This window comes from Pseudomonas sp. WS 5051 (genome assembly GCF_012985715.1).
Taxonomy (GTDB): Bacteria; Pseudomonadota; Gammaproteobacteria; order Pseudomonadales; family Pseudomonadaceae; genus Aquipseudomonas; species Aquipseudomonas bubulae.
This window is the reverse complement of sequence record NZ_JAAQWV010000002.1, coordinates 1-461,373: the sequence shown is the minus strand read 5'-3', so window position 1 is coordinate 461,373 and position 461,373 is coordinate 1. Positions and strand designations below refer to the sequence as shown.

General features: G+C 58.9%; 384 protein-coding genes, 1 tRNA gene, 6 pseudogenes and 3 riboswitches. Of the genes and pseudogenes, 214 read left to right on the top strand and 177 right to left on the bottom strand.

Annotation, left to right across the window (positions count from 1 at the left end; genetic code table 11):
* The first annotated feature begins 23 nt into the window (after window positions 1-23).
* The 4 genes from HBN79_RS04470 to HBN79_RS04455 all read left to right on the top strand — a co-directional run bounded on the left by HBN79_RS04470 (window position 24) and on the right by HBN79_RS04455 (window position 2,463).
* A complete protein-coding gene (locus HBN79_RS04470; RefSeq protein WP_095018473.1) occupies window positions 24-374 on the top strand; it encodes a DUF3077 domain-containing protein in 351 nt (116 codons plus the stop codon).
* Window positions 375-507: 133 nt separating this feature from the next.
* Window positions 508-1,404, top strand: coding sequence for a serine hydrolase domain-containing protein (locus HBN79_RS04465; protein WP_169916365.1), 897 nt, complete (start codon window positions 508-510; stop codon window positions 1,402-1,404).
* Window positions 1,405-1,417: 13 nt separating this feature from the next.
* Complete coding sequence (locus HBN79_RS04460) at window positions 1,418-1,729, top strand: dihydrofolate reductase family protein (RefSeq protein ID WP_262372257.1); 312 nt, start codon at window positions 1,418-1,420, stop codon at window positions 1,727-1,729.
* A gap of 185 nt (window positions 1,730-1,914) precedes the next feature.
* Complete coding sequence (locus HBN79_RS04455; RefSeq protein ID WP_169916364.1) at window positions 1,915-2,463, top strand: AAA family ATPase; 549 nt, start codon at window positions 1,915-1,917, stop codon at window positions 2,461-2,463.
* Window positions 2,464-2,589: 126 nt separating this feature from the next.
* Here the strand turns inward: HBN79_RS04455 and HBN79_RS04450 are convergent, their stop codons facing one another.
* Complete coding sequence (locus HBN79_RS04450) at window positions 2,590-3,426, bottom strand: endonuclease (protein WP_095018476.1); 837 nt, start codon at window positions 3,424-3,426, stop codon at window positions 2,590-2,592.
* A 396-nt stretch (window positions 3,427-3,822) separates the two neighbouring features.
* Here HBN79_RS04450 and HBN79_RS04445 point away from each other — a divergent pair, with 396 nt between their 5' ends.
* The 3 genes from HBN79_RS04445 (at window position 3,823) to HBN79_RS04435 (ending at window position 5,242) form a co-directional block, all read left to right on the top strand.
* Entirely contained in the window at window positions 3,823-4,335 is a 513-nt protein-coding gene (locus HBN79_RS04445; protein ID WP_153380085.1) for a GNAT family N-acetyltransferase, read from the top strand.
* 87 nt (window positions 4,336-4,422) lie between these two features.
* Window positions 4,423-4,893, top strand: coding sequence for an anti-virulence regulator CigR family protein (locus HBN79_RS04440; protein WP_095032534.1), 471 nt, complete (start codon window positions 4,423-4,425; stop codon window positions 4,891-4,893).
* Window positions 4,894-5,167: 274 nt separating this feature from the next.
* A tRNA-Gln gene (locus HBN79_RS04435) sits at window positions 5,168-5,242 on the top strand.
* 164 nt (window positions 5,243-5,406) lie between these two features.
* Here HBN79_RS04435 and HBN79_RS04430 read toward each other — a convergent pair.
* Both HBN79_RS04430 and HBN79_RS04425 read right to left on the bottom strand, forming a co-directional pair.
* A complete protein-coding gene (locus HBN79_RS04430) occupies window positions 5,407-6,264 on the bottom strand; it encodes a GNAT family N-acetyltransferase (protein ID WP_169916363.1) in 858 nt (285 codons plus the stop codon).
* A 53-nt stretch (window positions 6,265-6,317) separates the two neighbouring features.
* Window positions 6,318-7,037 (bottom strand): murein L,D-transpeptidase catalytic domain family protein, encoded by a 720-nt coding sequence (locus tag HBN79_RS04425; RefSeq protein WP_095000062.1) that lies wholly within the window; start codon window positions 7,035-7,037, stop codon window positions 6,318-6,320.
* Window positions 7,038-7,181: 144 nt separating this feature from the next.
* On the opposite strand from HBN79_RS04425, the gene HBN79_RS04420 reads away from it, so the two are divergent.
* Entirely contained in the window at window positions 7,182-8,741 is a 1,560-nt protein-coding gene (locus HBN79_RS04420; RefSeq protein ID WP_169916362.1) for a L,D-transpeptidase family protein, read from the top strand.
* A 142-nt stretch (window positions 8,742-8,883) separates the two neighbouring features.
* Entirely contained in the window at window positions 8,884-9,966 is a 1,083-nt protein-coding gene (locus tag HBN79_RS04415; protein WP_095024610.1) for a nitronate monooxygenase, read from the top strand.
* Here the strand turns inward: HBN79_RS04415 and HBN79_RS04410 are convergent.
* The 6 genes from HBN79_RS04410 to HBN79_RS04385 form a co-directional block, all read right to left on the bottom strand.
* Window positions 9,939-11,252 carry an MFS transporter gene (locus HBN79_RS04410; RefSeq protein ID WP_095000065.1) on the bottom strand — a complete coding sequence of 438 codons (1,314 nt, stop codon included), beginning with the start codon at window positions 11,250-11,252 and terminating at the stop codon, window positions 9,939-9,941. The two genes, HBN79_RS04415 and HBN79_RS04410, sit on opposite strands and share 28 nt — an antisense overlap.
* Before the next feature lie 71 nt (window positions 11,253-11,323).
* Entirely contained in the window at window positions 11,324-12,346 is a 1,023-nt protein-coding gene (gene dmpG / locus HBN79_RS04405; protein ID WP_095018480.1) for a 4-hydroxy-2-oxovalerate aldolase, read from the bottom strand.
* Window positions 12,347-12,356: 10 nt separating this feature from the next.
* Window positions 12,357-13,286 (bottom strand): acetaldehyde dehydrogenase (acetylating), encoded by a 930-nt coding sequence (locus tag HBN79_RS04400; protein ID WP_095000067.1) that lies wholly within the window; start codon window positions 13,284-13,286, stop codon window positions 12,357-12,359.
* Between the two features lie 21 nt (window positions 13,287-13,307).
* Window positions 13,308-14,099, bottom strand: coding sequence for a fumarylacetoacetate hydrolase family protein (locus HBN79_RS04395; RefSeq protein WP_169916361.1), 792 nt, complete (start codon window positions 14,097-14,099; stop codon window positions 13,308-13,310).
* A gap of 102 nt (window positions 14,100-14,201) precedes the next feature.
* Complete coding sequence (locus tag HBN79_RS04390; protein ID WP_095000069.1) at window positions 14,202-14,975, bottom strand: glucose 1-dehydrogenase; 774 nt, start codon at window positions 14,973-14,975, stop codon at window positions 14,202-14,204.
* Between the two features lie 29 nt (window positions 14,976-15,004).
* Window positions 15,005-15,985: a flavin reductase family protein gene (locus tag HBN79_RS04385; RefSeq protein WP_095000070.1), complete on the bottom strand. Its 981-nt coding sequence runs from the start codon at window positions 15,983-15,985 to the stop codon at window positions 15,005-15,007.
* Between the two features lie 173 nt (window positions 15,986-16,158).
* On the opposite strand from HBN79_RS04385, the gene HBN79_RS04380 reads away from it, so the two are divergent.
* The 10 genes from HBN79_RS04380 (at window position 16,159) to HBN79_RS04335 (ending at window position 30,136) form a co-directional block, all read left to right on the top strand.
* Window positions 16,159-17,595, top strand: a complete 1,437-nt coding sequence (locus HBN79_RS04380; protein WP_095038880.1) for a coniferyl aldehyde dehydrogenase — start codon at window positions 16,159-16,161, stop codon at window positions 17,593-17,595.
* Between the two features lie 92 nt (window positions 17,596-17,687).
* Window positions 17,688-19,253, top strand: a complete 1,566-nt coding sequence (locus HBN79_RS04375) for an amidase family protein (RefSeq protein WP_095000072.1) — start codon at window positions 17,688-17,690, stop codon at window positions 19,251-19,253.
* Window positions 19,254-19,472: 219 nt separating this feature from the next.
* The gene (locus HBN79_RS04370) at window positions 19,473-20,660 is read left to right on the top strand and encodes an acyl-CoA dehydrogenase family protein (RefSeq protein ID WP_095000073.1); all 1,188 of its coding nucleotides are present in this window, start codon (window positions 19,473-19,475) and stop codon (window positions 20,658-20,660) included.
* A gap of 56 nt (window positions 20,661-20,716) precedes the next feature.
* Entirely contained in the window at window positions 20,717-22,462 is a 1,746-nt protein-coding gene (locus HBN79_RS04365) for an FAD-binding protein (RefSeq protein WP_095023322.1), read from the top strand.
* The gene (locus HBN79_RS04360) at window positions 22,459-24,180 is read left to right on the top strand and encodes an FAD-binding protein (RefSeq protein ID WP_095024614.1); all 1,722 of its coding nucleotides are present in this window, start codon (window positions 22,459-22,461) and stop codon (window positions 24,178-24,180) included. Before HBN79_RS04365 ends, HBN79_RS04360 begins: the two co-directional genes overlap by 4 nt.
* Window positions 24,177-24,938: an SDR family oxidoreductase gene (locus tag HBN79_RS04355; RefSeq protein WP_095000076.1), complete on the top strand. Its 762-nt coding sequence runs from the start codon at window positions 24,177-24,179 to the stop codon at window positions 24,936-24,938. Before HBN79_RS04360 ends, HBN79_RS04355 begins: the two co-directional genes overlap by 4 nt.
* Before the next feature lies 1 nt (window position 24,939).
* Window positions 24,940-25,971 (top strand): ferredoxin--NADP reductase, encoded by a 1,032-nt coding sequence (locus tag HBN79_RS04350; RefSeq protein WP_169916360.1) that lies wholly within the window; start codon window positions 24,940-24,942, stop codon window positions 25,969-25,971.
* A gap of 19 nt (window positions 25,972-25,990) precedes the next feature.
* Window positions 25,991-27,577 carry a FadD3 family acyl-CoA ligase gene (locus HBN79_RS04345; protein ID WP_169916359.1) on the top strand — a complete coding sequence of 529 codons (1,587 nt, stop codon included), beginning with the start codon at window positions 25,991-25,993 and terminating at the stop codon, window positions 27,575-27,577.
* 269 nt (window positions 27,578-27,846) lie between these two features.
* Window positions 27,847-28,947 carry a polyamine ABC transporter substrate-binding protein gene (locus HBN79_RS04340; protein ID WP_095000079.1) on the top strand — a complete coding sequence of 367 codons (1,101 nt, stop codon included), beginning with the start codon at window positions 27,847-27,849 and terminating at the stop codon, window positions 28,945-28,947.
* 88 nt (window positions 28,948-29,035) lie between these two features.
* The gene (locus HBN79_RS04335) at window positions 29,036-30,136 is read left to right on the top strand and encodes a P1 family peptidase (protein WP_095024615.1); all 1,101 of its coding nucleotides are present in this window, start codon (window positions 29,036-29,038) and stop codon (window positions 30,134-30,136) included.
* Between the two features lie 77 nt (window positions 30,137-30,213).
* On the opposite strand, the gene HBN79_RS04330 is transcribed toward HBN79_RS04335, so the two are convergent.
* Window positions 30,214-31,953, bottom strand: a complete 1,740-nt coding sequence (locus HBN79_RS04330) for a dipeptidase (RefSeq protein WP_095024616.1) — start codon at window positions 31,951-31,953, stop codon at window positions 30,214-30,216.
* A gap of 103 nt (window positions 31,954-32,056) precedes the next feature.
* Window positions 32,057-32,839 (bottom strand): helix-turn-helix transcriptional regulator, encoded by a 783-nt coding sequence (locus HBN79_RS04325; RefSeq protein ID WP_095000082.1) that lies wholly within the window; start codon window positions 32,837-32,839, stop codon window positions 32,057-32,059.
* 93 nt (window positions 32,840-32,932) lie between these two features.
* Between HBN79_RS04325 and HBN79_RS04320 the strand changes: the two genes are divergently transcribed.
* Both HBN79_RS04320 and HBN79_RS04315 read left to right on the top strand, forming a co-directional pair.
* The gene (locus HBN79_RS04320) at window positions 32,933-33,757 is read left to right on the top strand and encodes a carbon-nitrogen hydrolase family protein (protein WP_169916358.1); all 825 of its coding nucleotides are present in this window, start codon (window positions 32,933-32,935) and stop codon (window positions 33,755-33,757) included.
* On the top strand, window positions 33,754-34,848 hold the full coding sequence (locus HBN79_RS04315) for a polyamine ABC transporter substrate-binding protein (protein WP_095000084.1): 1,095 nt from the start codon (window positions 33,754-33,756) through the stop codon (window positions 34,846-34,848). The genes HBN79_RS04320 and HBN79_RS04315 overlap by 4 nt, the downstream gene beginning before the upstream one ends.
* Window positions 34,849-34,985: 137 nt before the next feature.
* Here the strand turns inward: HBN79_RS04315 and HBN79_RS04310 are convergent, their stop codons facing one another.
* Genes HBN79_RS04310 through nikA form a run of 5 tightly spaced genes read right to left on the bottom strand, consistent with a single transcriptional unit; the run spans window position 34,986 to window position 39,899 of the window.
* Window positions 34,986-35,771, bottom strand: coding sequence for an ATP-binding cassette domain-containing protein (locus HBN79_RS04310; RefSeq protein ID WP_169916357.1), 786 nt, complete (start codon window positions 35,769-35,771; stop codon window positions 34,986-34,988).
* Window positions 35,768-36,541 carry an ATP-binding cassette domain-containing protein gene (locus tag HBN79_RS04305; RefSeq protein ID WP_095000086.1) on the bottom strand — a complete coding sequence of 258 codons (774 nt, stop codon included), beginning with the start codon at window positions 36,539-36,541 and terminating at the stop codon, window positions 35,768-35,770. Before HBN79_RS04305 ends, HBN79_RS04310 begins: the two co-directional genes overlap by 4 nt.
* The gene (gene nikC, locus HBN79_RS04300) at window positions 36,538-37,383 is read right to left on the bottom strand and encodes a nickel ABC transporter permease subunit NikC (RefSeq protein WP_133145155.1); all 846 of its coding nucleotides are present in this window, start codon (window positions 37,381-37,383) and stop codon (window positions 36,538-36,540) included. Before nikC ends, HBN79_RS04305 begins: the two co-directional genes overlap by 4 nt.
* Window positions 37,380-38,321, bottom strand: coding sequence for a nickel ABC transporter permease subunit NikB (gene nikB, locus HBN79_RS04295; RefSeq protein ID WP_095000088.1), 942 nt, complete (start codon window positions 38,319-38,321; stop codon window positions 37,380-37,382). The genes nikC and nikB overlap by 4 nt, the downstream gene beginning before the upstream one ends.
* Before the next feature lie 3 nt (window positions 38,322-38,324).
* Complete coding sequence (gene nikA / locus HBN79_RS04290; RefSeq protein ID WP_169916356.1) at window positions 38,325-39,899, bottom strand: nickel ABC transporter substrate-binding protein; 1,575 nt, start codon at window positions 39,897-39,899, stop codon at window positions 38,325-38,327.
* Window positions 39,900-39,989: 90 nt separating this feature from the next.
* Here nikA and nikR point away from each other — a divergent pair, with 90 nt between their 5' ends.
* The gene (gene nikR, locus HBN79_RS04285; RefSeq protein ID WP_169916355.1) at window positions 39,990-40,397 is read left to right on the top strand and encodes a nickel-responsive transcriptional regulator NikR; all 408 of its coding nucleotides are present in this window, start codon (window positions 39,990-39,992) and stop codon (window positions 40,395-40,397) included.
* A 45-nt stretch (window positions 40,398-40,442) separates the two neighbouring features.
* Here the strand turns inward: nikR and HBN79_RS04280 are convergent, their stop codons facing one another.
* From HBN79_RS04280 to HBN79_RS04260, 5 genes are all read right to left on the bottom strand, one after another.
* Window positions 40,443-42,854, bottom strand: coding sequence for a TonB-dependent siderophore receptor (locus tag HBN79_RS04280; RefSeq protein ID WP_130871373.1), 2,412 nt, complete (start codon window positions 42,852-42,854; stop codon window positions 40,443-40,445).
* A gap of 111 nt (window positions 42,855-42,965) precedes the next feature.
* Window positions 42,966-43,937: a DUF4880 domain-containing protein gene (locus HBN79_RS04275; protein WP_095000092.1), complete on the bottom strand. Its 972-nt coding sequence runs from the start codon at window positions 43,935-43,937 to the stop codon at window positions 42,966-42,968.
* Window positions 43,934-44,446, bottom strand: coding sequence for a sigma-70 family RNA polymerase sigma factor (locus tag HBN79_RS04270; protein ID WP_095000093.1), 513 nt, complete (start codon window positions 44,444-44,446; stop codon window positions 43,934-43,936). The genes HBN79_RS04275 and HBN79_RS04270 overlap by 4 nt, the downstream gene beginning before the upstream one ends.
* Window positions 44,447-44,635: 189 nt before the next feature.
* The gene (alr, locus tag HBN79_RS04265; protein ID WP_169916354.1) at window positions 44,636-45,865 is read right to left on the bottom strand and encodes an alanine racemase; all 1,230 of its coding nucleotides are present in this window, start codon (window positions 45,863-45,865) and stop codon (window positions 44,636-44,638) included.
* A 128-nt stretch (window positions 45,866-45,993) separates the two neighbouring features.
* Complete coding sequence (locus HBN79_RS04260) at window positions 45,994-46,434, bottom strand: EamA family transporter (RefSeq protein WP_095020066.1); 441 nt, start codon at window positions 46,432-46,434, stop codon at window positions 45,994-45,996.
* 226 nt (window positions 46,435-46,660) lie between these two features.
* On the opposite strand from HBN79_RS04260, the gene HBN79_RS04255 reads away from it, so the two are divergent.
* Entirely contained in the window at window positions 46,661-47,191 is a 531-nt protein-coding gene (locus HBN79_RS04255) for a glyoxalase superfamily protein (protein WP_095018495.1), read from the top strand.
* Between the two features lie 7 nt (window positions 47,192-47,198).
* Here HBN79_RS04255 and HBN79_RS04250 read toward each other — a convergent pair whose 3' ends face one another.
* Window positions 47,199-48,005 carry a helix-turn-helix domain-containing protein gene (locus HBN79_RS04250; protein WP_232527577.1) on the bottom strand — a complete coding sequence of 269 codons (807 nt, stop codon included), beginning with the start codon at window positions 48,003-48,005 and terminating at the stop codon, window positions 47,199-47,201.
* A 114-nt stretch (window positions 48,006-48,119) separates the two neighbouring features.
* Here HBN79_RS04250 and HBN79_RS04245 point away from each other — a divergent pair, with 114 nt between their 5' ends.
* From HBN79_RS04245 to HBN79_RS04235, 3 genes are all read left to right on the top strand, one after another.
* Window positions 48,120-48,470 carry a DUF2834 domain-containing protein gene (locus HBN79_RS04245; RefSeq protein WP_095018497.1) on the top strand — a complete coding sequence of 117 codons (351 nt, stop codon included), beginning with the start codon at window positions 48,120-48,122 and terminating at the stop codon, window positions 48,468-48,470.
* Window positions 48,471-48,572: 102 nt separating this feature from the next.
* Window positions 48,573-49,283, top strand: a complete 711-nt coding sequence (locus HBN79_RS04240) for an AzlC family ABC transporter permease (RefSeq protein WP_095000613.1) — start codon at window positions 48,573-48,575, stop codon at window positions 49,281-49,283.
* Window positions 49,280-49,588, top strand: coding sequence for an AzlD domain-containing protein (locus HBN79_RS04235; protein WP_095000098.1), 309 nt, complete (start codon window positions 49,280-49,282; stop codon window positions 49,586-49,588). Before HBN79_RS04240 ends, HBN79_RS04235 begins: the two co-directional genes overlap by 4 nt.
* Before the next feature lie 56 nt (window positions 49,589-49,644).
* Here the strand turns inward: HBN79_RS04235 and arsH are convergent, their stop codons facing one another.
* Genes arsH through HBN79_RS04215 form a run of 4 tightly spaced genes read right to left on the bottom strand, consistent with a single transcriptional unit; the run spans window position 49,645 to window position 52,485 of the window.
* Window positions 49,645-50,340 (bottom strand): arsenical resistance protein ArsH, encoded by a 696-nt coding sequence (gene arsH, locus HBN79_RS04230; RefSeq protein ID WP_095000099.1) that lies wholly within the window; start codon window positions 50,338-50,340, stop codon window positions 49,645-49,647.
* Window positions 50,341-50,351: 11 nt separating this feature from the next.
* Window positions 50,352-50,822: an arsenate reductase ArsC gene (locus HBN79_RS04225; RefSeq protein ID WP_169916353.1), complete on the bottom strand. Its 471-nt coding sequence runs from the start codon at window positions 50,820-50,822 to the stop codon at window positions 50,352-50,354.
* Between the two features lie 23 nt (window positions 50,823-50,845).
* Window positions 50,846-52,129, bottom strand: a complete 1,284-nt coding sequence (locus tag HBN79_RS04220) for an arsenic transporter (RefSeq protein ID WP_095023340.1) — start codon at window positions 52,127-52,129, stop codon at window positions 50,846-50,848.
* Window positions 52,130-52,137: 8 nt separating this feature from the next.
* Window positions 52,138-52,485 carry a metalloregulator ArsR/SmtB family transcription factor gene (locus HBN79_RS04215; protein ID WP_095018501.1) on the bottom strand — a complete coding sequence of 116 codons (348 nt, stop codon included), beginning with the start codon at window positions 52,483-52,485 and terminating at the stop codon, window positions 52,138-52,140.
* A gap of 238 nt (window positions 52,486-52,723) precedes the next feature.
* Here HBN79_RS04215 and HBN79_RS04210 point away from each other — a divergent pair, with 238 nt between their 5' ends.
* The gene (locus tag HBN79_RS04210; RefSeq protein WP_169916409.1) at window positions 52,724-53,419 is read left to right on the top strand and encodes a class I SAM-dependent methyltransferase; all 696 of its coding nucleotides are present in this window, start codon (window positions 52,724-52,726) and stop codon (window positions 53,417-53,419) included.
* Between the two features lie 62 nt (window positions 53,420-53,481).
* Here the strand turns inward: HBN79_RS04210 and HBN79_RS04205 are convergent, their stop codons facing one another.
* Complete coding sequence (locus HBN79_RS04205; protein WP_095000103.1) at window positions 53,482-54,387, bottom strand: LysR family transcriptional regulator; 906 nt, start codon at window positions 54,385-54,387, stop codon at window positions 53,482-53,484.
* Window positions 54,388-54,542: 155 nt separating this feature from the next.
* Here HBN79_RS04205 and HBN79_RS04200 point away from each other — a divergent pair, with 155 nt between their 5' ends.
* From HBN79_RS04200 to HBN79_RS04190, 3 genes are all read left to right on the top strand, one after another.
* Window positions 54,543-55,388, top strand: coding sequence for an SDR family oxidoreductase (locus HBN79_RS04200; RefSeq protein WP_095000104.1), 846 nt, complete (start codon window positions 54,543-54,545; stop codon window positions 55,386-55,388).
* A 280-nt stretch (window positions 55,389-55,668) separates the two neighbouring features.
* The gene (locus HBN79_RS04195; protein ID WP_169916352.1) at window positions 55,669-56,850 is read left to right on the top strand and encodes a collagen-like triple helix repeat-containing protein; all 1,182 of its coding nucleotides are present in this window, start codon (window positions 55,669-55,671) and stop codon (window positions 56,848-56,850) included.
* Between the two features lie 159 nt (window positions 56,851-57,009).
* Window positions 57,010-57,504: an ATP-binding protein gene (locus tag HBN79_RS04190; protein WP_095000106.1), complete on the top strand. Its 495-nt coding sequence runs from the start codon at window positions 57,010-57,012 to the stop codon at window positions 57,502-57,504.
* Here HBN79_RS04190 and HBN79_RS04185 read toward each other — a convergent pair.
* Window positions 57,479-58,366 (bottom strand): LysR substrate-binding domain-containing protein, encoded by an 888-nt coding sequence (locus HBN79_RS04185; RefSeq protein WP_169916351.1) that lies wholly within the window; start codon window positions 58,364-58,366, stop codon window positions 57,479-57,481. The two genes, HBN79_RS04190 and HBN79_RS04185, sit on opposite strands and share 26 nt — an antisense overlap.
* Before the next feature lie 139 nt (window positions 58,367-58,505).
* Here HBN79_RS04185 and HBN79_RS04180 point away from each other — a divergent pair, with 139 nt between their 5' ends.
* Together HBN79_RS04180 and HBN79_RS04175 are read left to right on the top strand one after the other, a co-directional pair.
* Window positions 58,506-59,129 (top strand): glutathione S-transferase family protein, encoded by a 624-nt coding sequence (locus HBN79_RS04180; protein ID WP_169916408.1) that lies wholly within the window; start codon window positions 58,506-58,508, stop codon window positions 59,127-59,129.
* Between the two features lie 14 nt (window positions 59,130-59,143).
* On the top strand, window positions 59,144-60,172 hold the full coding sequence (locus tag HBN79_RS04175) for an LLM class oxidoreductase (protein WP_095032103.1): 1,029 nt from the start codon (window positions 59,144-59,146) through the stop codon (window positions 60,170-60,172).
* Between the two features lie 9 nt (window positions 60,173-60,181).
* Here HBN79_RS04175 and HBN79_RS04170 read toward each other — a convergent pair whose 3' ends face one another.
* Genes HBN79_RS04170 through HBN79_RS04160 form a run of 3 tightly spaced genes read right to left on the bottom strand, consistent with a single transcriptional unit; the run spans window position 60,182 to window position 63,967 of the window.
* On the bottom strand, window positions 60,182-61,510 hold the full coding sequence (locus HBN79_RS04170; RefSeq protein WP_095000110.1) for an MFS transporter: 1,329 nt from the start codon (window positions 61,508-61,510) through the stop codon (window positions 60,182-60,184).
* Between the two features lie 47 nt (window positions 61,511-61,557).
* Entirely contained in the window at window positions 61,558-62,496 is a 939-nt protein-coding gene (locus tag HBN79_RS04165) for a LysR family transcriptional regulator (protein WP_095000111.1), read from the bottom strand.
* Between the two features lie 52 nt (window positions 62,497-62,548).
* A complete protein-coding gene (locus HBN79_RS04160; RefSeq protein WP_095018507.1) occupies window positions 62,549-63,967 on the bottom strand; it encodes an FAD-linked oxidase C-terminal domain-containing protein in 1,419 nt (472 codons plus the stop codon).
* A 146-nt stretch (window positions 63,968-64,113) separates the two neighbouring features.
* Between HBN79_RS04160 and HBN79_RS04155 the strand changes: the two genes are divergently transcribed.
* From HBN79_RS04155 to HBN79_RS04110, 10 genes are all read left to right on the top strand, one after another.
* A complete protein-coding gene (locus HBN79_RS04155) occupies window positions 64,114-64,761 on the top strand; it encodes a class I SAM-dependent methyltransferase (protein WP_095023346.1) in 648 nt (215 codons plus the stop codon).
* Window positions 64,761-65,156: a GFA family protein gene (locus tag HBN79_RS04150; protein ID WP_169916350.1), complete on the top strand. Its 396-nt coding sequence runs from the start codon at window positions 64,761-64,763 to the stop codon at window positions 65,154-65,156. Before HBN79_RS04155 ends, HBN79_RS04150 begins: the two co-directional genes overlap by 1 nt.
* Window positions 65,157-65,201: 45 nt before the next feature.
* Window positions 65,202-65,687 (top strand): DUF2867 domain-containing protein, encoded by a 486-nt coding sequence (locus HBN79_RS04145; protein WP_095000115.1) that lies wholly within the window; start codon window positions 65,202-65,204, stop codon window positions 65,685-65,687.
* Window positions 65,688-65,691: 4 nt separating this feature from the next.
* On the top strand, window positions 65,692-66,129 hold the full coding sequence (locus HBN79_RS04140; RefSeq protein WP_095018509.1) for a GNAT family N-acetyltransferase: 438 nt from the start codon (window positions 65,692-65,694) through the stop codon (window positions 66,127-66,129).
* Between the two features lie 11 nt (window positions 66,130-66,140).
* Window positions 66,141-66,635 (top strand): GNAT family N-acetyltransferase, encoded by a 495-nt coding sequence (locus HBN79_RS04135; protein ID WP_169916349.1) that lies wholly within the window; start codon window positions 66,141-66,143, stop codon window positions 66,633-66,635.
* Window positions 66,636-66,740: 105 nt separating this feature from the next.
* Window positions 66,741-67,169 (top strand): translesion error-prone DNA polymerase V autoproteolytic subunit, encoded by a 429-nt coding sequence (umuD, locus tag HBN79_RS04130; RefSeq protein ID WP_095000117.1) that lies wholly within the window; start codon window positions 66,741-66,743, stop codon window positions 67,167-67,169.
* On the top strand, window positions 67,159-68,439 hold the full coding sequence (umuC, locus tag HBN79_RS04125; protein WP_095018511.1) for a translesion error-prone DNA polymerase V subunit UmuC: 1,281 nt from the start codon (window positions 67,159-67,161) through the stop codon (window positions 68,437-68,439). The genes umuD and umuC overlap by 11 nt, the downstream gene beginning before the upstream one ends.
* A 405-nt stretch (window positions 68,440-68,844) precedes the next feature.
* A complete protein-coding gene (locus HBN79_RS04120) occupies window positions 68,845-69,972 on the top strand; it encodes an efflux RND transporter periplasmic adaptor subunit (RefSeq protein ID WP_169916348.1) in 1,128 nt (375 codons plus the stop codon).
* 58 nt (window positions 69,973-70,030) lie between these two features.
* Complete coding sequence (locus HBN79_RS04115; protein WP_262372247.1) at window positions 70,031-72,073, top strand: MacB family efflux pump subunit; 2,043 nt, start codon at window positions 70,031-70,033, stop codon at window positions 72,071-72,073.
* 31 nt (window positions 72,074-72,104) lie between these two features.
* Complete coding sequence (locus HBN79_RS04110; RefSeq protein WP_169916347.1) at window positions 72,105-73,574, top strand: TolC family protein; 1,470 nt, start codon at window positions 72,105-72,107, stop codon at window positions 73,572-73,574.
* Between the two features lie 144 nt (window positions 73,575-73,718).
* Here HBN79_RS04110 and HBN79_RS04105 read toward each other — a convergent pair whose 3' ends face one another.
* The 4 genes from HBN79_RS04105 to HBN79_RS04090 are packed head-to-tail and all read right to left on the bottom strand — an operon-like array spanning window position 73,719 to window position 76,910.
* The gene (locus HBN79_RS04105) at window positions 73,719-74,933 is read right to left on the bottom strand and encodes a pyridoxal phosphate-dependent aminotransferase (protein ID WP_146540910.1); all 1,215 of its coding nucleotides are present in this window, start codon (window positions 74,931-74,933) and stop codon (window positions 73,719-73,721) included.
* A complete protein-coding gene (locus HBN79_RS04100; protein ID WP_095000122.1) occupies window positions 74,930-75,568 on the bottom strand; it encodes an RraA family protein in 639 nt (212 codons plus the stop codon). The genes HBN79_RS04105 and HBN79_RS04100 overlap by 4 nt, the downstream gene beginning before the upstream one ends.
* Window positions 75,568-76,230: an RraA family protein gene (locus HBN79_RS04095; RefSeq protein ID WP_169916346.1), complete on the bottom strand. Its 663-nt coding sequence runs from the start codon at window positions 76,228-76,230 to the stop codon at window positions 75,568-75,570. The genes HBN79_RS04100 and HBN79_RS04095 overlap by 1 nt, the downstream gene beginning before the upstream one ends.
* On the bottom strand, window positions 76,230-76,910 hold the full coding sequence (locus tag HBN79_RS04090) for an RraA family protein (protein ID WP_169916345.1): 681 nt from the start codon (window positions 76,908-76,910) through the stop codon (window positions 76,230-76,232). The genes HBN79_RS04095 and HBN79_RS04090 overlap by 1 nt, the downstream gene beginning before the upstream one ends.
* Window positions 76,911-77,015: 105 nt before the next feature.
* Here HBN79_RS04090 and HBN79_RS04085 point away from each other — a divergent pair, with 105 nt between their 5' ends.
* Both HBN79_RS04085 and HBN79_RS04080 read left to right on the top strand, forming a co-directional pair.
* Entirely contained in the window at window positions 77,016-77,909 is an 894-nt protein-coding gene (locus HBN79_RS04085) for a LysR family transcriptional regulator (protein WP_169916344.1), read from the top strand.
* Between the two features lie 108 nt (window positions 77,910-78,017).
* Complete coding sequence (locus HBN79_RS04080; RefSeq protein WP_346010136.1) at window positions 78,018-78,833, top strand: alpha/beta hydrolase; 816 nt, start codon at window positions 78,018-78,020, stop codon at window positions 78,831-78,833.
* On the opposite strand, the gene glcF is transcribed toward HBN79_RS04080, so the two are convergent.
* From glcF to HBN79_RS04045, 7 genes are all read right to left on the bottom strand, one after another.
* Window positions 78,830-80,047: a glycolate oxidase subunit GlcF gene (glcF, locus tag HBN79_RS04075; RefSeq protein WP_169916342.1), complete on the bottom strand. Its 1,218-nt coding sequence runs from the start codon at window positions 80,045-80,047 to the stop codon at window positions 78,830-78,832. The genes HBN79_RS04080 and glcF overlap by 4 nt on opposite strands.
* 3 nt (window positions 80,048-80,050) lie before the next feature.
* On the bottom strand, window positions 80,051-81,112 hold the full coding sequence (glcE, locus tag HBN79_RS04070; protein WP_169916341.1) for a glycolate oxidase subunit GlcE: 1,062 nt from the start codon (window positions 81,110-81,112) through the stop codon (window positions 80,051-80,053).
* Window positions 81,112-82,611, bottom strand: a complete 1,500-nt coding sequence (gene glcD / locus HBN79_RS04065) for a glycolate oxidase subunit GlcD (protein ID WP_169916340.1) — start codon at window positions 82,609-82,611, stop codon at window positions 81,112-81,114. The genes glcE and glcD overlap by 1 nt, the downstream gene beginning before the upstream one ends.
* Window positions 82,612-82,792: 181 nt before the next feature.
* On the bottom strand, window positions 82,793-83,338 hold the full coding sequence (locus HBN79_RS04060; protein WP_169916339.1) for a DUF4410 domain-containing protein: 546 nt from the start codon (window positions 83,336-83,338) through the stop codon (window positions 82,793-82,795).
* A 90-nt stretch (window positions 83,339-83,428) separates the two neighbouring features.
* Window positions 83,429-83,638, bottom strand: a complete 210-nt coding sequence (locus HBN79_RS04055; protein ID WP_095000131.1) for a hypothetical protein — start codon at window positions 83,636-83,638, stop codon at window positions 83,429-83,431.
* Between the two features lie 33 nt (window positions 83,639-83,671).
* Window positions 83,672-83,839 carry a hypothetical protein gene (locus tag HBN79_RS04050; protein WP_165446467.1) on the bottom strand — a complete coding sequence of 56 codons (168 nt, stop codon included), beginning with the start codon at window positions 83,837-83,839 and terminating at the stop codon, window positions 83,672-83,674.
* A gap of 151 nt (window positions 83,840-83,990) precedes the next feature.
* Window positions 83,991-84,614 carry a TetR/AcrR family transcriptional regulator gene (locus tag HBN79_RS04045; RefSeq protein WP_095023357.1) on the bottom strand — a complete coding sequence of 208 codons (624 nt, stop codon included), beginning with the start codon at window positions 84,612-84,614 and terminating at the stop codon, window positions 83,991-83,993.
* Between the two features lie 193 nt (window positions 84,615-84,807).
* On the opposite strand from HBN79_RS04045, the gene HBN79_RS04040 reads away from it, so the two are divergent.
* The 7 genes from HBN79_RS04040 (at window position 84,808) to HBN79_RS04010 (ending at window position 94,333) form a co-directional block, all read left to right on the top strand.
* On the top strand, window positions 84,808-86,595 hold the full coding sequence (locus HBN79_RS04040) for an ABC transporter ATP-binding protein (protein WP_169916338.1): 1,788 nt from the start codon (window positions 84,808-84,810) through the stop codon (window positions 86,593-86,595).
* The gene (locus HBN79_RS04035) at window positions 86,589-88,349 is read left to right on the top strand and encodes an ABC transporter ATP-binding protein (protein ID WP_169916337.1); all 1,761 of its coding nucleotides are present in this window, start codon (window positions 86,589-86,591) and stop codon (window positions 88,347-88,349) included. Before HBN79_RS04040 ends, HBN79_RS04035 begins: the two co-directional genes overlap by 7 nt.
* A complete protein-coding gene (locus HBN79_RS04030; RefSeq protein ID WP_095020070.1) occupies window positions 88,349-89,290 on the top strand; it encodes an iron chelate uptake ABC transporter family permease subunit in 942 nt (313 codons plus the stop codon). Before HBN79_RS04035 ends, HBN79_RS04030 begins: the two co-directional genes overlap by 1 nt.
* Window positions 89,287-90,237: an iron chelate uptake ABC transporter family permease subunit gene (locus HBN79_RS04025; RefSeq protein ID WP_169916336.1), complete on the top strand. Its 951-nt coding sequence runs from the start codon at window positions 89,287-89,289 to the stop codon at window positions 90,235-90,237. The genes HBN79_RS04030 and HBN79_RS04025 overlap by 4 nt, the downstream gene beginning before the upstream one ends.
* Window positions 90,234-91,013 carry an ATP-binding cassette domain-containing protein gene (locus HBN79_RS04020; protein ID WP_095026216.1) on the top strand — a complete coding sequence of 260 codons (780 nt, stop codon included), beginning with the start codon at window positions 90,234-90,236 and terminating at the stop codon, window positions 91,011-91,013. The genes HBN79_RS04025 and HBN79_RS04020 overlap by 4 nt, the downstream gene beginning before the upstream one ends.
* Window positions 91,010-92,005 carry a siderophore ABC transporter substrate-binding protein gene (locus tag HBN79_RS04015; protein ID WP_095019886.1) on the top strand — a complete coding sequence of 332 codons (996 nt, stop codon included), beginning with the start codon at window positions 91,010-91,012 and terminating at the stop codon, window positions 92,003-92,005. The genes HBN79_RS04020 and HBN79_RS04015 overlap by 4 nt, the downstream gene beginning before the upstream one ends.
* Window positions 92,006-92,119: 114 nt before the next feature.
* Window positions 92,120-94,333, top strand: a complete 2,214-nt coding sequence (locus tag HBN79_RS04010; RefSeq protein WP_169916335.1) for a TonB-dependent siderophore receptor — start codon at window positions 92,120-92,122, stop codon at window positions 94,331-94,333.
* A gap of 72 nt (window positions 94,334-94,405) precedes the next feature.
* Here HBN79_RS04010 and HBN79_RS04005 read toward each other — a convergent pair whose 3' ends face one another.
* The 4 genes from HBN79_RS04005 to HBN79_RS03990 form a co-directional block, all read right to left on the bottom strand.
* A complete protein-coding gene (locus tag HBN79_RS04005) occupies window positions 94,406-94,822 on the bottom strand; it encodes a hypothetical protein (RefSeq protein WP_095000139.1) in 417 nt (138 codons plus the stop codon).
* Between the two features lie 244 nt (window positions 94,823-95,066).
* The gene (locus tag HBN79_RS04000; RefSeq protein ID WP_095000140.1) at window positions 95,067-95,813 is read right to left on the bottom strand and encodes an outer membrane beta-barrel protein; all 747 of its coding nucleotides are present in this window, start codon (window positions 95,811-95,813) and stop codon (window positions 95,067-95,069) included.
* Window positions 95,814-96,086: 273 nt separating this feature from the next.
* Entirely contained in the window at window positions 96,087-96,434 is a 348-nt protein-coding gene (locus HBN79_RS03995) for a DUF3077 domain-containing protein (protein WP_095038908.1), read from the bottom strand.
* A 464-nt stretch (window positions 96,435-96,898) separates the two neighbouring features.
* Window positions 96,899-97,594: a pirin family protein gene (locus HBN79_RS03990; RefSeq protein ID WP_095023365.1), complete on the bottom strand. Its 696-nt coding sequence runs from the start codon at window positions 97,592-97,594 to the stop codon at window positions 96,899-96,901.
* A 257-nt stretch (window positions 97,595-97,851) separates the two neighbouring features.
* Between HBN79_RS03990 and HBN79_RS03985 the strand changes: the two genes are divergently transcribed.
* Together HBN79_RS03985 and ggt are read left to right on the top strand one after the other, a co-directional pair.
* Window positions 97,852-100,323 (top strand): UvrD-helicase domain-containing protein, encoded by a 2,472-nt coding sequence (locus HBN79_RS03985; protein WP_169916334.1) that lies wholly within the window; start codon window positions 97,852-97,854, stop codon window positions 100,321-100,323.
* Window positions 100,324-100,397: 74 nt separating this feature from the next.
* Window positions 100,398-102,167 carry a gamma-glutamyltransferase gene (ggt, locus tag HBN79_RS03980; protein WP_262372269.1) on the top strand — a complete coding sequence of 590 codons (1,770 nt, stop codon included), beginning with the start codon at window positions 100,398-100,400 and terminating at the stop codon, window positions 102,165-102,167.
* Between the two features lie 86 nt (window positions 102,168-102,253).
* Here ggt and HBN79_RS03975 read toward each other — a convergent pair whose 3' ends face one another.
* Entirely contained in the window at window positions 102,254-102,532 is a 279-nt protein-coding gene (locus tag HBN79_RS03975; RefSeq protein ID WP_169916333.1) for a DUF1652 domain-containing protein, read from the bottom strand.
* 241 nt (window positions 102,533-102,773) lie between these two features.
* Here HBN79_RS03975 and HBN79_RS03970 point away from each other — a divergent pair, with 241 nt between their 5' ends.
* The 4 genes from HBN79_RS03970 to HBN79_RS03955 are packed head-to-tail and all read left to right on the top strand — an operon-like array spanning window position 102,774 to window position 106,554.
* On the top strand, window positions 102,774-103,592 hold the full coding sequence (locus HBN79_RS03970; protein WP_169916332.1) for a helix-turn-helix domain-containing protein: 819 nt from the start codon (window positions 102,774-102,776) through the stop codon (window positions 103,590-103,592).
* Between the two features lie 48 nt (window positions 103,593-103,640).
* Window positions 103,641-105,047: an FAD-dependent oxidoreductase gene (locus HBN79_RS03965; protein WP_169916331.1), complete on the top strand. Its 1,407-nt coding sequence runs from the start codon at window positions 103,641-103,643 to the stop codon at window positions 105,045-105,047.
* A 31-nt stretch (window positions 105,048-105,078) separates the two neighbouring features.
* Window positions 105,079-105,420, top strand: a complete 342-nt coding sequence (locus tag HBN79_RS03960) for a cupin domain-containing protein (protein WP_095024644.1) — start codon at window positions 105,079-105,081, stop codon at window positions 105,418-105,420.
* A gap of 54 nt (window positions 105,421-105,474) precedes the next feature.
* A complete protein-coding gene (locus HBN79_RS03955; RefSeq protein ID WP_169916330.1) occupies window positions 105,475-106,554 on the top strand; it encodes a polyamine ABC transporter substrate-binding protein in 1,080 nt (359 codons plus the stop codon).
* Here HBN79_RS03955 and HBN79_RS03950 read toward each other — a convergent pair whose 3' ends face one another.
* The 5 genes from HBN79_RS03950 to HBN79_RS03930 form a co-directional block, all read right to left on the bottom strand.
* Window positions 106,555-107,529 (bottom strand): D-glycerate dehydrogenase, encoded by a 975-nt coding sequence (locus tag HBN79_RS03950; protein ID WP_095038919.1) that lies wholly within the window; start codon window positions 107,527-107,529, stop codon window positions 106,555-106,557.
* Between the two features lie 20 nt (window positions 107,530-107,549).
* A complete protein-coding gene (locus HBN79_RS03945) occupies window positions 107,550-108,845 on the bottom strand; it encodes an MFS transporter (protein ID WP_150628320.1) in 1,296 nt (431 codons plus the stop codon).
* A 48-nt stretch (window positions 108,846-108,893) separates the two neighbouring features.
* Window positions 108,894-109,865, bottom strand: a complete 972-nt coding sequence (locus HBN79_RS03940) for a sugar kinase (protein ID WP_095026224.1) — start codon at window positions 109,863-109,865, stop codon at window positions 108,894-108,896.
* Window positions 109,858-110,640 carry a TIM barrel protein gene (locus HBN79_RS03935; protein WP_095000149.1) on the bottom strand — a complete coding sequence of 261 codons (783 nt, stop codon included), beginning with the start codon at window positions 110,638-110,640 and terminating at the stop codon, window positions 109,858-109,860. The genes HBN79_RS03940 and HBN79_RS03935 overlap by 8 nt, the downstream gene beginning before the upstream one ends.
* Before the next feature lie 83 nt (window positions 110,641-110,723).
* Window positions 110,724-111,752: a LacI family DNA-binding transcriptional regulator gene (locus tag HBN79_RS03930; RefSeq protein ID WP_169916329.1), complete on the bottom strand. Its 1,029-nt coding sequence runs from the start codon at window positions 111,750-111,752 to the stop codon at window positions 110,724-110,726.
* 659 nt (window positions 111,753-112,411) lie between these two features.
* Between HBN79_RS03930 and HBN79_RS03925 the strand changes: the two genes are divergently transcribed.
* The 6 genes and pseudogenes from HBN79_RS03925 to HBN79_RS03900 all read left to right on the top strand — a co-directional run bounded on the left by HBN79_RS03925 (window position 112,412) and on the right by HBN79_RS03900 (window position 120,736).
* Window positions 112,412-113,854: a serralysin family metalloprotease gene (locus tag HBN79_RS03925; protein ID WP_169916328.1), complete on the top strand. Its 1,443-nt coding sequence runs from the start codon at window positions 112,412-112,414 to the stop codon at window positions 113,852-113,854.
* Window positions 113,855-113,911: 57 nt separating this feature from the next.
* Entirely contained in the window at window positions 113,912-114,301 is a 390-nt protein-coding gene (locus HBN79_RS03920; RefSeq protein ID WP_095018535.1) for an AprI/Inh family metalloprotease inhibitor, read from the top strand.
* Between the two features lie 121 nt (window positions 114,302-114,422).
* Window positions 114,423-116,165, top strand: a complete 1,743-nt coding sequence (locus tag HBN79_RS03915) for a type I secretion system permease/ATPase (RefSeq protein ID WP_095038913.1) — start codon at window positions 114,423-114,425, stop codon at window positions 116,163-116,165.
* On the top strand, window positions 116,162-117,493 hold the full coding sequence (locus HBN79_RS03910; RefSeq protein ID WP_095000153.1) for an HlyD family type I secretion periplasmic adaptor subunit: 1,332 nt from the start codon (window positions 116,162-116,164) through the stop codon (window positions 117,491-117,493). The genes HBN79_RS03915 and HBN79_RS03910 overlap by 4 nt, the downstream gene beginning before the upstream one ends.
* A gap of 13 nt (window positions 117,494-117,506) precedes the next feature.
* Window positions 117,507-118,861, top strand: a pseudogene (locus tag HBN79_RS03905) (TolC family outer membrane protein).
* 25 nt (window positions 118,862-118,886) lie between these two features.
* A pseudogene (locus HBN79_RS03900) lies at window positions 118,887-120,736 on the top strand (polyurethanase).
* 62 nt (window positions 120,737-120,798) lie between these two features.
* On the opposite strand, the gene HBN79_RS03895 reads toward HBN79_RS03900, so the two are convergent.
* The gene (locus tag HBN79_RS03895) at window positions 120,799-122,433 is read right to left on the bottom strand and encodes a methyl-accepting chemotaxis protein (protein WP_095018538.1); all 1,635 of its coding nucleotides are present in this window, start codon (window positions 122,431-122,433) and stop codon (window positions 120,799-120,801) included.
* Between the two features lie 283 nt (window positions 122,434-122,716).
* On the opposite strand from HBN79_RS03895, the gene HBN79_RS03890 reads away from it, so the two are divergent.
* Window positions 122,717-123,547 carry an undecaprenyl-diphosphate phosphatase gene (locus tag HBN79_RS03890; RefSeq protein ID WP_095019896.1) on the top strand — a complete coding sequence of 277 codons (831 nt, stop codon included), beginning with the start codon at window positions 122,717-122,719 and terminating at the stop codon, window positions 123,545-123,547.
* A 77-nt stretch (window positions 123,548-123,624) separates the two neighbouring features.
* Entirely contained in the window at window positions 123,625-123,960 is a 336-nt protein-coding gene (locus HBN79_RS03885) for a DUF1294 domain-containing protein (RefSeq protein WP_262372268.1), read from the top strand.
* On the opposite strand, the gene HBN79_RS03880 is transcribed toward HBN79_RS03885, so the two are convergent.
* Both HBN79_RS03880 and HBN79_RS03875 read right to left on the bottom strand, forming a co-directional pair.
* Window positions 123,949-124,293, bottom strand: a complete 345-nt coding sequence (locus HBN79_RS03880; RefSeq protein ID WP_095018561.1) for an MmcQ/YjbR family DNA-binding protein — start codon at window positions 124,291-124,293, stop codon at window positions 123,949-123,951. The genes HBN79_RS03885 and HBN79_RS03880 overlap by 12 nt on opposite strands.
* A 5-nt stretch (window positions 124,294-124,298) precedes the next feature.
* Window positions 124,299-125,207, bottom strand: a complete 909-nt coding sequence (locus HBN79_RS03875; protein ID WP_095000157.1) for a LysR substrate-binding domain-containing protein — start codon at window positions 125,205-125,207, stop codon at window positions 124,299-124,301.
* 126 nt (window positions 125,208-125,333) lie between these two features.
* Between HBN79_RS03875 and HBN79_RS03870 the strand changes: the two genes are divergently transcribed.
* Window positions 125,334-125,945, top strand: a complete 612-nt coding sequence (locus HBN79_RS03870) for an FMN-dependent NADH-azoreductase (RefSeq protein WP_095000158.1) — start codon at window positions 125,334-125,336, stop codon at window positions 125,943-125,945.
* A 138-nt stretch (window positions 125,946-126,083) separates the two neighbouring features.
* Window positions 126,084-127,154, top strand: coding sequence for a dienelactone hydrolase (locus HBN79_RS03865; RefSeq protein WP_169916326.1), 1,071 nt, complete (start codon window positions 126,084-126,086; stop codon window positions 127,152-127,154).
* A 2-nt stretch (window positions 127,155-127,156) separates the two neighbouring features.
* On the opposite strand, the gene HBN79_RS03860 is transcribed toward HBN79_RS03865, so the two are convergent.
* From HBN79_RS03860 to HBN79_RS03840, 6 genes and pseudogenes are all read right to left on the bottom strand, one after another.
* Window positions 127,157-127,546 (bottom strand): tail fiber domain-containing protein, encoded by a 390-nt coding sequence (locus HBN79_RS03860; protein ID WP_095000160.1) that lies wholly within the window; start codon window positions 127,544-127,546, stop codon window positions 127,157-127,159.
* A gap of 147 nt (window positions 127,547-127,693) precedes the next feature.
* A complete protein-coding gene (locus tag HBN79_RS03855) occupies window positions 127,694-128,881 on the bottom strand; it encodes an MFS transporter (RefSeq protein WP_095000161.1) in 1,188 nt (395 codons plus the stop codon).
* A gap of 231 nt (window positions 128,882-129,112) precedes the next feature.
* Entirely contained in the window at window positions 129,113-130,699 is a 1,587-nt protein-coding gene (locus tag HBN79_RS03850; protein ID WP_029611422.1) for an ABC-F family ATPase, read from the bottom strand.
* A gap of 20 nt (window positions 130,700-130,719) precedes the next feature.
* A pseudogene (locus tag HBN79_RS23910) lies at window positions 130,720-130,923 on the bottom strand (hypothetical protein); the annotation flags it as partial.
* 485 nt (window positions 130,924-131,408) lie between these two features.
* A complete protein-coding gene (locus HBN79_RS03845) occupies window positions 131,409-131,576 on the bottom strand; it encodes a hypothetical protein (protein WP_169916325.1) in 168 nt (55 codons plus the stop codon).
* A gap of 178 nt (window positions 131,577-131,754) precedes the next feature.
* Window positions 131,755-132,726, bottom strand: coding sequence for a LysR family transcriptional regulator (locus HBN79_RS03840; protein WP_095000162.1), 972 nt, complete (start codon window positions 132,724-132,726; stop codon window positions 131,755-131,757).
* Window positions 132,727-132,852: 126 nt separating this feature from the next.
* Between HBN79_RS03840 and HBN79_RS03835 the strand changes: the two genes are divergently transcribed.
* The 6 genes from HBN79_RS03835 (at window position 132,853) to HBN79_RS03810 (ending at window position 137,011) form a co-directional block, all read left to right on the top strand.
* The gene (locus tag HBN79_RS03835) at window positions 132,853-133,128 is read left to right on the top strand and encodes a DUF2798 domain-containing protein (RefSeq protein WP_095000163.1); all 276 of its coding nucleotides are present in this window, start codon (window positions 132,853-132,855) and stop codon (window positions 133,126-133,128) included.
* A 142-nt stretch (window positions 133,129-133,270) separates the two neighbouring features.
* Entirely contained in the window at window positions 133,271-134,311 is a 1,041-nt protein-coding gene (locus HBN79_RS03830) for a zinc-dependent alcohol dehydrogenase family protein (RefSeq protein WP_095000164.1), read from the top strand.
* Between the two features lie 78 nt (window positions 134,312-134,389).
* The gene (gene hdeA, locus HBN79_RS03825) at window positions 134,390-134,704 is read left to right on the top strand and encodes an acid-activated periplasmic chaperone HdeA (protein WP_095000165.1); all 315 of its coding nucleotides are present in this window, start codon (window positions 134,390-134,392) and stop codon (window positions 134,702-134,704) included.
* Between the two features lie 246 nt (window positions 134,705-134,950).
* On the top strand, window positions 134,951-135,409 hold the full coding sequence (locus HBN79_RS03820) for a hypothetical protein (protein ID WP_232527584.1): 459 nt from the start codon (window positions 134,951-134,953) through the stop codon (window positions 135,407-135,409).
* Between the two features lie 81 nt (window positions 135,410-135,490).
* Complete coding sequence (locus HBN79_RS03815) at window positions 135,491-135,844, top strand: hypothetical protein (protein WP_169916324.1); 354 nt, start codon at window positions 135,491-135,493, stop codon at window positions 135,842-135,844.
* Window positions 135,845-135,862: 18 nt separating this feature from the next.
* Window positions 135,863-137,011, top strand: a complete 1,149-nt coding sequence (locus HBN79_RS03810; RefSeq protein ID WP_169916323.1) for a PQQ-dependent sugar dehydrogenase — start codon at window positions 135,863-135,865, stop codon at window positions 137,009-137,011.
* 114 nt (window positions 137,012-137,125) lie between these two features.
* Here the strand turns inward: HBN79_RS03810 and eco are convergent, their stop codons facing one another.
* On the bottom strand, window positions 137,126-137,608 hold the full coding sequence (gene eco / locus HBN79_RS03805; protein ID WP_095000169.1) for a serine protease inhibitor ecotin: 483 nt from the start codon (window positions 137,606-137,608) through the stop codon (window positions 137,126-137,128).
* Window positions 137,609-137,805: 197 nt separating this feature from the next.
* Here eco and pgm point away from each other — a divergent pair, with 197 nt between their 5' ends.
* Complete coding sequence (gene pgm, locus HBN79_RS03800) at window positions 137,806-139,446, top strand: phosphoglucomutase (alpha-D-glucose-1,6-bisphosphate-dependent) (protein WP_169916322.1); 1,641 nt, start codon at window positions 137,806-137,808, stop codon at window positions 139,444-139,446.
* A gap of 61 nt (window positions 139,447-139,507) precedes the next feature.
* On the opposite strand, the gene HBN79_RS03795 is transcribed toward pgm, so the two are convergent.
* The 4 genes from HBN79_RS03795 to HBN79_RS03780 all read right to left on the bottom strand — a co-directional run bounded on the left by HBN79_RS03795 (window position 139,508) and on the right by HBN79_RS03780 (window position 143,468).
* The gene (locus HBN79_RS03795) at window positions 139,508-141,379 is read right to left on the bottom strand and encodes a DUF3857 domain-containing transglutaminase family protein (protein ID WP_153380291.1); all 1,872 of its coding nucleotides are present in this window, start codon (window positions 141,377-141,379) and stop codon (window positions 139,508-139,510) included.
* Between the two features lie 173 nt (window positions 141,380-141,552).
* Window positions 141,553-142,026, bottom strand: coding sequence for a YbaK/EbsC family protein (locus HBN79_RS03790; RefSeq protein ID WP_095000172.1), 474 nt, complete (start codon window positions 142,024-142,026; stop codon window positions 141,553-141,555).
* Between the two features lie 80 nt (window positions 142,027-142,106).
* Window positions 142,107-143,117, bottom strand: a complete 1,011-nt coding sequence (locus HBN79_RS03785) for an NAD(P)-dependent alcohol dehydrogenase (protein ID WP_095032132.1) — start codon at window positions 143,115-143,117, stop codon at window positions 142,107-142,109.
* Between the two features lie 54 nt (window positions 143,118-143,171).
* Entirely contained in the window at window positions 143,172-143,468 is a 297-nt protein-coding gene (locus HBN79_RS03780; protein WP_019822791.1) for a winged helix-turn-helix domain-containing protein, read from the bottom strand.
* Between the two features lie 250 nt (window positions 143,469-143,718).
* Between HBN79_RS03780 and hemB the strand changes: the two genes are divergently transcribed.
* Entirely contained in the window at window positions 143,719-144,693 is a 975-nt protein-coding gene (gene hemB / locus HBN79_RS03775) for a porphobilinogen synthase (protein WP_095000174.1), read from the top strand.
* 81 nt (window positions 144,694-144,774) lie between these two features.
* Window positions 144,775-145,551: a 5'/3'-nucleotidase SurE gene (gene surE / locus HBN79_RS03770; protein WP_095000175.1), complete on the top strand. Its 777-nt coding sequence runs from the start codon at window positions 144,775-144,777 to the stop codon at window positions 145,549-145,551.
* On the opposite strand, the gene HBN79_RS03765 is transcribed toward surE, so the two are convergent.
* Window positions 145,548-146,483 (bottom strand): LysR family transcriptional regulator, encoded by a 936-nt coding sequence (locus tag HBN79_RS03765; RefSeq protein ID WP_095024650.1) that lies wholly within the window; start codon window positions 146,481-146,483, stop codon window positions 145,548-145,550. The genes surE and HBN79_RS03765 overlap by 4 nt on opposite strands.
* 349 nt (window positions 146,484-146,832) lie before the next feature.
* On the opposite strand from HBN79_RS03765, the gene HBN79_RS03760 reads away from it, so the two are divergent.
* Window positions 146,833-148,131, top strand: coding sequence for a Wzz/FepE/Etk N-terminal domain-containing protein (locus HBN79_RS03760; RefSeq protein ID WP_169916321.1), 1,299 nt, complete (start codon window positions 146,833-146,835; stop codon window positions 148,129-148,131).
* On the opposite strand, the gene modC is transcribed toward HBN79_RS03760, so the two are convergent.
* The 6 genes from modC to HBN79_RS03730 form a co-directional block, all read right to left on the bottom strand.
* Complete coding sequence (gene modC, locus HBN79_RS03755; RefSeq protein WP_095000178.1) at window positions 148,106-149,194, bottom strand: molybdenum ABC transporter ATP-binding protein; 1,089 nt, start codon at window positions 149,192-149,194, stop codon at window positions 148,106-148,108. The genes HBN79_RS03760 and modC overlap by 26 nt on opposite strands.
* A gap of 2 nt (window positions 149,195-149,196) precedes the next feature.
* Window positions 149,197-149,877 (bottom strand): molybdate ABC transporter permease subunit, encoded by a 681-nt coding sequence (gene modB / locus HBN79_RS03750; RefSeq protein ID WP_095000179.1) that lies wholly within the window; start codon window positions 149,875-149,877, stop codon window positions 149,197-149,199.
* Window positions 149,878-150,645, bottom strand: a complete 768-nt coding sequence (gene modA / locus HBN79_RS03745; protein ID WP_095019906.1) for a molybdate ABC transporter substrate-binding protein — start codon at window positions 150,643-150,645, stop codon at window positions 149,878-149,880.
* A gap of 124 nt (window positions 150,646-150,769) precedes the next feature.
* Complete coding sequence (gene alkB, locus HBN79_RS03740) at window positions 150,770-151,420, bottom strand: DNA oxidative demethylase AlkB (protein ID WP_095018547.1); 651 nt, start codon at window positions 151,418-151,420, stop codon at window positions 150,770-150,772.
* A gap of 3 nt (window positions 151,421-151,423) precedes the next feature.
* Window positions 151,424-151,591 carry a hypothetical protein gene (locus HBN79_RS03735; RefSeq protein WP_095000182.1) on the bottom strand — a complete coding sequence of 56 codons (168 nt, stop codon included), beginning with the start codon at window positions 151,589-151,591 and terminating at the stop codon, window positions 151,424-151,426.
* A 19-nt stretch (window positions 151,592-151,610) separates the two neighbouring features.
* Window positions 151,611-151,913: a DUF1883 domain-containing protein gene (locus HBN79_RS03730; RefSeq protein WP_048379727.1), complete on the bottom strand. Its 303-nt coding sequence runs from the start codon at window positions 151,911-151,913 to the stop codon at window positions 151,611-151,613.
* Window positions 151,914-152,122: 209 nt separating this feature from the next.
* On the opposite strand from HBN79_RS03730, the gene HBN79_RS03725 reads away from it, so the two are divergent.
* The 3 genes from HBN79_RS03725 to HBN79_RS03715 all read left to right on the top strand — a co-directional run bounded on the left by HBN79_RS03725 (window position 152,123) and on the right by HBN79_RS03715 (window position 154,229).
* A complete protein-coding gene (locus HBN79_RS03725) occupies window positions 152,123-152,476 on the top strand; it encodes a hypothetical protein (protein ID WP_095000183.1) in 354 nt (117 codons plus the stop codon).
* A gap of 182 nt (window positions 152,477-152,658) precedes the next feature.
* Window positions 152,659-153,309 (top strand): c-type cytochrome, encoded by a 651-nt coding sequence (locus tag HBN79_RS03720; RefSeq protein WP_095019908.1) that lies wholly within the window; start codon window positions 152,659-152,661, stop codon window positions 153,307-153,309.
* Window positions 153,306-154,229 carry a c-type cytochrome gene (locus tag HBN79_RS03715; protein ID WP_169916320.1) on the top strand — a complete coding sequence of 308 codons (924 nt, stop codon included), beginning with the start codon at window positions 153,306-153,308 and terminating at the stop codon, window positions 154,227-154,229. The genes HBN79_RS03720 and HBN79_RS03715 overlap by 4 nt, the downstream gene beginning before the upstream one ends.
* Before the next feature lie 40 nt (window positions 154,230-154,269).
* On the opposite strand, the gene HBN79_RS03710 is transcribed toward HBN79_RS03715, so the two are convergent.
* Both HBN79_RS03710 and HBN79_RS03705 read right to left on the bottom strand, forming a co-directional pair.
* Window positions 154,270-154,551, bottom strand: coding sequence for a hypothetical protein (locus HBN79_RS03710; protein WP_095000186.1), 282 nt, complete (start codon window positions 154,549-154,551; stop codon window positions 154,270-154,272).
* 31 nt (window positions 154,552-154,582) lie between these two features.
* Window positions 154,583-154,765: a hypothetical protein gene (locus HBN79_RS03705; RefSeq protein WP_095000187.1), complete on the bottom strand. Its 183-nt coding sequence runs from the start codon at window positions 154,763-154,765 to the stop codon at window positions 154,583-154,585.
* Window positions 154,766-154,990: 225 nt separating this feature from the next.
* On the opposite strand from HBN79_RS03705, the gene galU reads away from it, so the two are divergent.
* Both galU and gorA read left to right on the top strand, forming a co-directional pair.
* Window positions 154,991-155,830 carry a UTP--glucose-1-phosphate uridylyltransferase GalU gene (gene galU, locus HBN79_RS03700; protein WP_016780941.1) on the top strand — a complete coding sequence of 280 codons (840 nt, stop codon included), beginning with the start codon at window positions 154,991-154,993 and terminating at the stop codon, window positions 155,828-155,830.
* Window positions 155,831-155,964: 134 nt separating this feature from the next.
* Window positions 155,965-157,323 carry a glutathione-disulfide reductase gene (gene gorA / locus HBN79_RS03695; RefSeq protein ID WP_095000188.1) on the top strand — a complete coding sequence of 453 codons (1,359 nt, stop codon included), beginning with the start codon at window positions 155,965-155,967 and terminating at the stop codon, window positions 157,321-157,323.
* Between the two features lie 106 nt (window positions 157,324-157,429).
* On the opposite strand, the gene bcsC is transcribed toward gorA, so the two are convergent.
* The 9 genes and pseudogenes from bcsC to bcsE form a co-directional block, all read right to left on the bottom strand.
* The gene (bcsC, locus tag HBN79_RS03690) at window positions 157,430-160,960 is read right to left on the bottom strand and encodes a cellulose synthase complex outer membrane protein BcsC (RefSeq protein ID WP_169916319.1); all 3,531 of its coding nucleotides are present in this window, start codon (window positions 160,958-160,960) and stop codon (window positions 157,430-157,432) included.
* Window positions 160,948-162,060 (bottom strand): cellulose synthase complex periplasmic endoglucanase BcsZ, encoded by a 1,113-nt coding sequence (bcsZ, locus tag HBN79_RS03685; RefSeq protein ID WP_095000190.1) that lies wholly within the window; start codon window positions 162,058-162,060, stop codon window positions 160,948-160,950. Before bcsZ ends, bcsC begins: the two co-directional genes overlap by 13 nt.
* Window positions 162,061-162,064: 4 nt before the next feature.
* Complete coding sequence (gene bcsB, locus HBN79_RS03680) at window positions 162,065-164,392, bottom strand: cellulose biosynthesis cyclic di-GMP-binding regulatory protein BcsB (protein WP_169916318.1); 2,328 nt, start codon at window positions 164,390-164,392, stop codon at window positions 162,065-162,067.
* The gene (gene bcsA / locus HBN79_RS03675) at window positions 164,389-166,989 is read right to left on the bottom strand and encodes a UDP-forming cellulose synthase catalytic subunit (protein ID WP_095000192.1); all 2,601 of its coding nucleotides are present in this window, start codon (window positions 166,987-166,989) and stop codon (window positions 164,389-164,391) included. The genes bcsB and bcsA overlap by 4 nt, the downstream gene beginning before the upstream one ends.
* On the bottom strand, window positions 166,986-167,708 hold the full coding sequence (gene bcsQ, locus HBN79_RS03670) for a cellulose biosynthesis protein BcsQ (protein ID WP_095000193.1): 723 nt from the start codon (window positions 167,706-167,708) through the stop codon (window positions 166,986-166,988). Before bcsQ ends, bcsA begins: the two co-directional genes overlap by 4 nt.
* Entirely contained in the window at window positions 167,705-167,941 is a 237-nt protein-coding gene (gene bcsR / locus HBN79_RS03665; protein WP_095000194.1) for a cellulose biosynthesis protein BcsR, read from the bottom strand. Before bcsR ends, bcsQ begins: the two co-directional genes overlap by 4 nt.
* Window positions 167,911-169,557, bottom strand: a complete 1,647-nt coding sequence (bcsG, locus tag HBN79_RS03660) for a cellulose biosynthesis protein BcsG (protein WP_169916317.1) — start codon at window positions 169,555-169,557, stop codon at window positions 167,911-167,913. Before bcsG ends, bcsR begins: the two co-directional genes overlap by 31 nt.
* Window positions 169,544-169,744 carry a cellulose biosynthesis protein BcsF gene (gene bcsF / locus HBN79_RS03655; RefSeq protein WP_095000196.1) on the bottom strand — a complete coding sequence of 67 codons (201 nt, stop codon included), beginning with the start codon at window positions 169,742-169,744 and terminating at the stop codon, window positions 169,544-169,546. Before bcsF ends, bcsG begins: the two co-directional genes overlap by 14 nt.
* Window positions 169,741-171,239 (bottom strand): annotated as a pseudogene (gene bcsE, locus HBN79_RS03650) (cellulose biosynthesis protein BcsE). Before bcsE ends, bcsF begins: the two are co-directional and overlap by 4 nt.
* Before the next feature lie 565 nt (window positions 171,240-171,804).
* Between bcsE and HBN79_RS03645 the strand changes: the two are divergent.
* Complete coding sequence (locus tag HBN79_RS03645) at window positions 171,805-172,041, top strand: DUF465 domain-containing protein (protein ID WP_095000197.1); 237 nt, start codon at window positions 171,805-171,807, stop codon at window positions 172,039-172,041.
* A gap of 26 nt (window positions 172,042-172,067) precedes the next feature.
* Window positions 172,068-172,364, top strand: a complete 297-nt coding sequence (locus HBN79_RS03640; protein ID WP_095000198.1) for a putative quinol monooxygenase — start codon at window positions 172,068-172,070, stop codon at window positions 172,362-172,364.
* A 66-nt stretch (window positions 172,365-172,430) separates the two neighbouring features.
* Here the strand turns inward: HBN79_RS03640 and HBN79_RS03635 are convergent, their stop codons facing one another.
* Window positions 172,431-174,203 carry an acyl-CoA dehydrogenase C-terminal domain-containing protein gene (locus tag HBN79_RS03635; RefSeq protein ID WP_095019139.1) on the bottom strand — a complete coding sequence of 591 codons (1,773 nt, stop codon included), beginning with the start codon at window positions 174,201-174,203 and terminating at the stop codon, window positions 172,431-172,433.
* Between the two features lie 139 nt (window positions 174,204-174,342).
* Entirely contained in the window at window positions 174,343-175,965 is a 1,623-nt protein-coding gene (locus HBN79_RS03630; RefSeq protein ID WP_169916316.1) for an acyl-CoA synthetase, read from the bottom strand.
* A 180-nt stretch (window positions 175,966-176,145) separates the two neighbouring features.
* On the opposite strand from HBN79_RS03630, the gene HBN79_RS03625 reads away from it, so the two are divergent.
* Both HBN79_RS03625 and HBN79_RS03620 read left to right on the top strand, forming a co-directional pair.
* Window positions 176,146-177,951, top strand: coding sequence for a PAS domain S-box protein (locus tag HBN79_RS03625; protein WP_095026232.1), 1,806 nt, complete (start codon window positions 176,146-176,148; stop codon window positions 177,949-177,951).
* Window positions 177,952-177,953: 2 nt separating this feature from the next.
* Window positions 177,954-178,589 carry a response regulator transcription factor gene (locus tag HBN79_RS03620; RefSeq protein WP_095000202.1) on the top strand — a complete coding sequence of 212 codons (636 nt, stop codon included), beginning with the start codon at window positions 177,954-177,956 and terminating at the stop codon, window positions 178,587-178,589.
* Here the strand turns inward: HBN79_RS03620 and HBN79_RS03615 are convergent.
* Entirely contained in the window at window positions 178,576-179,979 is a 1,404-nt protein-coding gene (locus HBN79_RS03615) for a PLP-dependent aminotransferase family protein (RefSeq protein WP_169916315.1), read from the bottom strand. The genes HBN79_RS03620 and HBN79_RS03615 overlap by 14 nt on opposite strands.
* Before the next feature lie 129 nt (window positions 179,980-180,108).
* On the opposite strand from HBN79_RS03615, the gene HBN79_RS03610 reads away from it, so the two are divergent.
* Window positions 180,109-180,747 carry a LysE family translocator gene (locus tag HBN79_RS03610; protein ID WP_095000204.1) on the top strand — a complete coding sequence of 213 codons (639 nt, stop codon included), beginning with the start codon at window positions 180,109-180,111 and terminating at the stop codon, window positions 180,745-180,747.
* 21 nt (window positions 180,748-180,768) lie between these two features.
* Here HBN79_RS03610 and HBN79_RS03605 read toward each other — a convergent pair whose 3' ends face one another.
* Entirely contained in the window at window positions 180,769-181,245 is a 477-nt protein-coding gene (locus HBN79_RS03605; protein ID WP_086797162.1) for a hemerythrin domain-containing protein, read from the bottom strand.
* Window positions 181,246-181,568: 323 nt separating this feature from the next.
* Here HBN79_RS03605 and HBN79_RS03600 point away from each other — a divergent pair, with 323 nt between their 5' ends.
* Window positions 181,569-182,483, top strand: coding sequence for a tyrosine-type recombinase/integrase (locus HBN79_RS03600; protein ID WP_165446491.1), 915 nt, complete (start codon window positions 181,569-181,571; stop codon window positions 182,481-182,483).
* An 83-nt stretch (window positions 182,484-182,566) separates the two neighbouring features.
* Window positions 182,567-182,764 carry a PLD nuclease N-terminal domain-containing protein gene (locus tag HBN79_RS03595; protein WP_095000205.1) on the top strand — a complete coding sequence of 66 codons (198 nt, stop codon included), beginning with the start codon at window positions 182,567-182,569 and terminating at the stop codon, window positions 182,762-182,764.
* Between the two features lie 3 nt (window positions 182,765-182,767).
* Here HBN79_RS03595 and HBN79_RS03590 read toward each other — a convergent pair whose 3' ends face one another.
* The gene (locus HBN79_RS03590; protein WP_095019912.1) at window positions 182,768-183,856 is read right to left on the bottom strand and encodes a polyamine ABC transporter substrate-binding protein; all 1,089 of its coding nucleotides are present in this window, start codon (window positions 183,854-183,856) and stop codon (window positions 182,768-182,770) included.
* A 50-nt stretch (window positions 183,857-183,906) separates the two neighbouring features.
* Window positions 183,907-185,208 carry an FAD-binding oxidoreductase gene (locus HBN79_RS03585; protein WP_095038791.1) on the bottom strand — a complete coding sequence of 434 codons (1,302 nt, stop codon included), beginning with the start codon at window positions 185,206-185,208 and terminating at the stop codon, window positions 183,907-183,909.
* A 156-nt stretch (window positions 185,209-185,364) separates the two neighbouring features.
* On the opposite strand from HBN79_RS03585, the gene HBN79_RS03580 reads away from it, so the two are divergent.
* Together HBN79_RS03580 and HBN79_RS03575 are read left to right on the top strand one after the other, a co-directional pair.
* Entirely contained in the window at window positions 185,365-186,261 is an 897-nt protein-coding gene (locus HBN79_RS03580) for a LysR substrate-binding domain-containing protein (RefSeq protein WP_095026235.1), read from the top strand.
* Between the two features lie 261 nt (window positions 186,262-186,522).
* Window positions 186,523-188,088, top strand: coding sequence for a TerC family protein (locus HBN79_RS03575; protein WP_169916313.1), 1,566 nt, complete (start codon window positions 186,523-186,525; stop codon window positions 188,086-188,088).
* 111 nt (window positions 188,089-188,199) lie between these two features.
* Here the strand turns inward: HBN79_RS03575 and HBN79_RS03570 are convergent, their stop codons facing one another.
* The gene (locus tag HBN79_RS03570; protein ID WP_169916311.1) at window positions 188,200-190,620 is read right to left on the bottom strand and encodes a glucose/quinate/shikimate family membrane-bound PQQ-dependent dehydrogenase; all 2,421 of its coding nucleotides are present in this window, start codon (window positions 190,618-190,620) and stop codon (window positions 188,200-188,202) included.
* Window positions 190,621-190,896: 276 nt separating this feature from the next.
* Entirely contained in the window at window positions 190,897-191,379 is a 483-nt protein-coding gene (locus tag HBN79_RS03565; RefSeq protein ID WP_095019149.1) for a cupin domain-containing protein, read from the bottom strand.
* A gap of 182 nt (window positions 191,380-191,561) precedes the next feature.
* Between HBN79_RS03565 and HBN79_RS03560 the strand changes: the two genes are divergently transcribed.
* The 3 genes from HBN79_RS03560 to yidD all read left to right on the top strand — a co-directional run bounded on the left by HBN79_RS03560 (window position 191,562) and on the right by yidD (window position 194,033).
* Window positions 191,562-193,127 carry an alkaline phosphatase D family protein gene (locus HBN79_RS03560; RefSeq protein ID WP_169916310.1) on the top strand — a complete coding sequence of 522 codons (1,566 nt, stop codon included), beginning with the start codon at window positions 191,562-191,564 and terminating at the stop codon, window positions 193,125-193,127.
* Between the two features lie 460 nt (window positions 193,128-193,587).
* Entirely contained in the window at window positions 193,588-193,830 is a 243-nt protein-coding gene (locus tag HBN79_RS03555) for a DUF4177 domain-containing protein (protein ID WP_095023389.1), read from the top strand.
* Entirely contained in the window at window positions 193,827-194,033 is a 207-nt protein-coding gene (gene yidD / locus HBN79_RS03550; protein ID WP_198417386.1) for a membrane protein insertion efficiency factor YidD, read from the top strand. Before HBN79_RS03555 ends, yidD begins: the two co-directional genes overlap by 4 nt.
* 823 nt (window positions 194,034-194,856) lie before the next feature.
* Here the strand turns inward: yidD and HBN79_RS03545 are convergent.
* Entirely contained in the window at window positions 194,857-195,345 is a 489-nt protein-coding gene (locus tag HBN79_RS03545) for a GNAT family N-acetyltransferase (RefSeq protein ID WP_169916308.1), read from the bottom strand.
* Between the two features lie 271 nt (window positions 195,346-195,616).
* Between HBN79_RS03545 and HBN79_RS03540 the strand changes: the two genes are divergently transcribed.
* A complete protein-coding gene (locus HBN79_RS03540) occupies window positions 195,617-196,624 on the top strand; it encodes a hypothetical protein (protein ID WP_095032298.1) in 1,008 nt (335 codons plus the stop codon).
* Here HBN79_RS03540 and HBN79_RS03535 read toward each other — a convergent pair.
* From HBN79_RS03535 to HBN79_RS03515, 5 genes are all read right to left on the bottom strand, one after another.
* Complete coding sequence (locus HBN79_RS03535; protein ID WP_095024668.1) at window positions 196,610-196,816, bottom strand: EAL domain-containing protein; 207 nt, start codon at window positions 196,814-196,816, stop codon at window positions 196,610-196,612. The two genes, HBN79_RS03540 and HBN79_RS03535, sit on opposite strands and share 15 nt — an antisense overlap.
* Window positions 196,817-196,820: 4 nt before the next feature.
* Window positions 196,821-198,284 carry an MFS transporter gene (locus tag HBN79_RS03530; RefSeq protein WP_095019155.1) on the bottom strand — a complete coding sequence of 488 codons (1,464 nt, stop codon included), beginning with the start codon at window positions 198,282-198,284 and terminating at the stop codon, window positions 196,821-196,823.
* Between the two features lie 484 nt (window positions 198,285-198,768).
* Complete coding sequence (locus HBN79_RS03525) at window positions 198,769-199,398, bottom strand: glutathione S-transferase family protein (RefSeq protein WP_095026252.1); 630 nt, start codon at window positions 199,396-199,398, stop codon at window positions 198,769-198,771.
* A 28-nt stretch (window positions 199,399-199,426) separates the two neighbouring features.
* Window positions 199,427-200,797: an amidohydrolase family protein gene (locus HBN79_RS03520; RefSeq protein ID WP_169916307.1), complete on the bottom strand. Its 1,371-nt coding sequence runs from the start codon at window positions 200,795-200,797 to the stop codon at window positions 199,427-199,429.
* Between the two features lie 262 nt (window positions 200,798-201,059).
* A complete protein-coding gene (locus HBN79_RS03515; RefSeq protein ID WP_169916305.1) occupies window positions 201,060-202,955 on the bottom strand; it encodes a sigma-54-dependent Fis family transcriptional regulator in 1,896 nt (631 codons plus the stop codon).
* A 244-nt stretch (window positions 202,956-203,199) separates the two neighbouring features.
* Between HBN79_RS03515 and HBN79_RS03510 the strand changes: the two genes are divergently transcribed.
* Both HBN79_RS03510 and HBN79_RS03505 read left to right on the top strand, forming a co-directional pair.
* Window positions 203,200-205,023: an NAD(P)/FAD-dependent oxidoreductase gene (locus HBN79_RS03510; protein ID WP_169916303.1), complete on the top strand. Its 1,824-nt coding sequence runs from the start codon at window positions 203,200-203,202 to the stop codon at window positions 205,021-205,023.
* A gap of 118 nt (window positions 205,024-205,141) precedes the next feature.
* Window positions 205,142-206,107 carry an endonuclease gene (locus tag HBN79_RS03505; protein ID WP_130871479.1) on the top strand — a complete coding sequence of 322 codons (966 nt, stop codon included), beginning with the start codon at window positions 205,142-205,144 and terminating at the stop codon, window positions 206,105-206,107.
* Window positions 206,108-206,128: 21 nt separating this feature from the next.
* Here HBN79_RS03505 and HBN79_RS03500 read toward each other — a convergent pair whose 3' ends face one another.
* From HBN79_RS03500 to HBN79_RS03470, 7 genes are all read right to left on the bottom strand, one after another.
* A complete protein-coding gene (locus HBN79_RS03500) occupies window positions 206,129-206,740 on the bottom strand; it encodes a dTMP kinase (protein WP_169916301.1) in 612 nt (203 codons plus the stop codon).
* 119 nt (window positions 206,741-206,859) lie between these two features.
* Window positions 206,860-208,050: an MFS transporter gene (locus HBN79_RS03495; protein WP_095000228.1), complete on the bottom strand. Its 1,191-nt coding sequence runs from the start codon at window positions 208,048-208,050 to the stop codon at window positions 206,860-206,862.
* Window positions 208,051-208,073: 23 nt separating this feature from the next.
* Window positions 208,074-209,111, bottom strand: a complete 1,038-nt coding sequence (locus tag HBN79_RS03490) for a Rieske 2Fe-2S domain-containing protein (protein WP_095000229.1) — start codon at window positions 209,109-209,111, stop codon at window positions 208,074-208,076.
* A 101-nt stretch (window positions 209,112-209,212) separates the two neighbouring features.
* Window positions 209,213-210,454 carry a LuxR C-terminal-related transcriptional regulator gene (locus HBN79_RS03485; protein WP_095023913.1) on the bottom strand — a complete coding sequence of 414 codons (1,242 nt, stop codon included), beginning with the start codon at window positions 210,452-210,454 and terminating at the stop codon, window positions 209,213-209,215.
* Window positions 210,455-210,590: 136 nt separating this feature from the next.
* Window positions 210,591-212,453: a long-chain-acyl-CoA synthetase gene (locus tag HBN79_RS03480; protein ID WP_095024676.1), complete on the bottom strand. Its 1,863-nt coding sequence runs from the start codon at window positions 212,451-212,453 to the stop codon at window positions 210,591-210,593.
* A 32-nt stretch (window positions 212,454-212,485) separates the two neighbouring features.
* On the bottom strand, window positions 212,486-213,655 hold the full coding sequence (locus HBN79_RS03475) for an acyl-CoA dehydrogenase family protein (RefSeq protein WP_095019168.1): 1,170 nt from the start codon (window positions 213,653-213,655) through the stop codon (window positions 212,486-212,488).
* Window positions 213,656-213,767: 112 nt separating this feature from the next.
* Window positions 213,768-215,204 carry a coniferyl aldehyde dehydrogenase gene (locus HBN79_RS03470; protein WP_169916299.1) on the bottom strand — a complete coding sequence of 479 codons (1,437 nt, stop codon included), beginning with the start codon at window positions 215,202-215,204 and terminating at the stop codon, window positions 213,768-213,770.
* 241 nt (window positions 215,205-215,445) lie between these two features.
* Between HBN79_RS03470 and HBN79_RS03465 the strand changes: the two genes are divergently transcribed.
* The 7 genes from HBN79_RS03465 to HBN79_RS03435 all read left to right on the top strand — a co-directional run bounded on the left by HBN79_RS03465 (window position 215,446) and on the right by HBN79_RS03435 (window position 225,446).
* Complete coding sequence (locus HBN79_RS03465; protein ID WP_169916297.1) at window positions 215,446-216,993, top strand: efflux transporter outer membrane subunit; 1,548 nt, start codon at window positions 215,446-215,448, stop codon at window positions 216,991-216,993.
* Window positions 216,994-217,082: 89 nt separating this feature from the next.
* Window positions 217,083-218,195, top strand: coding sequence for an efflux RND transporter periplasmic adaptor subunit (locus tag HBN79_RS03460; RefSeq protein ID WP_169916405.1), 1,113 nt, complete (start codon window positions 217,083-217,085; stop codon window positions 218,193-218,195).
* 9 nt (window positions 218,196-218,204) lie between these two features.
* A complete protein-coding gene (locus HBN79_RS03455; protein WP_169916295.1) occupies window positions 218,205-221,264 on the top strand; it encodes an efflux RND transporter permease subunit in 3,060 nt (1,019 codons plus the stop codon).
* 105 nt (window positions 221,265-221,369) lie between these two features.
* Complete coding sequence (locus tag HBN79_RS03450; protein ID WP_095000237.1) at window positions 221,370-222,755, top strand: GntP family permease; 1,386 nt, start codon at window positions 221,370-221,372, stop codon at window positions 222,753-222,755.
* 29 nt (window positions 222,756-222,784) lie between these two features.
* Window positions 222,785-224,422: an AMP-binding protein gene (locus HBN79_RS03445; protein ID WP_095019213.1), complete on the top strand. Its 1,638-nt coding sequence runs from the start codon at window positions 222,785-222,787 to the stop codon at window positions 224,420-224,422.
* Entirely contained in the window at window positions 224,419-224,865 is a 447-nt protein-coding gene (locus tag HBN79_RS03440; RefSeq protein WP_169916292.1) for a MaoC/PaaZ C-terminal domain-containing protein, read from the top strand. Before HBN79_RS03445 ends, HBN79_RS03440 begins: the two co-directional genes overlap by 4 nt.
* Before the next feature lie 77 nt (window positions 224,866-224,942).
* Window positions 224,943-225,446: a PaaI family thioesterase gene (locus HBN79_RS03435; protein WP_169916289.1), complete on the top strand. Its 504-nt coding sequence runs from the start codon at window positions 224,943-224,945 to the stop codon at window positions 225,444-225,446.
* Between the two features lie 95 nt (window positions 225,447-225,541).
* On the opposite strand, the gene HBN79_RS03430 is transcribed toward HBN79_RS03435, so the two are convergent.
* Complete coding sequence (locus HBN79_RS03430) at window positions 225,542-225,877, bottom strand: RcnB family protein (protein WP_095000240.1); 336 nt, start codon at window positions 225,875-225,877, stop codon at window positions 225,542-225,544.
* Window positions 225,878-226,059: 182 nt separating this feature from the next.
* On the opposite strand from HBN79_RS03430, the gene HBN79_RS03425 reads away from it, so the two are divergent.
* From HBN79_RS03425 to HBN79_RS03390, 8 genes are all read left to right on the top strand, one after another.
* Window positions 226,060-226,833 (top strand): SDR family NAD(P)-dependent oxidoreductase, encoded by a 774-nt coding sequence (locus HBN79_RS03425; RefSeq protein WP_095000241.1) that lies wholly within the window; start codon window positions 226,060-226,062, stop codon window positions 226,831-226,833.
* Between the two features lie 34 nt (window positions 226,834-226,867).
* Window positions 226,868-228,166, top strand: a complete 1,299-nt coding sequence (locus tag HBN79_RS03420) for an MFS transporter (protein ID WP_095019175.1) — start codon at window positions 226,868-226,870, stop codon at window positions 228,164-228,166.
* A gap of 102 nt (window positions 228,167-228,268) precedes the next feature.
* Window positions 228,269-229,426 carry a DUF1624 domain-containing protein gene (locus HBN79_RS03415; protein ID WP_095019936.1) on the top strand — a complete coding sequence of 386 codons (1,158 nt, stop codon included), beginning with the start codon at window positions 228,269-228,271 and terminating at the stop codon, window positions 229,424-229,426.
* A gap of 33 nt (window positions 229,427-229,459) precedes the next feature.
* Window positions 229,460-229,658, top strand: a riboswitch (cobalamin riboswitch).
* A 115-nt stretch (window positions 229,659-229,773) separates the two neighbouring features.
* The gene (locus tag HBN79_RS03410) at window positions 229,774-230,787 is read left to right on the top strand and encodes an ABC transporter substrate-binding protein (RefSeq protein ID WP_095024681.1); all 1,014 of its coding nucleotides are present in this window, start codon (window positions 229,774-229,776) and stop codon (window positions 230,785-230,787) included.
* The gene (locus tag HBN79_RS03405; RefSeq protein WP_095019937.1) at window positions 230,784-231,800 is read left to right on the top strand and encodes an iron ABC transporter permease; all 1,017 of its coding nucleotides are present in this window, start codon (window positions 230,784-230,786) and stop codon (window positions 231,798-231,800) included. Before HBN79_RS03410 ends, HBN79_RS03405 begins: the two co-directional genes overlap by 4 nt.
* Window positions 231,797-232,558 carry an ABC transporter ATP-binding protein gene (locus HBN79_RS03400; protein WP_095019938.1) on the top strand — a complete coding sequence of 254 codons (762 nt, stop codon included), beginning with the start codon at window positions 231,797-231,799 and terminating at the stop codon, window positions 232,556-232,558. The genes HBN79_RS03405 and HBN79_RS03400 overlap by 4 nt, the downstream gene beginning before the upstream one ends.
* Window positions 232,559-232,580: 22 nt before the next feature.
* Window positions 232,581-233,021 carry a pseudoazurin gene (locus HBN79_RS03395; protein ID WP_095000247.1) on the top strand — a complete coding sequence of 147 codons (441 nt, stop codon included), beginning with the start codon at window positions 232,581-232,583 and terminating at the stop codon, window positions 233,019-233,021.
* On the top strand, window positions 233,018-234,361 hold the full coding sequence (locus HBN79_RS03390; protein ID WP_169916287.1) for an OprD family porin: 1,344 nt from the start codon (window positions 233,018-233,020) through the stop codon (window positions 234,359-234,361). Before HBN79_RS03395 ends, HBN79_RS03390 begins: the two co-directional genes overlap by 4 nt.
* Window positions 234,362-234,422: 61 nt before the next feature.
* On the opposite strand, the gene HBN79_RS03385 is transcribed toward HBN79_RS03390, so the two are convergent.
* The 3 genes from HBN79_RS03385 to HBN79_RS03375 form a co-directional block, all read right to left on the bottom strand.
* The gene (locus HBN79_RS03385) at window positions 234,423-234,887 is read right to left on the bottom strand and encodes a copper chaperone PCu(A)C (RefSeq protein WP_095000249.1); all 465 of its coding nucleotides are present in this window, start codon (window positions 234,885-234,887) and stop codon (window positions 234,423-234,425) included.
* 29 nt (window positions 234,888-234,916) lie between these two features.
* Window positions 234,917-235,522, bottom strand: coding sequence for an SCO family protein (locus HBN79_RS03380; protein ID WP_169916285.1), 606 nt, complete (start codon window positions 235,520-235,522; stop codon window positions 234,917-234,919).
* A 278-nt stretch (window positions 235,523-235,800) separates the two neighbouring features.
* A complete protein-coding gene (locus HBN79_RS03375; RefSeq protein ID WP_169916284.1) occupies window positions 235,801-237,204 on the bottom strand; it encodes an MFS transporter in 1,404 nt (467 codons plus the stop codon).
* Window positions 237,205-237,328: 124 nt separating this feature from the next.
* Between HBN79_RS03375 and HBN79_RS03370 the strand changes: the two genes are divergently transcribed.
* From HBN79_RS03370 to HBN79_RS03360, 3 genes are all read left to right on the top strand, one after another.
* Window positions 237,329-237,988, top strand: a complete 660-nt coding sequence (locus HBN79_RS03370) for a hypothetical protein (RefSeq protein WP_095000252.1) — start codon at window positions 237,329-237,331, stop codon at window positions 237,986-237,988.
* 90 nt (window positions 237,989-238,078) lie between these two features.
* Entirely contained in the window at window positions 238,079-239,779 is a 1,701-nt protein-coding gene (gene arnT, locus HBN79_RS03365; protein ID WP_169916282.1) for a lipid IV(A) 4-amino-4-deoxy-L-arabinosyltransferase, read from the top strand.
* A gap of 5 nt (window positions 239,780-239,784) precedes the next feature.
* Window positions 239,785-241,302, top strand: a complete 1,518-nt coding sequence (locus HBN79_RS03360) for a glycosyltransferase family 39 protein (protein WP_095032330.1) — start codon at window positions 239,785-239,787, stop codon at window positions 241,300-241,302.
* A gap of 100 nt (window positions 241,303-241,402) precedes the next feature.
* Here the strand turns inward: HBN79_RS03360 and pssA are convergent, their stop codons facing one another.
* The 3 genes from pssA to HBN79_RS03345 form a co-directional block, all read right to left on the bottom strand.
* Entirely contained in the window at window positions 241,403-242,746 is a 1,344-nt protein-coding gene (pssA, locus tag HBN79_RS03355; RefSeq protein ID WP_169916280.1) for a CDP-diacylglycerol--serine O-phosphatidyltransferase, read from the bottom strand.
* 163 nt (window positions 242,747-242,909) lie between these two features.
* A complete protein-coding gene (locus HBN79_RS03350) occupies window positions 242,910-244,046 on the bottom strand; it encodes a glycerate kinase (RefSeq protein ID WP_095019185.1) in 1,137 nt (378 codons plus the stop codon).
* Between the two features lie 108 nt (window positions 244,047-244,154).
* Window positions 244,155-245,252, bottom strand: a complete 1,098-nt coding sequence (locus tag HBN79_RS03345) for a sugar diacid recognition domain-containing protein (protein WP_095000255.1) — start codon at window positions 245,250-245,252, stop codon at window positions 244,155-244,157.
* A gap of 158 nt (window positions 245,253-245,410) precedes the next feature.
* Here HBN79_RS03345 and HBN79_RS03340 point away from each other — a divergent pair, with 158 nt between their 5' ends.
* From HBN79_RS03340 to rarD (HBN79_RS03330), 3 genes are all read left to right on the top strand, one after another.
* Window positions 245,411-246,724 carry an MFS transporter gene (locus tag HBN79_RS03340; protein ID WP_095000256.1) on the top strand — a complete coding sequence of 438 codons (1,314 nt, stop codon included), beginning with the start codon at window positions 245,411-245,413 and terminating at the stop codon, window positions 246,722-246,724.
* Window positions 246,725-246,927: 203 nt separating this feature from the next.
* Window positions 246,928-247,812, top strand: coding sequence for an EamA family transporter RarD (gene rarD, locus HBN79_RS03335; protein WP_095000257.1), 885 nt, complete (start codon window positions 246,928-246,930; stop codon window positions 247,810-247,812).
* 320 nt (window positions 247,813-248,132) lie between these two features.
* The gene (gene rarD / locus HBN79_RS03330) at window positions 248,133-249,014 is read left to right on the top strand and encodes an EamA family transporter RarD (RefSeq protein WP_095023898.1); all 882 of its coding nucleotides are present in this window, start codon (window positions 248,133-248,135) and stop codon (window positions 249,012-249,014) included.
* Between the two features lie 16 nt (window positions 249,015-249,030).
* On the opposite strand, the gene HBN79_RS03325 is transcribed toward rarD (HBN79_RS03330), so the two are convergent.
* A complete protein-coding gene (locus tag HBN79_RS03325) occupies window positions 249,031-250,326 on the bottom strand; it encodes an ATP-binding protein (RefSeq protein WP_169916278.1) in 1,296 nt (431 codons plus the stop codon).
* Window positions 250,327-250,330: 4 nt separating this feature from the next.
* Window positions 250,331-251,032, bottom strand: coding sequence for a response regulator transcription factor (locus tag HBN79_RS03320; protein WP_095000260.1), 702 nt, complete (start codon window positions 251,030-251,032; stop codon window positions 250,331-250,333).
* 170 nt (window positions 251,033-251,202) lie between these two features.
* Between HBN79_RS03320 and HBN79_RS03315 the strand changes: the two genes are divergently transcribed.
* The 3 genes from HBN79_RS03315 to HBN79_RS03305 are packed head-to-tail and all read left to right on the top strand — an operon-like array spanning window position 251,203 to window position 256,149.
* A complete protein-coding gene (locus HBN79_RS03315) occupies window positions 251,203-252,357 on the top strand; it encodes an efflux RND transporter periplasmic adaptor subunit (protein WP_095000261.1) in 1,155 nt (384 codons plus the stop codon).
* 2 nt (window positions 252,358-252,359) lie between these two features.
* Entirely contained in the window at window positions 252,360-255,461 is a 3,102-nt protein-coding gene (locus HBN79_RS03310) for an efflux RND transporter permease subunit (RefSeq protein WP_095019188.1), read from the top strand.
* Window positions 255,462-255,513: 52 nt separating this feature from the next.
* Complete coding sequence (locus HBN79_RS03305) at window positions 255,514-256,149, top strand: DUF1345 domain-containing protein (protein WP_095000263.1); 636 nt, start codon at window positions 255,514-255,516, stop codon at window positions 256,147-256,149.
* Between the two features lie 57 nt (window positions 256,150-256,206).
* Here HBN79_RS03305 and hppD read toward each other — a convergent pair whose 3' ends face one another.
* A complete protein-coding gene (gene hppD, locus HBN79_RS03300) occupies window positions 256,207-257,283 on the bottom strand; it encodes a 4-hydroxyphenylpyruvate dioxygenase (RefSeq protein ID WP_095000264.1) in 1,077 nt (358 codons plus the stop codon).
* A gap of 337 nt (window positions 257,284-257,620) precedes the next feature.
* On the opposite strand from hppD, the gene HBN79_RS03295 reads away from it, so the two are divergent.
* The 3 genes from HBN79_RS03295 (at window position 257,621) to gloA (ending at window position 260,834) form a co-directional block, all read left to right on the top strand.
* Window positions 257,621-259,168, top strand: a complete 1,548-nt coding sequence (locus HBN79_RS03295) for an EAL domain-containing protein (protein ID WP_095019189.1) — start codon at window positions 257,621-257,623, stop codon at window positions 259,166-259,168.
* A 243-nt stretch (window positions 259,169-259,411) separates the two neighbouring features.
* On the top strand, window positions 259,412-259,771 hold the full coding sequence (locus tag HBN79_RS03290) for a histone-like nucleoid-structuring protein, MvaT/MvaU family (protein WP_095019215.1): 360 nt from the start codon (window positions 259,412-259,414) through the stop codon (window positions 259,769-259,771).
* Window positions 259,772-260,312: 541 nt separating this feature from the next.
* Window positions 260,313-260,834 carry a lactoylglutathione lyase gene (gene gloA, locus HBN79_RS03285; protein ID WP_095019190.1) on the top strand — a complete coding sequence of 174 codons (522 nt, stop codon included), beginning with the start codon at window positions 260,313-260,315 and terminating at the stop codon, window positions 260,832-260,834.
* A 56-nt stretch (window positions 260,835-260,890) separates the two neighbouring features.
* Here gloA and ahpF read toward each other — a convergent pair whose 3' ends face one another.
* The 3 genes from ahpF to HBN79_RS03270 all read right to left on the bottom strand — a co-directional run bounded on the left by ahpF (window position 260,891) and on the right by HBN79_RS03270 (window position 264,255).
* Window positions 260,891-262,453 carry an alkyl hydroperoxide reductase subunit F gene (gene ahpF, locus HBN79_RS03280; RefSeq protein ID WP_095032323.1) on the bottom strand — a complete coding sequence of 521 codons (1,563 nt, stop codon included), beginning with the start codon at window positions 262,451-262,453 and terminating at the stop codon, window positions 260,891-260,893.
* A 127-nt stretch (window positions 262,454-262,580) separates the two neighbouring features.
* Window positions 262,581-263,144 (bottom strand): alkyl hydroperoxide reductase subunit C, encoded by a 564-nt coding sequence (ahpC, locus tag HBN79_RS03275; RefSeq protein ID WP_016780891.1) that lies wholly within the window; start codon window positions 263,142-263,144, stop codon window positions 262,581-262,583.
* Between the two features lie 172 nt (window positions 263,145-263,316).
* Window positions 263,317-264,255 (bottom strand): site-specific integrase, encoded by a 939-nt coding sequence (locus tag HBN79_RS03270; RefSeq protein ID WP_095000268.1) that lies wholly within the window; start codon window positions 264,253-264,255, stop codon window positions 263,317-263,319.
* A gap of 178 nt (window positions 264,256-264,433) precedes the next feature.
* Between HBN79_RS03270 and HBN79_RS03265 the strand changes: the two genes are divergently transcribed.
* The 21 genes from HBN79_RS03265 to HBN79_RS03165 all read left to right on the top strand — a co-directional run bounded on the left by HBN79_RS03265 (window position 264,434) and on the right by HBN79_RS03165 (window position 285,945).
* The gene (locus HBN79_RS03265; protein ID WP_169916276.1) at window positions 264,434-265,441 is read left to right on the top strand and encodes a DNA-binding protein; all 1,008 of its coding nucleotides are present in this window, start codon (window positions 264,434-264,436) and stop codon (window positions 265,439-265,441) included.
* Between the two features lie 161 nt (window positions 265,442-265,602).
* Window positions 265,603-266,445: an iron uptake transporter permease EfeU gene (gene efeU, locus HBN79_RS03260; protein WP_095019194.1), complete on the top strand. Its 843-nt coding sequence runs from the start codon at window positions 265,603-265,605 to the stop codon at window positions 266,443-266,445.
* 8 nt (window positions 266,446-266,453) lie between these two features.
* Window positions 266,454-267,647 (top strand): iron uptake system protein EfeO, encoded by a 1,194-nt coding sequence (gene efeO, locus HBN79_RS03255; protein WP_095019948.1) that lies wholly within the window; start codon window positions 266,454-266,456, stop codon window positions 267,645-267,647.
* A gap of 17 nt (window positions 267,648-267,664) precedes the next feature.
* Window positions 267,665-268,975 (top strand): iron uptake transporter deferrochelatase/peroxidase subunit, encoded by a 1,311-nt coding sequence (gene efeB, locus HBN79_RS03250; RefSeq protein ID WP_095024690.1) that lies wholly within the window; start codon window positions 267,665-267,667, stop codon window positions 268,973-268,975.
* Window positions 268,976-269,000: 25 nt separating this feature from the next.
* Window positions 269,001-269,825 (top strand): iron uptake system protein EfeO, encoded by an 825-nt coding sequence (efeO, locus tag HBN79_RS03245; protein ID WP_169916274.1) that lies wholly within the window; start codon window positions 269,001-269,003, stop codon window positions 269,823-269,825.
* A 478-nt stretch (window positions 269,826-270,303) separates the two neighbouring features.
* Window positions 270,304-271,317 carry an undecaprenyl-phosphate 4-deoxy-4-formamido-L-arabinose transferase gene (gene arnC, locus HBN79_RS03240; protein WP_095000274.1) on the top strand — a complete coding sequence of 338 codons (1,014 nt, stop codon included), beginning with the start codon at window positions 270,304-270,306 and terminating at the stop codon, window positions 271,315-271,317.
* Complete coding sequence (gene arnA, locus HBN79_RS03235) at window positions 271,314-273,305, top strand: bifunctional UDP-4-amino-4-deoxy-L-arabinose formyltransferase/UDP-glucuronic acid oxidase ArnA (protein ID WP_169916273.1); 1,992 nt, start codon at window positions 271,314-271,316, stop codon at window positions 273,303-273,305. The genes arnC and arnA overlap by 4 nt, the downstream gene beginning before the upstream one ends.
* Window positions 273,305-274,189 (top strand): 4-deoxy-4-formamido-L-arabinose-phosphoundecaprenol deformylase, encoded by an 885-nt coding sequence (gene arnD / locus HBN79_RS03230; protein ID WP_095000276.1) that lies wholly within the window; start codon window positions 273,305-273,307, stop codon window positions 274,187-274,189. Before arnA ends, arnD begins: the two co-directional genes overlap by 1 nt.
* Window positions 274,186-275,835: a lipid IV(A) 4-amino-4-deoxy-L-arabinosyltransferase gene (arnT, locus tag HBN79_RS03225; protein WP_095019953.1), complete on the top strand. Its 1,650-nt coding sequence runs from the start codon at window positions 274,186-274,188 to the stop codon at window positions 275,833-275,835. The genes arnD and arnT (HBN79_RS03225) overlap by 4 nt, the downstream gene beginning before the upstream one ends.
* Entirely contained in the window at window positions 275,832-276,176 is a 345-nt protein-coding gene (gene arnE / locus HBN79_RS03220) for a 4-amino-4-deoxy-L-arabinose-phosphoundecaprenol flippase subunit ArnE (RefSeq protein WP_095000278.1), read from the top strand. Before arnT (HBN79_RS03225) ends, arnE begins: the two co-directional genes overlap by 4 nt.
* A complete protein-coding gene (arnF, locus tag HBN79_RS03215) occupies window positions 276,173-276,574 on the top strand; it encodes a 4-amino-4-deoxy-L-arabinose-phosphoundecaprenol flippase subunit ArnF (protein ID WP_095000279.1) in 402 nt (133 codons plus the stop codon). The genes arnE and arnF overlap by 4 nt, the downstream gene beginning before the upstream one ends.
* Window positions 276,571-277,929 (top strand): UDP-glucose/GDP-mannose dehydrogenase family protein, encoded by a 1,359-nt coding sequence (locus HBN79_RS03210; protein ID WP_095019954.1) that lies wholly within the window; start codon window positions 276,571-276,573, stop codon window positions 277,927-277,929. The genes arnF and HBN79_RS03210 overlap by 4 nt, the downstream gene beginning before the upstream one ends.
* A gap of 76 nt (window positions 277,930-278,005) precedes the next feature.
* On the top strand, window positions 278,006-279,613 hold the full coding sequence (locus HBN79_RS03205; protein ID WP_169916271.1) for a phospholipid carrier-dependent glycosyltransferase: 1,608 nt from the start codon (window positions 278,006-278,008) through the stop codon (window positions 279,611-279,613).
* 109 nt (window positions 279,614-279,722) lie between these two features.
* On the top strand, window positions 279,723-280,286 hold the full coding sequence (gene pnuC / locus HBN79_RS03200) for a nicotinamide riboside transporter PnuC (RefSeq protein ID WP_095000282.1): 564 nt from the start codon (window positions 279,723-279,725) through the stop codon (window positions 280,284-280,286).
* Window positions 280,283-280,837 (top strand): AAA family ATPase, encoded by a 555-nt coding sequence (locus tag HBN79_RS03195; RefSeq protein WP_169916270.1) that lies wholly within the window; start codon window positions 280,283-280,285, stop codon window positions 280,835-280,837. Before pnuC ends, HBN79_RS03195 begins: the two co-directional genes overlap by 4 nt.
* A 362-nt stretch (window positions 280,838-281,199) precedes the next feature.
* Entirely contained in the window at window positions 281,200-281,640 is a 441-nt protein-coding gene (locus HBN79_RS03190; RefSeq protein ID WP_169916268.1) for a hypothetical protein, read from the top strand.
* Window position 281,641: 1 nt separating this feature from the next.
* Complete coding sequence (locus HBN79_RS03185; RefSeq protein ID WP_095019958.1) at window positions 281,642-282,217, top strand: adhesin; 576 nt, start codon at window positions 281,642-281,644, stop codon at window positions 282,215-282,217.
* Window positions 282,218-282,287: 70 nt separating this feature from the next.
* Window positions 282,288-283,082, top strand: coding sequence for a hypothetical protein (locus HBN79_RS03180; RefSeq protein WP_095019959.1), 795 nt, complete (start codon window positions 282,288-282,290; stop codon window positions 283,080-283,082).
* A 62-nt stretch (window positions 283,083-283,144) separates the two neighbouring features.
* Window positions 283,145-283,825, top strand: a complete 681-nt coding sequence (locus HBN79_RS03175) for a C39 family peptidase (RefSeq protein WP_095024692.1) — start codon at window positions 283,145-283,147, stop codon at window positions 283,823-283,825.
* A 46-nt stretch (window positions 283,826-283,871) separates the two neighbouring features.
* On the top strand, window positions 283,872-284,609 hold the full coding sequence (locus HBN79_RS03170; RefSeq protein ID WP_169916266.1) for a hypothetical protein: 738 nt from the start codon (window positions 283,872-283,874) through the stop codon (window positions 284,607-284,609).
* 46 nt (window positions 284,610-284,655) lie between these two features.
* The gene (locus HBN79_RS03165) at window positions 284,656-285,945 is read left to right on the top strand and encodes a transporter (protein ID WP_095032583.1); all 1,290 of its coding nucleotides are present in this window, start codon (window positions 284,656-284,658) and stop codon (window positions 285,943-285,945) included.
* A gap of 48 nt (window positions 285,946-285,993) precedes the next feature.
* Here HBN79_RS03165 and HBN79_RS03160 read toward each other — a convergent pair whose 3' ends face one another.
* Window positions 285,994-287,319, bottom strand: a complete 1,326-nt coding sequence (locus HBN79_RS03160) for a sigma-54 dependent transcriptional regulator (RefSeq protein ID WP_095000289.1) — start codon at window positions 287,317-287,319, stop codon at window positions 285,994-285,996.
* Between the two features lie 333 nt (window positions 287,320-287,652).
* Here HBN79_RS03160 and HBN79_RS03155 point away from each other — a divergent pair, with 333 nt between their 5' ends.
* Window positions 287,653-287,919 (top strand): hypothetical protein, encoded by a 267-nt coding sequence (locus HBN79_RS03155; RefSeq protein WP_095000290.1) that lies wholly within the window; start codon window positions 287,653-287,655, stop codon window positions 287,917-287,919.
* Between the two features lie 48 nt (window positions 287,920-287,967).
* On the opposite strand, the gene HBN79_RS03150 is transcribed toward HBN79_RS03155, so the two are convergent.
* The 4 genes from HBN79_RS03150 to cobW form a co-directional block, all read right to left on the bottom strand.
* Complete coding sequence (locus HBN79_RS03150; protein ID WP_262372220.1) at window positions 287,968-288,522, bottom strand: VWA domain-containing protein; 555 nt, start codon at window positions 288,520-288,522, stop codon at window positions 287,968-287,970.
* A 98-nt stretch (window positions 288,523-288,620) separates the two neighbouring features.
* Window positions 288,621-289,625, bottom strand: coding sequence for an ATP-binding protein (locus HBN79_RS03145; RefSeq protein WP_095000292.1), 1,005 nt, complete (start codon window positions 289,623-289,625; stop codon window positions 288,621-288,623).
* Between the two features lie 165 nt (window positions 289,626-289,790).
* Window positions 289,791-293,561, bottom strand: coding sequence for a cobaltochelatase subunit CobN (gene cobN, locus HBN79_RS03140; RefSeq protein ID WP_169916262.1), 3,771 nt, complete (start codon window positions 293,559-293,561; stop codon window positions 289,791-289,793).
* Window positions 293,562-293,564: 3 nt separating this feature from the next.
* Window positions 293,565-294,635, bottom strand: a complete 1,071-nt coding sequence (gene cobW, locus HBN79_RS03135) for a cobalamin biosynthesis protein CobW (RefSeq protein WP_095019216.1) — start codon at window positions 294,633-294,635, stop codon at window positions 293,565-293,567.
* Between the two features lie 93 nt (window positions 294,636-294,728).
* Window positions 294,729-294,910, bottom strand: a riboswitch (cobalamin riboswitch).
* 219 nt (window positions 294,911-295,129) lie between these two features.
* Here cobW and HBN79_RS03130 point away from each other — a divergent pair.
* Entirely contained in the window at window positions 295,130-296,422 is a 1,293-nt protein-coding gene (locus tag HBN79_RS03130; RefSeq protein ID WP_095024696.1) for a glycosyltransferase, read from the top strand.
* Here the strand turns inward: HBN79_RS03130 and HBN79_RS03125 are convergent, their stop codons facing one another.
* Window positions 296,423-298,684, bottom strand: a complete 2,262-nt coding sequence (locus HBN79_RS03125) for a glycoside hydrolase (RefSeq protein WP_169916259.1) — start codon at window positions 298,682-298,684, stop codon at window positions 296,423-296,425. It lies immediately after the preceding gene.
* A gap of 192 nt (window positions 298,685-298,876) precedes the next feature.
* Window positions 298,877-299,638 carry a precorrin-6A synthase (deacetylating) gene (cobF, locus tag HBN79_RS03120; RefSeq protein ID WP_169916257.1) on the bottom strand — a complete coding sequence of 254 codons (762 nt, stop codon included), beginning with the start codon at window positions 299,636-299,638 and terminating at the stop codon, window positions 298,877-298,879.
* Between the two features lie 85 nt (window positions 299,639-299,723).
* On the opposite strand from cobF, the gene HBN79_RS03115 reads away from it, so the two are divergent.
* From HBN79_RS03115 to HBN79_RS03080, 8 genes and pseudogenes are all read left to right on the top strand, one after another.
* Window positions 299,724-300,659 carry an AraC family transcriptional regulator gene (locus HBN79_RS03115; RefSeq protein ID WP_169916403.1) on the top strand — a complete coding sequence of 312 codons (936 nt, stop codon included), beginning with the start codon at window positions 299,724-299,726 and terminating at the stop codon, window positions 300,657-300,659.
* A gap of 140 nt (window positions 300,660-300,799) precedes the next feature.
* Window positions 300,800-302,110 (top strand): annotated as a pseudogene (locus tag HBN79_RS03110) (sugar ABC transporter substrate-binding protein).
* Between the two features lie 111 nt (window positions 302,111-302,221).
* Complete coding sequence (locus HBN79_RS03105) at window positions 302,222-303,148, top strand: sugar ABC transporter permease (RefSeq protein ID WP_095000297.1); 927 nt, start codon at window positions 302,222-302,224, stop codon at window positions 303,146-303,148.
* Window positions 303,149-303,155: 7 nt separating this feature from the next.
* Window positions 303,156-303,989, top strand: coding sequence for a carbohydrate ABC transporter permease (locus HBN79_RS03100; protein WP_169916255.1), 834 nt, complete (start codon window positions 303,156-303,158; stop codon window positions 303,987-303,989).
* 22 nt (window positions 303,990-304,011) lie between these two features.
* Window positions 304,012-305,115: a sn-glycerol-3-phosphate ABC transporter ATP-binding protein UgpC gene (ugpC, locus tag HBN79_RS03095; protein ID WP_095023880.1), complete on the top strand. Its 1,104-nt coding sequence runs from the start codon at window positions 304,012-304,014 to the stop codon at window positions 305,113-305,115.
* A 17-nt stretch (window positions 305,116-305,132) separates the two neighbouring features.
* Window positions 305,133-306,608 carry a mannitol dehydrogenase family protein gene (locus tag HBN79_RS03090; protein WP_095000300.1) on the top strand — a complete coding sequence of 492 codons (1,476 nt, stop codon included), beginning with the start codon at window positions 305,133-305,135 and terminating at the stop codon, window positions 306,606-306,608.
* Window positions 306,609-306,741: 133 nt separating this feature from the next.
* Window positions 306,742-308,235: a xylulokinase gene (gene xylB, locus HBN79_RS03085; RefSeq protein WP_169916254.1), complete on the top strand. Its 1,494-nt coding sequence runs from the start codon at window positions 306,742-306,744 to the stop codon at window positions 308,233-308,235.
* 5 nt (window positions 308,236-308,240) lie between these two features.
* Entirely contained in the window at window positions 308,241-309,179 is a 939-nt protein-coding gene (locus tag HBN79_RS03080; protein WP_095000302.1) for a carbohydrate kinase, read from the top strand.
* A 118-nt stretch (window positions 309,180-309,297) separates the two neighbouring features.
* On the opposite strand, the gene HBN79_RS03075 is transcribed toward HBN79_RS03080, so the two are convergent.
* Window positions 309,298-310,599, bottom strand: a complete 1,302-nt coding sequence (locus HBN79_RS03075) for an OprD family porin (RefSeq protein WP_169916253.1) — start codon at window positions 310,597-310,599, stop codon at window positions 309,298-309,300.
* A 282-nt stretch (window positions 310,600-310,881) separates the two neighbouring features.
* Between HBN79_RS03075 and HBN79_RS03070 the strand changes: the two are divergent.
* Together HBN79_RS03070 and HBN79_RS03065 are read left to right on the top strand one after the other, a co-directional pair.
* A pseudogene (locus tag HBN79_RS03070) lies at window positions 310,882-311,733 on the top strand (ATP-binding protein); the annotation flags it as partial.
* A gap of 72 nt (window positions 311,734-311,805) precedes the next feature.
* The gene (locus tag HBN79_RS03065; protein WP_169916250.1) at window positions 311,806-312,081 is read left to right on the top strand and encodes a peptidylprolyl isomerase; all 276 of its coding nucleotides are present in this window, start codon (window positions 311,806-311,808) and stop codon (window positions 312,079-312,081) included.
* A 61-nt stretch (window positions 312,082-312,142) separates the two neighbouring features.
* On the opposite strand, the gene HBN79_RS03060 is transcribed toward HBN79_RS03065, so the two are convergent.
* The 4 genes from HBN79_RS03060 to HBN79_RS03045 form a co-directional block, all read right to left on the bottom strand.
* The gene (locus HBN79_RS03060) at window positions 312,143-314,395 is read right to left on the bottom strand and encodes an ATP-dependent DNA helicase (protein WP_130871514.1); all 2,253 of its coding nucleotides are present in this window, start codon (window positions 314,393-314,395) and stop codon (window positions 312,143-312,145) included.
* Window positions 314,392-316,041, bottom strand: coding sequence for a VRR-NUC domain-containing protein (locus tag HBN79_RS03055; protein WP_095017974.1), 1,650 nt, complete (start codon window positions 316,039-316,041; stop codon window positions 314,392-314,394). Before HBN79_RS03055 ends, HBN79_RS03060 begins: the two co-directional genes overlap by 4 nt.
* Before the next feature lie 152 nt (window positions 316,042-316,193).
* Window positions 316,194-317,657, bottom strand: a complete 1,464-nt coding sequence (locus HBN79_RS03050; RefSeq protein ID WP_169916248.1) for a hypothetical protein — start codon at window positions 317,655-317,657, stop codon at window positions 316,194-316,196.
* A gap of 308 nt (window positions 317,658-317,965) precedes the next feature.
* Window positions 317,966-318,988: a zinc-dependent alcohol dehydrogenase family protein gene (locus tag HBN79_RS03045; RefSeq protein WP_095017976.1), complete on the bottom strand. Its 1,023-nt coding sequence runs from the start codon at window positions 318,986-318,988 to the stop codon at window positions 317,966-317,968.
* Window positions 318,989-319,266: 278 nt separating this feature from the next.
* Here HBN79_RS03045 and HBN79_RS03040 point away from each other — a divergent pair, with 278 nt between their 5' ends.
* Window positions 319,267-320,181 carry a LysR family transcriptional regulator gene (locus tag HBN79_RS03040; protein WP_095000309.1) on the top strand — a complete coding sequence of 305 codons (915 nt, stop codon included), beginning with the start codon at window positions 319,267-319,269 and terminating at the stop codon, window positions 320,179-320,181.
* A gap of 29 nt (window positions 320,182-320,210) precedes the next feature.
* Here HBN79_RS03040 and HBN79_RS03035 read toward each other — a convergent pair whose 3' ends face one another.
* Entirely contained in the window at window positions 320,211-321,422 is a 1,212-nt protein-coding gene (locus tag HBN79_RS03035; protein ID WP_169916246.1) for an MFS transporter, read from the bottom strand.
* Between the two features lie 116 nt (window positions 321,423-321,538).
* Here HBN79_RS03035 and HBN79_RS03030 point away from each other — a divergent pair, with 116 nt between their 5' ends.
* The 3 genes from HBN79_RS03030 (at window position 321,539) to HBN79_RS03020 (ending at window position 323,045) form a co-directional block, all read left to right on the top strand.
* Window positions 321,539-322,123 (top strand): flavin reductase family protein, encoded by a 585-nt coding sequence (locus HBN79_RS03030; protein WP_095000311.1) that lies wholly within the window; start codon window positions 321,539-321,541, stop codon window positions 322,121-322,123.
* Window positions 322,124-322,382: 259 nt separating this feature from the next.
* Window positions 322,383-322,544 (top strand): DUF2986 domain-containing protein, encoded by a 162-nt coding sequence (locus HBN79_RS03025; protein WP_095031598.1) that lies wholly within the window; start codon window positions 322,383-322,385, stop codon window positions 322,542-322,544.
* Window positions 322,545-322,553: 9 nt separating this feature from the next.
* The gene (locus tag HBN79_RS03020) at window positions 322,554-323,045 is read left to right on the top strand and encodes a GNAT family N-acetyltransferase (RefSeq protein WP_130871518.1); all 492 of its coding nucleotides are present in this window, start codon (window positions 322,554-322,556) and stop codon (window positions 323,043-323,045) included.
* A 65-nt stretch (window positions 323,046-323,110) separates the two neighbouring features.
* Here the strand turns inward: HBN79_RS03020 and HBN79_RS03015 are convergent, their stop codons facing one another.
* The gene (locus HBN79_RS03015) at window positions 323,111-324,475 is read right to left on the bottom strand and encodes an MFS transporter (RefSeq protein ID WP_169916242.1); all 1,365 of its coding nucleotides are present in this window, start codon (window positions 324,473-324,475) and stop codon (window positions 323,111-323,113) included.
* Window positions 324,476-324,563: 88 nt separating this feature from the next.
* Here HBN79_RS03015 and HBN79_RS03010 point away from each other — a divergent pair, with 88 nt between their 5' ends.
* Window positions 324,564-324,869: a hypothetical protein gene (locus HBN79_RS03010; protein WP_169916206.1), complete on the top strand. Its 306-nt coding sequence runs from the start codon at window positions 324,564-324,566 to the stop codon at window positions 324,867-324,869.
* Window positions 324,870-324,949: 80 nt separating this feature from the next.
* Here HBN79_RS03010 and HBN79_RS03005 read toward each other — a convergent pair whose 3' ends face one another.
* The 6 genes from HBN79_RS03005 to HBN79_RS02980 form a co-directional block, all read right to left on the bottom strand.
* Window positions 324,950-325,660: a FadR/GntR family transcriptional regulator gene (locus HBN79_RS03005; protein WP_095024709.1), complete on the bottom strand. Its 711-nt coding sequence runs from the start codon at window positions 325,658-325,660 to the stop codon at window positions 324,950-324,952.
* Between the two features lie 92 nt (window positions 325,661-325,752).
* Window positions 325,753-327,282, bottom strand: coding sequence for an altronate dehydratase family protein (locus HBN79_RS03000; protein ID WP_095024710.1), 1,530 nt, complete (start codon window positions 327,280-327,282; stop codon window positions 325,753-325,755).
* A 29-nt stretch (window positions 327,283-327,311) separates the two neighbouring features.
* Entirely contained in the window at window positions 327,312-328,322 is a 1,011-nt protein-coding gene (locus HBN79_RS02995) for a zinc-binding alcohol dehydrogenase family protein (RefSeq protein WP_095000323.1), read from the bottom strand.
* Between the two features lie 164 nt (window positions 328,323-328,486).
* Entirely contained in the window at window positions 328,487-329,485 is a 999-nt protein-coding gene (locus HBN79_RS02990; RefSeq protein ID WP_095024711.1) for a LacI family DNA-binding transcriptional regulator, read from the bottom strand.
* A gap of 100 nt (window positions 329,486-329,585) precedes the next feature.
* Window positions 329,586-331,061, bottom strand: a complete 1,476-nt coding sequence (locus HBN79_RS02985) for a sucrose-6-phosphate hydrolase (RefSeq protein WP_169916241.1) — start codon at window positions 331,059-331,061, stop codon at window positions 329,586-329,588.
* Window positions 331,062-331,074: 13 nt separating this feature from the next.
* Window positions 331,075-332,367, bottom strand: coding sequence for an MFS transporter (locus HBN79_RS02980; protein ID WP_169916239.1), 1,293 nt, complete (start codon window positions 332,365-332,367; stop codon window positions 331,075-331,077).
* 370 nt (window positions 332,368-332,737) lie between these two features.
* Here HBN79_RS02980 and HBN79_RS02975 point away from each other — a divergent pair, with 370 nt between their 5' ends.
* Window positions 332,738-333,418: a GntR family transcriptional regulator gene (locus HBN79_RS02975; RefSeq protein ID WP_169916238.1), complete on the top strand. Its 681-nt coding sequence runs from the start codon at window positions 332,738-332,740 to the stop codon at window positions 333,416-333,418.
* 200 nt (window positions 333,419-333,618) lie between these two features.
* On the opposite strand, the gene HBN79_RS02970 is transcribed toward HBN79_RS02975, so the two are convergent.
* Window positions 333,619-334,044, bottom strand: coding sequence for a hypothetical protein (locus HBN79_RS02970; RefSeq protein WP_169916236.1), 426 nt, complete (start codon window positions 334,042-334,044; stop codon window positions 333,619-333,621).
* Window positions 334,045-334,354: 310 nt separating this feature from the next.
* Here HBN79_RS02970 and HBN79_RS02965 point away from each other — a divergent pair, with 310 nt between their 5' ends.
* From HBN79_RS02965 to HBN79_RS02935, 7 genes are all read left to right on the top strand, one after another.
* Window positions 334,355-335,173 (top strand): transporter substrate-binding domain-containing protein, encoded by an 819-nt coding sequence (locus HBN79_RS02965; protein ID WP_095026449.1) that lies wholly within the window; start codon window positions 334,355-334,357, stop codon window positions 335,171-335,173.
* 10 nt (window positions 335,174-335,183) lie between these two features.
* The gene (locus tag HBN79_RS02960; RefSeq protein ID WP_169916235.1) at window positions 335,184-336,953 is read left to right on the top strand and encodes an aconitase family protein; all 1,770 of its coding nucleotides are present in this window, start codon (window positions 335,184-335,186) and stop codon (window positions 336,951-336,953) included.
* Entirely contained in the window at window positions 336,946-337,611 is a 666-nt protein-coding gene (locus tag HBN79_RS02955) for an amino acid ABC transporter permease (RefSeq protein ID WP_095000329.1), read from the top strand. The genes HBN79_RS02960 and HBN79_RS02955 overlap by 8 nt, the downstream gene beginning before the upstream one ends.
* A 9-nt stretch (window positions 337,612-337,620) precedes the next feature.
* On the top strand, window positions 337,621-338,271 hold the full coding sequence (locus HBN79_RS02950) for an amino acid ABC transporter permease (RefSeq protein WP_095026451.1): 651 nt from the start codon (window positions 337,621-337,623) through the stop codon (window positions 338,269-338,271).
* Window positions 338,264-338,986 (top strand): amino acid ABC transporter ATP-binding protein, encoded by a 723-nt coding sequence (locus HBN79_RS02945; RefSeq protein ID WP_095017989.1) that lies wholly within the window; start codon window positions 338,264-338,266, stop codon window positions 338,984-338,986. The genes HBN79_RS02950 and HBN79_RS02945 overlap by 8 nt, the downstream gene beginning before the upstream one ends.
* A 9-nt stretch (window positions 338,987-338,995) precedes the next feature.
* A complete protein-coding gene (locus tag HBN79_RS02940) occupies window positions 338,996-340,027 on the top strand; it encodes a proline racemase family protein (RefSeq protein WP_095017990.1) in 1,032 nt (343 codons plus the stop codon).
* A 218-nt stretch (window positions 340,028-340,245) separates the two neighbouring features.
* On the top strand, window positions 340,246-341,163 hold the full coding sequence (locus HBN79_RS02935) for a dihydrodipicolinate synthase family protein (protein WP_095019987.1): 918 nt from the start codon (window positions 340,246-340,248) through the stop codon (window positions 341,161-341,163).
* Window positions 341,164-341,253: 90 nt separating this feature from the next.
* On the opposite strand, the gene HBN79_RS02930 is transcribed toward HBN79_RS02935, so the two are convergent.
* Both HBN79_RS02930 and HBN79_RS02925 read right to left on the bottom strand, forming a co-directional pair.
* The gene (locus tag HBN79_RS02930) at window positions 341,254-342,264 is read right to left on the bottom strand and encodes an Ldh family oxidoreductase (RefSeq protein ID WP_095000334.1); all 1,011 of its coding nucleotides are present in this window, start codon (window positions 342,262-342,264) and stop codon (window positions 341,254-341,256) included.
* A 61-nt stretch (window positions 342,265-342,325) separates the two neighbouring features.
* Entirely contained in the window at window positions 342,326-344,452 is a 2,127-nt protein-coding gene (locus HBN79_RS02925) for an HAD family hydrolase (RefSeq protein ID WP_095000335.1), read from the bottom strand.
* 614 nt (window positions 344,453-345,066) lie between these two features.
* Between HBN79_RS02925 and HBN79_RS02920 the strand changes: the two genes are divergently transcribed.
* The 7 genes from HBN79_RS02920 (at window position 345,067) to HBN79_RS02890 (ending at window position 365,689) form a co-directional block, all read left to right on the top strand.
* Window positions 345,067-347,250, top strand: a complete 2,184-nt coding sequence (locus tag HBN79_RS02920; RefSeq protein ID WP_169916233.1) for a TonB-dependent siderophore receptor — start codon at window positions 345,067-345,069, stop codon at window positions 347,248-347,250.
* 203 nt (window positions 347,251-347,453) lie between these two features.
* A complete protein-coding gene (locus tag HBN79_RS02915) occupies window positions 347,454-350,075 on the top strand; it encodes a Tc toxin subunit A (protein ID WP_169916232.1) in 2,622 nt (873 codons plus the stop codon).
* Window positions 350,076-350,109: 34 nt separating this feature from the next.
* Window positions 350,110-354,843, top strand: a complete 4,734-nt coding sequence (locus tag HBN79_RS02910; RefSeq protein WP_169916230.1) for a neuraminidase-like domain-containing protein — start codon at window positions 350,110-350,112, stop codon at window positions 354,841-354,843.
* Window positions 354,840-359,303 (top strand): SpvB/TcaC N-terminal domain-containing protein, encoded by a 4,464-nt coding sequence (locus tag HBN79_RS02905; RefSeq protein WP_169916229.1) that lies wholly within the window; start codon window positions 354,840-354,842, stop codon window positions 359,301-359,303. The genes HBN79_RS02910 and HBN79_RS02905 overlap by 4 nt, the downstream gene beginning before the upstream one ends.
* A 540-nt stretch (window positions 359,304-359,843) precedes the next feature.
* On the top strand, window positions 359,844-361,088 hold the full coding sequence (gene mexE / locus HBN79_RS02900) for a multidrug efflux RND transporter periplasmic adaptor subunit MexE (protein WP_095000340.1): 1,245 nt from the start codon (window positions 359,844-359,846) through the stop codon (window positions 361,086-361,088).
* Window positions 361,089-361,103: 15 nt separating this feature from the next.
* Window positions 361,104-364,283: an efflux RND transporter permease subunit gene (locus tag HBN79_RS02895; protein ID WP_095000341.1), complete on the top strand. Its 3,180-nt coding sequence runs from the start codon at window positions 361,104-361,106 to the stop codon at window positions 364,281-364,283.
* Window positions 364,280-365,689, top strand: coding sequence for a TolC family protein (locus tag HBN79_RS02890; RefSeq protein WP_169916227.1), 1,410 nt, complete (start codon window positions 364,280-364,282; stop codon window positions 365,687-365,689). The genes HBN79_RS02895 and HBN79_RS02890 overlap by 4 nt, the downstream gene beginning before the upstream one ends.
* Before the next feature lie 140 nt (window positions 365,690-365,829).
* Here HBN79_RS02890 and HBN79_RS02885 read toward each other — a convergent pair whose 3' ends face one another.
* Entirely contained in the window at window positions 365,830-367,872 is a 2,043-nt protein-coding gene (locus HBN79_RS02885) for a c-type cytochrome (RefSeq protein WP_169916225.1), read from the bottom strand.
* 268 nt (window positions 367,873-368,140) lie between these two features.
* On the opposite strand from HBN79_RS02885, the gene tauA reads away from it, so the two are divergent.
* Both tauA and HBN79_RS02875 read left to right on the top strand, forming a co-directional pair.
* Window positions 368,141-369,115 carry a taurine ABC transporter substrate-binding protein gene (gene tauA / locus HBN79_RS02880; protein ID WP_095023849.1) on the top strand — a complete coding sequence of 325 codons (975 nt, stop codon included), beginning with the start codon at window positions 368,141-368,143 and terminating at the stop codon, window positions 369,113-369,115.
* Window positions 369,116-369,259: 144 nt separating this feature from the next.
* A complete protein-coding gene (locus HBN79_RS02875) occupies window positions 369,260-370,255 on the top strand; it encodes a GlxA family transcriptional regulator (protein ID WP_095000345.1) in 996 nt (331 codons plus the stop codon).
* Between the two features lie 71 nt (window positions 370,256-370,326).
* On the opposite strand, the gene HBN79_RS02870 is transcribed toward HBN79_RS02875, so the two are convergent.
* Both HBN79_RS02870 and HBN79_RS02865 read right to left on the bottom strand, forming a co-directional pair.
* Window positions 370,327-371,673, bottom strand: coding sequence for an MFS transporter (locus HBN79_RS02870; RefSeq protein WP_095026463.1), 1,347 nt, complete (start codon window positions 371,671-371,673; stop codon window positions 370,327-370,329).
* A gap of 258 nt (window positions 371,674-371,931) precedes the next feature.
* Complete coding sequence (locus tag HBN79_RS02865) at window positions 371,932-373,143, bottom strand: M24 family metallopeptidase (RefSeq protein ID WP_169916224.1); 1,212 nt, start codon at window positions 373,141-373,143, stop codon at window positions 371,932-371,934.
* Between the two features lie 217 nt (window positions 373,144-373,360).
* Here HBN79_RS02865 and HBN79_RS02860 point away from each other — a divergent pair, with 217 nt between their 5' ends.
* From HBN79_RS02860 to HBN79_RS02840, 5 genes are all read left to right on the top strand, one after another.
* The gene (locus HBN79_RS02860) at window positions 373,361-374,059 is read left to right on the top strand and encodes a response regulator transcription factor (protein ID WP_169916222.1); all 699 of its coding nucleotides are present in this window, start codon (window positions 373,361-373,363) and stop codon (window positions 374,057-374,059) included.
* Window positions 374,059-375,405, top strand: a complete 1,347-nt coding sequence (locus tag HBN79_RS02855; protein WP_169916221.1) for a sensor histidine kinase — start codon at window positions 374,059-374,061, stop codon at window positions 375,403-375,405. The genes HBN79_RS02860 and HBN79_RS02855 overlap by 1 nt, the downstream gene beginning before the upstream one ends.
* Window positions 375,406-375,592: 187 nt before the next feature.
* Window positions 375,593-377,815, top strand: coding sequence for a TonB-dependent siderophore receptor (locus HBN79_RS02850; RefSeq protein WP_169916220.1), 2,223 nt, complete (start codon window positions 375,593-375,595; stop codon window positions 377,813-377,815).
* A 19-nt stretch (window positions 377,816-377,834) separates the two neighbouring features.
* Window positions 377,835-378,716 (top strand): alpha/beta hydrolase-fold protein, encoded by an 882-nt coding sequence (locus HBN79_RS02845; protein ID WP_095026468.1) that lies wholly within the window; start codon window positions 377,835-377,837, stop codon window positions 378,714-378,716.
* A gap of 147 nt (window positions 378,717-378,863) precedes the next feature.
* Entirely contained in the window at window positions 378,864-379,301 is a 438-nt protein-coding gene (locus HBN79_RS02840) for a YqaA family protein (RefSeq protein ID WP_095031618.1), read from the top strand.
* Between the two features lie 19 nt (window positions 379,302-379,320).
* Here HBN79_RS02840 and HBN79_RS02835 read toward each other — a convergent pair whose 3' ends face one another.
* Both HBN79_RS02835 and HBN79_RS23905 read right to left on the bottom strand, forming a co-directional pair.
* Window positions 379,321-380,145, bottom strand: a complete 825-nt coding sequence (locus HBN79_RS02835) for a hypothetical protein (RefSeq protein WP_262372211.1) — start codon at window positions 380,143-380,145, stop codon at window positions 379,321-379,323.
* A complete protein-coding gene (locus HBN79_RS23905) occupies window positions 380,127-380,306 on the bottom strand; it encodes a hypothetical protein (protein WP_262372210.1) in 180 nt (59 codons plus the stop codon). Before HBN79_RS23905 ends, HBN79_RS02835 begins: the two co-directional genes overlap by 19 nt.
* A 480-nt stretch (window positions 380,307-380,786) precedes the next feature.
* On the opposite strand from HBN79_RS23905, the gene HBN79_RS02830 reads away from it, so the two are divergent.
* The 9 genes from HBN79_RS02830 (at window position 380,787) to HBN79_RS02790 (ending at window position 390,259) form a co-directional block, all read left to right on the top strand.
* Window positions 380,787-381,194, top strand: coding sequence for a biopolymer transporter ExbD (locus tag HBN79_RS02830; protein WP_095000354.1), 408 nt, complete (start codon window positions 380,787-380,789; stop codon window positions 381,192-381,194).
* 3 nt (window positions 381,195-381,197) lie between these two features.
* Complete coding sequence (locus HBN79_RS02825) at window positions 381,198-381,956, top strand: energy transducer TonB (protein ID WP_169916219.1); 759 nt, start codon at window positions 381,198-381,200, stop codon at window positions 381,954-381,956.
* Window positions 381,957-382,000: 44 nt separating this feature from the next.
* Window positions 382,001-384,241: a TonB-dependent receptor gene (locus HBN79_RS02820; RefSeq protein WP_133144548.1), complete on the top strand. Its 2,241-nt coding sequence runs from the start codon at window positions 382,001-382,003 to the stop codon at window positions 384,239-384,241.
* Between the two features lie 65 nt (window positions 384,242-384,306).
* Window positions 384,307-384,954: a MotA/TolQ/ExbB proton channel family protein gene (locus HBN79_RS02815; RefSeq protein WP_095000357.1), complete on the top strand. Its 648-nt coding sequence runs from the start codon at window positions 384,307-384,309 to the stop codon at window positions 384,952-384,954.
* A 19-nt stretch (window positions 384,955-384,973) separates the two neighbouring features.
* The gene (locus HBN79_RS02810; RefSeq protein WP_169916218.1) at window positions 384,974-386,707 is read left to right on the top strand and encodes a bifunctional metallophosphatase/5'-nucleotidase; all 1,734 of its coding nucleotides are present in this window, start codon (window positions 384,974-384,976) and stop codon (window positions 386,705-386,707) included.
* Window positions 386,704-387,120: a cytidine deaminase gene (locus HBN79_RS02805; protein WP_095000359.1), complete on the top strand. Its 417-nt coding sequence runs from the start codon at window positions 386,704-386,706 to the stop codon at window positions 387,118-387,120. The genes HBN79_RS02810 and HBN79_RS02805 overlap by 4 nt, the downstream gene beginning before the upstream one ends.
* A 41-nt stretch (window positions 387,121-387,161) precedes the next feature.
* Window positions 387,162-388,421 carry a NupC/NupG family nucleoside CNT transporter gene (locus HBN79_RS02800; protein WP_095023838.1) on the top strand — a complete coding sequence of 420 codons (1,260 nt, stop codon included), beginning with the start codon at window positions 387,162-387,164 and terminating at the stop codon, window positions 388,419-388,421.
* Window positions 388,422-388,485: 64 nt separating this feature from the next.
* A complete protein-coding gene (locus HBN79_RS02795) occupies window positions 388,486-389,583 on the top strand; it encodes an endonuclease/exonuclease/phosphatase family protein (RefSeq protein ID WP_095020005.1) in 1,098 nt (365 codons plus the stop codon).
* A gap of 55 nt (window positions 389,584-389,638) precedes the next feature.
* On the top strand, window positions 389,639-390,259 hold the full coding sequence (locus HBN79_RS02790; RefSeq protein WP_169916217.1) for a TetR/AcrR family transcriptional regulator: 621 nt from the start codon (window positions 389,639-389,641) through the stop codon (window positions 390,257-390,259).
* 91 nt (window positions 390,260-390,350) lie between these two features.
* Here the strand turns inward: HBN79_RS02790 and HBN79_RS02785 are convergent, their stop codons facing one another.
* From HBN79_RS02785 to HBN79_RS02770, 4 genes are read right to left on the bottom strand one after another with little or no spacing between them, the layout of a single operon-like run.
* Window positions 390,351-391,217 (bottom strand): ABC transporter permease, encoded by an 867-nt coding sequence (locus tag HBN79_RS02785; RefSeq protein WP_169916216.1) that lies wholly within the window; start codon window positions 391,215-391,217, stop codon window positions 390,351-390,353.
* An 18-nt stretch (window positions 391,218-391,235) separates the two neighbouring features.
* On the bottom strand, window positions 391,236-392,096 hold the full coding sequence (locus tag HBN79_RS02780) for an ABC transporter ATP-binding protein (protein ID WP_095020007.1): 861 nt from the start codon (window positions 392,094-392,096) through the stop codon (window positions 391,236-391,238).
* A 5-nt stretch (window positions 392,097-392,101) separates the two neighbouring features.
* A complete protein-coding gene (locus tag HBN79_RS02775; RefSeq protein WP_095000365.1) occupies window positions 392,102-393,121 on the bottom strand; it encodes an ABC transporter substrate-binding protein in 1,020 nt (339 codons plus the stop codon).
* A gap of 25 nt (window positions 393,122-393,146) precedes the next feature.
* A complete protein-coding gene (locus HBN79_RS02770) occupies window positions 393,147-394,043 on the bottom strand; it encodes a TauD/TfdA family dioxygenase (protein WP_095024729.1) in 897 nt (298 codons plus the stop codon).
* Between the two features lie 265 nt (window positions 394,044-394,308).
* On the opposite strand from HBN79_RS02770, the gene HBN79_RS02765 reads away from it, so the two are divergent.
* From HBN79_RS02765 to HBN79_RS02755, 3 genes are all read left to right on the top strand, one after another.
* Window positions 394,309-394,746, top strand: coding sequence for a hypothetical protein (locus HBN79_RS02765; RefSeq protein ID WP_095000367.1), 438 nt, complete (start codon window positions 394,309-394,311; stop codon window positions 394,744-394,746).
* 378 nt (window positions 394,747-395,124) lie between these two features.
* Window positions 395,125-396,183, top strand: coding sequence for an aromatic ring-hydroxylating dioxygenase subunit alpha (locus HBN79_RS02760; RefSeq protein WP_095000368.1), 1,059 nt, complete (start codon window positions 395,125-395,127; stop codon window positions 396,181-396,183).
* 64 nt (window positions 396,184-396,247) lie between these two features.
* The gene (locus HBN79_RS02755) at window positions 396,248-397,198 is read left to right on the top strand and encodes a PDR/VanB family oxidoreductase (RefSeq protein ID WP_095026475.1); all 951 of its coding nucleotides are present in this window, start codon (window positions 396,248-396,250) and stop codon (window positions 397,196-397,198) included.
* Window positions 397,199-397,201: 3 nt separating this feature from the next.
* Here HBN79_RS02755 and HBN79_RS02750 read toward each other — a convergent pair whose 3' ends face one another.
* The 8 genes from HBN79_RS02750 to HBN79_RS02715 form a co-directional block, all read right to left on the bottom strand.
* The gene (locus HBN79_RS02750) at window positions 397,202-397,915 is read right to left on the bottom strand and encodes a GntR family transcriptional regulator (RefSeq protein WP_095000370.1); all 714 of its coding nucleotides are present in this window, start codon (window positions 397,913-397,915) and stop codon (window positions 397,202-397,204) included.
* Window positions 397,916-398,150: 235 nt separating this feature from the next.
* Window positions 398,151-399,377 (bottom strand): OprD family porin, encoded by a 1,227-nt coding sequence (locus HBN79_RS02745; protein WP_095000371.1) that lies wholly within the window; start codon window positions 399,375-399,377, stop codon window positions 398,151-398,153.
* Between the two features lie 119 nt (window positions 399,378-399,496).
* A complete protein-coding gene (locus HBN79_RS02740) occupies window positions 399,497-400,828 on the bottom strand; it encodes an MFS transporter (protein ID WP_169916215.1) in 1,332 nt (443 codons plus the stop codon).
* A gap of 443 nt (window positions 400,829-401,271) precedes the next feature.
* Window positions 401,272-403,029: an acyl-CoA dehydrogenase gene (locus HBN79_RS02735; RefSeq protein ID WP_095020012.1), complete on the bottom strand. Its 1,758-nt coding sequence runs from the start codon at window positions 403,027-403,029 to the stop codon at window positions 401,272-401,274.
* A gap of 9 nt (window positions 403,030-403,038) precedes the next feature.
* On the bottom strand, window positions 403,039-404,280 hold the full coding sequence (locus tag HBN79_RS02730; RefSeq protein ID WP_130871543.1) for a thiolase family protein: 1,242 nt from the start codon (window positions 404,278-404,280) through the stop codon (window positions 403,039-403,041).
* The gene (locus HBN79_RS02725) at window positions 404,277-406,160 is read right to left on the bottom strand and encodes a feruloyl-CoA synthase (protein WP_346010135.1); all 1,884 of its coding nucleotides are present in this window, start codon (window positions 406,158-406,160) and stop codon (window positions 404,277-404,279) included. Before HBN79_RS02725 ends, HBN79_RS02730 begins: the two co-directional genes overlap by 4 nt.
* Before the next feature lie 97 nt (window positions 406,161-406,257).
* Window positions 406,258-407,706, bottom strand: coding sequence for an aldehyde dehydrogenase (locus HBN79_RS02720; RefSeq protein ID WP_130871544.1), 1,449 nt, complete (start codon window positions 407,704-407,706; stop codon window positions 406,258-406,260).
* A 72-nt stretch (window positions 407,707-407,778) separates the two neighbouring features.
* Window positions 407,779-408,609, bottom strand: coding sequence for a p-hydroxycinnamoyl CoA hydratase/lyase (locus tag HBN79_RS02715; protein ID WP_019822412.1), 831 nt, complete (start codon window positions 408,607-408,609; stop codon window positions 407,779-407,781).
* A gap of 201 nt (window positions 408,610-408,810) precedes the next feature.
* On the opposite strand from HBN79_RS02715, the gene HBN79_RS02710 reads away from it, so the two are divergent.
* Window positions 408,811-409,299, top strand: coding sequence for a MarR family transcriptional regulator (locus HBN79_RS02710; protein ID WP_095000376.1), 489 nt, complete (start codon window positions 408,811-408,813; stop codon window positions 409,297-409,299).
* Between the two features lie 245 nt (window positions 409,300-409,544).
* Here HBN79_RS02710 and HBN79_RS02705 read toward each other — a convergent pair whose 3' ends face one another.
* Window positions 409,545-410,828, bottom strand: a complete 1,284-nt coding sequence (locus tag HBN79_RS02705; RefSeq protein ID WP_095024733.1) for an OprD family porin — start codon at window positions 410,826-410,828, stop codon at window positions 409,545-409,547.
* Window positions 410,829-411,125: 297 nt separating this feature from the next.
* Here HBN79_RS02705 and mhpT point away from each other — a divergent pair, with 297 nt between their 5' ends.
* On the top strand, window positions 411,126-412,340 hold the full coding sequence (mhpT, locus tag HBN79_RS02700) for a 3-(3-hydroxy-phenyl)propionate transporter MhpT (protein ID WP_095000378.1): 1,215 nt from the start codon (window positions 411,126-411,128) through the stop codon (window positions 412,338-412,340).
* A 235-nt stretch (window positions 412,341-412,575) separates the two neighbouring features.
* Here mhpT and HBN79_RS02695 read toward each other — a convergent pair whose 3' ends face one another.
* Window positions 412,576-413,760, bottom strand: coding sequence for a sugar transporter (locus HBN79_RS02695; RefSeq protein WP_095000379.1), 1,185 nt, complete (start codon window positions 413,758-413,760; stop codon window positions 412,576-412,578).
* Between the two features lie 290 nt (window positions 413,761-414,050).
* Between HBN79_RS02695 and HBN79_RS02690 the strand changes: the two genes are divergently transcribed.
* Together HBN79_RS02690 and HBN79_RS02685 are read left to right on the top strand one after the other, a co-directional pair.
* Window positions 414,051-416,165 (top strand): TonB-dependent siderophore receptor, encoded by a 2,115-nt coding sequence (locus HBN79_RS02690; protein ID WP_169916214.1) that lies wholly within the window; start codon window positions 414,051-414,053, stop codon window positions 416,163-416,165.
* A 157-nt stretch (window positions 416,166-416,322) separates the two neighbouring features.
* Window positions 416,323-417,558, top strand: a complete 1,236-nt coding sequence (locus HBN79_RS02685; protein WP_169916213.1) for an alkaline phosphatase family protein — start codon at window positions 416,323-416,325, stop codon at window positions 417,556-417,558.
* Between the two features lie 50 nt (window positions 417,559-417,608).
* On the opposite strand, the gene pepN is transcribed toward HBN79_RS02685, so the two are convergent.
* The 6 genes from pepN to HBN79_RS02655 all read right to left on the bottom strand — a co-directional run bounded on the left by pepN (window position 417,609) and on the right by HBN79_RS02655 (window position 424,241).
* Window positions 417,609-420,266: an aminopeptidase N gene (gene pepN / locus HBN79_RS02680; RefSeq protein ID WP_095018021.1), complete on the bottom strand. Its 2,658-nt coding sequence runs from the start codon at window positions 420,264-420,266 to the stop codon at window positions 417,609-417,611.
* Window positions 420,267-420,278: 12 nt separating this feature from the next.
* A complete protein-coding gene (locus HBN79_RS02675) occupies window positions 420,279-421,109 on the bottom strand; it encodes a DUF2797 domain-containing protein (protein WP_095000383.1) in 831 nt (276 codons plus the stop codon).
* On the bottom strand, window positions 421,106-421,366 hold the full coding sequence (locus HBN79_RS02670; RefSeq protein ID WP_016780738.1) for a DUF1315 family protein: 261 nt from the start codon (window positions 421,364-421,366) through the stop codon (window positions 421,106-421,108). The genes HBN79_RS02675 and HBN79_RS02670 overlap by 4 nt, the downstream gene beginning before the upstream one ends.
* A gap of 144 nt (window positions 421,367-421,510) precedes the next feature.
* Window positions 421,511-422,383, bottom strand: a complete 873-nt coding sequence (locus HBN79_RS02665; protein WP_095000384.1) for a rhomboid family intramembrane serine protease — start codon at window positions 422,381-422,383, stop codon at window positions 421,511-421,513.
* Window positions 422,380-423,351 (bottom strand): metallophosphoesterase, encoded by a 972-nt coding sequence (locus HBN79_RS02660; protein WP_150629006.1) that lies wholly within the window; start codon window positions 423,349-423,351, stop codon window positions 422,380-422,382. The genes HBN79_RS02665 and HBN79_RS02660 overlap by 4 nt, the downstream gene beginning before the upstream one ends.
* Window positions 423,351-424,241, bottom strand: coding sequence for an NAD(+) kinase (locus HBN79_RS02655; protein WP_095000386.1), 891 nt, complete (start codon window positions 424,239-424,241; stop codon window positions 423,351-423,353). The genes HBN79_RS02660 and HBN79_RS02655 overlap by 1 nt, the downstream gene beginning before the upstream one ends.
* A gap of 101 nt (window positions 424,242-424,342) precedes the next feature.
* On the opposite strand from HBN79_RS02655, the gene HBN79_RS02650 reads away from it, so the two are divergent.
* A complete protein-coding gene (locus HBN79_RS02650) occupies window positions 424,343-425,299 on the top strand; it encodes a DUF1853 family protein (RefSeq protein ID WP_095020022.1) in 957 nt (318 codons plus the stop codon).
* A 94-nt stretch (window positions 425,300-425,393) separates the two neighbouring features.
* Entirely contained in the window at window positions 425,394-425,942 is a 549-nt protein-coding gene (locus tag HBN79_RS02645) for a cytochrome b (protein ID WP_095000388.1), read from the top strand.
* On the opposite strand, the gene HBN79_RS02640 is transcribed toward HBN79_RS02645, so the two are convergent.
* Entirely contained in the window at window positions 425,939-426,862 is a 924-nt protein-coding gene (locus HBN79_RS02640; protein WP_095000389.1) for a pyridoxal-phosphate dependent enzyme, read from the bottom strand. The two genes, HBN79_RS02645 and HBN79_RS02640, sit on opposite strands and share 4 nt — an antisense overlap.
* Before the next feature lie 250 nt (window positions 426,863-427,112).
* Here HBN79_RS02640 and HBN79_RS02635 point away from each other — a divergent pair, with 250 nt between their 5' ends.
* The 3 genes from HBN79_RS02635 (at window position 427,113) to HBN79_RS02625 (ending at window position 432,376) form a co-directional block, all read left to right on the top strand.
* Window positions 427,113-429,044: a M60 family metallopeptidase gene (locus tag HBN79_RS02635; RefSeq protein ID WP_169916212.1), complete on the top strand. Its 1,932-nt coding sequence runs from the start codon at window positions 427,113-427,115 to the stop codon at window positions 429,042-429,044.
* A gap of 274 nt (window positions 429,045-429,318) precedes the next feature.
* On the top strand, window positions 429,319-431,214 hold the full coding sequence (mrdA, locus tag HBN79_RS02630) for a penicillin-binding protein 2 (RefSeq protein WP_095000391.1): 1,896 nt from the start codon (window positions 429,319-429,321) through the stop codon (window positions 431,212-431,214).
* 106 nt (window positions 431,215-431,320) lie between these two features.
* Complete coding sequence (locus HBN79_RS02625; protein WP_095023583.1) at window positions 431,321-432,376, top strand: tetratricopeptide repeat protein; 1,056 nt, start codon at window positions 431,321-431,323, stop codon at window positions 432,374-432,376.
* A 116-nt stretch (window positions 432,377-432,492) separates the two neighbouring features.
* On the opposite strand, the gene HBN79_RS02620 is transcribed toward HBN79_RS02625, so the two are convergent.
* The 5 genes from HBN79_RS02620 to HBN79_RS02600 all read right to left on the bottom strand — a co-directional run bounded on the left by HBN79_RS02620 (window position 432,493) and on the right by HBN79_RS02600 (window position 439,021).
* Window positions 432,493-432,870 (bottom strand): response regulator, encoded by a 378-nt coding sequence (locus HBN79_RS02620; protein WP_095000393.1) that lies wholly within the window; start codon window positions 432,868-432,870, stop codon window positions 432,493-432,495.
* 66 nt (window positions 432,871-432,936) lie between these two features.
* Window positions 432,937-434,130, bottom strand: coding sequence for a hybrid sensor histidine kinase/response regulator (locus tag HBN79_RS02615; protein WP_169916401.1), 1,194 nt, complete (start codon window positions 434,128-434,130; stop codon window positions 432,937-432,939).
* The gene (locus HBN79_RS02610; RefSeq protein ID WP_095000639.1) at window positions 434,124-434,711 is read right to left on the bottom strand and encodes a chemotaxis protein CheB; all 588 of its coding nucleotides are present in this window, start codon (window positions 434,709-434,711) and stop codon (window positions 434,124-434,126) included. The genes HBN79_RS02615 and HBN79_RS02610 overlap by 7 nt, the downstream gene beginning before the upstream one ends.
* Before the next feature lie 17 nt (window positions 434,712-434,728).
* Window positions 434,729-435,544 carry a protein-glutamate O-methyltransferase CheR gene (locus HBN79_RS02605; protein ID WP_095000394.1) on the bottom strand — a complete coding sequence of 272 codons (816 nt, stop codon included), beginning with the start codon at window positions 435,542-435,544 and terminating at the stop codon, window positions 434,729-434,731.
* Window positions 435,545-439,021 (bottom strand): response regulator, encoded by a 3,477-nt coding sequence (locus tag HBN79_RS02600; RefSeq protein WP_169916211.1) that lies wholly within the window; start codon window positions 439,019-439,021, stop codon window positions 435,545-435,547.
* Window positions 439,022-439,185: 164 nt separating this feature from the next.
* Between HBN79_RS02600 and HBN79_RS02595 the strand changes: the two genes are divergently transcribed.
* The 5 genes from HBN79_RS02595 to cobM all read left to right on the top strand — a co-directional run bounded on the left by HBN79_RS02595 (window position 439,186) and on the right by cobM (window position 442,140).
* On the top strand, window positions 439,186-439,551 hold the full coding sequence (locus HBN79_RS02595; RefSeq protein ID WP_095024740.1) for a response regulator: 366 nt from the start codon (window positions 439,186-439,188) through the stop codon (window positions 439,549-439,551).
* Window positions 439,552-439,698: 147 nt separating this feature from the next.
* Window positions 439,699-439,910, top strand: a riboswitch (cobalamin riboswitch).
* A 95-nt stretch (window positions 439,911-440,005) separates the two neighbouring features.
* Entirely contained in the window at window positions 440,006-440,194 is a 189-nt protein-coding gene (locus HBN79_RS02590) for a CbtB domain-containing protein (RefSeq protein ID WP_095023582.1), read from the top strand.
* Window positions 440,195-440,205: 11 nt separating this feature from the next.
* Entirely contained in the window at window positions 440,206-440,907 is a 702-nt protein-coding gene (locus HBN79_RS02585) for a CbtA family protein (RefSeq protein WP_169916210.1), read from the top strand.
* On the top strand, window positions 440,904-441,317 hold the full coding sequence (locus HBN79_RS02580) for a cobalamin biosynthesis protein (protein WP_095039093.1): 414 nt from the start codon (window positions 440,904-440,906) through the stop codon (window positions 441,315-441,317). The genes HBN79_RS02585 and HBN79_RS02580 overlap by 4 nt, the downstream gene beginning before the upstream one ends.
* A gap of 76 nt (window positions 441,318-441,393) precedes the next feature.
* A complete protein-coding gene (gene cobM / locus HBN79_RS02575; RefSeq protein ID WP_095000399.1) occupies window positions 441,394-442,140 on the top strand; it encodes a precorrin-4 C(11)-methyltransferase in 747 nt (248 codons plus the stop codon).
* A gap of 86 nt (window positions 442,141-442,226) precedes the next feature.
* Here the strand turns inward: cobM and nfuA are convergent, their stop codons facing one another.
* Window positions 442,227-442,811 carry a Fe-S biogenesis protein NfuA gene (gene nfuA, locus HBN79_RS02570; protein ID WP_016781101.1) on the bottom strand — a complete coding sequence of 195 codons (585 nt, stop codon included), beginning with the start codon at window positions 442,809-442,811 and terminating at the stop codon, window positions 442,227-442,229.
* 112 nt (window positions 442,812-442,923) lie between these two features.
* Window positions 442,924-445,221, bottom strand: coding sequence for a fatty acid cis/trans isomerase (locus HBN79_RS02565; protein WP_169916209.1), 2,298 nt, complete (start codon window positions 445,219-445,221; stop codon window positions 442,924-442,926).
* 154 nt (window positions 445,222-445,375) lie between these two features.
* Here HBN79_RS02565 and metH point away from each other — a divergent pair, with 154 nt between their 5' ends.
* Complete coding sequence (metH, locus tag HBN79_RS02560; protein ID WP_095020030.1) at window positions 445,376-449,086, top strand: methionine synthase; 3,711 nt, start codon at window positions 445,376-445,378, stop codon at window positions 449,084-449,086.
* 95 nt (window positions 449,087-449,181) lie between these two features.
* Here the strand turns inward: metH and HBN79_RS02555 are convergent, their stop codons facing one another.
* On the bottom strand, window positions 449,182-455,703 hold the full coding sequence (locus HBN79_RS02555) for an NEL-type E3 ubiquitin ligase domain-containing protein (protein ID WP_169916208.1): 6,522 nt from the start codon (window positions 455,701-455,703) through the stop codon (window positions 449,182-449,184).
* Window positions 455,704-455,848: 145 nt separating this feature from the next.
* Here HBN79_RS02555 and HBN79_RS02550 point away from each other — a divergent pair, with 145 nt between their 5' ends.
* The 3 genes from HBN79_RS02550 to HBN79_RS02540 all read left to right on the top strand — a co-directional run bounded on the left by HBN79_RS02550 (window position 455,849) and on the right by HBN79_RS02540 (window position 458,731).
* Window positions 455,849-456,067, top strand: coding sequence for a DUF2970 domain-containing protein (locus HBN79_RS02550; RefSeq protein ID WP_095000403.1), 219 nt, complete (start codon window positions 455,849-455,851; stop codon window positions 456,065-456,067).
* Window positions 456,068-456,594: 527 nt separating this feature from the next.
* A complete protein-coding gene (locus HBN79_RS02545) occupies window positions 456,595-458,253 on the top strand; it encodes a nitrite/sulfite reductase (protein WP_016781107.1) in 1,659 nt (552 codons plus the stop codon).
* On the top strand, window positions 458,237-458,731 hold the full coding sequence (locus HBN79_RS02540) for a DUF934 domain-containing protein (protein WP_095000404.1): 495 nt from the start codon (window positions 458,237-458,239) through the stop codon (window positions 458,729-458,731). Before HBN79_RS02545 ends, HBN79_RS02540 begins: the two co-directional genes overlap by 17 nt.
* 55 nt (window positions 458,732-458,786) lie before the next feature.
* On the opposite strand, the gene HBN79_RS02535 is transcribed toward HBN79_RS02540, so the two are convergent.
* The gene (locus tag HBN79_RS02535; protein WP_262372202.1) at window positions 458,787-461,093 is read right to left on the bottom strand and encodes an NEL-type E3 ubiquitin ligase domain-containing protein; all 2,307 of its coding nucleotides are present in this window, start codon (window positions 461,091-461,093) and stop codon (window positions 458,787-458,789) included.
* Between the two features lie 177 nt (window positions 461,094-461,270).
* Window positions 461,271-461,373 (bottom strand): transposase domain-containing protein (locus tag HBN79_RS02530; protein ID WP_169916207.1); only part of this gene is annotated, 103 nt, incomplete at its 5' end.

The window sequence follows — 461,373 nt, the reverse complement described above, 5'->3', positions numbered from 1 at the left end:
TTTATGTACCAGGAGTCATCACAATGAAAAAAGTTGTCCCCGATCCCCCCTCATTGACCCTGCAAGATGCTGAACAGTGCGATTCACAGTCGCTGGACCGTGCGGCCGTCAGGCGTGCGCTCGATTATTACCTGCACGATCATAAGCCTGCTCGCCCCATAAGCACGGCTATATTTGCCATCCCGGACAGTGTCAATTCAGAAGCGGCTTTGGCCCAAGCGTCAGACTTGTTGCGCTGTGCGGTTGCTTCGGCGAGTGAGGCGGGGGATGGTTTGTGCGGGCTCGCGCGCGACCGGGTGTTGTCGGTCATGCATCTGGTGGAGCTGGCCAGGGCGTATGTCGATAAATCGCTGGACGGTGTGGCGATGCACTGATGCAGCACGCGCCTGGTTGGCGGCAGGCGCGTTATTGATCTCTGGGTATATTGGGTACTTTTCGAAAATCGCGGCAAGTTGATCGGAGCCTCCCTAGGTAGCTGACAAGCTGCCCAACAATACAAGGAAGTCAATGCTGAGTTCACTGGTATCAAATGGTCAGCAACCAACGTCGGATCAATCAGAACTGGTGGTGCCTTGGTGGAGCTTTACGAAGACCATCCTGGCTGTAACCGCCCTGTCATTAGTACTTGATGGGCGGATCGGACTGGACACCCCGATACCTGATCAGCCATTCACGTTGCGCCAACTGCTTAGGCATGAGGCAGGGCTCGCCGATTATGGTGAACTTGCAGATTATCACGCCGCCGTTGCCAACCATGAGGCTGCATGGTCAGCAGACGAAATGATGCAGCGCCTTGATGGCGCTCGGCTTCGATATACCCCCGGAACTGGATGGCGCTATTCCAATGTGGGTTACCTTCTCATAGGCAAGCTAATTGAACAGCTGACTGACTTGTCGCTTGAAGAGGCAGTGGGTCGATACGCACTGACGCCTTTGGGGCTCTCGAGGGTTCGCTTCGCTAAAACGCCAGCAGACTTACAAGATACCCACCTTGGAAATACATCAAATTATGACCCCGGCTGGGTGTATCACGGCTTGTTAATCGGCCCCATTTCGCAAGCCGCACTCTTCCTCGACCGACTTTTCGCAGGGCATCTGCTCCCCACAGGCTTGCTCCAGGACATGCAGATAGCAAAGGCATTGGGTGGTTCGATTCCAGGACGCCCATGGATTACACCGGGATACGGCCTGGGTTTAATGCGGGGTTCGATCGACGGTGGTTTTACCCTTTGCGGACACACAGGGTGCGGGCCTGGCAGCGTCATTGCCGTTTACCGTATCTGCGACGGCGACACATCGGCCTGTTGCGCTGTTTTCGGCGCAGGCACCCGTGAAGGCACCGTCGAAACCCTCGCCGCCGAGCAACTGATACAAGTTTTGCGGTCGGGGGGTAAAGTCGTCTGAGTCCTTCGATGTATTGGCCGGCGATCCGCTACTTATCGTGGCGCAGCTCGCGGCTCAAGGTCTGAAGCATCTCTATATTGACGGAGGTCAGACCATCCAGGCTTTCCTCGCTGCGGGATTGATCAACGAGATCACTATTACACGCATTCCAGTGTTGTTGGGCAAAGGAATTCCTTTGTTCAGCCAGTTGGGTGGCGAGCTAAATTTAAGTCTGATTGACTCCTCAGCGTCTGATAACGGATTTGTACAGAGTCGTTACCAAGTGCTCGCCCAGGCTTGCTCAGTTGACAAAACAGGATCTGATTGCAGGGCTCTAGAGATTTGATGACTGCCCGCACGTCATTTGGTGCATAGCGACGTTCAAAGTCAGGTCGTAGCTAACCGACCCACATTTGCAAGCGCTGGCCACCACTGGCTCGATATCTCGAGGACGTTCTTGCTCGGCTGCCACATCAGTGGGGCACTGTTAAGTTATCGGAGATGGCAAAGTTTTAGAGTGGCTGAAACGAAATGACAAAAGAGACGGCACGTTACATCTTGATCACAGGCGCGGCAGGTACCGGCACCACGACTTTGGCGGATGTTTTAGCTAAGGAACTGAGCGCAACTCACCTGGAAGCAGATGATTTTTTGTGGCTGCCCAGTAACCCGCCCTATCTGCATCTGGCAGACAAAACGCTACGAGGAGAGCGCTTGCTACATGAAATGCGCGCTCATGACCGTGCAGTGGTTGCCGGATCAGTAATGGGCTGGGGTCAACCGCTTGAGAGCGAATTTGATCTTGTGGTGTTCCTTTATCTTCCGGTTGATCTCAGATTGGAGAGGCTAGAACGTCGAGAGGTAAAACGCTTCGGTCAAGCAAAGCCGGAGTTTCTGGCTTGGGCAGCTCAGTACGATGAGGAGGGCGTCCCTGGACGTAGCCTGGCCAGGCATCAGGAATGGCTGTCTGCGCTTACCTGTACGGTCTTAAAGCTTGAAGGGGACATGTCTGTTACAGATCGGGTGCGGCAAATACTGGATGCAGTCGACGGACTGAAGCACACACCGTCAGTCATGTGAACGTGTGTTGGCTGTAGGCTTACGTCCAGCTTGCCAAGCGAGTGGAAGAGATGGGCCAGTCATTCAGCGGCACATAAAGGTCGTCAAAAAGCTCGAGGCAGTTATCCTGGATCGGCACGTTCGCAATCAAAGCATGATGATTGCCGTGCTCTCGAGCAAGACGGGCCGCACCAGAATTTTGTAGCAGTCGGCATCGAATGCCTGCCCTGTGAGTCTGGGGGCCAGTCTGGCTTCAGACTCGCAGGTATAGGTGCCGATATAGCGCCAGCTGTCCACGACGTGGTACTCCTCGATCTCGCCATGCTGCTCGTGCAATGCGATTGCGCCTGGATAGGGCCAGTGATGCACGGCCCAGCGTTCCAAGGCACTCAACAAGCGTTGGGTATGCGCCTTAGGGCTTTCTGCCCCTTTGCAGGCACCGGCGCACTTGCCTATCTGAGCCCGAAAGCAGCCCCGTCCCGTTGATTTATCCAGGCCCAGCAGGGTGTGGCAGAGCCGGTGCTCGTCCGCAATCTGCATCAGGGCTTCGGTGGCCATCCGCCGGTTACGGAAAAGCCCGTACAACTGTGGCCCGTCGCAGATGGTGGTGGTGTCGATGATTTCCAGTACCCCGTCGACAATCCGCAATGAGCACAGACGCTGTTGACGACGAAGTCGCTTGTTCTTCAAGGGTTGCAGTTCTTTGATCAGGCGGGACTCCAACAGCAGGGCACCGATTTCTCCTGCGGTTTGCTGGTACTCGATCCGTTGTGTCTGGCGCAGCATTCGGGCTTCTTCCGGCGCGCGCAGGTGGGAAAGCAGTCGGCTGCGTATATCGATGCTTTTACCGATATAGAGCGGCATGGACTCGCCAGCAGCGTAAAAGAAATACACCCCGGGTGCTCGCGGGGCGGCCTCGACCTGAGCGCGCAGGTGGGTCGGGTATGTATAAACAAGGTCGGGGCGAGCAGTAGGGGCGGGCATGGGGTGCACCTTCAAGGTGGATCAGTAGGCCTATGTACCAAGCATGGCCAATTTCAGTTCGGGGCAATGCAATTGAACACCTCACCGCGCAGCTTTTACCAATAGTCCAGGCGTGATGTGCCAGAAGCTCGCTCAATGCCTGACGCGTCAGGGTATTCAATGTCACGTATTACTGCTGTTTGTACCACGGGAGTGCTACAAAACACATCGGAAGAACGCCTTGCTCTACGAGGATTGATCAACGGGAACAGTTATTGCTTGAAGGGCTGAGGGCGGAGGGAAATGCAGACCGCGCAGATTTGTGTGCGCTGTAAGGGTGCGTAAGTTAATCAGGAATTGCGTGTTTTCGAGCGCAAGCAGTTGACCTACTCAGAACAGTTTATAGGGAGCTATCGCTTGGAAAACCTGGTCATTCGTCATGCGCAACTAACGGATGCGACGCAGCTCTGCAATGCCGAGCGTGAAACGGCCAAAACCCCCGGTTTGCTTGTCTCGCGGCCAAGTGAGTTTAACACTGCAGCCTTTGAGCGAAAAATTCTTGCCCTGAAGGATGATGGCCTTTACCTGGTGGTTGAATGGAATGACCAGATTGTCGGGCATGCTTTGCTTGAGCCAATGGGGCTTGAGGCCTTTAAGCACGTTATGAGCCTGACTATCGTTGTGCATCCCGACTATGTGGGGCAGGGTATCGGCCATGTGTTGATGACGCGCTTGTTGCAGTGGGCCGGGGATCGCCCGGGGCTGGTAAAAGTCGAACTGCGGGTGCGTGAGGTCAATCGCCGTGCGAGGCACCTTTATCTGAAGTTCGGCTTTGTGGAAGAAGGTCGTCTTGAAAAGCGTATACGCCTACCCGATGGCAGTCTGATCGCGGATATCACCATGGCCTGGTTCGCACCGGAGCACAGCTGAAGCAGCACTGGGTGGCAGCTTGATGCCCTGACGAACTCAAGCTGTCGTCTATAGTCAGAGGACCACCCTTATTCTGAGTCCTCGACCATGCTAACGCCTCGCTCACTGATTACAGCCATTACGTGTGTTGCGCTTGTTTGTGGCCCGGTCACTGCCTCGGCCGATCCAGGTAACGGGAACGGTAAAGGCAATGACAAAGGCGGTCAGCACTATGACCAGGATCATGGCAAGCAAGGTGGCCAGGGCAATAAAGGTAAGAAGTCAGGCGCTGACGACAGGGCGCATGGCCCGAGTATCAATCGTGCAGCCACGCTTGAAATCATTCACGGGCATAGAGATTACTGGAGCCGAAGCCAGGCGCTGCCGCCCGGCATCCAGAAGAATCTGGCGCGGGGCAAGCCGCTGCCGCCGGGTATTGCCAAAAAGCTGGATGGCCGACTGGCCAGCAGGCTGCCTCATTACGAGGGGTACGAATGGCAGCAGGTGGGCACGGAGTTGATTCTGGTCTCCATTGCCACCGGGTTGGTTTATGAGATTCTCAATGGTGCCTTTGATTGATGTGACGCCGTTGTGTCGATCAGTGCCTGAAACTCCGGGCTTATCCCTCGCCTAGACCCGGGAAAAGCCCGGCCAGCCGGGGCAATGTGCCAGTGTTTATCACTAAGTGGCTGTTTTTGAATAAATTTATTTAAAAAGTGCTTCCCATATCCTCAGAGTGCGGGTATATTTGCGCTCGTTCTCACAGCGAACCCTTACAGGTTCACGGCGATTGGCAACATTCGCAAGCTGCAAGGACGTTAAATGAATGCCAGGCATTCATCGCAACAACTACAGGGGCGTCGCCAAGCGGTAAGGCAGCAGGTTTTGATCCTGCCATGCGTTGGTTCAAATCCAGCCGCCCCTGCCATTTTCCAGATCTTGTCCAGCATCGGGCAAGACTCTCCAAGCACAGCGTCAACGCCGTTCGGCCTGACGCAACCTCGCTAGTCACCCATCCCATACCAATTAATACCACTGTCTTTTTCTTGCCCATTCGGTTTGTGGCGGATCAGTCCTGCGCGTTTCTGCAGCTCAACCCATTGCCTGTGAAAGCAGTGCGTACTGATGAACACCTTCAGTGGATTGCGGGGGTGTGCCGAGGGCCATTTGGGTCACCCGGTCTACTGGGCCCAGGCCGGCCCGCGTCAGCCATTCACACAGACCGCTGTTATGTGGCACATCGATACGCACAAACTGGCCAGGGATCCGTGAGAGCAGGGTGGCGATCAGGTGCCTGGCCTGCCGGGGATTTTGGGCAATCACCGGGCCAATGCAATGGCCCTTTCCGGCGCGGCGCAACAGGGCAAACGCCTGTAACTGGCCTCCGCACTCGATACCGGCCGTGTGTTCGATAGTGTCGTGCAGATGGGCGAAAATGGCACTGCGATCCAGCCCGCTGCCAGCGTTGGCCAGTGCCAGTTGCCGTGCCTGATCCTCTGCGTTGAGGCTGCGGCAGTGTTCGTCTGCGGCCAGCGGTTCAAGGGCCATACATTGTGCCGGGCCCTGGCGCTGCTCGAGGGTGCCGAACTCGATAAAGCCCTGGCTCAGATACAGCGGTGCGCCTGCCGCCGAGGCATTGAGGATCGCCGTGGCCGGCTTGCAGGCCTCGAGCGCCAGCTCCATCAATCGGCGGCCAACACCCTGGCCCTGATAATCGGGGCTGACCACCACCAGGCCAATGGTTGCAAACGCACCTTGTGGGCAGGCGAACGCCGTGCCGATCAAGCGCTCACCTTCGCAGGCCACAAAGCCTTTGCACAACCGGTGCAACAACGCCCAGTCTTCCAGGCGATGGGGCCAGTTCAGTTGCGCGGACAACCTGTGGGCGGCGGGCAAGTCGGCCCGGGTCATGGCGCGGTAGGTGAAGGCAGCCTGTTGCGGCGCGGGCATGATGAAACTCCTGGAACATGTGCGCACTATCTACAGGTATTGCCGCCGCGCTTTCAACCCCCGTGTGCGACCTCATGCCTGGCCGACATGATGCTCGCCACCTGACGTGGCTGGCAGTTGAGGTAGGCCGAGGATTGCAGCCATTGCTGGTCGGGGTACCAGGCAAACATGAACTGGCCATTTTTGAGTTTATCTACGACCTGACGCGCCACTTGCGGGCGGACCGCCGGGCAGCCGAGGCTGCGGCCGATGCGGCCCTGGGTTTTGCTCCACAGCGGGTTCACGTAATTGGCGGGGTGGATCACGATCGCCCGTTCACGGGCCTGGTCATTGATGCCGGGCTCAAGGCCGTCCATGCGCAATGAGTAACCATGGCTGCCCACATAGCTTTCCTGGGTGCTGAACAGGCCGAGACTGGACTGGTTGCTGCCTTCGGTATTGGAGAAACTGGTGGCGAAGTTCTCGCCGGATTGTTTTCCGTGGGCCACCAGATCACGCAGAACCAATGTCTTGCGGGTCAGGTCAAAGATCCAGAGACGGCGAGCGGTTGAAGGTTGCGAGAAGTCGATTACCGCCAGATGCCGAGCCTGTTTGGCTCCGTTATTGACCGCACACTGCATGGCGCTGAGGGCGCTTTTCAGGGCCTGGGGGTTGAGTTCCGGGGCGGCATGGCTGAGCTTGTTGAGCAAGAGCGGATTAGCAGCGTAGGCAGTAGTGCAGGTTGCGCTTAAGGCGATGGCTGCAAAGCAAAAACGGCGTAAAAAGTTGAGCATGATTTGCGTATTCTCGATGGAGTCAGACCAGTAATGCTGCGCCGATAACTTGGCGCTTGGGTTTTAACTGCTAGCCTGTGGGTTTGCCGTGACCGCTGATTGAGCTGAAGTTAAAGATGACGGCCCATAATTGGAGTAAAGCAGTTGTTCAAAAAACGCGCATTTTACTTGAGCATTGCCTTGCTGACTGTGCCACTGGTCGCTGTAGCCGATCCCCTACAGGCAGACACCACAAGCCCGGTACAACAAGCGCTCAGCCAACTGCCGCAAGCCTGTCCGGTCCTGGCGCCACGGGTCAATGCACCGATGCTGCGAATGCTGCAGGGGTTTTATCAGGGGCAGAATGACCAGCCGGTATGGGCGGTCAATGGCCGTTTGAGCGCCCTGCAAGGGGAGCTTGCGCAGTTGGCGGATGACGGTCTGGACCCCGACACCTACAAACTGCCTGTCGCTGGTGATCTGTGTGCCGATATCGGGATCAGCCAGCAGTATCTGCAAGCCTTGCAGGACCTGCACTATGGTCGCCTGCAGCAGTCGCGGTTCGAGCCGGTATGGCATGCCAGTGAGGTTGCACAAGACCGCCAGGCCCGCATCCTGGCCTTTGCCGGCCCGGGCCTGGCGGACTTGCCCCGGGCTTTTGAACAGGCGCGCCCGCAAAACGAGCTGTATCAAAACCTGCGCCGGGTTTATGCCCGCCAGCGCCAGCAACCCCTGCCACAATGGCAACCGCTGGCCAGCGGTCCGTTGCTGCGCCCTGGCACTGAGGATGCGCGGGTGCCCGAACTGGCCCGGCGGCTGGTCAGTGAAGGCTATCTCAACGCGATGCCGTTGACGGTCGATCATCATTACAGCAATGAGCTGGTGGCAGCGGTGAAGAGCTTTCAGCTCGATCACTCCTTGCAGGCTGATGGAGTCGTCGGTGCGGGCACCTTGAAAGAACTGAATATCAGCCCCCGTGAGCGGCGCGAACAGCTGCGCATCAATCTGGAGCGCTTTCGCTGGATAGCCCAGGATCTGGAGCCCGATATCCTGCTGGTCAATGTGCCCGCAGCGCAACTGACCGTGTACCGCAACGGTGTGCCGGTGTGGCAGACACGCACCCAGGTCGGTCGTGCCGAGCGCCAGACCCCGCTGCTCAAGTCCCGGGTCAATCGCCTTACGCTCAACCCGACCTGGACCATTCCGCCGACCATCTTTCGTGAAGACAAACTGCCGCAGATCCGTCGCGACCCGTCTTTCCTCAGCCGTCAGGACCTGCAGATTGTGGACAGCAACGGCCAGCCGCTGGCGGCTCAGGATATCGACTGGGATCGACCGGGCAACATCCTGCTGCGCCAGGGCGCGGGGCCGAGGAACCCGTTGGGCCGTATTGCCATCCGCTTCCCCAATCCGTTCTCGGTGTACCTCCACGACACCCCTAGCCAGGCCTTGTTCAGCAAGGGGCCACGGGCCTTCAGTTCGGGTTGCGTGCGGGTTGAAGCGGTGTTCCAGCTGCGTGACTTGCTGGTGACACCTGCCGAAAAAGTCCGTAGCGAGGAGCTGTTGGGTACCGGGCTGACCCATGAGTTCAGGCTGTCGAACCCGACACCGATCCTGATGACCTACTGGACCGCCCAGGCAAACAAGGACGGCAAGGTGACCTACGCACCGGATATCTACAATCATGACCCGGCATTGATTGCGGCTCTGGCCAGCAAAAAATAATTCGGCTATTGCGGACTTTCGTAGCAGCTGACGAACGCAGCCTCGCTCCGCTCGTCAGCTGCTACATAGTCTTGGGCAACTTGCCTCATCTGCAGGCGAGCCACTAGTATCCAGCTCCCGATTGTCGACCCTGAGAGCCCCCATGAGCTGCTGGCCCGATTCGCGTTTCACCGATCTGCTGGGTATCGCCCACCCCCTGATTCAGGCACCGATGCTGGGCGCTGGCGCCGATATCATGATCGGCGTGGCACAGGCCGGGGGGCTGGCCTCACTGGCCTGCGCCACGTTGAGCCTGGAGGCGATTCGCAGCGAGGTGGCAACCTTTCGGGCTGCCTGCGACCAGCCGCTCAACCTGAACTTTTTCTGCCATCAGCCTCCGGAGTACGACGAGGCTGCCATCGAGCAGTGGAAGTCGCTGTTCAAGGCCTATTACAGCGAGCTCGGCGCCGATTATGACGCGCCCACTCCGATATCCAGCCGCGCGCCTTTCGATGAAGCCACCTGCGCCCTGGTCGAGGAATTGCGCCCCGAAGTGGTGAGTTTTCACTTCGCCCTGCCGGCACCGGAGTTTGTGGCCAGGGTCAAGGCCTGTGGGGCCAGGGTGCTCAGTTCGGCCACGACGGTTGACGAGGCGCAATGGCTGGAACACCACGGCTGTGACGCAATTATCGCCATGGGCTATGAAGCGGGCGGTCATCGGGCGATGTTCCTGCATCGTGAGCTGACCACGCAAATCGGCACCTTCGCTCTGGTGCCGCAAATCGTCGATGCCGTGTCGGTGCCGGTGATTGCTGCAGGCGGCATCGCCGATGCGCGAGGGATCGCGGCGGCGTTTGCACTTGGCGCCAGTGCCGTGCAAATCGGCACTGCTTACCTGTTTTGCCCTGAAGCAAAGCTGGCCAGGGCTCATCACCGTGCGTTGCGCGAGGCTCAGGCCAGTGATACCGCGCTGACCAATCTGTTTACCGGGCGGCCAGCACGGGGCATCGTCAATCGGGTCATGCGCGAACTGGGCCCGCTCAATCCCCAGGCCCCGGCTTTTCCGTTGGCCGGTGGTGTGCTGCTGCCGCTCAAGGCCAAATCCGGGGCTGACAGCGGCGACTTTATCAACCTGTGGGCGGGCCAGGCTTTCCCCCTGAGCCCCGGGCGCATGGCCGAGCTGACGTCGTATGAGCTGACACGCAAATTTATCGACGATTATGCCGCCCGCTCTACATGCCTATAGCAATTTTGCCCGGCATGGCTGGCGGTGCGAATCAGCAACATGATTGCACCTGCCACCGGCAGGCTTACCAGCAGTAATGCATAGCGCAGCGATTCAATACCGAAAGCCGGCTGCAGGGCATCGCTGAGCAAACCGGCCAGCAACGGCCCCAGGCCAATCCCCAGCAGGGTCGAAATAATGGTCTGCAAGGCCATCGCCGTACCCCGGCGGTTGGCCGGGACCAGTTGGGTGATCAGATTGAACGACGGCGCCACCCACCACACCGAAAAAAAGCTGTAGAGCGCGCACAGCAGCATCGCACTGGGCACCGGTACGCTGCCCACCTGCAGCCACACTGTGTTTGGCCACAGCAGGTAGGCGAACAGCGCACTGAGCGCTGTCACATGCCCTATGACCGGAATGCCCACTTGCCAGTGCGGGTTGCGCCGGGTCAGGTGGTCACTCAGCCAGCCGCTGAACAAGGCGCCGATCCCGGCAAAGCCGCCACAGATAAAACCCGCCAGCAGCCCGGCATGTTGCAGTGACAAACCGTGGGAGCGCACCAGAAAGCTGGTGTTCCACATGCCGATTGCATACGAGCCCAGGGTGGTCAAACCACCCGCCATCACCAGGCAACGGTAAGCGGGCAGGGCCCAGAGTTTGCGTGCCTCGCTGCCCATGCTCTGCAGGGGGTGGGCCGCGTGGGCGCTGGCCAGGTCCCAGCGGCCACGCGCCGGGTCCTTCACCACAAAGGCCAGCAGCGTGGAGAACATCAGCGCCGGCATGCCGATCACGATAAACGCGGTGCGCCAGCCATAGTGCTCAACCACCCAGGCGCCAAGGCTGAGGCCGATCACTGCGGAGAAGGTCGGTGCCGCCGTGAAGCAACTGATGGCAAACGATCGGCGATGGGGCGGGTAGAGGTCGGCAATGATCGACATCGATGTCGAGGTGGTCGGCGACTCGCTCACTGCCACAGCCATGCGTGCCAGGGCGAGCATCCAGAAGCTCACTGCCAGCCCGCACAACATGGTTGCCACGGCCCACAGCAAACAGGCGATGGCCAATAAGCGGGTGCGTACCATACGGTCGGCCAGGCGACCGGCAGGCAGGGCAAGCAGGGCGAATACCGCGGCAAAGGCCAGGCCGGAAATCAGCCCCATCGCTGTGTCACTGACGCCGAACTCGGCTTTGATCGGCTCAATCATCACTGCCAGAATCTGGCGCCCGACAAAGTTGTCGGCAAACACCGCTGCCAGCAATAACAGCAAAGCATGGCTGCGCCAGCCGACATGAGTGTTGGACATGGTGGGTTTCCTGTGAGGTAACAACGCCGAAGGCGCTGACCCGGTCAGCGCCTCCGTCAAGGTGCGACGCCTCAGGCCCGTTGGCGCGCCAGGGTCATGGCGGTGTCTTCGATCATGTCTTCCTGGCCGCCAACCATGCCGCGGCGACCCATCTCCACCAGAATCTCCCGTGCTGGCACGCCGTACTTTTTCTCGGCGCGCTTGGCAAACAGCAGGAACGAGCCATACACCCCGGCGTAGCCCATGGTCAGGGCATCGCGGTCGCTGCGGATCGGGAAGTCCATGATCGGCACCACCAGATCCTCGGCCACGTCCTGAATGCCAAACACACTGACCCCGGTTTCTATGCCCATGCGGTCGCACACGGCCACCAGGATTTCCATCGGCGTATTCCCCGCGCCCGCGCCGAGCCCGGCCGCTGCAGCGTCGATGCGGGTGGCTCCGGCCTCGATGGCCGCGATGGAGTTGGATACGCCCATCGACAGGTTGTGATGGCCGTGAAAGCCGATCTCGGTGTCCGGGTGCAGGGCCGCACGCAGGGCTGCAACCCGCGCCTTGATATCGTGTGGCAGCATGTAGCCGGCCGAATCGGTGAGGTAGACGCAGTTGGCGCCGAAGCTCTCCATCAACTTGCCCTGTTTGACCAGCCCCTCGGGACTGTTCATATGGGCCATCATCAAGAAACCCACGGTGTCCATGCCCAGCTTGCGGGCATAGGAGATGTGTTGCTCGGACACGTCCGCCTCGGTGCAATGGGTCGCCACGCGGATGGTATTGACCCCCAGTTCATGGGCCATTTGCAGATGGTCCACGGTGCCGATACCCGGCAGCAGCAGGGCTGACACCCTGGCCTTTTTCATCATCGGGATCACGGCCGACAGGTACTGCTCATCGGTGTGCGCCGGGAAGCCGTAGTTCACCGAGCTGCCACCCAGGCCGTCGCCATGGGTGACCTCAATCAGCGGCACGCCGGCTGCGTCCAGGCCGCAGGCGATGTCTTTCATCTGCTGCAGGCTGATCTGGTGACGCTTGGGGTGCATGCCGTCGCGCAGGCACATGTCATGCACGGTAATTTTTTTGCCGCGAAGATCCATGATCGGCTCCTTAAGCGAGGGCAGGTTGGGGGGCTGATGCCTTGAGTTGCAGCTCGCCCTTGAGGATTTCCTCGGCGAACATCTCGGCGGTGCGGGCGGCCGCGGCGGTCATGATGTCCAGGTTGCCGGCGTACTTGGGCAAGTAGTCGCCCAGGCCTTCGACCTCCATGAAAATCGAGACCCGGTTGCCGTCAAACACCGGGCCGTTGACCAGCTTGTAGCCGGGCACATACTGCTGCACCTGCTCGATCATGCTGGCGATGGCCAGGCTGATAGCGGCTTGATCCGGTTCGGTTTCAGTCAGGCAATGCACGGTATCGCGCATGATCAGCGGCGGCTCGGCGGGGTTGACGATAATGATCGCCTTGCCCTTTTTCGCCCCACCCACCTGCTCGATGGCACTGGCCGTGGTGCGGGTGAATTCGTCGATATTCTTGCGCGTGCCCGGGCCCACCGATTTGGACGCGGCAGTGGCGACGATTTCGGCGTAAGCCACCGGCTGGACGCTGGACACGGCCGCCACCAGCGGAATGGTCGCCTGGCCGCCGCAGGTGACCATATTGACGTTCATGGCGCCGCGCTTGAGGTTGGCCTTGAGGTTGACCGGCGGCACGCAATACGGGCCAATGGCAGCCGGTGTCAGGTCGATCATCAGCACGCCCAGCTCGTTGAGCTTGCGGCTGTTTTCAGCATGGACATAAGCCGAGGTGGCATCGAAGGCGATCTGGATATTGTCTGCCAGCACGTGCGGCAACAGACCGTCGACCCCGTCACTGGTGGTCTTCAGGCCCATCTCGCGGGCGCGGCTCAGGCCTTCGGAGGTGGCATCGATGCCCACCATCCACACGGGCTCCAGCACTTCGCTGCGCAGCAGCTTGTAAAGCAGATCGGTGCCGATATTGCCCGGCCCGATCAGGGCACATTTGATCTTTTTGCTCATGGCTAAGGTCTCGAAGGGGGGTTAGGGCACAAAGCGCAGGTTGGCAGAGCCCAGGCCGCTGAGAGTCAGGCTGACCTCATCGCCGGGTTGTACCGGAACCAGCGGCGCCAGTGCGCCGGAAAGGATGATTTCGCCCTTGCGAAACGGGATGTCGAACTTGCCCAGGGTATTGGCCAGCCAGGCCACGGCCTCGCAGGGGTGGCCCTGTACCGCCGAGCCAAAACCATGACCGGCGGGCTGGCCGTTTTTCAGCAAGTGCAACTCGACCTTGGCCAGATCCAGCTCGCGCGGGTTGATGCGCTGTTCGCCCAGGGCGAACACACCGCAGGAAGCGTTGTCGGCCACGGTGTCCTGAATGCGGATTTTCCAGTCGGCAATGCGCGAGTCGACAATTTCGAAACACGGCACCACCCATTGGCTGGCTGCCATTACGTCTTCGGCGGTGATGCCGGGGCCGTGCAGGTCTTCGCCGAGGATAAAGGCGATTTCGCCTTCAGCCCGTGGCTGCACCAGGTGGTGGGCGGCAAAGCTCACATCGCTGTTGTCGGCGACTTGCATGCGGTCGGTCAAGAAGCCGAAATCGGGCTGGTGCACATCAAGCATGTCCTGCACGGCACGGCTGGTAACGCCAATTTTTTTGCCGACCACCTGCTCGCCCAGCGCCTGGCGGCGTTGCAAGAAACGCAGGGAAATGCGGTAGGCCGTGTCCAGGGTCAAATCCGGGTAACGGGCGGTCAATGGCTCAAGGCCGCGCCGCTCCAGCAGGGCGTGAAACAACTCGTCGCCCAGGGCTTCAATCAACTGTGTGTCCATAAATTGGCTCTCGGGAGGCTATGCAGGAAATCCTCTTGTGGGAGCGAGCCTGCTCGCGAAACTTCTTCGCGAGCAGGCTCGCTCCCACGGTTTGATGGTGGCTCAACCCGGCCAGACGCTCGATTCGGCGCCGCCGTCTACTTCCAGGATCTTGCCGGTGACCCAGCGTGAAGCCGGGCTGGCCAGGTACAGCGCTGCAGCCGCGATATCTTCAACTTCGCCCAGGCTTTGCAGCGGCGTGGCCTTGATCATGCCGTCGCGCATGGCCACCGGCAGCACGCCATTGAGGGCGGCAGTCAGTACCGGGCCGGGAGCAATGCCGTTGACCCGTACCTGCGGCGCAAAGTCCTGGGCCAGCAGGCGGGTCATATGGCTCAGCGCCGCCTTGGCGGTGCCGTAGGCGCTGAATTGGGTTTGCGCATAACGCGCCGCGCCCGAGGTGATATTGATGATGTTGCCGCTGCCGGCTTCGCGCATATGCGGCACGCACAGCTGGCTAAGGTGATAGGCCGAAGACACGTTGAAGCGCATGATTTCTTCAAAACGCTCCACGCTCAGGGTCAGCGGGTCGTTGGGCCCGGCGCCGCCAGCATTGTTTACCAGGTGGGTGATGCGGCCCATCTGCTCGCGGGCCTGGGTGACCAGAGCGCTGCGCTGTTCGCTGTCATTGACGTCGCAGCTCAGGGCCAGGGCCCGACGGCCGAGGCTGCGTACTTCTTCGGCTACGGCTTCAACGTCGGCCAGGGTGCGGGCAGCCAGAACCACGTCGGCGCCTGCTTCAGCATAGGCCAGGGCGATGCCGCGCCCGATGCCGCGGCCGCCGCCGGTGATCACCGCCACGCTGCCGGTCAGGTTGAAGCGCTGAATAATATTCATAAAAGTCCTTTTCCTTTTTAGGTACAAAGCTAGCGGGGCGCCCACAGGTCGGGCAAGCCGGGATCACTGGCGGCAATCAGGCGCTTGAGCAGCACCTTGAGCGCCTGGGCATCACCGGGAGCGAGACGGGCCGACACGTTCTCTTCCACCGCCTTGGCCAGCGCCACCTGTTGCAGCGAGGCCTCGCGGCCGGTGGCGGTCAGCACATAGCGTGGCGCCTGCTGGCTGCCTTCGAGGGCGACCAGGTTCTGCTTTTCAAGAAAGCGCATGCTTGCCACGCTTACCACATGCCCGGTATAGCTGACGAAGTGATTGATTTCATCCAGGGTCAGGTTGTCGCGAATACACAGCACTGACAGGATAAAAAAGGCATGTTCGTCCAGCTGCTGGTTGCTCAGCAGGCGATGCAGGGCGTCGAGCAGCTGATAATGGGCGCGGCCCAGCAAGTAACCGAGCAGGTCTTCGGTGTAACTGCATTCCGGCGGTGGCGGGGTGGTTGCCAGGCGCAGCTCGCTGCGCGGCTTGCGGGTTGCCAGGGCATATTGGCCACTTTGAAAGGCCAGCGGTGCACGGTCACTGTGATCGAAGGCGAGTACTTCCCCGACGAATATCACATGGTCGCCGCCTTCATACTGAAAAGCCGTGCGGCACTGAAACCTCGCGGTGCAGTCCTGCAACAGCGGCGCGGGGCTGATGCCGTTATCGAGTTCGATTTCGGCAAACTTGTTCTCGCCCTGCATGGCAAAGCGTCCGGACAGCGGCTCCTGCTCTGTCGACAGCACATGCACGTTCCAGTGCGAACCGGCACTGAATACCGGCAGGCTGCGGGCGGACTTGGCCAGGCTCCACAGCACCAGCGGCGGGTTGAGCGATACCGAGTTGAAACTGTTGGCCGTAATGCCAATGGGCGAGCCATCTTCGGCCTGGGTGGTGATGATCGTCACCCCGGTGGTGAAGGTGCCCAGCGCGGTACGGAATGCCTGCGGGTCAAAACTGCTTTGCACTGCCATGACGAACCTCATGGATTGAATTTTCGTGCTGGCAGTATTCCCCTGGCTTGCGGGGGCTACATCGTCTTAATGGACTAACGGATATGGCCGATTATCGTCCGATCGGACGAGGCATTGCGGGGCGCAGTTCGCTAGCGTCGGTTGATCGAACCGGTGTATCAGAGGACTTATCCATGACGTTCAGCAGCACTGCTCCAGAACAGCTGACCAGCCTGTTGGCGGCGCAGAAAAAAGCCTTTGTCGGCGCAGGCCACGTCAGTGCCGAGCTGCGTCGGGAGCGCATCCAGCGGGTGATCGAGTTGCTGGTGCGCTTCCAGCAGCCGCTGGTCGAGGCCATGGATGCCGACTTTGGCGGCAGGCCCCAGGGCTTTTCGTTGATGAATGACGTGCTGGGTTCCCTGGCCTCGCTCAAATACGCCCGCGACCATCTCGAGCACTGGGTTGCAGACGAGCCGCGCCAGGTGTTTGCGCCCTATGACCAGTTGGGCGCCAAGGCCTGGGTGATGCACCAGCCCAAGGGCAGTATCGGCATTCTCGGCACCTGGAATGCGCCGCTGTTCACCTTGCTCAGCCCCTTGGCCTGCGTGCTGGCGGCGGGTAACCGGGCGATTCTCAAGCCCTCTGAAGTGGTGCCGCGTACCGCCGATGTGCTTGCCGGGGCTTTTGCCGAGCTGTTCGATCCGCTGGAAATCGCCGTGGTCACCGGCGACGCCGAACTGGCGCAAGTGTTTACTGCGCAAGCCTTCGACCATCTGGTGTTTACCGGCAGCACTGCGGTGGCGCGCTCGGTGATGCGCAATGCGGCGCAAAACCTGGTGCCGTTGACCCTGGAGCTGGGCGGCAAGTCGCCAGTGATTATTTCCCGCAGCGCCGATCTGGCCAAGGCGGCCTTCAGCATTGCCGTGGCCAAGGCCAATAACGGCGGGCAAATCTGCATCAACCCGGACGTGGTGTATGTGCCCCGCGAACAGATGGAAGATTTCCTTGGCCTGCTGGGCGCGGCCTACAGTGAGCTGCTGCCCGCCACCGACGCCAATCCTGACGTGGTTGCGGTGGTCAACGACCGGCATCTGCAGCGTATCGAAGGCTATGTGCAGGACGCCCGCCAGCTTGGCGCGCGTGTCGAGCGCTTCCCTCGGGCTCTTGAGGTCGACGCGCTCACACGCAGGCGCCCGTTGCAGGTGGTGATCAATCCGCCCCGCGACAGCCTGATCCTGCAAGAAGAAATTTTCGGTCCGGCACTGGTGCTGTTGCCCTATGAGCAGCTTGACCGTGCGCTGGCCGATATCCATTCACGCGAGCGCCCGCTGGCGCTGTACTACTTCGGGCAAAGTGAAGAAGAGCAGCGTCATGTGCTGCAAAACACGATTTCCGGTGGGGTCAGCATCAACGACGTGATGATGCATGCGGCTTTGCACGATGCGCCTTTTGGCGGTATTGGCGCCTCGGGCATGGGCCATTACCACGGCCGCGAAGGCTTCCTGGAGTTCAGCCATATGCGCACCGTGTACAAGGCTGCGGCCCACGACCCGCGCCGCGAGTGGGGCCTGTTGCCGCCTTATGGCGAGCACTTTTTACCCGCCATGCAGGCGATGGTCACCGCCGACTGAAACCCGAAATGCCCTTGTGGGAGCGAGCAGGCTCGCTCCCACAAGGGGCGTTGCTCTTTAAATAAAAACAAGATTTGCTCTGGAGATTGACCTTGCAAAACCCTGCCGAAACACCTGAACAATCCACTGGCTGGCCCCGTCGTCACGTCCTCAAAGCGGGCGCCTTGGCCGTGGGTGCCGGGCTGCTGGGGCGTTTTGCCAATGCCGCTGAAGGCACCGCCATTTCGCCCGCCGAGTACCTGGCAATGGATGCCACCGACATGGCCCGCGCCGTACAAAAGGGCGAACTCAGCCCGCACGCTCTGCTGGCAGCGGCCATGGCCCGCTGTGATGCCGTCAACCCCAAGGTCAATGCCGTCAATATGCGCCATGACGACTACGCCCAGGCACTGCTCAAGGCCCGCAGTGCCAGCGGGACTGCGAATACCGGCGCACTGGCCGGGGTGCCGATCCTGATCAAGGACCTCAACACCTACCTGCAAGGTACCCGCACCACCAATGGCAGCAGGTTGTACAAGGACGCGCCACCAGCGCCCCACACCAGTACCCTGATTGACCGCTATCAGGCAGCCGGGGCCGTGCCGTTTGGCAAGACCACCTGCCCGGAATTCGGCCTGACCACCACCACCGAATCCCTGCTGTGGGGCCAGACCCGCAACCCCTGGAACCTGGCCAAAAGCGCCGGCGGCTCGTCCGGCGGAGCTGCTTCGGCGGTTGCCGCAGGTATTGTGCCGGTGGCCCATGCCACCGACGGTGGCGGCTCGATCCGCATTCCGGCGTCTTATTGCGGGCTGGTCGGGCTCAAGCCGACGCGTTACCGCACACCAAGCGGCCCGGGCAAGTACGAGGGTTGGTTCGGTGCCAGCGTGGGCAACGTGGTGTCGCGCAATATGCGCGATATGGCGCTGTTTATGGACGTGGGGCAGGGACATGAGGCGGGCAGCCCGTATTGGGCAAAACCGCTGGTACGTCCTTACGTTGAAGAGCTGCGCACTGCACCGGGCCGTCTGCGTATCGGTGTGGTGCGTGACTCGTTGACCGGCTCGCCGCTGGACCCGGCGGTGGTCAGGGTGCTGGACGACACTGCCAAACGCCTGGCCACCCAGGGCCATGAAGTTGAAGAATTGCGCCTGAGCATCGACCCGCGGCAGTTGTTCGGAGCCCACGGCTCGGTGGTTGGCGATGCCTTGCTGACCATGGTGCACGATCGCGAGCAAGTGCTGGGGCGCAGCGCCACGGCCGATGACTATGAACGCATCACTCAGGTGGTACTGGGCAATGCCCAAAAAGTCACTGGAGAGGGTCTGTACCGGGCGCGGCAGTCGTTCGAAAGTATTGGCGGTTATATGGAAGAGCAGTTCCAGAAGTACGACGTGATCCTGTCGCCGGTAACAGCCAACATTACCCCGGACCTGGGCCTGCTGAGCCTGAACCAGCCGTGGGACAGCTATGCCCACAACGCCATGGGCAGCGCGGCCTTTACCGTGCTGGCCAACGTCAGCGGGCAGCCGGCGCTGTCGTTGCCGGTGGGCATGAGCGACAACGGCCTGCCCATCGGCATGATGTTCACCGCGCCATTGGGCGGTGAAGACGTGTTGCTGCGTTTGGGCGCGCAGATCGAGCAGGATCGGCCTTTTGCGAAGTTACCGGTGGTTTAAAAAGCGCCCTGACCCTCTCCCTCAGGGAGAGGGGATTGATTGGCGTTTGCCCTGCGGCTAGCTCCCTCTGCCTTTGGCAGAGGGTTGGGGTGAGGGCCAGCCTTCACCCGATATCCCGACTAGTCCGCTTTGACGATGATCCACAACCCCGCTGGCGGGATTATTCGTCACACACCGCCCGCGCATTCGCGCAGCGAGAGACTGACGGAGAACACACGGATGGATCAGATACGAGAGAAAAGTCCGATTGAGCTTGAGCTGCTGCAACGCGCGCGCAATTTGATACCTGCGCTTAAAAGCCGTTCAGCCCAGGCGGACAAGGACTGCAAGCTACCTGACGAAACCGTTCGCGAAATGCAGGAAGCCGGGCTGTTTCGTGCCCTGCAACCGAAAAAGTGGGGCGGCCATGAAATCGACTTGCGCACCTTTTTTGAAATCCAGATGACCCTGGCCGAAGGCTGCATGTCCACCGCCTGGGTTTATGGCGTAGTGGGTGTGCATCCGTGGCAACTGGCGCGTTACCCGGTAGAGGCGCAGCGTGATGTGTGGGGCGAGGACAGCTCGGTGCTGGTGGCCTCGACCTATATGCCCGTGGCCAAGGTCACGCCGGTCAAGGGCGGCTATCAGGTCAGCGGGCGCTGGGGCTTCTCCAGTGGCAGCCAGCATGCGCAGTGGTGTCTGCTTGGCGGCATCGTGCCGCAAGATGAAACCGGCCCTACCGAACACGGCACCTTTCTGATCCCGGCCAGCGACTACCGTATCGAGCAGAACTGGGACGTGTTGGGGCTGCGCGGCAGCGGCAGCCACGATATCGTCGTTGAAGACGCTTTTGTGCCGGCCCATCGAGTACAGCGCACCAACAATTACGGCATCGAAGCCACACCGGGGCGGCTGGTCAACACCAACCCGATGTACGCCATCCCGTTTGCCCAGGTGTTTGCCCGTGCCGTCTCTACCTCGGCCCTCGGCGCCCTGCAAGGCGCGATCAACGAGTTCCGTGACAACGCGGCCAAGCACATCGGCAAGCATGGCGCCAAAACCGCCGAAGACCCGGCCGCCCAGGCTGCCGTGGCCGAAGCCATCATCACCGTCGACTCGCTCAAACTGGTGCTGATGCGCAACTACGCCAACCTGATGGCGCTGGCCGCCGCCGGGGAATACCCGGATGTGGAAACCCGCTTGCTGTATCGCTACCAGTCTTCCCATGTGACCAATGTGTGCGCCGACCGGGTCAGTGACCTGCTGCGCTGCATGGCCGCATCGGGCTTGTACAACACCAACCCGGTGGCGCGCTTCTTCCGTGACCTGCATCAGGCTCGCGGGCATATCGCCAATAACGAGGCGGCTTACCGGCGCAGTTACGGCCTGGTGCAATTGGGCCTGCCCAACGCGGATCCGTTTGTGTGATCGGCTGATCTACATCCGGCAAAACACCTCTGACCTCAGCGCAAGGCATAACAATAATGACGGCTCACGATCAGTCTCAGTCCAGCTATGACGTAATTGTTGTCGGCTCCGGCGCCGGCGCCATGACCTCAGCCCTGTTTGCGGCTGATCAGGGCCTGTCGGTCCTGATTGTCGAAAAAAGCGATAAATACGGTGGCACTTCGGCGATTTCCGGTGGCGGTATCTGGATCCCCAACAACCACTACTTTGCCGCGCTCGGCGGGCAGGACAGCCCCGAGCTGTCGATGCAGTACCTCAAGGCGGCCACCGGCGAGCATGGCGACCCGGTGCGCCTGAAGGCGTATCTGGATCACGCCGCGCCGATGATCAAAAAGCTCACTGCCAACAGCCACGTGCGTTATGCGGTGGCCGACAAATACCCCGATTACTACCCGCAACTGCCCGGCGCCTTGCCGGGTGGTCGCACCCTGGACCCGGAGCTGTTCGACACCAGCCTGCTGGCCGAAGAACTGCCCAACCTGCGCAAGCCTTCACCCTCCACCCTGTTGATGGGGCGCATTGCCTGGACGGCCCGCGACGCGCACAAGGCCATGGCGCGCAGCTTTGGCTGGCAATGGCTGATCTTCAAGTTGATGGCGCGCTACAAGCTCGACTTCAAATGGCGGCGCAAAAGCAAGTACGACCGCCGCGCTGCGTTGGGCAGTTCGCTGGTGGCGTCGTTGCGTCGTTCACTGATGGACCGCAACGTGCCGCTGTGGCTCAACACCGACTTTCAGGATGTGGTGCTCGACGGTGACCGGGTGTGCGGCATCAAGGTCGCCACCGGCGGCAAGGTGCTTGAACTCAAGGCCCGTCGCGCCGTGATTTTCGGCTCTGGCGGTTTCGAACAGAACCAGACGCTGCGTGAGAAGTTCCTGCCGCAGCCGACCCGTGCCAGCTGGAGCGCCACGCCACCGGGCAACAATACCGGGGCAGCGCTTGAGGCCGGCATGCACATTGGCGCGGCCACCGCGCTGATGGACTGGGCCTGGTGGGCACCGACCATTGCCGTACCCGGCGAAGAAAAACCCCGCGGGGTGTTTGCCGAACGGGCGTTCCCGGGGGCTATTGTGGTCAACAGCCTGGGTCAGCGCTTCGTCAACGAAGCGGCGCCGTACCTGGAATTCGTCGACGCCATGTATCAGGACAATCGCAAGACTGATGGCCGATCAGTGCCTTCGTGGGTGATCTTCGACGGGCACTTTCGCTTCCACTACGCCATGGGCCCGTTGATGCCGGCCCAGGTGATGCCCGACAGCCGGCTGCGCAAGGAGTGGCTCAACACCGTGTACTGGAAGGCCGACAGCCTTGAAGCCCTGGCCATGCAGATCGGCGTGGATGCGCAGGGGCTGGACAGCACCGTGCAGAAGGTCAATGGCTACGCCCAAACGGGTGTCGACCTGGACTTCGATCGCGGCGGCAACGTCTTCGATCGCTACTACGGCGACAGTAATATCAAACCCAACCCGTGCCTGGCGCCGTTGCGCAAGGGGCCGTACTACGCCATGCGCCTGGATGCCGGTGATATCGGTACCAAGGGCGGGTTACTGACCAACCAGCATGCCCAGGTGGTGCGTGAGGACGGCCAGCCGATCCCCGGCCTGTATGCGATCGGCAATTGCTCGGCATCGGTGATGGGCACCAGCTACCCGGGCGCCGGTGGCACCCTGGGCCCGGCTATGACCTTTGGTTATATCGCCGCCAATCATATCGCCAGCAGCGTGCCGGCTACGGCCAGCAGCAAGGTGCGGGCACTGTCATGAGCCGAGCACAGCATACGTCCAGCAACAGCAAAATTCTCGCGCCCTTGCAGGCCGAGCGCCTGAGTGCAGGGGACTGGCACGACACCTGCGACGTGCTGGTAATAGGTTGGGGGGCGGCGGGTGCCTGCGCTGCGCTGGAGGCCAGCAGCAATGGCGCCAGGGTGATTGTGGCGGACCGCTTTACCGGCGGTGGCGCCAGTGCCAAAAGCGGTGGTGTGGTTTACGCCGGTGGCGGCACCCGGCATCAACAGGCCGCAGGTTTCACCGACAGCATCCAAGCGATGTTTGACTACCTCAAGCACGAAACCCAGGGCGTGGTCAGCGACGCAACCCTGCAAAAATTCTGCGATGACAGTGTCAGCAATCTTGACTGGCTTGAAAGCCACGGCGCGCGTTATGCCCATAGCGTGCCGCCGGGAGGGAAGACCTCATACCCGTCCGATGGCCATTTTTTGTATTACTCGGGCAATGAGCTGGTGCCTTCCCATGCCGGCACCCGGCCACCGGCCCCCCGCGGCCATCGTACGGTGGGCAAGGGCCAGTGTGGCGCGGTGCTGTATGGACATCTCAAAGCCGCGTGTCTGCGGGCCGGGGTGCAACCGCTGTTGCAATCGGCGGCACGTCGGCTGGTGGTGGATGCCAGCGGGCGGGTGGTGGGTGCCGAGTTCTGGCGCCTGCCCCAGGGCAGCCGCGAAGCGCGCTTGCATGCACGCCTGGCGGCACGGGCCGAGCGCCTGCAAAACTTCGCCCCCGGTTACTGCGACCGCCTGCGCCTCAAAGTCAGCCAGTTGGAGCGTGACCATGGCCAGCCGTTGCTGATCCGGGCCCGGCGCGCGGTTATCCTCAGCACCGGGGGCTTTATCTTCAATCGCGGGCTGATTCGCGATCATGCGCCCAACTTCAGGCGCAATTTCAAGGTGGGCGCTACCGGTTGCGATGGCAGCGGTCTGCTGCTGGGGCAGTCGGTGGGGGCCCGAAGCGAGCGGTTGAGCCGGGTGTCGGCCTGGCGCTTTATCAACCCGCCGCACTGCTGGCCCAAGGGCATTGTGGTCAACAGCAATGGCCAGCGTTTTTGCAACGAAGAGGTCTACGGCGCCACCCTTGGCCAGCCGCTGTGCGATGAGCAGGGCGGGCAGGCGTGGCTGGTGCTGGATGCGCGTTTGCGCAAACAGGCAATCCGTCAGGCGCTGTTCGGTGGCTATTGGTGGTTCCAGAGCCTGCCGGCACTGGCCTTGATGCTGCTCAAGGTGCGCAAGGGTGACAACCCGGACCGGTTGGCCAGCGTTTGCGGCATGCAGGCGGGGGAGCTGAGTGGTGCCCTGCGCGCTTACAACGCCGGTGCCCGGGGCGATGGGCCGGATGCTTTCGGCAAGTCTGAAGGCAGCCGCCAGGTGTTGGATAAGGGGCCGTTTTACGCTTGCGATATCAGCGTCGGTAACCCGATCTTTCCGCTGGGGGCGCTGACCCTGGGCGGGCTTAAAGTTGATGAAAGCAACGGCGCTGTACTCGATACCGATGGCCAGCCGATTGCCGGCCTGTTCAGCGCCGGGCGCACCGCCATCGGTGTGGCGTCGCACCTGTATATCAGTGGCTTGTCCCTGGCCGACTGCGTGTTTTCGGGGCGCCGTGCCGGCCTTGCCGCCTCAGGCAGGAACGAGCCTGGCACAACAATCGCGAGCAGGCTCGCTCCCACAGACAGTGCAAGGGTGACCTTATGAGCGCACGTGTTGCAGGCAAGGTGGCGTTGATTACCGGTGGGGCCAGTGGCGTGGGCAGGGCAACGGCGCTGCTGCTCGCCCGTGAAGGTGCCCGTGTGGTGATCAGCGATATCGATGTGGCGGGTGGCCTGGCCCTGGCTGAAGAGATCGGTGCGCAAGCATTGTTTATTGAGCATGACGCGGGCAGCGAAGCAGATTGGACGCGGGTGATCGACACCGTTCGCGAGCACCACGGGCGGCTGGATATCCTGTTCAACAACGCCGGGATCCTGCTCAAGGGCGATATTGAAAATACCGCCTATAGTGATTGGCAACGGGTGCAGCGCATCAACTCCGACAGTGTCTTCCTGGGTTGTCGCGCCGCCATAAGCCTGATGAAAGAAAGCGAGGGCGGCTCCATTATCAACATGTCTTCGATTGCGGCGGTGGCCGGACGCGATGATTACGTTGCCTACAGCGCCTCCAAAGGCGCCGTCGCCGCCCTGTCGCGTACCGTGGCGGTGTTGTGCCGCCGGCGCAAATACCGCATTCGCTGCAATTCCCTGCACCCTGACGGCATCCTCACACCGATGACCACCGCGGGCTTGCCCGCCGGGCTCGACCCGTGGAGCCTGACCATCGATGCCGACCCCATGGGGCGCATGTGCCTGCCCGAAGATGTCGCCGCCAGCGTGCTGTTTTTGGCCAGTGACGAGTCCCGCGCCATCAGTGGTATCGAGCTGCGGATCGACAGCGGCCAGTTTGTGATGAGTATCTGATATGAGCCAACCGGCGTATTTCTCCCTGCGCGTAGCGCAAATTGTGACTGAAACGGCGGACTCCCGTTCCCTGGTGTTCGATGTCCCTGCGGCCTTGCGTGAGCAGTTCACCTATAAGTCAGGGCAGTTTCTGACCCTGCGCGTGCCCTTTGAAGGCGGCTGGTTGCCGCGCTGTTATTCGCTCTCCAGCACCCCGCTGGAGGACGAGCCCCTGCGCGTCACCATCAAGCAAGTACGTGACGGTCGTGCCTCCAACTGGCTGTGTGAGCAGTTGCGTGAGGGCGACCAGCTGGAAGTGCTGGCGCCGGCCGGGGTATTTGTACCGCGGCATTTTGACAATGACTTTGTGCTGTTTGGCGGTGGTAGCGGGGTCACACCGGTGCTGTCGATCCTGCGATCGGCGCTGATTGCCGGCACAGGCCGGATCCTGCTGATTTACGCCAATCGCGATGAAGCGTCGGTGATCTTTGCCGCCGAGCTTAAAGCCCTGGCCAGCGCCCACCCGCAACGATTGCAAGTGATCCACTGGCTGGACTCGGTCCAGGGCATACCGGCGGTGGCACAACTGGCGCAGATGGCACAGCCTTTTGTGCATGCCCAGGCTTATATCTGTGGCCCCGGCCCGTTTATGGATGCGGCCGTCAGCGCCTTGCACGACATCGGCATGGAGCACGGGCACATCCACGTCGAGCGTTTTGTCTCGCTGCCGGAAGAGGGCAGTGAGGCCGCTCCGGCACCGGTCAACACCGATGTGATCGGCAGCCAGCTGTCGGTGCGCCTGGACGGGGAGGAGTACGAAGTGCCCTGTGCAGAAGGCGAAACCCTGCTCAATGCCATGCATCGCGCCGGCCTGAAACCGCCCAGCTCCTGCCTGGTGGGTTCCTGCGCAACCTGCATGTGTACGGTTGAGCGCGGCAGTGTCGAAATGCTGCGCAATGATGCCCTGGACCCACAAGAACTCAATGACGGCTGGGTGCTGGCGTGCCAATCGGTGCCCAGCAGCGAACAGCTGCGCGTGTGCTTTCCCGAATAACCTGCCAGACGAGTGACCGATGACTTCCAGCCTGCAACAGAGCCTGCCGCGCTCGATCCCGCAACTGCTGTTCAACGCCTCGGTGCAGCATGCCGGGCGCACGGCCATTGAAGAACATGGCCAATGCATCGACTACAGCGAACTGCCGCGCCTGGCCCTGGGCGTAACCCGCAGCCTGATGGCTCAGGGCATTGGCAAGGGCGACCGGGTAGCGATCTGGGCACCCAACGGCCGGGACTGGATCATTGCCGCGCTGGGCATTCATTGCGCGGGGGCGGTCATGGTGCCGATCAACACCCGGATGAAAGGCCCTGAAGCGGCCGATATCTTGCTGCGCAGCGGCAGCCGTCTGCTGTTTGTGCAGCCGAGTTTTCTGGGCATCGATTACCTGGCTTTGCTCGCGCCCTATCGACCGGCCAGCCTCAAGTGCCTGGTGTTGCTGGGCGAAACCACGGCGGCCAGTTCCGCCGGCCTGGACTGGGACGGTTTTGTGGCCATTGGCGCGGCCACCAGCGAGTCTGCCGCGCTGTTGCGTGCAGCCAGCGTGAATAGCGATGACCTCAGCGACCTGCTGTTTACCTCCGGTACCACTGGCAAGCCCAAGGGCGTGATGAGCGCCCATGGTCAAACGATTCGGGCCTTTAGCGAATACGTGTCGGTGATCGGTTTACAGGCCGGTGACCGTTATCTGGTGATCAACCCGTTTTTTCATGCCTTTGGCTACAAGGCGGGGTGGCTGACCTGCTTGCTGGCGGGGGCGACCATCCTGCCGCACCCGGTGTTCGACGCCGAAGCGGTGTTCCAGCGCATTGCCGCAGAGCGCATCACCGTGTTGCCGGGGCCGCCGACCCTGTACCTGTCGATGCTGGCCCATCCCAAGCTGGCGGAAACCGACCTGTCGAGCCTGCGCATTGCCGTGACCGGCGCGGCGACGGTGCCGCCGATCCTGATCGAGCGCATGCGCAGCGAACTGGGCTTTGCGGTGGTGACCACGGCCTATGGCCTGACCGAATGCGGCGGCTTGGCCACTATTTGCGACCCTGCTGACTCGGCGACGATCATCGCCAGCACCAGTGGCCGGGCGATTCCGGGCACCGAGGTGAGCATCCGTGACCCGCAAAACCGGGCTTTACCGGCGGGCAGCACGGGGGAGATCTGCCTGCGCGGTTTTCATGTGATGCAGGGCTACTTTGAAGACCCGCAGGCCACCGCTGAAACCATCGACAGTGAAGGCTGGTTGCACACCGGGGATATAGGCCAGCAGGATGCCGCGGGCAATCTGCGCATCACCGACCGGCTTAAAGACATGTTTATCGTCGGTGGTTTCAACTGTTACCCGGCTGAGATAGAAGCCGGCCTGATGGAGCATCCGGGCATTGCCCAGGTGGCGGTAATCGGTATACCCGACGCGCGTATGGGCGAGGTTGGGTGTGCGTGCGTGGTGTTGCGTCATGGTGTGCAACTGGATGAGGCAGGATTGATCCAGTGGGCGCGTGAACATATGGCCAATTACAAGGTACCGCGTGTGGTGCGCTTCCATGACGCGCTGCCGGTGAATGCGTCGAACAAGGTGGCGAAGAATGAGTTGCGGGCGGGATTCATGTAACGGGCCACCTGTGCGCTCGCCCTCACTCTGGCCTCCAGGGCCGGGGTGAGGGGGGCTTTTTCGGACATAGAACCGGACATCGACAATGGCCATAACTGTCCCCTTTTGGCCTGCCTCCCTCTGTGATCGTGCCGGGCTCTCGGCAAGAATCAACCCCGTCACTCAATAACAACAAACCACTTCGTCCTTGCCCTTGGCCTTTTGCAGGCCGCTGCCGTGTACAGAACATAACAACGATCGATTTCACGCCGAATCCGGGGAACTGAGCCATGGACACTCTGAAACGCTTGATGAGCGCCACTGTTTGTGGGCTGACGCTGCTGGCCAGTGCCGTACAGGCCGAACAGCGCGAGCTGCGGGTGTATAACTGGGCGGACTATATCCTGCCGTCCGTGCCCAAGGACTTCGCCAGACAGACCGGCATCAAGGTCACCTGGGACTCCTTCGACACCAACGAAGCCCTGGAAGCCAAACTCCTCACCGGCAATTCGGGCTATGACCTGGTGGTGCCGTCCAACCAGTTCCTCGATACCCAGATCAAGGCCGGGGTGTTCCAGAAGCTGGACAAGAGCAAGCTGCCCAACTGGCAGCACCAGGACCCGGCGCTGCTCAAGCTGCTGGACACCAATGACCCTGGCAATCAGTACGCTGTGCCCTACATGTACGGTACGGTGCTGATCGGTTTCAACCCGGCCAAGGTCAAGGCTGCGCTGGGTGAGGATGCGCCGGTGGACAGCTGGGACCTGGTGTTCAAACCCGAAAACATGGCCAAACTCAAATCCTGCGGCGTGGCGATGCTCGATTCACCTTCGGAAATCCTGCCCTTGGCCCTGCACTATCTAGGGCTGGACCCCAACAGCCAGAACCCGGCCGATTATGAAAAAGCCAAGGCGCTGATGCTCAAGGTCCGCCCCTACGTGACCTACTTCAACTCGGCCAAGTACATGACGGATATCGCCAATGGTGACATCTGCGTGGCCATTGGTTATTCCGGCAGCTTCTATCAGTTCGGCAACCGCGCCAAAGAATCGGGCAACGGCGTGGTGGTGGACTGGCGCTTGCCCAAGGAGGGCGCACCGATCTGGTTTGACACCTTCGCCATCCCTAAAAGTGCAAAAAATGTCGAAGAGGCCCACGAATTTCTCAACCACCTGCTGGAGCCCAAGGTCATTGCCGGGATCAGTGATTTTCTGGGTTACCCCAATGCCAACAAGGACTCGCTGGCACTGATCAACAAGGACATCACCGGTAACCCCAATCTGACCCCGACCAGCGAGGCGCTCAAGTCGCTGTATGTGGTGCAACCGTTGCCGCAAAAAATGGAGCGCGTGCGCACCCGGGTGTGGACCAGCATCAAGTCGGACAAGTAACCCCTCGGAGGTAGTGCATGGGGGTTATCGTCAAGTGCCGGCCAGGTTCTTACACTGGCTGCACTTAATCGAACGACGAGAAAGCACCATGCGTATCCGTGAGCTTGGCATCACCATCGGTTCGGGCACCCCGGGGGCGTACAACGCCATCACCGACGTACCGGGTGTGCGAGTGGGTCATCACACCCTCAACGTTGAAAACGGCGATGTTTCCATCCATTCCGGTGTCACCGTGATTGAGCCGCGTGCGGGAGCCACCCACCTGCAACCCTGCTTCGCCGGCGTGCATGTGCTCAATGGCAACGGCGACGCCACGGGGCTGGAGTGGATTCGCGAAGCCGGTTTGCTGACTTCGCCGATTGCCTATACCAATACCCACAGTGTTGGCGTGGTGCGCGATGCGCTGGTGGCAGCCGAGCGTGAGCTGGGCAAGCAGCACACCTACTGGTGCATGCCCGTGGTGCTGGAAACCTACGACGGCACGCTGAACGATATCTGGGGCCAGCATGTCACGGCCGAGCATGTGCAACTTGCCCTGCAGGATGCCAGGACAGGCCCTGTGCAGGAGGGCAATGTGGGCGGTGGCACAGGGATGATCTGTCACGAGTTCAAGGGTGGCATTGGCACTTCCTCGCGAGTATTGAGCCCGGAGCAGGGGGGCTGGACCGTCGGTGCGCTGGTGCAAGCCAACTATGGTGTACGCGAAGCCTTGCGGGTGGGGGGTTACCCGGTGGGTACCGTGCTGGATGACGTACCGTCCCCGTTTAAGAGCGAGAAAAATGTGGGCGTGCCGGGCATGGGTTCGATCGTGATAACCATCGCCACCGATGCGCCGTTGTTGCCGCACCAGTGTACCCGTCTGGCGCAGCGTGCCAGTGTCGGGCTGGCGCGAGTGGGCGGCGGCACTGAAGACTCCAGCGGTGATATTTTTATTGCCTTTGCGGTGGGCAACAGCAATTTGCCGGCGGCCAACTTCGGCCATCCGGGGGAGCCGACCACGGCATTGCAGATGGTCAACAACGATTACATCTCGGCGCTGTTTGTGGCGGCTGCGGATGCGGTAGAGGAGGCGATACTCAATGCCATGCTCGGTGCGGATGACCTGAGCGGATGTGGCAATACCGTTCTGGCGCTCAAGCCCGAACGGTTGCTGGCAGCGTTGCAGCAGGTGGGCTGGAAAGCCTCCTGAGGGCTGCCTCAACCTTGCGTAGCAGCTGCCGTAGGAACGAGGCTGCGTTCCTCGGCAGCTGCTACGGGGATTTGCCCTTACAGTTTCGGCAACTGCCCCACCCGGGCCATCATCTCGGTGACGATCTGCAGGTCCAGCATGAACTGCTCTACGGTCTTGAACTCGTTATCGGTATGCCCGGTGTATTTCACATCCGGCATGGCCAGGCCGAATTGCACGCCATTAGGCAGTTCATGCACCGAGGTTGCACCCGCCGAAGTACCGTACGTGTGCTCCATGCCCAGGTTTTCGCTGGCTACCGCCAACAGCGCCTTGACCCACTCACCCTCGGGGTTGCGGTACATCGGCTCGGCAATCGAGTACTCGAAACTCACCGGTACCTGCTGACTCTTGCTCCAGGCTGTCAGCTTCTCGGCAATCTGCGCTTTCAGCGCCTCCGGCGACTTGCCCTTGGGCACGCGCAGGTTGACCGCCAGCTTGAGCGCTTTGTCGTCCAGCCCCACAAAGGTCAGTGAGGTGGTCAGCGGCCCCATAAAGTCATCGGCAAAACCGACCCCCAGCTTGCCGCCCTTGTAGTCCAGGCCCCAGTTGTCGGCAGCATAGTGCGCTGCGTCGGTAATGTGGTTGTGCTTGAGGGCGATAGGGCCGTCGACGCTACTGATAAAGTCGAGCATCCGTGCCACCGGGTTGACCCCCGACTCGGGCTCTGAGGAGTGGGCAGAAACCCCGGTTACGGTCAGCACGACATCCTTGCCAACCACCTTGGCATTGACCTCGAAATCACCGCCATTGCGTTTGGCATATTCTGCACCGGCCTTGTTCAGGCTGGCCGCCAGTTCGGCGGGTTTGTCGGTCACCAGGGTTGCTACCGACGTCGACGGGATCTGGTTGGTCGCCATGCCGCCGGTCAGCGAGACGATTTCGGCGCCCTGGCCTTCGCCCTTGCGCCGGGCAAAGGTGGCCATAACGGTGCCGTAGCCTTTTTCGGCAATCACCACCGGGTAGCCGCCATCCAGCGCCAGGTTGTAGTTGGGCACCGGGTTGTGTTCGAAGTAATAAGGAATGGCATCACCGCTGGTTTCTTCGGTGGTGTCGATCAGCAACTTGAAGTTCCTGGCCAGTGGCAGTTGTTCTTCCTTGATGACTTTCATGGCGTACATCGCCACCACGATGCCGTTTTTGTCATCCTCCGTACCGCGCCCGTACATACGGTCACCGATCAGTGTGACCTTGAACGGGTCGAGTTGGGTGCCGTCCTTGAGTACCCAGTTTTCCGGGGTTACCGGCACTACGTCGGCGTGGGCATGAATACCGACCACTTCATCGCCACTGCCTTCGAGGGAGACTTCATAGACACGGTTGTCGATATTGCGAAAGTTCAGGTTAAAGGCCTTGGCCAGATCCTTGATCTTGTCGGCGATCTTGAGAAATTGCGGGTTCTCGTACTGGGGCACGTCGTCCAGGTTGACGGTGGGGATGGCCACCAGTTCACGCAGGGTGTCGGTAGCCGCCTTGCCGTATTTGAGCCGGGTATACAGGCCCAGCAGGCGATAGATCTCGTTCTGTTGCTCGGGGGCCAGTGCCTTGTTGTCGAGAAAGGCGCTGATGGTCGGGCCGAGATTATCTTTTTGCGCCAGCTCACTCTTGGCCAACGCCCCCAGAAACTGACGGAAGTCAGTGACATGGGTGTCGCTGAACGTCTTGAGGATGACAGCACTCTGTTGCGGGGTGATGGTGGCGTGGGCTGCAGTGCTGAACGCAGCGAGGCTGGCCATCATCAGGGTTGCAGCGGCCAGTTGTTTAAGTGAAAAGTCCATTTTGCAGGGCGTTCCTGTACAGGTCGTTGGATGGAAACATGAAGTAAGTGAAACAAAACATTTCCAAACTTACACTGCGAGGCGCTGCCACGTTAAGCGCTTTTTATTCTTGAGCCTGCAAAAACAGCGAGAACAGTTCGGACTGTGACTTGATTCCCAACTTGCCGTACATGTGCTTGCGATGGACCTTGACGGTCTCCGCAGAGATTGCCAGTTTTCGGGCGATTTCCTTGTTCGAACAACCACTTAGCAGCAACAGGGCGACTTCCATTTCGCGTGCGGTCAACGGCGAGGTCAACTGCTCGGCAGCCGCTTCAAGGCGGCTTTGCCAGTTGGGCGTGAGCTCCGGTGCCTCCTTGGGGTCGCGCTCAAAAACCAGGCGCTGGCGCATCAAGGCGGCCACCCACGGCTGCACCAACCCCAGCAATGCACTCTGTTCCAGGCTGAAACGGCACTGGCTGCCCAGTGACAGGCTCAGGGTGCGTTGATTGTCGAGTTGCACATTGATATGCACCTCGTCGGTAACGATATTCAGGCGGAAATAACGCTGGTAGTAGTCGGTCTGTTCAAAGCATTCGGGGGCCACGTCCTGCAGGCGGAACAAGCCGCTTTGCGGTGCTTCACGGTTGGCGATATAAAACGGGTCCAGCAGGTAAAGCCCCTTGAGGTAGTCCTGGAACAGCGAATCCATGCCACCGTCTGCACCGGGAGACTCGGCCAGAACCTGTGGCTTGCCGGCGCTGTAGATCAGCACCACCCAGTTGTCCACGGGTACATAGCGGCCCAGCAAACGTACCAGCGCAGTCCAGAAATTGGGCCGGTCCAGGGTTTCGATCACGCGGCCCATCGCGTCATGCCAGGCCACATCCTGCAAGGTCAGATTCATCTCACTACCCACCGGGTGTTACCCCATCGAAGTCATTTATTGGCGCGGTGCCGCGCACCATACTCGGCTCATCCCACCCTGCAAGGATCCGAGATGAACATTGAACTGGTGCAACTGGCAGGCCGTGACGGCGACACCGCTTATAACCTGTCGCGTACATTGAGCGCCATCGCCAGCTGCGCTGACGATACTGCGCTGCTGGTATTCCCGGAGACCCACCTGACCGGCTTTGTCGGCGGCCAGCAACTGGCGCAGGTGGCGGAGCCATTGACCGGCCCGACCCTGGGTGCGGTATTGCAGGCCGTACGCGAACGTGGAGTCAGTGTGGTGGTGGGGCTGGCGGAAAACCATCACGGCACCTTCTATAACACCTCGGTACTGGTCACGCCCGAGGGGATCGCCTTGCAGTACCGCAAGACCCATTTGTGGCCAAGTGAACGCGGCGACTTTACCCCCGGCGACCGTTTTACCACCGTGCTTTGGCAGGGTGTGCGGGTTGGCCTGCTGATCTGTTATGACATTGAACTGCCGGAAACCGGCCGAGCACTGGCGCAACTGGGGGCTGAACTGATCATTGTCACCAACGGCAATATGGACCCCTACGGCCCGGTGCATCGTACCTCGATCATGGCCCGTGCCCAGGAGAACCAGGCGTTTGCGCTGATGGTCAATCGCGTCGGTAGCGGGGATGACGGGCTGGTGTTCGCGGGTGGCAGCATGGCGGTCGATCCGTTCGGGCGGGTGCTGCTCGAGGCCGGGCGCGATGAGGTTCGCCATGTTGTAGCGCTGGATCTGGATCAGCTCAAGGCTGCCCGGCGTGACTACGACTACCTCAAGGATCGTCGCTTGCTGCTGTCGGGTGAACAGCTCGAACACCCGGACGGGCGTCGCGAACTGTTGATTGGAGCCAGCCAATGAAGACTAAAAACACGACGGGACTTGCCCTGGCTGCGCTATTGGGTTGCAGCCTGGTTCACGCCGCCGAACCTCAGGTGAATATCTACAACTGGTACGACTTTATCGCTCCGGACACGATGAAAAACTTCCAGGCCGAAACCGGCACAGCCTCGATGTACGACGTGTTCGACAACAGCGATGTGATGCAAAGCAAGCTGATGGCCGGTCGCAGCGGGTATGACGTGGTTGTGGCCACCGGTGACCTGCTACCCAACCTGATCAAGGCCGGGGTGCTCAAGGAACTCGATCGGGGGCAGTTGCCCAACCTCGCACACCTGGACCCGGCCATCCTTGCCAAGATGCAGAGCAATGACCCCGGCAATCGTTATGCCGTGCCGTATTTGTGGGGCACTACCGGGGTGGGTTATGACGTCGACAAGGTCAGGGCGATACTTGGGCCGGATGCGCCGGTGGATTCCTGGGACCTGATCTTCAAGCCCGAGAACCTGAGCAAATTGAGCCAGTGCGGTGTAGCCATGCTCGATGCCCCCGGTGAAATCATTCCAATTGCGTTGCACTACCTCGGCTTGCCATACAACAGCAGCGACCCCCGGGACTATGCCAAGGCCGAAGCGTTGCTGCTGACGTTACGTCCTTATATCCGCTATTTTGACTCGTCGAAATTCATTACCGACCTGGCCAATGGCAACGTCTGCGTGGTGCTGGGTTGGGCAGGTGGGGTGCAAGACGCCAAAACCGCCTCGCAGGTGGCCGGCAATGGGCGCAACATCCGCTACAGCATCCCCCGTGAAGGGGCGCCGATCTGGGTTGAGAGCCTGGTGTTGCTCAACGACGCGCCCAACCCGCAGCAGGGGCTGGCCTTTATCGACTACATGCTGCGCCCGCAGGTGATAGCCCGGACTTCGACCTACCTCAAATATCCCAATGCGAACCAGGACGCCAGGCCACTGATGGACCCGTCGTTGCGCGATAACCCGGATATCTACCCTGACGAGAAAGTCATGGCCACTTTGTTCCCGCTGGAGCCATTGCCGCTCAAGCTTGAACGGGTGCGCACGCGGGTGTGGAGCAAGGTTAAAAGCGGAACGTGAAGCCAAACTTTGTCGATACTCTGTTACAGGTCAAGCCCTATTGTGGGAGCGAGCCTGCTCGCTCCCACAGTTGCAGTTTCCTGTAGCCGCTGTCGAAGGAACGAGGCAACTGCTACGGTTTGTGGGTGTTAGCCGTTTCAGGTCTGCAACTGCGGCTCACGAACGCTCCTGGCCCTGGGCATCGCCGGCAACACCGCCTCCTGCAAGGTTCGCGCAGCCGGGTGAGTAAAGCGCATCTGCGCCGTGACCGGCAGGTCTTCCACCAGCTTGCCGTCTGCCAGTACTACCACCCGTTGGCAAAAACGCTGCACCAGGCTCAGGTCATGGGTAATCAGCAAAAAACCGGTGCCCGACTCGCGCCGTACCTGTGCGAGCAAATCCAGAATCTGCACTTGCAGCACCCGGTCAAGGTTGGACAGGGCTTCGTCGAGGATAATCAGCTGCGGGCCGATCGCCATGGCCCGGGCAATACCGGCGCGCTGCAGTTGCCCGCCGCTCAGTTGTGCCGGGAGCTTGTCGATGTCACGGGCCTCAAGCTGGACTTGCTGGAGCAATTGCTCAACCCGGGCCCTGCACGCTGAGGCGTCCATGTCTGAAAGATGGCGCAAAGGCTCGGCAATGCTCCAGCCAATGCTGCGCTGGGGGTTGAAAGCGCTGAGGGCATCCTGAAAGACCATCTGCACACGCTGTAAAAACGGAGGCTGACCCTTGAACACAATGCTGCCCTGGTCGGCGCTTTCCAGCCCCATCAGCAGGCGCGCCAGGGTGCTTTTACCGCTGCCGCTACCTCCCAGCAGGCCAAGGCTTTGACCTTCGTGCAGGTCCAGATTCAAGCCGCTCAGCACCTGTACCCGATGCCGTTTGCTGAACAGCCCGCCAGCGCTGTAACCGTGCTCAAGGTCGCGTACCTGAATAAAACTCATGGCGCGCAGCTCTCCATTGTCAATGAGTGGTGTGCTGCCAGCAGCGTGCGTGCTTCCTGGCTTTGCGGTGAATTGAACAGCCGGTGAACATCGGCCTGTTCGACAATACGGCCGTGGGCCATGACGCTGACCTGATCGGCGCAGCGCGCCACCACGCCCATGTCATGGGTGATCAGCAACACGCCAAGGTTGCGCTGCGCTACCAGCCGTTCCAGCAGGTCGAGAAAACGTGCCTGCGCCACAACATCCAGATCGCTGGTAGGTTCGTCAGCCAGCAAAAAACGGCTGTCGGCGAGCAGGGCCAGGGCGATCATCATCCGTTGCAGCATGCCGCCGCTCAATTGAAAGGCAAATGAGTCGAGCACCCGTTGAGCATCGTGCAGGCCCACTTCCTGCAAGGTGCTCTGAATCAGCTGCTCGGCCTCGGCACCGTGCAGGTCGCGGGTCTGGAGGGTTTCAAGGGCATGCTGGCGCAGTGAGCGTACCGGGTTGAAGGCGCTGCGCGGGTTCTGCAGCACCAATGCCACTTCGCGCCCACGTAATTGCGCAGCATCCACCACCTGGCCATCCAGCAACAGGGTGGCGCCGCTGCTGTGTACGCCAGGAGGCAACAAGTCGAGGATGCCCAGGCTGGTTAGCGATTTTCCTGAACCGCTGGCACCGACCAGCGCATGCACCTGGCCGGCCCTGAGGGTCAGTTCGGCCCGGTCGACCAGGGTACGTTGCCGGTGTTTGAGGGTCAGGTCGCGAATCACCAATGTGTGTTTCATTCCTTGATCTCCGCCAGTACGCTGGGGTCAAGGCGGTCGCGCAAGGCGTCGCCCAGCAGGTTGAAGGCCATCACCGAGATAAAGATCATCAGGCCCGGCCACAGCAGCAACTGCGGCTGGGTCCAGATAAACTCCTTGGCATCGTTGATCATCACGCCCCACTCGGGGGTTGGCGGGCTGACGCCCAGACCCAGAAAGGACAAGCCCGAGACGTGCAGCATCATGTGGCCAATGTCCATCGACGCCAGCACCAGCAGTTGCCCCACGACGTTGGGCATCACATGCTGGCGCAGCCTGGTCAGGCGCGAGGCACCGGCCAGTCGTGAAGCCAGCACATAATCCCGGTTACGCTGGGCCAGCACCATGCCGCGAACCATCCGCGCATACCAGGCCCAGTGGGACAGCGCGATGGCGATGATCACATTGGTCAGGCCGGTACCCAGCAAGGCGATCAGGAAAAACGCCAGTACCAGGGTCGGGAAGGTCAGGAACATGTCGCACAGGCGCATCAGGAACATGTCGAGCTTGCCGCCGACTATCCCGGCGATACCGCCAATCACCACGCCCAGCACCAGTACCAGACCCAGCACCAGCACCACGCTGCCCAGGGACAGTTGCGTACCGACGATCAGGCGCGAGAGCACGTCGCGCCCCAGGTGGTCGGTGCCCAGCCAATGGCTGGTACTGGCGGGCAGCAAACGCTCGTCCAGATTCACCAGAGTGGCGTCGTAGGGTGCCAGCCAGGGGCCGAACAGCGCCATCAGCAACAGCAGGGCAACCAGCCCGTAGCCGATGCGCGCGCCGTATTTTTTACCGGTGTAGACCGCCGCTATTGCGCTCATGCCATCACCCCCGAGAAACGTGTGCGCGGGTCTAGCCAGGCGTAGCAGATGTCCACCACCAGATTGCACAGCACCAGCAGTGTAGTCAGCAGCAGGGTGAAGCATTGCATCACCGGGAAGTCACGGTTGAGCACGGCGCTGACCGCGAAGCGGCCAACGCCGGGCCAGGCGAAGATGGTTTCGATCACCAGGGCACCCCCGAGCAATTCGCCAATGTGCATGCCGGTGGCGGTTACCAGCGGCATCCAGGCATTGCGCAGGATATGGTCGCGCCATACACGCTTTTCGTTCAGGCCACGGGCCCGGGCATAGAACACGTGTCGATGCTCACGCACATCCAGCAGGCTGGCGCGCAGCAGGCGGGCGTTGATCGACATCGACATCAGGGCAATCGCCAGCACCGGCATCAGCAGATGCTGCGGACCACCACGGCCCATCGGCGGCAGCCAGCCCAGCCACAGCGAGAACAATGCAATCAGCAAAAAAGCCAACCAGAAATTGGGCATGGAAACACCGATAAAGGTGATGAAACGCACCACCTGGTCGGGCCAGCGACCTTTCCAGCGGGCCGCCGCCAGACCCAGCGGAATGCTCATTACCAGCGTGGCAAGCAGCGCCAGACCACCCAGCTGAAGGGTGGCGGGCAGGTAATAGAGGATGTCATCGAGCACCGGGCGCCCGGTGATATAGGAGGTGCCGAAGTCCAGGTGCACGGCGTTCCACAGCCAGGTGAGGTACTGCTCGGGCAGTGGCCGGTCCAGGCCCAGTGCGTGGCGTGCCTCGGCCAGCGCGGCGTCGGTTGGAGGGATCTGCGACAGGCGCAGGTAGTCCAGGGCCGGGTCGCCATTGCCCAGGTGCAGCAGGACAAAGACGATCAGTGACACCCCCAGCAGCACCGGGATCAGCAGCACAAGCCGCAGGATAATATAGCGCAGCATGGTTTATGGCTTCCCTGTGGTGGGGTGCATCACTTCGAACGGCACATCAAACAGCGTGCTGCCGAATTGAACATTGTCGACGTTTTTTCCGCTGACACTGATGGCCGTCAGGTGTGAGATCGGCAGGTACACGGCCTGATTGTGCAGGGTGGTGAGGATCTCGCGGTAATCGTCAGCGCGCTTGCCCGCGTCGGTTTCGCCCAGTACTTCGGCGATTTTCCGGTCGATGGCCGCCTTCATCGGCAGGCCGAGCTGGGCCATGTAGTCGGCGTGTCCGGCGTAGCGCATGGAGCTGACAAACGAGTGCGGGTCATAGGGAGCGCCCCAGGTATCGGCGAAGATCATGCCGAACTTGCCCTCGCGCTGGCGCTGCACCAGGGCACCGTCTTCTTCGGCGCGCAACTTGACGTCGATGCCGACCTTGGCCAGTTCGCCCTGAATGATTTCGGCGAGGTTTTTTTGCAGGGCACTGGGGCCCAGAAACACCAGTTCGATGCTTAGCGGCTGGCCGTTTTTTTCACGAATGCGTTTGCCTTCAGGGACTTTCCAGCCTGCCGCTTCCAGGTTTTTTTTGGCCTGTTCGGGGTCGTAGGGCAGCGCCTTGAGGCCCAGGTCGGCATACGGCATGTTGCTGGCGAACAGCGCATCGGCCCGCGGCTCCTGGCCATGCAGCACCTTGGCAATGATAGTGTCCTTGTCCACGGCCTGATTGATCGCCTGGCGCACGGCCAGTTCATTGGTCGGAGCCAGGCCGGTATTCATTGCCACGGTACGGGTGGCCAGCGGTGCGGAAATGGCCGTCTTGAAGCCCGAATCGCGCAGGCGCACAAAGGTGCCGGGGGAGATTTCGCCGTCGGCACCCTGAATCAGATCGATTTCACCGGTTTGCAGGGCAATGGCGCGGCTGTCCGGGTCGGAGATGACTTTCACCAGTACCGAACCATATCCCGGTTTGGGCCCCCAGTAGTGCGGGTTGCGCGCGAAGCGGTCGAACTCGCCCCGGCGGGTTTGCGTCAGTACCCAGGGCCCGGTGCCCACCGGCACGCCGGGCTTTGCCTCGGGGGCGGCAAAGCGCAACGGGCGAACCTGCGCCAGTTCCATCAGGGTCGGGTAGTAGGGGTGTTTAAGCACCAGCACCAGGGTGTGCTCGTCCGGTGCTTCGACACGCTCCAGGGTGGAGACCAGCTCCATCCACTGATGGCGCTTGCTGTTGGCGAGCACCGCGTCGAGGTTGGCCTTGGCTGCGGCTGCGTTGAACGAACTGCCGTCACTGAAGGTCACACCGTCGCGCAGGGTGAAGGTGTAGGTCTTGCCATCTGCTGACACCGTCCATGACGTGGCCAGCCAGGGTTCCAGAGTGCCTTGGGCGGTGTAGCGCACCAGCGGTTCATAGACCATGGCCTGGGCATACATCTGGTTCGGCGAATAGCCGCGAGGGTCCATCGGCCCGGCATTGGTTGGCCACGAGTAGGTCAGTGTGGGGGCCGCATCGCCCGCCCATGCAGTCGACAAGCCTGCGCTCAGGCAGGCTCCAATCATCCATAAGGTCAGCTGTTTTTTAGTCCATGACTGCTTCACACTGCGTCTCCCTCAGTTGATGGCCAGTGGCCTGATCAGATGCTGGGTATGAAGTCTATGTCAAAAGTTCATAACTGCGAGGCTGATTAGATGCAGAGGGTCACTATTTCGCTGGACGATGCTTTATTGGCCGCCATTGATGAACGCGTTGGCACCCACGGCTACCAGGGGCGCTCCGAAGCCATCCGCGATCTGTTGCGCGCCGGCCTGCTGGATCCGGAGCAGGGCGACCCGCAAAGTGCCTGCGTGGCAACCTTGAGCTACGTCTATGACCACGCCACCCGGGAGCTGTCCAAGCGTCTGAACACGGCCTTTCACGAGCACCATGACCTGACCCTGTCGACGCTGCATGTGCATCTGGATCAGGGCAAGTGCATGGAAGTCTCGGTGCTCAAGGGCACGGTCGGCGAGGTGGCGCAACTGACGCGCCAGGTGATGGCCGAGCGCGGAGTGCGCCATGGCAGCGCGCAGATTATTCCATTGGGAGATCTCGAGTAGCGCGGGGTCAGTGCTTGAGTGTCCAGCGGGCGCAAAGAGTGCGCCTTAGAAATCCCAGCGGGTATTGACCATTACATTGCGCGGGTCACCGTAATACGCCGTGTTGTAGAAGCCGATATTGGTGTAGTACTGCTTGTCGAACAGGTTGTTGACGTTGAGTGTGGTGGACAGGTGCTCGCTGACCTGGTACTTGGCCATTGCATCGACCAGCCAGTAAGCGTCCTGGCTGAAGTCCTGGTACTGGTCCTTGGCGCGGTTGTAGATGTTCTGCCAGCTGCGGTTCTGCCAGCGCGCGCCGCCACCGATGGTCAAGCGGTCCAGCGGCCCCTTGAATTTATAGGTGGTGTAGAGGCTCAACTGGTCTTCGGGCTCCCAGGTCGAGATTTTTTCGTCGTCGCTGCCGCGAATGACCTTGTGAGTAAAGCCGGCCTGGGCCTGCCAGCCCGGTGCCAGTTCGCCGGACATCTCGGCTTCGAAGCCCTTGGCCTTGGCCTTGGTGCCGACTGATGCATAGAGGATCGACGGGTTGGTCGGATCGGCGTTGTACTCGGCGTCCGGTTCGGCGCGGTTGCTTTCATGTACCTCGAAATAGGCCAGGCTGGTGTTCAACCTGCCGCCATAAAACTCGCCCTTGATTCCCACTTCGTAGTTTTTGCCTTCATCGGGCTCAAGCACTTTGTTGTTGCGATCGCGGTTGTAGGTTTGCGGCATGAAAATGTCGGTATAGCTGGCATACGCGGTGAAGTTGTCGTTCAGGTCGTAGGTAACACCCACGTAAGGCACGAGGCGGCCGGTCTCGGTGGTGTGGTAATCCCCGGTCAGCCAGTAGTTGGCCAGCCGTGTGCCCAACAGCAGGTTAAGGTCGTCGGTCAGGTTGAAGCGTGCGCTGATGTAGCCTGCGGTCTGGCGTGTGGTGGTGTCGTTGTATTGGGTCGGTGCGCCCCAGTCCGGCTCGGTGGTCTTGCCGTCGAAGTTCCAGAAATCAATGACGTTGGCGCTGAGGAAGGTCGGGTTGCCGTAGTCCTTGCCTTGCCAGTGGGCGCTGGAGGCCGATGCGCCGATCACCAGTTCATGCTCGCGGCCAGCCAGGCTGAAGGGGCCGCTGAAGTAGGCATCGGCGGCGTCGGTGCGGGTGTTCCCGGTGAATTTGTTGGCATAGATCGACGACAGGCCGGTGGCCGGGAAGGGGCCGCTCATGACCGAACCCAGCGGCGCATCGTAGCTGTTGACCTGATGGGTCAATTGGCCCTTGCCGACCCAGCCGTTGGCGAAGCTGTGCTCCAGGGTCGCGAACACGCTCTGGGTGGTCTGCTCCCAACGGCTCCAGTTGGCGCCGTTGTTGTACGAGCGCTTGACGTCGATACGCTCGCCGTTGCGGTCGAACAGCGGGCGGCTGCCCGACCAGCCCGAGGCGTGGGGGTCGTTGTTCTGGTAATCAAAGCCCAGGGTCAGGAGGGTGTCATCGCTGAGGTCGGCTTCGAGGGTGCCGAAATAGACCCCGGTCTTGCGCTCATAGCGGTCCATGAACGAGTGCTTGTCCTGGTAGGCCGCCACGGCACGGCCGCGAATGTTGCCGCTGTCGGTCAGCGGGCCGCTGACGTCAACCTGGGTGCGGTAGTTATCCCAACTGCCGGCACCGACATCGATGCTGGCCTTGAATTCGCGGGTCGGCTTTTTGCGGATCAGGTTGATCGTCGCCCCCGGGGCTCCGGCACCGGTCAAGAGGCCCGTGGCGCCCTTGAGGATTTCCACGCGGTCGTAGATGGCCATGTCACTCAGGGTCTGGCCCGAGGAGTACGCCGAGTTGCGCAGGGTGGGAATGCCGTCGTACTGGAAGTTCTCCACCGAGAAACCGCGGGCATAGTAGTTGGTGCGCTCGCTGTCGAAGGTCGAGACGGTGATGCCAGGGGTATGGCGCATCACCTCGTCGATGGAGTTGAGGCCGAAATCATCCATATGCTGGCGGGTAATCACGGTGATCGACTGCGGCGTTTGCCGTGGCGTCAGTACCATGCGTGTGGCCGTGGCGATGGTGCCGGGGGTATACGAGCCGCTGCCTTCGGTGATGGTCCCAAGCTGGTTGGAGGTAACCTGGGTAGCCTGCAATTGCAGTTCACCGTTGCCTTGCGCAGGTCTGGCAACAACCCGGTAACCGTCGCCGTCAGTGACCGCCTGCAGGCCCAGCGGGGCGAGCAGCCGTTGCAGGCCTTCGTCGACAGCAAAGTTGCCGCTCAAGCCACTGCTGCGCATACCGGTTGTCAGGCTCGAATCCACCGCGATCATCACCCCGGACTGTTGGCCAAAACTGCCCAGTACCGCGTCCAGGCTGCCCGGCGCAATGCTGTAGGCATGCTCGCTGCCTGAGGCTGCGAATGCGCCTTGGCTGGCCGTGGCAATGGATAAACCGAATACAAAGGTGCGCAAGGCACCGGCGAGGGGGGTAAGTCGGCTGTGCATAAAGACTGTCCATGTGTGAAAAGGGTCGGCGTTGCGCTGTTAATCAGCGTCTTCCCTGAACTTGATGCACCAGATAAGAAAAACTGCCGGCGGTATTGAAAATAATTATTTTCAGGCCGCGACCACGTTGGCCCAGTAGCCAAACACTCGCTGCACGCGGATTGGCAGCACCCGCGTGAGCAGGTCGAGGCTGGCATCGGGGCGGTCGATGGAGAACGATCCTGACACCCGCAATGCCGCGACTTGCGGGTCGCAGCGCACCACGCCACGGCGGTAGAGGTTGAGCTGGGCAATCACCTGGCCCAGTGGCATGCGTTCGGCGATCAGCAGGCCGTTGACCCAGGCATCGGCACCGACCGTGACCGGGCGCGGTGTGCTGTCTGTCTGGCTGTCGAACGTTACCTGCTGGCCGGCATCCAGACTCAAGCTGTCGCCCCGTGCCAGCTTGATCGATGCACTGCCGCTCAGCACCTGGACCTGGGTGCCTGCCTGCCACGGCAGGTTGTGGCTGATCACCAGGCGTGAGCGGGGCGCGGGCAGCACCTGGCCATTGGCGGTGCTGAGCCTGATATCGCCAGCGCTGACCAGCACGCGGCCCAGGCTCAGGAACAGTTCCGTGCCAGCGGCGGTGGTGCGGGTATCGAGGGCGGTGTGGGTGTCGAGGGTCAGGTCGACACCCTCTGCCAGAGTTAACTGGCGCCGCTCGCCGGTGGCGGTGCGATAGTCACTGAACAGCTCTGGCAGCAGCACCCGTTCCCGCACCCCATAGCCGGTGGCCAGCATCACGCCCAGGCCGGCAAAGCCCTTGAGCAGCGTGCGTCTGCCCGGGGCATTGCGCGAGCGCAGCAACGTCCGGGCACCGGCGGCAGGCAGCATGCGGGTGCTGTCGCGAATGTCGGTATTAAGCCCGGTGAGGCGCTGCCAGGCCAGTTCATGTTGCGCGGATTGCGCGCGCCAATGCTGGCAGGCCAGAAGCTCGGCCTCGGTGCTGACGCCCGATTGCACGGTGACCATCCACTGCAAGGCTTGCTCGACCACATCCTGGTCGAGGCGCTGGGTGTTGGCGGGCTCGAACAGACTCACCCGGTGTAGACCGCGCTGTAGCAGTGTCGGTAAGCCTTGAGCATGGCTTTTTGCACCACGTTGACGGTCAGGCCCATGCGTTCGGCGATCTGCGGGTAGGTCAGGCCGTCCAGTTGCGACAGTAAAAAAATCTCCCGCACTTTTGCGCCCAGGCCATCGAGCACCTGGCCGACGGCGTCCAGAGCCTCCAACACCAGCAGGCGAGATTCCGGGGAGGGCACAAGCTGCGGCTCCAGGAGCGCCAGGGACTCCATATAGGCCCGCTCCAGCGCCTGACGACGGAAGTATTGACCGCACAGACGACTGGCAATGGTGGTGAGATAGGCCCGGGGTTCGCGCAGCGGCGCGGGTGTGTCGGTACGCAGCATGCGCACAAACGTGTCCTGGGCCAGATCCAGAGCCTGCTCCTGATTGCCCAGCTTGCGGCGCAGCAACTGCACCACCCAGCCGTGATGCTGAACATAGAGTTCACCCACGGCACGGCGTGAGGAAGGGGAGGACGTGAGCATCGATTGCAATCCCGGAGCAGACACTGACAAGGATCGCAATGATAGCGCTTCTCATTAACGTATGCTCGGGAATGTTTCGCGCTGTGTCAGATGTGGGAGCGAGCCTGCTCGCGAAGTCGTTCGCGAGCAGGCTCGCTCCCACACTAGGGCTTGACCTGCAACAGAGTCTCTACAAGCTCTATACAGGCCCTACTTCTCGACCAGGATCTTCGGGTTGGAGTTGCCCCACACCGTATACAGGTCGGCCAGCAATGCACCGTTGATGTCTTCAACTTCCGCCTGGCTGATTTCGGCCTTGCCCTGTTGCCCGAACAACACCACTTCGTCGCCGCTTTTGACATCCGGCGCGTCAGTAACATCGACCATCAGCGTATTCATCGACACCTTGCCCACCACCGGCACGCGATGGCCGTTGATCAGCACGATACCCTTGTTGGTAAAGGCACGGCGGTAACCGTCGGAGTAACCCACGGTGATATTGGCCAGTTTCGAGTCGCGCCCCAGCGTCCAGGTGCGGTCATAGCCCACGGTGTTGCCCTTGGGGTAGCTGTTGACCGAGGCGACATGGGACTTGAATTGCATCACGCGCTTGTAGTCGGTGTGCGACGGCACCGTGTCGCCGAACAACGCACCGCCCGGGCGAACCATGTCCAGATGCGATTCCGGCACTTCCAGGGTGGCGAACGAGTTGGCCGCATGCAGGGTGATTTTGCTGCGATCGAGTTCTGCAACATTGATCAGCCATTGTGCCTGCTCGTTGAACGCCTTGAGCCCTGCACGCACGTCGTCGGCGTCTTCTACCGCGAAGTGGGTCATGATCGCGCGCACTTCCAGGTTCGGCACCTTGGTGATGGCGACCGCGTCGCGGCGGCCCTCGGCGGTGGTCATTTCCACGCCGTTGCGGCTCATGCCGCTGGAGTTCAGGCCCAGGTGCACCACCAGCGAACGGCCGTGTTTTTCGGCAATCAGGCTGGCCTTGACGGCGAAATCAAGGTTGCCCACCAACTCTTCCATATTGTACGGCAGCGCCGCTTCCAGCTCGCTGAGGGCTGCCGTACGCACACGGATCAGTTGGCCCTTGAAGCCGCTTTCACGTACCACGCGAGCCTCTTCATTGCTCGCCACGCCAACGCAAGGCACACCGGTAGCGATGATTGAAGGCATCAGCAGGCCGATGCCGTGACCGTAGGCATCGGCCTTGAGCACGGCGCAGATTTTCGATTTGTCGCCCACAGTCGCTTGCAACACGCCAATGTTATGGACGAACGCGGCTCTGTTGATCTCGACCCAGGCATTGCTGTCCTGTGTATTGACCTGGGCAACGCCATCGACCATCGACAGCGGCGGGGCGGCGAAGGCCGGGTTGTGCATTAAAGCCATGCCCAAAGACAGGGCAAGAAGGGTACGGGTGAAGGGCATTTGCTGAGTTTCCATACGTTATTTTTTTTGCGGCAGGGTGACGCGCGGCAATACTAGGATTGGCTTGCAGGAAAAGTCACTCCCCGGGCCGCGTATCTGTCTGAAAGTGTCGTGGTGCCAAAGGGCACCTATCGCCGCCACGCCAGCAACACCACACCCACGGTAATCAGGCTGATCCCCGTCCATTGGCGAATATCGAGCTTTTCACCCAGCAGCGTCACGCCCAGCACGGCCACGATCACCACGCTGAGTTTGTCCACCGGCGCCACCAGTGACGCCTGGCCCAGTTGCAGGGCTCGGTAATAGCAGATCCACGAGGCCCCGGTGGCCAGCCCCGAGAGCACCAGAAACACATAACTGCGCGCCGAAATCGAGCCCAGCGACTGATACTGGCCGGTTGCGTACAGGATCAGTGCCAGGCTGACCAGCACGACGACGGTACGCAGCAAGGTGGCGAAATCGGAGTTGATGCCGGTAATGCCAATTTTGCCGAAAATCGCCGTCATGGCAGCGAACACCGCCGAGAGCAATGCCCAGAATGTCCAGCTTGAATAGAAAGTCGAGCCCATGGGTTTGCCTGAGTGATCGCTGAAGGTGCTTTCAAGCATATGTCATGCAGGGGCGTTGAGGCTGTAACCCGGTGCAGGGCTTGTGTACTATCGGCACTGGCCGATGCTGCCCGCCGCTCGCTCCCCATGGGAAGGTGAAAGCATGATTATCTGCCTTTTCCCCTCTCTCTTGACGGTCGAGGTTTGGCAACGCGAGCACCAAAAGCCTTCGCCCCCGGGAGCACTGATGCAGTCAATCGAGCAAGCCAAACAGATGGCCAAGAGCCTGCGAACCTCGCTGCAGGCGCGCAATCTGGAAGTCACCCATGCCATCGCCCTTGAACTGGTTGCCAGGCAACTGGGTTACAAGGACTGGAATACGGCCAGTGCACGGCTGCCTGTGCAGAGTGCTGCGCCGGCAATTAGCTTCGACAGGCCGATTCCGATATTGCGGATGTTTGATGAGGCCAAGGCCCGAGAGTTCTATCTGGATTTCCTGGGTTTCAGCGTTGAGTTCGAGCACCGCTTCGAAGCAGGTTTGCCGCTCTATCTGGGCATCAGCCGCAGCGGCTTGCAACTGCATCTTTCCGAGCATCATGGCGATGCCAGCCCCGGCTCCACGGTATTCGTACCCATGGACAATATCGAGTTGCTGCACGACGAGCTAATGGCCAAGCGCTACGGTTATGGCCGCCCGCAGATTGTCCAGCAGGGCTGGGGACGGGTGCTGGAGGTTCATGACCCGTTTGGCAATCGCATCCGTTTTTGCCAGGACTGACGGATCTTCAGCCCCGTGAGCGCTCATAAGCCGCTGTCATGATCTGCCAGGTTTGTGCATCCGCCGGGATCAGATGCTCGATACGCATTGAGGTTACGGTGATATCGAGCGGCATGCCGAATGTGGTGAAGGTGGACATGAAGTTCAGCTCGCCATGGACGCAGGCAATGCGGGTCAAGACCAGTGGCGGCAGTTCCCGGGGCAGGGCCGCGAGGGTGTCCGGGGCGCTGAGGGTTTGCATAAGACTGGCCAGTACGGGGTTGGACAGGGCCTCGCGTGTCGCCCGTTGCCAGGCCAGGGTTCTTATTTCTTCGGGGTTGATCAGGTAATCACCCAGGCCGCCGGGTTGCAGCAGTGTGGTCAGCAGGTTCAAGTCCCTGGCCGCGTCTGCGGGTAGCCCGACCAGGCTGAACAGGGCTGCGGTGCTGGCGTTGGCATCCAGCACCTGCCAGTGGCTGCCCAACACAATCGCCGGGGCGGGGTTGTTGGCGTGCAACACATGGCTGATGGCCTCACGTACGGCCTCCATGGCCGGCGAAGAGAGCGGCGTTGTCTCGTAGCGCGGCGCATAACCCGAGGCCAGAAACAGGCTGTTGCACTGCTCCAGCGGTACCTCGAGGGCCATCAGCAGGTTATGCAAGGTGCCGGGGCCGGGTTTGGCGCGCCCGGTTTCGATGCAGCTCAAATGGCGTTGGGAAATACCCGTGATCAAGGCCAGCTCCAGCTGGCTCATACCGGCCTGACGGCGCAGCAGACGCAGCTGCGGGCCAGCGGTTGTCGGGGTGTTGATGCGGGGAAAGGTCAGGTTGTTCATCCATAAACTCTGGCAGGGGCAAAAGGCTGAGTCCATGACCTGTGAGGTCATTGCCGGTGGGGGAAAAGTATCACTAACTGGAGCCTTGTCCACTTCGTCGATTCGGAAATGCTAATGAAAAAATCCTGTCTCGCCCTTGCCGCGTTGCTCGGGTTCTCTGCTTACACAATCTTCACGATGTTGACCGCCCACCAGTCCCTTGCAGCTTTCGGACTGGAACTGATGGCCAGCCCGGACACGGCTCAAGTGGTGATCGACCTGTACCTGATGGCGGCGCTGGCTTGCGTGTGGATGTACCGCGATGCACGCGGTAAAGGCCGCTCGCTGGCCAGTGTGCTGCCGTACCTGCTGCTGACCGCGGTCTTCGTCGCCATCGGCCCGCTGCTGTATATCGTGGTCGAGGGGTTCGTACGCAACCCGGGCACAAACAGCCGGGCCTGTCTGAAAACGCCGCGCCAACCCTGACATTGCGACACCTTTCACACCTGCGCACTGTTGTGCATTAGATTCAGCCCCGCATAATGCGGGCATAAAAACAGTGTGGCGTAGCGCAGAAGGGGTGGTGTGTTGTCGAGCAGTGATAAAAGCGTGGTCGAGCTGAACTGGGCCGAGGTAGGGGATGGTTTCAAGCAGCTGTTGCCCATTTCCATGTTTGTGGTGGTGTTCGGTGTGGCCTTCGGTCTGGCTGCCGCGCAGACCGGTCTGGACAACAGCGCCAGTTTGTTGATGAGCGCTTTGGTATTTGCCGGGGCCTCGCAGTTTGGTGCCCTTGATCTCTGGGGGGCGCAGGTCCCGGTTGTGCCCCTGATCGTCACGGTGTTTGCCATCAATGCCCGCCATCTGCTGATGGGTGCGACCTTGTATCCCTGGCTGCGCGAGCTGCCTGCGGCCAAGCGCTACGGGGTGATGATGGTGATCTCGGATGCCAACTGGGCAATGTCGATGCAGGCATTCAACAGCGGCAAATCGGGCATCGGCCTGATCCTGGGCGGTGGCATAGCCCTGTGGGCGGCCTGGGTGCTGGGCAGTTGGCTGGGCGTGTACTTCGGCAGCGCAATTGAGGACCCGGTCAGCCTGGGCCTGGACATGGTGATGGGCTGTTTTCTGCTGGCGATGGTAATCGGCGGGCAAAAAAACCTGCGCATGCTGATTATCTGGTGCGTGGCGGGCGCCTCGTCGCTGTTGGCGTACCGCTACTTGCCTGAAAACAGCCATGTGGTGGTCGGCGCATTGGCGGGCGGGGTGTTGGGTGCGGTGTGGATGGAGAAGAAAAAATGAGCATCGATACCGCCGGTTACGGCACCTTCATCATTGTTCTGATTATGGCTGTGGTCACGTTGATTACGCGTTTGGGGGGCGTTTTCGTGATGTCCTTCGTGCCCATCAACTACCGGGTGCAGCAATTTATCAGCGCCATGTCGGGCTCGGTGCTGGTCGCCTTGCTCGCGCCCCTGGCCCTCAACGGCGATAACGGCGCACGGCTGGCCTTGCTGACCACCGCAGCAGTGATGCTGCTGCTCAAGAAGCCGCTGCCGGCAATTGCCGCAGGGGTGATCGCGGCTGCGGTGTTCAGGCATCTGTAAATGACCAGGTTGAAGAAGTCGAGGCGCGCGTCGACTTCTTCAACAACAGCCACTGTTCAAATTGAGCGCTGATTGACCCGCTGGCTCAGTTCTTGCGCCGACTCCTTGCGTTCGGAATACCGGTCAACCAGGTCCGGGCGATCGCGCAGCAATACGGTGAACTTCACCAGTTCCTCCATGACATCAACCACGCGGTCATACAGCGCAGACGGTTTCATGCGGTTGTGCTGGTCAAACTCCAGATAGGCCTTGGGCACCGAAGACTGGTTGGGGATGGTGAACATGCGCATCCAGCGACCCAGCACGCGTAACTGGTTGACCACATTGAATGACTGGGAGCCGCCGCACACCTGCATCACCGCAAGGGTTTTGCCCTGAGTCGGGCGTACCGCGCCCAATGCCAGAGGCACCCAGTCGATTTGCGCCTTGAACACAGCTGACATCGCGCCATGCCGTTCCGGCGAGCACCACACTTGCCCTTCAGACCACTGCATCAGTTCCAGCAGTTCCTGGACTTTGGGGTGATCATTCGGGGCGTCATCGGGCAGCGGCAGGCCCGAGGGGTTGAAGATCCGAGTCTGGGCGCCAAAGTGTTCGAGCAATCTGGCCGCTTCCTCTACCAGCAGGCGGCTGAACGAGCGTTCCCGCGTCGAACCGTATAACAACAGGATGCGTGGCTTGTGCGGGCTAGCGGGTTGCACGGTTTTGGCAGAGATCAGTGTGGTGTCGAGATTGGGCAGTGTGTCGCTCATGGTGGCTCCGGTTACAGGGTGCTGATACGGTCGAGTTCGCGTTTAAGTGCCGCGGGCTCAAGCCGGGTAAAGGGCAGGGCGAAAAAGGCCCGGCAGCGCGTTTCGATGTGCGTCAGGGTGGCGTGGAACGCGGCGGTTACGGTCGCCTCGTCACCCTTGACCCCTGAAGGGTCTGCCAACCCCCAGTGGGCTTTGATGGCCGGGCCGAAATACACCGGGCACGCCTCAGCGGCGGCCTTGTCGCAGACGGTGATGACAATATCCGGCGGGTTGTCTTCGTAGGCGTCATTGCCCTTGCTGCTCAGGCCGTCTATGCCGATACCGGCTTCTTGCAGGGTGACCAGGCTGCGGGGCAACACCTGCCCCCGGGGAAAGCTGCCCGCACTGATGGCCTGGAACCCTGGTGGCGCCAGATGGTTGAACATGGCTTCGGACAGAATGCTGCGACAGCTATTGGCGGTACACATAAACAGAACACGCATGGTAGTTGCTCTTTGCGGTGGTATTAAAGGCTCAGGCGCAAAGCCAGGGCAGACAGGGTGACAAGCAGAATCGGCAGGGTCAGGATCAGCCCCACCTTGAAGTAGTAACCCCAGGTGATGCGAATGCCCTTGCGTGCCAGCACATGCAACCACAGAAGGGTGGCCAGACTGCCGATGGGGGTGATTTTCGGGCCCAGGTCGGAGCCGATGACATTGGCGTAGATCATCGCTTCGCGGATCACCCCGCTGGCATCACTGGCCTGGATTGACAGCGCGCCGAGCAAGACCCCGGGCATATTGTTCATCACCGAAGACAGCAGTGCGGCGAGCACGCCGGTGCCCAGGGTGGCGGCCCAAAGGCCGGACTCGGCCAACTGATTGAGAACCAGCGTCAGGTGGTGGGTCAGCCCGGCATTTTTCAGCCCGTACACCACCAGGTACATGCCCAGTGAGAACGTCACCACCTGCCAGGGAGCTTCGCGCAACACCCGTCGCGTTGAAATGACGTGGCTGCGCGCAGCCACAGCGAATAGCAGGGCGGCGCACACTGCAGCAATCGCGCTGACTGGAATGCCCAGTGGTTCCAGTGCAAACAGGCCTGTGAGCAGCAAGACCAGAACCCCCCAGCCGACAGCAAACGTCAACGGGTCGCGTATGGCCTTTCGTGGTTCGGGCAGCTCATCAAGACAATAGTGGCGTGGAATATCGCGGCGGAAAAACCCGTACAACACCAGCAGCGTGGCGGCGACTGCAACGCAGTTGACCGGTACCATGACCGCGGCATAGGCGCTGAAACCCAGGCCGAAGTAGTCGGCCGAGACAATATTGACCAGGTTCGACACCACCAGCGGCAGGCTGGCAGTATCGGCAATAAAGCCTGCGGCCATGACAAACGCCAGGGTTGAGGCGGCAGAAAAGCGCAAGGCGAGCAGTATCGAGATCACGATGGGGGTCAGGATCAGTGCCGCGCCGTCATTGGCAAACAGTGCCGATACACCGGCCCCCAACAGCACGGTAAACACAAACAGGCGCCGGCCATCACCCTTGGCCCAGCGGGCCACATGCAGGGCCGCCCACTGAAAGAAACCTGCTTCGTCGAGCAACAGGCTGATGATGATCACGGCGATAAAAGTGGCCGTGGCATTCCATACAATGGCCCACACTTGGGCAATATCGTGCAGTGATACCGCCCCCGCAAGCAGTGCCACAACCGCACCCAGTGAGGCACTCCAGCCCACCCCCAGGCCCTTGGGCTGCCAGATGACCAGAACCAGAGTGACCAAAAAAATTGCGAAGGCGATAAGCATCGGACGTCTCAGCAGCAGGCAATGGTGTTGAGCGGGCGCTCGCCCATGGCAGAGAGCCGGGCACTGTCGTGCGCAAGCCACTCGGTGTTGGCCAGCAGGGTGGTTTCAAGAACGCTGCGCACCCAGTCCGGCAGTTGCGGGTTGAGACGGTAATACACCCACTGCCCCTGGCGGCGGTCGAGCAGCAACCCGCAGCCTCGAAGCTGGGCCAGATGGCGGGAAACTTTCGGTTGGCTTTCATCCAGGGCACAGACCAGTTCGCATACACAGAGCTCGCCCTCACGGGCGATCAGCAAGGTGGCCCTGGCGCGGGTTTCATCGGACAGGCATTTGAACAGTGCGGCGGGACTGAGCATGGTGACTCTCTGTCTATACATATGGAAATACGAATATACGGATATCCATATGCAATAGCAACCTTGATCCCCCGCAAGACGTGCTCGGTAAAGGTGGGAGCCGGGCTTGCCGGCGGTATCGCGAGCAAGCCCGCTCCCACAGGGGCGGCGTGTGCCGGTGCTTTACCCGGGCCTGCTCACCGCGCATCATGTGCCGCCCCCCACACTGGCGGGCATCCGTGGTGAAAAGGAACAGCAGTTGAACGAACACACATTGTCCATGCGTCTGGAGCGCGTGGCAGCCCATATGCCGGCAGGTGCGCGGCTGGCCGATATCGGCTCGGACCACGGCTACCTGCCGGTGGCGTTGCTGCGTCGGGGGGCCATTGCCGCCGCCGTGGCGGGCGAGGTGGCCCTGACGCCCTTTCAGGCGGCCCGGCGTACCGTGCGCGAAAACGGCTTCGAGCAACGCATTAGCGTGCGCCATGCCAGTGGCCTGGCAGCGATCAGGCCGCAGGACGAGATTACGGCGATCAGCATCTGCGGCATGGGCGGCGAGACCATCCGCGATATTCTTGCAAGTGGCAAGGCACACCTGAGCGGACGGGAGCGCCTGATCCTGCAACCCAACGGCGGCGAGCAGCCTTTACGGCAATGGCTGATGGAAAACCACTACCACATCCTTTGCGAAGAACTGCTGCGGGAAAACCGTTTTTACTACGAAATCATCGTCGCCGAACGCATCGGACCGGTGAGCTATACCGCCGAGCAATTGTACTTTGGCCCCTTCCAGATGCAGGCGCGCAGCCCGCTGTTTCTGGGTAAGTGGCAACGTATGCTGGGTGAAAAACGCAAGGTTCTGAGCAATCTTGCCCTGGCGCGCCAGGCCGTGCCCGAAGCCCAGGTGGAGGAAATTGCCCGACAGGTCAGATGGATCAGCGAACTGCTGGCTTGAGTCTCGACTCATGCGGCGCAGCCATGCCAGCAAGTGTACTTGAAGGGGTTCGCTGAGCCTGTTCAGGGTTGAGTGTTGCCATCGAGCATGGCAATAAAGTGCTGTATCAGCGGTGACGGGTTATGGGCATGCCAGTTCATGTACAGGCCGATGGTCGGGTTGGCAGCGCCTGTCAGCGGCCGGATCGGACGGAACGCTACCTTGTCGCGCAGCGTCGAGCCGGCGAGGGATTGCGGCACCAGGGCCACGCCAAAACCGCAACTTACCAGGCCGATCAGGGTATGCAGCTGTGCGGCCTCCTGTACCACCCTGGGGTAGAACCCGGCGTTTTCGCACAGGCCGATCAACTGGCCGTGATAGCCGCTGCCCAGGGCTTGTGGAGTAAAGACAAAGTCTTCGTCAGCAAAATCGCGCAGCTCGATGGGCCCTGACTGCGCCTTGGGATGATCCAGGGGCAGGGCCATGACAATGGCCTCGTCGAGCAACAGGCGCGATTCGATGTCGGCTGCGATGAAGGGCAGTTTGCGCATAAAGGCGATATCGGTCTCGGCAGCCAGCAGCGCTTCGGCCTGGCTGGAGGAAGGCATTTCCTTGATCACCAGCTGGACCTGGGGAAAGGTTTGGCGAAACTGCCTGAGGCTGTTGAGCAACGGCTCGTAGTACGCGATAGACACCGCGCTGACAGTGAGCACACCGGCTACCCCTTGCGCCACCTGGCGGGCGTACTCCACCCCCTGTTCCAGTTCCTTGAGTGTGCGACAGGCCGCCTGCAAAAAGGCCTGGCCTGCGGGCGTCAGCTTGACCTCGCGCCTGCTGCGGGTGAACAGGGCTAACCCCAGCTTGTCTTCCAGTCGGCTGATCGCCTGGCTCAGGGGTGGCTGGGCCATGTGCAGGCGCACGGCGGCCTTGTGGAAATGCAGTTCCTCAGCCACCGCGATGAACTGACGGAGCAGTCGGGTTTCGATCATGTGCAGTGTTCCTTCCTTTGAACGGGGTTATCTGCGAACACCGCCGCTCTCACAGAGGGGCTGATAGGCAGCGGGTATCAACGGGCCTGTTGAACGGTATTAAACAACGCGCCTTTTGATTGTTACGGTGAAGTATCAATCAAGAGGGCATCCTTATGGACTTTAACGGCAAAACCGCAATTGTAACGGGTGCTGGCCGGGGCCTGGGCTTGAGTTATGCCAGGGAGCTGGCACGGCTGGGCGCCCATGTGCTGATCAGTGATATTGGCGCAGACAGGCAAGGCGCAGCAGCAGATGCATCCGTTGCCCATGACGCCGCGCAAGCGCTGGCAGCCCAGGGCTACAGCGTGATCGGTCATCACGGTGAGTTGGTCAGCGAGACGGGTTGCCGGCAGTTGGTCGAAACGGCCGTCGAAGCGTTCGGGCGGCTGGATATTGTGATCCACAACGCGGGCTGGGTCGGTTACCAGGCTATTGAAGAAGCGCAGCCTGAGTTTGTCGAGCGCGCGCTGGGGATCAATGTGTATAGCCCGATCTGGCTGTGCAAACATGCCTGGCCGTACCTGCGCCAATCATCGGCGGCGCGGGTGGTGCTGACCTCTTCGGACCGGGCCATGTACCAGCCCTATGCCCAGCCGGGCCTGACCGCCTACGCCGCCGGCAAGATGGCACAATTGGGCATCATGAATGCCCTGAGCAGGGAGGGTGCCGCCGATGGCATCCTGGTGAACGCAGTAGCGCCGGTGGCCAAGACCCGGATGTGGGGCGTTAACGGCGAACCGGACAACCTCAAGCCCCAGTGGGTGACCCCCGGTGTGATCTTTCTGGCCTCGGCTCAGTGCCAGGACAGCGGCTATATTCTGCGGGCCAGCAATGGTCAGTTCACGGCAACGCGGTTTGTCGAGAATCCCGGGGTGGACTACCCCCTGGATCTGGCCCGAATCAGGGCCGACAGCGCCGAGCAGGTCGCCCGCTTGTGGGAGCAGATCAAGGAATGCTGATGCTGGGGTCGGTCTTGTTAATTGTGCTTACCACTTAAGTAGGGGGCGCTGCGGCCATTGCGTGAAAAAGCCCTGTGCAAGTTGATATGCAGCGCTTTTTATAACCTGAGCATTAGTCCTTAAGTCGAGTCGCGGCAGCCTTATAGAGAGTATTAATACCAAGGAGTGAGTTGTGGGTTCGAGCCCGTGGCGTTGTCATGTTCCCCAGGATGGAAACTCCCTCTGATGCGAGTGCTGGGAGCTTTCGAACTCAGGCATGACAGATTCAAGGGAGCTGATTATGAACACCCAACTCTGGTTGAAAACAAGCACGGCCCTGTTGTTGGTCATGAGCGCCAGCCTGGCGGGCTGCCACAGTGGTGGTGGCGGGCATCACAGCAGTGACAGCGCAAGCACGCCGACGCCGCCGACCAATCCGACCACGCCAACTGATCCCACTACACCGACAGATCCAACTGATCCAACCAATCCAACCAATCCGCCTAACCCGGCAGTTACCCCGCCTCTGGTCACGGGGCAGGTCGCCGGTGAAGTCAGCACCGGACTGGGCGGTGTCGGCACCCTGGTCAGCGGCGTGGGCACCACCCTGACCACCGTTCCTGTGGTCGGCGCAGCAGGCGGGTTGGTGGTCAATACCGGTAATGCCGTGACTTCCATTACCGATGGCGTGACCAATGGCCTGGGCTCGCTGGGCACTGACAAAAACTCGCTGGGCATTACCGTGGCTGGTGTTACCAATGGCGTCAGCGATGTGGGTAAAGGCGTTTCGTCTCTCGGCACAGGTGTCAGCGCTCTGGTCGACAACACACCGATCAGTCAGGTCCCGCTGGTAGGCGGCGTAGTGGGCAAGGTCACCGGCACCGCGGGCGGGCTGGTGGACAAGGTCGGCACCACCGTCACCATGCTTGGCAACACACTGACCACCAATGTGACCAGCGGGCAATTGGGCAAGGCTACCGGTGGTTTGAATGACAAGGTCGTGGTCCCCGTGATCTCAATGGTGGAAAACGTCACAGGCAAGGTAGGCACCACCACCGGGTTGGGGCAGCCGGTGGACGGGTTGTTGACGAAGGTTGGCGGCGTGGTCGGCGGGCTGGGTGACAAGGTAGTCGATACCGGCAAGAACCCGCTCACCAATGTGGTGGGCGGTGTGCTAGGCGGTGTGGGTGGGGCACTGGATAAATCCGGCGGTTACCTGAACCCGACGACAACCACCGGCACCGGCACAAGCACAACTACCGGCGGGCTGGGCGGTTTGCTGGGCGGGCTGGGCACGGCCACAGGTTCAACCGGTACTCAGACAAACACCGGCGGCACAGGTGGTTTACTGGGTGGCAGCACTGGCTTGCTTGGCAGCCTGGGCGGCACGACCGGTACCCAGACAAACACCGGCACCTCGGGTGGCGCAAGTGCTTCCGGCGGGCTGGGTGGTCTGCTTGGCGGCCTGCTAAACAAAAACTGACTGGCCGCGCGCGGACGCTGTTGTACGGTTCGGTCTGTACCCCTGAAGTTCAGGTGCAGACCGGGCTGTTTTTCGTTCACCCTTGGCTGGTTTTATTGGCAATTGCGTTCACTGCCAGCGCTGGGCATCATCCAATGTCCGCACTCAAGGAAGCGTCCCATGGTCACTGCGACACTGCATCTGATGTGCGGCAAGATCGCATCAGGCAAATCAACCCTAGCCAGAACGCTTGCGGTGGAGCACAGCGCGATATTGCTGAGCGAAGATAAATGGCTCTCATCGCTTTATCCCGGTGCGATCAATTCGGTAACCGATTACGCAGCCTACAGCCTGAGGATTCGCGGTGTGCTGGGGCCTCTGGTGATCGACCTGCTGGAGTCCGGTGTGGATGTGGTGCTGGATTTTCCTGCCAATACCATTGCCGGCCGTGAATGGTTGCTCGGCCTGGCAGAAACCGCGCGTGTGCCGCACTGCCTGCATTATCTCGCTGTGGACGACGACACCTGCCGTGCGCGCCTGCATGTACGCAACCAGCTTGCCGAGCATGACTTTGCCGCATCGGATGCCGAGTTTGATCTGATCACCACCTACTTTCGTTCCCCGGATGCAGACGAGGGGCTGGTGATTGTTACTTACCCCCGGCCTCTTGCATGATCCAGTGCATAAATGCCCTGACCTCATCCCGTTGCATTGCCTCCACCCGCGTTACGGCGTAGTAGGCAAAGCGCGCCGGCCAGGGCTTGTCCATGACTTGTACCAGGCGGCCTGCAGCGATTTCTTCGGTTGCGTACTCCTGGGGCACCAAGGCCAGCCCCTGGCCTGCTTCGGCTGCGCGGATCAATAAAAAATCGTCCTCAAAAGCTGTCCCGCGTTCGGCGCGCGGGTCTTTGCCCACGCCATGGGCGCTGAGCCACAACAGCCAGTCGGCACGGTCAGCGTCATGCAGCAGGGGGAAGTCGAGGCAGTCCTGCGGCTGTGCCGGCCCCGGGTTGCCAGCCAGCAGGGCGGGGCTGGCGACGGGGATCAGCACAGGCGCCATCAAACGGGTCACGTGCAGGCCGGGATAGACCCCAAGCCCATGGCGCAAGGCAATATCGACACGCCCGCGGTGCATGTCCACCAGCGCGGAAGTGGCCTCCACCCGCACCTCGATATCCGGATGCAGGCGGTTGAATCGTCCCAGGCGCGGCACCAGCCATGAGGCGGCAAAGGTTGCCACCGTACTGATCGTCAGGGTCTGGCGAGTCGTACTTTCGTGCAGTGACTGCATGGCTTTTTCGATTGCCCCGAAGGCTTGCTGCAGGGTGGGGTGCACAGATGCGCCAGCCTCTGTAAGCCGCAAGCCGCTGCGTTCGCGGGTAAACAGCGGCATGCCGACCCGGTCTTCCAGTAGGCGGATCTGCTGGCTGACGGCACCTGAGGTGACATTCAGCGTTTGCGCGGCCGCCTTGATGCTGCCTTGCTGGCCAACTTCGACGAAAGCACGCAAGGCGAGAAGGGGCAGTGAAGCTGCCATAGGCTTTAGTTTTCCTGAATCTGGTGTGCAGAAATGATCGTTTCCGCTGACACACAGCGAAAGCGATGATGTTCCGAGTTTAGAGATGCTGTGCAAGTTTAGTAAAACTATATCTAACCGGACGCCCTGCATGAACCCCATGATCACGTTGTATACCGACAGCTCGCCCAATGGTTTCAAGATCACCATTGCCCTGGAGGAGCTCGGTTTAACCTACCACCTGCGGCACGTAAACATTGACCAGGGCGAGAACCGCAGCCCGGCGTTTTTGCGCCTCAACCCGCACGGGCGTATCCCGGTGCTGGTCGACGAAAGCAACGGCATCACGCTGTTTGAATCGGCAGCCATCCTCCTGTATCTGGCTGATATCAGTGGTCAGCTCTTGCCTGTAGAACCCGCCAAACGCTGGGAAGCCATCCAGTGGCTGATGTTTCATGCTGCCAGCGTGGGGCCTGTGATGGGCCAGCGCGTTCACTTCGAGCTGTTTGCCGCAGACAAAATTCCCCAGGCCATTTCGCGCTATCGGCGCTTGATGGATGAAGCCTTTACCACCCTGGACAACCGCCTGGCCGAGCACCCCTATCTGGCCGGTGACGAGTACTCGATTGCCGATATTGCCCAGTTTGGCTGGACCCATATTGCGCAAGTCATCGACTTCGATTTCAGCACCTATAAGCACCTGAGCGCCTGGTACCAGCGCATTGGCGCCAGACCTGCAGTGCAGCGCGGCATCGCTCTGCCAGCTCCCGCCACCGGCGCTTGAATCAGGGGATCAATATGAACACTACAGATCAGATCACAGGCCAGTCGTCGCCCGCATTTGCCAGCCACCGCGGTTATCGGCGCATGTTCGCGGCCAATCAGCTGACCCTCGGGATTTTTCTGCCATTGCGCTTTTACAAGGGCGACATGGCGGTACTGGCCGGGCAGGCCGAGCGGGTTCGCGACATCGACCGATATGGTTTTGCCGCAGTCTGGGTGCGCGACGTACCGCTGTTCGATCCTGCCTTCGGTGATGCGGGGCAAGTATTCGATCCCTTTACCTACCTGGCGTTTCTGGCGGCTCACACCCGCTCAATTGCGCTGGCAACCGGCAGTGCAATCTTTTCGTTGCGCCATCCCATTGATCTGGCCAAGGCCAGCGCCACCATCGATCAGTTGTCGAACGGGCGCCTGGTCATGGGGATCGCCTCGGGAGACCGGGCCATTGAGTTTCCCGCCTATGGTCTGGAGCACGCCCGGCGGGGTGAGCGGTTTGCCCAGAGCGTGACGTATTTCCGCCAACTGATGCAGGCCCGTGCGCCGGTTATTGATTCGGCACTGGGGCACATGGCCGGAGCCGAATTTCTGCCCCGGCCCGTGGCGGGAGCCATCCCCCTGATGGTCACCGGTTCATCCCGTCAGTCACTGGCCTGGATTGGTGAGCATGCCGATGGCTGGCTGACCTTTCCCGAATCGACCCACGACCGCGCAGGGCCGCAACGCCTGGGCGAAAAGATCCGGGCCTGGCGCCAGTTGATCCCGGACGGCGGGTTCAGGCCGCACATGACCAATGAATGGCTCGACCTGGTTGATGACCCCGATTATCCCCGCACCTCTTTACAGGGCGGTTATGTGTTGCGCACCGGGCGCAATGGCCTGATTGACCTGCTGGGTGAATGGCAAGCAGCAGGGGTCAACCATGCGGCCCTGGGTATCCAGTTTTCGGCGCGGCCTGCGGCAGAGGTCATACAGGAGCTGGCAGAGCACGTGTTGCCGCATTTTCCTTCCCATCAGGGGCCGGGCCGTGTCGGGCCAGCATGGTGAAGGCACCTGTCAGGCCACTGCCTTGATCTCAACAACCGGGTCACTGCGCGTGCGTGACACACTCAGGCCCAGCAGCCCGCCGAGCACCAGCGCGCCGGCCATAAAGTACATTGCCGCCTGGGTGTTGCCGGTCAACTGCGTCAACCAGCCGACCACAATGGTGCTGAAAAATCCGGCGACATTGCCCAGGGAGTTGATCAGCGCGATCCCCGCAGCGGCGGCTGCACCGCCCACCACCGCGGTAGGCATGCCCCAGAACACCGGCAAGCTGCTGATCATAGCTGCTGTGCCGACGGTCAGGCCGATCATTGACAGCCACAGGCTGGCGCCGAACAGGGTGCCAAATACAACCCCGCCAGCGCCGATAAAGGCGCAGATTGCCAGGTGCCAGCGATACTCGCGAACACGGTCGCTGCTGCGTCCCACCAGCACCATGCTCACCGCGGCCACGGAATAGGGAATAGCACTCAACACGCCAATGGCCCAGGGTTCGGCGACACCGCTGTTGCGGATAATGGTCGGCATCCAGAAACTGATCACGTACTGGCCCAGCACCAGGCAAAAGTACACCGCCCCCAGCAGCCAGATTTTCGGGTTGAGCAGACCATCGCGTACGGAGTGGTGGGATTTGGCACGGGTTTCGCGATCCAGCGCCGCCTGCATGCCGCGTTTTTCTTCGGCGCTGAGCCAGCGGGCGTCGGCAATCCGGTCGCGCAGCAGAAAGAACACGGCGGCGCCCAGGGCCACCGCCGGCAAGCCTTCGATCACGAACAGCCATTGCCAGCCGGCGTACCCTGCCACGCCATCGAGGGTTTGCATGATCAAGCCGGAAATCAGCGAGCCCAGCATGCTGGAGATCGGCAGGGCGGCGATAAACAGTGAAATCATCACGCCCCGGCGATGGCTCGGAAACCAGGTGGTGAGATAGAAAATAATCCCCGGGAAAAAGCCTGCTTCGGCAATGCCGATCAAAAAGCGCAGCAGGTAGAAGCTCATGGGGGTTTCGACAAACATCATGGCCGCTGACAGCAGGCCCCAGGTCATCATGATCCGCGCGATCCAGCGCCGGGCGCCAAACCTGTGCAGGGCGATATTGCTGGGGATTTCGAACATCAGGTAACCGACAAAAAACACCCCGGCACCGAGCCCGTACACCGCCTCGCTGAACTTGAGGTCATCAAGCATCTGCAGTTTGGCAAAGCCCACATTGACCCGGTCCAGGTAGGCGACCAGATAACAGACCATCAGCAACGGAATGACTCGCCAGGCGGTTTTGCGGTAGGCCGAATGCAGTGCATGGTCCGGCATGTCAGCAGGGGGTGGCGGTAGGGTGTTCATCTGGAGCCTCTTTTTTGTTGTTGTAGGGGCAGGTGTGCAATCACCGATCAGCGCGCACGGCCTCCCGGCCATTCGCCGCACGCGCACATGGCGTGCACGACTTCGCGGATCAACTCACTGATCAGGGTTTTAAGATGGCTGGCGGGCATCGAAGCGCAACTGCAGATACCCAGGGTTCGGGTCAAGCCGTCAGCGGCAATGCGGTGGGCCACCAGCCGACCGTCATCGATTTCACGCACGGCCAGGTTCAACGGCATGATGGTGTGACCGATACCGGCCTCGACCGCGCTTTTGAGGATATGCACGGAGTTGACCTCCATGACGATTTCGCCCACGGCCAGCCCGTGCTGTTTTACCGCGTGCTCGACCAGCGTGCGGGTGCAGTGACCGTGGGCCTGACTGGGAAATACCAGCGGCCGGGCCAGCGCCTGCGCCAGGCAAACCTCACCGGCAGCGGGGGCGTCGGCGGCATCGGCACGGTGGATCAGGTAAAAATCTTCTTCGATCAATGCGCTGAACAACACTTGCGGGGGCAGGTCGATGGCGCTGAACAGGGCCAGGTCAATGCGCCCGTGCAGTAACTGGTCCATGACGTTGCCGGTCAGCTCTTCGTTGAGATGGAATGCCACCTGCGGGTAACGGGCGGCCACGGCGCGCATCAGCGGCATGGCAAGGAGGGTGGCGACGCTTTGCGGCAGCGCCACGATAATCGAGCCACTGACCGAGTCCGGGCTGCTGCTGACGGCAGCCCGGGCATCGCTCAGATGCTTGAGCATGCCCTGGGCGTATTCGTAGAAGACCTTGCCGGCCTCGCTGGCGACTACGCCGTTGTGGCTGCGATGGAACAGCTGAACCCCCAGATCGTCCTCCAGCGCCGACATTTGCTTGCTCAAGGCCGATTGCGCCACATGCACCTGGCGGGCGGCTTTGGACAGGCTGCCGCAATCGATCACGGCGACAAAATATTTGATCTGGCGGATTTCCATTGCGGTGCTTCCTGCAGGACTCGGATATGCGGGCCGGTGATGGTACCGCGGGTCAGCCTGCAGAGCGCCCTCGAGGGAATATCTTGCCGGGGTTCATCAACTGTTTCGGGTCGAGCGCCGCCTTGATCGACTGCATGACGTCCACGGCGTTTTGCCCGTGTTCAACGGCCATAAAGTGCTGTTTGGTCAAGCCGATGCCGTGCTCGCCGGTGCAACTGCCCTGCAGGGCAATGGCCCGCTCGGCCAGGCGATGGGCCACGCCTTCGGCGCGTTCGATTTCGTCAGGGTTGTGCGGGTCGACCAGGATCACGGCATGGAAGTTACCATCGCCCACATGACCGAAAATCGGTGCGAGAAAGCCGTTTTGCGCAAGGTCCGCTGCCGTCGCTTCAATGCACTCGGCCAGTCGTGAAATCGGTACTACGGCATCGGTGGTCAGGGCGCGGCAACCGGGGCGCAGGGCGAGGGCGGCGAAGTAGCCGTCATGCCGGGCCTGCCACAGACGGCTGCGATCCTCCGGATGCACGGCCCACTCGAAGTCCATGCCCTGATGTTCATCGGCAACCATGCGCACGGTCTCGATCTGTTCTTTCACGCCGGCTTCAGAGCCATGCAGTTCAAAGAGCAGCGACGGCGCCTCGCGCAACTGCGTGCTGCTGTAGGCGTTGAGGGCGCGCATGGTCAAGGCATCGAGCAGTTCAATGCGGGCGACCGGCACACCGAGCTGGATGATCTGGATCACGGCGCGTACGGCTAGATCCACGCTGGGAAAGCGGCACACGGCAGCTGAAATGGCTTCAGGAATCGGGTGCAACTTGACGGTCAGTTCGGCGATGGTCGCCAGCGTCCCGCCCGAGCCGACCAGTAAATGGGTCAAGTCATAGCCGGCGGAAGACTTGCGCGCCCGCCCGCCGGTGTTGATCACCCGGCCGTCGGCCAACACTGCCGTCATGGCCAGTACGTTTTCGCGCATGGTGCCGTAGCGCACGGCGTTGGTCCCGGAAGCACGGGTCGCCGCCATGCCGCCCAGTGACGCATCGGCCCCGGGGTCGATAGGGAAAAACAGCCCTGTACCGTGCAACGCCGCATTCAACTGTTTGCGGGTCACCCCCGGTTGTACAGTGGCGTCCATATCGTCAACGCGAATGGCAAGCACCTGGTTCATGCCCGAGACATCAATGCTGACGCCACCGTGGGAGGCTTGCAGCCAGCCTTCCAGCGAGGTGCCGCTGCCATAGGCGATCATCGGCGTATCGTGGCGATAACAGGCGCTGCTGATACTGACGATATCCTCAAGGCTGTTGGCATAGGCCACGGCATCCGGCGGCATGGGGTCTAGTGCGGAAATATCGCTGCCGTGGTGCTCGCGCACGCTGGCCGAGGTGGAGAAGCGGGTGCCGAGCAATTGGCCCAGCTCCTCGCGCAAGGATTCGGCCAGGGGCGGGTGTTCGCAGGCAGCAGGATGGGTCATCAGACAATCTCCGGTTGTTGTGCACCGCGTAAAACGGGCGGCATTATCAGGGAGTTATGACTTATCTTAGGCAGCCTTGGGTACACACTCGTAGTGCTTATTTCAGATGGATCCATCTGTTTTCGAGATGGCCTGTGACAGGCGTAATGATCAAGAAGGAACTTGAGTTGAGTGACTGGGAAGCCTATTACCAGGCAAGTGAACAGCGCGGGCAATCGCCCTTGCTGAGTAGGGCCTTGAACCTGATCAGCGCGAATGAGGGTTCACGTCAGGCCGTGGACTTGGGTTGTGGGGCCGGAATGGAAACCCGGCAATTGCTGGCCGCAGGCTGGGACGTACTGGCCATTGACCGCGAAGCCGGCGCCATTGCGCGAACATCTGCATTGTCACAAGGTGTCAGCGGTGGGCGGCTGGCGACCCTGGCCTGCGATTTTGAACAGCTGACGCAGTTACCTGCATCCAGATTGATCCATGCCGGTCTCGCCTTGCCGTTCTGTCGGCCAGAATATTTTGAGACCCTTTGGCGGCTTGTTACTGCGGCGCTTGAACCGGGTGGTGTATTTGTCGGCCATCTGTTTGGCGAGCGGCACGGCTGGGCGGCACTTGCCCATATGACCTTTCAGACCGAAGCGCAGGCGCGCTTGCTGTGCGGTAATCTTGAGCTGCATCTGTTGCGCGAATTCGAGCAACCGGGTGCCAGTTTGCAGGGGGACATCGCCTGGCACCGCTTCGATATCATTGCCAGCAAGCCGCAAGGCGACGATAAATACCGTACTGAACAAAGGAGCCTGTGATGAAGGGAAGTTGCGCCTGCGGTGCCGTTGGCTATGAAATTGATCGTATCGACCTGCCTGTAAGCCATTGTCATTGCCAGTCGTGCCGCAAAACCCATGCTGCTGCGTTTGTCACCACGGCCGGTGTTTTGCGTGAGCACTTCCATTGGACGAGGGGGCAGGAAAAGCTCAGCAACTACGAGTCTTCCCCCGGCAAGCTGCGGCGCTTTTGCTCGCTGTGCGGTTGTCACCTTGTGGCTGAACGTGACACAGCCGCGGCTGTGATTGTTCGTGTTGCGACCCTGGACGAGGACCCGGGCGATCGCCCGCAATACCATATCTGGGCTGAGCATGATGTCCCATGGCTTGAAGATGAAGACCTTGCGGTCTACCCGCAATGGCAGCCGGGGCGCTAGGGCTTCAGTGGCATTATTTAACTTTTATCAGGGAGATAACCGTTAGTGACCCGTGCATCTGTTCATACCCTGCGTCCGCTGCCCGAGCTTGATTACCATGACAGCAGATCGGTGCTGCTGCCTGTGCAGATCACGGCGCTGCAAGCCTGGAACCTGATGACGGCCGGGCAGGGGCCGCTGATGCGCCTGGCGTTTCGAACCCGAGACGGGATTTCTTCGTTATTTGGCGTAAAGCGCATTGGCGGTTTCTCCGGTACCCGGCGCGAGGCCGTGCAGGCAGGTGACTATCTGGATTTCTTTCTGGTAGAGCACAGCGCCCCCGAGGTATTGGTGCTGACCGAGCGTGACCGGCATCTGGATGTGATGACCTGTGTGTCGATGGCTGATCGGGTACTGACAATCACCTCCTCTGTGGTCACCCATAACACCTTTGGCCGTCTGTATATGCTGCCGGTGGGACCGGCGCACAAACTTATTGTCAACAGCTACCTCAAGCGCCTGAAGCGCAAGCTGCAAGGGATGGAGCCCTGAATTTATGAACATAGCCATAAGACTTGCCAATCAGGCAGATATCCCGACAATTTTTGTCATCCGTACCCGCGTCAGGGAGAACCCTCTTTCTCACCAACAGTTAACTGAAATGGGCATTACCCCCGACGCCATAGGCCAGGCGATGGAAGCCGCTCCCTGTATCTGGGTGGCCGAGGTCGAGGGTGTTACGGTGGGGTTTGCCATGGCCGATGCCGAGGATGGCTGTGTCTTTGCCGCATTTGTCCTGGCCGAATTCGAGGGGCTCGGGCTGGGTCGCAGACTGATGGCGAAGGCCGAGGCGTTTCTGTTTCAGCATCACCCCACGATTTGGCTGGAGACCGCTGAAAACAGCCGTGCCAGCGGTTTTTATCGGCACCTTGGCTGGCAGGCGGTGGCGAATTTGCCTGAAGGTGATGTTCGCTTTGAAAAATCACGGACGTAGCAGGGAAGGGTATGCACATTCGATTGACGCAAGCCAGTGACTGGATGCTGTTGAAGCAGGTTCGCCTGGCAGCGCTTCTGGAGGCCCCGACGGCATTTGGCGTGAGCTATCAAACGGCGGCCAGTTACACCGACGAGCAGTGGCAAGAGCGCGCTGATTCAGGGGCGGGGACGCAATTCTGGCTGGCCATCGAGGACAGCAAGGCGGTGGGCATGATCGGTGCCGGGGTGAGCGAAAACCGGCGCTATAACTTGATCGGCATGTGGATCGAGCCCGGCGTGCGCGGCGCCGATGTGGCCGCCCGGCTGGTTGGCGCAGTCAAGGCCCGGGCGCTGCAGGGCGGGCATGAGTACGTTTATCTCGAGGTAGCCCCGGACAACGCAAGAGCTGCCAGCTTCTACCTGAAGCAAGGGTTCAGGTTCAGGGATGAATGGGAACCCTTGGCAAGTCATCCCTCTATCAGGTTGCAGACGATGTGCTGGGTTGTGACTCCAGACAGCCCCTGAAATCGGCTACACACTCCTCTCGTCGAAATATCTGTCAGAAAAATTGACCAGAATGATCCTACGCAGTTTACTGTATGTTCATACAGTTATCGTAAGGCGTGCGTCATGAGCTTCACTTCCCTGGGTCCCATTGCTGAAGATGGCGTTCGCCTGCCACTTTGCTCCTTCAAAGTCCCCGCCGGGTTTCCGTCACCGGCGGCGGATCATATCGAGAAGGAAATTTCCCTCGATGAACTGCTCGGTATCCGTGCGCCCCATGTGTATCTGGTGCGCATCGACGGCGACAGCATGCAGGGAGTGGGGATTTTTTCCGGGGATCTGGCGGTGGTGGACCGTGCTATCGAGCCCGGGCATGGCCATGTGGTGGTGGCGCTGCTCAATAACGAGCCGATATGCAAACGCCTGTGCCTGCGTGGCAAGAGCGTTGTGCTGCAATCCGAAAACCCGAAGTATCCGGACCGGTATGTACTCGAAGGTGATGAACTGACAGTCTGGGGCGTGATTACCTATACCGTGCGCAGCCATGGCCACTAAGCCTGCGCCGGTTTTTGCCCTGATCGATTGCAACAGTTTTTACGCCAGCTGTGAGCGTGTGTTCAGGCCCGACCTGGCCAAGGTGCCCATTGTGGTGCTGAGCAACAACGACGGCTGCGTGATCGCCCGCAGTTATGACGCCAAGCCTCACGTGAAAATGGGCGAGCCGTATTTCCAGATCAAGGATCGGCTCGAGCAACTGGGGATTGTGGCGTTCTCGTCCAACTATGCGTTGTATGGCGACATGAGCGAGCGTGTCATGAGCCTGATCGAGGCGATGTTGCCGGCTGTCGAGGTCTACAGCATCGACGAGTCCTTTGCCGACCTGAGCGGTATCGTTGACGCCACCGCCATGGGCCGTCAGTTGCGCAGTCGCATCCTGCAATGCACGGGCATTCCGGTGGGGGTCGGCATCGCGCATACCAAGACCCTGGCCAAGCTGGCGAATCACACCGCCAAGCGCTTGCAGGCCCACACGGGGGGCGTGGTGAACCTGTGTGGCGACCATGAACGTGACTGGGTACTGCGCAATACCGCGGTGTCGGAGGTCTGGGGCGTTGGCCGACGCATGACCGCGCATCTTGAAGGTATGGGGATTCGCACAGCGATGGACCTGGCCAAAGCGGACCCGTGGTCGCTGCGCAAAAAATTCAGCGTGGTGATCGAAAAAACGGCCCGTGAATTGAACGGTACATCCTGCCTGGCCCTGGACGAGCCCGACCCGCCCAAGCAGGAGATCTGCTGCAGCCGCATGTTTGGCAAGCGCCTGACCGAGCTGGCACCGATCAAGGAGGCCGTAGCCACCTATATGATGCGTGCCTCGGAAAAACTCAGGGCACAAAAGTCATACTGCCAAAAAGTCCGGGTCAGCATTCGTACCGGCATGTTCAACCCGGACGAGGCGAAGTACGCCAAGGGCGTGGTGGTGACCTTGCCCTATCCTACCGATGATGTGCGGTTACTCACCAGAGCAGCGGTAGATGCTCTGGAGCATGTGTTTCAGCCCGGTTTCAGATACAGCAAGGCCGAAGTGTTGTTGCTCGATCTGCGCCAGCCGGGGGAGTTTTCCGACGATCTGTTTGCCGTCAATCAACCGGCAGAAGCTTCACGGGTGATGGCGGTACTGGATGCCATCAATGGCCGCTGGGGCAGGGGCACGTTACGGGCCGCCAGCGTGCCGGGCAAACCCGACTGGGGGATGCGCCGGGAGATGATGAGCCAGAGTTATACGACGCGGGTGGATCAGCTTTGGCAGGTTTCGTGCCGATAAATACGGCCGTTGATTGTGCAGAACTGTGGGCAATGAACTGTACGCGCAAAGTGGAGATCCGGTGTGTGAAGTTCAAACATATGGCCTGCTCAGAACACTGGGCTGTCGTGTGCTGCTGGTTTGCTTGTTGAAGACTCAAAAAAATCAAGGTAGGAAAACCCTGAATTAATAGTGGGGTTATTCTTGCGCTTGCTCCTGGCAGTTGAATGTTAGTACTGATGCTGTACTAATGGTGTTGCCCTGTTATACCCATTGCCGAGCAGGCATTGGTTTTAATTGCAAGAATGGCGGGCTATCAAGACTATCAAGAAAAGTCAAAAAAGCAGATGCAGGTACGTGCCTGCTATCAGGCAAGGTCAGGATTAAAGATGATAAACACAGTTGCATTGTATTGGTTGCTCACTTATGCGATTTAAATGGATTGTTTTTGTTGTCGGGCTGGTCGCATTATCTTCTTTTGCATTTTATGGGTTGTTTGATCGGTCTGATGAAGTGAGCCATATCGTTGCGCCAGTAACGAAAATCGACATGGAAAGTCTGGTTTTGGCAACAGGCCCGATAGTCGCAACGGGCTTGGTCGATGTCGGCGCGCAGGTTAATGGTCAAGTTAAAACAATCCATGTGCGACTGGGTGACAAGGTCAAAAAAGGCCAGGTATTAGTGGAGATTGATCCGGAGCTTCAGGAAAATGCCTTGAGCAAGGCGAAAGCCAGCCGCGATCTTGTACTGGCACAGCAAAAGGCCAAGGAAAAAGCGCGCCAGCGCGCAGAGAGGGTATTTACCCGCCAGCAAGCGCTGTATCAGGCAGATGCCAGCGCAAAAAGAGACCTTGAGCAAGCCGAGGTGGAGCTGGAAAATGCCCGGGCTGAAGTCTTCGTTCTAAAAAGCCAGATTCATTTGGCTCAAATCGAGATGGATAGCGCAGTGGCTAATCTCGGGTATACGAAAATCAAGGCGCCTGCCGATGGCGAAATCATCGCTATTGTGACTAAAGAGGGCCAGACAATTGTGTCCGCCCAGACATCACCGACCATTCTGATTATGGGCAATATGGACAGGATGACAGTCAAGGCCAGAATATCCGAGTCGGATATTGTACGAGTGCAGGAGGGGCAAAAGGTTGTTTTTACCGTGACCGGTGCACCGGAGCTGTCTTTCGAATCGAAAATTCTTGCCGTTGAACTTCTGCCGGAGTCCGTCGTTACTGACAGCAAAGAACTCTCAAAGCCCAATGCAACGTCCAATGTTCCTGTTTACTACAATGCTACGTTTGAAGTTGATAACCCTGATCGTCTGCTCAAGCCTTTGATGACAGCCAACGTTAAAATCACTCAGGAAAGCGTTGGCCAGGTGATGGCAATTCCTTTAGCCGCTCTCGGAAAAAAGCAGTCTGCGGGCAATCTTTATGAAGTGCGTATATTGACGGAGCAGAAAGAAGTGGTTGCAAGATCCATTGCGATCGGTCTGCGAAACAATACGCATGTGCAAGTTAAGTCGGGGCTTGAGCTAGGCGACAATGTCATTGTCGAATAGGCGTTGATCGGCGTTGTGCTGTGGGGGTCATTGTTAATATTTATTTGTCGGGTAGTGTATGGAATGTCTCAGGAAAATAAAGTTTCGAACTCGGCCCACGAAGGATGCCGTAAAGCCTGGCAACCTGCCAGAGGAAAACCTGAGCTTATCCGCGCCATTAATCCAATTGATAAATGTCAGCAGGAGCTATTTCAATGGTCATTCATCTACAGAGGCTTTACGAGACGTCAACCTGAATATCCGTGCAGGTGAGATGGTTGCAATTGTCGGGACATCGGGCTCGGGAAAATCGACCCTTCTCAATATTCTGGGGTGCCTTGTCCCGCCTTCGCAAGGGCAATACATCCTGCACGGGCGGAGTGTGACCCGTCTGACGAATAATGAGTTGGCAGATTTGCGCAGGGGCACTTTCGGATTCGTATTCCAGCGCTACCATTTGCTGGGCCACCTGAATGCTGAAGAAAACGTTTTGTCTCCAGGCCTTTATGTCGAAGGGGAGAAGAAAACACTGCGTGCACGCGCGCAAATGCTGTTGAACAGTCTTGGGTTGAGCGACCGCTTGCACTTCTTTCCGGGACAGTTGTCAGGTGGGCAGCAACAGCGTGTCAGCATTGCGCGTGCACTGATGAATGGCGGCGACATCATATTGGCCGATGAGCCGACCGGTGCGCTGGATACCAAGAGCGGTGAGGAGGTGATGGCCGCTTTATGTGAACTGAATGCAAAAGGGCATACCGTCATTATTGTTACGCACAATAATGACATCGCTTCATATGCGCAGCGGCTGATTCATATTCAGGATGGCTGCATCTCTTCGGATACAGGCAATCACCCTGCCTCGTCAACGGCAGGGCCGCGAGGGGGGCCCGGGTTGAAACCTGCACAGGGCTCCTCGATAAACATGCTGTCAGGCTGGGTGGAGGCAATTAAAATTGCTTTTTCGTGGCTGGTCAGAAAGCCCTTGCATGCGGGATTGACGGTACTGGGAATCGTCATCGGCATTGCTGCGGTTTCATCGGTTATTGCCCTGGGTGAGGGGGCGCGCGACCGCATAGTTCAAGAGATCAGCGCCCTGGGTGCTGACACCATCGATATTTACTCCGGGAAGGACTGGGGTGATATCTACAAGGGTTCAAACAAAGCGCTGAGTGAATCTGATGTGGACTATCTGCGATCACTTCCCTACGTTGACAGCATCTCCCCGGTCACTTCTGCGACAGCCACCATTACATCAAAAAACGCCAACCTTTCAGCTCAGGTATTGGGTGTCGGTGAAGCGTTTGCCAGGGTGAGAGGCGAGGTATTTGCGCAAGGTACTTTTTTTTCCAGTGATGATGTTAAACGGCAGGCGCAAGTTGCAGTCATTGATGAAAATATGCGCAAAAGACTTTTCCCGAGCTGGGAGGACCCGATTGGAAAAGTCATATTGGTAGGCCCGATGCCGGCAATCGTCATAGCGGTTATCAAGAATACACCGTCTTCATTTGGTGAGGCGCCTGTTCTGCAGATGTATATGCCTTATACCACGTTGATGTCACGTATTTCGGGCCAGCCATTTCTTGAGAGCATTGTAGTGCGCGTGGCTGACGGGATTTCAAACGAACTGGCCGAAAGTAATATCAATCGTCTTTTGGAACTCAAACGCGGCAGCAAAGACTTTTTCACAAGTTCTGCAGACTCAATACTCCGGTCGGTGACCAGTGCTACCAGAGTCTTGAACGTGCTAAGCATATCGGTCGCATCGATTTCTCTCCTGGTTGGAGGAATTGGCTTGATGAATATGATGCTTTACTCAGTAGCAGAGCGAACCTATGAGGTAGGCGTTCGTATGGCGTTCGGTGCCCGTCGACGAGATATCATGCAGCAGTTTCTCAGCGAATCCTGTTTGCTGTGCATATTTGGCGGTGGTTTTGGGTTTTTGCTGGCCATGCTTGCCGGGGAAATTTTAGGCGGATTACAAACTGATTTTCCGCTTAAATTTTCTTATTGGTCGTTCATGGTAGCGTTTGCAAGTTCTACCGTTATTGGTCTTGTATTTGGTTATATACCTGCTCGAAATGCCGCCAGGCTGGATCCTGTCGAGGCTTTGTCCCGGGCGTAAGTCAATGGGTTTGCCATCGTAATCATTCAACATGAAGTCGATGCCTTGCTGGACGCAGTCAACACTGCGCTCCAATGTTCTTGAGAATATCATTGTGATTACTAGATATTACCCTGCTCTGTTTTGTAGCGTGATGCTGTTGGCAGGTTGTAGCACTCATCTGCCCGATGTGAACGCTGTCAAATCACAACTGGCGCTGCCTGCAAAATGGCGTAATGCATTACCTGAGGGTAAAGATATAAAGCAGACACAGCATTGGTGGCGCTCATTTCAGGACCCTGACCTGGACGCTCTGGTGGAACGTGTACTGCGCAATAATAATAACCTGGCAGCGGCTGCATACAGGGTCAAAAAGGCAGAGGCACAAGCGGGTATTGTCAGGACGAATTTAACACCAGGTGTATCAAGTGGATTCAAACTGAGCAGTAGCAAGGAACTGAACAGAGGAAGTTCGGAACAAAAGGCTTTTACCAGCACATTCTCCTTGAGCTACGAGCTGGATTTATGGGGGCGTCTTGCAAAGGCTCGCGATATCTCGGCCTGGGAAGCCATGGCGACCCGGGAGGATCGTGAGCACATCGCGATGCAACTGATCGGTACAACAATGGAGCTGTACTGGCGATTAGCGTTTTTGAATGAAAGCATTGAAATTAACGACACCAGCATTGCCAGCGCCCGTTCAATCCTTGAGCTGGCACGCCTGGGTGAATCCGTTGGGCAGGAGGGGCGTCTTCAGTCGATTCAGGCAGAGCAACAGTTAAGTGTACTGCTGGCCGATAAAACAGGGCGGCTTCAACAGCGTGAAGAAAGCCGCAATGCCTTGTTGGTTTTATTGGCGTCGCCTATGGGATGGGATGACACGATCAAGATTCGTCCAGTTCCGACTCAACCGTCTACAGCGCTACGGTCGGAGATACCTGCCCACATTCTGAGCCAGCGACCCGACATGAGGGCTGCTGAACTCAGGTTGCGCGCTCATTTCAGCAATATTGAGATCCAGCAAAGAAACCTCTATCCGGCAGTGAATCTTACGGCAGGTATCACTGGAGGAGGGACACGCGAACTGTCAAATATTCTGCGAAATCCGGTGGGTTTTTTTACGGCAGATTTACTGCTTCCGTTTTTTGAGTTCAATAAAGGCAAGTTGCAAGTTGAAATCGCCGAAGCAACGTACCAGGAGAGTATCGAGTTATACAAAAAACAGTTGCTTGATGCGCTGCAGGATGTTGAGAACGCACTGTCGGCCTATAAACAGCTCACCGATGAGGGGCTCTACCTGGCCCGTGCCCATGAATCTTCATCCCGGGCAGAGCGCATTGCTGAAATACGCTATCGCCTTGGGCAGTCGAATATAAAAGAATGGCTGGATCAACAGGATGCGAAGCGCAGTATCGAACTGCGACTGGGTAAGAGTCGCACTGATCGGTTGATTGCCATGGTCAAGTTTCATCAGTCTATCGGTGGCGGCTGCGGTGATGGATGCGCTGATGCCTTGCGATGAAAGGTACCTGGGCAGGTGCTTCAGGTTTATTTGCCGGCTGTGTGCGTTAAGTGCTCGCAGGCCTGGTTGATGTGTGAGTTTCAACTCAAGCCATGCGTTTAATTGAATTTAATGTTTTCCGGGGCCGGCCAATCCTGCTGCACGTCAGCGCACAGCCATGCAAAACCTCCTGATCGCCTCGCAGGCCCGGCGCAACACGGCGTCATCCAGGGCATAGGCAATACGGATATAGGGCCCCAGGCCAAAGGCGCTGCCATGCACCACGGCTACACCGGCTTCGTCGAGCAGGGCCAGGGCCACGTCTTCATCGGTGGACAGCACCCTGCCTGCGGGCGAGGTGCGGCCGATCAGTCCGGCGCAGCAGGCGAACGCGTAGAAGGCGCCTGCCGGGCTGGTGCATTCAAGGCCCGGTATGCTATTGAGCTGGTCGACCATCAGATCGCGGCGCTTCTGGAACGCGATACGGCTGCTGTGGATAAAGTCCTTGGGGCCTTCCAGAGCGGCGAGAGCGGCCTGCTGCGAGATTGAGCCGGCTCCCGAAGTCTGCTGGCCTTGCAATGTTTCCATGGCTTGCAACAGCCAGCGCGGGCCTGTGGCAAAACCGATACGCCAGCCGGTCATGGCGTAGGCCTTGGACACGCCGTTCATGGTCAGGGTGCGCGCTGCCAGGCGTGGTTCAACCTGGGCCAGGGTATGGAACAGCTGATCATCGAAGATCAGGTGTTCGTAGATATCATCCGCCAGGATCAATACATGAGGATGGGCCAGCAGCACATCGGCCAGTGCCGCCAGCTCGTCGCGGCTGTACACCGCCCCCGTCGGGTTGGAGGGCGAGTTGAGGATCAGCCAGCGCGTTTGCGGGGTGATTGCCGCTGCCAGTGCCGCTGCGGTCAGCTTGAAACCGGACGCTGCGTGGCAGGTCACGAAGCAGCTTTGTGCGCCGCATAACTGAACCATCTCGGGATAACTGACCCAGTAAGGCGCCGGGATGATGACCTGATCTCCCTCATTGAGGGTCGCGGCCAGGGCATTGTAAATCACCTGTTTGCCACCGTTGCAGACCAGGGTGTCCTGCCAGCCGACATCCAGGCCGTTTTCACCACGGAATTTGGCTGCCACCGCTTCTCGCAGTGAACGTGCGCCAGCGACCTGGGTGTAGCGGGTGTGGCCCTGGCCTATGGCGCGGATTGCAGCGTCGCGCACAGGCTCGGGCGTATCGAAGTCCGGTTCGCCAGCGCACAGTGAAATGATCGTGGCGCCTTGGGCGCGGCGCTCTGCAACACGGTCGATGATCCGATAGGTGGCCGAGGGCAGGGCGCTTGCCAGGTGCCGGTTGAGCCGCTGGATATCGCTGCTCATGGGCGGTGTCTCCAGTGAGTCAGGTTCATCAGTTCGAGCGTGGAGCGGCCTTCAGTCAGAGCCTGCATCATATGGGCTTCCTTGTCGGCACGGGATTCGCCTTCAGCGAAGGTACGTGCGGCGTGTGCCTTGGGAATGATGATCACACCATCGTCGTCAGCCACCAGCAGATCCCCCGGCGCCACCTCTGCGCCGTTGAAATTGAAAGCCTGACCGACCGAGGTGGCGCTGGCCTTGACGGTGCCTCTGACCGAGATGCCGCGGGCAAATACCGGAAACCGGCGCGCCTTCAAGGCCGCGATATCACGTACCCCGCCGTCGATGACCAGGCCGACCACACCGGCTGCCTGTGCCGCTACGGTAAGGACTTCGCCCCAGTAACCGGCAATAAAATTACCGGTACCCACTACCAGCACACTGCCGCGGGGCACTTGTTCCAGTGCCAGGTGCAGGGCCAGGTTATCGCCAGGAGCGCATTGCAGCGGGTACGCCGGCGCGGCGATAAAGGCGCCATCCCAGATCGGGCGGATGCCGCTGTCCACGGCACAGGCCAGGTGTGATGCCTCATACAGGGTCGAACTGCCGAGGATTCTGGCCCGTTCGTGGTAGTTCAGGGGCAGGGCGAGTGTGCTCATCAGGCTTTCCTCTGCAGGCTGTGGTAGCCCAGTGCAGCGCGGGCGCTTGCAAGGGTCTGGCCTTGACTGATCAAGGTACGGATTTGCGCTTCGACGGTTTCAATCTGCCGCGCACAGGAGGCCACTTGTGCGGCATGGGCGCGGGGTACGATCACTACGCCATTGGCGTCGGCCACCACGATGTCACGGGCACAGACGCGGGCGGTGCCAATGGAAACGGGCTGGTTGATCGACTGCACCTGGACACGGTCCTTGCCGGTGCGCATAAAGCGGCCCTTGCTGAAGATCGGATAACCGTCTCCCAGCGCCTTGTTCACGTCACGGCAAACACCGTCGATAACCGTGGCAGCGATGTTTCGGCTGCCGGCGTACTGGGTCATGATGTCGCCCCATACGGTGCAGTCGGTGCGCCCGGCATTGTCGATCACCACTACGTCACCGGGCAGAACTTGCTCGATAAAGTCGCCCACGGTCCCGGCAGGCACGCTGGCCGGGACGTACTGCACCGTGAATGCCGGCCCGACAATAACCGTGCTGTAGTTGCCCAGCGGCATCACGCCCAGGCATTGACCGGGCAGGCCGAGCTTGTCCAGGGCATCGGAAACCCCCGGCGTGTCCAGGCCCTCAAACAGGGCGACCAGTGCTTGATCTTCAGGGTTCATCAGACGTGCTCCGTGCGGATGGCTTCAAACTGGCTGTCATGCATGACTTCGGCTACGGAGCGACCACTGCGTACTGCGTCGAGCATGACTTGCTGACGCCGGGCGATACGTTCGCCAAGATCGACGACCTGAGCGATATGGGCCTGGGGCACAAACACCGTGCCGCAGTTGTCGGCGATCACATAGTCGTCTTCGCTGACATTGACCCCGGCGACTTCGATGGTCACGGCGGCCGCTATCTGCATCACGCGATTGCGCGCACTGATCATGGTGACGCCACGGCCGTAAACCGGATAACCGATTGCCGCACTGCCATCAATATCGCGGCTGCAACCGTCAATGATGGTGCCTCGCACCTGTTTGGCGAGCGCCGCATTGGCAAGGATATCGCCCCAGCAAGAGATGCCCTCGATACCGCCGGCGATCACCAGCACCCGATCATCCGTGTTGATGTGTTCGACCACCGGGGTGATCAGGTGGGCGCTGGGCACCGTGTCGGTCTTTGCGGCCAACAGTACGGTACTGGCACGGCCAACGATCGGCGGGCAGTTCCACAGCGGCCGCAGCCCCACAGTGGCCCCTGCCAGACCAAGAAAATCCAGCGCATCGGACACGGTATTACTGTCCAGTGCCGCCAGACGCTGGAGTACAGTCCTGTCGGTCGTGCTTTTGAGCGTCATCGCGCAGCCTCAGTGGTGGTGTAGGTGCTCAGTGTCGGCGAGGCTGTTTGATAGGTATATTCCTGTTCACGTAAGCTTTGGATACGTTAAACCTATGGAAAAACCATGATCAATTTCCGTCTGATCCGTCACCTCTGGCTCTTTCTGGCCGTCGCCGAAGAGCAGAACTTCGGCCGCGCCGCCAAGCGCCTAGGCATGTCCCAGCCGCCGCTGAGCGAGCAGATCCAGGTGCTGGAGCAAGCGCTCAAGGTCAAACTGTTCGAGCGCTCGCGGCGCGGTGCCAAGCTGACGCCGGTGGGGGCGGCAATTCTGCCGGCCGTACGCAAGTTCGCCGAGCAGTTGGAGCGTCTGGAGCTGGCCGTGGATGAAGCGCTGGCGGGGCAGTCGGGGATGTTGACCATTGGCGCAATTTCCACGGCCATGTTTGATGTACTGCCGGGCCTGATCGAGGGGTTGAAGGAGGATTACCCGCACTTGACTGTCTCGGTGCGGGAAATTGACAGCGTCGAAGCGGTGCCGGCGCTGGAGGCGGGGGATATTGATCTGGCGTTTGCCCGTCTGGACGGTGATCTGGGGGACTCAATCCAGTCACTGCCGCTGCTGGAGGACCGCCTGATGCTGGCCCTGCCCAGTGATCACCCGCTGGCAGCGCGCACGCGCATCAGCCTGGCCAGCCTGTCCAATGAGCCTCTGGTGATGTTTTCGCGCAAGGTCAGCCCGGTGTATTTCGACAATCTGATTGCCACCTGCCGGGCTAGCGGCTTTTCCCCGCGGGTGTTGCACGAAGTGCGTTCCGTGGCCTCGCAAATCGCCTTTGTCAGCTATGGCCAGGGCATTGCGCTGGTGCCTGCGTCCTTGAAAAAGCTGGCTCCCGCCAATGTGGTATTCCGTGCACTGAGCCAGAAGCTCAACGTGGTGACCACTGCCGTGGCGTGGAATGCCAATCGGTCGAACCCGCTGATAGAGGCGATCATTGCTCGTTTAAGCGCCAAGGCATGATGTTTTTGATAGGTTTGGCCTATGTAAACCTTCTGGTCTTAGGCATTTACACCAGGGCCGATGTGCCTGACATTGGTCCGCCGCCTTAACGCTTCAGGAGTCATGCCCGTGCCCGTACCCGCAACCTTTGCCCATACCCAAGTGCCGCTGGAGGTAGAGGGTGTGCACTTGACTATTGCCGCTCTTCACCGAGAAGGGGAACTGGCACCGATTGTCTTTCTGCATGGCTTCGGTTCGAGCAAGGAAGACTATGCCGATATCGCGCTGCGTGCGGAGTTCGCCGGGCATGCCTTTCTGGCCTACGATGCGCCGGGGTGTGGTGACAGCGGGTGCAGTGATCTTGCCCGGGTTTCCATCCCTTTTTTGCAGCAACCGGCGCTGCAAGTGCTCGAGCATTTCGGCATCGAACGCTTCCATCTGGTGGGCCATTCCATGGGCGGGTTGACCGCCCTGATGCTGGCCCATCAGTTCCCGCAGCGGGTACTCAGTTTTGTCGATATCGAAGGCAATATTGCCCCCGAGGACTGCTTTCTCAGCCGTCAGATCATCGACTGCCCGAGTGATGATCCTGAGCTGTTTTTTACGGCCTTTATCGAGCGTGCCCGCCATGCCCCGGCCTATGCCAGTGCCCTGTATGCCGCGAACCTGAGGCACAAGGTGCGTGTGCAAGCGGTGCGGGGGATTTTCGAGTCGATGGTCGAGCTGTCCGATAACGCCAACCTGATGGGCAAGTTTCTCGGCTTGCCGTGCCCGAAGATGTTTATGTTTGGCGACCAGAACGCGTCACTGTCCTACCTGCCGCATATCGCGGCTCACGGCGTACGCCTGGGGCAGATCCCGGCTTGCGGCCACTTCCCGATGTATTCCAACCCGATTGCGATGTGGCAGCACATGGCCGATTTTTATGGGGCAATTTCAGGCTAGGGCAACGCCGCCTCCACCAGCTCGATCCAGTGCCGCACCGGGGTTCTGCCTGCACTGTCGAGGTGTGCCTGGCAGCCGATATTGGCCGTGACAATAACCTCGGGGTGCGCGCTTTCCAGTGCGTTGAGTTTGTTGTCGCGCAGTTGCCGGGACAGTTCGGGCTGGGTCAGCGAATAAGTGCCTGCCGAGCCGCAGCACAAGTGGCTGTCGGGCACCGCGGTCAGGTTGAACCCCAACCGGGTGAGAATGCCTTCAACCGCGCCGCCGAGTTTTTGCCCGTGCTGCAAGGTGCAGGGGCAGTGGAACGCCAGCCGTTGATTGCTGTGCACACCGAGGGTGTGCAGTGGCTCGTCGCGCAGCACTTCAACCAGATCCCTGGCCAGCGCACTGACCGTGGCAGCTTTTTCGGCATAGGCCGGGTCGTTGCCGAGCAGGTGGCCGTACTCCTTGATAAAGGCACCGCAGCCGCTGGCGGTTTGCACGATTGCTTCGGCCCCTCGTTCAATCCCCGGCCACCAGGCATCGATATTGCGCCGGGCGCGATCAAGTCCTGCGGCCTGGGCGTCCAGATGGTAGTCCACTGCACCGCAGCAAGCGGCTTCTCGGGCAGGAATCACGCTGATGCCCAATCGGTCCAGCACTCGGGTAGCTGCTGCGTTGGTGTTGGGTGACAAGCTCGGTTGCACGCAGCCTTCGAGCAGCAGTACTTGCCGGGCATGGCGGGTGGTCGGTCGCAGCCCGGGCGCGGGGACCTGGCCTGGCAGTTTGTCTTGCAGGCGTGCGGGCAGCCAGGGGCGCAAGATCTGACCACTGCGCAGTAGCCACCTGAACCGGCCCGCATTGGGTATGACGCTGCGCAGACCTTGAAACAGCAAGCGTTGCCCGAGCGATCTGGGTACCTGGGCCTCAACCATTGCCCGGCCAATGTCCAGCAAGTTGTGGTAGTCGACGCCTGAGGGGCAGGTGGTTTCGCAATTGCGGCAAGACAGGCAACGGTCCAGATGCTGTCGGGTTTTCTGCGTCACCTGATTGCCTTCCAGTACCTGTTTGATCAGGTAAATACGCCCCCTCGGGCCGTCCAGTTCATCACCGAGCAACTGATAGGTCGGACAGGTGGCGTTACAGAAACCACAGTGCACGCAACTGCGCAGGATGCGTTCAGCCTCCCCGGCACGGGGCAATTGGCGGGCCTGTTCGCTCAACGTGGTCTGCATGGTTCAAAGCTCCGCGTACAGGCGCCCGGGGTTGAAAATACCCTGCGGGTCGAGTTGTTGTTTGAGGCTACGCTGGTAGCGCATCAGAGCCTCCGGCAACGGCTGGAACGGGCTGTCGACAAGACCGTGGCTGTAGCAGGTGGCATGGCCGCCGACCTCGGTTACGACCGTGCGGATAAAGCTCGCCTCAGCATCCGACTTGAGCCAGCGCTGGGCACCGCCCCAATCGATCAACTGCTCACCGGGCAGCTCAAGTTCCGGGGTGTTGTTGGGCAAGGACAGGCGCCAGAGGGGCTGGCCCTCATCGAAGAAGCTCAATTGGTGTTCGTTGAGCCGTGTCCAGAACGAAGCGTCCAGGCGCTCGCCGCCCAGGCGTTCGTGAGCCGCCATCACCGAGCCTTCGCCACCCTCCAGGCGCAGGTGCAGGCGCTGGCCATCGTGGCAGGCAGCGCTGATCGGCAGCGGTTGCCGGCCCCATTCGGCGAGGCGCAGCAGGGCTCGCGCCGTGTCCAGTTCCAGGCTGATACTCAGGGATTGCCGCGGCTTGGGCAGCACCTTGAGTGACACTTCGGTGATGACTCCCAGTGCGCCGTAGCTGCCGGCCATCAATCGGGACAGGTCATAGCCAGCGACGTTTTTCATGACTTCGCCGCCAAAACGCAAATGCTTGCCGTGCCCGGTGATCACCCGGGTGCCGAGGACAAAGTCCCTGAGCGAACCTGACCAGGGCCGGCGCGGCCCCGACAGGCCGCTGGCAACCATGCCGCCGACCGTGGCGGCACCGAAAGAGGGCGGTTCGCAGGCCAGCATTTGCCCGGCTTTATCCAGCGCCTGCGCCAGCTCCATCAGAGGCGTACCGCAGCGTGCGGTGATCACCAGCTCGGTGGGGTCATAGCTGACAATGCCCCGATGGCCGCGGGTGTCGAGCACTTCACCGGGCACACTGCGGCCAAGGAAGGCTTTGCTGTTGGCGCCCTGGATACGTAGCGGGGTGGCGTATTGCAGCGCCTGACTGACCTGCTCCAGCAACAGGGCGCTGGTATCGACATTGTCTGCACTGCGCATCAGAACCGCTCCAGTTCGGGGAAGGGCAGTTGCCCCATATGCACGTGCATGGCGCCCAACTCGGCGCAGCGATGCAGGGTGGGGATGTTCTTGCCGGGGTTGAGCAAGCCGCCGGGGTCGAAGGCGGCCTTGACGGCATGAAACAGGGTCAGTTCATCGCTGTTGAACTGCGCGCACATCTGATTGATCTTCTCGCGGCCTACGCCGTGTTCGCCGGTAATGCTGCCACCGACCTTGACGCAGAGCTCAAGGATCTGGCCGCCCAGGGCTTCGGCGCGCTCAAGTTCCCCGGGCTGATTGGCATCGAACAGAATAAGCGGGTGCATATTGCCGTCACCGGCATGAAACACATTGGCCACTCTCAGGTTGTAGTGGGTCGATAATCCGGCAATGGCCTGCAGTAGGCCGGGCAACTCACGGCGCGGAATGGTGCCGTCCATGCAGTAGTAATCCGGCGCAAGGCGACCTACAGCGGGAAAGGCGTTCTTGCGCCCGGCCCAGAAGCGCACCCGCTCAGCTTCGTCCCTGGCCTGGCGCACGGAGCTGGCGCCAGCCCGTTCAAGCACTTGGCGCACGCGCGCGCAATCGTCATGTACATCGGCTTCGACGCCGTCGAGTTCGCACAACAAGATGGCGTGGGCTTCGACCGGGTAACCGGCATGAATAAAATCTTCGGCGGCGCGGATGGCCAGGTTGTCCATCATCTCCAGCCCTGCGGGTATGATGCCGGCGGCGATGATGTCAGCCACGGCGCGACCGGCTTTTTCAACCGAGTCGAAGGCTGCCAGCAGCACTTTGGCGGTTTGCGGTTTGGGCAACAGTTTGACCGTGACCTCGGTAATGACCCCGAGCATGCCTTCGGAACCGGTAAACAGTGCCAACAGATCGAAACCGGGCGAGTCGAGGGCATCCGCCCCCAGGGTCAGGTGCTCGCCGTCAACGGTCAGTATTTCGATCTTTAGCAGGTTGTGCACGGTCAAACCGTACTTGAGGCAATGCACGCCACCGGCGTTTTCAGCGACGTTGCCACCGATCGAGCAGGCAATCTGCGAGGACGGATCCGGCGCGTAGTACAGGTCATACGGCGCCGCTGCCTGGGAAATGGCCAGGTTGCGCACACCGGGCTGAACCCGTGCAGTGCGGGCGTCGGGGTCGATATGAAGGATAGCGTTGAAGCGCGCCATTACCAGCAGCACGCCTTTTTCCAGGGGCAATGCCCCTGCGGACAAACCGGTACCGGCCCCGCGTGCGACCACCGGCACGCGCAACTCATGGCAGATGCGCAACACGCCCTGTACCTCGTCCAGTTGGCGTGGCAGCACTACCAGCAGGGGCGTGGTGCGATAGGCGCTAAGCCCGTCGCATTCGTAGGGCTTGAGTTCTTCACGCTGATGCAGGACTTCTAGGTTTGGCAAGCGTGTGCGCAGGGTGCGCAGTAATACGGCTTTATCGACGTCCGGCAGGACGCCGTCGACGCGTTCATCGTAGAGAATGTTCATGGCGGCTCACGACACTCGATTGTTCTTATTGGAGGTCTGTTCCGTATGCAGCCTAGTCGCAAAGTGCGCCCTGTATCACTTGCAGGGTGATATCGGTGGCGTCGGTGTTGAAACCGGGGGTGATAAAAAGCGCTGTGCTACTGGCCCTTGAGGTACAAGGGCCCGCTAGCGGGGCAAAAGGTCAATAGGCCTTGGCGCTTTTGATATCGGCAATGATTTGCCGGGCGATGGCTTCGACCTGCTCCTGGGTCATGGCCGACATGACGCCTTCCCAGGCCGATGATGACGTATCGTAGGTCCGGGTCCCCAGCAACTGGCCGGTCTTCAGGTCGGTGAAGTCTGCACTTGAGTTGACCCAGGCATTCCCCACCATGATGCCTGCGCCATACCGTGCACCCGGCGTGATGTAGCGGAAGTTGCTTACTTTGATCTTGATGCCCACACCGTCTTTTCCATCAAGGCTGAGCAGTTGGGACTCAGCAAGGCGGTAGCCCTCTGCAGAGGCTTCGGCATGCAAGGCCTCCTTCCATTCTTGCTTCAGCAGGGGCCAGTCCTCGTTCTGTTGAACCTTGCTGTTGCCTTCAAAGTTGACGCGCAGGTTTTGCTTGGTCGTTGCCTGGATCGGCAGCATGGGGCTGCCACCGCTTTTAACCGAGGCCGCGCAGCCGCTCAACAGTGAAATGGCCACGGCACAGTACAGCGCAGACGAGAGTTTGGAAGCGTTCATTGAATGTCCATATTCTGGGGATGAACGCTATCTATACCGCAACGCCTCAGATTTTTCACCGGCTTTAATGGCTCTTAGCCAGTATCGGCATCAGTGAAGCGTCGCCGCCCGGCCGATTTCGCCAATCCGGATCCGGTCCAGCGCCCGATTTAGAGCATCAAGCGCGTCGATCAGGGCCTTGGCCTCGGCTTCGCGGCCATCACCCCACAGGCGTTCGGCCATTTTGTTGAGGGCCTGGATCGATTGTTCTATGCCAGCTGCCGTAGCTGCCGGGTTTTCTGCGGTTTGCTTCTTGGACATGTCAAAAATTGCGCCATAAGTAATGGCTGCATACTAGCGCCGGATGCGGTTTTTTTGCCAACTGGCATCGCTGTGGAAGGTGCCTGTATCGCCACGCAGCACATAAAGGGTGGCCCTGTAGGCCGATGTCACCCGTGTGCATTGCAGGCCGCGAATCTTGTGGTACGCCCAGGCCCAGCCGTGGTTGGTTTTACTGCTCATCGGTGTGCCTGCGTTTTCATCATCTAGATCCTGAACGACATGAACCTGATTGGACTCGATTTCGCTCAGTAGTTCCCTGGCAATGACGGCGCAAACAAAATGATTTACATGAACAGTCATATGCAAGTTATTGATTTACATGATGTCAAACCTATGGCTTTGCCTGGAATTCCTCTTCATCCATGAGCACCAGTGCGCCAACGATCAGTGCACGCATGCCGCGGTCCAGCTCGGCCTCCATCTCGATTTCTTCGGCCAGGCGCTGGGCTTCTTCAACGGGCTGGCCGGTGACTGAATACACCGTGTCGGCTACGGCAATTCCGTGGAAGGCCACGGTTGCCAGCAGCCAGCGGGCCTGCGCCTTTGTAATGCCGTAGACCTGGGCGATATGGCTCTGATGCTCGTCGATCTTGGCGAGCATCGGTTGGGTCGCCGCCAAGCGGCGAATCACGTAGGGCGTCAAGCCGGGGTGGGCCTTTACAAACAGGCGCACCGAGGTGGCAAACACCGTCAGGTAGTCCTTGAGTTCACCACGCTGATCGGCGTCGACCCGCGGTATCTGCCAGCGGGTGAAGATCTCTTCGGCGATCAGATTCTTCAGCGCCTCCAGATTGGCAACATGCTTGTACAGCGCCATATGACTGACCCCCAAAGCGGCAGCAACGCCGACAAAAGTGATACCCGGCAGGCCGATCTCGATGCCTGCTTCGACGATGCGCTCGCGGGTGATGGTGCGAGGGCGCCCGCGGGTCGCGGGTGGTTGTGAGGCGTTCATGGCCGTTCCTTGATCGGTGAGGAGTGTCTTGTAGCTGTCTTGTCAGCATTTCGCAAATTAGTTTATAGTCATGCAACTAATTAAGGTTCTCATTTGCGAGCCACTATCAGTTGCGCATACACCCCCCTTGTTTGCGCTTAACCGGAATGCCAGTGGCCTTCCATTCTTATGACATTGCGGATGTTTGACTGGCATGGAAACTCCTCACACGGCTGCGGCCACACCCAAGATGCGTGGCCCTGTCAGCCAGGTGCTTCACCCGATTCGTGGGCGGCTGCTGATTGCCGCCCTGCTTGCGGGCGTTGGCGCCATGCTGACGCTGGTACCGCTGGCAGGTATTGCGCATGTCGCCGGGCTGGTTCTGGGTGACAACGCAATCACTGCTCATGAGGTGTGGCGGGCAGTAGGTGTCGGCGTGGCGAGTCTGTGCGCGGGCATGTTGTTGATATCCACCGGGGAGTTGCTGGCCCATCTGGCGGATAACCGTATTACCCACCACCTGCGCCTGGCCATTGTGCAGCGCCTGAGCCGCGTGCCCTTGGGCTGGTTCACCAGCCGGGGCTCGGGTGAGGTCAAGCAGGCGATGCAGGATGACATCAATACCCTGCACAGTCTGACGGCGCATTTCTACACCACCGTGGGGCGAGCGGTCGGTGCCATTGTGTTCTCGCTGGTCTACCTGTTTGTAATGGACTGGCGCATGGCAATTGTCTCGATCCTGCCGTTCCCGGGGTTCTTCCTGTTTTTTACCCGCGCCATGAAAGCCAGCGAGAGCAACATGCAGGCGTTTGTCGAGGGCATGGGGCGTATCGACAATGCCGTGGTCGAGTTCGTCAATGGCATCCCGGTAGTGAAGTCGTTCGGGGCTGTCGGCAAGGCACACGGCAGTTACCGTGAGGCCGTCGATGCCTTCGCCCGGGCTTTTGTCGGTTTCACTCGCCCGCTGGTGGGTTCGATGGCCAATGCCAACGCAATGATCGCGCCGGTCGCGGTGCTGGGCGGCGTGCTGGCGTTCGGCACCCTGTTCGTGGCACTGGGCTGGATCGCTGCGCTGGATGTGCTGCCGTTCGCCCTGGTGACTCCGGGCCTGTGTGGCCCCTTGCTGTTGCTGCACTACATCACCCATGACCTCAACAATGCAGTGGGTGCGGCCCGGCGTGTGCAGGCCCTGCTCGATACACCGGTGCTGGAGCAACCGGCACCGGGCATGCAGGAGATGCCCAGGGGCAGCGAAATTGGTTTTGAGCACGTTGGCTACTGCTATGAAAGCGCGGGCCGGGGGCTGGCGGACATCAACCTGGTTCTCAAACCCGGCACGACCACCGCTGTGGTGGGGTGCTCCGGCGCCGGCAAGTCAACCCTGGCGCGCCTGCTGCTGCGTTTTTTTGACCCGACGCAAGGGCGTATCACCCTGGGGGGTGTGGATCTGCGTCAGATTGAGACGGCAACCCTGTACCGGCATATCGGTTTTGTATTGCAGGAGGTGCGGCTGATCCACGCCAGTGTGCACGACAACATTGCCCTGGGCAGACCAACGGCCACCCGCCAGCAGATTGAGGATGCTGCGCGCACGGCCAATATCCATGCGCGCATTGTTGCCCTGCCGCGTGGCTATGACTCGGTGGTGGGTGAGGATGCGCAGTTTTCCGGCGGTGAGTTGCAGCGGGTGAGCATCGCCCGTGCCGTGTTGCTCGATCCGCCCGTGCTGGTGCTCGACGAAGCCACGGCGGCGGCGGATGCCGAAAGTGAAGTGGCCATCCAGGATGCACTCTCGCGTTTTGCCGGCGGCCGCACCTTGCTGGTCATCGCGCACCGGCTCGACACCGTGATGCACGCCGACCAGATCATCGTGCTCGACAACGGCACGATTCACGAGCAGGGCAGCCACGGTGAACTGCTTGCCCGCAAGGGCCTTTATGCCCGTCTGTGGGCGCAGGGCGACTACTCATTCTCTGCAGAACTGGCGGTGCCGTCATGCTGAAACCCTTGGTAGAACTGTTGGGCGACGACGCGCCCGTGCTGCATCGTTATGTCTGGATGGCAGTGTTTTATGGTTTGCTCAGCGGGCTGACACTCACCACCCTGGTACCGGTGCTGGGGCATTTGCTCGCTAACGATCTACGAGGTGCAGCATTGTGGCTGCTGTTGACGCTTGCCGGTATGGCTGTGTGCTGGGCCTGCCGGCGCCGGGTGGAGCGCGCCGGTGTCGCGGTGGGCGTGGCCCTTTTGCAGGGGGCGCGCCAGCGCATCGGCGACCATGTGGCGCGATTGCCCCTGGGCTGGTTTACGACGCAGAACACCGGCCATCTGGGGCATGTAATTACCCAGGGCATGATGGCGGTGGCGCAGTTGCCGGCGCACGTTTTCACCCCTGTGATCAGTGGCGCGGTGACGCCTTTGGTGATCGTCGCCGCACTGTTTGCCGTGCATTGGCCACTGGGGCTGATTGCGCTGCTGGGGCTTGCGGTACTGGCAGGGGCGCTGCTGTTGAGCGCGCGCCTGGGGCAGCGTACTGACCGGGCTTTCCAGCGGCACTTCGCGGATGCCAGCCAGCGCATGGTCGAGTTTGCCCAGGCGCAATCGGTACTGCGCGCGTTCAATGGCGAAGGGGGCGGGACGCAGTTGCTGGAACAGGCGCTCGAGCGCCAGCGCCAGTCCGGGCTGCGCCTGATCTATCAGTCATCGCTTTCGGTGGTACTCAATACCTGGGTCGTGCAGGTGATCTTTGCGGCCCTGTTGATCGCAGCCGCCTTGTCGCTTAACGGCCTGATGGGCGACACGCGGGATAACGCTTCGGTGATTGCGGTAGTCGTTGCGCTGTTGTTGAGCAGCCGCTATATCGAGCCGTTGCTGGACGTGGCCGGTTATGCCGAGATCCTGCGCAGTGCCAGCGGTCAACTTGACGCGGTGCAGGCCATCTTTGCCGCCCGGCCCTTGCCGGAGCCGGATCAGCCACAACCGCCACGGGATGGCTCTATAGAGTTGCGCGCAGTGAGCATGGCTTACGCGCCCGATCAACCCGATGTGCTGCATGATGTCAGCCTGCGTATTGAGCCGGGCAGCATGACAGCGTTGATCGGTGCTTCGGGCTCGGGCAAGACCACGCTGGTACGGCTGATCGCACGGTTTTTCGATGCGCGCGAAGGGTGCGTGCTCGTGGGTGGTGTGGATGTGCGGCACATGTCCGACAGCCAGTTGGCGGGTCAGATCAGTCAGATATTCCAGGACTGTTACCTGTTTCAGGGCAGCATTGCCGACAACATCCGCATCGGCAACCCCACCGCCAATGCTGACGAAATCCTCGAGGCGGCGCAGCAGGCCGGGCTTGGCGAACTTATCGGGCGCTTGCCGCAAGGCCTCGACACACCGGTGGGCGAGGGTGGTGCACGGCTGTCGGGCGGTGAGCGCCAGCGTATTGCGATCGCACGCGCACTGATCAAGGAGGCGGCCATCTTGCTGGTGGATGAAGCCACTGCGGCGCTGGATGCCGAGAATCAGCACGTGATCGCCCGGACACTGGCCAGGTTGCGCGGGCAGCGCACGCTGGTGGTCATTGCGCATCAACTGTCTACGGTGTCGATGGCCGACCGGATCGTAGTGCTCGATCACGGCCGGGTGGTCGAGCAGGGCACGCCCGCGGCATTGCTTGCCGCCAAGGGGCGTTACGCGAAGTTTCTTGAACAGCGTCGGGCTGCCAAGGGTTGGCGGGTGGCAAGCGGCAGTGAGCTGCAATGATGCGGGCACGATGGCTAGGGGTATTTGCCATGCTCTGCGTCACATCACTGCTGGTGGGGGCCCGGCAACTGGAGTGGTCGCAGCTGTGGTCCTTGTCGGGCGATGCCTGGCTGACGCTCACGGCCAGCCGCCTGCCGCGCCTGGCGGCGCTGGTGCTGACCGGGGCTGGCCTGGCAGTGTGCGGGGTGATCCTGCAACACATCGTGCACAACAAGTTCGTTGAGCCAGGCACTTCGGGCGGGCTGGATGCGGCCAGGCTCGGCATCCTGGTATCGCTGGCTGCGGTGCCCGGCGCCGGCACGACAGGGCGCATGCTGTTTGCGCTGGTGTTTTGCTTCGCCTCGGGGTTGATATTTGTCGTGATCATCCGCCGGATCCGATTCAAAAACACGGTGCTGGTGCCGGTCATCGGCCTGATGTATGGCGGCGTGCTGAGCGCCATTGCCGAGTTCTACGCCTACCACCACAACATCATGCAAAGCATGCAGGGCTGGCTGCTGGGCGACTTTTCCAGGGTGGTGCAGGGCAGCTACGAGATCATCTACCTGATCTTGCCGATTGTTGCCCTGGCCTATCTGTATGCCCACCGTTTCACCGTGCTGGGCATGGGTGAGGGCATGGCTACAAGCCTGGGCCTGAACTACTCGGCAAACGTTGCCCTGGGCTTGCTGCTGGTGGCGGTCACGGTATCAGCCACGGTCATCACGGTAGGGGCGATTCCTTTTGTCGGGCTGGTCATTCCCAACCTGGTGGCGCTGCGTTATGGCGACCATCTGGGCCGCACGCTGCCCATCGTTGCCCTGGGCGGCGCGTCAATGCTGCTGGTGTGCGACATCCTCGGACGGCTGCTGATTTACCCGTTTGAAGTGCCCATCGGCTTGATGGCAGGCAGCGTGGGCGGTGTGCTGTTCCTGGCGCTGATCATCTGGAGGCACCGATGAGGCGTCTGCAACCCCGGCATGGGGTATGGGTTCTGGTAGCGGCCCTGGCGCTGACCTTCGTGTTGTTGGGGGCGGGCATGGATTTTGATTATGTAATCCCCAAGCGGATCGCCCGGCTTATGGCCATGGTGATTGGCGGTGTGTGCATCGCCTGGTCGTCGATCACGTTCCAGACCCTCACCGGCAACCGGATATTGACCCCGGCAATCATGGGCTACGAGGCCATTTACCTGCTGTTGCAAGCCTTGCTGGTGCTGTTGCTGGGCACCGGCAGTGCGGTGTTACTGGGCAGTAACGGCAACTTTATGGTGTCTGTGCTGCTGTTGCTTGGCTACTCGTGGCTTATCCATCGTTACCTGCTGCGCAACGGCAAGAGCAACGTGTATTTCCTGCTGTTGGTCGGGCTGGTGCTGACGATGGTGATAGGCACGTTCACCCAGTTTGTCCAGCTCAAGGTCAGCCCCGGCGAGTTTTCGGTTTTGCAGGGTTTCAGCCTGGCTTCGTTCAACCGCGTCCAGCCGCAGCAGTTGCTGATTGCGGGGCTGCTGGTGGGCGCCGTGTGCCTGGTGGGCAGCAGAACCTTGGCAACCCTCGATGTGCTGGCGCTGGGGCGCGACCAGGCCATGTCCCTGGGGGTCGATTACCGGCGCAGCGTGCGCCTGCACCTGGCGCTGATTGCGGCACTGGTGGCGGTCTCAACCAGCCTGCTGGGGCCCACGGCGTTTATGGGCATCTTCGTGGCGAACATCACCTATGCGCTGGCCCGCACCTTCAGGCACCGGGTCACGCTGGCGCTGGGCAGCGTGATTGCCATCGGCATTTTCATCGTTGCGCAACTGCTGGTCGAGCATGTCTTCAACTACAAAACCACCGTCGGCATTCTCGTCAACCTGGTCTGCGGCGGGTATTTCCTGGTGTTGATGGTGCGTACCCGAGGAGCTCCATGATCACTGTTCACGGCATCCATAAAACCTATGGCAGCAAGACCGTACTACGCGGTGTCGACGCGAGTTTCCCGCCCCGGCAACTGACGGCGCTGATCGGCCCCAACGGCGCGGGCAAAACCACGCTGTTGATGATGATAGCGCGGCTGATGGAGCCCACGGCCGGTGAAGTACGCATCGAGGGGCGTGGGGTCGCGGGTATCGCGATTGGCGATTACGCCAGGCGCGTGGCCACTTTGCGCCAGTCACCGGACTTCAACCTGCGCCTTCGGGTGGAGGAACTGGTTGCCTTCGGGCGCTTCCCATACAGCCGTGGTGTGTTGACCGGCGAAGATCAACGGATCATCGACGAGGCCATCGCCTTTCTGTCGCTGCAAGCGCTGCGCCATGCCTACCTCGACGAACTCAGCGGCGGGCAGCGGCAGATGGCCTTTCTGGCCATGACCATCGCCCAGCAAACCGATTGCCTGCTGCTCGATGAGCCGCTGAACAACCTCGATATCAAGCACGCCGTACAGATTATGCGGGCGCTGCGCCGCTTGTGCGACGAACAGGGGCGCACGGTGATTCTGGTGGTGCATGACATCAACTTTGCCGCCAGCTACTGCGATCACTTCGTTGCGATGAAGGTGGGCGCGGTGCATTGCGCCGGCAGCGTTGACGAGGTGATCACTGAAGCGCGGCTGGGCGAACTCTACGGGCTGGACTTCGAGATCACCCACAGCCCGCGCGGTCGCCTGTGCAACTACTTCAACCCCCTGGAAAGAGACGCGAAATGATGATCCACAACAAAGATCGGTTATGGCCGTTGGCCCTGCTGCTCGGCGCGGCCGTGGCAGTGCAGGGCTGCAATGACAAACCGGCAGAGCCCCCACGGGCCGCCACCGCTGTGCAAGCCGTGCAGACGCCTTTTGCGCCGCTTACGGTGCAACACCAGTTGGGCACCACGGTCATTGAACGTGTACCGCAGCGGGTGGTTGCACTGGACATGAATGAAGTCGACTTCCTCGATCAACTGGGTGTCCCCGTGGCGGGCATGCCCAAGGATTTCATCCCGCACTTTCTCGCCCGCTATCGGGATGCACCGGGTGTCGAGGATCTGGGGTCGATTGTGCAGCCCAACCTGGAACGGGTACATGCCGCCAGGCCGGACCTGATCCTGATCACCTCACTGCAGGCCAACCACTATCAAGCCTTGAGCGAGATGGCCGCGACCGTTCATTTCGATGTCGATTATCGTGACAGCGAGTCCCGCCATATCGAGGTGATCAGGCAGCACCTGCTGACCCTGGGGCAGATGTTCGCCAAACAGGGGCTCGCGGAGGAAAAAGCCCGGGCACTGGACGCGAAAGTCGAGGAGGCGAGAGGCATCACCCGCGGGCGCCCTGAAAAAGCGCTGGTGGTGCTGCATAACAACGGCGCGTTCAGCTCCTTCGGCGTGCAGTCGCGCTACGGCTTTATTTTCACCGGCCTGGGTGTCAAACCCGCCAGCCCTACGGCAGAGGCGGGGCTGCATGGGCAACCGGTATCCAGCGAATTTATCCAGCAGGCCAACCCCGACATCATCTACATCGTGGACCGTACGGCGGTAATGGAACACCGCCCGGCAATGGCTATCGAGAGCCTGGGCAACCCGTTGCTGCGCCAGACCAACGCCTGGAAAAACGGCCGGGTGATCGTTGTCGATCCCCAGGCCTGGTACGTCACAGGTGCCAGTCCGACCGCCCTGAAACTGGTAATCGACGATGTGATCAAGGGCTATCAGGGCTAACGCCTGAAGGCGGCTGTCAGGCATTTTTCTGGTCATATAGCGATTCTCATTAAAACCATTCCTTAGATTCAGATTAACAAAAACCATTCCCTGCCAGTCCAACGGAGTCTTCACGTGAGTCACTGTCATTTTCCTACCCGCATTGCGCCCCCGCGCGCAGTTTTTGCCCTGAACCGTACCGCCACGGCGGTACATGCCGTGTTGCTGACGCTGGCCATGACAAGCCTGGCAGCCCATGCCGAGACCATCCCCGACGAGAAAGAACCCGGCGAATCAACGCTGCCTGCCACGATGGTTGAGGGCCATATGGCCACCCCGGCCGACTTGCCGCCCGGTTACGCAGGCGGGCAGGTGGCCTATGGCAGCCGGGTTGGGCTGCTGGGCAACAAGGACTTTATGGAAACCCCGTTCAGTACCATCAGCTATACGGAGCAGTACATTGCCGACCGTCAGGCGCAGAACATCACCCAGGTGATTGCCGCGACCGATCCCTCGGTGTTCAGCAACGGCCTGACCGGGACCTTCAGTGAGAACTACTCCATCCGTGGCTTCGCCAGCAATATCAGCGACGTGATGATGGGCGGGCTGTTTGGGGTGGCCCCGTATTACCGGATTTCACCGGAAATGTATGAGCGCATCGAAGTGCTCAAGGGCCCGTCGGCCTTGCTCAATGGCATGCCGCCGGGAGGCTCGGTCGGAGGGGCGGTCAACCTGGTACCCAGACGGGCCGGCGACGAACCGCTGACACGGCTGACGGGCACCTATATGTCCGATGCGCAGTTCGGTGGCCATCTCGATGTGGGCCGGCGCTTCGGTGAAGACCAGCAATTCGGCGTACGCTTCAACGGTGTGTACCGTGACGGTGACGGCGCAATCAACCACCAGCGGCAGAAAGCCGAGCTCACGTCCCTGGGCCTGGACTGGCGCGGTGAACGCGTGCGGCTGTCTGCCGACCTGTATCAAAGTGAAGACCGTGTGCGCGGGCAGAACCGCGGTATTAACCTGGCTTCCGGCGTGGCCGTGCCCAAACCGCCCAAGGCCGACACCCTGCTCAACCCTGACTGGGCCTATGTGCAAACCACGGACCGGGGGGCCATCGTGCGCGGTGAGTTCGACCTGAGCGACAATCTGATGGCTTATGCGGCGTATGGCATGAGCACAACCCATTACGAGTACAGCGGCACCATGATGGCGACGGTGTTCAACGACGCGGGTGACTTCAAGACCTCCATGGGCCAGCTGAAAATGGACCTGGAGAAAACCTCCGGCGAGGTCGGCCTCAAGGGCAACCTGCAGACTGGCGCGATCAAGCATCAATGGACCCTCAATGCCACACACTACGGCGACACTCAAAAGGACTACGGGCGCCGCTCGGTGCCGGGCGCGGACTGGGTCACCAACATCTACCACCCACAGTGGGGGCCAGCTGCGGCCAAGAGCTTCCCGTACATTGCCCATACCAAGAGCCGCCTGACCAGCTATGGCCTGGCCGATACACTGTCGGTTCTCGAAGACCGGGTGCAACTGACCCTGGGTGTACGTCGCCAGCAAGTGCTGACCGACAGCTTCAGCACATCCACCGGCGCACGCACCAACCGCTATGACGAAGGCGCCACCACCCCGGCAGCGGCACTGCTGGTCAAGATCACCGACCAGGTGTCGGTGTATGCCAACTACATCGAAGGCCTGAGCGAGGGCGCGGCGGCACCGATGACGGCGAAAAACTTCGGTGACGTGTTCGCCCCCTACAAGTCCAAGCAGAAGGAAGTAGGCCTCAAGGTAGACCTCGGTGACTTCACCCACACCCTGAGCCTGTATGAAATTACCCGCCCCAGCAGCTACCTGGACCCGGATACCAATATCTTTTCCTTTGGCGGCGAGCAGCGTAACCGAGGGGTCGAGTGGGGCTTTTTCGGCTCGCCGCTGCACGACGTACGCCTGATGGGCGGTGTGGCCCATGTCGACCCGAAAATCACCAAGGCCCAGGGCGGCACCAACGAGGGCAAGACCGCCATTGGCCAGCCCCGGCTGCAGGGCAAGCTGGGTGTGGAATGGGACACCCCGGTCATCGAAGGCCTGACACTGACGGCCAACGCCACCTCGGTGTCCAAGCAATACATCAGCGCCGATAATACCCAGTCGATACCGGGCTACACGGTCTACGACCTGGGCACACGCTACAGCACCCGGGTGGCCAGCCAACCGGTGACGTTGCGTGGGAGTGTGAACAACGTGACCAACAAGGCCTATTGGGGGACGCCGCTGTTGTCCAGCCTGGGCCTGGGTGCGCCGCGTACCTTTGAGTTGTCCGCGACCATTGACTTCTAAAGGCGGGCCGCCAGATATCGAATAAAAAAGCCCGACACGAAGTCGGGCTCTTGGCCATTGGACACTGGAAAGTCAACGGTGCTTATGTTTGTGCTTGTGCTTACCCTTGCCGCCGGAGCTGTGTCTGTCGCCGTCGTCGCCAAGGTTATTGCCCACTGCACCACCTACTGCGCCACCCAGCCCGGCACCAATGGTAGAGCCGGTGGAACCGCCCAGTTGACCGCCGATAAGCGAGCCGCCAGCGCCACCGACGCCGCCACCGATGGCGGCTTCGGTTTTACTGCCTCTGGGTGCACCCACTGCACTACCGGCAGCGGCGCCCACACCTGCACCGATGGCCGCTCCTGAAGAGCCGCCCAGCTGTTGACCGACAATATTGCCCAGTGCGCCGCCAACACCGCCTCCGACCGCGGCAGATCCATCCCCGGCAGCCATTGCTCCCTGCGAAATCACGATGCCCAGCACCAGGGCGGGTAATGTAATACGCATGTCATTCACCTGAATCGAAAGTGATCAAGAGATGTATGCAGGAGAGTAAGAATCCTGCCTGTGCAGAATTTGACGGCTTACCAGGCATAAAGTTCGATAACGGCATAGCGTCCTCTATTTGCAGGAAGCTAAATAGATTTTCCGCAGCAAAAGGCTCATTGAGTGAAGACTGAATCAGGCAGGGGCAGCCGCGGCGATGCTGTCGATGCAGGCCCCGACAGCTGAAGGGGCCTGCCAGAAGCGATCAGAATGCCAGGCCGACCTTCACGCCGAACTCGTCACGCTTGAGTTTGGTGTTGTCGGCAATTGGCGAATCTTCGTCGATTTTGTACTCAGTACGGGTGTAGTACACGCCTGCATTGATCGGCATATCACCGTTCTGGTTCATCAGCAGCGAAACTTCAGCGTAGGGGTTGGTGCGGTCTTTCATGTCGACGTTGCCGCTGCCGAAGCCATCGACTTTCAGCCGTGCGCGACCATCCATAGCGTGACGGGCGCCTACTTCTACACGCAGGGTCGAGGTGTCGAACTGGTGGTTGTAACCCAGTGCGGCCTTGGCAAACGGCGATTTGAAGGTCAACGTTGTATCCAGGTCGTTGATTTCAGGTTCGAAACGGGTCCAGCTGTAACCGCCACCGACGATAACGTCGACGAAGTTGCGGGCATCCAGCGCTGCGCGCCAGCCAAGGTCGAGGTCGGCCTGGGCTTCCTTGAGCTTGTTGTCGTTTTTCTTGCTGTATTTGGCTTCACCACCGATCTGGTAGATGAAACCGGATTCGGCGGTCATCTTGTTGCCAAAGTTGGCGAACACACCGGCCTGACCCATATCCTCCTTGTCGGATTTGCTACCCCCTTCGAATTTGAACTTGGTGTAGGAGCCCAGTAAACCGACGGTGAAGAGCGGGTCAGTGCTTGGGGCTGCCATCACTGCCAATGGTGCGCCGAACAGCGCCAGGGCACAGGTGTGACGCAGCAGTTTTGCGGTAAGCATTCGTGAATGTCTCCATGACGTAGATAAAAATGTTTACGGCTATTTAGATATAACGACTCTGATAAGTTCAGAGCGAATCGATAAGAAGCTAAAACCCGCTCCCAATCAAGTTTTGCTGCCCCATACCCACCGGGGTCTTTTTTGACCTTGAGCCGTTGTGGCTGCTCACCGCTATTGCAGGTTTGAGGGCTGCAAACCCGTGGCCATAGATCCCGGAGGAGCAAACACACTGAAAGAAATAACGCGCCTGTCGCCAATCAGGCGCGTGCTGCTTTAGTGCGTTACCAGCGTGTCCAGCGACTTGTCGACATACCCCTTGGCCAGCTCCACCAGGTGCATGGTCGACAACACCAGGTCGCGCGCAGGGCCGCTCAAACCATTCCCCGCCTCATTCGCGCAGGCACCCGCACAGCGCAACAAGTCTGACGCCTGGGCCAGGGCCGCTTCTGAATTGACACTGGACGGGATGGCAAACAGGGCCGTGCCTGAAGCGCGAACGGGCCTATGGCCTTGCAGGTAGAAATTGAGCGCACGGTCGGTGGCGGCACGGTCCAGCAACGGGTCGTTACCGTCAGCAGCATCGAGGGGTAAAACGGGTGGGTCGGGGGTGATCTTTTTCATGGCTTAACTCCAAACACGTTAAGGGAGCTGCCACTTTTCGCGACTAAACGAATGGGGTGGCAGCCGTGCGCAGGTTAGTCGTCCGGCGTGTTTGGGAACCGGTGTGCCCGAGGGCACCCTGCGCACGGCCACCATAAAACGCAGGCCGTAAAAAGCGCCTCACGGAGGTGGCGCCTTGCGCCAAACACAAAGACCGGGCGACTAAACCCGACCGCTGATTTTGCAGCGATGGGACGAGACTATTCCCCGATTTTAGGCGGCGCAAGCGAGCAAGATTTTCTAGGATGTTTCATTGGAATGAAAGCGAAACGTCGTACGAAACGGCTGATGTTAAAGGCCCAAAGCCTGCCACGATCCTGTCGCCGCTGCCGGCAACGAAGGCTGCGTTCCTCGGCAGCGGCGACAGGAGATTACGCAGCGCACACTTGCTTCTAACAGGCTGGTCGACCGCCGCAACAGGCGAATCAGGCCACATCCACCAGCACAATCTCGCTGTCTTCAATCGCGGTGACCCGTAGCAGGGTCTCATCGACAACGGCCACACCATCCCGTGCGCTGGCCCGAAGACCATTAACCTCGATCACCCCGGTGGCAGGCACCAGGTAGGCTCGCCGGCCGCTGTCCAGACGGTACTCGGCGGTTTCCCCGGCCTTAAGGTTCGCCGCTACCAGTCGCGCATCGGCACGAATGCGCAGGCTTTCAGGGTCGCCATCCTTGCCGCTGGCCAGGGTCACAAAACCCTCACGGCCGCCCTTGGGAAAAGGCTTGGCACCCCACGCCGGAGCATCACCCTGCTGGTTGGGTACGATCCAGATCTGGAAGATCCGGGTCGGTGTGGACTCCAGGTTGTATTCGCTATGCGCAATCCCGGTACCGGCGCTCATCACCTGTACATCACCGGCTTCGGTACGACCCTTGTTGCCCAGATTGTCTTCGTGGCTGATAGCACCTTCGCGGACATAAGTGATGATTTCCATGTCGCGGTGCGGGTGTTTCGGGAAGCCGGTGCCGGGGGCGATCACGTCGTCATTCCAGACCCGCAGGTTGCCCCAGTTCATCCGCTGCGGGTCGTAGTATTCGGCAAACGAAAAGTGATGATGGGCGTCCAGCCAGCCGTGGTTTGCTCCGCCCAGCGTATTGAAAGGTCTGAGTTCAAGCATGATGCTTCTCCTGAGAAGGGTGCCAAGGGTTGACCGGTTGGCGATGAGGTGATTCTCCATCAGCAACATATCGATAAAAAGCTGAAAAAATGCGTTAAACCAATCGGTTTAATAGATGCATTAGCAAGCCAGTCAATCGCTATTTACCTTTAATACAGGCTCTAAACGGCTGATGCCCAAGCAATTAGCTAGAAATCGGCGCGCAATGGGGTGACCATAGCCCCTCCACCCGGACAGCCTCACACCCTGGAGTCAGCGTGCCGCAACACAATCCCGAACTGCCTGAAGACCTTGCCCCCATTACCCAATTGCCCTTGCTCAAGCGCCTTGCCGCGCGTGTGTTTGGCAGTGGCTTGAGCCGTTTGCGCGCGCAACATGCGCCGTCCTGGCTGCAGGGCCAGGCAGACGGGTTCCGCAGCGGGCACAGTGCCGGGGTGGATTACGGTTTCAAAGAGGGGCATGCCGAAGGGCTCGAAGAGGGTCGCCAAGTGCTGTTTATCAGCGATATGCGCCCGCAGGAGCTGCGTGCTCCCGGGATCGACGAGCATCTGTTCGATGACTGGCGCCTGCCGCTGGGCCCGGAACTGAAAAAGCTGATCAAGGCCGACGTGGCTGCCAACCTGCCCGAGCATGCCCAGCCCAGTGCCGCACAGTGGAAGATGATCTTCAGTGATACCCCGTCGACCTCGGTGGTTGCAGGCGCCGGAGCCGGCAAGTCGACCTCGCTGGTGTTGCGCATTCTGCTACTGACCCATTACCTGGGCTTTGAACTCGATTCGATGACCGTGGTGACCTTTACCCGGGAGTCGCGCAAGGACTTTATCAAGAAGCTGCAGGAAATCTTCGCCTTGTGGGGGCGCAATCTGTCGCTCAAGGAAGCCCGGGATGTGGTGCGTACCTTTCACTCGCGGATTTTGCCCATGGTGCGCAGCTTGCCCGGCTATAGCCAGTTACAGGCCTTCGAGACCCTGAATAGCCGCAGCCTGCTCAACGACGACGAGACCGACAGCAACCCGTTTGACCTGCGGATCAACGATGCCCAGCGTCAGCAACTGAATGCCTGTTATCACGGGCTATATAACCGCGATGAGCGCTTCCGTCAGACCCTGGCACCACTGCGACTGCATGCCTTGCAGCTCAAGGAGCTGGAGCGCGACCATCCTGATGTGCAAAAACGCATGGCGGTGACCGAATTGGCCGCCAGGCGCGACGAAGAACTCTGCGACACCCTGGAAGACCTCTGGTTTGCCGCCGGCGCCTGGCCGATCAAAGGCATTGAGCCCAACCGCGAAACCATCGAGATCAATGGCGCGCAGTTCCATTGCCACGGCTATATTGCCGAGCTGGATGCCTGGGTGGTACTGGGCTTCGATCCCCGTGAAAACCCGCAGATCTGCCGCCCCGGTGCCAAGCTCAGCGTGCGCGCCGAGTGGGCAGTCAAGCGCACCCTGTTTCAAGCTTTTTGCAGCAAGCCATTGATATGGCTGGAAAACTACGAATCTGCGAAGCGTGTAGTCAGTGCCCTCGCCGGGGATGCCAGCGCAGGCCCCGGCTTTGATTACAAGCTCAAAGGTGAGTTGGGCTCGGCGCCTTTGCTCGACAGTTTTGTCGCCGCCGCCAGTTTTATTGAAAACCTGGGGCTGGACGTGGCCGCCGCAGTGGGCGATATGCGCTTTGCCAAGGATGATCCGGACCGTTTCTTTTTTGAGGCCTTGAGCCTGTTCTGGCGGGCGCTGGAAGACCACCTGCTGGCACAGACCCCGCCGGTGATGACCTATAACCGCATGTTCTCCCTGTTTGGCGAGAACACCCCGCAGAACTTCAAGCTGCTCAGCCATGAGCAACTGCGGCCGTTGTCGCATTTGATGATTGATGAGTTTCAGGATGTCTCACCACAGATCGTGTCCTGGCTACGCGCCAGCTTGCGCGAGATCCGCAGCCGTGGCCCGGCCATGCATGTAGGCCGTGGAGCCCAGCGTTCATCGTTGTTGTGTGTGGGCGATGACTGGCAATCGATCTACGGCTGGCGGGGCAGTTCGCCCAAATACTTCATGGAGTTCAACAAGGAATTTCCGTCACCTGCCACCACCCGGGTGATGCTCAGTGACAACTTTCGCAGCCATCAACACATCATCGATGCCGCCGAACATATCGTGCGTGCCGCGCCGTCGATTGCCGGCAAGCGGGCCAAGGCCAGCGGTGAGCCCAAGGTGGCAGTCCCGGTCAATGTGCTGCATCGCGATGACCAGGGGTTGGCCGCGCAGTTGATCGAGCATTACAACGCCGGGGACAGTATCTTGATGTTGTTTCGAAAAAGCAGCGATAAATTACTGATAGAAAAGGATATTCAATCAGTAGTTAATGTTGATTCGAGGTTGGCGCCGGAAGATCGCAGACTTAAGCAGCTGACCTATCACAGCTCCAAGGGCTTGCAGGCGGATGCTGTTTTCCTGCTGGGGGATTGTCAGCATCTGACAACCTCACCTTATAAGAACCAGGTTTACCGCATGGCCGGTCTGGGTAAGGAGGGTGACCCCGAGCCGTATGACAATGCCCAGAAAGATGAAATCCTGCGTCTGGCCTATGTCGGTATTACCCGGGCAGTGAAGCATTGTTACTGGTATGTGGAAAACCAGGATGCCCAGGGTCCGAATATCCCCAGGGCCTCGGACCGTGTGCCCCAGGGCAAGGCGTTCTTTCAGGACTTGCGACTCGCTCACAATAATTGAAGGGATACCTTTTGATTGATCTTCTGCTTGCCAAAAACAACAGTCTGCGCGTATTCGCCTTGTCAGCCCTGGCCCTGTGGACGGCCGGATGCAGTACCGGGGAGTCCGAGCAGCACAAGCCCTCCGAGTTGCCGCCTGCGCCCGAAATAGCCTCGGGTTTGCGTACCGATATGGCCCCGGTACACGCCACCCGGCATATGGCTGCTGCAGCCAACCCGCTGGCCACTGAGGCGGGGCAGCAAATACTGCGCAAGGGCGGCTCGGCAATCGATGCAGCAATCGCCATGCAAGCCGTACTTGCACTGGTTGAACCCCAGTCCAGTGGCCTGGGCGGCGGTGCGTTTATTCTGTACTGGGACGGCAAGCGGGTGCAGGCCTATGATGGCCGCGAAACTGCTCCGGCTGGTGCCACCCCGGGGATGTTCATGGGGGCAGAAGGTCAACCGATGCCTTTCTCCGAGGCCCAGATAGGCGGACGTTCAGTCGGCGTGCCCGGGGTGCTCAGGGCGCTGGAAATGGCCCATCAGCAGCATGGCAAACTGCCCTGGAGTGATCTGTTCCTACCGGCAATCAAACTGGCCAGCGAAGGTTTTCCTGTTTCCCAGCGCTTGCATACGCAAATCGCCGCCGACAGGTTTATCGCCGGCTCGGCGGAAATGGCCCGGTATTTCCTTACACCTCAAGGGCAAGCGTTGCCGGTTGGCACCTTGCTGAAAAACCCGGAACTTGCACGCACCTTGCAAACAATTGCCAGCCGTGGCGCCGATGGGTTTTACCAGGGGGCCGTCGCGCAGGCGATGGTCGACAACGTTCGATCCCACCCTCGTGCCGGGACCCTGTCCCTGGCGGATATCAGTGGTTACCAGGCCAGGGAGCGCACACCGGTGTGTGCGGACTACAAGCAGTGGCAAGTCTGCGGTATGCCACCACCGTCTTCGGGCGGTGTCGCGGTGTTGCAGACCCTGGGGATTCTTGAGGCCCTGCAAGATAAATCCCCGGCCCTCGATCTCGCCAGCATGCCCCCCGTACCGAGCAGCTCCGGTGCAGGTCTTGAGCCTTCGCCTTCAGCGGTACACCTGATCGCAGAAGCCGAGCGCCTGGCTTACGCTGACAGGGCACAGTACCTGGCGGACAGTGACTTCGTACCAGTCAATGTGAAAGGGCTGACGGATAAAGCCTATTTCAGGACGCGGGCCGCTCTGATCGGTGACAAGAGCATGGGCCGTGCCGAGGCCGGTGTTCCGGCAGGCATTAACCTTGCCCTGGCCCCTGATCGCTCGCCACTGCGCATTTCGACCTCCCACATATCCGCTGTCGATGACCAGGGCGGGGCGATCGCCATGACCACTTCGGTTGAGGCTGCGTTTGGTTCACACGTAATGACCCAGGGTTTTATCCTTAACAATCAGCTCACCGACTTCTCGTTTATTCCCGAAGAAAACGGCAAGCCGGTGGCCAACCGCATCGAGCCGGGCAAGCGCCCGCGCTCTTCAATGGCCCCGACCCTGGTGTTCGAACGCAAAAGTGGCGAATTGGTCGCAACTATTGGTTCACCGGGTGGCTCGCAAATCATCGAGTACGTCAACAAGTCGGTGGTTGGCCTGCTGGACTGGAAGCTGAACCCCCAGGACGCAATCAGCCTGCCCAACTTTGGCAGCCGCAATGTGGACACTGAGCTTGAGGCTGGCCGGTTCAGCCCGGCGCTGGTGCAACAGTTGCAGGACCGCGGGCACAAGGTGGCGCTGATCGAAATGACCAGTGGCACGCAGATTATTGTGCGTGACAACAACGGCTGGGTTGGTGGTGCCGATCCGCGACGTGAAGGTACAGCTTCAGGGGATTGATACGCAGTCAAAAGCCCCTTAGCCCAACCCTCTCCCGCACGGAGAGGGTACTGATCTGCCACAGAGCATCTACAGGCGCTGCAAAATCAGGCCTGTGCCTGCCATGCCAGCGGCGGCACAAAACTCTCGAGTTCGTCTTCTACGCATTGAATGAGGCGCCCCACCTGACCGGGGGTCATCACCGCCGAGCAGGGGATACCGGCGACGGTAATCACGGTTTCACCACTGGCACGGTCAAACAAGCGGGCGATCATGCTGCCTGGTGCGTCCATGGTTGCCTCGAAGCCCATCGGGTGAAAATGCCAGCGCATCAGTTGGCAGGCATTGGGGAAGGTGACTTTGTTGATGTTGTCCATGGGGTACATAGAGCAATTCCTTTAGCTCAAGATAAGGGGCGGTTGTTTCTGACCGCATAGGTTTTCAAGTATTTCGTGATCAAACCTAACACCCGGGAGAGTTGCTGCTAAGCCTTATTTTTCCCGCAACCCGGTTGTTTGCCCGTACTTTGATGTGAATCATGCACTTAGGTTATTTATCCGCAGCCAGTACCCATTGAAGCCCATGGGCAAACTCGGCACTCTGTGTTTTTTTACCTTCGAGCCCCCCATGCCAGCTCCAGACGACGGTCCCGAAAATACCCGCGCCACCGGCGAAACCGTGCTGCGTTACCACCTGTGCTGGAAGCACCGGGATCTGGACGGGGTAATGGCGTTGTATCACCCCGATGTGACCTACAACGACTTCTTCCAGAATCGGGTCATGGTGTTCAATGAACTGCGCGAGTATGTGCAGTCGTCCATGCCCAGAGAGCCGGATGAGGCCCTTGAGCACAGTGATCGCATCCGCCTGGATGGCAATACCGCGTTTATTCAATACCGCATGACTTTGCGCGGCAGCCAGGGCCTGGTTTCATTTCGCGCCAGTGAGGCGATTACCGTGCGCGACGGGCTCATCTGGCAAGTCAATGAGTACGCCTCGCTGGTGCATGAAGCGGCGGCCAGCCCGGCCCGGCAGGGCTCGTTGCGCCCGGCGGTGAGCCGTCTGGGGCTGTCGGCCCGTCAGCTGAGCTTTATGGCGCAAGACCTGCAAACCTACTTTGAACGCCAGCAACCCTTTCTTGACCCTGAACTCGACCTGCAGCAGGTAGCCAGGGCCTGCGGTTATACGCGCAATCAAATGTCGTATCTGCTTAATCAGGTGCTCGGACAAAGCTTTTACCGCTATGTGAATCAGGCGCGCCTGCGCCATGTTCTGGCGGCGATGGACGTAGCTGCTACTCCGGTCAAGGTTGATGAAATGGCCTTTGCAGCAGGCTTCAACTCGATTTCGGCGTTTTACAGCTGTTTTCGCCAGCACACCGGGCAATCGCCCAAAGCCTATGCCAAACAAATTTCTTTGCGGGCACGCACGCAAGACGTGCCCTGATGCCAGCGACTAGGATCGAGCCATTCCTGGATCGGTGTGGAGTCGGCAATGCCAGCATGGTGCTCAATCAGTTTGTGGATGGACCAGCTTGGGGAGGAACTCGCACCCCGACCGTCCCTTGAGCACGATCTGGATGTCGATGTGGCTATCATCGGCGCCGGATATACCGGGCTGTGGACCGCGTACTACCTCAAGCGCCATGCGCCTGAACTGAGCATTGCCATCGTCGAGGCACAAACAGCGGGCTTTGGTGCCTCCGGACGCAACGGCGGCTGGCTGATGGGCAACTTGCTGGGCGAAGACCGCTTGCTTGCAGGGTTGCCTGGGGAACAACGCCGGGAATCCTTCGACTTGTTGCACGGTATTCCTGATGAAGTGAAGAATGTTATCGATCGTGAGGGTATCGACTGCGATTACCGTAAAGGGGGCGCCTTGTATTGCGCGGCGCGCTACCCGGAGCAGGAGACCAGCTTGCGCAGTTATCTGGCCAGCCTGTATGCCGAAGGCCTGAACGAATCCGACTACCGCTGGCTCACCCCGGCCGAACTGGCGCAACAGATCCGCATCAACCGGCCTTATGGCGGGATTTTCACACCGCATATCGCCATCCTTCACCCGGCCAAACTGGTGCGTGGTTTGGCCCGCGCCGTTGAGCGCATGGGTGTACAGATCTACGAACAAAGCCCGGTATCCGAGTGGCAGGCAGGGTTCCTTCGCACGGCCAGGGCGCAGGTGCGCAGCCGCTGGGTGGTGCCTGCCGTGGAAGGTTATGCCAACACCCTGGCGCCTTTGGGCCGCTATCAACTGCCGGTACAGAGTCTGATCGTGGCAACAGAGCCATTGCCTCAAGCCACGTGGGACGAGATTGGCCTGTGCAAGGGCCAGGCCTTCAGTGAGAGCAGCCGTCAGGTCACTTACGGCCAGCGCACGGCCGACAACCGCCTGGTATTTGGTGCCCGGGGCGGATATCAGTTTGGCGGGCGCCTGCGTGAGAACTTTGACCTCAGCAGCGATGAAATCGAACTGCGTCGCTATTTATTCAGCGAACTGTTCCCGCAACTGAAAAACGTTGAAATCAGCCATGCATGGGGTGGCAACCTGGGGATGTCGCGACGTTTTCAGCCGCACATGCTGTGTGATCGGCAGCAGGGCATTGCCCTGGCCGGCGGCTACGGTGGCGAGGGCGTGGGGGCCAGCCATCTGGGCGGGCGCACCCTGGCCGACCTGATCCTGCAGCGCGACACCCTGGAAGTCCGCCAGCCCTGGGTCTTGACCGAAGGCGGGTTGGGTGCGCTGAAGAGCTGGGAGCCAGAGCCGTGCCGCTGGCTGGGTTACAACGCAATCATTCGCAGCTTTGTGTACGAAGACAAAACCCTGGCCAACGCCAACAGCCCGCCTTGGCGTCGGCAATTTGCCCGCCGCCTGGCCGGGGTGATGGAAGGCTTTATGAAGTAATCCGACATTTGCGTTCAACAGGAAGCACGCCATGAGCATTACCCAGTTCAAAAACACCGCCCAGGTGACGTTGCAGGAGTCTTTCCCCGTGGCCGAGCCCCTCGGTACACCGGTGGCGGTGACCTCGGTGACCTGCGTGGAGCGTAACGACGGCGTCGAAACCGGTATCTGGGAATGCACCCCGGGCCGATGGCGTCGCCAGATCATGGAGCAGGAGTTCTGCCACTTCATTCAAGGCCGCTGCACCTTTACTCCGGACAACGGTGAAACCCTGACCATAGAAGCGGGCGATGCACTGATGTTGCCTGCCAACAGCACCGGTATCTGGGATATCCAGGAAACCGTGCGCAAGACCTATGTATTGATCCTTTGATCGCCGAAACCTGCCTATAAAAACAGCTGCCCAAAACATGCAAGGAATCGAATCATGATCCGTATAAGCCTGTTGCCCCTGATGCTGACCACTACCTTGTGTCAGGCCGGTGAAACCGTAAAAGTCTATAACTGGTCGGATTACATTGCCCCTGACACGATGAAGAACTTTCAGCGCGATACCGGCATTGCTTTCAGCTATGACCTGTTTGACAGCAACGAAACGCTGGACGGCAAGTTGATGACGGGCTCATCCGGTTATGACGTGGTGTTTCCGTCCAACCACTTTATGGCGCGGCAGATCCAGGGCAAGGCGCTGAAGAAGCTCGACAAGAGCCAGTTGCCAAACTGGAAGAATCTCAACCCGGTGCTGCTCAAGGCACTGCAGGTCAATGATCCGGGCAACGAACATGGTTTTCCTTACCTGTGGGGCAGCACCGGCATTGGCTATAACATCGCCAAAGTAAAAGCCGTGCTGGGGGATGACGCGCCGGTGGATTCCTGGGATCTGATCTTCAAGCCCGAGAATATGGAGAAACTCAAATCCTGCGGCGTGGCGATTCTGGATAATGGCCCGGAGATCTTGCCAGCGGCACTCAACTACCTGGGGTTGCCTCATCACAGCAAAAACCCGGCTGACTACAAGAAAGCTGAAGAGATGCTGCTCAAGGTCCGACCTTATATCAGCTACTTTCACTCATCGAAGTACACCAGCGACCTAGCCAACGGCAATATTTGCGTGGCCGTAGGCTTCTCTGGCGATATCTTGCAGGCCGAAACCCGCGCTAAAGAGGCCGGAAATGGCGTCGAAATCGGTTATTCGATTCCCAGGGAAGGTGCCGCCATCTGGTTTGACATGGTTGCCATGCCCGCCGATGCACCTGACGAAAAAGCTGCTTACAGCTTTATGAACTACCTGCTGCGCCCGGATGTAATGGCCGGGATCACCAACTACGTGCACTACGCCAATGGCAACGAGCAGGCCGATGCCTTGGTCAGCCCTGAAATCAAGGCTGACACCAAGGTCTATCCAACCCCCGCCATGATGGACAAGCTGTTTGCCCTGGAGGCCATGCCGCTGAATATTGACCGGGTACGCACGCGTGTCTGGACCAATATCAAAAGCGGCAAGTAACTAGCGCAATGCTTGCGGGTTGACCAGATTGGCCGGGCGTTCACCGGCCAATGCCGCCAGCAGGTTTTCGACCGCGCAACGGGCCATGGCCTCGCGGGTTTCGAAGGTGGCCGAACCGATATGTGGCGTGGCCACCACGTTATCCAGCTTCAGCAAGGGCGAGGTCAGTTCCAGCGGTTCGCGCTCGAACACATCCAGCCCGGCAGCGCGGATCTGACCTTGTTGCAGGGCGTTGATCAGCGCCGCTTCGTCCACCACTTTGCCTCGGGAGATATTGATAAAAATGCTCTCGCGGCGCATCAGGGCAAATTGCTCGGCGCCGATCAAACCCTCGGTTTGTGCGGTCAGGGGCAAGGTCAGGCAGATAAAGTCGGCTTCTTGCAGCAGCTCGTCGAGGCTGCGGTACTGCGCATTGAAACGCGCCTCTACCGCGGGTTTGGGCGAGTTGCTGTGGTAAATCACCGGCATGCCGAAGCCAAAATGGCCGCGCTGGGCCAGGGCTTCGCCGATGCGGCCCATGCCGATAATACCCAGGGTCTTGCCGTGAACGTCGGTGCCGAAATGCTCTGGGCCGACGTTTTTCTGCCATTCGCCGTTGCGCACCATGTTGGCCAGTTCAACCACCCGCCGGGCGCTGGCCAGGACCAGGGCAAAGCCGGTGTCTGCAGTGGTTTCGGTGAGCACGTCAGGCGTGTTGGTGAGCTGGATCTTGCGCTCGGTCATATAGTCGATGTCGTAGTTGTCGACACCCACCGACACACTGGCCACTGCTTCAAGGTTCGGTGCCAGGTCCAGCAGTTGCGCATCCAGCTTCAGGCTTGCGCCCAGAATGCCTTGCGCCCGGGGCAGGGCGGCACGCAGTTGGTCCATGCCTGCGGCGTCAAGCTTCTTGATCAGCGTGACATCGGCCTGGGCTTGCAGGCGCTGCATCAGTTCCGGGGACAGTTCTTTGTAGAGCACTACATTCTTTTTCAAGGGATTCACCGACATTGAATTCAAGAGTGGGCCAGACGTTGCGAGGTGCTGTGTTGCGGCGCAGCAGGGTCTTTGGCAGCGGGTTTGAGCATGAGGGTCAGCAGTACCGAAATCATCAGCGCGCCACTCATCAACAGAAACGATGCGCCCGTCGAGCCGGTGGAGCTGTTCAGGTAACCCACCAGGTACGAACCGGCAAACGAACCCAGTGCGCCCATGCTGTTGATCAGCGCCATGGCTCCACCGGCCACGTTGGAGGGCAGGATTTCCGGAATGATGGCGAAAAACGGACCATAAGGGGCGTACATGCAACCGCCGGCGATCACCAGTAACACGTAGGACCACCAGAAGTGTTCAGCGCCCAGCATGTAGGAAGCGTAGAACGCCACAGACGCGATCAGCAGCGGTGGCCAGACGAAGCGTTTGCGCTTTTGCATTTTGTCCGAGCCCCAGGACACCACCAGCATCGCAATCACGGCTGCCAAATAGGGCAGGGCCGAGAGCCAGCCAGCTTCGATCATGTCCATCTGCGCGCCTTGCTTGAGAATCGAAGGCAGCCACAGGACAAAGCCGTAGACGCCGATGCTCCAGCAGAAAAACTGCAAGGCCAGCAGGATAACGGCGGGCGTACGGAACGCTGCAGCGTAGTTTTTCACCGGCTTGAGGCCCACTTGCTCGGCATCCAGTGCGCTTTGCAGGTCTTGTTTCTCCTGATTGCTCAGCCATTTGGCTTCGCTTGGACGGTCATCGGCCAGGCGCCACCAGATAAAGGCCCAAAGCACTGCAGGCAGACCTTCGACGATAAACATCCAGCGCCAGCTGTAATGCTGCACCAGATAACCCGATACCACTGACATCCACAACATGGTCACCGGGTTGCCCAGGATCAGGAAGGTGTTGGCCCGCGAGCGTTCGGCACGGGTGAACCAGTGGCACAGGTACACCAGCATGGCCGGCATTACGGCGGCTTCAACCACTCCGAGGGTAAAACGGATAACAATCAGCCAGTAGGCGTTGGACACCACGCCGGTCAATGTGGCCAGGCTGCCCCAGAGGATCAGGCTGACAAAAATCAGCTTTTTCACACTGTTTCTCTGGGCGTAGATCGCCCCGGGTACCTGGAAGAAGAAATAGCCAAGAAAGAACAGCGCGCCCAGCAACGACGACAGCCCGGGAGTGATGTTCAGGTCTTCGGCCATTCCTGAGGCAGCTGCGAAACCGTAGTTGGCACGGTCAAGGTACGCCAGGCTGTAGGTGATAAACACGATCGGCATGATGTACCACCAACGACGGGCGGCGAGTTTTAGGGATTGCATAGAGGGTGCTCCTGAGCTTGTTTTTGTTTTTTCGCAGCAGGTGACAGGTCAAGCAGATAGCGGTGTTTCAAGAGGCGCGTGCAGCGCGTTGTAGTGGTTCAGTTCGTCGCGGGTGGGCAGGCCTTCCATATCGCCGCGGCTCTGTACGGCGCGACTGCCAATCCAGTTGCCGCGCTGTACGGCCTCGGCAAAACCGAGATTTTCCAGCAAGGCACTGACTACCCCGACGGCAAAGCCATCACCGGCACCCACGGTGTCGATAACGTTGGCCACCGGCACAGCCGGGACAAACTGCTCAACCTGGGCGGTGCGATAAAACGCGCCTTTGGCCCCCAGCTTGATAATCACGGCTTCAGCACCCTGGTCGAGATAGAAGGCGGCGATATCGGACGGGTCTTCAAAACCTGTCAGTAGCCGGCCCTCACTCAAGCCCGGCAGAACCCAGTCGGCGTGGGCAGCAAGCGCATTGATGTCGCGAATCATCTGTTGTTCGCTGGCCCACAACGATGGGCGCAGATTCGGATCGAACGACACACTGTTACCTGCTGCGCGCATCGACTTCATCAGCTCAAAGGACAGTTCATTGCAGCTGGCCGACAGCGCAGGCGGTATGCCGGTGGCGTGCAGGTGGCGGGCGCCGAACAACTGCGGGTTGAGCACGGAGCGGTCCATATGGCTGGCGGCCGAACCGCGGCGGAAGTACTCCACCTGTGGGTCGCTGCCGTCGTCAACGCGGGATTTGAACTGAAAGCCCGTGGGATGTTGCGTATCAGTGGTCACGTACTGGCAGTTCAGCCCTTCGGCTTGCAGTGCATGGCGTACAAAGCGCCCCAGGGAGTCCGCGCCCACTCGGCTCAACCAGGCGACATTGAAGCCCAGTCGCGCAAGGCCAATGGCCACGTTGCTGTCCGCCCCGGCGATGCGTTTGTGGAACCGTTCGACCAGGGCCAGATCGCCAGTTTCTTCAGCCACCAGCATGGCCATGGTTTCGCCAAACGACAGCACATCGACCTTAGACATGGCTCAACTCCTGTTGTTTTTGGCTCAAGCGCGCCAGTACGGCGACGTGTTCCTGGGTCAAGCCGTCCAGATCCGAGCCCTGCAGCGGATATTCGATGGCCCGGGTCAGACCGTGGGGCATATGGGTCATCAGGTGCTGCCAGTGCTGCAGGTCGGTGTCGGTTGGCGGTGTGGCGACCAGTTTGCCGTCCGGGCGACGGCTCACGCCTTTGCAGTGCAGATAGGTGACGTAGCGGCCCAGCAGGCGGGCTGCGGTACTGGCCGACTGATCCTGCCAGTGCCAGTTGCCGATATCGAAGGTCATGCTGATTGGCGCTTGCTGTTGTTCAACCTGATCGAAAAAACGCTGCATGGGCTCAATGCGCCCACCGTAGGAGGTCTGGTCGTTTTCTACCAGCAGGCGTACAGGTTGCTGGTTGAGCAGGGCAGCGAGGTTTTGCAGGTCACAGTGTTCGGTGAAATAGCCCAGTGACACTTTCAGCCATTGGGCGCCGAAAGCGTGGGCGCGCTGCAAGGTGGCCAGCAGTTGGGTATTGGGCCGCGATTGCCCGGCTTCCCACAGTTCCAGTGGCGATGAGAACACGCATTCAAGCCCGTTATCCTGCACGGCCTGGCTGAATGTGGTCGGATCTTCTGTGGTCAGCAGTTCTTCGCGCAGTTCGATGCGTGACACACCGGCGTTGGCCAACACTTCAATAAAGCTGGCCTGGCCGCGCTGGCGAACCAGATCGGCACCGTAGCTCGACAAACTGATGGAAACGGGAAATGTAGTCATTGTCATTATTCTCTGAAACCGGTTTCATTTTGTTGTGCATCAAACGGCCGGTAACCGGGTCAAGGTTGTCAGCCGGTAATGTGTCAGGCAGTCATGGGTGATCGGGTTGAGCCGCGAACAATCAATTGAGGGGCAAAATCCAGTGCCAGGGGTGCAGATTTGTCACCGCCCAGGCGTTTAAGCAGGCAGTCAAAAGCGCTGGCACCGATCTGTTGCGTAGGCTGGGCCAGGGCAGTGATGCCGTTACCCACCAGCGGGAACCATTCCAGGTCATCCAGGGCAATCAGGCCCACGTCTTCAAACAAGCGGCAATTCAAGTCGCGCAGCACCTGGGTACAAGCCAGCGCAGCCAGGCCGTTGGCACAAAATATGGACTTGGGGCCGTGGCCGGGTGCTTGCATGAAGGACTGGATGGCAGCACGAAGGCCTGTACCGGTTTTTACTACGGCGCCGTGCAGGGCAGGGCGCGCGGCCAACTGGCGGGTAAAACTGTCGATGCGCTCGATTCGCGAACTGGTGCCATCGACCGGCTCACTGACCATCAGCACATCGCGATAGCTCTGCTGCTCAAGATGCTCCACAGCCATGCGCACCGCGTCAGCGTTATCGAGGCCGACCAGATCGGTATGCAGTTGCTCGACTTTGCGGTCGATCAGCACGATGGGCATTTCCTGATGCAGTTCTTGCAGTGCGTCAGGGTCATGGCCAAGGGTGTTAAGGATCAATCCTTCGATATTGTAGGAGCGTAGCGCTGCCAGATGCTGACGCTCTTGCTCGTCATTACGGTCGGTATTGCACACCACCAGGTTGTAGCCGTGCAGGCGGCAGGCGGTTTCGACGCCGTGCATGACGGCAATGGAGTAGGGGTTGCGGATATCGGCCACCAGCATGCCGATCAGCCGTGTGCGTCCGCGTTTCAGGCCACGGGCCATTTGATTTGGGCGATAGCCCAGGTCATTGATGGCGCGCTCGATCCGTTCGGCGATGGCTACGGAGAGCAAGGCGCGGTCTTCGCCGATAAAGCGTGACACGCTGGCCTTGGAGACGCCGGCGCGCTGGGCAACATCGAGCATGGTTACGCGGGAGCGTTGAGCTGCGGAAAAACTGTTCACGGCCTGAAACCTTTTATTGGTGTTATCGCAGGCGATTTCGCGGGTGGGCGCTGAAACCGGTTTCATGGAAACCCAAATACCCTGATGACGTCAAGTGACAATGGTTTTAAGGGATACCCGGACCTGTAGCCGCTGAGGAGCGAAGCGAGGCTGCGATCGGCTGCGCAGCAGTCGTAGAACCAGGCCGCTCGACCTCTCAGACATACCGAAATTGCCGGTTTTACGAGCGCTTCGCGCCTCAGCGACTACAACGATCAGGCAACTTGCTAGTTGCGACGCAAACTTGTCAGTTAGCGACGTTGCACATATAAAAATCGAGAAGTTGTCGTGGCGAGAAAGTTATATGACGAGTGTTATATCAATCTGCTTTCGGCCCAGGTTAGAGACGAACGGGAAGCCGTTTAATTTAACTTTTTATAATTAGACCAGGCAGTCAGTTAGTGGCCGATAGCGGATAAAAAAATACTGCCGGTCAAGTATTCAATGTTTCCGGGAACTTGCGCCGTTTGCGCAAATAAGCCGTAAAAAAGTACTGGACTAAATATTTCAGATTGTGTCAGTTTTGCTCCGCCATAAACGGCGAGTGATAGGACGATCTCGCCAAGGGGTCGTCGTGGTCTGTCAATAAACTTTCTACTGCTAAACAAGGAAATGTTTACATGTCGAAACTTAAAGAGAAAGCGGCACTGTCCGTTGGCCAGGTACAAGCGGCAAGCGCCAGCAGTTCTGCCTTCACTCAGATTGATAACTTTAGCCATTTCTATGATCGTGGTGATCATCTGGTCAATGGCAAACCTTCGCTCACTACCGACCAGGCCGCCGATCAGCTCACGCGCTCCGGCGCCAGTTGGCACGACCTCAACGGCGATGGTGTGATCAACCTTACCTACACGTTCCTCACGGCACCGCCGGTGGGTTACGCGACCCGTGGCCTGGGCACTTTCAGCCAGTTCTCCTCGCTGCAGAAAGAGCAGGCCAAGCTGTCGCTGGAATCCTGGGCCGATGTGGCCAAGGTGACCTTCACTGAAGGCGCTGCAGTCCGTGGCGGTGATGGCCACATGACCTTTGCCAATTTCAGTGCAAGTAACGGCGGTGCGGCGTTTGCCTATCTACCCAGCAGTTCGCGCAAGGGTGAGTCGTGGTACTTGATCAACAAGGATTATGCGGTCAACAAGACCCCGGGTGAAGGCAATTATGGTCGCCAGACCCTGACCCATGAAATCGGCCATACACTGGGCCTGTCGCACCCGGGTGACTACAACGCCGGCAATGGCAACCCGACCTACCGGGATGCGGTGTATGGCGAAGACACCCGTGCCTACAGTGTTATGAGCTACTGGAGTGAAAGCAACACCGGCCAGCATTTCACCAATAGTGGCGAAGGTGCTTACGCCTCTGCGCCATTGCTGGATGATATTGCGGCGGTGCAGAAACTCTATGGCGCCAACCTCGAAACCCGCGCTGGCGATACGGTCTATGGCTTCAACTCCACCGCCGATCGTGATTTCTACAGCGCGACGTCTGCCAGTTCCAAGCTGATTTTCTCGGTGTGGGACGGTGGCGGCAACGACACCCTGGACTTCTCCGGCTTTAGCCAGAACCAGAAGATCAACCTCACCGCCGGTTCGTTCTCCGATGTTGGCGGCATGACCGGCAACGTGTCGATTGCCCAGGGCGTCACCGTGGAAAACGCCATTGGCGGTTCGGGCAACGATCTGCTGATCGGCAACAGCGCTGACAATGTGCTCAAGGGCGGCGCCGGCAACGACATTATCTATGGCGGCGGCGGTGCTGATACCTTGTGGGGCGGTACGGGTTCAGATGTGTTTGTGTTTGGCGCGGTGTCTGACTCTGCGCCGGGTGCATCCGATATCATCATGGACTTCCAGTCCGGTATCGACAAAATTGATATATCGGCCATCACCAAGCTGGCCGGGCTTAACTTTGTCGAGGCCTTTACCGGCCGTGCCGGTGAAGCGATTGTCAGCTATGACACGGCCAGCAACCTGGGCCACTTTGCGGTCGATTTCAGCGGTCATGCCGTTGCCGACTTCCTGGTGAACACTGTGGGCCAAGTGGCAACTTACGACATCGTTGTCTAAGCCTGCCGGTACACGGGCAGCGCGCAAGCGCTGCCCTCTGCCAGGAAGCCTGAAATCATGAGTCATTTGGCATACCGTTTATTCAGGGCAGTGGGGTGTATCGCCGCACTGCTGACTTTTACCACAGAGAGCGCCATGGCCAATTCCTTGCTGTTGATGAGCCCCGCACAACTGGCGGGCAGTTGGACGTTTTACCTGCAGGGCGATGCAAAAGAGGCCTGCAAGGTGCAGTTGATTGCCGAACATAAAACCTTCAGTGCGCAAGTGAAGTGTTTGAAAACATGGTTGGGCGAAGTGCCAAAAAGTTGGTCACCAACACCGGACGGTCTGTTTCTGATGGGCGAGGATGGAACAGCACTGGTGCATATGAACCGGATTGAGCCCGGTCACTATGAAGCAAAGATCAAACCCGAAACAGTGTTGGTGATGGTGCGTGGCAATCATTAAGTTGTACTGAAATTGTAACTTCAATCGCGCGAGGCTGGGCGCCCCCTGTTAGGAGCGGCGCAAGTGCGCCTGTCAGTTTTATTTATGTGCGAAAGCCGTACTTATCGATCAAGGACGATTCATGAGGCGATTGAAAAACAGCACCGTTGCGCCGTTGATACATGCACTGGCTGACTATAAGAGCATTCTGGTCAGCGTGGGCTGCTTTACTGCCCTGATCAATATATTGATGCTGGTGCCATCGATTTACATGCTCCAGGTGTATGACCGGGTACTGTCGTCACAGAACACAACAACGCTGGCCATGCTGTCATTCATGGTGGTGGGTTTTTTCATCTTTATCGGGATGCTTGAAACGGTCCGCAGTTTTATTGTGATCCGCATCGGCAGCCAGCTGGAGCGCAGGTTCAACCAACAGGTGTACCGCGCCGCGTTCGAGCGCAACCTGTTCAGCGGCCAGGCCCACGCCGGGCAGGCATTGGGGGATTTGACCCTGATCCGCCAGTTTGTCACCGGTCCGGCGCTGTTCGCCTTCTTTGATGCTCCGTGGTTTCCCGTCTATTTGTGCGTGATCTTTCTGTTCAGTCCCTGGCTCGGTCTTATGGCGACGTCTGGGGCACTGCTGCTCATAGCCCTGGCGTGCATCAATGAGGTGATGACGCGCAAGCCCCTGAGCCAGGCCAGCCTGTACTCCCAACAATCCAGCCAATTGGCTACCAGCCACCTGCACAATGCCGAGACCATTCAGGCCATGGGCATGCTGGGTGTGTTGCGTCAACGCTGGTTTAACCTGCATTCGCGATTTCTGGCCGAGCAAAACAAGGCCAGTGACACCGGCGCAGTGATTGGTTCGGTGAGTAAAACCTTGCGCTTGTGCCTGCAGTCACTGGTGCTCGGCCTGGGTGCCTTGCTGGTGATCAACGGTGATATGAGCGCGGGCATGATGATTGCCGGTTCGATTTTGATGGGCCGTGTGCTGAGCCCCATCGATCAGTTGATCGCTGTCTGGAAGCAATGGAGCTCGGCAAAGTTGGCCTATCAACGCCTGGACAGTCTGTTGCGCGAGCATCCGCCCAGTGAAGACAACATGCAGCTGCCAGCCCCCATGGGTCAGGTGAGCTTTGAACAGGTCAGTGCGGCACCGCCGGGACAGCGCCTGCCCACCTTGCATCAGGTCAGCTTTAGCCTCAATGCAGGCGAGGTGCTCGGTGTGCTGGGCGCGTCGGGTTCGGGCAAGTCGACCCTGGCGCGGGTGCTGGTAGGCGTCTGGTCGACGCTGGCGGGCACGGTGCGCCTGGATGGCGCGGACATTCACCAGTGGAACCGCGATCAATTGGGCCCACATATCGGCTACCTGCCCCAGGATATCGAGCTGTTCAGCGGCAGCATTGCCGAGAATATCGCCCGCTTTCGTGAAGCAGATCCCCGGCAGGTGGTCGCTGCGGCGCAGCAGGCCGGGGTTCACGAGATGATTTTGCGTTTGGCGCAAGGTTACGACACGGTTCTGGGTGACGAGGGCAGCGGCCTGTCGGGCGGGCAAAAGCAGCGGGTCGCTCTGGCGCGTGCCTTGTATGGCAATCCGCGGCTGGTGGTGCTGGATGAACCCAACTCCAACCTCGATGCCGTCGGTGACGCAGCCCTGACCCGGGCCATTGCTCACCTCAAGGCGCAGGGCTGCACCGTGGTGCTGGTGACGCACCGTTCGGCGTCGCTGGCCCAGGCCGACAAACTGCTGGTACTCAATGAAGGTCGCTGCCAGGTGTTCGGGCCAAGTGCCGAGGTGCTCAAAGCCTTGTCCGCGGCCCAGCAGCAACACGCCGCGCCGCAGGCGGCCAGTATCAACCGTCAGAGTGCTGAAGCATGAGCAAGGACGCTGGATTGATGAATGACCACAATCAACCACCCGTGCGCGAGCGCGGGGCGGGATTTTACGTGCGGGCAGGCTGGGTGCTGACCCTGGTCGGGGCGGGCAGCTTTTTTCTCTGGGCCAGCCTTGCACCGCTGGACGAAGGCATACCGGTACAGGGTACGGTGGTGGTCTCGGGCAAGCGCAAGGCAGTGCAGTCGTTGGGTGCCGGAGTGATGAGCCAGATTCTGGTGCGCGAGGGCCAGACAGTACGTCAGGGCGAGGTATTGTTTCGACTGGACCAGACCCAGGTTGAAGCTGACGTGCAATCCTTGCGCGCGCAGTACCGCATGGCCTGGGCCAGCCAGGCGCGCTGGCAAAGCGAGCGTGACAACCTGGCACGGGTGAGTTTTGCGCCGGAATTGAGTCTGGACCCTGACCCTCGGCTGGCCCTGGTACTGGAGGGGCAGCAGCAGTTGTTCAGTAGCCGGCGCGAAGCCTTTGCCCGTGAACAGGCCGGGCTCAAGGCCAGTGTCGAAGGCGCAACCCGGCAACTGGACGGTATGCGTCGTGCGCGCAGCGATCAAATAGCGCAGGCCGACTCCCTGCGCCAGCAGTTGAGCAACCTGCGCCCCCTGGCTGAAAAAGGGTATATCCCGCGCAATCGCCTGATGGAATACGAGCGGCAGCTGTCACAGGTGCAGCAGGATCTGGCGCAGAACGCCGGTGAAAGCGGGCGTATCGAGCAGGGTATTGTGGAGTCGCGGCTCAAACTGGCGCAGCACATCGATGAATATCAGAAGGAAGTGCGTAGCCAACTGGCCGATGCCCAGCTCAAAACCCTGACCCTGGAGCAGCAACTGACTTCGGCCGGGTTTGACCTGCAGCACAGTGAAATCTCTGCGCCAGCTGATGGCATCGCAGTCAACCTCAGCGTGCATACCGAAGGCGCGGTGGTGCGGGCGGGCGAAACCCTGCTGGAGATCGTGCCGCAGGGCACCCGCCTTGAGGTCGAGGGACGCCTGCCGGTGCATCTGGTGGACAGGGTGGGCAGCCAGTTGCCAGTGGATATTCTGTTTACGGCATTCAATCAAAGCAGCACACCGCGTGTGTCGGGGCAGGTCAACCTGGTTTCCGCCGACCAGTTGCTCGATGAAAAAACCGGCATGCCGTACTACGTGCTGCGCAGTTCGGTGAGTGATCAGGCGCTGGAGAAACTCAACGGGTTGGTGATTAAACCTGGCATGCCGGCCGAGATGTTTGTACGCACGGGCGAGCGCTCGCTGCTCAATTACCTGTTTAAACCGCTGCTGGATCGCGCAGGGTCTGCGTTGACTGAGCGCTAGGATGCTGCAATTTATGAAAACAGTTTCGATGTTGGGCCTGGGCCTCGCGCTGTGGGCAGGCCTCGCAGCCAGCGCACAGGCGCTGGGGCCGTTTCAGGTATATGAACAGGCCTTGCGCAATGATCCCGAGTTCCTCGCCGCCATCAAGGCGCGGGACGCGGGCCTGGAGAGTCGTAATATTGGTCGTGCCGGGCTGCTGCCCAAACTCTCGTACAACTACAACAAAGGCCGCAATAACTCCCAGGCCACCTATTTGAATGAGCGTGGCAATACCCACGACGACCGCAACTACAACAGTTATGGCTCGACCTTGACCTTGCAGCAGCCATTGATCGATTACGAGGCGTACGCCAATTACCGTAAAGGCGTGGCCCAGTCGCTGTTTGCCGATGAGACATTTCGCAGCAAAAGTCAGGAACTGCTGGTGCGGGTGCTGACCCATTACACCCAGGCGTTGTTTGTGCAAGACCAGATCGACAATGCCCGGGCCAAGAAAAAAGCCTATGAGCAGCAGTTTCGGCAAAACGAGCACATGTTTCGCCAGGGCGTGGGCACCCGCACCGACATTCTTGAAGCCGAGTCGCGTTACGAGCTGGCCACTGCCGAGGAAATCCAGGCCCATGACGAACAGGATGCGGCCTTGCGCGAGCTGGGCGCGTTGATTGGCGTGGCCACCCTGGATATCGATGAGCTGACGCCATTGACCCGCAGTTTCAGCTCATTGCCGCTGGAACCGGGGAGTTTCTCGAGCTGGCATGAAATGGCACTGGAGAGTAATCCGATACTGGCGTCGCAGCGTGAGGCGCTGGAAGTGGCAAGGTACGAAGTTGAGCGCAACCGGGCAGGGCATCTGCCCAAACTCAATGCCTATGCCAGCGTGCGAAAGATGGAATCCGACAGTGGCAACACCTACAACAGCGCTACGACACCAACACCATCGGCATTGAAATCAGTGTGCCGCTGTATGCAGGGGGCGGGGTGTCGGCCTCGGTGCGTCAAGCCAGCAGCAATCTGGCCCAAGTGGAGTACGAGCTGGAAGGCAAAACCCGTGAAACCCTTATCGAACTGCGACGCCAGTTCAATGCCTGCCAGTCGGGCGTGAGCAAACTACGGGCTTATCAAAAAGCGCTGATTTCAGCCGAGGCGCTGGTCGTATCGACCCGTCAGAGCATTCTGGGCGGGGAGCGGGTCAATCTCGATGCGCTAAACGCCGAGCAGCAGCTGTACAGCACGCGGCGTGACCTTGCGCAAACCCGTTACGACTATCTGCTGGCCTGGACCAAGCTGCATTTTTACGCAGGCACCCTGGGCGCGCAGGACCTGGCACGGGTCGATGAAGCGTTTATCGCGCCGGGGCAAGCATATTGATTTGATCAACGAAGAGAGAAAAACCATGGCAGTGTTTGACTACAAGGATGTGGGTTCCAGCGTATCGGCAACACAGTTCAAGGATGCGATGGCAATCATGCTGTACAGCTATCACAACCTGGACAACGGCTTTGCCGTGGGTTACCAGCAACATGGCCTTGGCACCGGGCTGCCTGCCACACTGGTCAAGGCCTTGCTCGGCGGTACCGATGCCCAAGGGGTAGTGCCGGGGATTCCCTGGAACCCCGATTCGGAAAAGCTTGCCCGCGAGGCGGTCGAAAAAGCCGGGTGGACCCCTATCAGTGCAGAACAGTTGGGCTACACAGGCAAAGTCGATCAGCGCGGGACTTTTTTTGGTGAAAAAGCCGGCTACGGCACTGCCCAGGTGGAGATCCTCGGCAAGTACGCAGCCGATGGCCAACTGACTTCCATCGGTATCGGTTTTCGCGGCACCAGCGGACCGCGTGAGTCGCTGATTAGCGATTCCATCGGCGATGCCATCAGCGATTTGCTGCAGCGATCGGGCCTGCCGATTACGCTAAAAACTACAGCGCCAACGCGTTTGACATGCTCCTGGGCAAAGTGGCGACCTTTGCCAGCGCGCAAGGGTTGAGCGGCAGCGACGTACTGGTCAGTGGCCACAGCCTTGGCGGCCTGGCCGTCAACAGCCTGGCAGACCTGAGTGGCGATCATTGGGCGGGGTTTTATCGCGACTCAAAGTACATAGCCTTTGCTTCACCCACCCAGAGCGAAAGCACCGACAACGTGCTCAATATCGGCTACGAGAACGACCCGGTGTTCCGTGCCCTCAATGGTTCGGATTTCAATCTGTCGTCGCTGGGCGTGCATGACGCGCATCAGCCATCCGCCACCAACAATATTGTCAGTTTCAATGATCACTACGCTTCCACCGCGTGGAATCTGATGCCCTTTTCGATTGCCAATATTTCGACCTGGATCACCCACTTGCCCAGTGGCTATGAAAGCGGCATGACGCGGATTTTCGACTCGGCGTTTTATGACCTGATCGAAAAGGACTCGACCATTGTGGTCGCCAACTTGTCCAGTCCGGCACGGGAAAACACCTGGGTCCAGGACCTCAATCGCAACGCCGAACCGCACAAGGGCAGCACCTTTATCATAGGCAGCGACGGTAATGACTTGATTCAGGGGGGACGCGGCAATGACTTCCTGGAAGGTCGCGACGGCAATGACACCTTCCGTGACAGTGGCGGCTACAACATCATTCTGGGTGGCAAAGGCGTCAATACGCTGGACTTGCAACAATCGTTGAGCCGCGTGGATGTGGTCAATGACGGGCAGGGCGCCTTGTATGTGCGCGATAGCCACGGCGGGATCACTATTGCCCGTGATATCAGTTTCCTGATAACCGAAGAGCCCGCCTGGCTGGGCCTGACCCACCGCGAAGTCAGCCATCGAGTTGATGATCAGGGGCTGTGGGCCGGCAAAGACCGCAGTGATTACACTCACTCGGTCAAGGCAGGGGCTGCGGACAGTACCCTCACGGCCGGTGAGCAGGGTGACTGGCTGCTGGGGCAGGGCGGCAACGATCACTTGATCGGTTTGCACGGCAATACGGTGTTTGTTGGCGGCGCAGGCAATGACCTGCTGGAGTCGGCAGGCGGTAATAACACCTTTGTGTTCAGCGGCCATTTTGGCAACGACACGCTGCTGGGCTACCAGCCCAGTGACAAGTTGGTATTCCTGGGGGTGGATGGTGGCTACAACGCGGACTACCGGGCCCATGCCAGCGCGACGGGGCATGACACCGTGCTCAGCTTTGGCAGCGACTCGGTGACCCTGGTGGGTGTAGGGCTGGCCTCCCTAGCGAGCACGGACATTGTCATCGCCTGACGGCGAGTTGCAAGGGGCAAGCTTCAAGCGTGCTGCTTGTCACTTGCCGCTTGCGGTTGCCTCTAAACCTTAAACTGACGTAACAGCCCATTGAGCTGCACGCTGAGCTCCTTGAGGTGGGCACTGGCAGCGCTTGATTGCTCTGCCGCCAGGGCGGTGCCTTGGGACAGTTCGGCGGCCTGGGTCACATTCAGGTTGATGTCTTCCACGACATGGGCCTGTTGCAGGGTAGCGCTGGCTATCGAGGCATTGAGGTCGTTGAGGTTGCTCAGGGCCTGGCCGATGCTGGTCAGGCTCTGCCCGGCCTGGGTGGCCTGTTCGATGGTCAGCTGGGAGGCGCGACTGCTGCTGCCGATCACGTTGACGGCGGCTTCCGAGTGTTTTTGCAGGCCTTCGATCATGGTCTGGATTTCGGCCGTGGATTTTTGCGTGCGCTGGGCCAGTAGTCGAACTTCGTCCGCCACCACCGCAAAACCCCGACCCTGCTCACCGGCGCGGGCTGCTTCGATCGCAGCGTTGAGGGCCAGCAGGTTGGTTTGCTCGGCAATCGAGCGGATCACTTCAAGCACGCTGCCAATTTCGCTGCTTTGCGTGGCCAGGGTGCGGATCACCTCGACGGCCTGATGGATGGTGGCAGACAGCTGGCCGATCTGTTCCAGGCTGGTATCGATATTCTGCTGTCCAAGCTCGGCTTGTGACTGCGCACCGCGCATTTCGCTGGCCGCGTGCTCGGCGTTTTTCGCCACATCTTGCACGGCGTAGGTGACTTCGTTGATCGCCGTAGCCACCTGATCCATTTGCAGGGCTTGCTGCTGGCTGCGCTGTTGCGCGGCGCTGGCGTCACTGCCCAGTTCCGTGGAGGACTGATCGAGTGCCGTGGCAGTGGCCTGTAAATGGCTGATCACATTGCGCAGCTTGGCGGTAAAGGCATTGAAATGATGGGCCAGTAAAGTGACCTCATCACGGCCGTGGGTATCCAGGCTACGGGTCAGGTCGCTTTCACCGCTGGCAATATTGGCCATGGCCTGCACGGCCTCTTGCAGCGGTCGCACGATGCTGCGAGCAATCAGGGTCACCAGCAGCGCCATGATCAACGCGATGCCAAGACCAGCCCAACTGGCTTTCCAGGCTTGAGCGCGGAACTCGGCCTGCATGTCGTCGATATACACGCCCGAGCCTATTACCCAGCCCCACGGCTCGAACAGTTGTACATAAGAGGTTTTTTGCACAGGCGCTTCGGCGCCCGGTTTTGGCCAGCGGTAGTCCACCATGCCCGAACCTTTGCTTTTGGCCAGGCTGGCCATCTCGTTGAAAATCGCAAAGCCGTCCGGGTCCTTGATGGCCGACAGGTCTTTGCCATCGAGTTTGGGGTTGGTGGGGTGCATGACCATATAAGGGCGCAGGTCATTGATCCAGAAATAGTCATCGTGGTCATAGCGCAGCTTGCTGATCACGGTCAGCGCTTGCTGTTGCGCGGCTTCACGGCTCAAGCTGCCGGCAGCTTCCAGGCCCTGGTAATAGTTGAGCACCCCGCTGGCCGCTTGTACCACGTGCCGGGTTTTCTGGGCTTTGCCTTCATACAAATCGTCATGTATCTGTTTTAGCATCAGCAAGCCCAACGCCAGCAGCATGGCCATGGCCACAATCAAGATCAGCCATAAACGTCGGCTGATGGACAACCCGCGCAGGGTATTCATAAAGGCTCACTCCTGGTTTTTCTTCTTGTGGTGATTCACAGAACAACTTTTTTCAGACTTGCCTGTCAGACGAGACCGAGCTCATGTCATAGCAGCGAAAGTGGAACGTGTCTGATAGGATCTCGGCCGAAATTGGCAAAGCTTCATCTTTATTGATTTCTGACAGTTTTTTCACAGCGCGCCGAGGAGCATGTCGCACTTTTGGCCTGCTCCGGGGCTGTGGCTGCAACACCTTAATCAAGACTAATCAGCTCTGCATGAGGCAGGGCTTTATGGGGGAATAATGGATCTTTGGACTGCCGCTCAGGCGTTGATTTTGGGCGTCGTTGAAGGCTTGACGGAGTTTTTGCCGATCTCGAGTACGGGCCACCAGATTATTGTGGCCGACTTGCTCAACTTTGGCGGCGAGCGGGCGATGGCGTTCAACATCATCATCCAGCTGGGTGCGATTTTGGCTGTGGTCTGGGAGTTTCGCCGCAAGATCATCGATGTTGTCGTTGGTTTGCCCACCAAGCCCGAGGCACGTCGTTTCACCACCAACCTGATTATCGCGGTGATGCCGGCGGTGGTGCTGGGGGTGATTTTTGCCGATGTGATCCACGAGTACCTGTTCAACCCGATTACCGTGGCCACGGCCCTGGTGATTGGCGGTGTGATCATGCTGTGGGCCGAGCGCCGCCAGCATGTGATTCGCGCTGAAACCGTGGACGACATGACCTGGAAAGACGCAGTTAAAATCGGCTTTGCCCAGTGCCTGGCGATGATTCCCGGCACTTCGCGCTCGGGTTCGACCATTATCGGCGGCCTGCTGTTTGGTCTGTCGCGCAAAGCGGCCACCGAGTTCTCATTCTTCCTGGCCATGCCGACCATGGTCGGTGCTGCGGTTTACTCCGGCTACAAGTACCGTCATCTGTTCCAGCCTGACGACCTGCCGGTCTTCGCGATCGGTTTTGTCACCTCGTTTATCTTCGCCATGATCGCAGTACGCGCCTTGCTGAAGTTTATTTCCAATCACAGCTATGCCGTTTTTGCCTGGTATCGTATTGGTTTTGGCCTGTTGATCCTGGCCACCTGGCAGTTCGGCTGGATTGACTGGACGGCAGCTGCAGCGTGAGGAATGGGCATAACGGCGCACCGGTGCGTGGCTTGAAACTCAAGTTGCTGGTATTGCTAGTGCTGTGCGCCTTGCCGATGGGTGGCTCGGTGAGCGTGTTGCTCACCGGGGGCAGCCCGCTGCCGTTGCTGGCCTATGCAGTGGCCAGCCTGCTGGCGTTCGGCCTGTACCGCTACGACAAGCAACAGGCCGCGGCTGGTCAGTGGCGCACGCCGGAGAAAGTCTTGCACGGGGTTGAGCTGCTGGGCGGTTGGCCAGGGGCACTGGTGGCGCAACAAATGTTTCGCCACAAAACCCGCAAATTGTCTTATCAGCTGTTGTTCTGGTTGATTGTGGCTGTGCATCAGGTGGTATGGATCGACGTCCTGTTCCTGAACAGGTCGTTTCTCCCGCTGTTGCGGTTACAGCAGTAAACCGATCTGACGTTTTTTCGCCAGTTTTCCCACCACCAGTTGGTGGGAACGGCGCAACAGGTCCTGCAGCTCTTCAGCGCCCATCGGATAAGGTGCTTGCATATTGATCCAGTACGCTCGCGCCAGATAAGGCGACGGGCGTATACCCGGCCGATCGATGTAGCCCAGAAACAGTTCTTTCTCGACCTTGAACGAAAGCCCGTTGCTGTTGAGGTTGAACAGGGCAAACATCTTGCTGTCGTCGATAAAAAAAACCTCGACCCCACCCCATTTCACTGCTTCCTGAGCGCCCGGCAGGTTTCGGCAGAATTCGGCTACATCCTGTTTGGTCATTGCGGTCATAGCAGTTTGTCTCCACAGCTTTCGAATGACTCAACCAGGTGGTCGATCCAGGCCCGCACGGCCGGTATCACCCCGCGTCTGTGGGGGTACACTGCGTGCAGCCAGCCACCGGGCAGGGTCCATTTGGGCAATAGTTGAACAAGCTGGCCGTCTTGCAGTTCCTGCTCGCAATACATCATGGGCAACACGGTGAAACCCAGGCCGGCCAAGGTGCAAGCTTTGCGCACGATAAAATCGTCAACCCCCAGGCGTGCTTCAAGCACCAGGTTGCAACCCTTGCCGTGCTCGTCGAGCATGCGCAAGTGAACCATGCGATCGGCCTCGAGCGCGCCCAGCAGCGGGATTTTTTTCAGGTCTTCAGGGCTATCAACCGGCCAATTACGGGCAAACTCGGGGGTGGCTACCATCACGGTGCGGGCCTGACGCAGGCGCCGCGTGACCAGCGACGGGTCTTCATCGCCTTCTTCGCGCACCCGCAAGGCCACATCGATGCCGTCGGTGACCAGATCGACGCGACGGTTGAGCAGGTTGACCTCCAGCTGCACCAGGGGATAGGCCTGCAGAAAGGAACTGATCACCCCGGGCATAAATTCATGGGCCAGCCCCACGGGGCACGACACACGCAAGGGGCCGCGTGGCTCGCTGGACATGCTGGCAACGGCTTCGTCGGCCATTTCGGCTTCCAGCAACATGGCCTGGCAATGGCGCAGATAACGCTCGCCCACAGCGGTCAGCTTGAGCTGACGTGTGGTGCGCTGCAGCAAGCGGGCGCCCAGACGCTCTTCAAGTTCGGCCACGCGCCGCGACAGACGTGACTTGGGGATGCCCAGCAATCGTCCGGCAGCAGCGAAGCCACCGGATTCGACCACCTTGGCGAAATAGTAAAGGTCGTTAAGGTCTTGCATGGCGTGCTCACTGTCCTGCAGGTGGGACGAACTATCGCATAATGGCCAACTTATCGTCGATTGCTTTCATTGGTAGTATCCCCTCCATCGAGATCGCCCAGAGGCGGTCATCATCTGGAGATCACCATGAAACTGTTGCATATCGATTCGAGCATTCTGGGCGACAACTCGGCATCCCGTCAGTTGAGCAGCGAAGTGGTCAAGGCATGGCAGGCTGCTGATCCACAAGTAGAGGTCAGCTACCGCGACCTGGCCGCTGAAGCCATTGAGCATTTCTCGGCCGCTACCCTGGTGGCTGCCGGTACTCCGGCCGAGCTGCGTGATGCGGCACAAAAACACGAAGCCCAGTTGAGTGCTGACACCCTGGCCCAGTTTCTCGCGGCTGACGCGGTGGTGATTGCAGCGCCGATGTACAATTTCACCATTCCAACCCAGCTCAAGGCCTGGATTGACCGCATCGCAGTTGCTGGCCAGACCTTTCGTTATACCGAAGCCGGCCCTGTAGGGCTGTGCGGCAACAAGAAAGTAGTAGTGGTATCGACCTCCGGTGGCCTGCATGCGGGTCAGGAAACCGGCGTAGCTCACGAAGATTACTTGAAAGTGATGCTGGGCTTCATGGGCATTACCGACGTCGAATTTGTCCGCGCCCACGGCCTGGCCTATGGCGACGAGGTACGCAGCAAAGCCATGAGCGATGCACATGCGCATATCAAGCAGGATCTGTTCAGCGCAGCGTAAGCAATCTCAGGCGCAGCACTGTCTAAACTCTGTATTCTGGTCTTTGTAAAAGGATCGGGGTACGGAGTTTTTTGCGTCTGGCCCGGGTTGTGCAGAGTGTGATGCTGTCGAGCAATGCACCGTTGAAGGTGAGCCTCCATGATGCGTCTGTGTGCGGTACTGGTGTTGTTGATCGCAGGTTGCCCTGTCATGGTGCAAGCTGAGCCCGTATACCCCTGGAGCGTGGGTTTTCATCGCCTGAGCTTTCTCGATCCGCTGGACGATCAGCCCATGCGCGCCATTGCCTTTTATCCTTCCACGGATCCCGAAGGCGTCAGCAAGATGGGCAGCTACGAAGTGCAAGCCACCGAAGGCGCGAAAATCGCCATGGGCCGTTATCCGCTGCTGATGCTGTCCCATGGAAACACCGGCACGCCACTGGCGTTGCATGACCTGGCCACCTCATTGGCGCGCAAGGGGTTTGTAGTAGTCGCCGTGCTGCACCCTGGCGACAATTACAAGGATCACAGCCGTCTGGGCACACTGAGTAACCTTTATGGGCGGCCGATGCAAATATCTGCTGCACTCAGCGCGACTCTGGCCGATCACGGTTTGTCACCCTATGTGCAAGACGATCAAGCAGGGGTCATCGGTTACTCGGCAGGGGGCGAAACGGCGTTGATCCTGGCCGGCGCCCAGCCTGACCTGGATCGACTGCGCCGCTATTGCCAGGAACGCCCTGAAGACCGTGATGCCTGTACTACCAAGGGCGAGTTGATCGCCGATCGTGATGACTTGGTAGCTGTCTCGGACCCTCGCGTAAAAGCCCTGTTGCTGATGGCGCCTTTGAGCCTGATGTTCGGCCGGCAAACCCTGGCTGATGTGAATGTGCCTGTGCTGCTGTACAGCGGTGACAACGATCAGTTGGTGTTTCCCGATAAGAATGCCGATGCCCTGGCGCGCAAGCTGCCCGTGGAACCTGAGTTCAAGATGATCCCCGGTGCCGGGCACTTCGTCTTCATGGCGCCCTGCAGCGACGAGCAAATGGCGGTTATGCCCGGTTTATGCACGGATGCTCAAGGGGTTGATCGAGAAGACATCCATCGTGACCTGATTTATGAGGCGGGGAGGTTTTTCAGCAAGGTCCTGGAACCTGCAGCACAGGGCAGAACCGCTTCAACCGACCACCAGACTTGCCCTGTTGGCCGGTTGGGCGCTCGCCACTGTTAGTTCTATTTTTGCGCGGCTTCAAGTTGTTTGATACGCGCATCCATTTCGCGCACTGATTCGATCAGGGGGGCGACAAGTTTCTCGTAGTCGACGCGTAACTGATTGTTATCCTCGCGCACCAACTGCGGATAAACTTTTTGTACGTTTTGGGCAAGAACGCCGATATCTTTACGGCCACCGTCCTTCCAGTCGAAAGTTACGCCCTGAATTTGCAGTAACGTGTCAGTGGCATTTTTCATTGGCTGAATATTGGTTTTAAGGTTCGCATCACTGAACGGGCAGCACGGCCATCCCGGCGGGAAGTCATAAAAATCTTTGGACTCCGCGTGGGCTGTTGCTTGCAGGCCCATGAACAAAAAAGGTACTGCCATTATCGTTAGATACTTTTTCATATGATACTCTGCAGTGTTATCCAAAATAATTGGTATTACAGCGCAGAAAATAATATCCCTAAGTGCTCTTCGCACAATGATGGCTAAACGATTTAACTTTTTCCGATTATTACTGAGCGTAATCAGTTCGCCATGTCAGAAGAAGTTTTAACGCGTTTTTCGGTTTGACAACCAAACGCTCAACAGTAATCCCAGAATGCACATCACCGCTGCACTGAAGAATATCCACGGGTACCCCATGTTCAGCGCAATAACCCCCATGATCGGCCCCGCGATGGCCAGTGCCAGGTCAAAAAACACGGCATAGGCACTTAACCCGGCGCCGCGGCTGGAAACAGGCACTTGCTTGACCGCTTCGACACCCAGGGCCGGGTACACCAGGGACAAGCCAAAGCCGGTCAACCCTGCCCCTGCCAGGGCAAATGCGGTGCTGGGTGCCAGCCACAGCATGACCAGCCCCAGCGTTTCGATGCTCATGCAGGCAATCGCCACGTTGTAGCCACCAAAGCGGCTGATGCTGTTGGTAAAGATCAGGCGGCCCAGGATAAAACACACACCAAATACTGACAGGCAATACGCAGCCCCGTCCCAGCCCTGGTCAATATAAAACAGGGTGATAAAGGTGGTCAGCGTGCCATAGCCAATAGAGGCCAGGGTCAGGCTGATGCCATAGGGAGCAATCAGGCCAAACACTGACCAAAAGGGCAGGCGCACGCCAGCGACCGCCGGGATTGCCGGTTTTTTGCGAATCAGCCCCAAGGCTGCCAGCGCCAGCAGCAACAGGGTTACACCCAGCATGGCAAAGCCCAGCCGGTCGACCATCACCACGCCCAGAGGCGCGCCAATGGCGATCGCGCCATAGGACGCAATGCCATTCCAGCCGATAGCTCTGGCGGTATGTTGAGATCCCACCTGGGCAATGCCCCAGGTGATGGTGCCGACACCGATCAGGCCCTGGGCAATGCCGAGAAATACCCGGCCGACAATCAAAACGCCCAGGCTCAACAGTGGCCAGTCTTGCAGCGCTACGGCCAGGGACGTGAGCACGCCGCTGATGGCGATGCCGGTCAAGCCATACACGATGGCGGGCTTGGTGCCGATGCTGTCGACCAGTCGCCCGGCTGAGGGGCGGCTCAGCAGGGTGGCCAGATACTGCGACGCAATGGCCAGCCCTGCGACGATCGCACTGAAGCCCAGTTGGTCATGCACATAGCTCGGCAAAACGGCTATCGGCAAGCCAATACAGATAAAGGCAATAAAGGTGTAGAACACGATCGACAGGATCTGCAGGGTGATCGACAGGGAGCTTGCAGGGGAAGGGTGTTGCGCGGGCATTAGCGGGGAGTCCGGCTGGCGATCGGTAACCGACATGATGGCGCGGCCCCGGGATAAAAGAAAGCAGGCTAACGGTAATATTGGCCCACGCACACAGCCTGTGGGAGCGGGCTTGCTCGCGATAAAGGCGCTGCGCTGTATCAGGCCTCACGCGAGTGGCTAAAGGCCAGAAACGAAAAACCCCATCACCAGGACGGGGTTTTCGTTATAGCTGATCAGGCAGTGCCTGAATCAGAACGTAACGCCCTGGCTGCGCAGGTAGTCATCGTAGGTGCCGCTGAAGTCGATCACGCCGCTTGGGCTCAGCTCGATAATACGAGTGGCCAGGGAGGATACGAACTCACGGTCATGGCTGACGAATACCAGGGTGCCCGGGTAGTTCTCGAGTGCCAGGTTCAGCGCCTCGATGGATTCCATGTCCAAGTGGTTGGTCGGTTCGTCCATGACCAGCACGTTGGCCTTTTGCAGGATCAACTTGCCGAACAGCATGCGACCTTGCTCACCACCGGAAATAACCTTGACCGACTTGAGGATGTCATCGTTGGAAAACAGCATGCGGCCCAAAGTACCGCGCACCATTTGTTCGCCCTGGGTCCATTGGCCCATCCAGTCGAACAGGGTCATGTCGTCTTCGAAATCGTGAGCGTGATCCTGGGCGTAGTAGCCCAGTTCGGCGGCTTCAGTCCACTTCACCGTACCGGCATCCGGGGTCAGTTCGTTGACCAGGGTGCGCAGCAGGGTGGTTTTGCCAATACCGTTCGGGCCAATGATCGCAACGCGCTCGCCGGCTTCAACGGTGAAGCTGAAGTCCTTGAACAGAGTCTTGCCATCAAAGCCTTTGGCCATTTGCTCGACAATCACAGCCTGACGGTGCAGCTTCTTGTTCTGCTCGAAGCGAATGAACGGGCTGACACGGCTCGAAGGCTTGACCTCGGCCAGGGTGATCTTGTCGATTGCCTTGGCGCGGGAGCTGGCCTGCTTGGATTTCGAGGCGTTGGCCGAGAAGCGGCTGACGAACGCTTGCAGTTCGTTGATCTGCGCTTTCTTCTTGGCGTTTTCCGACAGCAGTTGCTCGCGCGACTGGGTCGCGACGGTCATGTACTCATCATAGTTGCCCGGGAACAGACGCAACTCGCCGTAGTCCAGGTCAGCCATGTGGGTGCACACGCTGTTCAGGAAGTGACGGTCGTGGGAGATGATGATCATCAGGCTGTTGCGCTGGGTCAGAATGTTTTCCAGCCAGCGGATGGTGTTGATATCCAGGTGGTTGGTGGGTTCGTCGAGCAGCAGTACTTCAGGATCGGAGAACAGCGCCTGAGCCAGCAATACGCGCAGTTTCCAGCCTGGCGACACTTCGCTCATCGGGCCGAAATGCTGCTCGATACCGATACCCAGGCCCAGCAACAGCTCGCCGGCACGGGATTCGGCGGTGTAACCGTCCATTTCAGCGAACTCGGTTTCGAGTTCGGCTACGGCCATGCCGTCTTCTTCAGTCATTTCCGGCAGCGAATAAATGCGATCGCGCTCGGCCTTGACCTTCCACAGCTCTTCGTGACCCATGATCACGGTATCGATCACGGTGAATTCTTCGTAGGCGAACTGGTCCTGGCGCAATTTACCCAGACGCACGTTCGGCTCCAGCATGACCTGGCCGCCGGACGGCTCAAGGTCATCACCGAGGATCTTCATGAAGGTGGACTTGCCGCAACCGTTGGCACCGATCAGGCCGTAGCGGTTACCGGCGCCAAATTTTACTGAAACGTTCTCGAATAGCGGCTTTGCGCCGAACTGCATCGTGATATTTGCTGTGGAGATCAATTACTTTACCTATCAATAGCTTAGAGTTCGCTGGTTTCAGCCGGTACCCATATGGGACCAATTTGGAGCTTTTCCAGCTCGCTCCAATCTGAGCTTGAGTCGAACCAATGCGCATACGTTGACAGCAACATTTGGACGCTATGGCCAAGCTGCTGGGAAATGAAGGCGGGATTCAAACCGGACATTGAGCGTATTGTCTCATAGGTATGGCTACAGTTGTATGGCACCGGGCATCTGATTCAGTGTGTTTGCTGGCTGACTGCACAAAACCCTGGTTTGGTATGACAGGTACCTCTCTTTGAAGCGCAAGCGGCCCAAGGATTTCGCCTGGCCCGTGAGAAGCCTGCTTTTAATGGAGGCTATGAGAAGCCGTCAGCGGCAAATACGAATTTGCATAGGGTTTTTTTGCAGGCAAATCTGCCGGTATTTCCGCGTATGGCCTACAGGGTTGCCCTGTAGAAAGCCGATGTGAATGAGCGGCGCATCTTGCGAAAGGCCCATATTCAATCATGGTGGGCAGCGTCACTCATAGGGTGCTTTATGCACACCTTGGAACTGCAAGCCCCGGTAGTCGGGCGAAGTTCGTGCAGAGGTCAATCATTCAAAGAGACAATCAATGCCTTTGATTTGTAGGGGTGAACAATTTAAAAGCCATGCCCTGAATTGCAGTGTTAGTAAGCAATGCTGCAAGTTTATAAAGTGGGCAGCATCAGCGGCTGATGCGGATTTTTTTACGGGTGAGTTCACACATAAAGGTCCCCGTATCGCCGCGCAGTACGTACAAGGTCGCTCGGTAGAAGGCCGAAGGCCGCGTGCAGTGCAGGTCGCGCATCTTGCGATAAGCCCATTTCCAGCCGCGCTTAGTTACAGTACTCATCTTATTCATCCTTGAAAGATTTTATATTTTGAGTGTATCAGCACTTTTGGATAAATGGACTACTCCGTATGAGGGTGTTTTTCTGGCAAGGAATGTCGCCATGCTCAAGTTTTAGCTGCACTAAATTGTTTCGAATGTATTAAATTTAGGTGGTCATCTAAACGAGTTTTGCACTTTTTTAGTGCGCAGCTGATAGTGAGTGCAAGTTGGCGGTTGTTATTGGGGTGGTGGCACTAAGCCATCGCTTGTCCAGGTTCTCCGTCAAATAATCCATGAACGCTTTGACCTTGGCCGTCAGGGCAGAGCGATCCTGTACGCAGGCATAAATATCCAGTGGCTCGACGCAGGACTGGCTTGAGTCGTGACTGTGTTTGAGCAGTGCAATCAGCCGGCCTGAATCGACATGGGGGGCAGCCACGAACTCTGCCAGGCGGGCAATCCCGGCACCGTAAATGGCCATTTGGGTCAGTGCGTCGATATCGTCACTGATAGCCGTGAAGTTCAGCGCTACATAGTAATGCTCCCCCTCGCGGAAAAACCCCCAGCGCAACAAGCGCCCGTCAAGCGGGTAGCGAAAGGCCAGGCAGGCATGCCTCTGAAGATCTTCAGGGCTGCGCGGGATACCGGCCCGCTCCAGATAGGCAGGGGAGGCGCACACCACAAAAGGTACTGAAGCGATCTTTCGCGCAACAATGCCTTCTTCCAGCTGCGGCTTGATCCGCAGGCTCAGGTCAATGCCGTCCTGGATATGGTTTATTTTGCCGTCAGTGGTGCACAGTTCAAGGCGCAGGCGCGGGTGGCGTGCCGCAAAACCGGCAATCAAGGGAGCCAGTACATGGCGGCCGAACGCGGAGGTCGATGCAATGCACAAACGCCCTTGCAGTTCTGTCTCGCCAGCGCTGATGGCCATTTGTGCAGACTCAAGGTCTGCAGCGACGCGTCTGACTCTTGCGTAGTACAACGCACCGCTTTCTGTCAGCGCCATACTGCGCGTGGTGCGGTGCAGCAACCGAGCGCCAAGGTGCTCCTCCAGGCGGTTGATGGTCTGGCTGACGGCGGCGGCACTGAGCCCCAGATTTTTTGCCGCGCCCACGATGGACCCCGTTTCGACCACTTTAATAAAGCTGGCAATCGCCGCGAGCAGATTCATGAGGGGCTCTACAGGTTATTCGTAAGATTTTCTTTATAAAGTAAGTGTCCTAGAACGTCTAGTTGACCGTTTTTGATCTTGCTAAGGTGCGTCATCTCTTTATTACATGCTCAAAAAAGGCCTTTTATGACCTCCAAAACATCCAGCGCCGTACTTTCGTCGAAGCGCATGAAGCTCTCCGCGCGGGCTACGCCTTATGTCTTTGCTTTCTACATGTCGACGATCATGGCCTTTCTGATGTCCTTGGTAATCACCGCAGCCAACTCCGGCATTGAGGAAGATTACCTGAGCAATGCGCTGCATGCTTATCAGCTGGCAATGCCGGTTGCGTTCCTGTGCATCCTGGTGGTGCGGCCCATTGTAGTGAAACTGGTGTCATTTACCGTGCACCCGCACCGTTAGTCCGAAAACCCTTTTTGTGACCTGTGGCAAGGGCACAGCAGAAAAAGGCTGCTTAACTGCATCAGTGATTTTGGCGGCTGCCAGACAGGGGGACCTGAGTGGCAGCCACGGATGATTTTTGATCAGGTAAAGGAAGGCCATCATGAAAGCGCTCACCTACCAAGGGCCCGGCGAAAAAGCCTGGGCCGAGATCCCCGATCCGGTCATCGACAAGCCGACCGATGCCATTGTGCGCATCCTGCACACCACCATTTGTGGCACCGATCTGCACATTCTCAAAGGCGATGTTCCCGAAGTGACCCGCGGCACGGTTTTGGGGCATGAAGGTGTGGGGGTGGTTGAAGCGGTCGGCTCGGCCGTGCGCAATTTCAAGCCCGGCGATCATGTATTGATATCCTGCATCACCTCGTGTGGCAGCTGCGCCAATTGTCGACGTCAGATGTATTCCCACTGTGCGGATGGCGGCTGGATTCTGGGGCACTTGATTAACGGAACCCAGGCCGAAAAAGTACGCATTCCCCACGCAGATAACAGTCTGTACCCGGTTCCCGCCGGGGCTGATGAAGAAGCCCTGGTGATGCTCAGTGACATCTTGCCCACCGGTTTTGAAATTGGCGTGCTCGCGGGCAAGGTCAAGCCCGGCGACAGTGTAGTGATCGTGGGGGCAGGGCCGGTTGGTATGGCAGCGCTGTTGACCGCGCAATTTTACTCGCCGGCCCAATTGATCATGGTGGATGGTGATACAAACCGGCTTGAGGTCGCCAAGCGTTTTGGGGCCACGGATATCATCGATATCAATACGCAAAACGCGGTTGAACGTATTTTTGAGCTGACCCATGGCGTCGGGGTGGATGTTGCGATTGAAGCGGTGGGTATTCCTGCCTCGTTTGACACCTGCCAATCAGTGATAGCCCCGGGCGGCAGCATCGCCAACGTGGGCGTACATGGCAAAAGTGTCGAGTTGCACCTTGAAAAATTGTGGATCCAGAACGTCACCATTTCAACCGGGCTGGTCAATACCAATACCACCCCTCTGCTCCTGAAAACCGTGCAGTCCGGAAAAATCGATGCGGGCAAGCTGATTACGCACCGCTTTGCGCTCACAGACATCCTCCAGGCTTACGAGGTGTTCGGGAACGCAGCCAAGGAGAAGGCAATGAAGGTGATTCTGTCGCAACAATAGACAGATACACCATCCACTACTATGTTGTTTGCGGCAGAACTAATGTTACTTAATCGTTGATAATAGGGATATTGGCATATGAAAAAGCACATTTTGTTAGTTGGCGTTGTGGGTTTGGCGGCACTTTCCACACTTGCACAAGCTGAAACCAAACAACCCGTCGCAAAATGGACGTGCGCGGATTTCCTGGCCGTGGATGAGAGCTTCCAGCCGACCGCCGTTGGCCTGGGCGAAGCCATCAACAAACAGGGCAAAGTTGAAGATGCGGTGCTGGATGTAGACGGTATCGCCAAAATCACTCCTTTGGTGGTAACGGCCTGCAAGGAAACCCCTAAAGAATCCTTCGTCTCCAAGCTCAAGGCTGAGTGGGCAAAAGTCAAAAAAGACGTTTAACCCAAACCCGGCCTGTACTTCACGCGAGTACAGGCCTCTGCGGTGCAATCCTGCCCCGTATGCGGCCAATAACCTCCTCGCCGTTGTGAATTTCCTGCGCTGTAACCCCTCTACATAAAGACAGGCCTGCCTTACTGGTCAAAAGGGCGTAGTAGACTAGGCTTTTTTTATCTCTATCTGTCGGGGAACCCTATGTTAATCAAGTCATTAGCTGAGCTTGACCGTATTCGTGACGAGTGCCGTTCCATGGTCACCAAGCGTTCGGCCGTCTCGGCAGGTGCGGCTGCGATCCCCATCCCGGGGCTTGATATCGGTACGGATGTCGCGTTGCTGGTTGAAATGCTGCCGGCCATCAACAGCAAGTTCGGCCTTACCCCACATCAGATCGAACAGATGGACTCACGTTCCAAGCGTCTGATCGTGGTGGCTGTCAGTGGTATTGGCAGTGAAGTGATCGGCAAATTCATCAGCCGTACGCTGGTCATGTCCCTGGTCCGCAAGATGGGCACCAAAGTGGCGACCAAATCCGTGGTTCGCTTTGTCCCTTTTGTGGGGCAGGCCGTGGCGGCAACCATCAGTTTTGGTGTGATGAAACTGGTGGGCAATGGCCATATCGAAGATTGTTATCAGGTTTGCCGCGAGGCATTGCTGGCGCAAGCCAGAGACTCGACGGTGATTGTGATCGGCCCTGAAACCGATAGCTGACACGTTTTGTACACCTTGCAATCGAACCTGTTACGCGCAGGGCCCTCAAAGGTTCAAGGTCGATCAAAAACGGAGGGCGTGATGAACACGTTCAGAACCAGTTTTGCATTCCTGCTGCTGGGGGGTGTACTCGCCACCCAGCTACAGGCGCAACCCCTTTCAGAACCTTTGCCGGCTCAGTATCAGCAGCTGGCGCAAAACACACCGATCACCAACACCCCGCCGGTTAACAACCCCATCCGCCGTATCAACCCCAACAGCCGTCAGGGCACCGGTGCTTCCGTTCCGGGGGCAAGTGGCCAGGGTATTGCGCCTGCGGTGCAACCCCAGGGCATTGATAGCAGCAAAATAGGCAATGGTTACCCGCGTAACCCGCCAGTGCCACCGACAATCAAGCCGACCGCACCCTCATTGCAGCCGCGGGACAAACCTTAAACGAACAAGGAATAGTTGATGTTGAGAAAAACCCTGCTGGCCACAATGTGTGCCACTTCGCTGCTCGGTATGGCGTTCACGGCCCATGCCGATGGGCAGAATACGTTTGTTTCCGAGTCCGGGGCCGTTACCGTCACGCCGGTGGTCGAAGGGCTCGATCATCCCTGGGCACTGGCCTTTTTGCCCGACAGGCAAGGCATGCTGATTACCGAGCGGGCGGGCAATCTGCGAGTTGTGAGCCCTGACGGTAAATTGTCCGCACCGCTTTCAGGTGTGCCGCAAGTGTGGGCCAAGGGGCAGGGTGGCCTGCTCGATGTGGTGTTATCGCCCAGCTTCGGTGAAGACCGGTTGGTGTATCTGTCGTACGCCGAAGGTGGTGCAGACGGCAAGGCCGGTACCACGGTGGGGCGTGGGCGCTTGTCGGATGATTTGACCCGATTGAGCAATTTTGAAGTGATCTTTCGCCAGCAACCGAAGCTCTCTACCGGTAACCACTTCGGCTCACGGCTGGTGTTCGATCGCGATGGCTACTTGTTTATCGCCCTTGGGGAAAACAACCAGCGTCCGACCTCACAGGATCTGGACAAGCTGCAAGGCAAGATTGCGCGCATTTACCCTGATGGGCGTGTGCCCAAGGACAACCCTTTCACAGGGCCGCAGGGGGTAAGGCCGGAAATCTGGTCATACGGCCATCGCAATCAGCAAGGCGCGGCGCTGAATCCCTGGACCGGGACCCTGTGGACCCACGAACACGGGCCAAAGGGGGGCGACGAAATCAACCTGATCGAGCGCGGTAAAAACTACGGTTGGCCGCTGGCAACCCACGGGATTGACTACTCTTCCAAGCCGATTCCAGAAGCTCAGGGCAAAATCGTCGAAGGCACTGTGGTTCCGCACCACATATGGGAAAAATCCCCGGGTATCAGCGGCATGGCTTTTTATGATTCAGATCGCTTCAAACCCTGGCAGCACAGTCTGTTTATTGGCGCCCTGGCAGACAAGGACCTGATACGCCTGCAACTGAGCGGTGACAAGGTGGTGCATGAAGAGCGCATGCTCGGCGATCTCAATGCCCGTATCCGCGATGTGCGCCAAGGCCCTGATGGCTATTTATATGTATTGACCGATGAGGATGACGGCGTGCTGTATCGCGTGGGGTTGCAATAACACTCATCAATGTGGGAGCGGGCTTGCCCGCGATGGCATCAACGCGGTCTGACCGTTCAGCCGCGTCGTCTGCATCGCAGGCAAGCCCGCTCTCACAATGAAAAATAAAAGCGCTTACTCGCTCACAGCCTGCTTGATCTGCTTGGAGGCCGACCAGATACGGTAGCGCACTTCAATATCCTTGGGCACATACACCACGATCGGCAGTTTGCTGTTGTAACGCAGCATAAAGCCTTCACCGACCACCGGCACGAATTCGGGATGCGCCTTGCCTTCAGGGCAGGCCATCATTGTGCTCATGGGCCCGCTGACCTTGTTCAGGCGATACATCGGGTAGCCCCAACCCTTGAGGGTTTTTTCTTCCAGCTTACCGCCAAGACGCTGCTGGTTGCAGTCAACCTGCAGGGTCTTGCCCGCGATGATCTGTACCTTGTAGTCGTCTTCGTTCTTTTGCTTTGGCAAATGAATGACCTGACGGCTAAAGCCTGCTTCGGCTTTTGGATAGGGAGCGACATCTTCCAGTTTGGCGGCGTTGGCCACGCTGCACAGCGTACTCAAAGACAGTAATACGGCTGCGCTGATCACCAGTGATTTCATGGTGCTTTCCTTATTTCAGAGCTAAAAATATACCTACAGTTGAATTAAACAACCTGCCCGGGATCAACTTCAGACAACTAACAGTCGATTAAAGTGCCCGTTCGGCCACCGGGTACGGATAGATTACTTCGCACCAGGGTCGAACAGCCAGTAAACTGCTTTTTTTCCTGCGAATCATTAATTTACCGAGGTTTTGCATGACACTCAGTCCTCTTGCGGGCAAGCCGGCCCCGGCTCAGTTGCTGGTCGATATTCCGCGACTGGTGACCGCTTATTACACCGGTCAACCCGATGCAGCCATCACGACCCAGCGTGTCGCCTTTGGTACTTCAGGGCACCGCGGCAGTTCATTTGAACTGAGCTTCAATGAGTGGCATGTACTTGCTATCAGCCAGGCCATTTGCCTGTATCGTCAAATGAAGGGAATCAACGGGCCGCTGTTTGTCGGTATCGACACCCATGCGCTGTCTACCCCTGCCGGCGCCAGTGCTCTGGAAGTATTTGCCGCCAATGGCGTCGAAACCATGATAGCCGCTGACGACGAATACACCCCGACGCCAGCGATTTCCCACGCAATCATTTGCTACAACCGTGGCCGCACCAGCGGGCTGGCTGATGGCGTGGTGATTACGCCTTCACACAACCCGCCAGAAAGCGGCGGTTTCAAGTACAACCCGCCCAATGGCGGCCCGGCTGATACCGATGTCACCAAGTGGATTGAAGCCAAGGCCAATGAACTGCTCGCGGCCCGGCTGGCCGGGGTCAAGCGCATCAGCTACGAGCAGGCCCTTAAAGCCAGCACTACCCATCGTCATGATTACTTGAATACCTATGTTGCCGATCTGGAAAACGTGATCGACATGGACACCCTGCGCGGCGCCAATCTGCGCCTGGGCGTAGATCCGCTGGGTGGCGCAGGTGTGCGCTACTGGTCGGCGATCGGCGAACACTACGGTATTGATCTGGACGTGGTGAATACCTCGGTCGACCCGACGTTCCGCTTTATGTGCGTGGACTGGGATGGCCGGATCCGCATGGACCCGTCTTCCAGCTACGCCATGCAGGGCCTGATCGGCCTGAAAGAACGCTTTGACGTGGCGTTTGCCTGTGACCCGGATCACGACCGTCACGGCATTGTTACGCCATCGGGTGGTCTTTTGGCCCCGAACAACTACCTGGCTGTGTCCATCGACTACCTGTTCCGCAACCGGCCGCAATGGCGCGCCGATGCCGCCGTGGGCAAAACCGTGGTTAGCAGCGGCCTGATTGACCGGGTAGCCGCGCGTCTGGATCGTCGCCTGTATGAAGTGCCGGTAGGCTTCAAGTGGTTTGCCGATGGTCTGTTTGAAGGCTCGCTGGGGTTTGGCGGCGAAGAAAGTGCCGGCGCCTCGTTCCTGCGTCTGGACGGCAGCGTCTGGTCGACCGACAAGGACGGCCTGATTCCGTCGTTGCTGGCTGCTGAAATGACGGCGCGTACCGGTCGCGACCCTTCTCAGCTGTACCAGAAAATGACCGAAGAGCTGGGTCAGCCGTTCTCCACCCGTGTTGATGCCAAGGCCACCCCGCAGCAAAAAGCGCTGTTGGGCAAGCTGTCGCCCGGGCAGGTCAAGTCGACCACGCTGGCAGGTGAGCCGATCACTCAAATCCTCAGCCATGCACCGGGCAACAATCAGGCCATCGGCGGGCTCAAGGTCATGACTGAAAACGGCTGGTTTGCTGCACGCCCTTCGGGCACTGAAGATATCTACAAGATCTACGCCGAGAGCTTTATCGGCGACGAGCACCTCAGCCGTCTGGTTGAGGAAGCGCAGGTACTGGTCGATACCGCCATCGCCTAAGCCAATAAAAAGCCCGACCCCGCAATGGGGTCGGGCTTTTTTGTGGCTCAGCGCAAAGCACTCAGCTGCGGGTGACCAGTTGCACCACTTGCTGCATGTTTTCGTTGCAGGCACGGGCTTGCTGGAGCATCGCTTCGAATGGCGCGCTCATGATTTCGTCATGGCTCAACCAGCTGTGCTTTTGCGTCATGGAGTACAGGTAACGGTACTCCTCTTTGCTGCGCTTGCTGCTCAGCTCCATATCAAACCACGGCGAGTTCACCTTGCAGGTCTTGATCTCCTTGCCAACCTCGGCCCCTGACAGGGTGATGTCGTAGGTGACTGTCTCCGGATCGGCCATGTACAAATCCGCCAGCTGTCCGGTGCGGCGATAGTTCATCAGGCTGTCCCAGCGCTCGCTCGCAAAGGCGGGTTTGTATACCTGCTGCCCGGAGAGGTTTTCCAGTGGCCGAAGGTTGGTCAGCGTGGCCTGCACCTTGTAACGCTCGGGTACGACAAAGCCGGTTTTCTCGCGACTGATCTTGCAGTCGCCGATTTCCTTGCCGAAATGGTTGCACAGGTTCAGGTCGGTGGCACTAACCCCGGAGTCTGTGTCGGCGTAGCTGAGCTGCATCAGCGTCATTTGCCCCATCTGTACTTCAGCCGTGGTGCGGGCCTGGCCATCACGATTGAAGTGTTCGAACTTCTTCACGCCCATGCTCAGGCTCGGCTGTTCTTCCGGAATATGGTCCTGGTACACCTTGCCTTCGGCATCGATGACCAGTGCCCAGCGATTCTGGATATCGGGCATGCTGCGCCCCGGCATAAACACCGGGTTGGTAGGGTCCAGCCACCAGACCTGGCCGTTGACTTGAGCCTTGACGATGGCGTGATTGGCTGCGCCTGTGCCAGGCAGCAACAGGCCAAGCGGGTTGCTGCCACGGCTGACCCAGGCGGTTTGCGCGGTTATGTCGCTGGCCTTCAACATGGCAGTCAGCAATACGGACAGGTCTTTGCAATCGCCGTAACCGCGCTCTTCGATCTCCTTTAAGGTAAAGGGTACATAGCCACGATCTGTGGCGCGCCAGTCACCCATATAACGGTATTGCTCGTGGATGTACTGCATCACGCCTGACACTCGCCCGGCGGCAGGCAAACCCTTGAGGCCCGAAACAACCTTGGCGGCGCCCGCAGGCAGGCTGGCGCCGAGGATTTGCTGATACCGCGCGGCGAGGTTGCCGAAGTGATCCTGCACCTGGCTGGAACTGGCGATTTCAACCCGTGGCATCTGGCGGATATAGGCGTTGCCGGCTTCGTTGATGTAGTTCACGAAGCGCGGTTTTTGCTGCTCGATCACCAGGGTCTTGTTGTCGGAAGAGGGGTTGAAGGTAAAGTCCTCCATCAACTCACTGCGCCAGACCATCGGCTGCTCAGCGGTGAACGTGCTTTTGAAGGCATCCGAGCGCACGGGGGCAGGGCCGAACATCATCGGGTAGTGGAAGTGCTCCATCAGCGGTTTCGCCACCGTATGCTCACGCACGGTGTACATGATACGGGTGCCGATGCGCAGGTTGGGGAAAGCGATCGATGTTTGCCGCGCTCGCTGAAAACCCTGGTCGGGGTTGGGGGCCATGCGCGTATCGATTTGCGAGGGGGCCAGCGCGACCGGTTTGCCACCGGGTTGTGTCGACTGGGCGTCAATGATCTCCAGCCGATCCGTTTCGGGGAAGCTGAAGTCGATGCGCGACAGCATCTCGCGGCCATTGTTGGTCAGGATGGTATAGCGGTACGTGGTAGTGCAGTCGGTGCTGGTGTCTTTGTTGAAATGGCAGTTTTTTGCTGTTTCGCCAGCCAGAGCAGCCTCTGACGCCGGTTGCAATGCCGCGTAAGACGGCAGGCTGACGATCCCCAGTGTTGCGCAAATCAATGATTTGCTGAAAGTAAAGCGGTGCATGAGCGCCTCAGGTCGTTCCCTTGAAACAGCACCCTGCGACGTTTTAGTTATGTTGATAGACGGTTGCAGGATGCTGCGCGAACAGCGGATGATAATCGATCGCAACTGTATTTTCTACATTGTCAGACAATCAATCTCGCGCAGATGCCCGTTCCAGAGCCTTTTCCTGGAATTCAGGCGGCAGGTAGGGGCTGACACACATCGACCCATTGCGCGTTAACCAGATCCGCCATGCGTGTCGGGCAAATTTTCACAGCCGTATGCGTGGCCCCGGCTGCAGGCATGACTTCGCTAAAGCTTTGCAGGGAAATATCGCAGTACACGGCAAGATCGGTGGCCAAGCCGAATGGGCAAACACCCCCCACCGGATGGCTGGTCAAGGCAACGACGGTTTCGGCATCGAGCATTTTGGCTTTGCTGCCCAGGGCATCCTTGATTTTTTTGTTATCGATACGTGCATCGCCGCGGGCCACCAGCAGAACGTTGCGTTCGCCGACGCGAAAGGCCAGGGTTTTGGCGATTTGACCAGGTTCCACCCCATGGGCCTCGGCCGCCAGAGCGACCGTCGCGGTGCTGGTGGCCAATTCGATAATGTGCAGGTCAGGGGCGTTGGCGTGAAAAAATGCGCGTACGGATTCAAGGCTCATCAGACTCGGCTCTCTGGGCAAAAGCCTGAATCTAGAGAAGCCGATGACGCACTGTCAATGCGCCATCGGCGATGTCGCGGTTAGATGTCCAGAATGATCTTGCCGAAATGCTGGTTGGTTTCCTGGTACTTGAAAGCCTCGACAATGTCCGTCAGGGGGAAGTGGCGATCTATTACAGGGCGCATGCCGTTGGCATTGATGGCGCGAATCATGTCTTGCTGCTGGCTGCGGCTACCGACCAGCACGCCTTGCAGGCGGGCTTGCTTGACCAGCATCGGGACAAAGTTCATTGCGCCGCTAACGCCGCTGAGGATGCCGATGATCGAGATATGCCCGGCCACACGGATGGCAATCATCGACTGTTCAAGTGTCGCAGGGCCGCCGACTTCAATAATGTGGTCAACACCGCGCCCGCCGGTGAGGGCCAGGGCGGTTTCACCCCAGTGGGTGTCCTTGCGGTAGTTGATCACGTGGTCTGCGCCCAGCGCTTTGAGGCGCTCCAGTTTTTCATCGCTGGAGGAGGTGGCAATGACCGTTGCACCGGCCATCTTGGCGAACTGCAGGGCGAAAATCGAAACACCGCCGGTGCCTTGCACCAATACCGTGTCGCCCGGCTTGAGCGAATCGTCGGCCATCAATGCGCGCCATGCGGTCAGGCCGGCTGTAGTCAGGGTTGACGCTTCGGCATGGCTCCAGCGGGTGGGTGCCAGGGTGAAGGACGTGGCTTTGGCGGTTACCTGCTCGCGGGCATAACCGTCGATGCCATCACCGGGTACGGTAACAAAACCTTCAACCAGAGGGGTGCCGTCGATCCAGTCCGGGAAGAAGGTGCTGACCACCGAATCTCCCACCTTGAATTCGCTGACATCGGCGCCAACGGCAATTACTTCGCCAGCGCCATCGGCCATGGGGATGCGATTTTCGCTCGGACCCCACATGCCGCTTACGACAGCAAAATCATGGTAGTTCAGTGAGTTGGCGTGCAAACGTACAGTGATTTCGCCGTTCCGGGGGGCGCGCGCTTCACTGCTGCCAACCACTACATTGTCATAACCGCCGCCAGGTTGGACGAAAATTGCTTTGGTGCTCATGGGGCTTCCTCATATTTTTACATTGCGCGAAATAACGAAATGTATAATTAAAAATTACAACTCGATTTTCAGCCTAGCCGCAAAGTCATCGATCGCCTGTTCATTGCGTCGGTAGTAGGTCCACTTGCCGATGCGGGTGGTCAGGACGAAGCCGGCGCGCTGCAAGATAGCCAAATGCGCCGAAGCAGTAGAAGGCGACAACCCGGCCTTGTGCTGCAGATGGGTCACGCACACGCCGATGGCAGGATCACCGTGATCCTGAGGCGGGAAATTGCTGAGCGGGTCTTTGAGCCACTCCATCATTTGCATGCGAGTGTCATTGCCCAGGGCTTTGAGCTGTTCGAGTATCATGGTCGGCAATGTTACGCTTTTTAACGAAATGTTCAAGCATATGACCGATTGCCCTGGCCTGTGCGCGGGCTTGCTCGCGATACAGGCTATGAGGTGTAGCTGTCAGCCCCGGCATTTCCCTCAAGAAACACCCCGCGACCACCGGCCGCAGGCCGGGCGGATGTTTTGCAATTGCAGGATCAATCCTGTATTTGTTGCGCCATTGAGCCAAGGCTCGTCTGTTTTTTGAATCTGCCCATCAGGAACCATGATGCCTAACCAGTTCCCCGCTGTACGTCCGCGCCGCCTGCGCCGCTCCCAGACCCTTCGCGACATGTTTCAGGAAACCGAATTCAGCCTGAATGATCTGGTGCTGCCGATTTTTGTCGAAGAAGAAATCGACGATTTTGTGCCGATCACCAGCATGCCCGGTGTAATGCGTATTCCCGAGTCAAAACTGGCCGGTGAAATCGAGCGTTACGCCCGTGCGGGTATCAAGTCGGTGATGCTGTTCGGTGTTTCCCATCATCTGGACGCAACCGGCAGCGATGCCATGCGTGAAGATGGCCTGGTGTCGCGCATGGTGCGTATCAGCAAGGATGCCGCGCCGGACATGGTGGTGATGAGCGACACCTGCTTTTGTGAATACACCTCCCACGGCCATTGCGGCGTGATGCATGACCACGGCGTCGACAATGACGCGACCCTGATCAACCTGGGCAAGCAGGCAGTTGCCGCCGCAGCGGCCGGTGCCGACTTTATCTCGCCATCAGCTGCCATGGACGGCCAGGTGCAGGCCATCCGCAGCGCCCTGGACGGTGCAGGGTTTACCGACACCTCGATCATGGCGTACTCCACCAAGTTTGCCTCGGCCCTCTATGGCCCGTTCCGTGAAGCTGGGGGCAGCGCGCTCAAGGGCGACCGCAAGTCTTATCAGATGAACCCGATGAACCGCCGTGAAGCAATCCGTGAGTCATTGCTGGACGAGCAGGAAGGCGCAGATGTGCTGATGGTCAAGCCTGCCGGTGCCTATCTGGACATTATTCGCGATATCCGCCAGGCCTCGCATCTGCCATTGGCGGCTTACCAGGTGAGCGGCGAATACGCGATGATCAAATTTGGCGCCCAGGCCGGGGCCATCGACGAGGCCCGCGTCGTTCGCGAGAGCCTTGGGTCGATCAAGCGTGCCGGTGCCGACATGATCCTGACTTATTTCGCGATGGATCTGGCCCTGCAGGGAATTTAAGGGATAGTTGCAAGCTGCAAGCATCAAGCTAGTTTTATCTGATAGCTTGCAGCTGCTTCATCCCACTCAAGGAGCCCCCTCATGCCAGACGCTCGACTCGAACGAATCTTGATCACCAACGACGACGGGATCGACGCTCCAGGCCTTGCAGTGCTGGAAGCGGTGGCCCGTGAGTTGGCGGACGAAGTGTGGGTCGTGGCGCCTGACCATGACCAGAGCGGTATATCCACGGCAATCAGTATTCACCACCCCTTGCGCGTCACAAAACGTGGCGAGCGGCGTTTTTCGGTTTCAGGAACACCGGCAGACTGTGTCGCGATGGCCTTGCAGCAGTTGTTGGATAAACCCCCGCAGCTGTTGCTCTCCGGCATCAACAAAGGTGCCAACCTTGGGGTTGAAACCCTGTTTTCAGGAACCGTGGGTGCTGCCATGACGGGCTTGTTGATGGGCGTTCCATCCATCGCCTTGAGCCAGTACTTTACCCGCCGCAGCTCGGTACGCTGGGAAACGGCCCGTGCACTGGCCCCTGGTGTTATCCGGCAACTATTGGGCAAGGGCTGGGAGCAGTCTGCGTGCCTGAACATCAACTTCCCTGACGTGCCTGCCGATGAGGCCGGCCCGATCCAGATCACCCGCCAGGGCGCCGGTCGCATGGACGGGGTGGAAGCCATCGAGCGTACCGACTTTCGCGAAGCCAAGTATTACTGGCTCAGCATCACTCGCCACCAGCACCCGGAAGCGCTGGATACCGAAACCCGCGTGGTCACCCAGGGTGGTATTTCAGTGACACCACTGGAGTTTGATCGCACCGCCATCGCCTTGCGCGAGCATCTGCGTACGGCGGTTCAAGTCGTCTAAGCCCAGTGCGCCGGGTCATCGACGATGGCCTGGTGTCTTTCAAGCACTTTGGGTATCTCCTCTTTCAAAAACTCGACCCAGGTCTTGACCTTGGCATCCAGAAATCGCCGGGAAGGGTAGAGTGCATAGATGTTTTTTTCATGCAGCCGATAATGCGGCAGCAGGCGCACCAGTGAGCCGCGCTGGTAAGAACCCACCGCCACATAATCAGGCAGCAGGCAGATTCCAAGCCCGGCCTCGGCGGCCTTCGCCATGGCCTCGGCCACGTTGACCTGAAATACGTTACCGGGGCGGATGACTTGCTCGCCCTCATCATCACGAAAGGTCCAGCTGTCGGTAAACAATGGGTCAACCAGATGCAGGCAGCGGTGTTGGTGCAGATCCTCAGGAACCTTCGGGATGTTCCGACCCTCGAGGTAGGAAGGCGCAGCACTGATGACACTGAAAATGCTGCCCAGCGGTTGGCCGATCAATTCCGAGTCCGGCAGGTGGGCCGACAGGGTAATCACCAGATCATGGCCCTCCTCAAGCAGATCGGGCTGGCGTTGTGACAGTGTGAGATCGACATGGACTTGCGGATACAGCTCCGTGTAACGGGCTACCAGCGGTGCCAGTAGCTGGATCCCCAGACCTGTAGTTGATTGCACACGCAAATGGCCACGGGGGATCAAGTGCGCCCCCGCTGCTTCAGCATTTGCATCTTCAATCTCGCTCAGTATCAACCGGCAGCGTTCCAGGTAACGCGCACCCACCTCGGTCAAGGCCAGGCGCCGTGTGCTGCGCTGCAGCAACCGTGCTTGCAGCGAGGACTCAAGCTCTGACAGCAACCGTGAGGTTTGCGCCGTTGAATAACCCAGAGCCTGCGCCGCAGCGGTAAAGCTGCCGGTTTCGACTACGCGGACAAACACCCGCATCGCCTGAAAAATATCCATTCTGATTATTACCCCACACGTAAGCGTGCTTTCTTGTGGCGGCAATAATTACACAGTCCAGGAAGCTGTGCCGTCCTGGCGTGGAGATTCGATGAAAACGGCACAGACACATTGTTATTTTGCCTTTATTTTTTGTGAGGCAATTCTCATTAGAAACTAGGGTGCATCCTATTTTTAATAAAGATGTTGGATATCATTTTCTAATTACTTGCTTTTGTTGTTCTATGTGCTTGATTTATAAAGATGCGAATTTTTCTAGGAATTGCCTGTCAAACACATTGCGTCATCATGTGATCGATACGCCCTCAGTAGCCAGCTTGACTAAGCTTTATTTACAAGGTGCATTCATTTGACTATTCATCAGTACCCACAAGGACGTAAAGTCGACGCTGAGATCGATTTTTTTGACTTGATCCATTCTTTTTGGCGACAAAAAAAACTGATTGGCGGCACCGTAGTCATTGCCGGATTGATGGCACTTGGCTATGTGTCGTTTGCGCAACAGGTCTATCAAACCAGCAGCCTGCTGCGCCCTGCAGCTATCAATGAGCTTGATGCCCTTAACCGCTCCCAGGTTTATACCCTGCCTGCTGCTGATGCCTTGCTTAAAGTTGGCCTGGCACTTGAGTCTTATGAAAACCGGTTGAGTTTTTTTCGCGACCACCAGGACTTGTTCAAACCTTTGGTTCAACCTGGCAGAAGTCTGGAGCAAAGCTTGGAAGTGTTTAACCGGGATGCATTCAATCTGGTTCAGCCTGCGCCCAATAAGGCCAGTTCAGATAATCCTTATCTCAAGCTGGAGCTAACATACCCGGCCTCCCTTGATGGGGTTGCGATTCTCAATGGTTTTGTTGACTACGCGATCACCAAGCAGCGCGAGCAAATCAGTGCCGACCTCAAGGTTATTATTGGTAACCGGCTCAGAGAGCTGGACGCCCAGATAAATGCCGCACGCTCAAGCTATACATCTGATAAAGAAGAAAAAATTGCCACATTCCTTGAAACTGACAGCCTCCAAAAGGCGCAGTTGGAGGATGAGCTGAAGGCCTTGCGCCTGCAGCTGAAAATCGAGCGGGAAGCGCGCATACAGCAGCTTGACGAAGCTATCGCCATTGCCAAATCCCTGGGTATTACCCGTCCGACCACACCGTCGGCGATGGCTGATGCGGCGCAGGGCTCATCGGCCAGGCTGGTGCGCACCGAAATCACTTCGCAAAGTATCCCCTTGTACTTTATGGGGTCCCAGGCCTTGGAGGCCGAGCGTGCAGCCTTGCTCAAGCGAACCACGGACGATTTTACCGATAACCGTATCTCGCAGATCCGCAAAAAGATTCAATTGCTTGAGGTCAATCGCCAGGTCGAAATGCTTGGTAAACGCTCAAATGAGGATGTATTCCTCAATGACATCGAGCCCTTGCGTGCCGAAGCCGTGCGCCTTGGCCGCCTGAATACGGATATGAGCCAGCTTGGGTTGGTCAGTATTGATCGCAAGGCACAGATGCCGACTGATCCGATCAAGCCGAAAAAGGCCCTGATAGTCGCTCTGGCACTTGTTCTGGGCCTGTTGGCGGGGCTGACGATTGCGACCGTGCGCTTCCTGCTCCAGCGGCGCAAGCAAGGCATCAGGCCAGAACAGCCACCGATTTGATCTGCGCCCATAGTAATTGCCCGGGGTGCAGGCCCAATTGGTCCCGGGAGTAACGGGTTATCCGGGCGAGCAGGGGAGTGCCGTCGGCATCCAGGCGTATCAGCACATGAGCCTGGTTGTCGGCGGCCGTTTCGCTGACCACCCTTGCATGCAAGCTATTAAGGATGCTGCTGTGCTCCGACGGGGCCAGGGTCAGGCTGATATCCCGGGCTTGCACTTTGACGCGCAACGGCTGGCCGATGGCCATTGAGGCATGGGCAACCCTCAGCTGCTGGGCGCTGCCGGGCAGGTGCAGAGTCAACAGCTGGTAGTTTAGGTTGTAATCGCTGACCCGGCCCTCAATCACCACTGCGGCATCATTCCCGCGCGCCAGTGGCAGGTCGAGCCTGGCAAGGGTTTCACTGACAGGGCCGCTGGCCAGTACCTTGCCCTCGCTGAGCAACACAATATGATCGGCCAGGCGCGCAACTTCGTCCAGAGAATGACTGACGTAGAGCACGGGGATATCCAGTTCGGCGTGCAGGCGCTCAAGGTAGGGCAGTATTTCGCCTTTGCGCTGGTTGTCCAGTGCGGCCAGGGGCTCGTCCATCAACAGCAGTTGCGGGCTGGTGAGCAAGGCCCGGGCGATACCGACCCGCTGGCGTTCGCCGCCGGACAGGTTGTGCGGTGCACGCGTCAACAGGTGGGTGATGCCCAGTAGTTCGGTGGCATGGGCAAGATCCACTCGACGTTCCTGATGGGCAATGCGCTTGAGGCCGAATTCAAGATTGGCCCGCACCGACAGGTGGGGGAACAGGCTCGCTTCTTGAAAGATATAGCCCAGCGCCCGCTGGTGCACCGGTACGAAGTGATTGCGCTGGCTGTCTTGCCAGATGTGATCATTGACCTGTACATAGGCCTGGCTGGCGCGTTCGAGACCGGCGATACAGCGCAGACAGGTGGTCTTGCCCGAGCCGGAGTGACCGTAGAGGGCGGTGACCCCCTTGCCCGGCAGTTGCAGGTCCAGGTCGAGAGCAAAACCGGGGTAGCGGTGCTGCAACCGAAGGTTGATCTGCGACGTCATCTTCAGCTCCAGCCGGTTTGCGATTTGCGGCTTGAATACAACGCCAGCAGCACCAGAAAGGAAAACACCACCATCGCCCCTGCCAGCCAGTGTGCTTGAGCATACTCCAGTGCCTCGACATGGTCGTAGATCTGCACCGACACCACACGGGTTTTTTCCGGGATATTGCCGCCGATCATCAGTACCACGCCAAACTCACCGACCGTATGGGCAAACCCTAAAATAGAGGCCGTTATAAAGCCGGGTCGGGCCAGAGGCACAATGACGCTGAAGAAGGTATCCCACGGGTTGGCCCGCAGAGTCGCGGCGACTTCAAGCGGTCTGGGGCCAATGGCTGTAAATGCATTCTGCAAAGGCTGCACGACAAAGGGCATGGAGTAGATCACCGAACCGATCACCAGCCCGGCGAAACTGAAAGTCAGTGTGCCCAGACCCAGGTACTGGGTGAGCTGGCCAACATAACCATTGGGCCCCATCGCCAGCAGCAGATAGAAACCTATGACAGTGGGCGGTAAAACCAGTGGCAGGGCCACAATCGCCCCGATGGGGCCGCGCAACCGCGAGCGGGTGTGCGCTAACCACAGGGCGATGGGAGTGCCGACCAGCAACAAAATGAGGGTGGTCAGCGACGCCAGTTGCAGAGTCAGCCAGATGGCTGCGAAGTCAGCACTCGTGAGCGGCATTTACAGGTGGTAACCATAGGATTTGATAATGGCGGTGGCCTTAGGACCTTTAAGGTAGTCGGCAAGGGCCTTGGCAGCAGGGTTGTTTTCGCCTTTTTTGAGGATAACGGCATCTTGCCGGATCGGGTCGTGCATCGCCTCGGGCACAATCCAGGCCGAACCGTCGCTGACTTTGCCGTTTTTGTAGATCTGCGACAGGGCGACAAAGCCCAGCTCGGCATTGCCCGTGGAAACGAACTGGTAGGCCTGGGTAATGTTCTGGCCTTCAACGATCTTGTTCTTGACCTTGTCAGTCAGGTCCAGTTTGGCCAGCACTTGCGTTGCTGCCAGGCCGTAGGGCGCGGCTTTGGGGTTGGCGATCGACAGATGCGTGTACTGATTGGCCAGCAGCGCTTTGTCGGTGCCATCGATATAACCCTCTTTGGCTGACCACAGCGCCAGGGTGCCAATGGCGTAGGTGAAGCGTGAACCGGGAACGGTATCGCCTTCTTTTTCAAGTCTCTCGGGGGTGGTGTCATCTGCGGCCAGAAACACTTCGAATGGTGCACCGTTCTTGATCTGGGTATAGAACTGGCCTGTTGCGCCATAGGCCGCTATCAACTTGTGCCCGGTGTCTTTTTCAAAGTCGCTGGCAATGGCCTGGATTGGCGCCGTGAAGTTGGCTGCCACGGCAACCTGCACTTCATCGGCCTGGACCGAAGTGAATGCGGTACATCCGATCAGAACAGCCAGCGCGGCAGGGATAAAGGGGCGGGCACGAACATTCATGGCAAAACTCCGTTTTTATTAGGCCGTGTCAGGCGTTGGCAAGATATCCGCTATATAGAAATATTTACAGCGCTTTGTCAGCGTGCGTGCGAGGAAAGGGGGAAGTGAAGCAGGTAACTGCGGCTCAGCCTGCCTGACGCAGGGTGATATTGATCCGCTGTTCGCCCAACAGTGAGTGATGCCCGGGCTTGATGGGCATTACTCCGTGATACCGCAGGCGGTCAACGCCGCCCCAGACCATGATGTCGCCGTGAAACAATGCTATTCGTTGAGTCGGGTCACTTCGTTCGAAACCGCCAAACTGAAAAATCGCCGGCAGCCCCAGAGAAATGGAAACAATCGGTGCGGTATGGCAGCGCTCGTTTTTATCCTGATGCAGCGACATTTTTGCGCCTGGCGCATAGGCATTGATCAAGCAGGAATCAGGGACAAAACCGCTAAAGCCTGCGCTGCTGGCCGCCGCTGCAGCCAGCGCCAGGAAGACGCCGGGCATGGCTGGCCAGGGTCGGGCACTTAGCGGATCGAGCGGACTGTAATGGTAACCATCGCGGTCAGTGGTCCAGCCCAGAGCACCGCAACTGCTCAGTCGGGCGGACATGGTGTAGCCACCGGGCGTCTGCATCTGGCGCAAGGGTGCCTGCAGCAGAACGCTATCAAGGGCTGCCAGCAGCTCCTTGGCCTTGGGCAAGGCAAACCCGCGAAGCGCAAACGCCTGGTCGCTGATACGCTCGACACGGGCGGGCTGCTGCAGGTCCTGCTCGGCAAACAAGTCCACGGCTTAAAGTGCCTTGCTTGCCTTGATGTCGGTAATTACTTCGTCAGCATCGCCATGGATCTTTTCAAGTGCTGCGCGAGCTTCTTGTTCCGATCCCGACTGGAGCTGGGCAAACTCGAAACGACGCTCGCCGTTGAGCTTGTACTTGATCACGTACTTGGTGGTTTGCACGGTAATTCCTGCTTTGGGTTTAGCGAAGTTTGGAGCTTGAGCGACGCACGATTTTAATGGTCGGCTTGAAGCTTGGCTTGCGGGTTACGCTGATGGCACGGCTGGTCACGGTATCGATGGTGATGTTCCAGAAACCGGTGCTCGGCGCGGTGATGCGGGCCGGGAAGTCCTTGAAGGCGCCGCCATGGTAGGAGTGGCGGCCACCATTTTTAAAACTGCGGAAGTGCGCATCGCTCATCAGGCGGATGTTGCAAGGCTGGGAGCACTCAATGACGACGATGTCGTCTTCGTTGAGGTGCTCGCGCTGGTGAATAAATTTCATGGTGTCTCCAAAAACGTGAATCTGCTGAATAATCAGCACGATAGCATGTGCTTCAGCCCTATCAGGGGGCTAAAGCCGAGTATTATGCCGTGATGCGGGTGAGTTTGACGTAAAACGTGGATAATCCGCCACTATTGAGTATTTATTCACTATGGCCCGGGAGAAATTCCGCATATCCATTGTCGTAGTGTCTTTAACGGAGAATGTCTATGAAGTGGGGCGTATTAGCGGCGTTGCTGGCCTTGGGTGGCTGTGCATCCGTTACCGATATTGAGCAGACGCTGCCCACCATGAGTGTGATTTCGGGCAAGAAGCCCGACGCCTATGCTCAATGTGTGGTGCAACAACTGTCCAGCACACGCAGGGCACCTCAGATTGAACCGCATAAAGACGGTTTTCGGATTATCGTCCCGCAAAAGCTGACCTCCAATCCAACGGCGGTCATTGATATTGAAGAGCGCTCCGGCGGCAGCAGTATCAAGGTGTACGAAAGCATGTCCAATGTACCGGTGCGCCCGGGCGATATTCGCAAAGCCGCCACTCACTGTATTTCCGGTGACTGACGCCTTATCTCAGTCAACCGGCGGCAAGACCCCAACCTGACGTTTGCCTTGCGAACGTCAGGTTTTTTTTGTCCTGCTTTACCATTGGATCCGAAGCAGTGTTGTGACCAGGTAAGAATTCTCCTAGGATCTGTAGGCTTATATTTTATAGGCCTAAGCATATAACAATAATGGAGCTGGTCATGATTCCACTCAAGCGAACGCTATTGAGCAGCCTCATGCTGCTCGCCGTGAGCAATACCCAGGCACAACCGACCCCCAACATCTACCTGCAGGGCGGTGCCCAACCGGGTGCCACGGCCTGCGTGGCGTGCCACGGTGCGGATGGCATGGGGCTGGCACCTGCCGGGTTTCCGCGATTAGCCGGTCTTTCTGCCGATTACCTGAGCAAGCAACTGCACGACTTTCAAAGTGGCAAACGGGTCAGCCCGGTGATGCAACCTCTGGCCAAGGCCCTGAGCGACCAGGAAATTGCCGCGGTCACCGCCAGCATTGCCGCAATGCCGGCCCCTGCGGTGCCTGCCATCAACCGCAGCACCATGCCTTCAGGCCCTGGAGAAAAGTTGGCCTTGCGCGGCGCCTGGGAGCGTCAGATACCCGAGTGCGTCAGCTGTCATGGCCCGGGTGGGGTGGGGGTGGGAAGTGCCTTCCCGCCCCTGGCCAATCAACCGGCGCTGTACCTGACGGCGCAGCTCAATGCCTGGCGCGATGGCACCCGGCGCAACGATCCCAATGACCTGATGGGTCATATCGCCAAGGCCATGAGCGAAGACGAAATCAAGGCGGTTGCCGACTATTTCAGCACTGTAGGGCACAAGGAGGTCAAACCATGAAACGTCTGATATCAACCTGTGCGGCATCCTTCCTCTTTGGCAGCGCGGTCCATGCAGCGCCCATTGCGATGGAAGACCAGTCGCAGATCAAGGTGCCTGCACCTGCCGATAACATCACCTACTTTCAGCCGCCGCAACAAAGCGATTTGCCCGACAACGCCTACGGCAAAATGGTGATGGACGGCTATGCCCTGTTTGTTGACACCAAACTCCAGGCCCCGAAGTTTGTCGGCAATGGCCTTAACTGTACGAACTGCCATCTTGATCAGGGTCGTCTGGCCAACTCAGCCCCGCTGTGGGGGGCGTATCCCATGTACCCGGCGTACCGCAAGAAAAACGACAAGGTCAATACCTTTGCCGAACGCCTGCAGGGCTGCTTTCAGTTCAGCATGAATGGCGGTACGCCACCGGCTGCCGATAGCCGCGAGATCACGGCGCTCTCAACCTATGCCTATTGGTTGTCGACCAAGGCTCCTACGGGGGTTGAGTTGCCGGGACGAGGGTATCCCGATGTGCCCGAGCCCAAGGCTGGGTACAACTTGAGCCGTGGTGCTGCGCTGTACAAGGACCAATGTGCCGTCTGTCATGGTGACAACGGGCAGGGGCAAAAGGTGGGGGAGGACTATGTGATGCCGCCATTGTGGGGCAAAGATTCCTACAACTGGGGAGCCGGCATGCACCGGATCAATACCGCGGCATCGTTTATCAAGCACAACATGCCACTGGGCAAGGCCAACAGCTTGAGTGACGAGCAGGCCTGGGATGTGGCGGCGTACATCAACACCCACGAACGGCCACAGGACCCTCGACTGGTCGAAGGTTCAGTGGAAAAAACCCGGTTGAAGTTCCATGCCAATGACGGCGTCAACGTTTATGGGCAAACCGTGAATGGCGTTTTGGTCGGCCAGGGCACCCGGTAATTGCAGTTACCGCTAAAGTCATGCGCTTTAGCGGTATCCCTTACTTGCAGGCCACTACGACAGTGCGACTTTTAAAATTACCTACATCTGCGCCCAGGGTTTTCTCGCTTTGCGCAAGCGCAGGCGAACCATCCGTGGCAATGATGGTATAGCCAGTACCGGCACATGAGGCCTCGGCTTTCTCATAGCACTTGGCCCAGGACATGGCCTCGCCAGAACAGTCTATGCTCAACCCTTGTTTGCCATCGGCCAGGTAAGTGCTGGATGCCGTCGCGCACCCACCCAGAGTCACCAATGCGAGCAGTGTCAGAACTTTCTTCATCCGGGTAACCATCACATAAGTGGAGTTGCTGTTATTTTTTGCTGCGGCGGGCTGCTGGCTCAGGTTGGTCCTGAAATACCGAGGCGACTTCTGCTGCGGCCTGTTGCGAGCTGAATGGTCCGGCAACGTTTTCACCCGAGGCAGCAAACACGCACCATTGGCCCGATTCATCGGGTTTGATCTCATAACCGTTAACGCTGATTGTTGCCGACATCGAAAAGCTGCCTGATTGGCTGGATTAATGGCGTGATAATAGCGCAAGGGCATCACGGGTAGTGGTAAACACGATGGGCGCCAATCAAATTCAATCGCAAAGGAACTAACGGGCTAAATATTTATCTAGGTTGGCATCAGTTTGCTATCGAGAAGCATTGTAACGTCGATGCTGCCTGATTAGACTGCGCCAAATTTGGAACGTACAGCCCTTTAAAGGACTCATATGATCAAGAAATGCTTGTTCCCAGCAGCCGGTTACGGCACTCGCTTTTTGCCAGCGACCAAGGCCATGCCAAAAGAAATGCTGCCGGTGGTGAACAAGCCACTGATCCAGTACGGGGTTGAAGAAGCACTGGACGCTGGCTTGACTGAAATTTCCATCGTGACGGGCCGCGGCAAGCGCGCTTTGGAAGACCACTTTGACATCAGCTACGAGCTGGAAAACCAGATCAAGGGTACTGATAAAGAGAAGTACCTGGTCGGTATCCGCCGCCTGCTGAGCGAGTGCTCGTTCTCGTACACCCGTCAAACCGAAATGAAGGGCCTGGGCCACGCAATTCTGACTGGCCGCCCGCTGATCGGCGACGAACCCTTTGCCGTGGTTCTGGCAGACGACCTGTGCGTCAACCTGGAAGGCGACGGCGTCCTGACACAAATGGTCAAGCTGTACAATCAGTACCGCTGCACCATCATCGCGATCCAGGAAGTTGATCCGGCAGAAACCAACAAGTACGGCGTGATCGCTGGCGACCTGATTGGTGACGACCTCTACCGCGTGCGCAACATGGTTGAAAAACCTGCTCCGGAAGATGCACCTTCCAACCTGGCCATCATCGGCCGTTACATCCTGACTCCGGATATCTTCGATCTGATCAAACAGACCGAACCGGGCAAAGGCGGTGAAATCCAGATCACCGACGCGCTGATGAAGCAGGCGCAAAACGGTTGCGTGATTGCTTACAAGTTCAAGGGCAAGCGCTTTGACTGCGGTGGCGCCGAAGGCTACATCGAAGCAACCAACTTCTGCTTTGAAAACTTCTACAAAACCGGCAAAGCTTACTGATAGCGGCCCGTTGTAGATCGCTTCAAGAGAAAGCCACCCTCGGGTGGCTTTTTCGTTTTTTTGCTGTCGGCAACTTCCAGCGCTGGTCAATCGCGCAGGAGCGATTATGCTGATGGCCTGCCTAGGAGAGAGAAATGGCTTACGAATTTGATCTATTTGTCATTGGTGCGGGTTCTGGTGGCGTGCGTGCTGCACGTTTTGCCGCAGGTTTTGGCGCAAAAGTGGCTGTAGCAGAAAGCCGCTATCTGGGCGGTACCTGCGTGAACGTTGGCTGCGTGCCGAAAAAGCTGCTGGTATACGGCGCGCACTTTGCTGAAGATTTCGAGCAAGCCTCGGGGTTTGGCTGGAGCCTGGGTGAGGCCGACTTTGACTGGGCGACCCTGATCGCCAACAAAGACCGCGAGATCAATCGTCTCAACGGTATTTATCGCAACTTGCTGGTCAACAGCGGTGTGACCCTGATCGAAGGTCACGCGAAAATAACCGGCCCCAATGAAGTTGAAATCAACGGTCAGCGTCATACCGCCAAACATATCCTGATCGCCACCGGCGGCTGGCCGCAGATTCCCGACATCCCGGGCCATGAACATGCAATCAGTTCCAACGAGGCATTCTTCCTCAAAGAGCTGCCCAAGCGTGTGCTGGTGGTGGGCGGTGGCTATATCGCCGTCGAGTTTGCGGGGATTTTCCACGGTTTGGGTGCGAAAACGTCCTTACTCTATCGTGGCGAGATGTTCCTGCGCGGTTTTGATGGTGCAGTGCGCAAGCACTTGCACGAAGAACTGATCAAGCGCGGCATGGACGTACAGTTCAATGCCGATATCGAGCGGATCGACAAGCAGGCCGATGGCAGCCTCAAAGCCACACTCAAGGACGGTCGCGAGCTGATCGCCGATTGTGTGTTCTACGCCACGGGCCGTCGGCCGATGCTCGATAACCTGGGCCTGGAGAACACCGGGGTCAAACTCGACAAGCGCGGTTTTGTCGAAGTGGATGATCTGTACCAGAGTGCCGAGCCATCGATCCTGGCCATTGGCGATGTGATCGGTCGCGTGCAGTTGACGCCCGTGGCGCTGGCCGAAGGCATGGCCGTGGCGCGCCGCCTGTTCAAGCCCGAGCAATATCGGCCGGTGGATTACCAAATGATCCCGACGGCTGTGTTCAGCCTGCCTAACATCGGCACGGTGGGTTTGAGCGAAGAACAGGCCATTGAGGCGGGACACAAGGTGCAGATTTTCGAAAGCAGCTTTCGCCCGATGAAACTGACACTCACCGAGTGCCAGGAGCGTACGTTGATGAAGCTGGTGGTGGATGCTGACACCGACAAGGTGCTCGGTTGCCATATGGTCGGGCCGGAGGCGGGGGAGATCGTGCAGGGACTGGCGATTGCCTTGAAGGCCGGGGCGACCAAACAGCACTTTGACGAAACCATCGGCGTACACCCGACGGCTGCTGAAGAGTTTGTGACCATGCGCACGCCGGTAAAACGCTGATTTTCACTGTGGGAGCGGTCTTGCTCGCGATGCAGACGGCGCGGTCTATCTGTTAAACCGCGTCGCTCCGATCGCGAGCAAGCCCGCTCCCACACTGATTTGCCAATTACCTGAAATCGGCATACGGAATCAACGGTTGCACCGGCATCGGCAAGTTGCCCTGCCACACGTCGAAGGTATAACGCAGGTAGAGCATCGCCCGGCTCGGGGCATAGTCATCGCTGTGTTGATAGAGCACTCCGCCGCCCAGTACCAGATGATCCGACAGCCTGCGCTCTACCAGCCCCTGTACGCGGTAACCGATGCCAGTGCTGCTGCCGCCCGAGGTCTGCCCCAGACCGTCGGCAAGCTGGTAGCCAGCATCATCGAGCCGCTGCAGCAGTTTGCTGTTCAGTCCGTCCAGCGGGTAAAGGTCATTGGCATCGGTTTTCGCATACGACCAGCTCACCGAGCTTTCCAATGCCACCGACCAGTTGGCGGTACGGAAGGCGTAGTTCAGCGGCACACCAATCGAATAGTACTTCTGCGGGCTGTAGTAACCGCCCTGGCCGAGAGTGTATTCACTCGAGTCCTTGTCATACCCCCAATACATCAGTGTCAGACCGGTGCGTAAACGTTCGTCGGCGCGCTCCACCAGACGGTAGTAATAACCGGCCATGGCCGTGCTCTTGTGGTTGTCTTCGACGTTTTTGCCGCGCAACCAGTGCTGGCCGAAACTGGCCCATACACCGTCTACGCCCCCTTCGTCGTGGCTCAGGCTCAAGGTCACACCGTTGGACGTGACGCCGCCCCAGGTCACACCGGTGTTGGGATCGGTAGCCCCGGCATAGGACAGGATCGAGTTGCTCAGCGGGCGACGTGAACCGGTCAGGGTCCAGCCCAGTGAGCCGATCTTGCTGCTGTAGGCCACGCCGCCCAGCCAGTTGGGTACCTTGAAGTTATCCGGTGTACGACCGATATCGATGTTCCACACCTCGTTTTTCCAGCCCGCCGCCATCATCGTGCCGTTGACCGATTGCGAGCGGTCATCGCAGCCAGAGAAGTCAGGGCCATTGGTACCCTTGCGATTGACCTCCACAGCACAGGTGCCGTAGTTCTCGCGCACGAGTCCGTCCGGGTCGGCATCGAATTTTCCTGCATCCATATTCAACTGTTCTGCGCGCAGAAAACCGCTGCCATCGGCCACCGGCAGGTCCAGTTGCAGGATGGTGGTTCGGGTGTCGGTGTCCGAAGTGCCGGCGGAAGCATCGTCCGAACGCCAGCCATAGTCGGTATACAGATGAACTGTCGGATTTTGCCGCTGGTAGAGTTCGTCCACATCACTGCGCAAGCTACGGGCCAGCCACTCGTCATCGTCCTTTTCACGACTGGCCATGGTCATGGCGCGATTGTCCCGGGGGTTGCCTTGCTCAGGGGTAATCAGCCCTGCGGCGGCCATGCTTTTGGCATAGTAGTCCAGTGCCTTTTGCGGCTCCCTGGCCGACATCAGCCGCGCCGCGTCGCGATACATCAGCGGGTCAGCCTGCGGTGATTGCAACAATTGGGCATAGATGGCCTGGGCCTTTTCAGGCTCACCCACGGCGGCCCAGGCATTGGCTACCCGACGTTGCTGTGAAGGGGTCAATGGCGTGCCGGGGGCAGGGGTAAACTGTGTCAGTTGCTGACGAGCCGAAGGCAGCTGTTTGCTGGCAATCAGGGTTTCGATCTGGCCCAGGCGCGCATCAATGTTGCCCGGTTCTTTTTTCAGCACCTGGCTGTAGAGGTTTTGCGCCTGTTCATAGTCACCACGCTCCTGGGCCCAGCCAGCGATGGTCATCAGATCGTCGTTGTCCGAGTTCTGCATCAACAGGGCAATCGCTTGCGGCTCTTGCCCGGCGGCGCGCAGACTTTCAGCCCGGGCCACCAGTACATTGCGTTGCAGCCGCGTATCAAGCTCACGCATGGAGTCGCTCCATTGCGCCTTGGGCAGTTGTTCCAGAACGCTCAAGGCACTGGCATCGCGCTCGGTACTTGATAGGTACAACGCGTAGGCATAAAGCGCTTCAGGGTTGCGACCCTGACGAGTCATCAGCTGTTTGAAGCTGTCATCAGCGGCGCCCGGCTGGTTGATTTCGCGCTGGGCGTTGGCCAGACGATAAGTGACCCAAGGCTCATCGGGGCTGAGGTTACGGATTTTGCTGAGCAAGGCGACCACTTGCGGCCAGTCCTTGCGCTCGGTAGCGGCATCGGCCTGACGGTTCAGTTCGTCAAGTTCGATGCTCTGGCGCAGGCTGGCAAATTCCTTCTGGCTGGCAGGCGGCAGGCGATCAAGGAAAGCCTTGGCCTTTTGCGGGTCTTGCGCGCTGTACAGACGCATCAGCCCACGCACCGCACTGCCATTGCCGGGCTCAAGGCGTCGGGCCTGCAACAGCAAGGCTTCGGCCTGGATATCGTCGTGCTCGGCCTGGGCCACGCTGGCCAGGCCTATGAGTGGGTCGGCATCGCCGGGCTTGGCCTTGCGTGCCTGGGTAAAGGCCGTGCGCGCCGCTGCCGGGTTATTTTGTTCAAGGGCCTTGTCGCCCTGACTGAGCAGCATGCGGTAGCGGCTGGCGTCCATCAGGTCTTGCCACTTGCTGATATTGGATGTGTCCTGTTCTTTGCTGCGAGCGGTGGCAAAGTTGCTGTTGGCTTCGGCATAGCGGCCCTGGCGAAACTGCGCCATGCCCAGGGCACCGTAAAGGGTCGGGTCGTCGGGGTATTGTTTTAGAGCGCGGCGCAGCAGGCCTTCGGCGGCTGCCGGGCTGCGCGACTGGTCGATCATTTGCTTGCCCTGGGCGCCGGCGGTCCATGCCGGGTCATTCAGCAGGCTTTGCTGCTTTTGCAGGTTTTTATTGGCCTCGCCAATCAGCGGCGAATTTGGATAGCGCGCAATAAAGCCCTGCCAGGCCTGTGCCGATGTGCGATCCACCGGCAATGTGCTGAGGTAGGTGTATTCACGCTCAGCCGCAGCATTACTGGCGACCGGGTCTTTGGCCAGTTGCTGCAGGACGATCAGGGCTTCTGGCGCACGGTCTTCGCGGAACAACAGGTCGGCCAGGGTCTGACGCAGGCCGGGGTTGCCCGGGTACTGTTTGTCCAGGCTGCGCAGTTGCTCGATGACCTGTGCACGCTGGCCCTGGATATTGCTGCGGATGCGCAGGTATTCCAGTGCCGTGGCAAAATCCGGCGGGGCATTGCCAAACAGTCGCTCGAAAATCGCCACGGCTTCTTCAGGACGACCGGCCGCAGCAAACAGGCGCGCCTGTTGCAGGTCTTTCTGGCTTTGTGGGTCTTGCAGCTTCATCAGGCTCTGGGCCTGACGCAGTGCCGCCGAATCAGGGGCAACATTTTGCAACTGGGCCAGACGCTGCCTGGCCAGCTCCGGGTTTTTCTCCAGCAATGCCTGGCGTATCGACGCTACCAACGCTTGCGGGTTGTTGGGTGAGATCAATTGCAGCCGTGCCAGAGAGTCACGCACCAGGTCTTCGCGGTACATGGCTTCGCCGATCCGAACCTGCTCCAGCAGCCATTGTTGCTGCTCCTGCACCGTGCTCGGCTGTGCAATGGCTGCAGTGGACAACCCACCGAGCAGGAACGCCCACGTTGTTATTTTTGGCATGTTTTGATCCACGAAGGTAAAAGCTGCCCATCCTTGTCAAAGCGATAGCGTTGTTCATCCCAGCCCTGGCCGAACAGCAGCAGTGACTGGTTGTAATAGGCATCGGCCGCAGGCGGCTGTTGCTTGATCCGTTCCTGTTGAACCGCCAGCGCGGGGGAGTCCAGGCTGGACAGTAACGGCAGCATGGCGGCGGAAAACCCTACCGGCCCCGTGCCGGTGTATTTGCCGGTAACGGCATTGACGCTTTCTGGCACATAGCTCAGGGTTTGGGTGAGGTTGGCCATGGGCGCAAAATGTTGTTGCAGTGGCTGGCGACCGGCCGCGTCCTGGGCCAGCATGCCAACCCACAGGTAGACGCGAATGGCATCGTAGTCCCCCAGCGAACCCTCCTTGCTGTCCGGTGCCCAACCGCCACCGGCTTTCCACTGCAGCCAGTCCGGGGCAAAGCCTTTGGGCGAAGTCTCTATCAGCATGCGTTGCTGGTTGCTCGCCAGTTCGGCCCAGATCGGTGATATACGCGCAAAACGGGCCAACAGTTGCGGTGGCAAATAGCTGGGGTTCAGGCGCCAACCCTTGGGGCTGTCAAAACCCACATCCCCGGGCAACAGCATCAGGCCCAGCCCGGGCAGCTTGCGCAGGCTTTGCGCAGCGCTGCGCCAGAGCATGTTCTGCCCAAGCGCGACATACTCGGGCCACTGCCACAGCCGGCCGGCTTCGAGCAGGCTGTAGGCGATCCACAGGTCGGCATCGCTGGCATTGTTGCTGTCCAGGATCTGCCACTTGCCGTTTTTTGCCAGACCCCATTGCCAGGCTGGCAAATGAGCCTCAAGGCTGCCACCGGCGAGGTTATTGCGGGTCCACTCGAGAATCCTCGCAAAACTCTTTTTGTCGTTGCCCAGCAAGGCAAAAAACAACCCGTAGCTTTGACCTTCCGAGGTGGTGATCATTTGCGCCGACGAGCCATCGATAATGCGCCCGTCGCTGCTCATCATGGCCTTCTTGTAACTGTCCCAGGCGGGCCAGTCACAGGATTGCGCACTCGCCACCTGAGGCAATAGCCCCAGGGTCGAGCTCAGGGTAAGTGCCGCCAGTCGCTTCATGGCGTTAGTCATGCTTGTTCAGGCGACGGTTGGCCGCCCAGCTCAAGGCACGCCACAGCAGGAAGGCGCTGAGCAGAACGCTGATCACGGCCAGCACGGTGAGCAGCACCGGGTGCTCGGAGAGCTGGTACCACAGCAACAGGTACCATGGCAGGTTGCCAACAAAGTACTGGTCACCCACCAGTTGGCTGTAAACACCGCTGCTGCGGATCAGTGCCGCGGAGCCCGCTACTGCGTCCAGCTTGCCGCTGTCACCGAGGACTTCGCGCAACAAGTTGTAGTCTGCATCGTCATTGGCCAACATTGCCACGACACTGCGCTGGTTATGGGTCGGGGACTGCATGCCCAGGATAGCTGCAATCGGGGCCTGCGCTGTGACTTCCACCTTGTTGGCTGGCACGTTGCGTGCGTCGGTCGACGGCGTGCGACGAATGTTGGCATCAATACCGGTGGTGCCATGTGGCTGTACCAGCATATCACGCTGGCGTTGCAGCAATACGCTCAAGTCCGGGTTATCGCGCAGGTCTGGTGCCATTTGTCCCAGTACCAGCAGGTCGGCATCTTCCTTGGAGGCGGATTGCCAGTCATCGGTCAGGCGCAAGCCGAACGCCGGGTAGCCGGAACGCGCAGAAATGCTGGCCACGGTTTCAAGCAGGGTGCTGATTTGTGTCGGTGTGGTGTCTTTGGGTACGACAACGATGGATTCGGACATGTCGGCCATGCGGCTGAACGGGAAACCACTGCGGGCAAAGGCCTTGAGGTCCGGCATGCTGATGTAGTGGTAGTAGCCGGACATATCGATGGTGGAGTCCTCATCGATAATTGCCTGGGTGTTGGCCGGCAGGATGGTCTGGCAGCGATCTTTCTGTGAACTGCCCATGGTGCTGGCAAAGTTGAAGTCGAAACGCAGACGGTTACGGTCGCCAATTTTCAGCGAAGGCACGATCAGTTTGTCATTGACGTTGGCTGAGTCGTTGGACAGCACCGACAGGCGCAGTTCTTCGAGGTTGCTGGTGTCTTTGCGCAGCAATGGCAGGCTGGTGAGGAACTGGTCATTGAGGCTGATATTCAAGCGCGAATCATCATTGGCCGACGGCGCGGTGTAGCGGTACTGGGTGCGTAGCGGGATACCCTGGTTGCGCCAGACAAACAGGTCAGGCGGCAGGTTGACGTCCAGGGTAATGGCGCGTGGCACCAGCCCGCTGACTTGCAGTTGTTGCGGGTAACTGACCAGTTCGGCAAAACGCACAGGGCGGTCGGTACGCATCCACGCCGGAGCATCGTAGGGTTTGCGCGGTTGCAGTTCCTGGACCTTGTCGATGGTCACGCGCGAACCGCGCATCAGGTTGCCGCCCAGGGCCAGGGCCTTGGCGGCTGTAGCCAGGTCTTCTTCGTTGCGACCCATGACCAGCAGGATTTTGCTGTAGGGCGCATCCGGGTGATTGATCATTTCGACCACAGGCGCGGTCACGGCCGGGAATTTCTCCAGATCGCTCATAAATGCAGGGCGGTGATCGTTGGTGGCAAACACCACGGTGGGCTGGACGGCATCCTTGTCTTGTACGCCTGGCAGGGTATCGAACACGACCGGGAAATTGGCCCCGCGCCAGTTGGACTGGCTACCGAAGTAGGAGGCCAGGATCGCGGCGGCTTTCTGCTCGCCCAGGGTCGGGTTGGCCGCGAAGACAAACGGCAGTTCCAGCTTGCCGCTGTTGCGCGGGTCGAAAAACGGCAGCGGGAAAAACGCCAGATCGTTTTGCAGGCTCAGCGCCTGTTCCTGCAGGGTAATACTGCTGCCACGGCTGATATTGACCCACAGGGTGCTGTTGGCCGGGTCTTCGCAGAATTCGGTGTAATGGCCGACAAACTCCAGGCGTACGCGGTTGAAGTCCGAAATCAGTCGCGGATCAAGGGCCATCTTTTGCGTGGTTTTACGCCCCAACTGGTCTTTCTCGATCGGCAGCACGCCCATCAGCACATCGTTGAGGCAAACCCGGATATGGGAAACCGTCGGGATCAGCGAAGGCGAGGGCGTGTATTCCAGCTGCAGGCTGGCGTCGCTGGCAATGCGGTCCCGGCGCATGCCGAATTCCACCTGGTCGGCGCTGTTGATACCCAGCAGCAGGGAGTCACCGGGGCGCCCCAGTTGCTCAAAGGTATAGGTCACCGGCCAGCTTGGCAGTACCTGATCGGTTTGTGCAAATGCAGGTTTTGGCAGCGTTTCGGCCACTGGTGAGCTCCCCGGCAAAGGCAGGGGGGCCGACATCAGCTGTGAGGCGAAGGTCATCAGCGCTAGGCTGGCGAAAATGGTTTTTTTGGTTATACGACTCATGATCTGCTCACTGGCCGGGAAATAAGAGGGGTGGAGGTGGGCATGCGCGGCAAAAAGCTGCCCAGCCACTGAAAGATGTGCAGGAAAGGTTTTGCCAACACGCGGACCCACGCCGGCAGGTATTCATACAGGCGGTAATAACCCTTGATGCCCAGGGCCAGGATCTCCTTGAGACTCTGGATCGGCTTGTCGGCTTCAAAACCGCTGTTGTGATCAAGCCAGGCATCGGCGCGGCCAAAGGTGCATTGCACGAAGGCAATTTTTTCTTCGGCCGGTAACCGGGCAAAGCTGAGACCAATAAAACGTTCGCTGGAACGGGTCAGGGTGCCGGTGAATACAAACTCGCGGTTGCCGCGTTGCAGAATCAGTGACACCGGCGTGCCGACGGGCAATTGCAGAGCCTGGCTCAGTTGCAGGCCGACGCCACCGTCGGAGTAGTCCACCAGCTCACAAGGGTAGCTGTGCCCGTCAGCCAGTTTCACCGCCCCCGGCAAGCGCGCGAGTACCCGGTGGGTGTTGCGCACCTGGCGTACTTCCGCGGCAACTGCAACCGCAGCCCCGATGATCAGCAGGTTGTAGATCACCCACAGGACGCTGACGATCACGGTGAAGATTTCATCCCTGGGGCCATAGAACAGGCGCCAGACGGCAAAGCCCAGGCCGAGGATGTTCAACACCGACAAAATCAGGTAGGGCTTGGCGGTCTGCCAGTCGAACTGGTTTTCCTCCATCATGCCGCCCTTGGCCGTGACGTTGAATTTGCCCCGTGACGGGCTGAACAAGGCCACCGTGGTGGGCCGTGCGATGTACCAGGCCAGTACGGTTTCATACACCTCGCCCCAGAATGTCTGGCGGTAGGCGCCTTGCATCCGCGAGTTGGTCAGGCTGGCGTGGATCATGTGCGGCAGCACATACAACAGGATCATCGCCGCCGGGGCGTAGATGATGTAAGCGTGGAAGAACAGGAATGCCAGGGGCGCAGTGAGGAACACCAGCCGCGGCAGTCCCACCAGAAAGTGCATCATGGCGTTGGTGTAGCAGATGCGCTGGAAGATCGTCAGGCCCTTGCCCAACAGCGGGTTGTCAGTGCGGAAAATCTGCACCATGCCCCGCGCCCAACGGATGCGCTGGCCGATATGCGCCGACAGGCTTTCGGTCGCCAGCCCCGCCGCCTGCGGAATACGCAGATAGGCCGAGGTCCAGCCATTGCGGTGCAGACGCAAGGCGGTATGGGCATCTTCGGTCACGGTTTCGACAGCAAAACCGCCGATGGAGTCAATTGCGGTACGCCGCAGTATGGCGCAGGAGCCGCAGAAGAACGCGGCGTTCCACATGTCGTTGCCGTCCTGGATCAGTCCGTAGAACAGCTCGCCTTCGTTGGGGCGGTTACGGAAAGTACCCAGGTTGCGCTCGAACGGATCCGGCGAGAGGAAGTGGTGCGGGGTTTGCACCAGCGCCAGTTTCGGATCGCGCAGAAACCAGCCAACCGTCAATTGCAGGAAGGATCGGGCAGGCATGTGGTCGCAGTCGAAAATCGCCACCAGATCGCCGTCGAGCAATTTCAGGGCATGGTTGAGGTTACCCGCCTTGGCGTGACGGTTGTCGGTGCGGGCGATGTAGTTGATACCCACTTCCTCGGCGAAGGTCTTGAAACTTGGGCGGTTACCGTCATCGAGCAAATGGATGCGCAGCTTGTCTTTCGGCCAGTCGATACCCAGCGCCGCATACACCGTGCCACGGGTAACCGACAATTCTTCGTTGTAGGTGGGAATCAGCAGATCCACTACCGGCCACTGATCGGTGTCTGCCGGCAGCTGTGCCGGTTTGCGATTGAGCGGCCATGAGGTTTGCACATAACCCAGCAACAGGATCAGCCAGGTATAGGTTTCGGCCACCAGCAAGGTCAGGCCGCAGACCAGATCGAAGGTGTCGTTCCAGTTCAGGGTCGAGGTATAGCGCCACCACAGATAACGGCACGACACGATGACCGAGAGCACGATCAGCAATAATGTAGGGAAGCGCCCCGGCATGCGCCGGACCAGCATGGCCAGCATCCACAGCAAGACGACAAACACCAGTTGCGCAAGGAAACCGAACGGTTCGGTAATGCACAGCACAATCAACGCCAGGGCCAGTACGCCCATGGCGATATACAGGCCCTTGCGCAGCGGCCATTGAATGTTGTCCCACCAGTGCGAGCCTTTGGTGACTTGCGGGCTGAGGGTGGTGGGCAAGCGGGCAAAGGCATTGGACAGCAGGTTCCATGGCCGTTGCACGATCATCAGCAAGGCCGAGAAAAAGCTGGCCGTGCGCTGGCGGAAGCGTTGCCGGCCGATCTGGTCCTGGTTGGGCGTTCGCACCAGCAGTAGCCACAGGGTTTGCACCGTGTAGCGTAGCGGGTCACCGATGGTCGAGGGCTTGTCCGCCAGGTGCGGATACAGGCGCCGGTGCTGTTCGCGCAAGGCTTGCCAGCGGGGTGATTCAAGGCGCAGGAAGATCCAGCCCAGCGCTTGAATCAGCGCCAGGGTGAAGGCGGTAAAACGGGTGCAGTTCTGCTCCCGCCGCAATCGTGTATAGGGGAACCAACGCCTGATCATTCAAGCCTCCTGCCGCGCAGCAGGCACCAACTGGCCAGGCTGATAATGTCCAGGGCAATCAGGCTGGAGGGCGCATAGCGCCCGGCAGGCTCGCTTCTGGCCAGGGCCTCGGCCATGGCTTCATCGGCATGCAGGTTGACTGGCACCAGTGCATGGGCATAACGCTGTTGCCAGATCAGCAGCAGATCGCGCTGCAACTGGCTGGCGGCATCGAAGCGATTGACCAGAAACAGCGGGGTCTGCGTCAGCTGCGGTTGCAACAGCACATGGCAGGCAGCATCGGCGTTGGTAACCATCATCGAGAGTGCGCAGTGCGGGTTGGTCATATGCCCAGGCAAGCGTTGCGGCAGGTCGAAGAGTATCCAGTCAAACGCGTTCGCCAGCGCAGCCTGGCGCTGGCTCCAGAGCTTTGGCTGTTCAATCAGCAAGGCATCGAGGGCAAAAAGCTCGCTCGGCTTCAATTGGCCATAGGGCAGCACGCACAGGCCTGGCTCTACCACCCAGGCGTGTTCGTGCCAGGGTTGCCGGTCAAGGGTCGCCCGCGCCCAGCCTTCACGCGGGGCAAGGTCCATATTGAAGTGCAGGCCCAGGGAGTTCTCCGGGCACATGTCCACCAGCAGCACTTTCTGCCCCAGCTCATGCAGCGCATGGCCAAGGGCCGCCAGGGTTGAGCTGGTGCCCACGCCACCCCGCACGCCACGCAAACTCATGCTGATCATGGGGTTTGCTCCGTGTCCTTGGCCAGCAACGGGGGCTGCTTGTACTGCGCCTCTAGATAGGCCAGCAACGGCCAGCGCTCAAAGGCCTGCAGCAGCTCCATATGTGCCGACACATCGACATATTCCAGGGCATGCAGCTCCATCATGGATTTAAGCCGGGCAATATCATCGGCCCGTTCTTTGCGCGAAAGGATATCGGCGCTTATTTGAACCGCTGTGGGTAAGGCAGCCATCCGCCGTTCTCCTTGATTCGCACATAAGGTTTGCCGTTGTAGTCGAGTACTACGGTCCCTGAGTTTTCCGATACTTTCGCGGTTTTCGGCAGATCGGTGAGCAGCCTGGACCAGTCCACGGTCTGGCCATTGCTCAGCGCCGGATCGGCGTACAGGCGAGCTATGATTTCTGCCACGGCCAGGTAGCTGCTGGGTTCACTGACGTGGATAGGCTGGGTTTGCGCGTTGTCGCCCATATTGATCAGCTTGATACCCACCGGTACATGGGTGATGGAGTCACTGGGGATTTCGCGCATGCCGGCTATCTGCATGCGGTCACCGTGCAGCGCTGCGCCATGCTCAGGGACGATGGCTACCACGACGCGACGGCCACTTTTTTCCAGCTCTTTAAGGAAGGCATTAAGATCGTCGAGAAGGATCTGCGCCCGGCTGCGGTAGTCAGCGGCCTGGGTGCCGCCATCGGACTGCACCTGGCGGTTACCGTCGTGCAGGCTGGTGGTGTTGTAGAACAGCGCCATATTGGGTGAGTCTTCAGTCATGCGGTGCTGCCACCACTTGCTCAGCACATCACGGTCGCGCCAGATCGGCGAGCCATCAAAACCGACATAGGTACGCGGCAGGCCTGCGGGTACAACACCCAGAGCCGGAGGAGGCAACTGGCCCTGTTCACGCACTTCCTGCAGGAAACCGTCGAATTCACCGGTGTGGTTAAGCATCAGCTCATTGGAAAAGCCCAGCTTGCGCAAGTCATCGAACAACAGGCACTGATCCGCCGGTTGTTTGTACAGCTGCGCATGGGAGGTCTGACCGCAACTGGCGCGCAGCAAGCGAATGGCTGCGGGGCCGCTGTAGGCGGTGGCCGAGTTGAAGTTGTCGAATATCACGTCCATCTGGCTGAACAACGGGTTGTCACGCAAGCCCACGGCATCCAAGTCGTCCCAGGCCATGGAACAAATATTGATCACCAGCAGATCGAACGGGGGCGGCTTGACTGCCGGTTCCTTGAACTCGACCTTGCGCGTGGATTCGTTGAGATAGAACTTCTCCAGGTAGCCATTGAGCGTCGCGTCGTCGGGCTCGCCTGCGCTGACGGTCGGCGCGCCCGTGGCAGTCTGTGCGCCGGCCATTTGCGGTTGCACGGAAGGTGGCAACAGCCATTGCAGATTGCCCATGCCCAACCAGGCAAAGCCCAGCAGGGTGAGGGTGGTCAGGCGCAGCCACTGGTTCAGGAACAGGTAGCCGACAAACAGCAACAGCAACAGGGCGCACACTTGCCAGTCGATAAAGCGCCCCAGCAGCTCGACGATATAGTCGAACGAAAAGTTCAACACCCCGGGTTGTGCCAGCAGGCGGCTGAAGGGCGGGAACCAGGTGTCCTGGTACAGAAGGGCCACGGCCACCGGAATGGCAATCAGGGTGCGCAAACGGCGTAGCACCGGGTTGGCGATCGGAATCAGCAAAACGGCAGCAAAGATCAGGTTGGGCAAAATCTGGATGTTCAGATTTCCCGTCCAGGCCAGCAGGAACTTGGCCAGGAAATACAGGTTCCAGGCGCCCAGGCCGCTCCAGGATCCGGCAATTTTGTGCGCCGGTGCGTCAGACTTAAACAGACTCATCAGGCGTTCTCTGAGCAGGGCTGGCTGGCATGCGACGGCGAACGCCGCACGATTTCAAATAGCGGGGAGAGAGGTACTGCTCGAAATGACTTTTCAAGTACATCCGCATGCGCTGCCAGAACAGCGTCAGCAGTACGGTCACCACACAGGTCAATGCAATGACATCGATTAGCTCAAGGAACGTCATGACTGTGGCTCACTGATAGGCAGGGTGAATCTTTGCGGATTTAACGGCGCACGTTCACCCGTAGCAGATACCGCTTGCGTCGCATGGGTCTCGACGGGGATATGCAAGTGTGCAGGCACGGCGCCAGCTTTCATAAAGGCGTCAGCCGGCAGATCGGACAACCCGCTGAGCATGCGGCGCTGGCTGAACATGTCGCGCCAGGGCAGGCGGCAAACATTGCCCAGTGCCGGTTCCAGTCCGTCAGCGCGGCAGGCAAACAGAAAGAGGTAAAGCTCGCCATCCAGCAGGCAGGCAAAGTCGCCGAATCGACGCAGGCACATCTGATTGAGGAACAGTTCCTCACCAATGCCGGGCACCGGTTCGAACTTCATCAACTGGTGGGTTACCTCACCCGAACTGTCCTGGTAGATCTGCGCAACGGCTTCGAAAAAATCACGGGGGCTCACCAGCCGCGAATTTGCGGCGGGCGCTGACGTTCCAGAAGGGTCTTGAAATCAATGCTCTGCGTGTACTGCCAGCGCTGCCCCTGAATGCTCTCAATCATGCTCAGAAAACGTGAGAGCAGGGTGCCGTCGGGAACGATCAGGTTGGCCCCGCAGGCCAGCAACAGACGTTCATCGCGGTAGCGCACCGACGGTTCCATTTCGCGCACAACGATCTTCAACTGCGGCCCGCAATGTTCGCGCAAGTCGTGCAACTGCTGTGCAAGCTCAAGTAACTGGTAGCTGTTGTCGATGCCGACAATTACGGTCGCGGCGCTGGCTGACTGGGCTGCTTCGAGCAATGCATCACGGTTTTCGAACAGGTACCAGTGCTTGGACATTGACGGCGCACCCTCCAGCACGGAGCGCTCGGCAAGATAAACGTGCTGATCGTCCGCTACCCGGGGCTGGGTATCGACCTCGGTTTGCGGGATCAGGCGCAAGGTCGCGTCCTGGTCCGACAACTTGAACTCCTGCCCGGCGCTAACGCCCAGATCGCTGTGCCAAAAGTGCAACTGATAGCGCAGGTCGCCGTTGTAGCGGTACAAGCGACTTAAACCGGAGAGGGTTTGATTGAGTTGCAGCAACTGCGCATGCAGCAGCGCTGCCTCGCCATGGGTAATCACCAGCAATGTGGCGTTGCGCTCCAGCAGCCAGGAACGCATGCGCTCGAACCAGCGTTGCAATTGGACCGCTGTGGTGGTCTCAGCCCAACTGTTGGCAGGCAGCACCAGCAGGATCTGGCTTGAAGGGGCGGTACCGGCACGCGCAAGGTCGCGGTTCAACGTGGCCAGCCCAGGCACGATGACTCTTGGTGCGATCTCGAACAGCTTGAGTTTTTCCGGCCCGCGATCGGGCGCCATGTCGTTGACCAGGCCTTGTGCGTAGCCGGTGCTGGCAATCAAGGTTGCCGGCACGCTTTCGGGTATGTTTTCAAGAAATTGCCGAGCAAGCAGTTTTGCGTCAGCGGAGTGATCGACCGTGACCCAATACAAGCCGCCTGCGCGCAACACAATGTGTTGATCCGGCAATCCGCCTATGGCCAAACTGATATGAACCAAGCGTAACGTCCCCCAAGGATGAACAGGTGTTAAGGCGTTCGGGTACTGCCAGCCATCACCTGTCTATTTCTTTAGGTGTCAATAGAATGACTGTCAACATTTAACCCGTTACGTCTCAGTTGTTTCTTCTTGTACTGTGTGCTGTGCATCATTTATGACAAGCGTAGTACTACACTCGAATGAGTGTAAGAAAGCGCGTACTTTATCATCTGAAACATCTGGTTGAGTGGCTTGAGCCTGAGGATCGTCAAAAAAATAACGGCAATATGATTGTAGTCATTAAATTGGCTACTCGCCTGGAAAGGCTGATATTCGAGGGCTCCGCACCTCAGGCCAAGGTATTTGTAGGTAACGCTCGCGAGAAAACCGGCTAAAGGGAGAGGAAAGTACGCGCCCGGCTTTCTGAGAGTCCCATTGCGTGCTATTGCTTACGCGGGTTCATTGTGAACAGAGCCATTGTGATCAGGTTCGCCCTCAGAACCTGAACCTGCCACTGAAATAGCCATGAGGTGCAGATATGCCAGTCAAGCACGACTTGTTACAGGACTTGGGGCTCACTAAAGAGGCCGTCAGCAAGTTTCGCAGCGAAAACCCGCATCTGAATCAGCTGTTTGTACAGTACGGCGAAAAAGATGCCGAGGTCGTTGAAGCTGAAGCCAACGACGCCATAGGCGTCCCTGATGATGTACTGCGCACGCTCAAGGAGCAGCGCTTGCAGATCAAGGATAAAATCGCGCAGATCCTCAGCGCTTAAGTCACCGCAAGCTGCAGGAAGTAGATATGTCCCGAATCATCAAAATTGTTGCCACATTGCGTGCCAAGCCTGGTCATGGCAAAACTGTCGAGCAGGCACTGCGCGCCTGTGTCGAAGGCTCACGGGCCGAACCGGGCTGCCGTTTCTATGACTTGCACGTGGATCGTACCGACCCCGAGCGTTTTGTCTTTATTGAAGGTTGGGCGGACATGGAGGCGATCGAGCATCATAAAACCACCCCGCACTACCAGGCGATGGCCCAGGCCGTGGGCGATCTATTGGCGCATCGCGAAGTGTTGTTGCTGGACGAACTGAGCGTTTAGGCCCGGTTCAAGTGCGCAACAGCCTGCGGCGGCCCTGAACAGGCCGCCGTTTTTATTGGCGGGCGTTTAAAAATGTGCGGCATCGATCTGGAACAGTGATTCGCTGCCAGCCCGTATTCCTTGCTCCAGGCTCAGTGTGCGAGGCAACAAGCGGGAGAAATAGAACTGTGCGGTCGCCAGCTTGGTGTCATAAAACCCGGGGTCGGTACTGCGTGAGCGCTGCGCCACATCGGCCATGCGTGCCCATAGCCAGGCATACGCCACATAACCGAACAGGTGCAGATATTCGACACAGGCGGCGCCTGTTTCATTGGGGTTGGCCCTGGCCCGTACCTGCAGCCAGTCACTGACGTCCTCAAGACGCTGCACTGCGTCCAGCAGTTCGCTGGCATAAGGCTTGCCGGGCCGGGTCGCGAAGTCACGGATGTGTGCGGTAAACAGGCGCAGGCTTGCACCGCCATTGGCGATCACTTTTCGGCCCAGCAAATCCAGCGCCTGGATGCCGTTGGTGCCTTCATAAATCTGCGCAATGCGCACATCGCGAACCAGCTGTTCCTGGCCCCATTCGCGGATATAGCCATGGCCACCAAAGACTTGCTGGCCCAGCACGCAACTGTCGAAACCGGTATCGGTAAAGAAGGCCTTGGCCACTGGGGTCAGCAAGGCTACCAGCGCAGTGGCTTGCTGCTGCTCCTGCGGCTCGGTAGAGAACTTGGCCAGATCCAGTTGTTGGCCCACATAGCTGGCAAATGCCCGTCCACCTTCGGTCATGGCCTTCATGCTCAGCAACATGCGTCGCACATCGGGGTGGACGATAATCGGGTCGGCAATCTTCTCCGGTGCCACGGCTCCGGTCGGGGCACGACTTTGCAGGCGCTCGCGGGCATAGGTGCGGGCATTCTGGTAGGAGGCCTCGGCGCAGCCAATGCCCTGGATGCCGATCGACAGACGCTCGTAGTTCATCATGGTAAACATCGCGGCCAGGCCCTTGTTGGCTTCACCGATCAACCATCCCTGTGCGCCGTCAAAGTTGATCACGCAGGTTGCCGAAGCCTTGATCCCCATCTTGTGCTCGATGGAGCCGCAGCTCACCGCATTGCCTTGTCCGAGTGAACCATCGTCATTTACCAGCACCTTGGGAACCAGAAACAACGAAATGCCCCTGGGCCCTGCTGGCGCATCCGGCAGCTTGGCCAGCACCAGATGGATGATGTTTGCGGTCAGGTCCTGATCGCCGCCGGTGATGAATATCTTGCTGCCGCTGAGGCTGAAACTGCCGTCAGACTGCGGTTCGGCGCGGGTGCGGATAATCCCCAGATCGGTGCCGGAATGGGCCTCGGTCAGGCACATGGAACCGGCCCAGCGGCCTTCGTACATCGGTGGCAGGTAACGGCTTTTGAGGGGTTCGCTGGCGTGGGCATCGATGGCAAGGCAAGCACCGCTGGTGAGCGCCGAATAAAGGGCAAAACTGGAGTTTGCGCCGTAGAGCATTTCTTCAAATTGCACGGCGAGCATTTTCGGCATGCCCAGGCCGCCAAATTCAGGATTGCCCGACAGGCCTACCCAGCCGCCTTCGATGTAGGTGTTGTAGGCTGACTTGAAGCCTTCAGGTGTGGTGACCTGGCCCGCCAGCCAGTGTGCGCCTTCTTCGTCGCCACTGCGGTTGAGCGGGGCGATCAGTTGGCCGGTGACCTTGGCGGCTTCCTCAAGTATGGCGTCGGCGGTATCGGCGTCGACGTGGTCGGCCAGGGCTGGCAGCCTGGCCCAGAGTGCGGGGGCTTCGAAGACTTCGTGCAGGACAAAGCGCATATCGCGCAGGGGGGCGTTGAATTCAGGCATGAAAAACCTCGTTTTTTGCAGCTGAAGGCATTCTGTGGGAGCGGGTTTGCTCGCGATTTGGGCGCCGCGGCCTGTCTGGGTAACCGAAGCGACACCTTCGCGAGCAAGCTCGCTCCCACAGTGGGTCTATAGGGGGCAGTTACAGTGCTTTGGCCATATCACGCAGCACGAACTTCTGGATCTTGCCCGTGGAGGTCTTGGGCAGCAGGGTGAACACCACCGTACGGGGCACTTTGAACCCGGCCAGGTGATCGCGGCAAAAGGCAATGATCTCGGCCTCGCGCACCTGCTGATGATCGGCCTTGAGAGTGATAAAGGCGCAAGGCGTTTCACCCCACTTTTCACAGGGCCGCGCCACCACGGCCGCCTCCATGACGCCCGGGTGTCGGTAGAGCACACCCTCGACCTCGATGGTGGAAATGTTCTCGCCACCGGAAATGATAATGTCCTTGAGCCGGTCGCGAATTTCGACGTAGCCGTCCGGGTGGCACACGGCAAGGTCACCGGTGTGGAACCAGCCGCCTTCGAAGGCTTCGGCCGTGGCGCTGGGATTCTTCAGATAGCCCTTCATTACCGTATTGCCGCGCATGAAAATCTCGCCCATGGTCTCGCCGTCACGGGGCGTCGGTACCAGGGTTTTCGGGTCGGCCACCATCACGCCTTCCAGCGTCGGGTAGCGCACGCCCTGGCGGGACTTGATCTGTGCGCGTTCGGCCAGAGGCTGCGCATCCCACTTTTCATGCCAGGCACAAATCGTCACCGGACCATACACCTCGGTCAGGCCATAGACGTGGGTGACCTTGATGCCCATTTCTTCCACGGCACCAATCACCTTGGCCGGTGGCGCAGCGCCTGCGACCATCGCATGCACCGGGTGGTCGATGGCAGCCTTGGCGGACTCGGGCATATTGACCAGGGCATTGAGCACAATCGGTGCACCACACAGATGGGTGACCTGATGCTCGCGAATCAACGTGAGGATCTTTTGCGGGTCAACCCGGCGCAGGAACACATGCACGCCAGCCAGCGCGGTGATGATCCATGGGTAGCACCAGCCGTTACAGTGGAACATCGGCAAGGTCCACAAATACACCGGGTGATTGCCGATGGCCCAGACCATCTGGTTGCCCAGGGAATTGAGGTAAGCACCGCGATGGTGATACACCACGCCCTTGGGGTTGCCGGTGGTGCCGGAGGTGTAATTGAGGGCAATGGCCTGCCATTCATCTGCGGGCCATTGCCAATCAAACTCGGGATCGCCTTCGGCCAGCAGCGCTTCATAGTCCAACTGGCTGACCGGCTGGCCTTCACCGTATTCGGGGTCATCCACATCAATGATCAGCGGGGGGTGATCGAGCATGGCCACGGCCGCATGCACTACGTCATGGAACTCGCGATCGGCAATCAGCACCTTGGCTTCGCCGTGGGCGAGCATAAAGGCGATGGCTTCAGCATCGAGGCGAACATTGAGGGCATTGAGCACCGCGCCGATCATGGGCACGGCAAAGTGCGCTTCAAGCATCGCCGGGATATTGGGCAGCATCACCGCTACCGTATCGCCCTGGCCAATCCCGCGCCCGGTCAGGGCACAAGCCAGGCGGCGGCAACGACTGTAGGTCTGCGCCCAGGTGCGGCGGATGGCGCCGTGAATCACGGCAGGGTAATCGGGGTAGACGCTGGCTGTACGTTCGATAAAACTCAGCGGAGACAGGGCAATATGGTTTACGGCAGTCGGCTCAAGGCCGTGCTCAAAAATCGACATGAAGGTCATTCCGGTGGCTGATTGTTAGCTCTATGGCTGCCTGCTCTGCCGATGGCGAGCGGGTCAGTTTTATGTCCGGTCTGACTTATAGCTCACTCCGGGTTTGATATGGAAGTAATACCTAAGCAATATAGTAGTTGTACTATATAAAGAAAAATTCGCTCAAGTCCTGGATGCCCAATGCCGATCGCGCTGCTTCCCCATGACCCTCAACCCTCTGTAGTGCTTGATAGAGACGGCTTGGCGCTGGCAGCCAACGACGCACTGATCCGCCTGCTGGCGGGCAAGGCGTTGAGCCAGGCGCGCGCTCTGTTGCCGGGCAATCTGCCGGAGCTGGTACGCGCCTGCCTCAAGCAGGGCAGAGCCATCGAGCAGGTAGAGGCGCAAAGTGCTCAGCAGGTCTGGCTCTGGACGCTTATTCCCGACCCCGACAGCCAGTGTGTGCTGGCCCGCGGGCGTGAAGCGAGTACAGAACTGCTGGCCGGGCGAGAGGCGGCCAAAGCCCGACGCCTGTACCGGCTGATTACCGAAAACACCACGGACCTTATCTCGCGCCATACGCCTGACGGGCGTTTTCTGGATGCCTCGCCGGCGTCCTGGACCCTGCTTGGCTACTGGCCCGAAACGCTGCGCGGGACCCTGGCCCAGCGCCTGTTTCATGCTCACGACCTGAAGCTGGCGCTGCGTCAGGCCCGTGATGCCCTGCAACTCGACGGCTATCACACCATGACCTACCGCATTCGCCATCAGGCAGGGCATTACCTGTGGTTTGAAACAGCCAGCCGGGCAATTCGTGAAACCTACACCGGGGCGGTCGTCGAAGTGGTCAGTGTGTCGCGGGATATCACGGCCCGCGTCCAGGCTGAAGAGAACAAGCGGCGTCTGGCTGAAGTGGTGGAAGCCAACCCTGATCCGGTGCTGTTTATCGACCCGGCTGGCGGGGTGTCGTACCTCAACCCGGCGGCACGGCGTCTGCTGGGTCTGCTGCCTGCAGAAGGCATGCCCGCATTGGCTGATTTTTTGACCGCACAAGTCTTGGCTACCCTGGAGAGCAACGGCTGGCACAGTGCAGAGGCGCAGGGTTTGTGGAGTCACGAGACCCGTTTGTTGCCCTTGAATGGCGAGCCTTCGGTGCCGGTGTCGTTACTGCTGCTGGCTCATCGCTCGACTGCCGGAGAGCGGTTTTTCTCGCTGGTGGCACGGGATATGCGCGAGCGTGAACTGCGCGAAGCCCAGCAGCGCCATCATCAGGATGAAATGGCCCATACCGCGCGCCTGGTCACACTGGGCGAACTGGCATCGGGGATTGCCCACGAAATCAATCAACCGCTGGCGGCAGTGGTCAATTACGCCAATGCCAGCCAACGTTACCTGCAAAGCCTGGACAGTAATCCTGCCGCAGTCGAGCGTGTGGCCCAGGGACTGGAGCGGATCAACCTGCATGCCAATCACGCCGCGCAAGTGATCAAGCGCCTGCGCGGTTTTTTGCGCAAGGGGCGGCGTAACCTGCAAGCGCTGGATATCAGTGAGGTGGCGCGCCAGGCCGTCAGCCTGTGTGCCTGGGAGGCCGGGGAACGAAATGTCACTATCGAGCTGCAGTTGCCGGAGTCCCTGCCATGGGTATACGCCGACCGGGTGTTGCTGGAGCAGGTGCTGCTCAACCTGTTGCGCAATGCCATAGATGCCAACAACGAGCAATTACCGGGTCAGCTTTCGCGGATCATCCTGCAGGCTCAAACCCTTGATGGCGCCACCCTGCAAATCAGCGTGCAGGATCAGGGGCCGGGGGTAAGCGCCGGGGAGCTTGAGCAGTTGTTCACACCGTTTTACACCAGCAAGGCAGAAGGTCTCGGGCTGGGTTTGTCGATGAGCCGCAGCATCGTCGAAGGCTTTGGCGGTGAACTCAATGCCCGACCACAAACCAGCGGCTTGCTGATGTGCTGCTGCCTGCCATTGATGGCTTCACTCAACACGACAAGAGAGTAACGATGACAACCCAAACCCGGCCTGTGGTGTATGTGGTGGATGACGATCAGGGCATGCTCGACTCGACGGTCTGGTTGCTCGAGTCCGTGGGCCTCAATGCGCTGGCGTTTACAAGCGGGCAGGCCTTTCTTGACGCTTGCGACCCGACCCTGTGTGCCTGTGTGGTACTGGATATCCGCATGCCGGCCATGGGCGGCCTGAATGTTCAGCAGGCATTGCGTGAACGAGGGATCAGGATGCCGGTGATCTTTGTCAGCGGGCATGCCGATGTGCCCATTGTGGTACGGGCTTTCAAGGCCGGTGCCCATGATTTTATCGAGAAGCCCTATAACCAGCAGTTGTTGCTCGACAGCGTACAGCAGGCCCTGAGTGGCGATACCGCGCAGCAAAGCGCCAGCCAGGAACAGACCGAACTTGAGGCCCGTCTGCAAAGCCTGACACCGCGTGAGCAAGATGTATTCATGCCTTTGGTCAAGGGCTGCACCACCCGTGAAATTGCCGCGCTGCTGGGGGTGAGTGCCAAGACTATCGACCTGTATCGCTCCCGGGTGATGAAGCGCATGCAGGCCCGGCATTTGCCCGATCTGGTGGGCATGGCCATTGCTGCCGGGCTGGTTGATCCGCTCAGGTTGGGTTAGCCAGTAATGCCTCGACGCCAGCCATGACGGCAGGCGTGTCGGTGTGGGCGACGTTGAAGCGCATGCAGCGGCGCAGTTGCGGATCAAAACCGAACAGGATCCCGGGCGCGAGCACCAGGCCACGGGCAAGCGCCTGCTGGGCGAGGGTTTCGCCATCCAGCCCGGCAGGCAATGTGGCCCAGATAAACATGCCGCCGGCGTAGGGCGCGCTCAACCTGAAGCCCAGGCCCTGCAACCAGCCCGAAACCCTTGCACCACTGGCCTGCAGGCCTTGCACCACGCGCTTGCGGTGTTTGTGATAAGTGCCGTCATTGAGCATCGAGCACACCAGTTGCTCAAGCATTTCCGAAGTAATCCCGCCGCACATCAGTTTCATCTGGGTCAGCTCGGCGGCCATCTGCGCAGAGGCCACGACAAAGCTCACCCGCAGGTTGGCACTGAGGGTTTTCGAAAAACCGCTCAGGTAGGTCACTTGCTCCACGCCTGCCAGCGCCACCAGTCGGGGGGGCGGTTCTGGGTGCAGGTCGCCATAAAGATCATCTTCGATAATGGCGCACTCATAACGCTTGGCCAGCTCGAGCAGTCCGTAGGCCTGCCCGGGTGTGAAGGAGTGCCCGGTGGGGTTATGCAGCAGCCCGGTGGTGAGGTAAAGCGTTGGCCGGTGCTGGCTGAACAGGGTTTGCAGCGCTTGCAGGTCCAGCCCTTGGGCAGTGCGCTCCACAGTGATCACGCGCACGCCATGCAAGGCCAGGTTGGCGTGAAAATTGAAATAACAGGGCATGTCCAACAGCACGGTATCGCCGGGGCGCACGCGCAAGCGCAGCAGCATGTCGAGCCCCAGCACGGTATTGGCCGTGGTGATGATCTGCTCGACCCCCACATTCAGGCCCTGGCTCAACAGTTTCTGCTGCAAGGCCTGACGCAGCGGCAAATAGCCCGCCGGGTCACCATAACCGGTCAGTCGCAGGGCTGGCGAGCGACTGAGCTGGCGCATGTTGCCACGCAGGGCGCTGGCTTCCAGCCAGCTTTCCGGTAAATGCCCGCTGCCGGGGCGCAGGGCACCGCTGGCACCGGTCAGGGAGCGGCGCAAGACGCTGTGCAAGTCTTGCGGCAGCAGGTCAAGGGCAGTGGCGCGTCCGCTCTGCAGCGTTTTCGTCGCAACAAAGTAGCCCAGGCCCTGACTGGATGTGATTCTGTCCTGCCCGCGCAAGCGATCCAGGGCTTCGATCAGGGTGAATTTGCTGACGCCCCAGTGAGCAGTCATCTCGCGTGCCGAAGGCAGTTTGCTGCCGGGGTTGAGCAGACCCTGATCAATGGCCTGGCTCAAGGCATCAACAATCTGCTGGACCTTGGACAGGCCGGGTTGAAACGCAACGGTAGATAAGTGCATGCAGGGCCTCGTACTTTACCGGTCATGCTACCAGTAAAGGTCGGTAAAGTTTGTCAGTGCTTGCTCTGCCAATAGCCAGCAGGGCCTGCCTAGACTGCGCGACCGTAATTTCTGGATTCAACCACCGTCATGGCCACGCAACTGACACTCGCTTCATTTCTGTATTTTCTGATGTTTTGCGCCACCATGACCTTCAGCCCCGGGCCCATGACCCTGCTCTTGATGGGGTTCGGCATGCAGCAGGGGCTCAAGCGTTCCATGCCGGTACAACTGGGAGCCAGCGCAGCGTATCTGGTGTCGATTCTTGTATTTGCCGTAGGCTTCGCCGAACTGATCAAGGGCAACCCGTTAATCAGTCGCGGGATCCAGTATGTGGGGGTTACGTACTTGCTGTACCTGGCGTACCGGCAGTGGACCAGCACCGGGTTGAAACTGGACAGTCCCGACACACTGCACAACGATTTTACAGGGCGCTTTGGCAAGGGCCTGCTCACCGGTTTCTCCAACCCGAAAACCATCGTCATGTTCAGCGCCGTATTCCCGCAGTTCGCCGGGCAGGGCAGTGATTCCCGAATGCTGGATCTGGCGGTACTGGGGCTGGCTTTTTTGCTGCTGCAGTTTGCCAGTGGTTGCCTGTATTGTTACTTCGGTCAACGTATTCGCCGCGTGCTGCAAAGCCCGTCGCGACAAGTGTTGTTGCAACGGGCTACAGCCTGCATGTTGCTGGGGGTTGCAGTGATGCTGGCGCGAGGCTTTACCCAGGGCTGAACCTGCCGGGCGCTGGTGCCATCACGCCGCCAGGGGCTTGCTGTTCAGGGACTTTTTGTATTCGGCTTTCATCGCTTCCATCTGTTTTCCCAGCTCATCGAGCACCGCTTTACCGAGCAACTTGCGGGCCTGGGGAAACATCTCGGTTTCTTCCTCTTCGATATGGTGCTCGAGGAGTTCCTTGACCACCTTTGCACGACCGGAGAATTCCAGAGAATCGGGGGCAGTTTTCTTAAGGTCAGGCAATACTAGGGAGTCCACAGTACGGTGTTCTTCCTTCGCTTCGTGGTACATGACGGCTTGCTCTTTACCACCCGCTTTCTTGAAGACCGGGTAGAGGATTTCCTCTTCAAGGCGGGTGTGGATAGTAATTTCCATTTCCAGTTTGTTGAGCAGTTCAGTGCGTTTTTTCACGGCGCGCTCGGTGGAGTCGCTGAGCTGGTTCAAGATGGCCTTGACTCGTTTGTGGTCTTCCAGCAGCAAATCGATGGCATTCATATTCACTCACCTGTCTCTTTCACGGATAGGGATGGGCCTTTATGCATACGACCCTCAGTGGTGAATATTGCATTAGCTGTACCAACTTGAACGGACGATATAAAATTAATAAAAATCAATTAGTTAAGTTTTAAAGCTGACGTTTCTATTCGTGCAGAATGCATGCATGCCGCGACCAGGTCATGCAATTCGCGAGTAGGTTGGCGTTAATGCGCTAAACGCGGAAATCCCCGCCGCATGGGGTATATTGCGAACTGTTTCTGTCTGTAATGAGATTGGTTTTGTCTACGATTGACTCCCCGCTACCGCCGCTTTCTTCCTTGGTGTTAAACCCGGTGCAAACGCCTGTGGCGCTTTATCTTCAGCGGCTGGCGCCGTCCAGCCGCCAGACCATGCGTTATGTCTTGCAGGAAGCGGCAGATCGCCTGGGCGCTGAAGACGTGGCGATTGATGAATTCCCCTGGCATCAACTGCAACCGGGGCATATCACCGCACTGGTGGCGGCGTTGCGTGAAGACGGTTACGCGCCAAATACCTCATCGCTCTATGTCAACGCCATTCGCGGCGTGATGAATCAGGCCTGGCAACAAAACCTGATCACTCAGGATCATTTGCTCAAGATACGCGCAGTCAAGGCGGGAGGCGGTTCGCGGCTGGTCAAGGGGCGTAACCTGCGGCGCAATCTGATTCGCGAGCTGATGGACGTCTGTGCCGCAGACCCCCGTCCGCAAGGGCTCAGGGACGCGGCGATCATCGCAATTCTGTATGGCTCGGGGATGCGCAAGTCCGAGTCGGTGAATATGGACCTGTGGCAGGTCGATGTAGAACAGCGCAGCTTGCAGGTGCTGGGCAAGGGCAACAAGGAACTGATCAAGTTTGCACCGGCCTGGGCTTTCGAAAAACTGGAAGAGTGGCTGGCGTTCCGCCGGGCGAACCTGCCGGACGGGGTCAGTGATGACACCTTTTTGTTCAATCGCATCCGCCGCGGCAACCATATCACTCGTGATCGCCTGACCAAACATGCGATCTATTATATCGCCAAGCAGCGGGGCAGGCAGGTAGGGGTCGACATCATGCCCCATGATTTTCGTCGCTCGTTCATTACCCGGGTGATTGAAGAGTACGACGTGTCGATCGCACAGAAGCTGGCGCACCACGCCAACATTGCCACCACCGTCAGCTATGACGTGCGCGATGACAACGAGCGGCGCAATGTGACCGACCGCTTCCTGTTGTAAGCGCAACGGTTGGCGGTTTTAAGGATTAATGAACCCTCGCGCCATCTCCCCGCCTAACGTTTAACAACCACAGGAGGTCGCGCATGCAAATCGAAACCATATGGGTGGTACTGGCAATTATTCTGGTGCTGCTGGAGCTCTGGGCAATCCGCGGGGTGATGAAAAGTGGGGCACGGTCAAGCAGCCGGCTGATGTGGATTGCCATTATCATCTTCGCGCCGTTGCTGGGCATGCTGGCGTGGCTGGTTGCCGGGCCAAGGCAGCCGAGCACACACCATTGAATATCATGTATTGGTCTTGAGCTTGGTCCACAAACGGGTGCTCAGACGGGCGATTTTGGCCGGCAGGTCTTCCACGGTGAACAGGGTGTCGATCACTTCACTGGACGGGTAGATCGCCGGGTCCTGTTTCACGTCCGGCGCCAGGTACGGGTCTGCCGCCTGGTTGGGGTTGGCGTAGTGGATATGGTTGCTGATAGTGGCAATCACTTGCGGGGTCAGCAGGTAGTTCATGTAGGTGTAGGCATTTTTTTCATGGGGCGCGCTCTTGGGCATGACCACCATGTCCAGCCATAACGTCGAACCTTCCTTTGGGATCGAATACGCAATGTCGATCCCGTTCCCGGCTTCCCGCGCACTTGCCGCAGCCTGTACCACATCACCGTTGAAGCCGATCACCGCACAGATATTGCCGTTGGCCAGATCACTGATGTATTTGGATGCATGAAAATACTGAACATAAGGTCGTATTTTCAGCAGCGCCGCTTCGGCTTTCTTGTAGTCCTCAGGCTCATGACTATGGTGCGGCAAGCCCAGGTAGTTGAGAGTGATCGGCAACACTTGCGTCGGATTGTCGATAATCGCCACACCGCACTGGCTCAGTTTTTTGATGTTGTTTTCATCGAAAAACAGGCTCCAAGAGCGGGTGACATCCGTGGTACCAAAAATCGCCTTGATCTTCTCGACGTTGTAGCCGATCCCCGCCGTGCCCCACATGTAGGGGTAGCCGTACTGATTGCCGGGATCGTTGGCTTCCAGTTTGTTCATTAACACCGGATCCAGGTTCTTCCAGTTTGGCAACTGGCTCCTGTCCAGTTTCTGGATGGCACCGGCCTTGATCAGGCGGGACATAAAGTGGTTCGAAGGGCTGACCACGTCATAGCCGGTATTACCGGTCATCAACTTGGATTCCAGCACTTCGTTGCTGTCGTGAATATCGTAGGTCGTCTTGATCCCTGTTTCCTTGGTGAAGGTGGTCAGGGTGTCGTCGGCAATATAGCCGTTCCAGTTGGAAATATTCACGCTCTCGTCGGCGTGGCTGACGGCCGAAAACGCGGCGAGCATGACCGCAAGGGAGACCGGGCTGATGTTCATGTTCAATCACCTTTTCAAGGAGCTTTTATTCTTTTGTGGTGTGAGAGTGTTCAGATTTCTGTTTTGGCTCTGAGGGCTTCCATGCGCATGCGCAGCGCTGCACCGACGTCAAAAAATGGCCGTGGCGGCAACCAGCCCGGCTGCGCTCTGTCCATGACCGACTGCAGCAGGGGCGAGCTGGCGCCACAGGCCAGCTCTGCGAGCAGACGGCCCCACAGCGTGCCGCGGGCAACCCCGGAGCCATTGCAGCCCGCCACGGCATAGATGCCTTCCTCGACCTTGGCAAAGTACGGCTGGCCACTGCGGGTAGCGCTCAGATGGCCGGTCCAGGTGTAGCGGATGTCTTGCTCACCGAGCCCGGGGAAGCGACGTTGCAGGCCCAGTGCATGGTGTTTTCGACGCAGTGACAAGTCACTGCCGGACAAATCGCGCGTACGGTATTCCGCGGTATTGCGGATCATTACCCGCCGATCCGGAGTCAGTCGCACCGTGGCGCCCAGCGGCCTCGTCGACAGCACGCCCCAGGGCTCGACACTGCCGATGGCCTGATACTCCTTGTCGGTCAGGGGGCGGGTGAGGCTGGCGCTGAGCTCCATCGGGAAGGTTGCGCTGTTGTCGATCCCGGCGCGGGGGATAAAGGCATTCAGGCATACCAGTACCTGTGCGGCTTCAATGCTGCCCTGGATACCCTTGGCCCGAATGCGTCCGCCACTCAGGCGTTCAAGCCCGATGATGTCGGTGTTTTCAAACAGGCTGACATTGGCCGGCAAGGCATCCAGCAGACCCTTGACGTATTTCGCCGGCTGCAACAACGCATTGCCATTGCCGCACCAGATGGCCGCCTGGTAATGGCGGGTGCCGAGTGTCTGCGCCAGTTGCGCGCCTTCCAGAAAGTGTGCAGATGCGCCGACTGCATGCAGGGTCTTGAGCTTGGCCTCAACCTGGGTCAATTTGCCCGGGTCGTTGACGGCGAAGTAGTAACCCGAATCCCGGTACTCGCAGTCGATGCCGTGGCGCGCAATGCGCATGCGCACTTCATCACCGGCCGCCTGGCCGATTGTCGAGTCCACGGCATAGCCGGCAAATCCGCTCTTGCCGATCAGCTCGTCATCAGCCGGGTTTTCATGGGCCACCGCGTAACCGGAGTTGCGTGCCGATGCCCCTTGGGCTGCACGTTGCCTGTCGACAATCAGGATGCGAGCTTGCGGGTGCAATTGCGCCAGGGAATGGGCCGCACTGAGGCCGGTAATGCCCGCACCGATAATCAACCAGTCGGCTTTCTCGACGCCTTTGAGGTGATCACGGAGGGGGGAGCTTCCTGCCAGGGCAATCCAGCCACATTCATTCTTCACGTTTCACCTCATTTGCCGGTCAGGGGGCTGCCCGGCCTTTGAATACATGCGCTAATTGCATGGCTGGCCGTTGCTGGCGCTGGTTATGGATGGAATTTAGGCGGTACCAAGTGATATAACCAACGCTATTAATTCATTGATTGATGCAAAAAACACATGGATAAGGTTCGTCACGTACCCTCATTGCAGGGTTTGCAGGCACTGGTAGAGGTGGCTGAATCGGGCAGCTTCACACAGGCGGCGCAAACGCTGTGTCTGACCCAAAGCGCTATCAGCCGGAAAATCCAGCAACTGGAAGCTCACTTTGGCGTGTCACTGTTTGTCAGAACCAGTCGCAGCGTGCGTATGACGGTCGAAGGTGAGCAGGTGCTGGCCAGTGCCCACGGCATTCTTGAACAGTTAAAGCTGCTGGAAGATCGTTTGTCGCCGCAAAAGCGACCGTTCCGTATCCGCATGCATGTATCGCTGGCCGTGCGCTGGTTACTGCCCAAACTCAGTGACTTTTACTTGCAGCACCCGGACATAGCCTTGTCGATTGAAACGGTCGCCACCGAGGTTGTCGAACCGGCCAGCGACAGCGATGCCTACATCCTGTACTTGCCCCGACCCTCCACTGACCCGGCTTGCATGGCTTTATTCGATGAGGCTCTGGTGCCAGTGTGTGCACCCAGCCTGGGGCCGCTGGCGTCGATGGAAGATCTGCTGCGCTTTGCGCTGTTGCATCGCTCGGCCGACCAGCAAGCCTGGCACGACTGGCTAGCTGCCAATGACGGCAAGCCGCTGCACAGCTATCGGCATATCCCGTTCAATCTCGATGAGCTGGCCCTCGATGCTGCCGCGCGTGGCTTGGGGGTGGCGGTCACGGACATGACCCTTGCGGCGGAGTCCATTCAACGCGGGGCACTGGTGATTCCGTTTGGTGAGCCGTTGAAAACCGGTGGTAACTATTCGTTGTGCCTGCAACCTGCTGCAGACTTGCATCCGGCGTGTCCGGCGGTGCTGCAATGGTTCGCCAGTCAGGTCGAGCAAGGCGGAGGAGGGAAAACTTGTTAAATTTTGTAATAAGTCCGCTAGCAGGAAATGAGTTTAATCGCTGTAGGATTGCATCCCCAATTCACTAAAGGCTTGTATGAACACCCTTCAGGAACCACCCAGTCGCAGCTTTGAATCTGCGCTTGCCCCAGGCTTGATCCTCGCAATCGAGCACGCGTTACCCATTCCCCGCCCTCTGTTTAGCGCCAGCACCTCTGCTGCTGCGCTTGTCTGTGTGCGCTCGCCGTTAACCCAGCACCTTCGTGAGATTGACTGATACCTATGGAATGGATTGCAGATCCCACGGCCTGGCTCGGCCTGTTGACCCTGATTGTGCTGGAACTGGTACTGGGTATTGATAACCTGGTGTTTATCGCCATCCTCGCCGACAAACTGCCGCCGGAGCAGCGCGACCGTGCCCGGGTCATCGGCCTGACGCTGGCCCTGGTCATGCGCCTGGGCCTGCTGGCCAGCATCTCGTGGATGGTCACGCTGACGCAGCCTTTGTTCGAAGTCTTCGACAAAGCGTTCTCGGGGCGCGACCTGATCATGCTGTTCGGCGGCTTGTTCCTGTTGTTCAAGGCCACGATGGAGTTGCATGAGCGCCTGGAAGGGCATGTGGCCGAGCGCTCATCGGCGCTGGGCTATGCCATGTTCTGGCCGATTGTGGCGCAGATTGTCGTGCTCGACGCGGTGTTTTCCCTGGACGCAGTGATTACCGCGGTAGGCATGGTTGAACATCTGTCGGTGATGATGATCGCCGTGGTGTTCTCGATCGGCCTGATGATCATCGCCAGCAAACCGTTGACCCACTTCGTCAACAGTCACCCTACGGTGATCATGCTGTGCCTGGGCTTCTTGATGATGATCGGCTTCAGCCTGACTGCCGAGGGCCTGGGCTTTCATATCCCGAAAGGTTATCTGTACGCCGCCATCGGCTTCTCGATCCTGATCGAAGTACTCAACCAGATTGCCCGTGCGCGCCGCAAGAAAAGCGTGCAGGGCCTGCGGCCCATGCGCGAGCGCACCGCCCATGCGGTGATGCGCTTGCTTGGCGGACGCACCCTGAGTGCTGATGAAGTGGGCGAAGAGATTGCCGACATGCTTGACGGTGGCAGTCAGCAGAACGTCTTCCATCGACGCGAGCGCGTGATGATCAGTGGCGTATTGCAACTGGCGGAACGGTCGATTCGCACGGTGATGACGCCCCGTGCCGAGATCGATCATATCGATCTGGCTGATTCGGCAGAGACCATCCGTACAAAGCTGATGCATTCATCGTACTCCCGGCTGCCCCTGATCCGGGATGGCCGGGTAGATGAACCCTTGGGCTTTGTGCATAAAAAGGAGCTGCTCAAGGAGCTGCTGGCGGGGCATGAACCGGATCTGGAGGCGATGGCGCGCAAGGCCATCAATCTGCTGGACAGCTTCACGATTCTCAACGCTCTGGAACAGATGCGTAAAGAGTCGACGCACATTGCGTTTGTCATCAACGAGTTCGGTGACTTCATCGGCCTGCTGACCATGACTGACATTCTCGAGTCGATCGCTGGTGAACTGCCGGATGCCAGCGAGATAGAGGGGCCCAATATCGTTGCCCAGGAGGAGGGTTATCTGGTCAGCGGCGCCTTGAACCTGAGCCAGATTCGCCAGCACATCGGCTTTGCAGCCAAGGCCACGGATGACTATCAGACACTTGCAGGTATGGTCATGAGTTTACTGGATCGTCTGCCGATGATTGGCGACAAGCTGACGTGGGAAGGCTGGACCTTGACCGTAGTCGAGGTAGAAGAGCGGAGGGTGACGCGGGTGTTGCTGAGCAAATCCGCTCCCACAGTAAAAGGTTAGCGCGGTCAGTGTGGGAGCCGGGCTTGCCCGCGATGCAGGCAGCCCGGTCTGTCTGAAGGATCGTGGCGCTGCTATCGCGAGCAAGCCCGATCCCACAGGGGAGGGCAGTGCTTAGTTGCTGTCAGGCAGTGCGTAAGCGATCACGTAGTCACCGCGATCCGGCGACTGACGGGCACCACCAGCGGTGATCACGATGTATTGCTTGCCGGTTTTAGGCGAAACAAAGGTCATCGGACCGCCCTGGCTGCCAACAGGCAAACGGGCTTTCCAGGCTTCTTCACCGTTGGCCGAGTTAAAAGCGCGCAGGTAGAAGTCTTGAGTGCCAGCGATGAACACCAGGCCACCTTGTGTCGACAGGGTACCGCCCAATGTCGGCATGCCGATCGGCAGTTGCAGACCCATCTTGATCCCCATCGGGCCGGTGTCCTGCACGGTACCGACCGGTACTTGCCAGGCGACCTTCTGAGTCTTCATGTCAATGGCGGTCAGCGTACCGAAAGGCGGGGCCTGGCACGGAATACCGGCTACCGACAGGAAGCGGTTTTTGTTCACCGCATAAGGCGTGCCCTTGAGCGGTACGGCACCCATGCCGGTGTTCAGCGCTTCACCGCCAGAAGAGGCCTTGGCGTCTTTTTGCTGCGGAACCATCTGCACCCACAAGCCCAGGCGCATGTCGTTGACGAAAATAAAGCCGTGAACCGGGTCAGTCGACAGGCTGCCCCAGTTCATGCCACCCAGCGAACCCGGGAAGCTCAACGACACATCAGTGCCCGGCGCGGTGTACAGACCTTCGTAACGCATCTTCTTGAAGGAAATACGGCACAGCATCTGATCAAACGGGGTTGCACCCCACATGTCCGATTCAGTCAGGGTCTGCGCACCAATCTGTGGCATGCCCACGGATTTTGGCTGGGTCAGCGAGTAGGGCTCGTCCGGAATGTTCGAGGCCTTGACCGGTACTTCTTCAACCTTGGTCAGAGGCTGGCCGGTGTGGCGATCGAGGACAAAAATCTGCCCGGCCTTGGTGCCGATCACTACCGCCGGGACCTTGCTGCCGTCCGCTTTGGCGAAGTCGATCAGGCTTGGCTGCATCGGCAGATCGAAGTCCCACAAGTCATTGTGGACGGTCTGGTACACCCATTTTTCTTCACCAGTGGTGGCGTTCAGTGCCAGTACCGATGCACCGTACTTGTGGTTCAGCTCGGTACGTTCGACACCATAGATGTCGGTGGACGAGCTGCCCATCGGCAAGAATACGGTGTTCATCAGCGGGTCATAGGACATCGGTGCCCAGCTGTTCGGCGTGCTGCGAACGTAGGTCTTGCCTTCTGCCGGTGCTTGCTTGTCCTGCGGGTTGCCCGGGTCGAAGGCCCAGCGCATGGCGCCGGTCACTACGTCGAAACCACGGATCACGCCACCTGGCATATCGGTCTGGACGTTGTCAGCCACGCGACCGCCAACCACCACCGTGGTACCTGCCATCAACGGTGCCGACGACAACTGGTAGTAGGAGTCGGGCACATTGCCCAGGCCGGCCTTGAGATCAACCTGGCCATTGCTGCCGAAATCCGGGCAGAACTGGCCGGTGTCGGCATCTACCGCGATCAGGCGTGCATCGATGGTATTGGTCAGCAGGCGACGCTGGCACGCCGCGCCCGGGGCAACGGTGACGGCTGCGGCCGGGGTGCTGCCATCGGTGGGTGCTGCGACTGGGGCGCTGGCATCAAAGTAGGCCAGGCCACGGCAACGCTGCCAGACGGCGGCCTTGGCATTGATGTTGTTCTTCCACAACTCTTTACCAGTATCGGCGTCCAGCGCGATCAGGTTGTTGTGTGGCGTACAGATAAACACTTTGTCGCCCACTTGCAGCGGGGTCATCTGGTCTTCTGCGCCATTGCCATCACTGATGGCCACATCGCCGGTCTGGTAGGTCCAGGCCGGTACCAGCTTGGACACGTTGCTACGGTTGATCTGATCCAGAGCAGCAAAGCGGCTGCCACCTTCGTCATTGCCGTAGTGTGCCCAGTCTTTCTGGGCTTTGGCCGGGTCAACCTTGGTCAGGCCCGGGCCGTCACCGGTCGGTGCGATCGAGGCGTGAGGCTGGAACATCCCCCAGAAGCCGGCGGCGATGGCCACGGCCAGCACTGCCCCCAGCGCATAACCGGCGTTGCCGCTCAGGCCATTGGCCTTGCGCAGCGAAGGGTAAGCCAGCGCCACGACAAGGCTGAGCACAGCCAGGGCAAACAGACGTGATACCAGCGGCCAGAACACCAGCCCGGCATCCGCCAGGGCCCAGATCACACTGGCGAGCATGACGCCAGCAAACAGCCAGGCACCAGCCAGGCGTCGCTTGAACAGCAACACGGACGAAGCGACCATGCCCAGGCCTGCAAGCAGGAAGTACAGGCTACCACCGAGCGTGGCCAGGTAGCCGCCACCGGCGACATAGAGCAAACCAAAAACCAGCACGCCTAAAGCGGCGACCCAGATGGGCCAACGGCTTGCGGCTGCCGAAGGTTGAGCGTTATTCATTGTGCATGACCCTATTGATGCATGAACGGTTGGGAGGAGGGCATAGCGTTTAACTGTAGCGGCTTGCAAGGCAGGCGCAGACGTGTCGGCGTTTCTGCACGTCGTCGAGGCCTTGAACAGGCCAGGTCGACAGACCGGGAAACGTCCGAAACAGTTATGTACTAAACGGTTAGTTTTATAACTTTAACAAAAACCCGGGCCTGCGACAAATTGTCAGTGTCGAGAGTCCGATAAGAGGGGATGTCAGGGGGAGGGCAAAGGGCGCGCAGATGCCCTTCAGCCATAGGGGCTGCCATCTTTATGGACGAAGTGCCATGTGCCGTCGACTGCCGTCACCGCCTGTATATCGTCTGACGGGTAAGTCACGCTATCTCCGACACTACGGTCGCCTACTTCAAGAACCACGCAGAGGGTGTCAGTTTTATTCTCCAGATGGTGGGCAAGCCCTTTGGCGGGGAAGCCCGCAATCATCCCCGGAGCCAGTTGCACGCTTTCATCACCTCTGAACAAGGTCGGATGACCCTCCAGGACATAGATAAATTCGTCCTGTAATGAGTGCGAGTGATGAAGGGCGGAGAGACTGCCTGGCGGCAGGTGTACAAGGTTGACGCCAAAATTCTTCAAGTTGAACAGATCACCCAGAGGCCGTTTGGTGCGGCCCTGCATCAGGGACGCGAAGGGCTCGGGGTAGTTGCTGGGGCGGGTTCTCTGCGCTGCATCGCAAGCATTGATCGGGCCTTGCTCAGTGGGGCGGATCATGGTGCGTCCCTCAAGATCAACAGCCAAACACAGAGGGGCAGTGCAACCGCCTTGGCAATCTGCACTGCCTGAAAGTGCCATCAGACATCCAGCATAGCCGGCACGTGGCTGTGCTGCTCTGAAACATGGCTGTCATTGGCAGGGGCTTAAATAGTGACTCCTTCCACTCGAGAAGATCATCCATGTCACAGTTTCCAGTCCGCCGTCGCAGCCTGATCCAAACGCTTTCTGCGGGACTTGTGTTGCCCAGCCTCGCGCCGGCTATTCTGGCGAATGTCCAGGACAGGCCCCAGATGACAGATGGTGTGCAATCCGGGGATCTACTGGGTGACCGCGCGATGGTCTGGAGCCGTAGTGACCGGCCAGCCAAACTGGTGGTTGAGTGGGACACCACCAGCACTTTTGCTCAGCCCCGGCGCGCCGCTTCGGCGCAGGCACATGCAGGCACTGACTACACCGCCCGGGTGGAACTCAGAGGGCTGCCCGCCGATCAATCCATCTTTTATCGCGCCTGGTTCGAGGACGCCCGCACCGGAACAGCGGGCGAACCGTGGTTCGGGCACCTGCGCAGTGTGCCAGGGCAGCCGCGGGACATTCGTTTTGTATGGAGTGGTGATACGGTCGGTCAAGGGTTCGGCATCAACCCTGACATAGGCGGCATGCGCATCTACGACGCCATGCGTCGACGCTTGCCGGATTTTTTCTTGCACAGTGGCGACACTATCTACGCAGATGGCCCGGTTCTGGCCCAACAGGTCGTGGAAAATGGTCGCGTCTGGCGCAACCTGACCACTGAAGCCAAAAGCCATGTCGCGGTGACTGTCGACGACTTTCGTGGCAACTACCGATACAACCTGATGGACGAGAACGTACGACGCTTTAATGCCGAAGTGCCGCAGATCTGGCAGTGGGACGACCATGAAACGACCAACAACTGGTCGTCTGGTAAACAGCTGGATTCACGCTATGGCAGTGCCGCCATCAGGGATCTGCTCGGTCCGGCACGGCAAGCCTGGCTCGAGTACTCCCCGATGCGTCCTCAGCCTGGCGATAAGGGCGGTCGCATCTACCGGAGCCTCCCTTATGGACCTTTACTGGAGCTCTTTGTGCTGGACATGCGCAGTTACCGAGGGAGCAATGACGCCAACTTGTCCGCTGTCCCGGGCCCACAGACGGCGTTTCTCGGGCGTACGCAACTCGACTGGCTCAAGCAGGCGCTGGCACATTCAACGGCCCAGTGGAAAGTGATCGCTGCCGATATGCCGCTTAGCCTGGCCGTGGCGGATGGCGAAATGTCGCCCGGAGTACCGCGCTGGGAGGCAATAGCCAACGGCGACAATGGCAAACCGTTGGGACGAGAAATGGAGATTGGCGAGTTACTGGATTTCCTGCGCCAACGACAGGTCCGTGATGTTGTGTGGCTAACTGCCGATGTGCACTACTGTGCAGCTCACCACTATCATCCTGATCGAGCAGCGTTCCAGCAATTTGAGCCGTTCTGGGAATTTGTCGCCGGACCTTTAAATGCGGGCAGTTTTCCGTCTTGTGCTCTGGACATGACCTTTGGCCCGCAGGTGGTCTTCGAGAAGGCACCGACTGAACCGAACATCTCGCCCCTGGCAGGGCTGCAGTTCTTCGGCGAGGTCAACATTGATGCTCGTGACAAGAGTCTCACGGTAACCCTTCGCGACCTGGACGGTGTAGCGGTGTTTGAGCAGCAGTTGAAGCCTTTCGGGCATGAGGTCTAGGCAGGCTTAAGAGTGGAGCCAGTCGTAAATCCGGGCGAGTGGAGGGTAGTCCTGATCCGCTGAGCCTGTCGGAGCGGGCATTTCACCATGCGGCAGTAGCAGTCCGGAGGGGTAAGCAGGGGGAGGATAAATGCTCGAACCGGCTTGATTCGCCGTTGTTCGGTCTGGGCATCAGGTCGATTTGCCAGCCAGGTTTCAGAGGGATACTTTCCGGGCGGGACGGGCGTTTTATTCTGAGATTCAAAAACTCCTATTATAACTAAACTAAACAACCATTTAGTATAGTTATAATTATTGGGTATATATGAGCACCCAGAGAGTCAACGCTGTACAAGTCTATGCCTATTCAGTAGAAATTATGAGCTAGATTCCTGCTGTCAAATCGCTACTATTGAGTTCATTTTGCCGGATCTGTATGGCCAGCAAGGTGCAAATCAAGCCCTGACGCAAGGATAGTGCGATGTACGTGTATAAAATGGTCCAAGTTCCGCCGAACATTGAGGTTCAGGCGAACAAACACCGTGGTAATGAGGCCGCTGTCTACTTGGAAACGGTCGTCAATGAGTACGCTTCCGAGGGTTGGGAATTTTACCGAATTGACTCGATTGGTGTGTCAGTTAAGGCCGGTTGCTTTGATGCACTTAAAGGCAAAAAAGATTCTATGGCCAGCTATTACGTCATTTCTTTCCGAAAACCACGGTGATTTCCTGGCTTTCCGTTCGCTCCATTAAGCTCTATCAGCATATCGGGCCTAGCCGACTTAGAGACGCCTGCAGGTTTGAGCCAAGCTGTTCAAATTACGCATTGTTAGCAATCGAAAAGCACGGTGCATTGCGCGGATGGAAGATGGCACTGAACCGTATTCACCGATGCCGTTTCCCAAACGGTGGCAATGATTATCCTTGATGATTGTCTAGTATTCGCTGAGTGCTGGCTTTCCAGGTCATAGCAATAGCTTTGACCTGGTTCAAATTGGCGTTAGCGTTATTGTTCCGTCAGGCTGTTTTTTAACGGTCAGCGTGTCACCCATAACAATGTCGAGTTCGCTGAGCAAACCATCGGGCAACGGCACGATCTTGTCGCCAGTGCCAGTGCCAGTGCCAGTGCCATCGGCAGCGTCTTGGCAGATCACAGTTCAGCGTTGGTTTTCAGTACCTGGTACACGGTTCATGGTTTTGATCCCAAGATGGTCAGAGGTCGATAATGCCAGTCTGCCTGTTGAAAAGCAGCCTCCACTGGCCCTGACATTCCAATACGCTGTTTCGCATAATGTATATTATGTTAAGTCATGTTCATGAAGTTCATAAGGTACTGAATCGACGAATCCGCTTTTGACGTCCACTCTCCCAACGGACCATAGACTTCGATGAGGTGGCTGCCGATGAAGCTGATTCAGTGCCGCTTTTCTTCAGGTCAGCGTGTTCCGCTGCTCGTGCACGCTGCTAACCCGGAGCCGTTGCCCATACGCGTTCTGTTCATCTACGTCCGACTCAAACTCAGGCACCGCGCTTACTATCGGCGGCGGCACATCTGCCTGCGGTCCAGGCTTTCTATACCTATGCCCAAAGTCGAGACGCTCATTTGGATGGCGTCATCTTGGTCTGCCACTTCGAGTCGATTCTGGCGTTGAATAGCCGCAGATTCTCTAGAGCCCCCCGAACCTCACAATTGAGACTGTTGGGAGCTGGATACCTAAAGCAGCTGCATTAACCGGGTATTCAAGGTGAGGCTATGCTCGGGCCGCTCTGCTGCGGGTCATATGGATGAGTGCTGATCTACGACTATCCAGAGAACTTCTCTCTTCGACAGCAAAGGGCAAGAAGCCTAGTTTTGGATATAGCAGCAAGCCTGCTGTATTTTCATTGAAGCACGAGATCTGCACCTCTGTGGCGTCATAGCGGTCGAACGCCAGAGCAGTCATCGTCTCCACGATGAAGGTCGCCACACCTTTACCTCGTGCCTCTTGGGCAACGATGACATTGCCGATACAGCAAACTCCACTCGTTTCAGCCCGATAAAAGTTAGCAAAACCGACGACGCTATTCCCCGCTTCGACAACCGTCGAGTCGAATCGTTGAGTAATAGCGTTAGACAGCTGAGCTTCAGTCAGGGGGTATTGAGCTTTCGGGAACATATAAAACAGTTCCTGAGCGTTAAGGGGAAAGCTACAGATAGTTTTGATGTCATCTGCCTTCACTGGCCTGTGTTGCAATATCATCGCGCGTCCTTGAGGTCTATGCATTCGGCATTCTAGCCCACTACTATTTGCTCAAACACCTTGCCTGGTTATCGGGGCACCCTTTGATGCGGCAGCAGCTCCGCAATCTCACTTGCCCGCTGAGTCGACAGGCGCATGAGGACGTCCTTCAAAATAGGTACGCCGCCGTCATCGAGATAGCGCGACAGCGCCATTAAACCTGCCAATTCTTGCTAGAATCACTAAACCCATAAGCACGCTAGTCAAGTCGATCACTAAGGATTGAGATTGCATGATCAAAACCCTGCCTAAAATTATAATTTCAGTTGCTGCACTTTTCGGTATGCTTATTAATTTGCACTTGATCCACACACTTAGCGATCACTCTGCTGTCTCTGGCGTCGAGGAGTTGCTCAGTCTAAGGATGTATGACTGGAGCCAGTCAGTGTCCAAGAAATCAGACTTGGGTGGCTTTGTTACCTTTTCGATTCTTGGCGCTGTGATTGCCGCATATGTAGCGTCTAAATTAGAGTTTAATTTGGAAAAGACCCTGTGTTCAATCATCGCTACCGCCATAATATCTGGATTTGTTTTGGGGAACGTCCAGAATGCTGTGGTATTTCATATTGGCACTTCTTTGGTTGAGAAGTACCCCGCCGCCACCAAGCGTGCTATTTCCACCTATTATGTGCAGCGTCTTGCGTGGCGCGATAACGGCTATAAAAACGTACTCATCCCTGAATATTCCGGCGATAACATTCGAACAATTGAGTCGAAGCTATTCAGTGTCAATATGTTTTATTTGGTTGAGGATCCCCTTTTCGTGACAGGGGACAAGACCAGAGGCAAAGACCTTATGGCACTGTACTTCAATGATGCAGTTGACGCGCAAGTCAAGCAGCAACCATGGGGGCTGCCCAAAGATAACTGGATGTATGAAGGCTTTGTAAGGAAATTTGATACTGCCCACTACGATTTGCGAAGAGTAAATAATACTGTCGTTGTACCTGTTGTGTTGGCCACGACCATTTTTAGTCTGATCTTAAGCATCTTGGTTTTCATAGGTGAAGTATTTGGATTGGCTGGTGGTAGCTGGCTAAAGACAAGGGTTTATGCAGTGGCGGGTGTTGCTATTGCTTTGCTGGTCACTCCCTTATTCGTACAAACTCACTATCACTTGACGCCAGCAATACAGCAATTTAACTGCAGCTACAGCTATTGTAATTTGGCACAACCCGTTATTGATTGGCTTTTCAGATTCGAACTGGGAGTCGTCAAATTAATCTCATTCGTCACCTGAGAATCTAGAGAAGGTCTCATCAGCTGTCTGCTGGCAGGAGACGTTGACCGTCACTTGAATGCCCTCCTCACCTGCCCGCTGCCAATCGGCGATTTGCTGGCACACTCGGGAGATCACCCAATTGCCGACCTGGGTAAACAGAAGAGCTTTTGTTCCCGTGCAGGCAAGTTTTTCAACTGCCTGCACGGGCATGACCCTATTTGCTTTTGTGGTGCTTCAACACAAACCAGACCAACAGACTCAATGCGCCGACCAGTGCAGCCGCCGTCAGTAAAACCATGCTGTGGGAGGCACTAAAAGCTTTTTGCCCGGCTGCAGCAAGCTGCTGGCCTTGAATGCCTCCAAGTGTTTTGGCCGCAATCATCGTTTCACCAATAGACCGTACGGCTGTCTCGGCCATGGCAGATGGAATGCCGTCAGGCAGCTGTATGGATTTTTCATAGGTGGATACGAGAAGAATACCGAAAACGGTTATGCCCAATCCGGTGCCAAGGTCGTAACTCGTGGCCTCAAGGGCTCCGGCAGAGCCCGCTTTCTCCATTGGAATACTGTTCATGATCGCCACTGACGAGGCGGTCAAACCAATGCTCAGGGAAAGCCCCAGTGCCACCAGCATCACAATAACGGCTACCCCGCCGCTGCCCAGGTGTATCTGGGCCAACCCGACCAGACTTGCCGCTGACACCAGCAACGAGCAACTCGCAACCCACCGCAGGCCAATCGCCTTCAGGATGACCCCGGCAAGAGGCCCACCGATTGCAGCCGCAATCATCAGCGGCATCATGAAAATACCGGCCTCCAGGGGGGTACGCCCCATGACGAACTGCAGTTCTTGAGCCAGCAGCAATTCGAACCCGGCAAGCGCACCCATGGTTACCAGGGCCATGACAATACCCGTGCTGACCGCCGGAATGGAAAATAGGCTCAGATCCAGCATCGGGGTCGTGGTGTGAAGCTGCTTGCGTACAAACCAGACAAGCATCAGTGCTCCGAAGACAAAACAGGCACCGGTTACGAAAACAGAGCTGTTGGTTTTGAAGCCCGATTTGAGGGCGTAAACACTTGCCATGACACCCAGGATCAGAATCAAGGACTGTCCGATGGTCCAGTTTCCATCGCCGACCACACTTCGTCGCGGGATGTAGGCGATCACCAAGGGTATGACCAGCAGCATCACGGGCACATTGATCAGGAACACCGAACCCCACCAGAAATGCTCAAGCAATGCACCACCGACCAAGGGCCCGATGGCGGCTCCGGTGGAGGCAACAGCGCCCCAGATACCCAGCGCTACTGCTTGATCGCTCTGATCTTCAAAGGTTTGTCGAATAATCGCGAGGACGCTGGGCATGACCATGGCGCCGCCGAAGGCCATGAACGCCCGTGCGCCGATCAACGATCCGACATTGGGAGAAAAGGCGGCCAATACCGAACCTGCGCAGAAGATACCCAGCCCGGCCAGCAGCATTCGGCGATGGCCGACCCTGTCCGCAAGCGTGCCCATGGGAATCAGCAGGCTGGCCATCAACAACGGGTAGATGTCGATGATCCACAGAATCTCGGTGCCCGTTGCTTGCAACGCAAGGGTCAGTGACGGAACCGCGACATGAAGAATGGTGTAATCCAGGACAATCGGCATAAAAGCCAGAATGACCGACATGAGGACTAACCAACGGTTTGAGTTGCCATTAGACACAATAAAGAGACCTTTTTACCGGGATCCCGGTCTTCAAACGGTTGTGAGCCGTTTTAAGCCGTTGTTGTTACCACGCTTGCGCCCCAAGGCTGCGCCGCGATGCTAACCCATATCCCCCAGCTTTCCCGCCGTGCAAATGTGAAGCTTTGTGAAGTCCAGGGTTTGAACCAGGACGATCCAGCCCTGCCCTGGAAACTGTAATCTGGCCTGATGAAAAGACACTATCGGCGCCCAGGCAGCGCCCTGCTCGACCTCTATCGACTCGGTCCCCCTCAGCAGCGTCTGCCGTTCGGATACTTCCAGTGGGGCTCGGATACAATCTGCTCCAGCCTCTGTGGGAGCGGGCTTGCTCGCGATGGTCGTTAACGATGATGCGTAGTTACTGGGTAAATGCGCGGCCCTGAAGATCATCACGAGCAAGGCCCCCCTATGACCAGCCGCCTCTCAACTATTCGTCGAGTTCATGCTCAAGCTTCAATGCTCGCTTCCAGCTGTCCAGTGCTGCCAGACGTTGCAGGTAAGCCTGCAGATGTGGGTACTGCGCCCCGCACTTCATCTGCTCGACCACCGTGATGGCAACAAAAGCCAGCATGAAGTCAGCCCCTGACAATGTGTCCCCCACAATGAAGGTTCTGTTCGCAAGCGCACTGTCCAGAAACCCCAGTACTTTATCGAACTCAGTCCGGGTATAGCCGTCCAGGAACTTGAGTTGAGTCCCTGCATTAATTTCAAACTGGGTGAACAGCTTGAGTAGCACCGGCACCATCGCCGAGCTTTCTGCAAAATGAATCCATTGCAGGTACTGAAGATAATCTGGTGAGCTGAACGCGGGCTCCAGCCGGGGCGCAAAGCGGCGAATCAAGTATTCGACGATGGCGCCGGATTCAACCAGCACCTGTCCGTCGAGCTCAATCACCGGTGACTTGCCCAGCGGGTGAATGTCTTTCAGTGAGGCCGGGGCGAGATGAGTGGCAGGATCACGCTGATAGCGAATCAGGGTGTAAGGCTCTCCCATTTCTTCAAGCAGCCAAAGAATACGCAGTGATCGGGACGCGTTGAGGTGGTGAAGTGTGATCATGAAGACTCTCTCTGTTTATGATGGATGATTAGAAGTTCTTCTTATATATTTTCCCGCCTTTCATAATCATGCTGAGAGTTGCATCCGGGGCCTCCAGAAACCCCAGGCTCACCGTGGGATCTCCCTCGACAACCAACAGATCAGCCAATGCACCTGCTTCTATCCGGCCAATTTTACCGGGATATGGATTGCGGGCTCCCGACAGCCCCAACAGTTCCCCATTCATCTTTGTCGCCATGTTCACGACGTCGTGTGCAGCGTAAAACCGGGTCAACTTTGCAAGCTGTCTTCCCTGAGTGGATGTCTTTTGCGGATTAAATAAAACATCAGTCCCCCAGGCCGTTTTTATATTGAAGCGCTGAGCAAACTCATAGGCTCTCGCGGTACCCTCAGCCACCACGCGCTGGCGCTCACGCCGTACAGGATCAGGATAAACATTGGCATCTTCATCTTGCAGAAAAGGCTGAAGACTCCACCAGATATCGTTGTCTGCCATCATGCGCGCGGTTTCTTCATCCGCCAGTTGGCCATGCTCGATCGATTTCACACCGGCGCGAATGGCACGCTGGATACTTCTGGGCGTGTACGCATGCACCATCACATAGGTGCCCCAATCGGCAGCGGCTTCAACCGCCATTCTTAATTCTGACTCCATAAACTGGGTGCTATCGAGATGGTCATACGTAGACGCAACGCCGCCACCTGCCATCAATTTTAGCTGTGATGCCCCAAGCATAAGCTGTTCTCTGGCCCGTCGAAGCACTTCGGCATCGCCATCAGCTATGGCTGCAGCACCCAGTTGCTCAGTCACGCTCAGTGGTCTGAGTGAGCTGCGGGGAATCTCTGATCGCATCCTGAAATCACCGTGGCCAGAGGTCTGTGAAATCATTGCGCCGGAAGGATAAATACGAGGCCCTGCAATAACACCCTCATCAATGGCACGCTTCAATGCGAACGAAGGTCCTCCAGGATCGCGAACCGTCGTAAAGCCGCGCATCAAAGTGCTTTCTGCTTCGCGGGCGGCGACTAAATGGATATAGCCCGGGTCTGCGCTCATCGCGTCAAGTTGCGTAATGCCCGCTAACGTAGTGTGCCAATGGGCATCAATCAATCCCGGCATCACCACTCTTCGCCCGCAATCGATAACCACGGCGCCTTCAACCTCTGTATTGGCGGGTAGCAGTGAGTCGATCACGCCATCCTTGATCAGGATGCAGACGTTATCGTCAAGCACAGCGCTACCGTTGAATAAGCGAAGATTCTTGAGCAACAGCGTGCTCGCGCTGGATTCAGCGTTTGTACCTTGTCCTGAGGCACTCGATGCGCGCACTGCAGAAAGTTGTGCACCTTTGGGTTTGATACCGCTATAGACGTCACGTCGAGACAGATCAAGCATCATTCTCGCGTGAAAGTCCTGTATATCCGGCGAGCTACAGGTGCACAGGTCATGTACTTCACGTTCAACATGATGACTGGGTGTAAAACGCGTATTGGACCTGGCAGATTTAAGCCTCATATCGAACGTTCCGTAAGCATTTTCAGGAACAGAGACTATAGATCGAATTAAAAACGCTGATCGAGGGGAAAGCTCGAGAACATTTATCGTTTCTATCCCCGGTGCAGGTACACAGAGACAGGAAGCGCGGCACTTCGCTTTCCTTTCATCCAGGCCGTGCAATACCGTGGTGTCGCAATTTGCGATAGAGCGTATTTCGGCTAATCCCCAGGCGGGCTGCAACATGGGCGATATGCCAATGTTCTGCCTCGATCAATGCCAGTAGCGTCTGCCGTTCGGATACGCCAAGCGGATCTTCGGCCAACGCGACTGGCACTGCTACTGCCGGCAGCAACTCCGCCAAATCGTCCAGAGTGACACGCCCCTCCAATGACAACGCTACCAGCGTGCGCAGGCACGTACGCAGCTGCCGGACATTGCCCGGCCAGGGTTGCCTCAGCAAGCGCTCTCTGACGCCGGCCTCCAGCCGGATTCTTGTACCTTTTGTCTCTTCGAGCAGCAGAAGGTCGAGCACACTGCCCTTGTCTGATCGTTCACGCAACGGTGGAAGCTGCACGGTGAACCCGGCAATGCGATAAAACAGATCTTCGCGAAAGCGCCCCCCGACCACACCGGCATTCAGATCCTGGTGACTCGCACTGATAAGGCGTACGTCGAGCGGACGTGCTGTCGCGCCACCTAGCGGCATCACCTGACGCTCCTCCAGCACTCGCAGCAGGCGGGTCTGAAGCGCCAGGGGCATATCGGCGATTTCATCGAGAAATAGAATGCCGCCATGGGCCTGCTCAAGTTTACCGATCATCCCGTCCTTGCGTGCGCCGGTGAAGCTGCCACCACGATAGCCGAACAGCTCGCTTTCGATCAGCGTTTCCGGAATGGCCGCGCAATTGATCGCCACAAACGGCTGGCCCGCTCTGGAGCTGGCACGATGCAGCGCTGCCGCAAAAGCTTCTTTGCCGGTACCGGTTTCGCCCTGTAAAAATACGGGAACGTCTCGCTCCAAAACCCGTAATGCGCGGGCAAAGCCGCGTTGCAGACGCGGGTCTTCCAGGCATACATGCACGTCGTTGATGATGGGCGCTGGCGGCGTTAGCAAAGGCGATCGGTGCACGGGTTCACGCAACTGTCCGTAGATCAGGCGCCCGTCCACCAGCCGCATTGGCCAACAGACACTCGTCTGAGCGCTGGCCTGACTCATTATCTGATCCACAGGTGTTTCCAGCAGCATTGCCAGAGGCTGCCCAACCACCTGGTCACGGCTGAGGCCCAGCAGATCCAGCGCAGCATGATTGATTGAACAGATACGGGCACTCTCGTCGAAACTGAGCAGACCTTCACCCAGCAGCCCGACGAAACCAGCCTCAGGGTGCAAGCGCAGCAAGTAGCGATGCGGGTCATGCCCCAGGAAAAACGAGCTCTCGATCAGCCTGGCTGACAAGCTGGTCAATGCCATGGCCTGGAAGTGTTGCTGAAGGCTGTGGTCATCCCTCACGGATGAAAGGTTGAGTACGGCTAGCAGCTCTCCACTCGCATCGAATATCGGGCTCGCCGAACAGGTAAGTCCGACGTGCTTGCCACGGAAATGCTCATCACGGCGGATGGTGACGTGCTGTCGCTCGACCAGGCAGGTACCGACACCGTTGGTGCCCTCACAATCTTCACTCCATACCGAGCCGAGCCACAAACCGGAACGCTGAACCTCTGCTCGCTCGGATTCGTTGAACACGCTGTCGATGGCCACCCCCCGTGCATCGGTGAGTAGTACCACATGGCCGTCACGCCCGAGTTGTTGGTGCAAGTTGCTCATCTGCCAATGCGCCACGGCGATGATGTGCTCCAGTGGCGCGCGGTGATCCTGCAAGCGTGGATGCTCAACCACGTTAGGTGCGCGGCGACTGGCAGGGTCGAGCTGATACTGGTCCAGGCAGCGGCGCCAGGAGCGTGTAATGGCCAGGTCAGCACCAGGGCTGTGGCTGGCGACAGTGCCCTGCACGGCTTGTAGCACTTGTTGTGCATGGGCGTTGATCAAGGCCGGCTTCATTATTCTTGTTCTCCGTTACGGTCAGGACACGGGTCTGTTGGCAGCTTATATGAAAAGATTGCAACGAGCGCTTTTTGCACCGGGTGACACTCTGTCATCAGCATTTCCAGAAACGTGACAGAGATCCGGATCAAGATCTGAGCCGTATTGCCGCAACGGCTCTGCAACGGGGTTTTGATAGAGATGGCCCGGGCCTTGCTCTGGGTAAGTTGTTACTAAAACAACAAGATCGGGAGAAGCCCCCATGAACATCGCTGTCGAAACCCCCCTGCACACGCCTACGGCTCAGCTTGCCGCTTGGATCGAGAGCCTCAACGAACGTCTCGCCCAGCGTGATCTGGACGGCACGCTGGCATTGTTTGCCAGCGAGTGTCACTGGCGCGACCTGCTGCTTTTCAGTTGGAACCTGGTGACCCTGGAAGGCAAACCTGCCATTCGCGACCTGCTTGAAACACGCCTCGACCAGACTCGCCCCGAGCGGTGGAAAGTGGAAGGTGAAGCGGCGCTGAATAACGGTGTGCTCGAAGGCTGGATCAGCCTGGAAACACAAGCGGCGCGGGGTAAAGGGTATGTGCGGCTGAAGGATGGTTTGTGCTGGACGCTGCTGACGGCCATGCGTGAGCTCAAAGGTTTTGAAGAACCCAGTGGTCGCCGTCGTCCGATGGGTGCCAGTCATGGTCACGCCCACGCTGACAAGCGCAACTGGCTGGAGCGCCGCCGCGATGAAGAAGCATCGCTGGGGATCACCACTCAACCCTATTGCCTGATCGTTGGCGGCGGTCAGGGGGGGCTGGGGCTCGCTGCGCGGCTCAAGCGAATGGGCGTGCCTACCCTGATCATCGACATGGCTGACCGACCCGGCGATCAGTGGCGTGGTCGCTACAAATCGCTGTGTCTGCACGACCCTGTCTGGTACGACCATATGCCTTACCTGCCCTTCCCCGATCATTGGCCGGTTTTCACCCCAAAAGACCAGATTGGCGACTGGCTGGAAATGTACAGCAAAGTCATGGAGCTCAATTACTGGCCGCGTACGGAATGCGTGAGCGCCAGCTTTGACGAGCAAAGTGGCACCTGGAAGGTTGAAGTACAGCGTGATGGCGAACCTGTGACGCTACAACCGGCCCAGTTGATTCTCGCCACCGGCATGTCTGGCGTACCCAATGTGCCACGTTATCCGGGTGCCGAGGTTTTCAATGGCCAGCAGTATCATTCCAGCCGCCATCTCGGTGGCGACGCCTGGAGCGGCAAGCGCGCGGTGGTCATCGGTGCGAACAATTCGGCTCACGACATCTGCGCCGACCTGGTGGAGAACGGCGCCGAGGTGACCATGGTGCAGCGCTCCAGCACCCACATCGTGCGTTCCGACAGTCTGATGGAGCTGGTCTTCGGCGGGCTCTACTCGGAAGACGCCCTGGAGACGGGTTTGACCACGGACAAGGCCGACATGCTGTTCGCCTCGATCCCGTACAAGGTGATGCCAGGCTTTCATCAACCCATCTTTGCGGCGATCAAGGAGCGTGACAAGGACTTCTACGAGCGCCTGGCCAAGGCTGGTTTCATGCTCGATTTCGGTGACGATGAGTCTGGCCTTTTCATGAAGTATGTACGCCGTGGTTCGGGTTACTACATCGATGTCGGCGCCAGCGAACTGATCGCTAACGGCACGATCAAGCTCAAGAGCGCACCTGGCCTTGGTGTCGAATGTATCGAAGCCGATGCCGTCGTACTCAACGATGGCAGCCGCCTACCGGCAGATCTGATCGTCTACGCCACAGGCTATGGCTCAATGAATGGTTGGGCGGCAAAGCTGATTTCCCAGGAAGTAGCTGACAAAGTCGGGCGCTGCTGGGGCCTGGGTTCTGGCACCACGAATGATCCTGGCCCTTACGAGGGCGAACTGCGCAACATGTGGAAGCCGACACAGCAGGAAAACCTCTGGTTCCACGGTGGCAACCTGCATCAGTCGCGGCATTATTCGCTGTATCTGGCGCTGCAGCTAAAAGCGCGCTTCGAAGGGATCAATACCTCCGTCTACGGCCTTGCAAAGAGTCACCACACTGGCTGATTCAAATGGCGCCCAGCTGTGGTTGGGCGCCTTTGCACAATATTCCGGATACATTCCGGGCTAAAAGCTGCAGGCGTTCGAGTACAATGTGTTTCCTATCAATCGCTTAAGCTGTCCAATGAAAAAACTGTTTTCTGTAGTAGCGCTGACCATCTCGGTAATTACCCCCGCCTTTTCAAGCCCTCCATCGACATTTTCCGAAGCAAAGGTCATCGCAAAGCAGAAGATCTACCTCGACCAGGCGAACAGTGCCATGGGCGAGCTGTATTGCGGCTGCAAATGGACATGGGTAGGCAAGTCGGGGGGCCGTATTGATGCGGAGTCTTGCGGCCTTCAAACCAGGAAACAACAGAGTCGCGCGCAACGCACTGAATGGGAGCACATCGTTCCTGCCTGGACATTCGGTAACCAACGTCAATGCTGGAAGAACGGTGGTCGAGAACATTGTGTGGATGACGATCCCGTATTCCGGGCGATGGAAGCCGATCTGTTCAACCTCTACCCCTCTGTTGGCGAGGTGAACGGCGACCGTAGTAATTTCAACTACGGCATGGCCACCGGGGTAGCGCCGCAATATGGGCAATGCAAGACGCGGGTTGATTTCAATCAACGTGCTGCGGAGCCGCGTGACGAGGTCAAAGGCCTGGTCGCGAGGACAACTTTTTACATGTTCGACAGATATAAACTGAACATGTCTCGTCAGCAGCAACAGCTACTGATGGCCTGGGACAAGCAATATCCGGTTTCGCCCTGGGAGAAAGAGCGAGATCGCCGCATTGCAGCAATCATGGGGCACTCCAATCCTTTCGTAACCGGTGATCGTCGCTGGACGCAAGGGTACAAGACCGTCGGTGAGGGGGTAGTCGGTGCCATTCCTGTTCAACCCACTCGTGTACCCGCACAGCCGATCCTGGCGAGCGCGAGTGGCGTGAGTTCGATCATCGGTAACCGCAAAAGCCAGCTTTACCACCTCTCGATGGGGTGCCCTGGTTATGGCCAGGTGTCAGCGAAAAACCAAGTAACCTTTGACTCCGAATCTGAGGCTCAGGCAGCAGGATATCGAAAGGCAGGCAACTGCAAATAGTTGCTTTCGGTGAATACCGGGCTATCGAAGCACTCTATGGATCTGCGAAATCACCTGCATCGTTGCGTCTTCGATGGTTCCCTCATTACGGCATAAAATCCAGCCGTGATCTGCAATCGCCCGCTCGAACGCCTGGGTACAGGCAACATGTTCTTCCAGCTTATGGATCACCGTACTGTTCAGCCCTCGCGAGCGGGCCGCTGCCCTCGCCCATGAAATATCAGGGTCGGTGACAACCCCGACATGCAGGTCCGGGACTTGCACGTTTCGATCAATGTTCAACTGCAGAATCTCTGCAAACGGGATTATCCGGCGAAATGCGGCATCAGAGGGGTACCAGCGATCAATCAGGATGATGCTGTCGGGTGGCTGCTTTGCCAATACGTGCCGGGATATCCAGGTACGGCTGTCAGCAAGGCGTTCACAAACCCGCAACTCTAATTCCCGGCCGGGATTTCTGACGAGTTTGTTGACGAGGGCCATTGTTTCACCTCGATAGGGATCGCTTTTTTTCTCGCAAAGCCGGATCACCTTTTTGTTGTCTGCCCTCAGAGCTTTGGTGACGGCCTCCAGCAGTGTGGTTTTTCCAGCGCCCTTGGGCCCATCCAGAGAAACAAACAGCGCACGGTTCATTCTTCACTTAACAATTGATTCATTGATGAGCACTCTAACCTGAATAGGTACCAACGGGCCTGAAAATTACAGGCTTACAGCCGCTGCAGCCAAAGCCGCCAACCAGCAATCATCGCGTTTCACACCGCCACCACCACCCGCTCGACCGCAACACCCTCCCCATCCAAGCGTCGGGCCAGCAAACAGGTGAACGCCAGTACCGGAATCACGGCACAGGCAGCGGCTATCCACAACAGCATCGTGTAACCCTGACCCACCAGTTGCCCGGCCAGTGCCGGCCCGGCCATGGAGCTCAAGGCAAACGCGCCGGGGATCAGCATGATCGAGCGGCCACTGCGGTCCAGCCGTGCAATTGCTGCTGTCTGATAAACGCAGCCCCAGGTGAAACCTACTTCCCAGATCCATGCGCCCGCGGCATACATCACAAAGCCTTCGGCATTGCCCAGCAACAACAGCCCGGTGCCCAGCACCAGCATGACGATGAGATGCGGCACGCGTACGCCCAGGCGGTCACCGACCGCGGCCAGAGTTAGTGCGGCGGCCCCCCCCAGCAGTTTCAATACGGCAAAAACGATACCCAGTTCGCCCGGTTGCAGTGCCAGGCCATGGCCCAGTCGCTCCAGGAAAGCCCACAGGCCGATTTGCCCGGCGCCGAACAGGAAGAAAAACCCCAGCGCGGCATAAGCCGCTGGCGGTAATTGAAAACGTGACAACACCGAACCATCCCGCGGTGGTGTGTCTCTTCCGATAAAGTCCTCGCGCCTGGGCAATGCCAGGGCACTGAGGCTCAGCAGCAGGATGATCGCTGCGAGCATTACTACGGCACCGGTGTAGTGGAAATACGCGATGACCAGCGAAGGCAGCGCGAATAACACGGCTGCCACCAACCCCAATTCAATGCCCAGGCGCAAGCCCAGGGCGCGCTCTTTGTTGGCCATTTCGCCCATGATACGCATGCCCAGGCAGGTCATGAGTGCGGCAAAAAAGCCAATCAGCGCCCACAACGGCAACTGCGCCGTGGCGGGCAGCCATGACGTCATCCAGTACGCTGCAGCCGCGCCAGTGGCGCAGCCCAGCGTCAGCCAGCGCCAGTTCAAACGGTCGATCAGCACGACGGCCATCAGGGTGCCCAGCAGGTAGCCGGCAAAACAAACAGCACCCAGCAGGCCGACCCGTTCGACACTGAAGCCCAGGCTGTCAACCATCGAGCCAAGCAGGATCGGCAAGGTATTGAACGGCAAGCCGCCAATGGTCGAGGCGAAGCTGGCGGCCAGCATGATCGCCATTGTCTTGCGGCCACTCATGTTCATTGCGCGTTCCTGCCCGGAGTTGATCAGCGATGGTCGACGGTGATGATTTCACTGCGCCCGGCAGTCGATGCCGGCACGCTGTCTTCGTCCATAAAGAACTGGGCGTACCAGTCGCGCAGTTGATAGACCGGACCATCACCTTCAGCCAGCACCGGTTTGTCGACCCGGATCTTGTGTTGCCAGATCACCACGTCCTGATAGAAAGCATCGCGATTACGCAGCACATAATCCTGGGCCAGCGCCCTGCTCTGCTCTTCGCTCCAGCCCGGGATCTTTTTCACCATGCAACCAAAACGCAGCTCGAAACTGTTGGCGTCGATCGGGACGTGGCAGTTGAGCAGGATCGAGTGAATTTCCATGCCCTCGAACACTGCGCGCATGCGGGTAAAATGCGTCGCCGGGCCGTAATAGGCAGACTCGGCAACCAGATCCCCGCCCAGCCGGTCCGAGTCGCCGTGGAAAATCTGCTGGGCAATATGGCCTTCGAAAATATTCGCGAAGTACTTGGTCGGCGTGCCATGCACCGGGCCGAAGTGCTGGGCGTCCGCGAGGTTGTCGACCAGTTCCCGGGGGTTGGTCTCAATGACCAGTTTGTCCATGTGCCAGTCATGCAGCCATTCATCGCTGTCCTGCTCCGGCAAATGCGGGATCACCACATTGTCTGCCGGGGCCTTGCCCTCAGGGTTGTTCCACACGAACAGCAGGTTGTTTTCTTCACAGGTCAACCAGCGGCGGGTTTTGGCCTTGGGCGGGATGCGCTTGCAATATGGAATCTCGACGCACTTGCCACTGGCGTCGTATTGCCAATGGTGAAAGGGGCACACAACCCGGTCGTTTTCCAGGGTGCCTTGTGACAGGTCGGCGCCCATGTGCGGGCAATGGGCATCGATCACGCTGATCTCGCCACTGGCCGTGGCAAACGCCAGCAAGCGTGTGCCGAAAATATTCAGTGTATGGAGCTGGCCATCACGGTAGTCGGCCGCATCACCCAGGCAATGCCAGCCCCGGCCAAAGCGAGGTGCCAGAATACTGTCAACGTTGATTGCTGCGAGTTTGGTCATTGTTATTGTCCTCGTGTGAAAATCCCCGGTCCTATGCCCGCTGGATTTTCACCGAACCCGCTGCCGTCCTCATCCTCCGCATGGACTAACAATGCCTGCTTTCAGGCACTGTTTTGCGTCAATCCGGTTTTTTTTCTGCTGGCCTTGGCGCCGGGCAATAACGCCAGCCCTGGCTTGCCCAGGGCAACCACACTGTTGAGGATGATGCGCACCAGTTCGGTCTGGCGGCGCACACCGGTCTTCGAGAAAATCGAGCGCAGGTGTGCCCTTGCAGTATTACGACGCACATTCAACGCCTCGGCGGCTTCTTCCAGGGACAGGCCATTGGCCAGTTCCATCGCCAGGGCGGTTTCAGCCCGGGTCAGGTTGAACAGCTGCTTGGTCAGGGTTTCGCTGGCCATGGACCGTCCTGCAGCGTCGCGGATGTATACCACCACCCCTGGGGTGCCTTTGCCCTCGGCCCAGTCCTGGGTCGCAATGGCCTCGACCACCACCCCCAGGTTGATCTGCCCCGAGGGCCTGGAGACTGACATGGCTTCAGCCTGCGTGCCTTCCTGCACATTGCCGGTGTCACGGGTAAAGGCGTTGCGGACCAGGCGCTGCAGTTCGCGATTGTCGCTGGGGTAAGTCGCCTCAAGGTGTCCGCCAACCAGTTTGAGGCCGTCTGCCTGCTCCAGCAGTTCGCTGGCCATCGGGTTCAGGCTCAGGACCTTGCCCTGTTGATCCAGCACAATGGTGGCCACCGACAGGCGACTGATCGCCTGCGAGTACAGCTCGGTCATCGACTCGCTGCGGTCGATCAGGTTGTGCACATGCATGGCACGGCGCAAATGCGGTATGAACATGCCACACAGGCTGCGTTCGCTGGCACTGAAGTTGGGCGCGGATTTTGGCCGGGTAATGCGAAAGCGCAGCTTGCCGCCATCAGGCGTGGAAATATCGGCAGCCATGATGTGGTAGGTGTCGTGCACGGTGCCATAGGTCTTGAAGTAAGCCGAGCGGGTCCACTGCTCCTCACTCATCAGGTCGTCGACAGTGAATACACGGTCCATTGGCGGGTTGTTGAATGGCGTGAGCGCTTGTGGGTATGCCCAGTAACTCACCTCGCCTTCGCGCTCAATGTCACCCACTACGATCATCAGGCCCAGGTCAGGCTGCTCGGGGACGCGCAAGATCAGGATGACATAGTTGGCCTGGTACAGATTGCGCACATGGCGCAGGGTCTTGGCCATCAGCCTGGGCTCCAGCGAGCCGTCGTAAAACTCGCCGATAAGGCTGTCATACTCGGTCAGGTTCAAGCCCATGTCTGCCAGGGTCTGAACACTCAAGCCGCTATTATCCATCGCCCTCTCCTCACGGGACACCGCCTGGGCCCTGCCCGTTGTTATTGTTATGTCGTGCCTGACTGAGGTTTACCGACAGTCGCTGTAAACGGTATGCGGGGCATCGTGCAGAAGACCTGCCCCGCAGGCCGACCGGTCACTGGCTGGTGTCCCCGACAAAAGCGGCCAGGCCAATGCGCTCCAGCACCTGTGCGCTGTACGGCACATAGCTGCGGCTGCTGTCATCACGGATAAACAGCGGGTCGCTGAATGCTGCAGGGGCATAGCCCTGACGTTGCAGGTCGACCTTGCGCAACTTGAAGGTACTGGTCAGGTCAGCCGCTGCCGATACCCGTACGAACACCGGGGCGGCGTAACGCGGCAAGCGCGTTTCGGTCAATGCATAGAACGCCTGCGGGTCGAAGCGGCGGCCCGGCTGCATCAACACCGCCGCCATACCGGCGCGCCCCTCCTGCCCGGGTACTTGCACGCCATAAATGTTGATCAGCTCAAGGCCTTCGAAGTCGCCCAGCGCAGCCGCCACCTCAAGGGTGGAAACGTTTTCACTTTTCCAGCGGAAAGTGTCGCCAATGCGGTCGATAAAATACAGGTAGCCGTCCTTGTCAAAACGCAGCAGGTCACCTGAACTCCAGTAGGCATCGCCCTGGCTGAACACATTGCGACGAATCTTGCTGGCAGTCGCCTCGGCTGAGGTATAACCCTCGAAACGCCCGCCGCCGATGTCGGGATGGTTGATGATAAAACCCAGGGCCTCACCCACCTCGCCCTCCTCGCACAGCTGGTAGAAGCCATTTTCGTCCCGTGGGTGGCTGTCGGTTTCAACGTCATAGCGCACCAGGCGCAAGTTGCTCTTTTCCCAGTACGGCACACGGCCGCAAGCCCCCAGATAATTGTCGACATTGACCACATTGGTGTTGGACTCGGTGGAGCCCCAGCCTTCAAACACGTGGATCGGCCCGAAACGGCGCAGCCAGTTCTGCCAGCTTTCGCGGGTCAACCCGGCGCCGAGCATGCAGCGCAGACCGTGGTCACGTTCACCGGCCACCTCGGGCTGGTTGAGCAGATAGCGGCAGATTTCACCGATGTACTGGAACACGCTCACATGATGCTTGCGCACATCGTTCCAGAACTCACGGACACTGAATTTGCGCCGTACCACAATGGCTGCACCGGTTTTCAGCGCGGTGGACGTCACTGACGTGGCGGCTGCACCGTGATACAGCGGCAAGCAGCAATAGAACACGTCATGGGCGGTGGTTTGCAGGGTGATTTCCATGATGTCACCGGTCGACATCCAGCGCATATGGCTATAGCGCGCCGCTTTCGGCAGGCCGGTGGTGCCCGAGGTGAAGATCAGCAGGCACGGGCTCTCGGCTCTCAGGTCGGCGCGCACATCACGAGGGAATGGCATGGCGGGGGCTGTGGCCAGTGCTTGAGCCAGTCCGGTATCGACCTGTGACGGCATGGCCCCGGTCCATGGCTGCTCGGCATCCGCTACCAGCCATAAGGGCAGCGGTGGCAAGCCTTCAGTGGCAAGCACATTGCCCAGCACCTCTTCGCCGACCAGCATGGCCTTGGCATCGATCGCCTGCAGCGCGTGCACCAGTGGCCGGCCGCTGACCTGGGTATTGACGAAACCCGCCACCACGCCGAGCTTGGCCAGGGCGAACCAGCAACAGAAAAACTCCGGGCGGTTCTCCATCGCCAGGGCGCAGACATCACCCGGACGCAGGCCGCGGGCATACAGGACATGGGCCAAACGGTCGGCGCGGGCATTGATCAGGGCGAAACTGAGACGCTGTTCGCCATAAATGATAAAGGGCCGTTCGCCGTGACGCTGCGCCTGCTCTTCGAGGCGATCGGCAAGGGTGTAGCGATCGGCCGGTTTGATCCGGGCACTGGCGGCGGCCCGCAAATCGAGAATTGCCTGCGTCTGCTCCCGTGGCACAACTGCGCGTTCGGCACTGGACAGCAGGGTTGCGTTGTTGAAATCGTTCATCCTTATCTCCGATATTGGGGCCACTGCGTAACTCAGCGTTGTGTGCGCGGCATGCCCAGGCCGAACTGGGCAATCAGCTCGCGCTGGATCTCATTGGTGCCACCGCCAAAGGTCAGGTTGACCGATGCCCGCACCTCATATTCCAGCTCGCCAAGCAGATAAGCCGCTGCCGAACCGGCCCGGGTCAGGCCACTGGCACCCAGGATGGCTGACAGCTTGCGCAGGATCTCGATCGCCGACTCCGAGCCGTAGACCTTGGTGGTCGAGGCCAGTGCGACGTCCACACGGTCGCGTTCAAGGTCGGCGGCAATCCGGAAATTGATCAGGCGCATCGCTTCAAGCCGGGCATAACACTCGGCCAGATCGCGCTTGACCCAGGCCACATCGGTGGCGCGGTGGCCCTGCTCATCGGCGCAACGTGCCCACAGATAGACGCGGTTGAACAGGCTGACCACTTTGTCGGACCAGGCCCCCAGGCCCAGGCGTTCGTGGTTGAGCTGCGCCGTAATCAGTTTCCAGCCGCCATGCAGCTCACCCACCAGCATGTTGCGTGGCACCCGCACATTGTCGTAATAGGTGGCCGCCGTAGGATTGCCGGAGGTCGGGATCAGGGTGCTGGAAAACCCTTGGGCAAGGGTGTCGAGAATCAGGATCGAAATGCCCTTGTGACGCGCCTGCTCGGGGTCGGTACGGGCCGCCAGCCAGATGAAGTCGGCCGCATCGGCGCCCGAGGTCCAGAGCTTGCTGCCATTGACCACAAAACCGTCGGCATCTTCACGGGCGGTGGTTTTCAGTACCGCCAGATCGCTGCCAGCACTGGCTTCGGAGTAACCGATGGCGAAGTTGATGTCCCCGGCGGCGATCCCTGGCAGGAATTTATCCTTTTGCAACGCCGAGCCGTGGGCCATCAGCGCCGGGCCAACGGTACTGATGGTCACGAATGGCAGTGGCGCACCGGCGATATTGGCTTCTTCAAAGAAAATCAATTGCTCGGTAGGGCCATAACCCTGCCCGCCATAGGCCTTGGGCCAGCCTACCGCCAGCCAGCCATCGCGACCGATTTGCGCGATGGTGCGGCGAAACAGCTCGCCACCTTCGGTACCGCGCATCTGCTGGCGCAGCTCGGGAGTCATCAGGTTCTGGAAATAGTCCCGGACCTTGAGTCGCAATGCATGCTGTTCAGGGGTGAGATCGACAAACATGGGGACGCGCCTCCAGACTGTTAGAAAACGTGCTTGTGTGCGGCTCACTCTAAGGCTGTCTGCGCCCCGCCGCTTCGTCTGTATGGACGAACAAAACAACCGTCTGCCAGGATCAATCCCGAGTGATCTGCGCCAGCATTGCCGCCTCGAAATGCTCGCTATAAGGCGGCAGCAAGCCCCATTCGCCGCGCGGATCGTGGTCGGGTGCCTTGAGTACGGTGCGCAGGTGGCTGAATTCAAGGAACCCTTCACGGCCGTGGTAATGGCCCATGCCCGAGCCGCCGATACCGCCGAACGGAGCATCATGCAGGGCGGCATGCATCATCACGTCATTGAGGGTGACGCCACCGGACAGGGTGTGCTCCAGCACATGACGCTGTTCAAGGGCATCGTTGCCAAAGTAGTAGAGGGCCAGTGGCCGTGGCCGGTCATTGATATGCGCAATCACCTGGTCGACCTCGTCGTAGGGCAGCACGACCATGGCCGGGCCGAAGATCTCTTCGTGCTTGATCAGGCTGTCTTGAGGCGGGTCGATAACCAGTTGCAACGGACGCCGACGGTTTTGCATATCGACCGCTTGCGCATAGGGCAGGCTTATCACCCGGGCACCGGCCTGACGGGCCTGGTCAACCAGATTTTCCACCCGGGCCAGATGTTGTGGGTTGACCACGGCAACTACATCCGGGTTGTCGCTTACCTCGGGGATGAACCCGCGGTAAGCGCCAGCAAAGGCATTGATAAACGCCTCAAGCTGCTCACGGGCAACGTAGACCAGGTCCGGGTTGATGCAGACCTGACCGCTGTTGGTGGTCTTGGACAGAGCAATGCGAAAGGCCGCCGTGGCGAGATCCGCGCTGCGGGCAACGATCACTGGCGATTTACCGCCCAGTTCCAGTGTCACCGGCACCAGATTTTGCGCTGCATTACCCATCACCGAGCGGGCCACGGCGGTACTGCCGGTAAACACCAGGTGATCAAAGGGTTGCGCAGTAAAAGCCTGGGCCAGGTCGGCGCCGCCGGTGACCACCCCCACTTCCAGCGGGTCGAACAGTTCGGCAAACAGCCTGGCAACCAGCGCGGCAGTGCGCGGTACCACCTCCGAGGGCTTGAGGATCGCCCGGTTACCTGCCGCCAGCGCCGAAGCCAGCGGGCTGAGCAGTGTGTACAGCGGCGCGTTCCAGGTCCCCAGAATGCCCACGGTGCCCTTGGGCTGGTACATCACCCATGCCTGGGCACCGAGCTGATCATAGGGGCTGAAGACCTGTCGCGGTTCATCCTGCATCCAGCTTTCGAGGTGGTCCCGGGCGTGCTTGAGCGAGCCCAGTGCCCCCAGCACATCGTTCATCAATGAGAACCCCCGGGGGCGACCGCCAAAGTCGGCATCCATCGCCTCGGCCAGCGCCAGGTGGTGGTCCACCAGTATGTCGATTACCCGCTGGATTCGCGCCCGGCGCTGCGCAGCGCTGACTGCGCCCTGAGCGTTGAACGCGGCTTTCTGCTCAAGCAACAGGGCTGCCAGACCATCAGCGCAAGAAATTGCACAACTCATTGATGCCTCCTCAACTGAACAAGGGCCCGCACAACACCCTGATCGAAAGCTAGCCCGATCCTGCGTGCAAGCGCCTCGTCCAAGTGGACGAGTAAGTCAGAGTGGCCCCGTAACCTGTACACCCCGCCAAGGGCGAAGGTTTCCTCTGGTTGCGGTTGTCCCGCGCTTGGATTAACGTTCAGTCCAACTGCCAACGTGACTTGAATCCCGTCACTACCTGCCCTTTCAGGAGGGCTGTCGGATGCAACGGTGCTTGCCGCTGAGTCTGCTGTTCATTGCCCTCGCAGGTTGTACCCTGGGGCCTGATTTTGTTCGTCCCGAAGTTGCTGCGGATGCCGGTTACTCCACGCACAACCTCACGACCACCGCCCGGGCCGATATCGACGCTGGCGGCGCTGCGCAACGCCTGATTGCCGGCATGGATATACCCGGGCAATGGTGGACACTGTTCCGCTCGCCGGAATTGAACGCCCTGGTGGAAGAGGCCTTGCGCGCCAACCCGGATATCAGCGCCGCGCAAGCAGCATTGCGCCAGGCCAATGAGCAGGTGTATGTCGATCAGGCTTCCTTGTTTCCCGTCCTGAACGGCAATTTGTCGAAAACCCGCCAGAAAGTCTCCGGGACCACATCCGGTACGGCGTCGTCGCCGATTCTCACACTCAGCTCCGCGTCACTGAGCGTGTCCTATGCGCCGGATGTCTTCGGCGGTACGCGCCGGCAGATCGAGTCGTCCACGGCGCAAGCCGAGTACCAGCGTTTTCAGCTTGAGGCCACCTACCTCACGCTATCCACCAATGTGGTCAATACCGCCGTCAGCCTGGCGTCCCTGCGCGATCAGATTGCGGCGACCGGGCAAATCATCCAGCTACAGAGCGACCAGCTCGACCTGCTGCAGGCGCAGCGGCGCCTCGGTGCCATTGCCGATACCGATGTATTGACCCAGCAAACTGCCCTGGCGCAAACCCGCGCTACTCTGGCGCCCTTGCAAAAGCAGTTGGCGCAAACCCGGAACCAGTTGATGGCCTACCTGGGCAGGTTCCCCAATCAGGACAAGGGCGAGCGTTTCAACCTGGCGTCCCTGCATCTGCCGCAAGAATTGCCAGTGAGTCTGCCCTCGGCAATCGTCGAAAAGCGTCCGGATGTGCGCTCCGCTCAGGCGCAACTGCATGAGGCCAGTGCCAATATTGGCGTGGCGGTGGCCAATCAGTTGCCACAGTTCAGCATTACCGGTTCATTGGGTTCCACGGTAGCCAGCGGCAGCACGCTGTTTTCCGCAGGCTCGGGTGTATGGAGCCTGGCCGGGGCAATTGCCCAACCGCTGTTCGATGCCGGTGCGCTTGAACACCGAAAACGGGCGGCGGTTGCGGCGTATGACCAGTCGGCGGCGCAGTACCGCGGTACGGTGCTTGCCGCATTCCAGGATGTGGCCAACGCGCTCAGGGCGCTGGAGGCCGATGCCGAGGCGCTCAAGCAGCAAGTGGCTGCGGAGCAGTCCGCCCAGGCCAGCCTTGCCCTGGTGCAGGCGCAGTACCGCCTGGGCGCGGTGGCTTATATCAACCTGCTCACGGCGCAGCAAACCTACCAGAATACCGTGCTCACCCGGGTCCAGGCCCAGGCCGTGCGCTACAGCGATACCGCAGCGCTGTTTCAGGCTCTGGGCGGCGGCTGGTGGAACCGCAGCGACCCTGACCCCCAGGGCCGCCCTGACCGATTCGGCTTGCCGACCTGGCAAGAACTCATGCCGAGTCACAACAAGACCGCGCCCGCCAAACCCACGCGGCTCGACTGAATACCATTGAAACAGCGAGAACAACCATGGCTGACGTCAACAACGACTCACTCGCGCAACCCACTGCAAGGCGCAGGCTGTGGCGGCCGATGCTTATCATGATCGGGGTAGTGCTGGTGATTGTCGCGATCATTGCCGGGGTCAAGTTCGCGCAGATCTCAGCCATGATTGCCCAGGCAAAGCAGCCCTTGCCCGCCGCCGTCGTCACCGCCATGCAAGTACCGTTCGACGACTGGCAGCCGACGGTGACCGCCGTGGGCTCGATAAAAGCCGTGCGCGGGGTCGATGTGACCACCGAAGCGGGTGGCATTGTGCGCAGCATCGGTTTTACACCGGGCCAGGAAGTGGCAGCACAGGCGCTGCTGGTTCAATTGAATGCTGATTCGGACATCGCCCTGCTCCATTCGCTGGAAGCCACGGCGGACCTGGCCGCCATCGTCCTCAAGCGTGACCGCGCACAACTGGCGGTCAACGCCGTGTCCCAGGCGCAAGTGGACACCGACAACGCAGACCTCAAAGCCAAACTGGCCGCCGCAGAACAGCAGCGGGCGCTGGTGGCGCAAAAAACCATTCGTGCGCCCTTTGCCGGGCGTATAGGCATTACTGCTGTCAACCCCGGGCAATACCTCAACCCCGGTGACAAAATCGCCACGTTGCAAACCTTCGACCCCATCTATATCGACTTCAACGTGCCCCAGACCCAACTGGAAGCCATTGCTGTCGGCCAAAAAGTATCGGTGACCGCCGACGGCCTCTCCAACCAGACATTCACGGGGCGCGTCAGCACCATAGACACCCGCTTCGACCCGACCACGCGTAACGTCACGGTCGAAGCCAGCGTTGCCAACCCCGGGAAAAACCTGGTGCCCGGCATGTTTGCCCGCGCAGTTGTCGACTCGGGGGCGGTGCTGCGCTACCTGACCGTGCCACAGACAGCCGTCACCTATAACCCCTACGGCACCACCGTTTTTATCGCGCTGTCGAGCAAGAACGACAAGGGTGAAGACGTTCTCACGGCGCAACAGACCTTTATCAAGACCGGACCGACCCGTGGCGATCAGGTCGCCATCCTGTCCGGTGTGAAGGAAGGCGACCTGTTGATCACCAGTGGTCAGATGAAACTCAAAAATGGCTCGCCGGTGCAGATCGACAACAGTGCTGCGCCGCTCAACGATGCGGCGCCAACGCCTCAAGAACATTAAAGGTGACCCATGAAGCTCACCGATACCTTTATCCAGCGCCCGGTCTGGGCCGTAGTGGTTTCGCTGTTTATCCTGATCCTGGGGCTACGTTCGATCTTCGAATTGCCGGTCAACCAATGGCCGCGAACCGAAAATGCGGTGGTCACTATTACCACCGCCTACTACGGCGCCGATGCAGCCACAGTTGCCGGGTTTATCACCCAGCCACTGGAGTCGGCGATCGCCCAGGCCCAGGGCATCGATTATCTGTCTTCGTCGAGTATTACCGGGGTCTCGACCATTACCGCCACGCTGCGGCTGAACTTCGACGCCAGCAAGGCCCTGACCGAGATCAACACCCAGGTCAACTCGGTCAAGAACCAGCTACCGGCCCAGGCCCAGGAGCCGGTGCTGTCGGTTGCGGTGGGGCAAACCACGGATGCCATGTACCTGGGGTTCTACAGCGACACCCTGCCCACCAATAACATCACCGATTATCTGGTGCGGGTGGTCAAACCCAAGCTCGACTCGATCCAGGGCGTGCAAACCGCAGAAATCCTCGGTGGGCGCCAGTTCGCCCTGCGTGCCTGGCTGGACCCGGGCAAACTGGCGGCCCATAACGTCACCGCCCAGGACGTAGTCGCGGCGCTGGCCAACAACAACTACCTGTCTGCCGTGGGTTCAACCCGCGGGCAAATGGTCACGGTAGACCTGACGGCCGGAACCGACTTGCACACGGTGGATGAATTCAAGCGGCTGGTGATCAAGAACAACGACGATGCCCTGGTGTACCTGGAAGATGTCGCCACTGTGACCCTGGGTGCAGAAAGCTACGACAGCAGCGTGGCGTTTTCCGGCAAACGTTCGGTGTTTGTCGGTATCAAAGCCGCGCCCAATGCCAATATCCTCAGCGTTGCCAGCAGCGTGCGCGACGCCTTCCCCGAACTGCAAGCGCAATTGCCTGCAGGCGTGCGCGGCGAAATCGTTTATGACTCCACAGCGTTCATCAATACTTCGATTGTCGAGGTGGTCAAGACCCTGGTGGAAGCAATGGTCATAGTGTCGGTGGTCATCTACCTGTTCCTCGGCTCATTCCGCGCGGTGATAGTGCCACTGGTGGCGATACCGCTGTCGCTGGTCGGCACCTTCTTTGTCATGTACCTGCTGGGTTACTCGATAAACCTGCTGACCTTGCTTGCATTGGTTCTGGCCATTGGTCTGGTGGTGGACGACGCGATTATCGTGGTGGAAAACGTCGACCGGCATATCAAGGAGCAAGGCAAAGGTGTATTTGAAGCCGCGTTGATGGCGGCGCGTGAACTGGGCGGCCCGATCATCGCGATGACGGTGGTGCTGATTGCCGCCTATGTGCCGATCGGGCTGCGCAGCGGCTTGACGGGGGCACTGTTCAAGGAGTTCTGTTTTTCCCTGGCCGGTGCGGTAACCGTATCGGCAGTGGTGGCCTTGACGCTGTCACCGATGATGACCTCCCGGCTATTGCAACCCGGGCAGGATGAAGGTCGCTTCGCGCGCCGGCTCGATCAGTGTTTTGACTGGCTGCGCGGGCGTTACCATCGCGTTTTGTCAGCCGGTCTGGATATCTGGCCGGTGCTGGTGACCTTTGGCTTTGTCCTGTTTGTACTGGTCGCCGCCAGTGGCATGACCGCCAAAAGCGAACTGTCACCGACCGAAGACCAAGGGCTGGTGTTCATGATGATCAAAGGCCCGCCGACAGCTGCACCGCAACAGATGGAGCGCATTGCCGACCAGGCGTTTCAGATCGCCAGCAAGGAGCCTGAATACGCGCAGATGTTCCAGCTGACCGGGCTGCCCGCCCTCAATCAGGGCCTGGGCGGGGTCTTGCTCAAGCCCTGGAGCGAGCGCACACGCTCCCAGGCCGAGCTGATCTTCGATCTTCAGCAAAAATGGAATCAGGTGCCGGGGGCCACCGTCGCTGCCTTCCCATTGCCTTCGTTACCGGGCGCCCAGGGATTGCCGGTGCAGTTTGTGATCACCACCACCGACTCGGTAGAAAACCTCAATGAAGTGGCTCAGGCCGTGATGGCCGAAGCCCAGAAGCAACAGCTGTTCTGGTTTGCCGACATGGACCTGAAACTGGACAAACCGCAGGCCAGACTGGTGGTCGACCGGGAAAAAATTGCCGCACTGGGCATGACCCAGGCAGATGTCGGCGCAGCCCTGTCAGCTGCATTGGGTGGCAACTACGTCAATTACTTCTCGACCGCCGGGCGCTCATACAAAGTCATCCCGCAAGTACTGCAGGTTGACCGGCTCAACCCCGAGCAGATTCTCGATTACTACATCCGTACGCCCGCCGGTGTGATGATCCCGGCGCGCACGGTGGCGCATATCGAGACCTCGACACAACCCGAGTCGATCAATCACTTCCAGCAGTTGAACTCGGCGACCCTCTCGGGCGTCAGCGGTGTGGCCCAGGGCGAGTTGCTGGCCAGGCTCAACACTATCCTGAGCGACATTGCGCCCTCGGGTTACACCTCGGACTTTTCCGGCGAGTCGCGTCAGTTCATGCAAGAGTCCGGCGGCTTTGTCGGCTTGCTGCTGTTCTCGATATTAATCGTCTACCTGGCCCTGGCCTTCCAGTTCGAAAGCTTCCGCGATCCGGTGGTCATTCTGTTCTCGGTGCCGCCGGCACTGTTTGGTGCGCTGGCCTTTATTACCATGGGCTTTGCTTCGATCAATGTGTACACCCAGGTGGGCCTGGTGACGCTGCTGGGGCTGATCACCAAGCACGGGATCCTGATCGTGCAATTTGCCAATGAACTGCAACGCGCAGGCCGCAGCAAGCGTGAGGCCATTGAGGAAGCCGCCGGCGTGCGTCTGCGGCCGATCCTGATGACCACGGCCGCGATGGTACTGGGCGTGGTGCCGCTGGTCTGGGCTTCCGGTGCCGGGGCTGCAGGGCGCCATGACATGGGGCTGGTGATCTTCGCCGGGCTGTCTATCGGCACCCTGCTGACGCTGTTCATGGTGCCGGCGATGTATATGTTTATCGGTTCCAGCCATCACCTCCAGGCTGCACGACCCTCGACAGATCCGCGCGGCGGATGAATACAGGGGGCAAGGTTGACAGGGTCGCATACGTGCTCTAGGTTGACGCAAACGTAAACGTAAGCACAAAAACAAGCCAAAACAATAATTATAAGAGAGCCACCCATGAGCACGATGGCGATACTGATATCCCTTCTGTTGTTGATGTTTTTCGCCTACCGGGGCGTGACGGTTTTGATCCTGGCGCCGTTGATGGCCGCGCTGGCCGTTCTTCTCAGCGGGGCAGCCGCAGATATCATGCCCACCTTTACCCAGCTGTTCATGAAGGAGCTGGGGCTCTATGTGATCAAGTTTTTCCCCCTGTTCATACTCGGTGCCCTGTTCGGCAAGCTGGTCGCCGACTCCGGAGCAGCGCATACCATCGCTGACTGGTTTATGCGCAAACTCGGCCATCGCCATGCAATTCTCACCGTAGTGCTGGCCTGTGCGCTGTTGACCTACGGTGGCGTATCGCTGTTTGTGGTGGCCTTTGCCGTATACCCGATCGGGGCGGCAATTTTTCGTGAGTCCGGCACGCCAAAACGCTATATGCCAGCGGCCATTGCGCTGGGGGCCTTTACCTTCACCATGACCGCGCTGCCTGGCGCACCGTCGATACAGAACTCGATTCCCACGGCTTACCTGGGCACCACCACCTTCGCCGCCCCGGGCCTGGGCATCATCGCGTCGATCGTCATGCTGTGGATGGGCAGCTGGATGCTGCAATCGCGAGCCCGCAAGGCAATGGCCAAGGGTGAAGGCTACGGCCCCCATGACGACGAAATAGCGTCGAATGCCAGCATAAAAAAACCCGGACTGCTCGTAGCCCTGCTGCCGATAATCGTGGTGATCGGCCTGAACGCGGCGTTCAGCTACTGGATCCTGCCTGCCCTGGACCTCAGCGTTTTGCGTGAAGAGCGCTTTGGCAATATCGACCCGGTGAGCGTCATAGGGCTGTGGTCCGTGCTGTTGGCCCTGATGTGCGCAATCGTATTTGTGATCCTGCTCAACTGGCGCCGCTGGGACAACCTGACGGTCACCCTCAACAAGGGCACCATCGGCGCCCTGCTGCCGATCTTCAACACAGCTTCGGAAGTGGCCTATGGCGCGGTGATCGCCGGTATGGCCGGATTTGCGCTGATCAAGGACACCATCCTCAATGTCTCGCCGGAGCATCCGCTGATTTCGGCCGTGCTCAGCATGAACGTGCTGGCAGGCATTACCGGCTCCTCGTCCGGAGGCCTGAGCATCGCCTTCCGCACCCTGGGCGCGGACTATCTGCGCATGATCGAAGCCGCGGGCATCAGCCCCGACCTGTTTCACCGGGTCGCTACCATTGCTGCCGGCGGCCTGGACACCCTGCCCCACTCGGGCGCGGTGATCACCTTACTGGCAATTTGTAACCTTACGCACCGCCAGTCCTACCCGCAAATTTTCATGATGACGACCGTTGTGCCCATGACCGCCTTGCTGGTGGTCATGGTGCTGGGTTCAACGTTCGGCAGCTTCTGACCATGGCGCATAACAACAAGGACTCGACCATGAACACGGCACCTCTCTCTCCCAGCGACCCGCAACGGGATGCTTCGCAGCGTTTCAATATTGCCCGGGCTTGCTGTGACCGCTGGGCTGACGACCCCGAACGCATTGCGATCATCCAGAAAAATGCCGATGGCACGGTTCAATACCACAGCTTTTTGGCCTTGCAACAACAGGCCAACCGCCTGGCCAACAGTTTGCGCACACAAGGTATCAACGCAGGTGACAGGGTCGGGATCATGCTCCCTCAAGGCCTGGAGGCCGGCACCGCTCATATCGCGCTGTACAAGCTGGGCGCCATTGCGGTTCCGCTGTTCAAGCTGTTCGGTGCGGACGCCATCGAACATCGCGCTTCGAACTGTTCAATGCGTGCGCTGATCACCGACGCCAGCGGCCTGCAGAAGATCGACGGAATTCGTGCCGGCCTTGCCCACTTGCATCTGTGCTACGTTATCGATGCACCCGCGCATCGTAATGACGTGCTTGATTACCATGAGCAACTGCAGTGCCACAGTGACCAGTTCGAGACCCTCGATACGGCGGCCGAGGATCCGGCACTGATCATCTACACCTCCGGCACCACCGGCCATCCTAAAGGCGCTTTGCATGCCCATCGCGTGTTGCTCGGGCATTTGCCCGGCGTGCGCAGTTCACACGACGACTTCCCCCAGCCCGGTGACCGGATGTGGACCCCGGCAGACTGGGCATGGATTGGCGGGTTGCTCGATGTGCTGCTACCTGCCTGGTATCACGGCGTGCCGGTGGTGGCCCACCGCGCTGACAAGTTTGTACCTGAAGACGTATTTGCCCTGATTGAAGCATTGCAGATTAAAAATGTCTTCTTCCCGCCCACCGCCCTCAAGCTGTTACGCCCTGTCGAAAACCCGCAACAGCGCTGGCATCTCGCGCTGCGGTCGGTTGCCAGTGGTGGCGAGTCACTGGGTGATGAACTGTTGGCCTGGGGCGACCAGGCGCTGGGCGTGCGCATCAATGAATTTTATGGCCAGACCGAATGCAATCTGGTGGTGTCCTCCTGCGCCAGCCAGGGGATCTACCGCCCCCATGCCATTGGCCGCGCGGTCGAGGGGTTTGACGTGGCCATCGTCGACGACTATGGCGTGCCCGTGCCCACAGGTGGTTCAGGGCATATTGCCGTGGCCACGCCCAACGGCAGCCAGATGCTGCGCTATTGGGAAAACAGCCAGGCCACTGCCGAGAAATACCTCAACGGCTGGCTGGTGACGGGCGACAAGGGCTCGATGGATGAGGATGGCTATATCTTCTTCCTTGGACGCAACGATGACGTCATCACCAGCGCAGGCTATCGCATCGGACCGACCCCCATCGAAGACTGCCTGATCAAGCATCCGGCGGTGAAAATGGCGGCGGCTATCGGCAAGAAAGATCCGATTCGTACCGAGGTGGTCAAGGCGTTTGTCGTCCTCAACCACGGCTACGCCGCCAGCAACAACACCATACGCGAGCTGCAGGCGCATGTTCGCGCACAACTGGCGGCCCATGAGTACCCCCGTGAAATTGAATTCCTCGACGAACTGCCCATGACCACGACGGGCAAAATCATTCGCAAGGCCCTGCGCGAACTGGAAGAACAACGTACTGCGATGGAGCTGCAAGCATGAATTTTCTAGGAAAGGCTTTCGACGAAATTACCCGGGGCGAAACGTTTGGCCAGTCGCTGACCATCGATGCGTCACACATCAGCCGTGCCTGCGGCATGTTTGGTGACTTCAAACCGTTGCACAGCGATGCCCAATTTTGTGCCAGCAGCCGTTTCGGTCGACCGATCCTGCATGGGCCAATGACCAGCGCCTTCATGTCTGCTTCCATCGGCATGTACTTCTACGGCACCGCCGTGGCCTACCTTGAGCATAACTGCCGGTTTATCGCTCCGGTGTTTGCAGGCGACACCCTGAGTGTCGAATGGACCATTACCGAAACCCTCGACAAACCCCGCAGCAATGGCGGTATTGCCGTACTCAACGGCTATTGCAGCAACCAGCGCGGCGAGCAGATTGCCGAGGCCAGCGGCAAGATTTTGCTCAGCAATCGGACGCCGGTTTAGACCTTTTCCAACAGCCCGGCTGGCTGTGAACATTGCCCGCCACGACAAGTCGGCGGGTCCTTGAGGATGAATATGATATGTCCCGGCTAACGACCTCTCTGCAAGACAGCGCCGCCCCCGATGGAGTCTGTTATGGCTGCGGCAGCCACAACCCTCACGGCTTGCATATCAAGAGTTACTGGCACGCAGACGGTGTGCATGTGATTGCCGAACACCTGCCGGACCCCAAATATTGCGGTTGGCCCGAACTGGTATACGGCGGCATGATCGCCATGCTGGTGGACTGCCATTCGAACTGGACGGCCATGGCTTATCACTACCGCATGGAGCAGCGCGATGCGGCCAGCCTGCCGCGGATCAATTGCGTCACGGGCAACCTGGGAATCAAATTTATCAAACCGACGCCCATGGGCGTGCCGCTGACCTTGCGGGCCCGGGTGGAAGGCGACGTGGGGCGTAAAACGCGGATTATATGCGAGGTCTATGCCGGGGATGTGCTGACGGCGGTGGGCGATTCGATTTTCGTACGGGTCGACACCGGGCAACTGGCCACGGCAGCCCATGGCCGCGCTGCGGGTTAAAGCTGATCGGCGTGACATCATCGCGAGCAAGCTCGCTCCCACCCTGATTGCCAGCAGCGCAATCGGTGGGAGCTGACTGGTCCGGGATCCAGCCGTTATTTACTCAGGACTCTGGCGTCTTTGGTGCGGATCTCCTTGATCACCGCATTGACGCGATTGACCAGCACATAGTGGCCGCTGATTTGCACCCACTGTTCATGTTCATCAGGTTTTGGCAGGCCCCGGGCGTGCCAGTCCTTGATCGCCTCCGCGTCCCGGATGAATTGATCAGGCGCCTTGTCGCCGTTGCCATAGCAACTGCTCAGGTCCATGGACTCAGCCAGTATCTGCCCCGGCTTGCAGTCCCCGGGTTTGTCGTCATCAGCCTGTGCTGCGTAAGGCATGGCGCACAAAAGACCGGCCATTATTGATGCAGAAATCAAGCTGCGCATGTTCACCTCAACGTATGGGAGTACAGGCTTTATGGACAAGCCCTCACTGCAGTACGTTCCAATATCTTAATCAAGAATATTGATCACGAGATCAGCAATGACGATTGGACTGCACTTATAGCTTGAGGTGAAGTAACCACAAGGCCGCTGAAAATAATAAACGGCCATTTGTGGAGAACAGCATGTCATTCAATATCAACAGCTTCAAGCTTGAGGGACGTCGGGCCCTGATCACCGGATCAGGCCAGGGTATCGGGCTTGAACTGGCCCGCGGCCTGGGCGCAGCTGGCGCAACGGTGGTGATCAACACTCGCAATATCGATAAATCTCGTGCCGTGGCCGCTCAACTGCGCGACGAAGGGCTGAAGGCTGAATCCGTGGCCTTCGATGTGACCGACCGCGAGCAATTGCTAGCCGCGATCAACACCTTTGAGAGCGATGTCGGGGCCATCGATATTCTGGTCAACAACGCCGGCATCCAGCGTCGTGCGCCACTGGAGGACTTCAGCGCCAGCGACTGGCACGACGTGATGCGCACCAACCTGGACGGTGTGTTCCATGTTTCCCAAGCTGTTGCGCGGCACATGATCGCCCGCGGTCGCGGCAAGATCATCAATATCTGCTCGGTGCAAAGCCAGCTGGCACGCCCGACCATCGCCCCTTATGCCGCCTCCAAAGGCGCAGTGAAGATGCTCACCAAAGGCATGTGCGCCGAGTGGGCACGGCATGGCATCCAGGCCAATGGCCTGGCCCCGGGCTATTTTGCCACCGAAATGAATCGCGCCCTGGTCGATAACCAGGAGTTTTCCGAGTGGCTGTGCAAGCGCACCCCGGCTGGCCGCTGGGGCCGGGTTGATGAGCTGTGCGGAGCCGCGGTGTTCCTGGCTTCGCCGGCTTCGGACTTTATCAACGGGCAAACCCTGTTTGTGGACGGGGGCCTGACCAGCGTTGTTTGACCCGCACCTGAAAAACAATAACAAGGAACACCCCATGAGCACGCTTAAAGAACCAGCACTGCCCTTGAGCGAGATCGGCAGTGCGCAGGTCAAGACCCAGGGCTTCGCGACCAAACGCTGGCTGTATCTGATCCCGCTGATATTCATTACTTACAGCCTGGCCTACCTGGACCGGGCCAACTACGGCTTTGCCAGTGCGGCGGGCATCGAGCAGGACCTGGGCATCACCAAGGGCATGTCCTCGCTGATCGGTGCGCTGTTTTTTCTCGGTTACTTTTTCTTCCAGGTACCGGGGGCGATCTACGCGCAGAAGTACAGCGTGCGCAAACTGGTGTTCTGGAGCCTGATCCTGTGGGGCTTTTGCGCCATGGCCACGGGGTTGGTGACCAATATCCCGATGCTGATGTTTATTCGGGTTTCCCTGGGCATTGTCGAAGCGGCCGTGATGCCGGCCATGCTGATTTTCATCAGCAACTGGTTCACCCGCAAAGAGCGCTCGCGGGCCAATACCTTCCTGGTGCTGGGCAACCCGGTGACCGTATTGTGGATGTCGGTACTGTCCGGCTACCTGATCCAGGCCTGGGGCTGGCGCGAAATGTTCATCATTGAAGGCGCGCCAGCGGTGCTCTGGGCCTTCGTCTGGTGGCGCATGGCGCGAGACAGGCCTGAACAGGTGAACTGGTTGACGCCACAGGAAAAAGCCCGACTGGCGGCGACCCTGGCTGATGAACAGAAAGGCATGCAACAAGTGCGCAATTACCGTCAGGCGTTTACCAGCCCTGTGGTGATCCAGTTGTGCTGTGTGCATGCGCTGTGGAGCATTGGCGTGTACGGTTTTATCATGTGGCTGCCGAGCATTATCAAACAGGCAGCGGCGGCGGACATCGTGACAGTTGGCTGGCTAAGCGCAGTTCCTTATGTCGCAGCGGTAGCGACGATGCTGGCTGTGTCCTGGGCTTCGGACAAAACCCAGCAGCGCAAACCCTTCATCTGGCCGCTGCTGGCCCTGGGGGCGCTGGCCTTCTTCTGCTCGTTCCTGCTCGGGTCTTCACATTTCTGGTTGTCGTTTGCTTTGCTGACTATTGCCGGTGCTGCACTTTACGCACCTTATGGGCCTTTTTTCGCACTGATACCGGAGATTATTCCTTCGAACGTGTTCGGCGGAGCCATTGGCCTGATCAATGCCTGTGGCGCCCTGGGGGCCTTTGTCGGCTCCTGGATCGTGGGCTACCTGATCGGCCTTACCGGCAATCCGGGGGCGGCGTATATCTTTATGACGGCCGGGGTGCTGTCTTCGGCATTGCTGATGGCCTGGGTGAAAGTGCTGCGCTAGACATATCCAGCTTTGAGAGTGTTTCTCAAAGGGGTGACAGCGAAACAGGGAATGTTATACAGTATCAGTACTTTATAACATTCCCTTGCCAGCGACCCTTCAATGACCCTCCCTACTCCCCCCTTGAATCAGCGCCTGCTGTCCATCGATGCCCTGCGGGGCCTGGTTATCCTCTTTATGCTGCTGGACCACGTGCGCGAGACATTCTTCCTGCACCGGCAAGTAGCCGACCCGATGAATATCGAGATCACCGACCCTGCACTGTTCTTCAGCCGTACCCTGGCCCATCTGTGTGCGCCGGTATTTGTCTTGCTGACCGGCCTGTCGGCGTATCTGTATGGCGAAAAGTATCAGGGCAAACGCGATGTTTCGGCGTTCCTGTTCAAGCGCGGGCTGTTTCTGGTGCTGCTGGAGTTCACTCTGGTCAACTTCGCCTGGACTTTCCAGTTGCCGCCGTCGGTGATCTACATGCAGGTCATCTGGGCCATTGGCGTCAGCATGATCGCCCTTGCCGCCCTGGTGTGGCTGCCACGCCCGGTTTTGCTGATACTTGGCCTGGGAATCATCGCCGGACACAATCTGCTGGATAACCTGCATTTTGCGGCGGGGTCGATGATGCATGTGCCCTGGGCGATTTTGCATGATCGCGGCTGGATTGAAGTGGGCGACAGCTTACGCATGCGCACGTCCTATCCGGTGTTGCCGTGGATCGGCGTGATTGCTCTGGGTTATTGCCTGGGCCCCTGGTTCACCCGCTCCACCCCACCAGCCTTGCGCCAGCGCTATCTGTTGCTGGCGGGCAGTGGCGCCCTGCTCGGCTTTATGCTGCTGCGTTTGTTCAATGGCTATGGCGAAGCCCCCTGGGCAAGCCATGACTCCGCCATGCACAGCGTGATGAGTTTTTTCAATATCACTAAATACCCGCCTTCGCTGTTGTTTCTCGCCTTGACCCTGGGTGTGGGCCTGTTGCTGTTGCTGACGTTTGAGCGGGCACAACAACGCAAGTGGATCAGCACCCTGGCCGTGTTTGGCGCAGCCCCGATGTTTTTCTATCTGTTGCATCTGTATGCACTCAAAGTACTGTACCTGGCCAGTGTTGCCCTGTTTGGCTTGAATCAGGGCAACTATTTCGGTTTCGACAGTATCGGGGCGGTCTGGTTAACGGCCGTGCTGCTGGCCATTTCGTTGTATTTGCCGGTGCGCTGGTTCGCCAACTTGAAAGCCCGCCGGCGGGATATCACCTGGCTCAAGTATTTCTGATTCTGACGGCGCCCCCCTTTGCCCAACAGGATCGATTATCATCTCGCCGCCGGTCCCCCCTAGCGGGGGGTTAAAAGGGAATCCGCAGTGCTTTTACAGCACCCAACGGAACTGCCCCCGCAACTGTAGATGACGAGCCTGCTCCAAGATTGCCACTGGGATACCCCCCGGGAAGGCTGGAGCAAGCGATGACCCATCAGTCAGGAGACCTGCCGGCAAAGTCCACACACTAACCGGCGGGGTGTCCGGGGAGGCATCCTGCTTTGTACTGTTGCTGCAGCAGTACCCGATGATGCATTCCCGTCCGTGCACCTATGCCCCGTGTACGATCAAATGGAGATTGCATCATGCTGTTGCACCGCGTTGTTACGCTCATGGTCACGCTGGCCTTGCCGGCCCTGGCTCATGCGACCCCCACGCAATACCCCCTGACCCTGCAGAACTGCGCCACCCCGCTGACGTTTGAGCATGCCCCCAAAAGCGCGGTAACCATTGGCCAGGCCGGCACCGAAATGCTCTATGCCCTGGGCCTTGGTGACAGGCTGGTGGGTACTTCTTTGTGGTTCAACGATGTCCCCGTGCAATACCAGGCACAGAACGACAAGGTTGAGCGCCTGGCCGACAATGACCCGAGCTTTGAAGCCGTCATTGGGAAACGCCCGGAGCTGGTGGTCGTGCAGCTGGAGTGGATGGTGGGGCCGCAGGGTGTGGTGGGCACCCGCGAGCAGTTTCACGAACTGAAGATACCGACTTACCTGATGCCTTCTGACTGCGAGGGCAAAGACAACCTGGTTGGCGCCGACGGCACGCGCATGCAGCCATTCAGTATCGACACTGTCTACAAGAGCATCAGCCAGCTGGCAGAGATCTTCGATGTGCAGGCGCGCGGTGAACAACTGAACAACCAGCTCAAGGCGAGCCTGGAAAAATCCATTGCCTCGCTCAAGGGCAAGGACCTGAGCGCCACCAGTGCGCTGTTCTGGTTCTCCAGTGCGGACATGGATATCGACCCATATGTTGCCGGGCGCAAGGGTATCCCCGACTTTATGCTCAACACCCTGGGCGTGCGCAATGTGGTGGAGTCCGATGAAGAATGGCCAACTGTCGGCTGGGAAACCCTGGCCAAGGCCAACCCGACATTTTTGGTCATCGCGCGCATGGATCGCCGACGCTTCCCGGCGGATGACGTCGAGAAAAAACTTGAATTCCTGCGTACCGACCCGGTAACCCGCAATATGGATGCCGTGAAAAACAACCGCATCATTGTCCTCGATGCCCACGGGATGCAGGCCAGCCTGCGCCTGTTCGACGGCATCGAAACACTCGCAACTGCGATCAGCCGCCACGACCTGCCTAAATGACTGCACGGTTGATCACTGCCTTCGCCGCCTGTACAGCACTGCTGCTGGCTGTACTCGCCGGGGTCGCTATCGGTGAAACTCCGATCGCACCCGATGTGGTGCTGCAGGTACTGGCCAACAAACTGTGGGGCGCCGGGCATGCACTGGACCCGATCGACGAAGGCATTGTCTGGAACTATCGCCTGACCCGAGCTCTGGTGGCCGCGGCCTGCGGTGCGGGGCTGGCCATCTGCGGCGTGGTATTGCAGTCCTTGCTGCGCAACCCGCTGGCCGACCCCTACCTGCTGGGCATTTCTGCCGGGGCGTCCACAGGTGCCGTTGTGGTCGCGGTGCTTGGCCTGGGCGCCGGGGCCATTTCACTGTCGGCCGGGGCCTTTGCCGGGGCAATTTGCGCCTTTGCCCTGGTTATTCTGCTGGCACGGGCCAGCGGGCCCTCCGGTGTAAGTGCCCAGATTATCCTGGCAGGCATTGCCGGTTCTCAGTTGTTCAACGCAATCACTGCCTTCCTGATCACCAAATCGGCCAGTTCCGAGCAGGCTCGCGGGATCATGTTCTGGTTGCTGGGCAATCTCAGTGGCGTGCGCTGGCCTTCGGTATGGCTGGCAGTGCCTGTAGCGGTGCTGGGGCTGGCGGTGTGCCTGTGGCATCGACGGGCGCTGGATGCATTCACCTTTGGTGCGGACTCAGCGGCCTCATTGGGTATCCCGGTGCGCCGGGTGCAGCTATTGCTGATCAGTTGTGCGGCGCTGGTGACGGCGGTGATGGTGTCGATTGTAGGCTCCATCGGTTTTGTCGGGCTGGTCATTCCCCACGCCGTGCGCTTGCTGGCCGGTACCGGGCATGGCCGCCTGCTGCCCGTCAGCGCCCTGGGCGGGGCCTTGTTCCTGATTGCCGCCGATGTGCTGTCACGCACCTTGATAAAAGGCCAGGTGATTCCCGTCGGCGTGGTCACTGCCCTGGTGGGCGCGCCCGTATTTGCGCTGATCCTGATCGGCCGGAGACATGCACGATGACGGTACTGAGTTGTAGCAACCTGAGTTACCGCGTGGGTGATGCCCAGCTGTTGCAGGGCATCACCCTCAGTGTGCAGCGCGGCGAAACCCTGGGGATAGTCGGGCCCAACGGCTCCGGCAAGTCCACATTGCTCAAGCTGCTGGCCAACCTGCGGGTGCCCGGCCAGGGCCAGGTTTTACTGCACGGGCAAGCGCTGCGCAAAATGAGCCAGCGCAACATTGCGCAAACCCTGGCGGTGGTCGAGCAGCATGCCGACACCCACGACAGCATTGGCGTTTTTGATGCCGTCGCGCTGGGCCGTACACCCTGGCTGTCGGCACTAAGCCCGTGGTCAGCCAGGGACACGGCCATTGTCGAGCAGGCACTGGCCGATGTGGATGCTACGCATCTGCGCAACCGTACCTGGCGCGGGCTCTCGGGTGGTGAGCGACAACGCGTGCATATCGCCCGGGCCCTGGCCCAGCGCCCGCAAATCCTGTTGCTGGATGAGCCCGCCAATCATCTGGATATCCAGCATCAGCTGGCCATATTAAAAACCATACATGCCCTGCCCGTGACCACCCTGATCGCCATGCACGACCTCAATCAGGCCCTGAGCTGTGATCGCCTGGCGATTCTTGAACGTGGCCGTTTGATGGCGCTTGGTAAACCCCTTGAAGTCCTGACCCCGCAACGGCTGCAGAGCACATTCGGGGTACAGGCGCATTACCTGACTGACCCTTTTGACGGCGCGCAGATCCTGCGTATGTGCGTTTGAATGCTATTTAAGAGAGCCACCCATGCGTATTTCATCCCTGACCCTGCTGCTGACCACTGCCCTGCTCTGTACTTCGGCACTGGCACAAACCCACGAAGTGAAAATGCTCACCCGCAGTGCCACGGCCGGTATGGTCTATGAACCGGATTACCTGCAGATCGCCCCCGGCGACACGGTCAGGTTCATCCCCACACAAAGCGGCCACAATGCGGCCACACTGCCCGGACTGCTGCCTGAAGGTGCGCAACCGTTCAAGGGCAAGATCAACCAGGAGGTAGAGCAAACCTTCAGCGTGCCCGGCCTCTACGGCATTCAATGCACCCCGCACCTGGCCATGGGCATGGTCATGCTGATTCAGGTAGGCGAACCTTCTGCCGAGCCCCCGGTGCTGCCCGCCACGTTACCCAAACGCGCACTGGACCGTTTGACTGCTGCACTGCAACAGCAGCAGGTGGCGAAATGAGTGCCGTGGGTACGCGCTCCGCGATCCTGATCGCCCTCGCCAGCCCCCTGGCCGTGGCGGAGTCGGCCCAGGAGCAAGCCAAGGGCTTTATTGAAGACAGCACCTGGAGTGTGGTCAACCGTACGGTCTACGACAGCCGTGAGTATCGCCACGGAGCCAGCAACAGCGGCGCACGCAATGCCTATAAATCGCGCTCCGATCGCAATGGCTATGCCGAAGAGTGGGCCTACGGCTTGATGGGCACCCTGCAATCAGGCTTTACCCAGGGCCTGATCGGTGTCGGGGTGGATGCCCACGCCTATATGGGCCTCAAGCTGGACAGTGGCGGCGGTCGCGCCGGCAAGGCCCGCCTGCTTGGGCTGGACAACGACGGCTACCCCAAGGACAACTACGGCCGGGGTGGCGCGGCGCTCAATCTGCGTATGTCAAACACGGTGCTGTCCTGGGGCGAGCAGCGGGTCAAGACCCCGGTGTTCAGCTCATCCGACAGCCGCTTGCTGCCGGAAACGGCCACGGGGGTGTTCCTCACCAGCAACGAGTTCAATGCCCTTAAAATGGTCGGTGGGCATTTCACCGAAAGCACCGACCGCAATGCCAGCAGCCACAATCAAGGCTTTGTGGTCAATTATTCCAATGGCCCCAAAGGCAATGCATTCGACCTGGCCGGGCTGGTGTATACCCCGAGCAAAAACCTCAGCGCCAGCCTTTACACCTCGCGCTACGAAGACACCTGGAACCAGCATTACCTGGGCGCCGTCTTCAGCCACGCGCTGGATGAAAACCGCTCGCTGTCGCTGAACCTCAACCTGTACCGCACAACCGATGAAGGCAAGGCGCTGTCGGGCAATATCGATAACACCACCTGGAGTTTGCTGAGCACCTATGCCCAGGGCCCGCACAGTTTCAGCGTGGGCTATCAGAAAGTGCATGGCAACACGCCATTTGATTATGTGACACGGGGCGCGATTTTCCTGACCAATGCGGTCCAGCTATCTGACTTCAACGCACCCAACGAACAATCATGGCAAGCGCGTTACGACCTGGCGATGACACCCTGGGGTATGCCGGGGCTGGTGTTCAGCGCAGCGTATGTGCGAGGTAGCCAGATTGACGGCAGCCATGTGGATCCGCGGGGCGGCTATGCGTACCTGGGCTATGGCAAAGGCGGGAAGCACTGGGAACGGGATCTCGAAGCGCGCTATGTGGTGCAGAGCGGTGCAGCCAAGGGCACCATCATGTCATTGCGACATAATGTCCATCGCGGCAATACCGCACAGGCCGAACTGGATGCGGACCAGATACGCCTGGCGGTCGAATACCCGCTGACGGGCCGGTTTTAGGTAAACCAACCGTAGCAGTTGCCGAAGGAACGAGGCTGCTGCTACGGCGTTTAACTGCGAATCAGTGCATCGAACCATGATCGTGGTGCATCGGCATGCTATTAAGTGCACGCGCCTCGGCCTTCACCTCAATCTGTTCCTTGACCCCTTTGCTGTCTTCAACAATAAGGGTCAAAGGTACCTGGTCACCGGCTTTGACCTGATTGACCAGGTCAATCAGCATCACATGGTAGCCCTCAGGTTCGATAGCCACGCTCTTGCCCGCCGGTAGCGCTACCGATGTCACTGGCTGCATGCTCATCACGTCGTTTTGCATCTTCGATTCGTGGATCTGTACGGTCTTGGCTACCGGAGAACGGACTTCAACCAGCTTGCTGTCGGTGCTCGAAGTAATGTGCATAAAGGCACCGGTCGAAGGCTGACCGGCCACGGTGGCGCGCACCCAGGCATCATCAACAACGGTTTGCGCAGAAACGTGCAGGCTCATGCCCAGCAGTGACAACAGTAGATACTTAACAGGCTTCATAGGGTTGGCTCATTCCAAAGTGCACAGGATTAGCAGACTGACATCACGGTGAGCAGGTCTTCGGCACACTGCTTGGCTGACAGTGAAGGCGACAGGCCAAGACGCAACACACCACGGGAATCGAAAACGAAACTGGTTGCGGTGTGAGACAGGGTGTAAGAGTCACCGGTAGGGATCTTCTCGTAAAACACCTTGAATTCCTTGGCCGTAGCCGCGGTTTCTTCCAGGGTGCCGGACAAGGCAATAAAGCTCGGGTCAAAGGCTTTTACATAGGCATCAAGCATCTCCGGCTTGTCGCGCTCCGGGTCCAGGGTGATAAACACCACCTGCAAGCGGTCGCCGTCGGGGCCCATCATTTTCTTCGCCTGGGCGGCACGGGCCAGGGCGGTCGGGCACACGGCCGGGCACTGGGTAAAGCCGAAGAAAATCATCGGCATCATCCCGCGAAAACTGCCCAGCATCATCTCGATGCCTTGAGCATCCCTGAGCTTGAATTTGCGCCCGAGGATTTCATTGCTGAGGTCTTTGCCGTACTTGTATGACAAGCCGCTGCCAGGGTCGCAACCTGCGATCAAGCCCAGGCTGAGCAAGCCAAGACCGGTGACTACGCGGCGGCGAGTCAGTAAATCATTCATGTCAGGTTCCTTTAAGCGGCCTTTTCCAACGGAAAAGGCCTTTAACCTGCGTATTATCAGGCAGGTGTGTACGCTGCCCGATGCCAGGAGTGACCGGCTTGGCGCGCACGATTGCTGTGGGGTAGACGTGTTGCATGGGCGCAGAATTTACCACTGTCGCTAGACTGTCGCACGGCAGTCACGCCCCTCAATGGTGCACTACAGCGCCAGCAGCCTGTAAAACCGGGGGATGCAGCAACGCCTGCGACAAATCGACACAGGCATGATTTCTGGCGGATTCAGCGCTTTGCACTATGGGCAATCACCTGTCGCACCGTTATAAACAGCAACGCAGACAACACGGCATACAGGCCAAAGAGCCAGGCCGCAGCATTGGCGGCACCCTCCACGCCACCCGGAGCGGATAAACCGGCCATATTCGCAATCATCCCCGCCAGTGCCGCGCCAATCGCCGTGGCAATCAGTTGCACGGTGGTAATGGACGCACCGGCAATGTCCTTTTCGCTGTCAGGCACATTAGCCAGTACTCGGGTAAGCAGATGCGGCCACGCCAGCCCGATCCCTGTACCGACGCCGATCATTGCCAGGGAAACGCCGGTCAGGCTGATCAATGAACTGCCGCTTTGCGGCACACAGACAGCCGCCAGTGCCAGCCCCGACACCACAAATACGGGGCCGCAGCAGATTGCCCGGTTGGCAGATGCCAGCGCCAGGCCGCTGCTGTAAAGCGCACCAAGGGTCCAGCCGGCCGCCATCAGTGCTGCAATATAGCCCGCCACCAGCGGGGTTTGCAGATGCAAAACCTGCAAGAAGTACGGTACAAACACTTCGCTGGTCATGCCAATGACCATCAGGCTCATCGACAGATAGATCGGCAACAGCGCACTGCCAGGGCTCAGGCTGTGCTTGGGCAACATGCGGTGTCTGTCGCTGCTTTCAACACGGTACACGGCATACAGCAGTACCAGCCCGATCACCAGCCCAAGCGCGTTATACAGCGGCGATGGCTTGATGCTGCCCAGGGCAATCGCCATCACCACGCCAGTCAACAGCAACAGTTGCAGCCAGGGCAAGACCAGACGAGGTGATGCCTCGACTCTTTTCCCGGGCAGCATGGCCCAGGCCAGCAGCATAAACAGCAGGGTTACCGGGATCAGCGCCCAGAATGCTGCACGCCAGGCATCGTACTGCGCAAACACCCCGCCAACGGCCGGGCCAATCAAGGTCGCGGCGCCCCACATTCCTGAAATCAGGGCCATTGCCCTTGGCCACAGGGTTTGGTTGAACACCAGTCGGATCATTGAATATGGCAGGGCAAACAACAGTCCGCCGCCAAGGCCTTGAATGGTGCGCCCCAACACCAGCACGGCCATGTCAGGGGCGCTGCTGCACACCCCGCAACCCAGCGCAAAGACCAGCCCGGCGAGGCTATACGCGAGCCTGGGGCCAAGGGCCGACAGGCATTTGGCCGACACTACCGAGCCAATGATCGAGGCCACCACAAACAGTGTGGTGTTCCAGGCGTAGTAATCCAGCCCGCCGATATCCTTGACCACCGAGGGCAAGATGGTTGTCACCAGATACACGTTGATGGCATGCAACGCCACTCCGCCTGCCAGTGCCACCGATCGCAGCCCGTTGCGGCCCCATAGCAATGCCGACCATCCCGATGCCGTTGTCATTTCCCTTCCTTGAGTTCCATTTCGATGCAATCAGCCTATTATAAAAGCAAATGCTTTGGTAATTATTTATCCTCCAGGCGGTATGATCCCCCCATAAACCTCATTACCCTGATGGCTTTGTTCTATGCTCGCGACTGACTCCCCTGATGCTGCACGCAACAACGGTGCCACTGCCGAGCGGATCCTGTTTCTGCTGAAAACCCGCGGGCCGCTGAAAACCGCGGATCTTGGGGCAATGCTCGATATCACCCCGGAAGCTGCGCGCCAGCAGGTCCAGAAGCTGGTAGACGGCGCCATGATCGTTGGCTGCCTGATGCCGCCGGTTGGGGCCGGGCGCCCTTCGCAAAAATGGGTGTTGACCGATGCCGCTCAAGCCAGATTCCCCAATACCCATGCGCAGCTCACGGCGCAGTTGATTGATTCAATCAAGCTGATCTACGGCAATGAAGGGATCGACAAAGTGGTCGAGAGCATGGAACTGGCCAATACCCGCGAATACGTTGCAGCCTGTGAGCAAGGGCGAAACCTGCAAGAGAAAGTTCAGGTGCTGGTGGCCATACGCGACAGCGCCGGGTATATGGCGAGCATGGAAGCTGAAGGCGAGAACTGGCTGATCATCGAAAATCACTGCCCGATCTGTGTTGCAGCGCAGCAATGCCAGGGCTTTTGCCGGGCAGAGTTGCAAGTGTTCCAGGCGGCCATCGGGGACTCGGGGCAGGTTGAGCGAACAGAACACATGATCACAGGCAGTCGCCGTTGCGTGTATCGGGTAACCCCTGCTTGACGCGCATTTTTTTCACATAGGCTTCACCTCTCCGCCACTTCCTCCCGATTAACGTGCTGGCCATAACTTACGTCGATAACAGGCGCGCAGATGGAAAGCATGGCTGGCGTTGTACCTTGCAATACCCGCACTCGAGGTGTTGAGCGCTGGGCAATACCCGGTTTGATCCTGGCTTTTGTCGTATTTTATCTTTTGCCGCTGATGAGCCACGGCTTATGGATACCTGACGAAACCCGCTATGCCCAGATCAGCCAGGAAATGCTCCATAGCGGCAACTGGGTAGCCCCACACTTTATGGGCTTGCGCTATTTCGAGAAGCCGGTTGCCGGTTACTGGATGATCGCCATCGGGCAAGCTGTATTCGGTGACAACCTGTTTGGTGTGCGGATCGCCTCGGCACTGAGTACCGGGCTGAGTGTCTGGCTGGCATGGCTGATTGCCGGGCGCCTGTGGCATGACCCGCGCAAGCGTTTTGCCAGCGCACTGCTGTATATGAGTTTTGGACTGGTGGCCGGGCAAGCCGGCTATGCCAACCTCGACCCGCAGTTCACCTTCTGGGTCAACCTCAGTCTGGTAGCACTCTGGTATGCCTTTGACAGCACCACCCGCCGCGCGCGCATCGGTGCCTGGGCCGTGCTGGGCGTGGCCTGCGGCATGGGCTTTATGACCAAGGGGTTTCTGGCCTGGTTACTGCCCGTGTTGATCGCCGCTCCCTATGCCTTGTGGCAGCGGCGCGTCAAGGAAGTGCTGAGCCATGGCCCGTTGGCGATCCTTGTCGCAGTGGCTGTCTGCCTGCCGTGGGCGCTGGCGATCCACCATCAGGAACCGGACTTCTGGCAGTTTTTTTTCTGGAACGAACACGTACGCCGTTTCAGCGCGGCCGATGCACAACATACCCAACCCTGGTGGTTCTACCTGCCGATCCTGTTGGCCGCCAGCCTGCCCTGGGCGGCCTTGCTGCCGAAAACCCTGATGGATGCCTGGAAACACAAGCGCCAACCTGCGATCGGCTTTCTGCTGTTGTGGATGCTGCTGCCACTGGCCATCTTCAGCATGAGCAAGGGCAAGCTGCCCACCTACATCATGCCGTGCCTGCTGCCTTTGGCGCTGCTGATGGGCCGAGCCGTGGTTTCATGGATTGAACAGGCAAAGGGCCGCACCCTGCGTATCAACGGCCTGTTGAATGTGCTATTGGCGGTTGCCGGCCTGGTTGGACTGGCTTACCTGCAATTCAGTCGCCCGGTGTATGAGAACACCGAGGTGTTCAGCCTGTCTCTGGCCTATATCGTGTTGCTGGGCTGGCTGCTTAGCAACGCCCTGCAAGCCCTACGCCCGCTGCTGCTGTGGGCAGCACCTGCGATGGGCATGGGTGTGCTGGTGGCGCTGTTGCCCGCTGCGATGCCGGGAGTGATCATCAACAGCAAAATGCCCGATCAGTTTATTGCCGAGCATGTACAGGAACTGAGTCAGGCCCGCACGCTGCTCAGCAATGACCTGGGCGCGGCATCGGCCCTGTCCTGGCGCCTGGGTCGGCCTGATATCACGCTCTATAACAGCACCGGAGAGCTTAAATATGGTTTGGGTTATGCCGATTCAGCCGGGCGTCAGGTTGATATGGATAGCATCGATCGCTGGATGAAGGAGGCACGTTTACGCGGCTCGGTCGGCGTGGTCATGCGCGCTCATTCGGCACTGGAAACCCACGAAGTCGAGCTGCTGCCGCTGGGTGGCAAGCGCTACGAACGCGGTGATCTCGCGATTTTCATCTTTCCCAAGGTTCAGCCTGTATGACTCTGATCAAACGCTGGAACAGCGAGCAAAAAGGCTTGCTGGTGTTGTTGGCCGTATCTGCCCTGCTCTTGTTGCTGGGCCTGGGTTCACGGGAGCTCTGGGGCCCGGAAACCCGCTGGGCCAATATCGCCCTGCAGATGCTGCAGAGCGGTGATTACCTGGATCCTTATCTGAAAGGCTCGCCCTACTACGACAAGCCCCTGCCCTCGTACTGGCTGATCACGGCAACCGCAAGCTTGATGGGTGGCCTGGGCAACTGGTCCTTGCGCCTGTCATCCGTTATTGCCGCCTGGCTAAGCGTGTGGCTGGTGTACCTGCTCGGCGAGCAGTTGTTTCGCAAGGGCACCGGGCTGATCGCTGGCTGGATGCTGGCCACGACCTTCTACTTTGTATTCTGGGCGCGGGTGGCCACGGCGGACATCCTTACGGTGTTTGGCTTGCTGGCGGCAGTCTGGTGGTACTGGCGCGGCCCCGATGACACCCGTCTGAGCCGGTACTGTGTGTTTTTCCTGTTGCTGTCCCTGACCTCGCTGCTCAAGGGGCTGATCGGTTTTATCCTGCCAGGGCTGGTGCTGTTGCCTCATCTGCTAAGTGAACAACGCTGGAAGCGTCATCTGAACCTGCGTTTGCTCCTCGCCCTGGTGGTTGCCGGGGCCGTATATATGCTGCCCTTCGTGCTGTCCCACCTGTATGGCGCGCCCACCTATGGCGAAAGCGGGCTGGAACTGGTGCTACGTGAAAACGTGGTGCGGTTCTTCAACCCCTTTGACCATATGGGGCCGATCTACACCTACCTGATCTACTTGCCGGCCTACACCCTGCCCTGGGCACCATTCTGGATGATCGGGCTGTGGGTGGCCGTACGTCAATGGCGGCATATCGAGCCCAATACGCGGTGGCTGGTGTGGGGGCTGGGTTTGCTGTTTGTATTTTTCACCGCCAGCGGCAGCCGGCGCAGTTATTACGTGTTGCCGCTGGTGCCGTTGGCCCAGCTGCTGGCGGCCTGGTGGGTGACCCGGCGCATGGCGCAAGGCAAAACCAACCCGCGCCGCTGGAACATCGGTTTCGGCATGAGTGCGACGTTACTGCTGTTGGTGCTGGGGGTGTTCTATCCGTGGTCCAACGGCGGCGGCGGGGTTATCCAGTTTGGCCAGGATGTGAAAGCGCGGGCCAGCCAGCAGGCGCCCTGGGATCAGTGGCGCATGGTGATGATTGATGTCGACAACAAACTGCCCATGTATGTGCAGAATGAAGGCGAGCCGTTCTTCTATATCGACCAGAGCCAGGATTACCCTCGCGATGGCGACAGTGCCGGGTTAATGGCCTGGCTGGACAAAACCAGCGGCCAGCATTTCAACCCGCAACGTACGCTGATTTTTGCCCAGTACCGCAGTGGCGATCCCCTGCCCCTTGGCTACTTGAGCGTGGATCACCAGACCCTCACCAGCCAGCCGGACAATGGCGACCGGTTGTTGCACAAACGCGAAGGTGGCAGCGTGGTGTATATCCCGCAATTACCCTGACCATACCCTTTGGTAGCGGGCTTGCTCGCGATAGAAGCGACGCGGTGTACCTGTCACGGCGCGTCAATGCAATCGCGAGCAAGCTCGCTCCCACCGGTACTCAGAGAATTCGGTAGAGCAGGCGTTCGATCCGTACCCGGCTTACGCGACGCAGGAACTTGGCCACCGCTGGCGGATAATCAGCCAGGGTTTCCAGGTTCTTGAAGTTGTCGATACGCTGGGTGTGGGCGAAGATCGCTTCCAGCTCCTTGCAGCGCGGTTCCAGCAATTCACGGCGTGGGTCGTCGATCAACAGGCCGTTTTCCAGATCCAGGCGGAATGCCCGTGGATTGAGGTTATTGCCGGTCAGCAAGGTGTAGCGGTCATCCACCCACATGCCTTTAAGGTGGTAGGTGTTGTCACCTTCGCGCCACAGATGCAGGTTCAACAGACCGTTGTCGATCATGCGCTGATGGCTCTTGGCGAAGCGGCGCAGGCTCAGCTCATACAGATACGGCAGCGCTGCGATAACCCGAAACGGTTCGCTCGGCGGGATATAGAAGTCGTTGGCGGTCTTGTCGCCCACCACGATATCAATCCGCACTTCACGTTCCAGAGCCCGGTTGATTTCACGAGTCACCGGCAATGGCAGGTTGAAGTACGGGGTGCAGATGGTCAGCTGTTGCTGGCTGCTGGCGATCAGTTCACAAATAACCCGGCTCAGCTGATTGTTTTTACCCACCCCCAGTAGCGGGCTGACCGACAGGCCAAAGTGGCCGACAGTCCCGGCGCTGGTATCGTAGCTGGCTTTTTTCAGGTGGCTGCGAAAGTCCCCGATAGCGCTGCGCAGGCTGCGAGTGGTAGGCAATGTGGGCAGGTCGAGGCGATGCACGGCCTTGCTCTCGATCAGATCATGCTGGACAAAGTGCTGCATGCTGTCAGCCAGCGGTTTGTTGTGCAGCAGGTGGTAACGGTCGAATCGATACTTGTCGAGCTTGTGCAGGTACACGTTGTTCAGGCTTGCACCGCTGTAGATCACGCAGTCATCCACGATAAAGCCCTTGAGATGCAGCACCCCGAACAGTTCGCGGGTCTGCACCGGCACGCCATAAATCGGCACATGGGTGTCGTGGGCTGCGGTTTGTGCCTGATACCAGGCCGCGTTGCCGGGCTGTTTGCCTGCACCGATCAACCCGCGCTGGGCGCGCAGCCAGTCAACCACCACGGCAATTTCCAGCTCGGGGCGCGCGGCCTTGGCGGCGTGCAGGGCATCGAGGATCTCCTGCCCGGCTTCGTCCTGTTGCAGGTACAAGGCCACCAGCGTGATGCGATGGCGTGCACCTGCAATCTGCTCCAGCAGGCAGCGGCGAAAATCCGCAGGGCTGGGCAAGATGCTCAGCGCATCGGCGGACAACGGAAAGCTGCGCAGTTTAGGCAGCAAGGAGCGTTTGAAGAGCGACGGCATAGGGCTCGCTAAGGGTCGAATGCGAAGAGCCGCAAAGCTTACACGATTCTGTGATGTGTAGCCTCAATGCGGGAGCTGGCTTGCCTGCGATGCAAACGACGCGGTCGATCTGGCAAACGACAGCGATGCTTTCGCGAGCAAGCTCGCTGCCACAGGGGGGGATTTAACCCCGGGCCAGGATCAGCAACCGCGCAATATCCCGCGCCCGGTCGGTGAGCAATGGTGCTGCCCGGGCGCAGGCGTCCTGCAGGGTCATCGGGCCGCTGGCAATTGCAAATGCCGCGTTGATGCCGTGCTCATACAGCGCCTGATACCCCTCGCCCAACGTGCCGGCCAATACCACCACCGGGACCCCTTCAGCGCGGGCGATGCTCGCCACGCCAAAGGGGGTTTTGCCGCGCAGGGTCTGGGCATCGAAACGGCCTTCACCGGTGATCACCAGGTCTGCGCCCTTCACCGCTTCTGCCAACCCTACAAGCTCGGCCACTACTTCAACCCCGGCGCGAAACTGCGCGCCGAAGAACGCCTTGGCAGCAAACCCCAGCCCGCCGGCAGCGCCCGAGCCCGGCTCGTGTCGCACATCCTTGGGCAGCACGTTTGCACAGTGATCGGCAAAGTGCCCCAGCGCCTGATCCAGCAAGCGCACCTGTTCGGCGGATGCGCCTTTTTGCGGGCCGAAGATTGCCGAAGCACCGTGTTCGCCACACAGCGGGTTGTTGACGTCGGCGGCAATTTCAAAGCGTACTTCGGCCAGGCGCGGGTCCAGGTCTGACAGTTCGATACGCGCCACATGGGCCAGCGCCAGGCCGCCACGCGGCAGGTGATTGCCCTGGGCATCGAACAAGCCCAGACCCAGGGCCTGCAACGCGCCTGCCCCGGCGTCGTTGGTTGCACTGCCGCCGATAGCCAGGATCACCCTGCGGGCACCGGCGTCCAGGGCAGCCTTGATCAGTTCGCCAGTACCGAAGGTGCTGGTGATGCAGGCATTGCGCTGCTCCGGCTTGAGCAGTTGCAGGCCGCTGGCTTCGGCCATTTCGATGATGGCTGTGTGGCTGTCCGGCAGCCAGCCCCAATGGGCCTCGATCGGCGCGCCCAGAGGGCCTTGCACATGATTGCGGCGCAACTGGCCATTACCGGCGGCGACGATCGCCTCGACTGTGCCTTCACCACCATCGGCCATCGGGCATTTGATCAACTGCGCGTGGGGCATGACATCAGCCAGACCGGCAGCGATCGCATCGGCGACTTTTTCGGCACTCAGACTGTCTTTGAACGAGTCGGGGGCAATCACGATTTTCATGGGGCGCATCTCCAGTTCTTATGCCTTCCATGCTGCCAGCAACGGGGCGAAAACACGCCAGTCGGGCGCACAAGAAATCACGGGCTTTGTTGTTCATTTGGACAATGCTCAGCTCTGGGGCAGTAACTGCACCCCCAGATAAAGGGCCAGCATGCCATTGAGGCTCAAGGGGTCGACGCCGCTCAATTCCGCGATGCGCTCCATCCGATAACGCAGGCTGTTGCGATGAATCCCCAGCGCATCGGCGCAGGCCTGGCTCTGGCCGTCGTGCTCGCACCAACTGCGCAGTGTGGTAATCAATTGGCCATTGGCGTCCTTGGCCACTACTTTGTGCAGCGGGCCGAGCAGTTCTTCCAATGCATCATCATTGCGATGGCGCCACAGCATTACCGGCAAGCGATAGCGATCAAGGGTTAACAACCGGGTGTGCGGCAGCACATCACGGCCATAGGCCAGCAAGTCCCCCACCCGGCGGTAACAGCGGCGCAACCCCTTGAGCGCATCGGCCTGCCCGCCCGCAGCAATGCGCAATACCTGCCAGCCCTGGCCGTCGAGCCTCTCCAGCAAACGCAGATCATCCAGTGCAGCGGTTGCAGGGCGGCACCACAGCAGGGACCCGGTTGCCGGGCACACACACCAGCTGTCCGGGTAGCGTGATTGCAACCAGGCACTCAAAGCCTCGGCACTTTGTCCCTTACCCAGCTCGAACAGATAGGGGATGCGAGACAGCTGCGGCTTGAGCCCCAGCTGCTGGGCCTCATCAATCAGGCGCGGGGAGTCACCGCCCTCGCTGAGCAGCAAAGCCACCAAGTCATCACAACGCTGGCGTCGCCATTGTTGCTCGGCCTGCTGAAAGCGCTGGCCCACCAGCATTTCAGCGGTCATGCGCACCAGTTCGGCATAGGTACGCAGCAGTTCGGGCTCGCCAGTCAGGCCCAGCACCCCGATCAGTCGCTGGTCGAGCAGCAGTGGCAAGTTGATACCCGGCTGCACGCCCTTAAGGCATTTGGCCGTTTGTGCGTCGATTTCCACCACCCGTCCATTGGCCAGCACCAATTGCGCCCCTTCGTGCCGGGTATTGATACGCTCGGGCTCGCCACTGCCCAGGATCAGGCCCTGGCTGTCCATAACGTTTACGTTGTAAGGCAAAATGGCCATCGCACGGTCAACGATGTCCTGCGCCAAATCGTGGTCCAGTTCAAACATGGGGTGACTATCCTTGGGTACATTTGTTCACGGGCACAGAGCGCTTGGCGAAATGCTGTGCGACAGCACAAAGACAGCAGCGTTGTGGTGACCGAGACTCAAGCTGCGGTCAACGTTACCCCTGGATCGTGAAAAAACATAATAAAGAGAGACATAAGATGTCACAGAGCGCCACCGCATCGCTGATCAGCGATGACGATAAAAACGCCATCTACAAACGCATCACCCTGCGCTTGATTCCGTTTATTTTTATCTGCTATCTGTTCAATTACCTCGACCGGGTAAACGTTGGCTTTGCCAAATTACAGATGCTTGACGCCCTCAAGTTCAGCGAAACGGTCTACGGCCTGGGTGCCGGGATCTTCTTTATCGGCTACGTCTTGTGTGGCGTACCGAGCAATCTGGCCCTGACCCGATTCGGTCCAAGGCGCTGGATTGCAGTGATGATGATCAGTTGGGGCACACTGTCGACCTGCCTGATGTTTGTCACCACGCCTACTGGCTTCTATACCCTACGCCTGCTGACCGGCGCGGCTGAAGCGGGCTTTTTCCCGGGCGTGGTGCTGTATCTGTCGCAGTGGTTCCCGACGTTTCGTCGTGGCCGGATCATGGCGCTGTTCATGTGTGCCATTCCTGTTTCGGGCTTGATCGGTGGGCCGTTCTCCGGCTGGATCCTCAGCCACTTCGCTGCAGGCCAGGGCGGCCTTGCCGGCTGGCAGTGGATGTTCCTGCTGCAAGGCGTGCCTACAGTGTTGCTGGGCGGCCTGGCGATCTACCTGCTCAGTGACAGTTTTGCCAACGCCAAATGGCTGGGTGCCCACGAGCGGGCGGTACTGGAAGCCGACCATCGCCTGGACGCGGACAGCAAGCCGGCCTCTTCCACCGATTCGCTGCTGGCAGTGTTCAAAAACCCGGCCATCTGGGCCTTTGGCCTGATTTACTTCTGCATCCAGAGTGGCGTGTACGCGATCAACTTCTGGCTGCCGTCGATCATCAAGAACCTGGGTTTCAGCGACACCCTGGTGATTGGCTGGATCAGCGCCATTCCCTACCTGCTGGCAGCGGTATTTATGCTGCTGGTCGGGCGCTCGGCAGACCTGCACAAAGAGCGGCGCTGGCACCTCGTGGTGCCGATGCTGATGGGCGCGCTGGGGCTGGTGATTGCGGTGAATTTCGCCACCCAGCCGGCCATAGCGATTCTGGGCCTGACCATTGCCACCATGGGCGCACTGACCGGTTTGCCGATGTTCTGGCCGGTACCGACGGCGATGCTCAGTGCAGGGGCGGCCGCAGGCGGCCTGGCACTGATCAACTCAATGGGGCAAATGGCTGGTTTCCTCAGCCCGTATCTGGTGGGTTTTGTCAAAGACGCCACCGGTTCCACTGACGTGGCGCTGTACTTGCTGGCAGCGGTGATCGTGGGCGGCAGCCTGCTGGCCCTGCGCATGACCCGTGGAATCAAAAACGCATAATCAAGCACAACCTTTGGGAGCCCGGCTTGCCCGCGATGGCAGCACCGCGGTCTGACAGACAGACCGCGGCGTCTGCATCGCAGGCAAACCAGCTCCCACTGATTATCTGGCGCCCACAATCAATCAAGCATTTGCCCTGCAGCTCGCAGAGCCTCAAGCTACGCACTTCTAATAATCAAAATGCGTGTTTCAACGAGGCTGTTGTGTCCAAAGGTATTGTTCTGTCTGTTCTGGCATCGAGCCTGTTCGGTGTCATGTATTACTTCACATCCCTGCTCTGGCCCTTGAGCGGCGCCGAGATCTTCGGCTGGCGGATGCTCCTGACCCTGCCCTGCATGACCCTGTTCATGTGTTTTTCCGGCGATTGGCGGTTAGTGCCGGTGATTTTCTCGCGGCTGCGCCAACAACCGAAATTCCTTGCCGTGCTGTTGGCGTCCAGTGCCCTGGTGGGCGTGCAACTCTGGCTGTTTCTGTGGGCACCGCTCAACGGCCACAGCCTGGACGTTTCGCTGGGTTACTTCCTGTTGCCGCTGACCATGCTGCTCACCGGGCGCCTGGTGTATGGCGAGCAGTTGTCCCATCTGCAAAAAATCGCGGCTGCGCTGGCAACCCTGGGGGTTGCCAACGAGGTGTATCGCGTGGGCGGGTTCTCCTGGACCACATTGGTGGTGGCCATCGGGTACCCCTTGTACTTCGTGCTGCGCAAGCGCTCAGGCACCGACAACCTCGGCGGCCTGTGGGTCGACATGTTGCTGTTGATGCCGGTGGCCTGGTGGTTTGTGCAAAGCGGCGAACAAGGCTTTGATGTGGCCAGCCATCGCCCGGCACTGTACGCGCTGATTCCGGTTCTGGGAGGCATCAGTGCCCTGGCCCTGATCAGCTATATCCTCGCCAGCCGCATGCTCGCATTCAGCCTGTTTGGCCTGCTCAGTTATGTCGAACCGGTATTGCTGGTGCTGGTGGCGTTACTGCTGGGTGAAAGCATCAGCGCCGGGCAATGGCTGACCTACCTGCCGATCTGGCTGGCCGTGCTGGTGTTGATTTTTGAAGGCTTCAAGCATCTGGTACGCCAGCGCCGGTCTGTGTAAACAGTGGGAGCGAGCCTGCTCGCGAAGGCATCACTGCGATTTCCTGCAATGCTCGCGTTGCCTGCTTCGCGAGCAGGCTCGCTCCCACAATCTGCCCTTTTGCACCGTAACAGCCCACCGTTAATCAGTTTTTTTCATAACACGAACGCTCGTTTAAAACGACTTTGGCCCAGTAATTGCTTAGGCTTTTGCAAGTTCAACATTCTCAACAAGAATCACTCCCAAGTAACTGGTTTAAAAGGCGTTTGCCAATGACCGCCAACAGCCTCAAGCTATGCGCCCACTCACACGAGTAACGTTGTAGATCCATTGAGGTTGTTGTGTCTAAAGGCATTGTTCTATCGATTTTGGCTTCCTGTCTGTTTGGCGTTCTGTACTGGTTCACTTCCCTTCTCTGGCCCCTCGATGGCCAGGAAATCTTCGGCTGGCGAATACTGATCTCGCTGCCCTTCATGACCCTGTTTATCTGCCTCTCTGGCGACTGGAAATGGGTTCCTATAATTTTCAATCGCTTACGCGATAAACCTCTACTGATTCCTTGTGTATTGCTCACCAGTTTCCTGGTTGGTCTGCAGCTGTGGATGTTTATGTGGGGGCCGCTCAATGGACACGGTCTGGATGTGTCGCTGGGTTACTTCCTGTTGCCCCTCACGATGATCCTCACCGGCCGCATTGTGTACGGCGAGCACCTGTCGCACCTGCAGAAAATCGCCACGGCCCTGGCCGTGGTCGGTGTGGCCAATGAGCTGTATCGCACCGGCGGCTTCTCCTGGACGACCCTGGTGGTGGCCATCGGCTACCCGATGTACTTCGTGCTGCGCAAGAAGATCGGCATCGACAACCTGGGTGGCCTCTGGCTGGACATGTTGCTGATGGTTCCGGCGTCCCTGTGGTTTGTGCTGGCAGGGCCGCATATCGACCTTGGCGAGCAACGCCAGGCACTGTATGCGCTGGTGCCGCTGATGGGCATTATCAGTGCTGCGGCCGGCTTCTCGTACATCCTGGCCAGCCGCCTGCTGCCCTTCAGCTTGTTTGGCTTGCTCAGCTATGTCGAGCCGGTGCTGCTGGTCGCTGTCGCCCTCTTGCTGGGCGATAGCCTGGAAGAGGGTCAATGGCTGACCTATGGCCCTATCTGGCTCGCGGTGGTCGTGCTGATTATTGAAGGCTTGAAGCATGTGAGTCGCCAGCGACGTTCCATCTAGGTCGCAGTCTCCTTCTTCAGGCCGGCAACCAGAGCTTGAAGCGGGCGCCGCCCAGAGGCGATTGTTCGACATTCAGCGTCCCGCCCTGCGCTTGCAGGGCGCGACGACTGATCGCCAGGCCCAGGCCGAAGCCCCCGGTTGCCCGGTCGCGACTGCGATCCAGGCGGTAGAACGGCTCAAAAATTCGCTCGCGTTCCTGTTCGGGAATGCCGATGCCATCGTCATCTACCCACATCTCACAGCCTTGCGCAGTGACGCTTACACCCACCTGAATTCGTCGGTCGCAATAACGCATGGCATTGCGCAACAGGTTTTGCAGCGCCCGGGCAGTCAGGTGCGGATCAAGGGCAAAACGCTCTTGAGCACCGTGTAACAACACATCCAGCACGATTTCGGGCGCTTCGAGCTCCTCATCGAAACTGCCGAGGATGCTGTCGATAAACTCGTCCAGCGAGACCTCTACCCTTTCCGGCATCAAAGCCGGGTTTTGCAGGCGGCTGAATGACAGCAGCTCAAGCACCAGCCCATCCAGTTCGCGAATATGCCCCACCAGCACTTGCAGGCGCTCACGGCTGGCCCGGGGCAAGTCGTCGCACAAAACCAGGGCCAGGCCGAAGTCCAGGCGCGTCAATGGCGTACGCAACTCGTGGGATACCGCATTGAGCAGGTCCCGCTGCTGGTTGAGCAGGTGCTCGACATCCTGCGCCATGGCGTCGAACACCGTGGCCAGGCCGTGAATATTGGAACGTTGGGAGATCTGCGTACGCTCGCTCAGTTGCCCCTGACCGATACGTGCCGCGGTCAGTTTGAGTCGCTCCAGGTCGCGCCAGTGCGGTCGCAGCCAAAGCAGCAAGCCACCGAGCATGGCGGCACCGATCAGTACGTTGATGCTCCAATACAGCACATTCATGTCAAAGGGGTCTGGCGGCATGACCCACTCGATTGCAACGTGATCGTCCAGCGGTGAAACCACCAGCGTACGCCAGCCCCACTCGCCAATGCGCAAGACGCCCTGCCCCTGCTTCAACTGCTGTTGTTCCCCGGCAGTGAACTTGGCATCGCTAATGGGCAGCAGATTGACCCGTATCGGCTGGAACTGCGTGTCGATTTCTCGGGCGAGTTCAGGCCATTGCTCAGGGGGCAGATGATGGAACTGTTTGACCAGCAAGGCCTGCATGCCCCGCGACATGTCGATGTTGTAGTTCATGAAGCGCTCATGAAACAGCGACACGATCACCCCGGGGATCAGGTAACTGGCCGTGGCAAACGTCACGATGGTCACCAGATACAGGCGTATCAGAATCTTGAGCATGGATTCAGCATTCCCATTCCGAGCGACTGAACAGGTAGCCCTTGCCCCATACGGTCTTGATCTTGCGCGCTTCGCCGGCGCAGTCATCGAACTTGCGCCGCAGCTTTGAAATGGCCACATCGACCGAGCGATCAGTACCGTTGAACTCAATGCCACGCAGACGCTGCAGAATCTGGTCACGGCTCAGCACTTCGCCGGCATGCCGGGCCAGCACCACCAGCAGGTTGTACTCGCCGCTGGACAACTCGATCATCTGCCCGCGCCAACTGACGGTGCGTTCCGACAGGTCGATGCACAGGTTGCCGATAACGATACGGTCACTGGCTACTTGCGGCTCGGCCAGGCTGCTGCGACGCAAAAGAGTGCGTACCCGGGCCAACAACACCCGTGGCTCGCAAGGTTTTGTCACATAATCGTCGGCCCCCATCTCTAGCCCCAGCACCTGATCATGGCTATCGTCGCGGGCTGTCAACATCAGGATCGGCAGGCTTGCTGACTCGGTACGGAGCAAACGGCAGACTTGCAGGCCATCAAGGCCTGGCAACATCAGGTCAAGAATGACCAGGTCAGGCGGGTTGCTTCTCGCCCTGTCACAGACTTGATCACCTCGGGCAATCACGCTGACTTGATAGCCATTGCGCTCCAGATAGCTGGCAATCAGCTCCGAAAGTGCGGCATCGTCTTCGACCAGCAAAATAGTGGGCATAATAACTGCTTACAACCGGGGGAAACCCGAAGGATATACAACCTGGCAGGGATAGCCGCATAACCTTCACACTTTTTCACACTCCCTCTACATAGCTTCACAACGCCCCTTGCGTGCTGCGCTTAGCATGCCAAACAGAAACATCCCGCATATTTCAGAAGGCACGATCGTTGAAAAAGCTCTTCGCCCCTCTATTTCTCACGGCCCTGGCCCTGGCCATCAGTGCCTGTGACAAAAGTCCGGTCGCTGAAACCCGACCTCCTTTGGCCAAAGTGCGCAGCGAAGTCATCGCTACGGCGCCGCTGTCGGTCAATAACGAATTGAGCGGGCGCGTGGTCGCCCCGCGCGTGGCGCAAGTCAGTGCCCGTGTTGCAGGCGTGGTGCTCAAGCGCGTGTACATCGAAGGCAGTGAAGTCAAACAGGGCGACGTGCTGTTTTTGATCGATCCTGCACCGTTTCAGGCCGATCTGGACAGCGCTCAGGCAGCATTGCGCAAATCCGAGGCAGTGGCCCTGCAGGCAAAACTGCAGGACCAGCGTTATGCCGAGCTGATCGGCATCAATGCCATCAGCCGCCAGGATCATGACAACGCACGGGCAGCGGCCCAGCAGGCCAACGCCGATGTGGCTGCCAACAAGGCCGCCGTCCAGCGGGCAAAACTGAACCTGGGCTATGCCACCGTGACCGCGCCGATTTCCGGGCGCATTGGCCGGGCGCTGGTTACGGAAGGTGCACTGGTTGGCCAGGGCGAGGTCACGCCAATGGCGCGCATCCAGCAACTGAACCCGATCCATGTCGACCTCACCCAGTCCACCCGCGACCTGGACAACCTGCGTGAAGCTTTCCGCGCTGGCGAATTGCAACAAGTTGGCAAGCAACAGGCCAGGGCCACCCTGATTCGTGACAATGGCAGTCTCTACCCGTTGCCGGGCAAGCTGCTGTTCACCGACGTCACCGTGGACCCGAGCACCGGGCAGATCATTCTGCGCAGCGAGTTCCCCAACCCGGACTACGACCTGTTGCCCGGCAGCTTTGTGCGGGTACGCCTGGAACAGGCCGTCAACAAGGAAGGCATCAGCGTGCCGCAACGGGCAATCCTGCGCGACAGCGCCGGCATCGCCCAGGTGCTGCTGATCGATGCCGACAACCGCGTGCAGCTGCAACCGGTACAACTGGGCGGCGCGCAGAATGATCGCTGGGCGGTCACGTCCGGGCTTAAGGCCGGTGACCGGATTGTCACTGAAGGCCTGCAACACGCCCGCCCGGGCGAACAAGTACAAATAGATGACCCGACACTTCCTCTCGCACACTCCACGGATCGGTGAGCATGCCGCAGTTCTTTATCGACCGCCCGGTCTTTGCCTGGGTCGTTGCGTTGTTCATTATGCTGGCGGGGGCTTTGGCCATCCCGCAGCTGCCCGTCGCCAAATACCCCGATGTGGCACCGCCGCAGGTCGAGGTGTACGCGATTTACCCCGGCGCCTCGGCACAAACCCTGGACGAAAGCGTAGTCAGTCTGATCGAGCAGGAGCTCAACGGTACCGACGGCCTGCTCTATTTCGAATCCCAAAGCAGCCTGGGCAGTGCCAGCATTACCGCGACGTTCAAACCCGGCACTGACCCGGAAATGGCCCAGGTGGATGTCCAGAACCGCCTTAAAGCGGTGGAATCACGCCTGCCCCAGGCGGTTATCCAGCAAGGCTTGCAGGTGGAGAAGATCTCCTCGGGCTTTCTGATGCTGGTGACCCTGACCGCCGACAGCACCAGCACGCTGGACGAGGTCGCGCTAAGCGACTACCTGGCGCGCAACGTGATGAACGAGGTCAAGCGTATCGACGGCGTCGGCAAGGCCCAGCTGTATGGTGCCGAGCGGGCCATGCGCATCTGGATCGACCCGCATAAGCTGATCGGTTTCAACCTGACCCCAGCGGATGTCAACCAGGCCATTGCCAGCCAGAACGCCCAGGTATCGGCAGGCAGCATCGGCGACTTGCCGGGTCGTTCTACCCAGGAAATAACCGCCACGGTACTGGTCAAGGGTCAGCTCTCAACCCCGCAAGAGTTTGCCGATATTGTCCTGCGCGCCAACCCGGACGGTTCAACCGTGCGCGTCAGCGATGTGGCCCGGGTTGAGATCGGTAGCCAGGAATACCAGTACGGCACCCGCTTGAACGGCAAGTCGGCCAGCGCCTTCAGCGTCAAGCTGGCCCCGGAAGCCAACGCGCTGAATACCGGCAACCTGATTCGCGCCAAGATGGACGAGCTCAGCCGCTACTTCCCGGCCGGTGTCGAGTACACCATCCCCTATGACACCACGCCCTTTGTCAAAGTCTCGATTACCAAGGTCATCTACACCCTGGTCGAAGCCATGGTGCTGGTGTTTCTGGTGATGTACCTGTTCTTGCAGAACATTCGCTACACCCTGATCCCGACCCTGGTGGTGCCGGTGGCGCTGATGGGCACGTTCGCCACGATGCTGGTACTGGGATTCTCGATCAACGTCCTGACCATGTTCGGCATGGTGCTGGCCATCGGCATTCTGGTGGACGATGCCATTGTGGTGGTGGAGAACGTCGAGCGGATCATGGTCAGCGAGGGGTTGTCGCCCCGCGAGGCCACACGCAAGGCGATGACCCAGATCAGCGGCGCGATTGTCGGCATCACCCTGGTGCTGGTGGCCGTGTTTATTCCGATGGCATTCATGCCGGGCTCGGTGGGGGTTATTTACCAGCAGTTCTCGCTGTCGATGGCGACCTCGATTCTGTTCTCGGCATTTCTGGCCCTGTCATTGACCCCGGCGCTGTGCGCAACCCTGCTCAAGCCGATCGCCAAGGGCGAGCATCACGCCAAGGGCGGGTTTTTTGGCTGGTTCAACCGCAAGTTCGAGCACCTGAGCGCAGGTTATGAAAACTGGGTGGTGCATCTGATCAAGCGCAGCGGCCGCTATCTGCTGCTATATGGTGCTTTGCTGGTGGTTCTGGTGTTGTGCTTTGCTCGCCTGCCCTCGTCTTTTTTACCGGTCGAGGATCAGGGTTACATCATCACCGATATCCAGTTGCCACCCGGTGCCAGCCAGAACCGCACAATCAACGTGGTCGAGCAGATCGAGGCCCACAACGCCAGCGAGACCGGCGTGGGCAACACCACGATGATTCTGGGTTTCAGCTTCTCGGGCAGCGGGCAAAACGCGGCACTGGCCTTCACCACCCTGAAGGACTGGTCGCAACGCGGCGCCAAAGACTCGGCGTCTGCCATCGCCGATCGGGCCAACGCTGCCTTCAGTGAAATCAAGGACGCGATTGCCTTTGCCATCTTGCCACCCCCGGTCAGCGGCCTGGGTACGTCCAGTGGTTTTGAGTTCCGCCTGCAAGACCGCGGCGGGGTCGGTTATGACGCCTTGATGCAAGCCCGCAGCGAACTGCTGGCACTGGCGGAAAAAAGCCCGGTGCTGGCCAATGTCCGCGAAGAAGCACTGGCAGAGAGCCCGCAAGTGCAGCTGGAGGTCGATCGCAAGCGCGCCAATGCGCTGGGCATCTCCTTTGCAGACATCGGCGCAGTGCTGTCTACCGCCGTAGGGTCGGCCTATATCAACGACTTTCCGAACCAGGGGCGCATGCAGCGGGTCGTGGTGCAGGCTGAAGGCGACCAGCGCAGCCAGGTCGAAGACTTGCTGAAAATCAATGTGCGCAACGACCAGGGCAAGATGGTACCGCTCTCGGCCTTTGTCGAGGCCCGCTGGATCCAGGGGCCATCGCAGTTGACCCGCTACAACGGTTACCCGGCGATCAGCATCTCCGGCGAGTCGGCTGCCGGCCACAGCACCGGCGAGGCGATGGTAGAAGTGCAGCGTCTGGTCGACCAGTTGCCTGCAGGTCTGGGGCTGGAATGGACCGGCCTGTCCTTGCAGGAGCAGGTTTCCGGGGCGCAGGCACCGGTTCTGCTGGCCTTGTCGCTGCTGATCGTGTTCCTGTGCCTGGCAGCGTTGTACGAGAGCTGGTCGATACCGACTGCGGTGTTGCTCGTAGTGCCATTGGGCGTCCTGGGCGCCGTGCTGGCAGTCACGCTGCGCGGGATGCCCAATGACGTATTCTTCAAAGTAGGCCTGATTACGATTATTGGTTTGTCCGCGAAGAACGCCATCTTGATCATCGAGTTTGCCAAGACGCTGTACGACGAAGGCCATGATCTGGTGGACGCTACCGTGCAAGCCGCCCGCCTTCGTCTACGGCCGATTGTCATGACATCGCTGGCGTTTATCCTCGGTGTAGTGCCACTGGCCATTGCCACGGGGGCCAGCTCGGCCAGCCAGCAGGCCATCGGTACGGGGGTGATTGGCGGCATGATCGTCGCCACCCTGGCAGTGGTATTTGTGCCAGTGTTCTTCGTTGTTGTAATGAAACTGACAAGAAGTAAACCTCGTCAGCGTTAAGCCAGCGCGCTGCGTGCTAAGGTGCTGTATTAACTGGTAACAGGGATTGTTTATGCCGCACCTTGCCCGCACCCATCCTCGCCTTACTGTCGCCACCCTGATCGGGGTGGCAGTAGGCATCTTTGCTCCAGCCTCCACTCTGACCAGCAAATTCCTGCTGGGCTGGAATGCCGGTGTCTGGCTGTATCTGGCAATGACGCTCTGGCTGGTGATCCGTTCCAAAGCCAGTGACGTGAAAAGTACAGCCGAAGTGGAAGATGAAAACGCCAGTATGGTGTTGATCACCGTGTGCATTGCTTCGATTGCAAGTCTGGCTGCCGTTACCCTTGAACTGTCAGGCAGCAAGCTCAGCGATGACGATCGCCTGATGCATTACGGTTTTACCGGGCTGACGGTGGTGGGTTCGTGGTTGATGATCGGGGTGATTTTCAGCCTGCATTACGCGAGACTGTTCTATAACAACGAAGGAACCGAGCCGGCGTTGCGCTTCCCTGAAGGGGAACTGAACCCGGACTACTGGGACTTTATGTACTTCTCTTTCACCCTCAGTGTTGCGGTACAAACAGCTGATGTGAGTATCGCTACCCGAGAAATGCGCAAGGCGGTGCTGGGGCATTCACTGCTGGGGTTTTTGTTCAACACGGCCGTGCTGGGGTTTTCGATCAATATTGCGGCGGGATTGTTTTAACCGGGCAGTTCAAAGCCCCTCTCCCTTTGGGAGAGGGGCTTTTAGTCAGCAACTCTGTTAGTCAGCGCTCAATACGCCACGACGTACCTGGTCGCGCTCGATGGATTCGAACAACGCTTTAAAGTTGCCCTCACCAAAACCGTCATCACCCTTACGCTGAATAAACTCAAAGAACACCGGCCCCATCAGGGTTTCCGAGAAGATCTGCAGCAGCAGACGCTTGTCATCCGAGTCAGAGGAACCGTCCAGCAATATGCCACGCGATTGCAGGGCTTCAACCGGCTCGCCGTGATTCGGCAGACGCCCTTCCAGCATTTCGTAGTAGGTCTCAGGCGGTGCCGTCATAAAGCGCATGCCGATTTTTTTCAGGGCGTCCCAGGTTTTGATCAAGTCATCGCTGAGGAAAGCCACGTGCTGAATGCCTTCGCCATTGAACTGCATCAGGAATTCTTCGATCTGGCCTGCGCCCTTGGACGACTCTTCGTTCAAGGGAATGCGGATCATGCCGTCCGGAGCGGTCATGGCCTTGGAAGTGAGGCCGGTGTATTCGCCCTTGATGTCGAAATAACGAATTTCACGGAAGTTGAACAGCTTCTCGTAGAAGTTGGCCCAGTAAGCCATACGCCCGCGATACACGTTATGGGTCAGGTGATCGATGATCTTGAGCCCGGCACCTACCGGGTGGCGGTCTACACCTTCGATAAAGACAAAGTCGATATCGTAAATCGAGCTGCCTTCACCGTAACGATCAATCAGATACAGCGGCGCGCCGCCAATGCCTTTAATGGCTGGCAGGTTCAGCTCCATTGGCCCTGTAGGGATATGCACTGGTTGTGCGCCAAGTTCCAGCGCGCGGTTGTAGGCTTGTTGCGCATTGCGCACGCGAAAAGCCATGCCACAAACCGAAGGACCGTGTTCCGCCGCGAAGTAGGACGCAACACTGTGGGGCTCATTGTTGAGGATCAGATTGATATCGCCCTGGCGATACAAGTGCACGTCCTTGGAGCGATGGGTTGCTACCTTGGTGAAGCCCATGATTTCAAATACAGGCTCAAGGGTATTGGGTACAGGGGACGCGAATTCGATGAATTCAAAGCCCATCAGGCCCATCGGGTTTTCGTATAGATCAGCCATTTTTGGCGCCTCATCATGGTCATTTTTAGAATTAACAGAGGTTATTTGCTAAGAATGCGGATGCTGGCAGGAGGCGCACAGGAGATCCCGCGTACACTGCGCGCGAGAAAATCACCGTAGATCAATTGCAACCCGAATCGCTTCATTTCGATCCATCTCTTACGCGGTAGGGCTTCTGCTCGCAGAAGTCGTTATTCTTGTATGCGTAAGCCGATTCTACATGGCGTAATCATATTTGTCCTACGCCATATGAAATTGCCCTGTGTGCGGCGCATGCCTTTACTATTGTTCTGTCAGTTTGCACCCAAGCCATCCCCACGCGTTACCAGGATCCTGCATGCCACTCACTCTGAAGCTGAGCCGAAAATGGACTGATCGCTACGCCCTGATTGTACTTAGCGGCTTGTTGCCAGTAGTACTGGGGGTTCTGATCATTGTCTGGCAGGCCAACCGGTCACTCAAACAGGAGACCACACAAACCGCCCAAGAGGCAGTGCGTCAGTTTGACTTGATGCTGGACAATGCAAAGCTTGCTGCCGATGTCGTCTTGCCGCTGGCAGGCCAGGACTGCGAGCACGTTGAACTGGCCTTGCGCGATCAGGTCACGCGCCGACCCTTCGTGCGCTCGGTTAACCTGGTGTGGGACAACCAGATTTACTGCACTTCTTTATTTGGCAATTTCAAAGAAGCCGTAACCCCCGAAAACTATGCGGGTGGTGTGTTGTGGCTGATGCCAGGCACGCTGGTGACACCCAATGACCCCGTCCTGGTTTATCGGCAAAACCAGGAAAAGCGCGGCGTGCTGATCAGCCTGTACGGTTTTCATCTGGTTAACGTTTTAGGGCTGATCAATCAAAAAACCCAATTATTGATAGAAGTTGGCAATGTATGGATTGATCGCTATGGCCTGGTGCGCAACACACCGTCACCTCATCTGCCCGTAGCTCAAGCAACTGTACCTTCAACTGATTACCCCTACCGCGTAGTCGCCGGGTTTAATGAGGGTGAAGTCTGGCGCTATGTCGCCTCGCAATACCCGGGCTTGATGGCTTTATTTATGTTCCTCGGGGTTATTTCTGCGGCGACAGTTCATCAACTCAAAAAACGCGCCACCTCCCCCACCCATGAACTGCAGCGAGCCCTGGACGCTGCCGAATTTATTCCTTACTTGCAGCCGGTTGTAAGGGGCGACACCAAACAATGGGCCGGCGCCGAAGTATTGATGCGCTGGCAACACCCCAAAGAAGGGCTGGTTCGTCCCGATCTGTTTATCCCGTTCGCAGAACATTCGGGATTGATTGTGCCGATGACGCGCTCGCTGATGGAACAAACCGCACTCTTGCTGGCCCCTCATGCCAATAGCATGGAGCGCGGGTTTCACCTGGCATTCAATATTACCGCTCATCATTGCCAGAATCTCGAGTTGGTAGAGGACTGCCGGCGCTTTCTCGAAGCGTTCCCGCCAGGGCATATCAATCTTGTACTGGAACTTACCGAGCGCGAGTTGATCGTACCGAGCACCACAACCCATCAATTGTTTAGCCAGTTGCACGCACTGGGGGTCATGATTGCCATTGATGATTTTGGCACCGGCCATTCCAGCTTGAGTTACTTGCGCGAGTTCAACGTTGATTACTTGAAAATCGATCAGAGCTTTGTCGCCATGATCGGCGCCGATGCATTGTCCGGGCATATTCTGGAGAGCATTATTGAACTAAGCGCCAAGCTGGACCTGGGCATTGTCGCCGAAGGCGTAGAAACACAAGAGCAAAGCCAGTACCTGGCCGACCATGGGGTTGATTTTTTGCAGGGCTATTTATTTGCCCGGCCAATGCAACCGGTCGACTTTATCCGGGCTTTGCAGGCGCAGTTAACGACCACTTAATAATAAACAGCCGTGCAGTTTAAAAACTTTTTTCAAACTGCCCCGCGCGGGACTTGGCAGCACAAGAATTAACAACTACAATTTTTTTGTCGCGACACGAACTTTAAATGATTGCATCAACAGGCGTGCCGACCAGGAGCAACCCCTTTGGACGCACGCACTGTAAATCTTGTGCATTCCAAACCAAACATCATTAATTCGCCTCGGTCACGTACCACCGAAGCTGTGAATGGAGTAATGACTTTGTCTAGACTTGCTGAGTTTCGCGCTGCTGAAAAAGCGCTACAAGAACAGCTGGCTCAATTGGAAGCCTTGAAAAATGATGCCGGACTTAAAAAAGAAATCGAGTTCGAAGAAAAACTTCAAGCCTTGATGAAAACCTACGGTAAAAATCTTCGGGACATCATCGCCATCCTTGACCCCAACCCTGCGGCGTCAAAAGGGGCATCTGCGCCCAAGCAGCGCAAGGCGCGGGTGCTTAAGGTCTATCAGAATCCGCACACCGGCGAGCTGATAGAAACCAAAGGCGGCAACCACCGCGGTTTGAAAGCCTGGAAAGAAGAATACGGCGCAGCCACCGTGGATACCTGGCTTCGTGCATAAAGCCCGTGCACACTCTAAGCCCTGCCTGTGCAGGGCTTTTTTATCCGCACAACTTTTAAAGCTGTTTAACTAAAAGGTTCAACTTGATTCAACTTTGCTTAATCTTGGGCGGATGTTTAATGCACCACATGAAGGTGCCAGGCAGAAAAGGCACTGCCCACTTCCGTCGTTGAATATGCCTGCATCAATAACTGCCCCGCCCGTGCGCCAACACTCAACTGACTACGGCTAAAACAGTAATACCGAGTAGGAATTATCCTGTTGTGACATCCATGCGTCCAAAAGACCGTGAACACGCCGGCGCTTCACAATTTTTTCACATCGCGGGTCACAGGATAGAGGCTGCTAAAGGACTAGCGCCCCATGCCCGCTTCGGCGGGCTTCTTTTTGCCCGTGATTTGCCCCGCAACCCAACTGCCTCCCTGCCGCAGACCGCTTGCGCCCTGAAAACGGGTTTGGCGCCAGACGTCACATTCCGTATCATTCGCCCATCACGCTCACCGTAGCGACCGATCACCTATGCCTTATTTTCGGAGGGTTCATGAGCCTGCAAGACCTGAACAACATTCCCGGCGTCACTGCTTCCCCGGATAGCGCTACGCACAACTTCGTTTTCAACCACACCATGCTGCGCGTCAAGAACATCGAGAAATCCCTGGATTTCTATACCCGCGTCCTGGGCTTCTCGCTGGTTGAGAAGCGCGACTTCCCTGAAGCCGAGTTCAGCCTGTACTTTCTGGCCCTGGTGGACAAGGCGCAGATCCCGGCAGACGACGCAGCCCGTACACTGTGGATGAAGTCCATCCCCGGCATCCTGGAGCTGACCCATAACCACGGCTCAGAAACCGATGACAGCGTGGTCTACCACAACGGCAACACCGACCCGCGCGGCTTTGGCCATATCTGCATTTCGGTACCGGATATTCGTGCTGCCTGCGAGCGCTTTGAAGCTCTGAATGTGGACTTCCAGAAGCGCCTGAACGATGGGCGCATGAAATCCCTGGCATTCGTCAAGGACCCGGACGGTTACTGGGTCGAAATCATCCAGCCACAACCGATGTAAAAATCGAACGAAAAAAAACCCCATGACTGCTCATGGGGTTTTTTGTTTGCGCCCGGTTATTCCGGCGCTGAAGAACGGATCAAGTGATCAAAGGCACTCAGTGAGGCTTTGGCGCCCTCGCCCACTGCAATCACGATCTGCTTGTATGGCACGGTGGTCACGTCACCGGCGGCAAAAATGCCGGGGATCGAGGTTTCACCGCGGGCATCGACAACGATCTCGCCGCGGGGCGAAAGCTCGACAGTACCCTTGAGCCAGTCAGTGTTTGGCAACAGGCCGATCTGTACAAAGATCCCTTCCAGTTCGACCGTATGAACTTCACCGGACTGACGATCCTTGTAGCGCAGGCCGTTCACTTTCTGGCCGTCACCGGTGACCTCGGTGGTCTGTGCATTGGTGATGACCTTCACGTTAGGCAAACTGTGCAGCTTGCGTTGCAACACGGCATCGGCACGCAGCTTGGTATCGAACTCCAGCAGGGTGACATGCGCCACAATACCCGCCAGGTCAATGGCTGCTTCGACACCAGAGTTGCCGCCGCCGATTACCGCGACGCGCTTGCCCTTGAACAGCGGACCGTCGCAGTGCGGGCAGTAAGCCACGCCACGGCTACGGTATTCCTGCTCGCCGGGCACGTTCATTTCACGCCAGCGCGCACCGGTGGCCAGAATTACGGTCTTGGCCTTGAGCGAAGCGCCGCTGGCAAACTTCACCTCGTGCAACTCACCTGCCTTGCCGGCAATCAGCTTGTCGGCACGCTGCAGGTTCATGATATCGACGTCGTATTGCTTGACGTGCTCCTCAAGTGCAGTGGCGAGCTTGGGCCCTTCAGTTTCCTGAACCGAGATAAAGTTCTCGATGGCCATGGTGTCCAGCACCTGACCGCCGAAGCGCTCGGCAGCCACACCAGTACGGATGCCTTTGCGGGCAGCATAGATCGCCGCGGCAGCACCGGCCGGGCCGCCGCCGATCACCAGCACGTCAAAAGCATCCTTGGCGCTGATTTTTTCGGCCTGACGCTCAATTGCACTGGTGTCCAGCTTGCCCAGAATCTCTTCCAGGCCCATGCGGCCCTGACCAAAGTTGACACCGTTAAGGTAAACGCTGGGTACCGCCATCACTTGACGCTCGGTCACTTCGTCCTGGAACAGGGCACCGTCAATCGCCACATGGTGAATGTTCGGGTTAAGCACTGCCATCAGGTTCAGCGCCTGCACAACGTCAGGGCAGTTCTGGCAGGACAGCGAGAAATAGGTCTCGAAGTTGAACTCGCCTTTAAGGGAGCGAATCTGTTCAATTACTTCGGCACTGGCTTTCGATGGGTGGCCGCCTACTTGCAGCAAGGCCAACACCAGCGAAGTAAATTCGTGGCCCATCGGAATGCCTGCAAAACGCAGGCTGATATCGCCGCCCGGGCGGTTCAACGAGAACGAAGGCTTGCGCACATCGTTACCGTTGTCCAGCAGGGTGATCATGCTGGAAAGGCTGGCGATTTCTTTTAACAGGTCATGCATTTCACGGGATTTCGCACCGTCGTCGAGAGAGGCAACAATCTCGATCGGCTGCGTGACCCGCTCCAGGTATGACTTCAACTGAGCTTTTAGATTGGCGTCCAACATACGGGCGATCTCCTTTGAACATGAATTTTTTACAAAAAAACGCCCGAGCGAATCTCGCCCGGGCGTTTTGAGGGCGATGCGGCTTACAACTCAGGTGCGGATCACCGCCCTTGGCTGGTTCACGGCCTTAGATCTTGCCGACCAGGTCCAGCGATGGAGCCAAGGTGGACTCACCTTCTTTCCATTTGGCAGGGCACACTTCGCCCGGGTGAGCAGCAACGTACTGAGCGGCCTTGATTTTGCGCAGCAGCTCGGAAGCGTCACGGCCAACACCGCCATCGTTCAGCTCGACGATCTTGATCTGACCTTCAGGGTTGATCACGAAAGTGCCGCGGTCAGCCAGGCCTGCTTCTTCGATCAGTACGTCGAAGTTGCGGGAGATGGTCAGCGTAGGGTCGCCGATCATGGTGTACTGGATTTTGCCGATGGCTGGCGAAGTGTTGTGCCAGGCAGCGTGGGCAAAGTGGGTGTCAGTCGACACGCTGTAGATTTCCACGCCGAGTTTTTTGAACTCTTCGTAGTTGTCAGCCAGGTCTTCCAGTTCGGTTGGGCAAACGAAGGTGAAGTCGGCCGGGTAGAAGAACACCACCGACCACTTGCCTTTCAGGTCAGCGTCCGACACTTCCACGAAGCTGCCGTTTTTGTAGGCAGTTGCTTTGAATGGTTTAACTTGGCTGTTGATGATAGGCATCGTTGACTCTCCGTCAGGGTTGAAAAGTTGATGGGGTGAATCCTAACAACACATTTCGTATCTGGCTCATTGGCAAAGCTGATGCTGACGATTGGTTTTAGCTATCAGGCGTACCTATAAATAGCCGAAAACTAAATATGATCCACCTGAACAGGTTTCAACTTGATGTCGATCAGTTGCCGATGTTTTTTTGCGCGGTGATGCTCATCCCGGTAAACGGGGTGGCTTCAACATAGCGCATGGCTGACTTTATGTCTTTCCAGCCGACGTAATTCATCAGTGACTTCAAGTCCCAGCCACTTTGATGGGCCCATGTCGCAAAACCGCGACGCAGGGAGTGACTGGTGTATTGCTCGGCCGCAATGCCCGCACGCTCCAGCGCCTGGCGCAGCAACGGGATCACACTGTTGGCGTGCAAGCCCTCCTCCCCCAGGTTGCCCCAGCGATCGATTCCGCGGAACACCGGGCCGCGGACCAACGCCGCGGTATTGAGCCATTCGATATAGGCGCGCACCGGGCACAGTCGCAGCAGGGCCGGGGTCTGAAAGGTTTTGCCGAGGTTGTCGCGGTCACTTTTGCTGCGTGGCAGATACAAGGTAATGCCTGCCCCTTCTACAGCCTGCACATGCTCGACTTGCAGGCGGCATAACTCATCACTGCGGAATCCGCGCCAGAAGCCGAGCAGGATCAGGGCGGCGTCACGCCTTGCGCGCAGCAGCCCCGGCTGATCACCACTGGCTTGCGCCGCCAGGGCCTCAGCCTCCAACCACTCGACCACCTGTTCAAGATGCTGCAATTGCAGCGGTGCCGCCTGCTTCTCCTGCACGGGATGCAGTGCCCGAATGCCCTTGAATACCTTGCGCACCATCGGCGCCTTGGTCGGGTCGGCAAACCCCTGACTGTTGTGCCACTGGGCAATCGCTGACAGGCGCAGCTTGAGGGTGTTGATCGACAATTGCCCGGCATGAGCCACCAGATAACGCGCCACGCTATCGCTGGTGGCTGGCAGAAACCCGCCCCAGGTCACTTCGAAGTGCTCAATGGCCGCCCGATAACTACGGCGGGTGTTGTCGCGGGTCGCGGCGTTCAGGTAGCGATCCAGCTCGCTCATGGGCAGTTCTCTTGTGTGGCGTACCGAAAACAGGCCTTAAAAGCAGTTTCAAGGCTCTGGCACGGGATAATACCAGTATATCCCGCCTTATTTTTCATTAAATAACATCAATAAAATGTGCTAATCTAGTATGTAATTACATGATACATACCACAGTACATAATCGTAGGAGATGGCCATGGCCCGTGGCGGCGTAAACAAGGCAGTGGTGCAAATTGCACGCACCGCGATCCTGGCTCGAGGCGAACACCCGAGCATTGATGCGGTACGTATCGAGATGGGCAATACCGGGTCGAAAACCACGATCCATCGCTATCTAAAGGAACTGGACGAAGTTGACTCGCGCCGTGGCGTGCCTCGTGAGCAAATCGATGATGAGCTGACTGAGCTGGTTGCCCGCCTCGCCCAGCGCCTGCAGGAGCAGGCACAAGAGCCTATTGACCGGGCTCAGGCGCATTACGAACAGCTCAAAGCGCAACTGCAGGCGCAGTTGAACGAAGCACAGGACGCTCGGGCACAGCTTGAGCAGCAGCTGGAGATTCAGGGCACAGCACTGCAGCAGGAAAGCGCCAGTCTCGACGCCACCCGCTCCATGCTGCAAACCGAGCAGACCCGCAATGCCGCCCTGAACCAGGCGTGCAGCGACTTTGACCTGCGCCTCAAGGACCGTGACGAGCAGATCCGCTCGCTGGAAGAGAAGCACCTGCATGCCCGCGATGCGCTGGAGCACTATCGCAGCGCGACCAAGGAACAGCGCGAGCAGGATCAGCGCCGTCATGAAGGCCAGTTGCAGCAGGTGCAAATGGAACTGCGTCAGGCCCAGCAAAGTGCATTGGTACGCCAGGATGAAATCACCCAGCTGCATCGCGACAATGAGCGCGTACTGAGCGAGAGCCGCGCACTGGGCAAGGAACTGAACCAGGCCAATGACCTGCAGCACAAGCTGGGCAACCAGAATACGCAGCTCAACACCCAACTCAGTCAACTGCAAAGTGAACGCACCCTGCTTCAAGAGCGCCTGCGCGTAGCCACGCAGGAAAGTGAAGGCTTGAAACAGGCCCACGCACAGATCCAGGAAAGCCAGTCAGCCCTTTCCTTGCGCGCCATAAAGGCTGAAACCGCGCTGGAAAGACTGCAGGAGCTAAAGAAGGATGCTGAACAAAGCGTGCTCACCAAAGACCAGTAGAACTACCTGACTCGATCCAGGCCCGCTCCCGCAAAAGCTGAATAGACACCCCCGTCTTCGTTCAGCAACCGCTCAGCAAATGCAATCGATTCTTGTTTGGCAATACGTATCAGTATGTTACAAATTAGCACCCTAACTAATTTGTGACGCGGTAGCCCACCATGCTGGTTCCATTTCTGATCATGCTGCGCGAAGGGATTGAGGCCGCACTTATCGTCGGCATCATTGCCAGTTATCTCAAGCAAACAGGCCGCGGGCAGTGGATGCCCGCCGTATGGGTCGGGGTGTTTCTGGCCGCCGCCCTGTCTTTGCTGGTGGGCGGCGGGCTGGAGTTGATGAGCGCCGAGTTCCCGCAAAAACAGCAAGAACTGTTCGAAGGCATCGTCGGCCTCATTGCCGTGGGCATTCTCAGCTCAATGGTATTCTGGATGCGCAAGGTCGCGCGCTCGATCAAGCATTCGCTGCACACCTCCCTCGATCACGCCCTCGCCGGCTCCCGGCATCAAGTCACGGCACTGATTGCCATGGTCTTTTTTGCCGTCGCCCGGGAAGGGCTTGAAACCGTATTTTTCCTGTTAGCCGTCTTCCAGCAAAGCGAAGGCCCCGCCGCACCCCTGGGCGCCCTGCTCGGCCTGCTGCTGGCCATCGGCGTCGGCTTTGCCATTTACAGCGGCAGCATGCGCCTGAACCTGGGGCTGTTTTTCCGCTGGACCGGCCTGTTTATTCTGGTGGTCGCTGCGGGCATCCTGGCCAACTCGGTACAGGCCCTGCACGAGGCAGGCCTGTGGAACCACTGGCAAGACGTAGTGTTTGATATCAGCGCCCACTTGCCGATGGATGGCCCGCTAGGCTCCGTACTGGCTGGCATGTTCGGCTATCAGGACGCCCCCACCGTCAGCGTGCTCGGTGCGTATGTGATTTATCTGGTCGTCACGCTGGTGATGTTCTTTCGCCCGCCGGCGCCCGCCAAAACCGCACACCCTTCTTCAGTAACAAACCCATAAGGTCAAGCATGCCAACCCCTGCAAGCGGTACACCCCCACGCGCCCTGCGCTGGGCGGTGGCCGGCTCGGTGATCGTGATGATCGCAGCCGGCGGGTTGTTCTACTACGCCTCGCAACTGGCCGCGGCCAAGCGCAAGGCTCACGGCACTGAAATAACCGTGACCATCCACCCGCATAGCTGCGAACCCGACGCCCTGACTGTACCGGCCGGCTTCAACAGCTTTCGCATTATCAATGCCTCCGAGCGCGCGGTGGAGTGGGAAATTCTCGACGGCGTGCTGGTGGTCGAAGAGCGGGAAAACATTGCCCCGGGCCTGAGCCAGGTGATCAACGCGACACTCGCTCCCGGCGATTACGCCATCACCTGCGGTCTGCTCAGCAACCCCCGCGGCACCCTGCATGTGACGCCCACTGCAGCGTCCGAAGCCAGCGCCAATGCCAGGCCTACGATGGTGGCCTTTGTTGGGCCGTTGTCAGAGTTTCGGGTTTACCTGAGCCAACAGGGCAGCGCCCTGACCAGGGCTGTCGATGCCCTGTCGCAAGCCATTAGCGCCGGTGATCTGGAACAGGCGCAGGCTCTGTATACCCCCGCACGCGAGGCCTATCAACGCCTGGCGCCGGCAGCGCAACGCCTTGCCGAGCTGGACAACGCCATCAATGCTCGCGCCGACTATTTCGAAAAGCGCGAGCAGGATCCGGGGTTTACCGGTTTCCACCGCCTGGAATACGGCCTGTTTGACCAGCGCAGCACTCAAGGCCTGGCGCCGATTGTCCAGCAGCTGCAAGCCAATAGCCTGCTGCTCAAGCAACAGTTGCTTGCCCAATCGTTGCCCCCCGAACAACTGGTCAGCATCGTCGCCCGCACCCTGCACAACCTGGCGGATAACCGCGCCAACAGCGGCGAAGAGGAGCGCTACAGCCATATTGACCTCAATGGCTTTGCCGCCAACCTTGAGGCTGCGCACAAAGTGGTTGACCTGCTGCGCCCTTTGCTGCTCAAGAAAAATGCCGACCTGCTGCACACCATAGACGGTGCCAGCAGCGCGCTGGATGCCGAACTCAATGGCCTGAAAACCCCGCAGGGCTACCGCACCTACGACACCGTCAGCGCCCCGCAGCGCCAACAAATCAGCAACAAGGCCAAGGTTATGGCCGATGCACTCGATGGAATCGATCCCGCCCTCGGCCTTAGCGGCCTGTAATTGCAGACGAGACGTACATGAGCGATTCACCACACACCCCGAACGAGTTCAACCTGCAACGCCGGCGCATCCTGATGGGCATGGGGGTCGCCGGGGCGGCACTGGCTGGCGGCGCCCTGAGCTGCCCGGCCATGGCCGCCGCCAACCCGGCCAATGCTCAAGTCACCCAGGCGCCGAGCAGCGACAAGACCCAGGATCATCACGACTTTCACGGCCAGCACCAAAATGGCATTGTCACCCCGCGCCCGGCCGCCGGTATGCTGGTGGCCTTTGATGTACTGGCCACGGACCGCGAAGGTCTCGAACGCCTGCTGCGCACCCTGAATGAGCGCATCGCCTTCCTGATGAAAGGCGGCCCGGTCGCCCAGGTCGATCCCAAGCTGCCGCCAGTGGACTCGGGCATTCTCGGCCCGGTGGTCAGCCCCGATAACCTGACCATTACCGTGTCCGTGGGCGACTCCCTGTTCGATGAGCGTTTTGCCCTGGCCAAGATCAAACCCAAACACCTGAGCCGCATGCAGGGCTTCCCCAACGATGCCCTGGACCCGGCCCAGTGCCACGGCGACTTGAGCCTGCAGTTTTGCGCCAATACCGCCGACACCAATATCCACGCCCTGCGTGACATTGTGAAAAACCTGCCCGACTTGCTGCTGGTGCGCTGGAAGCAGGAAGGCACCGTGCCGCCGCAAGCACCGGCCAAGCCCGGCGAGCCGACGCAAAGTGCGCGCAACTTCCTGGGCTTTCGTGATGGCTCGGCCAACCCCGACTCCAACGACAACACAGCGATGAACCAGATTGTCTGGGTCCAGCCCGACAGTGGCGAGCCGCAGTGGGCGGTCAACGGCAGCTATCAGGCAGTGCGCATCATCCGCAATTTCGTCGAACGCTGGGACCGTACCCCCCTGCAGGAGCAGGAAAGCATTTTCGGCCGCAACAAGGCCAGCGGCGCGCCCATGGACGGTGCCCGGGAGACCGATGTGCCGGATTACAGCAAGGACCCCCACGGCAAGGTCACCAAACTTGACGCCCACATCCGTCTGGCCAATCCGCGTACCGCGCAGACACGCAACAGCCTGATTTTACGCCGGCCGTTCAACTACTCCAATGGCGTCAACAAGAACGGCCAGCTGGACATGGGCTTGCTGTTCATCTGCTACCAGCGCGACCTGGAACAGGGCTTTATCGCCGTGCAAACCCGGCTCAACGGTGAACCCCTGGAGGAGTACCTCAAGCCTGTGGGCGGCGGATACTTCTTCACCCTGCCGGGCGTGCGCGACGAACAGGATTTTATCGGCCGCTCGCTGCTCGATGCTGCTACACGCACCTGAACCTCAACCCACCGGAAAAAGTCCCATGAAGAAGACCCCGCTCGCACTGTTCCTGGCCCTGGGCTTGCTCCACACCCCTCTGTCGGCGCTCGCTGCAACCGCGCCACTGGATTTGGTGCAACCCGTGTCCGACTACAAGATCTACGTCACCGAGCAGCTGGATGAGCTGGCCAGCAACACGCAAAAATTCACCGATGCCGTGAAAAAGGGTGACCTGGTCACGGCCAAAAAACTCTACGCCCCGACCCGCGTTTACTACGAGTCGATTGAGCCGATTGCCGAACTGTTCAGCGACCTGGACGCCTCGATCGATTCACGCGTAGATGATCACGAAAAAGGCGTCACTGCGCCTGACTTCACCGGTTTTCACCGCATCGAGTACAGCCTGTTTGCCGAGAACAGTACCCAGGGGCTCGACACGCTCGCAGACGGCCTGAATAACGACGTCAAGGACCTGCAGACCCGCGTTGCCGGGCTGACCTTCCCGCCGGAAAAAGTCGTCGGCGGTGCTGCAGCATTGATGGAAGAAGTGGCCGCCACCAAAATTTCCGGCGAAGAAGACCGCTATAGCCACACCGACCTGTATGACTTCCAGGGCAACGTGGACGGCGCGAAAAAGATCTTCGATCTGTTCCGTGCGCAAATAGAACAGAGCGACAAGGTCTTTGCTGCCAAGGTCGACAAGAACTTCGCCACGGTGAACAGCATCCTGGCCAAGTACAAAGCTGCCGACGGCGGCTTTGAGACCTATGACAAGGTCAGGGAAAACGACCGCAAGGCCCTCATCGGGCCGGTCAACACCCTGGCCGAAGACCTGTCGACCCTGCGCGGCAAGCTGGGTTTGAACTGATTCAAGGTTTCTCGCAGCGCCAACCGATGTGACTCACGTCACATATCCGCAGGTTGGCGCTGGGCTTTGCCTGCGCACTTGTTACTCATTAGTCATAAAAGCTGTGCTGAATCACTGTTCAAAATCGTTCAGTCAATGTAAGAATCTTCCTGTTTAAGAAAAGTACTACTGTCAAGTCAGACAATGCTTGGGCGCTGTAAATACTTTCCTGAATAGCACCTGTCTAGCGTTTAGATAGGATGCACTGTTGACCCAACTTTTATAGGTTTTTCACAAGGACGCGTTTAACGTATGCAACAGCAACGAAAGCAATGCCCCAAGACTTTGCAACAAAATCATGTAGATAACGCTTTAGAACGACTTTACCTTTGTTAGAAACAGGCTTTACTCGTAAAGGGCCCGGATCTTTAACGCGCCCTGAGTTTGGTCGACAAAGACATGTCGTCTTGTGCCACTGAAACTGACTGGAACGAATACTTTGAAACCCTACCCAATCCAGTGTGTGTCGATCGTCATTCCGGTCTACAACGAAGAAGAAAGTCTGCCCGAGCTCTTGCGTCGCACAGAAGCCGCCTGCGCACAACTGAGCCAGGCCTATGAAATCGTACTGGTCGACGACGGCAGCCGGGACAAATCGGCGCAAATTCTCGAAGACGCTGCCGCACGTGAAGGCAGCCCCGTCGTTGCGGTTATTCTCAACCGCAACTACGGCCAGCATGCTGCAATCATGGCCGGCTTTGAGCACTCCAAGGGCGATGTGGTGATCACGCTGGATGCCGACCTGCAAAACCCGCCGGAAGAAATTCCGCGCCTGGTGGCACAGGCTGCTCTTGGGTACGACGTAGTCGGTACGGTACGCAACAACCGTCAGGACTCCGCCTGGCGCCGCTGGCCTTCACGGCTGATCAACCTGGCCGTACAACGCTCCACCGGGGTTGCCATGAGCGACTACGGTTGCATGCTGCGCGCCTACCGTCGCAGCATCGTCGACGCCATGCTCGCCTGCCGCGAACGCAGCACCTTTATCCCGATCCTGGCCAACAGCTTTGCCCGCCACACCACCGAGGTACTGGTCGAGCACGCCGAGCGCGAGCACGGTGACTCCAAGTACAGCGCCATGCGCCTGATCAACCTGATGTTCGACCTGATCACCTGCATGACGACCACGCCCCTGCGCCTGCTGAGCATCATCGGTTTCAGCATGGCAGCACTGGGCGCGGTCTTCGCCATTGCCCTGATCATGTTGCGCCTGATCTTCGGTGCAAGCTGGGCCGGCGACGGTACTTTCGTATTGTTTGCGGTGCTCTTCGTGTTTACCGGCGGCCAATTTATCGGCATGGGCCTTCTGGGTGAATACCTGGGCCGCATGTACAGCGATGTAAGGGCACGGCCACGATTCTTCATTGAAAAAATCGTACGCGCCGACTCTGCAACGCCTTCCGTTACAACCAGCACCCCGACTTCCTCTACTTCGACACAGGTTCAATCATGAGTTTGAAAGCCGTTGTTTTCGCCTATCACGATATTGGCTGCACAGGCATCGAAGCCTTGCTCAATGCAGGCTACGAAATTGCTGCTGTATTCACCCATGCTGACGACCCCAAAGAAAACAACTTCTACGGTTCGGTTGCCCAGCTGTGTGCACGCAAAGGCATTCCGGTTCACGCTCCTGAAGACGCCAACCACCCATTGTGGATCGAGCGCATTCGCAAACTGAACGCCGACTACATCTTCTCGTTCTATTATCGCCACCTGCTGGGCGAAGAGTTGCTGGCAAGCGTCAGCAAGGGCGCCTTCAACCTGCATGGTTCCCTGCTGCCACGCTACCGTGGACGCGCACCGGCCAACTGGGTACTGGTAAACGGCGAAACCGAAACCGGCGTAACCTTGCACCGCATGGTCAAACGCGCTGACGCAGGCGATATCCTGGCCCAGCATCGTATCAGCATCGAGCGTTCGGACACGGCCCTGACCCTGCACGCCAAGCTTCGCGAAACCGCCGCCCAACTGCTGGCCGAAGCCCTGCCACTGCTGCCACAAGGCAAGCTCACCGAAACCCCGCAAGACGAATCCAAAGCCACTTATTTTGGTCGCCGCACCCCGGCTGACGGCTTGCTGCAATGGAACCGCCCGGCTGAAGAACTGTTCAACCTGGTACGTGCCGTGACCCAACCTTATCCGGGCGCCTTCTGTGCCGTGGGTGAGCACAAGCTGATTGTGTGGGGCGCCGAAGTGGTTGCCGACAACCAGGGCCATGCACCTGGCCAAGTCATCAGCTGCGAGCCGCTGCGTATTGCCTGCGGCACAGACTCGCTGGTCATCACCGCAGGCCAGCGCAACGACAACGGCCTGTACCTGAGCGGCCCGCAACTGGCCCGCGAGCTGGGCCTGGTAGAAGGTTCGCGCCTGCGAGGCAGTGAGTCCGGTCGCCCGGCACGCCGCACCCGCGTGCTTATCCTTGGGGTTAACGGCTTTATCGGCAACCATTTGTCCGAGCGCCTGCTGCAGGACGACCGCTACGAAGTCTACGGCCTCGATATCGGCTCCGATGCTATCGATCGCCTGCGCAGCCACCCCAACTTCCACTTTGTGGAAGGCGATATCAGCATCCACACTGAATGGATCGAATACCACATCAAGAAGTGCGACGTGGTCCTGCCGCTGGTGGCCATCGCGACGCCAATCGAATACACCCGCAACCCGTTGCGCGTGTTCGAACTGGACTTCGAAGAGAACCTCAAGCTGGTGCGCTACTGCGTCAAGTACAACAAGCGCGTGATTTTCCCGTCCACGTCCGAAGTGTATGGCATGTGCCAGGACAAGAACTTCGACGAAGACACCTCCAACCTGATTGTTGGCCCGATCAACAAACAGCGCTGGATCTACTCGGTCTCCAAGCAACTGCTGGATCGTGTTATCTGGGCTTACGGTACCAAGGGCCTGAAATTCACCCTGTTCCGTCCGTTCAACTGGATGGGCCCACGCCTTGACCGCCTGGACTCGGCACGGGTTGGCAGCTCACGCGCCATCACCCAACTGATCCTGCACCTGGTGGAAGGTACCCCGATCCGTCTGGTTGACGGCGGCGAACAAAAGCGCTGCTTCACTGACGTGGCCGATGGTATCGAAGCCCTGGCGCGCATCATCGACAACAAGGATGGCAAGTGCGACGGCCAGATCATCAACATCGGCAACCCGGACAACGAAGCCAGTATTCGTCAACTGGGCGAAGAGTTACTGCGCCAGTTCGAGGCGCATCCGCTGCGTGACAACTTCCCGCCGTTTGCCGGTTTCCGTGATGTTGAAAGCCAGTCGTTCTACGGTACCGGTTACCAGGACGTCAGCCATCGCAAGCCAAGCGTGGAAAACGCCCGCCGCCTGATTGACTGGACCCCGACCACCGAGCTGAGCGAAACCATAGGCAAGACCCTGGACTTCTTCCTGCGTGAAGCCATGGTAGAAATCGCGGAAAAACGCTGATGCAAGCTGGACTGCGTATCGATGTCGACACGTACCGCGGCACCCGAGAGGGGGTGCCGCGGTTACTCGAACTGCTCGACGAAGCTCAGATCAAAGCGACGTTTTTTTTCAGCGTGGGGCCGGACAACATGGGCCGCCATTTATGGCGGCTGATCAAGCCCCGGTTCTTCTGGAAAATGATGCGCTCCAAGGCGGCCAGCCTTTATGGCTGGGATATTTTGCTGGCTGGCACCGCCTGGCCTGGCAAACCGATCGGCAAGGATCTGGGGCACCTGATGCGCCAGACCCTTGCCGCCGGGCATGAGGTCGGCCTGCACGCCTGGGATCACCACGGTTGGCAGGCCAATACTGCGCGCTGGAGCGAGGCGCAGCTGATCGAGCAGATCCGCCGGGGTGTCGACACCCTGAGCGATATCACCGGGCAGGCCGTCGAATGCTCGGCGGCTGCCGGCTGGCGTGCCGACGAGCGCGTGGTCCGGGCCAAGGAAACCTTTGGTTTTCGCTACAACAGTGATTGCCGCGGGCACAGCCTGTTTCGGCCAAGGTTGGCCGAAGGCAGGCTGGGGGCGCCGCAAATCCCTGTGGACTTACCCACATTCGATGAAGTGGTCGGGCCCGAGCTCAGTGCCGCCGATTTCAACTCATTCATTCTTGACCGCTTCAGCCCGCAAAAGCTGAATGCGTACACCATCCATGCTGAAGTAGAAGGGATTCTTATGGCCAATGACTTCCGTCAATTATTGGCGCAGGCCCGTGCCCGTGACATTCATTTCCAACCCCTGCGGGAGTTGCTGCCCGCCGACCTCGAGAGCCTGCCCGCCGGGCAATTGAGCCGTGGCGTGCTGGAAGGCCGTGAAGGCTGGTTGGGAGTGCAGAAGCCATGACTTCACGCTGGACAATACCGCTGCTGGTTCTGGCCTTTATCGCCTTTTACCTGTTGCCATTGGGCACCCACGGCTTGTGGATCCCGGACGAAACGCGCTACGCACAGATCGGCCAGCAAATCCTGATCGACGGTAACTGGGTCACCCCGCACTTTATGGATTTGCGTTACTTCGAGAAGCCGATTGCCGGCTACTGGATGATTGCCATCGGCCAGGCCATTTTTGGCGAAAACCTGTTTGGCGTGCGCATTGCCTCGGCCATCGCCACCGGTTTGAGCGTGTTCCTGGCCTATGCCGTGGCCCGTCGCCTGTGGAACGATCCGCGCAAGAGCTTTGCCTGCGCCCTGGTGTACATGACCTTTGGCCTGATTGCAGGCCAGGCCGGTTATTCCAACCTTGATCCGCAGTTTACCCTGTGGGTCAACCTGAGCCTGGTGGCGCTGTGGTTTGCCGTCGACAGCAGCTCCAATCGTGATCGCCTGATCAGTTGGGCGGTACTGGGTTTTGCCTGCGGCATGGGCTTTATGACCAAGGGTTTTCTGGCTCTGCTGCTGCCGGTACTGATCGCTCTGCCCTACATGCTCTGGCAAAAGCGCTTTCTGGAACTGGTCAAGTACGGCCTGGTGGCCATGCTGGTGGCGGCCATTGTCTCGCTGCCGTGGGTGTTGGCAGTACACGCCCAGGAGCCTGACTACTGGCGCTTCTTCTTCTGGCACGAGCATATCCGCCGTTTTGCCGGTGACGATGCCCAGCACGGTCGCCCATGGTGGTTCTACCTGCCGCTGCTAGTGGTTTCCAGCCTGCCTTGGGCAGCGTTGTTGCCGGTGGCCTTCAAGGACGCCTGGAGCAACAAACGCCATGCAAGCATTGTGTTCGTGCTGCTATGGCTGCTGCTGCCACTGGGGCTGTTCAGCCTGAGCAAGGGCAAACTGCCAACCTACATCATGCCGTGCATGTTGCCGTTGGCACTGCTGCTGGGCCACGCAATGATGCAACGGGTTGAACAGGCCAAAACCTGCGCCCTGCGCTTCAATGGCGCGGTCAACCTGATCGGCGGCAGTGCGGCATTGCTGGCCCTGGTGTATTTCCAGGTCAAACAGCCCTTCTATGACAACGAACCGCTGCATATGGCCCTGCTGGTCGTGGTGCTGCTGACGTGGATCATTACCGGCCTGCTGACACTGACCAAACCTCTGAAAATGTGGGCTGCGCCGGCACTGGCCATGGGTGTTCTGGTACTGGTACTGCCAGCCGCCATGCCGAGCAGCGTGGTTCACAACAAAATGCCTGACCAGTTTGTCCTGGAACATATGGATGAGCTGTCCCGGGCCAAGACATTTCTGAGTAACGACCTGGGCGCAGCGTCTGCTTTGGCCTGGCGTCTGCGCCGACCTGACGTGACACTTTACAACACCCAGGGTGAGGTCAAGTACGGCCTGACCTACGACGATGCCAAAGGTAAAAGCATTAGCCTGACCGAAGTTGGCCCGTGGATGGCTGAAGCTCGCCGCAAAGGCCCGGTCGGTGTGGTAATGCGGGTCAAGGACAGCGATGAGAGCCATGAAATGGACGAGTTGCCCAAAGACGCCAAGCGCTATGACGAAGGCAATATGGTGATTCTGATTTACCCGCAGATTGCTCCATGACCCTGACGCTATTGCTGTTGGCCTGTCTGTTGACCTGTGCTGGCCAGATCGCCCAGAAATACGCGGTCGAAGGTTGGCGCGGGGTTGACACCGGGGTGGCGCAAAAACTGCGCTCCCCCTGGTTATGGCTGGCACTGCTATGCCTCGGCCTGGGTTTGCTGGTGTGGTTGCTGGTACTGCAACGGCTCGAGGTCGGGGTTGCTTACCCGATGCTCAGCCTAAATTTTGTACTGATCACCCTGGTGGCCCGTTATCTGTTTAAAGAAACCATCGACCTGCGCCATTGGCTGGGCGTTGGGCTGGTAATAGCCGGGGTGGTTTTACTGGGGCAACACGCATGAGCCTGTACCGTGGATTTGCCTTTGCCTCAGGCAGTGTACTACTGGTCAGCGGCGCCCAACTGGGCATGCGCTGGAGCATGACGCGGTTGCCGCAGCCCGCCCAATGGCTTGAAGCGTTCAGCCAGGGCAGTGTCTCGCTCCCGGCGTTGGCCATGGTAGTTGCCGCCATTGTCGCGTATGCACTGTCGATGCTCTGCTGGCTGCTGGCCCTGCGCGATTTGCCCTTGGGCCGCGCCTATTCGCTGCTAAGTGTCAGCTATGCATTGGTCTACCTGCTGGCTGCCAGCCTGCCGATTTTCCATGAAAGCTTCACCCTTTCAAAAACCCTCGGTGTGACGCTGGTCATTCTTGGGGTGCTTGTGATCAATTCTCGACGTACTTCCGGAAACAGCGCATGAAAATCAGTGTATTTGGTAGTGGTTATGTAGGCCTGGTGCAGGCGACGGTTCTGGCGGAAGTCGGCCATGACGTCATCTGCATGGACATTGACCAGAAAAAGGTCGAGTCGCTGCAACAAGGTCACGTCAGCATTTTCGAGCCCGGGCTTTCAGCCTTGGTGCGTGAAAACCTCGAGAGCAAGCGCCTGCGTTTTACCAGCGATGAAAAAACCGCTGTCGAGCACGGCGAGGTACTGTTTATCGCCGTGGGCACGCCTCCGAGCGAGGACGGCTCGGCTGATCTTGGCCAGGTGTTCTCCGTGGGTGACGCCGTTGCCCGCCACCGCAAGGAGCCGCTGATCCTGGTCGAGAAATCCACCGTGCCCGTAGGCACTGGCGACGCGCTGACCGCCCATATCAACAAGGCCCTGGAGCAGGCCGGACGCTCGCTGCAATTTGACGTGGTGTCCAACCCGGAATTCCTCAAGGAAGGCTCGGCCGTCACTGATTGCCGCCGCCCGGACCGCATCATCATTGGCTGTGCCCGTGAAGAAGTGCGTGAAGTCATGCGCGACCTGTACGCGCCGTTCAACCGCAACCATGACCGGATCATTTTCATGGACCTGCGCAGCGCCGAGCTGACCAAGTACGCCGCCAACTGCATGCTGGCGACCAAGATCAGCTTTATCAACCAGATCGCCGAACTGGCCGAGCACCTTGGGGCCGACATCGAAGCCGTGCGCCTGGGCATTGGCGCCGACCAGCGGATTGGCTATCACTTTATCTACCCTGGCTGCGGCTATGGCGGTTCGTGCTTCCCCAAAGACATGCGCGCGCTGATCCACAGTGCCCAGCAGGTCAATTGCTCCAGCGATCTGCTGCAAGCGGTCGAAGCGATCAACGAGCGGCAGAAGCACAAGCTGTTCGAACGCATCAACGCGTTTTTCAAGGGCAACCTTGAAGGCAAGACCTTTGCGTTGTGGGGCCTGGCATTCAAACCCAACACCGATGACATGCGCGACGCACCCAGCCGCGTATTGATGGAGGCCCTGTGGGCTGCCGGTGCCAATGTGCGCGCTTTCGACCCCGAAGCCATGCAGGAAACCCAGCGCCTTTACGGCGATGAACCGCGCCTGAGCCTGATGGGCACACCGGAATCTACCCTTAATGGCGCCGACGCATTGATCGTCTGCACCGAGTGGCAGCAATTCAAGGCGCCGGACTTCGACCTGATCAAGCAACGCCTGAGCACGCCGGTGATTTTTGACGGGCGCAACCTGTATGACGGTGAGCGCCTGGCCAAGGCCGGCTTGCAGTACTTCCCGATGGGGCGTGGCGAGTCGTGCAACTTGCCGGTCGGGTCAACAACCCTTTGATGATTCAGCAGCGCCGCCATTGGCAACAATGGCGGCGTTTTTTTTTGTGCGTCCCGATGAGACAAGGAAACTCGACATGCGTGCCGATTTCACCTCCCCCGCCCTGCTCACCTTGCGCAGGCAATCGCTGATTCTGGGCGCGCTCGCCTTGCTGCTGTTTATCCTGGGCAACCATCAAGAGGCCGCGATTGGCTTTGATTCGCGCTTTGTCATGTTCGCCAATGAAATGCTGCGTCACGGCCCCGGTTTTTTCCCGACCACCTACGGCCAGCCTTACGCGGACTACAGCGCAACCTCGACCCTGCTTACCTGGCTGCTGTCCCTGCCCTTTGGCAAAGTCACCAGCCTGACAGCTTGGCTACCTACGGCCATTGCCAGTGCAAGCATTGTGACCTTGATGTATCGCCTGGTAGCGGCGCAATCGCGCACCTGGGCGCTGGTCAGCGTGGCACTGCTGTTGCTGAGCATGACTTTTATCACCGAAACACGTGCGGTATCGCTTGACCAGATGCTGGCAGCGCTCAGTTTCAGTGCCTTCTACCTGGCTTACGCCCACGATCACTTTGCGGCACCACGCCGTCATTTCTGGCTGTTGGCCCTGCTGGTACTGGGTTTTGCCGTGCGCGGGCCGATCGGCCTGGTCATTCCCAGCGGTATCCTGTGCAGCTATTACCTGCTTAATGGCCAGTGGCGGCGCCTGATCAGCTTTGGCCTGCAAGCGCTGGTCTTGCTGATCCTGTGTATTGGCACGTTATTGATGCTGGCCTGGATCAGTGGCGGTGAGGCTTTTGTACATGAAGTCATCCGCATGCAAGTGACAGGACGCATGGATGGAACCGAAGGCGCCAGCGGCGTGCTGTATTACTTCACCAGTTCCATGGGCAATTACGCGCTGGCTTATCCGCTGGCCGTTTTGGTGCTGCTGGCGATCCTGATTACCGGGCGCAAGCCGTCGGGGCCAGCCTTGCAACTGGTCAAGTACTGCGTTGGTGCAGCCCTGATCGTGATGATCGGCCTGTCGATTCCCCAGGCCAAAAAGGCCCGTTACCTGCTGCCCATGTTACCGATGGCCGCGATTATTGCGGCCTACCCGTTCCAGGTCATGCACGGGCGGGTATTTGCTGGCCTGCGCGGCTTGATTCAGGGGTTGTTCCTGCTGCTGCCGGGTTTACTGATTATCGGTCTGGTGATTGTACGCAAGCGTTTTGGTGAAGAGTTGCCACCCTTGACCGTCATATTCGTGGCCCTGGCAGTGCTTCAGGTTCTGGCCGTTGGCGTACTGTTCAAAGCCCAATGGCGTGTTGCGGGGCTGGCAACCTGTGCGGTGCTGGCGATGTGGAGCAGCTATATCATGGTCTTCGAACCTGCAGAGCGCAGCCTTTACGATACGCGTACCTTTACCCTCAAGGCCATGCAACTGATCGACCAGGCTCCGGCCCCAGTAGTACTGCATGGCATGGGCAAGGACGCCAAGGCGATCAAGTTCATGGTTAACGTGGATCGTGATCTGCTACCGCTGTTCACCCAGTCATCCGCTGAACTGGCAGCATTGCCGGCTCCGGCCTGGATCATCATGGATCGCAAGGACTATGAGGCCTTGCAAGGCAGTGACCTGGGTAATATTGCCCCGACGCTGAGCGGTCGTTTCGACAAGAACGACTATGTGTTGCTGCATCGGCCTTGATCCTGTGGGAGCGGGCAACCCCGCTCCCACAACTACGGCAAAACGCCAGAGCACAAACAGTGCGCCTGCAGGTACAATCCCCGCCCTTCTCTCTCCCCAAGGAATCCCAATGTCAGGGCTTGAACTGTTTGCCGCCGCACTCGGCGTCATTGCTGTCTGGTTGACAGTCAAACAGAACCCCTGGTGCTGGCCCATCGGTCTGGTGATGGTGCTGCTCTACAGCTGGATCTTCTTCGAGATCAAACTGTATTCAGGCATGCTCTTGCAGGTATTTTTTGCCCTGTTGCAAGTCTATGGCTGGTGGCAGTGGACACGCGCAGGGGCACAGCATGAAGGCCGTGTCGTCAGCCGGTTAAGCCCATTGCAAGTGCTGGGCGGGGTGATTGCAGGCGCCATCGGCAGCGTGGTTCTCGGCGCCTCAATGGCCCATTGGACCGATTCCACTTTCCCCTGGTCAGATGCCACGCTGACAGCCTTCAGTCTGGTTGCCCAATTATGGATGGCGCAAAAACGCCTGCAGTGCTGGGCATTGTGGTGTGTCATCGATGTGCTTTATATCGGCTTTTTTGCCTGGCAGGACCTGTACTTCACCGCCGGCCTGTACGCGTTGTTTACCCTGATAGCCATTCAAGGCTGGCGTGACTGGCGCCGCGACCCGGCGCTGCGCACATGAAGGTGGTCGTTCTAGCGGGGCCGGAGTCGAGTGGCAAGAGCTGGCTCGCTGCGTTATTGCAGCAGCGCTTTGGCGGCACGATGGTGGGCGAGTATGTGCGCTACTTTATCGAGCAAAACCCTCGCGAGACCTGCCTGGCCGATATTCCGGACATCGCTCTCGGGCAGCTTCGCTGGGAAGACGAAGCGCGCGCCCAACACCCCGCGCTGCTGATTCTGGATACCCATTTACTCAGCAATATCCTCTGGAGCCAGACCCTGTTTGGTGACTACCCACAGTGGCTTGAAACTGAACTGCTCAAGCGCCACTACGACCTGCATTTGCTGCTGTCCCCCGACGATGTGGAGTGGACCGCTGACGGTCAACGCTGCCAACCCTCACTGGCGGAACGCCAGGCGTTTTTTGCGGCCAGTCTTGACTGGCTCACCGATCATCAACAAACCGTACAAGTGATAACCGGCGACTGGCAGGCCCGGCAACAGCATGCCTGCGCCGCAGTCGAACAATTAATGGGTAGTCGGGAAACTTGCTCAGACAGTATTAGTCCATAAGTTAGGTTGTTTACAACAAACAACTGGCAAGCGAGTTACTTAATGCTTTCAGCTTCTTGCCAATGTCCGTTGCTGTTACATGAAAATTTCGTGAAGCCTCTAAAACATTGGTTTGAGGCACGACTTTGCGCAATTGTAAGGTTAACGAGACACCCCCCTGCCCCACGTAATGTCCAGCCCGGCCCTTATTGTACAAGGGCCGGGGCTGCACACTGACATCTCATGTTCGTTACACCTGATCTCGCCCGGAACAGTCATCGTGCTGTGTGCTGTTGTTTTCAAACATTAAATTGGAAATGGCACAGCTCATGCTCTCTTCCTATCACGCTTGCCAGGGCTAGCGTCGATAAGGGAGCACAGTCATGGGGCACGCATGTTGTGGTAATGGTCACCTGCTGATGGCTTGCAGCCTGAGCGCCTTGCTGGGCTGGTGCGCCGTTGTTCATGGCGCCAGTAATGGCGAGATAGTGCTTACCCGTACCGTGCAACCCCATGCGGTGGGCAATCCGCCCATGCATCCCGATCCTGACCCGCTAACCGTCAATGCCAGCCCCTTGGCTCAAGTCATGGGTGCAACCCGTGAACTGAGCGATGGTGATTTTGCCAGCGTCAGCAGCGGAACTGCGATCACCCGGTCCATTTTGCCCAGTGGTAACACACTGCCCGGCCTCACCACCAGCAACGGCCTGCCAGGCATAAGCAATGGTCATGCTGGCGGCAGTGCAAACAGCATTTCCGGCACGATTGGCAACAGCATTAGCCAAGGGATGCGCCCGCTCTCTGCCCTGGGCCAGGGGAAATAACATGATTGCCTGCCGCCTGCCTGCACTGATTGCCGCGCTGCTGGTCACCTCCTTCGCTTTGGCAGCTTCCGATAACGACGCCACGATCAAGGATTCGGGGGCCAACTACCATGGCAATGTCTCGCTTAACCAGGCGTCTGGCGATCAGCAACAGCAAGTCAATATCCGTGCAATTGCCATCGGCACCGAGGCACGCGCTACGACTGCAGTGACCCAGAAACTCAATACCCCCGCCGACACCTCGCTCAATGCCCGGGCAACTATCGGTGGCAATTCCTTCAGTAATGGCAGCGGTGTGATCGGTATCAACCAGTCAGCCGGAGCCAATAACCAGATGGTCAATGCCGTGCGGGTCAGCATCAGTGCCCAGCCGCAAGGTATCGACGACAGCGCCTTGTCCCAGCAGAACGTGGCGCTGCTTCCAGACTCGGGTACCGCATCCCCCGCCAGCGGCAGTCGCCAGATCGTTACCAGCGATCAGGCCTTCACCGGCAGCCGAGGGGTGGTGCAGTTGAACCAGAGTGCAGGGGTGGGGAACCGCATGGCTAACACCCTGAATATCCGGGTTGCTGACTGACCCGGCAACAACGCAGTGCAATTGGAAAGTGCCAACACTTAACCCAACTAATGATGCACGGAGAAACACCATGAAACCGTCAATCGCTCTGAAGCCACTGGCTTTCGCTCTGGCAACACTGGTGGCCGTATCTGCTCAAGCCAACGGTAACGGCAACAACAATCCGCCGCCTCCATCGACACCGCCTGCATACACCCTTGACCCTAATGCCGCCGCTGCTGCAGTCGTGATTGACGTGCAAAACAGTCACAACAACAAAGTGACCAACAAGGCGGTCGAAAACAATGCAACCATCAAGGACTCGATTAAAGGGTCTGAAGGCAACATGGGCGCGAACGCCGCTTCCGGCTCCGGCAACCAGCAAGACAACGCCGTAGCGATCGCCACTTCAGACGAGAGCTTTGTGTTTGGTACCGCTGCGTCCCTGACCAGCGCCACCCAGACCAACAGCCACAACAACTCGCACAACTATGGCGCACAAAACAACGCCTCGATCAAAAGCTCGGCCAATGGCAGTTCGGGTAACGTCGGCATAAACGTTGCTTCGGGCGAGTTCAACCAACAGAAAAACAACCTGGCCATCGCCGTATCCAATGGTCGTATCGCCAGCGCCGGGGCAACCGCCTCGCAAACCTCGAACAACCTGTCGGTGATCAACGAAGCCGGTGCGTCTTACCTCAGCAATGTGAATACCTGGAATCAAGGGTCGGGCTGGAACAACAAAACCCCTGTCGTCAACAACGCCACCATGGACCATTCGTTCAATGGCTACTCGGGTAATGGCGGTGCCAATATTGCGGCAGGTACCGGCAACCAACAAAGCAACTCGCTGTCCATCGCTGCCGGCTGCAAGGTCTGCATGTAGTCGCGACGCTAAAGAAGGGTCTCGTTTATGAGACCCTTTTTCCTTATTCAGGCGTATCAATCATGCGTATTGTCGCCCTCACCCTCTTCTTCGGCCTGAGCGCAATGGCCCATGCCGCACAGATGCCAATCGCTGCCCTGCCTGGCGGCAATCTGGTGTTCAAGCAGGTGCAGAGCATTCGTGAAAGGCGCTTTGCGGATATCGTTGAACAAAAAACCGATTTCAGTTGCGGCGCTGCGGCGCTCGCCACCGTACTGCGTCAGGCCTATTGGCTGGACGTCAACGAAGACCAGATCATCAAGGGGATGCTGCAAAACGCTGATCAGGATCTGGTTCGCACCCAGGGCTTCTCAATGCTCGACATGAAGCGCTACGTTGAGAGCATCGGCATGCGCGCCAGGGGTTACCGAATTCCGGCGCAGAGCCTTGAAAGCGTGAACATACCCGTTGTGGTGCTACTGGATATCCGTGGCTACAAGCACTTTGTCGTGCTGCAACGCGCGCAGAAGGACTGGGTGTATATCGGCGACCCTGTACTGGGGCACAAGCGCTACTCCCACGCAGATTTCCTCAAAGGCTGGAATGGCATTGTGTTTGCCATCATCGGCCCCGGTTACGACAAGACCAATGCGTTATTGACCCCGCCTGCCCCGCTGACCGCAAAAAACCAGCTCAACGGGTTTAACCCGGTCAAAGACGCAGAACTCATGGACTTCGGTTTTATCCAAAGCGACTTTTTTTAAGGTGCGTCAATCATGACTACGGGGCCCGACGCTCCAGGAGCCGTACATGAATACTTCCATTTGGCTGATTGCCGCATGCCTTGCGACCAGCCTGCACGCCCAGGCGGCGTCCTTTAAACCGGTTGAATTGAAAGACACTGAAATGGCCGAGTTGCGCGGCCGCTATGTGATGCCCGGGCGGATCATCAGTTTCGGCATCGTGATGAACAGTACCTGGACCAGCAGCAATGGTGGCGTAGTCGGCGCCAGTACTTCCATGTATGTGCAAAACACCATTGAACCCAAGTTTTACGTGTCCACTTACAGTTCTGCCGGTAACGGTGCCCCTGGCTCAAACGGCACTGGTTCGGTTACCGGTGGTGCGGGCCTGACCACAGCCCAGGGCGTCACCCAGAGCGTTCGGGCTGCGGGTGACAACAACAGCGCCTATAACAACGTCGACATCAATGTCAGCGAGGCCGACCAGGCCCCCGTGGTCAACCAGCAAGGGGTTTTACTCACGACCAATACGTCCATCACCCAGGCTGCTGGTGCGGGCAATGTGACCGTCTCGGCCACGGGTGGGGGCGTTCAGCTGGCCATTCAGGCCAACAACAATCAAGGCAACTCACTGCAGCAAATCGCCCAGGGTGGCGTATTGCAAAGCACTACTTTGCTGGGCGGCGGTAATAGGGTCAATAACATGGCACAACTTAACGTGGTACTGGGTAACAACCTGCCCAGCCCCGGCGCGCTCGATTGCAACCTCAATCAGTTAAAAGGCCTTCGCAATATGGGTTATTGAACTAGGCTCAGGCTCTACAACTTGGCTTATCTGGACGGCTTATTTCATGCATCGATCGTTAACCTTTCGCGCAGTTGTATGTATGAGCACTATATTCCCATCACCCCTGTTATATGCAGCGGCTGATGCCGATCTAGCGCTACTAAAACAAGAACTTATGGAGCTTCGCCAACGTTACGATCAACAGCAAAAAGCCTTGGCAGTGCTTGAGCAACGGGTGCGTGAAGTTGAGGATCAGCCTGCGACGCCACAACCCAGGCGCCTGGCCAAATCACCGGCCGACATGAAAGGCAACCAGAACGTTACGGCTGCCAGTGGCACCAGTACCGCTGCACAAGGCAGCTCTTATGGCGCCGCGCTCAAGGATGATTCCGCCCCCGCCCAGAGTGTGGTCAACCTCTACGATGAAGCCAGCGGCTTTTTCGGCGGCGGCAAGTTCAGCCTCGAAACGGGTATTACCTATTCGCGTTATGACACACGCCAGCTGATTCTCAATGGTTTTCTGGCCCTGGATTCAATTTTCCTGGGCAACCTCAACCTCGACCGGATCAAGGCCGACAACTGGACCCTTGACCTCACCGGACGCTATAACCTGGATAACCGCTGGCAGTTTGACGTTAACGTTCCGGTGATTTACCGCGAGAGTACTTACCAGTCCGGTGGGGCCAACGGCGGTGATGCGCAAGCCACTTCAGAGCAAACAGTTACCCGCGACCCGACCATTGGCGACGTCAACTTCGGAGTCGCGTACAAGTTCCTCGACGAGTCGGTCAATACCCCGGATGCGGTCTTCAGCGTGCGGGTCAAGGCCCCCACCGGCAAGGACCCGTTTGGCATCAAACTGGTCAAAGCCTCTGAAAACACCAACTTGTTTGTCCCTGAAGACCTGCCCACCGGCAATGGTGTGTGGTCGATCAGCCCTGCCATTTCCCTGGTCAAGACCTTCGACCCAGCTGTGCTGTTCGGCTCTCTCTCGTATACCCATAACCTTGAAGAGTCATTTGACGACATCAGTTCCACGCAAAACCTGAAGCAGCCTGGCAAGGTCAAACTGGGTGACAGCTTCCAGATTGGCGCAGGGGTTGCTTTTGCCCTCAACGAAAAAATGAGTATGTCGTTTTCCGTGTCCGACCTGATTCAGAAAAAGAGCAAACTCAAGCAGGATGGCGGTGACTGGCAAACTGTTACCACCAGTGATGCCAACGCCGGTTACTTCAATATCGGCATGACCGTAGCAGCGACCGATAACCTGACCATCGTGCCCAACCTGTCCATAGGCTTGACCGACGATGCGCCAGACTTCACCTTCAGCCTGAAATTCCCTTACTACTTCTAAACAGCAAAAGGCCCTCCGCGCTTGAGCGCTGGGGGCCTTTTGCTGCTTTCAACGAATGTGATGTTTGTGCAGTAACCGATAAAACGTCGGCCGCGAAACCCCAAGCACCTTGGCGGCCATGCTCAAATTGTCGCTGTGCCGGTCCAGCACCTCGCACAGTGCCTGGCGTTCGGCGCGGTCCTTGTATTGTTCAAGGGTGTTCATCGTGCCGACCAACAACGGGCGCAACTCCAGGCCCAGATCATGCGCTTCGATCTGCCGCCCTTCGGCCAATACCAGCCCACGACGCACGCGGTTGGCCAGCTCGCGGACATTTCCCGGCCAGCCATGATTGCCCATGGCAATCAACGCCTCGTCACTGAACGTACGCGGGCGACGGCCTGTTTCCAGACTGTAGAAACGGGCAAAGTGACTGGCCAGCATGGCCAGGTCACCATGTCGCTCTCGCAAGGGGGCGGTGGTTAATTGCAACACGTTGAGGCGGTAATACAGGTCTTCACGAAATTGACCGTTGGCGACTGCCGCCTCGAGATCAACATGGGTCGCTGCCAGAATACGAACATCGATGGGGATCGGCTGGTTGCCGCCGACTCTCTCGATGTGTTTTTCCTGCAAAAAACGCAACAGGCTGGCTTGCAATTCCAACGGCAGATCGCCAATTTCATCCAGAAAAAGCGTACCGCCATTCGCGGCCTCAATGCGTCCAACCCTGCGCTGATGGGCGCCGGTGAAGGAGCCCTTTTCGTGGCCGAACAGCTCAGACTGGATCAAGTGGTCGGGAATGGAGCCGCAATTGATTGCAATAAAGGGCTTGCCGTTGCGCTGGGATTGACGGTGCAGTGTGCGGGCGACCAGCTCCTTGCCCGTACCGCTCTCGCCGCGAATCAGGATGGGCGACTGGGTGGGTGCAAATTTGCTAACCGTCATGCGCAGGTCCCGCATCAATCGGCTGTCACCCAGCAGTTCATCTTCCTGTACATCGGACGGGGTTGAAGTTTGCCCTCGCAGGCACGCCATGCCAAAGGCCCGGCCGAGTGTGACTTGGACCCGGGAGACGTCAAAGGGCAAGGTGTGAAAGTCAAAAAACCATTCGCAGACAAAATCCCCCACATTGTTCATTTTCAGTACGTCAGGGGTCAGCGCCGCAATCCACTCGGTACCACTGCGACTGATCATGTCTTTTACCGCTTCGGGACGTTCCAGATGAAAAGGTTGCAGCCTGAACAGGCCAACATCGCAAGAGCGGTCAACAACGGTTGCCAGAGTGCAGCTGTCGACCGCCCAGCCTATGGTTCGCAGACCGGGGAGCAATTCATGACAATCCGCACAGGGATCGACCACCAGCAGACGTCGGGGAGAGGACATTGCAAGCATGACTGTTCCTTGGCGCCAGAAAAACATAAAACAGCATTAAAAACAGTCCCTTGTTCAACTTACGCGTAACCTTAGCAAGCCATTGGGCGCTTTCTGGATCGTTTGTTTATAACCCTAATAGCCAATCAAACTGTACAGCCTCGTTCCAAGAGCAGGGGCGATAGATACACTCACTGATAATTGATCTGGATCAGTCATATAAAAAAACTTTTAAAAATATGACGAAAGTGTGTGACCTGATGCCCCTCTAAAGTCATCAGTACAAGTAACCAACCGAACGGTAAGCCCAGCCGACGGTTAATCACTTGATGGGCATACTTGAGAGAACACCCTATGAACGCCCCGCTCCGTTTCAACGAAGCTCTTTTGATTGCCGGCCACGCTTTTGAACCTTTTCAATGCGTTGCCTGGGCTGCACAGGATGGTCATGGCGAGTTGAGCCTGACTGTTATCGATCGCACCAATACCCGTATCGGCCGCAAACAGATCCCGCGCAGCGCCTGCGCTGACGCCGCTCAGCTGGAAAGCCTGCTGGCACAAGCCCGCGCCGAGATCAGCAGCGAAGGCTACACCCTGCAGCCTTGGGTCATGCCTGCTTGAGAAGCGGCTGACTGATTTGGGAGCTGGTTGACCAGCTCCCATAAATAATCAGCCATCAATGTGTACATACTCTGCATTCAACTCGGCGGCCATTTGACGCGAGCGGCCCAAACGAAGCGGGCCACGCTCGATATCGATCAACAGTCCCGGGCAGTCAATGGCCGGCAGCGTTGACCACTCTTTCAGTCGGCCATCGGTCAACAGTAAAAAGCGCTGTTGTTCCTCTGGACACTGTTTGCGGCGCCTTTCAAGCCAGTCAGCGACTTCCTGCAAGGCCTCCAGCAAAGGCGTCCCGCCTCCAGCACCCAAGCCCTGCAACCAGTCATTCAAGGCAGCAGACGCCTTGGAGCCGATGACCTGCCACTGCGGCGCCTTTGCGCTGACCGTCATCACCGCCACCCGCACACGCTGGCGATACGCATCTTCAAACAGTTGGGCCAGCAGCCCCTTGGCGTCACTCAGCGCCTGATGGCGACGGGTTGAAGCAGACGCATCCACCACCACCAGCCAGAGTTCCGGCGCTGCACTTTGCCGGGTTTTCCAGGCCAGATCAGCGTGCAGCCGGGGACGACCGCCGAGCAGGGTTTGCATCCAGTCGATCATCCCGCTGCCGGCGCTGCGGCTTGCGCCTTGCCTGCCCGCAGAGAGCTGACCTGACCGGGGCCTGGCATCCGCCCCCACTGCAGAACGGGGGCGGATGCCTAGGGCTTTTTTGGCCAGCTCGGCACTTCACGGCGCGCGCCCATGGGTTGCACCTGTGCAGGCAGTTCGCCCCACTGGCCCTGCCCCGATTGAGGCGAAGCATTGCTGGCCTGAGGGGGTGACTGCGGTGGTGGTGTTGACGCCTGGCCTTTAGGTTCTCGGCGGCGATGACGCAAGGCAAACTCGGCCACGGCATCAATATCGTCCAGGCTGATGGCCGTGGCCCCGCGCCAGGCGGCATGGGCCCGCGCTGCGCGCAGCCAGACCAGGTCGGCACGCATGCCATCCACCGCGGCGGCAAAACAGCGCTCAGTTACAACAGCCAGAGACTGATCATCCAGAGCGATGCTGCCCAGCCGTTCACGGGCCTGCTGGCAGCGCTCGCGCAAGGTCGTTTGCGCCTCATCCCATTGCGCGCAAAACTTCTGCGGATCAGCGTCAAAGGCCAGGCGCCGGCGGATGATTTCGCTGCGTTCTTCCGGTTGCGGCTGGCCGCTGAGCATCACATTCAGGCCGAAGCGGTCGAGCAACTGCGGGCGCAACTCGCCTTCTTCCGGATTCATGGTACCAATCAGCACGAAACGCGCAGCATGCCGATGGGAGATACCATCACGCTCGACCACATTGGTGCCGCTCGCTGCCACGTCCAGCAGCACGTCCACCAGATGGTCGGCAAGCAGGTTGACTTCATCGACGTAGAGCACGCCGCCGTCGGCCTTGGCCAGCACCCCCGGGGAGAACTGCGCCTTGCCCTGGCCCAGTGCGGCATCCAGATCGAGGGTACCAACCAGACGCTCTTCGGTTGCGCCCAACGGCAAGGTGACAAACTGGCCGCTGGCAAGCAGGTCGGCCAGACCGCGTGCCAGCGTCGACTTGGCCATGCCGCGCGGGCCTTCGATGAGTACGCCGCCAATTTTCGGGTCAATGGCGGTCAGGCACAGCGCCAGTTTCAATGAGTCCGCGCCGACCACCGCCGATAACGGGAAATGTGGGGTGTCAGTCATGTTTTCGGGCTCCAGATTTTAGAATATTGATCGGCCTTAATAGCCCCTCACCCCAGCCCTCTCCCAAAGGGAGAGGGGGCCGATTTTTGGTGAGGTATAAATCCTGAACATCCCCCGAGCAGTCTCCTCTCCCTCCGGGAGAGGGCCAGGGTGAGGGTTGCCTGGTTACTCTTCCTCTATATCCAGCAACAGATTCTCCAGCGCCGCTTGATACTCCCCCGGTTCACTCCACAGCCCGCGCTGCTGCGCTTCGAGCATGCGTTCGGTCATGTCGCGCAGGGCATGCGGGTTGTGCTCACGCACAAACTCACGGGTATCCGGGTCCAGCAAATAGGCATCCGCCAGCAATGCATATTGATGATCATCGATCAGGTGCGTGGTTGCATCAAAGGCAAACAGGTTGTCCAGGGTAGCGGCCATTTCAAATGCGCCTTTGTAACCATGGCGTTTGACCCCTTCTATCCATTTCGGGTTGGCCGCACGGGAACGGATGACCCGGTTCAACTCTTCCTTGAGCGTACGGATCTTCGGCAGATCCGGCTGGCTGTGGTCGCCGTGGTAGCTGGCTGCTGCCTCCCCACGCAAGCTCTCTACCGCCGCCAGCATGCCACCCTGAAACTGGTAGTAGTCATTGGAATCGAGCAGGTCATGTTCACGGTTGTCCTGATTTTGTACCACCGCCTGCATCTGCCCCAATCGCTGGGCAAACTGACCGCGGGCCGCCGTGCCTTCATCGGCGCCGCCATAGGCATAACCGCCCCAGTTCAGATACACCTCGGCCAGGTCGTCGCGGCTTTGCCACAAACGCCCATCGATTGCGTTCTGTACCCCGGCACCGTAAGCCCCGGGTTTGGCACCAAACACCCGCCAGCCCGCCTGACGGGCCGCCAGTTCCGGGGCCAGCCCTTCGCGCTCCAGCTGTTCACGCTCGCTGCGCACTTTTGCCGCGAGCGGATTCAGGTCATCAGGTTCGTCCAGCGCCGCCACCGCCTGAACAGCGGCATCGAACAGGCGAATAAGATTGGCAAAGGCATCACGGAAGAACCCGGATACACGCAAGGTTACGTCCACCCGCGGCCGGTCCAGCAGGCTCACCGGGAGGATTTCAAAGTCATCCACCCGCTGGCTACCCGTGGCCCACACCGGGCGCACGCCCATCAGCGCCATGGCCTGGGCGATATCATCACCGCCGGTGCGCATGGTCGCAGTGCCCCATACCGACAGGCCGAGCTGACGCAGGTGATCGCCGTGGTCCTGCAAATGACGCTCAAGAATCAGGTTGGCCGACTGAAAACCGATACGCCAGGCCGTGGTGGTGGGCAAGTTGCGTACATCCACGGAAAAGAAATTACGCCCGGTAGGCAGTACGTCCAGGCGCCCGCGGCTCGGTGCACCACTGGGGCCGGCAGGGACAAAACGCCCCGCCAGAGCATCGAGCAGACCCTGCATCTCGGCCGGGCCGCAGGCATCCAGACGCGGTGCAACAACCCCAAGCAGCGCCTCATAAATCCCCCGCACTTCGCTCCATTGCTCGGTGTCGGGCAATTGCAGCGTGCCCGCCAACGCCTGCTCGATCAGCTGCGCAGCATACAGTTCCAGACGTTCGCGGGTATCGCCTGCGGTGCGCCACAGCGCCTCGCTGACTGCTTGCAAAGGCGCGGGGCGACGTGCCGTCCAGGGCTCGGCCAGCGCACAGTCCAGCGGATCAAAACTCAGCCCGAAGGCTTTGGCCAACGCCCGCAGCACGCTTGATTGCGCCCCGCGGCCATCACCGCGGGGGATGCGCAGCAATGCCAGCAAGGTGTCGATGCGCAGACGCCCGGCAGGCGACTCACCAAAAATATGCAGGCCGTCGCGGATTTGCGATTCCTTGAGGTCGCACAGGTAGGTATCCAGCCGTGGCAGCCAGATTGCGGCATCGCTGTCGCTGTCGAGGTGTGCGTCCAGTTGCAGCTCGCGGTCGATATGGGTATCGCGCACCAGCTTGAGAATATCCCGTTGCAACTCCCGCGCCCGGCGCGGATCAAGCAGTTGCGCTTCGTAATACTCGTCGGCCAGCAGCTCCAGGTCACGCAGAGGGCCATAGGTTTCGGCCCGGGTCAGCGGCGGCATCAAGTGGTCAATAATGACCGCCTGGGTCCGGCGCTTGGCCTGTGCGCCCTCACCCGGATCATTGACGATAAACGGATAGACGTTGGGCATGGGGCCCAAAATAGCATCCGGCCAGCAGTGTTCAGACAGCCCGACGCCCTTGCCCGGCAACCATTCCAGATTGCCATGCTTGCCCACATGCACCACCGCATGGGCGCCGTAGGTGTTGCGCAGCCAGAAATAAAACGCCAGATAAGCATGGGGCGGCACCAGGTCCGGGTCATGGTAGACCGCACTGGCATCGACATGATATCCCCGCGCCGGTTGAATGCCGACAAAGGTCAGGCCAAAACGCAGCCCGGCAATCATCAGGCGACCGCTGCGAAACATCGGGTCGTGCTGTGGCTCGCCCCAACGCTCAATCACCGCCTGGCGATTGGCTTCTGGAAGACGATTAAACATCGCCTGGTATTCATCCAGCCCAAGGCTTTGATGGCACGGGCGCAGGTCGAGGCTGTCGAGGTCGTTGCTGACACCGCCCAACAGGGCTTGAATCAACGCGGTGCCGGTATCCGGGAGCTCAGCAGCCACCGGGTAGCCTTCGCCCTGCAAGGCGCGCAAAATATTCAGCGCTGCAGCCGGGGTATCCAGCCCTACGCCATTGCCGATACGGCCATCGCGGGTCGGGTAGTTGGCCAGGATCAGGGCGATACGCTTTTGCGGGTTCGGCACACGTGCCAGCTCCACCCAGCGCCGTGCCAGTTCTGCGACAAAATCCATCCGTTCGGGATGCGCTCTGTAACACACCACATCCGACTGACTGCGCTCACTGCGCCACGCCAGGTCCTTGAAGCTGATCGGCCGGCTGATGATCCGCCCGTCCAGTTCCGGCAAGGCAATGTGCATGGCCAGGTCGCGCGGGCCCAGACCCTGCTCGCTGGCTTGCCAGCCGGGCTGGTTGTCCTGGGCACAAATGGCCTGGATCACCGGGATATTGCGGCGAAACGGGCGCAAATGCGGAGCTTCCGGGCTGGACTGGGCAAACCCGGTGGTATTGAGAATGACCCCTGCGCCGACTTCATCGAGCAAGTCCTGTACCACCGCCAGGCAGCCTGGCTCCTTCAGGCTGGCGACCGCAATCGGCAGCGGATTTAGCCCTGCCGCCTGCAGACGCTGGCAGAACACATCGACAAATGCCGTGTTGGCCGCCTGCAAATGCGAGCGATAGAACAATAGCGCCGCCACCGGTAGCCCCGGCTGCCAGTCGGCTTGCCAGTCCTGCAGTGCAGGGCTGGAGTGGGCCGGATGATAGATTGCAGTCCGGGGCAAGGTGTGCGGTTCGTCCCAGGCATAGTCGCGGCCCAGCCATTGGCTGGCCAGGCAACGATAAAGCTGCAGGGCGTTATGCCGCCCGCCCTGGCGCAAAAAGTGCCAGAGCCGTTCGGCCTGCTCGACGGGCACTGTGCTCAGGGCGCTGAGTTCCGGGTCGGGGCGGTCATCGCCCGGCACCAGAATCAGGGTCACACCGCGTTCAGCCAGTTGCACCAGCCGTTCAATGCCGTAGCGCCAGTAGCCGATGCCACCGTGCAGCGACAACAAAATCACCTTGGCGTGTTGCAGGACCTCATCGACATACAGGTCGACCGAGCCGTGGTTTTGCACCTGCATCGGGTTGGCCAGACGCAGGCTTGGATAATCGTCAGGCAACTGCTGCGCCGCTTCGGCGAGCAGGGCCAGGCTTGAATCACCGCTGCACAGGATCACCAGCTCGGCGGGGGTCTGGCCGAGGTCGGCAATATTGTCGTCCGCTACAAAGCCGCCGGGCTGGGTCCTGAGCAAATGCATGGTTTAGGCGCTCAATGCTGTACGCAGGGTGGACTCGAGCAGGGCCGCGTCCAGGTCCTGGCCGATCAGCACCAGTTTGGTGGTGCGCGCTTCGTCGCTGCCCCAGGCGCGATCAAAGTGCTTGTCAAAGCGCGTGCCCACGCCCTGGATCAGCAAGCGCATCGGTTTGCCCGGAATCGCGGCAAAGCCCTTGACCCGCAGAATGCCGTGCTTGACCACCAGTTGGCTCAGAGCATCCATCAGCGCGCGCTCCTCTGCCTGAGGCAGCTCGATAGAGATCGAGTCGAAGGCATCGTGATCGTGGTCGTCGTGGTCATCATCGCCATCGTGATGATGGTCGTGATGGCTGTGGCGGCCATCGATATGGTCTTCCGAACCCGTCTCCAGGCCCAGCAGCACGTCCAGCGGCAAGCGACCGCTGCTGGCTTCGATGATCTTGACCGCCGGTGGCAGTTCTTCAGCCACTTCGGCACGTACACGGGCAAGGTCTTCAGGGCTGATCAAGTCAACCTTGTTGAGAATCACCAGATCGGCACTGGCCAGTTGGTCAGCAAACAACTCGTGCAGCGGCGACTCGTGGTCCAGGTTAGGGTCGAGCTTGCGCTGGGCATCTACCTGATCCGGGAAGGCCGCGAAAGTGCCAGCCGCCACCGCCGGGCTGTCGACCACGGTAATCACCGCGTCAACTGTGCAGGCGCTGCGGATTTCCGGCCACTGGAAGGCTTGAACCAACGGCTTTGGCAGGGCCAGGCCCGAGGTTTCGATAAGGATATGGTCGATATCGCCACGGCGCGCCACCAGCTCACGCATCACCGGGAAGAATTCTTCCTGCACCGTGCAGCACAGGCAGCCATTGGCCAGTTCATAGACGCGTCCCTTGGCCTCTTCTTCGGTGCAGCCAATAGCGCATTGCTTGAGGATTTCGCCATCGATACCCAGTTCGCCGAATTCGTTGACGATCACTGCAATGCGACGGCCGTTGGCGTTGTCCAGCATATGACGCAGCAAGGTAGTCTTGCCCGAACCGAGAAAGCCGGTAACGATAGTGACGGGGGTTTTGGCCAGTGTTTTCATCGGATGCCCTTTGGCAAAACGGCGGGCATACGGGACGACGGCCGCAAGCAGTGCGCGGTCAGTCTTCGCCACCGGATCACCCCGCCCGGTTGAAGTAAGAATCTGTTACGAGGCAGGTCTCCTGGCTTACGGCTGATACCTACCTTGCGCCTTCCCGCCTGTGAGGCAGTGGCATTGCAAGATCAACGACCGTTTACAGTTGCGGGGGCAGCCGCGGCATACCGCGTTCCCTTCTTAGCTTCGCGCTGCGAAGAACCTCGAACGCGCAAGGCTACGCAGTGCTTTGTAACAGGTCAACACAGATACGTTTAGATACCCTGACCTATTGTGGGAGCGAGCCTGCTCGCGAACGACCTTCGCGAGCAGGCTCGCTCCCACAGGTGCAGTATTCCTGTAGCCGCTCACAAGGTAAGAGGCAGCGACCACAGGTGTTGTAGGCAACTTGTGTTCTAATTGCCGCCTTTTATCAGCCACAGCGCTTCAAGGATCTGCCCATGCCGTCCACTCGCCCAACCCGCGTCCTGATTATTGGCTACGTGTGGCCCGAGCCCCGCTCTTCGGCGGCGGGCGGACACATGATGCAGATCATCGAAAGTTTCTTGCAGCAAGGCTGGCACATCACCTTCAGCAGCCCGGCAGGCATTGGCGAACACAAGGCTGATCTGGCGACATTGGGCATTGATGAAGTCAGTATCGCGCTCAATAACAGCAGCTTCGATACCTTCATCACCGAGCTGGCCCCGGATATCGTGCTGTTCGACCGCTTCATGATGGAAGAGCAGTTCGGCTGGCGCGTGGAGAAGCATTGCCCGCAGGCCCTGCGCGTACTGGAAACCTCCGACCTGCAAAGCCTGCGCGACGCCCGCCAGCAACAGCTCAAGGCGCGCCTCAAACTTGACGCCGACACTGATGATTTCAGCAGCCTGTTCGCCCCGGCACAACGGGAGACCTTCGAGCAGATGGCCGTTACCGATCTGGCGCAACGGGAGATCGCGGCGATTTATCGATGCGACTTGAACCTGATGATTTCCGAATACGAAATCGATCTGCTCGTAGAGCACTTCAAGGTGCCCCGAGCCCTGCTGCACTGGTGCCCGTTGATGGTCGACAGCGTACCTGGGCAGTTCGTACCCTTTGACCAGCGCCAGCATTTCCTGAGCATCGGCAATTTCCGTCATGCCCCCAACTGGGATGCCGTGCTCTGGATGAAAACCGCGATCTGGCCATTGATCCGTCAGCAACTGCCCACGGCGCAATTGCATGTCTATGGTGCTTACACCCCGCCCAAGGCCACTGCGCTGCACAACCCGGCACAGGGTTTTCACGTGCTCAACTGGGCCGAAGATGCGCTTGAGGTGATGAGCAATGCGCGGATCTGCATGGCCCCCCTGCGCTTTGGTGCAGGAATCAAGGGCAAAATCGCCGATGCCATGCTCTGCGGCACGCCCAACGTCACAACTCCCGTAGGCGCCGAAGGCATGCATGGCGACCTGCCGTGGGCAGGTGCCATCGAACAGAGTGCCAGTGCGATTGCTGCCGCTGCGGTGCAGCTGTATCAGAGCCCTGACGCCTGGCATCAGGCCCAGCAGCACGGAACGGCACTACTGGCGCAGCGCTATTTGCAAAGTACCCACGGCCCGGCACTGGTCGAGTGCATCGAAGCCTGCCGCGCCGGCCTGCAACAGCATCGGCGCAACAACTTCACCGGTGCCATGCTGCGCCATCATCAGCATAAAAGTACCCAGTACATGTCGCAGTGGATCGAGGCAAAGAATCGAACGGTTTGACTAGGGCTGTGCCAGTCGCGTCGCCTTGAACATCTCGGCAATCATGATGATGCGGTCTTTTTCGCCCGGTATCTGGACGCTTGCCGACATTGGCGCAAATTGCATGGCGTCGGCACTTTGCGCATTGTCTGGATTGAAATTGACCGTAATTCGGGTTCCATCATCAAACACCGTGCGCTGCAGGCTCCGGTCTGCACTGAGCACCTGAAAATCAACCAGTGCCTGGGTAAAAAGCCGTTGATGCAAGGGCGAAAAAACCTCGTTGTAGGCCGCGATAAAGGGCAAGTCGCGCTCCAGCACGGCGGCATTGAGGTGGTACATGGGCGGCGTCATGTACAACAGCTGCAGCAGTGCCGTGTTCTGCTGCTCATTGGAAAATTTCAACGATGGGTAGGCCCAGTGATGCGTGCTGACCAGACTGTCGTGAAGCACCATTTGGTAAAGCGGCAAGCGGTACTTCCAGGAGCGGACATAGGTTGCCAGTTGCCGTTTGATCCGAACAGTCTTGAAAAACAGTGTTGGCGTCTCCGGGGGCCAGTACTGCCCTACAAAGAAAGGTGACTGTTGATTACCGGACATGTCAGGGTCGGTCCAGTCGAATGGTTGTGTGGCAATGCCGTGGCTGTAGGCAATATTGGCTGCAAACGTAGAAACTGCCCCCTCGCTGCCCGTGACCAGCCCCAACGACTCGCCCGGGTAATCCAGGCGCCGGGCAATCACCCGGGCATTTTCACTTTCACTGGTTTCCCGGCCGGGGGTGTAGTCCGCCTGTGCAGTGACCGCAGCATCGACATCGAGAAAATAGCTGTTGAGCCCGGCAGCACCTGCCACAGCCTTGATGCGCTGGCGCGCATAGTCCTGGGCCTCCCGGGGATTGGCAAAGACGCCAATGCCATTAAACCCCTTGCTCGAAGCACCGCTCGCATCATGCTGCCCTGCACTGGCCAGGTTCGCGCCCATTTGCGCAGCGGCCCAGGTTTCCGGTTCGGCGGGTGCATGAGCGTCTGCGTAGTTGTCGTACACCGCCACCAGAAACCCGGCTTGCTTGGCCAATGCCACAGCCTGCGGGTGCCAGAATGCATCAAGCCAGTCCTTGGCACCCAGCCAGGCACGGGTGAGCCCGGCTTGTTTGAGCGCGTTGACCGTATCCACAGACAGCCCTCCTCCCCAGCGCTCGGCCGGTAACAGGTAAGGCCCGAAAGCCTCGACCAGCTGAGTTCTGGCTGCCTGCCCCCACAGCACCTCGCCAGCCGGATCATGCCCCCCGTCCAGAGGTTCCTTGGCGGGTACCGCTACAACCTGCCGCATTCCCTGGTTGATGGCACGAACCAGTTGCAGTTGATTGAACGGTGAAACCATTCGTAGCCGTGAGCGCGTACTCGACAAACTCATGTCAAATACGCTGCGGGTTTGCGGATCAAAGCTTGCCCATAAACTGGCAGCCAGATGCCCGGGGGTACGGCGCGCCCGGTCAAAAGCCGTGATAAAGCTTGCCCAGTTGAGGACGTCTGTGGTTTTCAGCGGCCCTGCGTCCCAAACGTAGATATGGGGTGCACCGCCGAGCAGGGCAGTTTGCGGCACCGCACGAATTTTATCTGTCAGTGAAACGAACTGGCCGTTGCTCTTGAGCCATTTGCGATATAGCCCTGCGCCATATAACGGTTGTGCAGGGCCGGGGGCGATGCTGATCACAAAGGGCGCATCAGGTGCAAGCCGGTTGAAGTCATGCTGCAATTGCGGCACCGCAGTGTTTTTGACTCGCTTGATACTAAACAGGGTGTCGAAGGGCGTTTCTACTATCCAGGTGACCGACAGGTCCTCGTGCAATTGAGTCCAGAACGGCATGCTCAACTCACCCAGCAACTGCCCGCCGGAGTAGCGCTTGACCAGCCAGTTAAGCCAGCCGGGGTCATTGGCCGGTATATAGCTACCCTCGCCAAAAGGAATGGCGTAGGCGCGAATGTCGGTTTGCAGGCGCGGCCAACGCAAGCTTGCAGGGCGGGACGCCTGTATCGAAACGCGCAACCTGTCGTCCTCAACCTTGATGTCGACCCGGTATTGATTCCCCTCCTGGCTAATCATCCAGCTGTCGGAAGCCAGTTCAGTGACCTCGCTGTCCTGCCTGAATGCACCGCCACTGAGCAACAAGGGCGCTTTGCCGGGCCGTAGCAAGAACACCTCAAGGGTTGCCCGGTTCACATCGAAGGTACCCTGAGCGACAGCAAAACTGGCTCTGCCAGTGGCATTGGCAGGGCCCGGCATCACAAGCCCCCATGCTGCAAAAAGCAGGACACACAACAACCCACGGTAACAACGCAAACAGGCAAGATGGGCTTTCATAGCTGACTCATGTAAACGACGCAATACAGGAGCCGAACTGTAGGCAGTTGTATCAACTTGACGCCATAATCTAATTCTACAAAACATGTACGAAAAAGACTTCGACGCAACTGCCTATTCACTCAGGCGGGTGCGCCTGCGCAGCAGATACGTGTCCATTATCCAGCCCTTGCTTGCTCGGGCAGTACTGCGGGCCTGCTTGATCTGCTCGCACACTTCGCTCAGTTTGCCCGCGATCAGAACCTCGTCCGCAGTGCCGATATAGGCGCCCCAATAGATATCGACATTTTCTTCGACAAAGGCTTCAAAGGCACAATGTGCGTCGAGCATGACCACGACATTATCCAGATCCTCGGCCACCAGCTTGCGTCCGGTGGTGATGCGGATCGGCTGGCCGATAGTGTTGAGCGCAATGCGATGGCGCGCGGCCAGGGCCTGTACACTGCTGATACCGGGGATCACCTCATGCTCGAAGTCGCTGCAGCCCCCGGCCCGGACACGGTCGAGAATACGCAAGGTGCTGTCATACAGCCCCGGGTCGCCCCACAACAGAAAAGCCCCGCATTCGCCATCGGCCAGTTGGTCTTCGATCAAGTGGGTAAACACTTCGGCCCGCTGTTGGTGCCAATCCTCGACGCCATCGGTGTAGCACGCCGTTGAGCTGTCACGCTGCGGGTCGTTGACCTGCACCACACGGTAGCCCGGCTCAGGGATATAGCGCTGGCAGATCTGCAGGCGCATGCGCACCAGGTCTTCGGTGGCCTGGCCCTTGTCGAGCACAAACAGCACATTGGCGCGATTCAGCGCGTTGATCCCCTGGACGGTGATGTGCTCCGGGTCTCCGGCGCCGATACCGATCAACAACAGTGTTTTCATCCTGTAATACCCTCAAATCTGACTGGACTTAACCGCAGGAACCGGCATGATCCACGCCATAACAAGACTGACGACGGCCCAGCCCATGACCCGCCCCGCCCGCGCCACAGACCCGTCCTACGAACTGATGGACGACCACAATGGCCTGTCGATCATCTATCGCCAGCATGGCTTCCCCTGTCCGCTGGTGCGCTGGCACTTCCATAAGGAATACGAGTTGCATCTGATCGTTGCCAGCAGCGGCAAGGTGTTTGTGGGCGACTATATCGGTAATTTCCACCCTGAAACATTATTCCTCACCGGGCCCAACCTGCCTCATAACTGGATCAGCCAGGTGGCCGGTGACGAGGTGGTGCCCACCCGCGACATGCTGGTCAACTTCACCGATGAACTGCTTGAGAACGCCGCCTCGGTACTCACCGAACTCAAGTCCCTCACGCCAATGCTTGAACGGGCGCGCCACGGGATCGAGTTCCGCTGTAAAGCCACGATCCGCAAGGCTATGGACCTGATGCAGGCAATTGCCGGCTCCAGCGGCATCACCCGGCTTGGCCATTTCCTGATCCTGCTGGAACTGCTGGCCGGCTGTGATGACTACCAGCTGCTGTCTGGGGTCACCGCCGGAAATCTGGCCGACGAGCAAACCATCGACCGCACCAACCGGGCTGTCGACTATATCTTCAGCCACTACACCCGCGAGCTGCCGCTAGAAGAAGTCGCCGACTACATGGGCATGAAGCCCACCTATTTTTCCCGCGTATTCAAGCAAGCCACAGGGCGCTGCTTCATCGAGTTCGTCAATCGACTGCGCATCAGCAAGTCCTGCGAGTTACTGGCCGATGGTCAAAAGCCCGTCACAGATGTGTGTTTCGAGTCAGGTTTCAACAATATTTCCAACTTCAACCGTCGCTTTCAGCAACTCAAAGGAATGACCCCGTCACACTATCGTCGCCTGGCGGTGCAGCGTTTGACCGAGCAAAACCAGCGTGCGCCGGGTGAACGCCTGCGCAGTGCAAAATAGTATCGATTGATGTGCTTCCAGTGATTTGTCACGCCGGTGATTGAGGGCTGTAATCGGCCCAGGCGCTTGCCCCGTGCGAGCCGCTATAAAAACAATAACCGTCCTTCAAAAGCCGCCAGGCCGCTGAAGTGGAGTGCTCAATGAATATCCCTGTCAAAGCGTTATGTGTCGCCACGTGCATGACCCTGAGCGGCATCAGTTCAGGCGCGCAAACCCTGACCATCGCCACGGTCAACAACAGCGACATGATCCGCATGCAAAAGCTGGCGAAAACCTTCGAGAGCGAGCACCCCGAGATCAAGCTCAACTGGGTGGTGCTGGAAGAAAACGTATTGCGCCAGCGCCTGACCACGGACATTGCCACCCAGGGCGGACAATTTGACGTGCTGACCATCGGCATGTACGAAGCCGCACTCTGGGGTGCCAAGGGCTGGCTCGAGCCCATGACCGACCTGCCCGCCACCTATGCCATCGACGATGTGTTCCCGGCGGTTCGCGACGGCCTGTCCGTCAAGGGCACGCTCTATGCCCTGCCGTTTTATGCCGAAAGCTCGATGACCTATTAACGTACCGACCTGTTCAAGGATGCCGGGCTGAGCATGCCCGAGCATCCGACCTGGGAGCAGATCGCCGGCTTTGCCCGCACCCTCAACAAACCTGACCAGGAACAATACGGCATCTGCCTGCGCGGTAAGGCGGGCTGGGGTGAAAACATGGCGCTGATCAGCACCATCGCCAACGCCTACGGCGCGCGCTGGTTCAATGAGCAATGGCAACCGGAGTTCAACGGGGCCGAGTGGCAAAATGCCTTGAATTTTTATGTCGGCACACTGAAAGCCTCAGGCCCGCCGGGTGCGACCAGCAATGGTTTCAACGAAAACCTGGCGCTGTTCAACAGCGGCAAATGTGCGATCTGGGTCGATGCCAGTGTTGCTGGCTCGTTTGTCACCGACAGTAGCCAGAGCAAGGTCGCCGAGCATGTCGGCTTTACCTTCGCACCCCATGCTGTGACCGATAAAGGCAGTGCCTGGCTGTACTCCTGGGCACTGGCCATACCCACCAGTTCCAAAGCCAAGGACGCCGCCAGGACATTCAGCACCTGGGCCACGTCCAAAGAATACGGTGCACTGGTAGCGGAAAAAGACGGCATTGCCAATGTCCCCCCGGGCACCCGGGCCTCGACCTATACCGAGGCGTACCTGAAAGCTGCACCCTTTGCCAGGGTCACCCTCGAGTCCTTGAAAGTTGCCAACCCTCAGGACCCGACCCTCAAGCCCGTGCCTTATGTAGGTATCCAGTTGGTCACCATCCCGGAGTTCCAGGCGGTGGGCACCCAGGTTGGCAAGCTGTTCAGTGCCGCGCTGATTGGCCAGACCACCGTGGACCAGGCTCTGGCCGCGGCCCAGCAGAGCACCGAGCGTGAAATGAAGCGGGCGGGTTATCCCAAGTAGCACTGCCAACACCAAACTCTGGTCTGTGGGAGCGAGCCTGCTCGCGAATAGCGCGTCGACTCCTTCGCGAGGAGGCTCGCTCCCACGCAAAGCAATTCAGGTGTATTGACGATGACGACTTCGACTGTTATTGCCGCGCTCGACGCCCCGCCAACGGGGCGGCGTCCGCGCCTGTTCAATCCCGGCTGGTTTCTGGTAACGCCCTCTGTGGCGCTTCTGTTGCTGTGGATGATCGTGCCACTGGGCATGACCTTGTACTTTTCACTGATCCGCTACAACCTGCTTTATCCCGGCGAAAACCAGTTCGTGGGGCTGGAGAACTTCACCTACTTCCTCACCGATTCGGGCTTCCTGCCCGGCGCAACCAACACTTTGCTGCTGGTTGGCAGTGTGCTGCTGATCAGCGTGGTGCTCGGCGTACTGATCAGCGCCCTGCTCGAAGCCAGCGAATTCATGGGCCGCGGCATCGTAAGGGTGCTGTTGATCTCGCCGTTTTTCATCATGCCGACCGTGGGCGCGCTGATTTGGAAAAATCTGATTTTCCATCCGGTATCCGGCGTCCTGGCCGCCGTGTGGAAGTTGTTTGGCGCCCAGCCGGTGGACTGGCTGGCGCACTACCCGCTGCTGTCGATCATCATCATTGTGTCGTGGCAATGGCTGCCCTTTGCGATCCTGATTCTGATGACCGCCATGCAGTCTCTGGACCAGGAACAAAAAGAAGCCGCGCGCCTGGACGGTGCCGGCCCCATCGCGATTTTCTGGCACCTGACCTTGCCCCATCTGGCGCGCCCCATTGCCGTCGTAGTGATGATCGAGACCATCTTTCTGTTGTCGGTGTTCGCCGAAATCTTTACCACCACCAACGGCGGCCCGGGCTATGCATCCACCAACCTCGCGTACCTGATCTATAACCAGGCGCTGGTGCAGTTCGATGTGGGCATGGCCTCGGCCGGCGGTTTGATCGCCGTGGTCATCGCCAATATTGCCGCCATCATTCTGGTGCGCATGCTCGGCAAAAACCTGACAGACAAGCCGTGAGGGCTCAGTGATGACACTTCAACAATCGCGCCGCCTGCAAAGCCTGCTGCTGGGCACCCTGGCCTGGGCTATCGCCATCCTGATCTTTTTCCCGATCTTCTGGATGCTCCTGACCAGTTTTAAAACCGAACTCGACGCCTTTGCCACGCCGCCCCAGTTCATTTTCACGCCCACGCTGGAGAACTACCTGCATATCGAACAGCGCAGCGGTTACTTTCACTTCGCCTGGAACTCGGTGGTGATCTCGTTCACTGCCACGGCCCTGTGCATGCTGATCGCTATCCCGGCGGTCTACTCGATGGCGTTCTACGAAACCAAGCGCACCAAGGGCACGCTGCTGTGGATGCTCTCCACCAAGATGCTGCCGCCAGTGGGTGTACTGATGCCCATCTACCTGCTGGCCAAGAGCTTTGGCCTGCTGGATACACGGGCGGCACTGATCATCATCTATACCCTGATCAACCTGCCGATCGTGGTGTGGATGATTTACACCTACTTCAAGGATATTCCCAAAGACATCCTCGAAGCCGCACGGCTGGACGGCGCCACGCTGTGGCAGGAGGTGGTGCGCGTATTGCTGCCGATCAGCAAGGGCGGCCTGGCTTCAACCCTGCTGCTGTCGCTGATCCTGTGCTGGAACGAAGCGTTCTGGTCACTGAACCTGACCTCTTCCAGCGCCGCGCCTCTGACTGCACTGATCGCGTCCTACTCCAGCCCCGAGGGCCTGTTCTGGGCCAAGTTGTCGGCCGTTTCGACCCTGGCCTGCGCACCGATCCTGATTTTTGGCTGGATCAGCCAGAAGCAACTGGTGCGCGGTTTGTCCTTCGGCGCAGTCAAATAAAAATACTGATTGGAGGCCCACTATGGCCAACCTGAGAATCAACAATCTGCACAAGGGCTTTGAAGGTTTCTCGATCATCAAAGGCATTGATCTTGAGGTCAACGACCGTGAGTTCGTGGTATTTGTCGGGCCGTCGGGCTGCGGCAAATCCACGCTGCTGCGCCTGATTGCCGGGCTTGAGGAAGTGACGCACGGCACCATCGAGCTGGACGGTCGCGACATCACCGAAGTCAGCCCGGCCAAGCGCGACCTGGCCATGGTGTTTCAAACCTATGCCCTGTACCCGCATATGAGCGTGCGCAAAAATATGTCGTTTGCCCTCGACCTGGCAGGCGTGCCCAAGGCCGAAGTGGCAAAAAAGGTCAACGAAGCCGCCCGCATTCTGGAACTGGCACCCTTACTTGAGCGCAAGCCCAAACACCTGTCCGGTGGTCAGCGTCAGCGCGTGGCCATTGGCCGGGCGATTGTGCGCAACCCCAAGATCTTCCTGTTTGATGAGCCGTTGTCCAACCTCGATGCCGCGCTGCGGGTGCAAATGCGTCTGGAACTGGCACGCCTGCATCAGGAACTGCAAGCAACCATGATCTACGTGACCCACGATCAGGTCGAAGCCATGACCCTGGCCGACAAGGTGGTGGTGCTCAATGGCGGCAGGATCGAACAGGTTGGCTCACCGCTGGAGCTGTATCACCACCCCGCCAACCTGTTTGTTGCAGGCTTTCTCGGCACACCGAAAATGGGCTTTTTGAAAGGCCGGATCAGCCGCGTTGACAGCCAGGGTTGCGAAGTCGAGCTGGACGCCGGCACCCGTATCCAGTTACCCCTGAGCAGCCCTGCGCTGAGCCTGGGCAGCCCGGTCACCCTGGGCATTCGTCCGGAGCACCTGAACCTGGCCAAACCCGGTGAGTGCACCCTGAGTGTGACTGCCGATGTCGGCGAGCGCTTGGGCAGCGACACCTATTGCCACGTCAATACTGCCTGCGGTGAGCCGCTGACCATGCGCGTGCGCGGTGATATGGCCAGCCGCTATGGCGAGCAATTGCAGTTGCACCTGGACAGTGAACATTGCCATTTATTCGATGCCGGGGGCCTGGCCCTGACCCGTCCATTGCGCGCAGCTGCCTGAACCCACGAGATTGCCCCATGAAACTCAATCGCCGAAACCTCGACACCCTTACCAACCTGGTGGCCAAACCCACCTACCTTGGCAGCGATACCCGGCAGGGCATTGCCCACATCGGCGTGGGCGGATTTCATCGCGCCCACCAGGCGTACTACACCGATGCCCTGATGAACCGGGGCCAGGATCTGGACTGGAGCATCTGCGGCATCGGTCTGCGGGGCGAAGACCGCAAGGTGCGCGACGCTCTGGCCGGTCAGGACTACCTCTATACCCTGTTCGAACTGGGCGACAGCGACGACACCCAAAGCCGCATCATCGGCTCTATCAGCGGCATGCTGCTGGCCGAAGACGGCATCAATGCACTGATCGACAAGCTGGCCAGCCCGGCCATTCGCATCGTTTCGCTGACCATCACCGAGGGCGGCTATTGCATCGATGACAGCAGCGGCGAATTTATGTCTGCACTGCCACAGATCCAGCACGACCTCACCCACCCCGAAGCACCGACAACCGTGTTTGGTGTGCTATGCGCCGCCCTTGCCCGACGCCAGGCCAGCGGTATCCGGGGCTTTACCCTGATGTCCTGCGATAACCTGCCCCACAACGGCGCTGTCGCGCGCAAGGCCCTGCTGGCTTTTGCCGCGCTGCGCGGTGCTGAACTACATGATTGGATCGCTGCCAATGTCAGCTTTCCAAATGCCATGGTGGATCGCATCACGCCCATGACCAGTAACGCCCATCGTTTGCAACTGCATGACCAACTGGGTATAGACGACGCCTGGCCGGTGGTCTGCGAGCCGTTTATCCAGTGGGTACTCGAAGACAAATTTGCCTGCGGCCGCCCGGCATGGGAAACCGTGGGCGTACAGCTCACCGACGACGTCACGCCTTATGAAGAGATGAAAATCAAACTGCTCAATGGCAGTCATCTGGCATTGACGTACCTGGGGTTCCTCAAGGGCTATCGGTTTGTTCACGAAACCATGGGCGATCCCCTGTTCGTGACGTATATGCGTGCCTACATGGATCAGGACGTAACGCCGCAACTGGCGCCGGTGCCCGGCATTGACCTGACGGCCTACAAGAACACCCTGGTGGAACGCTTTTCCAATCAGGCCATTGCCGACCAGTTGGAGCGCGTGTGCTCGGATGGCTCGTCGAAGCTTCCCAAGTTCACCGTGCCTGCCATCAACCGGCTGATCAGCGATGGTGGCGAGTTGAAACGTGCGGCACTGGTGGTTGCAGCCTGGGCGCTGTATCTCAAGGGGGTTGATGAAAATGGGCTGCACTATGCGATTCCCGACCCGCGGGCGGAGTTTTGCCAGGCCCTGGTGGCGGATGATGAGTTGATCGTGCAGCGATTATTGAGCGTTGAAGAGATCTTTGGCGGCGCCATTCCCCGGTCTGCCGAGTTTGTGGCTGCGTTCGAGTGGTGCCTGAACAGCTTGCGTGATGTCGGGGTGAGCAAAACCCTGGAAAATCTGCTTCATCTTTGAAGCCCACCCCAGCCCTCTCTGACAGAGGGTGCTGAATTGAGCAGTCGCAAGTGCACCGTTATCCCCGATCAGTCCCTTATCCCTGCGGAAAGGGTCTGTTAGAGGCTTTTGATCTGGCTAAGAGCAGGTTCCCATGAGCACAACCCACTTATACCTGGGCATCGATTGCGGCACCCAGGGCACCAAGGCCCTGATCCTCGACAGCGAGTCCGGCCAGGTGCTCGGGCTGGGCAGCGCCCCACACACGTTAATCCAGGGCGCACAGGGGCGGCGCGAGCAGGATCCCGGGCAATGGCTGGATGCATTGCAACACGCCACCCGCCAGGCCCTGACCCAAGCCGGCATCAGCGGCCAGCAGATTCAGGGCATAGGCGTGTCCGCACAACAACACGGACTGGTGCTGCTCGATAGCCAAGGCGATGTATTGCGCCCGGCCAAATTGTGGTGTGACACCGAGTCAACTGGCGAAAACAACCAACTGTTAGAATGGCTGGGCGGCGAAACCGGCTCCCTGGAGCGGCTGGGCCTGGTGATCGCGCCAGGCTACACGGTCTCCAAGCTGCTCTGGACAAAACACCATCATCCTCAGATTTTGGCACGCACTGCCCATATCCTGTTACCCCATGACTACCTGAATTTCTGGCTGACCGGACGCTGCTGCAGCGAATACGGTGATGCGTCCGGCACCGGTTATTTCAACGTGCGCACTCGCCAGTGGGATCGCGAACTGTTGCATCATATCGATCCCGACGGCCATCTGGAGCAGGCGCTGCCCGAGCTGATCGAGCCCCGCCAACCGGTCGGGCGTATCCGCCCGCTTATCGCGCAGCTGCTGGGACTGAACCCCGATGCCGTGGTATCCAGCGGGGGCGGCGACAATATGATGGCAGCCATCGGCACCGGCAATATCGAACCCGGAATCATCACCATGAGCCTGGGCTCGTCGGGTACGGTGTATGCCTTTGACCCGCAGCCACAGGCCCGCCCCGAGGCCTCAGTGGCCAACTTCTGCTCGAGCACCGACGGCTGGCTGCCGCTGATCTGTACCCTGAACCTGACCAATGTCACCGGTGCCGTGCGCGAGCTGTTCGGCTTGTCTGTGGAGGGTTTCAACCAGATGGCCAGGCAGGCACCCGCAGGCGCAGACGGTGTCAGTCTGCTGCCCTTCCTCAACGGCGAGCGGGTGCCTGCCCTGCCCGATGCCACCGGCAATTTTCAGGGCCTTACACTGACCAACATGACCCAGGCCAATCTGTGCCGCGCAGCCATTGAAGGCACCACCTATGGTTTGCGCTATGGCCTCGATCTGCTGCGCCGCAACGGCCTGCAAAGCCACGTCATCCGCCTGGTAGGCGGCGGTTCAAAAAGCCCCCTGTGGCGCCAGTTGGTGGCCGATATCATGGCCACCCCGGTAGTCTGCCCTGAGCAGAGCGAAGCAGCCGCACTGGGGGCTGCAATTCAGGCTGCCTGGTGTGTGGCTGCTGACTCACCGACACTGGCTGATCTGTGCCGGCGTTGCGTGCGCCTGGATCCTGCGGGTGAAACCCGGCCCGAGGCCGATAACGTCCGGGCCTACGAACACTTCTATCAACGCTACCGACTACAGGTCGCAGCCTTAACCGAGTAAATGTTATGTATCTGGTATGCGGAGAAGCCTTATTCGATTTTTTTGCCCGGTCGCCTGAGAGTACGCCGACGGGCCAGGTGGACTTCAAGGCCATTGCTGGCGGTTCACCCTTCAACGTGGCGGTGGGCCTGCGCCGCCTGGGCGTCGACACCGCACTGTTTGCCGGGCTGTCGACCGACTACCTGGGCCAGCGGCTGAAACAGGTGCTGGTCAATGAGGGCGTGAGCACGCGATACCTGCATGATCTGGACGCGCCCACCACGCTGGCCATGGTCGCACTGGATGCCAACGGCTCGCCCGCCTACAGCTTTCGCGGTGAAGGCTGCGCCGACCGGCAATTGCACGCCCATCACCTGCCGCTGCTGGGGCCCGAGGTGCGGGGTGTGCATGTGGGGTCTTTTTCGTTGGTGGTGCAGCCGGTGGGCGATACGTTGCTGGCACTGGTCAAGCGCGAGAGCGGGCAACGGCTGATCAGCCTTGACCCCAATGTGCGCCTTAATCCCGAGCCGGATATCGAGCGCTGGCGTCAGCGGATCAAGGAACTGATCCCCTATGCCGATGTGATCAAGGTCAGTGATGAAGACCTGGAGCTGCTGTACCCCGGACAGGACGCGCAGGAGATTGCCCGGTCATGGCTCAACCATCGTTGCCAACTGGTGTTTTTGACCCGGGGCAGCCAGGGCGCCAGTGTGTTCAGTCGCGAACATGGCCAGCGTTCGGTGCCCGCCAGCCTGGTGGAGGTAGCCGATACCGTGGGCGCGGGGGATACCTTCCAGGCCGCAGTGATTGCATGGTTGACCGGGCATGGGCTGGACTCGATCGAAGGCATACAGGGCCTGAGTGCGGTGCAACTGGACGCCCTGCTCGACTTCGCCAGCCGTGCCGCAGCCCTGACCTGCAGTAAAACCGGCCCGGACCTGCCCTACCGCGAACAGCTGCTGTAACCCTTGTAGCCGCTGAGGAGCACAACGAGGCTGCGATAAGGGCCGCAGGACCTTCAATATTTCAGGGTCGCTGCGCAACCCATCGCCGCCTCGCTGCGCTCCTCAGCGGCTACAGCACTTACCAGATCGACAGGTTATAGCTGACGATCAAACGGGTCTCATCCACGTCACGGGCAAACTGGGAGTAGTTGGTGCGGTAGGTGGCATTACGCAAGCGCAGGCTGACGTCCTTGAACGTACCGCTTTGCACGATGTATTTCAGCTCGCTGTCACGCTCCCACTCCTTGCCCTCTTCGCTGCTGCCCACCACCTTGATATGGTCGCCATTGACATAGCGGGTCAGGAACGACAGACCGTCGATGCCGATGGCTTTGAAGTCGTAATCGTAACGCAGTTGCCAGGAACGCTCCTGAGCGTTGGCAAAGTCGTTGACCTGCAGGTAGTTGACCAGATACGGGTTGCTGCCATCCAGGTACGGCATTGAAGTATCGCCGTTCATGCGCTGCCAGCCAGCACTGATCTTGTGCCCGCCCAGTGCATAGCCGAGCATGGCGCCCAATGCGCGGTTGTCGATAGTGCCAGCTTTGGCCGAACCCGAGTCATCACTTTTCAGCAAGCGCACATCGGCGGACAACACACCAGGACCGACCGGTTGATTGGCCTGCAAACCGACAAACTGCTGGCGATAGATCTCCTGCAATTCACCGTAGTGGTATTGCGCAGTCAGATGCTCGTTAACCTTGTAGTCCAGACCATACATGCTGAAGTGATCAGCGGTGATATTGCAGCCATAACGCTTGTTTTTGCAGTTCAGGCGCAGGTCCTGGGAGTCGGTGGAGTCCCGGGCGGTATAACGGTCAAGGCGCGAGGCCATGAACTTGAGATCCCTGATTTCCTGGGATACCAGCATGGCGCCATTGAACATGTTTGGCAGTAAACGGCCATCATTGTATTTGAGCAACGGCAGATCAGGCAGCAGCGCGCCGTATTTGAGCACGGTGTCGGATACGCGCATTTTCGCCGTGAGGCCAAATTTGGCGTACTGATCCTTGGAACGACGCGGGTCGCTGCCGGTCGAAGGCAGCAGGCCACTATTGCTGTCGGCCGGGCTGGAATCCAGCTTCAGGCCCAGCATGCCCAGTGCATCCAGGCCAAAACCGACGGTGCCCTCGGTATAGCCCGATTGCAGATTGAGGATAAACCCTTGCGCCGTTTCATCGCGCTTGGAGGCGCCCTGGGGGTTTGAGCTGCTACCATCGCGAAAATCGCGATTGAAGTACACCGTACGTGCTTCCAGTCTGGCGCTGCTGTCTTCAAAAAAGCCGCCGGCCTGTGACGGTGCGGCAAAGCCGGCACACACTGCCAGCGCGCCCAAGTGTGCTACCCGGCGATGCGCCAACAATGAAAAAGGATGAACCATGTACAAGCTCCAGCAGCCAATCATTGGCAGGGTGAAAACGACCGAAGACACGCTCGGATACAAAGTGAGCGTCCTCAATCAAAAAAAGGGGCGCAATTGTACGAAAGGCTAAGCTGGAGCCTCATTCGACCTTAGTCGCACGGTCAAGACCGGGCTTTGCAGCAAGGCTGACAGCCTTGTACCGGTATGCGGCCTTAAACAGACCGACTTACAGATTCAAATTCAGGACCTACCATGCCAATCAAGAGTTCAAGGCGCCACCAACGCTTGCAGGCCAGCGCCACCGAACAAGCTTTGCTTGAGCTTAACGAAACCCTTGAGGAGCGTGTGGCCGAGCGTACCCGGGCATTGGCCGAGGCCAATATGCAATTGCAGCTCGAGATACAGGAGCGGGCCCGTGCTGAGGAAGCCCTGCGCCACGGGCAAAAAATGGAGGCGGTAGGGCAATTGACGGGCGGCATCGCCCATGATTTCAATAATATGCTCACTGGCATTATCGCCAGCCTGGACCTGATGAAACGCTACATCGCGGCAGGCCGTATTGATGAGGTCGAGCGTTTTGCCGATGCCGCCGTCAACTCTGCGCAGCGCGCCGCCGCGCTGACCAACCGCTTGCTGACGTTCTCCCGTCGCCAGTCGCTGGATCGCAAGCCGCTGGACCCCAATCAGCTGGTGAAATCACTGCAGGAATTGTTCAGCAGCAGCAAAGGCGCGAATATCGACCTGATCCTGGAACTGGGGCAAAACATCTGGCCGGTCAATACTGACAGCGGCCAGCTCGAAAGTGCCCTGCTCAATCTGATGATCAATGCCCGGGATGCGATGCCCGACGGTGGCACCCTGGTAGTCAAAACCGCCAATCATTACCTCAATGCCAGCGATCTCGGCACTCTGGAATCAGTCAGCTCCGGGGATTACGTCATGCTCGAGGTTAGTGACAACGGCACCGGTATGAGCCCGCGGGTCCTCGCCAGGGCCTTTGACCCGTTTTTCACCACCAAGCCCGTGGGCCAGGGAACCGGGCTTGGGCTATCGATGATTTACGGCTTTACCCAGCAGTCCGGCGGGCATGTCAGCATCAACAGCCTGAGCGGATGCGGCACCCGTGTGTGCTTGTACCTGCCGCGCCATCATCACCCGGAGGCGAAAACTCAGGCATAATCCGCGACCGCGCACTATGCCCCACTGTTCCAAGGTACAGATCACATGAAAGCTCAAGCCCGCCATATTTTGGTGAAAACAGCCGAAGAGGCCGAATCGCTCAAACAACGCATCGCCAAAGGCGAAGCCTTCGATGTGCTGGCGGAAAAATTCTCCACCTGCCCGTCAGGCAAACGCGGCGGCGATCTGGGCGAAGTGAGGCCCGGGCAGATGGTTGGCATCATTGACCAGATCATCTTCAAAAAACCGCTGCGGGTGGTGCATGGCCCGGTCAAGAGCAAGTTCGGCTATCACTTGGTGCAAGTCTTTTACCGCGACTGAACAGCCCCCTGCCCTCTGACGGCACCCTCGAAGACAGGGTTTGGGGTACTCGAGATTTCGGTCACTGCAGTCGCCACCAGCGCGGCAGCAGTTGCTGCACCTTCGGCTCGGCAAAACGGTCATCAATCAGAAACAGCGTCCCCTGATCGCTCTGGGTGCGAATTACCCGGCCGGCTGCCTGCACCACTTTCTGCACACCCGGATAAAGGTAGGTGTAGTCATAACCGGCGCCAAACCGTGCCGCCATGCGCTGTTTGATCTGTTCATTGACCGGATTCAACTGGGCCAGACCGAGGGTGGCGACAAAAGCACCGATCAGCCGCGCGCCAGGCAAATCAATGCCTTCACCGAATGCGCCGCCCAGCACGGCAAAACCGACGCCCTGACTGGTCAGGGTGAACTGGTCGAGAAAGTCCTGACGTGCTGCTTCGTCCATTCGTCGTGCCTGCAGCCACCGTGATATCGACGGATGGCGCTCGGCCAGTAGTTCGGCAACCTGTTGCATATAATCAAAACTGCTGAAAAACGCCAGATAGTTGCCCGGACGCTGGCCGAACTGCCTGGCAATCAGCTCCACAATCGGCTCCAGCGAAGCCTGACGATGGACAAAACGGGTGGATATGCGGCTCACCACCTGCACGTCCAGTTGCTCGGCGCCAAATGGCGATTCGACATCCATCCATAGCGCATCCTCCGGCAAGCCCAACAGATTGGCGTAATAGGTCTGCGGGCTGAGGGTGGCGGAAAACAGCACATTGCTGTGAGCACTCGCCAGACGCGGGCCGATAAAACCGGCAGGCACAATGTTGCGCAGATTGAGTTGCGAGAGGCGCCGCTTGCCGCCTTCAACCAGGCTGACGTCGAACAGGAAATTGTCATCGAACAACTCCGCCACCCGATTGAACTGCAAGGCTTCGAAGTAGAACGCCTGCAGGTTTCCCGCCAGCCCATGGGGGTGATCGTTGAGGTAATCGCCTATGGCGGTGATGCAGGAAGACAAGGCATTCAGCCATTTGGCTGGCAGTTGCGGGTATGCCTGATAGGGGCCCGCCTGCGCCTTGTGCAGGGCACTCCATTCGCGGTCAAGGCGTTTGAAGGGTTTGTCCAGCGGTGCCGGAGCCGTGTGCCGTACGCTGTTGAGGGTCTGCTGATCGAGGCTTGCGCTGTACATCCCGCGCGCCCGCTCGACCAGGTTATGGGCTTCATCCACCAGGGTCCCGACCCGCCATTGGTTGGCCTGGGCCAGACCATAAAGCAAGGCACTGAAGTCGAAGTAATAGTTGTAATCGGCAATCACCAGATCAGCCCAGCGCGCCATCTCCTGACTCAGGTAATAAGGACAGACCTCGTGCTCCAACGCGACATTGCGCAGGCTCTTCTGATCGAGGGGGGTTTGGCCAATCGCAGCCCTTCGCGCAGCGGGTAAACGATCGTAGAAGCCTCTGGCCAGAGGGCAAGAGTCACCATTGCAGGCGTTTTGCGGGTATTCACAGGCCTTGTCTCGCGCCACCAGCTCCAGCACCCGCAACGGAGCGTCCTGCCCTTCGGGAAAAAGCACCTGCATCGCATCGAGGGCGAGTTTGCGCCCCGGCGTCTTGGCCGTCAGAAACAGCAGCTTGTCGAGCTGCTGGCCGGGCATGGCCTTGAGCAACGGAAACAGGGTACCGATGGTTTTGCCGATCCCGGTAGGTGCCTGGGCCATCAGGCAGCGCCCGGTGCTGACGGTCTTGTATACCGCCTCTGCCAAAGTCCGCTGCCCGGTTCGAAACTGCTTATGGGGAAAGGCCAGGGCACGGGCGGCAGCATTCCTGGCCGCACGATGGGCCATTTCCTGCTCGGCCCAGGCCAGGAACAACCCGCATTGCAGATCGAAAAATTGCTGCAGGTCCGATGCTGACCAGGTTTCCTGCAGGCGGGTTTCCTTTTCACTGATAATGTCAAAATACACCAGCGCCAGGTCAACCTGTGGCAACTGCAGGCTCTGGCACAATAACCAGCCATAGACCCGGGCCTGAGCCCAATGCAGTTGACGGTGGTTGGCCGGTATTGCAGTGAATTCGCCGCGAAAGGTTTTCACTTCTTCCAGGACATTGGCCGCGGGGTCATAACCGTCTGCACGACCGCGTACGCTCAAGGCGCCGAACTGTCCTTCCAGGCTCAGCTCCGCCTGATACTCCGGGCTGCGCCGCGATGCAACCGTGCGATGCCCGGCTATGCCCTGCTGCGCCGTGGGCGAAGGGGTAAATCGCAAGTCCAGATCGCCAGTCTTGGCGGTGAATTCACACAAGGCACGCACTGCAACGCGATAATTCACCCTTGCAGCTCCTGCCATTGCACATAACACACGGTCACCGGCATCCCGTGCTCTTCACAAAAGGCCAGCCAGCGCAGTTGGTTGTCCTGCAGACGGTCACCCGGGCCTTTGACCTCAATCATGCGATAGGTGTGTTGCGCCGTAAAAAACTGGATCAGGTCGGGCATACCGCTGCGATTGGCCCTGATATCCAGCAACAGACGCCGAAACCAAAGTTTCAAGTGCGCAGGGGGCAAACACCGTAATGCCTCTTCCAGCAGGTTCTGATTCAGGTGATTCCAGGCCACGAAGTTAGACTGCACGCCAAATTTGGCAGCATAGGTGTCGCGGATAGTGGTCAGGTAACGGCCATCATCGAGCTGCGCCAGGCAAGCCTCGAACCTGTCGGCACGCTGCTGATAGAAATCATCTTCCAGCATGTCTGCCGGACCACTCTGATACGGGTGAAAAAAGGCGCCCGGCAAGGGTGCGAAAATCGCCGGCCAACACAGCAGACCGAAGAGCCCGTTAACCAGGGTGTTTTCCACGTAATGCACAGGCGCTGCAGCGCTGTGCAAGTGCGCGGCAGCCATTAGCTCGACACTGGCCGCTTCGACCCGTGGCAGGCTCAGGTCGAGCCGGTCGGGTGGCATTGCCTGGGCCACGGGCAATGGCGCCAAGCCCAGCTTGCGGCGCAAGCGCGGGATGATTCGTCGCAGATGCTGAAGCTCGGCATCGGTCAGTGGGGCCTGTTGCGCGTCTTCGGCCAGCTGCAATGCCGGTGCATAGTGCGCCTGACGTTCGAGCACGCGAATGCTGCGCTGGCGTGCCTCGGGGTGCAGGCTGTGCTGATAGACCTCCAGTGCCCGCGTCAGATCCCCTGCCCGCTCCAGATGCTGACCCAGCTGAAACAACAAGCGCCCGCGGCGCCGTTGCAGCCAGCGGTTGCCTGCCTGGTAGTCGAGCACCTGTTGCAGCACGGCAGCGGCATCGCCACTGAGCTCAAATTGCTCGCGACAGGCATGGAGCTGCAAATAGCCCTCTATATCGGCCCGGCACCCCAGAGCACGGGACTCGTGGCTGAAATCGACCTTCTCATAGGTAAACAGGCCGAGGTCGGCCAGTACCAGATCGGACCAGCTCTGCCCCAGGTTGCCAAAAAACATCAGCCGCAGGCGGTCACACAGCGCTCGGTGGTTGAGGGTGTAAAGCGGCTCGGTAAGGCCGGGATGCCATTGGGAAAGGGGTTGGCGCTGGGTAAAGTCGGCAGCCAGTTGCTCGAACCAGTCCGTTTTTTTACCCTTGGGTTGCGTGATACGGGCACTGAAACAGGCCAGGATTTCCGCTTTTTGCAGTACATCAAACACGTCGGCCAAGGCCAAGGGCGCCTGATTATCCAGCCAGCCAAGGGCCAGCAAGGGGGCCGCCGCCAGCGCGGTATCACCGATTTCCGGGTAATTGAGCCTGCCGGCCCGGAAGTGATCGCCCTTGCGCATGATCATGCGCACCCACAGCGCTTGCGAGGGGCCGGGTAATTGGGCAAAACCTGCGATAAACCGTTGCTCGTCGACAGTCAGCACGTCTTCATAACGGGCAGCGATCCAGTCAAGCACATGCCGGAAGTTTTTCAGGTAGTAAAACGGGTCTTCGAGGGGATTGGAAATCACAGGCAGAACTAACCACTGAGCATGAATACTGGATATGCGTACAGATATCAGTTTGCCCGGGGCTCTGGCAAATGCTATTGGATGAGCGGTGCGTTCGCCGGGTCCCCGCCAGCAGGCCGGGGTGGTACTCACCCGCCCCCAAACCACCTGCCTTAGCCCGCAAGTACTGGGTGCCAGGGTTTTTTGCTTGGGTCGTGAGCGCACAATGTGGCAATCAGGGTGTTGCTTGTTCTCACGTCTGTTTTTTCCATGTGATAAAGCGCTTGCAACGATGCAAGGGGCAGTCCGCTTACAGACTCCAGCCAGGCGATATCGACCTGCGAAGTGCTGTCCGGGTCCATCAGTACCCGTCGAAACTCGTGGATGTATTGCAATTTTTCGGGGTAGCAGTTTTGTAGAAAGGACTCCAGGTCATCGGCTTTATTAACAAAAGGCGAACATATAAAGCAGCCCAACTGTTCATTATTGACACCGTGCAGTTCACCCAGGTACTGAGTGGCGACACCGTGCAACTTTCTAATTCGTTTCGGTGTATTGAACGAAGCGCCGAGCCTCTTTATCAATTGACCTTTAAACCGTTCATTGCACTGATTTTCCAGCGATGCACGGCGCAAGTAAGCATCCGCACCGACACTGTATTCCACCCCGTACTGGTAAGTGCCACGCAAACCCTGGAGGTGGGCAGCCACTAACACGACCGCCGCTTGCGGCTCTTCAATGTCCAGCATTTTTATATTCCATGGCCCCTCCACAAACATCAGCACCTGAGAACTCAACACGTCCGCTTCGTGGCATAAACAATCAAAAATATTGATCACGTCAATATCATTGCTGCCGCCACTGATTGCAGAAAACTCACCCCGATACGCGGGAGGCAATTTCAAGAACTCTTTATAGTCATCATCCAGCTTGCTGCACAACTTGACTGCGTTTTCAAAACTTTCATGGTCATCACCCGGCGGTGCATGCCCGTGCTGCTCTGCAACCTGCTGGATCCACGTCACGTATTGCCCCAGATGGCTGGGCGGGCGCCGGTCAATCAGGGCGTCCACCCTGGCGCCCCATCTGCATGCCTGACGGTACAGCTTGGCCAGGGCCAGCAGGTCGGAATAAAAGAATGTCGCTCTGGCGTCGCCTTGGGTCAGGTGTCCTGACATCAGCACCTGAGTACGATTCATCACCGAAGGCAGGCTCTCGAAAACCGTCTGTTTATGCAGCCTGGTTGTACTCTGCTCATCGACAATCAATAACTCGACACGCATATCTTCATAGATAAACAACTCGTTGCACTGGGTCTGAATTCGCTCCATCACATTGGCGGTCATGCGTGGCTGGCGCAGTATCGCAATGCGCAACTTGAACGTCTCTGGCGAGCGCCCGGCAATACTCAGTTGTGCGGCGCGTAAAAAAGCCAATGTATAGGCACACTCCTTGCCGCCCTCATGAACCACCATTACCCGGTAATTCCCTATGCGCTCCACGCCACCGGCCGCCACTAATAAACATTGAATCAACAACTGCAATGCAATGCGCTCGGGACGACTGAAACACCCCAGAAGCCGATGCAGAACTTGTTGATACACAAAGCCCATGGCCTGTTCATGAAAGTTGTTCATGGATTATCCTCCGGATCGAGCTTCTTATTATCAGCACGCCCAATTAGACGCGCCCAGATTTACTGCAACTCTTGGACCCGGAAGAGACGAGACGCACATACGCACAGGAACAAACCTACAAAAACCACTCAATAGAATACATACTTTATTATGCTGCACTCTTATGACATGTTCTTCAGTCGCACTTTCTTTCTGGATAAAGCAATCCAAAAGTCCGCTGGGGCCAGACACAAAAAAAACGCGGCCCTGAACACTATGTTCAGGGCCGCGTTTATGAGACGGGAAGTTTTGCGCAGCCTTGTCAGGCTTCAGGTCGCTGACACTTGCAAAGCAACTCGCCCCCGGCACGGACAACCATCCATATAACGATGGGCTTCTACAAAGTCCTCAAAAGGGAACACCTTGATCTCCAGCGGTGTGAGCACCCGGTCAGCAGTTAGCTGGTTGATATCACGCAAGGCACGTTTCATCGCCTCTTCGTCCTGTGCGATACCCAGCTCGGGCTTGCCAGTGAAGTTACCGATGCAGTGCACGAAGAACTTGATGTTCTTCTGAAAGCACGCACAGCCCGGAAACCCTGTCTGGTTACCGCCTTGCAAACCATACAGAACAAGGCTGCCACGAGGCGCCAGGACATCACCCAGCACTGACATTTGCGGGCCACCCAGACCATCGAGCACCACATCCACGCCCTTGTTGTCGGTGATCTTGTTGATCTGCATCAGCAAGTCCTGCTCTTCGGTGACAATCACCTTGTCGGCACCCAGTGCCAGCAGGCACTCGCGCTCACTGGCGTCCTTGGTCGCAGCAATCACCTTCAGGCCCATCGCCTTGCCCAACTGCACGAACGAAGGACCGGCGCAATGGCTGGCATCGGTGATCAGTACGGTCTGCCCGGGCTTGACCTGGGCCAGATCGACATATGCGAAATAGGCGATCAACAGCGGTGTGTAATGTACGCTGGCCTCTACCGCAGACAATACGTCCGGGTAGCGGGTCAGCGTGGAGCGTGGCATCAAAATCAGCTCGCCATAGGTCGGGTAGTCATTGGCGCTCTGGCCCGGAAAGCTGGCGACCTTGTCACCAATCGCCAGATCATCAACCCCGGCACCGACGGCGGTGACGATACCTGCCATTTCATGGCCGATACCCGCAGGCAAACGGGCGTGGCTGGGGGCCAGGTTCTGCCGCCAGAGCACGTCATACCAGCTGATGCCAATGGCTTGAACACGGACCTGCACTTCGCCGGGAGCAGGCGCGGCGACTTCGTGCTCTTCGCACTTGAGCACCTCGGCCGGACCAAACTTGTGAAAACGGATCGTGCGCGACATTACCAACCTCGCCTAATTAATCGCTAATACCACGGGACTTTATCCGGGCTTTGTGCGCAAGACTAACAGACAGCATTAATAGTCGACATGCCTGGCATTGATCCGCCGACAGGTTTACAGCGAGCAGAAGCCCTGAAAAACCGGGGAAACCACCATAAACAGGAGTTAAACCTCCTACAGTCAAGCAAGAAAGAAAATCTACCGAGTGACGAAAAAACAGTTTTGCCAGTAAGATCCGTTACCTCACTACCTGTTGAACCGACTGCGAAGCCTGCCCGATGAACCGTAACGACTTGCGTCGCGTCGATCTGAATCTGCTGATCGTCTTTGAAACCCTGATGCATGAACGCAGTGTGACCCGTGCAGCCGAGAAGCTGTTTCTGGGCCAGCCGGCCATCAGTGCGGCGCTGTCACGCTTGCGCAATCTGTTCGACGATCCGCTTTTTGTCCGTACCGGGCGCAGCATGGAGCCGACTGCCCGGGCGATCGAGATCTTTGCCCTGCTCTCGCCTGCCCTTGACTCGATTTCCACGGCGGTGAGCCGCGCTTCAGAGTTCAACCCGGCGACCAGCACCTCAGTGTTTCGCATCGGCTTGTCGGACGATGTCGAATTCGCCCTGCTGCCGCTGCTGCTCAAGCGCTTGCGTGCAGAAGCACCGGGTATCGTCCTGGTTGTCCGCCGCGTCAACTACATACTGATGCCGCCACTGCTGGCCTCGGGCGAGATTTCGGTGGGCGTCAGCTACACCAGCGACCTGCCTGCCAACGCCAAGCGCAAAGTACTGCGCCGTAGCCGTCCCAAACTGTTACGTGCCGACACCATGCCCGGCCCCCTGAGCCTGGACGACTTCTGCGAACGCCCCCACGCACTGGTGTCGTTCGCCGGTGACCTGAGCGGGTTTATCGATACCGAACTGGAAAAAATGGGCCGCAAGCGTCATGTGGTGCTCGCCGTACCGCAGTTCAATGGCCTGAGCACCCTGCTGGCAGGAACCGATATCATCGCCACCGTGCCCGACTATACGGCCGAAGCCCTTACCGCGGCGGGTGGCGTGCGCGCCGAAGACCCGCCGCTGGACACCCAAAGCTTCGAGCTGCATATGGCCTGGCGCGGCGCCCAGGACAACGATCCCGGGGAGCGCTGGTTGCGATCACGGATTCAGATGTTTTTCGGAGATCCGGACAGCCTTTGACACCTGCAAGGCGCAGGAGCAATTACCACTCACCTGGCAAAATCCTGCTGTGACTGAGCCTGTGCTGCAACATTCAGCGTGCGCAGGCCAAGCAATACAATCAGCACCATCACCGCTCCGGCGACAATAGGAACGGCAAAACCGGCGCGGGCGCCCCAGGCGTCGATCACCAGGCCTGCCACCACCCCGCCGAATGCCACGCCGATGCTGATGCCAGTGGACATCCAGGTCAGACCCTCAGTGACCCGCTGCGGCGGCAATATAAGCGTGCCCAGGTTCATGACAATCACCATGGTTGGTGCGAAAGACACCCCGGAAACAAACAGCAACAGGGCCAGGACATAGACACCGGATGAAAAAATCGGCAATACCGCAGTGATGGCCGTGACCAGAATCCCGATAAAAAATTGCTGTGCCATGGGCATGGCAATTCTGAAAGCGCCAAAGGCCAGACCGGCAATCAATGACCCCAGAGCATAGGCGGCAAGGATAAAACTGGCAGATGCCGGCCAGTCATGGGCGTTGGCAAAGGCAACCACGGCCACATCGACGGAGCCGCCGATAACGCCCATGCCCAGCAAGGCCAGGACAATGGTAGGCAGGCCCGCAAGACGCCAGGTCGAGCCTGTATGAGTGCTGGTCGACTTGATGATCTGTGGCTCAGTCTGGCGCTGCATCACAAACGCCGTAACGCCCACCGCCAGCAATACGGCCACCGCCAGGGGCCCGGCTTCGGCAAACAGCCCGGTGCTCAGGCCAATCGCCAGGGGCGGCCCCAGGATAAAGGCCATTTCAGTCAGCACGGTATCCAGGGAAAACGCGGTATGCAGCAGCGACTTGCCGCGAAAAAGCTGGGTCCAGCGCGCCCTGGTCATGGCCGGCATGCTTGGCATGGTGCCTGCCAGTGCCGCCAGGACAAACAGCAACGGTGCGTCGGCACGCAGATGTGCTGCGGTGATCAACGCCAGCAGCATGGCGATGCTGAATGCGGTGAACACCGGCAGCACCCGGCGCTGGCCCAGCCGGTCGACGCGTTTTGATATCTGCGGCCCCACCAGGGCATTGGCCAGGGTAAAGGTTCCGGCCACCGCCCCGGCCAGCCAGTAAAGCCCTGTTTGCTGCACCAGCATGGTGATGATGCCGATGCCGATCATTGCCTGCGGCAAACGGGCAATCGAACTTGCCACCACCAACCCCATGACGCCAGGTATTGCCAGAAGTTCGCGGTAAGGGTTGGCCATGGTTATTCCTGTTCAAAGACGCTTCAGATAAAGAATCCAGCGTCGTATCCTTCTGGCGATAAGTCAAAGCCGGCGGCCTTGACCGCACTTTAAAACTGCCCGATTGCGGAGCCACAATGCACGAACATATTGCAGCCGTCCCTCTGGACAAAGCCTACCGACTGCTTAACCACGGCCCGACGATTCTAGTCTCGTCCCGCCATGCAGGGGTGCAGAATGTCATGGCAGCAGCCTGGGCATGCGCCCTGGACTTCGACCCGCCCAAGTTGACCGTGGTGCTGGATAAAAACGTGAAAACCCGCGCCTTGGTGGAAAACAGCGGGGTCTTTGTGATCCAGGTACCTACCGTAGCCCAAATCAGGCTGACCAGCCTGGTCGGCAGCGTCAGCCTGGTCGATGACCCGGACAAACTCGAGCATTGCGCGGTGCAACTGTTCGAGATGCCTGGCCATGACCTGCCATTTGTTGAAGGTTGCTCAGCCTGGCTGGCCTGCAAGTTGATCCCCGAACCGCACAACCAACAAACTTACGACCTGTTTATCGGGGAAGTGGTTGGGGCCTGGGCCGACACTCGCGTTTTCAGCGAAGGTCACTGGCACTTTGAAACGGCCGACCCGACCTTGCGCAGCCTGCATTACATCGCCGGAGGACATTACTACGCTATCGGCCAGGCGCTGGATGTGGATGAGAGCAATCTGTAGAGGCGCTTCCTGTCGTTGCGGGCAATATTCTGCAGTCCTCTTTGCCCTGCACACAGATGAACAAGGCAAGCGTGTGCTAGCACGCTGCCAATCATCAATTCAATGCCACAACTAACCGTGTAACATTCACCTACTCCAGCCAGCCCATCACGGCTCCCGCATGGGAAGCCGCAGACCGCTCCACTCTCTGCAACAGCATGAGCCTGGCTATTTTTTTCAAGCTGACACCGTTCAACAACTTACAAACCGGGTAACAACCATGAACCGTCGTAAAAAAATCAACCAGATATTGAAGGCCAATGCCAAGAAGGCCAACGCCAAGCTGGCCCCGAAGAACAAGAATCCGTACATCAGCAAGGCTGACCGCCTGAAGCTGGCCGAGCAATCGGAGCAGGACACCACAACAACCACCGGGGATTAAGCCATGGTCATGCCCGAGCCCCTCTTCAGGCAGGCAACGCCCCAGGATGCCGAATCCTGCTATCAGATCGAGGTTTCGGCCTATGAAGGCGATGAAGCCGCCACCCTGGAGAAGATCCGAACGCGAATCGCCCAGTATCCCCAAGGGTTTCTTGTGCTTGAGCAGGCTGCGGAAATCGTCGGGTTTATCAATAGCGGCTGTGCCTACAACGTCGTGATGTCGGATGAGGCTTTCAAGGAGCTGATCGGCCACGACCCTGTTGCACCCAATGTGGTAATCATGTCCGTAGTGGTTGCCCCCGCACACCAGGGCAAGGGCTTTGCCAGGCTGCTCATGAATGAGTTTGTCAGACAGATGAGCAACCAGGGCAAGCACTCGATCCATCTGATGTGCAAAGAACAGCATGTACCTCTCTATACCCGCATGGACTATCAGTACGTCCAGCCATCGCCCTCCGGGCATGGCGGCATGGCCTGGCATGAAATGGTAATGGCGCTCTGACGGCTGAGAAAGCTTGCCGGATCAATAGCCCACCGCGAGAGTCCTACTTTTGACTCTCCCGCACCTCAAGCCTGTCCGGGCTGCTGCATCAAACGCAGGCCACTGGCCAACGCACCCGCCAGGGCAAAAGCGCAGCCCAGCCACAATGCATGGTACGGGCCGCTGACCGCAGACAAGTGAAAGCACAGCGCCACCAGTGACGCGCCCAGTGTCTGCCCCAGCAACCGCGACGTGGCGACTATGCCGCTGGCTCCACCACTGCGGGCCAGCGGCGCACTGGTCATGATCGCCTTGAGGTTGGGCGACTGAAAAAACCCGAAACCGGCGCCACACAACGCCATGCGCCAGCCAATATCAAAGGTCGAAGCGCCTTCGTTCAATAACGCCAGCGCTGCCATGCCTGCGCTCAACATCAACAGGCCGATGCCGCACAGCAGTGCCAGCGATACGCGGTCCGCCAGACGCCCGGCAATCAGCGCCATGATCGCCACCACCGCGGGCCACGGCGTCATCAAAAAACCGGTAGCCACCTGGCTGTGGCCAAGCGCCGTCTGCAACAGAAAAGGCAGCGAAACAAACGCCAACCCCTGGGCGCTGAACGCACAGATCGCGGTCAGAGAGGACAAGGCAAACAGTGGCCGCTTGAACAGATCAATCGCCAGCATCGGTGCCGGATGCGCAGCCTGACGGCGCATCAGCCATACCCCGCACACCAGCGCCACGCCGATCAGCCCCAGGCTTAAATCGCCCTCGGCGCCATGTACCGCCGAACCCAGCCCCAGCACCAGCAAGGCAAACAGCCCGGCACACAAAATTGCGGCCAGCCGGTCAAACGCGTCTCCGCTTCTGGGAATTTCCGGCAGCGAGCGCAAGCCCAGTACAACGGCCAGCAGTCCCAACGGTACATTGATCAGGTACAGCCAATGCCAGGTCGTCACCGACAGGATGGCCGATGCAGCCGTTGGCCCCAGAGTGAAGGCCAGCCCCACCACCAGCGAGTTATAGCCCAGCCCCCTGCCCAGAATTTTTGCCGGATAGATGTGGCGCAACAGCGCGATATTCACACTCATGATCGCCGCCGCGCCCAGCCCTTGCACCACCCGCGCGGCAGTCAGCGTGGGCAGCGACCACGCCAGCCCGCAGAACAGGGAGGCCAGGATAAACACCAGCAGGCCGCCGAGAAACACCCGGCGATGGCCCAACACGTCACTGAGGGAAGCAAACGGCAACACCGCGGCAATGGTCGCCAGTTGGTAGGCGTTGACTACCCAGATTACCGAGGCGGAGTCAGTGCCGATGCCTTCGGCCAGGGTTGGCAAGGCGGTGTTGATGATGGCGGTATCGAGGGTCGCCATGCCAATCCCCAGGGAGATCGCGATCACGGCAGGCAGACGTTTGTTACTGGGCAAACCATCGACAACTGAAGACATGGGCAATCCGCGTATACGACAAAAACGTCAAGATTAAGGCCTGCAGAGGATATTTTCTGTGGCCGATTGCGCACTCGGACGAAATTTCATGTTCGTCGATAACCTTGTAGCCACACCGGATTATTGCCGCTTTACCAACAATGTTTCTCAGGCCTGTGGATTTATCCCAAAAAACATCCGAACGTTCGGCAGCATGAGTGCGATTGATCTCAATACGCAGAAACTGGTGAGCAAGTGTGGAAGGCACGTTTTCCGGTGGGTGCGGTTGCAGCGCCGTTCGTTGATCTACAAGTCGCCGGCCACGGGCAAGCAATATGTGCTTATCTCGGCGGGCGGCATGAGCCACTCGCCTGATGTGGGTGACTACATCATTGCCTATGCATTACCGGACTAAGACGTTGTAGCCGCTGAAGAGCTTTGCGGTGTTTCAGTAAAACTGCGCGCCAGGGTTCTACACGGCTTTGCGGTCTGTCTCTAATCCCCTGTCCGGGCTTCCAGCGTCCCCAGCCAGCGCGCCTGGGAACACAGCAAATGCTGGCGCATGGCAGTCTGGGCAGCGATCACATCCTTGCCTTCCAGGGCCTGCAAAATGGCCTCGTGCTCGACCACCGCGGCATCCCAGGTGCCGTGGTTTTCCGAACGCTCGCTCAACTGCGCAGAAATCGGGCTGTGACGCTCATCGAACAGCGCAGTAATGATGCGCACCAACGCACCATTGCCGGTCATCTTTGCCAGGCGATGATGAAACTTTCGGTCGTCTTCCAGCGGCGGACGGTTCGCTTCGATGCTCGCGCGCATGGCATCAATGCACTCCTTCAGGTAGCGGAAGTCGCTCTTTTTCCCGTGCATACAGGCCAGCACCACCGCTGCGCCCTCGATCAGCGCGCGGGCCTGCATCAGTTCAGTCGGGCTCTCGCCATGAGTGCCGGTACGGGCGCCGCCTTCGCTCGGTCGGGCAGCCACATAGACCCCCGAGCCCATTCTGATCTCGATGCTGCCTTCGATTTCCAGGGCAATCAGGGCCTCGCGCAACGACGGGCGCGAGACGCCCAGCAACTGGGTCAAATCGCGCTCGGGAGGCAGGCGCGAGCCCACCTTGAAGTCACCCTGGACGATGTAGTCGCGCAATCGGTCGGCGATTTTCTGATAGAGCTTGCGCTCTGAAGGAGCAAAGGTGGAGACCATCGAGGCAGCGTCCAAAAAATGATGCCAAAGGCTACCACACAGGCCCGGGTGCGCTGCACAAAGCTTGGAGCCAGCCCTTGGACGTGTGGGTGTTACATCACCGCGCCAATTTGCCAGGGCACAAATTCGTTGTCGCCAAGACCGTTTTCCTCGCTGCAGGTTTTGCCGCCTGACGCGGTTGTGAGCATCAGTGCGAACAGGCGTGCGCCCGCCTCGACCACCGATTCCTCGCCATCGACAATCGTTCCGGCATTGAAATCCATGTCCAGCGCCATGCGCTCAAACAGGCGGGTATTAGTGGCAACTTTCAGCGATGGCGTAGGTTTACAGCCATAGGTAGAACCACGACCAGTGGTAAAGCAGATCAGATTCGCACCACCCGCCACCTGGCCAGTGGCAGACACCGGGTCATAGCCGGGCGTGTCCATAAACACCAGACCTTTTCGCTGGACTGTCTCGCCATATTCATAGACCGCCATCAAGCCGGTAGACCCCGCCTTGGCCACTGCACCCAGGGACTTCTCGAGGATGGTGGTTATGCCTCCGGCCTTGTTGCCCGGTGAAGGGTTGTTGTTCATGTCGCCGTCATGCTGGCGTACATAGGCCTCCCACCAGTGGATACGGCCCATCAGTTTGTCGGCAATCTGCGCTGACGCTGCGCGGGCCGTCAGCAGATGCTCTGCCCCATAGATCTCCGGTGTTTCGGAGAGAATGGCGGTACCGCCGTGGCGCACCAACAGGTCGACCGCCGCACCCAGCGCCGGGTTGGCGGTAATCCCCGAATAACCGTCCGAGCCACCGCATTGCAGGCCTACGGTGAGGTGGCTGGCCGACACGCTGCTGCGTTGCTGGCTGTTGACCTGATCGAGCATGGCGTTGACCAGCTCTTTGCCGCGTTGCACCGTTTCGCGGGTACCGCCGGCGTCCTGGATCACCAGGCCTGCTTTGAGCACCGCGTTGCGCTCGGCCAATTGTTCCATGAGCGGGGCCAGTTGATTGACTTCACAGCCCAGGCCGATCACCAGTACACCGGCGAAATTGACATGATCGGCATAGCCACGCAGGGTGCGCTTGAGAATCTCGATGCCCTCGCCCTTGGCGCCCATACCGCAGCCGCTGTCATGGGTGATTGCCACTACGCCGTCCACATTGGGATAGTCGCGCAGGTAGCCCGCATCAAATGCCGCGGCAATCTGTTTGCATACGGTTGCCGAGCAGTTGACGCTGGAAATCACCCCGATGTAGTTGCGCGTACCGACACGCCCGTCTGCACGGACATACCCGGCAAAGCGGGCACCGCCGCCATCCTGGACGGTGGGTTGGTACACGTTGGCCAGCGTGTGGTTCGAGCTGGTCTGCGGCATCTGCAGGTTGTGCACGTGAACATGATCACCAGGGTGCAGGGCTGCACTCGCCTGGCCGATGGACTGCCCGTATTTGCGCACCAACTGCCCTTGGGCAACGGCACGCAGGGCGATTTTGTGCCCCGCAGGGATATCGGCCAGCGCAGTCACGCTCAGGCCATCGGCAAACAGTTGCTGACCCTTGGCAATGTCGCCGCGCGCCACCGCCACATCATCACCGCCAGTCAGTACAAGTAATCCAGGGTTGCTCATTTTCATGCTGGTTCCTCAACGGTTAGGGTGCGCTGCTAGCACTCGATAATGGCCTTGACCACGCCCTGCTGCGGATCCAGCAGCGTGGAGAAACGGCTGGCCACTTCGTTGAGGGGAATACGGTGGGTGTTGAGCGCCTGATCGGGGATCAGGCCGTCGCGCAGGCATTGCTCCACATAGCGGAAATCTTCGACGGTGGCATTGCGACTACCCATCAGGGTGGCTTCGCGCTTGTGGAACTCGGGATCGGAGAAGGTGATCGTGTCACGCACCACCGAGATCATCACGTAGGTGCCACCGTGGGCGATAAATTCAAAGCCACGCTCCATGGCCCGGGCGTTGCCGGTAGCATCGAAAACCACATCATAAAAATCGCCATCGGTCAGGTCGGCGAGCGCATCTTTATCGCCGTCGCCAATCTTCACCGCTGCGTGAATATTCAGATGTTTGCGGCAAAAATCCAGACGGTCGTCACGGGTATCCAGCACCGTGACCTGCGCTCCGCGCAAGCCGGCAAAAATCGCCGCGGCCATGCCGATCGGACCGGTACCGACTACCAGCGTGCGTTGCCCGGCCTGAAGGTTCGAACGGCGCACCGCATGCGCGCCAATGGACAGGAATTCGATCATTGCGGCCTGGTCCAGGGTCACCCCGACGGCCTTGTGAATGAACTGATGGGCGACACTCAGGTACTCGGTAAAGGCACCGTCACAGTGCACACCCAGCACCTGGATGCGCGAGCAGCAGTTGGTCTTGCCCTGCCGACAGGCGATGCACGTACCACACGAAATGTAAGGCATCACGTAGACCACATCGCCCGGTACCAGAGCGCTGCCCTCTTCGCTGGCCTCGACGATGCCGGAAAATTCGTGGCCCATCACCCGCGGGTACTCCAGATACGGCTGGTTACCGGTAAAGATGTGCAAGTCGGTACCGCACACACCCACACGTTTGATCCTGATCAGGGTTTCACCGGGGCGACGCTCGGGAATAGGGCTTTCGAGGGTGGTGAGCAAGCGGGGTTCGTTACAGATCACAGTCAGCATTTTTTATTCTCCGTCGATAACGCAAGGGCTACCGGGTATTGGCGAGACCACAATGGGTGCGGCTCGAAAACTACACGGAGGAAAAAATATTGGCAAGACCAATTATTTTTTTTATGAATTGGCCTTACCAGATCCCATGCCTGGATTTACCCCCCCCGAACGGGTCAGCAGGAGTCGCGCTCAACCAGCGGGCAGGCAATCTTGTGGATGGCGCAGTCGCCCCGGCCTTCGATCAGATGCAGTGCCGCGCGGCGACCCATTTCGTAATACGGCAACTGCACGGTGCTCAAGGGTGGGTAAAACAGCTCGGCAACCCCCACCATATTGTCAAACCCCAGTACCGCCACATCGTGCGGAATACGCAAGCCGCGACTGAGCAGATACTGATACGCCACCAGGGCAATCCGGTCGTTGCCGCAAATCAGCAGGTCAAAGGGCGGAGTTCCATTACCCGCTAGCAGCTGTTGCTCCAGCACCACAAGGGTGTGCTGATAGCCGTCATCGTCGGGCAGGTCGAACTGAGGCAGTTGCGCGGCACTGATCCCGGCCTCGTCCAGAGCGCGGGCCAGTCCGCGTTGGCGCAACCCCCAGGCCATACTGCTTTGCGGCAGGTTTATGCAGAGCGGACGGCGGTAGCCCTGTCGCAGCGCTTGGCGTACCGCCTGATACTGCCCGTCTTCATCGTCTGATATATAACAAGCAATGCCGGTTTCGGTGCTGACGCAATTGCCCAGAACCAGCGGCACGCTGCGCAGTACCTGCGGAATTTCCACCCGGCGAAGCTGCATGGCGCTGAAGATGATGCCGTCCGGTTGATGGGAGAGCATCAACTCGATGGCCTTCTGGCAGGGCGGGGCTTCAAACACGTTGAGGATAAACACGTTCCAGCCATGCTCGCGGGACGTACGCTCCATCGAGAGCAGCATTTCAACGGCAAAAGGAGTGGTGGCCGTATCCAGGGCAAAGATGCCGATGGTCTTGCCACTGGAGTGGCCGCCGCGGGTCTTGCGCGCAGAAAGACTGGGCACATAACCCAGGGTCTCGACGGCCTGCAGCACTTTGGCCAGGGTCTCCTGATTCAACTTTCCCGGGGTGTTGAGGGCCCTGGAAACGGTCATCAGGGAAACCCCCGCCAGCCGTGCAACATCTTTTACTGAAGCCATGGGTACGCGCCATACGTGTCTGACCGGGCATGATGTCATGCCTGATAGCGTCAGAACAGCATGAGCAAGGACGGCGCGCCCTGCGCCAAAAGGCCCGACTTCATAGCTTCAGATCCGCCAGCCCCCACACCAGGGCCTCGCCAAAATGGCCTGTGCCATTGACGGCATAAGCCCGCAGCGCAAGGCTGTCGGCCTTTGGGTAAATTCGGCTGCTCAGGCTCCAGGCGCCATCGTCGACGAACACTTCGATGGATGAACGATCGAGAAAAATTCGCAGGGCAATGCGTGTCTGCCCTGCCGCGATCGGTACACTGCGAACTCCGCTCACCCCAGCGCCGGAATGTTGCCTGTCGAGCACCAGGCGCCGGGCCATGGCATCAAAATACAGCAAGGTACGCTCCTGCTGATCATTGCTGCAGCGCAATGCCAGACCAAAATGTTCAGCGCTGCTGGCGGCAATATCCAGCTCAAGTTCAATCTCCAGCAGCGCCCCCCAGGTATCCAGCAACTGATTGGCAGACTTCAGCGCACCTATCTGCAGCACCTGCCCCGCCTGCCTCAATGCAATCAGCTCACGGGCCGGACGCATCAGCAGCCGATCACCGTCGCGACTGACTTCACGGGGTAATGTCAGCGCTCCGCACCAGTGCTCGGCCTGGCTGGGCATCGGGCTTTCCCACATGTCCATCCAGGCCCATAACAAGCGACGGCCATCTGGTGCGAGCAAGGTCTGGGCAGCATAGAAATCGTGGCCATGATCGAGTTCATGGAGCGGGCCACCGGGTTTGAACACACCCTTGTCGTCCAGTTGCCCCATGCGGTAGCTGTTCTGATACAGGTTCCAATTGTCATATCCGCAGGGCTTCAAGCCCTGGGGCGAGTACAGCAACACATCGCGCCCCTCCAGCTCGAAAATATCCGGGCACTCCCACATATACCCATCAAGTTCACGTTGCCCCTGCAGCGCACAGCCCAGAAAGTCCCAGTGCAACAGATCATCTGAACGATAGAGCAGCAACTGCGGGTCATCCCCAAGGCGTGCCCCCAGCGCCATCCACCAGGCCCCGTGGCGCTGCCACACCTTTGGGTCACGAACATGCATGATGGCCGGGTCAGGCGGTGTGTCGATGACCGGCCCGTGCTTGATAAAGGTAATGCCATCGGTGCTGCTGGCCAGGCACTGGACCTGACGGATGTGCTGGTCATCACCCGGCTCTTGCAACCAGATGTGACCGGTATAGATCAGGTACAGGGTGTCATCGAGTACCACTGCCGAGCCTGAGAAGCAGCCATCACGGTCATAACTGTCACCCGGTGCCAGGGCGATGGGCAAATGCTGCCAATGCACCAGATCGGCGCTGCTGGCGTGCCCCCAGTGCATGGGGCCCCATTGTGCAGAAAAAGGATGATGCTGATAAAACATGTGGTATTGGCCGCGAAAGAACACCAGGCCGTTAGGGTCGTTCATCCACCCGGCTGCCGGGGCCAGGTGATAGGCGAGGCGATAGTCGTTGCCGCGTTCGGGCAGTGTTTGTTCAATGGCGCGATGGGCCATGTCCAGCCGTGCAGCGTGCATGGGGTGGTCCTTGTCAGGGTTCATAACGGGTAACTGATTGAGTGATGGCGGGTAATGCCAGCGCTTCGGCAACAGCGTTTTTGCCCGGTGGTTGCCGTGGATCGTTGCGCAGCAGGGTCCAGGACAGCAGCAGGCAGGCGCCAGCCAGAGCGGACATGGCCAGGTAAACATCGGCAAATCCGTATTGGTCATAACCGTAGCCAACCAAGGGCGACAGCAGCATGGCGGTGAGTTGCTGGGCGAAGTGAAAGCCCACCAGATAGATCGAGGCAGACAGGCGCGGGTCGAAATTGAACGCAATATATTTGAACACCGAGACCAGCAGGATCGGCACCTCAACCGCGTGCAGCATCTTGAACACGGCGATGGCCCAGGTTTCTGTAGCCAGGCCGGAACCCAGAATGCGAAAAAACATGATGCTGCCCGCCAGGATCAGCCCGTATTTCGCACCGGTACGGCTAACCACCCAAGGGGCAACCAGGAGCAAGCCGGCCTCCAGCAGGACCTGGGATGAGTTCAGGTAACCATAGGCCTGAATGCCCTGTTCCGGGGTCGCAAAAAACGACGAGAAATACACCGGAAACTGCTGCTCGTAGATCATGTAAATCCCGCACACCCCGGTCAGATAGACACTGAAGGCCCAGAACCGCGGCAACTTGAGCAATTGCCATAGATCACCGACAGATACGGGCGCAGCGCCACTTGCGCCGCTGGCGCAGCCGGGTTGGTTGAACCGGCTCAGGTCCAGTCGAAACAGAATGAGCAAAAACGCCACGCCGGCAGCACTGCTCATGTAGAAGGCAATATTGGGGTTGATGTTGAACACCACACCCACAATGCAGGTGGCCGCAGCCCAGCCCAGGGAACCCCACATCCTGCTGGTGCCGAACTCGAAACCCACGTGCCGTGACAACCGTTCGGTATAACTTTCGATCACGCCAACCCCGGCCAGCATGGCAAAGGCAAGGAAAACCGCCCCCACCACTGCGCCGAGCACTACGTTCTGAGCCAGCAAGTGGCTATAGACATAAATCGCGAAGGGTGCGGCGGCGCACAGCAGCAGGCCAATCCATACCAGCAGCTTGCGGGACAGGCCGAGCTTGTCCTGCAATGCCCCGTAGAACGGCTGGATCAGCAGTGCTGCGATTGCATTCGCGGCAAATACATAGCCGGTCTGCGCGCCATTGAGGCCGATGACCTGATGCAACCAGATGGAAAAAAGCGAGTAACTGGAAGACCATGAAAAAAAGAAAAAAAACAGCAAACCGCTGATAAGCCAGTAATCACGCTTGACCGTCCGTTGCATGGGTGTCCCTCTTGTTCTTATTTAAGTTAACGTTAACATTTTCTCCTATTACGGATGCCTACAGCTTCGCTGTCAAGCTCATGGCTCAGGAAAGCAGCAATGGACAGGGGCTGGAAGCTCATATCAGGTCGCGATGACCCGGTGCCTGATCAGGTGTTTTTTTGACACCTTGCAGGGGAACCCCTGCGCAAGGACATCAAGCAGGTTAAGGATTAACCCGACTACGTCGCCGGCCTTCAGTCGGGCTCAGGCTAGCCTGTAATGTGCTGGCATTTGCAGGCTGACCCGTGCCAGGTAACAGGCCGCAGGGCGACTGGCACAAGGCTTACCCGCTGAGTTTCGTATACCATATATCTTTTACAAGCGAATGATGACCATCGTGGCCCATCCAAAACTCAATGCACCCGACCTCGGCAATTCGCCTTCCACATCGGAAATCATCACCCTGCATTTGCGCGATGCGATTGTCGCCGGGCATTTCGCTGAAGATGAACCGATTCGCCAGGATGATATCGCCCGCCAGTTCAATGTCAGCAAAATCCCCGTGCGCGAAGCCCTCAAGCGACTTGAAGCTGAAGGGCTGGTGATGTTCCAGCGCAACCGCGGCGCCATGGTCACGCGCATTTCCGAGGCCGAACTGGCGCAGATGTTCGAAGTGCGCATGCTCCTTGAAGACAAACTGCTGCGCCTGGCCATTCCCAACATGACCGCAGACACCTTTGCCCGTGCCGAACGCATATGCCAGGAGTTTGTCGGGGAAGATGACGTGGGCCGCTGGACCGAGCTTAACTGGGAACTGCACGCCTGCCTGTACGAGCCGGCGCAGCGACCGTTCATGATCAGCCTGATCCGCTCAGTCAATGACAAACTGGAACGCTACCTGCGTATGCAAATGAGTTTGTCGGCAGGTAAACACCGTGCCGATCACGAACACCGGGAGATCCTTGACGCCTGCCGCGCTGGTGATATTGAGCTGGCCGTCAAGTTGCTGGATGAGCATATTGCCGGCGTGTGCAAAACCCTGTTCGAGCATTTGCCGCAAAGCCATTGAGCCTGTACGCAACGCTTTAGCTTGTAGTCGCTGAGGAGCGCAGCGAGGCTGCGATCGGTTTGGTGCGCCACTGCGACACAGCAGTCGTAAAATCGGTTAATGCGTTGGGCCAAGTACATCCGGGGCTCAGGGTTTAAGACCGCTTCGCAATCGATCGCAGCCTCGCTGCGCTCCTCAGCGGCTACAAGATTTCGTGTTCTTCACTCCCCCACCGAGTACACCGTAATACACAGGTCGATCCCCAATGACTGCATGCGCAGCAACGTATCGATCGGGATCGGGTGGCTGACGGAACGTGGTGTAACTCCGCTGTTGTAGCCAATATCCAGGGTCTTTTTTGTACAGGCGTGCCATAACGGCTGCAGTGCTTGCGGCAATTGCTCAATGGCATCGAGCAAGGCCCTGATGCTTTCATCAGGGGTGGGGTAACTGCCTTGCGGGCCAGAGGCTTCAAAAACAGAATGATAGAGGTCGCCGTCAGCCTGACTGTCATGCAGGCAACTGATTGATTCTTCGGGCAGATCTCCAGGCGCCATGGCTTGTGCCAAGGGCGCCAGATTCACCGGAGCCGTGAGCATCAGGTTTGTATTGATGTAGTACACCCAGCAGTCATCATCGATAGGCATAGGCTTCACACTCCCAAAAAAAGTACCTAGCCCATACTGCCCGCAGGGCAAAAAATAGCCAATACCGCCAAAAAGCCAGCAAGTGTTCCTTTGTGGGGCATTTCCCACAGTAATGCTCCCTTCTGTAACACCCCCCTGCTACCGCTCAACCCCTCCAGTACCAGAGTGCCATCACGCAAGCCTGCAAATACCGCGCTCGCTCACTTATTGCGGCCTGCGGCAAAAATCGGCACACGCCTTGCAAAACAAATATCGTATACGAAATCCAAAGACCGTTAATCAACAGCCCTTCAACGACTCCGAGGCTTCCATGAAAAACCCCGTACTTGCCGTAGCTCTCAGCGCTGTTCTCAGTACCTCCTTTATTGCCACGGCGCAGGCCGACAAGCTCGACGATATTATCGGTTCGGGTAAGTTGCGCTGCGCCGTCACCCTGGACTTCCCGCCCATGGGCTCCCGTGACGAGGCCAACAAGCCCGTCGGCTTTGATGTGGACTACTGCAACGATCTGGCAAAAGTGCTCGGTGTCGATGCCGAAATCGTTGAAACCCCCTTCCCTGACCGGATTCCGGCGTTGGTCTCCGGGCGCGCCGATGTCATTGTGGCCTCCACTTCCGACACCCTAGAACGGGCCAAGACCGTTGGCCTGAGCATTCCTTACTTTGCCTTCCAGATGGTGGTGCTGACCCGCGACAACACCGGTATCAACAGCTTTGAAGATCTCAAGGGCAAGGCCCTGGGCAACACCAGCGGCACCTATGAAGCCATCGCCCTGGAAAAAGACGTGAAAAACTGGGGCAGCGGTTCATTCCGCGCCTATCAGTCGCAGAACGACACCCTGCTGGCCGTTGCCCAGGGCCATATCGAGGCCACCGTGGTCACCAACACCGTGGCTGCGGCTACCCTTAAATCAGGCAAGTACAAAAACCTCAAGGTCGCCGGTAACGCGCCTTATGTGGTCGATTACGTGTCCCTGGGCGCCAAGCGCAACGAGTACGGCCTGCTCAACTACCTGAACCTGTTCGTCAACCAGCAAGTACGCACCGGACGCTACAAGGAGCTGTGGACCAAATGGGTCGGGACCGAGATTCCACCGGCTGATCTGACCGTACCTCACGTTTATTACTGAGGTATCCAGCATGTCCGGGATAAGTTCTCTTGAAGGCCGCAGCCTGGTTGATGGTTGTGCATCCGCCCCGCTGCTGTACGCCGAGGTCGGCCTGAGTTTCTGGGGCGGCGTCGACCCGTTCAGCGGCGAGGTGATCGACCGCCATCACCCGCTCAGCGGCGAATGCCTGGCCGGCCGTGTGCTGGCAATCCCCAGCGGGCGCGGCTCCTGTACCGGCAGCAGTGTGCTGATGGAACTGATCAGCAATGGCCATGCTCCTGCTGCGCTGGTGCTGGCCGAGGCCGACGAGATCCTGACCCTTGGCGTGCTGGTGGCACAGACCCTGTTCCAACGATCCCTGCCGGTGCTGTGCATCGGCAAGGAAGCCTTTGGCCAATTGCGCGGCAAGGCGTTCGCCAGGGTCGATGGCAACGGTTTGAGCCTTTACGATTCAACGCCTGACGATACTCCGGCACCACGCAACGACAGGCCAACCGAAGATGCACACAGCTCGATCGAGCTGACCGCACACGACCGTGCACTGCTCGACGGCAGCCAAGGCAAGGCCGCTCAGGTGGCCATGCAGATCGTTTTGCGCATGGCGCATATCCAGGGCGCCAAATATCTGGTGGACATCACCCAGGCCCATATCGACGGCTGCATCTATACCGGGCCGGCGAGTTTGCGCTTTGCGCAACAACTGGTGGCATGGGGTGCCAAGGTGCGGGTACCCACCACCCTCAATTCGATTTCCGTGGATCAGCGCCGTTGGCGCGAACTGGGTATCGACCCGGCGCTCGGTGTACCCGCCAGCGCGCTGGGCGATGCTTATATGGCCATGGGCGCACAATTGAGTTTCACCTGCGCGCCTTATCTGCTCGACAGTGCGCCCAAGGCCGGCGAGCAGATTGTCTGGGCCGAATCCAACGCGGTGGTTTACGCCAACAGCGTGCTCGGCGCACGCACCCTCAAGTACCCCGACTATCTGGATATCTGTATCGCCCTCACCGGCCGGGCACCGCTGATTGGCTGTCATCTGGAAGATCAGCGCAAGGCCCGTTTGCACATAGAAGTGCCGCCCCTGTCCAACCTTGACGACTCTTTCTACCCGCTGCTCGGCTACCACATCGGTGCCCTGGCCGGCAGCCGGATCCCGCTGGTTTCCGGGCTCCAGCAGCAGCATCCGAACCTGGACGATCTCAAGGCATTCGGTGCGGCCTTCGCCACCACCAGCGCCGCTGCGCTGTTTCATATCGCCGGGGTTACCCCCGAAGCTCTCGACCCGACACGGGTGATCGATGGGCCGCTGCCGGTGTTCAAACTCAGCCTGGAGGAATTGCGGCTCAGTTGGCAGGAGCTCAACAGCGCCCGCGATGCCAGGGTGGATGTGGTGTCATTGGGCAACCCGCACTTTTCCCTCAGCGAGTTCGCCCGTTTGGCAAGCCTGTGCCAGGGCCGCCACCGTCATCCCGACGTGGTACTGGCGATCACCTGTGGTCGCACCGTGCTGGAGCAGGCCCGCGTCGCCGGGTATATCGCCGTAATCGAAGCCTTTGGTGCCGTGATTGTCAGCGATACCTGCTGGTGCATGCTCGGTGAACCGGTGATCCCGCCAGCCGCCAGAAACCTGATGACCAACTCGGGCAAATACGCCCATTACGCCCCCGGCCTGGTGGGCCGCAAGGTTCACTTCGCCAGCCTTGCCGAGTGTGTGGATGCGGCGTGCAGCGCCACGGCCAGCGGGCGCTTGCCGCAGTGGCTGCAAGCCGCTGCCTCACTGGAGAACGCACCCCATGTTTGACTATACCTTCCAATGGCGCTCTGCCCTGCGCGCCTTGCCGGACATGCTCGCCGGTGCCCTGGTGACCTTCGAGACCGCTGCCCTGTCGATGATCTTCGGTGTACTGATCGCCCTGGCCCTAACGGTGATGCGCGAAAGCAAAAACCCGCTGCTGCGCGGCGCCGGTAATGCCTGGGTGTCCATTGCCCGTAACACGCCCTCGTTGTTCCAGATTTATGTCCTGTACTTCGGGCTCGGCTCCCTGGGCCTGCATGTCAGTTCATGGGTCGCCCTGCTGGCCGGGATCACCTTCAACAACGCAGGTTACCTGGCCGAGAACTTTCGCGGCGGGCTCAAGGCCGTACCCGAAACCCAGGTACGCGCAGCTCGCTCGCTGGGCATGAGCGCCTTCCAGACCTACCGCATGATCGTCGTACCGCAGCTGCTGCGCATCGTGTTTTACCCGCTGACCAACCAGATGGTCTGGGCGGTGCTGATGACCTCGCTGGGGGTGATCGTGGGCCTGAACAACGACCTCACCGGTGTGACCCAGGACTACAACGTCAAAACATTCCGCACCTTTGAATACTTCGCCATTGCCGCGGTGCTGTATTACCTGATTGCCAAGGCGATCGTTGCAGCAGCCCGGCTCATGGCCTGGCGACTGTTCCGTTACTGAGGACTGCCCATGTTTTCCACCAGCTTTACCTGGAACGATTTTCTGTTTTTGCTGCAGGGGGCATGGATCACCCTGCAACTGACCAGCTGGGCGATTTTGCTCGGCACCGTTGCCGGCCTGCTGTTCGGCCTGATGCGTGCCTTGCTGCCACGGGCCAGCCTGCCGCTGGCCTGGGTGCTGGATGTGTTTCGCAGCGTGCCTTTGCTCATTCAGTTCGTGCTGTTCAACTCGCTCAAGAGCATCGTCGGCCTGAACATCAGCGCTTTCAGCGTCGGCTGCATCGTGCTGGGGGTCTACGCTGCCGCGTACTTCACCGAGATCGTGCGCAGCGGCGTGCTGGCAGTGCCGTTTACTGTGCGCCGGGCCAGCCGTTCGCTGGGCCTGAGCTACCTGCAGGACCTGCGCTACATCGTGTTGCCCATTGCCATGCGCGTGGCCTTCCCCGGTTGGCTCAACCTGGTGCTCAGCGTGATGAAAGATACCGCACTGGTGATGTGGATCGGCATCGTCGAACTGCTGCGCGCCTCGCAAACCATCGTCACCCGCATCCAGGAACCGATGCTGGTGCTGTGCATCGCGGGCCTTATCTATTACGTCATGAGCCTGGTGGTTGCGCGCCTTGGTGCTCGCCTGGAAAAAAGGTGGCAAGAAAATGATTGAGATCGACAACGTCTACAAATCCTTCGGCGACCTCGAAGTGGTCAAGGGCGTCAGCCTGACCGTGAACAAGGGTGAAGTGGTCTCGATTATCGGCGGCTCCGGCTCCGGCAAGTCGACCCTGCTGATGTGCATCAACGGCCTGGAACCGATCCAGAAAGGCCATATCCGCGTCGACGGCATTGCAGTCCACGACCGCGCCACCAACCTTAACCACCTGCGTCAGAAAATCGGCATCGTGTTCCAGCAATGGAACGCCTTTCCCCACCTCACCGTGCTGGAAAACGTGATGCTGGCGCCGCGCAAGGTGCTGGGCAAAAGCAAGGCCGAAGCCGAGGCCCTGGCGGTGCAGCAACTGACCCATGTGGGCCTGGGCGACAAGCTCAAGGCCTTCCCCGGCAAGCTTTCCGGCGGCCAGCAACAGCGCATGGCCATTGCCCGCGCCCTGGCCATGTCACCGGACTACATGTTGTTCGACGAAGCCACCTCGGCCCTCGACCCGCAATTGGTGGGCGAGGTGCTCGACACCATGCGCATGCTCGCCGAAGACGGCATGACCATGGTGCTGGTCACCCACGAAATCCGCTTTGCGCGGGATGTATCCGACCGCGTGGCGTTCTTTCGCAATGGCCTGGTGCACGAAATCGGTACCCCCGATCAAGTCATCGGCAACCCTGTGCACGCGGAAACCGCGGCCTTCCTCAAGTCGGTCAAATAGGAGCAGAACATGCGTTCATCGAAAGTCATTCATGTGGTCAGCTGTCACGCCGAGGGCGAAGTCGGTGACGTGATCGTCGGCGGTGTGGCGCCTCCGCCCGGGGCTACCGTATGGGAGCAGTCGCGCTGGATCGCCCGGGACGAGACCCTGCGCAATTTTGTGCTCAACGAGCCTCGCGGCGGGGTGTTCCGGCACGTCAACCTGCTGGTGCCGGCCAAGGATCCACGGGCGCAAATGGCCTGGATCATTATGGAACCGGCCGACACTCCGCCCATGTCGGGTTCCAACTCGATCTGCGTGTCCACGGTCTTGCTCGATAGCGGCATCCTGCCGATGACCGAACCGCAAACCCGACTGGTGCTCGAAGCTCCCGGTGGCCTGATCGAGGCCGTAGCCGACTGTCGAGACGGCAAGGTACAACGGGTCGAGATCAAAAACGTGCCCTCCTTCGCCGACCGCCTGGATGCCTGGATCGAAGTCGAGGGCCTGGGATCGCTCAAGGTCGACACCGCCTATGGCGGCGACAGCTTCGTACTTGCCGATGCCAAGGAACTGGGCTTTGCCATCAGCCCGGATGAAGCCAGGGACATCGTTGAGACCGGTTTGAAAATCACTCGCGCCGCCAACGAGCAACTGGGCTTCACCCACCCGTTGAACCCGGACTGGTCGCATATCTCGTTTTGCCAGATCGCTGCGCCTGTGGTGTATGAGAACGGTATTGCCAGCGGCGCCAACGCGGTCGTGATCCGCCCGGGCAAGATCGACCGCTCGCCCTGCGGCACCGGTTGCTCGGCGCGCATGGCGGTGTTGCAGGCCAAGGGGCTGCTCAAGGTGGGCGAGCGCTTTATCGGCCGCTCGATAATCGGCTCTGAATTTCATTGCCGCATCGACTCCATGACCGAAGTGGCCGGGCGCGTCGCGATCTACCCGTGCATCTCCGGACGGGCGTGGATTACCGGTACCCATCAACACCTGCTCGACCCGAGCGACCCGTGGCCACAGGGCTATCGCCTGTCCGATACCTGGCCGGGTGCCAACTGACCAGAGCATTTACGCAATACCCGTAGCAGCTGACGAGCGCAGCGAGGCTGCGTTCGTCAGCTACAGGAACACTGCAACTGTGGGAGCGAGCCTGCTCGCGAAGATCGTTCGCGAGCAGGCTCGCTCCCACAATAGGGCTTGACCTGCAACAGAGTATCTACATAAAACCGCAATTAAACGTATACGAAATACTATCTTAGCGACCGGAGGCAACAAACATGAGCAAGCGCATCAACTGGAGTGGCGTCTTCCCTGCGGTGACCACTCAATTCAACGATGACTTCAGCATCAACCTGGACAAGACCCACCAGGTGATTTCCAACGTCATCCGTGACGGCGTGTCGGGCCTGGTGGTCTGTGGCTCGGTGGGGGAAAACACCTCCCTGACCGCCGAAGAAAAAATCGCCGTGACCGAAGTCGCTGTGGCAGCCTCCGGCGGCCGGGTGCCGGTCATCTGCGGCGTGGCCGAGTTCACCAGCGTGCAAGCCGCCAAGGTGGCCAATGCCGTGCGCAAGGTCGGCGTCGATGGGGTGATGCTGATGCCCGCGCTGGTCTACGGCTCCAAGCCTTTCGAAACCGCCGAACACTACCGCTATGTAGCCAAGCACGCCGACGTGCCACTGATGGTCTACAACAACCCGCCCATCTACAAAAACGATGTCACCCCCGACATCCTGATTTCTCTGGCCGATTGCGACAACGTGGTGTGCTTCAAGGACTCCTCGGGCGACACCCGCCGCTTTATCGATATCCGCAATGAAGTAGGCGACCGTTTCGTGCTGTTTGCCGGCCTCGACGACGTGGTGCTGGAGAGCATTGCCGTGGGTGCCGAAGGCTGGGTTTCGGGCATGTCCAATGTGTTCCCCAGGGAAGGCGAAACCATCTTCCGCCTGGCCAGGGCCGGGCGTTTCGCCGAAGCCATGCCGATCTATGAATGGTTGATGCCGATCCTGCATCTGGACGCCCGTGCCGACCTGGTGCAGTGCATCAAGCTGTGCGAAGCCATTGCCGGTCGCGGCAGCGCCTTGACCCGTCCCCCGCGCCTGGCCCTGCCACGGGAAGATCGTGAATTTGTCGAACGAATCATGGCCAAAGCTCTGGCAAACCGCCCGCACTTACCTGATGTCGGTCTTTGATCAACGGCTTACTGTAGATACTCTGTTGCCGCCTCCCCCCTTGTGGGAGCGGACTTGCCCGCTCCCACAACAAGCGCCACCCCGGCAAATCTATCCCTTCAGCAGCGCCTGCAGGTCATTGAACAAGGCTAACGGAATCTGCACCCCCTCCGCCTCGCTGCGCGCCCGCGCCTCATACCGGCGTTGCGACGGCAAGCGCGCGCCCTGCCCTTCGATCCCGGCAAACAAACCCTCGGCCCGGGCCAGATGCTCTTCGGTTGCCGCACCCAGAAAGCGCTGCGGATCAAACGCGATAATCAACTCGCCATGATAAGGCGATGACTTGCTCCCCGCGTCGTAAGCCAGGGACTCGGCGCTGGTCAAATCGCCAATCAGGGGCCCGGCAATCAACTCCACCATTGCCGCCAGTGCCGAGCCTTTATGCCCGCCAAAGGTCAGCATCGCGCCGGTATCAAGCACCACATTGGCATCGGTGCTCGGCAGTCCTTGAGCGTCAACCCCCCAGCCCTCAGGAATAGCCTTGCCAGCCCGACGATGCAACTCGATGTCGCCACGGGCAATGGCACTGGTGGCAAAGTCAAAGACAAACGGGTCACGCCCCGCCCGTGGCCAGCCAAAGGCAATGGGGTTGGTACCGAACACCGGCTGGCAGCCCCCCGCCGGGGCCACCCAGGCATGGCTCGGGTTACAGGCCAGCGCTACCAGCCCCGCCGCGGTCAACTGCTCGATTTCCACCCAGAGTGCGGAAAAATGCACACAACGATTGATCGCCAGGGCTGCAATGCCGTTGGCCCGGGTTTTTTCCTGTAACAGCGGCAAACCCGCCTGGAACGCCAACTGGGAAAACCCGCCGGCTGCATCCACCCGCACTATCGACGGCGCCTGGTCGATCACCCGCGGCGCGGCATCGGCCGAGACCTTGCCCGCGCGCAGTGAATTGACACAGCCCAATACCCGGTACAAACCGTGGGACGCGCAGCCATCGCGCTCCCCGGCCAGCACCGTGGCGCTCACCGCGCGGGCATGGGCCTGGTTGAAACCGTTATGCAACAGGATCGATTCGGCAAGCTCGTAAGCCTGGGCCAGGGTCAGTCGTTTCATGGTCAGCTCCTTGAACAGACCTTTCAGACTGGACCATCCTCAGGCTCACGGCTTGATAGGTTCAGGCCGTGGGCATGACGAATTCAGCACAGAGCGGGCCATGAAAATACCCGGCAATTGCCTCAATCAACGCCGCATCCGTGACCGGGTCCAACCCCGGATACGGCTGGCCGTTATAGCTGCCGGTAAACGTCAGGACCGCCTCGATGCTGCCATTGTCCTGATACAGACTACGCATCTGCTGGCACTCCAGATCCTTGCTGTCAGTGCTGCGCAGCGCATAGTGCAACGCCAGCGCCGCGCCGAACTGCAGGGCACTGCTGTCAATCCCGTGCTTTCTGGCCAGATCGATACTGCGAAAGATCCGTTCGTTACGTTGCAGTTTGCGTAGTGGATCACGTCCGACACGGGCACAGGGGTCCTTGAAGGAGGTATTGCAGCGCTCCAGAAAGGTGGCTGAAAATGCTGCCACGGCATCTTCCATCTGCGGGTTTTCGGCCACCAGTGCCGGGCCGACTGCCTCACCGATCAAGCGCTGCGCCAGCTCACTGACGCGCGGGTCGCCCATGCCCTGCCCCAGCCAGGAGTACCCCAGCAGGCTCGCATACCAGGCAATGATCGCGTGCGGGCCATTCCACAGCAGGTTCTTGATGACTTGTGGCTGGGTGATGTCGTCGACCGTCTTCACCTGGCGCAAGCGCTCAAGCAGATTGCTGCAGCGCTGGGCGTACAGGGGCATGTCCGGCTCGCTGTTGAACAGGATCAGATGCAGTTGGCTCAAAGCGTTGCTGGACTGGGTAAAAGGTCGAAAGCGGCTGATCAGGCGCTCGTACTCAGGCACCGGAGTGCGCGGTGCGGCGCGAGGTGCGTCAGGCTCGTCATCGAGGCTGTTCTGGAACATCTTCGACTTGATCCGCAACTGGCGCACCAGCGCTTCGTTGGACAACTTTGAGACGATGCGGCTGACCACCGTTTCTACAAAGTGGGTGTTGTCCAGAATCTTGCGGCACAGCTCGGCAGACACCAGCAACTCCAGTTGCGCCTGCACATGGCGACGCACAAAGTCCGCACCGCCGACCTTGTTCAGCACAATCAAAATGGTCAGCTCACGCCCCCGGCGCTCGTAGCGGCGCACCAGGCCCCGGGCAATCACCCCGGCCTGCTTGCGAATTGCCGTTTCAGGCAGGCTCAGGCCGATGATTTCCGCCACGTCATACATGCGGATCACTGCTTCGGCGTCGTCCATATCGATCATGCGCAGGTTATCGATGGTCTGATCGAAGGACGTGGCGCTGTAGCGCACACTGAAGCGGCCAAACGCCTGGATGGTCTCGCGCAGCATGCGTGAGCGGGTGGCGGCGATGATCTCGCAGGGTCGGGTGTAGCCGTCCCAGTGCGAGAAAATCTGCGTCAGGTAACCGCCGCCCATTGCGCCAAAACCATGAATACCGGCGCTGAACTGATTGAGGGTGGGCGGGAAACTGTCGGTCAGCGCGGGAGGACCGAGATCGGGCATGCACTCGTTCAGGTCACCCAAAAAACCGTGCATGCTGGTGTAGGCCTTGAGGGCGCAGTCCGCGACTTCAGGCGCTGGCGGCTTGATATCCTCAATCAGGATCGGCTGGCCGTCGGCACGAATGGCCGACAACAGACCGTTTTGCGAGTCCTCCAGCATAAGGCAATGCTCTGGCAGGCAATTGAGCGCGCTGGCCGCCTTGAGGAAAATCTCCGGGTGGGGCTTGCCCTGGGTCACCTCATCACCGCACACGGTAACGTCGAAATACTTCAGCACATTGGCATTGATCAGGTATTCCTCGGCGATGGCGCGACGGCTCGACGTAGCCACCGCCATGGTCAGGCCGTATTTGCGCAAGCGCTCCAGCACTTCCAGCAGGCCATCCTTGATCGGCACGCCGTGGTCACGCACATGGGCCAGCTCCAGCTCGTCGGCACGCTGGCGAACCTGGGCATAGGGGAAGTCTTCGCCGTGGTTGGCCCTGGCCAGGGCCTCGGCTTTTTTGGCACTCAGGCCTAATGAGCCGATCAGTGTTTCTTCACTCAGTGGCGTGCCGTAAATCTCCTCGGCGGCCTGCTTGAGCGTTTTGAAGCGCAAGCGCTCGGTGTCGAACATGGTGCCGTCCATATCGAAGATGGCACTGAAAATTCTTTTACCCTGAAAATAAATCATCAACACAGCTCCTTGTAGCGCGAGCAATTATTGGCTGCCCGCGGAAACGCTTTGGATCAAAAACGTGGTTTCAAATACAAATCCCGGGCAGCAGAACGCACCATTGACAGCGGGGCGTGAGTGCACCGGAACGGCTGGCGGTCAGAAATAATCAGGCGGAGGGACGTAACAATGGCGCCAGTTGGCGCAGCTGCCCGAGAAGCAGGGTCTCAGGTGGGGGATAGCGAAGTTTGCGAGAAAGCGGGAAATAAACCCTGTGACTGCACTGATGCAGCATTTGACGTGAGGCCCACAGCTTGCAATCAGGGATGCGAAGTGTGAGCCCAACTGGCGATTGATACGTGTGATTCCATCCATAAGGGCGTTTTAATTTCCTGTAATACTACGACTGACCTTTTTAGCTATAACCCATGCAACACGTCTAAATCAAGGATTGCCTTGAGCCACAGGCTGTAACGGCTGCGCAAAAAACCCGTCGGGCCAGGCCCTGACAGGCCGTCATGGCAGGCTCCCTGATGGCGAAGCGCCAAGCGCAACCCGGCTTGCGACTGTATGATGGCGCGCTTGAGAAACAGGCTCGGGTCTCAAGCCTGCCCACCGTTCAGGAGCTGTGCATGAACATGCTTTACCGGACTTTCAGCCAGGGAGAGTCCGCCCCGCGATTCTCTCTCAGTTTGCTCAGCCTCGGCCTGCTGCTGGGCAGCGCCATGCCTGCGGCACATGCAGTCGGGACCGAACTGCCGGCGACGTCCGTGACGGCCACGGGCAACGGCGATTATCAGGCCGACAACGCCTGGGTCGGTGGTTTCGACGCGGCGCCCTTGCTCGATACGCCGGCCGCCATTGCGGTGTTTACCGATGCCCTGATTGAAGACCAGCAAGCCCGCCTGCTCAGCGATGTGCTGAAAAACGACGCATCGGTCGGCGAAAGCTACGCGCCCGTCGGCTACTACGAGAATTTTGTAGTGCGCGGCTTTTCGCTGAACTCGGCCAGCAGCTACAAGATCAATGGTCGCACCATCACCGGCGAGCAAAATGTCGGGCTGGAAAACAAGCAGCAGGTAGAGCTGCTCAAGGGGCTTTCAGGCTTGCAAAGCGGCGTTTCCGAGCCCGGAGGCGCGGTCAACTATGTGACCAAGCGGGCAGCCGATGTGCGCTCTGTAACGGTGTCTACCGACGATCGCGGCAGCGGTTACATCGCCACCGATGTGGGGGGCTGGTTCGGCAGCGAACAGCAGTTCGGCCTGCGTGCCAACGTTGCCCATGAAGATATTCACTCTTATGTCGAACACGCCAACGGCCAGCGTGACTTCGCCTCTGTGGCGTTCGACTGGAACATCAACCCCGACGCCCTGCTGCAACTGGACGTGGAGTATCAGAACAAGGAGCAGCGTTCGGTGCCGGGCTATCAGTTGCTCGGCGGCAGCGAACTGCCGCATCACGCCTCGCCGAAAAAGCTGCTGGCGCACCAGAGCGGCTCGAAACCTGTGACCATTGATTCTCTGAATATCAACGGCAACTTCGAATACCGCTTCAACGACAGCTGGAAAGGCAGTCTGAGCGCCTCACGCAGCAAGGTGGTGATCGACGACTACAGCTCGTTTGCCTGGGGCGGTTGTACTGTCGGCTGCGTTACACCCAATGTCGGCAACTACTTCACCCCCGAGGGCGGCTACGATATCTATGACTTCCGCAGCCCTGACGATACCCGGCGCAATGATGAGGTACAGGCAGCCCTCAGCGGTCGCTTCCATACCGGCGCAATCGGTCATGAGCTGACCGTGGGCAGCAGTGCATTCCGGCGCGTGGTGAATAATCGTGAAGCCATCAACCATTGGCTCGGCAGTGGCAATATCGACAGCGAGCCTGAAAACCTCGAGCGCTACAACGGCGCCCTCAACGACAGCCATCGCCGCCTGGACAGCCGCCAGTACGGGGTGTTTTTCAATGATCTGATCAGCTTCAACGAGCAATGGCAGACCATGATCGGCGGGCGCGAAGTGCGTCTGGATGAAAAGACCTTCGACAATCAGGGCGACACCACCCGCCACACCCAACGCTATGAATTCCTGCCCCAGGCCGCGCTGATCTACAAACCGGTGCAAAACATGACGTTGTATACGCGCTACAGCAAGGGCCTGTCCCTGGGTGGCACAGCGCCGTGGTTTGCCAGCAATGCCTTTGACATCCTGCCGCCCACCGTGTCGCGCCAAATAGAGGCCGGGATCAAATACGACTGGCAGCGCATGAGCCTGAGCGCCACACTGTTCCAGATCCGCCAGGCGTACCAGTATGCTCGCCCCGAAAATGGCGAGTTCACTTACGTCCAACAGGGCCAGCAGAAAAACACCGGCATTGAGCTGGCGGCCAACGGTCGGGCCACCGAGCGCCTGCAGATTGCGGCCAGCGTCGCGGCGATCCGCTCCCGGGTCAGCGGCAGCGGCACGCCCGAATATGAAGGCCACCAGACCATCAACGTACCCACCCTGCGCGCCAGCCTCTACGGCGACTACGCCCTGCCCTGGATCGACGGCCTGGCCCTGCTGGGCGGCGTGCAGTACAGCGGCAAAAAATACGCCAGCCAGGTGGGTACGGTACAGGCCGACGCGTACGCCATCTTCAATATCGGCAGCCGCTACAGCACCCGAATCGAAGGTTACGACACGGTGTTTCGCCTGACCGTCGATAACCTGTTCGACAAGCGCTACTGGCGCGATGTGGGCGAATACATGGGCGATAACTATGTCTTCCAGGGCGCGCCGCTGACGGCAAGGTTGAGTGCCTCGATCAACTTCTGATCATGCTGCATTGCAGGGGGCATGTAGCCTCCTGCCTTCACCCTCTTGCATAAAAGGCCTGCGTCCGGAACACACGAACGCTTGTCATTCAGCGACAATTCCCAAGCTTCTCGGTGCTTTCAGCTGGCCGAGACGCCAGGTATGGCAATGCTAATTTTCTGCACGCGCCGTGGATCACCCACTGCGCGCACAGGAGATTTACCATGCCAACGGACACCGCCTCTCCCGACTCGGGCCCCACCTGGTCAGCCCTGTTCAAAGACGACTGGGATACCTTTTGCTCACCGACTTCCCTCGCCGCAGTCGACTCGCCCGCGGCGTATCTGCAGGCGCTCTACCGGTTTGCCCTGGAAGTGGAGCAAACCGGCAAAGGCACTCAAGACAAAATCACCCTCGCCCAACGTGTACCTGCGCTCAAGGAACTGGTGATCAATGCTGAAAACACTTCCCGTCAGTTGCCACTGCTGACGCTGGTCAACGATGCCCTGAACGCACCGGTCAAAACCTACCTGGACACGCATCGCGACATTTATGGCGGCCGCACGGTGCATCAGGTGCTGGCCGAATTACGCTACCCCTTTGAATTGCCTTTCGACCTGGCCCATCAGCAATGCGTGCTGGGGCTTGCGGGCAACAAGCCGGGGCTTGGTGCATTGAATTATCGCATCAGCCTGAAACTGCCCTATGACCAGCAGCCGGAGAACAAGTACGGCACGGTGCAGCAGCAAGCCTATGAGGCGCAGCGTCTGCTCACCCTGCTCAGCCCTGCACAACAAAACCTGTTGACCGAGGACTTTGAAGAACAGGGCACAGACACCTTTTACAAAAAACACTATGGCCACAGCCAGCCCATCACTGACCAACAACAGTTCATGCAGCACACCGGTCTGAGCACCGAGCAGTTCCATGAACTGCTTGCCCACGCCAGCTATCAGCCGCGCTTGTCTGGCAACGTCGTGCAGACGGCAGATCAGATTGCCCGGGATCACACTGCAGGCGCTCGCTTTATCAATGGCCCCTACAGAACAGGGCAAAAGAAACTGGGCCTGAGCATCGACTCATCAAAAAAAAACCACCTGCAAAACACAACTCCACAGCGTCATGACCGTTTGCAACGGATGATCCGCCTGCAACGCTGGCTCAATATGCCTTTCGCAGATCTGGATACCTTGCTCTATAGCATCGCCGGTTGTGAAGGCAGCAGCCCTGAACACCTTGCCATCAACGACAACAGCCTGCGTGCAATGGGTGTCTTTCGCTACCTGAACCAACGCTATGGCCTGACGCCCGGAACATTTTCGGCATGGCTTTACCACATGCCCGTTCATGGGGTCGGGCAACACCCATCGCTATTCGACCAGGTATTCAACCCGCCGCACTGGCTCAACTCCCCCCTGACTCTCGACAACCAGCCGCTGGATCTCGGTACGACACAAGGGGTTCTGTATCGGGCCTGTGGCGCTCTGGGCCTCGAAGACACACCACAGTCCCTGGGGTTGCTGAAAACCCGTACCAGGCAATATTTCGCCACGCCTCGCCGGAATATCGAGACGTTTTCCAGCTTTTACCGACAGGCCACATTACCCGCAATGTTCGGACTGTCAGTCCTGGACTGCGATCAACTGTGCCAGTTGCTGGGGGGCAAAACCTACCACCAGCAACTGGTCAAGCCGGGCTTCCGTCAGTCAGGCAGCAACTCGCCAGCGGACTTTCTCGATGTATTGATGCAACTGGACTGGGCGGTTAGCTGGCTCAATGACAGCGGTAAAAGCGTTCAACAGTTACGCCAGCAATTGTTACTGGAGAGCACGTTGCTGCCCTCCTCCGTACAGCAGCGGCTCACGCAGGTCGAGGCGGTGTTGCAGCGCATGCCCCAATATCTGCTGGCGCAATCCACACTCGATGAGCTGGACTTGCCGCAACCGGAAGCCGGTAGCAAACCCCTTGCCTACACCTGGAATGTGCTGCTGGCCAAAGGACTGCTCCGGGCCCAGTCCATGCTGCCCGCGCAACCGAAAGCGGACAGCCTGGAAAAAGGCGTGGCCTACATGGTCGACAAATACGTCAACCTGAGCCCCGATGCGGGGCGCAACCAGGCACTCAAGGCCCGGGTCAAGCAGACACTCAATACGCAGCTGTCCGCAGCCTACTCACAATTGCATCCTTTCAAGAAAGAAATAGATCAATTACTCAAGGATACCTCCCTGGCCAGCGAGGCCCCCGAGCTGATGAAACAGGCCTTCAGGCAAGCTTCGCGTATTTTCGCCAGTGCCCTTGGCAGTGATAAACCCAATGAGTCCCTCAAACACCTGCTGCTGTTCTTTCCCCATGCAGAAACCGAACTGCAACTGCCCATCAGCCGTGAAGCCCTGCAGGCTTTTCTGCTTGACCCCGGTTGGCTGGAGTCCGAGCAATCGGCACATTCAACCCTCAAGTTAACCCTGAGCACCCTGTATCTGTTCCAGAGGTTCAGTCATTTCAGCGACGTTTACGGGATTAACCACGCCACACTGCTCAATTATCTGAACCAGGCCAACCCTCAAAACCAGAACGGCGAACAAACCGGTCTGAACTCGCAAACCAGCGAATTGCTGGCCCAGATGCTGGGGTGGAACGCCAGCGAGATAGAGGTATTGATAAAGCCCCTGCTGGAAAAACGCGTGCGCTCGATGACTGAACTGGACTGGCTGATGCGCTGCCATGAGACCGCCAGGCAGACAGGTCTTTCGGCAAGCATGTTGCTGATGGCGACAGGCTTGACCGCCACCTTCAGTTCCGATGACTGGCAGCAGGTCGGCAGCGCCGTCTTCGCCACCGCCCCATGAGCGCAACGCTCATACATCTTTCCGAGGAATGTCCATGTCTGACCAACGCCACCGGCAACTCAATGAGCAGCTGCGCGATGCCTTGCTCGCGTTCTACCTCACCTACGTGCTGCCTGAAGACACCACCCTGCAAACCCCGGCTCGCAAGCACACAATCAACAACGCCAACGACCTGTACACCTACTGGCTGCTGGATGTGCAAGTCAGTCAGGCAGTGCCTACCAGTCGTGTGGCCAGCGCCATTGCCAGCCTGCAGCAATATATCAACGCCATTTCAGTGGGGCTGGAGCCTGGCTACGACAAACTTGGCATGACAACCAAACAACAAAACACCTGGCGCAACAATCTGCATGCCTATTCGGTTTGGCGTGCGATTCAACAGTTACGCAGCTTTCCGGCCAACTATCTGAACCCGATGTTACGCCGTGATAAAACCGAAAGTTTCCAGCAGCTTGAGAACGACATAAATCAATGTCGAATTAACTCGGACAATATACTGCCTGCCATTCAACGCTACTTGGCCCGATTTGAAGAGATCTGCAGCCTCAAGACCCTGAATGGTTACATTGATGGTGAAAAAGACAGGTTCGCCGAGAGCACTTACTACTTTGTTGCCCGATCAACTGTCGAGAACACTTACTACTGGCGCTCGCTGGATATGTCCAGGCGCTACTTGCATCCCGCCACAGGGGGTGCCCCTGCCCTCAAGCAGGACGCACCACACCCCGGCGCCTGGTCTGACTGGAAAAAAATACCTCTGCCTGCCTCGGAAAACATCCCGGAGCACAGCGTCCGTCCGATTTGCTTTAACAACCGCCTGTTTGTTGTCTGGGCTCAATGCATATCCCCGGCAGCGGCCAGTTACAGCGCTGATTATTTCTGGTCAGAGCCTGACGAATCGGAAAAAAACTATAAAGCACGCCTGGAAAACTACCTGAAAAGTCGTTTCATTCAGTTCCGCCTTTACTTCTCCTACATGAAATACGATGGCAGCTGGAGCGTGCCACGGGTGTGCAGTGATGAATACTGCGTGATGAAAGAGCTTAACAAACTGGACCAGAACGCCTTGATGCAGGCGACTGAAACAGTGGCAGTGCTGGACACCAGTACTAGCCCGGCATCCTTGTTTTTAGGGCTGAACGCCCATGCTCCGCAAAAGCCCGTCGCCGGCAGGGATCACACCCGCAGCGACTTTTTCCAGGCCGTGAGACTCGACCAGGACTTAAGCAGTGAGCGGTTATTCTCAAGGGGCACAGTGGCAGACCTTAAACCCAACGCTGAACACGAAAAACTGGCAAAACGTTATTTATCCCTGTTCATCTACAACAATTCGCGAAATTTCAATTTCCACGCCCCGACCAGCGAAACCGTCGCAATAACAGACATCGTCAGCAGTACCCCGACCCCGGCATTTACAGGTTGGAACTTCGAGAACAAACAGGCTTATATAAGTGACCAGCACTACCACAGCGATATTGTCTTCAACACCACATCCTGTGCGCTGGAAGTCAACGCCAGGCTTGAAAAAGCATTCCCCGAACAGCAGTCGGTCACCTTCAGGGCGAGTACCAACTGGGCCGAACTTACTCTCCATCTTGCCCTTCTGCGGCCGCTTCCCGGTAGCAGCGGCAAACTCAAGCTGGAACATAGCTCGCTGCTGACTCTCAAGACCGAACTGATCCCACCCTGCAGCTGGGTATCGGTCTCCATGACCAGTCACAAAACCGGCGTTACCTATTCCAGCCTGATATATGAATTTCCCGACGACGCCCTCAGCGTCGTAAAACCGCAAAGGTTAAGTGCCGTACGCAAAGACTGGAACGTTTCGCTGGAAGGCAGATACATCGAATACGACGCTTTCAATACCTTGTTTGAAAACGCTCATTCCGACCACCGCATTACTCTTCATTTTTACGCCACACTCAATGAGCAAGTGAACAGTCAGAACGACTGGTTATTTGATAGTGTCATTGCCACGTTATATACCCGCCACTACAAGCCCGTGATCATGACTCCACGGGACGAAAACACACCGCACCCTTACAACATCCATCGCAACAACAGCTATATCGTCGGTGAACCCAATACCTCCCGCCGCGCACTCAACGGCGTATTTACAAGCCTGACCCCGGCCCATCTGTTCAGCGCCCATATTCAACTCAATCCTGAAACGCTCCGGCCTGAAGAGGAAGTGAGCAGCATTGCAAGCACGGGTACCCGGCCAATCACGATCCTTCACGGAGTATTGATTTACGACACGGACACACGCCATAACAGCCGCAGCCTGCGAGGTTATGCACTGAAGTCCCTGAGACTGAAACTGGATCCCAATAACGCCACCCCCATTACACCTCTGGCGCCCAGAATCTCACGCAGCCCGGCGCAGCCTGAAGGAACAGCCGAGTTTATCGACTTCAGCGGCTCCCTTCTCAAGTACAGCGATGTGGCTTCACCGAGAACCCTTCGTGCGCCGATCCACATGAACACCACTATTGGCAGACACCTGAGCGCCGCCGCCAATGTCAGTCTCGACCGGCTGTTTACGATAGCCACAAATCAATCGCACGAACCGGCGCTTACCAGCAATGCCAAGCCCCACTCCCTGGATTTTCATGGCGCCCATGGCAAGTATTTCCGGGAGTTGTTCCTCTTCCTTCCTTGGCTGGTGGCCTGCCGATTGAACATGGAGCAGCGTTATGCCGAGGCCCAATCCTGGCTCAAATACATCTTCGATCCAGAAAGCAGGGCAACTGAACCGCAGCAACACTCAATATATTGGAAAGTGCCCGCCCTGACCCAGGACAAATCAGAGCCGGGTTACCAGCAGGACAACCCGGACGATCCGCACCAGATAGCCCTCAGTAGCCCGTCCTGTTTCCGCCAAGCGTTATATATGTTGTACCTGGACATCCTGCTCAATCGCGGCGATGCCGCTTATCGTCAAGCCAGTGCCGATAGCCTGGCAGAGGCCAAGCTCTGGTACGTTCGGGCCAGTAGCCTGCTGGGGCCAAGGCCGCAAATCAGCCGAGCCGATCCCTGGCAACCCATAACCCTGCAGGATCTGGGTGCATCAAGCCAGAGCACCCTGTACCTGCCCCTGAATCCGGATCTGGTGTCACGCTGGGACAAACTTGAAAGTCGTCTCTACAACCTTCGACATCACCTCAGTATCAGCGCAAAACCCTTGCAACAGGCACTGTTCGCACCCGGGCTGGCTCCGCACCTGCTGTTGAGCCACTACGCCCACAATGCCAGCTCTGACCCATTGTCTGCGACCCGCCAACAAACCAGGGAAATCGGCCATTATCGCTACCATGTTGTCCATGCCCATGCCGCGACCCTGGTCGAGAATGTCATCCAGCTCGGTAATACCCTGCTTGTGCTGTTCGAGCGCAAAGAGCAGAACGAGCACCTTCAGTTACAGCAACAACATGCCTGGGACCTCGCCAGAATCGCCGTCGATCAACAACGCCAGGGCATGCGGGCTGACGAGGCCAACCGCGAGGCGCTGCTGGCCGGTCGCCAGGTACTGGTAAGCCGCCAGCAGTATTTCGAAAAACTGCTCAATGAAGGTATCTCTCCAGCCGAAGCACAAGCCAGCCAGCAATATCTTGAAAGCGCACAGTGGGAAACCAAAGCATCCGTAGCCGAGGCTGCTGCAGGGCTGGCGATGCTGGCACCCAATATTTTCGGCACTTCCAACGGCGGGATGCGCTATGAAGGCGCCTTTTATGCGATTCAGGCTGCGGCCCGAAATATGGCTAATGAAAAACGCGCCAATGCCGGTCATCTGGATCGTACAGCGCTGTTCAACCGCCGCGTCCAGGAGTGGTCCCAGGCCCTGGAGCAGTGCCGTCAGGAGCTCATTCAGGCCGACTTGCAACTGCAGGCCCACGAACAGCAGAGCACGGTGCTGCGCTTGCAACTCAGACACACGGAAACAGCTATGGAGCAGGCCAGATTCACCTACGAGGTGCTCAGCAAGCATTTTTCCAGCGCACAGTTGTATCAGTGGCTCAATAGTCATCTGGCTTCTTTCTACTATCAGGCCTACGACGCAGCCCATTCGTTGTGCTTGAGCGCACAGGCATGCTGGCAATTTGAACGTGCGGACTGGAACACCCGTTTTATCCAAAGCAGCCACTGGCACAATCAATTCAAGGGGCTGACCGCAGGCGAGTCGCTCAAGCTCGACCTGCAGAACATGAATACTGCCTATATGCAACGTAACCAGCGTGAACTGGAAATCAGCAAAACCCTGTCCTTGCGCCTGTTGCATGGCAAGGATCGGGTGCCCACGCTGAACAAGGACTGGGCGTCGCTGAAGCACGAAATGATCGTCAATGGCACCGTGGATTTTGAGTTGAGCAAGGCGCTGTTCGACGACGACTACCCCGGTCATTACCTGCGCCGGATAAAAAGCGTCAGCGTCTCGCTGCCTGCCACGCTCGGACCTTATGAAGACATTTGCGCGACCCTGACCCAGACCTGGAACCGAACCCACCTGTCTGCAAAAGACGACGATATGCTCGACAACATGCGGGTCAGGGAGCAGGTCGCACTGTCCACAGGGCTCAATGACAGCGGCCTGTTCACCCTCAACTTCGATAATGACGAACGCTATCTGCCCTTCGAGTACACCGGGGCAGTGTCCAAATGGCGACTGGCGTTTCCCAACCCTGCAGCCCAGTCATCCATGCTTAATTCCCTCAGCGACATCATCGTGCATGTGCGCTACACAGCGAGAAGCGCAGGAGGTCAGGGATGACGACCCAACAACACGGTACAGGCGAGGTGCAAACACCGTCCTTGCCCAAGGGCGGAGGCGCAATACAAAGTATCGGCACCACATGGGGAGCCGTCGGTATGACCGGTGCGGCCTCGTTCGAGGTTCCCCTGCCACTGTCGCCGGGCCGGGGTTTCGACCCGGCCATCAGCCTGACTTACAACAGTGCCCTGGGTAATGGCCCGTTCGGAATCGGTTGGGCAGCCTTCGCTGGCTCGATTGCACGCAGCACGCTCAAGGGCGTACCCGCCTATGACAGTGAGGATGTATTTATCGGTCCGTCAGGTACGGAACTGCTCCCCGAACGGACAGCCCAAGGCATGCTGCAAACCCGTTCCAGCAGCCGTTTCAACGGGCTTCAACTGAACACCACCTACACTGTGGTGCGCTACCTGCCACGCCACGAAACCACTTTCGATCGCATTGAGCACTGGTCATCGACGTCAGACCCCGCAGGGTTCTGGCTGGTCCAGGGCGCAGACGGCAACCTGTACCTGTTTGGCAAAACGCACGCGGCCCGCATCGCCGATCCGCAGGCGCCTGCCCATGTTGCCCAATGGCTGCTTGAGGAAAGCCTCAACCCCCACGGCGAGCAGATCCACTATCAGTACAAGGCTGACACCCGGGGCAGTGGCCCTCGAGACTACAGCGCCCAGCGCTACCTTGCCCGTATCGGCTACACCAATATCGTGCCCAGGGAGCATCTGGAACTGTGGACAGTTGAAACACCGGCGCAAAAACAATGGCATTTTGAATTGCTCTTTGACTACGGCGAACGCACAACTGATCTGACTCGCCTCCCTTCCTATGGGGTGCAACAACCATGGCCGGAACGCAGTGATCCAATGTGTAACTATGCCTATGGCTTTGAACTGGCGAGCCGGCGTCTTTGCCGGCAAGTCCTGATGTTCCACTACTTTCCTGAAGAGCCTGCAATGGGCCGCGAACCGGTGTTGACCCGCCGGCTGCTGCTGGAGTACATGACCACCGGAACCGCAGGCAGCCTGTTGCAGGCCCTGCACAGCCAGGCCTGCGATGCCAGCGCAAAGATCTGCCACTGGCCGCCCCTGGAGCTGACTTACAGCGACTTCCAGTTAACTGGCATGCCTTCAGGCTATCAACGCTTTGACGCTTTGGACGGTATCAACGACAACCAGCGCTATCAACTGGTTGACCTCTACAACGACGGCTTGCCGGGAGTGCTCTGGCGCTCTGACAAAAGCTGGTACTACCGCGAACCCGTCCGGGCTGCCAACCCGGTCGAGCCTGATGACGTCGCCTATGGCCCGCTGCAAATGCTGGAGCGTATCCCGGTGGCACAGCAGACCGGTGCGCTGTACCAGTCCCTGGCGGACCTCAATGGCGACGGCCAGCTGGAGTGGATCATCGCCCAGCCGGGCATGAGCGGTTTTTTCACCCTGGAAAACGACCGGAGCTGGGCAAGCTTCGCGCCTTTTGCAGCATTGCCGCAGGAGTTCTTCCAGCCGACAGCCCAGCTCGCCGACCTGATGGGTAACGGTATTGACGACCTGGCGCTGATTGGCCGCAACAGTGTGCGGCTCTATCGCAACAAGGGCTCGCAGGGTTTTGCCCCTGCCGCGGACATGCCGCATCCCGATAACGATCTGCCACTGCCTGGCAATAGCGAAACTGAACTGATGGCGTTCAGCGATCTGCTGGGCAGTGGCCAGCAACATCTGGTACGCATTCGTCATGATGAAATCAAGTGCTGGCCAAATCTGGGCCGGGGCCGATTTGGCAAAGGGTTCGTATTCGCCACCCTGCCCTTCACCTACGCCGAATTCGAGGCCTCGCGAGTACTGCTGGCCGATCTGGATGGCTCCGGCGCCAGTGACCTGATCTACCTTCAGCCCGATCGGGCACTGATTTTCATGAACCTCTGCGGCAACGGCCTGCAAGCCGTGCCGACAGCGCTGCCCTGGCCCGAGGGGGTCAGGCATGACCGCTTTTGCCAGGTCAGTGTGGCCGACCTGCAAGGGCTGGGCTGTACCAGCCTGATCCTCTCCGTCCTTCTCCCTTCAGCCCGTCACTGGCGATACGACTTTGTCCGGCAAAAACCCTATTTGTTGATCGGTACCGACAACAACATGGGGGCATCAGGCCGGGTTACCTACCGCAGCAGTGCCCAGGAGTGGCTGGACGAAAAACCGCAACGGACACAGCGCACCGGAGGCCTGCCATTTGCGCTGCATCTGGTCAGCGAGCAGCAACAGCTGGATCAGATCAGCGGCAATCAGCTGACCCAACGCTTCACTTACAGGGAAGGTTTCTACGACAGTCTCGAACGCAAGTTCCAGGGCTTCGGTTTGCTGATGGCAACCGACACCGAGGGCCCTGCCGGCCAGAAACTCGACAAGGCAGCAACCGCACCCTTGCTGCGCAAGACCTGGTTTCACACCGGAAAAGCCCTTGATATGCCGCAGGACCAATACTGGGCGGGCGACAGGTTGGCCCTTGCGCCAGGCAACACACTGCTGACCCGCCTGGAAGCCGATAAGGAGCAAGACAGCGTACTGCCACCGCCTGCTTCCGGGCGCAGGATGGCTCTGGCACTGAGCGGGCTGGTACTGCGTGAAGAAGTGTTTGCGGCCGATGACCCGGAATCGTCACGAGTGCCTTTTACCGTCAGCCAGTACCGCTATATGCTGCGTCAATTGCAGACGCCCGAATCCCTGCTGGTACTTGCCCTGGAGTCACGGGTCTACCGCCACGAGCGCGAGGCAACCGACCCCGCCTGCCAGCACATCATCAATCTGCGCCGGGATCGTTATGGCAGCCTGACACACGGGGTAACCATAAATTACGCCCGGCGCAAGCGCGCATCCGACCTGCCGCCATTCGATGAGCCCCATCACCAGACCTGGTGGCGCGATACCCACGATCCGGCCCAGCAGATGCACTACATCAGTGAAATCCGGGCGCAGTTCATTCATCTGGACAATCCTCAACGCTGGCGCCTGCAACTGCCTTACCGGCAACGCAGCAATGCACTGGTGCTTGAAAAAGAAGCCCTCAACAGCGCGCATACCAGCTATGAACTGTTAATCGGCAACACCGCTGACAACCCTGTGCGACCGCAGGCACAGCGCACTCTGGGGGGGTTGTCCGTGCAATATTACTGCCTGGCGCAGAGTGACGCCCCGTTACCGGCGGGCCAGGCCAGCTTTCAGGCGCTGACGGCCTTCAAAGAGTCGGCCGAACTCGACGACCAGGCACTTGCCGCCTACGACGATGTGCCTGCACTGCCCGGAGGAACCCCGTTCGACCTGGCCAGCACCCTCGTCCAGGAGCATTACCATCCCATGAGCCTGTTCCTGCCTGAGCCAACAGACACCCGCGCAGCGCCAGCCCTGTGGTCACTCAAACAGGGCTTTACCCGTTACACCGACGTGCATGGTTTCTACCGGGCCAATCAGTTGCGAGCCTCTGAAAGCCACTCAGCGACCACACTCACCCATGACCGTTACGGTTGCCATATCGCCGCAGTAACGGCCGTGGACGGTTGCAGCACCCAAGCCGTCTATGACTACCGGTTAATGTTGCCCATCGAAATCACCGACCCCCAGGGGACTGTTCGGCAAGCGCGCTACGATGCATTCGGCCAGTTGCAAGTAACCAGTGTTTACGGCCAGGAAAATGGCAAACCAACAGGGTTCGCCCCGCTGACGGACTACAGGCGCCCAGCCAATGACAGCCCCGCTTTTGCCATCGACAACCCTCAAACAGCGCTGCTCGATGCTGCCAGCGCCTGCTTCCACGCCCCTTTCAACTGGATGGGCCACATCCCGGCAGCCCCCCCGGGCACACAATGGGTAACGCAGGGATATCTGACTCCGGACGGATATATTCGTGCCAGCGGCCGCATGCGCCTGGCAACACTGGACATGAGCATCACGGCGAATCGCCAACTGAACGAACAGATCCTCCAGGCACGCCGCGAACCGGTCTATGCCGCTGTGCTGCAAGCCGATAACTACCCGTCGAGCGACGACAGCGTTAACCGGCAAATCCGGATCAGCCTGACGTTCACCGATGGCTTTGGACGTGAGCTGCAAACCAAGCAGAAAACCTCGGCGGGTGAAGCGTATGTGGTTGCCCCGTCGGGGCGACTGAGCCTTGACAGTGACGGCAAGCCCCTGCGTGCGTTCAGCGAACATCGCTGGCGGGTCAGCGGCAGGGTCGAATACAACAACAAGGGCCTGGCCATTCGAAACTATCGGCCTTACTTCGCCGATCACTATCGCTTTATCGATGATGAAGCCCGGCGCAAGGATGGTTACTGCGATCAGCTGTTCTATGACCCGTTGGGCCGTATGACGAGCAAGCTCAACGCCAGGGGGCATCTAAGCCGCCAGACCCATTGCACCTGGTACAGCATCAGCGAAGATGAAAACGACACCTGGGAGCCTGGTTCAAGCTGAACAAACCACATCGCGATGCAAGCCCGGGCCCGGAGCACAATAGTCATCCTGCAGGCTTGCACGCGAGGGCATCATCAGTGCGGGTTACGCACCCCGACCACCAGATAGCGCGGCCCGCCAAGGTGGCGAAACATCAACCGCATGGAGCCGCGCCTGGGGTTCGTCCCCAGCACGCTGCCGGTGGTATGCCAGCGTGCGCACAGTTGAGCCCCGGGAATCGAAGGCCGTGAGTAAGGGTGTGAATCGATGAAGGGAAGACATGGATGCGTGACCTGACTGGCACAAAGACGCACGCAGCTAGGCAAGCAATCAGCGTGGCAGGTGGTACATATTGGTTATTATTACCCGTCGTGCAACACACCCTACGCTGGCAATAACACAGAATTTAATTGATAGTTTCCTAACAAAAAGCGCAGGCTAGAGAGCTTGGTAACGCTTTGTATCATTCCGGATGATATTGATCTTCGCTGGGTTCGATTCGTGCGCCAGCACTCGCGCCAGCATTATCCGCCCATCTCAATAGATCGGCGGACTCCCCTCATGGAACAGTCACTTAAACATTTGCGCTTCCCACTTGCGGCCCTGGCCATTGTGGTGATGAGCGCATGCGGCAAAACTCCCCAAGCGACTGCTCCGGCTCCAGCTGCAAAAGTCAGTGTGGCCAAGGTGCTTGAACAGCCGGTCAACGAATGGGATGAATTCACCGGTCGCCTGGAAGCTCCAGAGACTGTAGAAATTCGTCCACGCGTGTCGGGCCAGATTGATCAGGTCGCCTTTACCGAGGGCGCCCTGGTGAAAAAGGGCGACTTGCTGTTCCAGATCGACCCGCGCCCGTTCCAGGCCACCGTGCGTCAGCTTGAAGCCCAGGTGCAACAGGCCCGCGCCAATGCCAGCCGTACCGACAACGAAGCCCAGCGCGGCGAACGTCTGCGCCAGAGCAATGCCATTTCGGCAGAGCTGGCCGACTCGCGCACCACCGCTGCCCAGCAAGCCCGTGCCGGCGTCGCGGCCATCCAGGCAGAACTGGACCTGGCCAAACTCAACCTGAGCTTTACCCGCGTCACTGCACCGATCAGTGGCCGCGTCAGCCGTGCCGAAATCACTGCGGGCAACATCGTCACCGCCGATGTCACGCCGCTGACCAGCCTGGTGTCCACTGACAAGGTGTACGCCTACTTCGACGCTGACGAGCGTGTGTTCCTCAAGTACAACCAGCTTGCCCGTCAGGGTCAACGCGGCCAGACCACACCGGTGTACCTGGGCCTGTCCAACGAAGACGGCAACCCGCATCTGGGCCAGATGAACTTCGTCGACAACCGGGTCAACCCGCAAACCGGCACCATCCGTGGCCGCGCCGTGTTCGACAACGCCGACGGCAGCTTTACCCCCGGCCTGTATGCACGTCTGAAACTGGTCGGTAGCGCCACCTACTCCGCCGTGTTGATCAATGAAGAAGCCGTGGGCACCGACCTGGGCAAGAAATTCGTGCTGGTGATGGACGCCGACAACAAGTCGACCTACCGCGCCGTGGACCTGGGCCCGAAAATCGAAGGTCTGCGCATTGTTCGCAGCGGTTTGAACAAGGGCGACACCATTATCGTCAAGGGCCTGCAGAAAGTGCGCCCCGGCTCGCCGGTAACGCCTGAAGTGATCCCGATGGCCAACGAACAGACCCTCGCCGCCCTGGCACAACAACGACAAGCCCTGGAAGCCAGCAACCTGCCACAAATCAAGCCCGCCACTGGCGCGCCGAAGTTGGCCAGCGTCGCGACTCCTCGCGGTTAAGGGACGATAACTCCGATGAATTTTTCCCAGTTCTTTATTCAGCGGCCGATTTTCGCCGCTGTGCTTTCCTTGCTTATCCTGATTGCGGGCGGCATTTCGCTGTTCCAGTTACCGATCAGCGAATACCCTGAAGTGGTTCCGCCTACCGTTGTGGTGCGCGCCAACTTCCCCGGTGCCAACCCCAAAGTGATCGGTGACACCGTGGCCGCACCACTGGAGCAGGCCATCACCGGTGTGGAGAACATGTTGTATATGTCTTCGCAGTCCACCGCTGACGGCAAGATCACCCTGACCATCACCTTTGCCCTGGGCACGGACCTGGACAACGCCCAGGTGCAGGTGCAAAACCGGGTGACCCGCACCCAGCCCAAACTGCCGGAAGAAGTGACGCGCATCGGCATCACGGTGGACAAAGCCTCGCCAGACCTGACCATGGTTGTGCACTTGACCTCGCCGGACAAGCGCTACGACATGCTCTACCTGTCCAACTACGCCATCCTCAATATCAAGGATGAGCTGGCGCGCCTCAACGGTATTGGCGATGTGCAGATGTTCGGCATGGGCGATTACTCGCTGCGGGTATGGCTCGATCCAAACAAAACTGCCTCGCGCAACCTGACAGCCACTGATGTAGTGACCGCCATTCGCGAGCAAAACCGCCAGGTGGCTGCCGGTGCCCTGGGCGCTCCACCTGCGCCGAATGCCACCAGCTTCCAGCTGTCGGTCAACACCCAGGGCCGCCTGGTCACTGAGGAGGAGTTCGAGAACATCATCATCCGCTCCGGTGATGATGGCCAGATCACCCGCCTCAAGGACATTGCCCGGGTTGAGCTGGGCTCCAGCCAGTACGCCTTGCGTTCCTTGCTGAACAACCAGCCGGCGGTGGCGATCCCGATCTTCCAGCGTCCGGGTTCCAACGCCATCCAGATCTCCAATGACGTTCGCGCCAAGATGGCCGAGCTGAAAAAGAACTTCCCGGAGGGCATGGATTTCGACATCGTTTACGACCCGACCATCTTTGTTCGTGGTTCGATTGAAGCGGTAGTCCACACCCTGTTTGAAGCCCTGATCCTGGTAGTACTGGTTGTAATCCTGTTCCTGCAAACCTGGCGCGCTTCGATTATCCCGCTGGTCGCTGTGCCCGTATCGCTGATCGGTACGTTTGCAGTGATGCATATGTTTGGCTTCTCGCTCAACGCTTTGTCCCTGTTCGGACTGGTGCTGGCCATCGGTATCGTGGTGGACGATGCGATTGTGGTGGTGGAGAACGTCGAGCGAAATATCGAGCTGGGGCTTAACCCCGTCGATGCAACCAAGCGGGCCATGCGCGAAGTAACCGGACCGATCATTGCCACCGCGCTGGTACTGTGTGCGGTGTTTATCCCGGCCGCATTTATTTCGGGCCTGACCGGCCAGTTTTACAAGCAATTTGCCCTGACCATTGCCATTTCGACGGTGATCTCGGCTTTCAACTCGCTGACTCTGTCCCCTGCACTGGCAGCAGTATTGCTTAAAGGCCATCATGCGCCGAAAGACCGCTTCACTCGTCTGCTGGACCGTATGTTCGGTGGCTGGTTGTTCGGCCCGTTCAACCGCTTCTTCGTCAAGGCCAGTAACGGTTATGTCGGTACCGTGCGGCGGATCATCCGTGGCAGCGGCATCGCCATGCTGGTTTACGCAGGTTTGATGGTGCTGACCTGGGCTGGCTTTGCCCACACGCCCACCGGTTTTGTACCACCGCAAGACAAGCAATACCTGGTGGCCTTCGCCCAACTGCCGGACGCCGCGAGCCTGGACCGCACAGAAGCGGTAATAAAACGCATGTCCGAAATTGCTCTCAAGCAACCTGGCGTTGCCAACTCGGTGGCCTTCCCCGGCCTGTCGATCAACGGTTTTACCAACAGCCCGAACAGCGGCATCGTGTTCACCCCGCTCAAGCCGTTTGATGAACGCAAGGACCCAAGTCAGTCGGCAGCGGCAATTGCCGCCGCGTTGAACGCACAGTTTGCCGACATTCAGGACGCCTATATCGCCATCTTCCCGCCGCCGCCGGTACAGGGGCTGGGCACCATTGGCGGTTTCCGCCTGCAAGTCGAAGACCGCAGTGGTCTGGGCTATGACGAGCTGTACAAAGAAGTGCAGAACGTGATTGCCAAGAGCCATAACGTGCCGGAACTGGCCGGGTTGTTCACCAGCTATCAGGTCAACGTGCCGCAAGTCGATGCCGCTATCGACCGCGAAAAGGCCAAGACCCACGGCGTTGCCATCAGCGACATCTTCGATACCCTGCAGATCTACCTGGGTTCGCTGTATGCCAACGATTTCAACCGCTTCGGTCGGACTTATCAGGTGAATGTGCAGGCCGAGCAGCAGTTCCGTCTCGAACCCGAGCAGATCGGCCAGCTGAAGGTGCGTAACAACAAGGGAGAAATGATCCCGCTGGCGACCTTTATCAAGGTCAGCGACACCGCAGGTCCTGACCGCGTGATGCACTACAACGGCTTTGTCACCGCTGAAATCAACGGCGGCGCAGCACCGGGTTACAGCTCGGGCCAGGCCGAGGCGGCGATGGAAAAACTGCTCAAGGAAGAGCTGCCCAACGGCATGACCTACGAATGGACTGAGCTGACCTATCAGCAAATCCTCTCGGGTAATACCGCGCTGTTTGTGTTCCCGCTCTGCGTACTGCTGGCGTTCCTGGTACTGGCCGCTCAATACGAAAGCTGGAGCTTGCCTCTGGCGGTGATCCTGATCGTGCCCATGACCCTGCTTTCAGCCATTACCGGGGTGATTATCTCGGGGGGTGACAACAACATCTTCACCCAGATCGGCCTGATCGTACTGGTGGGGCTGGCGTGCAAGAACGCGATTCTGATCGTCGAGTTTGCCAAGGACAAACAGGAAGAAGGCCTCGACCCGCTGGCAGCGGTGCTGGAAGCCTGCCGTCTGCGTCTGCGGCCGATTCTGATGACCTCCTTCGCCTTTATCATGGGTGTGGTGCCTCTGGTGCTGTCCAGCGGTGCCGGTGCAGAGATGCGCCATGCGATGGGTGTTGCGGTGTTCTCCGGGATGCTCGGGGTGACCTTCTTCGGCCTGCTGCTGACGCCGGTGTTCTATGTATTGATTCGCCGCTATGTAGAGCGCAGTGAAGCGCGCAAAGCGGCCAAGCACCTCACGTTGGAGTCGCAACAATGAGCGTGAAAGTTTTTCTGCCGAGCCTGTTGGTGCTGGCCCTGAGCGCCTGCGCCGTGGGCCCGGACTACAAGACCCCGGCCACGGCCCCGGCACAGATCAGTGCCGACAACCTCAAGGGCTTTGACCGGGCACATTTTGAAGGGATCTGGTGGCAACAGTTTGACGATCCGACCCTCAACCAGCTGGTGACCCAGTCTCTGGCTGGCAACCGCGAGCTGCGCGTGGCATTTGCCCGCCTGCGGGCGGCCCGGGCGATTCGCGATGATGTCAGCAACGACATCATGCCGACCATCACCAGCCGCGCCAGCAGTGATGTGGGCAAGGGCCAGATCCCGGGCACCACCGAGAAGCGCGTCAACAGCGAGCGCTATGACCTGGGCCTGGACATGGCCTGGGAAATCGACTTGTTTGGCCGTATCCAGCGCGAGCTGGAGGCCAGCGATGCCGATGAACAGGCGGCTGCGGCCGATCTGTATCAACTGCAAGTGACCATGATTGCCGAACTGGTGGATGCCTATGGTGAACTACGGGGTGCACAGCTGCGCGAGCGCATCGCCCTGGACAACCTGAAAAACCAGCAGGACTCCAAGGCCATCACTGAAAGCCTGCGTGACGCCGGAGTTGGCGATCAGCTGGACGTGGTGCGCGCTGACGCCCGCCTTGCCTCGGTTGAAGCCAGCGTGCCGCAATTGCAGGCCGAGCAGGTGCGCGAGCGAAATCGTATCGCCACCTTGCTGGGCCAGCGATCTGAGCAGTTGAGCGTGGATCTGAGCCCCAAACAGCTACCGGCCATTGCCAAGGCGCTGAATATCGGCAATCCCGGCGACCTGCTGCAACGACGCCCGGACATCATGAGTGCCGAGCGCAAGCTGGCAGCGGCGACGGCCCGTATCGGCGTGGCCAAGGCCGACCTGTTCCCGCGGGTCAGCCTTAGCGGTTTCCTCGGTTTTACTGCCGGGCGTGGCTCGCAAATTGGTTCAGCAGCAGCCAATGCCTGGGCACTGGGCCCACGCATTACCTGGCCTGCATTTGACCTGGGCAGCGTGCGGGCACGACTGCGCGGTGCTGATGCAGAGGCCGATGGCGCCTTGGCCAGTTACGAGCAGCAAGTACTGCTGGCGCTGGAAGAGTCGGAAAACGCCTTCAGTGACTACGGCAAACGCCAACAGCGCTTGCTGTCGTTAATACGTCAAAGTGAGTCAAGTCGTACAGCAGCTGACCTCGCAGCCATTCGCTATCGCGAAGGCACGGTGGACTTTCTGGTGCTGCTTGATGCCCAGCGCGAACGTCTTGCGGCCGAAGACAGCCAGGCCCAGGCCGAGGTTGAGCTGTATCGCGGCGTAGTGGCTATTTACAAAGCATTGGGCGGCGGCTGGCAAGCCGAGACTGTCGCCAGCGCGCACTGATTCAACGAGCTCCTTTGGTTGGCCGCAACCAACCATTTTTTGGCCCCGCGTACATTCGGTCGCGGGGCTTTTTTTTGCTTCGCTGAATCCCGGCAAACACACAATCACGAACGCTGTTTTGAGGGAAGGAGTGCTTGCCCTTAATACCGTGCATCCACCGGTTTGCCACCCTTGGGCCAGTCCTTGGCCTTGTCGACAAAATCAGGTCGTGGCTGATGGGAGAAGTACTCAGCCACATCCACTGCCTCCTGATCCGATAATCCACCCTGCCCTAACGGGAATTCCTCGTGGAAGCCGATCGGCATATTGCGTTTCACAAACGCCGCCGCCGTGTAAGTGCGCGCCATGCCCGCGCCGATATTGAACGACTCGTTACCCCACAACGGCGGGTACACAAAGCTGCCATCGGCCTGTTTCAGGCCCTGGCCGTCGTCACCGTGGCACACCGCACATTGCTGCGCATAGATCAGTTTGCCATTTTCCGGATCGGGGACGATTTTCGGATCGACCTTGCCCACCCCCCGGCCCGCGACCTTGTCGCCCGCTACCGTGTTCATTTTCATCCAGTCAAAATACGCCACCATCGCCTGCATATCCGGCGAGGCTACGGGCAAGGGTTGGCCATTCATCGAGCGACGGAAACAACCATTGATCCGCTCCTCCAGTGTCACTTCCTTGCCCGCCCGTGGCGCATAGCCGGGGAAGAACGCTGAGACCCCGACAAAAGGCGAGCCATCGGCCACGGTGCCTGCGTTCAAGTGGCAACTGGTGCAGTTAAGGGCATTGCCGACGTTATCCGGTAACAGCGCCTTGGTTTGCAGATGCAGGCGCATGCCGCGCACCACCTGATCGGCATTGGCGGCACTGAGCAGATTGGCCAGGCGCGGAGTGACAAAGGCGGTCTCGTCGACAGTCTCGGGGTTCAACTGCTTGCGCATCTTCGCGACTTGCCCTGGCTTGATCGCTGGAGCCGCGTTGCCCCAGCTGCTGCGCACAAAGCTGAGGATCTCGGCAATTTCATCATCGCCCAGCCGGGCGAAGTCAGGCATGGTGTACACCCGCGGGTGCGTTGCTGTTTGCGGGGTTTTCCAGCCGGTCAGGGTGATATGCAAGAGTGTCGTCGGGTTGGCCGCGACGATCCCCGGGTTGCCGTTCAACGGCGGGAACATGCCTTTGACCCCGCCGCCATCCGGGCGATGGCAATCAGCGCAGAACTGCGTGTAACCCAACCCGCCACGGCTGCTGTACAGCGTATCCGGTGCCTTGGCGGGTGTGATCGCCACGGCTGGCATCGGTAAATCATCCTTGCCTGCAGGTAGCGATTTCAAATAGCTGGCGATGGCAGTCAAGTCTGCATCGGTAAAGTGCTGGGTACTGTGGTGGATCACATCAGCCATATTGCCCGACACCGTAGCAAAACGGTTTTGTCCGGTCTTGAGCAACTGCACGGTGTCCTCCACCGTCCACAGGTTGCGCAGGCTCAAGGCGCGCCAGTGCTCGACGGTTTCCCCCGCCAGATAGTGCTTGCCGGCACTGCCGTCATCGCTCATGGCCTTTTCCTGAAAGGCGATACCACGCGGCGTATGGCACGAGCCGCAATGCCCCAGGCCCTGCACCAGATAGGCGCCACGGTTCAGTTCGACGCTTTTGTCCGGGTCGGGGACAAACGGCTGATTGTCGACAAACGCCCAGTTCCACAGCGCCAGCCCCCAACGCTGGTTGAACGGGAAGCCCATATCGGCCTCAAGATTGGCCATTTTTACCGGGGCCACGTCGTGCATCAGGTAGGCATACAGGGCGCGCATATCGTCTTCGCTCATCTTCGCGTAAGACGGATACGGCATCGCCGGATAGAGGTTTTTCCCCGCAGGCGTCACACCCTGGCGCATGGCCTTGTCGAACTGTTCAAAGCTGTACTGGCCGATACCTGTCTCGGGATCCGGGGTGATATTGCTCGAGTAAATCGTGCCCATTGGCGTTTTCAGCTCGAGCCCGCCCGCCATCTCGGCCCCGCCCATGGCGGTATGGCAGGCAATGCAGTCACCGAGCCGGGCCACATAGTGGCCGCGTTCAATCAGGTTTTTCTCGGGGTTGGCTGCCGGGGTCGGCTCGCTGGCCTGCACCTCAAGGGTACACAGCAACGTCAGGCCGGCTAATGCCAGACGTGGAAAGGTAGAAAGCATCGCGTTATTCCTTTAAGGCGTCGATCTGGGGTGGTCCCCTCGAAACGGGCCGTGCTGGTTTTGTTATGGACTCCTCACAGGACGCTTGTACCGGCTTTTACCGCCACGACGTTTGACCCGGATCATGCACGCCGCAACCAGGGTGTGTGGCCGGGCGCTCTAAGCTAGTTCCAAAACGGTATTTTCCCCTTTGATTTAAAGCACTTAGATTCGCTGCACCGGACCGCCGGACAGCCCCTTCTTATCTTCTTACAACAAGGTCCAAGCCATGTCCGTGCGCACACTCCTGATTGCTCTTTCCCTCGCAGGCCTCAGCTTCGGCGCGCAGGCAGCTGATTTGACCATCGGCTATATCACCGGCATCGACCCCACCAAACTGGCCCAGGCCGAGGGCAGTTACGACAAAGCCATCGGTGAAAAGATTGACTGGCGCCGCTTTGATTCGGGTCCGGCGGTGGTATCGGCCCTGGCCTCCGGAGACCTGCAGATCGGCAATCTGGGCTCAAGCCCGCTGGCTGCCGCGGCCTCGCGCAATGTGCCGCTGGTGACTTTTATCGTCACCGCGCAGATCAAGGGTTCCGAAGCTCTGGTGGTGCGTGACGGCAGCGGTATCAACGGCCCGCAGGACCTGATCGGCAAGACCATCGCCACGCCCTTTGTCTCGACGTCGCACTACAGCCTGCTAGGCGCGCTGAAACACTGGAACCTGACCCCGCAGCAGGTCAAGGTGGTCAACCTCAGCCCTGCGCAAATCACCGCAGCCTGGAAGCGTGGCGATATCGACGGCGCGTTCACCTGGTCACCTGCCCTGGGGGAAATTCGCAAGACCGGGAAAATCCTCACCGACGCCGGCCAGGTCAGCGAATGGGGCGCACCGACTTTTGAAGTCTGGGTCGCACGCAAGGATTTCGCGGACAAACATCCAGAAATCGTCGCTAAATTCGCCAAAGTCAGCCTCGATGCCATCGCCGACTACAACGCCCACCAGACCGCCTGGACTACCGATTCGCCGCAGGTGCAGACAATCGCCCGGCTGACCGGCGCCAGCCCCGAAGACATCCCCGAGTTGCTGCACGGCGCGCACTTCCCTTCGGCAGCCGAGCAAAAGTCGGCGCAGTTGCTGGGGGGTGGCACGGCCAAAGATATCGCCGGGACGGCCCTGTTCCTCAAGGAGCAGGGCAAGATCGAAACCGTTCTGCCCGACTATTCAGCCTTTGTCAGCGATAAATTTTTGCCGCAATAACAAGCTGTTAGCCACTGGCACAACAAATGCTTCGTTACGCCCTACAACACAGTGCCTTGCACCGCCGGCTCCGCTCTGGCGCTGCAACAACCTGGGTGAACCCCGACGCCAGACGCGTCCCGGATCATAATAAGGAGCGTAAGGATGGCAACGCCTGTTACAGCGTCACCGATAAATATGCCTGCCGTGAAGACCGTGGGCTTTCTGGTGATACCAAACTTCACCACCATCGGTTTTGCCTCGGCCATCGAAACCTTGCGCATGGCCAATATGGCAGCGCGCTGTGAAATGTTTCGCAGCGTTATCATTGCCCCCACCCTCGATCCGGTCATGGCCAGCAACGGCATGCGTATCCTGCCCGACTATGTGATCGGCGATGCACCAAAACTGGACATTTTGCTGGTGGTGGGTTCAAACCCGATCGTCTCCCACCTCAGCAGCCGCCCGGTGCTCAACTGGCTGCGCAAACTGGCCCACGAACAAGTGGCGCTGGGCGGGATCTGCACCGGCAGCTACTGGCTGGCCCGCGCCGGGCTGCTCAAGGGTTATCGCTGCACCATCCACTGGGAAGATATCGAAACCCTCAAGGACCATTTCCCGGGGATCATTATTTCCAATCAGTTATTCGAACTGGATCGCGACCGCTATACCTGCTCGGGTGGCGTGGCGTCGATGGACATGACCTTGCAATTGATTGCCCGCGAACCGGGTGGCCGCGAGATTGCGGCCCACGCTGCCGAGTTGCTGCTGTGTGACCGAGCCCGCGGGCCGCAAGAGCAACAGCGGGTACCGCTGCGCCAGAAGCTGGGTACATCGCAGCCCAAACTGAGTCAGGTGGTGGCAATCATGGAGGCCAATCTGGAAGAGCCGGTCAGCCTGGAAGACCTGGCGCGGTTGAACGAAGTGTCGGTACGTCAGCTAGAACGCCTGTTCCACAAACACCTGCAACGCACACCCAGCCAGTACTACCTGGAGTTACGCCTGGCCAGGGCCCGGAGCCTGTTGCTGCGCAGCGAATCACAAGTGCGGGATATCGCCCTGGCCTGTGGCTTTGTCTCGGCGGCGCATTTTTCCAAGTGCTATAGCCGCCTGTTTGGTGTATCGCCCATTGGTGAGCGCAAGCAGGTGGCGTTGCACTAAAACATCACCCGTAGCAACTGAGGAGCGGAGCGAGGCTGCGTCCGGCTGCTACGGAGGTAGGAGGCGGCAGGTTAATCCTGCAACGCCTTGTACGCGGTCTCGCGGCTGGCCAGCATCGCCACCAGTGCCACTGCCGCGGCGGCCAGCAGGTACCAGGCCGGGGCCATTTTGTTGCCGGTCATCTGAATCAGCCAGGTGGCAATAAACGGCGCAGTCCCGCCAAACACGGCGTTGGCCACGTTAAAGCTGAAGGCAAAACCGCTGAAGCGCACCCGGGTCGGGAAGATCTCGGCCAGAAAGCACGGCAAGGTGCCGTCGTTCATTGCCAGGATGGCACCGAAGGCAATCTGGATCATCAGAATCACCAGCAGTGACGGGTTGCCCAGCATCCCGAACAGCGGAAAGGTCAGCAGCAGGAACATCACCGAGGCACTGACCAGCATGGTCTTGCGGCCATAACGGTCAGACAGCTTGCCCATCAAAAAAATCAGACCGATATAGGTCGCCAGCGACACCGTGGAAGCGATAAAGGAATCACTCTCGCTCATGCCCATTTCCGTCGACAGGTAGGTCGGCATGTAACTGAGCAACAGGTAGAAGGCCACCGCATTCAGACAGGTCACGCCAATGCCGATCAACACTGGTCGACGATGCACCGTGAGCAACTCGCGAACCGGGGCATGGGTCGCACACTCCTTGGCTTCCAGACGCTTTTCCATCTCCAGGAACTTGGGTGAGTCCTGCAAATGCACACGGATATAGCGCCCCACCAGGCCAAAGGGTGCCGCCAGCAGAAACGGCAGGCGCCAGCCCCAGTCGTGCAGGTTTTCAACCGTCATCAAGGCATGCATGCCCGCGACAAATATCGCGCCAAACAACAGGCCGGCCGCCGTGCTCGCCGGTACGATGCTGGTATAAAAACCGCGCTTGCCCTCAGGTGCATACTCGGCCAGAAACGCCGAAGCACCCGCGTATTCCCCTGAGGCCGAAAAGCCCTGCACCAGACGAATCAACAACAGCAACACCGGTGCCCAGAGACCGATCTGGTTATAGGTGGGCAGCATGCCGATGCAAAAAGTCGCCACGGTCATAATCAGGATCGACCAGGACAAGGCGCTGCGCCGCCCGTACTTGTCGCCAAAATGCCCCCAGACCAGACCACCGAACGGGCGCACGATAAACGACAGGGCGAACACCGCGAAAGTGGCCAGCAGCCCGGTGGTGGTATCGGTTTGCGGGAAGAACGTCAGGGCGATCACCGTCGCCAGGTAACCATAGGCAGCGTAGTCAAACCACTCGACAAAGTTGCCCATAAAGCTGGCTGTGGCGGCACGGCGCAATGCCTTGCGCTCACTGAGGCGCTCGACCTGCTGTTCGGGGGTCAGGGGCAAAGCGATAGTTGCGCTGGGGATACTCATTGAGCACCTCCTGAGAAAGAGATGCGTGATGGAAAAATGGCAAGCAACGTCGCGACATGGGACATGACAGATACCCTCATTGTGTTCTTTTTGGCAGGGGTAAACAGGTCAGAAAACGCTGCGCAATCTGTGTGCGCATACGTTGGTATCGAGCTCGGAGTGGGAGCGAGCCTGCTCGCGAAGGTATCACCCCGGATTGACGAGGCGCCGCGGTGATGCCTTCGCGGGCAGGCCCGCTCCCACAATGCCGCGCAATGACTATTTTTTGATGATGTTGTGCTGCGGGCCATACGGGAAGTGGGTGATGTTCTCGCCGCCCTTTTCGTTGACGATCAGGATATCGTGCTCGCGATACCCACCTGCTCCCGGACGACCTTCAGGGATCATGATCATCGGCTCGATCGACACCACCATGCCCGGCTCCAGCACCGTATCGATATCTTCACGCAACTCCAGCCCGGCCTCGCGGCCATAGTAATGACTGAGGGTGCCAAAGGAGTGACCATACCCGAAGGTGCGGTATTGCAGCAGGTCGTGTTCCATGAAAATTTCATTGAGCTGCAGAGCAATGTCCGAACACTTCATGCCGGGCCTGATCAGCTTCAGGCCGGCCTCGTGTACCTTGACGTTGACCTCCCACAGGCGCAGGTGCTCGTCGGAGCAATGGCCCAGAAACAGGGTGCGTTCCAGCGCCGTGTAGTAACCGGCAATCATCGGAAAGCAGTTGAGGCTGAGGATATCGCCCTTGTTCACCTTGCGGCTGGTGACCGGGTTATGGGCGCCGTCGGTGTTGATCCCCGACTGGAACCAGGTCCAGGTATCCATCAACTCCGAATCGGGAAAGGTACGGGCAATTTCACGCACCATCGCCTGGGTGGCATGCAGCGCCACTTCATATTCCGGCACCTGATCGCGCAAGGCCTCGACGATGGCCGCGCCACCAATATCGGCAATCCGTGCGCCGTGGCGAATGATGGCGTGTTCTTCCGCCGACTTGATCATGCGCATACGCATGCACGGCGCGGCGATGTCCACCAGCTCGGCCTGGGGATAGCGGCTGGCGAGCTTGTCGCGATTGAGCAGGTTCATGTGATCGAACTCGATACCGATGCGCCCCGCCTTGGGCAGCGCCTGCTGGATCGCCACAAAGTAGTTGTCGCGCTGCCAGTCGGTATACACGATGTTGTCGGTGCCCATGGTCCGGCGCCACGGCTGCCCGCCGTCAATATTGGCGCTGATGGTCACCGCGCTGTCCTGGGTCACCACCAGCGCGTAGTTGCGGCCAAATGAGCAATACAGGAAATCGCTGTAGTAGTTAAGGTTGTGGTACGAGGTGAATACAGCAGCATCGATATTGTGCTGCGCCATATAGGCCCGCAGTTTTCCCTGGCGGTTGGCGTACTCCTGGGCCGAGAACGTCGGAGTGACCTTTTCGCCGTTCTTTATCTGGATGGTTTTCGGCATTTGCATGGCATATGTCCCTGTCATTGATCGAGCGTCAGGAGCCGCCGGCAGGCGGGTCGTTGAGGAACATTCGAACAGATACAGGCACGGCTTTTTTGCGCGAATCCGACCTGTAGTTGATCAGATCCGCTGTGCAATCTTGCCCTCTATCCTTGATAGCATTTGCGCAGCATGGCCAATGATGGGATATTCGCAAATGTGAAATATTCTCATTAGAACCCCTATGCACACATCCCCCCGGCTACTTCTGGTAGAAGACGACTTCAGGCTGCGCCACGATCTGGAGCGACATCTGCTGCAACGCGGCTTTGCCGTGACATCCTGCATCGACGGCATCCAGGGCCTGGGCGCTTTGCAGTCGCAGTGTTTCGACCTGGTGCTGCTCGATATCATGCTGCCCGGCATGGACGGTCTGGCGCTGCTGGAAGCCCTGCGCCTGCAACAAAACGTCCCGGTGATGCTGATGTCGGCCTTGGGCAACGAGCAAGACCGAATCACCGGGTTTACCCGAGGTGCCGACGACTATCTGCCCAAACCCTTCAGCCTCGCCGAGCTGGACGCCCGCACCGATGCCCTGCTGCGGCGCATGGCCATGTTCCAGCGCCCGCCGGGGCTGCCGCACCACCCGCGGCTGAGCTTTGATGAAGAGGCTCTGGACGTGGTGCACAACGGCCAGAGTGCAGGCCTGACCCACTCCGAATTCCGCCTGCTGAGCATCCTGCACGAACATGATGGCGAGGCCTTGAGCAAGGCGTTTCTCTACCAGCAGGTGCTTCACCGCGTCTACACCCGGCTGGACCGCGGCCTGGATGTGCATGTGTGCAATGTGCGGCGCAAGCTGGCGGCCATTGGCGTGCGGCATGTGCAGATCCAGGCCGTGCGTGGCCAGGGTTATATCCTGGTCAGCATGGATAACCCCTGATGCGCCGCCATCCCTTGCTATGGAAACTGGCCCTGCTGCAAATCGCTTTCTGCCTGCTGCTGACCTGGATCATCTGGATCTGGGGAGTGTCGGCCGAACGTCGCACCTATTTTCTTTCGGCCGCCGACCAGCAGTACCTGGCCGACTACGCACAGCAGGCTGAAGGCATCTGGCACAACCAGGGCCCGGCCGGGTTGGCACGTTTTAGCGAAGAGCTGATGGCGAGGGAGGACACCTGGGTAACGGTACTGGGGCCAAACCTGCAAAGCCTGAGCAATACCCCTCTCACCGCCCACAACTATCGCCAGTTGACCTTTATGCGCCAACTGAACTGGCCCATGAGCCGACGTCTGCAGGACGAGCTGCCCTATGTCAGCATCCCCTTTCCCGGGCAGCCGCAACAAGGCCAGCTGGTGATCCAGCTTCCCGAGCGGTTGCTGCCCGGAGGCCTGACACCCTGGACTCATGTGCTCAGTCACGGCGTGATGCCAACGCTGCTGGCCGCGCTCCTCGGGCTGCTGATCTACCGCCACCTGGTGCTGCCACTCAACCGTTTGCGTGACCGCGCCGACGCCTTGCGTGCCGATGACCTGGACAGTGAAGCACCGCTGCCGCTGATCAAACGCAGGGATGAACTGGGGGAACTGGCCCAGGCCTTCGAACACATGGCCAGCCGCCTGCGCCAGAGCCTCAACCAGCAACGCCTGTTATTGCGCACCCTGTCCCATGAACTGCGTACCCCCCTGGCACGATTGCGCATCGCCCACGACAGCCATTTACCGGCTGAGCACATGCGCCAGCGACTCGATCGCGAGATCGACGATATGCAGCGCCTGCTGGAAGACACCCTCAACCTCGCCTGGATGGACACCGAGCGCCCGCAACTGGCAAGCGAGCCGGTGCTGGTACTGTCCGTATGGGAAGCCCTGTGTGAAGACGCCTGCTTTGAAAGCGGTTGGCCGGTCGAGCGACTGCCCTGTCTGCTGGGCGAAGACTGTTACGTGCAAGTGCATCTCGACAGCCTGGCCCAGGCCCTGGAAAACCTGCTGCGCAATGCAATACGTTATTCACCGCCTGCAGGCAAAGTGACTTTGAGCGGCTGGCGTGAAGGTGATGCCTGGCACCTGTGCCTGAGCGACCAAGGCCCCGGCGTCGATCCGCAGGACCTGCCCAGCCTGTTCGTGCCCTACCAGCGCCTGAAGGGTTCGATAGGCGAAGGCTTCGGCCTGGGCCTGGCCATCGCCCAACGTGCCATTGAACTGCAACAGGGCCGGTTGTGGGCCAGCAATGGCCAGCCGGGGCTGTGCATGCATGTGCTGTTGCCGGTGGCGCGTCCTCCTGACTGAAACAGAAAACCCTGTGGGCTTGCCCGCGATGCCGCCAACTCGGTTCAACAGACAAACAGCGGCGATCCCATCGCGGGCAAGCCCGCTCCCACAGTGAAGTGTTTAGAAAGTTAATGCGCTTTACTCTCAATTAGCAGTCATTATCATTCGTGATCTTCCTGTATCAGGCTGTCCCGGAGATCACCCGATGTTGCAACATGCGCTGCGCCCTATCGCTCCCTTCGTTCTGTCCGGCTGCTGCTTGCTGGCCAGCTCCGTGCATGCCGCTGCCGCGCTGGAGCTGGAAAACACCAACGTGGTTGCCACCGCCCTGGAAGAAACCAAACAGGCACCCGGGGTCTCGGTGATCACCGCAGAGGACATCAAGAAACGCCCACCGTCCAACGATCTGTCGCAGATCATCCGCACCATGCCCGGGGTCAATCTCACGGGCAACTCCACCAGCGGCCAGCGCGGCAACAACCGTCAGATCGACATCCGCGGCATGGGCCCGGAAAACACCCTGATCCTGGTCGACGGCAAACCGGTCAACAGCCGCAATTCGGTGCGCTACGGCTGGCGCGGCGAGCGTGACAGCCGTGGCGATACCAACTGGGTACCTGCCGATCAGGTAGAGAGCATCGAAGTGCTGCGCGGTCCGGCCGCCGCCCTCTACGGCAACGGCGCGGCTGGCGGCGTGGTGAATATCATCACCAAGCAGGCCGGGGCCGAAACCCACGGCGACGTCACGGTCTATTCCAACTTCCCGACCCACAAGGACGAAGGCGCCAGCAAGCGCGTGAGTTTCGGCCTCAACGGCCCGCTCACCGACAACCTGAGCTATCGCGTATACGGCAATATCGCCAAGACCGACCCGGATGACTGGGACATCAACTCAGGCCATGAATCAGAGCGCACCGGCAACCAGTCCGGCACCCTGCCCGCTGGCCGCGAAGGCGTGCGCAACAAGGATGTCAACGGCCTGCTCAGCTGGCGCATGCCCCCGCAGCAGACCCTCGACTTCGAGGCTGGTTACAGCCGTCAGGGCAACCTCTATACCGGCGATACGCAAAACACCAACAGCAACGCCTACGTCAAAAGCCTGCTGGGCCACGAGACCAACCGTACCTACCGCGAAACCTATGCCCTGACCCACCGTGGTGAATGGGACTTTGGTAACAGCATGGCCTACCTGCAATACGAAAAAACCCGCAATACGCGGATCAACGAAGGCCTGGCAGGCGGCACCGAAGGCATTTTCAGCAGTGGTGATTTCTATACTGCGGTATTGCGCGACCTGACCGCCCACGGCGAGGTCAATCTGCCGCTGCACGCAGGTTTCGACCAGACACTGACCCTGGGCAGCGAATGGACCCAGCAAAAGCTCGACGACCCCAGCGCCAACACCCAGTCCACCAGCGAAGGCGGTTTGGTCAGCGGCCTGAGCAGCAGCAATCGCAGCACCACCTCCTCGGCGCAGATTTTCTCGTTGTTTGCCGCCGACAATATCGAGCTGCTACCCGGCACCATGCTCACCCCCGGCCTGCGTCTGGACCACCACAGCGTGGTCGGCAACAACTGGAGCCCGTCGCTTAACCTGTCCCATGCCCTGACCGAAACAGTCACCCTCAAGGCCGGCATCGCCCGCGCCTATAAAGCGCCTAACCTGTACCAGCTCAACCCCGATTACCTGCTCTACAGCCGCGGCCAGGGTTGCTATGGCCAGAGCACCAGTTGCTACCTGCAAGGCAACGCCGACCTGAAAGCCGAAACCAGCGTCAACAAGGAACTGGGCATCGAGTACAAGGAAAACGGCGTCGTCGCGGGCCTGACTTACTTTCGCAACGATTACAAAAACAAGATCGAATCCGGCATGAGCCCCATCGGCAATGCCGTGGGCGGAACAGGCACCTATGCCAATGCCGCGATCTACCAGTGGGAAAACGTACCCAAGGCACTGGTCGAAGGCCTTGAAGGCACCCTTACCCTGCCCCTGGCGCCGCAACTGACCTGGACCAACAACTTCACCTATATGCTGCAATCGAAAAACAAGCAGACCGGTGACGCCCTGTCCGTCACCCCGCGCTACACCCTTAACTCCATGCTGGACTGGCAGGCAACCGATGACCTGTCGCTGCAAGCGAGCGTGGCCTGGTACGGCAAACAGACACCGAAAAAATTCGACTACCACGGCGACCGCGTCACCGGCACCGCCAACAACCAGCTTTCGCCTTATGCCATTGCCGGCATCAGCGGTACCTACGCCATTACCGCCAACCTGAGCCTGACCACGGGTATCGATAACCTGTTCGACAAGCGCCTGTTCCGTGAGGGCAACGCCCAGGGTGTGACCAATATCGCCGGGGCCGGGGCGGCGACTTACAACGAGCCGGGGCGTACGCTCTACACCAGCCTGACCGCGTCGTTTTAAAGCATAACGAGATCGCCTGATGAGAAACCTGACCCTGCCATTGACGCTGCTGCTTGCCCTGGCCCTCCCCGGGCAAGCCGCCCAGGCCCGGCCCGCGCCTGACCAGCTGATGGACACCCGCCTGCTGCAGCGTACAGATATGGACTACCGCTTCAGCCGCTTGCTGATCGACTCCGCCGATGGCCAGCGCCATTATCAGCTATGGATCGGTCGACCCAATGCCGCGCCGCCGAAAAACGGTTTCCCGGTGCTGTGGATGCTTGACGGCAATGCCGCCATCGGCGCACTGGATGCCGACCTGCTGCGGGATCTTGCCCGTGGCAAGGCACCATTACTGGTCGCCATCGGCTACCAGACACCACTGCGCATCGAGCGCACTGCCCGCATTTACGACTACACCCCGAACAGGCCTGGCCTGACCGTGCAAACCGACCCGCTGAGCGGGTTGCCCAGTGGCGGTGCGGATGTCTTCCTGGACCTGTTGCGCGAGCGCATGCGCCCGGCGGTGGCGGCCAAGGCACCGATCAACCTGCAGGAGCAAATCTTATGGGGCCATTCCTATGGCGGCCTGCTGGTGCTGCACGCCCTGCTCACCCGCCCCGGAGAATTTGCCCGTTACGCAGCGGCCAGCCCGTCGCTGTGGTGGGCCGACATCCACCCCGGCGCGGACTTCAAGCAACGCATGAACGGGCACAAGGCCGATTTGCTGTTGATGCGCGGCACGGCCGAACCCGCTAACCCGCGCGGCCCGAGCGACGGCGAGCCAGACAGACTGATCCGCCAGCTGGCGGGTGAACTGAGTGATATCCCGGGACTGGCGGTTGACTATCAGACATTCGACGGCATGAGTCACGGCGAAACCCTGCCGGCTTCGCTGCGGCGGGTATTGCAAAACTTTTAGCCGCTGCCAGCCCAGCCAACTTTTGCGGGAGCGGGCTTGCTCGCGATGGCAGCGCCTCGGGTGGTCTGGCAGACTGCAGCGCCTGTATCGCGAGCAAGCCCGCTCCCACAAGGTATGCGGCGGTGTCCATCTCCCCTGGAAGTTTACGTGTTTGAATTAACCAGCTATCTGGGTCTGTTCCTCGCCGCCTTTGGCGCAGCATCGCTGCTGCCCATGCAGTCGGAAGCCGTGTTGGTCGGCATGCTGCTGTCAGGCAAATATGCAGCCCTGACCCTGCTGGCTGTCGCCACCCTGGGCAATGTGCTGGGCTCGGTACTGAATTGGCTGTTGGGCCGCTCGGTGGAACGCTTTCGGCACAAGCGCTGGTTTCCGGTCAGCGAGCAAAAGCTCGACAGGGCCCAGCAGTTCTATCTGCGTTACGGGCGCTGGTCACTGCTGCTGAGCTGGATGCCGATTATCGGCGATCCGCTGACCATGATCGCCGGGGTCATGCGCGAACCGCTGTGGAGTTTCGTGCTGATCGTCACCCTGGCCAAAGGTACCCGGTACCTGCTACTGACCGCGGCAACCCTGGGCTGGTCCTAGACAACCAGCCTGCGGGGTGTCAAACCGGCTCTGCGGCGATGCGGTTTTCCATGGCCGGAGGGTATTCAGGCAGCCAGGACAGGGGCATCAGCTGATTGTACTTTTGAAAGAACGAGGACTGGATCCGCCCGCGAATCGGCTCAAGCTGCTCAATCAGCTGCGTCAGTGCCTGCTGTTGCAAAGCCAGGTTCACTTCATCCTCGGCCGTATTGCTGTCGGGCAGTGCCAGCGACTGCAACACAATACTGTCACTGAAGTAAGCCGGCACCCGCCGACCATTACGGTGCAGCTGGTTTTCGGCGCGATAGCATTGCACAAGCCCCGCCATGACCATTTCGGCCTTGTTCAGGCCACTGGCCAGGCGCGGTTTCAGATTGCGTTTTTCGTCCAGAACTGACTGATACCTCACCAGTTGCTCATTGCAGGCCAGCACATCGGACTCCAGCTGTTCAAGGAACTCATGCTTGAGTGCCATCAGTTCGTTGCGTACATCTGCAATTTCGTCCTGGTACACACCCAGTGCTTCGTTGCGACGCTTCTGCTGTTTGCCATACCCGGCGTGATTTTGCGCACGCAAGGCGCACAATTCAGCCTCGCGCTCCCGTGCGCGGTATTCCAGACGTTGCAGGCGTACGGCGTAATTGTTCAGCAGGTCCTGTGCCGCCCGCTCGAACGCCTGATCAAATTCGCCGCAACGTTTTACCGTGCCAACAATATCCAGTGCTGTCAGGCGGGTTTGCACCAGGGCGATGCGCGCCTCGGCCCAGGCCAGCACCTTGTGCCGTTCTGACTCAAGGGTCGTGCGGATCTGTTCTTCAATGGCCGTCAGCCGGGTGGCTTCCACAGGGGGATGCCTTGCTCGCCATGGCGCCGGGCTTGCTCGACGATATTCAGCTCACGCTTGAGGCTTTCAAATTCAAGCGGTACCAGAAAAGGGTTATCCACGTGAGCACGGCTGCGCTCAGCCTGCCCCAAAATATTCAACAGCTTTTTGAATAACTGCATGGCGTTCGCTCCGCTAAACCCTTGATCTCAACAGCCGGCACTTCAGATTAATATCATCATGCCAATGCCTTTGCATAACAACAATAGATTAGTAGCACTTTGACATCTTCACAGCCAAAACCGTGGAAAAACAGCGTTATGGCGAATGATTCCTGATGCCAAATCTATAAGCTGACAGGCCTGTCAAGTTTATAAAAATTTATCCTGGCCACCCTGCAACGAAATACTCTTTCAAGTAAATGCCTGCAAAATCCTGAAAAGACGGCGCTTTTAACCACAAAAATCAGTTTAGTTTCGATATTAAAAAAAACAAAAAAATACACAAAATCTGAAATCAAAATGAAACAGCACCCCTCTACCTTTGCAACCTGTCACTTGAGACAGGTTCTGGGCATTTCTTCTGCGTCCTGGCAAACCGCAAGTGAAAACCTGAACGGATGTTCAGCTTTTTGATCCCCTCTGTGGATTGGAGTACACGCAATGCGAAGCTGGGAAGAACCCAAGAAAAAGCGTCTGCATATCGAAATCATCCCGATGATCGACGTGATGATGTTCCTGCTGGTGTTTTTTGTATTGATCAGTCTCAACGTGATACCCGCACTCGGCATCAAGACCCAGTTGCCAGGTGCCGCTCATGCGCAGCAGCTCAAGCCGCAAAACAAGGCGGTCATCACCCTGGGCCTGGACGAGCGCCTGCAACTGGATGGCAAGGATCTGAACCAGAGCGATCTGGTGGCTCAACTCAAGGCCATGGAAAACCCTGACGAAAAGATGGTGATCATCCTCAACAGCGATGCAGGTGTTGAGGTGGCGCGTCTGGTCAGCGTGATGGATGTGCTCAAGGGCAGCGGCTTCTCGTCTGTCTCCATTGCGACGCGGAAGCTGTAGGCCATGTCGGTTTTTTTCAAATCACGCAAAGCCATCGCCTGTTTGCCGGCCATCTGCCTGCTGGCGGTGGCCGTCCATAGCAGCATGGACACGGACCTGAAAATCACGCCCAAATACGACGACAGCAGCGTCGAAGTGGCCCTGATAGATCTGGATGAACTGCTGCCTCCCCCTCCCGAGCCTGAACCGGAGCCCGAGCAGGTCGCCGAGTTGCCACCACCGGAGGAGGAAGTGGTCGAAGCCGTGGAAATCGCGCCTCCCCCACCACCCAAACCCAAACCGCCAGCTCCCAGACCGCCGCCACCCAAGCCCAAGCCGCAGGTGGTCAAGGCCGTACCAACACCACCCAGGCCTCAGCCTCAGCCTGTGCTGCAAGCGCCCACGCCTGCACCCGCTACGGCCCCCCATGTAGCGCCAGCCAGACCGATTGCCCAGGCCCCGCGCGCCAACCCGGCAGACCTGGAGAGCCGCTATATCGCCCGGCTGCTGGCGGAGCTGGAGAAATACAAGCAATACCCGCGAGGTCGCGAGGCTTCACTGCAACGCCCGCAAGGCAATGTGGTGGTGTGGTTGCTGGTTGACCGTAGCGGCAAGGTGCTCGACTCGGGCATTGAAAAGAAGGCGACCAATATGCTGCTCAATCGCGCCGCACAAACCAGCTTGCAACGCCTCGATAAAGTTGTGCCCTTCCCCGAGGAAAGTTTCTCGGGCAAGGATAAATACCGTTTCAGCGCCACGCTTGTATACAACACAGAGCCATAACTAAAGCACGTCAGCTCTGACACTTACGCTTAGGGGAAACTGTTTTGAAACTCAATACTTTATTCGCAACGCTACTGGCCGTTGGGGTTGGCGGCTGGACGTTATCAACGCTCGCAGAAGACACCGTTGATATAGGCAAGGTTAATGTCACCGGACAGAGTCTGGGTAATGGGCTTATGGTCGAAGAAGACAGCGCCAAGGGCCGCTCGACCGTAACCAAGGAAGCGATGGACGAAATGGCACCCACTGCCAACGCCATCGACAAGCTCAAGTACACCCCCGGCATCAACGTTTCCAGCACCGACGCATCAGGGGTAAGCGGCACCAGTTTCACCATGCGCGGGATGAACTCCGACCAGGTCGGCGTCTCCTCGGACGGTATCCCGATCAACGATTCCGGGGACTATGCGGTGTATGCCAACCTGCTCGGCGACCCGGAAAACCTCGGTGAGGTCTTCGTTACCCAAGGTTCTTCGGAAATCGACGGCCCGCATATCGGCTCCAGTGGCGGCAACATTGGTCTGGTGACCATGCGCCCGACCAAGGACTTCGGCGTCTTTGTCAAACAGTCGGTCGGTTCCAACAGTTTGAACAAATCATTCGCGCGGATTAACACCGGCGATTTGAATGGTTTTAAAACCTTTGTCTCGGCGTCCCATACCGAAGGCGAAAAGTGGCGCGGCAAAGGCACCGTACGCGCCGACAGGGTTGAGTGGAACACCTTGTTCGAAGATGGCAACGGCAACTCGACCAATGCCATTTTCAAATACAGCACCCAGGAAAACTACAACTACAACACCCTGAGCAAGGCACAGTTTCAGAAGTCGGGCCGTGGCCTCGATTATGCCGAAATCCCGATCTACAACAGCAGCGGCAAGTTGACCCAGTACTACAAGATCAACCGCAACCCGTTTGAAAACGCATCAGCCACCCTGACCCAGCGCTTTCAGTTGCGTGACGACCTGGCGCTGACCATCGCACCCTACTACTTCTGGTCCAATGGCGGCAGCTTCAGCGGCCAATCGGCGACCGGGCTGTCTTCGACCAGCGACAAGGCCGGCAACTTTGACCTCAGCGGACTGGCCTATGACACCTACTACCGCCCATCATGGACCGAGAGCTGGCGCCCTGGCGTGACCACTAAACTGAAATGGGACTTCAACGAAGCCCACAGCATCGATGTCGGTTACTGGTATGAACGTGCCCGCCAGCGCCAGACCCAGCCTTTTATCAGCATCACCGAAAACGGTACGCCGGATGATATCTGGGGCGACTACAACAGTGGCAACCAGCTCACCGACAAAAATGGCGCCACGGTACAGGGCCGTCACCAGTACACCGTCACCCCGGCACAGAAAATCTGGGCCCAGGACGTGTGGACGGTCACCCCTGACCTGACCCTCACAGGCGGCATTGCCTACCAGTACGTCGAACGCGATGGCAACAACCTCGGCAGCCTGTACAGCGCTCCCGAAAAGCGTGATGCCAGGTACCACGAGTTTTTGCCCAACTTCAGTGCGCGCTACCAGATCAACGAGCAGCACCAGGCGTTCTACAACGTCACCCGCAATATGCGTACGCCGCCCAACTACGTGCTTTACAACGCCGGCGACTCCATCAGCCTGGCCCCGGAACTGAGCTGGAACCAGGAACTGGGTTGGCGTTTCACCCAGGACGACATGCTGCTGAGCGCCACCCTGTTCCATATCTCGTACAAGGATCGTCAGCTGTCGACCACCAATGCGGACGGTGACTACGAAATGCTCAACGTCGGCAGCGTGGTCAACAAGGGTCTGGAACTGGAGTGGAGCGGCCTGCTGCCCTACAACTTCAACTACTACACCTCTTACACCTATACCAGCGCCGAGCAGCAGGATGACGTGACCACACGCAACAAGGAACTGCCCACCTCCGGCAAGCAACTGGCCAACGTGCCGAAAAACATGCTCAACGCCAGCCTGGGTTACGACAACAAGCGCTACTACGGCAACGTGGCCGCCAAGTATGTGGGCAGCTACTACGGCGACCTGACCAACGACCAGGAAATCTCCGGGCGTACCACCTTCGATATCAACGCCGGGGTGCGCCTGCCGGTGGACAAGAAGATCCTCAAGTCGGCGGCCATTCGCGTTTCGATGCTCAACGTGTTTGACAAGGAGTACCTGTCATCGGCGCGCACCGTGGTGCTCAACGCTGCACCGGTCAACGGCGTCAGCGCCGCCACGCCTTACTACAACGTCGGTGAAGAACGCACTGCCATGGTCTCTTTCGAAGCCAGCTTCTGACCCCCGCACCCGGGCCTGCCAGCACGACAGGCCCGGGTCATGAACGTATTTAGAGGACACCCCGAATGAACATGAATCTGCTCCACGACATCACCTTCTACGTCATGTACGGCGCCGCAGCCCTGGCCGCTTTTGTGGTCGTCGAACGCTGCATCTTCTTCAGCTACTCGCTGCGCAAGGCGCGTCAGCTGGTGCCTGCGGTCAATGGCAAAGTCCGCAGCATCGCCGACCTGCCTGCCGGGCTGACCGCGCGCGACAGCCTGCCCCTGCAACTGCTCTCGCAGATCTACGACGGCCGTCGCCAACTGCATTCGCACCAGGAGCTTGAAGACCTCGGCCAGGCCATTTACATCTCCATGCGCGGCAAGCTGTCCCACAGCCTGTGGATCCTCGAAGCCGTGGTCGCCGGTGCGCCGCTGCTGGGCCTGCTCGGCACCATCATGGGCATCATCGACACCTTCAAGGCACTGGCCGAGGCCGGTGTTTCCGACCCGGGCGAAGTGTCCCGTGGCATCGGTACGGCGCTGTATGCCACCGCACTGGGGATCTCCATCGCGCTGGTGGGCATGGTCTTCAATAGCCATCTGCAAGATCGCCTTGAACTGATCAACGACCACCTCAAGATGCTTTTGCTGCGCGCAGGCCTGGGCACGCAATACGTCACCTCGTCAGCACCTGCCGCCGCCACTGCTGGCCAGCCACGTACCGCCTGACCGGCACCAAGGAGCTTGCATGTCGAATCTTCTCTCGCGTCTGCGCAGTGCCAGTATGGTCATCCCGGCAGCATTGGTGCTGGCCGCCTGCCAGCAACCGGTCAAGCCGGTCGCTATCAATATTGCCGCGATCAACGATTTTCACGGCAATCTGGCCGCCACCCCGTTCACCTACACCGATGCCACGGCACCGGCTGGCAAAGTGTCGCTCAAGGCGGGGGGTATCAACGCCCTGAGCGGCGTGGTTGGCGAACTGCGCAAACAGGACCCGCAACTGCTGTTGATTGGTGCGGGCGACATGATCGGCGGCAGCCCGCCGATGTCTTCGATGTGGGCCGATGAGCCGACGCTCGAAGCCCTCGGCGAACTGGGGCTCAAGTTCAGTGTGGTTGGCAACCATGAACTGGATCTGGGCAAACTGGAGTTGCAACGCCAGATCAATGGCGGCTGCGTGTCGCCGCGCCCGGACAAGGCCTGCCAGTTTGACAACAACTACAGCGGCACGCGCTTCCCCTATATGGCGGCCAACCTGATCGACGCGCAAACCGGCAAACCACTGCTGCCTGCTTACCGTATCGAGCAGGCCAACGGCGCCAAAATCGCCTTTGTCGGCGCGGTGTTGCGCGACCTCCCGGCCTATGTAAGCCAGCAGAGCATGGACGGTCTGTACACCATTGACGAGGCCGAGGCGATCAACGCGCAACTGCCCGAACTGCGCAAACAAGGGGTGGATGCCGTGGTCGCGGTGATCCACCAGGGCGGTGAAACCACCGAACGCTTCGACCAGCAGGATTGCAGCCAGCTCAAGGGCGATATCGTCGATGTGGCCAGGCGTCTGGACCCGCAAATCAAAGTGGTGGTCACCGCTCACACCCACCAGGGCTACCTGTGCCGCCTGGGCGACAAGCTGATCACCCAGGGCAGCTCGTTCGGCCGCCTGCTGACCCATATCACCCTCACCGTGGACCCGGTCAACCACCAACTGCTCGATGCTAAGGCACAAAACATCGTGGTTGACCCCGCGCGCTACACGCCGCTGCCAGAAATTGCCGCGCTGCAGGCCGATATTGAAGCGCGCAGCAACGAACACCTGAACAAACCCGTGGCCCGTATCGCCACCCGCGAAATCAACCGCACCCTCAACGACGCTGGAGAATCGGCCATGGGCGACCTGATCGCCGATGCACAACTGCACGCCACCCGCGCGCTGGGTGCACAGGTGGCACTGACCAACCTGGGCGGCATCCGCACCGACCTGATGCTCGAACCCGGCCAGCAGCACCTGAGCTATGGCCAGGTAGCCTCCGTGCAACCGTTCAACAACACCCTGAACATCCTTACCCTCAGCGGTGCCCAGCTCAAGCAATTGCTGGAGCAGCAATGGCAGAACAACGGCTTCGGTTTTTATCCCCTGCAGCCATCGGCCACCCTCAGCTATCGCTGGGATGCCAGCAGGCCCCAGGGCCAGCGGATCATCGCCGACAGCCTGAAAATCGATGGCAAACCGGTGCTACCCGAGCAGACCTACCGGATCACGGTCAACTCGTTTATGGCCGGGGGCGGTGACAACTTCAGCGTACTCAACCAAGCCAGTCAACGGGTGGATACCGGCCTCAACGATCTCCAGGCACTGGTCGATTATCTGCAAGCCCAGGACCGCGCCGGGCAGCCAGCGGGAGCAAGCACGCCACAACAACGGATTGAAAAAGTTGCCCAGACCCTGGCTGACGTCACCGCGAGCAACGCCCCATGAACCGCAGCCCCGAAGCTCAGGCGCAGTACGAGCGCCTGTTACCTGAAGCGATCGCCGCAGCCCGGGCAGCCTGGTGCCCGCACTCGAACTTCCCGGTGGGTGCGGCGCTGCTCACCGCCGATGACCGGATCATTCGCGGCTGCAACGTCGAGAACGCCTCATACGGCCTGACCAACTGTGCCGAACGCGGCGCCCTGTTCAGCGCCATTGCCCAGGGCCATGCACCTGCCAGTTTCAAGGCGATGCTGGTGTATGCCCCGAACGTGGCGCTGATCTCCCCGTGCGGCGCCTGCCGTCAGGTCATGCACGATCTGATGAGCCCTCACTGCGTAGTGTATTGCGTCGGCCACGAAGCGGCGGCCGCCCGCGACTGGACGGTCGAGCAATTGCTGCCCGGTGCCTTCGGTTTCTGAACCGGTGCGACCTTGATGCGTGACATACGGGAATCTGGTCAATGAGTTTCGTTGGAGTGGTGGTATTGATTCTCCTGGCGGTGCTGCTGTCCAGCAACCGCCGGGCAATCAAGTTGCAGACCGTAGTCGGGGCATTTGTATTGCAGGCAGGCCTGGGTGCCTTCGCCCTCTATGTGCCATGGGGCCAGGCAACGCTGGCTGCGATCAGCGATTCGGTTGCCCTGCTGCAAGACTATGGCAATGAAGGCATCAGCTTTGTCTTCGGCCCTCTGGCAGGTAGCAAAATGAGCGAAGTGTTTGGCAGCCAGGGCTTTGTTTTTGCGATCAAGGTGCTGCCGCTGATTGTGTTTTTCAGCAGCTTTATCGCCATCCTTTACTACCTGGGCATCATGAGTGTGGTGATCCGCGTGATTGGCGGCGGCTTGCAGCGGGTGCTGGGCACCAGCCGTACCGAGTCGATGTCGGCCACGGCGAATATATTTGTCAGCCAGTCCGAAGCGCCCATTGTGGTGCGCCCGTTTCTGGACGGTATGACCCGCTCTGAACTGTTCGCGGTGATGGTCGGCGGCATGGCTTCGGTCGCAGGTTCGGTGCTGATCGGCTATGCCAGCCTGGGCGTGGAGCTTAAATACCTGATTGCCGCCAGTTTTATGGCTGCCCCCGGCGGTTTGCTGATGGCCAAGCTGATGGAGCCGCAAACCGCTGAACCGCGCGACAACTTCAGTGACATCGAGGTATACCCCGACGATAAACCGGCGAATGTCATCGACGCCGCCGCACTGGGGGTCAGTAACGGCCTGCAACTGGCCCTTAATGTGGGCGCGATGCTGCTGGCCTTTATTGCCCTGATAGCCATGCTCAACGGCATCCTGGGCTGGGTGGGCAACTGGTTCGGTTTTGCCCACCTGAGCCTGCAACTGATTCTTGGCCATGTGTTTGCGCCACTTGCTTTTGTCCTCGGCGTACCGTGGAGCGAGGCCATGACGGCAGGCAGTTTTATCGGCGAAAAACTGGTGCTCAACGAGTTCGTCGCCTATGTCGATTTCGCGGCCTATCTTGACCCGGTCCAAGCCGCTGCCAAAGGCATCCAGATACTGTCGGGGCCCACCCAGGTGATCGTCACCTTTGCCCTGTGCGGTTTTGCCAACCTGTCGTCGATTGGCATCCTGCTCGGCAGCCTGGGCGTCATGGCGCCCTCGCGACGTCAGGATATTGCCCGCCTGGGCCTGCGCGCAGTAATTGCCGGGACCCTGTCCAATCTGATGAGTGCTGCGTTGGCGGGGGTGTTTATTTCCCTGTGAAGCCCGCCCCCATAAACAAGCCTGCATCCCCCCTCACAGACCTTTATGCCTGGATAGACTGCCAATGAAACTGCTGCGTACCCATTTACTGATCGTCGTCTGCACCCTGCTGCTGACCGCCTGCGCCAATCATGTCGAGCCTGAAGCTGGCCGGGTCTCACTAATGACCTGGAACGTCGAAAACCTGTTCGACACCGAGCACGACAACGGCAAGGACGACTTCGCCTACCTGCCCCTGAGCGTCAAGCGCGCGCACCCGGAGTACCTGGCCAGCTGCACAAAAATCCAGGTCCCGGCGTGGCGCAAGGAGTGTGAAGAAAACGACTGGACCCCGACTTTGCTCGATGAAAAACTCAAGCGCCTCAGCGCCGTGATCAAACAGATCAATCAAGGCCGCGGGCCGGATATCCTGATGCTCAACGAAGTTGAGAACATCAAGGTTGTCGAGCAACTCAATGCCCGCCTGAACACGTCCGGCTACCAGACCCGCGTACTGATCGAGGGCTGGGACGAGCGCGGTATCGACACCGCAGTACTCAGCCGTTTGCCTCAATGGGACACCGCCCGCCTGCATCCAGTGCCCTACCAGGCGCTGGGGAATGATGACCCGGCACGGGTGAGCAAAACCCGGGGCATTCTCGAAGTTCGCCTGTTGTTGCCTGATGGCCAGAAAGCGGCGATTTTCTCCCTGCACCTGCCCTCAGGCGGTGCCCCGGGCTACCTGCGCCAGCAGGCCGTCGCCTACCTGGCCCGGCTCAAGCGCGAACTGCCGGACGATGTACTGCCCATTGTCGGCGGCGACTTCAATATCAATGCCGGCGAAGAACAGCAGCACGGCTATATCGCCAAAGACCTGGCCAGCACCTGGGCGGTGTCCCAGTTCATCGGCTGCGCGGGCTGCAAAGGCAGTTACTACTACCACAGCAAACGCGAGTGGTCGTTCTTCGACATGCTTCTGTTCCCGCCACAGATGACCGCTGCCAGCGGTTTCAATGGCTGGCAGGTTGATCCGCAGAGCATTCGCCTGGTGTACAGCAGCCCTTATCAGGTCAACCGCTGGGGCACCCCGGCACGCTTCGATGGCGCCCGTCATGCCCAGGGCGTATCGGATCACTGGCCGTTGTACGCCGAGATTTTCCGCACAGCGCCCCCTGGCAATTGACCTATGCTGTGTCGTCAGCCGCAGCCCTCTCCTGTCGTGATAAATCAGGTACTCGATGAGCAACCCGAAAGTAAAGATCCGCCGCAAAAACGTCGAAAAAATCCTTTTGGCCGCAGAGAAAGTCTTCGCCGAACAAGGCTATGCCGGGACCAAGATGGCCGATATTGCCAAGAAAGCCGCACTGCCGCGCTCCAACCTGCACTACTACTTTTCCACCAAGGACGAGCTGTACCGCGAAGTTCTGGTCAACCTGCTGGACACCTGGGGGCTGGAAGGTGCCTGTTTCGAAAAGTTCGACGACCCGCGGGTGGTGCTCACCAGCTACATCATGGAAAAGATGAACCATTCACGCACCCGTCCCCACGGCTCCAAACTGTGGGCCAACGAAATCATGCGTGGTGCACCGATGTTCCAGGACATGCTCGATGAGCATATGGCCAAGGGTGCCAAACTCATGGAGCAGAAAATACGCCAGTGGGTGGACGAAAAACGCATCAACCCGGTGGAGCCTTCAGCGTTGTTGTACATGATCTGGGCCTCGACCCAGCACTATGCCGACTTCGACTATCAGGTCTGCGCACTCAACGGCCATCAGCCGCTGTCCGACCAGCAATACCATCAGGCGGTACAGACCATCACCTCGGTAATATTGCGCGGGGTGGGGCTGAGCCTGTAGAAACTCGGTTGACGATCAGGCCCTCCTGTAGGAGCGAGCCTGCTCGCGAAGGTCGTTCGCGAGCAGGCTCGCTCCCACTCGGTTTTGCTGGTCAGCGTTGCATGCCCCAGCGCTTGACCGTGACGCGCTCCAGGGTATCGAACACCAGGTTCTCCACCAGCAGGCCGATCAGAATCACCACCGCCAGCCCGGCGAACACCTTGTCGGTGTACAGCTCGTTGCGGTTCTGGAAGATATACCAGCCCAGGCCGCCCTTGCCGCTGGTGGCACCAAACACCAGCTCGGCGGCGATCAGCGTGCGCCAGGCAAAGGCCCAGCCGATTTTCAGACCGGCAAGGATCGAAGGCAGCGCCGCCGGAATAAGAATAAACAGCACAAAGCGAATTCCCTTCAGCCCGTAATTGCGCCCGGCCATGCGCAGGGTCTCCGACACCCCGAGAAACCCGGCATAGGTGTTCAGGGCCAGGGCCCAGAGCACCGAATGCACCAGCACGAAAATCAGGCTGTTCTGCCCCAGGCCGAACCACAGCAGCGCCAGCGGCAACAGGGCAATCGCCGGCAGCGGGTTGAACATCGAAGTCAGGGTACTCAGCAGATCACGGCCCAACTGAGTCGAAACCGCCAGCGTGGTCAGGGCAAACGCCAGCACGATGCCGATCAGATAGCCCTTGAGCAGTACCACCAGGGAAATACCCACCTTGCTCAGCAACTCGCCGCTGATCAGGCCGTCATACAGCGCACTGGCTGTTTGCAAAAACGTCGGCAGCAGCAGGTCGTTGTCCTGATAGCGTGCCACCAGCTCCCAAAGCACAGCCAGCACCATCAGGATCAGGCTTTTACGTAACCAGCCCTGCTGCCACAGACGCTGGCTCAACGGCAATTGGCGCTCCAGCGGCACACTTAGCAGCGGTTCCAGGACCACTTCATATTCCTGGCGTACAGATGATGATTGATTCATCGGACAATCCTCCACAGCTCAATATGCGATACGGATATCGGCGAAATTCAGCGGTTGTTCGTCGGTACCGGCGTGCGCTTCATCAAACAGCAGCCGATGGATGCGCTGCGCCGTGTGCTGAAATTGCGCACCGCCAAGGCTGTGCAGGTTGTACTGATGGCTGTTGATCTCGGCCCGCACCCGCCCCGGATGCGGCGACAGCAGCAGGATACGGTTGCCGACCACCAGCGCCTCTTCGATCGAGTGGGTGACAAACAGCAAGGTAAAGCGCACCTCCTCCCAGAGCAGCAGCAATTCTTCCTGCATCTTGCGTCGGGTCAGGGCGTCGAGAGCTGCAAAGGGTTCGTCCATCAACAGGATTTTCGGCTGCATGGCCAGGGCACGGGCAATCGCCACCCGAGCCTTCATGCCACCGGACAAGGTGTGCGGGTAAGCATCGGCAAATGCCGCCAGACCGACCTTGTCCAGATAATGCAGAGCCCGCCCCTCGGCCTCGCGCCGAGGCAAGGTTTTCGACGCCAGCAACGGGAACATCACGTTTTGCTTGAGCGTTTTCCAGGGTGGCAACTGGTCGAACTCCTGGAACACCACCATGCGGTCAGGCCCCGGGGCGGTGACGGGTTGGCCCTGCAGGCGGATCTGCCCTTCACAGGGAGCATGAAAACCGGCCACAGCTTTGAGCAAGGTCGACTTGCCGCATCCCGAAGGTCCAAGCAGGATGAAACGGTCGGCCGGATCGATTTCAAAGCTGACCTGATGAGTCGCCCGCACCACACGCTGCGGCGTGCGGTATTCAAGACTGACCTGGTCGACCGACAACAGGGCTGGCCCTGTTGCATTCAAGTGGCTGGCCGTGTGGCCTTGCACCGAGGCATTCATTATTGTCAGCTCCCCTGCAACGGTTTTGCGTCCTGGAAGAAGTAATCCTTCCAGGAGTCAGGTTTATTTTTGATCGCACCCACGCGGTACAAGAACTCGGCCAGCGGATAGGTATTTTTCGGCGTTACGCTGAACTCGTACTGCGGGTTGTCGATGATTTTAAGCAACTCGGCGCGGTCGATATTGGCCTTGGTCACGCGGATATAAGTGTCAGCGGCCGCGCCCTTGTCGTTCTGGGCAAACTCGGCGGCTTCAGCCAGGGCCTCGATAAAGGCCTTGTAGGTTTTCGGGTTGTCGCTACGGAACTTCTCGGTGGCAAACAGCACCGTTGGGGAATTGGGGCCGAGCAAGTCGTAGGTGTTGAGCACCACATGCACATTTGGATTTTTCAGCGCCTGATCCTGGAACGGCGGGTTGGAAAAATGCCCGCTCAGCTCCGTACCACCTGCGATCAGCGCAGCGGTGGCATCCGGATGCGGGACGGCGATGGTGTACTTGTCCAGCCGGTTGAAGTCCTTGTCGCCCCACTGTTTGGCAGCGGCGTATTGCAGGAAGCGCGACTGCACTGAAACGCCCACGGCCGGTACCGCGATACGGTCTTTTTCGGTGAAGTCGGCGATGGTTTTGACCTGCGGGTTATTGCTCAGCAGGTAGTACGGGAAGTTGCCCAGCGAGGCCACGGCCTTGACGTTCTGCCTGCCATGAGTGCGGTCCCAGATGGTCAACAGCGGGCCGACTCCGGCCCCGGCAATATCGATGGAGCCGGACAACAAGGCATCATTGACTGCCGCGCCACCTGACAACTGAGTCCAGTCGACCTTGATATCGATGCCCTCCTCCTTACCGTGCTTCTCGATCAGGTTTTGATCGCGCACCACGTTGAGCAACAGGTAAACAATGCCGAACTGCTCGGCGATACGGATTTCGCCTTCGGCATGGGCGACGTTCGGTGCCACAAGGCTGCCGGCAAGCAGACTAAGACTCAGGCCCAGACTTGCGGCCACGGTTTTGAGGGATGCGGGCATGGCAATGCTCCTTGAAATGAGTCAATCAGAAAGGCGCGTTGCCCTGGATGGTGGTGCGATACAGCTTGCGGCGCAGATGGCTTGGGCATCCGGCGGCGAGATGGATCAGCGAACGGTTGTCCCAGAACACCAGGTCATGGGGCTGCCACTGATGGCGATAGATGTTCTGCTCCTGCACGCTATGGGCGTAAAGCTCGGCCAGTAACTGCCGGCTCTCGTCCTCGGGCAGGCCGACAATGCGAGTGGTAAAGCCCTCACTGACAAACAGCGCCTTGCGGCCGTTTTCCGGATGGGTACGCACCACTGGATGCACCACCTCGTTCACCTGTGCCAGTTGCTCCGGGGTCAGGGTCGGACGCCAGTTACCCTCGAATTTGCTTTCGCTGTAGCGCGCCGTATAGGAATGTGCAGCCGAACGCCCTTCAACCGCCTTGCGCAAGGCCTGAGGCAGGCCATCCCAGGCCTTGTGCATATCGGCGAACAGAGTGTCGCCGCCCTCGGCAGGCAGCTCCTGGGCATGCAGCATCGAGCCCAGGCTTGGCAGCTCTTTATAGGACAGGTCCGAATGCCAGAACTTGCCTGCATCGCCCAGACCAATGGACTGGCCGTTTTCGATGATGTTGGAGACGATAAGGATTTCCGGGTGACCGGTCAGCAGAAATTGCTTGAGCACATGGATCTGCAAGATGCCGAAGCGACGGCTGAAGTCGATCTGTTGCTGCGGGGTAATGCGCTGATCACGAAACACCACCACGTGATGCTGCAGATGAGCACGATGGATACGCGCAAAGTCCTGGTCATTGACCGGCAAAGCCAGATCCAGGCCCATGATTTCGGCACCCACGGCGCCGCTGAAAGGACGGATTTCAAAGGCTTGAGGCGCGATGCTCGCGGCAATCGCAGAGGCAGACGGTACAGACATAAATCACTCCCACGCAGGGCACGCCCAATGGCGCGCAGATCGATCAGAAACTCACGGTGGCCCCGTGCTGGTTCATTTCGTGCGGCGCGTCGATTGGTCGACCTGTACGCAGGGGTATGACTTTATAGATATAAGAAATTAAATTTAAATACTTTTATTGCATAAGCATATGAGCGCTTGCCCGGCTTTTTTCCGCCGCGCTATTAAAGAGCCAGCGCAACCTGCCGATGTCCTGTAGGACAACGAGTCTAAAGGACGCATCGACATGGTTGGCAGCATCAATCCCCTGGCATCGAGCCTGAATATTCAGAGCACCCCCGCCGCCACGGCCAGCAAGGCCACGGACAGCACGGCCGTGAGTGATGCCGGCGCGACGGCCACCGAGCAGGTCAAGCCACGGGCGGCCCGAGACGCTAATGCGGCGCCTGCGGCTGACAGTGATGACGACAGTTCGGACACGGTCAAGCAGCTGAAAAAACAGATCGCACAGCTGCAAAAGCAGCTTCAGCAGCAGATGCAGGCCCTGCAAAGCATCCAGGCCAGCGACCAGAACGAAGCCAGTAAAGCCGCCGCCGTGGCCGGAGCCCAGGCCCAGGTGACTGCGACAGCAGCAGCGCTGCAGGCGGCGACGGCAGCCTTGCTGCAAGCATTGACGGCCCAGGGCAGTGGCAGTTCGGGGTCGATGGTCAGCACATCGGCCTGACAATCCCCCGTAGCTGCTGCCGAAGGGGTACGAACCAGCAGTGAAAAATATACCCTTTTACCTTTCCTGCACCTGTTGGACCTGGGCCTGTCCATGATCTACAACGGGGTGAAGCCCGATGAAGACAAATTTGAAGACAAGCCCTCACAACACTCCTTCTGAATTCTGGCGGTCACCCATATAGCGCCGCAGGCATCATGCACGCCATCAAAACCTTTAATGGATCCACTATCAGCAACCACCTTTGCATTTTGTGTTCGGTAATCGCCACAAACCCTATTAAAACCCGATATTACTCCAGAGCAAAATTGACTTGAAAGATCCCTATACCGCCTAATGGATCCATAAGAGCAATAACACCTGATCTGGAGATTGGTCATGTACCCAAAAAACACCTGGTACGTCGCATGCACCCCCGATGAAATCACCGACAAGCCTTTAGGCCGGCAGATTTGCGGCGAGAAAATGGTTTTTTATCGCGGCCATGAAAACAAGGTCGCCGCTGTCGAGAACTTTTGTCCGCACCGCGGCGCCCCTCTGTCATTGGGCTATGTCGAAAACGGCAACCTGGTGTGCGGCTATCACGGCCTGGTCATGGGCTGCGACGGCAAAACCGTCGAGATGCCCGGACAACGGGTACGCGGTTTCCCGTGCAACAAAACCTATGCCGCGGTCGAACGCTACGGCTTTATCTGGGTATGGCCCGGTGATCAGGATCAAGCCGATCCTGCATTGATCCACCACCTGGAGTGGGCGGTGAGCGATGAATGGGCCTATGGCGGCGGCTTGTTTCATATCGGCTGCGACTATCGCCTGATGATCGACAACCTGATGGACCTGACCCACGAAACCTACGTACACGCCTCCAGCATTGGCCAGAAGGAAATCGACGAAGTCGCACCGAACACCACGGTTGAAGGCAACGAAGTCGTCACGGCGCGGCACATGGAAAACATCATGGCTCCGCCGTTCTGGCGCATGGCATTGCGCGGCAATAATCTAGCCGACGATGTGCCGGTAGACCGCTGGCAGATATGCCGCTTCTCGCCACCCAGCCACGTCCTGATCGAAGTCGGGGTCGCTCACGCGGGCAAAGGCGGCTATCACGCAGCTCCCGAATTCAAGGCATCGAGCATCGTGGTCGACTTCATCACCCCGGAAACAGACACCTCGATCTGGTACTTCTGGGGGATGGCACGCAACTTCAACCCGCAGGATCATGCGCTTACCGCGACCATCCGCGAGGGCCAGGGCAAAATCTTCAGCGAAGACCTGGAGATGCTCGAACAACAGCAACAAAACCTGCTGGACCACCCGCAACGCGCACTGCTCAAGCTCAATATCGACTCGGGTGGCGTGCAGTCACGCCGCGTCCTGGACCGCATCATCGCCAGCGAACGCACGTCCGAATCACAACTGATCGCCACTGCGCAGTAATTTCCGCACGGGGGCGAGCACACTTGGGCCAGCCCCCTCAATGGCAACGCTTTGAGGAAGCAGCATGATTGATGTGGTGGTGGTATCTCGCAACAACGAAGCGCAGGGCATTTGCACCTATGAATTGGCCAGCACCGATGGCAGCGCCCTGCCCGCTTTCAGTGCAGGCTCGCACATTGATGTGCACCTGCCCGGCGGACTGATTCGCCAATACTCCCTGTGTAACCATCCTGACGAACAGCATCGCTACCTGATCGGCGTGCTCAAGGATCCAGCCTCACGGGGCGGCTCGCAAAGCCTGCATGAACAGATCAATAGTGGCGATTGCCTGCGCATCAGTGAACCGCGCAACCTGTTTCCGCTGGCCCACGAAGCCCGGCGCAGCTTGCTGTTTGCAGGGGGCATAGGGATCACCCCGATTTTGTGCATGGCGGAGCGTCTGGCCCACAACGGCGCAGATTTCGAACTGCATTACTGCGCACGGTCCGGCGAGCGAGCGGCCTTTGTCGAACGTCTGCGCAACTCGTCTTTTGCTGACCGGGTGTTTATGCACTTCGACGAGCAGCCAGAGACCGCCATGAATGCAGCCCAGGTACTGGCCAACCCGCAGCCCGACACCCATTTGTACGTGTGCGGCCCCGGTGGTTTCATGCAACATGTTCTCGACAGTGCGCGCGCCCAGGATTGGCAGGAGCACGCCCTGCACCGGGAGTACTTCGCCGCCGCCCCGGTTGACAGCAGCAACGATGGCAGCTTTTCGGTCAAGGTGGGCAGCACCGGTCAGGTCTTCGATATACCGGCGGATAAAACCGTGGTCCAGGTCCTGGAAAGTCATGGCATCGATATACCCATGTCGTGCGAGCAAGGGGTGTGCGGCACGTGCCTGACCCGCGTGCTGGAAGGCGTTCCGGATCATCGCGACATGTACCTTACCGAAGATGAGCAAGCCTGCAACGATCAGTTCACTCCGTGCTGTTCGCGCTCGAAATCGCCCCTGCTGGTGCTGGATATCTAAGCTTCAATCGGAGCGGTGGATCACTTTCATCCGCTCATTGGCGGTGGCCGAACCGAAGATTTCGGCATAACGCAACGTCGCGTTGGCGTGCTCGCGCATGATGGCTTCGGCGCGAGCGCCCTGACGACTGACCAGCGCATCGAACACCGAATGATGCTGCATATGGGCATAGTTGAAGCGACGGTATTCACGGACCATGTCTTTGCGATCAACCGCCAGCGCCGTCACTGATGCAAACGGCAAATGATCATTGCGTGCCAGGGCATCGGCTATGGCCGGGTTGTGACTGCCCTCAACGATAACCTGATGAAAACGCATATTGAGGTCGTGATAGATCTCAAGATCGTCCTCGGTGACGAAGCCTTTATCGAACAGCTCATCCCCCTGCAGCAGGCACAACTCCAGGGCGGCCCGCGCATCTCCCGACAGCCCGCGCTCAGCCGTCAAACGTGCCGCCAGGCCTTCAAGCACCCCGCGTACTTCCACCGCACCGGCGATATCATTGGCACTGACCGAACGCACCTGAAAACCGCGCCCGCCGAAACGCACCAGCAAGCCTTCCTGCTCAAGCGTGCGAAAGGCCATGCGTACCGGCATGCGGGAGACGCCGAACAACTCGGCAGTGGGAATTTCCATGAGGCGTTCGCCAGCGGCAAGCTCGCCTGAGGCAATCATCTTGCGCAGTGCAATCAGCACCAATTGACCGGGTTTGCTCATCCAGGCAGCATCCAGAAAACATGAGCGGCCATAGTAACGCATGAGCAGCTATAGAGATTGAGCGGCGCACAAATCGGCCCTGGCGAGCACGCCATCGCAGGCAAGCCCGCTCCCACAGGCAGTGCGCCGTTCTCAAAACCTACAGCCTGGCACACCTCATTGTGGGAGCGGGCTTGCTCGCGAGGGCATCGACGCAATTCGGCAGACATTCCGAGCTGCCTGCATCGCAGCCCCCCTACATCGACAACGGATAACTCACGATCACACGGGTCTGGTCGAAGTCGCTGTTGAAGCTGCGACGGTTGGTGGCGTTGTTGACGCGCAAGCTGAGGTTCTTCAGCGTGCCGCTCTGGACTGTATAGCCAACCTCGGTATCGCGCTCCCACTCCTTGCCGTTAGCCCCCTGTTTGGTGGTGGCGTTGTCGCCATGACCATAGCGAACCATCGCCAGCAACCCGGGCACCCCGAGCGCGGCAAAGTTGTAGTCGTAACGCGCTTGCCAGGAGCGCTCGTCGGCATTGCTGAAGTTGCCGTTGAACATGTCGTTGCCCAGCGTGCGCCCGCTACTGCCGTACACCGACATCCAGCCGCTATCCCCGCTGACCCTCTGCAACCCCAGGTACAACGTGTGTCCGCCCGTAGCCGCCGAGAACAATCCGTACGCTGTGCGACTGCTGACCCGACCGATACGCGCGCTGCCATCGTCCTTATCAATGAAGTACCCCAGATTGGCGCCCAGCACCCAGTCACCCACCGGCTGTTTGTGCAGCAGATTGAAATAGCTCTGCTGATAAATATCCGCCAACTGCGAATGCCACGCCCCCACCTGGGTACGCTGTTCATTGAAACGGTACTCAGCCCCCGCGTAGTTGAATCGGTCCGAGGTCACACCCGGCGCAGCCCACGCCGCGAGATCCTGCATGTCCGAAGAATTGCGCAAACTCACGGCCCGGTATTGCCCTGCCTGCAGCCCCAGGCCTTCAATCTCCCTGGACACCAGCATGGCGCCACGGAAGGTCTGCGGCAGCAGTCGCCCATCGTCGTAACGCAACACCGGAACATCCGGCAGCAGTTCGCCAACCTTCATTTCCGTTTGCGAAAAACGCGCCTTGGCCGCCAGCCCTGCCCGGCCAAAGTTATCGGCCGCGCGACCATCGCTGTTCACCGGCAGCAGTTCTGAACCGCTGGCCACGCGACTGCTGTCGAGCTTGATCCCAAGCATGGCAATCCCTTCCAGGCCAAAACCCACAGGCCCTGGGGTGTAACCGGAGCTGAATTTCAGGATAAAGCCCTGCGCCCATTCATCCACCTTGCTTTTGCCTGCGCTATGGTCACGAAAATCTCGATTGAAGTAGTAGTTGCGCAACATCAAATCTGCTTTCGCACCGTCAAAAAAACCTTCACCCTCGGCCATTGCCGAGGCACAAACAGACAACGACAGCAAACCTGTAAGCATCTTCATTATTATTGTTCTCCGAATTTTGGGCGCAGCCGCTCCCCGCAGCGGACACAGCCCGACCAGACAGATAGATAGACATGGGTATGCGCCCGGCCAGGCCGGGCTTTGATCAGAAGGTTGAATCAGGCCTGCGCCAGCGCCGGTTGGGCCTGCGAAGTAGACGGCTTGAGCAGCAGCAAGCAACCGGCCGCGATCACGAAGACGATTGCAAACACGCCATACAGGTGCAGGGGCTGCCAGCCGGCATCCAGCAGAAAACCGGCCACAATGGGCGACAGGATAGCGCCGATACGACCAATGCCGATCCCCCAGCCCACGCCCGTCGCTCGTACGGATGCGTCATACACTACTGGCGACAATGCATAGAGCCCGGCAACGCAGCCGTTGGAAAACAGCCCGATCAGCAACCCAAGCCCCAACGCGGCCATGACCGAAGACCCCGAGCCGACAAACAGCACCAGCAAGCCCGCGGTAATCAGCATGAACAGCGACAATACCCGGGTCAGCGGCCAGCGCGATGACAAGCCGCCGATTAGCGCCGCGCCAAAGATCCCCCCAACGCTCAACAGCACGCCACCGGTAATGCCCTGTTGCGCCGAAAGCCCGGCCGAGACCAGCAGTTTTGGCGTCCAGCTCATCACAAAGTAAAAGCCGAACATTACCAAGAAGAACAACAGCCAGATCAGCAGCGTAGTGCGGCGCAAGGCAGGCGCCAGAAGTTTGCTCAGGCCGGTACTGTGACCCGCCGGATTCACCACTGCAGCAGGCATCTGGCTCAAGACTGGCTGCCCCAGGCGCCGGGCCAGGCTATTGATACGCTGCAAGGCCGTGGCCGGGCGGCGCGCAAGCAAAAAGTCCAGCGACTCGGGCAGCCACAACAGCACCAGCGGGATCACCGCAAAGGTCACAGCCCCGCCGAAAACAAACACCGAACGCCAGCCCCAATGGGTCAACAACCAGACTGCCAGCAACCCCCCCAGCGTTGCGCCCAGGGCATAGCCGGTGGATTGCAGACTCACTGCCAGGCCACGCCAGCGCTTGCTGGCATACTCGCTGGCAATCACGTTGCTGCTGGCCAGAATCCCGCCAATCCCCAGCCCCGTAAGCCCGCGCAGAAACGCCAACTGCACCGGTGTCTGGCTCAATGCCGAAAGCAGCATGCCCGTGCCGCTGACCGCCAGGCACAACAGGATCAATGGGCGTCGACCAATGCGATCCGCCCAGGGGGCGAGAAACAGTGAACCCGCCGCCATGCCAAACAACCCGGCACTGAGCAACATGCCGATCTGCGCTCCACTCAGGCCCCACTCGGCCGACACCGAAGCCGCCGTGAACGCCATCACCAGCACATCAAAGCCATCGATCATGTTCAAAACAATGCAGATCCCGATGGCGAGCCATTGAAATCGCACCATCGGACCGTTATCAACGCGAGCTTTCAGATTGATATCCATCATTGCACCTGCCTGTCGCAAGCAACCCGGGCAAGGCAAGCGCAAAACACGGCAGTACGCGCAGACATAAAGCGGACAGAACTGTGACAGTTCTGTGCTCTGGATAAGCCTTTCATGACGAGACCCTTTTTTGTAATTTTTATGGGCGACGGTCAGGAAGGAATCCAGCCAACGCCAGGGCGCTAGTCAACCCATTAATGGATCCACAGGCAATATGAGGGTTTGTCAGATTCTCAATAATTCGGTCCATCAGATACAGAAACCAACACATATAAATTGTTTTTATCTTTTGAATTCAATGTGTTGGCGCATCAGGACCAGCTAAACTTTAGGGTGCGATTATCGACCAATCTCGTGGCCAGAGATCTTCTCTGGCCAGAAACCCATTATTACTCACTCTAAAAACCTCTTATTGGATCCACTGAGGCCATGCGTTCCGGGTATCACTCGACAAACGCCAGCCTCGCCATTGCGCCACGGATGGAGGCAATGCGGTAGTCGGCTTCTGGCAATACATAGGCAAAAAAGAACTGCGCAGTCTGTAGTTTACTGGCCCGTACCGGGTCGCTGTCGGGCAGCAAACGGGACACACGCGCCCCTCGTACCCAGGCAAACCCCAGCAGGGCCACCCCGCACAACCGCAGAAAGTCCCCGGCAACCCGATAGGGATACTCGACGTCCTCGCCAGCGCGCTCACGAACTGCAGCCACCACCGCTTCAAGCTTGTCGCACAATCGCTCCAGCTCGGCGGCAAAACCGGCACACTCCGAGGCGTCCAGGGCCAGCGCGGACTCCTGGCGCATCACCGCCAGCAACGCGGCAAACGCCCGACCGTCATCGCCCAGCACTTTGCGCAACAGCAAGTCATTGGCCTGGATCTCGTTGCTGCCCTCATAAATCATCGCAATACGGCTGTCGCGCAGGGTTTGCTCGATAGCGAATTCGCTGACATAGCCGTAGCCGCCGAACACCTGCAAAGCGTTGCTGGCCTGGCGAAACCCCTGATCCGTGAAAAACGCCTTGATCACTGGCGTCAGCATTTCTGCCAGCTGCAGGGCGTGCTGACGGTCAGCCTGGCTCCCTAGGTGCTCTGCCTCATCGAGCAGATGCGCCACCCAATAGCCCACGGCCCGCATGCCCTCGGTACAGGCGCGCAACTCCAGCAAGGTACGACGCATGGCCGGGTGAAAATGGATCGGGTCGGCGGCGTCAGCACTGATCCCGGCAGGCCGAACCGGCGCACGCATCTGCTTGCGCTCCAGGGCATAGTCGCGAGCGTTCTGCCACGCCGCTTCGGCGTGCCCCAACCCCTGCAGCCCCACATGCAGCCGCGCCGAGTTCATCATCACGAACATCGCCGCCAAGCCTCGGTTGGCCTCACCAATCAGCCAGCCTTGTGCCTGCTCGAACACCAGCGAACAGGTCGCGCTGCCCTTGATCCCCATCTTGTGTTCGATACCGTCGCAACGCACGCTGTTGACCTGATGGTGGTCCAGCAGCTTGGGCACCAGAAACAGCGAAATGCCCCGACTGCCAGCAGGCGCACCGGGCAATCGTGCCAGCACCAGATGCAGGATATTTGCGCTCAGGTCATGATCGCCACCAGAGATAAACAGCTTGCTGCCGCTTACCCGATAACTGCCGTCGTCTTGCGGTTCGGCACGACAGCGCAGCAGGCCGACGTCGCTGCCTGCCTGCGGTTCGGTCAGGCACATGGTGGGCAAGACTTCACCGCTGACAATCTGCGGCAAATAACGCGCCTTGATCCACTGCGGGGCATGGGCCTTGAGGCACAGATAGGCACCGTGGGCGATGCCGGTGTACATGGCCCAGCCATGGTTGCTGGCATAGAGCATCTCCTGCAGCGCCGCGTCGAGTAGCTGTGGCAAGCCCTGACCGCCGTAGGCCTCATCGCAGGCCAGGGCTGACCACCCGCCTTCGGTGTAGGCAACATACGCCTCGACAAAGCCAGCTGGCGTTGTCACCCGGCCCGCTTCGAAGCTGCACCCCTGGCGGTCGCCACTGCTGTTGATCGGCGCAAGCACCTGGGAGCTGAACCGCCCGGCTTCTTCAAGCACCTGGCGGGCCAGCGCCAGATCGAGATCCTGGAATCGCTCTGTTTGTGCCCAGGCCTGCGGGGCCTCGAGCCAGTGTTCAATGACAAATTGCATGTCGCGCAGCGGTGCCTGGTATTGCCACATGGGAAAACCTCAAATCTTGGAAAAATGCGGATTCTCGATCAGTACCGCCATGCCCTGCCCACCCCCGACACACGCAGCGGCAATGCCATAACGCAGATTCTGCTCGCGCAGCTGCCGCGCCAGGGTCAGCACCAGGCGCAGGCCGGTGGCAGCCAGGGGATGCCCCAGAGCAATGGAGCCGCCACGGCAGTTGAGTTTTTGCCGGTCCAGTTCCAGTGCCTGTGCCACTGCCAGAATCTGTGCGCCCTGCGCCTCGTTGATTTCAAACAGATCAATCGCGTCCAGCGCCAAACCGCTGCGCTTGAGCAGCAACTGGATCGCAGGTACCGGGCCGATACCCATCCGTTGTGGCGCAACACCGACCACCGCCGTCGCCAGCAAATTTGCCAGGCCCGGCTGCCCCGCCGATGCACGGGCGACCAGCGCGGCAGCGGCGCCATCCACCACTGCGCAACTGTTACCCGCCGTTTGCACACCATCAGGGTGAATGGCTCCCAGCCTGGCAAGGACCACGGCGTCGGTGGCACGCGGATGACTGTCGAGGCTGACAGACTCACATCGACGCGGCAGGCTGATACCACGCGGCTGACAGCCCTCCAGTTCAAACACTTCATTGCGCAGGGTGACGATTTCATCCCCCAGCCAGCCGCTGGCCTGGGCGCGAAGTGCCTGCTGGTGACTATTGAGGGCATAGCCGTCCACTGCCTCACGGCTCAGGCCATAATCCTTGGCCAGGTTTTCCGCCGTGGCGATCATGTCCACGCCGGGAGCCGGGTCGTACAGCGCTTCCCAGAGAAAATCCTTGAACTCGACCGGCGCCCCCAGGCGGAATCCACCACGATGGGTGTAGGCGGCAATCGGGTTGCGGGACATGGACTCGGTGCCCACACACAGCGCCAGTTCCATGCCGTCATGCAACTGCCCGGCAGCCTGGCGCAACAGTTCAAACCCTGTGGCGCAAATACGCTGCACCGCCAGGGCAGGCACCTGTTGTGCCACACCGCTGTAGAGGCCGATATGACGCGGCAACATGTACGCATCAAAACTGGCCTGAGCCATTGAACCCGCCAGTACCGAGTCCACTGCCTGCCCGCCCAGCCCGGCACGGGCCAGCACTTCACGGGCGACCTTGATTCCCATATCAATCGGTGAAACCTGGGCCAATGCCCCACCCAGGTCGACCCATGGTGTACGAACCGCCTCAAGAATGGCGACATCGGTGAATGCCGAGTACTGCCCTCCAGGGCTCACGACGGCTTGCCTGCACGCAGGATCGAAGGCGCCTGCCCGCGATAAAGTGCTTCCACATGCGCCGCTCGCCATTGCAGCACTGCACGCTGATTGATCGAACCCTTGTCGGTGATTTCACCGCGATCGATCGACGCGGCCTCATCCTGCAGCGCGATCCATTCCAGGCGACTGGCATTGCCACTGGCCTGGAGATTGAGCCGCTGCAACCAGTCAGCAAACCACTGGCGTACCGGTTCACTGGCCAACACCTGCGCATCGCTGGCGTCCGCAGGCAAGCCCGACAACTGTCGGCACTCGTACAGACGGGCAAATACCAACGCACCAAGACACTCGCGATCCGGCGCTGCGATCACCAGATCCTGAACATAGGGCGAACCCTCGAGCACGGCCCGGTTTCGCAGCGGCCCCACGCTGACAAATACCCCGGAGGACAATTTGAAGTCCTCGGCCAGTCGTCCATCGAACATCAACCCCCATTGCGGGTTGCAAGGATCGGCCAGCTTGATGGCATCACCTGAGCGGTAAAAGCCTTCATCGTCAAACGCCTCGGCACTCTGCTCGGGGGCGCGCCAGTAACCGGGCATGATGTGCGGGCCGCGAAAGCGCCCCTCCAGCTTGCCGTCCACCGGCACCAGCCGGACCTCACAGCCCGGCGCCGGCAGACCGATATAACCGGCCATCGACAACGGCCCGGTGGTGAAGGTGCATGAAGGCGAAGCCTCGGTCATGCCCAGCCCGGCCATCATGGGGATGCGCTCGCCACAGTGTTGCTCGGCAACCCGGTCGAGCCGGTCCCAGATACTTTGCGAAAGGCCCGCTGCGGCGAAAAAGAACAGTTTGATGCGGGCAAAAAATCGTGCCCGCAAGTCGCTGTCAGTTTCCAGCGCAGTGACCAGCTCTTCCCAGCCCTTAGGCACGGTGAGGTAGGCAGTCGGCGAGATTTCCTTGAGATTGCGCAGGGTTTCGGCAAAGCCCTGAGCCGTTGGTTTACCGCCATCCAGGTACAGCGTACCGCCGTTGTACAGAACGATACCGAGGTTATGACTGCCGCCAAACGTATGGTTCCAGGGCAGCCAGTCCACCAGCACCGGGGGCTCTTCGGCAAATACCGGAAAGGTCTGCAACAGCATTTGCTGATTGGCACAGAGCATGCGTTGGGTGGTAATCACCGCTTTGGGCAGTTTGGTAGAGCCTGAAGTGAAGAGGAATTTGGCGATGGTGTCCGGGCCTGACGCCATGAACGCAGCCTGGGCCTCGGCGCCGCCCGCCTGCTCCAGCAAGCTGGCAAAGCTCACCTGGGGCCGCCCCGCCATCTCGCCACGTACCGCTACCAATGGCGTCCCTGCGGGCAATACTGCGTGCACGGCACGTTGATAGACCGCCGCATCACTGACAAAGATCAGGCCTGGCTGCAACAGGTCGCAGACATGGCGCAACTTGGCAAAATCCTGGGACAGCAACGAATAGGCAGGTGAAACCGGGCAGTAAGGAATACCGGCGTACATCGCCCCCAACGCCATCTGCAAATGCTCAATATCGTTGCCTGACAGGATTGCCAGCGGACGCTCTGCCCCCAGACCATACACCAGCAGGCTTTGCGCAATGGCGCGAACGTCCTCCAGCATTTGGGCATAGCTGATGCGACGCCACTCGCCATCACTGTCCCGTGCAGCGATAAAGGTGTGCTCGGGCCGGACCTGCGCCCAGTGCACCAGGCGATCAAGCAAGCGTTCGGGCATCGGCTCCAGGGTTTCCAGGGAGCGCATGTGCAAGATGCCGCCGACCTCAAGCACTTCGACCGCCGGGTGACCGATGGCCACCTCGCGATAACGTGCCGGGGACGTAGGGGACTTGGCCGGGGATTTGAATTCGATACTCACGTCATGCTCCTCCAACAAGGCATGCGCGGCCCGTCCGACACTTAAGCGGCATGGCGCAGGCATGACTCCTTATTATTGTTATGCCTTGTGCAGACAATCAGATCGGGTAGTGGCGCGGCCCGTTCTGCAAGGTGATCCAGCGCAACTGGGTGAATTGCTCGATCGACGCCTTGCCGCCAAAACTGCCGTAACCGCTGGACTTGACCCCACCAAAGGGCATTTGCGCTTCATCGTGGACCGTAGGGCCGTTGATATGGCAAATGCCCGATTCGACCCGCTGGGCCAGTGCCAGGGCACGCCCGGTGTCCCGACTGAAAATCGCCGCCGACAAACCGAACTCCGAATCGTTGGCCAGACTCAGCAAGGCCTCATCGCCGTCCCCGCGCAGTAGCACGGCAACCGGGCCAAAAGACTCTTCGCGGTACAGGCGCATACTCGGGGTCACACCATCGAGCAACGTTGGTTGCATGATGCTGTCTTCGACCTGACCACCCACCACCAGCCGCGCGCCTTTACCGACCGCATCGTCGATCAGCGCCTTGATCCGCACACCGGCGCTGGCGTCCACCAGCGAACCGAGTACCGAGTCGTCCGCCTGGGGATGACCGGCGCGCAAGGTGGCAATCTTGGCTGCCAGCTTGTCGATAAAGGCATCCGCCACCTTGCTGTCCACGATCAGCCTCTCGGTGGACATGCAGATCTGGCCCTGATTGAAGTAAGCGCCAAAGGCTGCGGCGTCGACTGCGGCGTCAAGGTCAGCGTCATCCAGTACCAGAAACGGCGCCTTGCCCCCCAGCTCAAGAAGGGCCGGCTTGAGGTGACGGGCTGCCAGCTCGGCAACAATGCGCCCCACGTGGGTTGAGCCGGTAAAGTTGACCCGACGCACCGCCGGATTGGCGATCAGTCGCTCTACAATCGCGGGCGCATCTACCGGAGCATTGCTGATCACGTTGACCACGCCATCGCCCAGTCCCGCGTCCTGCAATACCTGGCCAATCAGCCGGTGAACTGCCGGGCTCAGCTCGGAAGCCTTGAGCACCACGGTGTTGCCGCACGCCAGCGGCATGGCCAGAGCACGGGTTGCCAGAATCACCGGGGCATTCCAGGGCGCGATGCCCAGGATGACGCCACAGGGTTGGCGCAAGGCCATCGCAAAACTGCCGGGCACATCGGAGGGGATTACTTCGCCGTTGATCTGGGTGGTCATGGAGGCGGCCTCACGAAGCATGCCGGCCGCCAGCTTGACGTTGAACCCGTACCAGTTGGCCATAGCCCCGGTTTCACCCGCTGCCTCGATAAACTCGCTCGCCCGTGCCTGCATCAACTCGGCAGCAGCGAGCAACCGGGTACGCCGTTCATTGGGCGCCAACGCGGCCCACACGGGAAAAGCAGCCTGAGCCGCGGCAACTGCGGCATCGGCATCTTCCAGGGTGGCGGCGGCCACGCGTGACACCACCTCACCCGTCACCGGGTTGCAGCGTTCGAACGTTCGACCATCACGGGCCGGGCACGACTTTCCGCCAATGAGCAGGGGCACGTCCAACATGGTGATTCCTCTTTATTGTCGTTATCGGGAATTCATTTACAGGGTGCGCCCGGCGCACCCTGAACAGCGAGATTAGCGCTTGTAGGCTTGCAGGCCTGGCTTGATGCTCTTGTCATCGAGGAACTGCTTCATGCCCTGCTCACGCCCGCCTTCGGTATCCAGCAGTCGCGACTGGTCGAGCTTGGCGTACAGATAATCTTCGTTCTGCTCCCAGGTCAGTTCGCGGCAACGCTTGAAGCCATGCTTGGCCGCACGCAGTACAACCGGGTTTTTCTCCAGCAGATTGCGCGCCAGCTCAATGGTGACTTCACGCAACTGCGCCAGCGGTACGCTCTCATTGACCAGGCCCATCTCGGCGGCTTTACGCCCGTCGAAGGTCTTGCCGGTCATGATGTAGTACAGCGACTGGCGATGGCCTACGGTGTCTGCCATAGCCTTGCTGACCAGGTTGCCCGGTGGAATGCCCCAGTTGATTTCCGACAGGCCGAACGTTGCCTCGTCAGCGCAGATGGCCAGGTCGCACGCCACCAGCGGGCTGAAACCACCACCAAAGCACCAGCCATTGACCATGGCAATCGTTGGCTTGGCGTACATGCGCAGCAACTTCCATTGCCACTGCGACGCTTCACGGCGGATTTTCTCCTGAAGAATCTCGGGACCGGCGTCCACTTCGCGAAAGTACTCCTTCAAGTCCATGCCCGCCGTCCAGGCATCGCCCGCGCCGGTCAACACCAAAACACCCGCCTGCGGGTCCTGCTCGAGGGTTTCCAGCACGTCGATCATTTCACGGTTCAGGGTCGGGCTCATGGCATTGCGTTTTTCCGGACGATTGAGTATCACCCAGGCGATGCTGTCTTCGATTTCGACTTTGACGGTTTTCCAGCGGCCTTCGTATTGGCTCATAGCGATTGCTCTCTTGTTGTTCGCTTGAAGATGAGTGAAAACTAACCGGCATAATTAGTTATGTCAATTAACCATTAATTAAATTAACCAATTTTTTTTGCGGCAAACGCTCGTAAAATAACGCAGCGATGGCTATCAACCAGCAACCGCGGCAAACTAGATACGTTTATTAACTTCATTCGAGCAAGGACCCCTCTATTTATGGCCAAGCCAGCCACCCCTGTCGTCGCCCAAGAGGCCATGCCTGAAAGCCCGGACGTACAGGCTCCTCTGGACACCGCGCTGGACGAACTGATCGGCTATGCCATGCGCCGCGCCCAGCTCAAGCTTTTCCAGAACCTGATCAGCCGGCTGTCGACCCACGACCTGCGTCCGGCGCAGTTTTCGGCAATGGCGATCATTGACCAGCATCCCGGGCTGATGCAGGCGGACCTGGCCCGGGCGCTGGCGATTGAGCCCCCGCAAGTGGTGCCATTGTTGAACAAGCTGGAGAGTCGGGCGTTGGCGGTACGGGTTCGTTGCAAACCCGACAAACGCTCCTACGGCATATTCCTGAGCAAGACCGGCGAAGCCCTGCTCAAAGAGCTTAAGGCTATTGCTGCGCAAAGCGACATCGACGCGACCTCGGCGCTGGATAGCGCCGAGCGTGAAGAACTGCTGCGCCTGCTGAAAAAGGTGTATCAGGAATAGCCCAGCGCTGTAGCTACCAAATCCGCAACATGCGCAGTGCCTGATCAATAGTGAAAGCTGATTTCACGACTGCTGCGCAGCCGAACGCAGCCTCGCACGGCTCGGCAGCTGCTACGATTTTCACAACTCATGCCACTGCGTAGCAGTTGACGAGTAGAACGAGGCTACGTTCGAGCGTGAAGCGGTCGCAAAACCGCAACACGCGCAGGGCCTCGCACGGCTCTCCAGCAAATAGACAATTGGCCCTACCAGATCGGCAAGGTATAGATGGCCAGGAAGCGGGTCTGGTTTTCGTCGCGAAAGGCCGCACCTGCCGGGAAGTCATTGCGGTAAATAGACTTCCTCGCCAAAAGGCCCAGGTTTTTCAGCGGCCCGCTCTGTATCACGTACCCCAGCTCCATCTGAAACTCGCGCTCCTTGCGATCATCCGCATTCAAGGACACCAGTTCGATATTGTCACCGCGCACATAACGCAACCGCCCTTTCAATCCCACTACCCCCACCGCCGTGAAGTCGTAGTCGTAAATGGCCTGCCAGGTGCGCTCCTTGGCATTGAGAAAATCCGAACTCATGGTCATTTCGCTCATGCCCATCAACTCTGTACCCGAGATGTAAGGCGTCGCCGTATCACCGCTGGAATGCATGTAGCCCACACTTAAACGATGCCCTCCCAGCCGATACCCCAACAGCGCCGATGCGTTGATGTTGTCGACCTTGCCTGCTTTGGCACTGCCCGCCTCGTCACTGAAAAAACTGCGCAGGTCGGTGGTCAGCACGCCATCACCCAGGGGCAGATCGTGCAGCAATGCCAGGGTGCTTTGCTTGTACAAATCCGCCACCTCGACATGGTAGGCGCGCACGCTCAGGTTCTTGTTGACCTGATAATCACCACCGCCGTAAGCCAGGTGCGAGGTTTCAGCCGAGCCCTTGAATCGGCCATTGGGCGACGCGATAGTCATGGCCTGGTAGTTGGTGGAGTCACGTTTGTTGATCGCGTCGATATATCCGGTGTTGAAGTTCAGGCCGTCAATTTCTTTGGAGCTGACGGTGGTCCCGCGAAAGGTCTGGGGCAACAGCCGCGACGGGCTGGCAAAGGCAAACGGCAGAAAAATCGACACATCACCGGTCCTGAGCGTGGTCTGGCTATAACGCAGCTTGCCGGTGAAGGCCAGTCGCGAGTACTCATCCGCAGCCTGTTTGTCACTATCGACCGGCAGCAGTTCGGTGCCGCTGCGGTCAGGCGAAGAGTCCAGCTTGACCCCCAGCAGACCACGCACATCCAGCCCGAAACCGACCGTGCCCTCGGTAAAGCCCGACTCCATGTTGGCAATGAAGCCTTGGGCCCATTCCCGCGCTGCGGTCTTGGCGCCATCGTCCTTGTAATCACGGTCCATGTAGTAGTTGCGCAAGGTCAGGGTGGCGTGACTGTCTTCGATAAATCCCTGGGCCCAAACAGGGGTACTGAGCAGGCACAGGGCAATGCACGAAAGCGGGAACAAGCGCAGGGCGCCTTGGTTGAGCGTATGCATATTGAATGTCCATTTATTGTTGTTTTTGACAGAACCAGAACGCTCTCATGGCGTTTCCTGGGCCAGAGAATGGAAACAAGTCAAAGCAACGTCAATCTTAAATGATCGATAATCGAACATTATGTTTCTTATCTATTTTTGATAATTACAGGCACGCACTGGCTAAAAGCCTGTTTTAAACACGTTTAAGCTGATTTTTTAGCAAATACCTTCGCAGCTTCTTTTTTTAGTTATCTTTGTTAATCTTTATTTGGCTCGCTGAAAGCCCCCCTACAAAAACAATAACGAGGTTCGTCCATGAACACTCCACAGCATCGTTCGACGCTGACAATCGCTTTGTGCTTTATCGTTGCGCTTATCGAAGGGTTTGACCTGCAAGCCGCGGGCACTGCCGCCGCCGGCCTGCGTCAAACCTTTGACCTGGACCCGAAAATGATGGGCTGGGTGTTCAGTGTCGGGATCATCGGCCTGCTGCCCGGTGCATTCTTCGGCGGCTGGATTGCCGATCGAGTCGGCCGTAAAAAGATCCTCATCGGCGCGGTCATCCTGTTTGGCGTCTTCTCCCTGCTGACCGCCTATGTAGACAGCTACTACCACTTGCTGCTGGTGCGATTCATGACCGGCCTTGGTCTGGGAGCTGCCTTGCCCAACCTGATCGCCCTATGTGCTGAAGCGGTAGACGAACGCCGTCGTGGCACAGCGATCAGCATCATGTATTGCGGCGTGCCACTGGGTGGCGCAATGGCAGCCGTAGTGGCGATGTTCTCCCATGACCACTGGCAAACCACCTTTATCATCGGCGGGCTAGCCCCGTTGCTTGTCGTGCCGCTGATGATCATCCTGCTGCCCGAGTCCCGGGTTTTCCGCCAGGACGCCAGCCAGGCTTTGCGCGTGTCTACGGGTCAGGCACTGTTTGGTGAAGGTCGTGGCCGTTCGACCCTGGCGTTGTGGCTCAGTTACTTCTTTACCCTGACCGTGATGTACATGTTGCTGAACTGGCTGCCCACACTGCTGCTGGCCCAGGGTTTCACCAAGCCGCAAGCGGGCATGGTGCAAATGCTGTTCAACATAGGCGGTGCTTTGGGCTCCTTGCTCGGTGGCCTGCTGCTGGACCGCTGCAACCCGATCAAGGTGGTTCTGGGCGTCTATGCCGGGCTACTCGCATCACTGGCCGGGATCGGCTTTTCGGTAGGGATTGTGCCCGTGGCCACTGCAGGCTTTGCCGTGGGCCTGTTTGTAATGGCGGCGCAGTTGGTGCTCTATGCAATGGCTCCGCCGCTGTATCCGACAGCCGTACGGGCAACCGGCGTCGGCGCTGCAGTCGCTATCGGGCGCCTGGGTTCGGTTGCAGGTCCCTTGGCAGCAGGTCAGATCCTCGCCGCCGGGGCCGGAACGACCGGGGTGCTGCTGGCGACTTCACCGGGACTGGTCATTGCGGCATTGGCGGTCATCACGGTGATTACCCGTGCCAATCAAAGTGCAAGCCTGAAACCGGGACTTTGTGGCCGCTGACAAGTAACTCCAGGCTGCACTCTATGGCCTGGAGCATCTCGACAGCGTGTTTGTTCAGGTTCTGCTGATCTCAGGATTCAAAGGTTTGAATCCTGAGATCAGGGGTTGTCTCTTCTGCCTTGCCACCAACTCCATGTTGTAGTCGTTGACGAGTGGAACGAGGCTGCGATCGGGAGGGTGCTGATCATCGTGTAAACCTGCCGGGGCTCTGGCCTTGCGCCAAAGCCCCGGTATGTCAGGCCTGTGCGGCGCTGCGGTTTAGCCGGTACATGGTCCAGGCGTAGAACACCAACGCCAGCCCCGCCAGCGAACCACCTGCCAGCCCGATCCAGGCAAAACCGAAATGGCTGCCCACCGAACTGCCCAGCAATGCTCCGCCGCCAATGCCGATATTGTAGATACCGGAAAACATCGCCATCGCCACATCCGTCGCGTCCGGCGCCAGGGTCAGTACTTTGGACTGCATCGCCAGGCCAAAGCCCATGATCGCCATCCCCCAAATGATGCTCAACACCCCCAGGGATTCAATCCAGTTGCTGGCCGGCAACAGCAACAGCAGGCTCAGCGCGATCAGGCCCACAGCGGTCAGCAGGAAGCCCAGCGGGCTGTATTTGTGGAACCAGCTAAAACACAGCGAACCGAAAATCCCCGCACCGCCGAAGAGCAGCAGGATCAGGGTCACGGTAGCGCCGCTCATACCCGCCACGTTCTGCACAAAGGGTTCGATATAGCTGTACGCGGTAAATTGCGCCGTGATCACCACCGCCGTCAACAGATACACCGCCACCAGCGCAGGGCGCTTGAACAGCACCGGCAAGCTTCTGAGCGAGCCGGAATTCTGGCTTGGCAGCAACGGCAAAGTGCGCGCCAACCACAGCACCAGCAACACCGCCAGCGCTGCGATCACCAGAAAAGTGGTACGCCAGCCCATGGCCTCGCCCAGCAAACGGCCCAGGGGCACCCCCATCACCATCGCCAGCGAAGTACCGGTGGCCAGCAACCCCAGCGCTTGCACCTGCTTGCCCTCAGGCGCCAGACGCACCGCCAGAGAGGCTGTTATCGACCAGAACAGCGCATGGGACAGCGCCACGCCGATCCGGCTAAGCAACAAAATGCCGAAGCTGGTCGCCAGACTCGACAGTACATGACTGGCGATAAACAACCCGAACAGCACCAGCAGTAACTTGCGCCGCTCAACGTTGCGCGTCACCAGCATGATCGGCAAGGAAGCCAGTGACACCACCCAGGCATAGATGGTGAGCATCAGCCCGACCCTGGCCGTGGCCATGTCAAAACTTGCGCCAATCGCACTCAGCAGCCCCACCGGCACAAACTCGGTGGTATTGAACACAAAAGCGGCCAGCGCCAGCGCGATTACAGGCTGCCAGTTGGCTTTAGAGGTAGAGGTGGGGTTGCTCATTTAATGAATGCACTACTCGCTATCGATGATGAACCGGCTCCGACGCTTCAAGCCGGAACCACACAGGCTGACAGTTTATAGCCTTCACGCAGAGCCGTTGGCGAGATTTTGCAGATACTCGGCAGGCGGCGTTTGGTCGAGGCGCCGAGGTGCCCGATAAAAAGACCGCAGCAAGGATTTTGCAACAATGCGTAAAGAATAGTTAAGAGCATTGATTATCATTTGCACAAATGTAAAACTTTGTAACTAATTCTCGTTTACGCAGTTCCAGCCCGGAGTATCCGCAGATCATGCGCTCACTGTTCAGCCTTCCGACGTCCGCCCTTACACTTGTCGCACTGGGCATGCTCAATTCGGCATCAGCCGACGAATACACCTTGACCCTGCCTTCCACCAGCGTCACCGGCACCGCCGACAGTGAAGATGCACCACCGGGCTATCAAGCCAAACCCGCCGCCACTACGACGCGATTGAACCTCACCGCCGGGCAAACACCCCAGGGCATCACCAGCATCAAGCGCGAGCAACTTGACGACTTCAAGCTCAACAGTATTCGCGATGTGCTGGACAGTACCCCCGGAGTCAACGTGCAAAAGGTCGAGACCGACCGGACTTACTTCACTGCCCGCGGTTTCGACATCACCAACTTCCAGTACGACGGCATGGGCATGGGGCTCACCGGCGGCGTGCTGGTGGGTGATATCGACACCGCACCCTACGAGCAGGTTGATGTCTTGCACGGCGCCAACGGCCTGATGACCGGCACTGGCAACCCGTCGGCCACGGTTAACTTTATCCGCAAACGGCCCACCTATGAGCCTGAGGCCAAGGTCAGCGTCAGCGCCGGCTCCTGGGACAAGCGCCGGGTCGATCTCGACGTCTCCGGGCCGCTGACCGATGCGGGCAATGTGCGCGGGCGAGTGATCTATGCCAACGAAGTGGGCAACTCTTATCTGGATCGTTATTCCCGGGAAAAGAACATCTTCAGTGGCATGCTCGCCTTCGACCTGAGTGACGACGACACGCTGACCGTCGGTTATGAAGACCAGAAAAGCAATGCCAACGGTGCCAGCTGGGGCTCACTGCCGCTGACCGACAGCAGCGGCAACGCCCTGCACTACAGCAGCACCAGTGCCAACATTGCCCAGCCCTGGGTGTACTGGGATGTACGCACCAGTCGCGCCTTCGCCGAGTGGCAGCACCACTTCGCCAATGACTGGAAGTCCACGCTGACCGTAACCGCCATGGAGCATCGCGAAGACACCGACATGTTCTACATCTATGCCAACAGCGCCTCTAGCACCGGCTATACCGGGCTGGCCTCCAACTACAAAGGCAAGACCCGCGAGCTGGATGGCGACCTCTCGTTCAGCGGGCCTTTCAGCCTGGGCGGCCGCGAGCACCAGTTGACCTTCGGCGCCAACGTGGCCCGTTCCCGTACCCAGGAAACCTCGCTGTACGGCACCTCCTCGTACTACACCCCGGTGTCGCTGGAAGATGCCCTCAACGGCGTCATCCCCAAGCCTGCTTACAACATGGCCAATGCCGACGCGACCTCCAATTACACCGATCGCCAGAAGAGCCTCTACGCTGGTACGCGGTTGAGCCTTACCGACGACCTGCACCTGATCGTCGGTGCGCGCATGCTCAGTGCCGACAGCGACGGCGAAAACTACGGTTCGGGGCGGGACGTGAGCATTCATGGCAAAGTCACCCCGTACGCTGGCGTAGTCTATGACCTGACGCCGCAGTACTCGCTGTATGCCAGCTACACCAAGATTTTCAACCCGCAGTACTACCTCAATACCCAGGGCCAGGTGCTCGACCCGCTGGAAGGCAAGAGCTACGAGGCCGGGATCAAGGGGCATCTGCTGGACAAGAAACTGGACGTTTCGGCAGCGGTATTTCATACCAAGCAGGATAACGTTGCCACCTACTCAGGTTTCAACCCTTCCCTGGGCGGTTACCTGTATGACGGCATGTCGTACAAGAGCAGCGGTGTAGAACTGGAAGCTTCGGGCGAACTGGCGCCGGGCCTGCAAATCAGCGGGGGCTATACCTACGTCTATATCACCGATGCCGACAACAACCGCGGGCGCAAGTTTATACCGCGCAATGCCCTGACCACCTCCATGGCCTACAAGCTGCCGATGGCACCGCAGGTAAAAGTGGGCGGCAGCCTCAAGTGGCAAAGCAAGGTCGAGAACGACGACACCCCGGCAGCAAACCAGGCTGCCTATATGCTGGTGGGCCTGATGGCCAGCTATGATATCGACCCGCACTGGAGCACCCAGCTCAACCTCGACAACCTGACCAACGAGAAATACCTGCAAAGCGTACGTTACGGGCAAAGCAACTACGGCTCCCCGCGCAACGTCACGGCATCGGTGAGCTGGAAGTTCTGATGAAGTGCCGGGCCAGTTCCCCTGGCCCGACATGAACTGCGTATGAACGTGCCGGGTACTGAAATATCCTGCATTTAAAGCTGGCAATAACGTAATGTCAGTGACATACAGCCCTTACATATTCGTCTCGTGTTCAACTCACTGAGTGAGATCTGCCATGAGCCATACCCATTTTGCTTTATCTATCGCTACCGGCCTGGGTTTTACATTCACCGTCATGTTGTCCCATGCCGCGCCCCCTGATACCTCCGACGCCCAAAACTACAAAAGCCACAAGGCCTTGTTGATTGGTGTCGACGGCATGCAATACGAAAAACTTCAGCAAGCCATTCAAAATAATATGGCCCCCCATATTGCCGGCCTGAACCCCGCCAAAAGTTACATCGGAGGGATTGACGGAACTGCGACAGAGCAAACTACCGGTAGCGGCCCGGGCTGGACGACAATACTGACCGGCACCTGGGTAGACCGACATAAAGTCCCCTCCAACAACAACGCATGGCGCAACAAAGCGCCCAGCCTGTTCAAGCAACTCAAGCAGGCGGATCCTGAACGCAAGACGAGCAGCATTGTCAGCTGGAATACCATCAACAACAACTTCGCCGATGATATTGCCCAAGGCTTTATCGACCTTGCCATCAAATGCTCCGACGTCGATCAATGCGTCGCCGACAAGGCCAGCTATGAGCTTGAATATGGTCGCTCGGACCTGGTTTTCGCGCACTTCGACGAGCCTGATAATGTCGGCCATAGATACGGTTTTTCAACCCGCTATCAGACCGCAATCCAGGGCGTCGACGACAAGGTCGGCCAGTTACTGTCGGCACTCAAGCGCCGTAAGCAAAGCAACCCCGATGAAGACTGGCTAGTACTGGTGACAACTGATCATGGCCGGCGCCTGCCCGATGGGCGTAATCATGGCGCCCAAACCCTGAGCGAGAAAACCACGTTTATCGCACTCAACAAACCCGCCAACGAGCAACTTACCCGCCCCATCACCAATCCGGACAATCCGGGCCACGACAACCTCTACGGTTTTGCCAGCCAGGCGGATATTACTCCGACCCTGCTGGCCCATTTTGGCATCGAGCCCGTACCTGCCCGGCATGCCATGGACGGTCTGCCCCTGACCGGGCCTCTGGGTGCAAGGCTATTCTCTGCCCGGTTAGCGCCTGACGCAGCACAGGTGAATCTGACCTGGAATGGCGATGGCAGCGCAGACAAGCCCGTGCACATTTATCGCAATGGCAAGCAAATCGCCTCTGTCGACTACTCCCGGCGTGGTTATATCGACAACGACATCAAGGAACTCAAAGGGCCAGTCAATTACACGGCAGTGATTGATAAAGTGCCTGTGTCACGCTTGATCACTCTGGGCGACAAAAAACCATAAAAAAAAGCGCTGCCCGATCACTCGGACAGCGCCTTTTTTACGTCCAGGCGTTACGCCAGACTTTTGCTGACCACTTCAAACACATCGCTGGACAGTTCGCCCGAGCTGCGGATGCGCTCAAGCTCTGCCTTCATCAGCGCCTGTCGCGCAGCGTCGTACTTGCGCCAGCGGGTCAGCGGCGCCAGTTGCCGAGAGGCAATCTGCGGGTTGAAACCATTCAGTTCGATCACCAGGTCCGCCAGGAAACGATAGCCCGAACCGTCCGCAGCATGGAAGTTGATCAGGTTTTGCCCGGCAAAGGCACCCACCAGGGCCCGCACTTTGTTCGGGTTCTTGATGGTGAATGCCGGATGTTGCATCAGCTCGCGCACGCGCTGCAAACCGCCGGGCAAGGTGCTGCCCGCCTGCACGCTGAACCATTGATCCATGACCAGCGGGTTGTCCTTGAATTGCTCGGCAAAACTGGCCAACGCCGCAGCTTTTTCCGCCTCGTAGGGCGAGTTGACCAGCACGGCCAGCGCCGTCAGGCGTTCGGTCATGTTGTCGCTGTGCTCGAACTGCTCCAGCGCCGCTGCCAACACTTGCGGCTTGCCGCTGAGCATCAGGTAGGACAGCGCGATATTTTGCAGTGCGCGACGGGCAAAGTGCTCGGCTTCAGCCACATAAGGCGTGGCTTTGGACACTTCGCGGTTGGCCTGGTAACGCGTCCACAGGGCGTCGAACAGGCTGTCTGCCAGTTGCTTGCGAGCGAACTCGCGGGCAACGTGGATGGCTTCGACATCGGCCACGTCACTGATTTCGGTCAGATAGGCTTCGCCCGGCAGCGAGAGCATCTCTGCCACCATTGCCTGATCCAGTTGCTCATTGCCCAGCACCGTGCGCAACGCCTCGACCAGACGCTGATCCATGACCAGTGCTTCACCGCGCTGATGCTGTGCAATCAACTCTTGCAGCACCTGTACCGCCAGTTGCTGACCAGCATCCCAACGGTTGAACCCGTCGCTGTCGTGCTGCATCAGGAACATCAACTGGTCACGGCTGTAATCGAAGCTCAGCTTCACCGGTGCCGAGAACCCGCGCAACAGGGACGGCAGCGGTTTTTCGTTGATGCCGACAAAGGTGAAGGTCTGTTCGGCTTCAGTCACTGACAGCACGCGGCTGGTGCCCGAGGCCGCAGCTTCGCCCGCCAGTTGCAGGGCAATTTCACTACCCCCGGCGTCCAGCAGGCCCAGTTCGACCGGAATGACGAACGGCAGTTTTTCGATCTTGTCCGGAGTTGCCGGGCAGCTTTGCGCAAAAGTCAGGCTATAGGTGTGTTGTTGCGCATCGTAGTGCTCGCTGACGGCCAGCCGCGGTGTACCTGCCTGGCTGTACCAGCGCTTGAACTGGCTCAGGTCGGCGCCATTGGCATCTTCCATGGCCTTGATAAAGTCGTCGCAGGTCACCGCCTGGCCATCATGACGCTCGAAGTACAGGTCACTGCCTTTGCGAAAACCCTCGGCGCCCAGCAGGGTGTGGATCATGCGCACCACCTCAGAACCCTTCTCGTAAACGGTCAGGGTGTAGAAGTTGGAGATCTCGATAAAGCTCTCCGGGCGCACGGCATGGGCCATGGGGCCGGCGTCTTCGGCGAACTGGTGAGTGCGCAGGTAGGCCACGTCCTGGATGCGCTTGACGGTGCGCGAATTCATGTCGGCCGAGAACTCGGAATCACGGAACACCGTGAAGCCTTCCTTGAGCGACAGCTGGAACCAGTCGCGACAGGTCACGCGGTTACCCGACCAGTTGTGGAAGTACTCGTGGGCAACGATGGCTTCGACCCGCTGGTGCGCGGCATCGGTGGCGGTTTCGGCGCGGGCCAGTACGGCGCTGGAGTTGAAGATATTGAGACCCTTGTTCTCCATGGCGCCCATATTGAAGTCGTTGACGGCCACGATCATAAAGATGTCCAGGTCGTATTCACGACCGTAGGTCTCTTCGTCCCAGCGCATGGATTTTTTCAGGCTGGTCATGGCGTGCTGGCATTTGTCGATGTTTTCCGGCTCGACATAAATGCGCAGCGCCACGCTGCGCTCGCTCATGGTGGTGAACGTGTCTTCGACGCACCACAGGTCACCGGCCACTAGTGCAAACAGGTACGCCGGTTTCATGAACGGGTCTTCCCAGGTTGCCCAGTGCCGGCCGTCTTCGTCGGGGCCGCTGGCGATCGGGTTGCCGTTGGACAGCAGAATCGGGTAACTGTGCTGCTCGGCCACAACGGTGGTGGTGAACTTGCTCATCACGTCCGGGCGGTCGAGGTAATAGGTAATCTTGCGAAAGCCTTCGGCCTCGCACTGGGTGCAGAACATCCCGCCGGACTTGTACAGGCCTTCCAGCGCGGTGTTGGATTCGGGGTGGATGCGCACGCTGGTATCGACCACGAACTGTTCGCTGGTCGGGTGCAGGATCAGGTGGCTGTCGCTGAGCTGATAATCCTCGGCGGTCAATTCGATATCGTCGAGGCTGACCGACAGCAGCTCCAGCTGCTGGCCATCCAGCGCCAGAGCCGGCAGGCCGGCGCCACGGGCCGGGTTGCGGCGCATCAGCAGTTGCGCATGAACCAGGGTGTGATCCTCGAACAACTCGAAGGTCAGGTGCGTCTCGTCGATCAGGTAATCGGGCGCCTGGTAGTCCTTCAGGTAGATCATTTGCGGTTGTTCGGTGCGCATGCTGGAGTCCTTTTACTGATGCACGGCCAGCTGGTAGGCCGTGTATTTGCGGATATTGATAACGCCGGTGTCAAAGATCAGGTATTGGCCCTTGATCCCCATCAGCGTGCCTTCGACGATCGGATCTTTATCCAGATTGAAGCTGACAATCTTGGTCGGATACTGCTCGACCGGGTAGCAAATCTCGATGGGCTCGACGCTATGCAAAGGCTGTACCGCTTGCAGGCCGAAACGTTCCTGCAGGGTGTGCAGGCCTTCGGCGCAACTCTCGAACAGTTGCGCACGCACTGCGGCGAGGTCTACCGGCGCTGCGTCGCCCTTGAGCAGTGCACGCCAGTTGGTCCGGTCAGCCACTTGCGAGCGGAACAGGTCTTCGACAAACCCCGATTGCTGACGGGTCGCCACGCGCACGATCGGCAATGCCTGGCTGGCACCCTGGTCGAGCCAGCGGGTCGGCAACTGGGTGGCACGGGTAATGCCCACCTTGACCCCGGAGGAGTTGGCCAGATACACCACATGATCGGTCATGCAGAACTGCTCGCCCCACAACGGATCACGGCAAGTGCCCGCGTCATAATGGCAACGCTCCGGGCTCATGATGCACACATCACATTGTGCCAGCTTGGTCATGCACGGGTAGCAGTAGCCCTGGCTGAAGCTCTTCTTGGTTTTACGCCCGCAGTGAGAGCAGTTGATCTCCCCCAGGTATTCCAGACGCAGTTTAGTGCCAATCAAGGGATTGACCGGCACCTCGGTATCGCCCAAACGGAACGCATATTGAACGGTCGGCGTTTCCAGGCTTGCCGACATCTTGCTGATTGCACCGCGACCAATCTCAATCAATGGATGGCATCCGACTTGAACAGGATGTTGGGCACCGGCGCCGATTTCGAGCTGCATTCCTGCGGGCCCATATAACCGGTGCGCTGGTCTTCAGGCAGGTTCTGCACTTCCCAGGCAATCATCGCCTGCAACGACAGCTCGCGCTGTTCGGCAGTGAGTTTGTTGCCGTCCGCCCATTTACCGATTTCCACGGCCAGTTTCAGGCTCTGGTAGATCTCGGGGGTGATGTTTTGAATCATTTCGTTGAAAGAGGACATGGTTCTGTTTCCGCTCTTTAAAAATCAGATGGCATTTCTATCTGTGGGAGCGGGCTTGCTCGCGATTCAGGCAACTCGGTGCATCTGAATCAACGGGTTGAACCCATCGCGAGCAAGCCCGCTCCCACGCGACAATTCGAAACTTTATACAGCCTGCCTGCGCCGCGCCCAAAGCCCGCCCAGCAAGCCGGTCAGGCAACCGATGACCAGTCCGCCCACATGGGCGGCATTGGCGATCTGGCCAAAGCCGATCATCGACACCAGCCCCGACATGCACAATGCCAGCCACACCAGCATCATCACCAGCACACCGCGCGGCAGGTTATACAGGGGGTTTGGCGCCATCAACTGATAGATCCAGACATGCCCCAACAGCCCGTACAACACCCCCGACAACCCGCCAAACAGGCTCGGGCCGCCCACCAGGTACTGGGCGAAGTTGGACACCAGGCTGAACAACAGGCTCAAGCCGATCAGGTTGACGCTGCCCTGGCGCATTTCAATGCGCCGCCCCAGCTCCCAGTACCACATGCCGTTCATGGCGATATGCAGGAAACCGAAGTGAATCAACATCGGCGTAAACAGTCGCCACCACTGCCCGGACGCCAGGCTGTCAGACAAGGGGACAAAGTCGATGTACTGGCCATAAATGCTGAAGTCCAGAAACGTGAAAAACCTCAGGGCCGACAAATTGTCACCCAGTTGCGTCACCGCGGCCACGATTACGCACAGCAGCAACACGATGGCTGTGGCCGGGCTATCGCGCAGCTGCTGCGCAAAACCCGGGCGGGTCATGGCCTGCGGCCGTTCGACAACGGGTAAGGCGTGATCGGGGTCACCCAGCGGAAAACGCTGGTACAGGCTGCGCACGTCGTCGGCAATGGACTCAGGTGCCCACAGCACCTGCTCGCCTGCCTCTTCACTGACCCGATGGGGCACCTGCATGCGCCGCAGCAAAGCAACAAAACCGCTCAGGTCCACAGACAACGGCAAACGCAATACCGCTACAACACTCATTGAATGGCCTCAGGGCGATCTACATTCACCCATACAAATTTGTCCGGATCGAGCCGGGTTTCCTGGTCCAGGCGATAAGCCACCAGTTTGCCGTACAACACCGCGCTGTAATCCAGGCACGCCAGGTTCGGACGGATCGGCGCGGGCCGGCCGCTGCGCCAGTAGTGCCCGACAAACAACAGCGGTTCATCAGTGCCGTAACGTAACAGGGCACTTTTTTCAGTGGAGGACAGCGGCTGCTGTGCCACCCGTTCAGGCAGCGCGTCCGGCTGGAAAACGATATCGCCGTAAGTCTTGGGGTCGTCTTCCCAGAACTTGGTGCGAAAGAATGCCCGCGTCAGGCCGTCGCCACCGGTCAGGGTCATGCCCCCCGGCAGGCGCATGTCAGTGCCACGCAACAGGCGGTTGAAGCTCAGGCTGGCAAAGCTGTCCGACACCGCCGCGGCCTGCAAGAAGGCCTCGTCAATGCAGCCGTCGGGGTATTGCGCACGCAGGGTGGCGATCACTTCGCTGTCCCAGCAGGCATGTACCACCCGGAAGCGCCCGGCATCGACAAACAGCGGCATGTCGTAAAACCACTGCACAAACTCGCGCCATTCAGCGGGATACTTGTCGAACTGTTCGAGGGTTTCGTGGATCAACCGGGCATGGCGCGGCGTGTGCTCGCGCACAAACTGCTTGCCACTTCCGGCTGGCGCGGGTGTACACCAGCCCAGCGCGTTGAATTCATGGTTGCCCATCAGGCACAGGGCCTGACCGCTGCGTACCATGTCGTAGACAATATGCAGCGACTCACGAATGCGCGGGCCGCGATCAATAATGTCACCCAGAAACACCGCCATCCGTTGCGGGTGTCGCCAGATACCGGCGAGTTTTCGATAGCCCAGACGCTCCAGCAGGTGCTCAAGGGTATGAGCACAGCCATGCACGTCACCGATCAGATCGTAACTGCGCGCTGGATCGAGCATCAGTCAGCCCTGCCGCCCAGTCGGCTACCCCAGCCAAGCTTGGTCCGACACACTTCGTAGTAGTTGTGGTCCAAAGGATGAATCAGGCGCAGTTTTTGCGCTTTTTTGCTGACGTTGATGGTGTCGCCCGGCGCACAGGTGAAGTGGTTCTGACCGTCACACGAAACCTGCGGGTAGATCTGCATGTCCTTGGCCACCACTATTTTCAACTCACTGTTGCCATCGACCACGATCGGGCGGCTGCTCAGGGTATGCGGGTACATGGGCACAATCACGATCGCGTCGAGCTTGGGGTGCATGATCGGGCCGCCCGCTGACATGGCATAGGCCGTTGAGCCCGTGGGCGTGGCCACGATCAGGCCGTCGGCCTTCTGGCTGCAGACGAACTGGCCATCGATATGCAGTTCGAACTCGATCATGCGCGTGGACTTGCCCGGGTGCAGCACCACATCATTGAGGGCATCGCCCTGGCCGATGGCTTCGCCGTGACGGCGCACTTCGGCCTGCAGCAGAAAACGGTTTTCAACCAGGTAGTGGCCGTCAAGCACCTCAGCAACTTTGACTTCCAGTTCATCGGGACGGATATCGGTCAGAAAGCCCAGACTGCCACGGTTGATACCCAGCACCGGTACATTGTGCCGGGCCAGCGCGCGGGCGGCGCCCAGCAAACTGCCATCGCCGCCGACCACAATCACCATGTCGCAGACTTCGCCAAGCATTTTGCGTGACGAAGTTTGCAGGCCGTGACCGGGCAACACCTCGGCGATCGTGTCTTCAAGGATCACGTGCATATGCCGCTCGAGCAGGAATTTTTTCAGTCGGCGAACCGTATCGAGCACTTGCGAGCTGCCCAGACGACCTATGATGCCGATATTACGAAATTGCTCCATGGGGCTCCTGCGGGATTCTATGCGTGCGAAAATAACGATTATGGGCGAAAGACGACGATAGACAAAACCCTTTCAGCCCCGTGAACGGCTATGCTCGCACAATGACCCTCTTCCCCGACTTGCTCAACCTGCCCCATCAATTGCGCCACCCCGAGGTGCGCGATCTGGCGTGGGTGATCCTCGCACCACCGATGCTGACCCACACCCCCTGGCCCCAACGCCATCCATTGGCAGGCAGCGACTGGGTCCAGGCGCCGGAGCAACTGGAGCACTGGCTGCGCGAGCTGGACCGCAACTGCCAACCACTCCTGCACTGGCTCGAACTGGCCACCACCCGACGCCTGGGGCGCTATTACGAGCGCTTGTGGCAGTTTGCAGTGCAGCATGCCCCGGGCGTCGAGCTGATTGCCGCGAACCTGCCGATCCGCCTGGGCGGGCATACCCTGGGTGAGCTCGATTTAGTGCTGCGAGACCGCGACGGCGTGCATCATCTGGAACTGGCGATCAAACTCTACCTCGGCCCCCAGGACGGTGATGGCGCAGACCCTGCGCAATGGCTAGGCCCCGGCAGCAATGACCGCCTGGACCGCAAGCTCAAGCATTTCTGCCAGCACCAGCTACCCATGTCCAGCCGCCCGGAAAGCCGTGAAGTGCTGGCCGGGCTGGATGTGCAGGCGTTCAGCGCTCATTTGTGGCTTGGCGGCTACCTGCTGTATCCGTGGCCAGGGCAGGCCCGACCACCAGCCGGTGCCAACCCGCAACACCTGCGCGGGCGCTGGTTGCATCAGCGCGACTGGCCGGCGTTTATCCGCCAGAGCGCCACCGGTTGCTGGCAACCCCTGCCCCGGCATGCCTGGCTGGCTCCGGCGCGCTATGCTCCTGAGGGGATATGGGCGGCACAACAGCTGGATATCTGGCTGGCAGAACTGCACCCGCAAGCACCGGCGCAGCTGCTGGTTCGCCTGACTGAAAACGATGAGGGCGACTGGGAAGAGGCTGAACGCCTGTTTCTGGTTTCCGATCTTTGGCCTAATGTGCCGGGAAGCCCTGAAAACTGACACATCTCAAGTGCAAGATTGCTCAGGCCACTTAGAGTAAAGGAACTCCGTCAACAAGAACGGGGACTTTAGACCTGAACCGTGAGGAACCACCATGACCTGGAAAAGCACCGCCCATCACTACAGCCGGATGTCCATCGCCCTGCACTGGCTGATGGTGCTGCTGTTTATATTGATCTACGCCTCGATCGAGTTTCGCGGGATCTTCCCCAAGGACAGCGACGGGCGCAACCTGATGAAGGATGCGCACTTCATGCTCGGGTTGACGGTGTTTGCACTGGTCTGGCTAAGGCTGCTGGCCCGAACCCTGGGCGTTGCGCCGAAAATCACCCCGACACCACCCGCCTGGCAGACCGCTCTGGCCACTTTGATGCACTGGGCGTTGTACCTGTTCATGATCGCCATGCCGGTGCTGGGTTACCTGGTGCTGAGCTACAACGACAAGCCGGTGTACTTTTATGGTTTCGATATCCTGCCCCTGACCGCCAAGGACCCGGACTTCGCCAAGCAGATCAAGAGCTGGCATGAACTGGGCGGTACCATCGGTTACTGGCTGATCGGCCTGCATGCCGTGGCCGGTCTGGGGCATCACTATCTGATCAAGGACAACACTTTGCTGCGCATGTTGCCCGGGCGTTCTTAAAGCCCCAGGTCAAACCCCCGGCGGCCTTGCAGGCCGCCGGTGTGAACAAACACCACACGCATTCCCCGTGTAATGACCCCCTTTTCAACCGCCTGGGCCAGTGCCATCAAAGCCTTGGCCGTGTAAAGCGGCTCCAGTGGCATGCCACTGGCCACTTCATTGGCCCGCATAAACGCCAGCAAGGCGTCGTCCACCTTGGCAAAACCGCCACGACTGGCATCGACCAGCTCAAAATTTCGCTCCTGCAACCCGCCAGCCTGCAAAATGGCCTCAACCTGCGGGGCCACGCCGTGGTCCTCGGGAACCGCCAGCGCGCCATATACCCGACGCCTACCCTCCTCGCCCAGCACCAGCCCGGCCAGGGTGGTGCCGGTCCCCGCGGCCAGCCACCAAGCGTCGTAATCTTGCCAACCTATAGTCGCCAATTGCTCGCGCACCCTGCTTACCAACGGCATGCAACCCAGGGCCCCCGCCAGCCCGCCGCCACCCTCGGGCACCTGATGCAGGTTCGGGTACAGGGCCTGCCACGGTTGCCAAAAGTCCGGCTCATGCCGCGCCCGATACCCGGCAAATCCCAGCCAGTGCAGTTGCATGCCAAAGCGCTCAAGGTCGAGCGTGGTGGGGGTTTGTTGAGGGTGACCGCGCAACAGCCCCACGGTGGCAAAGCCAAAACGCTTGCCGGCAGCTGCCAGGGCATGCAAATGATTGGAATGGGCGCCGCCCAGGCTGATCAGCCCGTCAGCCCCTGCTGCCCGTGCCCTGCGTAAATGGTCAGTGAGCTTGAACCACTTGTTGCCGCTGATCAGCGGGTCGATAAGGTCCAGCCGCAATACGGCTGCTTCGATCCCGGCCTGCTGCAGCCACTCTACGTTTAAAGGCTGCAAAGGTGCATGAGGGTACCAGTCGATCAGAGACAGCATTAAGGGTCGATTTCCTCTAAAAACAGGGATTTTACTTCATTGCCCCGTATTCAACATGCTTTTTGATACAGGCCGCTTACATATCAAGCCTGGCTAACTTTACCTACAACTTACGACTACAACATTAAAATGCCTACTAAATCACAAGAAAAAAACTCTATTTCCCAAGACCAAGCTCATGCAATCTGAGGGAGCTGGCAGACTACGCCGGTATCTTTCCCTACAAACAACTATGAAAAGACCGAAAGATATGAACATCAACTGTATTAGCGCAATGTTACTTGGCAGCCTATGTTCCTTGAGTGCATTCACCCCTGCTCTAGCGCAGGAGCAAACACTGTGGTGGAGAAGTCACGAGTTAAAGCCCGGATTCGTCGAAGCCCTGGCAGAATTCAACCTTTCACCACAATTATTGAACAGCGATCCCGACAAGGCCCTCACAGACAGCAATGATCCTCTGACACCCCTCTACTGGATCCGCAAAACACTAGAGCAATATACTGGCGACACCTCAGGAAATTACAAAGTACCTGTAACCGAAGGTCATACTAATGGACGAAACAGGACAAGCATGCATGGCAGGCATGGTTTTTTTACTACCCCTGTATTTTTGAGCACCTCACAGTCTGTAGAAATCACAAGAACCCCATCCGACAGCAATATAACTTGCAGTGCCTGGACCATCCCAGACTTCAATGTGCCTTCAAGTTTACATGATGAGCTCAGGCTCCCTGCTGCCCCGACCGAGTACACGGTCACTTACACAGCCTCCAGAAATGGGACTCTGCTGCTTTCGTGCCAAGACCCGACACGCGACATGCAGAACGCCGGAAAAATGATTCCCCTACACGTCAACAAGGGCAATGCACAACATGTACCGATGTTTATTTTTGGCATAACAACAAAAGAAGAATGGAAAACAACCCTCAGCCAACAGCCCAATCCATCAGGAGAGGTGCTGTTATTCGACGGGCGGACCCGCTTCTACATGCCAGCTAAAGTCGCTAACCGCAACAAGAACATTGACATTATGCGGTTAATGCGCGAGCACCTGCTCATGACACTGGTAAACGACCGGCTCAATGGATTTGACAGTCAGTCGATAGCGGCCCCGCTCGACTTGCCCACGCCAGGCTTGATCAATGCTTCTTATGCTGCATGTTGCAGTGCATCAGGTGGCCAGGGACTCATCAAGATCAACTTTGGCGGAGCTGCCGTTCCCACCTCATGGGGTTACTGGCATGAATACGGCCACATGAATCAGGTCGGATGGACGTGGGGGGGGCTCTCGGAAGTTACGGTCAACCTTTACTCAGTCGCCGCTTGCCGTCGCCTTCAAGGGTCGTATGAATTGAAGGACTGTCATCCGGGCGCTGCCTACTCGGACAAAACCTGGGATCGGGAATCCGTGGGCAACTATTTAAAATCAGGCAAGGCTTATAACTTTGACGGCGCAATTGAAGGAGGAGACTTTAATCGCTCGGTCATGTTCAACCAATTGGCGGCCTCCTATGAGAACCTTTACCCCCAACTTGGAAAAGCTTTTCGTAAAGAGTTCAACTATGCAGACAACGCGACTGCTTTCAATACCAACGCCAAGAAAAAAGATTGGTTCGTTGTCAATGCCAGTCGTTTTTCCGGCCGTGACCTAAGAAGCTTTTTCGACAAATGGGGGGTGGCTTACTCAGCCGAAGCCAGCAAGACCATCGCAAACATGGAACTGGCACAACCTTTACAACCTGTAGGAGCTGACACCCGCAATAACTGGGCTATCGCGGCAAACAGTGCAAGTTCAACACATGGTCAGATGCAGGATGGTAGTGCAAAAAATATTGCATACGTCGCATACAACATCAATGAAGGCCCTGTGGACTTGACATGGGCAGACTCCAACTACACGAAACTGATCGTGCCTGCCTGGGATCAATCAAATAAAATCAGTTACCTCACCTTTCGGGGCACACGAAGCAACGGGGGCTGTGCAAAACGCTCTTTAAACTCCGCGACTGGCTGTGCTCAACCGGGTTACAGCTATTGGAACATCGAATACCACCCTCAAGACAATCCTGGGCTTAAAGGCAACCTAAGAGGCCGTATTCAACTCGCTGCAAGGGATTGGAAGTTACCTGCCTGGGGTGCCCAACTGGATATCCCGTTTACAGTGGCTGATACATTTCAATAAATGTATTAACAGTCTGCGGGCACGTGTATCCCCGCCAGCTTAAGCGTGGCTTGGCTGTAGTCCTTTTCGCTCGAAGGGAGGAGATGACTACACGCTTTCTTGGTCGGAGTCCAAAGCCACTCAGCAGGCCCACTGCCCGTCGGCTTTCATCCACATTTCGGCCAATAAACTGACTCAAGCACAGGCTTCTTGGTAAGGTGTGCGCCGAATTTCGTAGCCAGCTAACGACCTGCTGGCTGCTGCTATCTGTTTTCTGACGCGAGACACCCCGGATATGCCTGAGCCGATCCCTCTTAAAGATCACGATTCCGAAAAACGGCTGGTCAATAAAAGACTGATCGCCTGTGCGGCGCTGGTGCTGGCTATCAGCTGCGCCCTGATCGGTCGCATGTATTTTCTGCAAGTCACCGAGTTCGACTACAACTCCACGGTCTCCGAGAACAACCGGGTGCACGTGTTGCCCATCCCCCCGGAGCGCGGTTTTATCTATGACCGCAACGGCGTGCTGCTGGCCGATAACCAGCCCAGCTTCAATATGACCATCACCCGCGAGCGGGCTGGCGATACCGCCAAGGTGCTGGATTCAGTGATCAGCATCCTGCACTTGCCCGAAGAAGATCGCGCCGTATTTGCCAAGGCGATGAAACAGGCGCGCCACCCGTTTGACCCTTCAACCCTGCTGTACGAGCTGACGGAAGATCAGATCGCCCTGCTGGCCGTCAACCAGTTCCGCCTGCCGGGTATCGATGTCGAGGCGCAATTTGTACGCCACTATCCGCAGGGCGATCACTTTGCCCACTCAGTCGGTTATGTCGGGCGCATCAACGAGAAAGAAGCCAAGCAGCTGAATGCCACTCAATACCGTGGCACCCAATCGATCGGTAAAACCGGCATCGAACGCTTCTATGAGAACGAACTGCACGGCCAGGTCGGTTTTGAAGAAGTCGAAACCAATGCACAGGGCCGGGTCATGCGCGTGCTGCGCCACACCGATGCGGTGGCGGGCAAGAACATCGTGCTGAGCCTGGATATCAAATTGCAGGAAGCCGCCGAGGATGCCCTGGGCGACCGCCGTGGCTCGATCATTGCCCTGGACCCGAAAACCGGCGAGGTGCTGGCGATGGTCAGCAAACCGAGTTTCGACCCCAACCTGTTCGTGACCGGTATCAGCTCCAGGGACTACTCGGGCTTGCGCGATTCCATCGACAAACCGCTGTTCAACCGGGCCCTGCGCGGGCTGTATGCACCGGGATCGACCATCAAGCCCGAAGTGGCGATTGCAGGGCTGGACAGCGGCGTAATTTCCGCCTCGACCCGGGTGTTTGACCCCGGCTATTTCCAGTTGCCCAATGTCGACCACAAATACCGCAACTGGAACCACAGTGGTGATGGCTGGGTGGATTTGAACGCGGCGATCATGCGCTCCAACGACACCTACTTTTACGACCTGGCATCCAAGCTGGGCATTGACCGCATGCACGATTACATGGCCGAATTCGGGCTGGGGCAAAAAGTCTCGCTGGACATGTTTGAAGAGTCATCTGGCCTGATGCCGTCCCGCGAGTGGAAGCGCAGCACCCGCCGTCAAGCATGGTTCCCTGGCGAAACAGTGATCCTGGGCATCGGCCAGGGTTATATGCAGGTTACCCCGCTGCAACTGGCCCAGGCCACCGCGCTGATTGCCAACAAGGGCGTATGGAACCGTCCGCACCTGGCCAGGACCGTGGACGGTACGCCGCCGGTGGATGAACACCCGATCCCCAATCTGGTGCTGCGTGATCCGCGGGACTGGGATCAGGTCAATCACGCCATGCAGTTGGTGATGCACGACCCGCGCGGTATTGCCCGGGCAGCAGCCCAGGGCGTGCAATACCGGATTGCCGGCAAAAGCGGTACGGCGCAGGTGGTGGCAATCAAGCAGGGCGAGCGTTACAACCGCCTCAAGACCGCCGAGCGCAATCGGGACAACGCCCTGTTTGTTGGCTTTGCCCCGGCGGAAGATCCGCAGATCGTGATTTCGGTGATGATCGAGAACGGCGAAGCCGGTGGCCGGGTGGCCGGCCCGGTGGTGCGCAAGGTGATGGATGCCTGGTTGCTGGACAACCAGGGCCTGCTCAAGCCGCAGTACGCCAGCCCGCAGGTCAAGGGCCATGCCACGCCGCATGTGTGAAAGCCGCACCCTCGCCCTCAGGGTGAGGGTGGCCATGGCGATTTGACTCAAGCTCCCGAGTCACCCACTCTTGCACCCCATATGCATGCCTGTTTCTGGATATTGGATGACCCAGCCCCGCCGTTACCTCGTAATCAGTCTTGTGTCAGCACTCGTTGCCGGCGGCCTCTGGTATTCGATGCGCCCTGATCCTGCCGCCCCTACTCCTTCGGTAAACCAGCGCTACTCCATCGCACTGGATATGGCCCATAACGGCAAACCCGGTGCCGCCCGCGTGCTTTACCAGCAACTGGCTCGCACCGACTTGACCGATACCCGCCGCGCGGGCCTGCATGCCGAACTGCCCAACTACCCGAGCCCGCAAGCGCTCAAGCTGGCCGACGCCGATTTGCATAACCCTTCACCCCTGGTACGCAAAGCCGCGATCCAGAGCATAGTCGGGCTGGTGCCCAACGCCCAGCGCACGCTATTGCTGGGACCATTGCTCGATGACAGTGAACAGAGTGTGCGTTTTGCGGCTGCCAATGCCCTGCTTGGTCTGTCGCCAGATGAACAGGGGCTGTACTTCGGCCCCTTGCAGCAAGTGGTCGACGAGTTCGAACGCGACCTCAAGACCCGCCCCGATGATCCGCAGGCTCAAGGCCAACTTGCCCGGCTGTACCTGCATGAAGGCCAGCTGGACGACGCCCAGGCTGCACTGGAACAAGTCACCCGCCTGGACCCCGACAACCTCAAGGCCGTCGTCGCGCAAATCGAACTGCTGGACAAGCGCGGTAAAGCTGACCAGGCCCGACAATTGCTGGCCAGACAACTTCAAGCCCATCCTGACTCAGCCTATCTGCAGCATGCCCTGGGCATCTGGCTGCTCAATCACGGCCAGACCGAGTACGCCCTGCTTGGCCTTGCCAGGGCCGTTGAGCTGGAGCCCGACAACAGTGATTACCGTTACAAACTGGCCACAGCCCTGCACGACCTCGACCAACTGGAAGCCGCGCAACGTCAGCTCGAAGAGCTGCTGCAACGCCAGCCTGCCAATCGCAAGGCACGCGTGTTATTGATTCGCTATTGGAAGGAGGCCGGGCAATTGCAGAATGTGCAGGTGCTGCTCGCGCAACTGGAGCAGCAAAACCCGGATGACCCGGCGTTGCAGCAGGGCTTGTGAAGCACTGAACCTGCAGTGGCGGGCTTGCTCGCAATGCAGGCAAGCCGGCCTGAGGGGCGCGGGTGATGCCATCGCGAGCAAGCCCGCTCCCACAGGTTTCGGCATGAATCAGATGCTCAGGCCAGCAGCTTCTGGATCTGCGCCTGCAAGGTATCGAGGTCGAACGGCTTGGCCAGGATCGGCGCCGTCAGGGTAATGGGGCTGCCCGTGTCGCGGATCTCGGCCGGGTAACCGCTGATAAAAATGACTTTCAGGTCCGGGCGCAGCTTGAGCGCAGGCTCGGCGATCTGTACCCCGGAAATCCCCCCCGGCAAACGGAAGTCGGTAACCATAAGGTCCAGATGCGGCTTGCTCGCCAGGATCTCGAACGCCTGTTCGCCGTTTTCGGCCTGCAAGACCCTGTAGCCCTCGCCCGACAGATAGGCGCTCAGGACCATCAGGATTGAAGGATCGTCTTCGACAATCAAAACAACATCTTGCGCATCTTCACTCATAGGAAACCTTAATTCATGCCATCGCTGCCAGTATGACCCCAGGCGCGGTCATAGGTTGCGCCCAATTTATGTCTTTTGTACCAACGGCAGGCAAACCCTGAATAATGCCCCCTCACCCAATGTACTCTGCACGCTGATGGTGCCGCTGTGCGCAGCCACAATCTGCTCCGAGATAAACAGCCCCAGGCCTAGACCTGCAGTGACATGGCTGGCTGAAACCCGTTCGAATTGCTGAAAAACCCGCTGCTGGTTTGCTTCGCTGATGCCGATGCCCTGATCGCGCACATCGACCACGGCTTGATCGTCGTCAATGTAAACAGATACCTCAATGGGCTTTTTCGCACCATAACGTAGGGCATTAGTCAGCAGGTTGCTGATTACCTGCTCGATCCGGAACTCATCCCACTGCCCCACCACCGGCTGCACCGCCGTGAAGTTGACACTTGATTGCGCTGCGGTGATCTGTGCGGAGAAGCTCTCCAGCAACTGTGCAACGACCTGGGCCAAATCAACCGGCGCAGGGCGGATAGACAGCTTGCCGGTGCGAATACGCGACACATCGAGCATGTCTTCAATCAAGCGAATCAGGCTCTGGATCTGGCGTTCGTCACGCTCGACCATGGCCTGCATTTTGTCCAGGGTAAATGCCGCGGCGTTGTCGCGGGCCAGGTGCATCTTGCGCAGCTGGGTCTCGAGAATCAGCCCGTTGAGCGGCGTTCGCACCTCATGGGAGACGATCGACATAAAGTCATCACGCATTCGCACAGCATGCTCCAGCTCCACCTGGGTCAACTGGAGCTGCGCCAGCAGGGTCTCCTGCTCGCGGCGGCTCTGCTCCAGTGCTTCGACCTGCTGCTTCATGGCCTTGCTCTGACGATACAGCTCAACGAACACGCTGACCTTGCTTTTGACCGCATGGATATCCAGCGGCTTGTGCAAAAAGTCCACCGCACCGCTTTCGTAGCCCTTGAAGGCATAGTTCATCTCACGGCCGGCGGCACTGACAAACACGATGGGGATGTTTTTGGTCTTGGCCGTACCACGCATCATCTCGGCCAGTTCAAAACCGTTCATCCCGGGCATCTGCACATCCAGAATGGCCATTGCGAACTCGTGCTGCAACAGCAGCGACAACGCCTCGTCGGCAGACAGGGCCTTGTAGACGAGGCGATCCTCACGCTTGATCAGCGCTTCAAGGGCCAGCAGATTTTCCGGCAGATCATCGACGATCAGCAGTTTGGCTTGAATATCATTTAGCAGCATTGGATATGTTCCAGCTCGACAAGCAGACGGCCAATGCCGCGCAAGGGAAGGATGCAGTCCGGTTGAAAAAGCTCCAGGGCTGCGCGGGGCATGGTCGATACATGGGCTTCGTCCGGGTCCTGGATAATGGTCAGGCCGCCCGCCTGCTTGACCTGGCTCAGCCCCAGCGCACCATCGCGATTGGCACCTGTGAGCAATATCGCGGCCAGGCGTTGTTGATACACGTCGGCCGCAGACTCAAAAAGGTAATCAATCGCAGGTCGCGAAAAATGCACCCTCTCCTCCTGGCTCAGGGAAAAACTCTGATCCTGCTCCACCGAGACATGGTAGCCGGGCGCGGCAAAATACAAAGTACCCGGCTCGATCGGCTGCTTGTCCTGAACCTCCCGCACCGGCAGGGCCACGCGCTTGGCAAACACTTCTGCCAGCTGGCTGCGGCGCTCGTCGGGCAAGTGCAACACCACGATGATCGGCAGACAATAGCCAGGTCGCAAATCGCCCAGCAGGGCCAGCAAGGCTTCGACCCCGCCCGCCGAGGCACCGATCACCACGGCTTCTACTGGTCTGTGTGCAGCCATCAGGCTGTGCCGGGCTGTCATAGCTTGCGGTAGATCCGTTCTTGCTTGAGCACCGGGGTGAACTGTTTGCTGTAGTTCGAAAAATCCAGGGTTTCCTTGCTGCCCAGCATCAGAAAGCCACGGTGGCAGAGCGATTCATGAAACAGGCCAAAGGCTCTGTTTTGTAAATCTTTATTGAAGTAAATCAATACGTTACGGCATGAAATTAAATTGGTTTCTGAAAACACGCTGTCCGTTGCCAGACTGTGGTCGGCAAAGGTCACGTTCTCACGCAACGTCTTGTCAAAAATCGCGTAGTCGTAGGCGGCGGTGTAGTAATCGGCAAACGAACGCTGACCACCGGCCTTCTGGTAGTTGTGGGTATAGGCGCGAATGTTCTCCAGGGAAAAAATCCCCTGCTTGGCTTTTTCCAGAGACCGCGGGTTGATATCAGTGGCGTAAATGATAGTGCGATCCAACAAGCCTTCTTCGCGCAACAGGATGGCCATGGAGTAAACCTCCTCACCGGTGCTGCACCCCGCAATCCAGATTTTCAGCGACGGGTAGGTCTTGAGGATGGGCACCACCTCCTGGCGAATGGCCAGGAAGTGTTCCGGATCGCGAAACATCTCGCTCACTGGAATGGTCAGGAACTGCAATAACTGCATAAAGGCCGTAGGGTCATGCAGGATGCGCTCCTGCAAGGCCGAAATGGTCTGGCAATCGAACTGACGCAATGCATGATTGACCCGGCGCTTGATCGAAGCGCCGGAGTAATCGCGAAAGTCGTAACTGTATTTGAGATAGATCGCTTCAATCAGCAACCGTAACTCGATATCGGTGTTTCGTTGCACTTAGAGTCGTTCCATTTTCGGTAGCCAGACCCGGATCAACGAAAACAGTCGATCCAGATCGATAGGTTTGGCCAGGTAATCATTGGCGCCTGCCTGCAGGCAACGCTCCTGATCGTCCTTCATCGCCTTGGCCGTCACCGCAATGATTGGCAGCTTGCGCCAGCGCGGGTTCTTGCGAATTTCGACGGTGGCCTCGTAGCCATCCATTTCCGGCATCATCACGTCCATCAACACCAGGTCGATGTCTTCAACTTCATCCAGGCGTTCGATGGCTTCGCGGCCATTACGGCCGATCACCACAATGGCGCCTTTTTGTTCCAGTGCGCTGGTCAGGGCAAAGATATTGCGGACATCGTCATCCACCAACAGAATCTTGCGCCCTTCGAACACCTTGTCGCGGCTGCGGGCGGTCTTGAGCATTGTTTGCCGCTCATGGGACAACTGAGATTCAACTTTGTGCAGAAATAATGTCACTTCATCGAGCAAGCGCTCCGGTGAGCGGGCGCCCTTGATGATGATCGAGCGCGAATACTTGCGCAGTTCAGCCTCTTCATCGCGGGTCAGGTTACGCCCCGTATAAACAATAACCGGCGGGAACGAGCAGATTTCCTCGGTGGACATGCGCTTGAGCAAGTCGTTGCCGAGCATGTCCGGCAGTTTGAGGTCGATGATCATGCAGTCGTAGATCGTGTCGCGCAGCAGGTCCAGTGCCTCCTGGGCAAAACCTACGGCGCTGATTTCAATGTCATCGTCGCCGATCAGGCGGGCAATGCTGTCACGCTGCAGGTCGTCGTCCTCTACCAGCAGCACGCGCTTGACCTTCTGGGTCAGCTTGGCTTCCAGGCGGGCGAAGACGTTTTTCAGCTCTTCACGGGTGGTCGGCTTGACCGCGTAGCCCACCGCGCCCATATGCATCGCGGCCTCGACCCGATCCTCGACGGAAATCACATGCACCGGTATATGCCGGGTCGGCGCAAGGGCCTTGAGGCGCTGCAACACGGTGAGCCCCGAGTGGTCCGGCAGGCGCATGTCCAGCAGGATGGCATCGGGAATAAACTGTGCGGCCAGGCTGAAACCTTCGTCGGCACCGTGGGCGACCAGGCAACGATAGCCGAGTTCATGTGCAAGATCGAAGAGGATATGCGCAAAGTTGGGCTCATCTTCAATCACCAGGATGCAACGCGTGGCAAACGGCGCCTGCTCGCGATCATCCATAAAGCGCGCAATCTCTACCGGTGGCACAACGACGGGTAACGGCTGAGACCTGAGGGCCGCGGGTGCTGGCCGTGGCGCGGCAGTGGCGGACAGTTGCGCCAACTCCTCGGCCGACTCCACATATTGCTCCGGCAGCACCAGGGTAAAGGTGCTGCCCTGCCCCGGCTCGCTGCTGACCGTGATCGAACCACCGAGCAAGGTCGCCAGGTCGCGGGAGATCGACAGGCCCAGGCCAGTTCCGCCGTAGCGGCGGTTGCTGGTGCCATCAGCCTGGCGGAAGGCTTCGAAAATGCTTTCCTGCTGATCCGCGGCGATGCCTATGCCCGAATCGGTCACAGCAAAGGCCACTCCTTCTCCCGGCTCACGGGACACGACCAGGCTGACCTGGCCTTTCTCGGTGAATTTGACCGCATTGGACAGCAGGTTTTTCAGGATTTGCTCCAGACGCTGACTGTCGGTGTAGATCATCGGCGGCGTGCCGGGTTGAACTTGCACGTCAAAGCCCAGGGATTTTTCACCTGCCAGTGGCTGAAACATCCCGCGCAAGCCTTCAACCACACGCCCGACGCTGGTGTTCTCGGGGCGCACTTCAAGCTTGCCGGCTTCGACCTTGGAAATATCCAGAATGTCGTTGATCAGGTTGAGCAGGTCATTGCCCGCCGAGTAAATCGACTCGGCAAACTTCACCTGCTCTGCGCTAAGGTTTTGCTGCGGGTTCTCGGACAGCAGCTTGGCCAGAATCAGCGAGCTGTTCAAGGGCGTGCGCAGCTCGTGGGACATGTTGGCGAGGAACTCCGACTTGTACTTGCTGGAGCGCTGCAACTCATCCGCGCGGTCTTCAAGCTGGATCTGGACCCGATTCAGCTCGGTGTTCTTGCGATCCATCGCGTCACGCTGGCCAGCCAGCTCTTCGTTGGTCTGCTCAAGTTCGGCCTGCTGGGTTTCGAGGCTGGTTTGCGACTCTTTGAGGATGCGCGACTGCTCTTCGAGTTCTTCGTTGGCGGTTTTCAATTCTTCCTGCTGGACTTGCAGCTCCTCGTTGAGCTGCTGGGTTTCGGCCAGCACTTCCTGCAGGCGCTGACGATAGCGGGCAGCTTCGATCGAGGTGCCGATATTGTCGGCAATCAGTTCGAACAGCTCGATATCGCGCGCGCTCAGCGGGCGCAGAAACCCCAGCTCAATCACCCCGTTGACCCGGTCATCATCACTGGTCGGTACCACCAGCACACTGTGCGGGCTGCCCTGGCCCAGCCCGGAGGTTACTTTGAGGCTGTAGTCGGCAGGCACATTGTCCAGACGAATCAGCTTGTCCTGCTGCGCGGCCTGCCCGACGATGCCTTCGTCGTTGTGAATCAGCTGGTCCTGTACCTCTTGCTCACGGGAAAAACCGTAGCTGGCCACACGCTTCAGGCCGCCATGATCTTCACGCACGTAAACCGCCGCCACCACCGACCCCAGATACTGGGCGCAGAATTGCAGGATATTGCGCCCCAGCATATTCAGGGTCAGACGCCCCAGCACCTGTTCGGCCAGTTCAGTCTGACCGTTGCGTAACCACGCCTGCTGCTCCAGGCGCTGCGCAGTCTTGATCTGCGACTCGAAGACGTTGTTGTAACTATTTGAAAGCTCTATTAAATCTCGACGCCCTACATAGGCCAGAAAGCCGCTCAAGCCCAGCACAAAACACAGGTAAAGGGCGATACAGATAATCGTGGTACGGCTGACGTCTTCACTGCGCGCCATGCGCAGCTGCTGCTCCATTTGAATAAAATCGTCATATTCCTTACGGATTTCATCACTCAGGCGCTTGCCGCGTCCGGCCTGCACTGCCGAACGGTAGTCACCGTCCTGGCGGCGCAGGTCGACCATCGACTGTGCGTAGACATTCCACTCATCCTGCAACGCTTCAAGACGCTTGAGGCGGTCAATCTGCTGGGGGTTATCGCTGACCAGCTCCTGCAAACCTTTTAATTGCACATTGATTTGCGGCTTGGCGACGGCATAGGGGTCGAGGAAATGCTCATCACCGGTGATGAGAAAACCGCGCATGCCGGTTTCGAGGTCGACCGTCAGGCGCACCGCGTCATTGGCATTGCTGATGACCCGATCACTGTGCTCGACCCACCTGATCACCGACAGCAAATAGCTGACCATAACCACAAACAATGCAGCACTGAGCACACCGACGGCCAAAGGCAAACCGACGTTGCGACTCAGGAGCTTGCGAAAGCTTCGCTCGTCGATTGATGCAGGTGCGTTCATTTTCAGGCCCGTGACAGTCATAAAAAACTGGAGTTTGCCGGATTATCGAGCAATAGTTCTAATTTCTTACCTTTAAATACGTTTTTACACACATAGGGAGGCAGGTGAAGGCTATGCTTACTCGCTGTGGCAACTGCGCTTAAATTTTTATCGAGATCATGATTATGTCCGCAACACCCTCCACCATCCTTGTGGTCGAAGACGACGCCATTGTTCGCATGCTGATCGTTGATGTACTGCAAGAACTGGAGTTCAGCGTGCTTGAAGCCGATGGCAGCGAGCGCGCTCTGGAACTGCTTGAGGACACAGCCCGTAACATTGACCTGCTGATGACCGACGTTGGCCTGCCGGGAATGGACGGCCGCACATTGGCTGCCAAGGCCCGCGAACTGCGCCAGACATTGCCAGTGCTGTTTGCCAGCGGCTACGCCGAGACCCTGGAGATTGCAGAAGGCATGGCGGTGATCGGCAAGCCTTTCTCCATTGACCAACTGCGCGCAAAAGTCAAAAGCATGCTGATCAATGCATGAGAAGTCTGTGGGAGCGGGCTTGCTCGCGATCGCGTCACTGCGGTGCCGCTGAAAGACCGCGTTACCCGCATCGCAGGCAAGCCACACACATGAAAATCAAAAGCCAGGCATACCTCTGCAATTGACGGCCCCACAGGGCTGTGGTTTCCTACACATCTTGTATCAGGTGCCCTTCACAGGGTGAAACGGGAAACCGGTGCGTCAGGCTTTTGCCCTGACAAGTCCGGCGCTGCCCCCGCAACGGTAAGCGAGAGAAACATCACGTCCACTGTGCCACTGGCATGGGAAGGAGATGTTTGCAGGTTCAGCCCATGAGCCCCTCGCAAGCCCGGAGACCGGCCTGATTATTTCGAATAACAAACCCGCGGTGGGCGGGCGCTGTTAAACCCTGCGAGCTTCGTTCGCGGGGTTTTCTTGCGCTTTGCTGCCCGTCGTCCGACCCGAGGCAAGCGCCATGTCCATCAGCACCAGCCGTACCCACTCCGCTGCGAGTAGCACCACCCAAAGCCAACGTATCGTGGCCGCTGTCGGCGCTGCCGTACTGGGCGCTTTGCTCGTTTACTTCGCCGGTTTTTCGCATATCGATGCCGTGCACAACGCAGCTCATGACACCCGTCACAGCTCCGCCTTTCCGTGCCATTGAGACTGCCTGCCATGATCACGCGTATCGCTCGAACGGCAGGCTTTACCGGCCTGCTTTCCGCCCTGCTGCTGACCCTGCTGCAAAGCTTTTGGGTTGCCCCGCTGATTCTGAAGGCCGAAACCTACGAAAAGCCCGCAGCTAGCGAAGTGCACGAACATGCCGACATGGCCATGCCTGCACATGAGCATGACGCCGAGGCCTGGGAGCCGGAAGATGGCTGGCAGCGCGTGCTGTCCACCACCGGTGGCAACCTGGTGGTCGCGGTGGGTTTTGCCCTGATGCTGGCGGGCCTGTACACCCTGCGCGCACCCGCCCGCACATCCCAGGGCCTGCTCTGGGGCCTGGCCGGCTATGCCGTGTTCTGCCTGGCGCCGACCATGGGCTTGCCGCCTGAACTGCCGGGCACTGCCGCGGCGGATCTGTTGCAACGCCAGCTCTGGTGGGTCAGCACTGCAGCCTCGACGGCCGTGGCCATTGCCTTGCTGGTATTTGGCAAGCATTGGGCACTCAAAGTGCTGGGGGTGGCGATTGTGCTGGTGCCGCATCTCTTTGGCGCGCCGCAGCCGCTGGTGCATTCAAGCCTGGCACCTGAAGCACTGGAGTCGCAGTTCAAAATTGCCGCACAACTGACCAACCTGGCTTTCTGGCTGGCACTGGGCGTGATCAGCGCCTGGCTGTTCCGGCGCAATCCTGCAGGTCAGTACTCGGCATGACAGCGACCGGCGCAGCGCCAAGCCTGGTGATTGGCCTGGGTTGTCGCCGGGGTTGCAGCGCACAAGCGCTATTGGCGTTGATCGAAGACAGCCTGAGCCAGGCCGGCATTGCACTGAGTGCGATCCGTGCCCTGGCCAGTATTGACCTCAAGCGCCACGAGCCCGGGCTGCTGCAACTGGCAACAGAGCTAAACCTCGAGCTGGAACTGTTCAGCGCAGCGCAAATGGCCGAATTTTCACCCCGGCTCAGCCATCGATCGGCTACCGCGTTCGCTCAAACCGGTTGTTTTGGCATTGCCGAAAGTGCTGCCCTGGCCCTGGCCACACAGCTGGCCGGGGCACCGGCGGCTTTGTTGATCACACGTAAAAAAACCTCCATGGCGACCTTTGCGTTAGCCTGCGCCCGGTAAAACCCGCGATAATCGCCCGCCTCACTATGAGCGTTGTTCACGAACAGCTCTATCTCGACCTTTTCAAGAGACTGCCATGACCGTTTATTTCATCGGCGCCGGGCCCGGCGATCCAGAGCTGATTACTGTCAAGGGCCAGCGCCTGATTCGCAGCTGCCCGCTGATCATTTATGCAGGTTCACTGGTGCCGCAAGCGGTCCTGACAGGCCACCAGGCCGAGCAAGTGATCAATAGCGCCGAGCTGCACCTTGAACAGATCATCGAGCTGATCAAGGTGGCCGACGCCAAAGGCCAGGATGTGGCCCGCGTACACTCCGGCGACCCGAGCCTGTATGGCGCGATTGGTGAACAGATACGCTGCCTGCGCGAGCTGGGTATCGCTTTTGAAATCATTCCGGGAGTGACGGCCACGGCGGCCTGCGCAGCCATTTTGGGAGCGGAACTGACCCTGCCTGATATTTCCCAGACCGTGATCCTGACCCGCTATGCGGAGAAAACCGTGATGCCCGCCGGCGAAGAACTGGCCAGCCTGGCACAGCACAAGGCAACCATGGCGATTCATCTGGGGGTCAAGAATCTGGACAAAATCGTTGCCGAGCTGATTCCGCACTACGGTAGCGACTGCCCTATTGCCGTGATTCACCGTGCCAGTTGGCCAGATCAGGACTGGGTGCAAGGTACGCTGGCGGATATTGCGGCCAAGGTTCAGGCCAAGGGCTTCCGGCGTACCGCGCTGATTCTGGTGGGCCGGGTGCTGGCCAATGACAGTTTCGCCGAGTCGTCGCTGTACCGGGCGGGGCATGCACACTTGTATCGACCTTGAGTGCGGCCTGAGGGCTTTTAAACAACCATAAAAAAACGGTGCTCACGGGGCACCGTTTTTTCTTCAGCTTCGCAGCGAACGCCCTGTTAGTAGTAGGCGTTTTCTTTCTGCGAGTGGTCGGTTACGTCACGTACGCCTTTGAGCTCCGGCACACGCTCCAGCAAGGTGCGCTCGATGCCTTCACGCAAGGTCACGTCCGCCTGGCCGCAGCCCTGGCAACCGCCACCGAACTTGAGCACCGCGATACCGTCTTCAACCACTTCGATCAGGCTGACCTGACCACCGTGGCTGGCCAAACCGGGATTGATCTCGGTTTGCAGGTAGTAGTTGATGCGCTCGTTGATCGGGCTGTCAGCGTTGACCATCGGCACTTTGGCGTTTGGCGCCTTGATGGTCAGCTGACCACCCATACGGTCCGTTGCGTAGTCCACCACGGCATCGTCCAGGAACGGTTCACTGAAAGAATCGATCCAGGCCGTGAAGCTTTTCAGGCCAATGGCGGTGTCTTCAGGTTTGACTTCAGCCGGCTTGCAGTAGGCAATGCAGGTTTCAGCGTACTGAGTACCGGGTTGGGTGATAAAAACGCGGATACCGATACCCGGGGTGTTCTGCTTGGACAGCAGATCAGCCAGGTAATCGTGGGCAGCGTCGGTAATCGTTATGGCGCTCATGGAATCTCCTCGCAGACATGGGACGCAGTTTACGCCAATCGGCGCGCCTGACAAAGTCCTAGTATTTTTGTCAGGAAAGCTGCGGCCCATTCGTTCAATTTCAACCGCCCCTTTACAGGTTTTCGTAGCGGTTCATGTCCAGTACGCCCGCTTCAACCGGGTCGGTTTCATTGATGTACTGGCCTATATCATGGAAGTACTGCCAAAACTGCGGGTGGCTGCGGCGGATGCCCCAACGCTCGACGATGGTGTCGAACGTTGCCTGATCCTTGCATTGCTCCATGGCCTCGACAAAGGCTTCGACCTGATCCGCAGGGATGTTGAACATGAAATTGGGGTAGCTGCTCAGCACTCCCGGGTAGATGGTCAAGGTGTCCAGCCCCGGCTCAAGGCGGTACTCCTCGCCCAGCATAAAGGCCACGTTGGTGTGAGCACGGTTGCGCAACATGCTGTACATCTCGCGCTTGCCGTCTGCACCTTCGATACGCAGCATGGTGGCTTCAGGCAATTGATTGATCACGTCCAGCCCGGCAGCAGGCCGCGAGGTCAAACGGCTGAGCGCTTGCTCGGCGTATTTGAATTCCTGCGCAATATTGGGCCGTGAGCAGTATGCACCCGAGCAGCGGTTGATCGGGTCGGGGCGCGCATTCAGGGTGCCGGTGCGCTCAATCAGCTTGAGGGCGAAGTCACGCTTGGGGTCGGCCGGATCGAGCTTCATGCCGGTCGGGGTGTCTGTGTCAATTTTCTGGTAGTCCATCCACATCTTCAGCTTGCCGCTGTTCTGATACCAGTCGCTGAGGATCGACGCTCTGGAATCGGCGGGCATCAGGCGCAGGAAGTTGACTTCGGCACCGTTGCGGATCAAGTCAAAGTACAGACGGGTCTGAGCCTGGTGCGAGACATTGCCGAATACGTCGAAGTTGACTGCCAACTGGTAGTAGGTGCGCTCCAGCAACGGGTAGTCGAACAGCCACATGGTTTGCGGGATCTCGCCGATCAGGCCCTTGCTGACACTGGCGCTGTCAAAGTGGCGGAATACCGTGAGCAAGGCGTTATCGTTGCCCGCCCACAGGGTCGACCAGCTTGGAGGCGGCATATCGGCATAGGCCTTTTGCCGCAGCTTTTCATAGTCGTTACGCTTGTCGCGGTAGTTGTGCCACAGCGAAATAACGCTGCCAACGTCGTCGATCTGCCCGGGCATTGCCAGCAAGGGCGTTGCCAGGCCGCGATACACCGCGTCGGTGACATAACGGTCCCGGGCAGGCTCCTGAAACACGGTCCAGAAGTTGTCGCGGATTACATCGGTGGCAATTTGACCACGGCATACCGGCCCGCGGATAAAGGTGCGCACAAAGTATTCAGCGTTATCGAGCATAAATTGATAGCGCGCGACTGCCGGGATAGCCTCAAAGGTTTCAAACGGATTGGCACGCCCGCGTGGCCCGTAACCCGGCAGTTTGGTGGCATGCCAGTCGCCGCTGTAGAACAGCTGCTTGACCCGCGCCAGCTTATGCGCCCCCATCGGGTAGGTGATATGGGTCTTGTGCACGATCACGCCCTGCACCGGCTGCAAGCGATAGTAAAACGCCGTGCCCGGGTCATCGTTGGGGCGACGGGTGGCGATCAGGTCGACAGGTTGCCCGCTGGGCGTGCGCGAGCGCACCCATTGGAAATAATGCCCCGGCACACCGTTGTCAAAATAGGTATGGGCAAGAAACAGATGCTCGTACAACCAGCGCGACACCAGTGCTTCGGTGGAACCCGGACGGTTGAACAGCTCTTCCCACTCGGCAATTTGCGCAGCCTCGACCGCTGTGGGCTTGATGGCCTGCTGATCAACTTTAGCGCCCTGCGCCAGCCAGGTCTGCACGGTGCTGTATTGCTGGTCGGTCAGGCCGGTAACGGCCAGCGGCATACCCTCCCTGGGATGGCTCTGGGCATAGGCATTGAACTCACCGGGCGCCGGGCAGACGTTTTCGCGGTTCAGGCCCAGGACGATGTCTTCGGGCAATTTGGCATTCGGGGTCAACGGCGTGCTATGCCCCAGCTCCAGCATGCGGGCCATCAGGGCTGCTTGAGCGCCCTGGGCGTCGAGTACCGAGTAAAAGCCCTTGTTGCGCCATTCATTGGGGCCGCTGGCATCGTAGAAAATCCGCGTTGGTGCCACGGCATCCACCCGGTCGCCCTTGTAGACCGGTACCTTGCTGGCACCGCGGGTCGCGCCCTCTGCACTGCCGAGGTTGAGCTGGCAGGCCGCATCATTGCAGGCGTGACAGGCAACGCATTTTTCGGTGAGGATCGGCTGGATATCCCGCGTATAGGAAATAGCCGGGCTGACCAACGGGGCCTGTGCCAACGCTGTACTGCACACCACCAGCGTCACGGCGCTGGTGAGTAGGCGAAAAAACATGTGCCATTGTCCTGATATCAAAAATATGTCGCGATTCTACCTGTCGAACAAACGTCGGAACATGAATCAAATTCATGTAAAACAGCAGACGCTCAAATCCCACGCAGGTTTGTTATGATTTCGCATCTTTTGCATGGCTCTAACAGGTAGTCCTATGTCTGACCGCAGCGCTCGTCTCCAAGCACTTCAGCAAGCCCTCAAAGAGCGCATTCTGATTCTCGATGGCGGCATGGGCACTATGATCCAAAGCTACCGTCTAGAGGAACACGACTATCGTGGCACACGCTTCGCCGACTGGCCGAGCGACGTCAAGGGTAACAACGACCTTCTGGTGCTCACCCGCCCCGACGTGATCGGCTCGATTGAAAAGGCCTATCTGGATGCCGGTGCCGATATTCTCGAAACCAACACCTTCAATGCTACCCAGGTTTCCCAGGCCGACTACGGCATGCAGGCACTGGCCTACGAGCTAAACGTAGAAGGCGCCCGCCTGGCGCGCAAGGTGGCTGATGCCAAAACGCTGGAAACCCCGGACAAACCACGCTTTGTTGCCGGTGTACTGGGCCCGACCAGCCGCACCTGCTCGCTGTCCCCGGACGTAAACAACCCCGGCTACCGCAACGTGACTTTCGATGAGCTGGTGGAGAACTACACCGAAGCCACCAAAGGCCTGATCGAAGGCGGCGCCGACCTGATCCTGATCGAGACCATCTTCGACACCCTCAATGCCAAGGCCGCGATTTTCGCCGTACAGGGCGTTTTCGAAGAGCTGGGTGTCGAGTTGCCGATCATGATTTCCGGCACCATTACCGACGCCTCCGGGCGTACCCTGTCGGGCCAGACCACCGAAGCGTTCTGGAACTCGGTGGCCCACGCCAAACCGATTTCCGTGGGTTTAAACTGCGCCCTGGGTGCCAGCGAACTGCGTCCGTACCTCGAAGAGCTGTCGAACAAGGCCAGCACCTACGTCTCGGCGCACCCCAACGCCGGCCTGCCCAACGAATTCGGCGAGTACGACGAACTGCCGGCGGAAACCGCCAAGGTCATTGAAGAGTTCGCCCAGAGCGGTTTCCTCAACATTGTCGGCGGTTGCTGCGGCACCACGCCGGGGCATATCCAGGCCATCGCCAACGCTGTAGCCGGTTATGCTCCGCGCCCGATCCCGGATATTCCAAAGGCCTGCCGTCTCTCCGGGCTTGAACCGTTCACCATCGATCGCAGCTCGTTGTTCGTCAACGTCGGCGAGCGAACCAACATCACCGGCTCTGCCCGCTTCGCCCGGCTGATCCGCGAAGACAACTACACCGAAGCCCTGGAAGTGGCCCTGCAACAGGTTGAAGCCGGTGCGCAGATCATCGACATCAACATGGACGAGGGCATGCTGGACTCGAAGAAGGCCATGGTGACCTTCCTCAACCTGATCGCCGGCGAGCCGGATATCAGCCGCGTACCGATCATGATCGACTCCTCCAAGTGGGAAGTGATCGAAGCGGGCCTCAAGTGCATCCAGGGCAAGGGCATCGTCAACTCGATCAGCATGAAAGAAGGCGTCGAGCAGTTCATTCATCACGCCAAACTGTGCAAGCGCTATGGTGCCGCCGTGGTGGTGATGGCTTTCGACGAAGCCGGCCAGGCCGACACCGAGGCGCGCAAAAAAGAAATCTGCAAACGCTCCTACGACATTCTGGTCAACGAAGTGGGCTTCCCGCCGGAAGACATCATTTTCGACCCGAACATCTTTGCCGTGGCCACCGGCATTGAAGAACACAACAACTACGCTGTGGACTTCATCAATGCCTGTGCCTATATCCGCGACGAACTGCCCTATGCCCTGACCTCGGGCGGTGTATCCAACGTGTCGTTCTCGTTCCGTGGCAACAACCCGGTTCGTGAGGCGATCCACTCGGTGTTCCTGCTGTATGCGATCCGCAACGGCCTGACCATGGGTATCGTCAACGCCGGCCAGCTGGAAATCTATGACCAGATCCCGGCCGAGTTGCGCGATGCCGTGGAAGACGTGGTGCTCAACCGCACCCCCGATGCCACCGACAACCTGCTGGCAATTGCCGACAAGTACAAGGGCGATGGCAGCGTCAAGGAAGCCGAAACCGAAGAGTGGCGCAGCTGGGACGTCAACAAGCGTCTGGAACATGCACTGGTCAAGGGCATTACTACCCATATCGTTGAAGACACCGAAGAGTCGCGCCTGTCGTTCAAGCGCCCGATCGAAGTGATCGAAGGCCCGCTGATGTCGGGCATGAACATCGTCGGCGACCTGTTCGGTGCGGGCAAAATGTTCCTGCCCCAGGTGGTCAAGTCTGCCCGCGTGATGAAACAGGCCGTGGCCCACTTGATCCCGTTTATCGAACTGGAAAAAGGCGACAAACCGGAAGCCAAGGGCAAGATCCTGATGGCCACGGTCAAGGGCGACGTGCATGACATCGGCAAGAACATTGTCGGCGTGGTGCTTGGCTGTAACGGCTACGACATCGTTGACCTGGGCGTGATGGTGCCGGCAGAGAAAATCCTGCAGGTAGCCAAAGAGCAGAAGTGCGACATTATCGGCCTTTCCGGCCTGATCACGCCGTCGCTGGATGAAATGGTGCATGTTGCCCGCGAGATGCAGCGTCAGAACTTCCACCTGCCACTGATGATCGGCGGTGCGACTACATCCAAGGCACACACCGCAGTCAAGATCGAACCCAAGTATCAGAACGATGCCGTGATCTATGTCACCGACGCTTCTCGCGCCGTGGGCGTGGCCACGCAATTGCTGTCCAAGGAACTGAAACCGGCCTTTGTTCAGAAAACCCGCGAAGAGTACGTTGAGGTCCGCGAACGCACCGCCAATCGTAGTGCCCGCACCGAGCGCCTGAGCTACCCGGCATCGATCGCCAAAAAACCGCAGTTCGACTGGGCCGGCTACCAGCCGGTCAAACCGACCTTCACCGGTGCCAAGGTACTGGACAATATCGACCTCAAGGTACTGGCCGAGTACATCGACTGGACGCCGTTCTTTATTTCCTGGGACCTGGCTGGAAAATTCCCGCGCATCCTCACCGACGAAGTCGTCGGCGAAGCGGCCACGGCGCTGTATGCCGATGCCCAGGAAATGCTCAAAAAACTTATCGACGAGAAGCTGATCAGCGCCCGGGCAGTGTTCGGTTTCTGGCCGGCCAATCAGGTTAACGATGACGACCTGGAACTGTACGGTGACGATGGCCAGCCATTGGCCAAACTGCATCACTTGCGCCAGCAGATCATCAAGACCGACGGCAAGCCGAACTTCTCCCTGGCCGACTTTGTCGCGCCCAAGGACAGCGGCGTGACCGACTACGTGGGCGGTTTTATCACTACCGCAGGCATCGGTGCCGAAGAAGTGGCCAAGGCGTATCAGGACGCGGGGGACGACTACAACTCGATCATGGTCAAGGCCCTGGCCGATCGTCTCGCCGAGGCCTGCGCAGAGTGGCTGCACCAGCAGGTGCGGACCCACTACTGGGGCTACGCCAAGGATGAGCAGTTGGCCAATGAAGAGCTGATCAAGGAGCAATACAGCGGTATCCGCCCTGCTCCCGGCTACCCGGCTTGCCCGGACCACACCGAGAAAGCCACCCTGTTCAAGCTGCTGGATCCGGAGGCCGAAGAGATGCGTGCGGGCAAAAGCGGCGTGTTCCTGACCGAGCACTACGCCATGTTCCCGGCGGCAGCGGTTAGCGGCTGGTACTTCGCACATCCGCAAGCGCAGTACTTTGCGGTGGGCAAGGTCGACAAGGACCAGATCGAAAGCTACACGGCGCGCAAAGGGCAAGATTTGAGCGTGACCGAGCGCTGGCTGGCGCCAAACCTGGGGTATGACAACTAACAGGTAGCAACGCTTCCGACACCCTGCAGTCGCTGCCGGATGCGATCGATGACCAATCGATCGCAATGTCCGGCAACGACGACAGTCACTATGGGTTAATCAGGCTGCGTGGACAGCGTTGCGAGAACCTCTCCCGAGAGACGCTCACGCAAAAGTTGCTCTTCGCTGCGCTTGCGCTCATCCAGAGCGCCGAGCTCCTGTTGATACACCTCCCCGAGATCGGCATGTCGGTCTTCCAGCGCTTTATGCTCCACTTCAAAACGCTCCTCCAGGGCCAGGAATTCCTCTGGATACTGGCGCTTGAGGTAATTGATCCAGTAGCCCTGCAGGATCAACTGCTCCATAAAGGCCGGCGAATTTTCGGCTGCCTTTATTTTCAAATAAGCACTTTCAATCTCTTGCTCAGTGACTTTCGCCGCATGGCTGTATTGCATGCCCCTGGGCTGCGCAGGCAGGTCGAGGCGCTCGCTCAGGCTAATGCGATAGGCCAGTCGAACCTCCGCAGCGTCCGCTCCACGGCGTGATTGATAGGCAAATTGCGCCACCTCCTCCACTTGCCCCAAGCGAAACAGGCGCCGGCCCAGCTCGAGCAACGCAGGCCCTTCCTGGCCAGCCACCACTGAGCGCAGGGCATTGAACTCAAACACCTTCACTTCCAGATCGCTGAACAGCAGGATCCGACCATCGCCACAGGTCACATCGGAATGACCGATGATAAATAGCTCGTCGCGTAACTGGCTATCGGATGCAGCTGCCTGCAGCACATTCCAGACCCGCCGGGTCAGGCCCGGTCTGTCCTGGATATAGTCCTGGGTGAATTGCAGCTGATCCAGCAAATAGAACAGCCCCCTGCTCTCCTTTTGCGCCAGCAGGTCGTCCCAGATCACTGGCCTCGGCGAGCCTTGCGGCTCCCCCACACACCAGCGGGCCTTTTGCTCGGCCAGTTGCTCGGGTGTCAGGTGCTCCAGATGATCGAGGTTTTCGTCGACACCAGCGGCCCCGTACTCAGGCTCATCACTGCTGAGCGAACCGTTATCGGAGAAGGCCAGGCCGTCTTCAATGTCCTCAAGGGAGCATCCGAGGTCATTGCCCGAAAAGCTCCTGTAGTCTCTTAAGGTTGCATAGCCTGATGTGGAGAGCAGGTTATGGGACAAATCAGTATGAGCCATCAATGCGTCGTTATCGCCCTCAAACAGCTCAACAGGGATCGTATCGATCTGGTTGTTGCTCAGGTTGAGGGTTCTGAGGGTCGGGGTTGTGAGTACCCGGGTCGGCCAGCGCACCAGCCTGTTCCCCCTCAGGTTCAGGGTTTGCAATTCGCTCATGCCAGTAAGGTCAAATGTGTCGAGCCTGTTGTAGCTCAGATCCAGCCATTCCAGGTGCGCCAGTGATTGCAACTGGCGACTCAAGCCCTCCTCGTCCTGCAAGCGGTTGTGGGCAGCCTCCAGCCGGGTGAGGTTTTCAAGCGAGCCGATTCCCTCCGGCAAACGGGTCAGCTCATTATTATTGAGGTGCAAGGTACGCAAGCCGGGAAATTCGCGGATAAACCCTTGCGAGCCCCCGGCAGTAATGCGTACACCGCTGAGGTTCAGTGTGGTGATATGAGTCTGGGACACATTCAGCGGCGGTATATCCCCCAGGCACAGGTCCGAGAAGTCCAGGGTATGCACAGACTCGGGCTGCGCCGTTGTGACGGTCTCCAGCCCATCGCGCCAGGCCTGCATGATCCTGTCAGCCGCACGCCTGCGATCGACGGCACTGACCCAGCGTCCGCTTTCCCTGTGGCCCGGAATATTGATCCAGCCATTCAGGCGCTGGACCAGAGCGTCGTATTGGTGATTCCACTCGGCAAGCCGGGCGTCGATTTCCAGCACACCCATGCCACGGGCCTGCATCTGTTCAAGGTATTGCACTGCATCATGCAGGCTCAGATCGGGATGGACCCTTTGCAGCAGGGTGGTGCGGTTCAATTCCGGGGCACCGGGCTGAAATATCGGTGCGGGGCTCAACAAGACTTCATCCGTCTTCAATACTGGAGCGGCCGCCAACAACAGGTCAGGCCTGTCAGCGACAATGGCAGGGAAAAACTCGGGCGTTCCCCCGGTCCTGCGTGCTGCCAGTAATCCGATCGCTATATTGGCTGCCGTGTCGCGTCCCGAACGCTGGGCATAAGCCCGCAAATCGGCACAGCTTTGCGCATCCAGCTGGCAACCATTCAACTTCACCCCCTGCATCAGTGCCTCATGACCCACGAGAGCCGTCGCAGGGACCGTCCTGATTGCGCTGTTGCTCATATCCAGAAACCGCAACCTGGGTAGATCAAAAACCCCGGCTGGCCAGCTGCGAATGGCTGTATGACTGAGATCAAGCGACTCCAGCTTGGTCAGCGCCCCGATATCCAGCGCTGTCACCCGGTTGCCCTGCAGATTCAAGCGCACGAGCCCACGCAGGCCACTCAACTGCATCTGCAACGAGGGGCTCATCACCAACTCGTTGTGCGCCAGGTTGAGGTCTGTAAGCTGGCGCAAATCACCCAGAGCATTTGGCAGCAAATCCAGGCCGTTGCGGCTCAGGTCCAACTCCCGGAGCTGGCCGAACGCCTGCAGAAATCGATCCATTTCCTCGCCAGCCACCTCCAGTTCGCTCAAATTAAGGCGATGGACATGGGCAAACGCCTGCCCCCCCGGCACAGGTGGCAGGGAACTGATTATTTCGTCTGCCAGATCCAGCTCCTGATTTACAGTACTGACCCGCCAGGAAGGCCCGGCGCCAGCATCCTCCAACCCCAGTCGGGGTGAAATTCCAGCACGCCAGCAGCGCTGAATCTTGTCAGCCGCTTGCCTGCGCAACAGCGTTTGCGTCGTCTCAGGATCCTGAGATACCCAGGCCTCCAGAGCCTCGGAAAACCTGTAGTGCTCTTCATGCAAGCCGTTAACGCGCCGCATCAGCTCAGCCACGGCTTGTTCGCCAAGGGTCCACCGCGCAATTACCGTACTGGCAAACAGTCGGTCATGGGGCATGAAACGGGTCAGGCAACCTGTGCAGTAAGCGATTGTCCATTTCTCCAGATCCACCGTTCGCACAGGATGGGTACGCAGGCGCTCGTAGGCTCTTATGGCCGTTGACGGCTCAATGCCTGACCAATCCAGAAGCAAGCCCGCCCATAACTGCTGATGTCCGGTGAACAGCTCATCGGGCAACGTTGTTATCGAAGTTCCAAACAGGTCCAGGGTTTCAAGATCAGTGAGATCCAACAGGCCTGCTGGCCACTGAACAAGTCGTCCTTTGACCTGCAATTGCCGCAGCCGCGGCCAGCCACTGACATCCAGCGTTTCCAGTGCCCCCTGCACAGACAGGCATTCGATCTGCCCAAGGGTTGTCAGCCGGTCCATGAACTCACGGGTCAAGCCCTGCCAGTCGGCTTCCAGTGACAGCTCGCTGACCGTGGGCAACTGCGCCAATGCATCGGCAACGGGCATCATCTGTGATCGCTGAAGGCTTATTTCCAGGCGCTCCACGCTGGGGAAGCGCTTGACAAATCCGGCATCGGGCTCGCTCACCATCAGGTCGGCGCTCAGCCGCAATGTCCGCACATGGGAAAAGTCAGCGTCCAGTACAGGAAATTCACTCGCCCAGCTAAGGTCAAATTCAAGATCCAGATAAGCAAAAGGTTCAATACGACTCAGTACACCCTCCCGCCAACAACCTACCAGCCTGTCAGCCGTCAAGCGCCGCATCCGTTGGTTAAAGGGCCCGTTGGCTGCGCTCGACCACTGCTCCAGTGTGGTACGCAATGTGTCCAGCTCACGTTGGCGACTGGCTAGAAAATCGAATATATGCTGGGCAGACTCTCCGTCGTCGATGCGCTTGCGCACATAGGCCTCGGCCTGTTCGTCGCTGATCTGCGGGCAAATATCGCGCACACGGCTTATCAACGACGGACTTACGTCAAAGGCTGCCCCTTTGCCCGACAAGGCATAGCCGATCCGACCATTGATTCTCTGCAAGGCGGGTCTTGCTGCCACAGGATGCAATTTCAGCGTGCGGGCCATTTCCCTGCGATGCGAAGTGGCGTAGCGAGCCACTGCAGCCGGGCTGACGACGCTTTGACTGGCGCTCAGGTGCAACATTGCCTCAATGGCCAGACGCTCACTGTCGACATTCGCCAGCCCCGGCACATACAGGCCGGCCAGCGCCCGGTTCAAACGGCCCTGTTGCGCGTACTCACGCGCCAGCCGGTCCAGCCGCCTCGACCCCCGACCTGTCCGGCGCAGGCGTGCCACATCATTCTCACCGGCAAGCTCAAGCACTTCCTGAGCCGCAAACTCAGACAGCATGGGAAATCGTCGACGTACTAATTCGACATTGGCTAGAGCCGTCCGGCCTGTGCCGGTCAGACGGGCAAGCAGTGCGTGCTTGCCCGCTCTTGTGCCATCGACCAGCATGCCCAGCTCCCGCTCAACCCGGTATTGTTGCAATGTGTCCCTCAACAAAGCAGGCACGGGCAGGCAGTCCACATGCACCCTGCGCAAGGTTTCGTCACTGACAGCACTGATGTCGCCGATCTGCCCCAGTTCTTCATCATCGAACATGCGGGTCACGTGCCCCAGTCGACGCAGCAAGGTCGGGCGCTCCCATTGCAAGGGCTGTTCATGCTCGAGACGCCAGGCTCCTTCATGGTTATGCATGAGGATTGGCTGATAAGCATTTTCGTCGCTCGGATGCTTTATCCTCCAGGCATTAAGCTGCTGATCGAAGGCCTGCTCGTAGAACTGTCGGCCCACCTGGACCCAGGTTTTGCCGTCTGCCCGATACTGGCCCAGAGCATTGGGCTCAAGCCGGGTATTGAGCGGCAACTGGCATTGATAGGCCTCGATTTCGGGCCGCCACAGACGGGTTTCACCGTTGGGCAGGACGATTTGCCTGAACCTGTCGATCCCGGCGGACTCAGTCGCCAACCTGCCACTGGCTAAGTGGCCTGCAACCCCTGTTGCACCACTCAGCACGATATTCAGCGCAACGGACTCCACATGCGACCAGGCATCCTCGACATCGCCTGCCTGCCACGACTCGATGCCCTGGTAGATGTCCATACTCATCTGTAGAGCCATCACTGCCATCATGACCTCCCCTGCACCGGGGATTAAAAACGCTGCCACATTCAACACATCAAGACCAAGGCCAAGGTAGTCATCAAGACGCTGCTGCAAGCGCTTGCTGTCGGCATCGGCTGTGGGCACTGCAAGTGCCCGGGCATTGGCTTTGAGCCTGTCCAGATGAAGGGTATTGAGGGCCGTGAACAGCCCTGCTGATGACGTTTCGATGCTTACCAGCTCCAGCTTCAGGTCCACCTCATCAACATAATCTGCTGGCTCGATACCTCTCGGATCAGGCGTGGTCTTGTACAACTGATGATTCAATCGCTGCAAAAAAAGTGCGGCGTTTCCTTGGGGGACCAGACTGGCAAACAGCTGCTGATACGCGGGCAGACGCAAATTCAGACCCAGCTCATACTGAAATGCTTCCAGCGAGGGGTATTCTTTGAGTGCCGAGAACGGTGCCCCCGGGATATAGACCACCACGGGTTCAACCTCAGGTTTTTTCATCAGCGGCACACCGCTCAATCCGGTGCGCTCCCATTCCAGAACCGGCCACCTGGAACGATCCGGGCCGATAATCAACACCTCGTCCAAGACCTGGCCATAGAGCTGGAGCTGGCTGAACACTACAGGTTTTGCATATAACGACACACGCGGTTGCTCCTCCAGCAACGCACTGATCATGGCAAAACCAGAGTCAGTGATATGCCGTTGCAGCAGTGCCCGATGCAAGCGTACGGCCAGCAGTGCTTTTTGCGCCCGGATCATCAGGGCGCGCACCGCTGGTGGGGCAAAAACCGCCTGCAGATGGGCCTGGTACTGCTGCCCCAAATCCAGGGATCTGCACAGCTGTGAGAACACTTCGGGTGACATGGGTAATGTTTCGCGGTAAGCAAAACCGGGAACCGGCCGAAGACTTTCCCACTCCTGTCGGAATCTGTGTGCCACAACCCCAGAACCATGCACCAGGGTGTCCGACACAATGGCCAGTTGATCAGGGCCCTTGTCTGGCTGGAACCGTTCGACAGGTAAAGCGCCCTGCGGCGCCAACGCGCTAAGTTGTCCTGCGACCCTTTGGGAAAAATCTTCACTGGCGTCAAAGTTGAGCAGCGCAGCCTCTAACAGGCTGTGTTGGCGCACGGGCTGATTGCGACGCAGATAAAACAGCCGGTCTGTGTTGACGTCCATTGCCCGGCCTTGGCCAAGGTGACTGTGCAATGCCTCCTGCAAGCGGGGCTCGGCAAACTGGGTGATCCCCTGCAGGCCTTTCAGTGCCCTGGCCAAGGCCTGATTGGCAGCCCGGCTGCGAGCCTGGCTGTCGAGCAGGGCCTGACGCAGCCACCGTGGTGCGCGGCCGAGCCCATCGGCTGCTCCAGCCTCTGAAGCATGCGCCGGAAACAATCCCGGCTTGAGGCGTTTGATATCTGCCACAGCGCTGTGTTTGACCCAGGCGGGTATTCTGGATTTTATGAAGGCTGCGTGGGGCCCCGGCCCCGAGACAATGTACGAACTTTGCATGACCGGCTTCTTCCTGAAACGCATGTGAATGAGCGCCTCAGTACAACCGACAGTGCCCGGGCATGGGTGGTAGATAGTTAATGGGCCTTGAAGTTGACTACGCTATGGGATGTAGCCGTTCCAACCTCAGACAGCCGAGGCATCTATGAACGATCCTGCCGACAACAAGCCGCCGAGCTTCTGGCAAATGCTGCACAGCGTCATGGCCGCTGCCTTTGGCGTGCAAAGCGGAAAAAACAGGACTCGGGATTTTTCCCACGGAAAAGCCTCCCACTTCCTTATCATGGGGCTGCTATTTACCTTGGTGTTTGCCTTGACCCTGTACGGGATCGTCACGCTGGTGGTTCATCTGGCGGGGGTTTAGGGACGCAAATTGGCAGCGCGTACCTGAGTGCCGGGCACGCAAAGGCCTGGGGGGGCCATGCACAACGTTGGCATTGTTGAGCATGCCAACGCCAGCGAGGGCGGCACCAGGTAATGTCGACAAGCTCTTTAGCGGCTACATCCGCCTGATCAGCCTCGACCTAGCACGCTTGCTACTGGTGGCTGACCCAGTACACGGCAGTAGAAACCACCAGAATGATCAGAAAGAAAATGGCCCATGCATCGACCTTGCTGTCGCTTTTACGCGCTTTGACTGGAGTACTCATCGCATCGCCTTTTTTCGGTTTTATGGGTGATTGCTTGAAGTCCTTAAAACAGTTAAGTCCAGCAATGCCCTTCCCACAAGTAAGGGATTGAGAATCAAACGCTTATAGTCGTTTTGGTTCTTTGCATATGCTTAAACATCACTTTTGCGCATAACTACAAACTGGTATCGTGCCCCGCTCCTTGGGGAGTGCGCGGCCGTGCGCGCAGATAAGCTGTTAGCAGCCTGAGAACAGGACCTATATGTACGTATATGACGAGTACGATCAGCAGATCATCGAGGACCGCGTCAAGCAGTTCCGGGATCAGACCCGACGCTATCTGGCAGGTGAGCTGAGCGAAGAAGAGTTCCGCCCCCTGCGCCTGCAAAATGGCCTTTATGTTCAACGCTTTGCCCCAATGCTGCGGGTCGCTGTGCCTTATGGCCAGTTGACTTCGCGTCAGGCGCGAATGATGGCCAAAATCGCTCGTGACTATGACAAGGGCTATGCCCACATCAGTACCCGCCAGAACGTGCAATTCAACTGGCCTGCGCTGGAAGACATCCCGGACATCCTGGAAGAACTGGCCACCGTGCAGATGCACGCCATTCAGACCAGCGGCAACTGCCTGCGCAACGTCACCACCGACCAGTTCGCCGGTGTTGCTGCGGATGAACTGATCGATTCGCGCCCTTGGTGCGAAATCGTGCGTCAGTGGACGACTTTCCACCCGGAATTCGCCTACTTGCCACGCAAATTCAAAATTGCAATCAACGGTTCGACATCTGACCGTGCAGCCATTGAAGTGCATGACATCGGCCTGGAGCCGGTGCTCAACGACGCCGGCGAAGTGGGCTTCCGTGTACTGGTAGGTGGCGGCCTGGGCCGTACCCCGGTAATCGGTGCCTTCATCAATGAGTTCTTGCCGTGGCAAGACCTGTTGAGCTACCTCGAGGCCATCCTGCGTGTCTACAACCGCTATGGCCGTCGTGACAACAAGTACAAGGCGCGGATCAAGATTCTGGTCAAGGCGCTGACGCCTGAAGTGTTCGCCGAGCGTGTTGAGGCCGAAATGGTTCACTTGCGCGGCGGTTCGAACACCCTGACCGAAGCCGAGGTGCAGCGTATCGCCAAGCACTTCGTCGATCCTGACTACAAAGCCCTGCCCGACTTCGGCGCCGAACTGGCCGAACTCGACAAGCAGCACCCGGGTTTTGCCCGTTGGCGCGTACGCAACACGTTGGCCCACAAAAAACCGGGCTATGTCGCCGTTACTTTGTCGCTCAAACCTACAGGTGTAGCCCCGGGCGATGTGACCGACAAGCAGTGGGATGCCATCGCCGACATGGCCGACCGTTACAGCTTTGGCCAACTGCGTACTTCCCACGAGCAGAACATTATCCTGGCCGATGTCGAAGAGAGCCAGCTGTTCACCATGTGGGGCGAGTTGCGCGAAAATGGGTTCGCCACGCCCAACATCGGTTTGCTGACCGACATGATCTGCTGCCCTGGTGGTGACTTCTGCTCCCTGGCCAACGCCAAGTCGATCCCGATTGCCGAATCGATCCAGCGCCGCTTTGAAAACCTGGACTACCTGTTCGACATTGGCGAACTGGATCTGAACATTTCCGGTTGCATGAACGCCTGTGGTCACCACCACGTCGGGCATATCGGGATTCTCGGCGTAGATAAAAAAGGCGCCGAGTTCTATCAGGTATCCCTGGGTGGCAGTGCCAGCCGTGATGCCAGTCTCGGCAAGATTCTGGGCCCGTCCTTTGCCCAGGACGCCATGCCGGATGTGATTGAAAAGCTGATCGACGTCTATGTTGAAAAACGTACCGAAGACGAACGTTTTATCGATACCTACCAGCGTATCGGCATTGACCCTTTCAAGGAGCGCGTCTATGCAGCGAATAATTAAGAACAACCAGGTCATCGATGAAACCTGGCACTTGCTGCCCAAGGAAACCAGCTTTGACGAAATCTCCAATTGCGACGACCTGATCGTGCCTTTGGTGATGTGGCGCGAACACGGCCACGCACTCAAGGCCCGCGACGGCGGCCTGGGCGTGTGGCTGGACAGCGACGAAGAAGCTGAAGAGCTGGGCGAGGACGTGGCGAACTTTCAGGTTATTGCCCTGAACTTCCCGGCTTTCACTGATGGCCGCAGTTATTCCAACGCCCGTTTGCTGCGTGACCGCTATGGTTATAAAGGCGAACTTCGCGCCATTGGCGATGTTCTGCGCGACCAGTTGTTCTATCTGCATCGCTGTGGCTTTGACGCATTCGCCATCCGTGCCGATAAAGACCCTTACGAAGCGCTGGAAGGCCTCAAGGACTTCTCGGTGACCTACCAGTCTTCAACCGACGAGCCGATGCCGCTGTTCCGTCGTCGCTGATGCTGTGGCTGGCCCTGGTTACCCAGGGCCAGCGCCTGCATAACCCTGCGCAGGGTCAAGATTGCTCCTGCTCGAAAGGGTGTTTTTCAACTTCTTCACGGGTCAACTGGCTGATCAGTTCTTGCCTGGCCAGCAAACGACTTTCCCCTACAGCTTGGGTTTTCGACACATACTCCTGACTGGACAGCCTCTCCCTAGCCAGGTAAAGCCCCTGCATGCGTTCATGCAGCGGTGAGTCAACCGACTGAAAATGCTCGGGGTATTTCTTCTCCAGAAAGCGCTCCCAGAACCCCTGCTTTTCAATGTAAGCAATCCTCGCTTGCGCTGTATCCTCAGTCAAAACATACAGCTTGGCGGCTTCAAGCTGCTCGAGCGTGACATTGGCGACTCTTTCAAAAATCATGCTCTTGGGCCGCGCCGGCAAGCCAAGGTCAGCAGCCAGTTTGACCTGATAAAACATCTGTATCTCCAGCGGATCAACCTTTGCAATTCGCGCCTGCAAATCAGCCGGGCTGAGCCTCTGCGCCAGACGCAGCGCTTGTGCCGAACCCAAACGATAGGCCACACCCTGTTGTTCCTCCGCCGTCATGTTCGCCAAGGGCTCAGATGCAAAATCCGGGCTGACCTCATCGATCAAGCCCTGCAATTGGCGCACGTACTCTGATTGCTCGGCATGGACTGCAGCAATTCGCGCCTCAACAACCCCCTGTACATGTTTATCCAGCAGTTCGATCCGCAGAAGTCCTTGTGCCAGTTGCAGCAGCTCTGCTTCGGCATTGACCGAGCTTTGCGCAATAAAGATCCGGTAACGAAGTTCAAGATCCGAAAAAATCATCGGAATCCCATCGGCGCAGGTATTGGGATTGGCTGAAACCTCAAACAGCTGGTTACGTAATTCGCTGAAATCGTGCATGGCATTGAGAACTTGCCAGACCCGTTGGCTTAAACTTTCACGTCCATGCAAATACTGGGAGGACGCACTGAGGTCTTCCAGCACGCGAAAAAAATCACTCGACCCGGCGATATCCCTCAAGCTGTTCCATACACGCGTCTCTGAGAACGTTGGCCGGGACGCCCAGTGAAAGATGCCGCGTACCTGGTCAACATGCCGACGTCGCGGAGCAATACCAAAACTGATGCCGTACTCTCGCCGATAATTCTCAAGGCGGCGTAACGAGTCGGCACTCAAAGGATTGTCATGCAGGTGAGTAACACTATTGATCGCTGTTCTGCCAGGTGACAAAACCTCCAGTGGAATGCGACTAATATTGTTGTCACGCATATCCAGGGTCTGCAGGTGGCTGAGCGACTCAACCCCTTCAGGCCAAGTCAGCAGACCACTGTAGCGTAGATACAAACGCTCAAGGTCAACCATGCGAGTCACCGAAATACGCCTGCCCAAGGGATTTCCCGTTAAATTCAAAGATTTCAACCGGGTCAGTCCCGCCAGAGCCGAAGCGGTTCGCCCGCTCAATACAATATGATTGTCCTGCAAGTTCAAGTTGACCAATTCGGACATACCGGCAATTTCCACGGGCAACTCACTGAGCTGGTTACTTTTCAGGGACAGGATGCGTAAGTTGGGAAACTTTTCCAAAAATGAACCGGGAAACTTTCCATTGGGTGAGTTGCTCAAGTGCAGTGCACTGACATGGGAAAAATCTGCCGATATCTCAGGCAAGCAATCAACTGGCCAACTATTGAGGTTCAGCACATATCCGGTGTGCTCACCCACGCTCACGGTTGCAGTCTGTCGGCGCCAGACATGGAGCAAAGCCTGGCTGATTGCACGCTTGTCCTGGGTCGTCACCAGTACCCGCGGGCCATTGCGCCGCTGACTCCAGACCGGCGAGTCCACCCAGCGCTCAAGATCGCTACGCAAGGTTTGAAGTTCGGCCTTGAACCTGGCCAGTACCCGGGTGGTCAACGCAGGTGAAAGTTCAAGATGGTATAAAAACTGGCTGACCGTTTCCTCACTCATCAACGGAAAAAGATCCATCACAAGATCCTTTATCACCAATGGCCTGCTCGCTTGCGCGGCATGGCCTGAGCGACCGCTGAGCCTGTAGCCTGCCCGCCCATCGGCCAGGCGCATGGGCGATTTGAACCAGGGTTTAACCTGCTGCATCCCCAGCGCATTGGCACTTTGCGCGCGATGACCGGCCGCATGGGATGCAATTTTCCAGCTTAAAAACACCCCCGGGTCAGTGTCGGGAAGCCCAAGCGACATACGCGCGGAAGACGGCAAGGCTTTGGCCACACATCTGCAAAGATAAGGGCTGCTGTATATATCATCTGTCGCGAGGCCCAAAAAATGGTACTCGCCCGCGCTTTTAAAAATCTCCTGGCTGTATCTGGACAACGGATTACCTACGGAGCTCAGTACTTGACCTGTGGCTCTGTCGCGCAATAGCAAGCGCTGACTGGGTGGCCAATCAGGCAAGTGGGTAAGGGTTTGCCATGCCAATGTATTGCTATCAACGTTACTTAGAGCCTCGAAATAGAGTCCCTCCAGTGTAAGCGTCCAGCCGCCCCACCTTTACTCGGGCTGTGGACCCAGCGGTAGTAGCTCATCGATCCGGCTATTGGGCCAGGCGGGGAGTTTTTCCAGTGTGGCTTTGAGCCAGGCGGCGGGTTCGAGG

Excerpts from the sequence above, each read along its gene's own strand:
- HBN79_RS04470 (WP_095018473.1), top strand. The coding sequence starts at position 24 with ATGAAAAAAGTTGTCCCCGATCCCCCCTCATTGACCCTGCAAGATGCT.
- HBN79_RS04465 (WP_169916365.1), top strand. The coding sequence starts at position 508 with ATGCTGAGTTCACTGGTATCAAATGGTCAGCAACCAACGTCGGATCAA.
- HBN79_RS04455 (WP_169916364.1), top strand. The coding sequence starts at position 1,915 with ATGACAAAAGAGACGGCACGTTACATCTTGATCACAGGCGCGGCAGGT.
- HBN79_RS04450 (WP_095018476.1), bottom strand. The coding sequence starts at position 3,426 with ATGCCCGCCCCTACTGCTCGCCCCGACCTTGTTTATACATACCCGACC.
- HBN79_RS04440 (WP_095032534.1), top strand. The coding sequence starts at position 4,423 with ATGCTAACGCCTCGCTCACTGATTACAGCCATTACGTGTGTTGCGCTT.
- HBN79_RS04430 (WP_169916363.1), bottom strand. The coding sequence starts at position 6,264 with ATGCCCGCGCCGCAACAGGCTGCCTTCACCTACCGCGCCATGACCCGG.
- HBN79_RS04425 (WP_095000062.1), bottom strand. The coding sequence starts at position 7,037 with ATGCTCAACTTTTTACGCCGTTTTTGCTTTGCAGCCATCGCCTTAAGC.
- HBN79_RS04415 (WP_095024610.1), top strand. The coding sequence starts at position 8,884 with ATGAGCTGCTGGCCCGATTCGCGTTTCACCGATCTGCTGGGTATCGCC.
- HBN79_RS04410 (WP_095000065.1), bottom strand. The coding sequence starts at position 11,252 with ATGTCCAACACTCATGTCGGCTGGCGCAGCCATGCTTTGCTGTTATTG.
- dmpG (WP_095018480.1), bottom strand. The coding sequence starts at position 12,346 with ATGGATCTTCGCGGCAAAAAAATTACCGTGCATGACATGTGCCTGCGC.
- HBN79_RS04400 (WP_095000067.1), bottom strand. The coding sequence starts at position 13,286 with ATGAGCAAAAAGATCAAATGTGCCCTGATCGGGCCGGGCAATATCGGC.
- HBN79_RS04395 (WP_169916361.1), bottom strand. The coding sequence starts at position 14,099 with ATGGACACACAGTTGATTGAAGCCCTGGGCGACGAGTTGTTTCACGCC.
- HBN79_RS04390 (WP_095000069.1), bottom strand. The coding sequence starts at position 14,975 with ATGAATATTATTCAGCGCTTCAACCTGACCGGCAGCGTGGCGGTGATC.
- HBN79_RS04385 (WP_095000070.1), bottom strand. The coding sequence starts at position 15,985 with ATGGCAGTGCAAAGCAGTTTTGACCCGCAGGCATTCCGTACCGCGCTG.
- HBN79_RS04380 (WP_095038880.1), top strand. The coding sequence starts at position 16,159 with ATGACGTTCAGCAGCACTGCTCCAGAACAGCTGACCAGCCTGTTGGCG.
- HBN79_RS04370 (WP_095000073.1), top strand. The coding sequence starts at position 19,473 with ATGGATCAGATACGAGAGAAAAGTCCGATTGAGCTTGAGCTGCTGCAA.
- HBN79_RS04365 (WP_095023322.1), top strand. The coding sequence starts at position 20,717 with ATGACGGCTCACGATCAGTCTCAGTCCAGCTATGACGTAATTGTTGTC.
- HBN79_RS04360 (WP_095024614.1), top strand. The coding sequence starts at position 22,459 with ATGAGCCGAGCACAGCATACGTCCAGCAACAGCAAAATTCTCGCGCCC.
- HBN79_RS04355 (WP_095000076.1), top strand. The coding sequence starts at position 24,177 with ATGAGCGCACGTGTTGCAGGCAAGGTGGCGTTGATTACCGGTGGGGCC.
- HBN79_RS04350 (WP_169916360.1), top strand. The coding sequence starts at position 24,940 with ATGAGCCAACCGGCGTATTTCTCCCTGCGCGTAGCGCAAATTGTGACT.
- HBN79_RS04345 (WP_169916359.1), top strand. The coding sequence starts at position 25,991 with ATGACTTCCAGCCTGCAACAGAGCCTGCCGCGCTCGATCCCGCAACTG.
- HBN79_RS04340 (WP_095000079.1), top strand. The coding sequence starts at position 27,847 with ATGGACACTCTGAAACGCTTGATGAGCGCCACTGTTTGTGGGCTGACG.
- HBN79_RS04335 (WP_095024615.1), top strand. The coding sequence starts at position 29,036 with ATGCGTATCCGTGAGCTTGGCATCACCATCGGTTCGGGCACCCCGGGG.
- HBN79_RS04330 (WP_095024616.1), bottom strand. The coding sequence starts at position 31,953 with ATGGACTTTTCACTTAAACAACTGGCCGCTGCAACCCTGATGATGGCC.
- HBN79_RS04325 (WP_095000082.1), bottom strand. The coding sequence starts at position 32,839 with ATGAATCTGACCTTGCAGGATGTGGCCTGGCATGACGCGATGGGCCGC.
- HBN79_RS04320 (WP_169916358.1), top strand. The coding sequence starts at position 32,933 with ATGAACATTGAACTGGTGCAACTGGCAGGCCGTGACGGCGACACCGCT.
- HBN79_RS04315 (WP_095000084.1), top strand. The coding sequence starts at position 33,754 with ATGAAGACTAAAAACACGACGGGACTTGCCCTGGCTGCGCTATTGGGT.
- HBN79_RS04310 (WP_169916357.1), bottom strand. The coding sequence starts at position 35,771 with ATGAGTTTTATTCAGGTACGCGACCTTGAGCACGGTTACAGCGCTGGC.
- HBN79_RS04305 (WP_095000086.1), bottom strand. The coding sequence starts at position 36,541 with ATGAAACACACATTGGTGATTCGCGACCTGACCCTCAAACACCGGCAA.
- nikC (WP_133145155.1), bottom strand. The coding sequence starts at position 37,383 with ATGAGCGCAATAGCGGCGGTCTACACCGGTAAAAAATACGGCGCGCGC.
- nikB (WP_095000088.1), bottom strand. The coding sequence starts at position 38,321 with ATGCTGCGCTATATTATCCTGCGGCTTGTGCTGCTGATCCCGGTGCTG.
- nikR (WP_169916355.1), top strand. The coding sequence starts at position 39,990 with ATGCAGAGGGTCACTATTTCGCTGGACGATGCTTTATTGGCCGCCATT.
- HBN79_RS04280 (WP_130871373.1), bottom strand. The coding sequence starts at position 42,854 with ATGCACAGCCGACTTACCCCCCTCGCCGGTGCCTTGCGCACCTTTGTA.
- HBN79_RS04270 (WP_095000093.1), bottom strand. The coding sequence starts at position 44,446 with ATGCTCACGTCCTCCCCTTCCTCACGCCGTGCCGTGGGTGAACTCTAT.
- alr (WP_169916354.1), bottom strand. The coding sequence starts at position 45,865 with ATGCCCTTCACCCGTACCCTTCTTGCCCTGTCTTTGGGCATGGCTTTA.
- HBN79_RS04260 (WP_095020066.1), bottom strand. The coding sequence starts at position 46,434 with ATGGGCTCGACTTTCTATTCAAGCTGGACATTCTGGGCATTGCTCTCG.
- HBN79_RS04255 (WP_095018495.1), top strand. The coding sequence starts at position 46,661 with ATGCAGTCAATCGAGCAAGCCAAACAGATGGCCAAGAGCCTGCGAACC.
- HBN79_RS04250 (WP_232527577.1), bottom strand. The coding sequence starts at position 48,005 with ATGAACAACCTGACCTTTCCCCGCATCAACACCCCGACAACCGCTGGC.
- HBN79_RS04245 (WP_095018497.1), top strand. The coding sequence starts at position 48,120 with ATGAAAAAATCCTGTCTCGCCCTTGCCGCGTTGCTCGGGTTCTCTGCT.
- HBN79_RS04235 (WP_095000098.1), top strand. The coding sequence starts at position 49,280 with ATGAGCATCGATACCGCCGGTTACGGCACCTTCATCATTGTTCTGATT.
- arsH (WP_095000099.1), bottom strand. The coding sequence starts at position 50,340 with ATGAGCGACACACTGCCCAATCTCGACACCACACTGATCTCTGCCAAA.
- HBN79_RS04225 (WP_169916353.1), bottom strand. The coding sequence starts at position 50,822 with ATGCGTGTTCTGTTTATGTGTACCGCCAATAGCTGTCGCAGCATTCTG.
- HBN79_RS04220 (WP_095023340.1), bottom strand. The coding sequence starts at position 52,129 with ATGCTTATCGCCTTCGCAATTTTTTTGGTCACTCTGGTTCTGGTCATC.
- HBN79_RS04215 (WP_095018501.1), bottom strand. The coding sequence starts at position 52,485 with ATGCTCAGTCCCGCCGCACTGTTCAAATGCCTGTCCGATGAAACCCGC.
- HBN79_RS04205 (WP_095000103.1), bottom strand. The coding sequence starts at position 54,387 with ATGATCGAAACCCGACTGCTCCGTCAGTTCATCGCGGTGGCTGAGGAA.
- HBN79_RS04200 (WP_095000104.1), top strand. The coding sequence starts at position 54,543 with ATGGACTTTAACGGCAAAACCGCAATTGTAACGGGTGCTGGCCGGGGC.
- HBN79_RS04195 (WP_169916352.1), top strand. The coding sequence starts at position 55,669 with ATGAACACCCAACTCTGGTTGAAAACAAGCACGGCCCTGTTGTTGGTC.
- HBN79_RS04190 (WP_095000106.1), top strand. The coding sequence starts at position 57,010 with ATGGTCACTGCGACACTGCATCTGATGTGCGGCAAGATCGCATCAGGC.
- HBN79_RS04185 (WP_169916351.1), bottom strand. The coding sequence starts at position 58,366 with ATGGCAGCTTCACTGCCCCTTCTCGCCTTGCGTGCTTTCGTCGAAGTT.
- HBN79_RS04180 (WP_169916408.1), top strand. The coding sequence starts at position 58,506 with ATGATCACGTTGTATACCGACAGCTCGCCCAATGGTTTCAAGATCACC.
- HBN79_RS04175 (WP_095032103.1), top strand. The coding sequence starts at position 59,144 with ATGAACACTACAGATCAGATCACAGGCCAGTCGTCGCCCGCATTTGCC.
- HBN79_RS04170 (WP_095000110.1), bottom strand. The coding sequence starts at position 61,510 with ATGAACACCCTACCGCCACCCCCTGCTGACATGCCGGACCATGCACTG.
- HBN79_RS04165 (WP_095000111.1), bottom strand. The coding sequence starts at position 62,496 with ATGGAAATCCGCCAGATCAAATATTTTGTCGCCGTGATCGATTGCGGC.
- HBN79_RS04160 (WP_095018507.1), bottom strand. The coding sequence starts at position 63,967 with ATGACCCATCCTGCTGCCTGCGAACACCCGCCCCTGGCCGAATCCTTG.
- HBN79_RS04155 (WP_095023346.1), top strand. The coding sequence starts at position 64,114 with ATGATCAAGAAGGAACTTGAGTTGAGTGACTGGGAAGCCTATTACCAG.
- HBN79_RS04150 (WP_169916350.1), top strand. The coding sequence starts at position 64,761 with ATGAAGGGAAGTTGCGCCTGCGGTGCCGTTGGCTATGAAATTGATCGT.
- HBN79_RS04140 (WP_095018509.1), top strand. The coding sequence starts at position 65,692 with ATGAACATAGCCATAAGACTTGCCAATCAGGCAGATATCCCGACAATT.
- HBN79_RS04135 (WP_169916349.1), top strand. The coding sequence starts at position 66,141 with ATGCACATTCGATTGACGCAAGCCAGTGACTGGATGCTGTTGAAGCAG.
- umuD (WP_095000117.1), top strand. The coding sequence starts at position 66,741 with ATGAGCTTCACTTCCCTGGGTCCCATTGCTGAAGATGGCGTTCGCCTG.
- umuC (WP_095018511.1), top strand. The coding sequence starts at position 67,159 with ATGGCCACTAAGCCTGCGCCGGTTTTTGCCCTGATCGATTGCAACAGT.
- HBN79_RS04120 (WP_169916348.1), top strand. The coding sequence starts at position 68,845 with ATGCGATTTAAATGGATTGTTTTTGTTGTCGGGCTGGTCGCATTATCT.
- HBN79_RS04115 (WP_262372247.1), top strand. The coding sequence starts at position 70,031 with ATGGAATGTCTCAGGAAAATAAAGTTTCGAACTCGGCCCACGAAGGAT.
- HBN79_RS04110 (WP_169916347.1), top strand. The coding sequence starts at position 72,105 with ATGAAGTCGATGCCTTGCTGGACGCAGTCAACACTGCGCTCCAATGTT.
- HBN79_RS04105 (WP_146540910.1), bottom strand. The coding sequence starts at position 74,933 with ATGAGCAGCGATATCCAGCGGCTCAACCGGCACCTGGCAAGCGCCCTG.
- HBN79_RS04100 (WP_095000122.1), bottom strand. The coding sequence starts at position 75,568 with ATGAGCACACTCGCCCTGCCCCTGAACTACCACGAACGGGCCAGAATC.
- HBN79_RS04095 (WP_169916346.1), bottom strand. The coding sequence starts at position 76,230 with ATGAACCCTGAAGATCAAGCACTGGTCGCCCTGTTTGAGGGCCTGGAC.
- HBN79_RS04090 (WP_169916345.1), bottom strand. The coding sequence starts at position 76,910 with ATGACGCTCAAAAGCACGACCGACAGGACTGTACTCCAGCGTCTGGCG.
- HBN79_RS04085 (WP_169916344.1), top strand. The coding sequence starts at position 77,016 with ATGATCAATTTCCGTCTGATCCGTCACCTCTGGCTCTTTCTGGCCGTC.
- glcF (WP_169916342.1), bottom strand. The coding sequence starts at position 80,047 with ATGCAGACCACGTTGAGCGAACAGGCCCGCCAATTGCCCCGTGCCGGG.
- glcE (WP_169916341.1), bottom strand. The coding sequence starts at position 81,112 with ATGCGCAGTGCAGACAATGTCGATACCAGCGCCCTGTTGCTGGAGCAG.
- glcD (WP_169916340.1), bottom strand. The coding sequence starts at position 82,611 with ATGAACATTCTCTACGATGAACGCGTCGACGGCGTCCTGCCGGACGTC.
- HBN79_RS04060 (WP_169916339.1), bottom strand. The coding sequence starts at position 83,338 with ATGAACGCTTCCAAACTCTCGTCTGCGCTGTACTGTGCCGTGGCCATT.
- HBN79_RS04055 (WP_095000131.1), bottom strand. The coding sequence starts at position 83,638 with ATGTCCAAGAAGCAAACCGCAGAAAACCCGGCAGCTACGGCAGCTGGC.
- HBN79_RS04050 (WP_165446467.1), bottom strand. The coding sequence starts at position 83,839 with ATGAGCAGTAAAACCAACCACGGCTGGGCCTGGGCGTACCACAAGATT.
- HBN79_RS04045 (WP_095023357.1), bottom strand. The coding sequence starts at position 84,614 with ATGAACGCCTCACAACCACCCGCGACCCGCGGGCGCCCTCGCACCATC.
- HBN79_RS04040 (WP_169916338.1), top strand. The coding sequence starts at position 84,808 with ATGGAAACTCCTCACACGGCTGCGGCCACACCCAAGATGCGTGGCCCT.
- HBN79_RS04035 (WP_169916337.1), top strand. The coding sequence starts at position 86,589 with ATGCTGAAACCCTTGGTAGAACTGTTGGGCGACGACGCGCCCGTGCTG.
- HBN79_RS04030 (WP_095020070.1), top strand. The coding sequence starts at position 88,349 with ATGCGGGCACGATGGCTAGGGGTATTTGCCATGCTCTGCGTCACATCA.
- HBN79_RS04025 (WP_169916336.1), top strand. The coding sequence starts at position 89,287 with ATGAGGCGTCTGCAACCCCGGCATGGGGTATGGGTTCTGGTAGCGGCC.
- HBN79_RS04020 (WP_095026216.1), top strand. The coding sequence starts at position 90,234 with ATGATCACTGTTCACGGCATCCATAAAACCTATGGCAGCAAGACCGTA.
- HBN79_RS04015 (WP_095019886.1), top strand. The coding sequence starts at position 91,010 with ATGATGATCCACAACAAAGATCGGTTATGGCCGTTGGCCCTGCTGCTC.
- HBN79_RS04005 (WP_095000139.1), bottom strand. The coding sequence starts at position 94,822 with ATGCGTATTACATTACCCGCCCTGGTGCTGGGCATCGTGATTTCGCAG.
- HBN79_RS04000 (WP_095000140.1), bottom strand. The coding sequence starts at position 95,813 with ATGCTTACCGCAAAACTGCTGCGTCACACCTGTGCCCTGGCGCTGTTC.
- HBN79_RS03995 (WP_095038908.1), bottom strand. The coding sequence starts at position 96,434 with ATGAAAAAGATCACCCCCGACCCACCCGTTTTACCCCTCGATGCTGCT.
- HBN79_RS03990 (WP_095023365.1), bottom strand. The coding sequence starts at position 97,594 with ATGCTTGAACTCAGACCTTTCAATACGCTGGGCGGAGCAAACCACGGC.
- HBN79_RS03975 (WP_169916333.1), bottom strand. The coding sequence starts at position 102,532 with ATGTACCCCATGGACAACATCAACAAAGTCACCTTCCCCAATGCCTGC.
- HBN79_RS03970 (WP_169916332.1), top strand. The coding sequence starts at position 102,774 with ATGCCAGCTCCAGACGACGGTCCCGAAAATACCCGCGCCACCGGCGAA.
- HBN79_RS03965 (WP_169916331.1), top strand. The coding sequence starts at position 103,641 with ATGCCAGCATGGTGCTCAATCAGTTTGTGGATGGACCAGCTTGGGGAG.
- HBN79_RS03960 (WP_095024644.1), top strand. The coding sequence starts at position 105,079 with ATGAGCATTACCCAGTTCAAAAACACCGCCCAGGTGACGTTGCAGGAG.
- HBN79_RS03955 (WP_169916330.1), top strand. The coding sequence starts at position 105,475 with ATGATCCGTATAAGCCTGTTGCCCCTGATGCTGACCACTACCTTGTGT.
- HBN79_RS03945 (WP_150628320.1), bottom strand. The coding sequence starts at position 108,845 with ATGCAATCCCTAAAACTCGCCGCCCGTCGTTGGTGGTACATCATGCCG.
- HBN79_RS03940 (WP_095026224.1), bottom strand. The coding sequence starts at position 109,865 with ATGTCTAAGGTCGATGTGCTGTCGTTTGGCGAAACCATGGCCATGCTG.
- HBN79_RS03935 (WP_095000149.1), bottom strand. The coding sequence starts at position 110,640 with ATGACTACATTTCCCGTTTCCATCAGTTTGTCGAGCTACGGTGCCGAT.
- HBN79_RS03925 (WP_169916328.1), top strand. The coding sequence starts at position 112,412 with ATGTCGAAACTTAAAGAGAAAGCGGCACTGTCCGTTGGCCAGGTACAA.
- HBN79_RS03920 (WP_095018535.1), top strand. The coding sequence starts at position 113,912 with ATGAGTCATTTGGCATACCGTTTATTCAGGGCAGTGGGGTGTATCGCC.
- HBN79_RS03915 (WP_095038913.1), top strand. The coding sequence starts at position 114,423 with ATGAGGCGATTGAAAAACAGCACCGTTGCGCCGTTGATACATGCACTG.
- HBN79_RS03910 (WP_095000153.1), top strand. The coding sequence starts at position 116,162 with ATGAGCAAGGACGCTGGATTGATGAATGACCACAATCAACCACCCGTG.
- HBN79_RS03895 (WP_095018538.1), bottom strand. The coding sequence starts at position 122,433 with ATGAATACCCTGCGCGGGTTGTCCATCAGCCGACGTTTATGGCTGATC.
- HBN79_RS03890 (WP_095019896.1), top strand. The coding sequence starts at position 122,717 with ATGGATCTTTGGACTGCCGCTCAGGCGTTGATTTTGGGCGTCGTTGAA.
- HBN79_RS03885 (WP_262372268.1), top strand. The coding sequence starts at position 123,625 with ATGGGTGGCTCGGTGAGCGTGTTGCTCACCGGGGGCAGCCCGCTGCCG.
- HBN79_RS03880 (WP_095018561.1), bottom strand. The coding sequence starts at position 124,293 with ATGACCAAACAGGATGTAGCCGAATTCTGCCGAAACCTGCCGGGCGCT.
- HBN79_RS03875 (WP_095000157.1), bottom strand. The coding sequence starts at position 125,207 with ATGCAAGACCTTAACGACCTTTACTATTTCGCCAAGGTGGTCGAATCC.
- HBN79_RS03870 (WP_095000158.1), top strand. The coding sequence starts at position 125,334 with ATGAAACTGTTGCATATCGATTCGAGCATTCTGGGCGACAACTCGGCA.
- HBN79_RS03865 (WP_169916326.1), top strand. The coding sequence starts at position 126,084 with ATGATGCGTCTGTGTGCGGTACTGGTGTTGTTGATCGCAGGTTGCCCT.
- HBN79_RS03860 (WP_095000160.1), bottom strand. The coding sequence starts at position 127,546 with ATGAAAAAGTATCTAACGATAATGGCAGTACCTTTTTTGTTCATGGGC.
- HBN79_RS03855 (WP_095000161.1), bottom strand. The coding sequence starts at position 128,881 with ATGCCCGCGCAACACCCTTCCCCTGCAAGCTCCCTGTCGATCACCCTG.
- HBN79_RS03845 (WP_169916325.1), bottom strand. The coding sequence starts at position 131,576 with ATGAGTACTGTAACTAAGCGCGGCTGGAAATGGGCTTATCGCAAGATG.
- HBN79_RS03840 (WP_095000162.1), bottom strand. The coding sequence starts at position 132,726 with ATGAATCTGCTCGCGGCGATTGCCAGCTTTATTAAAGTGGTCGAAACG.
- HBN79_RS03835 (WP_095000163.1), top strand. The coding sequence starts at position 132,853 with ATGACCTCCAAAACATCCAGCGCCGTACTTTCGTCGAAGCGCATGAAG.
- HBN79_RS03830 (WP_095000164.1), top strand. The coding sequence starts at position 133,271 with ATGAAAGCGCTCACCTACCAAGGGCCCGGCGAAAAAGCCTGGGCCGAG.
- hdeA (WP_095000165.1), top strand. The coding sequence starts at position 134,390 with ATGAAAAAGCACATTTTGTTAGTTGGCGTTGTGGGTTTGGCGGCACTT.
- HBN79_RS03820 (WP_232527584.1), top strand. The coding sequence starts at position 134,951 with ATGGTCACCAAGCGTTCGGCCGTCTCGGCAGGTGCGGCTGCGATCCCC.
- HBN79_RS03815 (WP_169916324.1), top strand. The coding sequence starts at position 135,491 with ATGAACACGTTCAGAACCAGTTTTGCATTCCTGCTGCTGGGGGGTGTA.
- HBN79_RS03810 (WP_169916323.1), top strand. The coding sequence starts at position 135,863 with ATGTTGAGAAAAACCCTGCTGGCCACAATGTGTGCCACTTCGCTGCTC.
- eco (WP_095000169.1), bottom strand. The coding sequence starts at position 137,608 with ATGAAATCACTGGTGATCAGCGCAGCCGTATTACTGTCTTTGAGTACG.
- pgm (WP_169916322.1), top strand. The coding sequence starts at position 137,806 with ATGACACTCAGTCCTCTTGCGGGCAAGCCGGCCCCGGCTCAGTTGCTG.
- HBN79_RS03795 (WP_153380291.1), bottom strand. The coding sequence starts at position 141,379 with ATGCACCGCTTTACTTTCAGCAAATCATTGATTTGCGCAACACTGGGG.
- HBN79_RS03790 (WP_095000172.1), bottom strand. The coding sequence starts at position 142,026 with ATGAGCCTTGAATCCGTACGCGCATTTTTTCACGCCAACGCCCCTGAC.
- HBN79_RS03785 (WP_095032132.1), bottom strand. The coding sequence starts at position 143,117 with ATGAGCACCAAAGCAATTTTCGTCCAACCTGGCGGCGGTTATGACAAT.
- HBN79_RS03780 (WP_019822791.1), bottom strand. The coding sequence starts at position 143,468 with ATGATACTCGAACAGCTCAAAGCCCTGGGCAATGACACTCGCATGCAA.
- hemB (WP_095000174.1), top strand. The coding sequence starts at position 143,719 with ATGCCTAACCAGTTCCCCGCTGTACGTCCGCGCCGCCTGCGCCGCTCC.
- surE (WP_095000175.1), top strand. The coding sequence starts at position 144,775 with ATGCCAGACGCTCGACTCGAACGAATCTTGATCACCAACGACGACGGG.
- HBN79_RS03765 (WP_095024650.1), bottom strand. The coding sequence starts at position 146,483 with ATGGATATTTTTCAGGCGATGCGGGTGTTTGTCCGCGTAGTCGAAACC.
- modC (WP_095000178.1), bottom strand. The coding sequence starts at position 149,194 with ATGACGTCGCAGATCAACCTTCGGTTGCAGCACCGCTACCCCGGTTTT.
- modB (WP_095000179.1), bottom strand. The coding sequence starts at position 149,877 with ATGCCGCTCACGAGTGCTGACTTCGCAGCCATCTGGCTGACTCTGCAA.
- modA (WP_095019906.1), bottom strand. The coding sequence starts at position 150,645 with ATGAATGTTCGTGCCCGCCCCTTTATCCCTGCCGCGCTGGCTGTTCTG.
- HBN79_RS03730 (WP_048379727.1), bottom strand. The coding sequence starts at position 151,913 with ATGAAATTTATTCACCAGCGCGAGCACCTCAACGAAGACGACATCGTC.
- HBN79_RS03725 (WP_095000183.1), top strand. The coding sequence starts at position 152,123 with ATGAAGTGGGGCGTATTAGCGGCGTTGCTGGCCTTGGGTGGCTGTGCA.
- HBN79_RS03720 (WP_095019908.1), top strand. The coding sequence starts at position 152,659 with ATGATTCCACTCAAGCGAACGCTATTGAGCAGCCTCATGCTGCTCGCC.
- HBN79_RS03715 (WP_169916320.1), top strand. The coding sequence starts at position 153,306 with ATGAAACGTCTGATATCAACCTGTGCGGCATCCTTCCTCTTTGGCAGC.
- HBN79_RS03710 (WP_095000186.1), bottom strand. The coding sequence starts at position 154,551 with ATGAAGAAAGTTCTGACACTGCTCGCATTGGTGACTCTGGGTGGGTGC.
- HBN79_RS03705 (WP_095000187.1), bottom strand. The coding sequence starts at position 154,765 with ATGTCGGCAACAATCAGCGTTAACGGTTATGAGATCAAACCCGATGAA.
- galU (WP_016780941.1), top strand. The coding sequence starts at position 154,991 with ATGATCAAGAAATGCTTGTTCCCAGCAGCCGGTTACGGCACTCGCTTT.
- gorA (WP_095000188.1), top strand. The coding sequence starts at position 155,965 with ATGGCTTACGAATTTGATCTATTTGTCATTGGTGCGGGTTCTGGTGGC.
- bcsC (WP_169916319.1), bottom strand. The coding sequence starts at position 160,960 with ATGCCAAAAATAACAACGTGGGCGTTCCTGCTCGGTGGGTTGTCCACT.
- bcsZ (WP_095000190.1), bottom strand. The coding sequence starts at position 162,060 with ATGAAGCGACTGGCGGCACTTACCCTGAGCTCGACCCTGGGGCTATTG.
- bcsB (WP_169916318.1), bottom strand. The coding sequence starts at position 164,392 with ATGAGTCGTATAACCAAAAAAACCATTTTCGCCAGCCTAGCGCTGATG.
- bcsA (WP_095000192.1), bottom strand. The coding sequence starts at position 166,989 with ATGATCAGGCGTTGGTTCCCCTATACACGATTGCGGCGGGAGCAGAAC.
- bcsQ (WP_095000193.1), bottom strand. The coding sequence starts at position 167,708 with ATGATCAGCATGAGTTTGCGTGGCGTGCGGGGTGGCGTGGGCACCAGC.
- bcsR (WP_095000194.1), bottom strand. The coding sequence starts at position 167,941 with ATGGCTGCCTTACCCACAGCGGTTCAAATAAGCGCCGATATCCTTTCG.
- bcsG (WP_169916317.1), bottom strand. The coding sequence starts at position 169,557 with ATGAGTCTGTTTAAGTCTGACGCACCGGCGCACAAAATTGCCGGATCC.
- bcsF (WP_095000196.1), bottom strand. The coding sequence starts at position 169,744 with ATGACGTTCCTTGAGCTAATCGATGTCATTGCATTGACCTGTGTGGTG.
- HBN79_RS03645 (WP_095000197.1), top strand. The coding sequence starts at position 171,805 with ATGCCAGTCAAGCACGACTTGTTACAGGACTTGGGGCTCACTAAAGAG.
- HBN79_RS03640 (WP_095000198.1), top strand. The coding sequence starts at position 172,068 with ATGTCCCGAATCATCAAAATTGTTGCCACATTGCGTGCCAAGCCTGGT.
- HBN79_RS03635 (WP_095019139.1), bottom strand. The coding sequence starts at position 174,203 with ATGCCTGAATTCAACGCCCCCCTGCGCGATATGCGCTTTGTCCTGCAC.
- HBN79_RS03630 (WP_169916316.1), bottom strand. The coding sequence starts at position 175,965 with ATGTCGATTTTTGAGCACGGCCTTGAGCCGACTGCCGTAAACCATATT.
- HBN79_RS03625 (WP_095026232.1), top strand. The coding sequence starts at position 176,146 with ATGCCGATCGCGCTGCTTCCCCATGACCCTCAACCCTCTGTAGTGCTT.
- HBN79_RS03620 (WP_095000202.1), top strand. The coding sequence starts at position 177,954 with ATGACAACCCAAACCCGGCCTGTGGTGTATGTGGTGGATGACGATCAG.
- HBN79_RS03615 (WP_169916315.1), bottom strand. The coding sequence starts at position 179,979 with ATGCACTTATCTACCGTTGCGTTTCAACCCGGCCTGTCCAAGGTCCAG.
- HBN79_RS03610 (WP_095000204.1), top strand. The coding sequence starts at position 180,109 with ATGGCCACGCAACTGACACTCGCTTCATTTCTGTATTTTCTGATGTTT.
- HBN79_RS03605 (WP_086797162.1), bottom strand. The coding sequence starts at position 181,245 with ATGAATGCCATCGATTTGCTGCTGGAAGACCACAAACGAGTCAAGGCC.
- HBN79_RS03595 (WP_095000205.1), top strand. The coding sequence starts at position 182,567 with ATGCAAATCGAAACCATATGGGTGGTACTGGCAATTATTCTGGTGCTG.
- HBN79_RS03590 (WP_095019912.1), bottom strand. The coding sequence starts at position 183,856 with ATGAACATCAGCCCGGTCTCCCTTGCGGTCATGCTCGCCGCGTTTTCG.
- HBN79_RS03580 (WP_095026235.1), top strand. The coding sequence starts at position 185,365 with ATGGATAAGGTTCGTCACGTACCCTCATTGCAGGGTTTGCAGGCACTG.
- HBN79_RS03575 (WP_169916313.1), top strand. The coding sequence starts at position 186,523 with ATGGAATGGATTGCAGATCCCACGGCCTGGCTCGGCCTGTTGACCCTG.
- HBN79_RS03570 (WP_169916311.1), bottom strand. The coding sequence starts at position 190,620 with ATGAATAACGCTCAACCTTCGGCAGCCGCAAGCCGTTGGCCCATCTGG.
- HBN79_RS03565 (WP_095019149.1), bottom strand. The coding sequence starts at position 191,379 with ATGATCCGCCCCACTGAGCAAGGCCCGATCAATGCTTGCGATGCAGCG.
- HBN79_RS03560 (WP_169916310.1), top strand. The coding sequence starts at position 191,562 with ATGTCACAGTTTCCAGTCCGCCGTCGCAGCCTGATCCAAACGCTTTCT.
- HBN79_RS03555 (WP_095023389.1), top strand. The coding sequence starts at position 193,588 with ATGTACGTGTATAAAATGGTCCAAGTTCCGCCGAACATTGAGGTTCAG.
- HBN79_RS03545 (WP_169916308.1), bottom strand. The coding sequence starts at position 195,345 with ATGATATTGCAACACAGGCCAGTGAAGGCAGATGACATCAAAACTATC.
- HBN79_RS03540 (WP_095032298.1), top strand. The coding sequence starts at position 195,617 with ATGATCAAAACCCTGCCTAAAATTATAATTTCAGTTGCTGCACTTTTC.
- HBN79_RS03535 (WP_095024668.1), bottom strand. The coding sequence starts at position 196,816 with ATGCCCGTGCAGGCAGTTGAAAAACTTGCCTGCACGGGAACAAAAGCT.
- HBN79_RS03530 (WP_095019155.1), bottom strand. The coding sequence starts at position 198,284 with ATGTCGGTCATTCTGGCTTTTATGCCGATTGTCCTGGATTACACCATT.
- HBN79_RS03525 (WP_095026252.1), bottom strand. The coding sequence starts at position 199,398 with ATGATCACACTTCACCACCTCAACGCGTCCCGATCACTGCGTATTCTT.
- HBN79_RS03520 (WP_169916307.1), bottom strand. The coding sequence starts at position 200,797 with ATGATGCTTGATCTGTCTCGACGTGACGTCTATAGCGGTATCAAACCC.
- HBN79_RS03515 (WP_169916305.1), bottom strand. The coding sequence starts at position 202,955 with ATGAAGCCGGCCTTGATCAACGCCCATGCACAACAAGTGCTACAAGCC.
- HBN79_RS03510 (WP_169916303.1), top strand. The coding sequence starts at position 203,200 with ATGAACATCGCTGTCGAAACCCCCCTGCACACGCCTACGGCTCAGCTT.
- HBN79_RS03505 (WP_130871479.1), top strand. The coding sequence starts at position 205,142 with ATGAAAAAACTGTTTTCTGTAGTAGCGCTGACCATCTCGGTAATTACC.
- HBN79_RS03500 (WP_169916301.1), bottom strand. The coding sequence starts at position 206,740 with ATGAACCGTGCGCTGTTTGTTTCTCTGGATGGGCCCAAGGGCGCTGGA.
- HBN79_RS03495 (WP_095000228.1), bottom strand. The coding sequence starts at position 208,050 with ATGAACATGAGTGGCCGCAAGACAATGGCGATCATGCTGGCCGCCAGC.
- HBN79_RS03490 (WP_095000229.1), bottom strand. The coding sequence starts at position 209,111 with ATGACCAAACTCGCAGCAATCAACGTTGACAGTATTCTGGCACCTCGC.
- HBN79_RS03485 (WP_095023913.1), bottom strand. The coding sequence starts at position 210,454 with ATGGATAATAGCGGCTTGAGTGTTCAGACCCTGGCAGACATGGGCTTG.
- HBN79_RS03480 (WP_095024676.1), bottom strand. The coding sequence starts at position 212,453 with ATGAACGATTTCAACAACGCAACCCTGCTGTCCAGTGCCGAACGCGCA.
- HBN79_RS03475 (WP_095019168.1), bottom strand. The coding sequence starts at position 213,655 with ATGTTTGTCGATCTCACCCCTGAACAGCATGCATTGCGACTCAAGGTC.
- HBN79_RS03470 (WP_169916299.1), bottom strand. The coding sequence starts at position 215,204 with ATGAGTTGTGCAATTTCTTGCGCTGATGGTCTGGCAGCCCTGTTGCTT.
- HBN79_RS03465 (WP_169916297.1), top strand. The coding sequence starts at position 215,446 with ATGCAACGGTGCTTGCCGCTGAGTCTGCTGTTCATTGCCCTCGCAGGT.
- HBN79_RS03460 (WP_169916405.1), top strand. The coding sequence starts at position 217,083 with ATGCTTATCATGATCGGGGTAGTGCTGGTGATTGTCGCGATCATTGCC.
- HBN79_RS03455 (WP_169916295.1), top strand. The coding sequence starts at position 218,205 with ATGAAGCTCACCGATACCTTTATCCAGCGCCCGGTCTGGGCCGTAGTG.
- HBN79_RS03450 (WP_095000237.1), top strand. The coding sequence starts at position 221,370 with ATGAGCACGATGGCGATACTGATATCCCTTCTGTTGTTGATGTTTTTC.
- HBN79_RS03445 (WP_095019213.1), top strand. The coding sequence starts at position 222,785 with ATGAACACGGCACCTCTCTCTCCCAGCGACCCGCAACGGGATGCTTCG.
- HBN79_RS03440 (WP_169916292.1), top strand. The coding sequence starts at position 224,419 with ATGAATTTTCTAGGAAAGGCTTTCGACGAAATTACCCGGGGCGAAACG.
- HBN79_RS03435 (WP_169916289.1), top strand. The coding sequence starts at position 224,943 with ATGTCCCGGCTAACGACCTCTCTGCAAGACAGCGCCGCCCCCGATGGA.
- HBN79_RS03430 (WP_095000240.1), bottom strand. The coding sequence starts at position 225,877 with ATGCGCAGCTTGATTTCTGCATCAATAATGGCCGGTCTTTTGTGCGCC.
- HBN79_RS03425 (WP_095000241.1), top strand. The coding sequence starts at position 226,060 with ATGTCATTCAATATCAACAGCTTCAAGCTTGAGGGACGTCGGGCCCTG.
- HBN79_RS03420 (WP_095019175.1), top strand. The coding sequence starts at position 226,868 with ATGAGCACGCTTAAAGAACCAGCACTGCCCTTGAGCGAGATCGGCAGT.
- HBN79_RS03415 (WP_095019936.1), top strand. The coding sequence starts at position 228,269 with ATGACCCTCCCTACTCCCCCCTTGAATCAGCGCCTGCTGTCCATCGAT.
- HBN79_RS03410 (WP_095024681.1), top strand. The coding sequence starts at position 229,774 with ATGCTGTTGCACCGCGTTGTTACGCTCATGGTCACGCTGGCCTTGCCG.
- HBN79_RS03405 (WP_095019937.1), top strand. The coding sequence starts at position 230,784 with ATGACTGCACGGTTGATCACTGCCTTCGCCGCCTGTACAGCACTGCTG.
- HBN79_RS03400 (WP_095019938.1), top strand. The coding sequence starts at position 231,797 with ATGACGGTACTGAGTTGTAGCAACCTGAGTTACCGCGTGGGTGATGCC.
- HBN79_RS03395 (WP_095000247.1), top strand. The coding sequence starts at position 232,581 with ATGCGTATTTCATCCCTGACCCTGCTGCTGACCACTGCCCTGCTCTGT.
- HBN79_RS03390 (WP_169916287.1), top strand. The coding sequence starts at position 233,018 with ATGAGTGCCGTGGGTACGCGCTCCGCGATCCTGATCGCCCTCGCCAGC.
- HBN79_RS03385 (WP_095000249.1), bottom strand. The coding sequence starts at position 234,887 with ATGAAGCCTGTTAAGTATCTACTGTTGTCACTGCTGGGCATGAGCCTG.
- HBN79_RS03380 (WP_169916285.1), bottom strand. The coding sequence starts at position 235,522 with ATGAATGATTTACTGACTCGCCGCCGCGTAGTCACCGGTCTTGGCTTG.
- HBN79_RS03375 (WP_169916284.1), bottom strand. The coding sequence starts at position 237,204 with ATGACAACGGCATCGGGATGGTCGGCATTGCTATGGGGCCGCAACGGG.
- HBN79_RS03370 (WP_095000252.1), top strand. The coding sequence starts at position 237,329 with ATGCTCGCGACTGACTCCCCTGATGCTGCACGCAACAACGGTGCCACT.
- arnT (WP_169916282.1), top strand. The coding sequence starts at position 238,079 with ATGGAAAGCATGGCTGGCGTTGTACCTTGCAATACCCGCACTCGAGGT.
- pssA (WP_169916280.1), bottom strand. The coding sequence starts at position 242,746 with ATGCCGTCGCTCTTCAAACGCTCCTTGCTGCCTAAACTGCGCAGCTTT.
- HBN79_RS03350 (WP_095019185.1), bottom strand. The coding sequence starts at position 244,046 with ATGAAAATCGTGATTGCCCCCGACTCGTTCAAAGACAGTCTGAGTGCC.
- HBN79_RS03345 (WP_095000255.1), bottom strand. The coding sequence starts at position 245,252 with ATGTTTGAACTGGACCACGATTTGGCGCAGGACATCGTTGACCGTGCG.
- HBN79_RS03340 (WP_095000256.1), top strand. The coding sequence starts at position 245,411 with ATGTCACAGAGCGCCACCGCATCGCTGATCAGCGATGACGATAAAAAC.
- HBN79_RS03325 (WP_169916278.1), bottom strand. The coding sequence starts at position 250,326 with ATGCTCAAGATTCTGATACGCCTGTATCTGGTGACCATCGTGACGTTT.
- HBN79_RS03320 (WP_095000260.1), bottom strand. The coding sequence starts at position 251,032 with ATGCCCACTATTTTGCTGGTCGAAGACGATGCCGCACTTTCGGAGCTG.
- HBN79_RS03310 (WP_095019188.1), top strand. The coding sequence starts at position 252,360 with ATGCCGCAGTTCTTTATCGACCGCCCGGTCTTTGCCTGGGTCGTTGCG.
- HBN79_RS03305 (WP_095000263.1), top strand. The coding sequence starts at position 255,514 with ATGCCGCACCTTGCCCGCACCCATCCTCGCCTTACTGTCGCCACCCTG.
- hppD (WP_095000264.1), bottom strand. The coding sequence starts at position 257,283 with ATGGCTGATCTATACGAAAACCCGATGGGCCTGATGGGCTTTGAATTC.
- HBN79_RS03295 (WP_095019189.1), top strand. The coding sequence starts at position 257,621 with ATGCCACTCACTCTGAAGCTGAGCCGAAAATGGACTGATCGCTACGCC.
- gloA (WP_095019190.1), top strand. The coding sequence starts at position 260,313 with ATGAGCCTGCAAGACCTGAACAACATTCCCGGCGTCACTGCTTCCCCG.
- ahpF (WP_095032323.1), bottom strand. The coding sequence starts at position 262,453 with ATGTTGGACGCCAATCTAAAAGCTCAGTTGAAGTCATACCTGGAGCGG.
- ahpC (WP_016780891.1), bottom strand. The coding sequence starts at position 263,144 with ATGCCTATCATCAACAGCCAAGTTAAACCATTCAAAGCAACTGCCTAC.
- HBN79_RS03270 (WP_095000268.1), bottom strand. The coding sequence starts at position 264,255 with ATGAGCGAGCTGGATCGCTACCTGAACGCCGCGACCCGCGACAACACC.
- HBN79_RS03265 (WP_169916276.1), top strand. The coding sequence starts at position 264,434 with ATGGCCCGTGGCGGCGTAAACAAGGCAGTGGTGCAAATTGCACGCACC.
- efeU (WP_095019194.1), top strand. The coding sequence starts at position 265,603 with ATGCTGGTTCCATTTCTGATCATGCTGCGCGAAGGGATTGAGGCCGCA.
- efeO (WP_095019948.1), top strand. The coding sequence starts at position 266,454 with ATGCCAACCCCTGCAAGCGGTACACCCCCACGCGCCCTGCGCTGGGCG.
- efeB (WP_095024690.1), top strand. The coding sequence starts at position 267,665 with ATGAGCGATTCACCACACACCCCGAACGAGTTCAACCTGCAACGCCGG.
- efeO (WP_169916274.1), top strand. The coding sequence starts at position 269,001 with ATGAAGAAGACCCCGCTCGCACTGTTCCTGGCCCTGGGCTTGCTCCAC.
- arnA (WP_169916273.1), top strand. The coding sequence starts at position 271,314 with ATGAGTTTGAAAGCCGTTGTTTTCGCCTATCACGATATTGGCTGCACA.
- arnD (WP_095000276.1), top strand. The coding sequence starts at position 273,305 with ATGCAAGCTGGACTGCGTATCGATGTCGACACGTACCGCGGCACCCGA.
- arnT (WP_095019953.1), top strand. The coding sequence starts at position 274,186 with ATGACTTCACGCTGGACAATACCGCTGCTGGTTCTGGCCTTTATCGCC.
- arnE (WP_095000278.1), top strand. The coding sequence starts at position 275,832 with ATGACCCTGACGCTATTGCTGTTGGCCTGTCTGTTGACCTGTGCTGGC.
- arnF (WP_095000279.1), top strand. The coding sequence starts at position 276,173 with ATGAGCCTGTACCGTGGATTTGCCTTTGCCTCAGGCAGTGTACTACTG.
- HBN79_RS03210 (WP_095019954.1), top strand. The coding sequence starts at position 276,571 with ATGAAAATCAGTGTATTTGGTAGTGGTTATGTAGGCCTGGTGCAGGCG.
- HBN79_RS03205 (WP_169916271.1), top strand. The coding sequence starts at position 278,006 with ATGCGTGCCGATTTCACCTCCCCCGCCCTGCTCACCTTGCGCAGGCAA.
- pnuC (WP_095000282.1), top strand. The coding sequence starts at position 279,723 with ATGTCAGGGCTTGAACTGTTTGCCGCCGCACTCGGCGTCATTGCTGTC.
- HBN79_RS03195 (WP_169916270.1), top strand. The coding sequence starts at position 280,283 with ATGAAGGTGGTCGTTCTAGCGGGGCCGGAGTCGAGTGGCAAGAGCTGG.
- HBN79_RS03190 (WP_169916268.1), top strand. The coding sequence starts at position 281,200 with ATGGGGCACGCATGTTGTGGTAATGGTCACCTGCTGATGGCTTGCAGC.
- HBN79_RS03185 (WP_095019958.1), top strand. The coding sequence starts at position 281,642 with ATGATTGCCTGCCGCCTGCCTGCACTGATTGCCGCGCTGCTGGTCACC.
- HBN79_RS03180 (WP_095019959.1), top strand. The coding sequence starts at position 282,288 with ATGAAACCGTCAATCGCTCTGAAGCCACTGGCTTTCGCTCTGGCAACA.
- HBN79_RS03175 (WP_095024692.1), top strand. The coding sequence starts at position 283,145 with ATGCGTATTGTCGCCCTCACCCTCTTCTTCGGCCTGAGCGCAATGGCC.
- HBN79_RS03170 (WP_169916266.1), top strand. The coding sequence starts at position 283,872 with ATGAATACTTCCATTTGGCTGATTGCCGCATGCCTTGCGACCAGCCTG.
- HBN79_RS03165 (WP_095032583.1), top strand. The coding sequence starts at position 284,656 with ATGCATCGATCGTTAACCTTTCGCGCAGTTGTATGTATGAGCACTATA.
- HBN79_RS03160 (WP_095000289.1), bottom strand. The coding sequence starts at position 287,319 with ATGCTTGCAATGTCCTCTCCCCGACGTCTGCTGGTGGTCGATCCCTGT.
- HBN79_RS03155 (WP_095000290.1), top strand. The coding sequence starts at position 287,653 with ATGAACGCCCCGCTCCGTTTCAACGAAGCTCTTTTGATTGCCGGCCAC.
- HBN79_RS03150 (WP_262372220.1), bottom strand. The coding sequence starts at position 288,522 with ATGATCGACTGGATGCAAACCCTGCTCGGCGGTCGTCCCCGGCTGCAC.
- HBN79_RS03145 (WP_095000292.1), bottom strand. The coding sequence starts at position 289,625 with ATGACTGACACCCCACATTTCCCGTTATCGGCGGTGGTCGGCGCGGAC.
- cobN (WP_169916262.1), bottom strand. The coding sequence starts at position 293,561 with ATGCATTTGCTCAGGACCCAGCCCGGCGGCTTTGTAGCGGACGACAAT.
- cobW (WP_095019216.1), bottom strand. The coding sequence starts at position 294,635 with ATGAAAACACTGGCCAAAACCCCCGTCACTATCGTTACCGGCTTTCTC.
- HBN79_RS03130 (WP_095024696.1), top strand. The coding sequence starts at position 295,130 with ATGCCGTCCACTCGCCCAACCCGCGTCCTGATTATTGGCTACGTGTGG.
- HBN79_RS03125 (WP_169916259.1), bottom strand. The coding sequence starts at position 298,684 with ATGCCGGGCCCTGCCAATGCCACTGGCAGAGCCAGTTTTGCTGTCGCT.
- cobF (WP_169916257.1), bottom strand. The coding sequence starts at position 299,638 with ATGAAAACACTGTTGTTGATCGGTATCGGCGCCGGAGACCCGGAGCAC.
- HBN79_RS03115 (WP_169916403.1), top strand. The coding sequence starts at position 299,724 with ATGACCCGCCCCGCCCGCGCCACAGACCCGTCCTACGAACTGATGGAC.
- HBN79_RS03105 (WP_095000297.1), top strand. The coding sequence starts at position 302,222 with ATGACGACTTCGACTGTTATTGCCGCGCTCGACGCCCCGCCAACGGGG.
- ugpC (WP_095023880.1), top strand. The coding sequence starts at position 304,012 with ATGGCCAACCTGAGAATCAACAATCTGCACAAGGGCTTTGAAGGTTTC.
- HBN79_RS03090 (WP_095000300.1), top strand. The coding sequence starts at position 305,133 with ATGAAACTCAATCGCCGAAACCTCGACACCCTTACCAACCTGGTGGCC.
- xylB (WP_169916254.1), top strand. The coding sequence starts at position 306,742 with ATGAGCACAACCCACTTATACCTGGGCATCGATTGCGGCACCCAGGGC.
- HBN79_RS03080 (WP_095000302.1), top strand. The coding sequence starts at position 308,241 with ATGTATCTGGTATGCGGAGAAGCCTTATTCGATTTTTTTGCCCGGTCG.
- HBN79_RS03075 (WP_169916253.1), bottom strand. The coding sequence starts at position 310,599 with ATGGTTCATCCTTTTTCATTGTTGGCGCATCGCCGGGTAGCACACTTG.
- HBN79_RS03065 (WP_169916250.1), top strand. The coding sequence starts at position 311,806 with ATGAAAGCTCAAGCCCGCCATATTTTGGTGAAAACAGCCGAAGAGGCC.
- HBN79_RS03050 (WP_169916248.1), bottom strand. The coding sequence starts at position 317,657 with ATGAACAACTTTCATGAACAGGCCATGGGCTTTGTGTATCAACAAGTT.
- HBN79_RS03045 (WP_095017976.1), bottom strand. The coding sequence starts at position 318,988 with ATGTCGCGCACGATCCGTTTTCACAAGTTTGGTCCGGCCGAGGTGCTC.
- HBN79_RS03040 (WP_095000309.1), top strand. The coding sequence starts at position 319,267 with ATGAACCGTAACGACTTGCGTCGCGTCGATCTGAATCTGCTGATCGTC.
- HBN79_RS03035 (WP_169916246.1), bottom strand. The coding sequence starts at position 321,422 with ATGGCCAACCCTTACCGCGAACTTCTGGCAATACCTGGCGTCATGGGG.
- HBN79_RS03030 (WP_095000311.1), top strand. The coding sequence starts at position 321,539 with ATGCACGAACATATTGCAGCCGTCCCTCTGGACAAAGCCTACCGACTG.
- HBN79_RS03025 (WP_095031598.1), top strand. The coding sequence starts at position 322,383 with ATGAACCGTCGTAAAAAAATCAACCAGATATTGAAGGCCAATGCCAAG.
- HBN79_RS03020 (WP_130871518.1), top strand. The coding sequence starts at position 322,554 with ATGCCCGAGCCCCTCTTCAGGCAGGCAACGCCCCAGGATGCCGAATCC.
- HBN79_RS03015 (WP_169916242.1), bottom strand. The coding sequence starts at position 324,475 with ATGTCTTCAGTTGTCGATGGTTTGCCCAGTAACAAACGTCTGCCTGCC.
- HBN79_RS03010 (WP_169916206.1), top strand. The coding sequence starts at position 324,564 with ATGTTCGTCGATAACCTTGTAGCCACACCGGATTATTGCCGCTTTACC.
- HBN79_RS03005 (WP_095024709.1), bottom strand. The coding sequence starts at position 325,660 with ATGGTCTCCACCTTTGCTCCTTCAGAGCGCAAGCTCTATCAGAAAATC.
- HBN79_RS03000 (WP_095024710.1), bottom strand. The coding sequence starts at position 327,282 with ATGAAAATGAGCAACCCTGGATTACTTGTACTGACTGGCGGTGATGAT.
- HBN79_RS02995 (WP_095000323.1), bottom strand. The coding sequence starts at position 328,322 with ATGCTGACTGTGATCTGTAACGAACCCCGCTTGCTCACCACCCTCGAA.
- HBN79_RS02990 (WP_095024711.1), bottom strand. The coding sequence starts at position 329,485 with ATGGCTTCAGTAAAAGATGTTGCACGGCTGGCGGGGGTTTCCCTGATG.
- HBN79_RS02985 (WP_169916241.1), bottom strand. The coding sequence starts at position 331,061 with ATGCACGCTGCACGGCTGGACATGGCCCATCGCGCCATTGAACAAACA.
- HBN79_RS02980 (WP_169916239.1), bottom strand. The coding sequence starts at position 332,367 with ATGCAACGGACGGTCAAGCGTGATTACTGGCTTATCAGCGGTTTGCTG.
- HBN79_RS02975 (WP_169916238.1), top strand. The coding sequence starts at position 332,738 with ATGACCATCGTGGCCCATCCAAAACTCAATGCACCCGACCTCGGCAAT.
- HBN79_RS02970 (WP_169916236.1), bottom strand. The coding sequence starts at position 334,044 with ATGCCTATCGATGATGACTGCTGGGTGTACTACATCAATACAAACCTG.
- HBN79_RS02965 (WP_095026449.1), top strand. The coding sequence starts at position 334,355 with ATGAAAAACCCCGTACTTGCCGTAGCTCTCAGCGCTGTTCTCAGTACC.
- HBN79_RS02960 (WP_169916235.1), top strand. The coding sequence starts at position 335,184 with ATGTCCGGGATAAGTTCTCTTGAAGGCCGCAGCCTGGTTGATGGTTGT.
- HBN79_RS02955 (WP_095000329.1), top strand. The coding sequence starts at position 336,946 with ATGTTTGACTATACCTTCCAATGGCGCTCTGCCCTGCGCGCCTTGCCG.
- HBN79_RS02950 (WP_095026451.1), top strand. The coding sequence starts at position 337,621 with ATGTTTTCCACCAGCTTTACCTGGAACGATTTTCTGTTTTTGCTGCAG.
- HBN79_RS02945 (WP_095017989.1), top strand. The coding sequence starts at position 338,264 with ATGATTGAGATCGACAACGTCTACAAATCCTTCGGCGACCTCGAAGTG.
- HBN79_RS02940 (WP_095017990.1), top strand. The coding sequence starts at position 338,996 with ATGCGTTCATCGAAAGTCATTCATGTGGTCAGCTGTCACGCCGAGGGC.
- HBN79_RS02935 (WP_095019987.1), top strand. The coding sequence starts at position 340,246 with ATGAGCAAGCGCATCAACTGGAGTGGCGTCTTCCCTGCGGTGACCACT.
- HBN79_RS02930 (WP_095000334.1), bottom strand. The coding sequence starts at position 342,264 with ATGAAACGACTGACCCTGGCCCAGGCTTACGAGCTTGCCGAATCGATC.
- HBN79_RS02925 (WP_095000335.1), bottom strand. The coding sequence starts at position 344,452 with ATGATTTATTTTCAGGGTAAAAGAATTTTCAGTGCCATCTTCGATATG.
- HBN79_RS02920 (WP_169916233.1), top strand. The coding sequence starts at position 345,067 with ATGAACATGCTTTACCGGACTTTCAGCCAGGGAGAGTCCGCCCCGCGA.
- HBN79_RS02915 (WP_169916232.1), top strand. The coding sequence starts at position 347,454 with ATGCCAACGGACACCGCCTCTCCCGACTCGGGCCCCACCTGGTCAGCC.
- HBN79_RS02910 (WP_169916230.1), top strand. The coding sequence starts at position 350,110 with ATGTCTGACCAACGCCACCGGCAACTCAATGAGCAGCTGCGCGATGCC.
- HBN79_RS02905 (WP_169916229.1), top strand. The coding sequence starts at position 354,840 with ATGACGACCCAACAACACGGTACAGGCGAGGTGCAAACACCGTCCTTG.
- mexE (WP_095000340.1), top strand. The coding sequence starts at position 359,844 with ATGGAACAGTCACTTAAACATTTGCGCTTCCCACTTGCGGCCCTGGCC.
- HBN79_RS02895 (WP_095000341.1), top strand. The coding sequence starts at position 361,104 with ATGAATTTTTCCCAGTTCTTTATTCAGCGGCCGATTTTCGCCGCTGTG.
- HBN79_RS02890 (WP_169916227.1), top strand. The coding sequence starts at position 364,280 with ATGAGCGTGAAAGTTTTTCTGCCGAGCCTGTTGGTGCTGGCCCTGAGC.
- HBN79_RS02885 (WP_169916225.1), bottom strand. The coding sequence starts at position 367,872 with ATGCTTTCTACCTTTCCACGTCTGGCATTAGCCGGCCTGACGTTGCTG.
- tauA (WP_095023849.1), top strand. The coding sequence starts at position 368,141 with ATGTCCGTGCGCACACTCCTGATTGCTCTTTCCCTCGCAGGCCTCAGC.
- HBN79_RS02875 (WP_095000345.1), top strand. The coding sequence starts at position 369,260 with ATGGCAACGCCTGTTACAGCGTCACCGATAAATATGCCTGCCGTGAAG.
- HBN79_RS02870 (WP_095026463.1), bottom strand. The coding sequence starts at position 371,673 with ATGAGTATCCCCAGCGCAACTATCGCTTTGCCCCTGACCCCCGAACAG.
- HBN79_RS02865 (WP_169916224.1), bottom strand. The coding sequence starts at position 373,143 with ATGCAAATGCCGAAAACCATCCAGATAAAGAACGGCGAAAAGGTCACT.
- HBN79_RS02860 (WP_169916222.1), top strand. The coding sequence starts at position 373,361 with ATGCACACATCCCCCCGGCTACTTCTGGTAGAAGACGACTTCAGGCTG.
- HBN79_RS02855 (WP_169916221.1), top strand. The coding sequence starts at position 374,059 with ATGCGCCGCCATCCCTTGCTATGGAAACTGGCCCTGCTGCAAATCGCT.
- HBN79_RS02850 (WP_169916220.1), top strand. The coding sequence starts at position 375,593 with ATGTTGCAACATGCGCTGCGCCCTATCGCTCCCTTCGTTCTGTCCGGC.
- HBN79_RS02845 (WP_095026468.1), top strand. The coding sequence starts at position 377,835 with ATGAGAAACCTGACCCTGCCATTGACGCTGCTGCTTGCCCTGGCCCTC.
- HBN79_RS23905 (WP_262372210.1), bottom strand. The coding sequence starts at position 380,306 with ATGCAGTTATTCAAAAAGCTGTTGAATATTTTGGGGCAGGCTGAGCGC.
- HBN79_RS02830 (WP_095000354.1), top strand. The coding sequence starts at position 380,787 with ATGCGAAGCTGGGAAGAACCCAAGAAAAAGCGTCTGCATATCGAAATC.
- HBN79_RS02825 (WP_169916219.1), top strand. The coding sequence starts at position 381,198 with ATGTCGGTTTTTTTCAAATCACGCAAAGCCATCGCCTGTTTGCCGGCC.
- HBN79_RS02815 (WP_095000357.1), top strand. The coding sequence starts at position 384,307 with ATGAACATGAATCTGCTCCACGACATCACCTTCTACGTCATGTACGGC.
- HBN79_RS02810 (WP_169916218.1), top strand. The coding sequence starts at position 384,974 with ATGTCGAATCTTCTCTCGCGTCTGCGCAGTGCCAGTATGGTCATCCCG.
- HBN79_RS02805 (WP_095000359.1), top strand. The coding sequence starts at position 386,704 with ATGAACCGCAGCCCCGAAGCTCAGGCGCAGTACGAGCGCCTGTTACCT.
- HBN79_RS02800 (WP_095023838.1), top strand. The coding sequence starts at position 387,162 with ATGAGTTTCGTTGGAGTGGTGGTATTGATTCTCCTGGCGGTGCTGCTG.
- HBN79_RS02795 (WP_095020005.1), top strand. The coding sequence starts at position 388,486 with ATGAAACTGCTGCGTACCCATTTACTGATCGTCGTCTGCACCCTGCTG.
- HBN79_RS02790 (WP_169916217.1), top strand. The coding sequence starts at position 389,639 with ATGAGCAACCCGAAAGTAAAGATCCGCCGCAAAAACGTCGAAAAAATC.
- HBN79_RS02785 (WP_169916216.1), bottom strand. The coding sequence starts at position 391,217 with ATGAATCAATCATCATCTGTACGCCAGGAATATGAAGTGGTCCTGGAA.
- HBN79_RS02780 (WP_095020007.1), bottom strand. The coding sequence starts at position 392,096 with ATGAATGCCTCGGTGCAAGGCCACACGGCCAGCCACTTGAATGCAACA.
- HBN79_RS02775 (WP_095000365.1), bottom strand. The coding sequence starts at position 393,121 with ATGCCCGCATCCCTCAAAACCGTGGCCGCAAGTCTGGGCCTGAGTCTT.
- HBN79_RS02770 (WP_095024729.1), bottom strand. The coding sequence starts at position 394,043 with ATGTCTGTACCGTCTGCCTCTGCGATTGCCGCGAGCATCGCGCCTCAA.
- HBN79_RS02765 (WP_095000367.1), top strand. The coding sequence starts at position 394,309 with ATGGTTGGCAGCATCAATCCCCTGGCATCGAGCCTGAATATTCAGAGC.
- HBN79_RS02760 (WP_095000368.1), top strand. The coding sequence starts at position 395,125 with ATGTACCCAAAAAACACCTGGTACGTCGCATGCACCCCCGATGAAATC.
- HBN79_RS02755 (WP_095026475.1), top strand. The coding sequence starts at position 396,248 with ATGATTGATGTGGTGGTGGTATCTCGCAACAACGAAGCGCAGGGCATT.
- HBN79_RS02750 (WP_095000370.1), bottom strand. The coding sequence starts at position 397,915 with ATGAGCAAACCCGGTCAATTGGTGCTGATTGCACTGCGCAAGATGATT.
- HBN79_RS02745 (WP_095000371.1), bottom strand. The coding sequence starts at position 399,377 with ATGAAGATGCTTACAGGTTTGCTGTCGTTGTCTGTTTGTGCCTCGGCA.
- HBN79_RS02740 (WP_169916215.1), bottom strand. The coding sequence starts at position 400,828 with ATGGATATCAATCTGAAAGCTCGCGTTGATAACGGTCCGATGGTGCGA.
- HBN79_RS02735 (WP_095020012.1), bottom strand. The coding sequence starts at position 403,029 with ATGTGGCAATACCAGGCACCGCTGCGCGACATGCAATTTGTCATTGAA.
- HBN79_RS02720 (WP_130871544.1), bottom strand. The coding sequence starts at position 407,706 with ATGTTGGACGTGCCCCTGCTCATTGGCGGAAAGTCGTGCCCGGCCCGT.
- HBN79_RS02715 (WP_019822412.1), bottom strand. The coding sequence starts at position 408,609 with ATGAGCCAATACGAAGGCCGCTGGAAAACCGTCAAAGTCGAAATCGAA.
- HBN79_RS02710 (WP_095000376.1), top strand. The coding sequence starts at position 408,811 with ATGGCCAAGCCAGCCACCCCTGTCGTCGCCCAAGAGGCCATGCCTGAA.
- HBN79_RS02705 (WP_095024733.1), bottom strand. The coding sequence starts at position 410,828 with ATGCATACGCTCAACCAAGGCGCCCTGCGCTTGTTCCCGCTTTCGTGC.
- mhpT (WP_095000378.1), top strand. The coding sequence starts at position 411,126 with ATGAACACTCCACAGCATCGTTCGACGCTGACAATCGCTTTGTGCTTT.
- HBN79_RS02695 (WP_095000379.1), bottom strand. The coding sequence starts at position 413,760 with ATGAGCAACCCCACCTCTACCTCTAAAGCCAACTGGCAGCCTGTAATC.
- HBN79_RS02690 (WP_169916214.1), top strand. The coding sequence starts at position 414,051 with ATGCGCTCACTGTTCAGCCTTCCGACGTCCGCCCTTACACTTGTCGCA.
- HBN79_RS02685 (WP_169916213.1), top strand. The coding sequence starts at position 416,323 with ATGAGCCATACCCATTTTGCTTTATCTATCGCTACCGGCCTGGGTTTT.
- pepN (WP_095018021.1), bottom strand. The coding sequence starts at position 420,266 with ATGCGCACCGAACAACCGCAAATGATCTACCTGAAGGACTACCAGGCG.
- HBN79_RS02670 (WP_016780738.1), bottom strand. The coding sequence starts at position 421,366 with ATGTCCTCTTTCAACGAAATGATTCAAAACATCACCCCCGAGATCTAC.
- HBN79_RS02665 (WP_095000384.1), bottom strand. The coding sequence starts at position 422,383 with ATGAGTGTTGTAGCGGTATTGCGTTTGCCGTTGTCTGTGGACCTGAGC.
- HBN79_RS02660 (WP_150629006.1), bottom strand. The coding sequence starts at position 423,351 with ATGCTCGATCCAGCGCGCAGTTACGATCTGATCGGTGACGTGCATGGC.
- HBN79_RS02655 (WP_095000386.1), bottom strand. The coding sequence starts at position 424,241 with ATGGAGCAATTTCGTAATATCGGCATCATAGGTCGTCTGGGCAGCTCG.
- HBN79_RS02650 (WP_095020022.1), top strand. The coding sequence starts at position 424,343 with ATGACCCTCTTCCCCGACTTGCTCAACCTGCCCCATCAATTGCGCCAC.
- HBN79_RS02645 (WP_095000388.1), top strand. The coding sequence starts at position 425,394 with ATGACCTGGAAAAGCACCGCCCATCACTACAGCCGGATGTCCATCGCC.
- HBN79_RS02640 (WP_095000389.1), bottom strand. The coding sequence starts at position 426,862 with ATGCTGTCTCTGATCGACTGGTACCCTCATGCACCTTTGCAGCCTTTA.
- HBN79_RS02635 (WP_169916212.1), top strand. The coding sequence starts at position 427,113 with ATGAACATCAACTGTATTAGCGCAATGTTACTTGGCAGCCTATGTTCC.
- mrdA (WP_095000391.1), top strand. The coding sequence starts at position 429,319 with ATGCCTGAGCCGATCCCTCTTAAAGATCACGATTCCGAAAAACGGCTG.
- HBN79_RS02625 (WP_095023583.1), top strand. The coding sequence starts at position 431,321 with ATGACCCAGCCCCGCCGTTACCTCGTAATCAGTCTTGTGTCAGCACTC.
- HBN79_RS02620 (WP_095000393.1), bottom strand. The coding sequence starts at position 432,870 with ATGAGTGAAGATGCGCAAGATGTTGTTTTGATTGTCGAAGACGATCCT.
- HBN79_RS02610 (WP_095000639.1), bottom strand. The coding sequence starts at position 434,711 with ATGGCTGCACACAGACCAGTAGAAGCCGTGGTGATCGGTGCCTCGGCG.
- HBN79_RS02600 (WP_169916211.1), bottom strand. The coding sequence starts at position 439,021 with ATGAACGCACCTGCATCAATCGACGAGCGAAGCTTTCGCAAGCTCCTG.
- HBN79_RS02595 (WP_095024740.1), top strand. The coding sequence starts at position 439,186 with ATGTCCGCAACACCCTCCACCATCCTTGTGGTCGAAGACGACGCCATT.
- HBN79_RS02590 (WP_095023582.1), top strand. The coding sequence starts at position 440,006 with ATGTCCATCAGCACCAGCCGTACCCACTCCGCTGCGAGTAGCACCACC.
- HBN79_RS02585 (WP_169916210.1), top strand. The coding sequence starts at position 440,206 with ATGATCACGCGTATCGCTCGAACGGCAGGCTTTACCGGCCTGCTTTCC.
- HBN79_RS02580 (WP_095039093.1), top strand. The coding sequence starts at position 440,904 with ATGACAGCGACCGGCGCAGCGCCAAGCCTGGTGATTGGCCTGGGTTGT.
- cobM (WP_095000399.1), top strand. The coding sequence starts at position 441,394 with ATGACCGTTTATTTCATCGGCGCCGGGCCCGGCGATCCAGAGCTGATT.
- nfuA (WP_016781101.1), bottom strand. The coding sequence starts at position 442,811 with ATGAGCGCCATAACGATTACCGACGCTGCCCACGATTACCTGGCTGAT.
- HBN79_RS02565 (WP_169916209.1), bottom strand. The coding sequence starts at position 445,221 with ATGTTTTTTCGCCTACTCACCAGCGCCGTGACGCTGGTGGTGTGCAGT.
- metH (WP_095020030.1), top strand. The coding sequence starts at position 445,376 with ATGTCTGACCGCAGCGCTCGTCTCCAAGCACTTCAGCAAGCCCTCAAA.
- HBN79_RS02555 (WP_169916208.1), bottom strand. The coding sequence starts at position 455,703 with ATGCAAAGTTCGTACATTGTCTCGGGGCCGGGGCCCCACGCAGCCTTC.
- HBN79_RS02550 (WP_095000403.1), top strand. The coding sequence starts at position 455,849 with ATGAACGATCCTGCCGACAACAAGCCGCCGAGCTTCTGGCAAATGCTG.
- HBN79_RS02545 (WP_016781107.1), top strand. The coding sequence starts at position 456,595 with ATGTACGTATATGACGAGTACGATCAGCAGATCATCGAGGACCGCGTC.
- HBN79_RS02540 (WP_095000404.1), top strand. The coding sequence starts at position 458,237 with ATGCAGCGAATAATTAAGAACAACCAGGTCATCGATGAAACCTGGCAC.